This is a genomic window from Kribbella sp. CA-293567 (assembly GCF_027627575.1).
In the GTDB taxonomy this organism is placed as follows: domain Bacteria; phylum Actinomycetota; class Actinomycetes; order Propionibacteriales; family Kribbellaceae; genus Kribbella.
This window is the reverse complement of record NZ_CP114065.1, coordinates 5,077,808-5,527,656: the sequence shown is the minus strand read 5'-3', so window position 1 is coordinate 5,527,656 and position 449,849 is coordinate 5,077,808. Positions and strand designations below refer to the sequence as shown.

451 protein-coding genes, 5 tRNA genes, 1 pseudogene and 1 riboswitch (2 of these 458 running past the window's edge) are annotated in these 449,849 nt (G+C 68.6%); of the genes and pseudogenes, 257 read left to right on the top strand and 200 right to left on the bottom strand.

Features of this window, described 5'->3' with window-relative positions; genetic code table 11:
- Positions 1-1,035: the 3' portion of a hypothetical protein gene (locus OX958_RS25415; RefSeq protein WP_270131935.1), read on the top strand. It extends 6 nt beyond the left edge of the window; the window shows 1,035 of its 1,041 coding nt (coding positions 7-1,041); its start codon lies off the left edge, out of view; the stop codon is at positions 1,033-1,035.
- A 10-nt stretch (positions 1,036-1,045) separates the two neighbouring features.
- On the opposite strand, the gene OX958_RS25410 is transcribed toward OX958_RS25415, so the two are convergent.
- Complete coding sequence (locus OX958_RS25410) at positions 1,046-2,545, bottom strand: glycerophosphodiester phosphodiesterase (RefSeq protein ID WP_270131934.1); 1,500 nt, start codon at positions 2,543-2,545, stop codon at positions 1,046-1,048.
- A 210-nt stretch (positions 2,546-2,755) separates the two neighbouring features.
- Between OX958_RS25410 and malQ the strand changes: the two genes are divergently transcribed.
- The 5 genes from malQ (at position 2,756) to OX958_RS25385 (ending at position 7,059) form a co-directional block, all read left to right on the top strand.
- Positions 2,756-4,873 (top strand): 4-alpha-glucanotransferase, encoded by a 2,118-nt coding sequence (gene malQ / locus OX958_RS25405; RefSeq protein WP_270131933.1) that lies wholly within the window; start codon positions 2,756-2,758, stop codon positions 4,871-4,873.
- 145 nt (positions 4,874-5,018) lie between these two features.
- Positions 5,019-5,654, top strand: coding sequence for a lytic polysaccharide monooxygenase auxiliary activity family 9 protein (locus OX958_RS25400; protein WP_270131932.1), 636 nt, complete (start codon positions 5,019-5,021; stop codon positions 5,652-5,654).
- Between the two features lie 141 nt (positions 5,655-5,795).
- A complete protein-coding gene (locus OX958_RS25395) occupies positions 5,796-6,299 on the top strand; it encodes a hypothetical protein (protein ID WP_270131931.1) in 504 nt (167 codons plus the stop codon).
- 96 nt (positions 6,300-6,395) lie between these two features.
- A complete protein-coding gene (gene ctaJ, locus OX958_RS25390; RefSeq protein ID WP_270131930.1) occupies positions 6,396-6,674 on the top strand; it encodes an aa3-type cytochrome oxidase subunit CtaJ in 279 nt (92 codons plus the stop codon).
- A complete protein-coding gene (locus tag OX958_RS25385; RefSeq protein ID WP_270131929.1) occupies positions 6,661-7,059 on the top strand; it encodes a DUF5130 family protein in 399 nt (132 codons plus the stop codon). Before ctaJ ends, OX958_RS25385 begins: the two co-directional genes overlap by 14 nt.
- Before the next feature lie 55 nt (positions 7,060-7,114).
- On the opposite strand, the gene OX958_RS25380 is transcribed toward OX958_RS25385, so the two are convergent.
- From OX958_RS25380 to pepN, 3 genes are all read right to left on the bottom strand, one after another.
- The gene (locus OX958_RS25380) at positions 7,115-7,981 is read right to left on the bottom strand and encodes a hypothetical protein (RefSeq protein ID WP_270131928.1); all 867 of its coding nucleotides are present in this window, start codon (positions 7,979-7,981) and stop codon (positions 7,115-7,117) included.
- 380 nt (positions 7,982-8,361) lie between these two features.
- Positions 8,362-8,904: a hypothetical protein gene (locus OX958_RS25375; protein WP_270131927.1), complete on the bottom strand. Its 543-nt coding sequence runs from the start codon at positions 8,902-8,904 to the stop codon at positions 8,362-8,364.
- Positions 8,904-11,477 (bottom strand): aminopeptidase N, encoded by a 2,574-nt coding sequence (gene pepN / locus OX958_RS25370; RefSeq protein WP_270131926.1) that lies wholly within the window; start codon positions 11,475-11,477, stop codon positions 8,904-8,906. The genes OX958_RS25375 and pepN overlap by 1 nt, the downstream gene beginning before the upstream one ends.
- 168 nt (positions 11,478-11,645) lie before the next feature.
- Here pepN and OX958_RS25365 point away from each other — a divergent pair, with 168 nt between their 5' ends.
- The 9 genes from OX958_RS25365 (at position 11,646) to OX958_RS25325 (ending at position 19,389) form a co-directional block, all read left to right on the top strand.
- Positions 11,646-12,242: a mycothiol-dependent nitroreductase Rv2466c family protein gene (locus tag OX958_RS25365; RefSeq protein WP_270131925.1), complete on the top strand. Its 597-nt coding sequence runs from the start codon at positions 11,646-11,648 to the stop codon at positions 12,240-12,242.
- Positions 12,243-12,347: 105 nt separating this feature from the next.
- A complete protein-coding gene (locus tag OX958_RS25360) occupies positions 12,348-13,412 on the top strand; it encodes a hypothetical protein (RefSeq protein WP_270131924.1) in 1,065 nt (354 codons plus the stop codon).
- Between the two features lie 19 nt (positions 13,413-13,431).
- On the top strand, positions 13,432-13,905 hold the full coding sequence (locus OX958_RS25355) for a ribose-5-phosphate isomerase (protein WP_270131922.1): 474 nt from the start codon (positions 13,432-13,434) through the stop codon (positions 13,903-13,905).
- Positions 13,906-14,073: 168 nt separating this feature from the next.
- Positions 14,074-14,913, top strand: coding sequence for an Fpg/Nei family DNA glycosylase (locus OX958_RS25350; protein ID WP_270131921.1), 840 nt, complete (start codon positions 14,074-14,076; stop codon positions 14,911-14,913).
- Between the two features lie 109 nt (positions 14,914-15,022).
- Positions 15,023-16,225, top strand: coding sequence for a PP2C family protein-serine/threonine phosphatase (locus OX958_RS25345; RefSeq protein WP_270131920.1), 1,203 nt, complete (start codon positions 15,023-15,025; stop codon positions 16,223-16,225).
- 106 nt (positions 16,226-16,331) lie between these two features.
- Positions 16,332-17,327 carry a hypothetical protein gene (locus OX958_RS25340; RefSeq protein WP_270131919.1) on the top strand — a complete coding sequence of 332 codons (996 nt, stop codon included), beginning with the start codon at positions 16,332-16,334 and terminating at the stop codon, positions 17,325-17,327.
- 48 nt (positions 17,328-17,375) lie between these two features.
- Entirely contained in the window at positions 17,376-18,158 is a 783-nt protein-coding gene (locus tag OX958_RS25335; RefSeq protein ID WP_270131918.1) for a class F sortase, read from the top strand.
- Positions 18,159-18,528: 370 nt separating this feature from the next.
- Positions 18,529-18,903: a hypothetical protein gene (locus OX958_RS25330; RefSeq protein WP_270131917.1), complete on the top strand. Its 375-nt coding sequence runs from the start codon at positions 18,529-18,531 to the stop codon at positions 18,901-18,903.
- A 33-nt stretch (positions 18,904-18,936) separates the two neighbouring features.
- Entirely contained in the window at positions 18,937-19,389 is a 453-nt protein-coding gene (locus OX958_RS25325; protein ID WP_270131916.1) for a hypothetical protein, read from the top strand.
- 21 nt (positions 19,390-19,410) lie between these two features.
- Here OX958_RS25325 and OX958_RS25320 read toward each other — a convergent pair whose 3' ends face one another.
- The gene (locus OX958_RS25320) at positions 19,411-19,857 is read right to left on the bottom strand and encodes a MarR family winged helix-turn-helix transcriptional regulator (protein ID WP_270131915.1); all 447 of its coding nucleotides are present in this window, start codon (positions 19,855-19,857) and stop codon (positions 19,411-19,413) included.
- 79 nt (positions 19,858-19,936) lie between these two features.
- Between OX958_RS25320 and OX958_RS25315 the strand changes: the two genes are divergently transcribed.
- The 4 genes from OX958_RS25315 to OX958_RS25300 are packed head-to-tail and all read left to right on the top strand — an operon-like array spanning position 19,937 to position 21,380.
- Positions 19,937-20,113, top strand: a complete 177-nt coding sequence (locus tag OX958_RS25315) for a hypothetical protein (protein ID WP_270131914.1) — start codon at positions 19,937-19,939, stop codon at positions 20,111-20,113.
- Positions 20,114-20,164: 51 nt separating this feature from the next.
- Entirely contained in the window at positions 20,165-20,599 is a 435-nt protein-coding gene (locus OX958_RS25310; RefSeq protein ID WP_270131913.1) for an SRPBCC domain-containing protein, read from the top strand.
- On the top strand, positions 20,596-20,913 hold the full coding sequence (locus tag OX958_RS25305) for an ArsR/SmtB family transcription factor (RefSeq protein WP_270131912.1): 318 nt from the start codon (positions 20,596-20,598) through the stop codon (positions 20,911-20,913). Before OX958_RS25310 ends, OX958_RS25305 begins: the two co-directional genes overlap by 4 nt.
- A gap of 26 nt (positions 20,914-20,939) precedes the next feature.
- On the top strand, positions 20,940-21,380 hold the full coding sequence (locus OX958_RS25300) for a nitroreductase family deazaflavin-dependent oxidoreductase (protein ID WP_270131911.1): 441 nt from the start codon (positions 20,940-20,942) through the stop codon (positions 21,378-21,380).
- On the opposite strand, the gene OX958_RS25295 is transcribed toward OX958_RS25300, so the two are convergent.
- Positions 21,374-21,901 carry a DUF6609 family protein gene (locus tag OX958_RS25295; protein WP_270131910.1) on the bottom strand — a complete coding sequence of 176 codons (528 nt, stop codon included), beginning with the start codon at positions 21,899-21,901 and terminating at the stop codon, positions 21,374-21,376. The two genes, OX958_RS25300 and OX958_RS25295, sit on opposite strands and share 7 nt — an antisense overlap.
- 63 nt (positions 21,902-21,964) lie before the next feature.
- Here OX958_RS25295 and OX958_RS25290 point away from each other — a divergent pair, with 63 nt between their 5' ends.
- Positions 21,965-22,747 carry a CDP-alcohol phosphatidyltransferase family protein gene (locus OX958_RS25290; RefSeq protein ID WP_270131908.1) on the top strand — a complete coding sequence of 261 codons (783 nt, stop codon included), beginning with the start codon at positions 21,965-21,967 and terminating at the stop codon, positions 22,745-22,747.
- On the top strand, positions 22,748-23,659 hold the full coding sequence (locus OX958_RS25285; protein ID WP_270131907.1) for a hypothetical protein: 912 nt from the start codon (positions 22,748-22,750) through the stop codon (positions 23,657-23,659).
- On the opposite strand, the gene OX958_RS25280 is transcribed toward OX958_RS25285, so the two are convergent.
- Positions 23,604-24,782: an AAA family ATPase gene (locus tag OX958_RS25280; RefSeq protein ID WP_270131906.1), complete on the bottom strand. Its 1,179-nt coding sequence runs from the start codon at positions 24,780-24,782 to the stop codon at positions 23,604-23,606. The two genes, OX958_RS25285 and OX958_RS25280, sit on opposite strands and share 56 nt — an antisense overlap.
- A 196-nt stretch (positions 24,783-24,978) precedes the next feature.
- Between OX958_RS25280 and OX958_RS25275 the strand changes: the two genes are divergently transcribed.
- Together OX958_RS25275 and OX958_RS25270 are read left to right on the top strand one after the other, a co-directional pair.
- Positions 24,979-25,452, top strand: a complete 474-nt coding sequence (locus OX958_RS25275; RefSeq protein WP_270131905.1) for a hypothetical protein — start codon at positions 24,979-24,981, stop codon at positions 25,450-25,452.
- A complete protein-coding gene (locus OX958_RS25270) occupies positions 25,449-25,586 on the top strand; it encodes a hypothetical protein (RefSeq protein ID WP_270131904.1) in 138 nt (45 codons plus the stop codon). Before OX958_RS25275 ends, OX958_RS25270 begins: the two co-directional genes overlap by 4 nt.
- A 57-nt stretch (positions 25,587-25,643) precedes the next feature.
- Here the strand turns inward: OX958_RS25270 and OX958_RS25265 are convergent, their stop codons facing one another.
- From OX958_RS25265 to OX958_RS25245, 5 genes are all read right to left on the bottom strand, one after another.
- Positions 25,644-27,524 (bottom strand): ABC transporter ATP-binding protein, encoded by a 1,881-nt coding sequence (locus OX958_RS25265; protein ID WP_270131903.1) that lies wholly within the window; start codon positions 27,522-27,524, stop codon positions 25,644-25,646.
- Positions 27,521-29,185 (bottom strand): ABC transporter ATP-binding protein, encoded by a 1,665-nt coding sequence (locus OX958_RS25260; RefSeq protein WP_270131902.1) that lies wholly within the window; start codon positions 29,183-29,185, stop codon positions 27,521-27,523. The genes OX958_RS25265 and OX958_RS25260 overlap by 4 nt, the downstream gene beginning before the upstream one ends.
- A gap of 330 nt (positions 29,186-29,515) precedes the next feature.
- Positions 29,516-32,341 (bottom strand): hypothetical protein, encoded by a 2,826-nt coding sequence (locus OX958_RS25255; RefSeq protein ID WP_270131901.1) that lies wholly within the window; start codon positions 32,339-32,341, stop codon positions 29,516-29,518.
- A 92-nt stretch (positions 32,342-32,433) separates the two neighbouring features.
- Positions 32,434-35,223, bottom strand: coding sequence for a hypothetical protein (locus tag OX958_RS25250; RefSeq protein ID WP_270131900.1), 2,790 nt, complete (start codon positions 35,221-35,223; stop codon positions 32,434-32,436).
- Positions 35,224-35,671: 448 nt separating this feature from the next.
- Positions 35,672-35,742: transfer RNA gene (locus OX958_RS25245), tRNA-Gly, on the bottom strand.
- 144 nt (positions 35,743-35,886) lie between these two features.
- Between OX958_RS25245 and OX958_RS25240 the strand changes: the two genes are divergently transcribed.
- The 8 genes from OX958_RS25240 to OX958_RS25205 all read left to right on the top strand — a co-directional run bounded on the left by OX958_RS25240 (position 35,887) and on the right by OX958_RS25205 (position 45,365).
- A tRNA-Pro gene (locus tag OX958_RS25240) sits at positions 35,887-35,959 on the top strand.
- Between the two features lie 78 nt (positions 35,960-36,037).
- Complete coding sequence (gene tig, locus OX958_RS25235) at positions 36,038-37,426, top strand: trigger factor (RefSeq protein WP_270131899.1); 1,389 nt, start codon at positions 36,038-36,040, stop codon at positions 37,424-37,426.
- 323 nt (positions 37,427-37,749) lie between these two features.
- Positions 37,750-38,373 (top strand): ATP-dependent Clp protease proteolytic subunit, encoded by a 624-nt coding sequence (locus tag OX958_RS25230; protein ID WP_270131898.1) that lies wholly within the window; start codon positions 37,750-37,752, stop codon positions 38,371-38,373.
- A 28-nt stretch (positions 38,374-38,401) separates the two neighbouring features.
- Positions 38,402-39,013 carry an ATP-dependent Clp protease proteolytic subunit gene (locus OX958_RS25225; protein ID WP_270131897.1) on the top strand — a complete coding sequence of 204 codons (612 nt, stop codon included), beginning with the start codon at positions 38,402-38,404 and terminating at the stop codon, positions 39,011-39,013.
- A 381-nt stretch (positions 39,014-39,394) separates the two neighbouring features.
- Positions 39,395-40,690 (top strand): ATP-dependent Clp protease ATP-binding subunit ClpX, encoded by a 1,296-nt coding sequence (clpX, locus tag OX958_RS25220; protein ID WP_270131896.1) that lies wholly within the window; start codon positions 39,395-39,397, stop codon positions 40,688-40,690.
- A gap of 168 nt (positions 40,691-40,858) precedes the next feature.
- Positions 40,859-42,487 (top strand): alpha/beta hydrolase, encoded by a 1,629-nt coding sequence (locus OX958_RS25215; RefSeq protein ID WP_270131894.1) that lies wholly within the window; start codon positions 40,859-40,861, stop codon positions 42,485-42,487.
- 80 nt (positions 42,488-42,567) lie between these two features.
- The gene (locus tag OX958_RS25210; RefSeq protein WP_270131893.1) at positions 42,568-44,106 is read left to right on the top strand and encodes an alkaline phosphatase D family protein; all 1,539 of its coding nucleotides are present in this window, start codon (positions 42,568-42,570) and stop codon (positions 44,104-44,106) included.
- 11 nt (positions 44,107-44,117) lie between these two features.
- Complete coding sequence (locus OX958_RS25205) at positions 44,118-45,365, top strand: hypothetical protein (protein WP_270131892.1); 1,248 nt, start codon at positions 44,118-44,120, stop codon at positions 45,363-45,365.
- 66 nt (positions 45,366-45,431) lie between these two features.
- Here OX958_RS25205 and OX958_RS25200 read toward each other — a convergent pair whose 3' ends face one another.
- On the bottom strand, positions 45,432-46,793 hold the full coding sequence (locus tag OX958_RS25200) for a phosphodiester glycosidase family protein (protein WP_270131891.1): 1,362 nt from the start codon (positions 46,791-46,793) through the stop codon (positions 45,432-45,434).
- A 127-nt stretch (positions 46,794-46,920) separates the two neighbouring features.
- Here OX958_RS25200 and OX958_RS25195 point away from each other — a divergent pair, with 127 nt between their 5' ends.
- Positions 46,921-47,844 carry an AEC family transporter gene (locus OX958_RS25195; protein ID WP_270131890.1) on the top strand — a complete coding sequence of 308 codons (924 nt, stop codon included), beginning with the start codon at positions 46,921-46,923 and terminating at the stop codon, positions 47,842-47,844.
- On the opposite strand, the gene OX958_RS25190 is transcribed toward OX958_RS25195, so the two are convergent.
- A complete protein-coding gene (locus OX958_RS25190) occupies positions 47,845-48,639 on the bottom strand; it encodes a hypothetical protein (protein WP_270131889.1) in 795 nt (264 codons plus the stop codon).
- Positions 48,640-48,846: 207 nt separating this feature from the next.
- Positions 48,847-51,399: a valine--tRNA ligase gene (gene valS, locus OX958_RS25185; protein ID WP_270131888.1), complete on the bottom strand. Its 2,553-nt coding sequence runs from the start codon at positions 51,397-51,399 to the stop codon at positions 48,847-48,849.
- Between the two features lie 236 nt (positions 51,400-51,635).
- Here valS and OX958_RS25180 point away from each other — a divergent pair, with 236 nt between their 5' ends.
- The 9 genes from OX958_RS25180 (at position 51,636) to OX958_RS25140 (ending at position 60,475) form a co-directional block, all read left to right on the top strand.
- Positions 51,636-52,997, top strand: a complete 1,362-nt coding sequence (locus tag OX958_RS25180; protein ID WP_270131887.1) for a bifunctional folylpolyglutamate synthase/dihydrofolate synthase — start codon at positions 51,636-51,638, stop codon at positions 52,995-52,997.
- On the top strand, positions 52,994-53,326 hold the full coding sequence (locus tag OX958_RS25175) for a DUF4233 domain-containing protein (protein ID WP_270131886.1): 333 nt from the start codon (positions 52,994-52,996) through the stop codon (positions 53,324-53,326). Before OX958_RS25180 ends, OX958_RS25175 begins: the two co-directional genes overlap by 4 nt.
- Positions 53,327-53,381: 55 nt before the next feature.
- On the top strand, positions 53,382-53,792 hold the full coding sequence (gene ndk, locus OX958_RS25170; protein WP_270131885.1) for a nucleoside-diphosphate kinase: 411 nt from the start codon (positions 53,382-53,384) through the stop codon (positions 53,790-53,792).
- 160 nt (positions 53,793-53,952) lie between these two features.
- The gene (locus OX958_RS25165; protein WP_270131883.1) at positions 53,953-54,978 is read left to right on the top strand and encodes a rod shape-determining protein; all 1,026 of its coding nucleotides are present in this window, start codon (positions 53,953-53,955) and stop codon (positions 54,976-54,978) included.
- Between the two features lie 4 nt (positions 54,979-54,982).
- Positions 54,983-55,909, top strand: a complete 927-nt coding sequence (gene mreC / locus OX958_RS25160) for a rod shape-determining protein MreC (RefSeq protein ID WP_270131882.1) — start codon at positions 54,983-54,985, stop codon at positions 55,907-55,909.
- 1 nt (position 55,910) lies between these two features.
- Positions 55,911-56,444, top strand: coding sequence for a rod shape-determining protein MreD (gene mreD, locus OX958_RS25155; RefSeq protein WP_270131881.1), 534 nt, complete (start codon positions 55,911-55,913; stop codon positions 56,442-56,444).
- Complete coding sequence (gene mrdA / locus OX958_RS25150; protein ID WP_270131880.1) at positions 56,441-58,498, top strand: penicillin-binding protein 2; 2,058 nt, start codon at positions 56,441-56,443, stop codon at positions 58,496-58,498. Before mreD ends, mrdA begins: the two co-directional genes overlap by 4 nt.
- On the top strand, positions 58,495-59,661 hold the full coding sequence (gene rodA / locus OX958_RS25145; protein ID WP_270131878.1) for a rod shape-determining protein RodA: 1,167 nt from the start codon (positions 58,495-58,497) through the stop codon (positions 59,659-59,661). Before mrdA ends, rodA begins: the two co-directional genes overlap by 4 nt.
- A 61-nt stretch (positions 59,662-59,722) precedes the next feature.
- Positions 59,723-60,475, top strand: coding sequence for a hypothetical protein (locus tag OX958_RS25140; RefSeq protein ID WP_270131876.1), 753 nt, complete (start codon positions 59,723-59,725; stop codon positions 60,473-60,475).
- A 27-nt stretch (positions 60,476-60,502) separates the two neighbouring features.
- On the opposite strand, the gene OX958_RS25135 is transcribed toward OX958_RS25140, so the two are convergent.
- A complete protein-coding gene (locus tag OX958_RS25135) occupies positions 60,503-61,468 on the bottom strand; it encodes an asparaginase (protein WP_270131874.1) in 966 nt (321 codons plus the stop codon).
- 35 nt (positions 61,469-61,503) lie between these two features.
- On the opposite strand from OX958_RS25135, the gene pcaD reads away from it, so the two are divergent.
- Both pcaD and OX958_RS25125 read left to right on the top strand, forming a co-directional pair.
- Complete coding sequence (pcaD, locus tag OX958_RS25130) at positions 61,504-62,262, top strand: 3-oxoadipate enol-lactonase (RefSeq protein ID WP_270131872.1); 759 nt, start codon at positions 61,504-61,506, stop codon at positions 62,260-62,262.
- 111 nt (positions 62,263-62,373) lie between these two features.
- A complete protein-coding gene (locus tag OX958_RS25125; RefSeq protein ID WP_270131871.1) occupies positions 62,374-64,305 on the top strand; it encodes a TIGR03960 family B12-binding radical SAM protein in 1,932 nt (643 codons plus the stop codon).
- 4 nt (positions 64,306-64,309) lie between these two features.
- On the opposite strand, the gene OX958_RS25120 is transcribed toward OX958_RS25125, so the two are convergent.
- The 5 genes from OX958_RS25120 to OX958_RS25100 all read right to left on the bottom strand — a co-directional run bounded on the left by OX958_RS25120 (position 64,310) and on the right by OX958_RS25100 (position 69,460).
- Positions 64,310-64,756 (bottom strand): hypothetical protein, encoded by a 447-nt coding sequence (locus OX958_RS25120; RefSeq protein WP_270131870.1) that lies wholly within the window; start codon positions 64,754-64,756, stop codon positions 64,310-64,312.
- 169 nt (positions 64,757-64,925) lie between these two features.
- Complete coding sequence (locus OX958_RS25115) at positions 64,926-65,648, bottom strand: tyrosine-protein phosphatase (RefSeq protein ID WP_270131869.1); 723 nt, start codon at positions 65,646-65,648, stop codon at positions 64,926-64,928.
- A 5-nt stretch (positions 65,649-65,653) separates the two neighbouring features.
- On the bottom strand, positions 65,654-66,979 hold the full coding sequence (locus tag OX958_RS25110) for a M28 family metallopeptidase (protein WP_270131868.1): 1,326 nt from the start codon (positions 66,977-66,979) through the stop codon (positions 65,654-65,656).
- Between the two features lies 1 nt (position 66,980).
- On the bottom strand, positions 66,981-67,166 hold the full coding sequence (locus tag OX958_RS25105; RefSeq protein WP_270131867.1) for a hypothetical protein: 186 nt from the start codon (positions 67,164-67,166) through the stop codon (positions 66,981-66,983).
- 113 nt (positions 67,167-67,279) lie between these two features.
- Positions 67,280-69,460, bottom strand: a complete 2,181-nt coding sequence (locus OX958_RS25100) for a M43 family zinc metalloprotease (protein WP_270131865.1) — start codon at positions 69,458-69,460, stop codon at positions 67,280-67,282.
- A gap of 267 nt (positions 69,461-69,727) precedes the next feature.
- Here OX958_RS25100 and OX958_RS25095 point away from each other — a divergent pair, with 267 nt between their 5' ends.
- The gene (locus OX958_RS25095) at positions 69,728-70,273 is read left to right on the top strand and encodes a hypothetical protein (RefSeq protein WP_270131864.1); all 546 of its coding nucleotides are present in this window, start codon (positions 69,728-69,730) and stop codon (positions 70,271-70,273) included.
- Here the strand turns inward: OX958_RS25095 and OX958_RS25090 are convergent.
- Genes OX958_RS25090 through OX958_RS25080 form a run of 3 tightly spaced genes read right to left on the bottom strand, consistent with a single transcriptional unit; the run spans position 70,270 to position 73,016 of the window.
- Positions 70,270-71,253 (bottom strand): GNAT family N-acetyltransferase, encoded by a 984-nt coding sequence (locus tag OX958_RS25090; RefSeq protein ID WP_270131863.1) that lies wholly within the window; start codon positions 71,251-71,253, stop codon positions 70,270-70,272. The two genes, OX958_RS25095 and OX958_RS25090, sit on opposite strands and share 4 nt — an antisense overlap.
- A 41-nt stretch (positions 71,254-71,294) precedes the next feature.
- Entirely contained in the window at positions 71,295-72,173 is an 879-nt protein-coding gene (locus OX958_RS25085; RefSeq protein WP_270131862.1) for a prephenate dehydratase, read from the bottom strand.
- A gap of 39 nt (positions 72,174-72,212) precedes the next feature.
- The gene (locus OX958_RS25080) at positions 72,213-73,016 is read right to left on the bottom strand and encodes a lysophospholipid acyltransferase family protein (protein ID WP_270131861.1); all 804 of its coding nucleotides are present in this window, start codon (positions 73,014-73,016) and stop codon (positions 72,213-72,215) included.
- 181 nt (positions 73,017-73,197) lie between these two features.
- Between OX958_RS25080 and OX958_RS25075 the strand changes: the two genes are divergently transcribed.
- The 9 genes from OX958_RS25075 (at position 73,198) to OX958_RS25035 (ending at position 86,706) form a co-directional block, all read left to right on the top strand.
- Entirely contained in the window at positions 73,198-75,513 is a 2,316-nt protein-coding gene (locus OX958_RS25075; RefSeq protein ID WP_270131859.1) for a M64 family metallopeptidase, read from the top strand.
- Positions 75,514-75,598: 85 nt separating this feature from the next.
- Positions 75,599-76,426: a TIGR03936 family radical SAM-associated protein gene (locus OX958_RS25070; protein ID WP_270131857.1), complete on the top strand. Its 828-nt coding sequence runs from the start codon at positions 75,599-75,601 to the stop codon at positions 76,424-76,426.
- A gap of 146 nt (positions 76,427-76,572) precedes the next feature.
- On the top strand, positions 76,573-80,208 hold the full coding sequence (locus OX958_RS25065) for an Rne/Rng family ribonuclease (RefSeq protein ID WP_270131856.1): 3,636 nt from the start codon (positions 76,573-76,575) through the stop codon (positions 80,206-80,208).
- Positions 80,209-80,358: 150 nt separating this feature from the next.
- Entirely contained in the window at positions 80,359-80,676 is a 318-nt protein-coding gene (rplU, locus tag OX958_RS25060; protein ID WP_270139142.1) for a 50S ribosomal protein L21, read from the top strand.
- Positions 80,677-80,688: 12 nt separating this feature from the next.
- A complete protein-coding gene (gene rpmA / locus OX958_RS25055; protein WP_132196666.1) occupies positions 80,689-80,949 on the top strand; it encodes a 50S ribosomal protein L27 in 261 nt (86 codons plus the stop codon).
- A gap of 114 nt (positions 80,950-81,063) precedes the next feature.
- A complete protein-coding gene (gene obgE, locus OX958_RS25050; protein ID WP_270131854.1) occupies positions 81,064-82,707 on the top strand; it encodes a GTPase ObgE in 1,644 nt (547 codons plus the stop codon).
- A 63-nt stretch (positions 82,708-82,770) separates the two neighbouring features.
- The gene (gene proB, locus OX958_RS25045; RefSeq protein ID WP_270131853.1) at positions 82,771-83,892 is read left to right on the top strand and encodes a glutamate 5-kinase; all 1,122 of its coding nucleotides are present in this window, start codon (positions 82,771-82,773) and stop codon (positions 83,890-83,892) included.
- 66 nt (positions 83,893-83,958) lie between these two features.
- Entirely contained in the window at positions 83,959-85,392 is a 1,434-nt protein-coding gene (locus tag OX958_RS25040) for a serine hydrolase domain-containing protein (RefSeq protein ID WP_270131852.1), read from the top strand.
- A gap of 69 nt (positions 85,393-85,461) precedes the next feature.
- Complete coding sequence (locus OX958_RS25035; RefSeq protein ID WP_270131851.1) at positions 85,462-86,706, top strand: glutamate-5-semialdehyde dehydrogenase; 1,245 nt, start codon at positions 85,462-85,464, stop codon at positions 86,704-86,706.
- Here the strand turns inward: OX958_RS25035 and OX958_RS25030 are convergent.
- Both OX958_RS25030 and OX958_RS25025 read right to left on the bottom strand, forming a co-directional pair.
- Positions 86,696-87,376 carry a 4'-phosphopantetheinyl transferase family protein gene (locus OX958_RS25030; protein ID WP_270131850.1) on the bottom strand — a complete coding sequence of 227 codons (681 nt, stop codon included), beginning with the start codon at positions 87,374-87,376 and terminating at the stop codon, positions 86,696-86,698. The genes OX958_RS25035 and OX958_RS25030 overlap by 11 nt on opposite strands.
- 5 nt (positions 87,377-87,381) lie before the next feature.
- A complete protein-coding gene (locus OX958_RS25025; protein ID WP_270131849.1) occupies positions 87,382-88,287 on the bottom strand; it encodes a winged helix-turn-helix transcriptional regulator in 906 nt (301 codons plus the stop codon).
- Between the two features lie 94 nt (positions 88,288-88,381).
- Here OX958_RS25025 and OX958_RS25020 point away from each other — a divergent pair, with 94 nt between their 5' ends.
- Positions 88,382-89,563: an MFS transporter gene (locus tag OX958_RS25020; protein ID WP_270131848.1), complete on the top strand. Its 1,182-nt coding sequence runs from the start codon at positions 88,382-88,384 to the stop codon at positions 89,561-89,563.
- A gap of 9 nt (positions 89,564-89,572) precedes the next feature.
- Here OX958_RS25020 and OX958_RS25015 read toward each other — a convergent pair whose 3' ends face one another.
- Entirely contained in the window at positions 89,573-90,022 is a 450-nt protein-coding gene (locus OX958_RS25015) for an Lrp/AsnC family transcriptional regulator (RefSeq protein WP_270131847.1), read from the bottom strand.
- A 141-nt stretch (positions 90,023-90,163) separates the two neighbouring features.
- Between OX958_RS25015 and OX958_RS25010 the strand changes: the two genes are divergently transcribed.
- The 6 genes from OX958_RS25010 to OX958_RS24985 all read left to right on the top strand — a co-directional run bounded on the left by OX958_RS25010 (position 90,164) and on the right by OX958_RS24985 (position 92,721).
- Positions 90,164-90,292 (top strand): hypothetical protein, encoded by a 129-nt coding sequence (locus tag OX958_RS25010; RefSeq protein ID WP_270131846.1) that lies wholly within the window; start codon positions 90,164-90,166, stop codon positions 90,290-90,292.
- Between the two features lie 80 nt (positions 90,293-90,372).
- The gene (locus OX958_RS25005; RefSeq protein WP_270131845.1) at positions 90,373-90,531 is read left to right on the top strand and encodes a hypothetical protein; all 159 of its coding nucleotides are present in this window, start codon (positions 90,373-90,375) and stop codon (positions 90,529-90,531) included.
- A gap of 63 nt (positions 90,532-90,594) precedes the next feature.
- The gene (gene nadD / locus OX958_RS25000) at positions 90,595-91,170 is read left to right on the top strand and encodes a nicotinate-nucleotide adenylyltransferase (RefSeq protein WP_164600993.1); all 576 of its coding nucleotides are present in this window, start codon (positions 90,595-90,597) and stop codon (positions 91,168-91,170) included.
- Positions 91,171-91,198: 28 nt separating this feature from the next.
- On the top strand, positions 91,199-91,648 hold the full coding sequence (gene rsfS / locus OX958_RS24995; protein WP_270131843.1) for a ribosome silencing factor: 450 nt from the start codon (positions 91,199-91,201) through the stop codon (positions 91,646-91,648).
- On the top strand, positions 91,645-92,289 hold the full coding sequence (locus OX958_RS24990) for a histidine phosphatase family protein (RefSeq protein WP_270131842.1): 645 nt from the start codon (positions 91,645-91,647) through the stop codon (positions 92,287-92,289). The genes rsfS and OX958_RS24990 overlap by 4 nt, the downstream gene beginning before the upstream one ends.
- Before the next feature lie 359 nt (positions 92,290-92,648).
- Positions 92,649-92,721 (top strand) — tRNA-Ala (locus OX958_RS24985).
- A gap of 72 nt (positions 92,722-92,793) precedes the next feature.
- On the opposite strand, the gene OX958_RS24980 is transcribed toward OX958_RS24985, so the two are convergent.
- Complete coding sequence (locus OX958_RS24980; RefSeq protein WP_270131841.1) at positions 92,794-93,186, bottom strand: tyrosine-type recombinase/integrase; 393 nt, start codon at positions 93,184-93,186, stop codon at positions 92,794-92,796.
- A gap of 34 nt (positions 93,187-93,220) precedes the next feature.
- On the opposite strand from OX958_RS24980, the gene OX958_RS24975 reads away from it, so the two are divergent.
- The 3 genes from OX958_RS24975 to OX958_RS24965 all read left to right on the top strand — a co-directional run bounded on the left by OX958_RS24975 (position 93,221) and on the right by OX958_RS24965 (position 95,517).
- On the top strand, positions 93,221-93,442 hold the full coding sequence (locus OX958_RS24975; RefSeq protein ID WP_270131840.1) for a hypothetical protein: 222 nt from the start codon (positions 93,221-93,223) through the stop codon (positions 93,440-93,442).
- A 745-nt stretch (positions 93,443-94,187) separates the two neighbouring features.
- Positions 94,188-94,817, top strand: a complete 630-nt coding sequence (locus OX958_RS24970) for a hypothetical protein (RefSeq protein WP_270131839.1) — start codon at positions 94,188-94,190, stop codon at positions 94,815-94,817.
- A gap of 85 nt (positions 94,818-94,902) precedes the next feature.
- Positions 94,903-95,517: a hypothetical protein gene (locus tag OX958_RS24965; RefSeq protein ID WP_270131838.1), complete on the top strand. Its 615-nt coding sequence runs from the start codon at positions 94,903-94,905 to the stop codon at positions 95,515-95,517.
- Between the two features lie 135 nt (positions 95,518-95,652).
- Here the strand turns inward: OX958_RS24965 and OX958_RS24960 are convergent, their stop codons facing one another.
- From OX958_RS24960 to OX958_RS24935, 6 genes are all read right to left on the bottom strand, one after another.
- Positions 95,653-95,895 (bottom strand): hypothetical protein, encoded by a 243-nt coding sequence (locus tag OX958_RS24960; protein WP_270131837.1) that lies wholly within the window; start codon positions 95,893-95,895, stop codon positions 95,653-95,655.
- Positions 95,896-96,204: 309 nt separating this feature from the next.
- Positions 96,205-96,642, bottom strand: a complete 438-nt coding sequence (locus tag OX958_RS24955) for an Imm1 family immunity protein (RefSeq protein ID WP_270131835.1) — start codon at positions 96,640-96,642, stop codon at positions 96,205-96,207.
- Positions 96,643-96,651: 9 nt separating this feature from the next.
- Complete coding sequence (locus tag OX958_RS24950; protein WP_270131834.1) at positions 96,652-97,497, bottom strand: DddA-like double-stranded DNA deaminase toxin; 846 nt, start codon at positions 97,495-97,497, stop codon at positions 96,652-96,654.
- Between the two features lie 8 nt (positions 97,498-97,505).
- The gene (locus OX958_RS24945) at positions 97,506-97,766 is read right to left on the bottom strand and encodes a hypothetical protein (protein WP_270131833.1); all 261 of its coding nucleotides are present in this window, start codon (positions 97,764-97,766) and stop codon (positions 97,506-97,508) included.
- Between the two features lie 367 nt (positions 97,767-98,133).
- Positions 98,134-98,319 (bottom strand): hypothetical protein, encoded by a 186-nt coding sequence (locus OX958_RS24940; protein WP_270131832.1) that lies wholly within the window; start codon positions 98,317-98,319, stop codon positions 98,134-98,136.
- Between the two features lie 50 nt (positions 98,320-98,369).
- A complete protein-coding gene (locus OX958_RS24935; RefSeq protein ID WP_270131831.1) occupies positions 98,370-98,558 on the bottom strand; it encodes a hypothetical protein in 189 nt (62 codons plus the stop codon).
- A gap of 429 nt (positions 98,559-98,987) precedes the next feature.
- Between OX958_RS24935 and OX958_RS24930 the strand changes: the two genes are divergently transcribed.
- Both OX958_RS24930 and OX958_RS24925 read left to right on the top strand, forming a co-directional pair.
- Positions 98,988-99,521, top strand: a complete 534-nt coding sequence (locus tag OX958_RS24930) for a hypothetical protein (RefSeq protein WP_270131830.1) — start codon at positions 98,988-98,990, stop codon at positions 99,519-99,521.
- Positions 99,518-100,390, top strand: a complete 873-nt coding sequence (locus OX958_RS24925; protein WP_270131828.1) for a hypothetical protein — start codon at positions 99,518-99,520, stop codon at positions 100,388-100,390. The genes OX958_RS24930 and OX958_RS24925 overlap by 4 nt, the downstream gene beginning before the upstream one ends.
- On the opposite strand, the gene OX958_RS24920 is transcribed toward OX958_RS24925, so the two are convergent.
- Complete coding sequence (locus OX958_RS24920) at positions 100,332-100,892, bottom strand: NUDIX hydrolase (RefSeq protein ID WP_270131826.1); 561 nt, start codon at positions 100,890-100,892, stop codon at positions 100,332-100,334. The genes OX958_RS24925 and OX958_RS24920 overlap by 59 nt on opposite strands.
- A 321-nt stretch (positions 100,893-101,213) precedes the next feature.
- Here OX958_RS24920 and OX958_RS24915 point away from each other — a divergent pair, with 321 nt between their 5' ends.
- Positions 101,214-102,146 (top strand): ATP-binding cassette domain-containing protein, encoded by a 933-nt coding sequence (locus tag OX958_RS24915; protein ID WP_270131825.1) that lies wholly within the window; start codon positions 101,214-101,216, stop codon positions 102,144-102,146.
- On the top strand, positions 102,143-102,892 hold the full coding sequence (locus OX958_RS24910; protein WP_270131824.1) for an ABC transporter permease: 750 nt from the start codon (positions 102,143-102,145) through the stop codon (positions 102,890-102,892). Before OX958_RS24915 ends, OX958_RS24910 begins: the two co-directional genes overlap by 4 nt.
- On the opposite strand, the gene OX958_RS24905 is transcribed toward OX958_RS24910, so the two are convergent.
- Both OX958_RS24905 and OX958_RS24900 read right to left on the bottom strand, forming a co-directional pair.
- Complete coding sequence (locus OX958_RS24905) at positions 102,876-106,007, bottom strand: BTAD domain-containing putative transcriptional regulator (RefSeq protein WP_270131823.1); 3,132 nt, start codon at positions 106,005-106,007, stop codon at positions 102,876-102,878. The genes OX958_RS24910 and OX958_RS24905 overlap by 17 nt on opposite strands.
- 132 nt (positions 106,008-106,139) lie before the next feature.
- The gene (locus tag OX958_RS24900) at positions 106,140-107,021 is read right to left on the bottom strand and encodes a sigma-70 family RNA polymerase sigma factor (protein WP_270131822.1); all 882 of its coding nucleotides are present in this window, start codon (positions 107,019-107,021) and stop codon (positions 106,140-106,142) included.
- Between the two features lie 81 nt (positions 107,022-107,102).
- Here OX958_RS24900 and OX958_RS24895 point away from each other — a divergent pair, with 81 nt between their 5' ends.
- From OX958_RS24895 to OX958_RS24870, 6 genes are all read left to right on the top strand, one after another.
- Positions 107,103-107,471 (top strand): DoxX family protein, encoded by a 369-nt coding sequence (locus tag OX958_RS24895; protein WP_270131820.1) that lies wholly within the window; start codon positions 107,103-107,105, stop codon positions 107,469-107,471.
- A gap of 76 nt (positions 107,472-107,547) precedes the next feature.
- The gene (locus OX958_RS24890; RefSeq protein ID WP_270131819.1) at positions 107,548-107,997 is read left to right on the top strand and encodes an SRPBCC domain-containing protein; all 450 of its coding nucleotides are present in this window, start codon (positions 107,548-107,550) and stop codon (positions 107,995-107,997) included.
- The gene (locus OX958_RS24885; RefSeq protein ID WP_270131818.1) at positions 107,994-108,335 is read left to right on the top strand and encodes an ArsR/SmtB family transcription factor; all 342 of its coding nucleotides are present in this window, start codon (positions 107,994-107,996) and stop codon (positions 108,333-108,335) included. Before OX958_RS24890 ends, OX958_RS24885 begins: the two co-directional genes overlap by 4 nt.
- Before the next feature lie 27 nt (positions 108,336-108,362).
- Positions 108,363-108,806 carry an SRPBCC family protein gene (locus OX958_RS24880; protein WP_270131817.1) on the top strand — a complete coding sequence of 148 codons (444 nt, stop codon included), beginning with the start codon at positions 108,363-108,365 and terminating at the stop codon, positions 108,804-108,806.
- A 59-nt stretch (positions 108,807-108,865) separates the two neighbouring features.
- Entirely contained in the window at positions 108,866-109,216 is a 351-nt protein-coding gene (locus tag OX958_RS24875) for a VOC family protein (RefSeq protein ID WP_270131815.1), read from the top strand.
- 56 nt (positions 109,217-109,272) lie between these two features.
- Positions 109,273-110,709: a GuaB1 family IMP dehydrogenase-related protein gene (locus OX958_RS24870; protein ID WP_270131814.1), complete on the top strand. Its 1,437-nt coding sequence runs from the start codon at positions 109,273-109,275 to the stop codon at positions 110,707-110,709.
- Position 110,710: 1 nt separating this feature from the next.
- On the opposite strand, the gene OX958_RS24865 is transcribed toward OX958_RS24870, so the two are convergent.
- From OX958_RS24865 to OX958_RS24855, 3 genes are all read right to left on the bottom strand, one after another.
- On the bottom strand, positions 110,711-111,343 hold the full coding sequence (locus tag OX958_RS24865; RefSeq protein ID WP_270131813.1) for a formylglycine-generating enzyme family protein: 633 nt from the start codon (positions 111,341-111,343) through the stop codon (positions 110,711-110,713).
- Positions 111,344-111,406: 63 nt separating this feature from the next.
- Complete coding sequence (locus OX958_RS24860) at positions 111,407-113,476, bottom strand: PQQ-dependent sugar dehydrogenase (protein WP_270131812.1); 2,070 nt, start codon at positions 113,474-113,476, stop codon at positions 111,407-111,409.
- Between the two features lie 147 nt (positions 113,477-113,623).
- Positions 113,624-114,646 (bottom strand): NADPH:quinone reductase, encoded by a 1,023-nt coding sequence (locus OX958_RS24855; protein ID WP_270131810.1) that lies wholly within the window; start codon positions 114,644-114,646, stop codon positions 113,624-113,626.
- A gap of 54 nt (positions 114,647-114,700) precedes the next feature.
- Here OX958_RS24855 and OX958_RS24850 point away from each other — a divergent pair, with 54 nt between their 5' ends.
- From OX958_RS24850 to OX958_RS24815, 8 genes are all read left to right on the top strand, one after another.
- Positions 114,701-115,114: an NUDIX domain-containing protein gene (locus OX958_RS24850; RefSeq protein WP_270131809.1), complete on the top strand. Its 414-nt coding sequence runs from the start codon at positions 114,701-114,703 to the stop codon at positions 115,112-115,114.
- Between the two features lie 275 nt (positions 115,115-115,389).
- Positions 115,390-115,992 carry a GNAT family N-acetyltransferase gene (locus OX958_RS24845; protein ID WP_270131808.1) on the top strand — a complete coding sequence of 201 codons (603 nt, stop codon included), beginning with the start codon at positions 115,390-115,392 and terminating at the stop codon, positions 115,990-115,992.
- A gap of 43 nt (positions 115,993-116,035) precedes the next feature.
- Positions 116,036-117,043, top strand: a complete 1,008-nt coding sequence (locus OX958_RS24840; protein ID WP_270131807.1) for a Gfo/Idh/MocA family protein — start codon at positions 116,036-116,038, stop codon at positions 117,041-117,043.
- A gap of 393 nt (positions 117,044-117,436) precedes the next feature.
- A complete protein-coding gene (locus tag OX958_RS24835) occupies positions 117,437-118,438 on the top strand; it encodes an ABC transporter permease (protein WP_270131805.1) in 1,002 nt (333 codons plus the stop codon).
- Positions 118,439-118,463: 25 nt separating this feature from the next.
- Positions 118,464-119,408 (top strand): carbohydrate ABC transporter permease, encoded by a 945-nt coding sequence (locus OX958_RS24830; protein WP_270131804.1) that lies wholly within the window; start codon positions 118,464-118,466, stop codon positions 119,406-119,408.
- A 28-nt stretch (positions 119,409-119,436) separates the two neighbouring features.
- Positions 119,437-121,104, top strand: coding sequence for an ABC transporter substrate-binding protein (locus tag OX958_RS24825; protein ID WP_270131802.1), 1,668 nt, complete (start codon positions 119,437-119,439; stop codon positions 121,102-121,104).
- A gap of 92 nt (positions 121,105-121,196) precedes the next feature.
- Positions 121,197-123,488, top strand: a complete 2,292-nt coding sequence (locus OX958_RS24820; protein WP_270131800.1) for a glycoside hydrolase family 95 protein — start codon at positions 121,197-121,199, stop codon at positions 123,486-123,488.
- Positions 123,489-123,571: 83 nt separating this feature from the next.
- Entirely contained in the window at positions 123,572-124,606 is a 1,035-nt protein-coding gene (locus OX958_RS24815) for an ABC transporter substrate-binding protein (protein ID WP_270131798.1), read from the top strand.
- A gap of 37 nt (positions 124,607-124,643) precedes the next feature.
- Here the strand turns inward: OX958_RS24815 and OX958_RS24810 are convergent, their stop codons facing one another.
- On the bottom strand, positions 124,644-125,258 hold the full coding sequence (locus OX958_RS24810) for a hypothetical protein (protein ID WP_270131797.1): 615 nt from the start codon (positions 125,256-125,258) through the stop codon (positions 124,644-124,646).
- Positions 125,259-125,384: 126 nt separating this feature from the next.
- On the opposite strand from OX958_RS24810, the gene OX958_RS24805 reads away from it, so the two are divergent.
- The 10 genes from OX958_RS24805 to OX958_RS24760 all read left to right on the top strand — a co-directional run bounded on the left by OX958_RS24805 (position 125,385) and on the right by OX958_RS24760 (position 136,773).
- Positions 125,385-125,564 (top strand): YegP family protein, encoded by a 180-nt coding sequence (locus OX958_RS24805; protein WP_270131795.1) that lies wholly within the window; start codon positions 125,385-125,387, stop codon positions 125,562-125,564.
- A gap of 168 nt (positions 125,565-125,732) precedes the next feature.
- The gene (locus OX958_RS24800; protein ID WP_270131793.1) at positions 125,733-126,767 is read left to right on the top strand and encodes an endonuclease/exonuclease/phosphatase family protein; all 1,035 of its coding nucleotides are present in this window, start codon (positions 125,733-125,735) and stop codon (positions 126,765-126,767) included.
- Positions 126,768-126,997: 230 nt separating this feature from the next.
- Positions 126,998-128,677, top strand: coding sequence for a sodium:solute symporter family protein (locus OX958_RS24795; protein ID WP_270131791.1), 1,680 nt, complete (start codon positions 126,998-127,000; stop codon positions 128,675-128,677).
- A 20-nt stretch (positions 128,678-128,697) separates the two neighbouring features.
- A complete protein-coding gene (locus tag OX958_RS24790; RefSeq protein ID WP_270131790.1) occupies positions 128,698-128,937 on the top strand; it encodes a hypothetical protein in 240 nt (79 codons plus the stop codon).
- Positions 128,938-129,036: 99 nt separating this feature from the next.
- Complete coding sequence (locus tag OX958_RS24785; protein ID WP_270131789.1) at positions 129,037-129,804, top strand: phytanoyl-CoA dioxygenase family protein; 768 nt, start codon at positions 129,037-129,039, stop codon at positions 129,802-129,804.
- Positions 129,801-130,706: a helix-turn-helix domain-containing protein gene (locus tag OX958_RS24780; protein ID WP_270131787.1), complete on the top strand. Its 906-nt coding sequence runs from the start codon at positions 129,801-129,803 to the stop codon at positions 130,704-130,706. The genes OX958_RS24785 and OX958_RS24780 overlap by 4 nt, the downstream gene beginning before the upstream one ends.
- Positions 130,707-130,927: 221 nt before the next feature.
- On the top strand, positions 130,928-133,351 hold the full coding sequence (gene leuS, locus OX958_RS24775) for a leucine--tRNA ligase (protein WP_270139139.1): 2,424 nt from the start codon (positions 130,928-130,930) through the stop codon (positions 133,349-133,351).
- A gap of 12 nt (positions 133,352-133,363) precedes the next feature.
- A complete protein-coding gene (locus OX958_RS24770) occupies positions 133,364-133,783 on the top strand; it encodes a YjbQ family protein (RefSeq protein ID WP_270131785.1) in 420 nt (139 codons plus the stop codon).
- Positions 133,784-133,879: 96 nt separating this feature from the next.
- On the top strand, positions 133,880-134,086 hold the full coding sequence (locus OX958_RS24765; protein ID WP_270131784.1) for a hypothetical protein: 207 nt from the start codon (positions 133,880-133,882) through the stop codon (positions 134,084-134,086).
- Positions 134,087-134,262: 176 nt separating this feature from the next.
- Entirely contained in the window at positions 134,263-136,773 is a 2,511-nt protein-coding gene (locus OX958_RS24760; protein ID WP_270131782.1) for an ATP-binding protein, read from the top strand.
- Positions 136,774-137,551: 778 nt separating this feature from the next.
- On the opposite strand, the gene OX958_RS24755 is transcribed toward OX958_RS24760, so the two are convergent.
- Positions 137,552-138,061, bottom strand: coding sequence for a pyridoxamine 5'-phosphate oxidase family protein (locus tag OX958_RS24755; protein ID WP_270131781.1), 510 nt, complete (start codon positions 138,059-138,061; stop codon positions 137,552-137,554).
- A 52-nt stretch (positions 138,062-138,113) separates the two neighbouring features.
- Between OX958_RS24755 and OX958_RS24750 the strand changes: the two genes are divergently transcribed.
- From OX958_RS24750 to holA, 5 genes are all read left to right on the top strand, one after another.
- Positions 138,114-138,956: a DegV family protein gene (locus OX958_RS24750; protein WP_270131779.1), complete on the top strand. Its 843-nt coding sequence runs from the start codon at positions 138,114-138,116 to the stop codon at positions 138,954-138,956.
- Positions 138,957-139,041: 85 nt separating this feature from the next.
- Complete coding sequence (locus OX958_RS24745) at positions 139,042-140,865, top strand: hypothetical protein (protein WP_270131777.1); 1,824 nt, start codon at positions 139,042-139,044, stop codon at positions 140,863-140,865.
- 65 nt (positions 140,866-140,930) lie between these two features.
- Positions 140,931-141,851 (top strand): helix-hairpin-helix domain-containing protein, encoded by a 921-nt coding sequence (locus OX958_RS24740; RefSeq protein WP_270131775.1) that lies wholly within the window; start codon positions 140,931-140,933, stop codon positions 141,849-141,851.
- Between the two features lie 319 nt (positions 141,852-142,170).
- Positions 142,171-144,354, top strand: coding sequence for a ComEC/Rec2 family competence protein (locus tag OX958_RS24735; protein WP_270131773.1), 2,184 nt, complete (start codon positions 142,171-142,173; stop codon positions 144,352-144,354).
- Positions 144,355-144,857: 503 nt separating this feature from the next.
- Entirely contained in the window at positions 144,858-145,841 is a 984-nt protein-coding gene (gene holA, locus OX958_RS24730; RefSeq protein WP_270131772.1) for a DNA polymerase III subunit delta, read from the top strand.
- A gap of 39 nt (positions 145,842-145,880) precedes the next feature.
- Here the strand turns inward: holA and OX958_RS24725 are convergent, their stop codons facing one another.
- The gene (locus OX958_RS24725; protein WP_270131770.1) at positions 145,881-146,603 is read right to left on the bottom strand and encodes a MerR family transcriptional regulator; all 723 of its coding nucleotides are present in this window, start codon (positions 146,601-146,603) and stop codon (positions 145,881-145,883) included.
- A gap of 39 nt (positions 146,604-146,642) precedes the next feature.
- Here OX958_RS24725 and OX958_RS24720 point away from each other — a divergent pair, with 39 nt between their 5' ends.
- A complete protein-coding gene (locus OX958_RS24720; RefSeq protein ID WP_270131768.1) occupies positions 146,643-147,146 on the top strand; it encodes a DUF6194 family protein in 504 nt (167 codons plus the stop codon).
- A gap of 122 nt (positions 147,147-147,268) precedes the next feature.
- Here OX958_RS24720 and rpsT read toward each other — a convergent pair whose 3' ends face one another.
- Entirely contained in the window at positions 147,269-147,529 is a 261-nt protein-coding gene (rpsT, locus tag OX958_RS24715; RefSeq protein ID WP_270131767.1) for a 30S ribosomal protein S20, read from the bottom strand.
- Between the two features lie 132 nt (positions 147,530-147,661).
- Positions 147,662-148,114, bottom strand: a complete 453-nt coding sequence (locus OX958_RS24710) for an SRPBCC family protein (RefSeq protein ID WP_270131765.1) — start codon at positions 148,112-148,114, stop codon at positions 147,662-147,664.
- Between the two features lie 172 nt (positions 148,115-148,286).
- On the opposite strand from OX958_RS24710, the gene OX958_RS24705 reads away from it, so the two are divergent.
- Positions 148,287-151,304: a S8 family peptidase gene (locus OX958_RS24705; RefSeq protein WP_270131763.1), complete on the top strand. Its 3,018-nt coding sequence runs from the start codon at positions 148,287-148,289 to the stop codon at positions 151,302-151,304.
- Between the two features lie 3 nt (positions 151,305-151,307).
- Here OX958_RS24705 and OX958_RS24700 read toward each other — a convergent pair whose 3' ends face one another.
- Positions 151,308-152,216, bottom strand: a complete 909-nt coding sequence (locus OX958_RS24700; RefSeq protein WP_270131762.1) for a phosphotransferase family protein — start codon at positions 152,214-152,216, stop codon at positions 151,308-151,310.
- A gap of 180 nt (positions 152,217-152,396) precedes the next feature.
- Between OX958_RS24700 and lepA the strand changes: the two genes are divergently transcribed.
- From lepA to OX958_RS24685, 3 genes are read left to right on the top strand one after another with little or no spacing between them, the layout of a single operon-like run.
- On the top strand, positions 152,397-154,286 hold the full coding sequence (gene lepA / locus OX958_RS24695; protein ID WP_270131760.1) for a translation elongation factor 4: 1,890 nt from the start codon (positions 152,397-152,399) through the stop codon (positions 154,284-154,286).
- The gene (locus OX958_RS24690) at positions 154,286-155,197 is read left to right on the top strand and encodes an aminoglycoside phosphotransferase family protein (protein WP_270131758.1); all 912 of its coding nucleotides are present in this window, start codon (positions 154,286-154,288) and stop codon (positions 155,195-155,197) included. Before lepA ends, OX958_RS24690 begins: the two co-directional genes overlap by 1 nt.
- Before the next feature lie 41 nt (positions 155,198-155,238).
- A complete protein-coding gene (locus OX958_RS24685) occupies positions 155,239-155,865 on the top strand; it encodes an MOSC domain-containing protein (RefSeq protein WP_270131756.1) in 627 nt (208 codons plus the stop codon).
- 32 nt (positions 155,866-155,897) lie between these two features.
- Here the strand turns inward: OX958_RS24685 and OX958_RS24680 are convergent, their stop codons facing one another.
- The 3 genes from OX958_RS24680 to kduI are packed head-to-tail and all read right to left on the bottom strand — an operon-like array spanning position 155,898 to position 158,310.
- The gene (locus OX958_RS24680; protein WP_270131754.1) at positions 155,898-156,662 is read right to left on the bottom strand and encodes an IclR family transcriptional regulator; all 765 of its coding nucleotides are present in this window, start codon (positions 156,660-156,662) and stop codon (positions 155,898-155,900) included.
- Positions 156,663-156,673: 11 nt separating this feature from the next.
- Entirely contained in the window at positions 156,674-157,474 is an 801-nt protein-coding gene (locus tag OX958_RS24675; protein WP_270131752.1) for an SDR family oxidoreductase, read from the bottom strand.
- A complete protein-coding gene (kduI, locus tag OX958_RS24670; RefSeq protein WP_270131751.1) occupies positions 157,471-158,310 on the bottom strand; it encodes a 5-dehydro-4-deoxy-D-glucuronate isomerase in 840 nt (279 codons plus the stop codon). Before kduI ends, OX958_RS24675 begins: the two co-directional genes overlap by 4 nt.
- 185 nt (positions 158,311-158,495) lie before the next feature.
- On the opposite strand from kduI, the gene OX958_RS24665 reads away from it, so the two are divergent.
- The 4 genes from OX958_RS24665 (at position 158,496) to OX958_RS24650 (ending at position 163,430) form a co-directional block, all read left to right on the top strand.
- Positions 158,496-160,010 carry a sodium:solute symporter family protein gene (locus OX958_RS24665; RefSeq protein WP_270131750.1) on the top strand — a complete coding sequence of 505 codons (1,515 nt, stop codon included), beginning with the start codon at positions 158,496-158,498 and terminating at the stop codon, positions 160,008-160,010.
- A 57-nt stretch (positions 160,011-160,067) separates the two neighbouring features.
- A complete protein-coding gene (locus tag OX958_RS24660; protein ID WP_145808799.1) occupies positions 160,068-160,253 on the top strand; it encodes a tautomerase family protein in 186 nt (61 codons plus the stop codon).
- 80 nt (positions 160,254-160,333) lie between these two features.
- Positions 160,334-161,359 (top strand): aspartate-semialdehyde dehydrogenase, encoded by a 1,026-nt coding sequence (locus OX958_RS24655; RefSeq protein WP_270131747.1) that lies wholly within the window; start codon positions 160,334-160,336, stop codon positions 161,357-161,359.
- Positions 161,360-161,594: 235 nt separating this feature from the next.
- Positions 161,595-163,430, top strand: coding sequence for an AMP-dependent synthetase/ligase (locus tag OX958_RS24650; protein WP_270131745.1), 1,836 nt, complete (start codon positions 161,595-161,597; stop codon positions 163,428-163,430).
- A gap of 108 nt (positions 163,431-163,538) precedes the next feature.
- Here OX958_RS24650 and OX958_RS24645 read toward each other — a convergent pair whose 3' ends face one another.
- Complete coding sequence (locus OX958_RS24645; protein ID WP_270131743.1) at positions 163,539-164,576, bottom strand: NAD(P)-dependent alcohol dehydrogenase; 1,038 nt, start codon at positions 164,574-164,576, stop codon at positions 163,539-163,541.
- A gap of 95 nt (positions 164,577-164,671) precedes the next feature.
- On the opposite strand from OX958_RS24645, the gene OX958_RS24640 reads away from it, so the two are divergent.
- Positions 164,672-165,259 (top strand): TetR family transcriptional regulator, encoded by a 588-nt coding sequence (locus OX958_RS24640; RefSeq protein ID WP_270131741.1) that lies wholly within the window; start codon positions 164,672-164,674, stop codon positions 165,257-165,259.
- A gap of 80 nt (positions 165,260-165,339) precedes the next feature.
- Positions 165,340-165,546, top strand: coding sequence for a hypothetical protein (locus OX958_RS24635; protein ID WP_270131740.1), 207 nt, complete (start codon positions 165,340-165,342; stop codon positions 165,544-165,546).
- Positions 165,547-165,613: 67 nt separating this feature from the next.
- On the opposite strand, the gene OX958_RS24630 is transcribed toward OX958_RS24635, so the two are convergent.
- A complete protein-coding gene (locus tag OX958_RS24630) occupies positions 165,614-166,291 on the bottom strand; it encodes a hypothetical protein (RefSeq protein WP_270131738.1) in 678 nt (225 codons plus the stop codon).
- A gap of 121 nt (positions 166,292-166,412) precedes the next feature.
- On the opposite strand from OX958_RS24630, the gene OX958_RS24625 reads away from it, so the two are divergent.
- From OX958_RS24625 to OX958_RS24615, 3 genes are read left to right on the top strand one after another with little or no spacing between them, the layout of a single operon-like run.
- The gene (locus OX958_RS24625; protein WP_270131736.1) at positions 166,413-167,600 is read left to right on the top strand and encodes a CE1758 family FMN-dependent luciferase-like monooxygenase; all 1,188 of its coding nucleotides are present in this window, start codon (positions 166,413-166,415) and stop codon (positions 167,598-167,600) included.
- Positions 167,600-168,067, top strand: a complete 468-nt coding sequence (locus OX958_RS24620; protein ID WP_270131734.1) for a MarR family winged helix-turn-helix transcriptional regulator — start codon at positions 167,600-167,602, stop codon at positions 168,065-168,067. The genes OX958_RS24625 and OX958_RS24620 overlap by 1 nt, the downstream gene beginning before the upstream one ends.
- Positions 168,064-168,759 (top strand): CE1759 family FMN reductase, encoded by a 696-nt coding sequence (locus OX958_RS24615; RefSeq protein ID WP_270131732.1) that lies wholly within the window; start codon positions 168,064-168,066, stop codon positions 168,757-168,759. The genes OX958_RS24620 and OX958_RS24615 overlap by 4 nt, the downstream gene beginning before the upstream one ends.
- Before the next feature lie 538 nt (positions 168,760-169,297).
- Here OX958_RS24615 and OX958_RS24610 read toward each other — a convergent pair.
- The 4 genes from OX958_RS24610 to OX958_RS24595 all read right to left on the bottom strand — a co-directional run bounded on the left by OX958_RS24610 (position 169,298) and on the right by OX958_RS24595 (position 173,388).
- Positions 169,298-171,385 carry a peptidoglycan DD-metalloendopeptidase family protein gene (locus tag OX958_RS24610; RefSeq protein WP_270131731.1) on the bottom strand — a complete coding sequence of 696 codons (2,088 nt, stop codon included), beginning with the start codon at positions 171,383-171,385 and terminating at the stop codon, positions 169,298-169,300.
- Positions 171,386-171,588: 203 nt separating this feature from the next.
- The gene (locus OX958_RS24605) at positions 171,589-171,780 is read right to left on the bottom strand and encodes a hypothetical protein (RefSeq protein ID WP_270131730.1); all 192 of its coding nucleotides are present in this window, start codon (positions 171,778-171,780) and stop codon (positions 171,589-171,591) included.
- Positions 171,781-171,874: 94 nt separating this feature from the next.
- Positions 171,875-172,387, bottom strand: coding sequence for a pyridoxamine 5'-phosphate oxidase family protein (locus tag OX958_RS24600; protein ID WP_270131729.1), 513 nt, complete (start codon positions 172,385-172,387; stop codon positions 171,875-171,877).
- An 86-nt stretch (positions 172,388-172,473) separates the two neighbouring features.
- Entirely contained in the window at positions 172,474-173,388 is a 915-nt protein-coding gene (locus OX958_RS24595; RefSeq protein ID WP_270131727.1) for a MurR/RpiR family transcriptional regulator, read from the bottom strand.
- Positions 173,389-173,610: 222 nt separating this feature from the next.
- On the opposite strand from OX958_RS24595, the gene OX958_RS24590 reads away from it, so the two are divergent.
- The 3 genes from OX958_RS24590 (at position 173,611) to OX958_RS24580 (ending at position 177,763) form a co-directional block, all read left to right on the top strand.
- Positions 173,611-174,828, top strand: a complete 1,218-nt coding sequence (locus tag OX958_RS24590) for a family 16 glycosylhydrolase (protein WP_270131726.1) — start codon at positions 173,611-173,613, stop codon at positions 174,826-174,828.
- A gap of 101 nt (positions 174,829-174,929) precedes the next feature.
- Positions 174,930-175,877, top strand: a complete 948-nt coding sequence (locus OX958_RS24585; RefSeq protein WP_270131724.1) for a hypothetical protein — start codon at positions 174,930-174,932, stop codon at positions 175,875-175,877.
- Positions 175,874-177,763 carry a Dyp-type peroxidase gene (locus tag OX958_RS24580; RefSeq protein WP_270131723.1) on the top strand — a complete coding sequence of 630 codons (1,890 nt, stop codon included), beginning with the start codon at positions 175,874-175,876 and terminating at the stop codon, positions 177,761-177,763. The genes OX958_RS24585 and OX958_RS24580 overlap by 4 nt, the downstream gene beginning before the upstream one ends.
- A 5-nt stretch (positions 177,764-177,768) precedes the next feature.
- On the opposite strand, the gene OX958_RS24575 is transcribed toward OX958_RS24580, so the two are convergent.
- Positions 177,769-178,176, bottom strand: a complete 408-nt coding sequence (locus tag OX958_RS24575; protein WP_270131722.1) for an STAS domain-containing protein — start codon at positions 178,174-178,176, stop codon at positions 177,769-177,771.
- Between the two features lie 237 nt (positions 178,177-178,413).
- Between OX958_RS24575 and OX958_RS24570 the strand changes: the two genes are divergently transcribed.
- The 4 genes from OX958_RS24570 to OX958_RS24555 all read left to right on the top strand — a co-directional run bounded on the left by OX958_RS24570 (position 178,414) and on the right by OX958_RS24555 (position 182,422).
- Entirely contained in the window at positions 178,414-179,946 is a 1,533-nt protein-coding gene (locus OX958_RS24570) for a SulP family inorganic anion transporter (protein WP_270131720.1), read from the top strand.
- A 65-nt stretch (positions 179,947-180,011) separates the two neighbouring features.
- On the top strand, positions 180,012-180,182 hold the full coding sequence (locus tag OX958_RS24565) for a hypothetical protein (protein ID WP_270131719.1): 171 nt from the start codon (positions 180,012-180,014) through the stop codon (positions 180,180-180,182).
- 252 nt (positions 180,183-180,434) lie between these two features.
- Positions 180,435-181,430 carry a Gfo/Idh/MocA family protein gene (locus OX958_RS24560; RefSeq protein ID WP_270131718.1) on the top strand — a complete coding sequence of 332 codons (996 nt, stop codon included), beginning with the start codon at positions 180,435-180,437 and terminating at the stop codon, positions 181,428-181,430.
- Positions 181,430-182,422: a Gfo/Idh/MocA family protein gene (locus OX958_RS24555; protein WP_270131717.1), complete on the top strand. Its 993-nt coding sequence runs from the start codon at positions 181,430-181,432 to the stop codon at positions 182,420-182,422. The genes OX958_RS24560 and OX958_RS24555 overlap by 1 nt, the downstream gene beginning before the upstream one ends.
- On the opposite strand, the gene OX958_RS24550 is transcribed toward OX958_RS24555, so the two are convergent.
- From OX958_RS24550 to OX958_RS24540, 3 genes are read right to left on the bottom strand one after another with little or no spacing between them, the layout of a single operon-like run.
- Positions 182,415-182,813 carry an MAPEG family protein gene (locus OX958_RS24550; protein WP_270131716.1) on the bottom strand — a complete coding sequence of 133 codons (399 nt, stop codon included), beginning with the start codon at positions 182,811-182,813 and terminating at the stop codon, positions 182,415-182,417. The genes OX958_RS24555 and OX958_RS24550 overlap by 8 nt on opposite strands.
- Entirely contained in the window at positions 182,810-183,778 is a 969-nt protein-coding gene (locus OX958_RS24545) for a hypothetical protein (protein ID WP_270131715.1), read from the bottom strand. Before OX958_RS24545 ends, OX958_RS24550 begins: the two co-directional genes overlap by 4 nt.
- A complete protein-coding gene (locus tag OX958_RS24540; protein WP_270131714.1) occupies positions 183,775-184,728 on the bottom strand; it encodes a glutamate-cysteine ligase family protein in 954 nt (317 codons plus the stop codon). Before OX958_RS24540 ends, OX958_RS24545 begins: the two co-directional genes overlap by 4 nt.
- Before the next feature lie 56 nt (positions 184,729-184,784).
- Here OX958_RS24540 and OX958_RS24535 point away from each other — a divergent pair, with 56 nt between their 5' ends.
- Positions 184,785-185,264 (top strand): MarR family winged helix-turn-helix transcriptional regulator, encoded by a 480-nt coding sequence (locus OX958_RS24535; RefSeq protein WP_270131712.1) that lies wholly within the window; start codon positions 184,785-184,787, stop codon positions 185,262-185,264.
- 22 nt (positions 185,265-185,286) lie between these two features.
- Here OX958_RS24535 and OX958_RS24530 read toward each other — a convergent pair whose 3' ends face one another.
- A complete protein-coding gene (locus OX958_RS24530) occupies positions 185,287-186,114 on the bottom strand; it encodes a PHP domain-containing protein (RefSeq protein ID WP_270131711.1) in 828 nt (275 codons plus the stop codon).
- 37 nt (positions 186,115-186,151) lie between these two features.
- Here OX958_RS24530 and OX958_RS24525 point away from each other — a divergent pair, with 37 nt between their 5' ends.
- The 4 genes from OX958_RS24525 to OX958_RS24510 all read left to right on the top strand — a co-directional run bounded on the left by OX958_RS24525 (position 186,152) and on the right by OX958_RS24510 (position 191,391).
- Entirely contained in the window at positions 186,152-187,072 is a 921-nt protein-coding gene (locus OX958_RS24525; RefSeq protein ID WP_270131710.1) for an aminoglycoside phosphotransferase family protein, read from the top strand.
- Between the two features lie 415 nt (positions 187,073-187,487).
- Positions 187,488-188,699, top strand: coding sequence for a radical SAM family heme chaperone HemW (gene hemW / locus OX958_RS24520; protein ID WP_270131709.1), 1,212 nt, complete (start codon positions 187,488-187,490; stop codon positions 188,697-188,699).
- A gap of 216 nt (positions 188,700-188,915) precedes the next feature.
- On the top strand, positions 188,916-190,241 hold the full coding sequence (locus tag OX958_RS24515; protein ID WP_270131708.1) for an ABC transporter substrate-binding protein: 1,326 nt from the start codon (positions 188,916-188,918) through the stop codon (positions 190,239-190,241).
- A 136-nt stretch (positions 190,242-190,377) separates the two neighbouring features.
- A complete protein-coding gene (locus OX958_RS24510; RefSeq protein WP_270131707.1) occupies positions 190,378-191,391 on the top strand; it encodes a LacI family DNA-binding transcriptional regulator in 1,014 nt (337 codons plus the stop codon).
- A gap of 5 nt (positions 191,392-191,396) precedes the next feature.
- Here the strand turns inward: OX958_RS24510 and OX958_RS24505 are convergent, their stop codons facing one another.
- Both OX958_RS24505 and OX958_RS24500 read right to left on the bottom strand, forming a co-directional pair.
- Entirely contained in the window at positions 191,397-192,230 is an 834-nt protein-coding gene (locus OX958_RS24505) for a hypothetical protein (protein WP_270131706.1), read from the bottom strand.
- Positions 192,223-192,843: a hypothetical protein gene (locus OX958_RS24500; RefSeq protein ID WP_270131705.1), complete on the bottom strand. Its 621-nt coding sequence runs from the start codon at positions 192,841-192,843 to the stop codon at positions 192,223-192,225. Before OX958_RS24500 ends, OX958_RS24505 begins: the two co-directional genes overlap by 8 nt.
- 119 nt (positions 192,844-192,962) lie before the next feature.
- Here OX958_RS24500 and OX958_RS24495 point away from each other — a divergent pair, with 119 nt between their 5' ends.
- Positions 192,963-195,560 (top strand): DUF3376 domain-containing protein, encoded by a 2,598-nt coding sequence (locus tag OX958_RS24495; protein WP_270131704.1) that lies wholly within the window; start codon positions 192,963-192,965, stop codon positions 195,558-195,560.
- Here OX958_RS24495 and OX958_RS24490 read toward each other — a convergent pair.
- From OX958_RS24490 to OX958_RS24455, 8 genes are all read right to left on the bottom strand, one after another.
- Complete coding sequence (locus OX958_RS24490; RefSeq protein WP_270131703.1) at positions 195,535-196,359, bottom strand: DUF3097 domain-containing protein; 825 nt, start codon at positions 196,357-196,359, stop codon at positions 195,535-195,537. The genes OX958_RS24495 and OX958_RS24490 overlap by 26 nt on opposite strands.
- 18 nt (positions 196,360-196,377) lie before the next feature.
- Positions 196,378-196,773: a type II toxin-antitoxin system VapC family toxin gene (locus tag OX958_RS24485; RefSeq protein ID WP_270131702.1), complete on the bottom strand. Its 396-nt coding sequence runs from the start codon at positions 196,771-196,773 to the stop codon at positions 196,378-196,380.
- Positions 196,770-197,024 carry a type II toxin-antitoxin system Phd/YefM family antitoxin gene (locus tag OX958_RS24480; protein ID WP_270131701.1) on the bottom strand — a complete coding sequence of 85 codons (255 nt, stop codon included), beginning with the start codon at positions 197,022-197,024 and terminating at the stop codon, positions 196,770-196,772. Before OX958_RS24480 ends, OX958_RS24485 begins: the two co-directional genes overlap by 4 nt.
- Positions 197,025-197,059: 35 nt before the next feature.
- On the bottom strand, positions 197,060-198,718 hold the full coding sequence (locus OX958_RS24475; RefSeq protein WP_270131700.1) for a fatty acyl-AMP ligase: 1,659 nt from the start codon (positions 198,716-198,718) through the stop codon (positions 197,060-197,062).
- On the bottom strand, positions 198,715-200,469 hold the full coding sequence (locus tag OX958_RS24470; RefSeq protein ID WP_270131698.1) for an acyltransferase domain-containing protein: 1,755 nt from the start codon (positions 200,467-200,469) through the stop codon (positions 198,715-198,717). Before OX958_RS24470 ends, OX958_RS24475 begins: the two co-directional genes overlap by 4 nt.
- A gap of 40 nt (positions 200,470-200,509) precedes the next feature.
- Positions 200,510-202,060, bottom strand: coding sequence for an NCS1 family nucleobase:cation symporter-1 (locus tag OX958_RS24465; RefSeq protein ID WP_270131697.1), 1,551 nt, complete (start codon positions 202,058-202,060; stop codon positions 200,510-200,512).
- 118 nt (positions 202,061-202,178) lie between these two features.
- Positions 202,179-202,967 carry an MBL fold metallo-hydrolase gene (locus tag OX958_RS24460; RefSeq protein WP_270131696.1) on the bottom strand — a complete coding sequence of 263 codons (789 nt, stop codon included), beginning with the start codon at positions 202,965-202,967 and terminating at the stop codon, positions 202,179-202,181.
- Positions 202,968-203,001: 34 nt separating this feature from the next.
- Entirely contained in the window at positions 203,002-203,382 is a 381-nt protein-coding gene (locus tag OX958_RS24455; protein ID WP_270131695.1) for an EF-Tu/IF-2/RF-3 family GTPase, read from the bottom strand.
- A 145-nt stretch (positions 203,383-203,527) separates the two neighbouring features.
- Between OX958_RS24455 and OX958_RS24450 the strand changes: the two genes are divergently transcribed.
- The 5 genes from OX958_RS24450 (at position 203,528) to OX958_RS24430 (ending at position 208,341) form a co-directional block, all read left to right on the top strand.
- The gene (locus tag OX958_RS24450) at positions 203,528-204,169 is read left to right on the top strand and encodes a ThuA domain-containing protein (protein WP_270131693.1); all 642 of its coding nucleotides are present in this window, start codon (positions 203,528-203,530) and stop codon (positions 204,167-204,169) included.
- Positions 204,154-205,257 carry a Gfo/Idh/MocA family protein gene (locus tag OX958_RS24445; protein ID WP_270131691.1) on the top strand — a complete coding sequence of 368 codons (1,104 nt, stop codon included), beginning with the start codon at positions 204,154-204,156 and terminating at the stop codon, positions 205,255-205,257. The genes OX958_RS24450 and OX958_RS24445 overlap by 16 nt, the downstream gene beginning before the upstream one ends.
- A 121-nt stretch (positions 205,258-205,378) precedes the next feature.
- A complete protein-coding gene (gene hrcA, locus OX958_RS24440; RefSeq protein WP_270131690.1) occupies positions 205,379-206,398 on the top strand; it encodes a heat-inducible transcriptional repressor HrcA in 1,020 nt (339 codons plus the stop codon).
- Positions 206,399-206,459: 61 nt separating this feature from the next.
- The gene (gene dnaJ / locus OX958_RS24435) at positions 206,460-207,602 is read left to right on the top strand and encodes a molecular chaperone DnaJ (protein WP_270131688.1); all 1,143 of its coding nucleotides are present in this window, start codon (positions 206,460-206,462) and stop codon (positions 207,600-207,602) included.
- A 22-nt stretch (positions 207,603-207,624) separates the two neighbouring features.
- Entirely contained in the window at positions 207,625-208,341 is a 717-nt protein-coding gene (locus OX958_RS24430; RefSeq protein ID WP_270131686.1) for a 16S rRNA (uracil(1498)-N(3))-methyltransferase, read from the top strand.
- A 10-nt stretch (positions 208,342-208,351) separates the two neighbouring features.
- On the opposite strand, the gene OX958_RS24425 is transcribed toward OX958_RS24430, so the two are convergent.
- Both OX958_RS24425 and OX958_RS24420 read right to left on the bottom strand, forming a co-directional pair.
- The gene (locus tag OX958_RS24425) at positions 208,352-209,491 is read right to left on the bottom strand and encodes a Gmad2 immunoglobulin-like domain-containing protein (protein ID WP_270131684.1); all 1,140 of its coding nucleotides are present in this window, start codon (positions 209,489-209,491) and stop codon (positions 208,352-208,354) included.
- Positions 209,488-209,997 (bottom strand): SigE family RNA polymerase sigma factor, encoded by a 510-nt coding sequence (locus tag OX958_RS24420; protein ID WP_270131682.1) that lies wholly within the window; start codon positions 209,995-209,997, stop codon positions 209,488-209,490. The genes OX958_RS24425 and OX958_RS24420 overlap by 4 nt, the downstream gene beginning before the upstream one ends.
- 123 nt (positions 209,998-210,120) lie before the next feature.
- On the opposite strand from OX958_RS24420, the gene OX958_RS24415 reads away from it, so the two are divergent.
- The 7 genes from OX958_RS24415 (at position 210,121) to OX958_RS24385 (ending at position 216,047) form a co-directional block, all read left to right on the top strand.
- Positions 210,121-211,143, top strand: coding sequence for a hypothetical protein (locus OX958_RS24415; RefSeq protein WP_270131681.1), 1,023 nt, complete (start codon positions 210,121-210,123; stop codon positions 211,141-211,143).
- A gap of 196 nt (positions 211,144-211,339) precedes the next feature.
- Entirely contained in the window at positions 211,340-212,266 is a 927-nt protein-coding gene (locus OX958_RS24410) for a PhoH family protein (protein WP_270139138.1), read from the top strand.
- A complete protein-coding gene (gene ybeY / locus OX958_RS24405; RefSeq protein WP_270131680.1) occupies positions 212,263-212,742 on the top strand; it encodes an rRNA maturation RNase YbeY in 480 nt (159 codons plus the stop codon). Before OX958_RS24410 ends, ybeY begins: the two co-directional genes overlap by 4 nt.
- A 7-nt stretch (positions 212,743-212,749) precedes the next feature.
- Entirely contained in the window at positions 212,750-214,060 is a 1,311-nt protein-coding gene (locus OX958_RS24400) for a hemolysin family protein (RefSeq protein ID WP_270131678.1), read from the top strand.
- Positions 214,061-214,089: 29 nt separating this feature from the next.
- Positions 214,090-214,431: a cytidine deaminase gene (locus tag OX958_RS24395; RefSeq protein WP_270131677.1), complete on the top strand. Its 342-nt coding sequence runs from the start codon at positions 214,090-214,092 to the stop codon at positions 214,429-214,431.
- The gene (gene era / locus OX958_RS24390; protein ID WP_270131676.1) at positions 214,415-215,356 is read left to right on the top strand and encodes a GTPase Era; all 942 of its coding nucleotides are present in this window, start codon (positions 214,415-214,417) and stop codon (positions 215,354-215,356) included. Before OX958_RS24395 ends, era begins: the two co-directional genes overlap by 17 nt.
- Before the next feature lies 1 nt (position 215,357).
- The gene (locus OX958_RS24385) at positions 215,358-216,047 is read left to right on the top strand and encodes a GNAT family N-acetyltransferase (RefSeq protein WP_270131674.1); all 690 of its coding nucleotides are present in this window, start codon (positions 215,358-215,360) and stop codon (positions 216,045-216,047) included.
- On the opposite strand, the gene OX958_RS24380 is transcribed toward OX958_RS24385, so the two are convergent.
- Positions 216,025-216,708: a nitroreductase family protein gene (locus OX958_RS24380; RefSeq protein WP_270131673.1), complete on the bottom strand. Its 684-nt coding sequence runs from the start codon at positions 216,706-216,708 to the stop codon at positions 216,025-216,027. The two genes, OX958_RS24385 and OX958_RS24380, sit on opposite strands and share 23 nt — an antisense overlap.
- A gap of 71 nt (positions 216,709-216,779) precedes the next feature.
- On the opposite strand from OX958_RS24380, the gene OX958_RS24375 reads away from it, so the two are divergent.
- Complete coding sequence (locus OX958_RS24375) at positions 216,780-217,715, top strand: LysR family transcriptional regulator (protein WP_270131672.1); 936 nt, start codon at positions 216,780-216,782, stop codon at positions 217,713-217,715.
- Here the strand turns inward: OX958_RS24375 and OX958_RS24370 are convergent.
- Both OX958_RS24370 and OX958_RS24365 read right to left on the bottom strand, forming a co-directional pair.
- The gene (locus tag OX958_RS24370) at positions 217,675-218,664 is read right to left on the bottom strand and encodes a GNAT family N-acetyltransferase (RefSeq protein WP_270131671.1); all 990 of its coding nucleotides are present in this window, start codon (positions 218,662-218,664) and stop codon (positions 217,675-217,677) included. The genes OX958_RS24375 and OX958_RS24370 overlap by 41 nt on opposite strands.
- 66 nt (positions 218,665-218,730) lie before the next feature.
- On the bottom strand, positions 218,731-219,141 hold the full coding sequence (locus OX958_RS24365; protein WP_270131670.1) for a PPOX class F420-dependent oxidoreductase: 411 nt from the start codon (positions 219,139-219,141) through the stop codon (positions 218,731-218,733).
- Positions 219,142-219,416: 275 nt separating this feature from the next.
- Here OX958_RS24365 and leuA point away from each other — a divergent pair, with 275 nt between their 5' ends.
- Together leuA and OX958_RS24355 are read left to right on the top strand one after the other, a co-directional pair.
- Positions 219,417-221,135, top strand: coding sequence for a 2-isopropylmalate synthase (leuA, locus tag OX958_RS24360; RefSeq protein WP_270131669.1), 1,719 nt, complete (start codon positions 219,417-219,419; stop codon positions 221,133-221,135).
- Positions 221,136-221,178: 43 nt separating this feature from the next.
- Complete coding sequence (locus tag OX958_RS24355; RefSeq protein ID WP_270131668.1) at positions 221,179-222,645, top strand: GNAT family N-acetyltransferase; 1,467 nt, start codon at positions 221,179-221,181, stop codon at positions 222,643-222,645.
- 15 nt (positions 222,646-222,660) lie between these two features.
- Here the strand turns inward: OX958_RS24355 and OX958_RS24350 are convergent, their stop codons facing one another.
- From OX958_RS24350 to OX958_RS24335, 4 genes are read right to left on the bottom strand one after another with little or no spacing between them, the layout of a single operon-like run.
- A complete protein-coding gene (locus tag OX958_RS24350) occupies positions 222,661-223,584 on the bottom strand; it encodes a hypothetical protein (protein WP_270131667.1) in 924 nt (307 codons plus the stop codon).
- 56 nt (positions 223,585-223,640) lie between these two features.
- Positions 223,641-224,318 carry an ABC transporter ATP-binding protein gene (locus OX958_RS24345; RefSeq protein WP_270131666.1) on the bottom strand — a complete coding sequence of 226 codons (678 nt, stop codon included), beginning with the start codon at positions 224,316-224,318 and terminating at the stop codon, positions 223,641-223,643.
- Positions 224,315-225,154 carry an ABC transporter ATP-binding protein gene (locus tag OX958_RS24340; RefSeq protein WP_270131665.1) on the bottom strand — a complete coding sequence of 280 codons (840 nt, stop codon included), beginning with the start codon at positions 225,152-225,154 and terminating at the stop codon, positions 224,315-224,317. The genes OX958_RS24345 and OX958_RS24340 overlap by 4 nt, the downstream gene beginning before the upstream one ends.
- On the bottom strand, positions 225,154-228,261 hold the full coding sequence (locus tag OX958_RS24335; RefSeq protein WP_270131663.1) for an FtsX-like permease family protein: 3,108 nt from the start codon (positions 228,259-228,261) through the stop codon (positions 225,154-225,156). Before OX958_RS24335 ends, OX958_RS24340 begins: the two co-directional genes overlap by 1 nt.
- 216 nt (positions 228,262-228,477) lie before the next feature.
- Here OX958_RS24335 and OX958_RS24330 point away from each other — a divergent pair, with 216 nt between their 5' ends.
- From OX958_RS24330 to OX958_RS24305, 6 genes are all read left to right on the top strand, one after another.
- Positions 228,478-229,467, top strand: a complete 990-nt coding sequence (locus OX958_RS24330; protein ID WP_270131661.1) for an aldo/keto reductase — start codon at positions 228,478-228,480, stop codon at positions 229,465-229,467.
- Positions 229,464-230,291, top strand: a complete 828-nt coding sequence (locus tag OX958_RS24325) for an SDR family oxidoreductase (protein WP_270131659.1) — start codon at positions 229,464-229,466, stop codon at positions 230,289-230,291. Before OX958_RS24330 ends, OX958_RS24325 begins: the two co-directional genes overlap by 4 nt.
- Positions 230,292-230,327: 36 nt before the next feature.
- Entirely contained in the window at positions 230,328-231,092 is a 765-nt protein-coding gene (gene recO / locus OX958_RS24320; protein ID WP_270131658.1) for a DNA repair protein RecO, read from the top strand.
- A 53-nt stretch (positions 231,093-231,145) separates the two neighbouring features.
- Entirely contained in the window at positions 231,146-231,976 is an 831-nt protein-coding gene (locus OX958_RS24315) for an isoprenyl transferase (RefSeq protein ID WP_270131657.1), read from the top strand.
- 123 nt (positions 231,977-232,099) lie between these two features.
- Positions 232,100-232,279 carry a hypothetical protein gene (locus tag OX958_RS24310; protein ID WP_270131656.1) on the top strand — a complete coding sequence of 60 codons (180 nt, stop codon included), beginning with the start codon at positions 232,100-232,102 and terminating at the stop codon, positions 232,277-232,279.
- Complete coding sequence (locus OX958_RS24305) at positions 232,276-233,052, top strand: hypothetical protein (protein ID WP_270131654.1); 777 nt, start codon at positions 232,276-232,278, stop codon at positions 233,050-233,052. Before OX958_RS24310 ends, OX958_RS24305 begins: the two co-directional genes overlap by 4 nt.
- 12 nt (positions 233,053-233,064) lie before the next feature.
- On the opposite strand, the gene OX958_RS24300 is transcribed toward OX958_RS24305, so the two are convergent.
- The 4 genes from OX958_RS24300 to OX958_RS24285 form a co-directional block, all read right to left on the bottom strand.
- The gene (locus OX958_RS24300; RefSeq protein ID WP_270131653.1) at positions 233,065-233,706 is read right to left on the bottom strand and encodes a response regulator; all 642 of its coding nucleotides are present in this window, start codon (positions 233,704-233,706) and stop codon (positions 233,065-233,067) included.
- Positions 233,707-233,708: 2 nt separating this feature from the next.
- Positions 233,709-234,926: a sensor histidine kinase gene (locus OX958_RS24295; protein WP_270131652.1), complete on the bottom strand. Its 1,218-nt coding sequence runs from the start codon at positions 234,924-234,926 to the stop codon at positions 233,709-233,711.
- A 77-nt stretch (positions 234,927-235,003) separates the two neighbouring features.
- Entirely contained in the window at positions 235,004-235,837 is an 834-nt protein-coding gene (locus tag OX958_RS24290; RefSeq protein WP_270131651.1) for an ABC transporter permease, read from the bottom strand.
- Entirely contained in the window at positions 235,837-236,760 is a 924-nt protein-coding gene (locus OX958_RS24285) for an ABC transporter ATP-binding protein (protein WP_270131650.1), read from the bottom strand. The genes OX958_RS24290 and OX958_RS24285 overlap by 1 nt, the downstream gene beginning before the upstream one ends.
- 117 nt (positions 236,761-236,877) lie before the next feature.
- On the opposite strand from OX958_RS24285, the gene OX958_RS24280 reads away from it, so the two are divergent.
- Complete coding sequence (locus OX958_RS24280; RefSeq protein ID WP_270131648.1) at positions 236,878-237,972, top strand: S-(hydroxymethyl)mycothiol dehydrogenase; 1,095 nt, start codon at positions 236,878-236,880, stop codon at positions 237,970-237,972.
- A complete protein-coding gene (locus OX958_RS24275) occupies positions 237,972-238,577 on the top strand; it encodes an MBL fold metallo-hydrolase (protein ID WP_270131647.1) in 606 nt (201 codons plus the stop codon). Before OX958_RS24280 ends, OX958_RS24275 begins: the two co-directional genes overlap by 1 nt.
- A 113-nt stretch (positions 238,578-238,690) precedes the next feature.
- Here OX958_RS24275 and OX958_RS24270 read toward each other — a convergent pair whose 3' ends face one another.
- From OX958_RS24270 to OX958_RS24255, 4 genes are all read right to left on the bottom strand, one after another.
- The gene (locus OX958_RS24270) at positions 238,691-239,086 is read right to left on the bottom strand and encodes a Fur family transcriptional regulator (protein WP_270131646.1); all 396 of its coding nucleotides are present in this window, start codon (positions 239,084-239,086) and stop codon (positions 238,691-238,693) included.
- 69 nt (positions 239,087-239,155) lie between these two features.
- Entirely contained in the window at positions 239,156-240,160 is a 1,005-nt protein-coding gene (locus OX958_RS24265; protein WP_270131645.1) for a metal ABC transporter permease, read from the bottom strand.
- Positions 240,157-240,915, bottom strand: coding sequence for a metal ABC transporter ATP-binding protein (locus OX958_RS24260; protein WP_270131644.1), 759 nt, complete (start codon positions 240,913-240,915; stop codon positions 240,157-240,159). The genes OX958_RS24265 and OX958_RS24260 overlap by 4 nt, the downstream gene beginning before the upstream one ends.
- Positions 240,912-241,901: a metal ABC transporter substrate-binding protein gene (locus OX958_RS24255; protein WP_270131643.1), complete on the bottom strand. Its 990-nt coding sequence runs from the start codon at positions 241,899-241,901 to the stop codon at positions 240,912-240,914. Before OX958_RS24255 ends, OX958_RS24260 begins: the two co-directional genes overlap by 4 nt.
- A gap of 52 nt (positions 241,902-241,953) precedes the next feature.
- Here OX958_RS24255 and OX958_RS24250 point away from each other — a divergent pair, with 52 nt between their 5' ends.
- From OX958_RS24250 to OX958_RS24215, 8 genes are all read left to right on the top strand, one after another.
- Positions 241,954-243,267: a YibE/F family protein gene (locus OX958_RS24250; protein ID WP_270131641.1), complete on the top strand. Its 1,314-nt coding sequence runs from the start codon at positions 241,954-241,956 to the stop codon at positions 243,265-243,267.
- Positions 243,268-243,405: 138 nt separating this feature from the next.
- Positions 243,406-244,545, top strand: a complete 1,140-nt coding sequence (locus tag OX958_RS24245) for an inositol-3-phosphate synthase (protein ID WP_270131640.1) — start codon at positions 243,406-243,408, stop codon at positions 244,543-244,545.
- The gene (locus tag OX958_RS24240) at positions 244,539-245,423 is read left to right on the top strand and encodes an SCO3242 family prenyltransferase (protein WP_270131638.1); all 885 of its coding nucleotides are present in this window, start codon (positions 244,539-244,541) and stop codon (positions 245,421-245,423) included. The genes OX958_RS24245 and OX958_RS24240 overlap by 7 nt, the downstream gene beginning before the upstream one ends.
- Positions 245,420-246,244 (top strand): sugar phosphate isomerase/epimerase family protein, encoded by an 825-nt coding sequence (locus OX958_RS24235; RefSeq protein WP_270131636.1) that lies wholly within the window; start codon positions 245,420-245,422, stop codon positions 246,242-246,244. The genes OX958_RS24240 and OX958_RS24235 overlap by 4 nt, the downstream gene beginning before the upstream one ends.
- A complete protein-coding gene (locus OX958_RS24230) occupies positions 246,241-246,810 on the top strand; it encodes an EboA domain-containing protein (RefSeq protein WP_270131635.1) in 570 nt (189 codons plus the stop codon). Before OX958_RS24235 ends, OX958_RS24230 begins: the two co-directional genes overlap by 4 nt.
- Before the next feature lie 9 nt (positions 246,811-246,819).
- On the top strand, positions 246,820-247,671 hold the full coding sequence (locus tag OX958_RS24225) for a TatD family hydrolase (RefSeq protein WP_270131634.1): 852 nt from the start codon (positions 246,820-246,822) through the stop codon (positions 247,669-247,671).
- Positions 247,668-248,816, top strand: a complete 1,149-nt coding sequence (eboE, locus tag OX958_RS24220; RefSeq protein ID WP_270131632.1) for a metabolite traffic protein EboE — start codon at positions 247,668-247,670, stop codon at positions 248,814-248,816. Before OX958_RS24225 ends, eboE begins: the two co-directional genes overlap by 4 nt.
- The gene (locus tag OX958_RS24215) at positions 248,813-250,177 is read left to right on the top strand and encodes an alkaline phosphatase family protein (RefSeq protein ID WP_270131631.1); all 1,365 of its coding nucleotides are present in this window, start codon (positions 248,813-248,815) and stop codon (positions 250,175-250,177) included. Before eboE ends, OX958_RS24215 begins: the two co-directional genes overlap by 4 nt.
- Positions 250,178-250,337: 160 nt before the next feature.
- Here the strand turns inward: OX958_RS24215 and OX958_RS24210 are convergent, their stop codons facing one another.
- Positions 250,338-251,333, bottom strand: coding sequence for a LacI family DNA-binding transcriptional regulator (locus OX958_RS24210; RefSeq protein WP_270131629.1), 996 nt, complete (start codon positions 251,331-251,333; stop codon positions 250,338-250,340).
- Between the two features lie 208 nt (positions 251,334-251,541).
- Between OX958_RS24210 and OX958_RS24205 the strand changes: the two genes are divergently transcribed.
- The 4 genes from OX958_RS24205 (at position 251,542) to manD (ending at position 256,565) form a co-directional block, all read left to right on the top strand.
- Positions 251,542-253,302: a discoidin domain-containing protein gene (locus OX958_RS24205; protein ID WP_270131627.1), complete on the top strand. Its 1,761-nt coding sequence runs from the start codon at positions 251,542-251,544 to the stop codon at positions 253,300-253,302.
- Entirely contained in the window at positions 253,299-254,564 is a 1,266-nt protein-coding gene (locus tag OX958_RS24200) for a DUF1996 domain-containing protein (protein WP_270131625.1), read from the top strand. Before OX958_RS24205 ends, OX958_RS24200 begins: the two co-directional genes overlap by 4 nt.
- Positions 254,565-254,722: 158 nt before the next feature.
- Positions 254,723-255,334, top strand: a complete 612-nt coding sequence (locus tag OX958_RS24195) for a DUF305 domain-containing protein (protein ID WP_270131623.1) — start codon at positions 254,723-254,725, stop codon at positions 255,332-255,334.
- Positions 255,335-255,359: 25 nt separating this feature from the next.
- Positions 255,360-256,565 (top strand): D-mannonate dehydratase ManD, encoded by a 1,206-nt coding sequence (manD, locus tag OX958_RS24190; RefSeq protein WP_270131621.1) that lies wholly within the window; start codon positions 255,360-255,362, stop codon positions 256,563-256,565.
- Between the two features lie 32 nt (positions 256,566-256,597).
- Here manD and OX958_RS24185 read toward each other — a convergent pair whose 3' ends face one another.
- On the bottom strand, positions 256,598-256,909 hold the full coding sequence (locus OX958_RS24185) for a DUF6703 family protein (RefSeq protein WP_270131620.1): 312 nt from the start codon (positions 256,907-256,909) through the stop codon (positions 256,598-256,600).
- 73 nt (positions 256,910-256,982) lie between these two features.
- Here OX958_RS24185 and OX958_RS24180 point away from each other — a divergent pair, with 73 nt between their 5' ends.
- Genes OX958_RS24180 through dusB form a run of 4 tightly spaced genes read left to right on the top strand, consistent with a single transcriptional unit; the run spans position 256,983 to position 260,563 of the window.
- Entirely contained in the window at positions 256,983-257,279 is a 297-nt protein-coding gene (locus OX958_RS24180) for an antibiotic biosynthesis monooxygenase family protein (RefSeq protein WP_270131618.1), read from the top strand.
- A gap of 46 nt (positions 257,280-257,325) precedes the next feature.
- Positions 257,326-258,711 carry a glycine--tRNA ligase gene (locus tag OX958_RS24175; protein ID WP_270131616.1) on the top strand — a complete coding sequence of 462 codons (1,386 nt, stop codon included), beginning with the start codon at positions 257,326-257,328 and terminating at the stop codon, positions 258,709-258,711.
- 2 nt (positions 258,712-258,713) lie between these two features.
- Entirely contained in the window at positions 258,714-259,439 is a 726-nt protein-coding gene (locus OX958_RS24170) for a hypothetical protein (protein ID WP_270131614.1), read from the top strand.
- Between the two features lie 2 nt (positions 259,440-259,441).
- Positions 259,442-260,563: a tRNA dihydrouridine synthase DusB gene (gene dusB / locus OX958_RS24165; RefSeq protein ID WP_270131612.1), complete on the top strand. Its 1,122-nt coding sequence runs from the start codon at positions 259,442-259,444 to the stop codon at positions 260,561-260,563.
- A 333-nt stretch (positions 260,564-260,896) separates the two neighbouring features.
- Here dusB and OX958_RS24160 read toward each other — a convergent pair whose 3' ends face one another.
- Complete coding sequence (locus tag OX958_RS24160) at positions 260,897-261,703, bottom strand: nucleotidyl transferase AbiEii/AbiGii toxin family protein (protein WP_270131610.1); 807 nt, start codon at positions 261,701-261,703, stop codon at positions 260,897-260,899.
- A 90-nt stretch (positions 261,704-261,793) separates the two neighbouring features.
- On the bottom strand, positions 261,794-262,393 hold the full coding sequence (locus OX958_RS24155) for a type IV toxin-antitoxin system AbiEi family antitoxin domain-containing protein (protein WP_270131608.1): 600 nt from the start codon (positions 262,391-262,393) through the stop codon (positions 261,794-261,796).
- Positions 262,394-262,587: 194 nt separating this feature from the next.
- Here OX958_RS24155 and OX958_RS24150 point away from each other — a divergent pair, with 194 nt between their 5' ends.
- A complete protein-coding gene (locus OX958_RS24150) occupies positions 262,588-263,571 on the top strand; it encodes a helix-turn-helix transcriptional regulator (RefSeq protein WP_270131606.1) in 984 nt (327 codons plus the stop codon).
- Positions 263,572-263,653: 82 nt separating this feature from the next.
- Here OX958_RS24150 and OX958_RS24145 read toward each other — a convergent pair whose 3' ends face one another.
- Positions 263,654-265,858 (bottom strand): M4 family metallopeptidase, encoded by a 2,205-nt coding sequence (locus tag OX958_RS24145; RefSeq protein WP_270131605.1) that lies wholly within the window; start codon positions 265,856-265,858, stop codon positions 263,654-263,656.
- A gap of 326 nt (positions 265,859-266,184) precedes the next feature.
- On the opposite strand from OX958_RS24145, the gene ligD reads away from it, so the two are divergent.
- On the top strand, positions 266,185-267,156 hold the full coding sequence (gene ligD, locus OX958_RS24140; protein ID WP_270131604.1) for a non-homologous end-joining DNA ligase: 972 nt from the start codon (positions 266,185-266,187) through the stop codon (positions 267,154-267,156).
- On the opposite strand, the gene OX958_RS24135 is transcribed toward ligD, so the two are convergent.
- Genes OX958_RS24135 through OX958_RS24125 form a run of 3 tightly spaced genes read right to left on the bottom strand, consistent with a single transcriptional unit; the run spans position 267,153 to position 271,691 of the window.
- Complete coding sequence (locus tag OX958_RS24135) at positions 267,153-267,674, bottom strand: hypothetical protein (RefSeq protein WP_270131603.1); 522 nt, start codon at positions 267,672-267,674, stop codon at positions 267,153-267,155. The two genes, ligD and OX958_RS24135, sit on opposite strands and share 4 nt — an antisense overlap.
- 54 nt (positions 267,675-267,728) lie before the next feature.
- Positions 267,729-271,061, bottom strand: a complete 3,333-nt coding sequence (locus OX958_RS24130) for a hypothetical protein (protein WP_270131602.1) — start codon at positions 271,059-271,061, stop codon at positions 267,729-267,731.
- A 54-nt stretch (positions 271,062-271,115) separates the two neighbouring features.
- Positions 271,116-271,691, bottom strand: a complete 576-nt coding sequence (locus OX958_RS24125) for a TetR/AcrR family transcriptional regulator (RefSeq protein WP_270131601.1) — start codon at positions 271,689-271,691, stop codon at positions 271,116-271,118.
- Positions 271,692-271,805: 114 nt separating this feature from the next.
- On the opposite strand from OX958_RS24125, the gene OX958_RS24120 reads away from it, so the two are divergent.
- Positions 271,806-272,744, top strand: coding sequence for an alpha/beta hydrolase (locus tag OX958_RS24120; RefSeq protein WP_270131600.1), 939 nt, complete (start codon positions 271,806-271,808; stop codon positions 272,742-272,744).
- Positions 272,745-272,753: 9 nt separating this feature from the next.
- Here OX958_RS24120 and mug read toward each other — a convergent pair whose 3' ends face one another.
- Positions 272,754-273,269, bottom strand: coding sequence for a G/U mismatch-specific DNA glycosylase (mug, locus tag OX958_RS24115; RefSeq protein WP_270131599.1), 516 nt, complete (start codon positions 273,267-273,269; stop codon positions 272,754-272,756).
- A gap of 228 nt (positions 273,270-273,497) precedes the next feature.
- Here mug and OX958_RS24110 point away from each other — a divergent pair, with 228 nt between their 5' ends.
- From OX958_RS24110 to OX958_RS24070, 9 genes are all read left to right on the top strand, one after another.
- Entirely contained in the window at positions 273,498-274,223 is a 726-nt protein-coding gene (locus OX958_RS24110) for a Clp protease N-terminal domain-containing protein (protein WP_270131597.1), read from the top strand.
- Positions 274,224-274,232: 9 nt separating this feature from the next.
- A complete protein-coding gene (locus OX958_RS24105; RefSeq protein ID WP_270131595.1) occupies positions 274,233-274,661 on the top strand; it encodes a serine hydrolase domain-containing protein in 429 nt (142 codons plus the stop codon).
- Positions 274,658-275,344: a serine hydrolase gene (locus OX958_RS24100; RefSeq protein WP_270131593.1), complete on the top strand. Its 687-nt coding sequence runs from the start codon at positions 274,658-274,660 to the stop codon at positions 275,342-275,344. Before OX958_RS24105 ends, OX958_RS24100 begins: the two co-directional genes overlap by 4 nt.
- Position 275,345: 1 nt before the next feature.
- The gene (locus OX958_RS24095; RefSeq protein ID WP_270131592.1) at positions 275,346-276,743 is read left to right on the top strand and encodes an ATP-binding protein; all 1,398 of its coding nucleotides are present in this window, start codon (positions 275,346-275,348) and stop codon (positions 276,741-276,743) included.
- Position 276,744: 1 nt separating this feature from the next.
- Entirely contained in the window at positions 276,745-278,709 is a 1,965-nt protein-coding gene (locus OX958_RS24090; RefSeq protein ID WP_270131590.1) for a vWA domain-containing protein, read from the top strand.
- Between the two features lie 316 nt (positions 278,710-279,025).
- Positions 279,026-281,668, top strand: coding sequence for a pyruvate, phosphate dikinase (ppdK, locus tag OX958_RS24085; protein ID WP_270139136.1), 2,643 nt, complete (start codon positions 279,026-279,028; stop codon positions 281,666-281,668).
- Between the two features lie 73 nt (positions 281,669-281,741).
- Complete coding sequence (locus OX958_RS24080) at positions 281,742-282,674, top strand: hypothetical protein (RefSeq protein WP_270131589.1); 933 nt, start codon at positions 281,742-281,744, stop codon at positions 282,672-282,674.
- Positions 282,671-283,462 carry a class I SAM-dependent methyltransferase gene (locus OX958_RS24075; protein ID WP_270131587.1) on the top strand — a complete coding sequence of 264 codons (792 nt, stop codon included), beginning with the start codon at positions 282,671-282,673 and terminating at the stop codon, positions 283,460-283,462. The genes OX958_RS24080 and OX958_RS24075 overlap by 4 nt, the downstream gene beginning before the upstream one ends.
- 151 nt (positions 283,463-283,613) lie before the next feature.
- Positions 283,614-283,886 (top strand): YciI family protein, encoded by a 273-nt coding sequence (locus OX958_RS24070; RefSeq protein WP_270131585.1) that lies wholly within the window; start codon positions 283,614-283,616, stop codon positions 283,884-283,886.
- Positions 283,887-283,934: 48 nt separating this feature from the next.
- Here OX958_RS24070 and OX958_RS24065 read toward each other — a convergent pair whose 3' ends face one another.
- Positions 283,935-285,167, bottom strand: a complete 1,233-nt coding sequence (locus OX958_RS24065; RefSeq protein ID WP_270131584.1) for a hypothetical protein — start codon at positions 285,165-285,167, stop codon at positions 283,935-283,937.
- Between the two features lie 149 nt (positions 285,168-285,316).
- Between OX958_RS24065 and OX958_RS24060 the strand changes: the two genes are divergently transcribed.
- On the top strand, positions 285,317-286,843 hold the full coding sequence (locus OX958_RS24060) for a helix-turn-helix domain-containing protein (protein ID WP_270131582.1): 1,527 nt from the start codon (positions 285,317-285,319) through the stop codon (positions 286,841-286,843).
- Here OX958_RS24060 and OX958_RS24055 read toward each other — a convergent pair.
- A complete protein-coding gene (locus OX958_RS24055; RefSeq protein WP_270131581.1) occupies positions 286,808-287,653 on the bottom strand; it encodes an alpha/beta hydrolase in 846 nt (281 codons plus the stop codon). The two genes, OX958_RS24060 and OX958_RS24055, sit on opposite strands and share 36 nt — an antisense overlap.
- A 104-nt stretch (positions 287,654-287,757) precedes the next feature.
- Between OX958_RS24055 and OX958_RS24050 the strand changes: the two genes are divergently transcribed.
- Positions 287,758-288,411 carry a TetR/AcrR family transcriptional regulator gene (locus OX958_RS24050; RefSeq protein WP_270131580.1) on the top strand — a complete coding sequence of 218 codons (654 nt, stop codon included), beginning with the start codon at positions 287,758-287,760 and terminating at the stop codon, positions 288,409-288,411.
- 10 nt (positions 288,412-288,421) lie between these two features.
- Positions 288,422-289,033: a RibD family protein gene (locus OX958_RS24045; RefSeq protein ID WP_270131579.1), complete on the top strand. Its 612-nt coding sequence runs from the start codon at positions 288,422-288,424 to the stop codon at positions 289,031-289,033.
- A gap of 6 nt (positions 289,034-289,039) precedes the next feature.
- Here the strand turns inward: OX958_RS24045 and OX958_RS24040 are convergent, their stop codons facing one another.
- Entirely contained in the window at positions 289,040-291,472 is a 2,433-nt protein-coding gene (locus tag OX958_RS24040; protein ID WP_270131578.1) for a hypothetical protein, read from the bottom strand.
- Positions 291,473-291,621: 149 nt separating this feature from the next.
- Between OX958_RS24040 and OX958_RS24035 the strand changes: the two genes are divergently transcribed.
- The 7 genes from OX958_RS24035 (at position 291,622) to OX958_RS24005 (ending at position 298,741) form a co-directional block, all read left to right on the top strand.
- Entirely contained in the window at positions 291,622-292,848 is a 1,227-nt protein-coding gene (locus OX958_RS24035; RefSeq protein WP_270131577.1) for a deoxyguanosinetriphosphate triphosphohydrolase, read from the top strand.
- Between the two features lie 9 nt (positions 292,849-292,857).
- A complete protein-coding gene (locus OX958_RS24030) occupies positions 292,858-294,099 on the top strand; it encodes an NAD(P)/FAD-dependent oxidoreductase (protein ID WP_270131576.1) in 1,242 nt (413 codons plus the stop codon).
- 382 nt (positions 294,100-294,481) lie between these two features.
- A complete protein-coding gene (gene dnaG, locus OX958_RS24025; RefSeq protein WP_270131575.1) occupies positions 294,482-296,386 on the top strand; it encodes a DNA primase in 1,905 nt (634 codons plus the stop codon).
- Positions 296,387-296,470: 84 nt separating this feature from the next.
- Positions 296,471-297,505 (top strand): sigma-70 family RNA polymerase sigma factor, encoded by a 1,035-nt coding sequence (locus OX958_RS24020; protein WP_270131574.1) that lies wholly within the window; start codon positions 296,471-296,473, stop codon positions 297,503-297,505.
- A gap of 29 nt (positions 297,506-297,534) precedes the next feature.
- The gene (locus OX958_RS24015; RefSeq protein WP_270131573.1) at positions 297,535-298,077 is read left to right on the top strand and encodes a hypothetical protein; all 543 of its coding nucleotides are present in this window, start codon (positions 297,535-297,537) and stop codon (positions 298,075-298,077) included.
- Between the two features lie 93 nt (positions 298,078-298,170).
- Positions 298,171-298,243, top strand: a tRNA-Asn gene (locus tag OX958_RS24010).
- Between the two features lie 129 nt (positions 298,244-298,372).
- Complete coding sequence (locus OX958_RS24005; protein WP_270131572.1) at positions 298,373-298,741, top strand: hypothetical protein; 369 nt, start codon at positions 298,373-298,375, stop codon at positions 298,739-298,741.
- Here OX958_RS24005 and OX958_RS24000 read toward each other — a convergent pair.
- Genes OX958_RS24000 through OX958_RS23990 form a run of 3 tightly spaced genes read right to left on the bottom strand, consistent with a single transcriptional unit; the run spans position 298,738 to position 300,426 of the window.
- Positions 298,738-299,601, bottom strand: coding sequence for a helix-turn-helix domain-containing protein (locus tag OX958_RS24000; protein WP_270131570.1), 864 nt, complete (start codon positions 299,599-299,601; stop codon positions 298,738-298,740). The genes OX958_RS24005 and OX958_RS24000 overlap by 4 nt on opposite strands.
- 10 nt (positions 299,602-299,611) lie before the next feature.
- On the bottom strand, positions 299,612-300,181 hold the full coding sequence (locus OX958_RS23995) for a DUF6879 family protein (RefSeq protein WP_270131568.1): 570 nt from the start codon (positions 300,179-300,181) through the stop codon (positions 299,612-299,614).
- Complete coding sequence (locus OX958_RS23990; protein WP_270131567.1) at positions 300,178-300,426, bottom strand: hypothetical protein; 249 nt, start codon at positions 300,424-300,426, stop codon at positions 300,178-300,180. Before OX958_RS23990 ends, OX958_RS23995 begins: the two co-directional genes overlap by 4 nt.
- Before the next feature lie 145 nt (positions 300,427-300,571).
- Between OX958_RS23990 and OX958_RS23985 the strand changes: the two genes are divergently transcribed.
- Positions 300,572-300,841 carry a hypothetical protein gene (locus OX958_RS23985; protein ID WP_270131565.1) on the top strand — a complete coding sequence of 90 codons (270 nt, stop codon included), beginning with the start codon at positions 300,572-300,574 and terminating at the stop codon, positions 300,839-300,841.
- Entirely contained in the window at positions 300,838-301,074 is a 237-nt protein-coding gene (locus tag OX958_RS23980; RefSeq protein ID WP_270131563.1) for a hypothetical protein, read from the top strand. The genes OX958_RS23985 and OX958_RS23980 overlap by 4 nt, the downstream gene beginning before the upstream one ends.
- A 155-nt stretch (positions 301,075-301,229) precedes the next feature.
- On the opposite strand, the gene OX958_RS23975 is transcribed toward OX958_RS23980, so the two are convergent.
- From OX958_RS23975 to OX958_RS23675, 61 genes are all read right to left on the bottom strand, one after another.
- Positions 301,230-301,484 (bottom strand): hypothetical protein, encoded by a 255-nt coding sequence (locus OX958_RS23975; RefSeq protein ID WP_270131562.1) that lies wholly within the window; start codon positions 301,482-301,484, stop codon positions 301,230-301,232.
- The gene (locus OX958_RS23970; protein WP_270131560.1) at positions 301,481-301,795 is read right to left on the bottom strand and encodes a hypothetical protein; all 315 of its coding nucleotides are present in this window, start codon (positions 301,793-301,795) and stop codon (positions 301,481-301,483) included. Before OX958_RS23970 ends, OX958_RS23975 begins: the two co-directional genes overlap by 4 nt.
- Positions 301,796-301,815: 20 nt before the next feature.
- On the bottom strand, positions 301,816-302,310 hold the full coding sequence (locus OX958_RS23965; RefSeq protein WP_270131559.1) for a glycoside hydrolase family 19 protein: 495 nt from the start codon (positions 302,308-302,310) through the stop codon (positions 301,816-301,818).
- A 20-nt stretch (positions 302,311-302,330) separates the two neighbouring features.
- Complete coding sequence (locus OX958_RS23960; RefSeq protein WP_270131557.1) at positions 302,331-302,975, bottom strand: hypothetical protein; 645 nt, start codon at positions 302,973-302,975, stop codon at positions 302,331-302,333.
- 18 nt (positions 302,976-302,993) lie between these two features.
- The gene (locus OX958_RS23955) at positions 302,994-303,269 is read right to left on the bottom strand and encodes a hypothetical protein (RefSeq protein WP_270131556.1); all 276 of its coding nucleotides are present in this window, start codon (positions 303,267-303,269) and stop codon (positions 302,994-302,996) included.
- Positions 303,262-303,687: a hypothetical protein gene (locus OX958_RS23950; RefSeq protein WP_270131554.1), complete on the bottom strand. Its 426-nt coding sequence runs from the start codon at positions 303,685-303,687 to the stop codon at positions 303,262-303,264. The genes OX958_RS23955 and OX958_RS23950 overlap by 8 nt, the downstream gene beginning before the upstream one ends.
- Positions 303,688-303,695: 8 nt before the next feature.
- The gene (locus OX958_RS23945) at positions 303,696-303,842 is read right to left on the bottom strand and encodes a hypothetical protein (protein ID WP_270131553.1); all 147 of its coding nucleotides are present in this window, start codon (positions 303,840-303,842) and stop codon (positions 303,696-303,698) included.
- The gene (locus OX958_RS23940; protein WP_270131552.1) at positions 303,839-304,594 is read right to left on the bottom strand and encodes a hypothetical protein; all 756 of its coding nucleotides are present in this window, start codon (positions 304,592-304,594) and stop codon (positions 303,839-303,841) included. The genes OX958_RS23945 and OX958_RS23940 overlap by 4 nt, the downstream gene beginning before the upstream one ends.
- Complete coding sequence (locus tag OX958_RS23935) at positions 304,594-305,784, bottom strand: hypothetical protein (RefSeq protein WP_270131551.1); 1,191 nt, start codon at positions 305,782-305,784, stop codon at positions 304,594-304,596. Before OX958_RS23935 ends, OX958_RS23940 begins: the two co-directional genes overlap by 1 nt.
- Positions 305,781-306,902 (bottom strand): glycine-rich domain-containing protein, encoded by a 1,122-nt coding sequence (locus OX958_RS23930; RefSeq protein WP_270131550.1) that lies wholly within the window; start codon positions 306,900-306,902, stop codon positions 305,781-305,783. Before OX958_RS23930 ends, OX958_RS23935 begins: the two co-directional genes overlap by 4 nt.
- 10 nt (positions 306,903-306,912) lie before the next feature.
- Positions 306,913-307,755, bottom strand: coding sequence for a hypothetical protein (locus tag OX958_RS23925; protein ID WP_270131549.1), 843 nt, complete (start codon positions 307,753-307,755; stop codon positions 306,913-306,915).
- Positions 307,756-307,757: 2 nt separating this feature from the next.
- Positions 307,758-311,474: a phage tail tape measure protein gene (locus OX958_RS23920; RefSeq protein ID WP_270131548.1), complete on the bottom strand. Its 3,717-nt coding sequence runs from the start codon at positions 311,472-311,474 to the stop codon at positions 307,758-307,760.
- A gap of 16 nt (positions 311,475-311,490) precedes the next feature.
- Positions 311,491-311,766 carry a hypothetical protein gene (locus tag OX958_RS23915; RefSeq protein WP_270131547.1) on the bottom strand — a complete coding sequence of 92 codons (276 nt, stop codon included), beginning with the start codon at positions 311,764-311,766 and terminating at the stop codon, positions 311,491-311,493.
- Between the two features lie 83 nt (positions 311,767-311,849).
- Positions 311,850-312,401 (bottom strand): hypothetical protein, encoded by a 552-nt coding sequence (locus OX958_RS23910; RefSeq protein WP_270131546.1) that lies wholly within the window; start codon positions 312,399-312,401, stop codon positions 311,850-311,852.
- A 101-nt stretch (positions 312,402-312,502) separates the two neighbouring features.
- Positions 312,503-313,000, bottom strand: a complete 498-nt coding sequence (locus OX958_RS23905) for a phage tail tube protein (protein WP_270131545.1) — start codon at positions 312,998-313,000, stop codon at positions 312,503-312,505.
- A complete protein-coding gene (locus OX958_RS23900) occupies positions 313,000-313,461 on the bottom strand; it encodes a hypothetical protein (protein ID WP_270131543.1) in 462 nt (153 codons plus the stop codon). The genes OX958_RS23905 and OX958_RS23900 overlap by 1 nt, the downstream gene beginning before the upstream one ends.
- Positions 313,461-313,793, bottom strand: coding sequence for a hypothetical protein (locus OX958_RS23895; protein WP_270131541.1), 333 nt, complete (start codon positions 313,791-313,793; stop codon positions 313,461-313,463). Before OX958_RS23895 ends, OX958_RS23900 begins: the two co-directional genes overlap by 1 nt.
- Before the next feature lie 75 nt (positions 313,794-313,868).
- Complete coding sequence (locus OX958_RS23890) at positions 313,869-314,276, bottom strand: hypothetical protein (RefSeq protein ID WP_270131539.1); 408 nt, start codon at positions 314,274-314,276, stop codon at positions 313,869-313,871.
- Positions 314,273-314,653 carry a hypothetical protein gene (locus OX958_RS23885; RefSeq protein WP_270131537.1) on the bottom strand — a complete coding sequence of 127 codons (381 nt, stop codon included), beginning with the start codon at positions 314,651-314,653 and terminating at the stop codon, positions 314,273-314,275. The genes OX958_RS23890 and OX958_RS23885 overlap by 4 nt, the downstream gene beginning before the upstream one ends.
- The gene (locus tag OX958_RS23880) at positions 314,653-315,048 is read right to left on the bottom strand and encodes a DUF6093 family protein (protein WP_270131536.1); all 396 of its coding nucleotides are present in this window, start codon (positions 315,046-315,048) and stop codon (positions 314,653-314,655) included. Before OX958_RS23880 ends, OX958_RS23885 begins: the two co-directional genes overlap by 1 nt.
- The gene (locus tag OX958_RS23875; protein WP_270131534.1) at positions 315,045-315,629 is read right to left on the bottom strand and encodes a hypothetical protein; all 585 of its coding nucleotides are present in this window, start codon (positions 315,627-315,629) and stop codon (positions 315,045-315,047) included. The genes OX958_RS23880 and OX958_RS23875 overlap by 4 nt, the downstream gene beginning before the upstream one ends.
- Before the next feature lie 16 nt (positions 315,630-315,645).
- Positions 315,646-316,281, bottom strand: a complete 636-nt coding sequence (locus OX958_RS23870; RefSeq protein ID WP_270131532.1) for a hypothetical protein — start codon at positions 316,279-316,281, stop codon at positions 315,646-315,648.
- Between the two features lie 2 nt (positions 316,282-316,283).
- Positions 316,284-317,303, bottom strand: coding sequence for a major capsid protein (locus tag OX958_RS23865; RefSeq protein ID WP_270131530.1), 1,020 nt, complete (start codon positions 317,301-317,303; stop codon positions 316,284-316,286).
- Positions 317,304-317,332: 29 nt separating this feature from the next.
- Entirely contained in the window at positions 317,333-318,097 is a 765-nt protein-coding gene (locus OX958_RS23860) for a hypothetical protein (RefSeq protein ID WP_270131528.1), read from the bottom strand.
- 46 nt (positions 318,098-318,143) lie between these two features.
- Positions 318,144-318,941 carry a hypothetical protein gene (locus tag OX958_RS23855; protein ID WP_270131526.1) on the bottom strand — a complete coding sequence of 266 codons (798 nt, stop codon included), beginning with the start codon at positions 318,939-318,941 and terminating at the stop codon, positions 318,144-318,146.
- Positions 318,922-320,397 carry a phage portal protein gene (locus tag OX958_RS23850; protein ID WP_270131524.1) on the bottom strand — a complete coding sequence of 492 codons (1,476 nt, stop codon included), beginning with the start codon at positions 320,395-320,397 and terminating at the stop codon, positions 318,922-318,924. Before OX958_RS23850 ends, OX958_RS23855 begins: the two co-directional genes overlap by 20 nt.
- Before the next feature lie 12 nt (positions 320,398-320,409).
- Positions 320,410-322,047, bottom strand: a complete 1,638-nt coding sequence (locus OX958_RS23845) for a hypothetical protein (protein ID WP_270131522.1) — start codon at positions 322,045-322,047, stop codon at positions 320,410-320,412.
- Entirely contained in the window at positions 322,028-322,540 is a 513-nt protein-coding gene (locus tag OX958_RS23840; protein ID WP_270131520.1) for a hypothetical protein, read from the bottom strand. Before OX958_RS23840 ends, OX958_RS23845 begins: the two co-directional genes overlap by 20 nt.
- Before the next feature lie 4 nt (positions 322,541-322,544).
- On the bottom strand, positions 322,545-322,883 hold the full coding sequence (locus OX958_RS23835; protein ID WP_270131518.1) for a hypothetical protein: 339 nt from the start codon (positions 322,881-322,883) through the stop codon (positions 322,545-322,547).
- Positions 322,884-323,027: 144 nt separating this feature from the next.
- On the bottom strand, positions 323,028-323,399 hold the full coding sequence (locus tag OX958_RS23830; protein WP_270131517.1) for a hypothetical protein: 372 nt from the start codon (positions 323,397-323,399) through the stop codon (positions 323,028-323,030).
- Complete coding sequence (locus OX958_RS23825; RefSeq protein ID WP_270131515.1) at positions 323,399-323,656, bottom strand: hypothetical protein; 258 nt, start codon at positions 323,654-323,656, stop codon at positions 323,399-323,401. Before OX958_RS23825 ends, OX958_RS23830 begins: the two co-directional genes overlap by 1 nt.
- Positions 323,653-324,834, bottom strand: a complete 1,182-nt coding sequence (locus OX958_RS23820; protein ID WP_270131513.1) for a polysaccharide deacetylase family protein — start codon at positions 324,832-324,834, stop codon at positions 323,653-323,655. Before OX958_RS23820 ends, OX958_RS23825 begins: the two co-directional genes overlap by 4 nt.
- Before the next feature lie 224 nt (positions 324,835-325,058).
- Positions 325,059-325,505, bottom strand: a complete 447-nt coding sequence (locus OX958_RS23815) for a hypothetical protein (protein ID WP_270131512.1) — start codon at positions 325,503-325,505, stop codon at positions 325,059-325,061.
- 155 nt (positions 325,506-325,660) lie between these two features.
- Positions 325,661-325,942 (bottom strand): hypothetical protein, encoded by a 282-nt coding sequence (locus tag OX958_RS23810; protein ID WP_270131510.1) that lies wholly within the window; start codon positions 325,940-325,942, stop codon positions 325,661-325,663.
- The gene (locus tag OX958_RS23805) at positions 325,939-326,214 is read right to left on the bottom strand and encodes a hypothetical protein (RefSeq protein ID WP_270131509.1); all 276 of its coding nucleotides are present in this window, start codon (positions 326,212-326,214) and stop codon (positions 325,939-325,941) included. The genes OX958_RS23810 and OX958_RS23805 overlap by 4 nt, the downstream gene beginning before the upstream one ends.
- Positions 326,211-326,369, bottom strand: coding sequence for a hypothetical protein (locus OX958_RS23800; RefSeq protein ID WP_270131508.1), 159 nt, complete (start codon positions 326,367-326,369; stop codon positions 326,211-326,213). The genes OX958_RS23805 and OX958_RS23800 overlap by 4 nt, the downstream gene beginning before the upstream one ends.
- Positions 326,366-326,764, bottom strand: coding sequence for a hypothetical protein (locus OX958_RS23795; protein ID WP_270131507.1), 399 nt, complete (start codon positions 326,762-326,764; stop codon positions 326,366-326,368). Before OX958_RS23795 ends, OX958_RS23800 begins: the two co-directional genes overlap by 4 nt.
- On the bottom strand, positions 326,761-327,372 hold the full coding sequence (locus OX958_RS23790) for a hypothetical protein (protein ID WP_270131506.1): 612 nt from the start codon (positions 327,370-327,372) through the stop codon (positions 326,761-326,763). Before OX958_RS23790 ends, OX958_RS23795 begins: the two co-directional genes overlap by 4 nt.
- Positions 327,369-328,346: a hypothetical protein gene (locus tag OX958_RS23785; protein ID WP_270131505.1), complete on the bottom strand. Its 978-nt coding sequence runs from the start codon at positions 328,344-328,346 to the stop codon at positions 327,369-327,371. The genes OX958_RS23790 and OX958_RS23785 overlap by 4 nt, the downstream gene beginning before the upstream one ends.
- Positions 328,343-328,660 (bottom strand): hypothetical protein, encoded by a 318-nt coding sequence (locus tag OX958_RS23780; protein WP_270131504.1) that lies wholly within the window; start codon positions 328,658-328,660, stop codon positions 328,343-328,345. The genes OX958_RS23785 and OX958_RS23780 overlap by 4 nt, the downstream gene beginning before the upstream one ends.
- The gene (locus OX958_RS23775; RefSeq protein ID WP_270131503.1) at positions 328,657-329,418 is read right to left on the bottom strand and encodes a hypothetical protein; all 762 of its coding nucleotides are present in this window, start codon (positions 329,416-329,418) and stop codon (positions 328,657-328,659) included. The genes OX958_RS23780 and OX958_RS23775 overlap by 4 nt, the downstream gene beginning before the upstream one ends.
- A gap of 115 nt (positions 329,419-329,533) precedes the next feature.
- Positions 329,534-329,761, bottom strand: a complete 228-nt coding sequence (locus tag OX958_RS23770) for a hypothetical protein (protein ID WP_270131502.1) — start codon at positions 329,759-329,761, stop codon at positions 329,534-329,536.
- Entirely contained in the window at positions 329,746-330,063 is a 318-nt protein-coding gene (locus OX958_RS23765; RefSeq protein WP_270131501.1) for a hypothetical protein, read from the bottom strand. The genes OX958_RS23770 and OX958_RS23765 overlap by 16 nt, the downstream gene beginning before the upstream one ends.
- 18 nt (positions 330,064-330,081) lie before the next feature.
- Positions 330,082-330,444 carry a hypothetical protein gene (locus OX958_RS23760; RefSeq protein ID WP_270131499.1) on the bottom strand — a complete coding sequence of 121 codons (363 nt, stop codon included), beginning with the start codon at positions 330,442-330,444 and terminating at the stop codon, positions 330,082-330,084.
- Positions 330,444-330,746 (bottom strand): hypothetical protein, encoded by a 303-nt coding sequence (locus tag OX958_RS23755; protein ID WP_270131497.1) that lies wholly within the window; start codon positions 330,744-330,746, stop codon positions 330,444-330,446. The genes OX958_RS23760 and OX958_RS23755 overlap by 1 nt, the downstream gene beginning before the upstream one ends.
- Complete coding sequence (locus OX958_RS23750) at positions 330,746-331,174, bottom strand: hypothetical protein (protein WP_270131495.1); 429 nt, start codon at positions 331,172-331,174, stop codon at positions 330,746-330,748. Before OX958_RS23750 ends, OX958_RS23755 begins: the two co-directional genes overlap by 1 nt.
- Positions 331,171-331,491 (bottom strand): hypothetical protein, encoded by a 321-nt coding sequence (locus OX958_RS23745; protein WP_270131493.1) that lies wholly within the window; start codon positions 331,489-331,491, stop codon positions 331,171-331,173. Before OX958_RS23745 ends, OX958_RS23750 begins: the two co-directional genes overlap by 4 nt.
- On the bottom strand, positions 331,488-332,135 hold the full coding sequence (locus OX958_RS23740; RefSeq protein ID WP_270131492.1) for a hypothetical protein: 648 nt from the start codon (positions 332,133-332,135) through the stop codon (positions 331,488-331,490). The genes OX958_RS23745 and OX958_RS23740 overlap by 4 nt, the downstream gene beginning before the upstream one ends.
- Positions 332,132-332,545: a hypothetical protein gene (locus OX958_RS23735; RefSeq protein ID WP_270131490.1), complete on the bottom strand. Its 414-nt coding sequence runs from the start codon at positions 332,543-332,545 to the stop codon at positions 332,132-332,134. The genes OX958_RS23740 and OX958_RS23735 overlap by 4 nt, the downstream gene beginning before the upstream one ends.
- Positions 332,542-332,748 carry a hypothetical protein gene (locus tag OX958_RS23730; protein WP_270131488.1) on the bottom strand — a complete coding sequence of 69 codons (207 nt, stop codon included), beginning with the start codon at positions 332,746-332,748 and terminating at the stop codon, positions 332,542-332,544. Before OX958_RS23730 ends, OX958_RS23735 begins: the two co-directional genes overlap by 4 nt.
- Positions 332,748-333,395: a hypothetical protein gene (locus OX958_RS23725; protein ID WP_270131486.1), complete on the bottom strand. Its 648-nt coding sequence runs from the start codon at positions 333,393-333,395 to the stop codon at positions 332,748-332,750. The genes OX958_RS23730 and OX958_RS23725 overlap by 1 nt, the downstream gene beginning before the upstream one ends.
- Positions 333,392-333,535 (bottom strand): hypothetical protein, encoded by a 144-nt coding sequence (locus tag OX958_RS23720; protein ID WP_270131484.1) that lies wholly within the window; start codon positions 333,533-333,535, stop codon positions 333,392-333,394. Before OX958_RS23720 ends, OX958_RS23725 begins: the two co-directional genes overlap by 4 nt.
- A 29-nt stretch (positions 333,536-333,564) precedes the next feature.
- The gene (locus OX958_RS23715; protein WP_270131483.1) at positions 333,565-334,341 is read right to left on the bottom strand and encodes a ParB/RepB/Spo0J family partition protein; all 777 of its coding nucleotides are present in this window, start codon (positions 334,339-334,341) and stop codon (positions 333,565-333,567) included.
- Positions 334,338-334,739 (bottom strand): hypothetical protein, encoded by a 402-nt coding sequence (locus OX958_RS23710; protein ID WP_270131481.1) that lies wholly within the window; start codon positions 334,737-334,739, stop codon positions 334,338-334,340. Before OX958_RS23710 ends, OX958_RS23715 begins: the two co-directional genes overlap by 4 nt.
- Before the next feature lie 23 nt (positions 334,740-334,762).
- Positions 334,763-334,912 carry a hypothetical protein gene (locus OX958_RS23705; RefSeq protein WP_270131479.1) on the bottom strand — a complete coding sequence of 50 codons (150 nt, stop codon included), beginning with the start codon at positions 334,910-334,912 and terminating at the stop codon, positions 334,763-334,765.
- Positions 334,912-335,190, bottom strand: coding sequence for a hypothetical protein (locus OX958_RS23700; RefSeq protein ID WP_270131478.1), 279 nt, complete (start codon positions 335,188-335,190; stop codon positions 334,912-334,914). The genes OX958_RS23705 and OX958_RS23700 overlap by 1 nt, the downstream gene beginning before the upstream one ends.
- A complete protein-coding gene (locus OX958_RS23695) occupies positions 335,183-335,785 on the bottom strand; it encodes a hypothetical protein (protein ID WP_270131476.1) in 603 nt (200 codons plus the stop codon). The genes OX958_RS23700 and OX958_RS23695 overlap by 8 nt, the downstream gene beginning before the upstream one ends.
- On the bottom strand, positions 335,785-336,066 hold the full coding sequence (locus OX958_RS23690) for a hypothetical protein (protein WP_270131474.1): 282 nt from the start codon (positions 336,064-336,066) through the stop codon (positions 335,785-335,787). Before OX958_RS23690 ends, OX958_RS23695 begins: the two co-directional genes overlap by 1 nt.
- Positions 336,063-336,398: a hypothetical protein gene (locus OX958_RS23685; protein WP_270131472.1), complete on the bottom strand. Its 336-nt coding sequence runs from the start codon at positions 336,396-336,398 to the stop codon at positions 336,063-336,065. The genes OX958_RS23690 and OX958_RS23685 overlap by 4 nt, the downstream gene beginning before the upstream one ends.
- Positions 336,395-336,925: a hypothetical protein gene (locus OX958_RS23680; RefSeq protein WP_270131470.1), complete on the bottom strand. Its 531-nt coding sequence runs from the start codon at positions 336,923-336,925 to the stop codon at positions 336,395-336,397. The genes OX958_RS23685 and OX958_RS23680 overlap by 4 nt, the downstream gene beginning before the upstream one ends.
- Before the next feature lie 78 nt (positions 336,926-337,003).
- The gene (locus OX958_RS23675; protein WP_270131469.1) at positions 337,004-337,255 is read right to left on the bottom strand and encodes a helix-turn-helix domain-containing protein; all 252 of its coding nucleotides are present in this window, start codon (positions 337,253-337,255) and stop codon (positions 337,004-337,006) included.
- Between the two features lie 185 nt (positions 337,256-337,440).
- Here OX958_RS23675 and OX958_RS23670 point away from each other — a divergent pair, with 185 nt between their 5' ends.
- The 3 genes from OX958_RS23670 (at position 337,441) to OX958_RS23660 (ending at position 338,781) form a co-directional block, all read left to right on the top strand.
- Positions 337,441-337,833 carry a hypothetical protein gene (locus OX958_RS23670; protein ID WP_270131468.1) on the top strand — a complete coding sequence of 131 codons (393 nt, stop codon included), beginning with the start codon at positions 337,441-337,443 and terminating at the stop codon, positions 337,831-337,833.
- 166 nt (positions 337,834-337,999) lie between these two features.
- Positions 338,000-338,353 carry a hypothetical protein gene (locus tag OX958_RS23665; RefSeq protein ID WP_270131467.1) on the top strand — a complete coding sequence of 118 codons (354 nt, stop codon included), beginning with the start codon at positions 338,000-338,002 and terminating at the stop codon, positions 338,351-338,353.
- 74 nt (positions 338,354-338,427) lie between these two features.
- The gene (locus OX958_RS23660) at positions 338,428-338,781 is read left to right on the top strand and encodes a helix-turn-helix domain-containing protein (protein WP_270131465.1); all 354 of its coding nucleotides are present in this window, start codon (positions 338,428-338,430) and stop codon (positions 338,779-338,781) included.
- Positions 338,782-338,841: 60 nt separating this feature from the next.
- Here OX958_RS23660 and OX958_RS23655 read toward each other — a convergent pair whose 3' ends face one another.
- The 4 genes from OX958_RS23655 to OX958_RS23640 form a co-directional block, all read right to left on the bottom strand.
- A complete protein-coding gene (locus tag OX958_RS23655; RefSeq protein ID WP_270131463.1) occupies positions 338,842-339,084 on the bottom strand; it encodes a hypothetical protein in 243 nt (80 codons plus the stop codon).
- Between the two features lie 27 nt (positions 339,085-339,111).
- On the bottom strand, positions 339,112-339,261 hold the full coding sequence (locus OX958_RS23650) for a helix-turn-helix domain-containing protein (RefSeq protein ID WP_270131461.1): 150 nt from the start codon (positions 339,259-339,261) through the stop codon (positions 339,112-339,114).
- A 1-nt stretch (position 339,262) separates the two neighbouring features.
- Complete coding sequence (locus OX958_RS23645; RefSeq protein WP_270131459.1) at positions 339,263-340,450, bottom strand: tyrosine-type recombinase/integrase; 1,188 nt, start codon at positions 340,448-340,450, stop codon at positions 339,263-339,265.
- A 291-nt stretch (positions 340,451-340,741) separates the two neighbouring features.
- Positions 340,742-340,888 (bottom strand): hypothetical protein, encoded by a 147-nt coding sequence (locus OX958_RS23640; protein WP_164603490.1) that lies wholly within the window; start codon positions 340,886-340,888, stop codon positions 340,742-340,744.
- Positions 340,889-341,020: 132 nt separating this feature from the next.
- Here OX958_RS23640 and OX958_RS23635 point away from each other — a divergent pair.
- Positions 341,021-341,097 (top strand) — tRNA-Ile (locus tag OX958_RS23635).
- A gap of 505 nt (positions 341,098-341,602) precedes the next feature.
- Here the strand turns inward: OX958_RS23635 and OX958_RS23630 are convergent.
- Both OX958_RS23630 and OX958_RS23625 read right to left on the bottom strand, forming a co-directional pair.
- Positions 341,603-341,844 (bottom strand): annotated as a pseudogene (locus OX958_RS23630) (IS481-like element ISAar28 family transposase); the annotation flags it as partial.
- 39 nt (positions 341,845-341,883) lie between these two features.
- Positions 341,884-342,354, bottom strand: a complete 471-nt coding sequence (locus OX958_RS23625; RefSeq protein ID WP_270131457.1) for a nitroreductase family deazaflavin-dependent oxidoreductase — start codon at positions 342,352-342,354, stop codon at positions 341,884-341,886.
- A gap of 333 nt (positions 342,355-342,687) precedes the next feature.
- Between OX958_RS23625 and OX958_RS35395 the strand changes: the two genes are divergently transcribed.
- Both OX958_RS35395 and OX958_RS23620 read left to right on the top strand, forming a co-directional pair.
- Positions 342,688-342,987, top strand: a complete 300-nt coding sequence (locus OX958_RS35395) for an aromatic-ring hydroxylase C-terminal domain-containing protein (protein WP_442913221.1) — start codon at positions 342,688-342,690, stop codon at positions 342,985-342,987.
- Positions 342,988-343,072: 85 nt separating this feature from the next.
- Positions 343,073-345,235, top strand: coding sequence for an MMPL family transporter (locus OX958_RS23620; RefSeq protein WP_270131456.1), 2,163 nt, complete (start codon positions 343,073-343,075; stop codon positions 345,233-345,235).
- 98 nt (positions 345,236-345,333) lie between these two features.
- Here the strand turns inward: OX958_RS23620 and OX958_RS23615 are convergent, their stop codons facing one another.
- The 5 genes from OX958_RS23615 to OX958_RS23595 form a co-directional block, all read right to left on the bottom strand.
- Complete coding sequence (locus tag OX958_RS23615) at positions 345,334-346,785, bottom strand: HAMP domain-containing sensor histidine kinase (RefSeq protein WP_270131454.1); 1,452 nt, start codon at positions 346,783-346,785, stop codon at positions 345,334-345,336.
- The gene (locus tag OX958_RS23610; protein WP_442913295.1) at positions 346,782-347,465 is read right to left on the bottom strand and encodes a response regulator transcription factor; all 684 of its coding nucleotides are present in this window, start codon (positions 347,463-347,465) and stop codon (positions 346,782-346,784) included. Before OX958_RS23610 ends, OX958_RS23615 begins: the two co-directional genes overlap by 4 nt.
- 235 nt (positions 347,466-347,700) lie before the next feature.
- Positions 347,701-348,096 carry a VOC family protein gene (locus OX958_RS23605; RefSeq protein WP_270131452.1) on the bottom strand — a complete coding sequence of 132 codons (396 nt, stop codon included), beginning with the start codon at positions 348,094-348,096 and terminating at the stop codon, positions 347,701-347,703.
- A 66-nt stretch (positions 348,097-348,162) separates the two neighbouring features.
- Positions 348,163-349,236, bottom strand: a complete 1,074-nt coding sequence (locus OX958_RS23600; RefSeq protein WP_270131450.1) for a CU044_5270 family protein — start codon at positions 349,234-349,236, stop codon at positions 348,163-348,165.
- The gene (locus tag OX958_RS23595) at positions 349,233-349,928 is read right to left on the bottom strand and encodes an RNA polymerase sigma factor (protein WP_270131448.1); all 696 of its coding nucleotides are present in this window, start codon (positions 349,926-349,928) and stop codon (positions 349,233-349,235) included. Before OX958_RS23595 ends, OX958_RS23600 begins: the two co-directional genes overlap by 4 nt.
- Positions 349,929-350,114: 186 nt before the next feature.
- Here OX958_RS23595 and OX958_RS23590 point away from each other — a divergent pair, with 186 nt between their 5' ends.
- Complete coding sequence (locus OX958_RS23590; RefSeq protein ID WP_270131446.1) at positions 350,115-351,227, top strand: M23 family metallopeptidase; 1,113 nt, start codon at positions 350,115-350,117, stop codon at positions 351,225-351,227.
- A gap of 47 nt (positions 351,228-351,274) precedes the next feature.
- Here OX958_RS23590 and OX958_RS23585 read toward each other — a convergent pair whose 3' ends face one another.
- Together OX958_RS23585 and OX958_RS23580 are read right to left on the bottom strand one after the other, a co-directional pair.
- Positions 351,275-351,592 (bottom strand): hypothetical protein, encoded by a 318-nt coding sequence (locus OX958_RS23585; RefSeq protein WP_270131444.1) that lies wholly within the window; start codon positions 351,590-351,592, stop codon positions 351,275-351,277.
- A gap of 84 nt (positions 351,593-351,676) precedes the next feature.
- Entirely contained in the window at positions 351,677-353,056 is a 1,380-nt protein-coding gene (locus OX958_RS23580) for an aldehyde dehydrogenase family protein (protein WP_270131443.1), read from the bottom strand.
- Positions 353,057-353,271: 215 nt separating this feature from the next.
- Between OX958_RS23580 and OX958_RS23575 the strand changes: the two genes are divergently transcribed.
- From OX958_RS23575 to OX958_RS23550, 6 genes are all read left to right on the top strand, one after another.
- Positions 353,272-353,634 carry a cupin domain-containing protein gene (locus OX958_RS23575; RefSeq protein WP_270131441.1) on the top strand — a complete coding sequence of 121 codons (363 nt, stop codon included), beginning with the start codon at positions 353,272-353,274 and terminating at the stop codon, positions 353,632-353,634.
- Between the two features lie 58 nt (positions 353,635-353,692).
- Positions 353,693-354,871: a sensor histidine kinase gene (locus tag OX958_RS23570; RefSeq protein WP_270131439.1), complete on the top strand. Its 1,179-nt coding sequence runs from the start codon at positions 353,693-353,695 to the stop codon at positions 354,869-354,871.
- Positions 354,868-355,554 carry a response regulator gene (locus tag OX958_RS23565; protein WP_270131437.1) on the top strand — a complete coding sequence of 229 codons (687 nt, stop codon included), beginning with the start codon at positions 354,868-354,870 and terminating at the stop codon, positions 355,552-355,554. The genes OX958_RS23570 and OX958_RS23565 overlap by 4 nt, the downstream gene beginning before the upstream one ends.
- Positions 355,555-355,708: 154 nt before the next feature.
- Positions 355,709-357,910 (top strand): MMPL family transporter, encoded by a 2,202-nt coding sequence (locus OX958_RS23560; protein ID WP_270131435.1) that lies wholly within the window; start codon positions 355,709-355,711, stop codon positions 357,908-357,910.
- Positions 357,911-357,998: 88 nt separating this feature from the next.
- Entirely contained in the window at positions 357,999-359,315 is a 1,317-nt protein-coding gene (locus tag OX958_RS23555; RefSeq protein WP_270131434.1) for an RICIN domain-containing protein, read from the top strand.
- 47 nt (positions 359,316-359,362) lie between these two features.
- A complete protein-coding gene (locus OX958_RS23550) occupies positions 359,363-359,716 on the top strand; it encodes a VOC family protein (RefSeq protein ID WP_270131432.1) in 354 nt (117 codons plus the stop codon).
- 11 nt (positions 359,717-359,727) lie between these two features.
- Here the strand turns inward: OX958_RS23550 and OX958_RS23545 are convergent, their stop codons facing one another.
- The gene (locus tag OX958_RS23545; RefSeq protein WP_270131430.1) at positions 359,728-360,852 is read right to left on the bottom strand and encodes a winged helix DNA-binding domain-containing protein; all 1,125 of its coding nucleotides are present in this window, start codon (positions 360,850-360,852) and stop codon (positions 359,728-359,730) included.
- An 8-nt stretch (positions 360,853-360,860) separates the two neighbouring features.
- Positions 360,861-362,123 carry an alpha/beta fold hydrolase gene (locus OX958_RS23540; RefSeq protein ID WP_270131428.1) on the bottom strand — a complete coding sequence of 421 codons (1,263 nt, stop codon included), beginning with the start codon at positions 362,121-362,123 and terminating at the stop codon, positions 360,861-360,863.
- A gap of 179 nt (positions 362,124-362,302) precedes the next feature.
- Between OX958_RS23540 and OX958_RS23535 the strand changes: the two genes are divergently transcribed.
- From OX958_RS23535 to OX958_RS23445, 19 genes are all read left to right on the top strand, one after another.
- Entirely contained in the window at positions 362,303-363,193 is an 891-nt protein-coding gene (locus OX958_RS23535; RefSeq protein WP_270131427.1) for a tyrosine-type recombinase/integrase, read from the top strand.
- 242 nt (positions 363,194-363,435) lie between these two features.
- Positions 363,436-363,726, top strand: coding sequence for a hypothetical protein (locus OX958_RS23530; RefSeq protein WP_270131426.1), 291 nt, complete (start codon positions 363,436-363,438; stop codon positions 363,724-363,726).
- The gene (locus tag OX958_RS23525) at positions 363,726-364,238 is read left to right on the top strand and encodes a hypothetical protein (RefSeq protein ID WP_270131425.1); all 513 of its coding nucleotides are present in this window, start codon (positions 363,726-363,728) and stop codon (positions 364,236-364,238) included. Before OX958_RS23530 ends, OX958_RS23525 begins: the two co-directional genes overlap by 1 nt.
- A gap of 1 nt (position 364,239) precedes the next feature.
- Complete coding sequence (locus OX958_RS23520; protein ID WP_270131423.1) at positions 364,240-364,581, top strand: hypothetical protein; 342 nt, start codon at positions 364,240-364,242, stop codon at positions 364,579-364,581.
- Positions 364,582-364,804: 223 nt separating this feature from the next.
- The gene (locus OX958_RS23515; RefSeq protein ID WP_270131421.1) at positions 364,805-364,990 is read left to right on the top strand and encodes a hypothetical protein; all 186 of its coding nucleotides are present in this window, start codon (positions 364,805-364,807) and stop codon (positions 364,988-364,990) included.
- Between the two features lie 455 nt (positions 364,991-365,445).
- Positions 365,446-366,810 (top strand): HNH endonuclease, encoded by a 1,365-nt coding sequence (locus tag OX958_RS23510; RefSeq protein ID WP_270131419.1) that lies wholly within the window; start codon positions 365,446-365,448, stop codon positions 366,808-366,810.
- Between the two features lie 57 nt (positions 366,811-366,867).
- Positions 366,868-369,819: a phage portal protein gene (locus OX958_RS23505; RefSeq protein WP_270131418.1), complete on the top strand. Its 2,952-nt coding sequence runs from the start codon at positions 366,868-366,870 to the stop codon at positions 369,817-369,819.
- 40 nt (positions 369,820-369,859) lie between these two features.
- Entirely contained in the window at positions 369,860-370,063 is a 204-nt protein-coding gene (locus tag OX958_RS23500) for a hypothetical protein (protein ID WP_270131416.1), read from the top strand.
- 13 nt (positions 370,064-370,076) lie between these two features.
- Complete coding sequence (locus OX958_RS23495) at positions 370,077-370,400, top strand: hypothetical protein (RefSeq protein WP_270131414.1); 324 nt, start codon at positions 370,077-370,079, stop codon at positions 370,398-370,400.
- A complete protein-coding gene (locus tag OX958_RS23490; RefSeq protein ID WP_270131412.1) occupies positions 370,400-370,750 on the top strand; it encodes a hypothetical protein in 351 nt (116 codons plus the stop codon). Before OX958_RS23495 ends, OX958_RS23490 begins: the two co-directional genes overlap by 1 nt.
- A 4-nt stretch (positions 370,751-370,754) precedes the next feature.
- Positions 370,755-371,174: a hypothetical protein gene (locus OX958_RS23485; RefSeq protein ID WP_270131410.1), complete on the top strand. Its 420-nt coding sequence runs from the start codon at positions 370,755-370,757 to the stop codon at positions 371,172-371,174.
- A 3-nt stretch (positions 371,175-371,177) separates the two neighbouring features.
- On the top strand, positions 371,178-371,555 hold the full coding sequence (locus tag OX958_RS23480) for a hypothetical protein (RefSeq protein WP_270131409.1): 378 nt from the start codon (positions 371,178-371,180) through the stop codon (positions 371,553-371,555).
- Positions 371,555-371,893, top strand: coding sequence for a hypothetical protein (locus OX958_RS23475; RefSeq protein ID WP_270131408.1), 339 nt, complete (start codon positions 371,555-371,557; stop codon positions 371,891-371,893). The genes OX958_RS23480 and OX958_RS23475 overlap by 1 nt, the downstream gene beginning before the upstream one ends.
- A 102-nt stretch (positions 371,894-371,995) precedes the next feature.
- Positions 371,996-373,243: a hypothetical protein gene (locus OX958_RS23470; RefSeq protein WP_270131407.1), complete on the top strand. Its 1,248-nt coding sequence runs from the start codon at positions 371,996-371,998 to the stop codon at positions 373,241-373,243.
- The gene (locus OX958_RS23465; RefSeq protein ID WP_270131406.1) at positions 373,240-374,052 is read left to right on the top strand and encodes a hypothetical protein; all 813 of its coding nucleotides are present in this window, start codon (positions 373,240-373,242) and stop codon (positions 374,050-374,052) included. Before OX958_RS23470 ends, OX958_RS23465 begins: the two co-directional genes overlap by 4 nt.
- A complete protein-coding gene (locus OX958_RS23460) occupies positions 374,049-375,191 on the top strand; it encodes a DUF5047 domain-containing protein (RefSeq protein ID WP_270131405.1) in 1,143 nt (380 codons plus the stop codon). The genes OX958_RS23465 and OX958_RS23460 overlap by 4 nt, the downstream gene beginning before the upstream one ends.
- On the top strand, positions 375,188-375,856 hold the full coding sequence (locus OX958_RS23455) for a hypothetical protein (RefSeq protein WP_270131404.1): 669 nt from the start codon (positions 375,188-375,190) through the stop codon (positions 375,854-375,856). The genes OX958_RS23460 and OX958_RS23455 overlap by 4 nt, the downstream gene beginning before the upstream one ends.
- A 14-nt stretch (positions 375,857-375,870) precedes the next feature.
- Positions 375,871-376,623, top strand: coding sequence for a hypothetical protein (locus tag OX958_RS23450; RefSeq protein ID WP_270131402.1), 753 nt, complete (start codon positions 375,871-375,873; stop codon positions 376,621-376,623).
- Positions 376,623-377,075 (top strand): hypothetical protein, encoded by a 453-nt coding sequence (locus OX958_RS23445; protein ID WP_270131400.1) that lies wholly within the window; start codon positions 376,623-376,625, stop codon positions 377,073-377,075. The genes OX958_RS23450 and OX958_RS23445 overlap by 1 nt, the downstream gene beginning before the upstream one ends.
- Before the next feature lie 235 nt (positions 377,076-377,310).
- Here the strand turns inward: OX958_RS23445 and OX958_RS23440 are convergent, their stop codons facing one another.
- Positions 377,311-377,538 (bottom strand): hypothetical protein, encoded by a 228-nt coding sequence (locus OX958_RS23440; RefSeq protein ID WP_270131398.1) that lies wholly within the window; start codon positions 377,536-377,538, stop codon positions 377,311-377,313.
- A 145-nt stretch (positions 377,539-377,683) separates the two neighbouring features.
- Here OX958_RS23440 and OX958_RS23435 point away from each other — a divergent pair, with 145 nt between their 5' ends.
- The 3 genes from OX958_RS23435 to OX958_RS23425 are packed head-to-tail and all read left to right on the top strand — an operon-like array spanning position 377,684 to position 380,012.
- Complete coding sequence (locus tag OX958_RS23435; protein WP_270131396.1) at positions 377,684-377,941, top strand: helix-turn-helix domain-containing protein; 258 nt, start codon at positions 377,684-377,686, stop codon at positions 377,939-377,941.
- A 58-nt stretch (positions 377,942-377,999) separates the two neighbouring features.
- A complete protein-coding gene (locus OX958_RS23430; RefSeq protein WP_270131394.1) occupies positions 378,000-378,878 on the top strand; it encodes an exodeoxyribonuclease III in 879 nt (292 codons plus the stop codon).
- The gene (locus OX958_RS23425) at positions 378,879-380,012 is read left to right on the top strand and encodes a hypothetical protein (RefSeq protein WP_270131393.1); all 1,134 of its coding nucleotides are present in this window, start codon (positions 378,879-378,881) and stop codon (positions 380,010-380,012) included.
- On the opposite strand, the gene OX958_RS23420 is transcribed toward OX958_RS23425, so the two are convergent.
- Entirely contained in the window at positions 380,005-380,505 is a 501-nt protein-coding gene (locus OX958_RS23420; RefSeq protein WP_270131391.1) for a mycothiol transferase, read from the bottom strand. The two genes, OX958_RS23425 and OX958_RS23420, sit on opposite strands and share 8 nt — an antisense overlap.
- 65 nt (positions 380,506-380,570) lie before the next feature.
- Between OX958_RS23420 and OX958_RS23415 the strand changes: the two genes are divergently transcribed.
- Positions 380,571-381,602: an aldo/keto reductase gene (locus OX958_RS23415; RefSeq protein WP_270131389.1), complete on the top strand. Its 1,032-nt coding sequence runs from the start codon at positions 380,571-380,573 to the stop codon at positions 381,600-381,602.
- 47 nt (positions 381,603-381,649) lie between these two features.
- On the opposite strand, the gene OX958_RS23410 is transcribed toward OX958_RS23415, so the two are convergent.
- A complete protein-coding gene (locus tag OX958_RS23410) occupies positions 381,650-382,354 on the bottom strand; it encodes a M50 family metallopeptidase (RefSeq protein ID WP_270131387.1) in 705 nt (234 codons plus the stop codon).
- 190 nt (positions 382,355-382,544) lie between these two features.
- Between OX958_RS23410 and OX958_RS23405 the strand changes: the two genes are divergently transcribed.
- Positions 382,545-384,446, top strand: a complete 1,902-nt coding sequence (locus OX958_RS23405; protein ID WP_270131386.1) for a S41 family peptidase — start codon at positions 382,545-382,547, stop codon at positions 384,444-384,446.
- Positions 384,447-384,502: 56 nt separating this feature from the next.
- On the opposite strand, the gene OX958_RS23400 is transcribed toward OX958_RS23405, so the two are convergent.
- Positions 384,503-386,737 carry a bifunctional SulP family inorganic anion transporter/carbonic anhydrase gene (locus OX958_RS23400; RefSeq protein WP_270131385.1) on the bottom strand — a complete coding sequence of 745 codons (2,235 nt, stop codon included), beginning with the start codon at positions 386,735-386,737 and terminating at the stop codon, positions 384,503-384,505.
- Positions 386,738-386,913: 176 nt separating this feature from the next.
- Here OX958_RS23400 and OX958_RS23395 point away from each other — a divergent pair, with 176 nt between their 5' ends.
- The 3 genes from OX958_RS23395 to OX958_RS23385 all read left to right on the top strand — a co-directional run bounded on the left by OX958_RS23395 (position 386,914) and on the right by OX958_RS23385 (position 389,115).
- Complete coding sequence (locus tag OX958_RS23395) at positions 386,914-387,687, top strand: SDR family oxidoreductase (RefSeq protein WP_270131383.1); 774 nt, start codon at positions 386,914-386,916, stop codon at positions 387,685-387,687.
- 79 nt (positions 387,688-387,766) lie between these two features.
- Positions 387,767-388,417 carry a winged helix-turn-helix domain-containing protein gene (locus OX958_RS23390; protein ID WP_270131381.1) on the top strand — a complete coding sequence of 217 codons (651 nt, stop codon included), beginning with the start codon at positions 387,767-387,769 and terminating at the stop codon, positions 388,415-388,417.
- Complete coding sequence (locus tag OX958_RS23385; protein WP_270131379.1) at positions 388,414-389,115, top strand: SRPBCC family protein; 702 nt, start codon at positions 388,414-388,416, stop codon at positions 389,113-389,115. The genes OX958_RS23390 and OX958_RS23385 overlap by 4 nt, the downstream gene beginning before the upstream one ends.
- Here the strand turns inward: OX958_RS23385 and OX958_RS23380 are convergent.
- On the bottom strand, positions 389,109-390,623 hold the full coding sequence (locus tag OX958_RS23380; RefSeq protein ID WP_270131377.1) for an MFS transporter: 1,515 nt from the start codon (positions 390,621-390,623) through the stop codon (positions 389,109-389,111). The genes OX958_RS23385 and OX958_RS23380 overlap by 7 nt on opposite strands.
- Positions 390,624-390,755: 132 nt before the next feature.
- Between OX958_RS23380 and OX958_RS23375 the strand changes: the two genes are divergently transcribed.
- Positions 390,756-391,631 carry a LysR substrate-binding domain-containing protein gene (locus OX958_RS23375; RefSeq protein WP_270131375.1) on the top strand — a complete coding sequence of 292 codons (876 nt, stop codon included), beginning with the start codon at positions 390,756-390,758 and terminating at the stop codon, positions 391,629-391,631.
- Between the two features lie 50 nt (positions 391,632-391,681).
- Here the strand turns inward: OX958_RS23375 and OX958_RS23370 are convergent, their stop codons facing one another.
- Positions 391,682-392,464: a UbiA family prenyltransferase gene (locus OX958_RS23370; protein ID WP_270139134.1), complete on the bottom strand. Its 783-nt coding sequence runs from the start codon at positions 392,462-392,464 to the stop codon at positions 391,682-391,684.
- A 63-nt stretch (positions 392,465-392,527) separates the two neighbouring features.
- Here OX958_RS23370 and OX958_RS23365 point away from each other — a divergent pair, with 63 nt between their 5' ends.
- From OX958_RS23365 to OX958_RS23355, 3 genes are read left to right on the top strand one after another with little or no spacing between them, the layout of a single operon-like run.
- Positions 392,528-393,574, top strand: a complete 1,047-nt coding sequence (locus OX958_RS23365; protein WP_270131373.1) for a type III polyketide synthase — start codon at positions 392,528-392,530, stop codon at positions 393,572-393,574.
- Complete coding sequence (locus OX958_RS23360) at positions 393,574-394,101, top strand: isoprenylcysteine carboxyl methyltransferase family protein (protein ID WP_270131371.1); 528 nt, start codon at positions 393,574-393,576, stop codon at positions 394,099-394,101. Before OX958_RS23365 ends, OX958_RS23360 begins: the two co-directional genes overlap by 1 nt.
- A complete protein-coding gene (locus OX958_RS23355) occupies positions 394,098-395,162 on the top strand; it encodes an NAD(P)/FAD-dependent oxidoreductase (protein WP_270131369.1) in 1,065 nt (354 codons plus the stop codon). The genes OX958_RS23360 and OX958_RS23355 overlap by 4 nt, the downstream gene beginning before the upstream one ends.
- A gap of 249 nt (positions 395,163-395,411) precedes the next feature.
- Here OX958_RS23355 and OX958_RS23350 read toward each other — a convergent pair whose 3' ends face one another.
- Positions 395,412-396,965 (bottom strand): PucR family transcriptional regulator, encoded by a 1,554-nt coding sequence (locus OX958_RS23350; RefSeq protein ID WP_270131367.1) that lies wholly within the window; start codon positions 396,963-396,965, stop codon positions 395,412-395,414.
- 91 nt (positions 396,966-397,056) lie between these two features.
- Here OX958_RS23350 and OX958_RS23345 point away from each other — a divergent pair, with 91 nt between their 5' ends.
- Positions 397,057-398,325: an NAD(P)/FAD-dependent oxidoreductase gene (locus OX958_RS23345; protein WP_270131365.1), complete on the top strand. Its 1,269-nt coding sequence runs from the start codon at positions 397,057-397,059 to the stop codon at positions 398,323-398,325.
- A gap of 1,023 nt (positions 398,326-399,348) precedes the next feature.
- On the opposite strand, the gene OX958_RS23340 is transcribed toward OX958_RS23345, so the two are convergent.
- The 4 genes from OX958_RS23340 to OX958_RS23325 form a co-directional block, all read right to left on the bottom strand.
- On the bottom strand, positions 399,349-400,281 hold the full coding sequence (locus OX958_RS23340) for an XRE family transcriptional regulator (RefSeq protein WP_270131364.1): 933 nt from the start codon (positions 400,279-400,281) through the stop codon (positions 399,349-399,351).
- A gap of 99 nt (positions 400,282-400,380) precedes the next feature.
- Positions 400,381-402,333 carry a S8 family peptidase gene (locus OX958_RS23335; protein WP_270131362.1) on the bottom strand — a complete coding sequence of 651 codons (1,953 nt, stop codon included), beginning with the start codon at positions 402,331-402,333 and terminating at the stop codon, positions 400,381-400,383.
- Between the two features lie 209 nt (positions 402,334-402,542).
- Positions 402,543-402,932 (bottom strand): thioredoxin, encoded by a 390-nt coding sequence (gene trxA, locus OX958_RS23330; protein WP_270131360.1) that lies wholly within the window; start codon positions 402,930-402,932, stop codon positions 402,543-402,545.
- Between the two features lie 89 nt (positions 402,933-403,021).
- A complete protein-coding gene (locus OX958_RS23325; RefSeq protein WP_270131358.1) occupies positions 403,022-403,897 on the bottom strand; it encodes an aldo/keto reductase in 876 nt (291 codons plus the stop codon).
- Positions 403,898-404,451: 554 nt separating this feature from the next.
- On the opposite strand from OX958_RS23325, the gene OX958_RS23320 reads away from it, so the two are divergent.
- The 8 genes from OX958_RS23320 to OX958_RS23285 all read left to right on the top strand — a co-directional run bounded on the left by OX958_RS23320 (position 404,452) and on the right by OX958_RS23285 (position 414,582).
- The gene (locus OX958_RS23320) at positions 404,452-405,630 is read left to right on the top strand and encodes a conjugal transfer protein (RefSeq protein WP_270131356.1); all 1,179 of its coding nucleotides are present in this window, start codon (positions 404,452-404,454) and stop codon (positions 405,628-405,630) included.
- 49 nt (positions 405,631-405,679) lie between these two features.
- The gene (locus OX958_RS23315; protein ID WP_270131354.1) at positions 405,680-405,967 is read left to right on the top strand and encodes a hypothetical protein; all 288 of its coding nucleotides are present in this window, start codon (positions 405,680-405,682) and stop codon (positions 405,965-405,967) included.
- Positions 405,967-406,548 carry a hypothetical protein gene (locus OX958_RS23310; RefSeq protein ID WP_270131352.1) on the top strand — a complete coding sequence of 194 codons (582 nt, stop codon included), beginning with the start codon at positions 405,967-405,969 and terminating at the stop codon, positions 406,546-406,548. Before OX958_RS23315 ends, OX958_RS23310 begins: the two co-directional genes overlap by 1 nt.
- A complete protein-coding gene (locus tag OX958_RS23305) occupies positions 406,545-409,436 on the top strand; it encodes an ATP-binding protein (protein ID WP_270131350.1) in 2,892 nt (963 codons plus the stop codon). Before OX958_RS23310 ends, OX958_RS23305 begins: the two co-directional genes overlap by 4 nt.
- Positions 409,433-411,442, top strand: coding sequence for a type IV secretion system protein (locus tag OX958_RS23300; protein WP_270131348.1), 2,010 nt, complete (start codon positions 409,433-409,435; stop codon positions 411,440-411,442). The genes OX958_RS23305 and OX958_RS23300 overlap by 4 nt, the downstream gene beginning before the upstream one ends.
- A 7-nt stretch (positions 411,443-411,449) precedes the next feature.
- Positions 411,450-412,349, top strand: a complete 900-nt coding sequence (locus OX958_RS23295) for a hypothetical protein (RefSeq protein ID WP_270131347.1) — start codon at positions 411,450-411,452, stop codon at positions 412,347-412,349.
- 19 nt (positions 412,350-412,368) lie between these two features.
- Positions 412,369-413,514, top strand: coding sequence for a hypothetical protein (locus tag OX958_RS23290; RefSeq protein WP_270131345.1), 1,146 nt, complete (start codon positions 412,369-412,371; stop codon positions 413,512-413,514).
- Between the two features lie 204 nt (positions 413,515-413,718).
- Positions 413,719-414,582 carry a hypothetical protein gene (locus OX958_RS23285; protein ID WP_270131343.1) on the top strand — a complete coding sequence of 288 codons (864 nt, stop codon included), beginning with the start codon at positions 413,719-413,721 and terminating at the stop codon, positions 414,580-414,582.
- A gap of 17 nt (positions 414,583-414,599) precedes the next feature.
- On the opposite strand, the gene OX958_RS23280 is transcribed toward OX958_RS23285, so the two are convergent.
- Positions 414,600-415,703 carry a winged helix DNA-binding domain-containing protein gene (locus tag OX958_RS23280; protein ID WP_270131342.1) on the bottom strand — a complete coding sequence of 368 codons (1,104 nt, stop codon included), beginning with the start codon at positions 415,701-415,703 and terminating at the stop codon, positions 414,600-414,602.
- A 212-nt stretch (positions 415,704-415,915) separates the two neighbouring features.
- Here OX958_RS23280 and OX958_RS23275 point away from each other — a divergent pair, with 212 nt between their 5' ends.
- The 7 genes from OX958_RS23275 (at position 415,916) to OX958_RS23245 (ending at position 425,954) form a co-directional block, all read left to right on the top strand.
- Positions 415,916-417,397 (top strand): M36 family metallopeptidase, encoded by a 1,482-nt coding sequence (locus OX958_RS23275; protein WP_270131341.1) that lies wholly within the window; start codon positions 415,916-415,918, stop codon positions 417,395-417,397.
- A 48-nt stretch (positions 417,398-417,445) separates the two neighbouring features.
- Entirely contained in the window at positions 417,446-418,363 is a 918-nt protein-coding gene (locus OX958_RS23270) for an oxidoreductase (RefSeq protein WP_270131340.1), read from the top strand.
- Positions 418,364-418,471: 108 nt separating this feature from the next.
- Complete coding sequence (locus OX958_RS23265; protein WP_270131339.1) at positions 418,472-419,584, top strand: lactonase family protein; 1,113 nt, start codon at positions 418,472-418,474, stop codon at positions 419,582-419,584.
- Positions 419,585-419,740: 156 nt separating this feature from the next.
- The gene (locus tag OX958_RS23260; protein WP_270131338.1) at positions 419,741-422,236 is read left to right on the top strand and encodes a LamG-like jellyroll fold domain-containing protein; all 2,496 of its coding nucleotides are present in this window, start codon (positions 419,741-419,743) and stop codon (positions 422,234-422,236) included.
- 80 nt (positions 422,237-422,316) lie between these two features.
- Positions 422,317-423,207 (top strand): aldo/keto reductase, encoded by an 891-nt coding sequence (locus OX958_RS23255; RefSeq protein WP_270131337.1) that lies wholly within the window; start codon positions 422,317-422,319, stop codon positions 423,205-423,207.
- Between the two features lie 99 nt (positions 423,208-423,306).
- Positions 423,307-425,586, top strand: coding sequence for a right-handed parallel beta-helix repeat-containing protein (locus OX958_RS23250; protein ID WP_270131336.1), 2,280 nt, complete (start codon positions 423,307-423,309; stop codon positions 425,584-425,586).
- A 10-nt stretch (positions 425,587-425,596) separates the two neighbouring features.
- Positions 425,597-425,668, top strand: a riboswitch (guanidine-III (ykkC-III) riboswitch).
- Between the two features lie 19 nt (positions 425,669-425,687).
- Positions 425,688-425,954 carry a CBU_0592 family membrane protein gene (locus tag OX958_RS23245; RefSeq protein ID WP_270131335.1) on the top strand — a complete coding sequence of 89 codons (267 nt, stop codon included), beginning with the start codon at positions 425,688-425,690 and terminating at the stop codon, positions 425,952-425,954.
- Between the two features lie 9 nt (positions 425,955-425,963).
- Here the strand turns inward: OX958_RS23245 and OX958_RS23240 are convergent, their stop codons facing one another.
- Positions 425,964-426,821 carry a hypothetical protein gene (locus OX958_RS23240; RefSeq protein ID WP_270131333.1) on the bottom strand — a complete coding sequence of 286 codons (858 nt, stop codon included), beginning with the start codon at positions 426,819-426,821 and terminating at the stop codon, positions 425,964-425,966.
- Positions 426,822-427,093: 272 nt separating this feature from the next.
- Here OX958_RS23240 and OX958_RS23235 point away from each other — a divergent pair, with 272 nt between their 5' ends.
- The 3 genes from OX958_RS23235 to OX958_RS23225 are packed head-to-tail and all read left to right on the top strand — an operon-like array spanning position 427,094 to position 430,081.
- A complete protein-coding gene (locus OX958_RS23235) occupies positions 427,094-428,128 on the top strand; it encodes an AAA family ATPase (protein ID WP_270131332.1) in 1,035 nt (344 codons plus the stop codon).
- A gap of 10 nt (positions 428,129-428,138) precedes the next feature.
- On the top strand, positions 428,139-429,128 hold the full coding sequence (locus OX958_RS23230) for a DUF58 domain-containing protein (protein WP_270131330.1): 990 nt from the start codon (positions 428,139-428,141) through the stop codon (positions 429,126-429,128).
- On the top strand, positions 429,128-430,081 hold the full coding sequence (locus tag OX958_RS23225; RefSeq protein ID WP_270131329.1) for a VWA domain-containing protein: 954 nt from the start codon (positions 429,128-429,130) through the stop codon (positions 430,079-430,081). The genes OX958_RS23230 and OX958_RS23225 overlap by 1 nt, the downstream gene beginning before the upstream one ends.
- Positions 430,082-430,227: 146 nt before the next feature.
- Here the strand turns inward: OX958_RS23225 and OX958_RS23220 are convergent, their stop codons facing one another.
- Entirely contained in the window at positions 430,228-433,356 is a 3,129-nt protein-coding gene (locus OX958_RS23220) for a glycoside hydrolase family 9 protein (RefSeq protein WP_270131327.1), read from the bottom strand.
- Positions 433,357-433,666: 310 nt separating this feature from the next.
- On the opposite strand from OX958_RS23220, the gene OX958_RS23215 reads away from it, so the two are divergent.
- The 5 genes from OX958_RS23215 (at position 433,667) to OX958_RS23195 (ending at position 438,547) form a co-directional block, all read left to right on the top strand.
- Positions 433,667-434,941: an ABC transporter substrate-binding protein gene (locus OX958_RS23215; RefSeq protein ID WP_270131326.1), complete on the top strand. Its 1,275-nt coding sequence runs from the start codon at positions 433,667-433,669 to the stop codon at positions 434,939-434,941.
- A complete protein-coding gene (locus tag OX958_RS23210; RefSeq protein ID WP_270131324.1) occupies positions 434,938-435,969 on the top strand; it encodes a carbohydrate ABC transporter permease in 1,032 nt (343 codons plus the stop codon). The genes OX958_RS23215 and OX958_RS23210 overlap by 4 nt, the downstream gene beginning before the upstream one ends.
- Positions 435,966-436,796 carry a carbohydrate ABC transporter permease gene (locus tag OX958_RS23205; protein WP_270131323.1) on the top strand — a complete coding sequence of 277 codons (831 nt, stop codon included), beginning with the start codon at positions 435,966-435,968 and terminating at the stop codon, positions 436,794-436,796. Before OX958_RS23210 ends, OX958_RS23205 begins: the two co-directional genes overlap by 4 nt.
- 16 nt (positions 436,797-436,812) lie before the next feature.
- Positions 436,813-437,874, top strand: a complete 1,062-nt coding sequence (locus OX958_RS23200; RefSeq protein ID WP_270131322.1) for a LacI family DNA-binding transcriptional regulator — start codon at positions 436,813-436,815, stop codon at positions 437,872-437,874.
- A 175-nt stretch (positions 437,875-438,049) separates the two neighbouring features.
- A complete protein-coding gene (locus OX958_RS23195; RefSeq protein WP_132193951.1) occupies positions 438,050-438,547 on the top strand; it encodes a DUF3145 domain-containing protein in 498 nt (165 codons plus the stop codon).
- Positions 438,548-438,765: 218 nt separating this feature from the next.
- Here the strand turns inward: OX958_RS23195 and OX958_RS23190 are convergent, their stop codons facing one another.
- The 8 genes from OX958_RS23190 to OX958_RS23155 form a co-directional block, all read right to left on the bottom strand.
- Complete coding sequence (locus OX958_RS23190; protein WP_270131321.1) at positions 438,766-439,641, bottom strand: hypothetical protein; 876 nt, start codon at positions 439,639-439,641, stop codon at positions 438,766-438,768.
- Between the two features lie 101 nt (positions 439,642-439,742).
- The gene (locus OX958_RS23185; protein WP_270131320.1) at positions 439,743-441,167 is read right to left on the bottom strand and encodes an acyl-CoA carboxylase subunit beta; all 1,425 of its coding nucleotides are present in this window, start codon (positions 441,165-441,167) and stop codon (positions 439,743-439,745) included.
- Positions 441,168-441,254: 87 nt separating this feature from the next.
- Entirely contained in the window at positions 441,255-442,490 is a 1,236-nt protein-coding gene (locus tag OX958_RS23180; protein WP_270131319.1) for a beta-ketoacyl-[acyl-carrier-protein] synthase family protein, read from the bottom strand.
- Between the two features lie 153 nt (positions 442,491-442,643).
- Positions 442,644-442,892 (bottom strand): acyl carrier protein, encoded by a 249-nt coding sequence (locus OX958_RS23175; protein ID WP_270131318.1) that lies wholly within the window; start codon positions 442,890-442,892, stop codon positions 442,644-442,646.
- Between the two features lie 79 nt (positions 442,893-442,971).
- Complete coding sequence (locus OX958_RS23170) at positions 442,972-443,970, bottom strand: beta-ketoacyl-ACP synthase III (RefSeq protein ID WP_270131316.1); 999 nt, start codon at positions 443,968-443,970, stop codon at positions 442,972-442,974.
- 1 nt (position 443,971) lies between these two features.
- A complete protein-coding gene (locus tag OX958_RS23165) occupies positions 443,972-445,162 on the bottom strand; it encodes an acyltransferase domain-containing protein (protein ID WP_270131315.1) in 1,191 nt (396 codons plus the stop codon).
- 79 nt (positions 445,163-445,241) lie between these two features.
- Complete coding sequence (locus OX958_RS23160) at positions 445,242-446,456, bottom strand: PucR family transcriptional regulator (RefSeq protein WP_270131313.1); 1,215 nt, start codon at positions 446,454-446,456, stop codon at positions 445,242-445,244.
- Between the two features lie 42 nt (positions 446,457-446,498).
- Complete coding sequence (locus OX958_RS23155) at positions 446,499-447,635, bottom strand: GDSL-type esterase/lipase family protein (RefSeq protein ID WP_270131311.1); 1,137 nt, start codon at positions 447,633-447,635, stop codon at positions 446,499-446,501.
- 47 nt (positions 447,636-447,682) lie between these two features.
- On the opposite strand from OX958_RS23155, the gene OX958_RS23150 reads away from it, so the two are divergent.
- The 3 genes in view from OX958_RS23150 to OX958_RS23140 are tightly spaced (at most 58 nt apart) and all read left to right on the top strand, a layout consistent with a single transcriptional unit that may run on beyond the window.
- Positions 447,683-448,249: a TetR/AcrR family transcriptional regulator gene (locus OX958_RS23150; RefSeq protein WP_270131310.1), complete on the top strand. Its 567-nt coding sequence runs from the start codon at positions 447,683-447,685 to the stop codon at positions 448,247-448,249.
- 40 nt (positions 448,250-448,289) lie between these two features.
- Positions 448,290-449,339, top strand: coding sequence for a PHP domain-containing protein (locus OX958_RS23145; protein ID WP_270131308.1), 1,050 nt, complete (start codon positions 448,290-448,292; stop codon positions 449,337-449,339).
- A 58-nt stretch (positions 449,340-449,397) separates the two neighbouring features.
- Positions 449,398-449,849: the 5' portion of a pirin family protein gene (locus OX958_RS23140; protein ID WP_270131306.1), read on the top strand. 433 nt of this gene lie beyond the right edge of the window; the window shows 452 of its 885 coding nt (coding positions 1-452); its start codon is at positions 449,398-449,400; its stop codon lies off the right edge, out of view.

The window sequence follows — 449,849 nt, the reverse complement described above, 5'->3', positions numbered from 1 at the left end:
AGCCGGCTGGACGACGAGCTGAGCAGGCTGGTGTCCGCGGGGGTGCTGCGCCCGTACCAGGCCGAGGCCCTCCGCACAGCCGCCGAAGCGGATGCCGAACCGCTCCGTGCCGATGACGCCGCGATCCCGCCGGGCACCGCCCGCGATGCGACCACGTCCGGCGCGGACAGCGCGGCACCCAGAACTTTCCGGACGCCGCCCGCCGCCACCCACTCGTCCGCGCTGACCGAAGTCCTCGGCTACATCGGCGGCGCGCTCCTGCTCGGCGCGGTTGCGCTGCTGACCGTGGCCAACTGGGGAGGGATGGGCCACGCCGAGCGGATCACCATCGGCACCACCGCGGCGGTGGCCCTGCTGGGAACGGCTGTCCTGCTGGCGCTGGTCGGGCGGCGAGAGCAGTTGAGTTCGGCGCTCGCGTCACTCGGCTGCTGCGTCGCGGGGTTCGCCACCTACGTCGCGGTCGAGGGGGAGACCGGCCGGATCGCCGGGGTCGCGGTGGCGCTCACCCTCGCGGTGGCCGGGATCTGGTGGCTGGCCGGATCTTCGTTGCTAGTGGCAACTTTTGCGATCCTGGCCGTCGGTGTGCTGGTGATCACCGCCGACGTCCTCACTCCGGACAACGCCGAGTCGGCCAACTCCGCCGGGATCGCCGGCACCGGCTTCATCCTGGTCGCGTTCGTGATGGCGATGATCGGCCTGGTCCGCGACCAGGTGACCGCCTGGTCGCTCGCCGGTGCCGCCATGTTCAGTTCCTCGGTCTGCTGGCTCATCCAGGAGCGGGGCGAGGTGATGGCCTTGGCAGTCGGTACTGCGGGCCCGGCCGCGCTCCTGGTCGCCTACGGGCGCCGCGACGTGTCCGCGTACGCCGTGGTCGGCTGTTCGATCCTGCTGGTCATCTGGCCGATCTCTCTCTACCAACTGACCGACAACGTCGCGGGAGTCGCAGTCGGTCTCGTAGTGGCCAGTACCGCGCTGCTGATCGCCGTGCTCGTGCTGACTCGCCGCCAGCGCGGCCTGGTGGAGCCACGGCCGTAGCTGCCCGCTGTCAGGGCGTGCGGGTGACTTTGAGTCCCCGGAGGGCGAGGCTGCCGTCAGTGGATCCTCGGCCGATGTGCAGATAGCCGCCGCGGAAGGACTTCTCCACGACAGTCACCTTCGCCGGTTGGTCCAGCCGCCTCCAGGTGAGTGTGGTGGGCGTGACGTCCAGGCGGAACTTCATCCACTCGCCCCGGAACACCGCCGCGGTCTTCTTGACCCCCAGTTTGATGCCCGGCCGGTTGCCGACGCGGTGGGTGTAGAGCCCCAGTTCGCCGTTCGCCTGCAGGATCGCGTGGTAGCCGTTGGAGGCGCCGAGGCGGTGCTCGTAGTACTCGTCGTCGGCGTGGGCGAAGGCCAGCGTCAGGTTCGCGAGCGGATCAGCAGGCAGTACGGAGTACGACGCCTGGAACTCCACCGTGTAGGCGGGTGACGTGATCGGGCCCAGGTGGCCGAGAGTGAGGAAGTGTTGCGTGCCCACCGCGCCGAGGCCGATGGTGCCGCCGCGTCCCCAGGCGATGGCGAACCTGTCGTCGTACGGGTCCCGCGTGAGCTCACCGGGCACCAGCGCGCCGGAAGCCCATTGGTCGGTGGTCGCCTGCGCCGTCTTGCCGAGCAGGTAGCCGATGTTCGACGTGACCGCGCCCTGCATCCCCAGCGCGCGGTAGTGTTTGACGTCCGAGCGGCGGTGCAGCGGGTAGGGCCAGACCGGGATGCCGGTCGCCACGACGGCGTCGACGAGCGGCGCCGCCAGATAGCCACCGGGCCCCGAGTTCGGTACGACGATCGCGTCCGTGCGCGGCGACAGTTGGCCGGCAACCGCCTGGATCGTCTCCGGTGTCATCTCCTGCGGCGAGGTGAAGTAGGCGAACACCCCGAGACCCAGCGACTTCGCCTCGGCGATCCGCCGGCTCTTGAAGTACGTCTTCACCAGTACCGACTGCTCCAGCCGGTACTTCGAGACCATCGCCATCATCGGCGCGTGGGCGCGATCGTCCTTGGCCTCGACCGCCAGGATCACCCGGCCGCCGAACTTGCGCAGGACGTCCTCGAACAACGGCACCCTGACCTTGGCCTGCGTCCAGCGCGGACCCAGCCGCGGCACCTCGAGCCAGCCCGCCGCGAGGGCGGTGTAGGTCGTGGTGCGCAGGTTCCCCTTGAGGTTGGTGGTCCGGTCCAGGGTCAGGTCGTGCAGGCAGACCAGGACGTTGTCCGCGGTGATGCCGACGCTGATCTCCATCGCGGGAGCACCCCAGGCGACGGCAGCGTCGTACGACTCCATGCTGTGCTCGGGGAACACGTCACCGGCGCCCCGGTGGGCGACCAGATACTTGTCGCCACGATCCGCGACCCAGTCGGTGAGGCTGTAGTCACCCAGCAGAGGTTCGGACTTGACCGGCTCCTGGCGGCAACCAGTGGCCAGCGAGCCGACAGTCAGCGCGCCCAGCAACCCAAGGGTCGTACGGCGGCTGATGCCACTGCTTCGGTCGTGCGGCCGCAACTCGTCCATCCGGGCCCCCTCTTGCGAGCGCAAGTCCCCCCTGCGCCGAACCTTCTCCCGAAGAGTAAGCGCACCGGCCCGTCCTACGGCAGGGGCCGATGCAGGGTCGTGACGCAACGCGAACGGGCAGTGCCGGATCGCCTGCGTGCCGTGACGTTCGAGGGGCCTACGGCGCGCGGCGTTGGGACCCAGCGGCCGACATACGGCAGACTCGCACGCGTGACTGCTCCCACTCCAGCCCTTGTCGAGCTAGCCGTCGCGCATGGAGTGGCGACCGAGTACTGGGACTGGCGAGGCAAACACGTACAGGTCTCGTCCGAGGTCGTCTCTGCTGTGCTCGCCGCGCTCGGTGTCGACGCGTCCACCCCTGAGCGCGCCGCCGATGCGCTGGCCGATCACCAGCAGGCTCGCTGGCGTCGCACTCTGCCTGCCACGGTGGTGATGCGGGCCGGGTGGACGCCCTGGTTCGCGGTGCACCTGCCGCACGGCTCCACCGCCGAGGTGTGGGTGGATCTGGAGGACGGCGGCCAGCGTCGTGACATCCCGCAGCAGGAGCACTGGGTCGAGCCGGAGTGGGTCGACGGCGTACGGGTCGGCGAAGCGACGTACCAACTGCCCGGTGACCTTCCGCTCGGCTATCACCGGCTGTGCGCGCGGATCGGCAGCAATCCGGAGATCTCGGTCGGCTCGCTGACCGTCACGCCACAACGGCTGGAGCCGCAGAAGCTGGAGCGGACCTGGGGCTGGGTGCTTCAGCTGTACTCCGTGCGCTCCCGCAGGTCGTGGGGGATCGGCGACCTGCACGACCTGGCCGACCTGGCCGCGTGGTCGGCCAACGACCTGGGTGCCGGCTTCGTGCTGATCAACCCGCTGCACGCCGCCGAGACCGCCGGCCGGATGGAGCCCTCGCCGTACCTGCCGGCCTCCCGGCGGTTCGCGAACCCGCTCTACCTGCGGATCGAGGACATCGACGAGTACGGCGACCTGGCGCCCGCCGAGCGGGACCGCGTCCGGACGCTGGGCCTGCAGGCGCGGGCACTGAGCGAGGACGCGGACGCGCTGGACCGCGACACTGTCTGGGCGGCCAAACGCGAGGCCCTGCAGCTGCTCTTCGGGGTCCGGCCGTCGATAGGCCGCATCGCGGAGTACGGCTCGTACTGCGACCGGGAGGGCCAGGGGCTGATCGACTTCGCCACCTGGGCCGCGATCGCCGACGTGCACGGACCCGAATGGAGCAAGTGGCCGGCCGAGCTGCAGGACCCGGCGGCACCCGCAGTTGTTGCCTTCCGCAACGAAAATCCGGATGCGGTGGAGTTCCACTGCTGGCTGCAGTGGCAGCTCGACGACCAGCTCTGCCGGACCCAGGCGCGGGCGAAGTCGGCCGGTATGTCGCTGGGCGTCCTGCACGACCTGGCAGTCGGCGTACACCCTGATGGTGCCGATGCGTGGGCGCTCAAGCACGTACTCGCCGCCGGCATCCACGTGGGCGCGCCGCCGGACGCGTTCAACCAGCAGGGACAGGACTGGTCGCAACCGCCCTGGCGGCCGGACGCACTGGCCGCCAGTGGGTACGCGCCGTGGCGCGACCTCGTCCGGTCGGTGATCCGGCACAGCGGCGGACTGCGGATCGACCACATCCTGGGGCTGTTCCGGCTCTGGTGGGTGACGTCGCCCGACCGGCCGACCGAAGGCACCTACGTGCGCTACGACCACGAAGCGCTGATCGGCATCCTCGTCCTGGAGGCCTCCCGCGCCGACGTGGTCGTGGTGGGGGAGGACCTCGGCACGGTCGAGTCCTGGGTGCGTGACTACCTCACCGAACGCGGAGTCCTCGGTACGTCGGTGCTGTGGTTCGAGCGCGATGCCGACGGAGACCCGCTGCCGCCCGAGCGCTGGCGTGAGCTCTGCCTGGCCACCGTGACCACCCACGACCTGCCGCCGACCGCCGGCTACCTGGCGGGCGACCACGTCGAGCTACGGGACCGGCTCGGCCTGCTGACCCGGCCGGTCGCCGAGGAGCTCGCCGTGGACGAGGCGGACCGGGACTCCTGGCTCAACGCGCTGCGCGAGCGGCACCTGCTCGGCAACGCGGACGGCGACGTCGAGCGCATCGTCGAGGCGCTGCACCGGTACGTCGCGCACACGCCGGCCAAGCTGGTCGGCGTCGCCCTGACCGACGCGGTCGGCGAGCGGCGTACGCAGAACCAGCCGGGCACCACCGACGAGTACCCGAACTGGCGGATCCCGCTCGGCGGGCCGGGCGGCGTACCGGTGCTGGTGGAGGATCTGCCGAACAATCAGCGGCTCCGGCGCCTGATCGGCGTCCTGCACAGCTGACAGCGGCGGGAATACTAGCGGAATGTAAACAACTACTCACCAGCCGTTGACAATAGATTCGAACGGTTGTTATCTATTGTCAACGAAGGCGCCTTCCTTCATTCCCCTCCGCCCCCACAACCGGGAATCATGAAGGAGTGTCCGCATGCTGCGAACACGCAAACTCACCCTGGCCGGAGTCGCTGTCGGAGCGCTCGCTCTGACAGCGGCCACGTCGATCCCGCTGGCCTACGGCCACGGCTACACCACCGCACCGATCAGTCGCGCCAAACACTGTGCGAACAAGACGGTGTCGAACTGCGGTCAGATCCAATGGGAACCGCAGAGCACCGAAGGCCCGAAGGGATTCCCCGGCGCTGGTCCGGCCGACGGCAAACTCTGCTCGGCCGGCCTCGGGCAGTTCAACGAACTGAACGACCAGCGCGGTGGCGCCTGGCCGGCCACCCAGGTCAGCTCGGGCGCGAGCTTCAGCTTCAAGTGGCGCCTGACCGCGATGCACGCCACCACGGACTTCAAGTACTACGTCACCAAACAAGGCTGGAACCAGGGTGCGCCACTGAGTCGCTCGGCGCTCGACCTGAACCCGTTCCTGACCTTCCCGATGAACGGGGCACGGCCCGCCGCCGACGTCACGCACCAAGGCCGGCTGCCGAACCGGACCGGTCGGCACATGATTCTCGCGGTCTGGACGATCGCCGACACGGCGATGGCGTTCTACCAGTGCTCCGACGTCAACTTCGGCAGTTCGCTGTCCAAGACCGGTACCGACTTCGAGTTCTGATTCGAGCCGCCCCCGGCGTGGAGCCGAGCCGACTGCCCTCGGTTCGGCTTCACGCCGTGCGGCGCCCGGTGTTTCGTGAATAACTTTCCAGGGGAATTCTCTTCTTGAAACCTTCCGCCCCGAGTTTCAGGAGAGTGCCCCATGAACTCCTTCGTCCGCCGCGTCACCGTGCCGTTGACCGCCCTGCTGGTCGGCTTCCTGCCCGGCGTGCTGGTGATCGAGCAGGCCTCGGCCGTCACCAAGATGACCCATGCCCAGGCGACCGCCATCTTCAGCGCCGCCGGCATCACCTGGTCGTCCAGTGGCGGCTGCTCCGACTGGAACAACCCCACCTGCACCTCGTTCACCAACGTCAACGACAGCAGCGTGTACGGCGTCCGCACGCTGAAGCAGTCCAGTGGGTGTGCCATCCGGATCACGGGTGGCACCGAGACCGGGCATGCCGGCGGCACCTACAGCCACCGCAACGGCTACAAGCTGGACGTCGCGGTGGCGACCTGCGTCAACAGCTACGTCCGGAACAACTTCACCCGGATCGCCGACCGCGGCGACGGTGCCCAGCAGTGGCGGTCGGGCGCGGGCAACATCTACGCGAACGAGGGCAACCACTGGGACATCACGTTCTACAACTGCGGCGGCTGCTGACCCGTCGTCCCTGACCCGCCGTACCCGAGTTGTCCGTGCCCGTCCCGGTCGAGGCCCCGGGGCGGGCGCGGTCGTTCCGGGGACTAGTCTTGAGCCGTGATCACTCTGCTCTCCGGCCACACCTTGCTGGTGTTCGTCGGTATCCCGGCACTGGTCGTGGCGGTGCTGGCCCTGCTGGTCTTCGCCTCCTCGATCGCGCAGGGTCCCCGCTACCGTCCGGGCCTGTCCTGGTGGGCGCCGCCGGTCTGGATCAACGGTCCGACCCCGGCCAAGCCGAACCCGGCCAGCCTGCCGGAGCTCCCGGCCGGCAACACTCCCGCGGCCGCCGGCACCGGCGTCGCCCGTACGACCGGAGGCGCAAGTGCCAGCTGGTGACGCATTCACCCCGGAACAGCTCTACGACGTCGAGCGCGCCGTCCGGCACGCCGAGGAGGCGTCGGGCCTGCACTTCTCCGTGTACGTCGGTGGCGCCGACTCCGAGACCCGCCCGTTCGCTCTGGAACTGCTGAACGAGCTCGACGACCCGGACAACAGCGTCCTGGTGTACGTCGACCCGGCCGCACGCCGGCTGGAGATCGTGACGGGCTCCAACGCCCGGCGTCAGCTCACGGACACCGCGGCCGGCCTGGCCGCGCTGACCATGCAGACGTCCTTCGCCACCGGCGACCTGACCGGCGGCCTCGTAACCGGCGTTCAGCAGCTGGGCACGCACGCGCACCAGGCGCCGCTGCTGCACGCGGACGAACCGCACAAGCGATAGCCGGCCCGGCAGCCTGTAGGGGAAGGCGGCTGCCGCACTCCGGCTGGTGACCCGATCAGCCGGCGGCGGCCGGCTGGTGGATCGGGCAAGCGAGACTCGCGTACGCCGCCTGCGTCTTGGGTGCCTGGCAGAGGTCCAGTGCGGCCTCCGCGGTGGCGAACGGGCCGAGGTAGACCACCCACGCGTCGGACTCGGGGCTGGCCGAGCTGTCCGCGATCCCCGGGTACTGGCCGCTGAGCAGCATCGCCCTGGCCGGGACGCCGGCCGCGATCATCTTCCCGGCGAGCTGCTTGGCGAGCTTGTCGGCTTCCATCCCGGCGTCGGTCGGGTACTTGTCGATCACGGCGATCCACTGACCACGCTGGAACACGGGGGAGGCCTTGCCCGTGTTCGGTGCCGCACTGGTCGGCGGGTTCGCTGCAGCCCGCTGGGTCGTGTTGGTGACGGCAGGCGGCTTGCGATTGGCCCGGACCGTGCTGGCCGCCGCGGGTGCGGGATTCGCGCCCGCGCTCTTGGTGACCGGCACGGCGGAGGTCGGCGCGGCCACCACGGGCGGCGGGTTGCCACCTGCCTGAGGCGGAGCGGAGTCTCCGTTGGTGAGGACGAACGCGAGAGTCGCGACCACCGCGGCACCCGCGACGATCGCGGCTCCGACCGCGGTGTGGGACTTGCTGGTCTTCTTCCGGGCGGATCGCCCGGTTCGGGACGCCGCGCGCCGGCCGGCGGCCAGGCGCTCGGCCCGCTCGGCCTCGCTCTCGAGCTGGGCCCCGGAGACGTCCTTGGTCGGCACTGCGCGGCCGGCGCGGGCGGCCACCCGGCTGTCGCCGCCGTGGTTCAGTGCCCGCGCGTTCGCACGGGTCGCGGACCGGCCGGCCGAGCGCCGCGCCCGAGTCGGTCCTGTCCGGTCATCCACGTGTGTCACGACAAAGGTCCTCCCCGGTTCCTTTGAATGCTTTTTCCCGGTCAGCTTAAACCGGGGGACGGCAAAAGTGAGCCCCTCTCAGGTGGTGAGAATCTCGTTCTGGACACCAGGAACGCGGATCGCGATCAGGTAACTGCGCTGCGCACGCAAACGATCGTTTCACTGTCGCTGACAGTGCGGAGGGTGCCACTGTGCGGCTGTGAGCAGGATGGTTGCTGATTACCCGCTGTTAGTTGTCCGAGCGGTAGTGCTTTACCAATCGGAATGGGGTAATTCACGACAAGCACCGGATTGATGGCGGAAAGCTCCGGCCGTCGACAATGTCGAGCAGCATTGCCGGCGCCGGTAGTGCTCCATTCCAACCGCGTGATCCGCGGTGGCTAGATCCCCGAAGGTATCGAGCCCGGCTTGGGAGCGGGGCGGGTGTCCAGGCAGTCGTCGAGCCAGGTCTCGACGTCGACCCCGGCGTTCAGGATGTGGCTCACGTACGACGCCCGCTCGTGGCTGAGGACCTCCAGCTCCCAGACGCAGGGGGCCATCCCGGACGGTGCCGGGCGCAGGTCGTCCACCTCGATCCCGCTGAAGATGCTCAGCCGGGACTGGAAGTCCTTCGCCCAGCTCTGCACGACCAGGTAGATCCCGTCGTCAGCCAGGTGCAGGATCACCACGCCGAGCCCGACGGCGCCCATCGCGTCGTCGAACTCCAGCTGGCGGGCGGCGGCGGTCCGGGCCGCCGCCACCATCTGGTCGTCCCAGGACCGCCCCCGCGCGGTGATCACGTACGGCTTCACCAATCGTCCGGTGAACCGCCAGGGCATCAACGGCGTGACCGGTCGCGGCCGGTAGGCCCCGGCCAGGCCCGTGAGGGCCACGGCCGAGGCGCCGGCCAGCGAGGAGCCGCCTGGCGCAACCGGCTCCGGCATCAGCCGATGGCGTCGCGACGCTGGGCCTCCAGCGCGCGGACCAGGTCGGCACGAGCTTCTCCGACGTACCGCAGGGTCGGAGCGTCGATCGAGTCGGCCTCGGCGTCCAGCCAGCCGCTGAGCGCCTCCAGCGTGGACTGCTCCGGCAGGCCGCGCGGGGACAGGTAGACCAGCACGTTCTCGCCCATGGACGAGCCGAGCCGGGTGTAGACGTCCTTGGCGGCGGTCAGGTACTTGCCGATGTACGGCCGGAGCAGTTCCTCCTGGCCGGGCTGCTGGAAGCCCAGGATGGTCCGGAACTGCGTCTCGTTCGGGGTGTCCCCGGCCTCGACCGCGATCTGCCACGCGTCGGCCTTGGCCTCGGCGGTCGGCCGCGCGGCGCGGGCCTGGGCGGCCCGCTCCTGACCGGTCATGGTGGTGTCGCGGGTCAGTTCGTCGTCGATGTCACCGGCCTCGACCTTGCCGAGGCGGGCCAGCGCGACGATCAGGGTCCAGCGCAGGTCGGTGTCCACCACCAGGCCGGCCGGCAGGTCGGTGCCCGCCAGCCACTGGGCCAGCCGGTCCGCGCCCTCGGCGGAGAAGACCCCGCCGATGTAGGCCCGGGCGAAGGCGAGCTGGTGATCGCTGCCGGCCTCCGCGTCCGCGAGCAGCCCGGACAGCGCCTGCTCGTACTGCGCCCGCAGCGCGTCGCGGTTCTCCGGTGCGGCGTAGCTGTTGATCACCGTGGTGGCCTGCCCGAGCAGCGACCGTACGCCGGTCAGGTCCGTCTCGGCGCGAATGCCCTTGAGCACGATCCCGACGTACTGGCTGGCCGGCATCTCGGCGTCGCGGGTCATGTCCCAGGCGGCACCCCAGGCCAGCGCGCGCGCCAGCGAGTCCTTGAGCTGGTCGATCGACTCGACCAGCGTCAGCCGGGACCGCTCGTCCAGCCGGATCTTGGCGTAGGTCAGGTCGTCGTCGTTCAGCAGCACCAGGTCCGGCTGGGTCGCGCCGACCAGCTCGGCCAGTTCGGTCCGCGGGCCGTCGATGTCGACCTCGAACCGCTCGGTCCGGACCAGGCCCTCGCCGGTCAGCCGGTAGAGGCCGACGGCGAGCCGGTGCGGCCGCAGCGTCGGGTGGTCGGCCGCCGCGGTCTGCTCGATCGCGAAGCTCTGGAACGCGCCGTCGGCGTCGACGGTGAAGTCGGCCCGCAGCGTGTTCACGCCCGCGGTGCGCAGCCAGCGCTCGGTCCAGTCGTCCAGGTCGCGCCCGGAGGCCTTCTCCAGCGGCTTGAGCAGGTCGGCCAGCTCGGTGTTGCCGAACGCGTGGTCGGCGAAGTACTCCTTCAGCGCGCTGATGAAGGTGTCCTCACCGACGAACGCGACCAGCTGGCGCAGCGTGGAGGCGCCCTTGGCGTAGGTGATGCCGTCGAAGTTCACCTCGACCGCGTGGAAGTCGACCATGTCGGCGGCGATCGGGTGCGTCGAGGGCAGCTGGTCCTGCCGGTAGGCCCAGTTCTTGCGGGCGTTGCAGAAGGTGGTCCAGGCGCCGGCGTACTTCGTCGTCGCGGTGGCCTGGGCCCAGTGGCTGGCCCACTCGGCGAACGACTCGTTCAGCCACAGGTCGTCCCACCAGGTCATCGTCACCAGGTCGCCGAACCACATGTGCGCGAGCTCGTGCAGCACGGTGTTCGCGCGGCTCTCCAGCTCCGCGTGGGTGGTGCGGCTGCGGTAGATGTACTCGTCGCGGATGGTCACGCAGCCCGCGTTCTCCATCGCGCCCATGTTGTACTCCGGCACGAAGGCCTGGTCGTACTTGTGGAACGGGTACGGCGTACCGAAGGCGCGCTCGAACAGCTCGAAGCCCTGCTTGGTCACCTCGAACAGGTCCTCGGCGTCGAGGGCGTCGGCCAGCGACGGGCGGCACAGCAGCGACATCGGGTAGGTACCGTTCGGGCCCACGTACTCGTCGGTGACGACGTGGTACGGGCCGGCCACCACGGCGGTGATGTAGGTCGAGATCGGCTCGGTCGGCGCGAAGCTCCAGGTCGCCAGCTCCTCCCCGTTCTCACCCTTGTACGGCTTGGGCTCCGGGGTCGGGGCGTTGGAGATGACGACCCAGCGGGCCGGCGCGGAAACGGTGAAGGTGAACGGCGCCTTCAGGTCGGGCTGCTCGAAGGTGGTGAAGACGCGGCGCGCGTCCGGCACCTCGAACTGGGTGTAGAGGTAGGTCTCCTTGTCGGCCGGGTCGACCGAGCGGTGCAGCCCTTCGCCGGTGCGCGAGTAGATGCAGTCCGCGACCACCACCAGCTCGTTGCGCTCGGCCAGGCCGTCCAGCCGTAGCCGAGCGCCGTCGTACACGCTGTCCGGATCGAGTGAGCTGCCGTTCAGCGTCACCTCGCGGATGGTGGCCGCGATCAGGTCGGCGAAGGTGCTCGCCCCCGGCTCGGCGGTGAAGCTGAGAGTGGTCGTCGACGCGAAGGTCGCGGCGCCGCTCGCGGCGGTGGTCAGGTCGAGCTCGATCGCGTAGCTGACGTCACTGACCAGGCCGGCGCGGATGCGCGCTTCGTCGCGCGTCAGGTTGGTTCCAGGCATGTCGGCATCCTATGCACCTGGGTGCTGGGAAGACCGAGGGTTTCCCCGCGACTTGCGCAACCGCCGTGAAAGCGTTGCCAGAGCTTGATCCGGCTCTGGCCGAGCGTGACGACCCGGTCTCGCGGTGTGACCGAGCGGAAATTGGTTGCAGTTTGTACGATCGAAAACATGACCCCCACCGCTGATTTCTGGTTCGACCCGGCCTGCCCCTGGGCCTGGATGACGTCTCGCTGGATGCTCGAGGTCGAGCAGGTCCGCGACGTGCGGACCGCCTGGCACGTGATGAGCCTGGCGATCCTGAACGAGGAGCGCGACGAGCACGACGCCAACTGGCTGCGCAAGCTCGGCCTGGTCCGGGTGCTGATCGCCGCCGAGCAGGCCCACGGCAACGACGCGCTGCTCCCGCTCTACACCGCACTGGGCAACCGCATCCACGTCGAAGGCCGCGGTATCAACGGCGACGGCGTGCTCGAGGAGTCGCTGGCCGAGGCCGGTCTGCCCGCCTCGCTGCTGGAGGCGGCGACCACCGACCAGTACGACGAAGCGCTGCGCAAGTCCCACCGGGAAGGCATGGAGCTGGTCGGGATGGAGGTCGGTACGCCGATCATCTCCGTCGAGGACACCGCCTTCTTCGGTCCGGTCGTCACTCCGGCCCCCAAGGGCGAGGCGGCCGGCAAGCTCTGGGACGGCGTCCGGCTGGTCGCGGCCACCGACGGCTTCTTCGAGCTGAAGCGGACCCGGGACCGCGAGCCGGTCTTCGAGTGACCCCGGGAGGCACAGTTCGAGCTGCCTGAGAAGGCTTGAAGGTTTGCGCGGACCACGCGAAGGTTACTCACCAACTTGATCGTTCTATGGTGAGTAGGTTGCGTGATGAAGCTTCTGCGGAGTGGCCTGTCGTCGACCGCTTCGGCCACCAGGGCCGAGGCAGTCGTCGTGCCGCCTGGTGTGACCGCCGGGATCGCGGTGTTCGACCGGCAGACCGGGCAGTTCACCGAGCTGGTCAACCCCGACCTCCGGTTCCGGTCGGCGTCGGTAGTCAAGCTCCTGCTGGCGCTCGACTTCCTCTGGAACCGCGGCCCGGCGTACGACGTTCCGGCGGCCGACCGCGCGAGGCTCGAGGTCATGCTGCGGAGCAGCGACGACGACGCGGCGAGCTACTACTGGGACTCGCTCGGCGGCTCGGCGATCATCGACCGGATGGTGGCGCGGCTCGGCCTGACCCACACGGCCGGGCCGCCGGCCACCCATCCGGGGTTCTGGGGCTATGCCGCCTTCACGGCCGCCGACACCGTGCGGATCTACCGCTACCTGCTCGACCAGGCGCCGGTGCCCGTGCGCAGCTTCGTGATGGGCAACCTGCACCAGGCGACCCGGTACGGCACCGACGGCTTCGACCAGTACTTCGGCATCGCGTCGGTGTACGACCCGGACTTCGCCATCAAGCAGGGGTGGTCGGGCTTCGCCGGCTCCAGCGGTTTCGGGCAGGACAAGAACAAGCCCAAGGCGTCTGCGGTGGACCTCGTCAGTGAGGCGCTGCACACCACGGGAGCCGTCGGTCAGGGGGACCGGACCATCGTGGCCGTCTACACGCTGCACCCCAACGGGACGGCGTACGGCAAGGCCTACAGCGACGTGACCCGGCTGAGTCGCACGCTGAACCTGCCGGGCGGGGTGCGGACGCCAGGAAGCTGGTTGACGACAACGGGGTCCGGCGTACGGGTGCGGAGCGCTCCCAGCACCTCCGGCAGCGTCCTGGGCGCTCTGCCGGCCGGGGTCGACGTACTGGTGAGCTGCCAGAAGAAGGGGCAGCTGATCGACGCACCACCGAACAGCAGCGAGTGGTGGGCCTACCTGCCGAAGTACCAGGGCTATGTGACCAACGTGTACGTCGGCACAGGCGCCCCCAAGCTGCCCGGCGTACCGGACTGTCCGTAAGACCTGTAAGACTCTGGTCATGCGAGTGCACATCGGCTCTGACCATGCCGGCTTCGACCTGAAGAACCATCTGGTCCAGCACCTCTTGGGTGCCGGACACGACGTCGTCGACCACGGCCCGGCCGTCTTCGACGCGGTCGACGACTACCCGCCGTTCTGCCTTCGGGCGGCCGAGGGCGTCGTCGGCGACCCGGGCAGTCTCGGCATCGTGATCGGTGGGTCGGGCAACGGTGAGCAGATCGCCGCGAACAAGGTGAAGGGGGTCCGGGCCGCGCTGGCCTGGAGCACCGAGACCGCCGAGCTCGGCCGGCTGCACAACGACGCGAACGTCGTCAGCGTCGGCGCGCGGATGCACACCGAGGCCGAGGCGACCGCGTTCGTCGAGACCTTCCTGAGCACCGCCTACTCCGGCGAGGAGCGGCACACCCGCCGGATCCAGATGCTGGCGAGCTACGAGACGACCGGCGAACTGCCGCCACTGCCTTCTTCCTGATCCTGCTCGTCCTGCTGAACCTGCCGCTTGCGCGCCGGCCGGTCGGGAGTGCGGGGCCTGGAGACATCCCGGGCCCGCATCGACCGGCCGGTGCCGACCACGCCCGGAGTGGGCGGACCGCTCCGGGCCTTACCTGCTGAACCCGCTGTCAGACCCATAAGAGGAATCATGCCCGAAGGCCACACCCTGCACCGGCTGGCGAACGATGTCCGGGACGACTTCGGCGGCCGCGTCGTCCGGACCTCCAGCCCGCAGGGCCGGTTCGTCGAGGGCGCCGCGTTGCTCGACGGACACGTCCTGCGCGGGACCGAGGCCCACGGCAAGCACTTCCTCGCCGACTTCGAGGGCGCCGGCTGGCTGCACATCCACCTCGGCCTGATCGGCAAGGTGGACTTCGGCCGGATCGAGGCCGGTGAGTCCGCGCCCGAGCCGGTGGGACAGGTGCGGCTCAGGCTCCAGAACGCCACCGCGTACGCCGATCTGCGCGGCGCGACCGTCTGCGAGGTGCTGACCGACGGAGAGCGCGAGGCGCTGATCAAGCGCCTCGGACCGGATCCGCTGCGCGACGACGCCGACCCCGAGCCGGCCTGGAAACGGATCCACCGCAGCAAGCTGCCGATCGGGCAGTTGCTGATGGACCAGGAAGTCCTGAGCGGCGTCGGCAACGTCTATCGGGCCGAGGTGCTGTTCCGCGCCAAGCTGCACCCGAAGACGCCCGGCCACCTGGTCAAGAAGAAGGAGTGGCAGGGGATGTGGACCGACCTGCTGACGCTGATGAGGGACGGCGTCGAGACCGGCCGGATCGACACCGTCGCCGCCGACCACACCCCTGAGGCGATGGGCCGCGACGCGCGCCAGGACGACCACGGCGGAGAGGTCTACGTCTATCGCCGGCAGGGCCTGCACTGTCATGTCTGCGACTCGGTGATCCGGACCGAACTGCTGGCCGGGCGCAACCTCTTCTGGTGTCCGAAGTGCCAACGCACCGGGCTGACCCGGCGAGGCTGACCCGCGGCCGGCCGAGCATGCGGGCGAGGGTCTCGATTGAGAGACGGCTGCAATCAGGTTGTGACAATGTGATGCGCGGACCGGTTGGTGCCGTTATCTTCTTCTCACCATGAGTAGCCTCGGGGGCGGCAACGCTGCTGTGCGACGTGTCGGCCGCCGGGCCGAGGCGTTGATCCGGCACGCGCGCCGATCACACCAGCTGGCCTTCGTGGGTCTGCTGGCGTTAACGGTCACGGTCAGTTCCGCCGCGTTGGCGATGCCGACCTTCATACCCACCAGCGTGCTGGTCATACCTCTGTTGCTCGGCGGATTGCTGCTGAGGTTCCGCTCGCTGGTCGTGCTGACCGTCTTCGCACTGATCATCGGCTCCTACGTGATGTCCGAACGCGCCTCCGGACTGCCCAAGACCGGGTTCGTGATCGTGCTCGGGCTGATCGCCTGGATCATCCTGACCGGCGCGAAGGTGCGCAGCCGGCTCGGCGTCCAGGGCACTCGCGGCGAGCAGATGCTGATGGAGTTGCGGGACACGCTCACCGCCCAGGGCGAGCTGCCGGTGCTGCCGGCCGGCTGGCGGGCCGAGCACGCGATCAGATCTGCCGGCGGCGCGTCGTTCTCCGGTGACTTCGTGGTGTCGACGACGCGTTCCGACGAAGTGCTCGAGATCGCGCTCGTCGACGTGTCGGGCAAGGGCATCGATGCCGGGACCCGCGCGCTGCTGCTGTCCGGCGCGTTCGGCGGGCTGCTGGGCGTGGTGCCGGTCGAGGACTTCCTGCCGGCGGCCAACCACTACCTGCGCCGGCAGGACTGGAGCGACGACTTCGCCACGGTGGTGCACGTGGCGGTCGATCTGCGATCGGGTGAGTTCGAAGTACGGACGGCGGGGCATCCACCGGCGATCCACTTCGACTCGTGGTCGGGGCGATGGCAGACCCGGGACGCCGACGGGCCGCTGCTCGGGCTGGTCGAGGTGCCCGAGTTCACGGTGAACCGCGGTCAGCTGAAGATGGGCGACGCGCTGTTCCTCTACAGCGACGGCATGGTGGAGACTCCGCGCCGGGACATCGAGCGCGGTACCGACCGGCTCGTCGGCCATGCCGAGCGCCTGGTCGCGTCCGGCTTCAAGGGCGCCGCCCTCGAGTTGGTCGACGAGATCGGCGGACCGGGCGACGACTCGGCGATCGTGGTCATCCACCGCAAGACGAACCCGTCCGAGCTGGCCGGCACCGAATGCGCAGCTCCCCGGACCGGACGGCAGAACCCACTGCGCCGCCGCTCCGCCGTACTGCGGCAACTGAAGGCGTACACAGCGTAGCCGATCCGCCGCCTCGACGGCCGGATCGTTACCCAAAGTAGTTGACTCAGGCAACGAAGCGCGCATACTGCAGGGAGGAACTCCTTCTCCTGAACCGAGGCGTCGCATGATCGCTCAGTCGGGTAGTCGCAGTCGTACGGCCGGTGTGATCACCGCGGCCGGAGCCTTGTCGCTGGTGCTCGGGGGCGCCACGCTCGTCGCCGGACTTCCGGCCACGGCGGGGACGGTTGCCGTCGGCACCCTGGCGGCCGATCCGCCCGGGAACAACGGCACGATCAAGATCGAGGGGGTCGGCATCGGCAGCGGGCCGCCCGACAACAACCCGCACCAGGGCTGCACGTTCGTGGTCGAGTTCTACAACTACGACCAGAACCCGGCCTACTTCGCCAAGGTCACCTTCGAGGATCAGGCGCCGACCGGCAACGGTGGGCTGCAGGTGGTCTCGGGCGATCTGACGCCGTTCATCGGCGGGGACCCGGCCGGTGGCGGGAACGACCTCGACGCCAAGGTCACCTACACGCTGAAGTTCACCGGCACGCCGCATCCGCAGCAGGGCTACCACGTGAAGATCACCGTGCAGGCCGACGGCTCGATCGGCGCGGACAAGAAGCACAAGGTGTTCTGGGTCGAGGGCTGTACGACGACCACACCGCCGACCACGCCTTCCACGACGCCCCCTACAACTCCGCCGACGACGCCTCCCACCACTCCGCCGACCACGCCTCCCACGACACCTTCCACGACACCGCCGACCACACCTCCCACAACTCCGCCTCCCACCACCCCTGCGCCGACGCTTCCGACCACGCCGTCCCTCACGACGCCGCCGACCGGTACGACGGCCACGCCGGCGACCTCGGTGCCGGCCACGACGGCGCCGGAGACCAGCGCCCCGGCCGGTACGACGTCGGCGCCCCCTCCGCAGGGCGCGACCGGAATCCCGACCGAGGTCGACGCGGGCCTGGCCGGTTCGACCACCTCGACCGGTGACGCATCGGGCCTGACGAACCGACTGGCCGGAATCCTCCTGGCCGGTGGGGGACTGCTGCTGGCAACCGGTGCTGCGCTGGTGCTCAGGCGTCGCGGACGGCACAGCCTCTGACATGACCACCGCCTTCGGAATGACGACTGTGATCGGCCAGGTGTCGCGATGACTGCTGGACGGCGACGCGGGCGGCCGTCGCCGATCCGGCGGAGCGGGTGGGTGGTACTGATCGGGCTCTGCCTGGCGGTCACCGGCGTGAGCCTGCAACTGACCGGCAGTCCTGGTGCGGAAGGCGCCTCGGGACTGCCGGTCGCGGGATCGCCGGAGCTGGTGGGATCGCCGGACGAGGTGGGATCGCCGGACCGGGCCGGATCAGTGGACCAGCCTTTGGCCGAGGAGATCCAGCCTCCGGCCGCGGCGCCCAATAGCAGGGTGAGGGCTGCGGCGAAACCATCGGCCAGCTCATCCGCCCGGCCGGCCGCTGTCGAGAAGAGGCCGAGCCCGGCCGCGCGACCCGGCGTACCTTCGCGGATCGCGATCGCCCGGCTGGGGGTGATCGCGCCGGTCGTACCCATCAAGGCACTGGGAGGCTCGCTGACTCCGCCGTCGAATCCACGGCAGGTCGGCTGGTGGTCCGGCGGAGCGCTTCCGGGGGCGCTGCGGGGATCGGCGGTGATCACCGGGCACACCGTCCACAACGGCGGTGGCGCCTTCGACGACCTCGAGCAGGTGCGGTCCGGCGACGTGGTGGGAGTGAGCACCTCGCGGGGACTGGTGAGATACCGGGTCACCGGCGTTACGACGTACCGGAAGCAGGCGCTTGCCCGCAGTGCCATCGAACTGTTCGGCCAGAGCCGTCCGGGCCGGCTGGTGCTGGTCACCTGTGAGGACTGGACGGGCAAGGTCTATCTGAGCAACGTCGTCGTGCTCGCCGAGCGGATCGCCTGACACCCGCGGGCAAGCAAATGCTTCGCCATGGACCCTGGGGGCGCGCATACTGCGAGAGAGACACCCTTTCGCTACCAGGGACTCTTCGCTCGAACGGGGCAGTGCCGTGATCGCTAACTCGGCCAGGACGTTGCCGCTGCTGCTGATCGCCGTTCCTGCCCTCTTCACGATCGGCGCGGCGCGGGCGACTGCGACCGAGACGCCCCCGACCGAGCCGTTACCGGTGACCGCGTCGCCGTCGCCTTCGCCGACAGACACGCCGTCCAGCACGCCGCCGACAGCGACTCCGTCCACTACTCCGCCGGTGACGCCACCGAGCACGCCGCCTGTTACCGAGACGCCGCCGGCGAAGCCAACAGTGCGACCGCCCATGACGCTGTCACCTCAGCCGTCCGTCTCGTTGGTCCCCAGGCGTCCGTCGGCCAGTGCTGTGGCTTGGCCGTCCAGTACTCCGTCGTTGACGCCTTCGGTCAGGGCCTCGGCCCGTGCACCGGCTCAGCGTGAGCAGCCGGCTGAGGCGCCGGCCAGCGTCGTCGTACAGGACAGTAGTTCTCCGCCGAGCCCTCCGAAGCTTCCTGCGCCGACGGCGGGCGGCGTACAGGTCGAGGGGGTCGCGCTGGCCCGCAGTACTGCGTCCGGGAAGTCGCTGGGTGTGCTCGGCGGGATCTTCCTGGCATCCGGTGGCGTGCTGCTGGCGGCCGTGGCGTTCCTCAACCTGAAGCGGCGAGGCAAGCACTCTGTCTGAATCGGTCGGTGCGATGGCGTAGCGTGCTCGGTCGTGACGATCGATGGGGTGGACAGCGGCGCCGACCGAAGCGCGCCGGACGTGTCTTTCGACGAGTTGCTGGCGATGACACCGGAGTCGATGCGCGACGTCTTCCCGCACACCCACTGGCAACTCGGCAAGCTCTGGGCGCTGGACCTGCGGGTCGAGCCGGTCGAGGTCGCCGACCTGCTGTGGATGTTCGACCTCCCGCTGTGGCAACTCAACGGCGAACGCTTCAAGGTCACCCCCAACCAGGTCGCCGCCACCCCGATGAACTACCGCCCGCACTACGAACGCGTGATGGACGCCGACCTCGACTTCCCCATCCACCTGGTCGCCTACCGAGGTCGCCTCGTCGTCCTCGACGGTGTTCACCGCCTGCTCAAGGCCCACTTCCTCCGCCGCCGCTGGATCGAAGGCAAGATCGCCACCGCAGCCCAACTCCAGGAATGCACGCCTAGTTGATCGGACGCCGCCGCCCGCGCATCAGGTGGTGGCGGCGGTGATCACCCGGGTGAGGGACTGGTGCAGGGCTTGGAGTTCTTCGAGGGGCATGCCGAGGCGGGTGATGATCGCCGGGGGGATCTTCAGGGCTTCGGCGCGGAGGGACTGGCCGGATTCGGTGAGGCGGACGGCCAGGGAGCGTTCGTCGCGGGGGTCTCGGGCCCGGGTGACGTAGCCGCTGGCCTCGAGGCGTTTGAGCAGCGGGGAGAGGGTACCGGGGTCGAGTTGGAGCAGGTTGCTGAGTTGCTTCACCGAGAGCGGTGACTCCTCCCACAGGGCCAGCATCACCAGGTACTGCGGGTGCGTCAGGCCCATCGGATCCAGCAGTGGGCGGTACAGCGCGATCACGCTGCGGGACGCGACTGCCAAGCCGAAGCAGACCTGGCGGTCCAGCGCCAGCAGATCCACCTCTTCGGATGTTCCGGGCATATCTCTCCTTCGGTCGACGTTGACCAGAGTATCAATTGGTGTACAAACTATTGCCACACCAAATAACTGGAGAGACCCGATGAGCAAGAAGACCGACGGACTGAGCCTGCTGTACCGGATCCGCTGGCGGATGACCTGGTTGTTGCTGCACGTCGCCGGCCCCGCGACCCTCCCGGACCACCTCGATCCACGCCGCCGGATGGAGCGTGAGCGTGCTGCTCGAGTGGCCCGTTTCCAGGCGGGCCGCCGTTCCTGATGTGCAAGTGATAGGTTGCACATGAAGCAGGAGCCGTCCTATGCTCCGGTCATGGAGAGCGTCGAACGAGAGATCTACGTCGAAGCCCGGCCGGAGCAGGTCTGGATCGCGCTGACCCGGGCCGAGCACTTCGCCACCTGGTACGCGTTCGGTGGTGCCGAGCTGGACCTGCGTCCCGGCGGCCGGCTGGTGATGCGCTGGGCCGAGCACGGTGAGTTCCGCGGTTTCGTCGAGAAGGTCGAGCCCGGCCGGCGCTTCGCCTACTGCTACGCCGTCGACCCGGACGTCGATCCCGCTCCCGGCAACTCGAACCTGGTCGAGTTCACCCTCACTCCCGAGGGCGAAGGCACCCGCCTGCACGTGGTGGAGAGTGGCTTCGACCGCCTCGACGCGCCGGCCGACGTACGGGCGAGGCACGCCGACGAGGCGGCGCAAGGTTGGGACGTCGGTCTGACCGCGTTGGCTCAAGTGGTTCGCCGAGTGTGAGTACTGCGCAAGTGCTGACCGCCTTGGCCGATCCGACCCGACGGCGGCTGGTCGAACTGCTGGCCGATCACGGTGCCCGCTCGGCGACCGCTCTGGCCGGTGAACTTCCGATCACCCGGCAGGCCGTCGTCCAGCATCTCGCGATCCTCAAGGACGCCGGCGTCGTCGGCAGCAGCAAAGCCGGCCGCGAAGTGCGGTTCGCCCTCCGCCCGCAAGCTCTCACCGACACGGCCGAATGGATGCGCCAGGTCGCGGGCCAGTGGGATCAGCGCCTGCTTGTGATCAAGGCGATCGCGGAGGGCGCGACCGGCTGAACTCCGGCGTCGGGCAGACTGGTGACATGTCAGCCTCCGAGGAGTACGCCCCCAGCCCGACCGGATGGGTCCGGGACGCCGTTGCCAAGATCGTGGCCGCCGGTGACACCAAAGCCGGCCAGTTCAACAGCAAGCAGCCGGTGGTGTTGCTGACCATGCGGGGCGCCAAGACCGGCCAGCTCCGCAAGGTGCCGTTGATGCGCGTCGAGCGCGACGGCCGGTACCTCGCGGTCGCCTCGCTGGGCGGCGCGCCGAAGCACCCGGTCTGGTACTACAACCTGCTGGCCGATCCCAAGGTCACCCTGCAGGACGGCACCGAGACACACGAGTACGTCGCCCGCGAGCTCGACGGCGACGAGCGGGCCGAGTGGTGGGAGCTGGCCGGAAAGGTCTTCCCGAACTACCTCGAGTACCAGCAGAAGACCGAGCGGCTGATCCCGGTCTTCCTGCTGGAGCCGGTTCAGTAGCTCAGCGAGACCATCGCGGCGCCGGCGGCGACCTTCAGGACGCCGTCGGCCACCCACAGCACGCGGTACGGGAGCCCCGGGACCAGCAACCCGAGACCGGCGTTGACGATGCAGAGCAGGCCGAGCAGCCCGCAGATCGGGCCGTGCGAGAACGCCAGCACCAGGAAGTGCACGCCCACCACCAGCAGAATCCACAACCAGAACCGGCGTGAGTCCCGGTCCGGTACCTTGGCCACCACCAGATTGACCAGCCCCACCTCGGCCACCACTCCGATGCCGAAGGCGACGTACTGGTAGATCGCGGGATAGCCGAGGCCCTCGAAGATCGTCTTGGTGATACCGCCGACCATCATCACCAGTACGGCCAGCGCGGCCCCGGAGATCAGGCCGGGCAGCATCCACCGGCGACCGGCTGCTCCACCCACGACCAGGCCGAGCCCGACCAGCACGAGCAGCGCTCCGCCGCCCCGCATCAACGGGAAGGTTCGGGCCATGCCATCGAAGTCAGTCAGGACGTCCACCGCCGAATGCTATGCGGTATCGGGTGAGCATCGTCCCTGTGAGACGCTGGCGCAGGTAACCCGGTGCGTTGGCGCCGGCCCGAGTTCTGGGAGTTTCTGCTGACCACACAAGACGCGGTGCGGGAACCGTTCGTCGGGTCGACGCGGTTGCGTCTGGCCGGACTCGCCCTGCATGCCTATACCGCGAGCGGAACGGTGCTCGCGCTCCTGATCGTGATCGCGGCGATCGACGGCGACGCCGTCCGGGCGCTCTGGCTCGGCCTGGCCGCGCTCTGGATCGACGGTACCGACGGGATGATCGCGCGCCGGCTCCGGGTGAAGGAGACCATCCCGTGGTTCGACGGCGCGATGCTCGACAACATCGTCGACTACCTGACCTACGCGTTCGCGCCGATCGTGTTGCTGTGGACCGGTGGCTACCTGCCGAACGGCTTCATCGGAGCCGCCCTGGCCGCGTTGCCGCTGCTCGCCTCCAGCTACCAGTTCTGCCGCACCGACGCCAAGACCGACGACCACTTCTTCCTCGGCTTCCCGAGCTACTGGAACGTGGTCGCCTTCTACGTGGTGATCCTCGGCCTCGGCCCGACCGCGACCGGCGTGATCCTGCTGACCTGCTCGATCCTGGTCTTCGTCCCGGTCAAGTACGTCTACCCGTCGCGGACCAGGATGTTCCGGACGATGAACCTGGTCACCACGCTGATCTGGCTGGCCGCGTACGCCGTCCTGCTGACCCAGATGCCTAACCCGAGCCCGATCGTGGTCGGGATCTCGCTGGCCTATCTGGTGTACTACGCCGGGCTGAGTCTTTATCTGACCTTCTGGGCGCCCCGGCGGAAGGCCGCCTGAGTGCTCCTCGGACTCGGTGCGGCCCTCGGCGCCGCGGTGGTTTTCGGGATCGCGGCGATCCTGCAGGCGGTCGGCTCCCGCAAGGTGCCGACCGGCTCGGAGCTCGATCCCCGGCAGTTCGGCGGCTTCGTCGTCGCCCTGCTCAAGCAGCCGGCGTTCCTCGGCGCGCTGGTGCTTCAGCTGGCCGGCTTCGGTCTGCACTTCGTCGCCCTGCGGCTGCTTCCGCTGTATCTCGCGCAGGCGGGTATCGCGGTCAGCCTCGTGGTCACTGCCCTGCTGGCGACCCGCTGGATGTCGGACCGGCTGTCCGTGATCGAGTGGGCGGCGGTCGTCGCGGTGTGCGCCGGCCTCGGCCTGCTCGCGGTCTCGGCCGGTGATGCCGGCGAGAGTGCCCGCCACGACGGTCTGATGATCGGCGTGATCGTCGGCCTGATCGCGATCGCCGTCCTCGCTGGTCTCGCCAGCCGGTCCCAGCACACGAGCGCGACGACGGTGCTCGGCGTACTGGCCGGTCTCGGGTACGCCGGAGTCGCGGTCTCGGTGCGGCTGCTGGACGACAGTTCGATCGGTGCGCTGCTCCAGAGCCCGACGACGTACACGCTGCCAGTGTCGGCCGCCCTCGCGTTCCTGCTCTACTCGCTTGCCCTGCAACGCGGTTCGGTGACGCTGGCGACCACGCCGATGATCGCGTTGCAGACCATCGCGCCGTCCGCGATCGGCGTACTGGTGCTCGGCGACGCCGTCCGCGAGGGCTGGTACGCCGGTGCGCTCGGCGGCTTCGCGGTGACCGCGGTCGGCGCGCTGATCCTGGTCCGCTTCGAAAGCGTCAAGGACGAAGCCGGGGTCACGCAGGACGCTAGCGAGCCGGCCACTTCCACGGCGGCTCGTCCAGAGGGCCCTGGCCCGCGATAGTCGTCCTGCCCAACTCCTTGACCAGCTCGATCGTTCGCAGGTCGAGCTCGGTCTCGTCGGAGCCGGCTTGCAGCGCGGCCAGGAACGGGCGCGAGTGGGTCACGACGATGACCTGGGTGTTCTGCGCGGCGGTGACGACGAGGTCCGCCAGGGCGGGCAGGAGATCGGGATGCAGGCTTGTCTCGGGCTCGTTGAGGACCAGCAGCGCGGGTGGCCGCGGGGTCAGCAGGGCAGCGACCCAGAGCAGATAGCGCAACGTCCCGTCGGACAGTTCCGCCCCTGACAGTGGCCGCAGCAGCCCGTGTTGCTGAAACGCGAGCTCGAACCGGCCACCGTTGTTCTGGATGCTCAGCTGGCTGCCTGGGAAGGCTTGCTCGATCGCCCGGCCGACGGCTCCTGGCGCACCGATCTCCTTCACGGTCTGCAGCGCGGCCGCGACGTCGGCGCCCTCCGGACCGAGCACGGTGGTGCGGGTGCCGATCTGCACCTGCCGGGCCGGCGCCTCCGAGTCGGTGCGCAGGTGGTCGTAGAAGCGCCACGACCGCATCCGCTCTCGCAGCATCAGTAGTTCCGGCGCGCGATCCGGATCGGCGTACTCACTGAGCATGCTGTCGAAGGACTGCAGTGGATGACCGCTGTCGCGCCACTTGCCGTCGTCGTCCCGGATCCGCACCCCGCCGCTGCCGCGATCCGCCAGCAGGGTGGCCGGCCGCAGGAACGGTCCGGCCCACAACACCTCGCGTTTGATCTCCGGATCGAGCGAGAAGGCCGAAGAGCTCGGTTGGGGCAGCCCGAGATCCATGGCGTAGCCGTAGTCCTCCGACGCGAATCCCATCCGCAGACTGACCGGCTTCGTGCGCCGCGTTCCCTGGATCAGTTGCTCGCCCCGCCGGATCGCTCCGGTCACGTTCTCCGGCCCCGCCCACAACGTCGACTGCAGGCCACCCTCACGAGCCAGCGCCGCCACAGCTCCGTTGCGCGAGGCATCGGCCAGCAGCCGCAGCGCCCGGTACAGGCTCGACTTTCCGGTCCCGTTGGACCCGGTGACGACGTTGAGCCGCCCCAACGGCACGACCAGCCGCAAGAGGGACCGGTAGTTCTCAATCGCCAGTGAGGTCAACATGCTCGCCACCGTAGCGACCCCCTCCGACAGCGCAGAGCTGGTGAGGGACCGCCTGCAGGAACGGAGAGTCCTGGGCGCGATGGGCCGGCACCTGCTCGAAACTGCCCTGAAGCGCTGAGCAGTCCGTGTTCTGCGAGAAGCCGCTGGCCGTGTCGGACGCCGACGCGTCGGCCATGCTCGGAGCTGCCCGGGAAACGTGGCGGCCGTCAACTTCTCGCTGTCCGACCGGCAGTCGACCCGGTACGTCGAGCGGGCGATCGCCGATGGTCGGGTCGGCGAGGTGCTCGGGGTCGAGATCCGGCTGGCGTTCCCGAGCTGGCCGCGCGCGTTCCAGGCGGAGGCGGCCTGGGTGGCGGGGCGGGCGCAGGGTGGGTTCGTCCGGGAGGTGTTCTCGCACTTCGCTTATCTCACTGATCGGCTGGTCGGACCGCTCGAGCCGGAGGTGGCCACGCTCGAGCATCGCGGCGCGGCGAGTGACCCGGCGAGTGAGACAGCGGCGTACGGGGTGATGAGGGCGGGTGGGGTGCCGGTGCAGTTGACCGGAACCGTCGGAGCGGCTGAGGTCGAGACTACGAGTGGGTACTGCGGGGCAGCAGGCAGTCGTTCCGGCTGTCGGCCTGGCGCGACCTCTTCGTTGCTAAGGGCAATGATTGGGAGCCGGTCGAGTTGACCGGTGAGCTCGGCTCGGAGGCGACTCGGCTGACGCTGTTCGCGCAGGCGGTGCGGGGTGAGCACTCACCGGACCTGGCTGACTTGGCCGCCGCCGAGCGGGTGCGCCGGGTCGTCGAGGCGTTCCACCGCTGAAGGTATGACGACTGCCCCACACCTGAGCGGGTGTGGGGCAGTCGCAGTACGGGCGGATCAGGCCAGGGAGTCTTCCCAGGCTCGGTGCAGATCGGCGTAGTTGCCACCGGTCGTGACGAGGGCGGACGGAGCGCCGTCCTCGATGATGCGGCCGTGCTCCAGCACGATCACCCGGTCGGCGGTCTCCACCGTGGAGAGGCGGTGGGCGATGACGATCGCGGTCCGGTCGTCCAGGATGGTGCGCAGCGCGCGCTGGATCAGCCGCTCGCTGGGGATGTCGAGGCTCGACGTCGCCTCGTCCAGGATCAGTACCGCGGGGTCCGCCAGGAACGCCCGAGCGAACGCGACCAGTTGCCGCTGCCCCGCGGACAACCTGCTGCCGCGCTTCTCGACGGCCGTCTCGTAGCCGTCCGGCAGCGCCATGATGAAGTCGTGCGCGCCGATCACCTTGGCCGCGTCGACGATCTCGGCCATCGTCGCGTCCGGTTTGCCGAACCGGATGTTGTCGGCGACCGAGCCGGTGAACAGGAAGTTCTCCTGCGTCACCATCACCACCCGTTCGCGCAGATCGTCCTCGGTCAGGTCCCGCAGGTCGATCCCGTCCAGCAGCACCTGCCCGCCGGTCGGGTCGTAGAACCGCGCCACCAGCTTGGCGATCGTGGTCTTGCCCGCGCCCGTCGTACCGACCAGGGCCAGAGTCTGCCCGGCCGGTACGTCGAGCTGCAGCCCAGGCAGCACCGGTACGCCGTCGACGTACCGGAACTGCACGTTGCGCAGCTCGAGGTGCCCGCGCGCCTTGGCCGCCGGCTTGGCGGGCTCGAGCGGCTCGGGCACGTCCGCCTTCTCGTTCAGTACGCCGGACAGCTTCTCCAGCGCCGCGCTCGCGGACAGGAAGGTGTTGTAGAACTGCGAGATGTCCTGCAGCGGCTCGAAGAACTGCCGCAGGTAGAGCAGGAACGCGGTCAGTACGCCGACCGTGACGTGACCGTGGTAGGCCTGCCAGCCGCCGTAGGCCAGGATCGCCACGATGGTGATGTTCCCGACGCCCTTGATCGACGGCATGAAGATCGCGTTGATCCGGAACGACTCGAGGTTGGCCTCGCGGTACTTGTCGTTGACGCCCCAGAAGATCTCCTGGTTGCGCGGCTCCCGCCGGAACGCCTGCACCGCGCGGATGCCGGTCATCGACTCGACGAAGTGCACGATCACCAGCACGACGGCCTCGCGGGTCCGCCGGTAGACGATCGCCGACCGGCGCCGGAACCACGCGGTCAGCAGGAACAGTGCCGGGAACGACAGCAATGCCAGCAAGCCGAGTCTGACGTCGAGTGTCAGCAGCAGGATCGCCGTACCGACCAGGGTCAGGATCGCCGTCACCAGCCCGTCGAAGCCGGTCTCCAGCATCTCGTCGATGACGTCCACGTCGGAGGTCAGCCGCGAGATCACCCGGCCGGAGGTGTACTTGTCGTGGAACGACGGGCTGAGCCGCTGGAAGTGGTCGAAGACGCGCCGGCGCAGCCCGAGCAGGATGGTCTGGCCGAGCCGGCCCGACCGCATCAGGAAGACCTGCCGCATCGCGGCCTGCAGCACGGCCATCGCGAACACGATCAGCACGATCTCGACCAGCGTCGAGGTGCCCTTGCCCGCCAGGATCGGCGGGATGCCCTTGTCGATCCCGAGGTGCACCAGGTAGGGCACCGCGAGCCGGGCCGCGTTCTCGATCACGACGATGCCGACCAGCAGCCAGATCATCTTCTTGTACGGCCGCAGCAGCTCGCCGAGCAGCCTGCGGGAGTCCTCCTTGAGCCGCACGGTCGTTGCCTTCGACAACTCCCGGTCCGGGTCCTCGGCGTAGCCGCGCCAGGTCTCCTCGGCGATCTGCTGGTCGCCCTGCTGGTCGTCCGGCTGCGGCTGAGGTGTCTGCTGAGTCGTCGTCATGCGTGCACCTCCTCCTCTTCGGCCGCGAGCAACATCCGGTACGCCGGTACTGTCGCCAGCAACTCGGCATGCGTCCCGACGTGGGTGATCGTGCCGCCCTCGAGCAGCGCGACCTGGTCGGCGAGCATCACCGTCGAAGCCCGGTGGGCCACCACGATCCCGGTCGTGGCGGCGAGCACGTTGCGCAGCGCCTCCTCGACCAGGGCCTCGGTGTGCACGTCGAGCGCGGACAGGGTGTCGTCGAGCACCAGCACCGCGGGCCTGGCCAGTACCGCGCGCGCCAGGGCGAGTCGTTGCCGTTGGCCACCGGACAGCGACATGCCCTGCTCACCGACCCGGGTCTCCAGCCCCCAGGGCAGGTCGTTCGCGAAGGTCGCCTGTGCGATCTCCAGCGCCTGCTGGACCTCGGCGTCGGTCGCGTCCGGCCGGCCGAGGGTGATGTTCTCCCGGGCGCTCATCGAGAACAGGGTCGGGTCGTCGAACGCGGACGCGACCGCGCTGCGCAGCGACTTCAGGGTGAGGTCGCGGACGTCGTGCCCGTCGATCGTGATCCGGCCACCGGTGACGTCGTACAGCCGGGGGACCAGGGCGGTCAGGGTGGTCTTGCCCGAACCGGTGGCGCCGACCAGGGCGAGCGTCGTACCGGGGGTGAGGTCGAGGTTGATGTCGTGCAGGATGTCGGCCGAATCAGGGCCGTAGCGGAAGCTGACGTTCTCGAAGACCAGGTGACCCCGGGAATCGGTCAGCACGTCCGGGCCGTCGGTGATGGTGGACTCGGTGTCCAGGATCTCGCTGATCCGGTCCGCCGACGTCATCGCCTCCTGCGCCATCGCGAGGATGGTGCCGAGCGACTGGACCGGCCAGATCAGCGACAGCATCAGGGTGATGAACGCGACCAGGGTGCCCAGCGTGATCGACTCCCGGCCGACGGCGAGCGCGCCGAGCAGCAGCACGATCACCAGCGTCAGGTTCGGGATCACCTCCAGGAACGTCCAGAACCGGGAGGCGAGTCGCACCTTGTCGACCGAGGTCTCGTAGAGCTTCACCGCGCCGTCGTCGAACTGCTGCTTGACGTGCTCGCGGCGGCCGAACGCCTTGATCACCCGGAAGCCGACCGCCGACTCCTCGATCCGGGTGGCCAGGTCGCCCTGCTGGTCCTGCACCCGGCGGGAGATCGCCAGGTACTTCTTCTCGAACTTGAGCGACACGAGGATGATCGGCGCCGCCGCGACCACCACGATCACGCCGAGCGGCCAGTACAGCTGCAGCAGCAGGAGGGTGACGACCACCAGTTGCAGGATGTTGATCACCAGGAACAGCAGGCCGAAGCCCATGAACCGGCGGATGGTGGACAGGTCGGCGGTCACCCGGGACAGCAGCTGACCGCTCTGCCAGCGGCTGTGGAACTCCATCGGGAGCGACTGCAGCCGGATGTAGAGGTCGTTGCGGAGAGCGGCCTCGAGGTCGCTGACCGCGCGGGACTGGGCCCACCGGCGGACCCAGACCAGCAGAACCTCACTGATGCTCAGGCCGAGGGCCAGCAGGCCGAGGGGGAGGAGAAGGTCGATCTCGCGGCGGGTGACCGGACCGTCGATGATGGCTCTGGTGACCAGCGGGACGCTGAGGCTGACGCCTACGCCCAGGACCGCCGTGCTGAACATCAGCAGCAGGCGCCACTTGTGCGGGCGGAGGTAGGGGCGAAGTCGCCAGAGATTCTGGCTTCGCCGGGGGACCTTGCGAGTCGGAGGGGCTGCGATAGAGGGCGCTTGGGCAGGTGGCTCTGAGGGCATCTGGAGGGGCGCACTTCCCAACATGCTCGGCACGGGAGTTGGTCGCGACCGGAAAACGGCGCACTTTCCACTATCGCTCAGTTGGTAAGCGCTTGTCCTGTCGTTTCCATTCCCTGGAGCTGAATTACCACTTGTTGCAATGAGCAAGCCCCGCCACCGAGCGGTGACGGGGCTCACGGTGATTACGAGTCGTGATGAGTGTCAGTTCCGCAACAGGGCGACGCCGTCGATGGTGGCTTGAGCGGCACCGACGGAGACGATTTTCAGGTCCCCGCTCCGGAACGGGGTGACCGGCAGCAGCGTGACCGTCACCTTGCTGCTGGGCGCGACCAGCGAGACCCGGCCTACCTTCACCCCTGCGTGGTAGACGTCGACGCTGCCCTGTCCGGGCCCGTTCACTGTCACCAGCGCGACCCGTACGCCGGCCTCGCCCGTCTTGGCGAGTGCTGCGCCGGTTGCCTTCAGTTGCGAGATGGTGCCCTTGTAGGTGATCGAACTGGTAGTCCGGGTGACAGTGCCCGTCGCTGTCAGCGCCCGGTCATCCTGAGGAGCGGCGGCGCAGACAGGTGCCGACCAGCCGGAGAGGTTCCCGGCGGCATCCCTGGCCCGGACCATGAAGCATCGGTCGACTCCAGCCACCGGTGCCCAGGTGACCGACGTAGCGGTCGTGGCCTGCCAGGCAGCCGGGTACTGCCACTTGCCGTTGGCCTGACCGGCCAATGCGTCGCGGTAGACCACGTCGTACGACGCGACCTTGCCGCTGTTGTCAGCGAAGGCGTACTTGAAGCTGCCGACCACTGCCGTGATGACCCGCTCTCCAGCGCTGCTGCTGGTCAAGGCGGGTGCCGTCCCGTCGACCTCGGTGCAGTAGGACTGGCTCCACTCGCCCAGGTTGCCGGCCCGGTCCCGCGCCCTGCCCTGGAAGCAGGTGTCGGTGCCCGGCGTGGCGTGATGCTGTACCGCGTTGGTCTGCTTGTTCAGCTTCTGCCAGAACGGAGGCTCGATCCAGGCGCCGTACGGGGCGGTGGGTGAGGTGCGGTCCTGGTAGCGGATGTCGTAGTCCACCAGCCCACTGGCTGGGTCCTCCGGCGTTCCCGGGTCCTTGAAGGTGAAGCTGAAGGAGACGGCCTGGGACGCCTGGTACCGCGGGCCGGCGTCGCCGCTGGCAAGTACCGGCGCGACGTGGTCGGTGTCGACCGTCGGCTGCGGTGCGAGCCAGTCCAGCGTGACGATCCGGGGCTGCAAGTCGCGGTCCTTGTAGATCAACCGGCCGACGTTCGCGTCGTCCGGTGCGAAGCTGATCCGGGTCGAGGAGTGGCCGGCGATCGGGCCGTAGCGGCGTTCAGGAAGGTTCAGCGCGTTGAGGTCCGTGACCCGCAGGTCGAGCTGGGCCGCGCCGCTGCCACGCGTGTGCTGGACCAGGAAATTGAAGCCGAGCTTCCAGCCCGCGGTCAGGGTGATCGTCCGCGGCGGTACCTGCTGGCCGGCGTCGACGATCCGGTCGGCGCCCTCGCAGTCGACCACCACCCAGCGCCCGGCCGCCTGGATGCTCGACGGACGCCCGCAACCGGGTCCGGCGTCGATCCGGGCTTCGAACCCGCTGGAGGTCGCGATCAGGTCGTCGCGCTCGTCCGGCCCCGTCCAGACCGTCTCGCCGTTCAGCCCGACGGGTCCGGGGAAAGTGCCGATCGGCTTCCGGGCAGTTACGTCGATGACCTCGATCCGGTTGGTGCTGTCCCGCAGCAGCCGGCCCACCAGTTTGCCGCCTCGGCCCAGCTGCGCCACGCGGGTGGACAGTGGGAAGGTGCCCCGGACGTCGGTGACCATGGCCGTCATCCCGGCGCCGTCCAACTCGCGATAGGTCAGCAGCGCGTCGCCGGCGAACTCCGGTGCGCGGTCGGCGCGATCCGTCTTCACTGCTGCAGTGGTCCAGGTCGCGCCCAGGTCCGTCGTCTGGTTGATGGCCGCCAGTGGGCTGTTCACGAGACCGTCCTGCGGCGGCTGCGAAGTACTGGTGACGACCTTGCCGCCGGACAACATCACATCGTCGGACTGGCCGCGGAACGGCGGGGTCTGGGCAATCGGCTGCAGAACCCCGTCAACGCCGATCGAGGCGACCTGCGACTGGGCGGTGACGAGCAGCCGTCCGTTGCCCTGGTCGGCCGCGTCGTGCAGCCCGGTGACAAGGTTCCTGGTTACGGTGCCGTCCTGCAGCTCGACCTTGACCAGTTCCTTGCTGTCCGGCATCTGCACGGCGACGTCGTCGCCCAGCGGGAGCAGCGGCTGCTTGAACGGTACGACGGTGGTGCCTTCGGCCGTACCGGTCCGGTCCTTCCAAGCGAGAGTGGTCGTGGTGGCGGTGTCCGACGTCTGCCAGATGATCCGGCCCGGAGTCAGCTGCGCCCACTCGGTCCAGGTGGCCGGCGTCGCCACCCGCGTCGTGGTACCGGTGGCGATGTCGAGCACGAACAGACCCGTCTCCGTGCCGAGCAGGAAGGACTCTTCGGTGCGGTCCAGCACCTTCGACTTGGAGGTGACTCCGGTGACCGGCGTCTCGACGCCTGCGAAGGTTCGAAGGACCAGTTTGTGTTCGTCGTTCAGCAGCATGCCGCCGGGATAGACGTCGTGGACCAGGAAGCCGAGCGGTGGGTAGATCGTCTGGACGGTGTCCGTCCCCACCCTGCGGATGAGGACCGCGCCGGGGAATTCCTGCAGCGCGTACTCACCGACGATCTCGGGGTCCTTGACCTCAGGATCGTTGCGTTGGTACTCGCCCTTGGCAGTGCCGTCGACGGCGCTCCTGACGCTCCAGGGCGCCGGCGCGAAATCCGCCGGCCTGCCGTAGTCGGTCAGGTAGTACTTGCTCGTCGCCGACAGGATCTGGACGGGCGGATCGGGCTCGAGGCGGGGGCCGAGCAGAGTGCCCTCGCCGAGATGGATCGGCGGATCCGCGGCCAGGGCCGGGCTCGAACCGAGGGGCAGAAGCGCCAGCAGGCAGGCGGCAGCTGTCGCAGTACGAAACTTCAAGAGGTTCCCTCCCACAGGACCGGCGAAGCCGGATCAGCGGGCGAAGCCTAGGTGGCGGAAGGGGCCAAGCCGGCCGCCTTCCGCCGTTGGCGTCAGTACCGCAGGAACGCCACGCCGTCGATCCGGGACTGGGCGGTGGAGGTCGAGACGAGCTTGATGACGCCGGTGCGGAACGCGGTGACCGGGAGGTAGGTGACCGTACGAGCCGTGGTGGTCGCGGCCAGGGAGACCGTGCCGACCTTGATGTTGGCGTGGTAGACGTCGACCTTGCCCTGGCCGGGGCCGTTGATGGTGACGAGCGCGATCCGGACGCCGGCCTCCGCGGCCGTCTTGGTCAGGAAGGCGCCGTTGGCCCTGAGGTCCGAGGTGGTGCCCTGGTACGCGGTCGCGTCGGCCACCCGGACCACAGTGCCGGACGACAGCAGCGCGCGATCGTCCTGCGGCGTCACCGAGCACAGCGGCGGCGACCAAGCCGACAGGTTCCCCACGACGTCACGGGCCCGGACCATGTAGCACTGGTCGAAGCCCGCCCGGGGTACCCAGTTGATCGAGGTGATGTCCGTGTTCTGCCAGGCCGCCGGGTAGGTCCAGACGCCGAAGGCAGCGCCTGCAGCGGCCTCCTTGTAGACGATGTCGTAGCTCCCGACCGAGGTCTCGTCGGTGTACGACCAGCGGACGTTCCCTGCCGCGCCCAGCTGGACCCGGTCGATCTTGAGAGTGAAGGCGACCGGCGCGATGCCGTCGACCTCACTGCAGTACGAGTTGCTCCAGCCGCTCAGGTTGCCGGCGTAGTCGCGGGCTCGGACCTGCCAGCAGGTGTCGGTGCCCGCGACGGCGCTGTAGCTCGCCGCTGTGGTTTTGAGGCCCTGCCAGCTCGGCACCTGGTTCCAGGCGCCGTACGGCGAGGTGCGGTTGGGGCGCTGCTGGATGCGGAGGTCGTAGGACAGCACGCCGGTCGCCGGGGAGTTCGGGTCCTGTGGGTCGGTGAACGCCCAGTCGAACGAGAGACTGGTGTTGTCGCGCAGCCGGTCGCCGGCGGTCGCGCTGGTCAGTACCGGCGCGACGGTGTCCGGCCGCTGCTGTGGGTCCGCCTTCACCCAGGTGAGGTCGATGATCCGCGGCCGGGCGTCCGGATCGGCGTAGATCACCTTGAAGCCGCCACCCCCGTCAGTGCGGAAGCTGGCCGGCTGCAGGAGCCTGCCGTTGATCGGCCCGTACCGGCGCTGGCCGAGGTCCTGGTCGTTCAGGTCGGTGACCAGAAGCTCCTTGGTGGAAAGCCCGTTGGCGTCCTGACCGACAGCGCTCTGTACTACGAACCCGTTGCCCAGCTGGGCATCGGCGCCGACCGTCAGGTTGCGCGGCGCCTCCGGACCCTTGGTGTCGACGACCTGGTTGCCACCGTTGCAGCCGCTGAGCAGTGCCCAACGTCCGTTGACCCGGTCCGGCCCGACAGTGCAGCCACTGGCGACGGCAACGGTTTTCGTTGCCTGAGTGGCCAGATCCTTGCCGGTCAGTACTCCGGTCTCGGTGACCTTCCACAGTGAGCTGTCGGCCAAAGCGAAGGGCACTGGGAAGTCGTCGATCTTGGTCTTCGTCGCCACGTCGTACACCGCGGCGGTAGCGGCGTTCGCCACCCGGTGCGAGACCAGCTTGCCGCCCTTGCCCAGTACAACGTCGTCAGTCGCCGGGAAAGTCAGGTCGCCTCCGGAGCCGCGCACTCGGGCCACACCGGCCTGGTAGGTCACCAGGGTGGTCCCCTCGAGCTGCAAAGGCTTCGTGGCGTTGCTGGTGGTCAGGGAAGTCCAGGTCGTGCCGTTGGTGGTCGTCTCGTAGACGCCGTGCTCCGGCTGGTAGTCAGCCGTCACCACACGCGCTCCGGACATCCCCACCGTGCTGACCTGGGCGGCGAAGGACGGCGTGGCCTTCACAGTCGTCAGTACGCCGTCGGCGCCGACGCTGGCCACCTTGCTCTGCGCACTGACCAGCAGCCGGCCGTTGCCGAGGTCTGCCGCGTCGTGGACGCCAGTGACGAAGGCGGCAGTGACGGCACCACCGTTGGCCGCGATCTTGGTCAGTTGCTTGGTCTCCGGCACCAGCACGGCCAGGTCATCGCCCACTGTCAGCAGCGGCAGGCCGAAGGGCACCTGCACGGAGCCGGTGGTCGCGCCCTGCTTCCAGCCGACCGTCTTGGAGTTGGCGGTCGCTGCGGTTTGCCAGAGGACCCTGTTGGGAGTCAGTGCGGCCCAAGCAGGGTTGGCAGGCAGCGTCGCTGCAGCAGTCGCGGCACCGGTGGCGGTGTCGACGACGCTGAGCTGACCACCCACGCTGATCAGGATCGAAGTCGCGGTCGTGTCCAGGATGACCGGATCGCCGAAAGCCGCGCCGGTCACCGGCTTCTCGATGTTGTCCACGGTGCGCAGGGCGAACGAACTGTCCGCCGCACGCGACAACAGAATCCCACCGGGGTAGGCGCCCTGATAGGCCGCGCCCGCCGGTACGTCGACCTGGCTGACCGTGTCGGTGGCGATGTCGCGGAAGCCGACCTGCGAGGCCGCGGTGGTCACGACGTACTTGCCGACCAAGGCCGGGACCTTGTCCGGCTCGTCGCGAAGTCGCGGAGAGGTCCTGACCACGGCACCGTTGGCGCTGCTGAGGATCTCCCACGCCTCCGGCGAGTGGTCGTCAGGCTGCCCGTACGACGTCACGTAGTACGAACTGGTCGCCTGCCTGATCTGCACCGCGGGATCGGCCACCGCTCTGGCGCCGACCGCCTGCCCCTCACCGAGGTGTTGCGGCGGATCAGCGGCCATCACCTTCACCGCGGCCAGTGGCAGCAGAACGACCGCACAACCGGCAGCGATCAACTTCGAGCGCAACATCATGGAATCCAGACCCCCTCGGCGGCGAACCACCGTGTTTTCCCCAAGACCCCGGCACCATAACCGGTAACCAGGAGTAACGGAAGTGCCTGTCAGGAAATCGGATGAACACGGGGAGTGACGACAATCGCCCACGCCGGCTCCTTCGTCGCCTGCTCCCCGCCCTGCAGCTACCTCGCTCCTGCGTCGCTCGTCCCGCTGCCATGACAGCACTGACGCGAGGCTCAGTTCAGCCTCAGCCCGGCGATGCTCAACCTCAGTCGAGCGAGGCTCGGCCAAGGTGAGGTTCGATCCAACTGCGCCGACGGCTCGCGCTCACCGGCTTGATCCTGAGTACTGACGTTCGCGGTAGGACGAACCGTTCACCGCCAATCCGACCGGCTGATCAACCAACCGTTCCGGCTGCAGGAACGACGAAAGGCCCCCGGGGACCGGGGGCCTTTCGGTGCTGAGCGGGTGACGAGAATCGAACTCGCGTAGTCAGTTTGGAAGACTGGGGCTCTACCATTGAGCTACACCCGCAGCGCCCGTCGTGGGCACATGGACATGATTCCACATTCCCGGGTCGCGGCTCAAACCGGTCCCCGGCAGGGCGGTGATCGAGAGGTCGCAGGGGGGTGGTGGCGCGAGCACTGGTTCGCGTCCACTAGACTCGTGCGGTCACTGCGGGGCGTAGCGTAGTGGCTAGCGCGCCTGCTTTGGGAGCAGGAGACCGCAGGTTCGAGTCCTGTCGCCCCGACAAACCCCATGCAGCACCGTGCAGCGCGGCCTGTCCGGCCGCGGCTGTGAACGTCATCGATCAAGGAGAACCGCCACCGTGAAGAGCACCGTCGAGTCCTTGAGCCCGACCAAGGTCAAGCTCATCGTCGAGGTGCCGTTCGAGGAGCTCAAGCCGAGCCTCGACGCGGCGTACAAGAGCATTGGCAGCCAGATCGTCGTACCGGGCTTCCGCAAGGGCAAGATCCCGCCGCAGGTCATCGACCAGCGCGTCGGCCGTGGCCCGGTGCTCGAAGAGGCGATCAACGACGCGCTGCCGAAGCTGTACTCGCAGGCCGTCCAGGACAACCAGGTCAAGGCGATCGGCCGGCCCGAGGTGGACGTCACCGAGTTCAACGACAAGGAGAGCCTGCAGTTCTCCGCCGAGGTCGAGGTGCGCCCCGAGATCACCCTGCCGGACCTGGAGGGGATCGAGGCCGGTGTCGAGGACATCGCGATCAGCGACGACGAGGTGACCGAGCAGATCGAGGCGCTGCGGCAGCGGTTCGGTTCGCTCAACCCGGTCGAGCGCGCGGTCGGTGACAAGGACTTCATCACGATCGACCTGTCGGCCACCAAGGACGGCGAGAAGATCGAGGAGGCGCAGGCCACCGGCCTGTCCTACCAGGTCGGCAGCGGTCAGCTGCTGGACGGTCTGGACGACGCGGTGCTCGGCCTGAACGCCGGCGAGTCGAAGACCTTCGTGACCCAGCTGGTCGGCGGTGAGCTCAAGGGCGAGGACGTCGACGTCGAGGTCACCGTGACCGCGGTCAAGGAGCAGGAGCTGCCGGAGTTCGACGACGACTTCGCCCAGACCGCGTCGGAGTTCGACACCGCCGAGGAGCTGACCAGCGACGTCCGTGGGCGGCTGGAGCGCGGCAAGCGCCTCGAGCAGGCCGGCGACGCCCGCGACGCCGTCCTGGAGAAGATCCTCACCATGGTCGAGGTGCCGGTCCCCGAGGGCCTGCTGACCGACGAGCTGGCGGCCCGCCGGGAGAACCTCGAGCAGCAGCTCGGGTACTCCGGGATGACCTTCGCGCAGTTCCTCGAGGGCGAGGAGCAGACCGAGGAAGAGTTCGACGAGGACCTGAAGAAGCGTTCCGAGGACGCCATCAAGGCCCAGTTCGTGCTCGACCTGGTCGCCGAGCAGCAGGAGCTCAGCGTCAACGACCAGGAGCTGACCGAGCACATCGTCCGGCACGCGCAGCGGTCCAACGTAAGCCCGGACCAGTTCGCCCAGCACGCCGTCGAGAACAACCTGGTCCCGAGCCTGGTCTCCGAGGTCGTCCGCGGCAAGGCGCTGGCGCACCTGGTCGAGAACGCCAAGGTCACCGACGCCTCCGGCAACACCGTCGAGCTGAAGACCCTGCAGCCCGACGGCACCTACGCCGACCCGGCCGCTGAGGCCGACGCCGAGGCCCCGGCCGAGGAAGAGCCCGCCAAGGCCTGACGCACCCCTCGACGGCCCCGGATCCCCAGCGGATCCGGGGCCGTCGGCGTTTCTCCCCCCACAACAAGCGACCTCCAACACCACCCAGCGACCCCGAACACCACCCAGCGACCCCCAACACCACCCGGTGGGCTTGAACAGGAACTGGCGACCTTGAACAGGAAATAACCTGTTCACGGTCACCGGGTGGTGTTCACGGCCGCTGGTCGTGGGCGGAATCCGGGGCTGTTCCGGGGTTAGCTGAGAGCAGACGGCGTGCGCCGTGAGCGAACAGGTGCCTACCAGCCTTAGGTCTGTCGTCGCGGACCAGTAATGTCGGCTTCGTGAACGAGACATTTGCAGCCAGCCCCACCGCCGCGGGCGGCACCGGATCCGGCGGACTCGACGACCACATCTACCAGCGCCTGCTGACCAACCGGATCATCTTTCTGGGGTCGGAGGTTCGCGACGACAATGCGAACGCGATCTGCGCACAGATGCTGCTCCTCAACGCCGAGGACCCCAACAAGGACATCTGGCTGTACATCAACTCACCGGGTGGGTCGGTGGACTCCGGCATGGCGATCTACGACACCATGCAGTGGATCTCCAACGACGTCGCCACGGTCGGGATGGGCCTGGCCGCCTCGATGGGCCAGTTCCTGCTCTGCGCCGGCGCGAAGAACAAGCGCTTCGCCCTGCCGCACGCGCGGATCATGATGCACCAGCCCTCCGGCGGCATGGGTGGTACCGCCTCCGACATCAAGATCCAGGCCCAGCAGTCGCTGCACATCAAGGCCCAGCTGTTCAAGCTGATCGCCGAGCACACCGGCCAGCCGCTCGAGCAGGTCGAGACCGACGCCGACCGGGACCGCTGGTTCACCGCGGACCAGGCGAAGGACTACGGCTTCATCGACCACGTCGTGGCCAGCGCGGCTCAGCTGAGCAGCGGCAGCCCGAACTCCTGACCTCCCACTTCGTTCGTAAGGACATCGCATGAACTACTTCATCCCGCAGTGGGAGGAGCGCACGTCGTACGGCATGCGCCGGATCGACCCCTACACCAAGCTGTTCGAGGACCGCATCATCTTCCTCGGCACCCCGATCACCGACGAGATCGCCAACGCCGTGATGGCGCAGCTGCTCTGCCTGCAGGCGATGGACTCCGACCGGGACATCAGCATCTACATCAACTCGCCCGGTGGTTCGTTCACGGCGCTGACCGCGATCTACGACACCATCCGCTACATCAAGCCGGACGTGCAGACGGTCTGCCTCGGCCAAGCCGCCTCGGCCGCCGCGGTACTGCTCGCCGCCGGTACGCCGGGCAAGCGCCTCGCCCTGCCGAACAGCCGGATCATCATCCACCAGCCGGCCACCGAGGGCACCTTCGGTCAGTCCAGCGACATCGAGATCCAGGCGAACGAGATCCTGCGGCTGCGCGCGCTGCTGGAGACGATGCTCGCCGAGGCCAGCGGCAAGCCGGTCGAAGAGGTTTCGCGCGACATCGAGCGGGACAAGTTCCTGACCGCCGAGCAGGCCATCGAGTACGGCCTGATCGACGACATCCTGCAGACCCTCAAGACCCCGGTCCCGGCCGGCGTCTGAGAACGACCGTCCGCTTCGACGGTACTGTCCCCAGCGGCTCAGGGCGTGTCTCCTTGTCTCGTGCGTGCTGCGCGGCACTCGGCACGGCAGCTCGGCGCACTGGAGCAAAGGCCACGATGGAAGAGCATCGAGGCCTCCACTCCAGCACACCGAGCTACCGCACCGAGCACCTGCTCGCGACTGCACGAGACAAGGAGACACCCCCTCGCACTGTCAAGCCACAGTGCGTTCGCCACCGGCGTAGTCACAACGCGTCGGTGAGCACGGTGTTTCGGCCCCTGGCGCGGTACCGTCGAAGCGAGTTCCGGGTGGGGATCAGCCCCGAGACGGTTGAGGTTCGACTCCGCCCGGTTCGACTGCTCAGAGAAGGGATCTGTCCCGGTGGCACGCATAGGTGACGGCGGTGATCTGCTCAAATGCTCGTTCTGCGGGAAGAGCCAGAAGCAGGTCAAGAAGCTCATCGCCGGTCCCGGCGTCTACATCTGCGACGAGTGCATCGATCTCTGTAACGAGATCATCGAGGAGGAGCTGAACGAGGGCTCCGAGGTCGGTCTGACGGAGCTGCCGAAGCCCCGCGAGATCTACGACTTCCTCAATGCCTACGTCGTCGGACAGGACGTGGCGAAGAAGGCGCTGGCAGTGGCGGTCTACAACCACTACAAGCGCGTCCGTGACGGTCAGGGCTCCTCGAGCGCCGGCCGGCACGCCAAGGACGAAGCGGTCGAGCTGGCCAAGTCGAACATCCTGCTGATCGGCCCGACGGGCTGCGGCAAGACGTACCTGGCGCAGACCCTGGCCCGGATGCTGAACGTTCCGTTCGCGATCGCCGACGCCACCGCGCTGACCGAGGCGGGCTACGTCGGCGAGGACGTCGAGAACATCCTGCTGAAGCTGATCCAGGCGGCCGACTACGACGTCAAGAAGGCCGAGACCGGGATCATCTACATCGACGAGGTCGACAAGATCGCCCGCAAGAGCGAGAACCCGTCGATCACCCGCGATGTGTCCGGCGAGGGCGTGCAGCAGGCGCTGCTGAAGATCCTCGAGGGGACGACGGCCAGCGTTCCGCCGCAGGGCGGCCGCAAGCACCCGCACCAGGAGTTCATCCAGATCGACACCACCAACGTGCTGTTCATCGTCGGTGGCGCGTTCGCCGGCCTGGACCACATGGTGGAGCAGCGGGTCGGCAAGAAGACCCTCGGCTTCAACGCCTCGCGCGAGCCGGAGAAGCCGAAGGAACTCAGCGGCTACTCCGACGTGATGCCGGAGGATCTGCTCAAGTTCGGTCTGATCCCCGAGTTCATCGGCCGGTTGCCCGTCATCACGACGGTCTCCCCGCTGGACCGGGACGCGTTGATCAAGATCCTGTCGGAGCCGAAGAACGCGCTGGTCAAGCAGTACCGGCGGCTGTTCGAGATCGACAACGTCGAGCTCGAGTTCACCGACGACGCGGTCGACGCGATCGCCGACCAGGCGCTGCTGCGCGGGACCGGCGCACGTGGTCTGCGCGCGATCATGGAGGAGGTGCTCCTCAACGTGATGTACGAGGTGCCCAGCCGTGAGGACGTGGCCAAGGTCGTCGTCACCGGCGAGGTCGTGCTGGAGAACGTCAACCCGACGCTGATTCCGCGCGACCAGATCGAGCGCAAGCGCGAGCGCCGCGAGAAGACCGCCTGACCAGGCAATCCCCAGCACGGGTGAGTTCTGCTCACCAGCTTCACTCCTGAGAGGGGCCGGCATCCGCTGACAGGCGGATGACCGGCCTCGTTCTCGTGGTGGACTCGCACTGACAGCTCCCCGTCATAGCGTCGACTTCGTCCGAACCGTCGACTCTCTGGGGAAACTATGAGTTCACGTACCGCCCTACGGTTCTCGGCCTTGCTGGCAGCCACCGCTCTGGTAGCGCCGACCACAGTTGCCGCCGCCACGCCGCGACCAACGGTACCCAAGATCAACTGGACCGGCTGCGGGTCCGATCCAGCGCTGAAAGCCTTCCAGTGCGCCACTGTGGAGGTTCCGACCGACTACGACCGGCCGCGCGGCGCTACCACGACGATCGCGTTGACCCGACTGCCGGCGAGCGACCCCGCCAAGCGGATCGGCACCTTGTTCACCAACCCGGGTGGACCCGGTGGCCCGGGCGTGCCTTTCGTCCAGCAGGCCGCACAGTTCGCCTACACGCCGCAGGTGCGGGCGCAGTTCGACATCCTGGGCTTCGACCCGCGCGGCGTCGGCAAGTCGGATCCGGTCACCTGCTACCCGACGGCAGCCGAGGAAGCGGCCGCGCTCGGCGAGGTGACCTCGTTCCCGATCACGCCGGCCGAGGACAAGGCCTATCTGAAGGCGAATCTCAAGCTGGCCGCCAGTTGCCTGACCACGTCGCCCGATCGGCTGGCGCACTTCTCGACCGCGAACGTCGCGCGTGACATGGATCTGCTCCGGCAGGCGGTCGGTGACAGGAAGCTCTCCTACGTCGGCTACTCCTACGGCACCGACCTCGGAGCGACGTACGCGAAGTTCTTCCCGGACAACGTCCGCGCGCTCGTCCTCGACGGAACGCTGCTGCCCTCGTGGTACTCGGGCTCGGACGGCGACCGGCGGCCGGTCGGCGTACGGCTGCGGCAGAGCGAGGGGGCGACGGAGACGTTCGCGCAGTTCAAGGCGGAGTGCAAGAAGGCCGGGCCGAGCCAGTGTCCGGTCGCCGAGCTCGGCGACCCCTCGACGGTGGTGGAGGGTGTGTTGACGCGGCTCAAGGCGGGACCTGTGATGGTGACACTGCCCGACGGTACCCAGCAGCAGTTGCGGTATCAGGACGCCGTGGCGTTGACGTTCCAGTACCTGTACGAGCCGGCGATGTGGCCCGATCTCGCAGCCTTCTACGCCGAAGTGGCCGCCATCCCGAAGGCAGCGGCCAAGGCAGGTGCCACGGCCGGGCTGAAGGCGCCGCGAGCGCTGCTGGAGTGGAACAACCGCAAGGAGGAGTACCCGTCGCTGGGCGGGTCCCTGCAGTTCTGTGTTGACGCGAAGAAGACCGGTCGCCCGCTTGCCTACCCGGCCTGGGCGGACCAGACGAACCAGCGCGCCCCCCACTTCGGCCGGATGCGCTCGTGGGTCGGACTGACCTGTGAGTTCCTGCCGATCCGGGACAACGACGCCTTCCTCGGACCGTGGGAGAACAAGGTGAAGGCGCCGGTGCTGGTGATCGGCACCCGCTACGACCCGGCCACGCCGTACCAGGCGACCCGCCCGTACTCCGACCTGTACCCGGACGCGCGGATGCTCACGGTCGAGGGCTGGGGGCACACCACGCTGGGCAAGAGCGCCTGCGCCGACGCCCGGATCACGGAGTACCTGACACAACTCAAGGCGCCCGCCGACGGCAGCACCTGCCAGCAGGACCGTAAGCCGTTCGATCCGGTGCCGACCGCCGAGCAGCGCACCCAGAAGTTCATCCAGGGGGCCGTTGTCCGGTAGGACAAGGTGTAGGAAAGTTACGGGACTGTGGGGATCATGGGCACGAACCGCCCCAATGCGCACCTCGAAAGGTGAGGCCCATGACCCCCATCAGTCGTCGAACCCTTGTCCTCGGCGGCCTCGCGGCCGCCGGCGCCACCGCACTGCCTGCCCGTTCCAGCATCATCTCGGCCACCGCGGCCACCCCGTATCCGTTCCAGCTGGGCATCGCCTCCGGTGAGCCCGACGCGAGCAGTGTCGTCCTGTGGACCCGGCTGGCTCCGTCTCCGCTCAACGCGGACGGCCAAGGCGGTATGGCGAACGCCAACGTCGCCGTGGACTGGCAGGTGTCGACCAGCGAGTCGTTCAGCACACTTGTCGCCTCGGGTACCGTCACTGCGACGTACGGCGCGGCGCACTCGGTGCATGTCGTCCCGGCTGGTCTCAACCCCGACTCGGACTACTTCTACCGTTTCCGTGCTCAGGGACACGTGTCGCCCGTAGGACGCACTCGTACTGCGCCTGCAGCGGGCACCAACGGCCGTGACCTCACCATGGCGTTCACCTCGTGCGCGCACTACGAGGAGGGCTACTACACGGCGTACCGGCGGATGGCTGAGGACAACCCAGGTCTCATCCTCTTCCTGGGTGACTACATCTACGAGTACCCCGGTACTGCGGGCCGCACGCGACTCCACCTGGGCGGCACCGAGATCACCACCCTGGCCGACTACCGGCGCCGCTATGCGCAGTACAAGTCGGACCCGGACCTGCAGGCGGCGCACGCGGTCGCGCCGTGGATCGTCGTACCGGACGACCATGAGGTGGAGAACAACCACGCCGGCAACATCCGTGCCGACAGCACGCCGTCGCTGACTGCGGCGCAATGGACCGCCCGGCGCAGCGCCGCCTACAAGGCCTACTACGAGAACATGCCGCTGCGGCCGGCCCAGGCCAGCAACGGCGCCTCCATCCCGCTCTACCGGCGCCTGCAGTGGGGCAAGCTGGCGACCTTCCACATGCTAGACACCAGGCAGTACCGCAACGACCAGGCCTGTGGTGACGGCTGGAAGGTCTGCTCCGACGCCGACCTGGCCACGCGAAGCCTGCCGGGCAACGCCCAGGAGACCTGGCTGCTGAACGGTCTGGCCCAGAAGGCCGCCACCTGGGACATCATCGGACAGCAGGTGTTCTTCGCACGGCGCTTCAACGCCTCCGGCGCGAGCATGGACTCGTGGGACGGCTACCGCGCCTCCCGGGCCCGCATCCAGCAGGGCTGGGTCAGTCGCGGCGTCCGCAACCCGGTGGTGCTCACCGGTGACGTTCACCGCGCTTGGGGCAACAACCTGATGGCCGACTACAACAACGCGAACTCGGCCGTGATCGGCAGCGAGCTCGTCACCAGCTCGGCGACCTCGGGTGGTGACGGCGACGCGGCGACCGCGATCCCCGACGTCGGGACCAATCCGTGGCTGAAGTTCTACAGCAACCGCCGCGGCTACATCCGGACGACGCTGTCGCCGACCCAGCTGCGGGCCGACTTCCGCACCGTGGCGAAGGTTTCGGAACACGACGGCGCGGTCGGTACCGCGAAGTCGTTCGTGATCGAAGAGGGCCGGCCCGGCCTTCAGGCCGTCTGAGGAGATCAGCGATGAAGAAGAAGCTTGTCGCCACCGCTGTCGCCGTACCCTCGCTGCTGGTCGGCTTCGTGACTCCCGCAGCTCATGCCGCGATCGCGACACCGATCTGGTCGACCGCGAACAGCGTGGCGTCCGGAGACCAGGACGCTGCCGCCATCGCGACCAACCGCAACGGGTACGTCGCCGTGGTGTGGGAGGACGACCGGGACTCGACCGATGCTGCCGACAACACCCACAGCGAGATCTTCCTGCGGTTGTACCGCAACGGGACGGCACTCTACGAGAAGAAGCTGTCGGCCGCGGGCGGCAGCGGAGTCACCACCTGGCGCCACCTGCACCCGGATGTCGGCCTGGACGACAAGGGCAACGCCGTCGTGGTGTGGGCCGACGACCCGGACGGCAACGGGTACTACAACGTCCCGTACCGCGTCGTGAACACAGCGGGAACCGTCACGGCCACGGGGAGCGCCAACAGCAATTCCGACGGCCAGCAAAGGAATCCACGGGTCGCTGTCGATCCGGACGGTGCTCCCTCGAGTGCCGCCGTCGCCTTCACGGTGGTGTGGGAGGACCTGCAGACACCTGCCGGCGCACTGCCGACGGTCAAGGCGGCGGGGTTCACCGGTCCGACAACGCGGGCATGGGAAGTCACCGCCTCCACCACCACGGGTCAGCACCACAATCCGGACGTCGCGGTCTCGGCGTCAGGAGATGCCGTGGTGGTGTGGGACGACGGATCAGCCGATCCGTCGTACAACATCGGGCTGGTGGGGCTGGCCCGGACGAACGGAGCGGTCACGCTGTCCCGGCGTACGGCGAACGCCACCACCGCCGGGGCACAGACCCGCGCGTCGGTCGCCGCCAACTTCAACGGCGACTTCGCGGTCGCGTGGGAGTCGGGTGCCGGTGCGTGGACGCGGAGCTTCAACGGTGCCGGCGCCCCACGGTTCGCCGACCTGCAAGTCGTTGCTAATGGCAAGGTTCCGTCGGTGGGTATCGACGATCAGGCCACCAGCGTCGTCGGCTGGACGACCAGTGACCTCGACGTCTGGGTCCGCGGCTTCAACCCGGCCGGTACGACGGACGCTCCACGGCTTTCGGCTCAGCAGTTGAGCCAGGTGACGGCCGGGCGGCAGGAGCAGTTGGTGGTCGCGGTGTCTCCGTGGTCGGAGGTCGCGGTGGCCTACACCGACGACAACGACGGGAACACCTTCGACCAGGTGATCCTCGGACAGGGAATCTCCAACAGCAACTTCTGAGGTCCCGCAGAGCAGGAAAGCCCAGGCGGACAGCGTCGTCCGCCTGGGCTTTCCGTTGGTCCGGTGCTACTTCTCGACGTAGACCAGCGCGTCGCCGACCGCCCGCTCGGCGCCGTTCGTGCCGCTCGGGCGGCTGACCAGGGCGCCGTTCACGGCCATCGCGGTCGAGCCGCCGCCGTCCAGGTTGATCGCGTCGTGCAGGCCGAGCGACTTGGCGACCGCGGCGGTCTCGTCCATCGTCGTACCGACGCTGGTGGTCTGCCGGCCGTCGATGGTGGCCAGCGTGAGCTTGCCGTCGGTGGCGGTGCCGACGATCGTGCGCGGGTTGCGGTCGAAGAAGCTGCCGGTACCGGCCGGGACGACGATCTTGCCGTTGGCGGTGAGACGGTAGCGGCCGGTCACGGCGTACAGGTCCTTCTTCAGCTTGAGGTTGGTGCCGTACTCGTTGGCGACGGCGAGGTCGGTCTTCAAGCAGGTGTGGGAAACCATGCCGAGGAGCGCGTTCGAGTCGCTGCCTGTCGCCTGCAGCGAGGTCTGGCTCTTGGTGAGGCTGGTACCGCGGGTGGCGGCGACCCGCTCGACGCAACCGTCGCGGTCGAGGACGACCTCGATGCCGGCGCCGGCCGGGGTGGTGGCGGCGAACTCGGGGGTGAACAGCGTGACGTCACCGGGCTCGGCACACGCCGTCTGAGCCGGGAGGGTGGCGCAGGCGGCCGGGATCACCGGCGGGTGGTTGACGAACTCGAGCGGCAGCGTGGTGCCGGTCTTCGGGTTCTTGACGCTGCCGGACCAGGTCAGGTGACCCATCACCGCTTTGTTGCTCTTGGCATCGATGATGAAGTTGGCCTCGGCCGGATCGGTGAGCGGCTCACTGAGCAGCTTGCCGTCGAAGATGCCGAGGCCGACCGGATCGCCGGGGTAGAGGGCGCTGGCGGTGAAGGTGAAGAAGGACGCGTTGACGCCGGCCAGGGCGCCCACCGTACGGACCAGGTCGGTGGTCTTCTCGACCTTGGCGAGGTCCGCGCCGTAGGTGGCCTTCAGTTCGCCGCGCGCCTTGCGTGGGTCGATGGTGAGGACGTTGACCACCCAGGGGCCCCGGGGCGTGGTGTTGATCTGGTCCGCGGGGGCGGGTTCGGTGCCGCGGACGATGCGGGTCAGGGTGACGCCCTCGGCCAGGGCGGTGGACGTGCGGGTCTCGGTGAGGTCCGCGTCGCCGAGGGGGAGGATGTTGGCGGCGTACTGGACGGCGACGGGCTGCCCGGCACCTTGGTCGCTGCTCTGGGTGGGGCTTTGAGCAGCGGCGCTGCTGGTGGAGGCGACGGTGAGGGTCGCGAGCGCTGCCAAGGTGGTGGCGGCAGCGACGGCGGTGCGGGTGCGCTTGCCGCCGGTGGTGCGCGGGCTGCGGCTCGGACGGGGGAAAGTGTTCATGGCGGCCATCCTTCGGTCTGTTGGTGGAATCTTTCCATCCCGAGGGCTTGCGGGTCAGTAACTTGCAGATGAACCGTTTCAGCTACGATCGCTTGAGTGTCCAGCCCTCTGACTGTCTGAGCCCCGGATGAGCGCCGTCGTTGCTGCCTTCGTCGCACTCGTGGCGGTCGCCGTGCTCGGATATCTGGTCGGTCTGGCCGGGGTGCTGCGGCCCGAGGACGAGTTGGTGCTGTCGAGGTTCGCGTTCTTCGTCGCGACGCCGGCCCTGCTGTTCACCACGGTGGCCCGCGCCGACCTGCACGCGATCTTCTCGCCGGTCCTGCTGACCAACCTGGCCGGAGTGTTCGTGGTCCAGGTGCTGTATCTGCTGGTCGCGGTGCTGCTGTGGCGACGGAGCCGGTCGGAGGCGACGGTCGGCGTACTGGCCGCGTCGTACGTGAACGCGGGCAACCTCGGCGTACCGGTCGCGGCGTACGTGCTCGGCGATGGTGCGTTGGTCGCGCCGATCGTGCTGTTCCAGCTGCTGGTGATGGCGCCGGTGGCGTTCGCGATTCTGGACGGGGACCGGCAGGGAAGTGGGCGGCGAGCCTCGTGGACGACCCTGGCCACCCGGCCGTTGCGGAACCCGCTGTCCGTCGCGTCGCTGCTCGGCTTGTTCGTCGCGGCGATCGGGATCGAGTTGCCGTCGTTGATGATGCGGCCGGTGGATCTGGTGGCTGCGGCGGCGGTGCCGATCGCGCTGGTGGCGTACGGGTTGAGCCTGAGCGGCGCGAAGGACTCGATCAACCTCGACCGGGACGTCGCCCTGGCCGTGGTGCTCAAGACGCTCGTCCAACCGCTGGTCGCGTTCAGCGTCGGCCGCTGGCTGCTCGGTCTGGAAGGCCCTGCGTTGCTCGCGCCGGTGCTGCTCGCCGCATTGCCGACTGCTCAGAACGTCTATGTGTACGCCGTGCAGTACCGCGCCGCGCGAAGACTGGCGCGCAGCGCGGTACTGCTCAGCACGTTGCTGTCGATCCCGGTGATGATCGCTCTGGCGGGCCTGCTCGGGTGACTACTTCATCGCCGCGAACGCCTCGTCGGCCAGTGGCCCGACGTCGTTCACGCTGACGCCTTCGTTGGCTGCCTGGGCGATGATCGTGAGCGTGTTCGACCCGCGGTAGCACTGCGTCGGCAGGGTCTTGCTCGACTCGACACAGGTCGAGTCACCGACCTGCTTGACCATCTCCGGCGACGCCCCCGAATCCTTGATCGTCTTGTCGATGTCGACCTTCCCCCGCAACGCGATCACCACGAAGAGCCGCTGACCGTCGAGATTCCCGTACGCCTCGACCGTCGCCTGCTTGCCGTCGTTGATCCGGCTCAACGCCTCCCGCGTCTGGTCCAGCTTCAGCTGCTCCCGGATCTGCGCGTCGGTGACCCGATCCAGCCCGCCCAACTTCACCGGCGGCTCGATCCCCCGAGCGGTGTTCAGCCGGCTCATCGGCCCCAGCCCCGCGAAGTACCCGACCGCCGCCACCACCAGCAACGCCAGCACGATCCCACCCACGGTCACCCACGGATTCCGCCGCCACCGAACCTTCTTCAACCCCCGCACCGGCGCCTTCCACCACGGACCCTTACCGGCGGATTCACCGGCGCCGTCCTTCGGTGGCTTGCCGTCCCCACCGTCCGCAAGCTTGGTGGTCGGCGTACCGCTGGCCGCACCCGCGGACGACACACCGCCCGTACCGGCCTTCGCCTGAGCCTCGGTCTCAGCAGGCTGCGAAGCAGGAACTTGCGGCGTCTGCGGCGGAAGCGGCGTCTGCTGGGGCTTGTCGTCCGGGCCGGGGGTGGTGGGGGTGCTCATCAAGTGCTCCTCGGGGCGCGCGGACGGATCGCCGGGGGATTGGCTGGGTCGCCCCGATCGTTTCATATCAGGACAAGGCGACCCCGCAGGGTAGTCGGCCCGTTGCGTCTGCACTTTCTCCTCGACGCCGTGCCAACCCCCACCAACCAGCAACGCCCGCCTCCGAGAGAGACGAGCGCTGCCAACACAACCTCGACCAGCTGCGACCTACAGCGCGGCGATCACCGAGACGGACTCCGACTCGTCCGGGCTCCAGACGATCTCGCCGGTGATCCGCCCGGCCGCCCGCAGGTCGACCTCGGCGCGCTCGGCCAGGGTCAGCCGGGCTGCCGGGCCGCTGACCTCGACCTTCGAGACCTCGGTCTTCATCGAGACCTGCGCCGTCGACTTGGCGCCGCGAATCCCCGCCAGCACCTCGGCGACGGCGTCCAGGACGGCCGGGTCCTGCTCAGCGGCGGCGATGTCGACGTCGGCGACCGGCCAGGAGGTCTGGTGGATCGAGCCTTCCTGCCACCACGACCAGACCTCTTCGGTCGCGAACGGCAGGTACGGCGCGAGCAGGCGCAGCTGGACCGACAGCGCGACTGCCAGCGCGGCCTTCGCCGAGGTGGCACCGGCCTCGCCGTGACCGCCGTACGCGCGCTCCTTGACCAGCTCGACGTAGTCGTCGCAGAAGCTCCAGAAGAACCGCTCCGCGATCTCCAGCGCGCCGGTGTAGTCGTACCGCTCGAAGGCCTCGGTCGCCTCCGTGGTCGCGGTCCGCAGCTGGGCCAGCATCGCCAGGTCGACCGGCTCGGTGACGGCGGCGGCGTCGACCGACGTGGCACCGAAGCCGAGGACGAACTTCGAGGCGTTCAGGACCTTGATCGCGAGCCGGCGGCCGACCTTCATCTGCGACTCGTCGAACGGCGAGTCCATCCCCGGCCGGGCCATCGCCGCGCGCCAGCGGACCGCGTCGGAGCCGAACTTCTCCAGGATCTCCGACGGGACGACCGCGTTGCCCTTGGACTTCGACATCTTCTTGCGGTCGGGGTCGACGACGAACCCGGAGATCATCGAGCGCGCCCAGGGCAGGGTGCCGTTCTCGAAGTGTGCCCGGACGACGCGGGAGAACAGCCAGGTGCGGATGATCTCGTGCGCGTGCGTGTTCAGGTCCATCGGGAAGGTGCGCTCGAACAGGTCGTTGTCCCGCTCCCAGCCGCAGACGATGTGCGGGGTGAGCGACGAGGTGGCCCAGGTGTCCATCACGTCGGGATCGGCGACGAAGCCGCCCGGCTTGCCGCGCTGGGACTCGTCGTACCCACCCGGGACCTGTGAGGTCGGGTCGATCGGCAGGTCGGCCTCGCTCGGCATCAGCGGGTGCGCGTAGTCCGGCTCGCCGTCGTGGCCGAGCGGGTACCAGACCGGGAACGGGACGCCGAAGAAGCGCTGACGGGAGATCAGCCAGTCGCCGTTCAGCCCGTTGACCCAGTTCAGGTAGCGGTGCTTCATGTGCTCGGGGACCCAGCCGAGCTCGTCGCCGCGCTCGATGAACTCGGCCTTCAGGTCGGCGTCGCGGCCACCGTTCTTGATGTACCACTGCCGGGTGGAGACGATCTCGAGCGGCTTGTCGCCCTTCTCGAAGAAGTTCGCCATCCGCTTGGTCGGCTTCGGCTCGCCGTCCAGGTCGCCGCTCTCGCGCAGCTTGGCAACGGTCAGCTCACGCGCGCTGAAGGTGGTCTTGCCGGCCAGTTCGCCGTAGAGCGACGCCGCGGCCTCGGAACCCTCGAGCCACTCCGGGGTGTCGCGCAGCAGCCGCCCGTCCCGCCCGATGACCGTGCGGACCGGCAGTTGCAGTTCCCGCCACCAGATCACGTCGGTGAGGTCACCGAAGGTGCAGCACATCGCGATGCCGGCGCCCTTGTCGGGCTCGGCGGCCTCGTGCGCGAGCACCGGGATCTCGACGCCGAACAGCGGCGAACGGACCGTCGTACCGAAGAGGTCCTGGTACCGCTCGTCGGTCGGGTGGGCGATCAGCGCGACGCAGGCCGGCAGCAGCTCGGGCCGGGTGGTCTCGATGTAGATCGGGCCGTTGTCGCTGTGGAACGCGACCCGGTGGAAGGCGCCGGCGTACTCGCGGGCCTCGAGCTCGGCCTGGGCGACGGCGGTCTGGAAGGTGACGTCCCACATCGTCGGGGCCTCGGACAGGTACGCCTCGCCGCGGGCGAAGTTGCGCAGGAAGGCCCGCTGCGACGCGCGCCGGGAGTCCTCGGAGATGGTGGTGTAGAGGTAGTTCCAGTCGACGCTGAGGCCGACCTGACGCCACATCGCCTCGAACGCCTGCTCGTCGACGTGCGTCAGCTCACCGCACAGGTCGACGAAGTTCTGCCGCGAGATCGGGATCTGCTTCTTCGCGTCCGGCTTCTCCGGCGGGGTGAAGTCCGGGTCGTAGGGCAGGGTCGGGTCGCAGCGGACGCCGTAGTAGTTCTGCACCCGGCGCTCGGTCGGCAGGCCGTTGTCGTCCCAGCCGATCGGGTAGAAGACCTTCTTGCCGCGCATCCGCTGGAAGCGCGCGACCAGGTCGGTGTGGGTGTAGCTGAAGATGTGCCCGACGTGCAGCGACCCGGAGACGGTCGGCGGCGGGGTGTCGATCGAGTAGACGTCGGCACGCTCCGCCGTACGGTCGAAGGCGTAGGTCTGCTGCTCCTTCCATACGGCAGCCCACTTCTCCTCGAGGCCGTCGAGGGTGGGCTTGTCTGGAACGCGGGACGTCTCGGTCATACGGCAATCCTAGTGCTTGTCAAGGGGTGCTCACGACGGGTTATCCACAGCCCTCCTGAGGGCCCCGGGTTGAGCGTCCTTCGGCGCTGGCGGCGCCCAGGCACGCACCTCGCGGCACTTGAGAAGCATCCACGATGCTCCACATCGAGGACGCTCCTCAAGCACCGCGATGCACGCACCTGAACACCGCCAGCACTCGAAGGACTCTCGACCCGGGGCCCTACACTGGCGACCTGATGAGTGACCTCTCGTATGCCGAGGTATCGGCGAAGCTCCAGGCCCGCTGGCCGGAGAACAAGATCGACCCCACGCTGGACCGGGTGCGGCGGCTCGTGGAGCTGCTCGGCGACCCGCAGAAGAGCTATCCGGTCGTGCACCTGACCGGTACCAACGGCAAGACCTCGACCGCACGGATGGTCGACGCGCTGCTGCAGGAGGCCGGGTTGCGGACCGGGCGCTTCACCAGCCCCCACCTGGAGACGGTCCGCGAGCGGATCACCCTGAACGGCGAGCCGATCGACGAGCAGCGCTTCGTCGAGGTCTACGCAGAGATCGAGCCGTACGTCGACGTGGTCGACTCCGAGAACGAGCACCCGCTGTCGTTCTTCGAGGTGATGACCGGGATGGCGTTCGCGGCCTTCGCCGACGCCCCGGTCGACGTCGCGGTGATCGAGGTCGGTCTCGGCGGCACCTGGGACTCCACCAACGTCGCCGACGGCACCGTCTCGGTGATCACCCCGGTGGCGGTCGACCACGCGCACATCCTCGGCGCGGATCCGGTCACCATCGCTCGCGACAAGTCCGGGATCATCAAGCCCGGCGGCACCACCGTGATCGCGCAGCAGAGCCTGGACGTCGCCGAGGTCCTGGTCCGCCGGGCCGCCGAGGTCGGCGCCCAGGTCGCCCGCGAGGGACTCGAGTACGGCGTGGTCAGCCGCTCGGTCGCCGTCGGCGGTCAGCTGATCTCGTTCAAGGGTCTCGGCGGCGAGTACGACGACATCTTCCTGCCGCTGCACGGTGAGTACCAGGCCCACAACGCCGCCACCGCGCTGGCCGCGGTCGAGGCGCTGCTCGGCGCGACCAGCCAGAACGAGGGCGACCGGATGACCCGCGAACTGGTCGAGGCGGGCTTCGCCGAGGTCACCAGCCCGGGCCGGATGGAGGTCGTCCGGACCAGCCCGACGGTGATCGTCGACGCCGCGCACAACCCGCACGGTGCCGAGGCGACCGCCGCGACCGTGTCCGAGGCGTTCGCGTTCCAGCCGCTGATCGGCGTCCTGGGCTGCATGAAGGACAAGGACGTGTACGCGATCCTGGAGGCCTACGAGCCGATCATGGAGACCGTCGTCTGCACCCGGAACTCGTTCGAGCGGTCGATGCCGGCCGAGGAACTGGGCGAGATCGCGGCCGAGATCTTCGGCGAGGACCGGGTGCTGGTCCGGCCGAAGCTGCTCGACGCGATCGACGACGCGATCCGGCTGGCCGAGGAGAACGCGCTCGCGATGGGCACCGGCGGCGTCCTGGTCACCGGCTCGGTGATCACCGCGGGCGAGGCCCGCACGCTGCTGGTCCGCAAGACGGCCGGGGAGAAGCGGTGAGGTCGCTGGCGAGCATCGTGCTCGCCTTCGAGTTCCTGGTGCTGGCCCTCGTCACGCCGGTGATGATCTCGGTGGCCGACGTCGAGCCCAGTACGGCGCTCCCGCTGTGCCTGGGGCTGGCGGTGCTCGCACTGGTCGCGGCCGGGCTGCTGCGCAACCGGGTCGGCTACATCCTCGGCTCGGTCCTCCAGGTCGCCGCGGTCGGCCTCGGCTTCGTCGTACCGGTGATGTTCGTCCTCGGTGCGGCCTTCGCCGCCTTCTGGGTGGCGTCGATCGTGCTCGGCCGCCGGATCGACGAGGCCAAGGCCGCCCAGGCCCAGGCCGGCTGACCGGCACCACTAGGCTCGGCCGCAGCATCCGCCAGACTCATCGGAGAGAACAGACATGTCGCAGCGCACCCTCGTCCTGCTCAAGCCCGACACCGTACGCCGTGGCCTGGTCGGGGAGGTCCTCGGACGGTTCGAGGCGAAGGGCCTCGCCGTCGTCGCGATGGACCTGCGCACGATCGACGGCGACCTCGCCGACCAGCACTACGCCGAGCACGTCGAGCGGGACTTCTACCCGCCGCTGCGCACCTTCGTCACCAGCGGCCCGCTGGTCGCGCTGGTGCTCGAGGGTGACGAGGCGGTCGAGGTCGTCCGTGGCCTGAACGGTGCCACCGACGGCCGCAAGGCCGCGCCGGGCACGATCCGCGGCGACCTGTCGCTGTCGAACCGGGAGAACCTGGTGCACGGCTCCGACTCGCCGGAGTCGGCCGAGCGCGAGATCAAGATCTGGTTCCCCGACCTGCCGTAGCCGTCATCGTCCGTACCGGCAGGCAGGGCGGCGCGAACAACCGGTGAGTGGACCGATACGATGCGTCGTGGGCGGACGGGTCGTGTCGGTCCCCGGTTGGCGCAGGGTCCGCGCCTAGCCTGAGAACTCCGGGACCCGAGCAGGTGGAGGGCGCGCCGAGATGGCGAACAGCATGCTCGGCCGTGACATGGCGGTCGACCTCGGTACAGCCAACACACTCGTCTACGTCCGCGGTCGCGGCGTCGTCCTGAACGAGCCGTCCGTGGTGGCGATCCGTACCGACGAACCGCGCGAGGCGGTCGCCTTCGGCGCCGAGGCGAAGAAGATGATCGGCCGTACGCCGGGCAACATCACCGCCATCCGGCCGCTCAAGGACGGCGTGATCGCCGACTTCGACGCCGCCGAGCAGATGCTGCGGTACTTCATCCAGCGCGTGCACCGCCGCCGGTACTTCGCCAAGCCGCGGATCGTGGTCTGCGTCCCGTCGGGCATCACCGCGGTGGAGCAGCGCGCCGTCCGCGACGCCGGCTACATGGCCGGCGCCCGCAAGGTCTACATCATCGAGGAGCCGATGGCCGCCGCGCTCGGCTCGAACCTCGAGGTCCGGGACGCGACCGGCAACATGGTGGTCGACATCGGCGGTGGCACCACCGAGGTCGCGGTGATCTCGTTCGGCGGCATCGTCACCAGCCAGTCGATCCGGGTGGCCGGCGACGCGATCGACAAGGCCGTCGTGAACTACTGCAAGAAGGAGTACTCGCTGATGCTCGGCGAGGCCACCTCCGAGCAGATCAAGATGACCATCGGCTCGGCCTTCCCGAGCGCGGACGGCCCGGACTCCGAGATCCGCGGCCGCGACATGGTCTCCGGCCTGCCGCGCACGGTGAAGGTGTCCTCGGCCAGCATCCGGCAGGCGATCGAGGAGCCGATCACCGCGATCGTCGACGCGGTCAAGGCCACCCTGGACAAGACCCCGCCCGAGCTGGCCGGCGACATCGTCGACCGCGGCATCGTGCTGACCGGCGGCGGCGCGCTGCTGAAGGGGATGGACGAGCGGCTGCGGCACGAGACCGGCATCCCGATCCATGTCGCCGACAACCCGCTGGACGCCGTCGTGCTGGGCGCCGGCAAGTGTGTCGACAACATCGAGACGCTGAACCGCATCCTCGTCACCGACCGCCGCTGACCCGATGCTGAAAGATCTCGGTACGCCGGCCAGAGGGCTGGTGCGTTCGGCCGGCCTGCCGCGGGAGATCCGCCGCCGCCGGACCGTCCTGGTGCTGGTCGTGCTGGCCTCCTTCACCCTGATCGTGCTCGACGCGCGCCGCTCGGCGGGCTCACCCGTCGAGCCGCTGCGGCACGCGGCGGCGGCGGTCTTCGGTCCGCTGGAGTCGACGGCGACCAGCGCCCGGCAGCCTGTGGACAACCTGCGGGACCGGTTCGCCGAAGTGGATAGGTTGAAAGCAGAGAACGAAAAACTCACCGCGGACAACGAGAAACTCGTCAGCGACCTGCGCACCACCGACTACGCCCGCAACCGCGCGAGCGAGCTGGACCGGCTGCTGCGGATCGCGCCGAAGTTCACCGTGACGCCGGCCCGGGTGATCGGGCTCGGCAGCGCGCAGAGCTTCAACCACACAGTGACCATCGACGCCGGTTCGGCGGACGGAGTGCGACCCGACATGACAGTACTGAACGGCGACGGGCTGGTGGGCCGCGTCGTGCGGACCACCGAGGCCACCGCCACGGTGCTGCTGATCGGCGACCGCAACTCCACCGTCGGCGGCCGGCTCAACTCGACGATGGCGCTCGGCTTCCTCTCCGGCCGTGGCGAGGTCGGCACGTCGGCGGCGCTGGACTACAAGCTGGTCGACCTGAAGGCGCTGCCGAAGGCCGGCGACCGGATCGTCACCTGGGGCTCGAGCGGCAACGCGCCGTACGTGCCCGGAGTGCCGATCGGCGAGATCACCTCGGTGGCGGTGGTGAAGGGGGCGCTCGGGTCGACCGCGCTGGTCAAGCCGTTCGTCGACCCGACCCGGCTCGATCTGGTCGGTGTCGTCACCGGTCCGCCCGCGCGGGCGCCGCGGACCGCGGTCTCGCCGGCGAAGGGGCGCTGAGATGCCCGCGCTCCGGATCGTCCTGGCCGCGTTCTTCCTGATCCTGGCGGTCACCGTGCAGACCTCGCTGCTGCCGCACATCGCGGTCGCCGGGGTCGGTTGTGACCTGGTGATGATCGTCATCGTCGCGCTCGCGCTGTCCCGGGGCGCCGAGTGGGGAGCCATCGCCGGCTTTCTCGGTGGCCTGATGCTCGACGTCGTCCCACCGGCCGACCACACGGCCGGGCGCTGGGCGCTCGCGCTGGCCCTGTCCGGCTATGTCGCGGGCCTGATCCGCCGCGAGACGTCGGCCGCACCGGTCGGTCCGCTCGGAGTCGCGCTCACCGTCGTGCTCGGCGCGGCGTTGTCGCTCACGGTCTACTCCGCGACCGGCTCACTGCTGCACGACCCCGCGGTCGACTGGAGCGAGTTCGGCGTCCGCCTGGGCATCGCCGCGGGGTACGACGTGGTCGGGGCGATCGTGGTCATCCCACTGGTGATGTGGGTGATGGGCCGCGTGGTCCCGGCGCGCGAGCGGCAGCGGGTGCTGCGATGAGCTTCGACAGCTTCAACCCGGCACCGCTGAAGCCACGACTGCGCCTGTTCGTGATCCAGGTGCTGGTCTTCTCGCTGATGTTCACCTTGCTGGCCAGACTCTGGTACATGCAGGTCATGTCGTCCGACGACTACTCGCAGGCCGCCACGCAGAACCACACCCGCGAGGTGCTGGTTCCCGCGCCCCGCGGCACCATCGTCGACGCGGCCGGCCGCACTCTGGTGGGCAATCGGGTGTCGCTGGTGATCACCGTCGACCGGTCCGTGCTCGCGAAGCTCCCCGACACCGAGCAGCAGGCCGTGCTGGCCAGGCTGGCGAAGGTGCTCGGCCAGAGGCCGAAGGACCTGACCGCCCGCACGATGCTCTGCGGCGAGCCGGGGGCCTCCAAACCGCCGGCCTGCTGGAACGGTACGCCGTACCAGCCGATCCCGGTGGCGAAGGATGTCACCGAGCAGGTCGCGATCGAGGTGATGGAACGGCGGGAGGACTTCCCGGGGGTGGCCGCCGAGTCCGCGACGCTGCGCGCGTATCCCGCGCCGTTCAAGGTGAACGCGGCTCACATGCTCGGGTACCTGTCGCCGATCACGACCAGCGAACTGGACGATCTCGACAAGGCCGGGCAGGACTCCGTGCCGCACCGCTCGGACCTGGTCGGCCGGGCCGGGGTCGAGCGCACCTACGACCAGCTCCTGCGGGGGACGCCGGGCGTCAAGAACGTCATCGTCGACGCCGTCGGGTACACGACCGGCGTCCAGAAGCAGACCGCGCCGGTGCCTGGCTCGACGCTGATGACGAGTATCGACTCGCGGATCCAGGCCACGGTGGAGGCCCAGTTGCGCGGCGCGATCATGACCGCGCGCAAGCAGTACGACAAGATCACCAAGAAGAAGTACGTCGCCGACTCCGGCGCGGCCGTCGTGATGGACACCAGGACCGGCCAGATCGTCGCGATGGCGAGTTACCCGGACTACGACCCGGGCGTCTGGGTCGGCGGCATCTCCCAACGCGAGCTGGACGCGCTCTACTCCACCAAGGCCGGTACTCCGCTGGTGTCGCGGGCCGTGCAGGGGCAGCTCGCCCCCGCTTCGACCTTCAAGGTGATCACCACCGCGGCCGCGCTGGCCAACGGGTACGGACCGAAGACCCGGCTGGACTGCTCCTCGTTCTTCGAGGTCGGCGACCGCCGGTTCAAGAACTACGAGTCCGCCTCCTACGGCATGATCGGCTTCGACCAGGCCCTCGCGCTGTCCTGTGACACCTTCTTCTACCGGATCGCCTACGCCCTGTGGCTGAAGGCGGGGGGCAACTCCGGTGACCTCGACGCGGTCGACCCGCTGGTCCAGATGGCGCAGCAGTTCGGTCTCGGCAAGCCGACCGGGATCGACCTGCCCGGCGAGGTGTCCGGCCGGATCGCCGACCGGAAGTGGAAGAAGGAGTACTACGACGCGCAGAAGGACTACTACTGCAAGCTGGCCGACAACCCGCCGGCCGGCACCTCGGCGTTCCTGAAGCAGTTCTCCCGCGAGTTCTGCGTCGACGGCTACCGCTACCGGGCCGGCGACGCGGTCAACTTCTCCATCGGCCAGGGCGACACCACGGTCACTCCGTTGCAGATGGCAACGGTCTACGCGGCGCTGTCGAACGGCGGCAAACTGTGGGAGCCGCGCGTCGCGAAGGCCGTGATCAGCCCCACCGGCAAGGTCCGGCCGGTTCCGCCGAAGCTCGCCTCCCGGTTGCCGGTGCCGGCGTCGACACTGCGCTACATCGACAACTCGCTCAAGGACACCGTCCGGACCGGGACGGCGGCGTGGAAGTTCACCGGCTTCCCGCTCGACCAGGTGCCGATCCGCGCCAAGACCGGCACGGCCGAGGTCTACGGCAAGCAGACCACCTCGTGGATGGCGTCCTACACGGACCGCTACGCCGTGGTGATGATGATCAGCCAGGCCGGAACGGGCTCGGGTGCGGGCGGTACCGCGGTCCGCCGCATCTACGAGACGCTCTACAACATCAAGCCGCCGGTCGCGCCGCCCGCCAAGAAGGCGGAGCGATGAGCCTGCTCACGCCGACCCGGCAGTACCGGCAACGGGCCGATCGGCGCTCCACGCTCTGGCAGGTCGACTGGGTGCTGGTGATCGGCGTACTGGCGTTGTCGTCCGTCGGCTCGCTGCTGATCTGGTCGGCGACCCACGGCCGCACGGCGCTCACCGACGGCAACCAATACGCGTTCCTCATCCGGCACGCGCTCAACTTCGCCATCGGCCTGGTGCTGGCGGTGCTGGCGGCAGTGACCGACCACCGCCGGGTGCGGATGTTCGCCCCGGTGCTGTACGCCGGTTCCCTGGTCGGCCTGGTCCTCGTCCTGGTTCCCGGCGTGGGAGCGGTGGTGAACGGCTCACGCTCCTGGATCCAGCTGCCGTGGATGTCGATCCAGCCCAGTGAGTTCGCCAAACTCGCGGTGATCGTCGGGATGGCGCTGCTGATCGCGGAGAAGGGCGAGACCAACCACCGCGAGGCGCGCACGATCGACATCGCCCAGGCGATCGCGGTCGCCGCGATCCCGGTGCTGCTGGTGATGCTGCAACCCGACCTCGGCACCGTGATGGTGCTCGGGTCGATCGTGTTCGGCATCGTCGCGGTCTCCGGAGTGCCGAAGCGCTGGATGCTCGGCATCGTCACGGCGGCGACGGTGATCGCGGTGCTCGCGGTGCAGCTGAGCGTGCTGAAGAAGTACCAGCTGGCGCGGTTCACCGCCTTCGCCGATCCGTCCCAGGACCCGCAGGGCATCGGCTACAACGTGAACCAGGCCCGGATCGCGATCGGCAACGGCGGGATCTTCGGGCAGGGACTCTTCAACGGTCCGCAGACGCAGAACGCGTTCGTGCCCGAGCAGCACACCGACTTCGTCTTCACCGTCGCGGGGGAGGAGCTCGGCCTGATCGGCGCCGGCGCGATCATCTGCCTGTTCGTGCTGATCCTGTGGCGCGGACTGCGGATCGCGGTCAACGCGCGGGACGCGTTCGGCCGGCTGATCGCGACCGGGGTGGTCTGCTGGTTCGCGTTCCAGGCGTTCGAGAACATCGGCATGACGCTGGGCATCATGCCGGTCACCGGTCTGCCCCTGCCGTTCGTCTCCTACGGCGGATCGTCGATGTTCGCCGGCCTGTTGGCCGTCGGCCTGCTCCAGAACATCCATCTGCGATCCCACCAGGTCTAGGGCGGGTCCGAGTCGAGGTACGCTTCAGCTTCCCTGCGCCCTCGAAGGTTCTGGATGGGTCATGAAGCTCGCGTCGTCGTTTCCGCTCGTCGTTGCCGCTGCTGTCCTGCTGACGCTCACCGCCTGCGGCGAGGACCAGCCCGATGCCGCGGCCCCGTCCTCGACACCCTCGGTGAGCGCGACTCCCACGGAGAGTACGCCGACCGACCAGCCGACCGAGACAGGTCCGGTCAAACGCACCGAAGCCGAACTGGCCAAGGCGTTGCTAGAGCTCAAGGACCTGCCCAGTGGCTTCTCCGAGGAGAAGGAAGACGACGAACCGGCCGGGCAGAGCAGCACCTTCTCGGCACCGACCAGCAAGTGCAAGGCGCTGGTGAAGTACCTGAACTCGGACGGTGAGGCACCTGAGTCGAAAGCGAGCGCGCAACGCTCGTTCACCGGCGGCCAGGAAGGCCCGTACATCGACTTCTCGCTGGACTCGCTCCGCACCTCAGCGGCCGTCCGCGAGCTGCAAACGTCGTACCGGCAAGCCGTCACCGACTGCAAGAAGGTCACCATGCGGACGGCGGGCGCGAACTCCACTCAGATGGAGGTCAGCGAGCTCACCGCGCCGACGTTCGGTGAGTCGCCGTTCGCCTTCCGGCTGACCGGCGTCAGCGGCCCGAAACAAGGCCTCGAGTACGTCGCCGCCATCACCGGAATCGGCGATGTCCTCCTGTCCGTCGGCATCCTGGCAGGCCAGCAAGGTGAGCTCGACGGCGCCACCGAGGCCGCGGTCGAGAAGGCTCGCACCATCCTCGCCAAGACCGGCTGACCGCTCCGGCGGCAACGCGACCGCCGGCTAGACCAGCGAGCGAATCTCACCAACGGGCCGCCCGCCGCCGAGAACGGGCAGGTCGATCAGCTCAGTCGCGGGGGAGACCTCCAGCCCACACTTCTCCAGCAAGCGCAGAGCGAGCGCCGTGGTGGCTCGCGGGTTTCCGTCGATGACCTTGATCGCCACCGCGTGACCATCGGGCATCGCCATCGCGATGACCCCCTCCGCGCCGCCTTTGGCCAGTACGCCGGGAAGCAGACGCATCACCTCGCTGTTCTGATGACCCTTGCCGCCCACGAGTTCCGGGTGCTGCCGCATCGCATCGGCCACCCGGCGCTCCGCAGTACCGGCCGGTGCGGTGACGAGGCGACCGAAGGCGCGAGCCAGGCCGGCCAGCGACATCCCGAGCAGGGGAGCGCCGCAGCCGTCGACGGTGACAATGCCGGTCGAGGATCCGGTCAGCCGCTCGATCTCGGCCGCGATCGCCAGCTGCACGGGCGATCCGGGGTCGAGATAGCCGGCCGGATCGTCACCTCGAGCAACAGTCGCCCTCAGCATCGCCGCATGCTTGCCCGAGCAGTTCATCCGCACCTTCTCCGGATCGATGCCCTCGGCAATCAATCGGAACCGGGTGGGTTCGTCCTCCGGCCGGTCCGGTGGGCACTGCAGGGCGCCGTGATCCAGCCCGGCCGCGGCGAGCAGGCGATCCACCAGCGCGACATGCCGATCCTCTCCGGTATGACTCCCGGCCGCGATCGCCGCTTCCTCGCCATCGAGCTCCGCACCCGCCGCGATGCACCCGACCGCCTGCAGCGGCTTGGCCGTCGACCGAGGCAGCACGACGGCCTCCACCTCACCCGCCGCGAACACCTGCCGGCCTTCCGGGTCGATCGCGACCGCCAGGCCGAAGTGCCGGCTCTCGACGAATCCGCTTCGCACCACTTCAGCGAGTTCGACGACACTTCCGTGGCCGGGGACACCGTTGATCATGCGGGGACGCTAGCAGCGTTCGTAAGGTGGGAGGCATGCGACTCAACTACCAGGCAACCGGTCCCGAAGACGCGCCCGTCGTCCTGCTCGGCTCCTCCCTCGGTACGACGCACGCGATGTGGGCGCCGCAGCTCGACGCACTGTCCCAGCGCTTCCGGGTGATCGCGTTCGACCACCGTGGCCACGGAGAGTCCGACGCACCCGACGGCCCGTACACGATCGAGGACCTCGGCGGCGACGTCATCGACCTGCTCAACGAGCTGCTGATCGAGCGAGCGTCGTACGTCGGCATCTCGCTCGGCGGCGCGGTCGGCCTCTGGCTCGCCGAGAACGCCCCCGACCGCTTCCACCGCTTCGTCCTCCTCTGCCCACCGGCGTACCCGGCGGCCGGCGCCCAGATGTGGACCGACCGCGCCGCCCAGGTCCGGGCCGAGGGCACCAAGCCCATCGTGGAGCCGACGCTCTCCCGCTGGTTCCTCCCCGAGTACGCCGCCGCGCACCCCGCCGAGGTCGACACCATCCGCCGGCAACTCCTCGCCACCTCCCCGGAGGGCTACGCCGCCTGCTGCGAAGCCCTGGGTTCCATGGACCTCCGCCCCGCCCTCGCCGACGTCACCGCCCCCGTCCTCCTCGTCACCACCGCCTCCGACACCTCGATCCCACCCGAGACCGTGATCCCCCTGGCGGCCCAGATCCCCGGCGCCCACCTCGAACTCCTCGAAAACGCCGCCCACCTGGTCACCTACTCCCACCCCACCGAGATCAACCACCTCCTCCTCACCCACCTCACCTGACCACCGGCTGGACGGAGGGAGCGGAGTGGCCTCAGGGCCGCCGATGCGGGACCTGGCGGCGACCGGCGTTAGGCTGGTGAGTGGCTCTGACCTCGGACTGGAAGACCTCTGATGACTGTTGAATCGTTGTTCCCGCGGCTGGAAGCGCTGCTGCCGACTGTGCAGAAGCCGATCCAGTATGTGGGCGGTGAGCTCAACTCGGTCAGCAAGGACTGGGACTCGGTGAGCGTTCGCTGGGCGCTGATGTACCCCGACGCCTACGAGGTCGGCCTGCCCAACCAGGGCGTGCAGATCCTGTACGAGGTGCTGAACGAGCGTGAGCACACCCTGGCGGAGCGCACCTACTCGGTCTGGCCCGACATGGAGCAGGTGATGCGGGACCACAAGATCCCGCAGTTCACCCTGGACAGCCACCGCCCGGTCAAGGCCTTCGACGTCTTCGGGCTGTCGTTCTCCACCGAGCTCGGCTACACCAACATGCTGACCGCGCTCGACCTGGCCGGTATCCCGCTGCACGCGGTCGACCGTACCGACGAGGACCCGCTCGTGCTGGCCGGCGGGCACGCCGCGTTCAACCCCGAGCCGGTCGCGGACTTCATCGACGCGGCGGTGCTCGGCGACGGTGAGGAGATCGTGCTGGCGATCTCCGAGGTGATCAGGGAGTGGAAGGAAGAGGGCAGCCCGGGCGGCCGCGACGAGGTGCTGCACCGGCTGGCGGCGACCGGTGGGGTCTACATCCCGAAGTTCTTCACCGTGGACTACCTCGAGGACGGCCGGATCAAGCGGATCGCCCCGAACCGGCCCGGGGTGCCGTGGCGGACCGCCAAGCACACCGTGATGGACCTGGACGCCTGGCCGTACCCGAAGAAGCCGCTGGTCCCGCTGGCCGAGACCGTGCACGAGCGGTTCTCGGTGGAGATCTTCCGCGGCTGCACCCGTGGTTGCCGGTTCTGCCAGGCCGGGATGATCACCCGCCCGGTCCGCGAGCGCAGCATCACCACCATCGGCGACATGGTCGAGAACGGGCTGAACAAGACCGGGTTCGAGGAGGTCGGCCTGCTCAGCCTGTCGTCGGCCGACCACAGCGAGATCGCCGAGGTCGCGAAGGGCCTGGGCGACCGGTACGAGGGCAGCAACGTCTCGCTGTCGTTGCCCTCGACCAGGGTCGACGCCTTCAACATCACGCTGGCCAACGAGTTCTCCCGCAACGGTCGGCGCAGTGGTCTGACGTTCGCCCCCGAGGGCGGCTCGGACCGGATGCGCAAGGTGATCAACAAGATGGTCAGCGAGGACGACCTGATCCGTACCGTCGGCGCGGCGTACAGCCACGGCTGGCGGCAGGTGAAGCTGTACTTCATGTGCGGGCTGCCGACCGAGACCGACGAGGACGTGCTGGCGATCGCCGACCTCGCCAAGCGGGTGATCGCGAAGGGCCGCGAAGTGTCCGGCCGCAACGACATCCGCTGCACCGTCTCGATCGGTGGGTTCGTGCCGAAGCCGCACACGCCGTTCCAGTGGGCCTCGCAGCTCGGCGTCGAGGAGACCGACGCCCGGCTGGCCAAGCTGAACCAGGCGATCCGCGCGGACAAGAAGTACGCCAAGGCGATCGGCTTCCGGTACCACGACGGCAAGCCGGGCATCATCGAAGGCCTGCTGTCGCGCGGCGACCGCCGGGTCGGCCGGATCATCGAGCAGGTCTGGCGTGACGGTGGCCGGTTCGACGGCTGGAGCGAGCACTTCTCCTACGACCGGTGGATCGCCGCCGCCGAGCAGGCGCTGGCCGACGAGCCGGTCGACCTCGCCTGGTACACGACGCGCGAGCGCGAGTACGCCGAGGTGCTGCCCTGGGATCACCTGGACTCCGGGCTGGACCGCGACTGGCTGTGGGAGGACTGGCAGGACTCGCTCGAGGAGGACGGCGGCCTCGAGGTCGAGGACTGCCGCTGGACGCCGTGCTTCGACTGCGGCGTCTGCCCGCAGATGAACACCGAGATCCAGATCGGCCCCACCGGCAAGAAGCTGTTGCCGCTTTCGGTGGTCTAGCCGGTCAAAGCGGGTTGGTGCCGTCGAGGTTGAAGGCACCACCCCGGCGGAAGCCGCGCTTGGCGACGAAATGGCCGTTCTCCGCGGCCATCCGGAACCACGGCTCGCAGGCCTCGATGCCGTCGCGTTCCTCGACCAGCCGGCCCATCTCCCACATCGACTCGACGTCTCCGGCATCGATTGCAGCCAGCAGCAGTCGTTCGGCCCGGTCCGGGTCGCCGTTGATCTTGGCCAGCATCGCCAGCGCCCGCATCGCCCGCGGATCACCCGCGTCGGCGGCGGCCTGGGCCTCCTCGATCGATCCGAACTTGCGCCGGCGCCGCAGCCATCCGATCGCGGTACCGAGCATCGCGACGGCCCAGATCACCAGGCCGACGTTCAGCATCGTCCGGTTGTCCGTCAGCAGCCCGGCAATGCTGAAACCCGCTGCTGCCAGCAACAGAATGAACATCCCAGGGTCCTCTCCCCAGCCCGCGCCGCCCCCCGGCGGTCCCGCTTCGGTTCAAGGTAACCGACGCGCGGGGCGTTGGCGCGCGCCACCGCGCGCCGCCGTCACCCCTCGCATCGGTCAAACGCAGGGTTCAAACGCGTGTCGGTCACAGTGCCGACAGGACCGGGATTCAGGCCTCGATCGAGTGCCCCACCAAGCGGATGGCCAGCTGGTCGACCTCCTCGGCGGTCAGTCCACAGGTCGCCAGGTAAGCCCGTACTCCGCCGTACCGCGTATCGACATGCTGCAACGAATCCAGGATCGTCTCGGGCAGCGTTCGCCACAGCATCTCGGCAGCTGCCCGTTCCCCGGCAGGCAGTTCCGCCAGCCGCGAGAGCATCCCCAGCCGTTGCTCGCTGATCGCATAGTCCGCGGCGATCCGCTGCCTCGGTACGCCGACCAGGTCGAGCAGCAGCGCGACCAGCAACCCGGTCCGATCCTTACCCGACTTGCAATGCACGACCACGGGCGCCGCGGCGGGAGCTGTAGCGATCGCTCGCAACGCCTGCACGATCTGGCCCTGGTTGCGGTCGAGACTGCCGCGATAGATGTCGGCCATCAGCGGTTCGTCGGCGGGAACACGGTCCAGTTCGCGCTCCGGGTCGATCCACGGAATCCGCCGGTACGCCGCGTCGCCGTCGAGGGGATGCCGCTGCTCGATCTCCCAGTCGGAGCGTAGATCCAGCACCAGCCCGGCCCCGGCTGCCCGCAAGGCGGTCAGCCCGGCGGCGTCGAGCTGATCGGGGGAGTCCGTCCGGATCACCGCGCCGGCCCGCGTGACTCCGCCGTACCGGGTGGGAAATCCGTCGATCTCGCGGGTGTTGAGGCAGCCACTCCAGTCCAGGTCCGTCACCCCGGTCAGCCTATGACACCTCCCAGGCTCTCGAAGTCGTGCCAGCGTCCGCCGTCCCAGCGCAGGTGGTGCAGCGCCGAGTCGGTGCCGACCACGAAGACGTCGAGGCGGCCGGGCCCCCAGGAGACCACCGAACCGGCAGGGCGGGGCCGGGGGACTGCCGGTGCGCTGACGAGTCCTAGCCAGCCTGCCAGGGCAGCGGCGTTCATCCGCAGGATCTCCGCCGCGAACGGCCAGTCGAGGAACTCGAGTTTGTCGTCGGCGGAATGGATGTGCCCGTTGGCGCTGTCGGCCCCCTCGATCGTGAGCACCGCAGGAAGGCCCGCGTTGATGAACGGCACATGGTCGCTGGCGAAGGGATTCAGCGACGTCTCGACCTTCAGCCCCGTGTACGTCGCGGCCGCCGCGGCCAGGTCGCCGATCTGTCCGGACGACACCGACGCGCCTTCCAGCAGGACCGTCGGGACCGCCGAGTTCTTCGACGCGATCATGTCCATGTTCAGCACCGCGCGGATCCGCGACCGCTCGGCCGCCGGCAGCGCGGCGACGTACTGCTTGCTCCCGAACAGCCCCTGCTCCTCACCACCGAAGAGAATCAGCCGTACGTCGTGCTCCCAGGTCCGGCTCGCGATCAGCCGCCCGAGCTCCAGTACGCCGGCCGAACCGCTCCCGTTGTCGTCGGCGCCGGGGGCACTCGCCCCCGCACCACCGGCGAGGTTGACCGAGTCAAGGTGTGCCGTGATCAGCACCAGCCCCCGAGGATCAGCACCGGCGCCGAGGCGATCACCGATCAGGTTCTCCGACTGCCCGGCGCCGACGCTGATCGGCCGCCGCGTCGTTTGGTAGCCGAGGGCAACCATCCGGTCGGCCGCGAAGTCCACCGCCGAGGTGAACGACCGGCTGAGCGAGTGCCTGGTCGGCAGGCTCGCCAGCCAGGTCAGCTCCGCCTGGTACGACGCCGGCGCCAGGTCGCCGAGCAGCGCGGTGATCGCCGGATCAGCTTGCCGGGCCGCAAGCGCAGGGGCGTCGACGACCGTCGTACCGGGCTTCAGCGTCTCCACTCGCCAGCAGTGGTTGGACCGTCGCCGAGGCTTGTCATCCGCCGAGATCACCAGATGCCGGCCGTGGTCGAGCAGCGGCGTGACGTCTGGGTAGGCGTTCTGGAAGCTGCGCCCGACCTGTGTCACCAGCACCAGCCCAGGTGCCGTCCGCGACGCCCGGCCGAGCTTCTGGTCGGCGGGCGCCCACATGATCGTCCGGTCACCGAACCGCGCCGACTTGGCACCGTCGGCGGCATCCGCGGTCGGCACCACCAAGTACCGAACAGTCATCTCATTCCTTCCAGAGGATCTCCAGCCGGTCGTCCGTCACAGCGACGATCGACCCGGTGGAGCCGGTACTGCGAGTGATGTGACCGGCCGCCGACCAGCGGCCGGTGCTGCCCTGGTCGCCTGCCTGCGGAGCGTCGCCGCGACCGATCAGCCAGTCGACGAAATCTCCGTCGGCGCGGAACTCCACCCCCCGCCGGCCACGGGCCGGCGGGAAGGCGAAGTCGTCGCGGCGGTAGACGGTCAGCCCGTCGTGGTCCTCCTCGAAGGAGTGCGTCCACCGTCCGGTCAGCCGGCTGGTGTTCAGTTCAGCACCGCCTGCCGGGTGGTCGTCATCGGCATCTGATCCGGCACCTGCTCCGGCACCGTGGACGGCAACTGGTCCGGGACCGGCTGATCCAGCTTGAAGTCGCTGATCACCCCACCGAGTGCTTCGTAGCCGGTGATGGACGGTCCCCAAGCCGTTCCGTCCCACCACTTGTGGTACATCCCACCGTCGGTGCCGGCCACGAAGACGTCCAGCCGGTCGGCGCCCCACGCGGTCACCCGGGGCTCGCCGATACAGATGCCGCCCAGCGACTCGAAGCCGGACCAGGACGTGCCGTCCCACCACTGGTGGTAGAGGGCCGAGTCCGTGCCGACCACGAAGACGTCGAGCCGGTCGGCGTCCCACGAGACGACGGTCGGCGCACTGACGCAGATACCACCTAGGTTCTCCCAGTCGGCCGACCACGCGGTCCCGTCGTACCACTTGTGGTAGAGCGCGGAGTCGGTCCCGATCACGAACAGGTCGAGCCGGTCCGGGCCCCAGGCAACCGCGGTCGGGGGACCGGCGCAGATGCCGCCGAGGTACTCGAACCCGTTCCAGGCCGTCCCGTCCCACCACTTGTGGTAGACCGCGTTGTCCGTGCCGAGCACGAAGACGTCCAGCCGATCCGGGCCCCAGGCAACTACTTCCGGCGGGCTCATGCAGATCCCGCCGAGGTGCTCGAACCCGTTCCAGGCGGTGCCGTCCCACCACTTGTGGTAGAGCGCGCGGTCGGTGCCGAGCACGAAGACGTCCAGCCGGCCGGGCCCCCAGCTGGCCACCCGCGGTGGGCTCATGCAGATCCCGCCGAGCGCCTCGTAGCCGGTGTCCGACGGTCCCCAGGCGGTTCCGTCCCACCATTTGTGGTAGAGCCCGCGGTCGGTGCCGAGGACGAAGGCGTCCAGCCGGTCCGGCCCCCAGGACGCGACTTCAGGAGCACTCATACAGACACCACCCAGGTATTCGTAGCCGCCGACGGACGGTCCCCAAGCCGCTCCGTCCCACCATTTGTGGTACGTCGCCCGGTCGGTACCGAGCACGAACGCGTCGATCCGGTGGGCGTCCCACGACACGACCGGACCGGCCGGCGTGGGCTGCGTCGTACCGGATCCCGAGGCCTGGTCGAGCTCGGTGCGCACCGTGTCCAGGCACGCCTCCATCCGGCTCACCTGGTCGTGGGTGAACATCACCATGCCGCGGTCGTCGGTGTAGTCCATGTAGTTCACGAACAGGTCGCCGTGCGGCCCGTTGCTGCAGGACAGCTTCGGGAACGCCGGTACGCCGAAGTTCGGGCCGCCCTGGTTGGGAGTGTCGGCGACCTCGTCGCTGCCGCTGCAGCCCGAGCCGTCGTCACCCCAGATGTGGAACAGGTTCAGGTAGTGCCCGATCTCGTGCGTGGTGGTCCGGCCGAGATCGAACGGCGCCGCCGCGGTCCCGTTGGTGCCGAACCCGCTGTGCAGGACGACCACGCCGTCGGTCTCGGCCGGTCCGCCGGGGAACTGGGCGTAGCCGAGCAGGCCGCCACCGAGCTGACCAACCCAGATGTTCAGGTACCGCTCGGCCGGCCAGGGATCGATGCCACCGGTCGCCGATGCCTTGATCGCGTCGTCGGTGCCGAACGAGGTCCGGCTGGTCTGCGTCCGGGTGACGCCGGTGGTCGGGTTGCCGGCGGGATCGGTCGAGGCCAGCCGGAACTCGATCCGCGAGTCGGCGACCAGACCGGTGAACGGCGCGGGCACGATCCCGAGGTCGGTGTTGGTGGCCCGGAAGTCCCGGTTCAGCACGTCCAGCTGGCTGTCGATCTGGGCCTGCGAGATGTTCTGCGCGGCCGTGTTCCAGACGACGTGCACGACCACCTGAATCTGCGCGATCCCGTTGAACCGCTGGTCGTTCGCGACGTACTGCGTGGTGGCGTTCTCCAACGCGGACCGGGCCGCGACGTACTCCGCCGACGTGGACAGCAACCGCCGGTGGACGTCCATCACGCCGCACTGGCGCCGGCTCGGCTGCTGCGTCTCACCGCCACCGGTCATCCCGGCCGCGCCGCCACCACTGGCAGGCATGCCGGCCGCTCCGTTCGCCGACGGCCCCGCGCCGGCCGGCATCGCTCCGCCGGGCATCTGGTCGCCGGCGCCCCGTTCGTTCCTGTCTGCTCTCCCGTTGGCCTTCCTCGGCATTTCTCCCCCTCGAACATGCGGGGGCGACGAAGAAGGTCGAAACCTCTACGTAGTACAGGCTCCGGGCCGAGACGCCACCAGATCCCCCAGACCCCATGCCGCGGCCGAAGACGGCACCCACCGTCTTCCCCCACCGAACAGGCAGCCCCCAAGACGCTGTTCCCCTTCAGAGTCCTCCCGCCACCGCCGGTGCACAACCCCATGGGCCCAGGTAGTCACTTTCTTCGTTTCCTTTGTGCAGGTTGGAGAATGGCGTCAGGAGGTTCGATGAGAAGAGAGCTGTCCGTACCGTTCGAGGTTCGCGGTCACCGCGGACTGGTGAACATCCGCGTGCTGGCCAACGACGACCCGTGGGCCTCGGGGCACCAACTGGTCGCCGCCGACCTGGACGCGGAGGCGTACCGCAACTTCCCGATCTGTACGGCGACGCTGCGGTACCACGGGCAGGGCCTGAACGCCGTGATGGGCTGGGTCCAGCTGGTCACCCGGTCCTTCGACGGCGACGTCTCGGTGGACGTGCTGCCGTTCGCCGCCGAAGCGAGTCCGCTGTACGCCTACGGTTTCCTGCCGGCCTTCTTCGATGCGCCGGCCAACCCGGACCATCCCGACGGGGTGTGGCGGGCGGACACGTTCCTGGTGGTCGTGCCCGACGTGATCCGCAGCCGCGTCCTGGAACCGATCGCCGCCTTCACCTGGGGCTACCGCCTGCACGGGGGCTACGCCGATCCGCTCGATCCGGCCCGACGGCCGGCCGACTGGACCGACCACCGGGCCGTCCTGTCGGCGAGCTACCCCGACTGGATCTTCCGCTAGAGCTCCAGCTCCCAGCCGGTCCGCTGCGCCACGGCCCGGAAGCCGAGCCGCTCGTTGACGGCGATCATCGGGGCGTTCGTCGGCGCGTTCCAGGTGTGCAGGACGGCCGGGCGATCGAGGACGGCCTGCAAGGAGCGGAAGTTGGGCACCTTCACCGCGAGCCCCAGCCGCCGGCCGCGGTCCTCGCGCCGGACGAAGGTGTCCCACTGGTAGAGCCGCTCGGGATTCTTCCGCGCTCCGCCCATCTGCGTGTACGCCGCCAGCCGGCCGTTCCGGTCCACCGCGACCGTGGTGTGGCAGAAGCGTCCCTGCTTGAGCCGGCGGGCCTCGGCCTCACGAACCCGCTCGGGGGTCCAGCGCGTCGGCTCGTGGTCGAGCTCACCGGTCGGTACGTCGACGGTCATCGCGCTCAACGCGTCGGCGAACTGCTCGATCCACTCCTCGGGGCTGTGGTCGCCCCACTGCACGATCTCGTACCCGTCGACCGGCCGGTCCAGCTCGGTCAGCCGCTCCGCCGCCAGCGGCAACTCGATCACCTGGTGCAGCTCGACGTGCTTGCGGACGAAGCCCCGTGCGGTGGCGAACGCAGTACCGGCGCTCTCACCGGTGACGGCATCGGCGTGCATCGTGCTGGACAGCAGCCGCCGGCCGTCGGCCTTGGCCCGCTCGATGACCGCGTCGAGCAATCGCCCGCCCACCCCGGTACGCCGGTGCGGTGCGGCCACCGCGATCTCCACCTCGACCAGGTGCGTGTTCTCCTGCAGCCACCAGTCGAGCCACGCGATCCCCAGCCAGGTGTCGCCGTCGACCAGACCGAGTCCGTTGGCCCGCAGGTCGGAGTGCTCGTCGGCCATCAGGACGCGAGCCTCCTCCAGCCCGAGGCCGCTCGGGAACTCGTCCTCCCGGCGTACCTCGTCCCGGAGCTTGAAGAACCGCTCGAAGACCGCTGGGTCCCGCCCGTCCACCTCAACCAGTTCCATCCCGCAAACCCTAGGGCAGGCGGTGGGGGAGCATGCCTGGTTCAGCGGTGCGGGCGCAGCAGACGGTTGGCAGCCGGCTCCGCGATCTGCTCGCGGAACGGATGCGCCGGGTAGACGCCGAGCAGCCGGACCTCGACGGAGAAGAAGGCGAGCTCCTCCAGCGCGAGGGCGACGTTCGGGTCCTCGGGATGTCCCTCGACATCGGCGTAGAACTGGGTCGCGAAGAACGAGCCACCCAGTTGGTAGCTCTCCAGCTTGGTCATGTTGACGCCGTTGGTGGCGAAGCCGCCCATCGCCTTGTAGAGCGCGGCGGGCACGTTGCGGACGCGGTACACGAAGCTGGTGATGGTCGGTCCGGAGCCCACCGCGGGCATCTGCGGCTCGCGCGACAGCACCAGGAAGCGGGTCGTGTTGTGGTGCTCGTCCTCGACGTCCTCGGCCAGGATGTCCAGTCCGTAGAGCCCGGCCGCGGCGACCGGCGAGAGCGCGGCGACGGTCGGGTCCTTCAGCTCGGAGACCTCGCGGGCCGACCCGGCCGTGTCGTCGGCGACGACGGTGGCCCAGCCGTGCTCGCGGATGATCTTGCGGCACTGGCCGAGCGCGTGCACGTGGCTCCGGACGGTCTTGATCGACTCGATCGAGGCGCCCGGCACGGCCATCAGCTGGAAGTGGATCGGCAGGAAGAACTCGCCGATGATGTGCAGCCCCGAGTCCGGCAGCAGGTGGTGGATGTCCGCCACCCGGCCGGCGATCGAGTTGTCCACCGGAATCATCGCTAGGCCGGCCCGGCCGGTGCTGACCGCCTCCAGCGCGTCCTCGAACGTCGTACAGGGCAACTGCCGGCGGTCCGGGAACATGTCGGTGCACGCCATCGCCGAATTGGCTCCTGGCTCACCCTGGTACGCGATCGGTCCGTCCACGGTTTCCCAGCCTAGTGCCACCCTGTCTCACCCCTTGACTCAGGTGTCCGACTTGCGGACCTTCTTCGGGGCACCGGTGGTGGCCCGGCCCTCCAGTTGCTTGGCCTTGGTGGCGTACATGTCGACGTACTCCTGGCCGGACAGCTCCATGATCTTGTACATGATCTCGTCGGTGACGGCCCGCAGGATCAGCCGGTCGCCCTCCATCCCCTCGTACCGCGAGAAGCTCAGCGGCTCGCCGAACTTGATCGTGGGGGAGGCGACCGAGGCGACCACCTTGCCGGGCGGCGCGACCACGTCGGTGCCGATCACGCCGACCGGGATCACCGGGACACGGGCCTCCAGCGCGAGCCGGGCGACGCCGGTGCGGCCCTTGTAGAGCTTGCCGTCGTGCGAGCGGGTGCCCTCGGGGTAGATCCCGAACAGGTCGCCGCGCTCCAGCACCTTCAGCCCGGCCTTGATCGCGCCCTCGGACGCCGATCCGCCGGACCGGTCGATCGGGACCTGGCCGGTGCCCTTGAAGAAGCCGCGCTGGAACCGGCCCTTGATCCCGGCGCCGGTGAAGTAGTCCGACTTGGCCACGAAGGTTACCCGCCGGCGCAGCACCAGCGGCATGAAGATCCAGTCGGCGTAGGACAGGTGGTTGCTCGCGATGATCGCCGGTCCGAAGTCCGGGATGTTCTCGGCGCCCTCCACCTTCGGCCGGAAGATGCGTTTGACCGGCGGGCCGACCACGACGTTCTTCAGCACCCAGTAGATGCCCTTGCCGTCGCCGTCGCCGGCATCCTCGACCGGACGCTCAGGCTCCGGTTCGAACCGCGGCGACTGTGCCGGTTCCGTCATCGATGTCCTTTCCTCACGTTTCCCCGAGCCCTCATGATGCCGTACGCCGTCCCCGGCCGCCGCCGCCAGCGGGCAAGTCCGCCACGCGGTACCCCCTGGCAACCCCACCGCTGTCTTCGTAGGCTGCTGACCGCGGGCTCGACCGAGCCGCACCGGGGCGCCCACAGGGGAGGACCACACCGTGAGGACCACTTCCGAACCCGGCCGCCTGGCAGCCCTGGCCGGCCTGACCGCCGCGGTCCTGACCGCCTCGGCCACCATCACTGCCTCGGCCACCGTCCCCGCCACCGCGGTGGGGCCTGCCGCGATCGCGGCAGCGCCGGCCACCGTCGTCCCCCTCCAGGTCACCGGGCCGGCCAGTTCCCGCTTCAACCTGGTCGTGATGGGCGACGGCTACACCAGCGCCGAGCTGCCGAAGTTCCGCGAGCAGTTGGACAAGCACCTGAACGTCCTCTGGAGCATCGAGCCGTTCAAGTCCTACCGCAACTACATCAACGTGTACGCCGTCGAGATCCCCTCACCGGAGTCCGGAGTGGACTGCGACCCCGGCCTCACCTCGCCGAAGGTCGACACCCCGCTCCAGATGGGCTTCTGGGGCGGCTGCAACCCGGGCTCGGTCCAGCGCCTCCTCACGGTCAGCGCGACCGCGGCCGCGGAGTACGCCGCTCTGGTCCCGGGCACCACCCCCGCCAACCGGCAGATTCTTGCTATCGGCAACAGCGACACGTACGGCGGCGCGGGTGGCAGCTACGCGACCGCGTCCGGCGGCAACGCGCTGTCGGCGCTGATCACCCCGCACGAGCTGGGGCACTCGCTGGGCGGCCTCCAGGACGAGTACGACTACTACGCCCGCGGCGACCGCGGCGCGCCGTACGACGGTCCGGAACCCGGCTCGATCCACCACACCCTGCTCACCGAACAGCAGATGCTGGCCGAGCAGAAGAAGTGGTTCCGCTGGCTGGGTGAACCGTCGGACTCCGGCGGACCGATCGCCCGCTACGAGGCCGGCATGTACGCCGGCTCCGGCGTCTGGCGCCCGAGCAGGCACTCGATGATGAAGGTCCTCGGCTACTACTTCGACCAGGTCTCCCGCGAACGCATGACCCAGCGGATCTCCGCCCGGACCACCCTCTTCCAAGCCAGCACCCCACCAGGCCCGGTCGCCCCCACCCAGGTCGTCTGGCTCCAGACCCTGCACCCCGCCAGTCACGAACTCGACGTCACCTGGACCCTCGACGGCACCGCGCTCTCCACCAACAACCAGCGTCACGTGGACCTGGCCGCCCTCGATCTCACCGGCACCCACACCCTCACGGCCAAGGTCGTGGACCCCACGCCCTTCGTCCGAGACCCCGCCATCAGAGCTTCATCCGCCCTGACCGCCACCCGCACCTGGACGATCACTCCCACTGCCGTCCCGCAGCCGGCGACCTCGGCGTACACGTTCACCACCTCGACGCCGACCGACCACCCGGTGAACGCGACTGAGGTCGTCTACGTGGAGACCACCCAGTCCGACACCGAGCAACCGCCGGTCAGTTGGCAGCTGGACGGCCGGCCGATCGCGAACCCGGGCAACGACCGCGACCTGGCTCTGGCCCCGCTCGCGCTCACCGGCACCCACACCCTGACCGCCCGCGTCGGCGCCGACCAGCTCAGCTGGCAGGTCGACGCCACCGGCCCCACCGTCGGCGCCACCCTCTCCAAGCCGCTGCTCAAGATCACCAAACCCACCGGCCCGGAGTACATCTTCAACGACGCGTTCACGATGGCTCTGAAAGCCACCGACGACAGCCCGGGGTATGTCGTGCCGGAGTTCCGGGTCAACGGCGACGGTTGGTACAACTACTACGGCTGGCCCACCGACGCGACTGCTCCGTTCAAGTTCACCGCGGAGGGCACCGAGATCGACCAACTGGTCTACGGCAAGCTCGGAGTCCCGCGAGTGGTCCCGTGGGACGACGTACCGTCCGGCTACGGCCGGCACCAGGTCGAGTACCGCGCGATCGATGCCCCTGGCAACATCGCCACCCCGGACCGCTTCGCCGTAACGCTTCTCCGCCCGCCCCCCACCTGCACCACCACCGTCACCGGCCAACGCAACGGCCCGCTCACCGTGACCACCGGCGTCACCTGCCTGACCAACGCCACCGTCAACGGTCCAGTGACCGTGCGCGATGGTGCCTCCCTGGTGGCCACCGACTCCAAGATCTCCGGGCCGGTCACCGCCACCAAGGCAGCGGACCTCCACCTGCTCCGTACGACGGTCAACGGCCCCGTCACGCTCACCGCCACCAGCCGCAGCGCAGTACTGGTCGGCACCACGGTCAGCGGCCCGGTCACCGTGAGGGCAGCAGCCACGGCCGAGCCCGTAGTACTGGCCGGCAACACCGTCAACGGACCTCTCACCTGCTCCGCCAACAGCGCCACTCCCACCAACCTCCAAGCCCCCAACCAGGTCACTGGCCCCCGAGCCGGCCAGTGCGCCAACCTCTGACCGATCGGACTCTCGCTGCGTCCGCATCCACCGTCCCCGGGCGGTAGATGCGGGTCGTAGGCGGTGAAGCTGCCAGAATGGTCGCGTGGCACCAGTACAGGCTCCGCCGTCCCAGCAGCTCCCTGCGGTCCAGAAGCTGCGAATCCGCTTCGCCAAGCGCGGGCGGCTCCGGTTCACCTCGCACCGCGACTTCCAGCGCGCGTTCGAGCGGGCCGTCCGGCGGGCGAACCTCCCGGTCGCGTTCTCGCACGGCTTCAGCCCGCACCCCAAGATCTCGTACGCCGGTGCGGCACCGACCGGCGCCGCCTCCGAGGCGGAGTACCTGGAGATCTCGCTCACACAGGAGCGGGACGCCGAGCAGGTCCGGGCCGACCTCGACGAGGCGCTGCCGCCCGGGCTGGACGTGCTCGAGGTGGTCGTCGCCGGTCCGGGGTCGCTCGCCGACCAACTGGAGGCCAGCGAGTGGCTGATCGCGTTGCCGGGGGTCGATCCCGCGGACGCCGGGCAGGCGGTCGCCGCGTTCCTCGCCCGGGAGGAAATTCTGGTCGAACGCATGACCAAACGGGGGCTTCGGTCGTTTGACTGCCGGGAAGCCGTCCTCCGACTCACCGTCGGTAGTGACTCGGCGACGGTTGAGACGTGTGCGATACTGCAAGTGGTGTTACGGCTCGGAACCCCGGCCGTGAGACCCGACGACGTTCTCGCCGGCGTGCTAGAGGTAGCGACGCTTCCGGTGACGGGCCCGGCTCTTCTGACCAGGCTCGCCCAGGGCCCGCTTATCGCGGCCACCGGCACTGTGGACGATCCGCTCGCTCGTGACCGCGACGCCACCCAGGCGACCGCGACCGGCCAGGCGGTCGACCGGCAGACGCAGGTAGCGGAGGACGACGCCGCCGCTCCAGTGGTGCCCTGACGGCGCGACCAGGAGCGGATCCAGAAGGCTTCCGCCGCGCCGGATTTGCACCCCGGGAGTGGCGAACCGTGACCGCTTTCTGGCGGCACCGGACCCGTGACAGGGGTCGCCGGGTGCGCCGGAGGGCCTGAGGAGACCCGCACCGCATGCTCGACAACGAGCCGACCACCACCGAAGCAGCCGACTCGGCCGCCACCGCTCCCGCAGCCAAGCGTGCTGCCAGACAACCGGCCGCCAAGAAGGCGACCACGCGCAAGCGCACGACCAAGAAGGCCGCCGCGGCCGAGCCGGCCGAGGCCGTCGCCACTGAGGCTGACGCGGTCAGCACCCAGTCCGACGCCGAGGCTGCCGACCCGGCGCCCGCACCGGCCAAGAAGACCGCGGCCAAGCGCACGGTCAAGAAGGCGGCCGCCAAACGTCCCGCCAAGAAGGCCGCCGCCTCCCGCGCAGGCAGCACCCAGGACAGCCTCCTGGACGACGCTGCCGACGCCGCGCCCGCCGAGTCGGCGCTCGCCGACACGGCAGCAGGCGCGCTGGTCGAGGGCGCCACCGTCGACGAGCCCCAGGCGGCTCCGGCGCGCGCCGCGAAGAAGACCACCACCCGTAAGCGCACCACCAAGAAGGCCGCCGCTGCCCCGCAGCCCGACCTGCTCTCCCCGGAGACCCCGCTCACCGACGGCCCTGTCGCCGCGGCGGAGCTGCCCGAGGAGCAACTGACCGAGGAAGAGCTCGCCGCCGCCGAGGCAGCGGCCGCCGAGCTGGCCGCGGCCGAAGCCGCGCTCACCGAGGCTCCGGCTCGCCGTTCGCGCCGCCGCGCGCCCGCCGCTGCCGCCGTACTGTTCCAGGCGCCCACCGAGGTGCCTGCGCAGGCCGGGGCGACCAGCCCGGTCGAGGCGACGCCGGAAGCTGCTCCGGAGGCCGCACCGGCCGCCCGTCGTAGCCGTCGCCGCTCCACCGCCGCCGAGCGTGCGGCCGAGGCAGCGGAGACCGAGGTAGCCGAGGTCGAGGCGCAGGAGACCACCGAGGTCGCCGACGAGCAGGCAAGCACGGGCACCACCCGTCGCCGCCGCAGCCGGCGTACCAAGGACGCCGAGGAGGTCGCCGCCGACCGCGCCGAGCCGGTGCTCGAGGCAGCCCGCGCCACGGCCGCCGAGGTCGAGGGCGACGACGAGTCCGACGACACCGAAGACACCGAGGCCGAGGCCGACGAGGACGGCGAGGGCACCCGCCGTCGCCGCCGTCGCCGCGGTGGCCGTCGCCGCCGCAAGGCCGGGGATGCCGACTCCGAGGACAGCGCCGACGAAGGCGACGAGTCCGACGACGAGCAGTCCGACGACGCCGAGGACGACAACGACCAGTCCGCCGAGTCCGACGACGAGGCCGACGGCTCCGGCACGTCCTCGCGCCGTCGCCGTCGCCGTCGCCGCCGCAAGGGCGAGGAGACCGCCACCGCGGCCGACGACCCGGACGAGATCGTCGTCCGGGTTCGTGAGCCGCGCAGCAAGACCGTGAACAACGAGATCACCGCGGTCGAGGGCTCGACCCGGCTGGAGGCGAAGAAGCAGCGCCGCCGCGAGGGCCGCGCCGCCGGCCGCCGCCGCGCGCCGATCGTGAGCGAGGCCGAGTTCCTGGCCCGGCGCGAGTCGGTCGAGCGGACGATGGTGATCCGGGCCCGTGAGGACCTGACCCAGATCGCCGTCTCCGAGGACAACGTGCTGGTCGAGCACTACGTCGCCCAGGCGGAGCAGAGCTCGCTGATCGGCAACGTCTACCTCGGCCGCGTCCAGAACGTGCTGCCCAGCATGGAGGCCGCGTTCATCGACATCGGCAAGGGCCGCAACGCGGTCCTGTACGCCGGTGAGGTGGACTGGGCGACCCTGGGTGGCGCCAACGGCCCGCGCAAGATCGAGTCGGTGCTGAAGTCGGGTCAGGCGGTCCTGGTCCAGGTGACCAAGGACCCGATCGGCCACAAGGGCGCCCGGCTGACCAACCAGATCAGCCTGCCCGGCCGGTACGTCGTGTACGTCCCGCGCGGCGGCAATGGTGGGATCAGCCGCAAGCTGCCCGACACCGAGCGGAACCGCCTGAAGGGCATCCTGAAGGACATCGTCCCCGACGAGGCCGGCGTGATCGTGCGCACCGCGGCCGAGGGCGCGACCGAGGAGGAGCTGACCTCGGACGTCAGCCGGCTGCAGTCGTACTGGACCGAGATCGACCACAAGTCGAAGTCCGGCCAGGCGCCCGCGCTGCTGCACGGCGAGCCCGATCTGCTGATCCGGGTCGTCCGCGACCTGTTCACCGAGGACTTCTCCAAGCTCGTCATCTCCGGCGACGACGCCTACGACCAGGTCAAGGAGTACGTCTCGTACGTCGCCCCGCACCTGGCCGACCGGGTCGAGCAGTGGGACGACAACCGGTCCGGTGACGTGTTCTCGAACTACCGGATCGACGAGCAGATCAAGAAGGCGCTGGACCGCAAGGTCTGGCTGCCATCGGGCGGTTCGCTGGTGATCGACCGGACCGAGGCGATGACGGTCGTCGACGTCAACACCGGCAAGTTCACCGGCTCCGGGGGCAACCTCGAGGAGACGGTCACCAAGAACAACCTGGAAGCGGCCGAGGAGATCGTCCGCCAGCTCCGGCTGCGCGACATCGGCGGCATCATCGTGATCGACTTCATCGACATGGTGCTGGAGCTCAACCGCGACCTGGTCCTGCGCCGGCTGGTGGAGTGCCTGGGCCGCGACCGGACCAAGCACCAGGTCGCCGAGGTGACCTCGCTCGGACTGGTCCAGATGACCCGTAAGCGGATCGGTACCGGTCTGCTGGAGGCGTTCAGCGAGAACTGCGACCACTGTGGTGGGCGCGGGCTGATCCTGCACGACGAGCCGAAGGAGTCCCGCCGCCGGCAGGACGACGGCCGCGGTCGTGGCCAGCAGCCGCAGCAGCACTCGCACGACCACAAGCCCGAGGGCGACACCGCCAAGAAGACGTCCCGCAGCCGCAACCGTGGCAAGGGCCGCCGTGACGGCGACGAGCAGGCAGAGCCGGCCACCAACGGTGACGCCGCCCAGCGGCTGGCCCAGATCGCTGCTGCTTCCGCGGCTGCTGCGCACGCGGATGCTCCGGCTACTTCGTACGCCGACGCAACTGCGGAGGTGTCGCAGGCCACGCACGCAGAGGCTGATGCCGCGAACGGCGCCGGCCGCAGCGGCGACGCCGCCCACGCCGAAGCTGCCCACACCGGCGATGCCGCCCACGCCGGAGCTGCCCACACCGGCGACTCCGCCCACACCGGTGGTTCCAGCGCCGGCGGCACGGCCCACGCGGGCGGTTCCAGCACTGGCTCCGCCCACTCGGGCGGTTCCAGCACTGGCTCCGCCCACTCGGGCGGTTCCAGCACTGGCGATTCCAGCACCGGCGACGTGGCGCACTCCGAGGCAGCTCAGGGTGACGGCACCGAAGGCGACGGCGACAAGTCGGAAGGCAGCAGCCGTCGGCGTTCGCGCGGGCGTCGGTCCAACCGGGGCCAGGCCGAGCAGTCTGACGCCGAGCAGGCCCACAGTGAGCCGCAGAGCGACAACGAGCAGGCTCAGGGTGAGTCGGGTGCCGACGACGGTGAGCAGGCCCAGCAGAGCGGTTCTGGGCGCAATGGCAGTCCCCGCAGGCGGCGCAGCAGCCGTGGCCGGGGCAAGAACGCCGACAGCAACGACGGTGATTCAGGAACCAACGGATCCGATGCCGGGGCGACCGCCGCGGCGCTGGCTTCCACCCCAGTTTGACCCACTCGTGACGCGCGCCGTATTCTTGCTTTTCGGCGCGCGTCACGCGTGCCTCCTTTTTTGTGGCACGAGCGTGGGCCGCAGGAAAGTGGTGGCCTGTGCAGGCCCCACCTTGTTAAGACTTCCGAACAATAGAGAGTGAGATCCACGGTGTACGCGATCGTGCGCAGTGGCGGCACCCAGCAGAAGGTCGCCGTCGGCGATGTCATCGAGATCGACAGCCTGACTGATCAGGTCGGCGACACGGTGTCGCTGTCCGCAGTCCTCGTCGTCGATGGCGACACCGTGACGGCCGATGCCGCCGCACTGGCCAAGGTGGCCGTGTCAGCTGAGGTTCTCGGCCGCACCAAGGGCCCGAAGATCCACATCCTGAAGTACAAGAACAAGACCGGTTACCGCAAGCGCCAGGGGCACCGCCAGCACTACACCCAGGTCAAGGTCACCGCGATCGACGCCAAGAAGAAGTGAGCTGATACAGACATGGCACACAAAAAGGGAGCAGCGTCGACCCGAAACGGTCGTGACTCCAACGCGCAGCGGCTCGGCGTGAAGCGCTTCGGTGGCCAGCTGGTCAACGCCGGCGAGATCATCGTTCGCCAGCGTGGCACCCACTTCCACCCGGGCAGCCTGGTCGGCCGTGGTGGCGACGACACGCTCTTCGCGCTCGCCGAGGGCAAGGTCGAGTTCGGCGTCCGTCGTGGCCGTCGCGTCGTCAACATCGTCCCGGCCCCGGCGGAGTAACACCGCCACCCGGTTCGAGTCACAAAGCCTTATCGAAGGGCGGGTCCGCGGAATAGCGCGGCCCGCCCTTCGGCTATGTACAGAGTCAGTTCTCCCAGCAGGAAGTAGAAACCGATGGCGATCCCCAGCTTTGTCGACCGGGTCACGGTGCACGTCGCCGGCGGCAACGGCGGAAACGGCTGCGCCTCGGTGCACAGCGAGAAGTTCAAGCCGCTCGGTGGCCCTGACGGTGGCAACGGCGGTGACGGCGGCAGCATCATCCTGCGCGTCGACCTCGACCAGACCACGTTGGTCGACTACCACCGCTCCTCGCACCGGTCCGCCACCAGCGGTATGCAGGGCAAGGGCGACCACCAGGCCGGCAGCAGGGGTGGCGACATCATCCTGCCGGTCCCGGACGGCACGGTCGTCAGTACTCCGGAGGGCGAGGTGCTGGCCGACCTGGTCGGCGCCGGCTCCGAGTACGTCGCAGCCGCCGGCGGCAAGGGCGGCCTCGGCAACGCGGCCCTGGCCAGCTCCAGCCGGAAAGCGCCCGGCTTCGCCCTGCTCGGCGAGGACGGCGAAGAGCGCACGATCGTGCTCGAGCTCAAGGTCGTCGCCGACATCGGCCTGGTCGGCTTCCCCAGCGCGGGCAAGTCCTCGCTGATCGCGTCGATCAGCCGGGCCCGGCCCAAGATCGCCGACTACCCCTTCACCACCCTGATCCCGAACCTGGGCGTCGTCGTGGCCGGTGACAACATCTTCACCGTCGCCGACGTACCGGGCCTGATCGAGGGTGCCAGCGAAGGCCGCGGCCTCGGCCACGACTTCCTGCGGCACGTCGAGCGCTGTGCCGCCCTGGTGCACGTGATCGACTGCGCGACCTACGAGCCCGGCCGGGACCCGCTCAGCGACCTCGACACGATCGAGGCGGAGCTGAAGGCCCACGGTGGCCTGGAGGACCGGCCGCGGCTGATCGCGCTGAACAAGGTCGACGTACCGGACGCCAAGGAGATCGCCGCGATGGTCACGGCCGACCTCGAGGCACGCGGCCTGAAGGTGTTCTCGATCTCGACCGCGAGCCACGAGGGCCTGGACGGGCTGAAGTTCGCGATGGCCGAGATCGTCGCCAAGCGCCGGGCCGAGGAGGAGAAGCCGGAGACCACCCGGATCATCCTGCGGCCGCGCGCGACCGGTGGCCAGGAGTTCAAGCTCAAGAAGCTCCCGGACGGCGGCTGGCTGGTGCAGGGCGACAAGCCCGAGCGCTGGGTCCGGCAGACCGACTTCACCAACGCCGAGGCGACCGGTTACCTGGCCGACCGGCTGAACCGGCTCGGCGTCGAGCGCCAGTTGCTCGAGCTGGGCGCGGTGGCCGGTGACTCGGTGACCATCGGTGACGGCCCGAACGCGGTCGTCTTCGACTTCGCCCCCGAGGTCCAGGCCGGCGCGGAGCTGCTGTCGCGCCGTGGCGAGGACCAGCGGCTGGACGAGGATCGTCCGACGGCCCAGCGCCGCAAGGACAAGGACGAGCAGTACCACGCACTGCGGCTGGGCGAGATCGAGCGCCCGGCCGACCTCTCGGAGTACGGCAAGGGCTGGGTCGAGGACGAGGTGGACCTGACCCCGGCGGAGGCGAAGGCGGCTCAGAAGGCCGCCGAGAGGCTGGCGCGCAAACAGGCACGCGAGCAGGCCGCCGCGGACGAGCTCGAAGCCGAGCGGATCTACCGGGCCGGGATCGACATCGACATCGATGCCGAGAGCAACAACCAGGACGCATGACCCGGGGCCGTCGACGACGCCGGCCCCGCTGATGCGGTAGCTCCCAAGAGTCAGGATTCACTGATGGGGGACAACAAGCGGCGTCCCGAGGTCGTCAAGGCCGGGCGGATCGTGGTGAAGGTCGGTTCGTCCTCGCTCACCCAGCGCGGCCGGATCGATCTCGAACGCCTGCGCCTGCTGGTCGACGCGATCGCGGCGCGACGTGGCGAGGGAACCGAGGTGGTGCTGGTCTCTTCCGGCGCGATCGCGGCCGGCCTGACGCCGATGGGACTGCGGTCGCGGCCGCGCGACCTCGCCACCCAGCAAGCGGCCGCGTCGGTCGGGCAGGGCCTGCTGATGGCCCGGTACAGCGACGCCTTCGCCGCGCACGGCCTGCGGGTCGGCCAGGTGCTGCTGACCGTCGACGACGTCACCAGGCGCAGCCACTACCGCAACGCCTACCGGACCTTCGCCAGACTGCTGGAGTTGGGTGTCGTCCCGATCGTCAACGAGAACGACACCGTCGCGACGACCGAGATCCGCTTCGGCGACAACGACCGGCTGGCCGCGCTGACCAGCCACCTCGTGCACACCGACCTGCTCGTGCTGCTCTCCGACGTGGACGGCCTGTACGACGGTGACCCCCGCAAACCCGGTACGACGATGCTCACCGACGTCCGTGGCCCCGCCGATCTCCTGCCGCTCCAGATCGGCAGGACGGGCAGCTCCGGCGTCGGCACGGGCGGTATGCAGACCAAGGTCGAAGCCGCCGCGATCGCTACCGAGGCAGGGATTCCGGTCGTTCTCACCTCCGCGGCGCGAGTCGGCGAAGCGCTGCGTGGCGATCCGGTCGGCACTTTGTTCCACCCGACCGGCCGGCGTCGCAAGACCCGCCTGCTCTGGCTTGCCCACGCGACCTCCGGCCAAGGCCGCCTGGTGCTCGACGAAGGTGCCGTCCGCGCGATCACCGAGCGGCGCTCGTCCTTGCTCCCGGCCGGGATCAGCGCCGTTGAAGGCAACTTCTCCGCGGGCGACCCGGTCGACCTCATCTCGTCCGCCGGCGTGGTGATCGCCCGTGGTCTGGTGAACTACGACGCGGCCGAGTTGCCCGAACTGCTGGGCCGCTCGACCCGGGACCTGGCCCGCGAGCTGGGTCCGACGTACGAGCGTGAGGTCGTGCACCGCGACGACCTGGTGCTGCTCTAGGACGGCGTACCGGCAACGGAGTTCGGCGAGCCCTAAATCGGTTGTGGGGCTTGTTACGGTCCTTGCATGTCTTCTCAGCGGATGCTTCTGCCGCGTTCGACGCCGTCCGCCGCGGGAGTCTCGTCCCGGGGGGTCATCGCGCTGCTGGACCGGCTCGCGGCGGATTCCGTCGAGTGTCACTCCCTCATGGTGGTGCGTCGCGGCCAAGTCGTCGCCGAGGGCTGGTGGACGCCGTACTCCGCCGAGCGCCCGCATCTCCTTTACTCGTTGACCAAATCGTTCACCTCGATCGCCGTGGGACTCGTGATCGCCGACGGGTTGCTCTCGCTGGACGACCTGGTGGTCGAGCTGTTGCCCGACCACGTACCGGACGACATCGCCGAGCAGGGACGCCGCCTCACCGTGCATCACCTGCTCTCCATGACGGCCGGGCACAGCACGGACAGCCTCGAAGAGGCGTGGCAGCTCGAGCCGGACGATCTGGTGAAGGGCTTCCTGCGCGTACCGTTCACCGAGCCCGAGGGAACCAGGCACACCTACGACAACGCGACCACCTTCGTGCTGGCCCGGATCATCGAACGCCTGACAGGGCAAGGGCTTCCGGAGTTTCTCGATCAGCGCCTGTTCCGGCCGATGGGGATCGAGGGCGCCGAGTGGGACCGGGTGGCGAGCGGTGCCGCGTTCGGGTTCCACGGCCTGCATCTGACCACCGAGGCCATCGCGGCTTTCGGTGAGCTGTTGCTGCGCGGAGGCGTCCGGGACGGCAGGCAGTTGGTCCCGCGCGACTGGGTGGAGCTGGCGACCAGGCAGCACATCGAGACTCTGCCGCCCGAGGACGACCTGGCCAACCCGGACTTTCTCTGCGGGTACGGCTACCAGTTCTGGGGGTCGCGGCACGGCTACTTCGGGAACGGTGCCTTCGGCCAGCAATGTGTCGTGGTTCCGTCGCACGATCTCGTCATCGTCGTGACCGCCAATGTCGTTGAGGGTCACCCGCTGCCGGGCGCCTTCTGGGACTGCCTCCTGCCAGGTCTGGAGGACGGCGCGGGCAGTGCCCAGGACGACGAACTGCTCGCCGCTCGACTGCGGCGACTGTCCTTGACCCCGGTGCAGGGCTCCGCCGCGCCGGAGCGTTCGGCCCAGGCGACAGTCGATGCCTCGGCCGAGAACTCGGCTCTCCCAGAGGGAACCTCTGTGGCCGTCGAGCCGACGAACGACGGGTGGCAGCTGCAACTGGGGGAGACCCTCAAGATCGCTGTCAGCCACGAGGGCTGGCTGGAAAGCTCGCCCCTCGGCCGGCCAGTGGTCGCAAGCGGCGCCTGGCAGGGCGACCTGTTCGTCGCCGAGCTGTACGTGATCACCACCCCGCACCGGGTTCGTCTCACCGTCGATTCCGGCGCGGGAACGGCAATCGCGACGTGGACGACCGTTCCGCTGACCGGCCCCAGCCTGGAGTTGCATCTGCGATCGCCGCTGATGACCCGTCCCGACGTCTCGTAGACGCGCTGGTCGGCGAGCCCGGCTGAGACGACCGCGCAGCGCGACGGGGGATCGCCCTACGATGGGACGGTGAGCGAGATCATCGGACTGTGCCGCAATGCCCGCGAGGCTTCGTACGCGCTCGCGGCGGCATCACGAGCGACCAAAGACGCCGCGCTGCACGCCATGGCGGCGGCGCTGCGAGCCGGTACCGAGACGATCGTCGCGGCCAACGCGAAGGACGTCACCGCCGCGCGCGAGGCCGGTACGCCGGAGTCGACCGTCGATCGGCTCGCGCTCGACCCGTCCCGGGTGGATGCGATGGCAGCCGGGCTGGAGCAGCTTGCCGGACTGGTCGACCCCGTGGGCGAGGTCGTCCGCGGTTACACCCTGCCGAACGGGCTGGAGCTCCGCCAGGTGCGCGTCCCCTTCGGCGTCGTCGGGATCATCTACGAGGCGCGTCCGAACGTCACCGCCGACGCGGCCGGCATCTGCCTCAAGTCGGGTAACGCGGTGCTGCTCCGCGGCTCGTCGTCCGCCGCGGAGTCCAACGCGGCGATCATCGCCGTACTGCGGTCCGCGGTGACCGAGGCCGGTCTGCCGGCCGACGTGATCCAAGGCGTGCCCGGCGACCGGGCGGCGGTCAAGGAACTCATGCAGGCGCGCGGGCTGGTCGACGTACTGATCCCGCGTGGTGGTGCCGGCCTGATCCAGACCGTCGTCACCGAGTCCACCGTGCCGGTGATCGAGACCGGCGTCGGCAACTGCCATGTGTACGTCGACGCCGAGGCGGACCTCGACCTCGCGCTGGCGATCCTGCTCAACTCGAAGACCCAACGGCCGAGCGTCTGCAACGCAGCCGAGTCGCTGCTGGTGCACGCGGAGGTCGCGGAGGAGTTCCTGGCGAAGGCGCTGCCTGCGCTGGCGGAGGCCGGAGTGACCGTCCACGGCGATCCGGCAGTTGTTGCTGCCGGCAAGGACATCGTCGCGGCGACGGACGAGGACTACGGCACGGAGTACAGCTCACTCGACCTGTCGGCCGCCGTGGTGCCTTCGCTGGAGGCGGCGGTCGAACACATCCGCAAGTACAGCTCGGCGCACACCGACGCGATCGTCACCCGTTCGCAGGCGGCGTCGCGGCGCTTCGTGCAGGCGGTCGACTCGGCGGCGGTGGTGGTCAACGCGAGCACCCGCTTCACCGACGGCGGCGAGTACGGGTTCGGTGCCGAGATCGGTATCTCCACCCAGAAGCTGCATGCTCGCGGTCCCATGGGCCTGCCGGAGATGACCTCGACGAAGTACGTCGTGATCGGTGAGGGCCAGCTCAGGACCTGAGCAGCGGGGCGGCGTCGAAGGAGCGGACCTCGGGGGTGTGCTCGGACAGGATCGCCAGCGTGGCGGCGTACTCGACGCCCGCCGGCAGGTCGACGAGCCGCACCGGACCGTCGTACTCGGCCCACTCGCGCAGTGCGGGCGGCTGGTTCGGCGCGCTGACGATCACCTTGCGCAGGTCCGCCCGGATGCCGTCACCGGTCGCCTTCACGACGGCTTCCTTGCGAGTCCAGTACTGCGTGAACGCGCGCGCTCGCGCCGCCGGTTCGAAGCCGGCCAGCTCGGCGGCCTCCAGGGTGGACAGGCTCACCGAGGCGAGCGAATCAGCGTCGATCGAGGGGTTGATCAGCTCGACGTCGACGCCCACCGCCGCGGTCGGATGGAAGGCCACGACGACGCGGTCGCCGGAGTGCGACACCGAGAGCTGCATGCCGTCGACGCTGATCTTGCCGTGCTGGCGACCGCAGTCCGGGCAGGTGCGATCGAGCTGGATGTCCCTCGGTGGCAGCTCTAGCTTGATCGACAGCACCCGCCGGACGATGGTGGCGCCGACGAGGAAACGACTCTTGTCCTCGTCCCGCGCGTAGGCGGTCAGGCGGGCCCGCTCGGACGCATCCAGTTCACCGACCAGGCCAGGCCGCGCGTCTGCGGTACGGCCCCACCAGATGTCCACCGGCGTCACGACTGGCCGGCCGTGTCGTAGGCCCAGCTGATCGCTGCCGGGATGTCGGTGATCGGGTAGAGAGCGGCGGTGATCTCACGCGTCGGCGCGACCACCAGCATCAGCCGCTTGAGCCGTGCGTAGCCGCCGGCGCGGAAGGTCGGCAGCCGGAGCGCGGCGGCGAGAGTCAGATCGGTATCGGACAACAACACGTGCGGGATCTTCTCCAGTTCAGCAAAAGCCTGTTGCTCGTCCGGGCGCTGGGTGCTCACGCCATGGACGGTGATTCCGGCCGCGGCGAACTCCGCGGCGCGTTCGGCGAACAACTTGTTCTCCAGGGTGCAGCCGGTGGTGCCTTCGATCTCGTCCCATCCGGCCGGCAGCTTGCTCGGGCGCCCGGTGGCCGGATAGCCGAAGACCACGGTCGCCCGGGCAGCGACGTCCACCACGTCCCGCAGTACGACGTCGTGCGCCGCCGTGGAACGTTCACCATCGGCGCCGACCGGAAGCAGCAGGCCGTCCGGAACCCTCCGGCCCACCAGTTCGTGGACGCGATGACTCGGTGCGTCTTCTGTCGCATTGGTCCCGGTCAGTTCGCCGTCGCCGAGGAGCCAGCGGTCGCCCCAGTCCTGCAAGGCGACGAGCACGGGCAGCAGCGCACGGCCGCGAGGCGTCAGCCGGTAGGCATGCCGGACCGGCCGGTCCTGATACGCGACGCGCTCCACGACTCCGCTGTCGAGGAGGCTGTTCAGCCGCTCGGTCAGCACCTTCCGCGAGATCCGCAGCGATTCCGCCAGCAGTTCGAACCGGTCCAGCCCGCGCGCCAGGTCGCGGACGATCAGCAACTCCCATCCGTCACCGACCACCCCGAGCGACTGGGCGATCGCGCAGTCGGGCTCGGGGGAGTAGCTGCTACGGCGCACGCCGACCTCCTCCGCTTGCTCCCACGCTATCCGGGTCTGTAAGTTCCTCTTGGGAACTGACTCTACCTGGGGGCGGCGGATGTACTGGCAACGCGTGCGGGACCTTCCTGCCTGGATCAAAGCCGTGATGCTCGGCCAGTTGGTCAGCTCCGCAGGTTCGCTCGCGTGGATCTACCTCACGCTCTACCTGGTCGAGGACCGCGGGATGTCCCCGCAGCACGCGGGCTTCGCCGCAGCGGCGTACGGCGTGGGCTTGTTGCTCGGCAACCTCTCCGGCGGCTGGATCGGCGACCGCTTCGGCCTGCGCGGTGCGGCGGTCGCCAGTCAGCTCAGCTGGGCCGCCGCTTCTCTGGCCATGCCTGTCGTCCCTGTCGCTGTGCTGCCTGTCCTGGCTGCTGTGGCGGGGCTGTGCGGGGGAGCCTGCCGACCCAACCTGAGCGCCCTGGTCGCCACGGCGCTCCCTGCTGACCGGCGACGAGAGGGGATCGCGCTCTCGCGCTCGGCCAGCAATGCCGGCTTCATCATCGGCCCACCGCTCGGCGGCCTGCTGGCGGCGTACGACTTCTCGCTGGTCTTCATCATCGATGCGGTCAGCAGCGTGGTGCTGGCGCTGATCATCTGGCGTTGGGTGCCCGCCGCGACGCGAGTGGTCGCAGCGCAGGCTACTGGAGTGTGGCGCGCGCTGCGGCGGGATCGGTCGATCGTTGTCCTGCTGCTGGCGATCGTGGTGGTCGACACCGTCTATCGGCAGCTTTACGCCACGCTGCCGCTGTTGCTGCGGGATGCGGGCTCACCAGCGGTCGCGTACGGCGTACTGATTGGGGCTAGCTCGGTGGCCATCGTCCTGCTGGAGGCTCCACTGGCCATTCGACTGCGCAACCACAACTCGTTCCGCGTGATCGCTACCGGCTTCGTCCTGGTCGGCGTCGGCCTAGCTGTCATTGGCGTCTGGCCGGCTCTAGCGGGCGCCGCCGTCGCCGCGGTGTTCATCACTGGCGGCGAGATGCTCTACAAGCCCACCGCCACGGCTCATGTGGCCGACTCGGCTCCGGAGGGCATGACCGGCCGCTACTCCAGCCTGTACGCCGCCGCCTCAATCTCAGGCATGTTCCTGGCTCCCGCACTGGGTGGCACCACTTACCAGCACTACCCGCGTCTTCTCTACCCGGCGGCGGCCGTGCTGGCCCTGGTCGCCGCCGCTGCTCTCTACCTGACGTACGCCTCCAGTCACCGTCAAGCGGCAGAGCAACAGCCGACGGCACGTGGCGCGGCGTAGTACCGGCTGCTACTCCGGCAGTGGAGCCGGACGCGCCTCCCAGCGAGTCGACAGGACCACTGTCGTCCGTGTCCGCACCACACCGTTGACCCGCCGCAGAGTGCCCACCACTGCCTCCAGTTGGGTGACGTCCGAGACGCGCACCTTCACCACCAGTTCTTGATCACCAGCCACGAACCAGCAGTCCTCCACGGCCGGGATCTCGCGCACGCCGGCGACGATCTCGTCCGTCTCCACGTCGTCGCGCTGGAACAGCCCGACCAGCGCGCTGGTCCCCAGTCCCACCTGCTCCGGTGCGACCACCGCGCGGTACCCGAGCAGTACCCCGCGCTCCTCCAGCCGCCGCACCCGCTCCTGCACGCTCGGCCCGGACAAACCGACCACGCGGCCCAGCTCAGCCCAGCTGGAGCGCCCGTTCGCTCGCAGCGCCTCGACGAGCTGTCGATCGATCGCGTCCATGCCATCCTCCGTTTACCGCAGATTCGTAGGGAGATCTTCTGATCTGCCTTCAATTCGTTTGAGTTCTCGTAACATTTAGCGTACAATTTCAACTATCGAAGCCACCCGCTCCGAGCTCCACGACAACCCTGTGAAGGAAACATGATCACCCCCGAAGTTGCCCGTGCCCACATCGACGAGATGCGCCGTGTCGCCGCGATCCACCAGCGCGACCACAGCGGTCCCTCCACCTGGCGCCGGCTGCTGACGCGTTACATCCGCCACAGCTGACCTACCTCTCGCGCGACCGGTTGCGGCTACCAGCCCACCGGTCGCGCTCTTGTTGGTGGGCAAGAGATAGGCTTCGCCTCATGCTTGCCTACCTCCTGCCGCAGTTCGCGGCCGCCGAAGAAGCCGCCAGCGAGGCTTCGCACATCTCGCCCTGGTGGTACGGCGGGTTCACCCTGGTCGTCCTGGTCGCACTGGTGCTGGTCACCGTCATCCTGGGCAAGGGCCGGCCGCACAGCTGAGCGGCGGAACGAACTGACGTGGATACCCCGGAGCGGATGCGACCAGGCCGCCGCCTAGGCGTGATGGGTGGCACGTTCGACCCGATCCACCACGGCCACCTGGTCGCGGCGAGCGAGGTGCAGTCGTACTTCGACCTCGACGAGGTGATCTTCGTTCCGACCGGCCAGCCCTGGCAGAAGCTGGACCGCGCGGTCTCACCCCCCGAGGACCGCTACCTGATGACGGTCATCGCGACCGCCTCCAACCCACGGTTCTCGGTCAGCCGGGTCGACATCGACCGGCCCGGACCGACGTACACGATCGACACGTTGCGCGACCTGGCCAGGCTCTACCCGGACGCGGAACTGTTCTTCATCACCGGTGCCGACGCGCTGGCCCAGATCCTGACCTGGCGCGACGTCGACGAGATGTTCAAGCTGGCCCAGTTCGTCGGCTGTACCCGGCCGGGGTACAGCTCGCAGGAACTGCCGCTCGACCGGCTCCCGATGGAGCGGATCACGCTGCTCGAGGTACCGGCGCTGGCGATTTCCTCCACCGAGTGCCGCCAGCGCGTCGCGAAGGGCAACCCGACCTGGTACCTGGTGCCCGACGGGATCGTCCAGTACATCGCCAAGCGTGACCTCTACACCAACCACTAGTCACCTGCACCACTAGCAAAGGACCGCAATGCCTGCCACCGAACGCGCCATCGAGCTGCTCACCGCGGCTGCCGAGGCGGCCCACGACAAGAAGGCCGAGAACGTTCTCGCGTTCGACGTCTCCGAGCAGCTCGCCATCACCGACGCCTTCCTGGTCGCGTCCGCCTCCAACGACCGCCAGGTCCGCGCGATCGTGGACGCCATCGAGGACAAGCTCCGGGTCGACTTCGACGCCAAGCCGGTGCGCCGCGAGGGCGCCCGCGAAGGCCGCTGGGTGCTGCTGGACTACCTCGAGGTCGTGGTCCACGTGCAGCACGACGAGGAGCGCAACTTCTACTCCCTCGAGCGGCTCTGGCGCGACTGCCCGATCATCCCGCTCCCGGGCGCCGACGGCACCGTCGCGACGCCGGTGGTGGCCGACCGCTCCGCCGACGAGGACACCACGCCCGCCGCCGGATCCTCCACCACGGCCGAATGACCGCGGGTCGGCTGATCGTCTGGCGCCACGGCCGGACCGAGTGGAACCTGCAGGACAAGATCCAGGGCCAGGCCGACATCCCCCTCGACGAGGTGGGTGTCGCCCAGGCGCGCGCCGCCGCCGCGCGCCTGGCCTCCCTGGCCCCCACCCGGCTCTTCTCCAGCGACCTCCAGCGCGCCGCCGCGACCGCCGCTGAACTCGCCGCTCTCACAGGCCTGAAGGTCGAGTACGATGAAGCCCTCCGCGAGATCAATGTGGACGACTGGGCCGGCATGACGATGGACGAACTCGCCGCCATCCACCCCGAAGCCGCCCTCCGCATCCGCTCCGGTGAACCCCAACGCCGCGGCACCGCCGGCGAAACCGTCGAAGAGGTCGCCGAACGCTTCGCCCCCGCCCTATTGCGAGCCATCGAGTCCGGCACACCCGAAGACACCATCGTCGTAGCCACCCACGGCCTCGCAGCCCGAGTAGGCATCTGCCTCTTCCTGGGCATCCCCAAAGCCCACTGGCCGGCCTTCGGAGGCCTCTCCAACTGCAACTGGGTCTCCCTCCTCCCCGGCCGCCACGGCTGGCGCATAGAAGAGTGGAACGCCGGGTCGCTGCCCGAGCCCGTCATGAGCGACGATCCCCAGCGTTAAGAACACCCGCGCACCCGCCGCCGGCTCGCTCCTACGTCGCTCACGGCTCTGGGTGCTCCCACCCACCCTTCTTTGACTACCGCTCCTACGTCGCGCGGGCGTCCGGGTGCGCCTCGTCTGCTACCGCTGGGTCCTCAGCGCCTCCATGGCGCCTACAGGCCTGGCTGGCCGGCCAGGCATCCCTGCGTCCCCCGCAGCCTCACGCGCCGAGTACCTCGCCGACCTATCACCGTGTGCCTTCTTCATCCGCCACAACCCACCCACCTCCGCCGTGCTCTTCCTCACCCTCCCGCCCACCCCACCCGATTTTTCTTTCCACCCCTCCATCCGCTAATATTTCGGAGTCCGCAAGACACCGCGGGGCTTTGGCGCAGTTGGTAGCGCGCTTCCATGGCATGGAAGAGGTCAGGGGTTCGAATCCCCTAAGCTCCACCGCAGGTCAGAGGCCCTTTCCCTACTGGGAAAGGGCCTCTGATTTTTTGACCTGGGAGGCTAATCGGGAGGCTACGGCTTCTCGTTGCCCTTGCGACCGCGCTGACCGGGGAAAATCTCGTCCATCTTCATGGCGCCCTCTGTGAGCACCGGTCGCAGCTCGTGGCGGTAGACCTTCTCTGTCACGTTGGTGCTGGCGTGCCCGACCAACCGCGAGATGTCTTCGATCGGAACGCCGCTGCTCGATAGCAACGAGACGAAGCTGTGTCGCAGTTCGCGAGGCGTCCACATCGCCGGATCGAGTCCGGCCGCCTGGACGACCTTCCGAAAGGCGCGTCGCACGTTGGCGGCATCCAGCTCCGTACCGATCTCGGAAGTGAAAACCAGGTCGAGGTTCTGCCAGCGGCGACCTGTTGCCTCCCGCCGGACCTGCTGACGCTCCCGGTGCTCGCTCAGCGCTTCCACGCAGCGCACAGCAAGCTCAAGAGTTCGCCTGGACTTGCGCGTCTTGGTGTCGTTGCCCTCCCGCACCGATCGCCAGACCCGGATCGACGGCGGCACAGGAGGCTCGACCGTCGAGATCCAGGTTCGTCCAGGTCAAGGCGCGAAGCTCTTCGGTGCGAGCGTCAGTCAACAGAGAGACGACGACGAAGGCATGCATTGCCGACGATTCGGCAGCTTTCAGAAGGGCTTCAGCCTGATGCACAGCGAGGGACGTTGACGGCCGACCGCCTGTGCCGTTGGGGATCTCGCAGAGCATCACTACGTTGCGGTGCACCTTCTCCCCGCGCCTGGGCTCGCATGATCGACCGGCGCAGGATCGAGTGAAGTCGGCGAAGCGTGTCGGTACTAAGACCTTTGGCCTTTTCTGCAAGCCACTCATCGGCCGTGAGGGCTTGAAGCTTCTGGGCTCCGAGAAAAGGTATGACATGCGTGCTCGCCAGGCTGCGCAGGTTCTTGACGGTCGTTGATGCACGCTTGTGCAATCCGAAGTCGAACCACTCGTTCACAGCCTGCCCGACCGTGTAGTCCTTGGCTGCAAGAGCCGCACGATCCTAGGCAAGCTGGAGCTTCTCCTTCAGCTTCGTCTTTGCCTCAGTCCGGGTCTTGGCGCTAGCTGTGAGTCGCGGTCTTCGCGTTTTGCCCGCCGGAGCGGGACCGAGGTACACGACTGCGATGAAGCGCTGCTTGCTGGCACCCCAGTGAACGCCGCCATCGCCCTGGCTGCGCCGCTTCGGCATTGCAGGCCCCTTCGCTTCCAGCTTGAGCAGGTTGACGTAGTCGGTGATGGTTCGGCTGGGACTCTGCGGCTTATGCCGTCGGCATCAGACCGGCTAGATTCGGCAAATGGTTGCTTGGGGTGCAGTTGGGGCGTTCAGCATTTCGGTGGCATTCCGATGCCCGGTCGCCGTACATGGGTTCCAGGTCCGAAAACGAAATCTCGACACACGAGAGGGCGGCCGGCTATGACGGACAGGGAGTCGCTTCCGGCGAAGGTGGCAGGAGAGATCTCCTCTACCTTCGTGCCCGGTACCGGGCCACTGGTCGAACGGATCTTTGTAGCGGTTCGATCCGAGTGGGGGCGGAACAGGTCTCTGGCGCTGAAGGTGGCGATCAAGGTGTCGGGCCTGAGTCGCGAAGACCTCGCGGAGCGTATCGAGAACGAGCCAGAGGTCGTGCCCTTACTCACGCGCCTTCTATGGGAGGCGGCAATGACCGGTCAGAGCCACCTGCTTGAGGCGATGGGGGCTGCCTTCGGAGCGGCAGTTGGCGACCTGGATCGTGTCAATGAGTATGAGTTGATCCTCGGTGGTCTCCGAAATCTTCATGGAGACGACGTCCGTGTTTTGCGAAAGATCCGCGATCGGTACGTGTTTGATCAGCGCAGCGAGGAAGAGGAGCCATCCGGCGTCCAGACGGTAAGGCAGATCGGCCGGCGTCTTGGACGTACTGATGAGGCCGTGGCTTTTGGGTTGGTTCGCCTTGTGAGCCAAGGCTTCGCGACCTCGTTGGGCGTGCTGGGTGGCGTCCGGTATGAGAGCACCGAACTAGGCCGTTTGTTGTACGACGCGCTCGAGCGAATGGATGAGAGCTAAGACTCTTCTGGAACGCTCGAAGCCTGGCGGTCGAGTTGACGCTACGAGCCTGGCCCACGCTGATATATGCCTTAAGGTTCACAAGATGATCGTGCTGATGACGAGCTCTGACCTTGCTAGTTGGCTGGAAGCCCTGGGAACCGTTGCCACCGCCACAATCGCGCTCTACCTGCTTGGCCGCGAGCAAGTGGACCGCCGCAATCAGGCTCGAGACCGGCGAGCAGAGCAGGCGGCTCAGGTACGTTTGACGGCGCCAGTAAAAGGCGGCGGCTCTGGTGTCAAACACTCATATTTCGACAAAGCAGCTACCACTACCGTTTACAATTCCAGCGGCGACGTGGTTTCAGAAGTGATTGTCGAAGTCAGGATTTCCACGTTGGACGGCGCTTCGGAGCAGGGGTTACCTCGTACCGTCACGAAGGTTCTCAAACGGCTAGAACCTGGCCAAAAAGCCAACATCTCCGCCAGCACCAGAGTCAACTGGCCAGTAGGAAGCGATCCGATCGAGGTCGAGTTCGAGTCTCACGTCACCTTCTATGATGTCGCCGGGCGACGCTGGGAACGAGACTCAGACCATCGCCTGCGCGAGATTAAGCCTCCCGGCCTGCTCGCTCGTCTAAGAACTCGACGTCGGCGCGAGCGACTTGATTCAAGAAAGCGGACTGCAATGCCGCTCGAATCCTTTCCCGATGAGCAGTAGTTCCGTCCCACGTGACCTCAACGAGCGTCCCACCGTGGCGCCGATCTAGCGAGCATCGAAGACCTGCCGCAGTGAGCCCTTCCACCAGCAATCCGTCATCGGCTTCACTTGGAATCAGGCATCCCAGCCAGTCCGTCATTCAGGCTTCTCGCCTTCGAAAGAGACAGTGTCCGACTCAAACTGAGCCCTGAGACCAGCCGAAATAGCATCACGTAGTTGCTCGCGACCTGCAGCGGTGCCGTCATAATAGATCTTGAGGGGATTCGGTCCCCAGACCTTCACAACGTCGACTCGCGCGAAGCCTGAGGCCTTGATATGCGCCAGCAGCATGGCCTCATCGACCTGAGCCGCCGGCACGTACACAACTTTTTCCGCCATGGTCTCCCCCGAAGATGCTTGGTCTCGAAGTCAAGCGCACGTGGGCCACTTACGCTAGGTCAAGGACCAGGTTGATCTCGGTCCAACCGTGGCCCGTTCAGGGATCTTGAGTCGGCGAAGGCGTCTGACAAACTGACCGTCCTAGGGTTTGCCAGACTGCTAGGGCACCCTGCGACTGCGACCTCTGGGTTATGGGTAGCTCGAGCAGCGTCTCAGCGGTAGTGCCGAGCCTCAGAAGCCCAATGCCCCAATCTTGGTCAGCGTCTAGTTTGTCTCAGGTATCTCTCGCACCACGGTTCGTATCGACGTTTACGTTATATCTTCGTTCAAATCCTGCCACTTGATGCTCGTCGGGCGATCGGCGCCGCTCGCAAGAAACTCTTTTACAGCCGTGCGGATGTCATCGAGGGCCAACAGTGAACCGCGTGGGAACTCGCGATCGCTTCCCATGTAGTAGTACAGAACCGTGTCGGCTTCGGAGCTTATTCCCTTGCTGAGGTAGACGCCATCGCGGCCCATATACCGCAACGCACCGCGTGTCTTGTCTTCGTAGTCAACCGCAACAAGCAGCTCGTGGTCGGGTACGCCGGCCGAGTTCAACCGTCCATCGACATACACAGCCGCTACAGAGTTTTCCCATGACTCGGTGACTAGTGCGTCGATCAGTTGATCAACGTCGTCGTCTGTCGCCGCGATCACTGGATCGTCCCCATGTCCGTGCTTGAAATATGCCTTTGCCGTGGTCATCGTCGTCACTCACTCCGGATTCAGACTCTTCGGATACATGCGTTTGAAGTTGTTGGGGCCGTGGATGATCAGTGTTGCATCGTCGGGGAGAAATCTATCAAGAAGTTCATCGCAACCGAGTTGTCCCTCGCAAGGTCTGTTGTTGATGATGATTTCGGCGTGCCGGATACCTTCTCGACGCATACGCATGGCGAACTTCAGTTCGACATCGGCGGCAGTTGTCATCCCATGAGGCCTACGGACCAGTCCGAGCTTCTCGGCATGACGCTGCGCCGCATGGAAGTCGTCCTCGTGCTGACCGCTGACAAGGTCATGGTCGGTACCTTCGCTATCACGCCATACGCCCCTGGTTTTATCGCCCGGCTTTCGCACCGGCAATCGCTCGAAGACCTGACCGACGTCATCATCGCTCAACTTCGGCGTTTGCGGTTCGTCTTTCGGACTTGTCTCATCGCCGGCCCGCGCGATCTCACCCGACTTCTTCGCTTCTGGCTCTGACGATCGCTCATCCGGCCTGCGTTCCGCCGGCGGTGGACTCCCGCCTAGTGCATCCGGTCTACGGGCAGTGTCGCTGCCGGTTGGCCCAACGGTGCGAATGCCGTCCACCATCTGCTGCGCCCAGCCGTGAGCCTTCGGCGGAGCCATCGACAGGTAGTGGGCAGCTTCTTCGCATCGCCTAGCTGCTTCATCCAGTTGCATAGCGGCGTTCGTCGCGCGCCCACCCGACAACTGAACGACCAGAGCGGCATGTTCCCGACAGATCCAGGCTCGCTGCTGAAGTGCGTAGATGAGGCGCGGGACCTCGTTGAGACAATCGACCAGCCCTTGCGCCACCAGTTGCAGATCGGAGGGCATGGCTGCCGCTAGATCTGGTTCGCGTAATTCGCGCAGCCGGCCGCGGCGATCTGTAGCGCTTCCACCGCCTGGTCGACGGCTTTACCCGCGGCATCCAGCACTTCCGCGATGTCGCGATCGGCGCGGGTGGAGGTTCCAGCGATCAAACTTTCGACCTGTGCAGTGTGCTGCGCGAACCGCAGCTTGAACCCCGCCAGGCCTCCGGACGCTTGTTTCGCCTCGCTCGCGACCTGGTGCAATTGCTCCTTGAGTCGTTGGACATCGGACATAGCTGCCTCACTTCGGTGGCGGGGTCTGTGGACAAGTCCACCGCCGTCCTTCGTCGGCCGCTGATAGATAACGAAGGACGGCGGTGGCCATCAGGCCTTCGCTGTCTCTCATCGGGGCTGCAATCCCGGTCGTAGAGATCAGTGCGGCCACTCCCGAATGGGTCCGGCATCGGGAGGTTGGGAGCGGCTGGCGCGGGCAGCCTCGCTCGCATGTTCCGCCCAGCCGGTTTTGGGGCCCCTGTCTGAGCCGGGAGGAGCCAGGGGACTCGGGGAAGGCTCAGACAGGGACGATTAGTGACGGAACCGGCAGGGTGTGCGGCGATCCACCGCATTGAGGGCTGAGGACGACTCCGCCGGTTCCGCCAGATCACGGGGTGGTGTTCGCGATGACGACCGTCGTCACCTCGTAGCGATTGACTACCGCGATCTGGGCTTCAAAGGCGGCCGGCGTCGTGTCGGTTCCTTCGGTGTAGATAGTTCCCATCGCGAAGCCCTCGACCTGGGCGAACTCTTCGAGCTGCGCGTTGATATCCGCCAGTTCGCCGTCGGTCATCAGTAGGTGCTCCCAGAGCCGATGCCGCCACGGCCGTCCACGCTGGCCTTTCACGAGACGTCTGCATCGGACACCGCCGGCTCGATGGTGACGCACAGACTGGCGAAGCGCCGCGTCATCGCGGCCTGATGCCGCATGGCGGTCTCCGGCTCAGCCGTGTACTCCGCGATGACGTGTCCACCGAACCAGACACGGACGCGGCGGTGGGTTGGGAGTGGCATCTCCCTGTGGATCGTCATTCGCCGCGTACCTCCCGCACAATGTCGCGGAAGATGCCGACATAGCAGATAGCTGCGATGATCCACATGCCCCACATCAGGTGATGCATAGCCCACGTCCCCGCTCGATTGGGTCGGTTGTCGGAGGACAACCATCCAATGGCGCTGCGTGGTGGAAAACGACGGCGATACATATGCGCTCGGGAATATGTGTTTCATGCATACCGACAGGTCGTCACAGGTAGTGTTGGCGCTGTGACGTGCTCCCGGCGGCGGCCATGTCCTTCATGCGGTGCGTATCTGGCAGCGGATAACAACGGTGACCAGTGTGGACCGTGCGAACGGCGTGCCCCCGAGCTCACCCGCGCGGCGCCGTGCCTCTCAGACGACTTCTGGAAGGCCGATGTACTCGCCGAAGCTGCGAGTGAACGACACTTCGGCAAGCTGCTGGTGGCCTACCGCAAGCTGCTGCGGCCCGAACCGACGCAGGCGCTCGTCGGCCAGTGGCTCGGACTGACCCAGGGGCAGGTTAGCCGGATAGAGCGCAGCGCGACACCGGTGCGGGACATCGACAAGCTCGATCGCTGGGCTCAGGCCCTGCATATCCCCGAGCAACTGCTGTGGTTCAGTATTACGGCTCGGCCCGCCACCCTCGGGGAGCAAGGCGATCTGACAGCGCCACCTGCGTCAGCCGACTACGACGGCCAGCACAGCGTCGATGCATACCCGCGCTCCGACGTCCGCTCTATCGTGCAGACTCGACCACTCGCCGAAGCAGACGGAGTGCATCGGAGACAGTTCATCAAGTCGGCCGGCGCCGGCCTCACGGCGGTAGGGGCCAGCCTGTTGGTAGGCACCGCGGCCAGCCTGAACCAGCGCAGGAGCCGTGAAAGACCTGCTGCCAGCACCGAGATCCGCGAGATGACGCAGGTCTTCCGTCGCCTCGACAACCGGTACGGCGGGGTCACAGCCGTTCGGTGGTGACCTCATATCTGAACGCGACGGTCATACCGCTGGTGCAGGAGAGTACCTCGGGCAGAGGCCGATCTGACCTGTTCGCGGCCGCTGCCGAACTCCACCACTTGGCCGGATGGATGGCGTATGACACCGGCCAACATGCATCCGGCCACACTCATCTGCGTCAGGCGCTGCGTCTGTGTCATGAAGCCGACGATGAGCGGCTCGCCAGCGAGATGTTGGCTGGCATGAGTCATCAGTCGGCATTCCATGGGGCACCGGACAGCGCCGTCGATCTCGCGCTCGCAGCGCAGCACAGTGCCAAACGGTCTGGCTCGAAGATCTTGCAAGCTGAGGCAGCGGTCATGGAAGCCCATGGCCTGGCGCTGCAGGGGGATAAGGCAGGTTGCCTGGCTGCGCTGAGCCGCGCGGAGGACGCGTTCAACAAGTCCGACACTGAGGAGCGACCACACTGGCTGACGTATTTCGACCACGCGTACTTGGCAGCCAAGTTCGCGCACGCGTTTCGCGACCTAGGCCTTCCTGTCGATGCCGAACCGTTCGCCCGGCGATCCCTCGAGATGACGGACGGGTACGAACGCGGCCGTCTGTTCAACTCGGCCTTGCTCGCAAGCATCCTGGCGGACCAGCGTCGGCTCGAGGAGTCCTGCGCCCTCGGCATGGAGGCAACGACACTCGCCGCGTCCGTGCGATCGACACGTGGCACCAGTTATCTGCAGGACCTCGGCACGCACCTGGCGCCATACAAGAACGTCGAACCGGTCAACTCCCTGTTCGAGAGCATGATCGAGATCGGGGTCTCCCCATTGGGCCCGGTCAGCCGGCCTGGAACGCGAGCACGTGCAGCAGACCGACGAGGGACGCCGCACCGATGATCTGGCCGGTGTTGATACGTTCGCGGATCGAGTCGAGCGGCACCCACTCGATCCGTTCCGCTTCGTTGATGTCCTCCGGCTCACCGATGTAGTCGGCACCGTACGACACGAACAACAGATTCTCGGCATCAGTCGTTCCCACCGAGGGCTGCAGAGATACCAGTGGCTTGACACTCCTCGGGCGCCACCCAGTCTCCTCCTCGACCTCCCGCGCCGCGGTCATCGCTGGATCCTCGTCAGGATCGACATAGCCACCCGGCAACTCCCAGACCCAGCGGTTGATGATGAAGCGGTGTCGCCACATCATCAACACGTTCTCTTGCTGGTCATCGAGCACCACCATCATGGCGGCCTTCGGCATCCGCAGAACGTACTGCTCGAACCGGACACCATCGGGTAGCTCGACGGAAGCGATGCTCAACCGCAGCCGACGGGTGTCATCGACGAGTCGCTCACCGTGAATCTTCCATAGGGTGGATTCCGTACCGCCTTCAGCAGTCACGCTACGACACTACCCAATCGGCGTCATCGGGACTCAACCACGGCACTGCTGGGCGCACTGCTCGCGTCAGGCGCGGCCTGGTAGCGCATGAGCGGGCCAGCGGTGGATGCCAGCGCTGGTTGTGCATCCTCGCGGGTTCCAACGACAGTTGCCAGAGTCGTCGCCGTCATCATGATGTGCGCCCGACGCCAGGTCTCCGAGAGACAGGCCTTTTGCTTGCTGCGTACGCACTGCGGTGCCCGACGCGGTGATGACGGCGGCCTCCACACCGTGTCAGGGCGGTGTCAGGAGGGTGTCAGGGGCGGCCGACATGGTTGGCCCATGAGAGAAACAGCGATCGCGGTCTCGGGGCTGCGGAAGGCGTTTGGGGACAAGGTCGTGCTGGACGGCATTGATCTGGAGGTTCCGGCGGGGACGATCTTTTCCCTGCTGGGGCCCAACGGAGCGGGGAAGACGACGACGGTCAACGTGTTGACCACGTTGATGGAAGCCGATGGTGGGACGGCGTCGGTTGGCGGGCATGACGTTGCCGGAGCGACCAAGGAGGTCCGGAAGGTCATCGGGGTGACCGGGCAGTTCGCCGCTGTGGACGAGTTGCTGACGGGGTACGAGAACCTCGAGTTGATGGCTGATCTCCGGCGGGTCAAGAACGGCAAGCAGGTCGTCGAGGGCCTGTTGGAGCGGTTCGAGCTGGTGGAGTCGGCGCAGAAGCCGGTGGCGACGTACTCCGGGGGCATGAAGCGCAAGCTCGATCTGGCGATGACGCTGGTCGGCGAGCCGCGGATCATCTTCCTGGACGAGCCGACGACCGGGCTCGACCCGCGGAGCCGGCGGACGATGTGGGCGATCATCCGCGAGCTGGTGGCCGACGGGGTGACGATCTTCCTGACCACGCAGTACCTCGAAGAGGCTGACCAACTGGCCGACCTGGTGGCCGTGCTCGACCAGGGCAAGTTGGTTGCCCAGGGCACTCCGGCTGAGTTGAAGCGGCTGATTCCTGGCACGCACGTGCGGCTGAAGTTCACCGATATGCAACAGCTAGAAGCGGCGGCCCAACTCTTCCAGGACGCCACGAGGGACGACGACAACCTCGTCCTGCAGGTGCCCAGTGACGCCGGAACGCAGTCGCTGCGGGCGCTGCTGGACCGGCTCGACGAGTACGCACTGAGCGCGGAGGAGTTCTCCGTGCACACCCCTGATCTCGATGATGTCTTCCTCGCCCTCACGGGCCACCCGACGGAGGTCGCGAAATGAGCACCCAGTCCCACTCGGTCGTGATGTTGCGCCGCAACTTCAAGCACATCGCCCGGAACCCGACCTCGGTGTTCAACGCGGTGCTGATGCCGATCGTGATGATGCTGATGTTCGTGTACGTGTTCGGTGACGCCTTCAACGTCGGCGTGGACTACGTCGACTACGTGACACCCGGGCTGATGTTGCTGGCGGTCTGCTACGGCTTGGGCGGTGTTGCCGTCGCGGTGAACTCCGACATGACCAAGGGCATCATCAACCGGTTCAAGGCGATGGACATCTCCAGTGGCGCGGTGCTCAACGGCCACGTCGTAGCGAGTGTGCTGACCAACCTGGTCGCGATCGCGGCGCTCATCGGGCTGGCGTTCGCGCTGGGGTTCAGTCCTTCGGCGGGATTCGTCGACTGGCTGGGCGTGCTGGCTCTCGTCGTCCTGCTCGGATTCGCGACCGCCTGGCTCACCGTCGCGCTGGGATTGTCGGCGAAGTCGCCCGAGACAGCGGGGATGGCCGCCGTACCGCTGATCATGCTGCCGTTCTTCAGCAGCGCGATCGTGCCGGCGGACAAGATGGGGCCGGGCGTGAAGCAGTTCGCGCAGTACCAGCCCTTCACGCCGATCATCGAGACACTGCGCGGATTCCTCAATGGCACGCCGCAGACCGGAGACATGGTCGCAGCCCTCGCCTGGTGCCTCGGCATCACGCTGGCCGGCTACCTGTGGGCGTCGTCCACGTTCAAGAAGCGAGCGTGACGTCGGCCAGCTGACTCCAGTCCGTCTCCGCGCCTTCCCGAGCCGCCTTTGCGAAGTTCGCTTCGCCGAGGCGGCTCAGCGCTGTCTGCTCGATCCGGGCCTCGTCCGGCAGGGACCGATCAGCCAGCCCCCGTACGCCGACAGCCGCCGTGACGAGTCGCGCCGCCTGCTCGTACTCTCCGCTGCGCAAGGCAAAATCCGCGATCCCGACCAGTACGCCGGCCAGCACCGACGCGTGCCCGGCCTCCGTCGCTGCCCGGTACGCCGACGCGTGGTGCTCGCGAGCCTCGCCGAGATCGTCAGCGAGATAGCCCAGCAACGTCTGGGTCCCTGCGCGCACACTCGACTGATTCGCCTCCTCGCCCAGAATCGCCGCCGCGAGTCCGAGCTGGCGATGCGCCTCCGCAGTCTCGCCGCCCCAGCGAGCCAGCCCTGCCTTCGCGAGAGCCAGCAGGCCCAACGCCCCCGGCCAGGTGACGCGCTCGGCGTACCGGTGCGCCTCGGCAATCGCCGCGTCGCTGGCCTCCTTGTCCCCGAGCAACCAGTACAGCTGAGCCTGCCGAGAGCGCATCGGAATGACATCTTCGACGGAACCGACCTCGACGACGACCGCAATGGCCTCTTCGTAGTACTCGCAGGCAGCCGTGAAATCACCCCGTACGGCGATCCGCTCCGCCAGCTCCTGCAGCGCGAAAGAGATGCCGAACCGCTCGCCGACGGTCCGGAACTCGGCCAGCGCCAGCTCCAGAAACGCGTCGGCCTCCCGCCCCGGATGGCCGAGCACGATCCGCATCTTGCCGAGTTGCAGCCGGCCCAGCGCGCGGACCCACGGGTCCACGCTGTCGACCAACGGCTCCCAGGCGGACAGGAAGTCGCCGGGGGAGCGCAACATGCGTTCCAGCGGGTCGATCAGCTGCAGATAGGCGGGCGGGTTCTCGAGACGATGGCTGATCCGGTAGGTCTCGTGGATCCATTCCTTGGCGCGATGTTCGTCGCCGGGCCCGGAGCTCAGGAACATGACCACCAGCGCGTAGACCATCGCCCGGACCTCATCGGTGACTTCACCGGGTGTCTCGGTGGCCGCCATCACCAGCTCGTTGCCCTCGGCCTTGTGCCCACTGAGCCACCAGTACCAGCCGGCGACCGCGGCCAGCCGCATCGCGCCCTGCGCCTCGCCCGCCGCGATCGCACCACGCATCGCCGCGCTGAGGTTGTCGTGCTCGGCCCGGAGCGCCGCGACCCACTTGAGCTGCTCGGCGCGGCGGAGATGTGGTTCCGCGGTCTCGGCAAGCGCGGTGAAGTAGGCGAGATGCGCGTGCCGGGCCAGCTCCGCCTCGCCGGCCTGCGCCAGCCGCTGAGCGGCGTACTCCTTGATGGTGCTGAGCATCCGGTACCGCGGCGCCTGGTTGCTCTGGGCAACCACTAGCGACTTCTCGGTCAGTGCGGTCAGCAGTTCCAGTACGTCGGCCGAGTCGACCGGACCGCCGGCGCAGACGTGCTCAGCCGCCTCAAGGCTCGCGCCGCCGGCGAACACCGAGAGCCGGCTCAGCACCATCCGTTCGGCGTCGCTGAGCAGCTCCCAGCTCCAGTCGATCACCGCGCGCAGCGTGCGCTGCCGGGGGAGCGCGGTCCGGCTGCCACCGGTCAGCAGGCGGAACACGTCGTCCAGCCGGTCGGCGAGCTGTTCGAGCGACATGGTCCGCAACCTGGCCGCGGCCAGTTCGATCGCCAGCGGCATCCCGTCCAGCGCGCGGCAGACGCGGGCCATCGTCGACAACGTGTCGGCACCCACCTCCAGATCCAGCTGTACTGCGGCCGCCCGATCGCGCAGCAACCGGATCGCGGGCGAAGCCTCGAGCTCGCTCAGGTCGGCGTCGCCCGCGGGCAGGCTCAACGGGACGACCCGCCACAGCGCTTCGCCGGTGATGCCGAGCGGTTCGCGGCTCGTCGCCAGGATTCGCAGCCGGCGACATTCGCCCAGCACCCGATGGGCGAACTCGGCCGCCGATCCGATCACGTGCTCACAGTTGTCGAGAATCAGCAGCGCATCCTGCTCGCGCAGCGCGGCAATCAGCCGGGCGGTCGGCTCCAGGTCGGCGGCCTCGGCCAGCAGCGCATCCCGCAGGCCGAGTGCGCCGAGCGTTGCCTGCGCGACGTCACTGTCCACGCCGATCGGCGCAAGCTCGACCAGCCATGCGCCGTCCGGAAAGCCGTCGACCAGCGTGCGCGCGGTCTCGGTGGCCAGCCGGGTCTTCCCCGCACCGCCCGGCCCGATCAGCGTGGTGAGCCGATGCGCCGAGACGAGATCGCGAACCGTGACGATCTCCTCGTCCTTGCCGACGTAGCTGGTCAGTTCGGCGCGCAAGTTGTTCTTGCGAGGCTGGTCCGGTCGATGGAGTTCGCCTCTGAGGAGGGCGACGTGAAGTGCGGACAGTTCCGGCGAAGGATCGACGCCCAGCGCGTCGGCGAGGGCCTCGCGCGTGCGCTCGTAGACGAGCAGAGCCTCGCTGTCACGACCGGTCGCGGCAAGCGCGCGCATGAGCGCGGCGACCAGTCGCTCGCGGACGGGATGCTCGGCCACCAGATCGGTGAGTTCCGTGACCACCTCCGCGCCGAGGGTGGCCTCCGCGTCGTACCGATCCTCCAGGGCAGTCAGATGAAGTCGATCGAGCCGGGTCACCGCCGCGTCGTACGCCGGGCTCTCGGTCAGGCCGACGTCCTGCATCGCTGCGCCACGCCACAACGCCAGCGCGTCGCGTAGCAACTGCACCCGTTGCGGATCCTCACCGTTGCGAGCCCGCCCAACGAGACGCTCGAACCGTACGGCGTCAACAGCGTCGGGCTCCACCCGCAGCCGGTAGCCGTCGGGCAGCCCTTCCACCGTCCCGGCCGGCAGCACTTTGCGAAGCCGAGAAACCAAGCGCTGCAAGGCATTTGCCGCCTCAGCGGGCGGGTTCTCGCCCCAGATCCAGTCGACCAGCCTCGACTTCGGGACCACCTGACCAGGCTCCAACGCGAGCGCCACCAGCAGCCCCCGCAACCGGGCCCCGGGCACGTCAGCGACGACCCCGTCGCCGGTCCTGACCTCGAACGACCCCAGCATCCCGATCTGCACCCAGCAGATCTTGCCAGCAGACCGGTCCCAGCCCGTACTGCGGACCGGCTCCGTCCGGTACTCCGGAGCTTGCGTACCAGCAGGTCGAGCTCAGCAACTTGTCATTGCTCCTTGGTCGAAGAGCTTGCCGGATCAAGCAGGCGGATCCGGCAGATCCAGTTTCGCCAGCCGGGCCGGGTCGGTGAGCGACACCATTTCGGTGATGCGGCCGTTGACCACCGTGCAGGCCATGACGGTGCGGACTCTGCCCTTTTCGTCCCAGGCGATGACTCCGGGGGCGCCGTTGACGCGGACGTTTCGGGCGGTGAGTCGGGTGTTGTGGCCGTGTTGGGCCTTGGTGGCGATCGCGGTGGCGCCGAGGCGGACGACGACTCCGCGGGCGGTGTGGACGCGCCAGGTGACGTCGGGGTCGAGGACGCGGAGGAGGCCTTCGAAGTCGCCGGTGCGGGCGGCCGCGAGGAAGGCGTCGACCACAGCGCGCTGGTCGGCGCGGTCTTCGGCGGGTTGGGGAGTGCCCTGGAGTTTGCGGCGGGCGCGGCTGGCGAGCATCTTGGTGGCGTCGACGGACTTGCCGAGGATCTGCGCGATCTCCTCGTACGGCACCGCGAACAGGTCATGCAGCACGAACGCGAGTCGCGCCGACGGGCTGAGGGTTTCGAGAACCATCAGCAGCGCGAGGCCGACCGAGTCGGCGAGTACCGCGTCGTCCTCGGGGGCGCCGCCGTCTTCCAGGGTGACCACCAGTTCGGGGAGCTGGTCGTCGTACGGCGTCTCGGGCTTGGCCTTGCGCCGGCGCAGTACGTCGATGCACTCGCGTCCGACCACGGTGGTCAGCCAGCCGGCCAGGTTGGTGATCGAGGCCGTGTCCTGCCGCGCCAGCCGAAGCCACGCCTCCTGTACGGCGTCCTCCGCGTCCGCCCGCGACCCGAGCATCCGGTAGGCCATGCCCACCAGGCGCCCGCGGTGCGCCTCGAACGCTTCCGCCACCGTGTCCTGCGGACCAAGTCCGGTCACCTTGTTACCTCCCGCCGGCGAATCCCGTCATCACCCATGACGGGCCCGGACGGGCGGAGGTAACACCAGCAGGAGGAAACCATGGATCTCGCGCTCTGGATCGTGACCGGGCTGCTCGCGACGGCCTTCCTGGTGGCGGGCGCGAACAAGCTGTTCATCCCGCGGGACAGGCTGGCGAAGGCACCGGGTGGCGGCTGGGTGCTGGAGTTCAGCCCCGCCTTCCTCAAAACCCTGGGAGCGGTCGAGATCCTCGGCGCCATCGGCCTGATCCTACCGGCGGTCCTCGACCTCGTGCCGGTCCTGGTTCCGCTGGCCGCGGCCGGCCTGGGCACGATCATGATCGGCGCCGCGATCGTCACCGGCCGCCGCCGCGAGTACGCCCACGCGGCGATCAATCTGACCTACCTGGCCCTGACCGTCTTCGTGGCTGCCGGCCGGTTCGCCGAATAGGCAACCGATGGTTGCACGATGAGTCGCCATCGACTACCGTCACATGCAACAAAAGGTTGCGCGTGAAGGAGTGGGTATGGAGTTCGGGAGTATCGAGCGGGAGATCTATGTCGACGCGTCGCCCGAGGTGGCGTTCGAGGTGGTCAGCAGTCCCGAGCACATCTCGGAGTGGTGGAGCGACGAGGCGGATCTCAAGGTGGTGCCCGGCGCGGTCGGCGAGCTGGTCTGGGGAGATCGGGCCAACGTCGTACCGATCGTCGTGGTGGACGTCGAGCCGCCGCGGTTGTTCTCGTTCCGGTGGGTGCATGCCGACGGGAAGGTGGAGAGCACCGATTCGCTGCTGGTGACCTTCGAGCTGACGCCGTCGGGTGCCGGGACCAAGGTGCGGATGACCGAGACGGGGTTCCGCGAGATGGGCTGGGAGATCGCCAAGCTCAAGGAGCAGTACCGCGATCACGTCACCGGGTGGGACCACTACCTTCCCCTCCTCGGCGAGTACGCCGTGCGGGTGGTGGCCAAGCGATGACCACGGCGGTCGACGACGACCTGTGGTCCGCGGTCGGCGATCCGACGCGTCGGCGGATGCTCGACCTGTTGCTGGCGGACGGCGTCGGTACCGCGACCAGCCTCAGCGAGCAGCTGCCGGTGACCCGCCAGGCGATCGCGAAGCATCTCGGCGTACTGGACCGGGTCGGCCTCGTGCGCGGTACGCCGGCTGGGCGGGAGCGGAGGTTCCAGGTGGACGAGGCGCAACTGGCGCGTGCGGTCGCTCAGCTCGCCGCCGTCGGCGCGGAGTGGGATGCGCGGATGCGGCGGATCAAGCGGATCGCCGAAGCGGTCCAGCGCAAGCAGAACGAACAGTGAAACTCCAGCAGGGAAGGAGAAACTGAGATGGTCGACATTCTGCACAGGGTCGGAGTCAAGGCGACGGTCGCCGAGGTCTACACCGCGATCACCACGGTCGAAGGGCTGGCCGCCTGGTGGACCACCCAGACCGTTGGCGAAGGCAACGAAATTGGCGGGGTCCTGAAGTTCAGGTTCATCCCCGGTGGCTTCGACATGTCGGTGGTCGAGCTGGTACCGGGCAAACGGGTGCTGTGGGAGGTGATCGACGGACCGGAGGAGTGGATCGGCACCCACATCGTCTGGGACCTCACCCAGGTCGACGAGTGGGCGATCGTCAACTTCCGGCACGAGGGCTGGAAGGAGGAGGTCGAGTTCATGTCCCACTGCAGCACCAAGTGGGCGATCTACCTGATGAGCCTGAAGACCCTGGTCGAGACCGGCCTGGGCGCACCGGCCCCCGACGACGTCATGATCAGCAACTGGCACTGAGCCCGCGGGCAGTTCACCCCGGCGCGCTGCTGAACTCGAGCCGCGCTGTAATGAGCGGTATGGACATCGACTTGTTCGCCGGGGTGGCTGTCAAAGATTTCAAGGCAGCTTCGGCCTGGTACGAGAGGTTCTTCGGGACGGAGCCGGCCTTCCTGCCCAACGACATCGAGGCTGTCTGGGAGCTGGCCGAGCATCGGTACGTCTTCATCGAGCAGGCGCCGGAGCGGGCCGGTGGCGCGCTGCTCACCGTGTTCGTGAGTGAGCTCGACACGGTGGTCGACGGCGTCACCGAGCGCGGGATCGAGCCGCTGAAGCGCGAGACCTACGAGAACGGCGTACGCAAGGTCACGTATCGCGATCCCGACGGCAACGAGATCGGTTACGGCGGCGCCCCGCTCGAAGCCGGCTGACCAGGCGGTGGCGTAGGGTCCGAAGCATCTGACGCCTGGGTAGTGAGGTGAGTGCTTTGCGGTTCGTTCGGGGGCAGCAGCCGGAGCAGGATCTGACCTTCAACGACGTGTTCCTGGTGCCGAACAGGTCCGCCGTGCAGTCGCGGCTGGACGTGGACCTGGCCACCGGGGACGGGAGCGGGGCGTCGATCCCGATCGTCGCGGCGAACATGACCGCCGTCTCCGGGCGGCGGATGGCCGAGACGATCGCGCGCTGCGGCGGGCTGGCGGTGATCCCGCAGGACATTCCGGTCGAGGTGGTGACCGAGGTCGTCTCGTGGATCAAGCAGCGGCACACGATCTACGACACCCCGCTGGTGATGGCGCCGAACGGCACCGTCGGCGAGGCACTCAATCTGCTGCCGAAGCGCGGTCACGGCGCGGTGATCGTGGTCGAGAACGGGCGCGCGGTGGGCGTGGTGACCGACGCGGACTGCGAGGGCGTCGACCGCTACACCCAGCTCGAGAGCATCATGTCCCGCGAGCCGCTGACCCTGCCGGCCGGCATCGCGGCGGAGGAGGCCTTCAACCAGCTGTACGACGGCCACCATCGGCTGGCGCCGGTGATCGACGCGGACGGCAGCATCGTCGGCATCCTGACCCGCCAGCGCGCGCTCCGAGCCACCCTCTACGACCCTGCCGTCGACGCCGAAGGGAGGCTGCGGGTCGCCGCGGCCATCGGCATCAACGGCGACGCCGAGCAGAAGGCGAAGGCGTTGCTCGACGCGGGGATCGACCTGCTGGTGATCGACACCGCACACGGTCACCAGGAGCGCATGCTCGACGTACTGCGCACCGTCCGGGCCCTGCAGCCCGGCGTACCGGTCGTCGCGGGCAACGTCGTCACCGCCGAAGGTGTCGAGGATCTGGTCGAAGCAGGCGCCGACATCATCAAGGTCGGCGTCGGACCGGGCGCGATGTGCACGACCCGGATGCAGACCGCGGTCGGCCGGCCGCAGTTCTCCGCGGTGCTGGAATGCGCGACCAGAGCTCGCGAGCTGGGCAAGCACGTCTGGGCCGACGGGGGAGTGCGGCATCCCCGTGACGTCGCGCTCGCTCTCGCCGCGGGTGCCTCCAGCGTGATGATCGGCTCATGGTTCGCCGGCACCTACGAGTCACCCGGTGACCCGCACCGCGACAGCGACGGCCGCATCTACAAGGAAAGCTTCGGAATGGCGTCGGCTCGCGCGGTGCGGCTCCGTACCGCGGACGACACCCCGTTCCAGCGGGCGCGCAAGGGCTTCTTCGGCGAGGGCATCTCGACCGCCCGGATGTACCTCGACCCGGATCGTCCCAGCGTCGAGGACCTCCTCGACTCCATCGTCTCCGGCGTCCGTAGCTCCTGCACCTACGTCGGCGCCACCGACCTGGAGGAGTTCCACGACCGCGCGGTCGTCGGTATCCAGAGCGCCGCCGGCTACTCCGAAGGCAAACCCCTCAACACCAGCTGGTGACTCAGCGGATGGTCTGGGCGAGACGGAAGCCCAGATCGTCGATGCGGAAGGTCGGGTGGCTCTTGCGACGGGTGGAGGCCCGGCAGGCGTTCGGCGGATCGTAGGCGCCGCCACCGCGGAACACGCGGTACGGCCCGTACGCCGTCGAGTGGAGATCCCAGGTCCATTCCCAGACGTTGCCGAGCAGGTCATGAAACCCCCAGCGGTTGGGAGTCTTGCCGCCGACCTCGTGCACCCGTCCGCCGGAGTTACCGCGGTACCAGGCGATCTTGTCCAGTTCGCCGTACCGCGCGTCGCGACTGCCCGCGCGGCAGGCGTACTCCCACTCGGCCTCCGACGGCAGCCGATAGCCCGTCGCTGTCCAGTCGCAGCTGACGCTCGACCCGTCGCGATCGCCGTCCACCAGCCCGTACGCCGGTCCAAGGCCCTCCGCCGCCGACAACTCGTTGCAGAACCGCACCGCCTCCAGCCAGGACACGTCCGCAGCCGGCAGCCCACCCAGTTCTGAGCTGCCGGAGTACTGCGCCCGCGTCACCACGAGCGCAGCCAGCCGGAACGGCCGCACCTCCGCGACCCACGAGTGTCCTGATCCCTCGTCGCGCATCGCGACCTTGCCACCCGGAAGCTCGATCATCAGACCGCGGACGCTATCAGCGCGATCAACGACCTACCGGCACAGCACCGTCGCGACTCCCGCCTAGGGGGTGGGGAACTTGAGGCGGACTATGACGTTGTCTATCCCGTTCGGGGTACCGCCGTTCATGTCATCGTTGGTGGAGGAGAGCCAAAGGGCTCCGTCGGGGGTCTTGGTGACGCTGCGGAGGCGGCCCCAGCGGCCGGAGAAGACGGCCTGCGGAGTGCCGACGCCGTTGCCGGCGGCGTTGATCTGAGTGACCCAGAGCTGGCGGCCGGTGACACCGGCGACGTAGATCCAGTCGTTGACGATCTCGACGCCGCTCGGGCCGGCCTGCGAGGTGGACCAGGTGCGCTTCGGCGCGATGAAGCCGCCGCAGTTGCCGATGGTGCCCTCACAAGCGGGCCAGCCGTAGTTGCCGCCCTTCTGCACCAGGTTGAGTTCGTCCTGGCTGTTCTCGCCGAACTCGGCGGCCCACAGCTGGCCGCGGGAGTCCCACGCCAGGCCCTGCGGGTTGCGGAAGCCGAGACCGAAGACGTACCGCGCGTTGCCGCCCTCGCTGAAGAACGGGTTGTCGCTCGGCGGCGTACCGTCGGCGTTGATCCGCAGGATCTTGCCGTTCAGCGAGCCGCGGTTCTGCGAGTTGCCGCTGTTCTTGGCGTCACCGACGGCCGCGTAGAGCTTGCCGTCCGGACCGAAGCGCAGCCGGCCGCCGTTGTGGTAGCGGTTCTTCGCCAGTCCGGTCAGCACCGGCGACGAGGTGGTGGCCAGCACGCCGTTCTCGTACTTCATCCGCACGATCCGGTTGTCGTTCGCGGCCGTGTGGTAGAAGTACACCCACCGGTCGGTGCTGAAGTTCGGCGACAACGCGATCCCCAGCAGACCCCCTTCGCCGGTCGTCGTGACAGCGCCGGGAACCTTGCCCAGCGTGGTCTTCTGCCCGGTCGCCGTCACCAGCAGTACTTCGAACCGGTCCCGCTCGGTGACCAGCGCCGACCCCGAGTTGTCCGGCAGGAACGCGACGCTCCAGCCCAGGTCGACCTTCGCGATGTCCCGCTCGTACCCCGGGATGCCACCGCTGCCCGCGTTCGCCGTCCGTGCGGACACAGTGTTGCTCGCGGCCGACGTGTTGCCGTCCGGATCACGCGACTTCACCGTGAACGAGTACTGCGTGTTCGGGGTCAGGTTGGTGATCGTCGCGGTCAGTGAGTTCGTGGTCGAGACCTTGGTGGCGCCCTGGTAGACGTCGTACCCGGCGATGCTGCCGCTGTTGTCCGTCGACGCGTCCCACGCCAGGGACACGCTGTTCGACGAGATCGCGGTCGAGCGCAGGGTGCCCGGCGCCGACGGTGGCTGGGTGTCGTTGCTCGGCGGTGTCGTGAACGCGACCACGTTGCTCTGCTGCGAAGCGTTGCCTGCGGCATCGAACGCGCCGATCGACACGTCGTACGCCGTGTTGGCGGTCAACGTGTCGACAGTGGCCGTCAAGGTGTTCGCGTCCACCACCTTGAGCACGTTGCCGCCCCGGTTGATCTCGTACCGGACCACGCCGACGGCGTCGGCGGCCGCCGTCCAGGTGAAGGTCGCGGCGTTCGACTTGATGTTGCTGACGGCAAGGTTCGCGGGCGCCGACGGCGGGGTGGTGTCGTCACTGGTCGGGTTGACGGTCAGCTTGTCGGCGTTCGGGCCGCCGTCGGCGGTGGTGGCGCGGGCGCGGATCTTGTTCGTTCCCGCGGCCAGGGTCAACCGGACCGTCTTGGTCGCCCAGGTGGTCCAGGCGCCGGTGCCCGGGAAAGTGATGCCGACCGCGCCGGCCACGCCGTTGACCGTGAAGTCGAGCGGCCGCTGGGCCGCGGTGCCGTTGGCGTAGCGAAGGGTCACGTCGGCCGGACCGGCGGGTGCCGTCACCGTCCACTCGACGTAGCTGCCGACGAGATTGTCGTAGTTGACGAAGCCGGTGCCGGTGTAGCCGGCATGGTTCGACTCGACCACGCCCTGGGAGATCGTCGCGACCTCGGCCTGGTAGTCGGTCGGTGCCGCGGTCGCGGCGGGTGTCAGTGGGACGAGGGCGAGCGTGACGGCTACGGCCGAGAGGCCGCTGAGCAGCGCACGCCGAACGGATCGACGGGTCATCGAGGTCTCCTGAGTTCCGGGCGGGAGGAGCACTGTGATAGTTAAGAAAGCTTCCTGTTCTAACTACCCGTTTGCATCAGACCACCCTGCGTCAAGCAGTGTCAAGACCTCGGAATGCGCTTGCCCAGCGGAGAGTCTCGGGATCGCTCAGAGCTCGGCGACCTGGATCAGCACCTTCCCGGTGGTGCCGGCCTCGACGGCCTGGTGAGCGTCGACGGTCTGGTCGAGGGAGAAGCGGACCAGCGGCAGCCCGGCCTCTTCGCCGACCGGCAGGGCGCCGGCCGCGATCGCCGCGTTGATGTCGTCCGCCGCGGCGGTCAGGATCTCCCAGCCCACGGTGTAGAGCAGCACGAACTGGTACCGGGTGTTCAGTCCCATGTTGGAGCGGACGTCGATGGCGAAAGGCTGGTCGCCGTCGTTCGCGTAGATCGCGATCGTGCCACGCGGCCGCAGTACGGCGAGATCCAGCGCGTTGTTGGCCCCCGCGGCGACCTCGACGACCAGGTCGACCCCGTCGGGTGCGAAGCCGCGGATCTGCTCGGCGGCGTCCTCGTCGCGGTAGTTCACGACGTGATGCGCACCGGCGGCTTCGGCGTACGCCGTCTTGGTGGGGCTGGTCGTCGCGATCACGGTCGCACCGGCCCAGCGCGCGAGCTGCACCGCCGCATGTCCGACGGCACCCGCGCCACCGGCGACCAGGACCACCTTGTTCTCAAGGGCTCCAGGCGAAAGTCGGGTCGGCCCGCCTTCGGCGACGGTCAGAGCACGATGAGCGGTGATCGCCGGAATTCCGATGCTGGCACCGAGCTCGAAAGAGGCGTCGTCCGCCAGCGGAAACACCCGCTGAGCCGGCACGATCGTGTACTCCTGAGCAGTCCCGCTCAACGGCCGCTGGTACGCCGCGAGCGTCACCCAGACCCGGTCGCCCACCGAGATGCCGTCGACCTCGGGGCCGACGGCGTCGACAACACCCGAGCCGTCCTGGTTCGGGACGGACTCGACCGGCTCGCCGCCGTACAGGCCGGTTCTCGCCTTCCAGTCGGTCGGATTGACGCCGGAGACCGCGATCCTGATCCGTACTTCGCCCGCTCCGGGCTCGGGGACGTCGCGATCGGTGACGCGGAGGACGGAGTCGGCAGAGCCGAGCTGATCGAACACGATTGCCTTCATGTCACCTACAGCCCGCGAGCGGACCGGCTTATTCCGATCTGGTCTGATGGACCCATGACCCTGCGGAGAAGCGTCGAATGCTGGCTGACCCACGCGGACGGCGAGATCCTCCTGCTGCACGTTCCGCCGTCGGCCTCTCTGCCACAGGGGTTTTGGCAACCTCTCACGGGTGGAGTCGAGGCGGCGGAGAAGCCGCTGCAGGCGGCGGTCCGGGACGTGCGGGAGAAGACCGGCCAGCAGGTCGACCCGGCCGCTTTCCGGTTCATGGACGATGGCGTCCGGGTCCAGGTCTCCGCGGACTTCGAGGTGGTCAAGTCGCTTTACGTGGTCGAGCTGCCGTCGCGAGAGATCGCGACAGCCCCTGCCGCGCACGACGACCATCGGTGGATGGCTACCGGCGAGGTCGGTGCGCTCCTGCACTGGCAGAGCAACCGGGAGACCTGGCAGCGGATCAGCGCGCTGCTCTGACCGGCACGGAGCACAGCCTCAGCGCGGCGGCCGTCGGGCCGGGATTTTTCGGCCGTGAAATTACCCGCTTGGACCCCTTACTTGGGGGTAGGATCGAAGACAGCCCGGCCCGGCCGTTCCCCCGTGATGGTCGGGTCGGGTCTTGTCCGCTTCAGACCGCCTTGCGGTACCGCGGCTGACGCTTCTCGAGACCGCGTGAAGTTCAGGCGGAGGAGTATCGCGGCGCGGCAACGGAGTCCACTACGACCTGGAAGCTGTGGGCATAGGGTCGGTTCATGCCTGTTCTCGTCGTACCGGCCTTTCCTGCAGGGATCTTCCGCGACCTCGAGCAGCCTCAGCTGACGGTCGACGGGCAGCTGGTACTGCGCCCGTGGTGTGCCGCTGACGCGTCGATGGTGCGGACCGCCTTTGGTTGCCCGGAGATCCAGCGCTGGCATGTTCGTCGGCTGGACAGTACTGATGAAGCCGTCGAGTGGACCGCGCAGTGGGAAGGGCGCTGGACTGCCGACGAGGCGGTCAGTTGGGCGATCGTGGACGACCGGGACGAGCCGTTGGGGCAGGTCGGTCTGCGGAGCATCTCGCTCGCGGAGGCCTCGGCCGGCGTCTCGTACTGGGTGACGCCGTCGGCCCGCGGACGGAATCTCGCCGCCCGTGCGGTGGACGCGATGCGGAAGTGGGCCTTCGGCGAGATCGGGTTCCACCGTCTCGACATCCAGCACTCGACGCTCAACGAGGCTTCCTGCAGAGTCGCCGACAAGACCGGCTTCGTCGTCGAAGGCACGCTGCGCCAGGCGATTCAGCACGCCGACGGCTTCCACGACTGGCACCTGCACGGCCGTCTGCAGACCGACGGCGACGTGGGCCCGGAGCTTCGCTAGGCTCGGCTTAACCGTTTCATCATCCACTCAGAACGGACTCTCCGTGGATCGTCTGCGTCTCCTCCAGGTCGGTGCCGGTGCGATGGGCCGGGCGTGGCTGGACACCATCGCCCGCAATTCCGACGTCGAACTGGTCGGGCTGGTCGATCTGGATCTCGACCTCGCCCACCGGGTGAACGAGGAGCAACAGGGCGCGCCGGTGCCGGTGGCCGCCTCGTTGTCTGAGCTGACCGAGCTGACCGGTGCCGAGGCGGTCGTGAACGTAACCGTGCCAGCCGCGCACAACCCGGTCAACGAGGAGGCGCTGCGGGCCGGCCTGCCGGTGCTTTGCGAGAAGCCGATTGCGCCGACGGTGGCCGAAGCGCAGTACATCGCCAGAGTGGCAGAGGAGACCGGGCAACTGCTGATGATCAGCCAGTCCCGGCGCTACCTCAACCAGTTCACGGCGTTGTGCGAGACGGCAGCGGCACTGGGGCCGATCTCGGTGGTGTCCTGCGAGTTCGCGAAGGCGCCACACTTCGGCGGTTTCCGTGAGGAGATGGCTTTCCCGCTGCTGCTCGACATGGCGATCCACCAGTTCGACTCGGCTCGCGCGCTGCTCGGCGAGGATCCGGTCGCCGTGTACTGCGAGTCGTACAACCCCGGCTGGAGCTGGTTCGCCGGTGACGCCGCGGCCAGCGCGATCTTCGAGTTCCCCGGGGGCGCCCGATTCGTCTTCAACGGCAGCTGGGTCAGTCCCGGTCTGGAGACGCCGTGGCACAGTCGCTGGCGGGTCGGCGCCGAACGAGGGACGGTGCTGTGGGACGGCGAGAACGCCCCGGAGACCGGCGATCCCCGGCGGTCCGTCGAGGTCGGCGACGCGCCTCAGGAGATTGCCGGCTCGCTGGCGGAATTCGTCCGCTGTGTGCGAACTGGCGCAGCCTCCAGTACGCCGGCGAGCAGCAACGTGCACAGCCTGGCGATGGTCGAGGCCGCCGTACGTTCCGGAACCGCGAAGCGGCGCGTCGAACTCGCCGAGATCCTCGGCTACGGTTCGAGCTTCAAGTCTTGACATGAGCGGCGAAGCGCAGTTGACTGCCATATAGTTCACGTAGGAAATAAATTCGCGCACCAGTCCGGAGTCTCGGCTCAGAGAGTCTCCGCCTGGCGCTGACGGCCGCCCCAGGTCCCGTGGTGATCCACGGGACCTCCTGGCGTTGATTGCTATTGGCAACCGATCTGGCGCCCTGCCGGAGTGGACCGAAACTCCTTGTGTGCAAGGCCGGAAGCACCCCGGCCGCGACATGGTCAAGGTCCGATATCGAGAGCCGCGGTGGCTCTTCCGCTCCCCGGGGTTCTGTGCCATCCTCCCGGTTGAGAGCCAAAATCCTATCGGATATCGGTTCGCTGTCAGGAAGTGACGGCTTGTCACAGCACGTGCGAAGTTGGCCCGAAGGGACTGGGTGTGAGCGGAACGATCGAGGTGAAACCGGCGCCACCGGCACCGGTGCGGAAGCAGGCGGTGACGCCCGCCCGCAGGATCAAGCGGCCGAGCCGCTGGACGGAGGCCAGACGCAGCTTCCGCCGGCACTGGCAGCTCTACCTGCTGATCGTCGTCCCGGTCGCGTACTTCGTGATCTTCAAGTACATCCCGATCTCCAACGCGGTGATCGCGTTCAAGGACTACAGCCCGATCAAGGGGCCGTGGGGCAGTGAGTGGGTCGGCTTCCAGAACTTCGAGCTGTTCTTCGCCAACCCGGTGTTCTGGACCCTGGTGAAGAACACCTTCCTGCTGGCCGCCTACACCGTGCTGGCCAGCTTCCCGATCCCGATCATCCTGGCGATCGCGCTGAACGAGATCCGCACCGGGTTCTTCAAGAAGACCGTCCAGCTGGTCACCTACGCGCCGTACTTCATCTCCACCGTGGTGGTGGTCTCGATGACGATCCTGGTGCTGTCGCCGCAGATCGGCTTCGTCGACGACGTGATCGGGCTGTTCGGCATCCCGGAGGCCGACTTCCTCGGTGATCCGAACTACTTCCGCCACATCTACGTCTGGTCCGACGTCTGGCAGACCACCGGGTACTCCGCGGTGATCTACCTGGCCGCGCTGGCCGGGATCGACCCGGCGCTGCACGAGTCGGCCAAGATCGACGGCGCCAGCCGGATCAAGCGGATACTGCACGTCGACCTGCCCGGCATCATGCCGACCGCGGTGATCATCCTGGTGCTCGGCGTCGGCAACATCATGTCGATCGGGTTCGAGAAGGCCTTCCTGTTCCAGAACCCGCTGAACCTGGCCCAGTCCGAGATCATCGCGACCTACGTCTACAAGACCGGCCTGCTCAACGCCGACTTCAGCATGGCCACCGCCGTCGGTCTGTTCAACTCCGTGATCAACCTCTTCCTGCTGCTCTTCGTGAACTTCGCCGCCAAGCGGATCACCGGGAACGGACTGTGGTCATGATCGCGGCCGAGAGGGAGAACCGAGGATGAGCGCCACCCTGCAGCCGTTCCGTAGCAGGCTGAAGAAGCCGGTCCCGGTGGAGAAGTCCACCATCGTCGAGACCACCACCGACCGGATCTTCCTGATCGGCGTCAAGGTGATGCTGACCGTCGCCCTGGTCGCCGTCCTGATCCCGTTGGTCTACGTGGTCGCCAACTCGTTCAGCAGCGCGAGCGCGGTCAGCTCCGGCCGGGTGTTCCTGTGGCCGATCGAGCCGAGCCTGCGCGGCTACCAGGAAGCACTGAGCGATCCGCAGATCCTCAAGGGCTACTACAACTCACTGATCTACGCCGTCGGTGGCACGTTGATCAGCGTCACGCTGACGATCGCGATCGCCTATCCGTTGTCGCGCAAGACCTTCTTCGGCCGCAACGTGATCATGAGCGGCCTGCTGTTCACCATGCTGTTCTCCGGCGGCCTGATCCCGACCTACCTGGTGGTGCAGGACCTGCACATGCTCAACACCCGCTGGGCGATGGTGATCCCCAGCGCGATCGGGGTCTGGCAGGTCATCATCGCCCGGACCTTCTTCCGCAGCACGATCCCCGACGACCTGTACGAGGCCGCCGTCCTGGACGGCGCGAGCGATCTGCGCTTCCTCTGGTCGGTGGTCCTGCCGCTGTCCAAGCCGGTGATCGCGGTGATCGCCCTGATGTACGCGATCTTCCAGTGGAACACCTACTTCGACGCCCTGATCTACCTCAAGGACCCGGGCCTCTACCCGCTGCAGATCGTGCTGCGCAACATCCTGATCCTCAACTCCACCACGGGTTCCGCGGCCGACGTCGCCGCGACGCTCGAACGCCAGCAACTCGCCAACGTGCTGAAGTACGCGCTGATCGTCATCTCGAGCCTGCCCGTACTGCTCATCTACCCGTTCATCGCCCGCCACTTCACCAAGGGCGTGATGGTCGGCGCCGTCAAGGGCTAGTCAGTAAGTTCCAGAAGGGAAACAAGAAATGCGCTCAACCAAGAGCAGGGTGGTGGCCGCCCTGGTGGCAGCCACCGCGCTGGCCGTCGCGGGCTGCAGCTCCGACAAGTCCGACGACAGTGCGAAGAACGAGGTGAGTGCCGACGGCAAGGTCGTCATCGACACCTTCGCTCCGCAGGGACCCGACGACAACCTCGACACCAACCTGGTGACGAAGGCGATCGGCGACAAGTTCAAGATCCAGTTCCGCTGGCAGACCACCACTCTGGACGCCGGGGCGGCCAAGGAGAAGCGCCAGATCGCGATCGCGAGCGGCGACTACCCCGACCTGTTCATGCTGATCCCGTGGGTCGACGGAATCACCCAGGCCGAGGTGCAGAAGCTCGGTACCCAGGGCGTCGCGCTGCCGATCGAGCAGTTGATCAAGGACAACGCGCCGAACATCCAGAAGCAGCTGGACTCGAACAAGACGCTGAAGGAGATGTCGACCGCCCCCGACGGCCACATCTACGCACTTCCGCAGTGGTCCGACTGCTACCACTGCACCTACCCGGACAAGCTGTGGATGAACTCCGCCTGGCTGAAGAAGCTCGGGCTGCAGCAGCCGAAGACCACCGAGGAATTGCGGACCGTACTGCGCGCCTTCAAGACCCAGGACCCGAACGGCAACGGCAAGGCCGACGAGATCCCGATGGTCACCGACGTGCAGGACAGCACCCTGATGGGCTACCTGATGAACGCGTTCGCCTACAACCCGGTCGGTGGCAACAGCAACCGCTCGCTGCTGGCACTGGACGGCGACAAGGTCGTCACGCCGGTCAACTCCGACGCCTGGAAGGAGGGCCTGAAGTACATCAACTCCCTCTTCAAGGAGGGCTTGATCGACAAGGCCTCCTTCACCCAGAACGCCGAGGCGCTGAAGGCCACCGCCAACAACCCGAAGGCCGTCGTGGTCGGCTCCTCGCCGGTGCTGTGGCCGGGCATCTTCGTCCAGCTCGGCTCCAAGGACGGTCGCGACAAGCAGTACGACTCCGTCCCGCCGCTGACCGGTCCCGACGGCAAGAGCTACACCGGCTACAACTTCCCGAGCTCGACCGGCTACACCTTCATGCTGACCAACAAGGCCAGCAAGGAGGCGCAGGTCGCCGCCATCAAGATGCTCGACTACATCTACAGCGACGAGGGCCGCAAGGTCAGCGTGATGGGTCCGGAGGGAGTCGGCTGGTCCAAGCCGCGTCCGGGCGACATCGCGCTCGACGACAAGACCAAGGTCGGCTACTACCGGTTCGGCGAGACCGAGAAGAAGAAGAACATCTCCTGGGACTCGATGGCGCAGTACAACATCACTCTCGACTACCGCAACCAGCAGGCGGTTCCGGCCGACATCTACTCGGACGCCGGCCTCGAGCGGCGGTTGTTTCAGGCAACCAAGGCCTACGAGCCGCACGCCGACAAGTCGGTGTGGTTCCCCTTGGCCTCGGTCTGGGCGGACCCGGCCCTGGCCGGTGAGCTGGCGACGCTGCAGACCAACCTCAACAGCTACGTCACGCAGGCCCAGTTGGCCTTCATCACCGGTACGAAGAACCTCGACACCGGCTGGGACGCCTACGTCAAGGGTCTTGACTCGACCGGCATGCCCCGGTACCTGGAGATCCAGCAGCAGGCCTACGACAAGTACAAGTCCGGCAACAAGTAACCCTTTCGGCCCACCCTGTGAATCCGGCCGCGCCGGGGGCTACCGTCCTAGCCCCCGGCGCGGCTCACCCGCGTCTGAAGGATGCTGTCTGTATGTCGCATGAACTGTGGTTTCGTACGCCGGCCCCGGACTGGTTCGAGGCGTTGCCGATCGGCAACGGGCACCTCGGCGCGAAGGTCTTCGGCCGGGTCGAGGACGAGCGGATCGCGCTGAACCTGGACGACGTCTGGTCCGGCGCGGGTCCCCGTGAACTCGAGGTGACCGACGGCCCGGAGGTATTGGCCGACATCCGCCGGCTGTTGCTGGAGGAAGGTGACCAGTACGCCGCGTCGGAACGCTCACGCGCGTTGCAGGGCCCGCTGGTCGAGTCGTACCAGCCGTTGGGGGATCTGCTCATCACGTCGCCGGGCGACGCAGCCGCAACGGAGTACCGGCGGTCGCTGGATCTTCGGACCGGTGTCGTAGCCGTCGACTACGCCCGCGACGGCGTGCGCTTCCATCGCGAGAGCTATGTGTCGACTCCGGACCAGGTGATGGTGTGGATCATCGGAGCCAGTCAGCCCGGCTCTGTCGACCTCGACTTGACGCTGACCAGCCAGCACCCGTTCATCGGCATCGCTGACGGAGACGGCGCGACGTTGGTGGGCCGGGCGCCGTCGGACCTCACCATCGAGTATCGGAGAAGTCCTGACCCGATTCGCTACGAGGAAGGGCTCGGAATCGGCTTCGGCGTCGCGCTGCGAGCGTTCGCCTCGGGCGGCACGGTGACCGCGAGCGAGGCCGGCCTCAGTGTTCGAGGCGCCGACAGCCTCACCGTTTTGTTGTCAGCAGCAAGCACCTTCCGGGGTTGGTCAGTTGCTCCTGGCGACAATCCCGAAGAGGCGTTGCACAGGGCAACCGCTGCACTGGAGGCCGTCGACCTCGACAACCTCAAGCAGCGTCATCTGGACGACCACATCAGGCTCTACGACCGCGCCGAGCTGACCCTCGGTGACCCGGTCGACCTACCGACCGACGAACGCCTCCGCGCCGTCGCTGCCGGAGGCACGGATCCCGGCCTGAGCGCGCTCATCTTCGGCTTCGGCCGCTACCTGTTGATGGCATCCTCCCGCCCGGGAACGCAGGCAGCGAACCTCCAGGGCATCTGGAACGAGGACCGCCGCCCCATGTGGGCGAGCGACTGGACCAACAACATCAACACCCAGATGAACTACTGGCCGGCCGACGTGACCGGTCTGCGGGAGTGCTTCGACCCGCTCACCCAGCTGGTCACCAACCTCGCCAGCTCCGGCGCCGAGACAGCCCGCATCCTGTACGACGCGCCCGGCTGGGTCTCGCACCACAACTCCGACCTCTGGATGGCGAGCTGGCCGGTCGGTGCCGGTGGCGACGATCCGGTCTGGTCGATGGCACCCACCTGTGGCGTCTGGCTCTCGGCGCAACTGATGGAACATCACCGCTTCCACCCGGACCAGGACTTCCTGCGCGAAAAGCTCTACCCCGTACTGCGAGGCGCCGCCGAGTTCGTCCTGTCGATGCTGGTCGAGGACCGGGAGGGCAGGCTGCAGTTCATCCCGTCGACCGCGCCCGAACACCACTTCGTGCTGCCGTCCGGCCAGAAGGCGTCGGTCGACCTGACCACGACGTACGACCTCTGGGTGATCCAGGAGTTGTTCGCCAATGTGCTGGAAGCCGAGGCCGAGCTCGGACTGTCCAGCGAGCTGGCTGCCCGCGCCGAGACCGCCGTACTGCGGCTGCCGCCGGTCGCGATCGCGGAGGACGGCCGGATGATGGAGTGGCAGACCGACTGGCCACCCTCGGAGTTCGACCACCGGCATCAGTCGCACCTCTACGGCCTCTATCCGGGTGCGCAGATCGACCCGGCCGTTACGCCGCAGTGGGCTTCGGCAGTGCGAGCGTCTCTCGACGTACGGACCTCCGGTCGCCCGCCCGGTGGCTGGACCAGCGCGTGGCTGATCGCGTTGTGGGGAAGGCTTCTCGACTCCGAGAAGGCCGCCGCCGTGCTGCGCGACTACACGAGCCGGCTCGTCTCCGACAACCTGCTGCACCGCGATGGCGACATCTTCCAGATCGACGCCAACTTCGGCCTCACCGCCGCGATGGCCGAACTGCTGATCCAGAGTCATACCGACGTGATCCACCTGCTGCCGGCCCTCCCGGCGGAGTGGTCGGACGGTTCGTACCGCGGCCTGCGGGCGCGCGGGGGACTGGCGTTCGACGTCAGCTGGGCGGCGGGTGAGGTGACTTCGGCCGCCGTCGTCGCAGATGTCGCAGGCACCTTCACCGTCCGTATCGCAGGTGGCACCCCGTTCGAAATCACCATGTCGGCAGGCGAGAGGGTCCAGCTCCCCGAGCGCCGGTAGCGAATAGTTCAAAGACGACCAATGTCGTACGATCGATTCCGATCCGGTTAGGTCTACCTAACTAGTGCGGGAGTTTCGACGAGATGGGACAGCTTGTGACGAGATCGGCTCGGCGGATGGTCGCCGGTGCGGTGCTGATGACCGTGCTGCTGGCAGGGTGCGGCAGCAACGACGACAAGTCGGCCGACACCGGCGTCGGCGACACCGAGGTGGCGACCGGGGGCCGGCTGTTCTCGACGGCGGACGAGGCGACCGCGAAGCTCGGGTCCGACGCGGAGGCGGGCGTGTTCCCGCGGACGGTGAAGCACGCGCTGGGCGAGACCAAGCTGGAGAAGAAGCCCGAGCGGATCGTGGTGCTGGACAGCGGTGAGCTGGACGGCGTCCTGGCGCTCGGGATCACTCCGGTCGGGATGGGCACCAACGCGGGACAGAGCGGCGTCCCGAGCTACCTGGCGGACAAGGCGGAGGGCATCAAGACGGTCGGCGGTGTCAGTGAGCTGAACATCGAGGCGATCGCGGCGCTGAAGCCCGACCTGATCCTCGGCAGCAAGCTGCGCGCCAACGATCTCTACGCCAAACTGTCCGCGATCGCGCCGACCGTCTTCAGCATCCGGCCGGGCTTTCCGTGGAAAGAGGACTTCCTGCTGGTCGCCGACGCCCTCGGCGAGGAGAAGGAGGCCACCGAACTGCTGAACGACTACCAGAAGCGCGCCGACGAGGTGAAGAGCAAGGTCTCCGGATCGCCGACGATCTCGCTGGTCCGGTTCCGGCCGGGCGACATCCGGCTCTACGGCAACCTGTCGTTCATCGGCGTGCTGCTGAAGGACGTCGGCCTCCCGCGGCCGAAGGTGCAGGACGTCAAGGACCTCGCGCTGGAGATCTCCCAGGAGAACATCGGCCAGGCCGACGGCGACTGGATCTTCTACTCCAGCTACGGAAAGCCGGACCAGACCGCGGAGAACGCGGTCGTGAACGGCAAGGTCTGGCAGGCCCTGCCCGCCGTCAAGGCCGGCAAGGTCGCCCGCGTCGACGACGAGGTCTGGTTCCTCGGACTCGGGCCGATCGGTGCGATGGCCACCCTGAACGACCTGGAGAAGCTGCTCGGCGGCAAGAGCTGATCAAGCTGCTCGCCTGACCACCACCCGGCCGCGGCCCTCAGTCGAGGACGCGGCCGCGGTCGGTGACGGGCACCTGGGGCGCGCGCCGCCGGACCGCCTCGACGAGCGACTCGAACTCCAGTGGTCTGCCCAGTACCTCGGAGCTTCCCGGCCAGTCCCGGGACGGGCCCCAGGCCCTGGAGTTGGCCGCCAGTTCGGTCTCTGGGTGGGTCAGCACGATCAACTGCTGCTCCCAGCTCTCTTCGCCCTCGGCATCGACCTCGCGACGCTCCACCCGGCAGAGGCCGTGGACCTGCTCCCAGGGCAGCGACTGCGGCTGGTCGCCGCCCAGATAGACCCGATCGTCGTCGACGCAGAGCAGGACGTCGTCGGAATCGGACTCCCGGCGCGACTCCGTGGTGGTGATCGCTCCTACCGCGATCAGGATCGGCAGCCCGATCGCGAAGATCAGTGGCGTTCCGCCCCAGGACAGCCAGACCGACTCCAGCGGTCCGCGCATCGGAACGTCCCGGACCTGGGCCACCACGACGCAGGCCAGGGTGAGCAGCAGTTCGAGCGCGACCAGCAGCCCACCGAGGTACAGGATCGAGGTCGTCGTCCCCAGTCCGGTCCGGCGGACGACGAACGGCTCGGTGGTTGTCTGCTCACGCATATCCCGCATTGTCGGCGCCGTTGCCGCTCGGCGCCAGAACTCGCGGCGATTCGCGGTAACGCCGGTGCCCTCTGGGGAGATAGTGCAGAGGTAGAGCGGGGGGCAGCACACCAGAGAGGGTGGACCGTGGCGGCCAAGTTCGAGGTCTACAAGGATGGGCGGGGTGAGTACCGGTTCCGGCTGAAGGCGCCGAACGGGCAGATCATCGCGAGCTCCGAGGGGTACAAGAGCAAGGACTCGGCGCTGAACGGCGTCGCGTCGGTGAAGAAGAACGCCGCCGACGCGATCGTCGACGACCAGAGCTGAACCCGGCGGACGCGGTACCGGCCGCGGATCTGTTGCTTGAGGCAACGGATCCGCAGCCGTCCGTTCGGACCATCGCGAGTGGTCCCAACGGATGAAATGGGTCCGCCGTCAGGATGATCGGGGTCTCCCGGTCTTCGGTACGGCCCCACCGTGGGCAAGAATCAGTCCATGTCCGACCGCCAGACCCTTCCCAGTCGAAGCGAGCCCGCCCGCCGCCAGCCGGGGGCCGGCCGCCGCAAGCCGAACAACGGGCGTGCCGCCGCGCGACGGGACCGCAAGGGCGGCAAGTGGCGTCGCGGCTGGATCATCGCGGTACTGGCGCTGCTGACGGCGGTGCCGCTGCTGTTCCACCGCCACGTGCCGAACTCGGTCGGCAACCTCGGCAGCCTGCTCGACACCTTCCTGCCCTGGGTGGGCGTCGCGATCCCGGTCCTGACCGCCGCCGCGATCGTCCGGCGGTCGGCGACCGCCGGAGTGGCGCTGCTGATCCCGACGATCATCTGGAGCCTGATGTACGGGCACCTGCTGATCCCGGGCAAGGGTGGCGGCGCCTACGACCTGCGGGTGCTGTCACACAACGTCGACGCGGCCAACAAGGACCCGAAGCAGACCGCGCAGGATCTGCTCGGCGCCGACGCGGATATCGTCGCGCTGGAGGAGATCACCTCGGCGGACCTGAAGATCTACAAGGCCGAGTTCGCCAAGACCTATCCGTACGTCGTCGCCCGCGGCACGGTCGCGCTGTGGTCGAAGTACCCGGTGGAGGAGAGCGAGTCGGTCGACGTCGGGTTCGCCTGGACCCGCGCGCTGCGCGCCGAGGTCGCCACCCCCGAGGGCAAGGTCGCCGTGTACGTCGCGCACCTCGCGTCGGTCCGGGTCGGCACCAGCGGCTTCACCTCGAACCAGCGCAACGAGACGATCAAGCAACTCAGCGAGCAGATCGCCAAGGAGAAGCTGGCCGGGGTGATCGTGATGGGCGACTTCAACGGGACGGCCAACGACCGCAGCCTGGCGCCGCTGACCTTCGGGCTCCGCTCGGCCCAGGGCGCCGCGGGATACGGCTTCGGCTTCACCTGGCCGGCCACCTTCCCGATGGCCCGGATCGACCACATCATGGTCCGCGGTGTCACTCCGACCAAGGCCTGGGTGATGCAGTCGACCGGCAGCGATCACCTGCCGGTGGTCGCCGAGCTGCGGATCTGAGACCCGCCGCCCGAACTTCCGCGAGGCGCTGAGCACCGGAGGACGGTGCTCGCTGAAGCCGGCCCGAAAGTAGGACGGGCCGGTGACGTTTCGGACCCTCCGTGGGTGGACATCTGAGTGGAGGTTCCCCGCACCGGCGCGGCCTGGTGCGGTGGGCAGAGGCGAGGAGAGTAACGTTCCTCACCGGTACCATCACTTAGCGTCATGACGACGATGCGGAGGACCGGCTTGTGATTGCGCAGGATTCGATTCTGCGGCTCGATGCCACAGCGATCGACTACATCATCATCGCGTTGTACTTCTCCTTCGTCCTCGGCATCGGCTACCTCGCCAAACGCGCGGTCTCCAACAGCCTGGACTTCTTCCTCTCCGGCCGGTCACTGCCGGCCTGGGTCACCGGTCTGGCCTTCATCTCCGCCAACCTCGGCGCGATCGAGATCATGGGCATGTCGGCCAACGGGGCGCAGTACGGGATGCCGACCGTGCACTACTTCTGGATCGGCGCGATCCCGGCGATGCTCTTCCTCGGCGTCGTGATGATGCCGTTCTACTACGGCTCCAAGGTGCGCAGCGTGCCGGAGTTCATGCTGCGCCGGTTCGGCAAACCCGCGCACCTGGTGAACGCGATCAGCTTCGCCGTCGCCCAGGTGCTGATCGCCGGGGTGAACCTGTTCCTGCTGGCCACCATCGTGAACGTGCTGCTCGGCTGGCCGATCTGGCTGTCGACCGTGCTGGCCGCGGTGATCGTGCTCAGCTACATCACCCTCGGCGGGCTGTCGGCCGCGATCTACAACGAGGTGCTGCAGTTCTTCGTGATCGTGGCGGCACTGCTGCCGCTGACCATCGTCGGCCTGCACAAGGTCGGTGGCTGGGAAGGGCTGGTCGACAAGGTCACCGCGTCGAAGGGCGGCGCCGAGCAGTTGAGCGCGTGGCCCGGCAACGAGCTGAGCGGTTTCGACAGCAGCTTCCTGTCGGTGATCGGCCTGGTGTTCGGTCTCGGCTTCGTGCTCTCCTTCGGCTACTGGACGACGAACTTCGTCGAGGTCCAGCGGGCGATGGCCAGCAAGAACATGTCGGCGGCCCGGCGGACCCCGATCATCGGCTCGTTCCCGAAGATGTTCATCCCGTTCATCGTCATCATCCCCGGCATGATCGCCGCGGTCGCGGTGCCGGAACTGCAGCAGTTGAAGGAGACCGGCAACGGGTCGGTGACCTACAACGACGCGTTGCTGCTGCTGATGCGCGACCTGCTGCCGAACGGCATGCTCGGGCTGGCGATCACCGGTCTGCTCGCCTCCTTCATGGCCGGTATGGCGGCGAACCTGAGCTCGTTCAACACGGTCACCACCTACGACCTGATCGAGCGGTACATCGTCAAGGACCGCGACGACGCGTTCTACCTGCGGACCGGCCGCTGGGTCACCGTCGGCGGTACCGTCGTCGCGATCGGTACGGCGGCCATCGCGTCCGGCTACAGCAACCTGATGGACTACCTGCAGCAATTGTTCTCGTTCTTCAACGCGCCGCTGTTCGCCACCTTCATCCTCGGTATGTTCTGGAAGCGGATGACGGCGACGGCAGGCTGGGTCGGCCTGGTCAGCGGTACGTCGACCGCGATCCTGGTCTTCGTCCTGGCCGAGACGGGGGTGATCGACCTGCCCGGTCAGGGCGCCAGCTTCGTCGGCGCCGGCGCGGCCTTCGTGGTCGACATCCTGGTCAGCGTCGTGGTGAGCATGATGACCAGGCCGAAGCCGGACGAGGAGCTCAAGGGCCTCGTCTACTCGCTGACGCCGAAGGAGGACCGGACCGAGGCCGCCCAGGAGGGCGACCACGGCTGGTACCGCAAGCCGACCGTGCTGGCCGGGATCGCGCTGGCCATGGTCGTCGTTCTCAACATCGTCTTCGCCTGACCCGGAAGGAGTGACTCGAAATGGCAGAGAAGAAGAAGGCCGGCGCGTTCGACATCCGGGTGGTGATCGCGCTGCTGATCGGGATCTACGGGGTGCTGCTGACCATCCTCGGCCTGATCGCGGACCCGGCCGAGGTGGCCAAGTCCGACGGTCTCAACATCAACCTGTGGGGCGGCGTCGGGATGCTCGTCTTCGCGGCGCTGTTCGTGCTGTGGGCCCGGCTGCGCCCGATCGTGGTGGCGGCCGAGCCCGGCGAGTGAGCCGCGTGTCCGTTTGAGAAACATCGGCGTCCGGGCAGATCCTGCTGCTCGGGCGCCGAGCTTTCTACGCTCGGAGGTACCCGATCAGAGGAGTCCGAGATGACGATCACGCAGAACCGGCCCGAGCTGCCGGCGCTCGCGGCGCAGTACGCCGAGCAGGGTTTCGTACTGGTGAAAGGCCTGCTCAGCAAGGCAGAAGCAGCGGCGTACCGGGAAACGAGTCATGCTCTGCTGGCCCGGCTGAACCGTGACGACGACCCCACCTGGCAGTCCGCGATGGGGATGTCGGACGCCAGGACCCGGCTGCAGCACCTGCACGACGCGCAGTTCTACGACGCGGCCTTTTCCAGGCTGCTGGTGGACCCGCGGTTCACCGACGTGGCCGCCGCGGTGATGGGGACGGAGAACGTCCAACTGCACCACACGAAGCTGTTCGTGAAACCGCCGGAGAACGGTTCGCCGTTCCCGCTGCACCAGGATCATCCGTTCTTCCCGCACAAGTACCACCGGGTCGGCGCCGCGATCTTCCACTTCGACGACGCACCGGAGGAGAAGGGCTGCGTGCGGGTCATCCCGGGCAGCCACCTCGCCGGGCCCCGCGAGCACGACCCGGAGGGCTCGTTCCACCTGCCCGACGTACCGTTCGAGGACGCGGTGCCGCAGCCGGCCGAGGCGGGCGACGTGCTGTTCTTCACCTACCTCACCGTCCACGGCTCCGGCGTCAACGTGAGCAGCGAGCCCCGGACCACCTGGCTCGTCCAGTACCGCGACCCGTCCGACCCGCCGACCGTCCGCACCCACGAGCACTCCCTCGGCCAGGGCATGATCCTGCGCGGCGTCGACCCCACCGGCAGGAGCAGTATTTGAGCGTCCCGGCGCCGGCGAGCCTGGCGGGCGCCGAGCGGTTCGTCGATCTCGCGGGGATGGTCGAGTCCTGCGAGGTCGGCGGGTTCCGGGCCGACTTCGTGAGCTGGGGCCACTACCGGCCGGAGTACTGGCGGAACTACTGGCACAGCCACTCCTTCCACGAGGTCTGCCTGGCGTACTCGGGGGAGGGGCGGTTCAACTGCGGGCCGGCCGAGTACGAGGTGCGGGCGGGGGATGTGTTCCTGGCCCGGCCGGGAGACGTGCACGAGATCGAGTCGAGCCGTACTGCGCCGCTGGGCATCGCCTTCTGGGGATTCACGTTCCGGCCGGTCGCCGGGGTGTCCGGTACTGGCTGGTGGTCAGGGCTGACGCGCTCTGACGGACCAGTGGTCTCGCGGGAGCTGGGTGGGCTGGCTGCTGTGGTCGGTGCTCTGGCTGGAGAGGCAGCGGAGCCGCGTTCGGGGTACGGCGAAGTGGTGGCGGCTCTCGGGGCCGCTCTGGTGTTGGAGACAGCCCGAGCCTTCGCGCTCCCCTCAGACCTGTCAGTAGAGCCGATAGCGCGCGACCGAGGGCCGGTAGCTGTGGAGGCGATGCAGCGGCACCTGCTGGACAACCTGGCTCGACCGGTGACAGTGCGGGAGGTTGCGGCCGCAGTACATCTGTCAGAGCGCCATGCTGAGCGGCTGTTCCGGCAGGTGGTCGGCTCGTCGATGATGGCGACACTGCGCCGACTGCGGCTGGAGCTGGCGGCACAGTTGCTGCTGGAGCCGTCTCGCAGCATCACCCAGATTGCTCACGCATGCGGCTACTCGGACGTGCGCCCGTTCTCGACCGCGTTCAAGCGACACTACGGCCGCACGCCGGGCGAGTTTCGGCGTACCGGGGGAACGTCGTTCGGTTGATGCGGTAATCTGGCGGTATGCGAGTGACCCTGCTCCTTAGATAGCCGTACTGGCGCCTTCTGAGCGCTGACCAGTACGGCGTCCCCTCCTGTGCGAGGGGCTTTTTTGTTTCTGGCAGGGTTTCCACGACATCTCTAGAACGCAGGAGTACGACGGTGAGCGACCAGGTGGAGCACGAGGCGGACGACGCGATCGACCGCGGCGGCTACGACTTCAACGCCATGCAGGCCAAGTGGCGGCCGGTCTGGGAGAAGCTCGACCCGTTCAAGGCGAAGGACGACGGCTCGGCCGAGCGCCGCTACGCGCTGACGATGTTCTCCTACCCGTCCGGCGACCTGCACATGGGGCACGGCGAGGTGTTCGCGCTGCACGACGTACTGTCGCGCTTCTGGTTCCAGCAGGGCTACGACGTGCTGAACCCGATCGGCTGGGACTCCTTCGGGCTGCCCGCCGAGAACGCGGCGATCAAGCGCAACGAGCACCCGGCGACCTACACCTACGCCAACATCGAGACCCAGGCCGAGTCCATCCGGCGGTACGCGCTGAGCTTCGACTGGTCGCGCCGGCTGCACACCTCCGACCCGGACTACTACCGGTGGACCCAGTGGCTGTTCCTGCGGTTCTACGAGCGCGGGCTGGCCTACCGCAAGGCGTCGTACGTGAACTGGTGCCCGAACGACCAGACCGTGCTGGCCAACGAGCAGGTGGTCCAAGGCCGCTGTGAGCGCTGCGGCTTCGAGGTGACCAAGCGCGAGCTGACCCAGTGGTACTTCAAGACCACCGAGTACGCGCAGCGCCTGCTGGACGACATGGACCAGCTGCAGTGGCCCGAAGAGATCCTGCTGCAGCAGCGGAACTGGATCGGCCGCTCCGAGGGTGCCTTCACCGGCTTCGTGGTCGAAGGTCGCGAGGAGCCGATCAAGGTCTTCACCACCCGGCCGGACACGCTGTTCGGCGCCACCTTCCTGGTGGTCGCTCCCGACTCCAAGCTGGCCGCGGACCTGGTCACGCCGGACCAGCAGGAGGCTTTCGACGAGTACCTGAAGGCCGTCAAGGCGTCGACCGAGATCGAGCGGCTGAGCACCGACCGGGAGAAGACCGGTGTCTTCCTGGGTGCCTACGCGACCAACCCGGTGACCGGCGAGCGGATCCAGGTCTGGGCCGCCGACTACGTGCTGTCCGACTACGGCACCGGCGCGATCATGGCCGTGCCCGGTCAGGACTCGCGGGACTGGGAGTTCGCCGAGAAGTTCGGCCTGCCGATCGTGCGCACCGTCCAGCCTGAGGAGGGCTTCGACGGCAAGGCGTTCACCGGCGACGGTCCGGCCATCAACAGCTCCAACGACGAGGTCAGCCTGGACGGGCTGGGCGTCGCCGAGGCCAAGTCGACGATGATCGACTGGCTGGAGGGCAAGGGGCTGGGCGAGCGCACGATCAACTTCCGGCTGCGCGACTGGCTGCTGAGCCGGCAGCGCTACTGGGGTGCGCCGATCCCGATGATCCACTGCCCGGCGTGCGGCGAAGTACCGGTTCCGGACGACCAGTTGCCGGTCGAGCTGCCGGACCTGCGGGGCGAGGAGCTGGCTCCCAAGGGCGTCTCTCCGCTGGCCTCGGCGCGCGACTGGGTCGAGGTGGCCTGCCCGAAGTGTGGTGGCGCCGCTGAGCGGGACACCGACACGATGGACACCTTCGTCGACTCCTCCTGGTACTTCCTGCGCTACATCTCGCCGGACTACACCGAGGGACCGTTCGATCCCGAGGCCGCGCGCCGCTGGATGCCGACGTACCAGTACGTCGGTGGCAAGGAGCACGCCGTCCTGCACCTGCTGTACGCGCGGTTCTTCGTGAAGGCGCTGCACGACATGGGCCTGCTGGAGGCGACGGAGCCCTTCACCCGGCTGCTGAATCAGGGCCAGGTGGTCAACGAGGGCAAGGCGATGAGCAAGTCGCTGGGCAACGGCGTCAACCTGGGCGACCAGCTGGATGCCTTCGGTGTCGACGCGGTCCGGCTGACGATGGTCTTCGCCGGTCCGCCGGACGACGACATCGACTGGGCCGACATGTCGCCGGGTGGTTCGCTGAAGTTCCTGCAGCGCGCCTGGCGGCTGAGCGGGTCGGTAGAGTCCCCGGTCGGGGCCGACTTCTCCACCGGTGACCTGGCGCTGCGCAAGCTGACCCACAAGACCGTGGCCGACGCGACCGAGCTGATCGAGTCCTACCGGTTCAACGTGATGATCGCCCGCACGATGGAGCTGGTGAACGCCACTCGCAAGGCGATCGACTCGGGGCCGGGAGCGGCCGACCCGGCGGTCCGCGAGGCCGCCGAGACGGTGGCGATCCTGCTGAGCCTGGTCGCGCCGTACACGGCCGAGGACATGTGGGAGAACCTGGGCCACGAGCCCACGGTCGCCAAGGCCGGCTGGCCGAAGGTCGATCCGGCGCTGCTGGTCGAGGACTCGGTGATCGCCATCGTCCAGATCGCCGGCAAGGTGAAGGACCGGCTGGAGGTGTCACCCGACATCTCCGACGCCGACCTGGAACAGCTGGCGCTGGCCTCCGAGGCCGTGCAGAAGGCGCTGGACGGCCGGGGTACCCGCAAGGTCATCGTCCGCGCGCCGAAACTGGTCAACATCGTTCCCGCCTGACACGCTGCAGGCATGCGTTCAGAGCTGATCGACGTCGGAACCGGCGGCCGCGAGGTCGTCTTCGATCTGACGAGCAAGTGCGAGCAGTTCGTCACCGCCCAGGCCCACCAGGCCCAGGGTGACGGACTGCTGCACGTGTTCGTCCCGCACGCGACCGCCGGCATCGCGATCCTGGAGACCGGCGCGGGCAGCGACACCGACCTGCTCGCCGTCCTCGAGGAGTTGCTGCCGCGGGACTTCCGCTGGCAGCACCGGCACGGTACGCCGGGCCACGGGCGCGATCACGTGCTGCCCGCGCTGATCCCGCCGTACGCTTCCATCCCGGTGATCGGCGGCCGGCTCGCTCTCGGCACCTGGCAGTCGATCTGCCTGGTGGACACCAATGTGGACAACCCGCAACGGCAGGTCCGGCTTTCCTGGTTGACGGGCTGACTGCTTATTCCATTGTTTATGATTTTGTCGGCGACTTATCGCGATGTTGCCGAACGCGTTACGTTCGCGAAACACGTCTCGGCTTGAATATTCGGCATGGCGGCCCTGGAGAACCTCCGCGCGCACTGGCTCGCGGTCGGTACCGAGCTCCTGGTCCACGCGACCAGAGGTATTTGTGACGGCAGTCTGCTGAATGCCGATTCGGGCCGGGCCGACACCAGCGCGCGGCTCGAGGAATGGTCCGGCGTGCTTTCGCTTTATGCGGTGGCGGATGAAACAAGTTCAGTTCGCGTCAGTGCCTGAGCGCCCGTAATCAATCGCTTGTCCCGGCAGTGTCCCGGAGTGTGGTCACTGGGTGCATACGGGGCCGACACCCCTGTCACGCTATGTTGTGGGGGGACTGTGAGGCTCTGAAGGGGTGACGGGCTTTGTCGGACGCGGATGGCCGGGCTGAGGGAAGGCGTGGTTTTGCCGATCTCTTGCTTGACCTGAGGGTCCAGGCGGGACTGTCGCAGGAGGAACTGGCCGATCGGGCCGGGCTCAGCGTGAGGACCATCCGTGAGCTCGAAGCGGGCCGGGTGGCCCGTCCGCGCAAGGACTCCGTCCGGCTGCTGGCCGTGGGCCTGAAGCTGCGTGACGGCGACGCTGGACGCTTCCTGGCCGCCGCCGGTCACGCGACCGTCCGGCCCGTGATCGCGATGGCCGACCCGGCGCCCACCGGGCTGAGGTGGCGAGGGACCAGGCCGATCCCGGACGGCCTCGTCGGTCGCGATGTGGAGCTGGCGGAAATCGAGAAGCTGCTGCGGCAGAACCGGCTCGTCACGCTGGTGGGCCCGGGCGGTGTCGGCAAGACCGAACTCGCGCTGGCCGCTGCCGATCGAGTCTCGTCGGTGGACACCGCGGTGGTGGTCGTCGACCTCACGACGGTGCAGCGCGACGCCGCAGTACCGTCGGCGATTCTTGATGCTTTCGGCACGGCTCCCGGCACATCGGATCTCGATGACGTGCTGTCCGGACGGAAGCCCGGCGATTTGGTGATCGTGGAGGACAACGCCGAGCACGTGCTCGACGGGGTGGCGACGGTGGCCAACCGGATGGTCCGCAGCTTCCCTGGCATCGGCGTACTGGTGACGTCGCGGATCCCGCTCGGCCTGCCGGACGAGGTCGTGCGGCGGGTGCAGGTGCTCGGCGTACCGGGCAATGACAAGGATCTGGAGGAGATCGCCGCTTCTCCCGCGGTGGAGATGTTCTGCCGGCGGGCGGCTCGGGTGCGGCCTGATTTCGCGTTGACCGCTGACAACGCGGCGACGGTGGCTCGGCTCTGCCAGCGGCTGGACGGCTTGCCGTTGGCGTTGGAGCTCGCGGCCGCTCGAGCCGGCTCGCTGTCGGTGGAGACGATCCTGGCGGCTTTGGATGACCGGTTCCGGCTGCTTTCGGGACCGCGGCGGTTCGGGGCTCCGCATCAGCGGACGCTGGCCGACACCATCGCGTGGAGTGTCGACGCGTTGTCAGATCCTGCGCGGCAGCTGCTGTACCGGGCCTCGATGCTCGGGTCGCCGTTCACGCTGGATGCTGTGGTGGGCGTATGCACGGGGGAGCCGATCGACCCGCTGGATGTACCGATGCTGTTGGCCGAGCTGGTCGACAAGTCGCTACTGCAGCCGGTGATGGAGTTCGAGGCGCTGTACGGCGCGCGGTACAAGATGCTGGAGACGATCCGGGAGCACGCCTACGCGGGGTTGTCCTCGCAGGGCGATGATCTGGTCGAGTTCAAGGACCGCACTGTCGCCTGGTGCGCGAAGTATGTCGAGGGGCTGGACGGCGCGTGGTCGAGCCCTGATCGAGAGCGGCGTTACCGGGCTGCCAACGCGAACTCGGCGTCGTTCGAGGTTGCGCTCGAGCGGGCGTCGGCGCTGGGAGACTGGGACACGGCTGCCGCGATCGTGCTCGGCTTCCGGATCGCGTGGCAGTACCAGGCGAGCATCGCCGAGAGTGGGATCCAGTGGGCGAGCTTGTGTGCTGACAACGTTCAGGACAAGGAGGTCAGCGGCAGGTTGCTGGCCATCGCCGGGCGGCTCTCCAACCTGACAGGTGACGTGCGGGCGGCTCGCCGGTACTACGGGGAGGCGCGGACGCTCATCTCGCCTTCGTCCGAGATGGGGCTGATGGCTCGGGGCGGCTGGGTGTCGTCGGGGTCGCTGCTGCTCGACACACAGAGCTTGGCGGAGATTCCGGCGCTGGTGACCGATGCGCGGTCGCATGGTGATGTGCAGCGGTCTGCGACGGTGCAGGCGATCTGTGGGCTGGCCCTGGCTCGGTGGGGGCGGCTGCCGGAGGCCAAGGAGCTGTTGCTGGCGTGGGAGGCGGCGCTGGCCACTCCTGGGGTGCACCCGGACGATACGGCGTACATGGCGCTCAGCAGGGTCGAGCTGGAGCTGGGAAACCTGTCGGAGGCCCGGCGATGGGCTGAGCTCGCGCGGGGGAGCCAGGCGTCGGACGATCCTGAGCGGACCAAGGTGGCCGGGTGCTTCGCGATGGTCGAGTTTGCGGCTGGGCAGGTCGAGTTGGCGCAGACGCTGATCGATGAGGCTGATGCCGATATCCGTGGGCATCGCGGGTATTTCGATTATCTGGTGATGCTTTACCGCAGCCGGCTGGCCCGGCGTACGGGGGATCTGGAGCAGGCGCGCTCGGCCATCCGGGACGCGGTGAGCCGGTTGCTGGTCGAGGGACGGGTTGTCTACCTGCTGGACGTCATGCCTGAGGCCGTGGCTGTCCTGCACGCTCTCGGTGAGCATGAGCAGGCCGACCATCTCTGCGGCCAACTGCTGTCGTGGCAGGACACCATGGATCCGCCGATGCTCCCTACTGCGTGGGCGGTGCTTCAGGAGTCGTGCAGCAGCGCCAAGCCGGCTGCTGGCTGGCCGCATCCCAACCCGGCAGAAGCTGCTACGCAGCTGGCCGATGAGTTGATGACTGCGCTGTCTTAGTACCCGGTATCGCGTGCTCGGCGTGCTGTAGCGGTCGGACGAGGTGTGCCACCTCACCGAGAGTTTGCCCTCAACCCTCGACCTCCTCTCAGCCAGCTCTGAGCTCTCAGTCACCCAACCGCGGCGCATCACCGCGCCCAGACGCCGAACCGACCCACCCATGACGCCGACCAGCAGAAGCTGCCGGAGAACTGCCGGTACTTCTGCCTCGTCCCACCCCACCCTCCGGACCAAGAATTACAGCCGTAGGGACAACTTCCACGAACCAGAGATCCGAGACCGGACTCGAACCGAACGGGCAGAGAAGGAGGCGGTGACCATGACGAACCGAGCATGGCCCACCACACTGCCGGGGAGCATCTCGATTCCGGAGCAGGCGACGCGGAGGGCATCCGAGGCTCGGACGGTGGGGGCGCCGTACGACCGTCGAGATCTCCGGAGTGCTGGCTCGTACGAAGTTGCCTTACCTCACACCGGGGGCCGTGCGCCGTCAGGGCACGTGACCCGGGGCGGGGTCCCAGCAGCGACCAGGCACACGACACAGGGGACGAGTGCCGGTCCGGTCGATACGGGAAAGCCGGCAGGTTTGGTCACCCGCCGGTGGATCGACCGCTGGGGCTCCCCGGGGGGAACTGCGGTGAGACGAACAGGGGACGACTCACCGCGCAGCCGGTACCAAGCCAGATGAGCTGACACCGAGGGGGAGTCAGCTCTATCGGCGAGGTGGAGGGCCACACAGGGGATGGCCGCTCCACCTCGCCGCGGCGCTTGCGGCTGCCTAGCTGCCGAGCACTGCGGCTTTGTCGAAGGCGTAGCCGACCATCCAGTGCGGTTGCAGCCGGCAGTAGACGATGTCGTCACCCCAGGTCGACGGGGAGCTGCCGTAGTGGGCCACCAGATGCGCCTCGATCTCGGCGAAGTCAGGATGGTCAGCGGAGAGGAACTCCACCTTCCCGTGGCTGAAGATCCCGAGCCGCTCGCCATCGACGTACGAGATGCTTGCTGCCGGTCTGGCTTTGAGTTGCCGAGCCTTGGCCGCTTGCCCCGACGTACTGAAGACCCACCGGCCGTGCAGGAAGTGCCCGTCGACAGCACTGATCCGCGGCTCGCCGCCGGCCGTGACGGTCGCCAGATTGAGCGTGCACATCCCCGTTAGGACCTGCACGAGCTCTGCCGCCGTAAGCCGGCGCTCGTCGGTGATGATGGTCTGCAGATGCTCCGTGGAGCGCTCGTACGCCGCCTCGAGCAGCCGCTGTAGTTCCTCGACTTCCTCCCTCGTCTCTCTCATTCGCCGAGTCTGACACCAGGCGCCGACGAAAACTGTCCGGTAACCTCGCTGCATGTCAGCCCGCGTGCACGTCGTCACCGACTCCACCGCGGGTCTGTCGGCGCACGAGGTGCTCCGGCTCCCGCTGACCGTCGTACCGCTGCAGGTGGTGATCGGCGGGACGGCGTACGACGACGGCGTGACCAGTTCGGATGCGGTCGCCGAGGCGCTCAAGACCTTTACCCCGGTGTCGACCAGCCGACCGGCCCCGCAGTCGTTCGCCGACACGTACGCCCAGTGCGCCGCAGCCGGGGCCGAGTCGATCGTGTCGATCCACCTGTCCGGGGACATGTCGGGGACGTTCGAGGCGGCCATGATCGGCGCCAAGGAGTCACCGGTGCCGGTGCGCGTCGTCGATTCGCGCTCGCTGGGGATGGGGCTGGGCTTCCCCGTCCTCGCCGCCGCGGCCACTGCCTCACAGGGAGCCGGCCAGGCGGACGTGGAGAAGGCGGCTCGCGCGCGGATGGCGGCGGTCTCGTCGTACTTCTACGTGGACACCCTCGAATACCTGCGACGCGGCGGCCGGATCGGCGCAGCCCAGGCGCTCCTCGGTACTGCGCTCGCCGTCAAGCCGCTGCTCACCATCAGCGGCGGCCGGATCGTTCCGCTGGAGAAAGTCCGTACGTCGAGTCGTGCGATCGCGCGGCTGGCGGACATCGCTGTTCAGCGCGCGGGGGACGGGCCGGTCCAGGTCGCGGTGCATCACTTGGCCAATCTGGACAAGGCGCACACACTGGCCGACGGGCTGGCCGAGCGTCTCCCGCTGGCGGAGGAGATCGAGCTTCGTGAGGTCGGCGCTGTCATCGGCGCGCACGTCGGGCCAGGGATGCTCGCTGTAGTCATCGCTCCGCTTTGACGCTGCATATCCGGTTCCTCGCCCCGTTGCGACTGTTATTTTCGCCTTGTGGATAAAGGATTTTGGCTGTTCGTCGATTTGGCATGTGCTGATTACGCAGCGTATTATCGAACGCATGTTCCCTCTCGAGTTGGACAACTACGACGCCCGGCAGACGCTCGCCGCGGCGGCAGAGGTGCATGCGTTCCAGGCTCAGGCCGAGGTCGCTGAGCTACGGCTCGCTCTGCACTTCGGGGACCTTCATCCAGATCCTGCGATCGTCAGAGGAGAGCTCACCAATCCTGGCGGTGAGCGCGGCATCGTCTACGGCGGCGCGGGCTGCCCTGCGGTCGCAGAGTTCGCCGTGGCGGAGTTCGGGGTTGTCACCGGCCGATCGATGGGCGCTGCGGCCAGCTTTCTGGGGCAGTGTCTAGCGCTGCGGCACCGACTTCCGCTGACCTATGCGCAGGTGTTGTCGGGCCACGCCACCGCTTGGAAGGCCCGCATGGTCGCCAAGGCGTGCCTAGAGCTGTCTCAGGATGCCGCCGCGATCGTCGACAAGAGAGTCGCCAGCATCGTCGACTCGGTGACGCCATTGCGCCTTGCGAACATCGTCCGAGCAGCGATGTGGCAGGCCGACCCCGAGGCGGCGCAGGCCGCGGCTGAGGCGAGAGCCAAGAAGCGCGGAGTATGGGCCGGCCGAACAGACGACCACGGCACCACGATGCTGTTCGTTCGTGGCGCTACAGGTGATGTCCTCCGCATTATGGCCACCATTGGTCAGATTGCCGATGCCCTGGCCGCTCTAGGCGACACCGACTCCCTGGACCAGCGCCGTGCAAAGGCGATCGGCGTGATTGCCGATCCTGCGCTCGCGGACAAGCTTCTCCAGGTCGCGAACCATCTGACCAACTCGCCTGACGCAGCTCACCAGCCCGACGCCGCGGACGCTCCGGGCACTCCGGACTCGTCTGCTTCCGGTGATACCGCAGGACAGCCAGGGTCAGCCTCCAAGCTGACTTCACCCAGCGCAGCTGCGCCCGGAGGAGCCGACTCGCCCAACGCCTCGCCTGCTGCGGCGACGCTGTCTGAACTGCCTTCTCCGTCGCAGCCGTGTCCGTCTCAGCCGTCTCCGACTCGAGCGCCTTCGCACACCTGGTGCTCGGACGACCGTGCCTGGGATCGGTCCGCCGCTGACTCGGCCGCGATCGCCGACCACGAACTCGACGAGCCCGACTTCGACGACTCACCCCACCCCAGCGACCCAGCCGCGGATGACTGCTTCGCCGATCCAGGACCGTCGCCCGACTTCTGGCAGCCGCCCGGCCAGTCAGATGAAGCACACGACGACACGGACCACGGGATGGACGCCGCTGCGCGCCGAGAACTGAGCCGAAAGCTCAACGCCATTCAGCAGCTCGCCTACACCGGACGGAAGCGCAGACGAACAGTCCTCTACGCCCACATCACCGACGAGGTCCTCCTCGCCGGACACGGCGTCGCGCGCGTCGAAGGCTACGGCCCGGTCTACGCGAAGAGGCTTGCTGAACTGCTCGGCCACGACCAGGTTGTCATCCAGCCGGTGATCGACCTCAACAACGCCGTCAGTGTCGATGCCTACGAGATCCCGCGCCGCATCCGCGAACAGGTCAAACTCACCTACCCGGTCGAGCAGTTCCCGTACGGCACCGCCGCAACGACCGACGGCATCGACCTCGATCACATCGAACCCTTCGATCCGAACGGCCCACCGAAACAGACCAGCACGACAAACCTCGCACCCCTGCGGCGCTTCAGCCACCGGGTGAAGACCCACGGTGCTTGGAAGGTTCAGCGCGTCGACGACCAGGTTCAGGAGTGGACGACCCGCCATGGATTCAGGTTCCGGGTCGACCAGACCGGCACCCACCGCCTCGACGACGGCTCGTGAGCCACTTGTCCCCAAGCTGACAATTCGACCCACCAGACAAGGGAAACACTCGTACGTTCCCTGGCGTGAAGCTCTCCCGCCGACCCCCACCCCCGGACCCGGAAGCCCGCCGCCAAGCACTGTCGCGGCTGCAAGCCGCGAGCCGTCGTCCAGCCCCGCAAGCAGGCCGCTCAGAAGACTTCGACGAGTTCAAAGCAGAAGACCCCGAAGTGATCAGAGGCGGCTGGACACCGCCGATTGACCTGCCAGACCGTTTGAAGGGACCGCTATGGACCTTGTCGCCACGCCACGTGGTCGTGCTCGCCATCATCCTGGTCGTCGGCCTGACCTGGGCGGCCTACTCCCTCCTGCGCACCAACCCCGAGCCGATCCCCACCACGCCCGGGAGCCTGACCACCGGTTCCCCGGTGGCCACGCCGACTCAGGTTCCTGCAACACCCGGCGCAGCAACACCCGGCGCAGCAACGCCAGGTACTGCGATTTCAGGTACCGCTCTGCCCACCCAGGGCAGCAGCAGCGGAGCACCCGGGTCGCCAACAACAGTCGTGGTGCATGTCGCCGGCAAGGTCCGTCGTCCTGGCCTGGTCCGAACGCCGACCGGCTCACGCGTCGCCGACGTACTGGAAGCGGCGGGCGGAGCACTTCCTGGAGTGGATCTCACGTCGGTCAACCTCGCCCGCCAAGTCACCGACGGCGAGCAGATCGTCGTCGGCATGCCAGCGCTTGCGCCAGTTGGTACGCCGACCGCTGGCAAATCAACCGGACCGGTAGGCACACCGGGCGCACCCTCCGCGACGCCGGTCGATCTCAACACCGCGACTCTGGCCCAGCTCGACGGGCTGCCAGGCGTTGGCCCGGTTCTCGCCCAGCGAATCCTCGACTGGCGTAACGAGCACGGGCGGTTCACCAGCACCGACGAACTCCAGGAGGTTCCCGGGGTAGGTCCCAAGAAGTTCGAATCGCTGAAGCCCCATGTTCGGGTCTGAAGCCGGGCGGGAAGGCGAAGGGAAAGGCGAAGGCGATCGCACAACCGACCTGCGTCTGCTCGCCCCGGCGGCCGCAGGATGGCTGACCGCCGTTCTGTTGCTGGGCACGAGCGTGGCAATAGCGGTGTGGGCGGCAGTCATCACAGCCGCCCTGACAGCGACAGCGTTGGGACTGCTGATGCTGCGGGGACATCGGCCAGAGCGGCCTGACCGGACTGACCGGCCTGACCGGCGAGAATCGACAGCGTTGGCAGGACAGCACGAGCGACGAGGTCGGACAGTCCGACTGCGCCCTCTACCAGCGGCAATAACAGCGCCGGTGACGATCACCTGGGTCGGCATCGCCGTAGTCGTAGTCGGCATGGCCCTGGCAGTAGCGCTGCAAATCGAGCGGCTACAAGCAGGCCCGGTGATGCAGTTGGCCGAGTCAGGCGCAGCGGTGAAGGTCCGGCTGAAGGTGATGGGAGACCCGGCAGTACGAAGTACGACAGGGAGTCGGCGCCCTCCGTATGTCATGGTGCGCGCAACGGTGGAGGAGGTGGTCGGCAGAGGAGCAGCAACCCGAGTACGTACGCCAGTGCTCGTCATCGGCTCGATGCAATGGAAGGACGTGCGGTTTGGCCAGCACGTCGAGGCGACCGGGCGGCTGCAGCCGGTCGACAAAGGCGGCGACGTCGCTGCGATGTTGTCATCGCGAGTTGCTCCGCGTGTGCTCGATGAGCCCGCGTGGTGGTTGCGGGCGGCCGAGCAAGTCCGTGCTGGGCTAAGGCAGTCGGTCGCTGACGAACCAGAGGACGTACGCGGCTTGGTGCCGGCGCTGGTCATGGGTGACGAGTCCGGGCTGCCGACCGAATTGGTCGAGGATTTCATGACAACCGGCCTCACCCATTTGTCTGCAGTATCGGGCACCAACCTCACGCTGTTGCTGGCCTTCGTGCTCCCCATGGCCCGACTTATCGGGGTGCGCGCTCGCGGGTTGACCGTGGTCGGACTCGCCATGGTTGTGGTGTTCGTGGTGCTGGCGCGACCGCAGCCGAGCGTTCTCCGAGCGGCTGTAATGGGACTGGTCGCGTTAGCCGCGATGACCAGCGTCGCAGGGGCTCGCCGAGCGGTGCGAAGCCTTTCAATCGCCGTCATCGCGTTGCTGCTGCTCGACACGTCGCTTGCAAGGTCCGCCGGATTCGCGTTGTCCGTATTGGCGACAGCAGGCATCGTCCTGCTCGGCCCAGGCTGGCGCGATGCACTCGCCCGCTGGATGCCGATGCGCTTGGCCGAGGCGGTTGCTTGTCCGCTCGCCGCTCAACTCGCTTGTACGCCAGTGGTCGCGTGGCTTTCCGGACAGGTGTCGATGGTGGCTGTCGCGGCAAACCTGCTGGCAGGTCCAGCTGTGGGACCAGCGACGATTCTCGGCTTCGGTGCGGCAGGAATCGCCTTGCTGAGTGCGGATCTGGCACGACTCGTCGGCTGGTCCGCCGGATGGCCCGCGCGATGGATCATCCTCATCGCGGAGAGAGGCGCCGACCTGCCCGGCGCTTCCAGCGACTGGCCGGCGACCGTGTTCGGCATCGTCGTGCTGACCGTGCTCTGCCTCGTGCTGGTGATTGGCTTGCATCGAATCCTTGCCCGCCCAATCGCGATGCTGCTAGCCGTAGTCCTCTTGGCAGTCGTCATACTGCGCCCGGTCCGCTCGCCGGGCTGGCCGCCCGCCGACTGGCTGATGGTTGCTTGCGATGTTGGCCAGGGCGACGGTCTTGTACTGCACGTCGGCCCCGGTACTGCGGTTGTGGTCGACGCCGGACCGGACCCAGCCGCCATCGACCGGTGCCTGCGAGAACTCGACGTGAAGTACGTGCCAGTGGTGGTGCTCAGCCACTTCCACGCCGACCATGCCGGCGGACTTGCAGGGGTGTTGCGCGGAAGGACCGTTGGCGAGATCGAGGTGTCGCCGTACTCGTCGCCACCCGGAGAGCACAGGCGAGTGCTGGCATTGGCCGCTCAACACAAAATTCCCATCCGCACAGTCACCTATCGCGAGAGGCGCACGGTCGGTCCGGTCGCGTGGACGTCGCTGTGGCCCGCGCGGGTCCCGGGGCTTTCCGGCAGTACGGCGGTGAGCACCAGGGACGAAGGATCGCCTGAGAACAACGCCAGCATCGCCATGATGACCGAGGTTTCAGGCCTCCGCCTGCTGCTCACCGGAGACCTGGAACCGGAGTCGCAGCGAGCCATCCTCGCCACCGGTGCCGATCTCCGAGCCGATGTACTGAAGGTGCCGCACCACGGCTCCAGCCAGCAAGATCCGGCTTTCATCGCCGCTACGCAGGCGCGGTTGGCGGTCATCTCGGCTGGTCTCAACAACGACTACGGACATCCGGCTCCGCGCACACTCGAGCTGCTCAGCCGCAAAGGAATGAAGATCGCCCGGACCGACACCTCCGGTTCAATCGCCCTGCAGAACCCGGACAAGCAGCTATCGATCACCACCAGCGGCCGCCGGCCATGACAGCAATCTCCACCGAGTCGTTGAGGCTTGTGGGTTCGCCGCAGCTATCTGCGCCGCCTGGGTACCTCGGGCGTTTGACTTCACCTCGCCGAGCGCTCGCCTCGCTGCACTTGTCCGGCGATCTGCCCCGCGCTCACCAGGCGTACAGTCTTAAAGCTGTCGGGCGCCTGCAGGATGTTCACCCCGCGTCTACGGCAGCAGCCACAAGCTCGCCACAGTAAGTCGGCGGCTTGTGCGACCAGGTACTTACACGCGACAACGTCGGACACCAGCGATGCGTCCGTCTCGCGTTCGCCTCGCGTACTGACTGGGATGGTGGTCGGCGAGGCTACGCATGTCCGGCTTCAGTACCTCGGCATCCTGTTCTGCACGATGTCGTGTGCGCCGCGGCTGTTGTCCAAGCTCTCGGGGCACCCCGATGACGTGCGCTTAAGCGACCATCGCCCGGATTGCGGGGAGCGTTGCTGGAATTGTCGGTGCGGCATGGCATGCTGGCCGACGTTATGGCTGCTCGAAAGAACTCCGCGCCCAAGCTTGGCGACGTGCTGCTCATCACCGGTCCGGAGGCGTTCCTCGCCGACCGGGCGGTCCGGTCGGCCATTGCGGCTGTTTCCAAGGGCGGTGTTCAGATCGAGGTGACCGAGCTCGGTGGCGCCGACCTCGATGTCGGTGTCTTCGCCGAACTCACCGGGCCGTCGCTGTTCGCGGCCGAGCGGGTGATGGTGCTCCGCACTCTGGAGAACCTCCCGGCGGAGATGGTTCCGCATCTGCTCGAGTACGCCGGTGCCACGTCGGAGGATGTGCTGGTGGTTCTGGTTCACTCCGGTGGGCAGAAGGGCAAGGGGGTTCTCGACAAGTTGCGGAAGGCCTCGGTCAATGAGGTGGTCGCGACCGCGCCGAAGACCTGGGAGTTGCCGCAGTTCGTGCTCGGCGAGATCAGGTTGCTCGGTGGGAGCATCGACGAGCGCGGCGCCAACGCGCTGGTGGATGCGGTCGGGCATGATCTGCGGGCGCTGGCCGGGGCGTGTTCACAGCTGGTCTCTGACTCGGACGGTCAACCGGTCAGCCCGGAACTGATCAGCCAGTACTTCGGTGGTCGGGCCGAGGTGACGAGTTTCGCGGTAGCTGACGCGGCGATCGCCGGGCGTACCGAGCCCGCGCTCGAACAGCTGCGTTGGGCGCTCGACTGTGGCGTCGCCGCGGTCCTGATGACGAGCGCGATGGCAGGCGGCCTGCGTGGCTTGGCGAAGTACACGAGCGCGCCGAGCGGACTCCGTGAGGCCGATCTGGCACGCGAGGTTGGCGTGCCGCCGTGGAAGCTCAAAACCCTGAAGCAACAAGCGCGCGGCTGGACCGCGGGCGGTTTGGCCACGGCGATCAAGGCTGTCGCTCAGGCGGACGCAGACGTCAAGGGAGCCTCCGGCGACGCCGGCTACGCCTTGGAGCGCATGGTGATCACAGTCAGCCGAGCCCACGGCCGCCGCTAGCCAGCTATTCAATCGACACCTGCAGCGCCTTCACACCGCCTAGGCCGACTCGATAATCCCAGCCAGCAGCGTTCCTACCCGCAGCAGCGCGAGCGAGCGCAGGCCAATGGCATCCAGCCGCGCCTCAAGCGCGGCGATCGTATCGCTCACCTCATCAAGATCCCGGATCGCAGCGATGGCGACCTGTACGTCGGGAATCCGATACCCACCAGCTCGAAGAGCGGCCGTAATGCGGGCCTCCCGGATGGCTGCAACCGGATAGCGGCGCGCGGACCCCGCCAGCGTGGCAACACGCTCGGGGGCCACCAGACCCTCCTGCTCCCAATAGCGAAGGGTCGACGGCCTGACGCCGAGAGCCTGCGAAAGCTCTGTGATCGTCATGGAATCAGCGTCAACGGGAGCCGCCTCAGTCGTCGCCTCACCACGGATGGACTCCAAAGCATGCCGAGCCGCAAGTGCCTGATTCCGCTCATCGTTGAGCCTGGCGTGAAACCCGCAGATCAGCGCCGCCGCCTCATTGACCGGCAGACAGCGAATGTCCTGCATCGCTCGACGCGCATCCACCGCTCCGACGGCATGAGCGAGATCGCGGTACGCGCAGAGAGCGGCAACGTGCGCGGAGGAGAATCGCCGGTACCCGTTCTCTGACCTGATCGCAGCCGGGATCACGCCCAAGGCCTCCAGATCGCGGACCTGCTGCACCGAGTAGCCCGACGCAGCCGCGACGGCCGCAGTGTTCAGGGGTGGTGCCACTCGGACCATCCGAACCCTCCATAAGGACTTCAAGTCCACGCTTGAACCATGAGTATGGACCAGCTACTTCAGACGATCCGCGCGTTCGATGGTGTGCTCGAGCTTGCTCCCGGCGAAGGCAGTGCCTTTCCGGAGCTTGTCTGGGGCGATCACTTCTTCTACTACGCGCCCGACGGCGAGGTGCCGGAGCGCGAGCAGCCCTACGCCACCATCGTGACGAAGAACTATCCCGACGACGCCAGCTGCGATCTCGACAGCCCTGATCGCTGGCGGCTCAACATTCACGTCGGCGCAGAGGCGTTCATAGAGCTCACGGGGGAGAAGCCGCGAGCCGATGAAGCGCCGCGGGACTACACCGCCACCGGCGTGGTGCTGCCTCACCCGGTGTACCGCGCTCAAGGATGGGTGGCGATCATCAACCCGGACGGGAGTCCGCAGGGGTTGGCGGCCGGCCTCGTACGCCGAGCGCACGAGGCTGCCAAGCGCCGCGCAGAGCGGCGGACTGTCACCGGAGTCGCCACAGACGCCCAAGGTGCCGGAGAGCCCAACTAGCTCACCACGCCAAATCCCGGCGGGCGGGAAGAGCCGAACTAGTTCACCACGCCCAGACCTGCGGACGCGCAAAAACGATCGGCCTCGGTCCGGTGTCGGAGAGGCCGATCGTCAGGCGTGATTCAGAGAGAAGCGGCCTTCTTGAAGATGGACGACTTCCGGTTCGCAGCCTGGTTGGCGTGAATGACGCCCTTGCTGGCTGCCTTGTCGAGCAGGCGGGCGGCAACGCGGGCCTGCTCCTGCGCCTTCTCGGAGTCGCCGTTGTCAGCAGCCTCGCGGAAGCGGCGGACAGCCGTCTTCAGGGTCGACTTCACCGACTTGTTGCGAAGCCGCGCCGCCTCGTTCTGGCGGTTGCGCTTGATCTGGGACTTGATGTTCGCCACGGATGCAGAGCCTCGATCAGTGTTTGGGATCAGTACAGGAAAGAGTGGTGCGTGCACGGGTGAGTACCAACGCACACGCGCGAAGAGACAGATTAGCAACAAGCCGCCGCCAGCACCAAACCGAGCCAACGCTCAGGAGGCCGGCTCCAAGCTGCTCTTCAGGTTACCGAGGGTCTGGCGGATCCCGCGCCGGTTGCGCTCGGCGCGGTCCCCGAAGAACCAGGCGAAGACCGTTCGCAGCGCGCCGGGGCGGCGATCGGTCCACGACTCGGTGACCAGGCAGCCGCCTGGCGCCGGGGTGAAGTCATAGCTCCACAGCGCGATCGGCACCGGCCCGAAGCGGATCCGGAAGGAGAACCGCTCGCCAGGCACGGCCTCCACCACCTCGCCCTGCGTGAACCAGCGCATCAGCCCGACCCGGTTGTATCCGATGAACCGCGCACCTACGACCGGCGGACCGGCCGTGGCCCAGCTCACCCGGGTGCATTCCGGGCTCCACTCGCCCATCCGCGCCAGGTCGCTGACCTGGGCGTAGACCTCGGCGGGCGGTGCGGCGACGGTGATGGACTCGCTGAAGTCCGGCATGTCGGTTCCTCCTGCGACGGCGGCCATTTCCGGGTGACATGGCCTGGGCAGAGCGTGACATCCCCTGAAGCTGGAGGCATACTCAGCCCCTCAGTGACGCTGGTCACCGCACGGGGGTGCTGTCTGCGGCTGTCACTAGTGAATCAGTGCCGCCCTTGCCTGGAGGACCGCCGTGCCTGCTCCCGCCCGCCGCCGTACCCGCCTGCTCGTCGTGGCATCCGCCTCGACCGCCGTCCTGCTGGTCGCCGCCGGCGCCCACGCGACGGGAGCCACTGCAGCTACAGCTGAAGCGCCAGCAGCCGCACCCATCAGTACGCCGGTCAAGGAGTCCTCGACCGGCGCCTACATAGTGCAGCTCGACGACTCTCCTGTAGCGGAGTACTCCGGCGACATTGCCGGCCTGCCCGCGACCAGAGCGCTCCCCGGCGGCAAGCTGCTCACCGGCCTGGGCCAAGTCACCTCGTACGTGCAGCACCTGGCCCGCGAGCGCAGCGACGTCCTCCGCGCAGTGCCGGCCGCCAAGAAGCTCTACGACTACAACTACACGTACGCCGGCTTCTCCGCCCGCATGTCGTACGACGAAGCCACCAAACTGGCCAAGTCCGCCGGAGTGAAGAGCGTCGAGCCGAGCGAGCTGCTGCACCAGGACACTGTCGACACCCCTCGATACCTCGGCCTGTCCGGCAAGGGCGGCGCCTGGCAGCAGGCAGGTGGCATCGACAAGGCCGGCGACGGCGTGATCATCGGCGTGATCGACTCCGGCTTCGTCCCCGAGCGCGCCAGCTTCGCGCCGCTGAAGACGACCAAGAAGTCGGACGCACTGGTCGCGAAGAAGTGGAAGGGCACCTGCCAGGTCGGCGTCGAGGAGCCGGTGACCTGCAACAACAAGGTCCTCGGCGCCCGGTACTTCGATGCCGGCATCGGCGACGATGCGATCCCCGAGGAGTTCCGCTCCCCGCGTGACTACGTCGGTCACGGCACCCACACGGCCGCGACAGCGGCGGGCAACTACGGCGTCGACATGAACGTGCTCGGCCGCGACTACGGCAAGGGCTCCGGAATCGCGCCGCACGCCCGTCTGGCTATCTACAAGGTCCTCTGGGCCCAGGACGCGTCCGGCGGCGGCTCAGGCTCCGAGGCGGACATCGTGGCAGCCATCGACCAGGCCGTCGCGGACGGCGTCGACGTGATCAACTACTCGATCTCCGGCTCCGGTTCGACCTACGTGAACGCGACCGGCCTGGCCTTCCTGCGCGCGGCCAAGGCCGGCGTCTTCGTCTCGACCAGCGCCGGCAACACCGGCCCGGGCGTGGGCACGGTCGGCAAGAACTACCCGTGGGTGACAACCGTTGCCAACGGCACCCACGACCGCGACGTCCAGACCTCCGTGACCCTGGGCAACGGCAAGTCGTACACAGGCGCAGGCATCGGAGCCGGTACGCCGAGCAGCCCGGTGGTCCTCGCCAAAGACGCAGGCCTGCCCGCCGCCAACCCGGCCAACCTCGTGCTCTGCATGCCAGGCACGCTCGACCCGGCCAAGGCCGCCGGCAAGATCGTCGTCTGTGACCGTGGCGTCAGCGCTCGGGTGGACAAGAGCCTGCAGGTGAAGAACGCGGGCGGCATCGGCATGATCCTGGTCAACCCGGCGGCGAGCACGCTGGACTCCGATCTGCACTCGGTGCCGACCGTGCATCTGGACCACGTCGCCGGTCCGGAGCTCAAGGCCTACGTGTCCGGCACCACCAACCCGACGGCGCAGATCGGTGCCGCGCAGACAGTACGCGTCAACGCGCCGAAGGTCGCCAGTTCGTCGAGCCGCGGGCCGTCGCCGGCCGGTGGGGGCGACCTGCTCAAGCCCGACATCATGGCGCCGGGCACCAACGTGCTGGCCGCGACCAGCCCGTTGGCGGCGGCAGGCGGACAGTACGCCTTCCTCAGCGGTACGTCGATGGCGGCGCCGCACATCGCCGGCGCGGCCGCGGTGCTGAAGAGCAAGTACCCGACGTGGTCGCCGATGGCGATCAAGTCGGCACTGCTGACCACCGGCAACTCGCTCGACACCAATGGCGACCCGATCAAGAACGACTCCGGCTCGGCCGGCAACCCGTTCGGGTACGGCGCCGGCATGATGCAGCCGAAGAAGGCGATGGACCCGGGACTGGTCTACGACTCGTCGTACGACGACTGGGCCCGGTTCGTCTGTGGATCGGGTCAGGTCGGCGCGACGCACGAACTGTGCGCCAAGGGCAAGATCGACCCGAGTGACCTGAACTACGCGAGCATCGCGATCGGTGACCTGGCCGGCAAGCAGACGGTGAAGCGGACCGTGCGCAACGTGGGCAGGCTGCCCGAGGCGTACTTCCCGAAGATCGAGGGGCTCGCCGGCATCAAGGTGACGGTGTCGCCCAAGGTTCTCGTCCTACTCCCCGGCGGTACTGCAACCTACAAGGTCACCTTCGAGCACACTGGTGCCCCGCTGGAGCAGTACTCGTTCGGCAAGCTCAACTGGCGCTCCAACCGGCACGTGGTGAGCAGCACGTTGGCGATCCGGCCGCTGACGGTCAAGGCGCCGGTAGAGGTCACCGGTACTGGCACTAGCGGCTCTACTCAGGTGCCGATCACCTCCGGGTACACAGGCACGCTCGCAACCTCCGTCAGCGGCCTGACACCGGCCACTGTCGCCGAGGCGACCTTGAAGAACCCCGGTGGCGTCTCCTTCCCGACGACGAACCCGCAGGCCAACGAGCACGTTGCGAAGTACACAGTGGTCGTCCCTGCCGGCGTCAAGCACGTCAGGTTCTCCACCTTCGACACTGACTACCCGGCGGGCACAGACCTTGATGTCTTCGTCTACAAGTCCGGTACTACGGCCGTACTCGGCAGCAGCACCGGTGGCTCGGCCGAAGAAGAGGTCAACCTCGCTGCACCGGCAGGCGGCTCGTACGACGTCTACGTCGATCTGTTCGCCGGCGCTGCCGAGCAGGTCACCAAGCTCAACCACTGGCAGGTCAACGAGCCAGCGGGCAACCTCACAGCCACTCCGGCTTCGCAGCCTGTCACCACGGCGACTCAGACTTCCGTAACCGCCACCTGGTCCAACCTGGCCGCAGGCACGCGCTACCTGGGTCGCCTCGCCTACACGGACGGCGCCGACGGGTTCGGCTCCACCCTGATCCGTATCAACAGCTGAGGATCAACAGCCGAGCCGCTCCCGCAGCCAGTCGAAATGCAGCAGCGCTGACTCACGCTGCCAAGCACGAACGGTGGGCAGCCCCACAGGCGGCGCCTGGTGGCTGCCCCACCACTGCCCTCCGGCGATGGCGGCGATCAACCCCGTGATCCCCGCGTCGTCCGGCAGCGCAGGCAGCTCGATCGACCCGCGCATGTCAGCGTGCAGGATCACTGTGTCCGTCCAGGACGCACCGGTCGCCGCGTGCGCCCAGTCGACGAAGACCACCCGCCGCTCGGTCAGCAGGATGTTGTCCGCCCGCAGGTCCCAGTGCACCAGCGTGTCGCCCTCTGCCAAGGCAGCGCGCCCGGCCCTGGCCAGCTCAGCGAACTCCTGCTCGCGCCCAGCCGCCCACTCCGGTACGCCGAGCCCGTCGGCGATCACGCGATCCCACCGGCTCAGATAAGCCTCACTCCGTACTGCGGCCACCGGCGCCTCCGGCCAGGGCGACGGCTGCAGCGCGGCGGTCAGCTCCGTCAGCGCATCGAGCACCCGTGAAGCGTCCTGCGGATGCCAGGGATGCGGCGGAAGATAGCCGTCGATGTCCTCCATCAGCAACCCCACCCAGTCGCCGTCGTCATAGACGTCGTACAGAAACGGGACAGATGGCAACGACCGCGCGGCAAGCCCCTGCATGGCGGCGATCTCGTTGCGGAACAGGGCCGGTGTATCGGGATTCAGCGACGAACCGACAGCTTTGACGAACGCACGGCGACCGGTGGTCGTCACGAGCCGGGCTGCGACACCGGGGGAGAAGCCGCCCTGCTGGGTCACCGCCGAGACCACGGACGAGCCCAACGCACGGTCCACCCAGGAGTGGACCGGCGCAGGGAGCTCTCCGTAGGCCAGACGAACGCCGGCTGCGTGTGCCATAGCTACTGAGAGTAGGTGGCATTGCTGGGTGCCGCGCTGTATTTACAATCGTCGAATCGCCGCAATACCACCCAGAGGAGTCACCCGCGGACGCTGCGCGATGACACGGCGGTCGAAACCCGGTGGCCCGGCATGGGATGATTGATCAGTTGCCCGTACCGAGACGAACTGGAATCCTCCGTGCCCGTTGGCCCCCCGTCCGTTCCGCAGCCCGGTAAGACCGACCCCACGCTGATCCGGAACTTCTGCATCATCGCCCACATCGACCACGGCAAGTCGACGCTGGCCGATCGGATGCTGCAGATCACCGGTGTCGTCGACGGCCGGGCCATGCGGGCGCAGTACCTGGACCGGATGGACATCGAGCGTGAGCGCGGCATCACGATCAAGTCCCAAGCGGTCCGGCTGCCGTTCGCGCCGCAGCCGGAGAGCCCGGGCGGGCTGCTCGCCCCGGCCGGTACGACGTACATCCTGAACATGATCGACACCCCCGGCCACGTCGACTTCACCTACGAGGTGTCGCGGTCGCTGGAGGCGTGCGAGGGCGCGGTGCTGCTGGTCGACGCGGCGCAGGGGATCGAGGCGCAGACGCTGGCCAACCTGTACCTCGCGCTGAACGCGGACCTGCACATCATCCCGGTGCTGAACAAGATCGACCTGCCGGGCGCCCAGCCGGAGAAGTACGCCGCCGAGCTGGCGCACATCATCGGCTGCAAGGAGTCCGACGTACTGCGGGTCTCGGCGAAGACCGGCGAGGGCGTCGAGGCGCTGCTGAGCGAGATCGTCGCCCAGGTGGAGCCGCCCAAGGGCGTGAAGGACGCGCCGCCGCGGGCACTGATCTTCGACTCGGTCTACGACACCTACCGCGGCGTGGTCACCTATGTCCGGGTGGTCGACGGCGAGCTGAACCACCGCGACAAGATCAAGATGATGTCCAGCGGCGCCGTGCACGAGATGCTCGAGGTCGGAGTGATCTCGCCGGAGCCGATGAAGTCGCCGAGTATCGGTGTCGGCGAGGTCGGCTACCTGATCACCGGCGTGAAGGACGTTCGTCAGTCCCGGGTCGGTGACACGGTCACGTCGTCCATCCGCGGCGCCACCGAGGCGCTGGGTGGCTACAAGCACCCGCAGCCGATGGTCTACTCCGGCCTGTTCCCGATCGACGGCGACGACTACCCGACCCTGCGGGACGCGCTGGAGCGGCTGCAGCTGAACGACGCGGCCCTGCAGTACGAGCCGGAGAGTTCGGGCGCGCTGGGCTTCGGCTTCCGCTGCGGCTTCCTCGGGCTGCTGCACATGGAGATCGTCCGCGAGCGGCTCGAGCGCGAGTTCGACCTGGACCTGATCTCCACCGCGCCGAACGTGGTCTACCGGGTCGAGATGGAGGACGGCAAGGAGCACGTCGTCACCAACCCGAGCGAGTTCCCCAGCGGCGGCAAGATCGCCGACATCTTCGAGCCGGTCGTCCGGGCGACGATCCTCAGCCCGAAGGACTTCATCGGCGTCATCATGGAGCTGTGCCAGACCAAGCGGGGCAACCTGCTCGGGATGGAGTACCTGTCCGAGGACCGGGTCGAGCTGCGCTACACGCTGCCGCTGGCCGAGATCGTCTTCGACTTCTTCGACCAGCTGAAGTCGAAGACCAAGGGCTACGCCTCGCTGGACTACGAACCGACCGGCGAGCAGTCCGCGGCGCTGGTCAAGGTCGACATCCTGCTGCAGGGCGAGACCGTCGACGCGTTCTCCGCGGTCGTGCACAAGGACAACGCCTACTCCTACGGCGTGGCGCTGGCCGGCAAGCTCAAGGAACTGATCCCGCGGCAGCAGTTCGAGGTGCCGATCCAGGCCGCGATCGGGTCCCGGATCATCGCCCGGGAGTCGATCCGGGCGATCCGCAAGGACGTGCTGGCCAAGTGCTACGGCGGTGACATCACCCGGAAGCGCAAGCTGCTGGAGAAGCAGAAAGAGGGCAAGAAGCGGATGAAGATGGTGGGCCGCGTCGAGGTCCCCCAGGAAGCCTTCATCGCCGCGCTGAAGACCAGCGAGTCACCGGGCGACAAGAAGAAGTAGTGCCGGTCCAGATCCCCGCGGAGTTCCTCAAGGTCGGGTCGCGGGGCCCGGACTGGGCCGCGTGGCTGGACGGGTTGCCGCGGATGATCCGCGACCTGCTGGCCGAGTGGGAGCTGCGCGAGGACGGCGTACCGGCGTACGGGAACTGTGCGCTGGTGGTGCCGGTGCTGGCCAAGAACGGTACGCCCGGTGTGCTGAAGGTGCAGTTCCCGCACTGGGAGGCCGAGACCGAGCATCTCGCCCTGCGGGCGTGGGACGGGAACGGCGCGGTCAAGCTGCTCCGGGCCGATCCGCGGCGCTTCGCCATGCTGCTGGAGCGGTTGCAGCCGCGCGACCTGACCGCGGTGGGCGATGTCGAGGCCTGCGAGATCGTTGCCTCCAGCTACAAAAGGCTGCACGTCGCGGCGGGTCCGCAGTACCGGACGTTGTCGGGTGAGCTGAAGCGCTGGATCGAGGGCTTCCGGCAACTACCCGCCTCCGCGCCGGTGCCACATCGGTACGTCGAACAGGCGATCTCGCTCGCCGTCGATTTCGTCGCCGACCCGTCCTGCGACGGCAAGCTGATCCACACCGACCTGCACTACTTCAACATGCTGGCCGGCGACCGTGAACCGTGGCTGGTGATCGACCCCAAGCCGCTGTCGGGCGACCCGCACTACGAGGTCGCGCCACTGCTCTGGAACCGCTGGGACGACGTGACCGCCTCCCGCGACATCCGGTTCCACGTCCGCCGCCGGTTCTACGCTGCCGTCGACACCGCCGAGCTGGAGGAGGACCGCGCCCGCGACTGGGTGATCGTCCGGCTCATGCTCAACGTGCTGCACACCTTGCAGCACACCGGCGCCGACGACACCCTTCCGCAGGACTGGCTGACCCGCAACATAGCTGTCGTCAAAGCCATCCAGGACTAATCAGTAGCCGTGGGACCGGTTCGCGGGGGAGCACGGTCGTCATGCGGGTGCTCACGGTGAACGTGGTGGAAGAGCTGATTCCGGGTCCCAAGGACACCGGGTTCACGGCGATCGACAAGCGGCCGCAGAGCCGGCGGGTGCCGGTGGGGGAGCTCGGGCTGGAGGGCGACCGGGTCTGCGACACCAAGAACCACGGCGGGCCGGATCTCGCGGTCTACGCGTACGCCGAGGAGGACGCGCGGTGGTGGAGCGAGCAGCTCGGCCGGGAGATCCCGACGGGGCTGTTCGGGGAGAACCTGCGGACCGAGGGGCTCGACATCACCAACGCGCTGATCGGCGAGGTCTGGCGGATCGGGCCGGAGGTCGAGCTGATGGTCCGGGCGCCGCGGATCCCGTGCATCACCTTCCAGCACCGGATGGAGATCAAGGGCTGGGTCAAGCAGTTCCACCAGGCCGGCTGCCCGGGCACCTATCTCAAGGTGCTGAAGACCGGGACGATCGGCGCCGGTGACAGCATCGAGGTAGTGCACCGGCCCGACCACGAGGTGACCGTCGCGGTGATGTTCGCCGGCCAGGACTCCGCCAAGATGCAGCGCATGCTCGAGTCCGGGGTCGAGCTGATGGACGAACTCCGCGACACCGCTCACCGGGTCGCCGCCCGGGGGTGACCCGCGGCCGGACGACTTCCGGGTGTCGACAGTCAGTGCGTGGGCTCCAGGTAGCCGAGGGCGGCGGAGATCTTGCGGGCCGCCTCGATCGCGGCGGGTGCCATCAGGGCGACCTGGGCGATCGACTGCTCGAGCGACAGGGTCGAGATGCTGACCGCCGCGATCGCCGTACCGGTGTGGTCGTGGATGACGGCGGCGACACAGCGGATGCCGGGCTCGTTCTCCTCGTCGTCCAGCGCGTAGCCGCGAGAGCGGACCTGGGCCAGGTCGGCCTTCAGCGATGCGGCAGTCGTGTGGGTCAGGGGAGTGCGGGCCGGCAGACCGGTGCGGATGACGAGCGCGTCGAGTGCTTCGTCGTCCTTCTCAGCGAGCAGGGCCTTGCCGATCCCGGTGCAGTGCAGCCAGAACGCCTTGCCGACGCGGGATGGCATCCGGTACGGCTTGGGGCCGTCCAGGCGGGCGACGTAGATCGCTTCGTCGCCGTTGAGCAGGCCGACGTGAACCGTGCACCGGGTCTGCGCGACGAGGTCGGCCAGCACCGGCCGGGCGACCGTGGCCAGGTCGACGTTGGTCAGGGCGTGCCCGGCCAGCCGTAGTGCCTTCGGGCCGGGGTGGTACGAACCGTCCTCGGACTGGGCGACGAAGTCGTGCTCGACCAGCGAGGCCATGATCCGGTGGACGGTCGACTTGGCCAGGCCGGTGGCCGTCACCACGTCGGTGAAGCGGGAGTGCTCGAGGACGGCGTCGAGCACCATCAGCGTCTTGTCGATGGCCGAGGGCGAACTCATGTCGCTCATCCTGTCACCTCTTATCTGGCCAGCCAGCCACCGTCGACGGCAAGAACGTGTCCGTTGACGTAGTCGGAGGCCGTGGAGGCCAGGAAAACCGCTGCCCCGACCAGGTCGTCGGGCTGTCCCCAGCGGCCGGCCGGGATGCGGTCGCGGATGGCCGCTTCACGGCCTGTGTCGGCCCGCAGGTCGGTGGTGTTGTCGGTACTGATGTACCCCGGGGCGATCGCGTTGACCTGGACACCGGCCGGTCCCCATTCGTTGGCCAGTGCCTTGGTCAGCCCGGCGACCGCGTGCTTGCTCGCCGTGTACGCCGGGACGGTGATTCCGCCCTGGAAGCTCAGCAGGGAGGCGATCGTGATGATCTTGCCGCCACCTTGCCCGACCATCGCGGCACCGATCGGCCGGGTGACCGCCCAGGTCGAGTTCAGGTTGACGTCGATCACGTGCTGCCAGTCGGCCGCCGCGGTGGCGGCCGCCGGAGCGCGCCGGATGGTGCCCGCGTTGTTGACCAGGATGTCGATCTGCCGGCCTGCCTTTGCCGCATCGGCCACTGCTGCGGTCGCTGCCGCCTCCACCGCGGCGGGGTCGGCGAAGTCGGCCGTCACGATGGTCGCTTCACCGCCGCCACTGAGCTTGATCGCTTCCAGCGTGTCTTCGAGCGCGGCGTCGCGTGCCATCAGGATGAGATCGGCGCCCGCTGCGGCCAGCCCGGCCGCGATGGCGGCTCCGATTCCCCGGCGGGCGCCAGTCACCAGAGCTGTTCGTCCCTTCAGGCTGAAGAGATTCAGCGGCGCCGGGTCGGGCGAACCAGCCGTCACCGCAGATCCTTCACGTCGACGCCGTCCATGTCGGTGAAGGCCTGGTTCTCCCCGGCCATCGCCCAGACGAAGCTGTACGACGAGGTGCCCGCGCCGGAGTGGATCGACCAGCTCGGCGAGATGACCGCCTGGCGATCGGCGATCAGCAGGTGCCGGGTCTCCTCGGGTTCGCCCAGCAGGTGGACGATTCGCTCCGACTCCGGCAGGCCGAAGTACAGGTAGCACTCGGTCCGGCGGTCGTGGGTGTGGGCCGGCATCGTGTTCCAGGTGCTGCCGGCGTGCAGGGTGGTGACGCCGAGCACGATCTGGCAGCTCTTCACGCCGTCGGCGTGGATGTACTGGTCGATGGTGCGGCGGTTCGCGGTCTGCTGGTCGCCCAGTTCGAGCCGGTTGCCCTCGCCGGGCTGCACCAGGGTGGTCGGGAAGTCGGTGTGGGCGGCGGCGGAGAACAGGTAGAACGCCGCGTCGGTGCCCTCGAAGACGACCTCGCGGGCGCCGCGGCCGGCGTACAGGCAGGCGCCGGTGGTGAGCTCGAACTTGGTGCCGTCGACCGTCACGGTGCCGGGGCCGCCGATGTTGACGATGCCGGCCTCGCGACGCTCGAGGAAGAACTCGCTGCGCAGCTCCGGCCAGGTGCCCAGGGTGAGCGGGCCGCTGACCGGGCGGGCGCCGGCCAGCACGATCCGGTCGTGATGGGTGAGCACCGCGGTGATCGTGTCGGCGGTGAACAGGTCATCGACCAGGTACGCCCGGCGCAGCGCGGCGGTGTCGAACCCGGGCACCTGGTCGGGGTGGGTGGCGTGCCGGACCTGGAGGGCTTTCTGCGACGAATTCACAGAACAAGGTTCTATGTAGCGGAACAGTCTGTCAACCGAAGTCCGTGTCGTGGGCTGAAGGGCGTCGATCCGTTGCCGTCTTTGTTCCGCCTCTTGACACTGAGTTCTGGGAGATGGAACCTTCCTTCACATCCCCGCCCTTGGCGGCCAAGCATGCTGGAGGCCAAAATGTTGGAGAACCGTCGATGACCGCGCTCGACTGGACGGTGCTGGCCGGCTATTTCGTGCTGATGGTGCTGATCGGCCTGTGGTCGCGCACCAAGATCAAGACGGTGGTGGACTACTTCACCACCGGCGGCCGGATCCCCTGGTGGTTGTCCGGCATCTCCCATCACATGTCCGGCTACAGCGCGGTCATGTTCGTCGCCTTCGCGGCGGTCGCCTACAACTACGGCATCACGGTGTACGTCTGGTGGGCGCTGTCGATCGGCGTCGGCGTCGGTATCGGGGCGTTCGTCTTCGCCGCTCGCTGGAACCGGCTGCGGGCCAAACACGGTGTCGTCTCGCCCCTGGAATACCTGGCCAGGCGGTACAACCTGCCGACCCAGCAGGTGCTCGCGTACTCCGGGGCCGCGCTCAAGGTGGTCGACATCGCGGCGAAGTGGGTCGCGATCGCCGTCCTGCTGAACGGCTTCACCGGCGTACCGATGCGCTGGGGCATCCTGCTCACCGGCGTGGTGACGATGCTCTACGCGACGCTGGGCGGGCTGTGGGCCGACGTGCTCACCGACTTCGGCCAGTTCATCATCCAGGCCGCGGCCGGGATCGCGATGTTCGTCGGCGTACTGACCCACCTGGACGGCATCCCGACGCTGTGGAAGATGTGGGACCAGTTACCCGAGGGGCACGGTGACGCGCTGAACGGGCCGTACACGCCGATCTTCCTGATCGCCTTCCTGTTCATCAAGACGTTCGAGTACAACGGCGGCATGTGGAACCTCGCGCAGCGCTACATGGCCGCGCCGTCCGGTTCCGAGGCGAAGCGGTCCGCGCTGCTCTCGTCGTTCCTGTGGCTGGTCTGGCCGCTGATCCTGTTCATTCCGATGTGTGCCGCGCCGCTGCTGGTACCGGACCTCGCCAAGCCCGAGCAGTCGTACGTCCAGCTCGCGCAACTGCTGCTGCCGAGCGGCCTGATCGGGCTGGTACTGGCCGGCTTCTTCTCGCACACGATGGCGATGGTCGCCTCCGACGCGAATGTCATCTCCTCGGTGATCACCCGCGACATCGGCCCGGTGCTGGTGCCCAAGCTGCGCCGGCTGTCCGACGTGGCGACGCTGAAGTTCGCCCGGATCACCACCTTCACCTTCGTCACGATCAGCATGCTGATCGCGATCATCACCGGTGGCCAGGGCGTCGTACTGAAGATCGTCGTGGACCTGGTGGCCGCGACCATGGGACCGATCTCGATCCCGCTGATGCTCGGTCTGCTGCCGTGGTTCCGGCGCTCGGGGTCCCGGGCGGCGATCGCCTCCTGGGCGGCCGGCCTGATCGTCTGGGCGGTGGTCAAGTGGGGCATCGGTTCCACCGACACCACCATGGTGGTCGCGTTGCCGCTGGCAACTTCCCTGGTCGTGTACGTCGGTCTCGGGTTGCTGATGCCGGAACGCCGGGAGTCGGTGGACGAACTGCTCGAGTCGCTGAACACCGATCCGGACGAGAGTGACGAGGTGCTCGCCAGGCGAGCGACCGCGATCGGCTGACCCGAAATCTGGAACAATGTTTCACGACGCAGAACAAACCCACTCCTGAGGAGCCTCATGCCGAACATCACCGTCGAACTGCTCTCCGGTCGCACCCTCGACCAGCGCCGCGAGTTCGTCGCCGCCGTCACCGACTCCGCGATCGCGATCCTCGGCGCCAAGCGCGAGGCGGTCCGGATCGTCTTCACCGAGATCGAGAAGTCGGACGTCGCCAACGGCGGGGTCCTGGTCTCCGACAGCTGAGCTGGGTCCGTCCCGGCCGGCCGTGCACCGAATGGTGGACGGCCGGCCGGTCGGCGGAGCCCTTCTACTAGGCTGTTTTCATGCGAGTAGGAGTGTTCGGAGCAACCGGTCAGGTCGGCGGCGTGATGCGGCAACTGCTGGTGGAGCGAAAGTTCCCGGTCGACGAGATCCGGTACTTCGCCTCCGCCCGGTCGGCCGGGAGCCCGTTGATGTACGGCGACGAGAAGGTCACCGTCGAGGACTCGGCCACGGCCGACTTCTCCGGTCTCGACCTGGCGCTGTTCTCCAACGGGAAGACGGCCTCCAAGGAGCTCGCGCCGAAGGTCGCCGCGACCGGCGCGATCGTGGTCGACAACTCCTCCGGCTGGCGAATGGACCCGGAGGTCCCGCTGGTTGTTGCCGAAGTCAACCCCGGCGACCTCGACCACCTGCCGAAGGGGATCGTCGCGAATCCCAACTGCACCACGATGGCGGCCATGCCGGTGCTGGCGCCGCTGCACCGCGAGGCGCGGCTCACGCGCCTGATCGTCTCGACCTACCAGGCCGTCTCCGGCTCGGGTGGCGTCGGCGTACGGGAGTTGGAAGAGCAGACCCAGGCACTGGTTTCAGGTGCCGGCCGGCTGGCTCAGGGGACCGAAGGAATCACGCTCCCGCAGCCGCAGGTCTACGCCGGCCCGATCGCCTTCAACGTGCTGCCGCTGGCCGGGGCGATAGTTGCCGATGGCACCGGTGAGACCGACGAGGAGCAGAAGCTCCGCAACGAGAGCCGCAAGATCCTGCATCTCCCGGAGCTCCTGGTGGCCGGCACGTGTGTGCGGGTGCCGGTCTTCACGGGTCACTCGCTCAGCATCCACGCCGAGTTCGCCGACCCGATCACCCCCGAGCGCGCGACCGAACTGCTGGCCGCCGCTCCCGGTGTCGAGTTGGCCGAACTGCCCACCCCGCTGCACGCCGCAGGCAACGACCCGTCGTACGTCGGGCGCATCCGTCAGGACCAGTCGGTCCCCGGTAACCGCGGCCTGGTCCTGTTCGTCTCCAACGACAACCTGCGCAAGGGCGCGGCCCTCAACGCGGTTCAGATCGCGGAGCTTCTTCAGCAGCGGTAGAAGGCGTAGGTGCCGGTGGCGGGCTACCAGGGGCTTGTCGAGCTTTGTCACCATCGGGGTGCGGAGCAGTGGGCGGCACGCCTCCGAAGAGGACTGACAGTGAGGTCAGCGCCACCTAGCGTGGGCGCATGTTGCGGAAACGTGATCGAGATGGTGCCGCTGGGCACGCGAGGACCATGGTCAGCGCTGGCTCAGCCCATTACTGTTCGGTTACTTGACCTTGTGGAGGCCAATCATGAAGCCCGTTGCCGACGGTCCCCAGCTCGCGCTGCTGAGCAATCGCAAGGAACACCTCGCGCAGATGTTCCTCGACCGCGTCGCCGCGACGCCTGATCAGGAGGCGTTCCGAGCCCCCTCCGCCGACGGTTGGCAGACCGTCACCTGGCGGCAGACCGAGGACGTCGTACGGCGTCGCGCCGCGGGGCTGGTCGCGCTCGGCGTCGAGCCGGAGCAGCGGGTCGGTATCGCCGCGAACACCCGGCTGGAGTGGGTGCAGTGCTACCTCGCGTCGGTGCTCGCCGCCGCCGCGACCACGACGATCTACCCGACCACGATGGCGAGCGACGTCGCGTACATCGTCGCCGACGCCGAGGTGCAGGTCGTCTTCGCCGAGGACGCCAGCCAGGTAGACAAGCTGCGCGAGCACAAGTCCGAGACGCCGTCGGTGCGCAAGGTGGTGCTGATCGACGGCTCGCCGGACGAGCGGGACGGCGACTGGGTGATCACGCTGGCCGCGCTCGACGAGCTCGGCGCGAAGCAGCTCGAGGCGCAGGCCGACACGGTCGACGCGCGGGTGGCGCAGGTGCTGCCCGAACACCTCTGCACCCTCGTCTACACCTCCGGCACCACCGGCCGGCCGAAGGGCGTGCGACTGCCGCACTCGGTCTGGACGTACGAGGGCGCTGCCGTCGAGGGCATCCGGGTGCTCAGCCCGGACGACCTGCAACTGCTGTGGCTGCCGCTGTCCCACGTGTTCGGGCAGGTGCTGCTGGCGGTGCAGTTCCAGATCGGCTTCGCGACCGCGATCGACGGACGGGTCGACAAGATCGTCGAGAACGCCGCCGTCGTCCAGCCGACCTTCATGGCGGCCGCGCCGCGCGTCTTCGAGAAGGCGCACGGCCGGATCGTGACGATGATGGAGGCCGAGGGCGGGATCAAGGCCAAGCTGTTCCACTGGGCCTTCGGGGTCGGCGCGCAGGTGTCGGCGCTGCGGCAGCAGGGCAAGGAGCCGGGCGGCGTCCTCGCGGCGCAGTACTCGCTGGCGGACAAGCTCGTGCTGTCGAAGATCCGCGCCCGGTTCGGTGGCCGGATCCGCTTCTTCGTCTCGGGGTCGGCGGCCCTGGACAAGAAGCTGGCCGAGTGGTTCCACGCGGCCGGACTGCTGATTCTCGAGGGCTACGGCCTGTCGGAGACGGCGGCCGGGTCATCGCTGAACCGGCCGGACCAGTACCGGCTCGGCAGCGTCGGGCCGATCTTCCCGGCGGCCGAGTTCAAGATCGCCGAGGACGGCGAGATCCTGATCAAGGGCCCCGGCGTGATGAGCGGGTACCACAACCTGCCCGAGCAGACCGCCGAGGTGATCGACGCCGACGGCTGGTTCCACACCGGTGACATCGGGCACTTCGAGGACGAGTTCCTCTTCATCACCGACCGCAAGAAGGATCTCTTCAAGACCTCCGGCGGCAAGTACGTCGCGCCGCAGGTGATCGAGGGACGCTTCAAGATGATCTGCCCGTACGCGAGCCAGTTCCTCGTGCACGGCCACCAGCGCAACTTCGTCAGCGCGCTGGTGACGCTGGACCCGGAGGCCATCCAGGTCTGGGCGGACGCGAACGGCCTGGCCGGCAAGTCGTACGCCGAGATCGTCACCTCGGACACCGCCCGCAAGCTGGTCCAGGGCTACGTGGACGAACTCAACGCCGGGCTGAACCGGTGGGAGACGGTCAAGAAGTTCACCATCCTCGACCGCGACCTGACGGTTGAGGGCGGCGAGATGACGCCCAGCCTGAAGCTGAAGCGGAAGTACGTCGAGACGACGTACGGCGACCTGCTGGACAAGATGTACGACTGAGTTCGCGCGGGCTCCTGCGTCGCCTGCTTGGCGTGCGTGGGAGCCCGTTGTCGCGGGGTGCTGTGGTTAACACCCGCGCCCGCGCCTTCGTCGCGCCCCGCGCTCACCTCAACCCAGATCCGCCAGATCAAGGACGAACCGGTACCGCACGTCGTTGCGTCGCAGCCGTTCGAGTGCCTCGTTGATCTCGCCGGACGGGAGCACCTCGACGTCGGCTGTGACTCCGTGGGTTGCGCAGAACTCGAGCAGCTCGGCAGTCGCGGGGCGCCCGCCGCTGCCGGAGGAGCTGAGTTTCTTGCGGCCGACCAGCAGATCCATCACCTCGACTGTGATGGTTCCGAGGTCGCCGACCTGGGTGAGGGTGCCGTCCATTGCGACCAGGCGGAGGTAGGGGCTGAGGTCGTGTGGGGCGGCGATCGTGTCGATCACGACGTCGAAGGTGTCGCGGGCCTCGGCCAACTGCTCGGCATCGGTGGAGAGCAGCAGTTGTGAGGCGCCCAGGCGGCGGGCGTCTTCTGCTTTGTCGGCGGTGCGGCTGATGACCGACGTGGTGGCGCCGAGGGCTACGGACAGCTTCACCGCGAGGTGGCCCAATCCGCCCAGTCCGGCGACGGCGACTCGGCTGCCGGGGCCGACGCCGAGGGCCCGCAGTGGCTCCCAGACGGTGATTCCGGCACACAGCAGCGGTGCCGCGCCGGCCGGGCCGAGGCCCGCAGGGAGGTGGTAGGCGAAGCGATCGCGTACGACGTACTCGCGCGCATAGCCGCCGAGGGTGGTCGAGCCGTCATGGCGGTCGGTGCCGCCGTAGGTCAGGGTGGGGAACTCGTGGCAGAAGTTCTCCTGGCCCGCGCGGCACATCGGGCAGACTCCGCACGAGTCGACGATGTTGCCTACAGCAACCGCATCGCCGGGAGAGAAGTCGTTGACCTCCGCACCCACCTCGGTCACCACGCCGGTGAACTCGTGGCCGGGCACCAGGCGCGCCGCGCCGTCGTGATGCCCGAGCGAGTGCAGGTCGGTATGGCAGACGCCGCAGAAGTCGATTCGGACTGCGAGGTCGTCCGGCCGGAGTTCGCGGCGCTCGAACGACGTCTTCCGGACCCGCCCGGTAGTTCCGTCGGCTTTCCAGCCCAAGGTCGATCGCATCGGACACTCCTTCGAAACAGACTGTTTGGTCTATTTGACCGTACGTCGCTCCTCCTGGATACGCAAACCAACTGGTCTGTCTGTAAACTGGCGTGATGGCTGAGCAACCGACCAGCGCACGCGGCGTCGCGACGTACCAGCGGATCTTGGAGGTGGCGACGGCAGAGTTCGCGCTGCACGGCATCGCCGGGGCGCGAGTCGACCGGATCGTGGCTGCGGCCCGGACGAACAAGGCGCAGCTCTATACGTACTTCGGCAACAAGGACCAGTTGTTCGACACGATCTTCCTCGAATCGCTGGAGCGCATCACCAACGTCGTACCGATCGATGCCGGTGACCTCGCGGACTGGGCCACCCGGCTGTACGACGAGTATCTGCGCCGCCCCGACCTGATCCGGCTGGCCACCTGGATGCGCCTCGAGCGACGCCCGGTGGGCCATCTGGTCGATGTGCACACGCAGTACGACGACCACAAGTTGCGGGTCATCGCCGAGGCCCAGGCAGCCGGCCGGGTGGTGGCCGGCGATCCGTTCGACGTCATGACGATGGTGATCGCGATCTCGATGGCCTGGTCACCGGTCAGCAACGTCTACGCGGCGACCGCCGACGAGTCGCCCGCGACGCACCAGCAGCGCCGCGATCTCATCCGGCTCTGCGTCGAGCGCGCGATCTCCGTCCCCTGACCGGCGGCCCTTCGATTTAAGGCTGTCTGAAGGTCCCCGCGGATCCTGGTGTCGTCCGGGATCACGAGGAGGGGATGGTCATGAACAGTGTGGAGACCGAGGGGACAGCGGTGCGGCAGGTGCGGCCGAAGCTGCGCTTTCCGATGATGGCGAACGAGCAGGGCGGGATCGGGGGTGTGCACCTCGGCGACGTCTGCCACAACCACGTACTGACCGAGGTGTACGCCGACTTCGACGGTGAGGGGCACCTGGTCGAGCTGCACACGCACGACATCGGCAGCTGCTGAGCACAGCAGTCGGACGGCGATCGGGTACCTCGGCAACCATCGTGCGAGGTACCCGATCGGCGTGGGCTCAGCTGGGGAAACGAGGCTCGTAGTTGCGGGTGACGTCGCGGATCTTGCGGTAGCCGAACGTGCCGAGGACCACCGCGGTCGCGATGGCGGCCAGGACGCCGATGACGGTTCGCAGTACGACGCCGCCGCCCGCGGCGTCGCAGATCATCGCGCCCAGCGCGCCGACGACGACGGCGTTGATGATGCCGACGACGACCGGGGAGCCTGACAGCCAGTGGGTCAGGCCGACCTTGTTGCGGAAGCTGTACGTGGTGAGGATGCCCCGCGGGTCGTCGTGGTGGCTGGTGACGAAGTACGGCTCCAGTTCCGGGGCCAGTTCGAGGTAGGCGTGCCGCAGCCGGTTCATGCCGATGATCAGCCAGGAGTCCTCGATGTCCGCCTCGATCAGGCGGAAGTAGGTTCCGATACCGATCAGCAGCGTCACCGGGAGCACCACGAGTGCGAAGGTCAGGAAGTCCTGGCCGAAGCCGTTCGCGTTGGCCACCAGGGACAGCGCCACGACGGTGGCCGACAGGACGGTCAGGTAGGTGTTGGTCCGGCTGAAGATCTCGGTCCACGTCATGCCGCGGGTGGCGAGCAGGCTCCAGTGCTCGGTGGCGAGGAAGTGGGCGTGGGGTTTGTCGATCTCGAGGCCCGCCAAGGTTGACGGGGGCTCGACCGGCGGTTGGTGGCTCATGCGCTCGCTCCCAGAAGTCGTTGGGCTCACCGTACTTGGCGCCGGGAATACCTGCGCGGTCATGTTGTTCAACTACATGCGCAGTCATGCAGTTCGCGGACGCGCCTGTCAGGAGGACGAGATGCAGTTCGGAGTGTTCACGGTCGGCGACATCGCGCCGGACCCGACGACCGGGTACACCTACAGCGAGGCTGAGCGGATCGACAACATGATCCGGGTGGCGCAGCGGGCCGACGAGGTCGGGCTGGACGTGTTCGCGCTGGGGGAGCACCACAACCCGCCGTTCGTACCGTCGTCGCCGACGACGTTGCTGGCGTTCATCGCCGCGCAGACCCGGCGGATCACGCTGAGCACCTCGGTGACGCTGATGACCACGAACGACCCGGTCAAGCTCGCCGAGGACTACGCGATGCTCCAGCACGTCGCCAAGGGCCGGCTGGACCTGATGGTCGGGCGTGGCAACACGGTGCCGGTCTATCCGTGGTTCGGCAAGGACATCCGGCAGGGCGTGGCCCTGGCGCTGGAGAACTACAACCTGCTGCACCGGTTGTGGCGTGAGGACGTGGTCGACTGGGAGGGCAAGTTCCGGACGGCGCTGCAGGGGTTCACCTCGACGCCGCGCCCGCTGGACGACGTACCGCCGTTCGTCTGGCACGGTTCGATCCGGACACCGGAGATCGCCGAGCAGGCGGCCTTCTACGGCAACGGCTTCTTCGCCAACCACATCCTGGCGCCGAACTTCCACTTCAAGCCGCTGGTGGACTTCTACCGGCAGCGGTTCGAGCACTACGGGCACGGCACCGCCGCGCAGGCGATCGTCGGGCTCGGCGGGATGTCGTTCATCGCCAAGCGTTCGCAGGACGCGGTGAACACCTTCCGGCCGTACTTCGAGAGCTACCCGATCTTCCGTGGTTCGCGGCTCGAGGACCACATGGCCGGCACCCCGCTGACCGTCGGCAGCCCGCAGCAGGTCATCGACAAGGTGCTGACCTTCCAGGAGGGCTTCGGCGACTACCAGCGGCAGCTCTTCGCGGTCGACGGTCTCGCGCTGCCGATCGAGCTGGCGCTCGAGCAGGTCGAGCTGCTCGGCACGGAGGTCGTCCCCGTGCTGCGGAAGGAGCTGGAGTCACGCAGGGCGCCCGGCGTACCGGATGCACCTACGCACGGCTCGCTGGTACTGGCGAAGTACGGCGACGCCGAACCGCGTCAGCCCCGGCCGAACCCGAACCGTGGCGACAACCTGTCCGGCACCTCGCCGTACCAGGACAGCGATCCTGAGGTCGAGGCGAACTTCCCGGAGGCGTTCTGATGGACAGCTCGGCCCGGCTCGCCAACGTGGCCTGGGAGGCGATGTTTCGCGCCCAGGCCACGCTGGCCCGTGACTTCGAGCGTGAGGGTGACTGGGGCGACCTGCTGCCGCGCGAGTACGGCGTGCTGTACGCCCTCTCGGTAGCGCCGGACGGCCTGCGGATCATCGACCTGTGTGAGGACGCTTTGCTAACCCAGGCAGGGGTGTCGCGACTTGTCAGCCGGCTCGAGCGGCGTGGCCTGATCGAACGCAGCGATGATCCTGACGACGGCCGCGCGTTTCGCCTCCGTCTCACCGCGGAAGGGCTGGAAACCCAGCGCCGGGTTGGCCGAGCGCACGCGCGCCAGGTCGCGACGGCAATGAACCGCGCGCTGACCCCCGACCAACTTCGCACACTGCGCGACCTCAGCCTTGCTCTGACGGCAGGAGCAGAGGCAGTCGCGCGACCCGAAAGGAAGACGACATGAACGACACGGCCCGCAGTACTGCGGAGCTGCCGCGCACCATCGCCGTGATCAGCGCGGGGGTCAGCGACCCGTCCTCGACCCGGCTGCTCGCGGACCGGGCGGCGCAGAAGACCCTCGACGCGTTCCGCGCGGCCGGTGTGAGTGCCACGGTCAGCGTCATCGAGCTCGCGCCGATCGCGGTGGAAATCGCGCAGTCGCTCGTCTCCGGAGTACCGAACGCAAAGGTCCAGGCGGCGATCGAGAAGCTCGCCGCGGCCGACGCGATCATTGCCAGTACGCCGGTCTACAAGGCCGCGACCAGCGGACTGTTCAAGTCGTTCGTCGACCTGATCGACAACGACCTGCTGGTCGCCAAGCCGGTCGTCCTCGCCGCGACCGGCGGCACCGCCCGGCACGCGATGGTGGTGGACGACCAACTTCGGCCGCTGTTCGCCTTCCTCCGCGCGATCCCGGTCCCGACCTCTTTGTACGCCGCACCTGAGGACTGGGGTTCGCCTGAACTCGGCCGGCGGATCAGCCGGGCAGCTGGGGAGCTGTCGATGCTTGTGTTGAGTGGTGTGTCAAAGCAGATTGCCGATGACAACTGGTCTGGTTATCAGCACCAGTTTGGTGGGAACGCGACCCGGGCCGAGCGGTCGGTCGCTGATGTTGATTTCGATACTGATCTGATGCGGCTTGCCGCTGGTGGGTGAGGTGTTGCCGGATGGTGATCGTCTCCCGCGCCTGCTCGTCGTCCGCTCCTGCGTCGCATCCTCGTTCGCTGGCTCCCACCCATCCTGGGCGCAGGCTCCTTCGTCGCCTGCTTGATGAAGGCGTGGCGCTGAGGCCCAGCGTTGCGTGGCGGCCATGGTGGCGTCGGCCCAGTGCTGATTGGCAGGCGAGGTTGGTGTCGGCCCAGTGCTGATTGGCAGGCGAGGTGGTGGTGTCGGTCCAGTGCTGGGTGGGAGACGAAGTACTGCTGTCGGCCCCGCGCCACGTGGCAGGCAACGTAGTGGTTGGGGATGCGCGCTGAGTGCAGGTTGTGATGGGTCGGCCCAGTGTGGCGGCAGACCCGGCCCTGTATCGCTTGGCAGGCAGCGTGGTGGTTGGCGATGTGCGCTGCCTGCGGGCCGTGGTGTGTCGGATCGCCAACGACGGCTACCAATCCGCTCTGTCCCGGCACTCAACCCACGCCCAAGGCCACCCTCTCAGTGGTGGCTGAGAAGGTGGCCTGGGTAGACGAGATGCTGATCAGCAGTTCGTGGCTGTGTAAGTCTGGCCGCGGAAGAAGGCGTTGCCGGGGATGCCGCAGATGACCGGGTTGCGGTTGAGGCCGGACATGAAGCCGCCGGAGGTGATCGGGTTGGCCGCGTCGTACGGGACCGAGACCTCGAAGTGCAGGTGGTTGCCGTCGGCCTGGCCGACTTCGTCTTCGAGGCCCAGGACGGTGCCGGCGGTGACGGTGTCGCCGACCTTGTGGCCGCGGCTGGTGACCGAGCCGGTGCGGACGTGGCTGTACTTGCTCCACTCGCCGTCCGGGTGCTCGATCCAGACGTAGTTGTTGTCGGACGTCGGCTCGGCGTTGGTGTCGACGATGTACCTGATCACGCCACCCCGGGCGGCCGCGAGTTCGTAGTCCGGACCGGCCTGGACCCCGGACATGTCGATCCGTCCGAGCGGGTTGTGGGCGAGCAGGTCGTTGGTCACCTTGACCGTGGTGCCGGTCTTGTAGCCGATCCGGTACTCACCGGTCGACATCGACGGTCCACCGAACCGGTCGTTGGCCTGGGCGACGCCGTGGATGCCGTTGCTGTCCTGGGTCCAGACCTGGTCGGTGGCCGTGGAGAGAAACCCCGTCGTTCCGTACAGCACGTTGACCGCGCCACCGCTCGACTTGGTGTCGACCGCTTCGCCGGGGGCACCGGCCGCGAGGTCGGAGCGGCCGTTGCCGTCGAAGTCGCCGGCTGCCAGCGCGTAGCCGAGATAGTCGCCGGCTTCGGTCGCGCCTTCCATCTTGTTCACGCCTTGGCTGAGTTGCTGGTTGACGGTCGGCAGCAGACCGTTCGGGGCGCCGTACAGGATGGTCAACCGGCCCGCGGCGACGTTGCCGTCGACGATGGTGCCCGGGGCACCGATGGCCAGGTCGTCCCCGCCTGGGCCGTTGAAGTTGCCCGCCGCCAGCGCAGTACCGAACTGGTCACCGGAGGAAGGCGTCCCGCCGTTCAGGAGCCCGGCCCGGGTGAAGATCTGGCTCCAGTTCGCCTGCAGGCCGTCGGCCGTGCCGTAGGTGACGTTGACGGCGCCGGCATCGCGGGTTTCGCCGTCGTTCTCACCCGGTACGCCGACCGCGAGGTCGTCGCGGCCGTCGTCGTTGAAGTCGCCCGCCGTCACCGCGGAGCCGAACAGGTCGTTCGCCTCCCAGTTGCCGGGGACGCCGGCGGTCGACTGGTTCAGGATCTGGTTGCCGGCCGCAACCAGTCCCGTGGTCGAGCCGTAGATGACGTTGACGTTGCCGGCAGCGGCCTGGTCGGCGATCGCTTCGCCGGGAGAACCGACCACCAGGTCGTCGCGGCCGTCGCCGTCGAAGTCTCCGGTGGCGAGCGAGCTGCCGAAGTTGTCGCCGCCCTCGACCTCGCCGGCGATCCCGGGCGAGCCCTGGTGCCAGACCTGGCTGCCGGTGGTCGACAGACCGGTGCGCCCGCCGCGCAGGACGATCACGTTGCCGGCCTGGTTGAAGCCGTCGACGTTCTCCTTGGGAGCGCCGATCGCGAGGTCGTCGCGGCCGTCGTTGTCGAAGTCGCCCGCGGCGACGGCGGTGCCGAATTCGTCGGTCCGCTCGGCGCTGTCGGGCATCCCGGGCGAGGACTGGGTGAAGACCTGGTTGCCGGTGGTGGCCAGCCCGATGGCCGAGCCGTAGAAGATGTTGACCGCGCCGGCGTCGTAGACGTCGGCGCCGGTCGCGCTCTCCACACCCTCGTGCGGTACGCCGACCGCGAGGTCGCCGAACCCGTCGTTGTCGAAGTCGCCGCAGGCGCTGGCGTGACCGAAGGCGTCGCCGCGCTCCGCGACCCCGGCGATGCCGGGATTGTCCTGATTGACCAGCACGTTCTTGGCCGCGGCGACGCCGGCGGCCGAGCCGTAGAGCACGTTCACCGAGCCCGCGCTGTCGAGGTTGCCGACGCTCTCGCCGGGTGCGCCGATCGCGAGGTCGGAGCGGGAGTCGCCGTTGAAGTCGCAGGCCGGGCCGGCGATCGCGTTCGCCGAGGCGAGCTGTGGCTGGCCGAGCACGGCGGCCGCGAGAAGCGCCGCGGCGGCGAGGCCGGTGGTCTGTCGTCTCATCTGTCTGACTCCGATCGAAGAAGGAGCGGGTCCTTCGGAAGTAGCGGAAGCTCTCACCGAGGACTCTGCTGGAGTCGCGCTCCGAGGGCATGAGGGTCGACCCCTCAACTGCGCCTCTGGGGGTGCCCTGGGGGGCACAAGAAAACGCGGGCGGCCGATGTGAACATCGGCCTGGCCCGCGTTACGTCGTACCGGTGCCCGGACTAGACGCCGTGCTCGTTCTCCTGCCGGCGCTGGCGGTTGGAGAAGTCCTTCACGGTCCTTCCCTTCGGGTCGACCACCCGGTCGCCGGTCAGCCCACCACCGGAGCCGGCCGCCTTCTTGGCCTTCCGGCCCGACTGCCAGCCGCCCTGCTCCGGGTCCTGCCCCTTCGTCTTGCCCCTACCGAACGCCATCACGTGATCCCTTCAGCAGTAAGTGACGCCGGATGCTATTGCCGCACCGGCGAGCCGAACAAGGGCTCGCGGCCCGCGTCAGGATCCGTCTTCGTTATGGCTGCTCCTTGGTCGGCAGGTCCACTTCCTCGTTCTCGCCGGGGAACTTGTCGGGGTCGCCGGTGACTGCCGCCCGGACAGCGCCGAGCAGCTTCACGACCTTGCTGCTGGGGCTCGACCAGTACTCCGCGCTGTCGGCGTGCACCTTCAGCAGGATCAGGCCCGGGGTCTCCACCCCGTCGGGGAACCAGGCCTTCAGCGGGGCGGACCAGAGCTGCTCCGCCTTGTGCTTGTCCTCGACCACCTCGGCGGTGCCGGAGATCGAGGTCCACTCGCTGTCCTTGGTGTTGGCGAAGCTCACGTTCACCTGTGGGTTCGCCATCACCTGCTTGACCTTGGCGGAGTCGGCGTAGGCGAAGAACCACAGGTCGCCGTCGAACTCCGTCTCCTGAACCGCCATCGGCCGGGCCAGATGCCGGCCGTCCACGGTCATCGTGGTCAGCATGCACAGTTGCGCGCGGTCGACCAGCTCGGCCACTCGCGCCACTGCGTCTTTGTCGTCAGCCATGGATCTGCACGCCTTCCGTTCTCGGGATTGTGCTCGTGACCGACCGGTACCCAAAGGACCGTGCAACTAGCCGAAGTTGTGCGCCGTCAGGACGGCCGCGGACCCCGGCGGGAACGGCGGGCGATCCGGTGGCCGTCGACGGCGGCTGCGGTTCGGTCCAGTACTTCGACGATCGCGGGGTGGGTGAGCTGGGCGATCCGCGCGTAGACGATGTCGACCAGGAGGAACTGCGCATGCCGATCCGCGGTGGCCTGGGCCTGCTGGTTGCCGCTGGGCGGCGCGGTGGTGAGAAGCAGGCCGGCGCTTCGGGCGAGCGGTGATTCGCGGTCCTGGGTGATTACCACAGTCGTCGTACCGCGGGCTGCCGCCGCATCGATCACCTCGACCGTCTCGGCGACGTGGCCCGAGAACGAGATGCCGACGAAGACGTCACGCTGGTCGGCCTGGGCTGCCGCGATCAGTGCGCTGTGGACGTCGGGCCAGGTCCAGCACGCGACGCCGATCCGGCGTACTCGCAGGCCGAACTCCTCCGCGGTCACGGCGCTGGTCCCGACGCCGAAGAAGTGGCAGTGGCGCGCGCCGACGATCGCCTCGGCGACCTGGTCCACCATGACCGGGTCGAGTCGTTCGGCCGTGGCGACCAAAGCCTGGGTGTTGGCCGACACCAGCACCTCGACGACCCGGTCGAGCGAGTCGTCGGGGTGGAGTTGCCGGCCGATGTCGGTGCTCCACCGGCCGGCCCCGGAGCGGCCGGCTTCCTCGGCGAGCGCGACCCGCAGGTCGGCGTACCGGTGGAGGCCGCAGGCTCGGCTGAACCGCGTGACGGTGCCGGGGGAGGTGCCGGTCCGCTCGGCCAGTTCGACGATGGTCAGGCGGGAGGCGGCGGCCGGCTCGGCCAGGACGAAGTCGGCGATCGTCCGCAACGCGCCCTGCAGTTCGTCGCCGGACTCGCGCAGCCGGCGCAGGACGTCGGACGACGGCGGGGGACCGGAGCTGGCCATCGTCGACTCCTCGTCTGCCGGGTGCGCCGCACGATCATCTCACCTGCCGCGCTGAAAATAATTCTCACCATCTGGGCAGATCGTCAGAAGATTTGAAAAAGACACTCATGAAGTCTTGTCAATCCGCGCCCGGGCCGAGCATCGTGGAGCAACGGCGCCGTCCTTTCGATCGCCGCCGCCTTCACCGGCGGCGGCCCGCCCCCAGAAGGAGCCGATCTCGCTATGCGCATGCCCCGAAAAGCCTTGACCCGCAAGGCTGCCGCCATCCTCACCACCGTGATGGCGGCCGCAGCTCTGACGACCTGGACCGCCACTTCGTCGACCACGATCTCGTCCGCGGCAGGGTCGGCGGCCGACGCCGACTGCGGCATCCTGTTCGACGACTTCCACTACGACTCGATCAGTGACAGCGACTTCCAGGCGCATGGCTGGAACGCACGCTCCGAAACCGGCGGGCCCGGTGTGCCCGGCGCCGCCTGGCTGGCCGGCAATATCTCGTTCGTCAGCTCCGGTGGAGACCAGGTGGCGCAGTTGCGTGCCTCGACCGACGGCTCCGCCGCTGGTACGACGCACTCGGAGTTGCGGCAGACCCAGCAGCGTTTCCGGGAAGGCACCTACGCCACCCGGGTGCACTTCACCGATGCGCCGATCAGCGGACCGGACGGCGACCACATCAACGAGACCGCCTTCACGATCACGCCCCTGCGCTACGACTACGACCCGCTGTACAGCGAACTGGACTTCGCGGAGTACCTGCCGAACGGCGGCTGGGGCGAGACGACCTCGGTCAACTACCACACGAGCTGGTACACCTACCGCGCCGAACCCTGGGACGGGCTCCGGGCGTCGACCGCCACTCGTCGTTCGCTGGCCGGCTGGCACGACATCGTCACCCAGGTCGCCGACGGGCACGTCAGGTACTACGTCGACGGCGTCCTGATCGCCGACCACACGGTGGACGACCAGGGCAATCCTGTCTATCCGCGCCAGGACATGTCGCTGAACTACAACCTCTGGTTCATCGACCTGACCGCGCACACGACCGGCACCAGCGTCTACCAGCAGCAGGTCGACTGGACGTACTACGCCAAGAACGAGGTGGTCTCGCCGTCCGACGCGATCTCGCGGGTGAACGCGCTGCGCGGCGCGAGTACGTCGTTCCGCGACACGCTCGTTGCCGGTGGCAACTGCAATCCGACGACCCCGCCCACCACCCCGCCCACCACCCCGCCGACCACGCCCCCCACCACTCCGCCGACGACCCCGCCCACCAGCCCGCCCGCCAACTGCTCCTCGGCGCCGGCCTGGAACTGGTCGACGGTCTACCTCGAAGGCCGGCGCAGCAAGCACAACAACCGGCTCTGGCAGGCGAACTGGTGGACCCAGGGCTCCGAGCCCGGGCTCACCGCGCAGTGGAAGGACCTCGGCGTCTGCAGTTGAGCGACTGAGTCGCCGGTGGGCGACCGGTTGCCACAAGTTGCAACCGGCCGCCCACCGGCGCTCCTACCGAGAGTGACCGAGGTGGCATAGGGTTCTGGCCCATGAGCTTGGTGGGGAAGTTCGGCACGCCGGGATCGATCCAGGATGTACCGGCCGGCTCGCCGCTGTTCGATCGCTGGCACGACGTGATCGATCGGCTGATCGCGCCGTCGAAGAAGCTCAGTGGATCGGGCGCCTACGTGGATCCGGGTCAGCGTGAGTTCGAGATCGACGCGACCCGGGCCTACACCTGGACCGGCTTCTCGAGGCCGCTGCTGATGAAGCACCGCGACGACCGTACCGCCGCGTTCGCCGCGGGTGAGCAGCGATCGACCCAGATCGAGTACCTCGAGTGGCGGGTGGACCGCGATCCCGACGGCGTCATCGTGCGCGTCACCTTCACCACCGAGACCCCGGAGTACTGGAAGCTGCTCGCCGCGGTCGCGCCGGACCTGGTGCTGGAGCTGTACCGCGAACTGGTCGACCCCGCGGTGACAGCCGCGGACCTTTTCGATGCCAAGGGCAACTACAAACCGCTGAACCGGTGGAACACCACCGACGGCATCGTGCACTACGTGATGCCGATCAACTCGATGAAGGACCTGCTCGGGGTGTCGCAGGAGGTCGAGAAGACCGGTAAGGCGCTCGACGGGTACGACGCCCTGCCGTACGGCCGCGAGACCGGTGCCGACGCCCGGATCAACCTCGATCTCTGGTCGATCACCCGGAAGGGGTACGCCGTCGCCACCGCGGATCCGCCCGGCCCGTTGATGATCGACTGGGACGATTCGGGGTGGACCGATCCCGGCGGTGACCCGGTGGGCGACCACTGGACTGTTGTCCGTGGCGAGCGAGGGGCGGCGTTGCGGGTGGTCTACGAGGTACCGGTGGAAGCTGGATATCGGGTCGGTGAGATCCGCATCGGTGGGCGACCGGTCGACTTCGGCGGACAGCTCGCCGAGCACGTGATCATGTCGGCCCATGGAATCATCGATCGGAGCGGTAGATGAGGCCCGAAGCGGCGAATGCGCTGGCCGCGCTGGCGGAGACCCGGACGGCGCTGTTGTCGGGCATCGAGCTGCCACCGGCCAGTGGCGGCCCGGCGCCCGGCGGGACCGCGGCGCGTCTCGGCCGCGTAGCCGCTGATGCTGCTGCCAGCGAGGCGATCGTCGCCGAGGAGGCCACCGCAGCGAGCGAGCTGTCGGCCGGTGACGCCATGACGACCGGTGCCGACCATCGCGACCTCCCGAAGGAGCAGTCGGCGGGCGGGCGGACTGCTCGGGTGCTGGCCGACGAGCCTGTCTACGACGCCGAGGCCGCCGCCGACATCCAGGGCAACATCGTTCCGGGCTTCAACAAGGACCACCAGGAGTTCCTGTTCCTGCGGTTCGGGGAGCTCGACGACGCCCGCGAGTGGGTCGGCTGGCTGGCGCCCCGGATCACCGCCATGGACGAGGTCCTGGACTTCCGGCGCGAGTTCCGGGCGTTGCGCCTCCGGCTCGGCGTCCGCGAGCCCGGCCTGACCGCCACCTGGACCGCGGTCGCGTTCTCCTTCCCGGCCGTCGCGGCGCTGGCCGGCGACTCCGCCGTACAGGCGTTCGGCGAGCAGAGTTTCCGCCAAGGGCTGGCCGAGCGATCGACGTACCTGGGCGATCCGACCGACCCGGCTCAGCGGGGGCACCGCGCCAACTGGGTCGTGGGTGGTCCCGGCAACGAGGCCGACGCCCTGGTGATCGTTGCTGCTGACAACCCGAAGAGCCTGGCGACCGCGGTGGAGGAGATCCTCGACGAGGCCGATGCCCAGGGCATCACGCTGCTGCATGGTCAGCGCGGTGACACGCTGCCGGGAAACCTGCAGGGACACGAGCATTTCGGGTTCAAGGACGGCATCTCGCAGCCCGGCGTCCGAGGGCGTCGGGCGACCTCGCCGGACGACCACCTCACGCCGCGCTTCCTCGACGCCGACGACCCGCACGCCGAACTCTTCGCGAAGCCCGGCCAGCCGCTGGTGTGGCCCGGACAGTTCCTGCTCGGCGAACCCCGGCAGCATCATCAGGACCCGACGATCCCGGCGCCGCCTTCCAGCGCGTTCCCCGACTGGGCGCGGCGTGGCTCGTACCTGGTCTGCCGGCGCCTCGACCAGGATGTCGCCGGCTTCTGGGACCTGGCCGCGAGCGCCGCCGCGGCGATGGGAACGACGCCGGTCAGGCTCGCCTCGATGCTCGTCGGCCGCTGGCCGAGCGGCGCTCCGCTGCTGCGATCGCCGGAGGCCGACGACGCCGCGCTGGCCGGTGACGAGTTCGCGAACAACCACTTCCTCTTCGACGACGACACCCGCCCGGCCGTCCTGGTCGACCTGCCTGGCTATCCCGGTGACACCCACCGGCCCGCCACCGAGGATCTGCTCGGCCAGGTGTGCCCGTTCGCCGGCCATATCCGCAAGGTCAACCCGCGCGACAGTGGCACCGACTTCGGCGCGCCCGCCGACACCTTCCTGCGGCTGATGCTCCGCCGCGGCATCCCGTACGGCGAACCGCTCGCCGGCGTCACCGATCCTTCCCCCGAGTTGCAGACCGCCGAGCGCGGGCTGCTGTTCGCGGCGTACATGGCGTCGATCGAGGACCAGTTCGAGTTCGTCACCCGCCGCTGGGCGAACTCACCCGTCCAGCCGAACGTCGGTGGCGTCGACCCGATCATCGGTCAGCGCGACCAGCGCGGCGACCGCCGCCGTACGCTCGACCTGCCGGCCGCCGACGGCTCGACCACCACCCTCGAGCTCCCTGAGGACCTGGTCACCCCCACCGGCGGCGGCTACTTCTTCGCCCCACCCATCTCGGCCCTGCAAGGCGTCCTCACCCTCGGGCAGCCGGACGATCAGACCATGGTTGATGGCTGAGTGGGTCAGCGGTCTTCCGGGGTGAAGCCCGGGACGACGGTCTCGACCGGGGCTCCTTCGACCTCGAGGGGGGACGCGAGGCTGGCCACCGCCTCCTCCATCGTGTCGTGCAGCGCGAAGACCTTGTGCAGCTTGGTGATCTTGAAGATCTTCTGCAACCGCGGGCCGGCGGCCACCAGCAGCAGCGCACCGCCTTCGGCCGCGGCCTCCCGGTGGGCGCCGACCAGCACCCCGAGCCCGGTGGAGTCGAGGAACTCGACCCGGCTCAGGTCGACCAGCACCGGACGCGGCCCGAGCACGGCCTTGAGGCCCGCGGTCATCGCCGGCGTGCTCTCCAGATCGAGGTCGCCGGCGACCTCGAGGGTCACGTAGCTGCCGGAATCGCCGGTACGAATGCTCAGAACGTCGCTCACGACGGTGTTCCCCCAAGGCCCGGGCCTGGATGCGGCTGCTGGCAGAACCGCTCGGCCGAGCCTACAGACAGCACCGGATCGCGGGCGGCTCGGCAACCGCGACCGGCGGTAACCTCATCGAGCGCCGATCGCGATCTCCGGCGCGGAGGGGCGGCCGGGGTCCGGCGCTGCCCGGGTAGGGTGGCGGCGCCTCACGGAGCCGGAGGGTCGGCTCCGCACCTTCTGTCTGGAGATCACATGAGTTCGCTGACGCCCGGGTCAGCCATGCCCGGAGCCGAGCCGGCACCTACTGAGCAGGACCTCACCTCGGTCCGGGCCGCGCTGCGCTCACCGCGCCGGCTGCGGACCGAGGTACTGGCCGGTCTGGTGGTGGCGCTGGCGCTGATCCCGGAGGCGATCAGCTTCTCGATCATCGCCGGGGTCGATCCCCGGGTCGGGCTCTTCGCCTCGTTCACGATGGCGGTGTCGATCTCGTTCCTGGGCGGCCGCCCCGCGATGATCTCCGCCGCGACCGGCGCGGTGGCGCTGGTGATCGCGCCGGTGATGCGTGACCACGGCTTCGATCACCTGATCGCCACCGTGCTGCTGGCCGGGGTGCTGCAGATCCTGCTCGGCGTGCTCGGGGTCGCCCGGCTGATGCGGTTCATCCCGCGCTCGGTGATGGTCGGGTTCGTCAACTCGCTGGCGATCCTGATCTTCCTGGCCCAGCTGCCGCACCTGATCGGCGTACCGTGGCTGGTCTATCCGCTGGTGCTGGCCGGCATCGCGGTGATGGTGTTCCTGCCGAAGCTGACCAAGGCGGTCCCCGCGCCGCTGGTCGCCATCCTCGGCGTGACGCTGATCGTGGTGGTCGCGTCGGTGACCGTGCCGACCGTGAGCGACGAGGGCAAACTGCCCGAGAGCCTGCCGTCACTGTTCTGGCCCGACGTCCCCTGGAACCTGGACACGCTGCGCATCATCGCGCCGTACGCCGTCGCGATGGCGCTGGTCGGGCTGCTGGAGTCCCTGATGACCGCCAAGCTGGTCGACGACGTCACCGACACCCGCTCGGGCAAGACCCGCGAGGCCTGGGGACAGGGCGTCTCGAACGTGATCACCGGGTTCTTCGGCGGGATGGGCGGCTGCGCCATGATCGGCCAGACGATGATCAACGTGAAGGCCTCCGGCGCCCGGACCCGGATCTCGACCTTCCTGGCCGGAGTGTTCCTGCTGATCCTGGTGGTCGGTCTCGGTGACCTGGTCGGCGACATCCCGATGGCCGCGCTGGTCGCGGTGATGGTGATGGTCTCGGTCGGCACCTTCGACTGGCACAGCATCCGCCCGCGGACCCTGCGCCGGATGCCGCGCAGCGAGACCCTCGTGATGCTGGCGACGGTGGTGGTCGTCGTCATCACCCACAACCTGGCCATCGGTGTCATCGTCGGCGTCCTGGTCGCGATGGTGCTGTTCGCCCGCCGGGTGGCTCACTTCACCAGCGTCACCACGGTCGCCCGGCCCGACGACGACACCTTGGTGTACGCCGTCAGCGGCGAACTGTTCTTTGCCTCCAGCAACGACCTGGTGTACCAGTTCGACTACCGCGGCGACCCGGCGCACGTGGTGATCGACCTGACCGACTCGCACATCTGGGACGCCTCCACCGTCGCCACCCTGGACGCGATCACCACCAAGTACGCGCGCTACGGCAAGACCGTCGAGATCGTCGGCCTCAACGCTTCGAGCGCCGAGCGCCACGAGCGCCTGGCCGGCAATCTGGGCGCCGACCACTGACCCTGACGGCCGGTAGTGTTCCGTGCCGGGCGCGTCGCGCTCCGTGATCTAGCCGGGGGGCAAGGATGGGGAAGCGGAGTCTCGTCGTAGCGGGAAGTGTCGGGGCGTTGGCGATGGTGCTGGCGACCGGGTGGTACTTCGGGGCGCGGCACGGTGACGGGCCGCTGGGGGAGAGTGGGCTCGGCAACCAGCTCTGTGTGCCGGTCGGACAGGCGAAGGACGTGACCATCGGCTGAGTCGGAGCGGACCTCGCTGGTCGTTCATCTCCGGCGTGGAGATGTCCTCGGCGAGGTTCAGCTGACCGGGGTCCGGGTGGAGTACAAGGCAAGTGGTCGCCGCTACAGCTACGAAGTGGGGCCGGAGACCACCCTTCGTCCTGGCAGGTGTTTCTGAGCCGCCCGAATCGGACACTCCACCGGGCTGACGAGCTGCTTACATCGTTGTAGCGTGGGGCAGGATCGGGAAATCGATTTCGCTAGGAGGAGCCGGTGCCGACACCGCTCAAGCTCGCTGTCCTGGGTTTCTGGCACGTTCACGCGAAGGACTACGCCCGGCAGGCGCAGGAGCATCCCGGGACGGAACTCGTCGCCGTCTGGGATGACGATCCGGCCCTCGGGCGGCCCGGCGCCGACCACTTCGGCGTCGAGTTCACCGACGATCTCGACGCCTTGCTGGCGCGCGAGGATCTCGACGGGGTCACCATCACGACCGGGACCGACGTGCACCGCGACATCATGGTGAAGGCGGCCCGGGCGGGGAAGCACATCTTCACCGAGAAGCTGCTCGCGCCGACGGTCGCCGAGGCCGAGGAGATCATCGCCGCCGCGGATGCCGACGACGTCAAGCTGGTGGTGTCGTTGCCCCGGCTCGCACACGGCTACACGCAAGCGATCCGCGAGGTGATCGCCGGCGGAGAGCTCGGCGAGCTCACCTATGGCAGGGTCCGGTTGTCCCACGACGGTGCCGTTTCGCGCGACGGCAACGAGGGCTGGCTGCCGCAGCGGTTCTTCGACCCGAAGGCCGCGATCGGGGGAGCGCTGACCGACCTCGGCTGCCACCCGGTCTACCTGCTGCAACTGTTCCTCGGCGCCGCGCCCGAGACCGTCAGTGCGACGTACCGGTCGGTGGCCGGGCGTGGTCTCGAGGACAACGCGGTGGTGACCGTCGGCTATCCCGACCAGCGGATCGGCGTGATCGAGGCCGGATTCGCCAGCCCGAATCCGTTCACCATCGAGATCTTCGGGACGAACGGCAGCCTCAGCTACACCGACGAAGGCAACGTGCTGCGGGTGTCCGGGAAGCAGTTGCCGGTGCCGGAGCACGGCAAGGATCCGTTCGCCCAGTGGGTGGACCACATCGCTGACGGGACTCGGGCGGACGACAACCTTGCACGGGCGGTCGAGCTGACCCGGATGGTCGTCGCCGCGAACGAGGCAGCGGCCAAGGGTCAGGTCGTCGCGTACGACGGACGGGAGCTCGGCTGATGGCACCGCTCAAGGTCGGACTCATCGGAGGCGGCGGGATCGCGTCGGCCCACATCCGCGGCTATCGCGAGCATGCGGACAAGATCGGCGTCACCGCGGTGGCCGATGCCCGGCAGGAAACGGCCGCCGCTCGCGGTGAAGAACTGGGCGCGACGGCGTACACGGACTATGCCGAGATGCTTGCGAGTGAGGAGCTGGACGCGGTCGACATCTGTCTGCCGCACCACCTGCACCGGGACGCGATCGTGGCAGCAGCCCAAGCAGGTAAGCACATCCTGTGCGAGAAGCCGCTCTGCCTGACGGCGGAGGAAGCGGCCGACGTGCGTGCGGCGGTCCGCGCCGGCGGCGTGACCCTGATGTGCGCGCACAACCAGCTGTTCATGCCGGCCGTGGCGAAGGCCAAGGAACTGCTGGACGCCGGCACGATCGGCACCGTCTACGAGGTGCGGACCACCGACAGCTTCTACAACGACTTCGATCCGGCGACCATGGGCTGGCGTGCGAGCAGCAGGACGAGCGGCGGTGGGGAGCTGATCGACACCGGCTACCACCCGACGTACCTGATGCTGCACCTGGCGGGTGGGCTGCCGGTCGAGGCGACGGCGATGCTGTCCACGCACCGGCTGAAATTCATGGAGGGTGAGGATTCCGCGCAGGTGCTGATCCGGTTCGACAACGGGGTGGTCGGTCAGCTGGTGACCAGCTGGGCCTACCAGCCGGCCCCGAACACCGAGCGGTTCTCCGTGGTCGGGGAGCTGGGATCGCTGCGCAGCGACGGCAACTCGCTCACCTCGCGGCTTCGGTCCGGTGCGAGCGAGACCTTCGACCTGGAGCCGAACGACACCTTCGTCGCCGAGATCGGTCACTTCGCCGACTCCCTGCTCGGCGGCACCCGGCCGTTGCACACCGAGGAGGAGGGCCTCGCCGTACTGGGTATTCTGCTGGCCGCCTACGAAGGTGCGCGGTCGAAGACGATCGCGCCGATCAGATGAACACGACCGCGGAGACGCCGAGAGTGATGCCGACGAGATAGGTGCCGAGAGCACCCAGATCGCGGAGTGGGCCGTGCTCGGCGAGCGTCTCGGCGGTGAGCATTCCGACGGCGTGCAAGGCCCGCACCGCGAACGCCGCGATCGCCAGCGCGTCGACCCACCAACTGCCGGACAGCGTCGAGCAGACCAGCAGCAGGACGATCATGGTCGGGATGTACTCCGCGGCGTTGCCGTGCGCGCGGATCGCGATCAGCAGCCGGTCGGCGGGATCGGTCGGGGCCTGGTTCCCGCCGTTGCTGCCGCGGATCGCGCGGTGCCGGGTGACGTTGGCGCCGAGCAGGAACAGCAGCACGCCCATCAGGGCGATGCAGACGATCGTGACGGTACTCATGTGCGGACTCCTTCGTGCTGACGGTTGATGGTGAGGTGCTGGACGATGGTGTGGCTGAGCTCGGTGCCGAGCAGGGCATCGGTCTTGTGCATGCCGCCGGGACACGTCACGTTGACCTCGATCAGCCGGCCGCCGATCACGTCGAGGCCCGCGATCGCGAGGCCGTGCCGGAGCAAGTGCGGGCGAAGCGCGGCAACGATCGCGCGGTCGTCGTCATCGATGGCGGCGGGTGCGATCGGCGGGCCGATCCGGAAGTCGTCGGCGCAGGGGCGACGCAGTACGGCGCCGATGATCTCGCCGTCGAGCAGGAACAGTCGTTTGTTGCCGTGCTCGACGGCAGGCAGGTACTGCTGGGCGATCACCTGCCGGCGTCCGCCGCGGGTGGCCGACTCCAGCAGCGAGACGGCCGCGTGGTCGTTGGCGACGAGCCAGACGTCGAGGCCGGCGAATCCGTCGACAGGCTTGACGATCGCGGTACCGACGGCGGAGACGAACTCACGCAGGCCGTCGAGGTGGGCGCCGATATGGGTGGGTGGGCACAGGTCGGGGATGCGCAGCGCGACGAGCTTCTCGTGCAGCGCCCGGATGCCCTCGGGATCGTTGATCACGGCAGTGCCCGCGACGTCGAGCAGGTAGGTCGTGTGCAGGTAGCGTTCGTCGACCGGTGGGTCGATCCGCAGGTGTATCAGGTCGAAACGCGCTGTCTCGACGACGGCCGTTTCGATCAGCTCGAACCACGTCCGGTCGACGATCCAGCGATGGTCGCCGCCGGCTGGGTGGCGTGGCCGCAGTTCGATCCGGTGGGCATGCGCGAAGAGCTTGCCGTAGGCAATGAAAAGGCCGGCGGGTTCGCAGTGCCAGATGCCGAGGCCGAGATCCTGGGTCGCCGCCATCAGACCGATCGTCGCGTCGATGTCGGGTTGCAGACCGGTCAGCGGATCAGTGACGAACAGGACGCCGGTCATGCGGCAGGCTCCAGATCGGGCAGCAGTTGGCGGGCGCGCTCGGTGAGCTCCGGGTCGCCCATGGCAGCGGCGTACCAGTGGTCGGCGAGGTGGGGGAGTTCCGCCTCCAGGTGCCGGAGGGTGCGGCGGCGGAGTTCGTCGTCGTACAGGAGATTGGCGAAGGTGGTCACCACTGGGCCGACGTTCGCGGGTTCCTGGGCGTCGAGGAAGCGGACTTCGAGATAGTTGCCGCGCGGGCGGACCGGCGGAAAGAGGGTGGTCAGGTGATCGGCCGGGCCGCCGGTGACGAAGACGTCGGCCCCGGCGGCGAACTCGGCGTACGCCGTGACCGGGTCGCCGTACAGCAGGCGGTCGTCGAAGCCGGTGCGCGCGGGATCGGCGCGCAGCCAGGTGGCGAGCCGGCTGCCGAGTCCGGAGCTTCTCGCGAACAACGCGGCCAGGAACGGGCCTGCGAGGTTCAGGACGCGCCATTGCTCGGCGCCGGCCGCGCCCGGCCACCAGTCCAGGCACACCTGGGTGGAGGCGGTACGGCGCATCATGCGACGCCCGGCTGGCCCGATGGCGTCGAAGTGGCGATGCATGGCGACGTACCGCGGAGACGTCAACTGCAGCGGAACCTCGTGCTCGGGACGTGAGTCGCACGGGACGGCCGCGAGCTGGATTCCGGCTGCGGAGAGGTGCTGCTGGAGGTCGCTGGTGAAGGCCTGGAGGGCGCCGGCCGGATCGGCGGCACAGGGGAGGCTGAGTTCGAGTTGGCCGCCGGGTTCGAAGCCGACGTACGGCGCCGCGTGGGCGAAGCGGACTGCCCGGCGTACGCGCTCGATCGGTACGGCGGCGCCGGTCGCGAGGTCGGCGACCAGGAACTCCTGCTCGATCGCGATCCGGGTGGTCCGCCGGCGAGCGCCGGCCAACAGGCCCGCTGCGAGCGGACGTAGCTCCTTGGTGTCCATTGGTCCCCCTGATACCGTAAGGATTCCTGTCGAAATATTGGAAGGAATCCTTACGGATGTCAAGGGGTCAGCTGTCGTCACCTGACCGCAAGCCGTTGATCGCCGTGGTCGATCGGGCGAACCGGGCGCTGCAGGCGGACATGGTCAGGAGCGCGCATCGCCATGGCTTTCCGGAGATCAAGCCGGCGCACAACGCGGTGTTCGCGACCCTGGGCACCGCGGGCGGGCGGGCGATCGACATGGCCGAGCGAGCAGGGATCACGCGGCAGTCGATGGGAGAAGTGATCCGCGAGATGGTCGGCCTCGGGATCCTCGAGATGCGCCCCGACCCGGCCGATCGGCGGGCCAAGCTCGTCACGTACACGGAGTACGGGCTCCAGGTGGCCGGGAGCGGAAAGAGCCGGCTGGCCGAGCTGGAGCAGCGCTTCGACGAGGAGTTCGGCGCGGCGGAGTACGAGCTGGCGCGCGACGTCCTGCAACGACTTGCGGGGCTGCTCGATCGCCTCGCTGCGGAAGAGGCCGCAGTCGACGGCTGACTTGACCGGGCGCGCGCGGCTCTCAGTTGGAGAAGCGCCAGGGGTCGCCCGGTTTGCGGTCGGGCCGGAAGCCGACGGACGAGGCCGAGGCGGCCGCGTCGGCGAGTCCGGTGGCGAGGGCCGCCGGCAGGTGAGCGTCGCTGCCGAAGGTGATGCGACGGCCGCCCTCCTCGGGCCACCAACCGAGGATCGTCGGGTGCAGCGGGAGCCGGGTGTTGATCTCGAGGGCGCGTTCGCCGTCGGCCAGCGATCGGAGGGCCTGCCGGAGTTCGTCCTCGAAGTCCTTCGGGTCGAACGGCCGGGCGTCGGCAGGCCAGGAGCGGATCGGGTAGTCGATGTGGGCGAAGACCTCGAACAGCTCGGAGCCGTCGACCATCACCGGGATCTCCCGCAGGAAGCCACGGAAGACCTCGTCGGCGGGGTAGCGCGGATAGAGCTCCCACGGTTCGGCGTACTCGGTGCCGTCGAGGAGGCAGTGCAACGAGCCGACCAGCCGGTCGAAGGTGCCTTGGGCAAGTAGTTTGGTCAGCTCCGGGCCGTGCAGCTGGGGTTGTCCGATCTCCAGGCCGGTCAGGATTCTGAGCTCCGGGTACTTCGCGCGGCACCTGTCCACCGACTCCAGATAGCCGCGGGCGTCGAGTTCGGGGGCATGGAGCGTGCCGTCGGTGACCAGATCGGCGAACCGGGTGGCCAGGAAGCCGGCCCGGAACGGCGTGAAGTCGACGTGCTCGGTGAAGGCGACCGACGGTACGCCGAGCTCCACCGCGCGGGCGCAGGTCAGGTCCATCGCACCGTCGCCGGCGTCCCAGGAGAACTCGCTGTGCACATGCCCATCGCCTGGTAGCTGCATGGCTCGTATTCTGCCCGGAAGGATAGGTTTCCCAGGCATGGCTGAGATCGCTGTGGACGAAGCGCTGGTGCGGGGGTTGCTGGCTGAGCAGCATCCGGACCTTGCAGAGCTGAGACTCCGCGAGGTGGTTGGTGGATGGGACAACCAGATGTGGCGGCTCGGCGACGAGTACGCCGTACGGATTCCCCGGACCCCGCGTGCACCGTCCTTGCTGCGGACGGAGTTGCAGTGGTTGCCTTCGATCGCCGAGCGGCTGCCACTGCCGATCCCGGTGCCGCTGCGTTCCGGTGCGCCTTCCGACTTGTTCCCGAAGCCGTGGCACGTCGTCGGTTGGGTCAGCGGTGAACCAGCCGATCGCAGTCCGATCACCCACGCGGAGTCGGCCGAGGTGCTCGCGGGTTTCCTGAAGGCGCTGCACACCGAGGCGCCTGTCGACGCGCCAATCAGTCCCGACCGCAGCGCGCCGCTGAGTAAACTGACCGCTGGCTTCGACCATGGCCTCGCATACGCCGAACTCGACGACACGGATCTCACGGATGAGGCGCTACGCGACGCCGTACGCCGAATCTGGAACGCCGGCGTCGCGGCCCCGGTCTGGCCCGGCGCGCCGAGCTGGCTGCACGCCGACCTCCACCCCGCCAACGTGCTTGTCACCAATGGCGCCTTGTCCGGCGTGATCGACTTCGGCGACCTGTGCGCCGGCGACCCGGCCACCGACCTCGCCGCCGCCTGGCTACTGCTCCCCGCGGGATCGGCGCCCCGATTCCTTGAGGCGTACGGCGGAGTGGACGATGCCACGATCGGACGCGCGCTTGCCTGGGCGGCGTACCGGGCGCTTGGGTTGATCAGCATCGGCCGAGCCGGCGACGAAGGCCTACGCGGCGGGAAGCCAACCTGGCGCCCAGCCGGCCGTGCGGCGCTGGCGCGAGTGCTTGATCACGCGGGGGTTGTCGGTTAGCTGCTCACTGGGTGTCGCAACCTCGCGAAGCTGCTCTGGTCCTGACCGCGTCGGCGCCTGAAAGCGCGGTGGGGTGAGTGATGCGGGCCGCCGAGGGTGCGCTGCGGGGAGAGGTGATCGGCAGGCTGGCGCGGCGGCAGCAGCGTGGGGTCGGAGCCGATGCGGGTGGTGGGTGCGAAGGGGAGGCGGCTGCGGGGGTGGCGCGCGTTGGGGCGAGATGGATTGTCAGCCTGGGGCGGCGGCAGCGCGGGTCGGAGCCGACGCGTGTGATGGGTGCGGAGGGGAGACGGCTCCGGCGGTGGTGCGCTTCCGGCTGAGATGGATCGGCATGCTTAGGGGCGGCAGCGGGGGCCGGGGCAACCTGAGGGACGGGTGGGCGGGCGCGGGGGCAATTCCCGGCCCGTACGATGGTGAGGTGCCATCGACACTGCCCGAGGGGGAGGTTGCGCCCCCGGACGGGGCGTTGCCGGAACCGGCCGTTCACGAAGCGACGAGCCGGCCGTTCGGGTTCTATCTGCATGTGCCGTTTTGCGCCGCTCGCTGCGGCTACTGCGACTTCAACACCTATACCGCCAAGGAACTCGGCGGCGGCGGTTCGCAGGCCTCGTACGCCGACAGCGCGGTGGCCGAGGTCCGGCTGGCTCGCCGGGTGCTGGGCGACCTGGACCGGCCTGTGGACACGATCTTCTTCGGTGGCGGTACGCCGACCCTGCTGCCGGCCGAGGATCTCGGCCGGATGCTGGCCGCGGTCCGCGACGAGTTCGGGCTGGCTCCTGACGCCGAGGTGACCACGGAGGCGAATCCAGAGTCCGTCGATCCGGCGTACCTGGCCGCGATCCGTGCAGCGGGCTTCAACCGCGTCTCGTTCGGGATGCAGAGCGCCACTCCGCACGTGTTGCAGATCCTCGATCGCAAGCACACGCCGGGCCGCGCGCTCGAAGCGGTGAAGGAGGCGACCGCCGCCGGTTTCGAGCACGTCAACCTCGACCTGATCTACGGCACCCCGGGCGAGTCGCTGGAGGACTGGCGGATCTCGCTGGAGTCGGCGCTGTCGGCTGAGCCCGACCACGTCAGTGCCTACGCGCTGATCGTCGAGGACGGCACCCAGTTGGCCCGACGGGTGCGTCGCGGTGAGTTGCCAATGCCGGACGACGATGACCTCGCCGACAAGTACGTGCTGGCCGACGACCTGCTCACCAGCGCGGGCCTCGGCTGGTACGAGGTCTCCAACTGGGCCCGTACGCCGGAAGCGCGCTGCCGCCACAACGAGCTCTACTGGCGCGGCGACACCTGGTGGGGGATCGGCCCCGGCGCGCACAGCCACGTGGGCGGCGTCCGCTGGTGGAACGTGAAGCACCCCACCGCGTACGCCGAGAGGCTCGCCGCGGGCGACAGTCCGGCGTACGCGCGGGAGATCCTGGACGCCGAGACGCGCCGGGTCGAGCGGGTGCTGCTGGAGATCCGGCTGGCCGCCGGACTGCCCCTCGACGTCCTGGACGACGCCGGGCGAGCAGCGGCGAAGGATGCGGTCGGCAACAACCTGCTGATCGAGACGCAGGGGCGTCTGGTGCTCACAGCGCGTGGCCGGTTGCTGGCCGACGCCGTTGTCCGTGACTTGCTGCCCTGATCGTCCACGGACGGCGAAAAGCCAAGAAAAACAGCGATCCGTCACCGGAGTGGTTCACTGCGTGACGTTACCTGCTGGTATGTACTGACCAAGTCGGCGTCGTGTCTCACAGTAACGATGTGGTCCTTGACACATCTGGCCGGAACGCTCGAAACTCGATTCCACTTCACAATCGAGAGCGCTCTCAACCCGTCCTCTGTATCAGGGAGCATTCCCATGCGGCCCAGTGCCCGCCAACGCAGTGCCGTCCTCGCCCTCGCCTGCAGCCTCACCTTGCTGGCGACCGCCTGCGGAGGCAGTGACCAGCAGTCCTCCTCGGGGTCCGGCTCGGACTCCGACGGCCCGAAGATCGAGCTGACCATCGCGACGTTCAACGAGTTCGGGTACGACGACCTGTACAAGGAGTACGAGGCCGAACACCCCAACGTCAAGATCACGCCGCGCAAGGCCAAGACGGTCGACGAGCACATCAAGAACCTCGACACCAACCTGGCCGCCGGTTCCGGGCTGGCCGACATCGAGGCGATGGAGGTCAGCTGGATCTACAACTACCTGGCCAAGGCCGACCAGTTCGCCGACCTGCGCGACTTCGGCGCCGACGACCTGACCGGCCGCTGGCTGGACTGGAAGGTGGCCGGCGCGACCACCTCCGAGGGCAAGATCATCGGGTACGGCACCGACATCGGCCCCGAGGCGATCTGCTACCGCAAGGACCTGTTCGCCAAGGCGGGGCTGCCGACCGACCGGGCCAAGGTCGCCCAACTGTTCCCGGACTGGTCGTCGTACTTCGCCACCGGCCGCAGGTTCAAGGCGAAGGTGCCGAACTCGGCCTGGTACGACTCGTCGGTGCTGACCTGGGAAGCGATGCGCAACCAGCTGATCGAGGCCTACTACTCCAACAACGACCGGTACCTCGGGGACGAGAACGAGCTGCTGAAGCAGACCTGGGACCAGATCGTCGCCGGTCAGCGGGACGGCCTGTCGGCGAAGCTGCCGGCCTGGAGTGCCCCGTGGACGAAGGCGTTCAAGACCGACGCGTTCGCGACCATCGCCTGCCCGGGCTGGCTGCTCGGCGTGATCCAGGACAACGCGGGCAGTTTCGGCAAGGGCAAGTGGGACGTGGCCAACGTGTTCCCCGGTGGCGGTGGCAACTGGGGTGGTTCGTACCTGACCATTCCGATGCAGTCCGGCCAGCAGGCCGAGGCGGCCAAGCTGGCCGCCTGGCTGACCGCGCCGGAGCAGCAGATCAAGGTGTTCAAGAAGGTCGGTTCGTTCCCCTCCACCGTCGACGCGTACGACTCGCCGCAGGTGAAGAGCCAGGTGAACCAGTACTTCAACAACGCGCCGGTCGGCAAGATCTTCATCGAGCGGGCCAAGAACGTGATCCTCAAGCAGCACAAGGGTCCCCGTGACGGCGAGATCAACCACGTCTTCACCCAGGCACTCGGCCGGGTCGACTCGGGCAAGCAGCACCCCGACGACGCCTGGCGCCAGGCGCTGCGCGACGCCGACAAGGCGGCCAACCTCCGCAAGGGCGGCTGAAAAGCCTCTCTCCCAAGGGCCTCTCTCCCTGGGCCCGCAGGACCGGCCCTGCTTCGTACGGCGGTGTTTCCGGCGGCCCGGCCCCGATTGGTACTACGGTGGCAAGGTCAGAATCAGCCGGGGAGGTCCGTAGTCGATGCAGGGTCAGGACAGTGGGTCTCCGACGCTGGAGCAGGTTGCTGCGCTGGCAGGAGTTTCCCGCGCGACCGTGTCGCGGGTGGTGAACGGATCGCCGAAGGTGCTGCCGGAGACGGTGGCAGCCGTCGAGCGCGCGATCGGCGTACTCGGCTACGTGCCGAACCGGGCGGCCCGCGCGCTGGTGACGCGCCGGACGGACTCGGTCGCGCTGGTCGTTCCCGAGCCGGACAGCCGGGTCTTCTCCGACCCGTTCTTCGCCGGCATCCTGCGCGGGATCAGCATGACGCTCGCGCCGACCTCGTCGCAGCTGGTGCTGCTGATCGAGCCCGCGGCCGGTGACGACCAGCGCCTGCTGCGTTACCTGCGGGGCGGCCACGTGGACGGCGCGATCATCGTCAGCCACCACGGCCGCGACAACGTCCTGCAGGAACTGGCCCATCTGCCGCTGCCGATCGTCTTCAGCGCGCGTCCGCTCGGCGTCGAGGTACCGGTCGCCAGTGTCGACGTCGACAACGTCGCGGGCGCCCGGACAGCGGTCGAGTACCTGCTGTCCATCGGGCGCCGCAAGGTCGGCACCATCGCCGGACCGGTCGACATGACCGCGGGCATCGACCGGCTCACCGGCTACCAGGAGGCCGTCAGGACGGCCGGCATCACCGAGGCGATCGCGTACGGCGACTTCACCGCTGACGGTGGTGAGCAGGCCACGGTGCGGTTGCTGGACGAGCATCCGGACCTCGACGGGATCTTCGTCGCCAACGACCTGATGGCGACCGCGACGTTGCGGGTGCTGTCGCAACGCGGCAAGCGGGTCCCGGCGGACGTCGCGGTGGTCGGCTTCGACGACTCGGTGGTGGCGACCACGACCACTCCCAAACTGACGACCGTGCGGCAGCCGGTGGAGAAGCTCGGCACCCGGCTGGCCGAGATCCTGCTCGCCAAGCTGGCCGGCGCAGATCTGACCAGTCCGGAGATTTTCGAGACCGAGCTGATCGTCCGCGGCTCGGCCTAGCCGAGCTACGGCGGGTCGTTCTGGAACTGGAACTGCACCCGGATCGAGCCGTCCAGCGGCAGGACCAGAGTGGTGTTCGACGCGTTCCACTCCTGCGGGACGAGGAACAACCGGTTCTGCCCGACGACGAGCAGCCGCAGGCCGCGGTACCGGTAGTTGAAGGTCTGGCCGGTGCCCGTCCGCAGCGCGGTCTCCTCGATCCCGGGTGACCGCAGTTGCAGCCTTTCCTTGGTGTCGAGGATGACCACGGGGAACTGCCGCAGGTTCTCCGCGTCGGACTTGGCCAGCCCACGACCGGAGTACTGCGCGGTGGTGGCCGTCGCCCAGAACGCGCAGGTCGTCGTCACGGCCGCGAGCAGACCGAGCAACACGTACTGCGGTGTCAGGCCGGCCGCTTTGCGATCGAAGTACGACAGGTAGGCGAGCGCCGCCGCGGCCAGGCCGATCACCAGCGGAGTGATCAGCGCGTAGTGCGGAACGTGCCGCAGCAGGGGAAAGCCGACCAGCCCGAGTACGCCGAGGAGCAGCAGCGCCGCGGCGACGACCTTGGAGCGCCGGATCGTCGTCGCGCTCGGCTGGATCGCGTTGTGCAGCAGGAGTCCGGCGACCGCGAGCAGCGTGAGGCCGAGCAGCGGGACGAGCAGCGGCTGCGGGCTGCGCATCACGTAGTCCTGCGTGTCCAGGCCGATCGTGTCGACGTCGACCCCGAAGTACTCGTACTGCGCCCGAGCGGAGACGTAGCCGAAGTAGAACAGCAGCCCACTGATCAAAGTCACCGGCGCGACGATCCGCGCGGCGAAGCTGATCCAGCGCTCGGCCGGGGTCTGCTCCTCAGCCACTCGGCGGGCCCGAGGTGAACGAGATCTGGCTCCCCGGTACGTCGCCCGCCAGGGACTTGCACTCCGCTTCGGTCGCGCACTGGGCGGAGACGGACAGGATCAGCTGCACGGCATCGCCCCCGGTCAACTGCTTCACGCCGACGTAGCAGGGCTTGAACCCGCTCGGCTGCCACTCGACGTCGGCCGTGCAGGGAGGCGACTTCTCACCGCAGGCGGCCTGGTCCAAGGTGAAGATGCCGGCGGGTTCGAGCTGGGGCGAGCCGACCTTGATCGTCGTACCGTCCGGGATCGGGCTCTTGCCGAGCCAGTTCACCTCGGCGCACTGGTAGCCGTCCTGGGTGGTCTCGACGTTGCCGCCGATGGGCGCGGAGGCGATCTCGATCGACGGCTTCTGCTGGCTGGGCTGTGTCGTCTCCGGGTCGGTGGGCTCGATCGACGGCTCGCCGGCCGTCTCCGTCGACTCCGTCGACCCAGTCGGCTCCGCCGGGTCGGTGATGACCGGCTCGCTCCCGGCCGGATCACTGCCGGCGGAATCGTTGCCCGCGCAGCCGAACGCCAGCAGTGACAGCAGCACTGACGATGCGATCCCGACCACCGGACGCCATCGAGCCATGACGACCACCCCCACAGTCAGGATGGCCGCTCGGGCAATCCGCGACAACAGTTCGGGCGTCTCGCTCTGGGAAAGTTCCGCACCGCCTGGTATTGCTACCAGCAGACAAGGGGGGATCCATGTCCGATCATGAGATCCGGATCGCGTTGGTGCTCAACGGCGGGGTGAGTCTGGCGGTCTGGATGGGTGGGGTGACGCACGAACTGGACCTGATCCGGCGGGCGTCCGGTGCGGCCTCGGCGCCGAAAGCACAGGCCTACGACGAGGAACTCGCGACCCGGTGGCGCGAGCTGTGCCGCCGGGGCGGTGAACGGAGACGGCTGGTGATCGACGTGATCGCCGGGACCAGCGCGGGCGGGCTGAACGGGTCGTTGCTCGCGACAGCGGTCGCGCACGGCTCGACGCTCGACCCCGATCCGGACAGTGCCGGTGACGGCGGTCCGTGGCTGCGGCAGCGTTGGGTCGGGCTCGGCTCGCTCGAGGTCGGGAAGCTGGTGCCGGGGGTCGGCGTCGCGTCGACGTCCGTGCTGGACGGCAAGTACTTCCTCAAGGAGCTGAGGAGCCTGCTCGACGGGGTGGCCAAGGCCGGCAAGACCTCGGCCGCCGAGCCGGTCACGCTGTTCGTCACGGCGTCCGGGCTGGGGGTGCAGCAGTTCGAGGCGAAGGACGCGGCCGGGCAGCGGTTCGCCGTACCGGATCATCGGTATCTGTTCTGCTTCACCAGCGAGAAGAAGGCCGTGTACGACGGGAAGCAGCGGGAGTTCTCGGTGACCGCGAACAACGGGTTGCGCGACACCGGGCTGTTGGCCCGGGCGGCGCGCGCGTCGGCGTCGTTCCCGGCCGCTTTCGGCCCGGTGCTGGAGACGCCGAACATGGCGGCCTCACCGCCGCGGGTCCAGCCCACGCAGGCGGAATCGGGGACGTGGCTGGTGGATGGCGGCGTGCTCGACAACGCGCCGTTCGGGCCGGTGCTCGACGTCGTCGCCCGCCGCCCGGTCACCGGACGCGCGAGCCGCTACGTCCTGTACGTCGTACCGTCGGCGGGCATCGGCACGGCGGCCGAGACCCGCTTGGCCGACGCGACCGAACCGAACTGGCGGGTGGCGGCGATGTCGGCCGTGCAGTTCCCGCGGGAGGTGGATTTCCGCTCCGACGTGGAGCAGCTCGAACGGCTGCTGCTGGAGGCGGACGCGTCCTGGTCGGACTCGCAGCGGCTCTTCGATCGTTGCATCGGGCAACAAGCTGAGCGGGACCGGTTGCAGCAGGCGGCCGCGTTGCTGCAACCGGCGTACGCGCGAGGGCGGGCGGCGGGAGGTGTCTGGGAGGCTGTCACCGTTGCGACGCACGACCAGTCGACGGTGCTGGACGCGGCATCGGCGTTGTCCGAGGCGGAGATCGACGAGATCCTCGGCACGAAACATCCTTGGGTGCCGGAGCCGGACGGGTCGATCGCGCCGCTGACTCGAGATCAGGCCGGGAATCCCTGCTGGGCTTGGGGAACGGGCGCCGCGGAGCGCGTCGTACGGCTGGTACTGCGGTCGCTTCGAACCCGTATCAGCAGCGCGCCCCGGGACCAGCGGGCTGAGCTCGAACGGCGGTTGAAGGCGACGAGTGACACCCTGCTGAAGGTCCAGGCGGTGCGGGACGCGCTGGCCGAGCAGTTGGCCGCGGCGGATCTGGATCTCCAGCCCGCGGGTGGAGCGGAGGCCGTCGCGGTCGCGGTCAACGACATCTTCGAGGCGTTGCAGGTGCAGCGGGCGCTGGGCGACGAGTTCGCCGCGCTGATCGAGGTGGTCGGCGCCGAGGTGGTGGAGACGGCGCTGGAGGTGGAGATCGTCTCGCGCTGCACGTCGGCGCGGACGCCGCAGCAACGCAGTGCACCGTTCCAGTTCCTGCGGCTCGGCCCGGACATCCCGCTCCGGCTGCTCGACGAACTGCCGGAAGGGTCGATCGCCAACGACCTGAAGGACCGGATCCTGTACGGCTCCCAGGTCGGTCACTTCGGTGCGTTCGGGGCGGCGGACTGGCGGCGCTGGGACTGGCTGATGGGCCGGCTGCACTGCGTCGCGCACCTCGGCGCGATGCTCGGTGCCGACCGGGACTGGATCCGCGAGACTCAGCGGCTCGTCCTGGAGGCGGAGGAGTGGAAGCTGGAGAAGGTCGCCGAGCGGGTGCAGCGACTGGCGGAGGACTTTCCCGTCGATGCTGGGCCGGCCGCGCTCACGACCATGCGGGACGAGCTCAACACGAGTCCCGAAGGGATGGCGACGACCAAAGGGCTGGCTGACCGGATGGTCGAGGTGTCGGGCGGGCTGAACCCGGTGGTCGGCGACTGGGTCAAGGCGATGGCAGGGCGGAAGAACAAGCCGGAGACCTGGTTGCTGCAGGTCGCCCGGTGGTTCACCGAACCGGCCCGGCACAGCCTCTGGCACCGGCTGGTGAAGAACGTCGAGCTGACACCGGCTCGACGGCCGCTGATCTTCCAGCGCTGGTTGCCACCGGCGCTGCTCGGTGGCGCGCTGCTGTTGCTGGTACTGGCCGGGGTGGTGGAGTCGGCCGGCGTACGGATCATCGCGGCCCTGCTGGCCGGCGTACTGCTGACCGCCGGGGTGGTGGCGTTCGCCGGATCGCTGTTGATCCGGCGGGTGCGACGGCGGATTCGCGGCTGGATCGAGGAACGGGTGCCGCCGATCAGTCCTGCGTCACGAAATCGATGAGTTCCTCGACCCGGCCGAGCAGTTCCGGCTCCAGATCGGCGTAGCTGCGCACCTTGGACTGGATGTGCTTCCACGCGGCGGCGACGTCGGCCTGGTCGGTGGCCGGCCAGCCGAAGGTCTGCAGCACGCCCTTCTTCCAGTCCTGCCCGCGCGGGATCTTCGGCCAGGCCGCGATCCCCAGCGACGACGGCTTGACCGCCTCCCAGATGTCGATGAACGGGTGACCGACGACGAGCACGTCGCGGTTGCTGATCTCGGCCGCGATCCTGGACTCCTTGGAGCCCTCGACCAGGTGGTCGACCAGCACGCCGAGCCGGCGGCCGGGCCCGGGCCGGAACCGGCTGACGATGGCCGGCAGGTCGTCGATGCCCTCCATGTACTCGACGACGACACTCTCGATCCGCAGGTCGTCGCCCCAGACCCGCTCCACCAGTTCGGCGTCGTGGCGGCCCTCGACGTAGATCCGGCTGGCCCGCGCGACCTTGGCCCGCACGTTGGAGACCGCCACCGACCCCGACGCGGTGTGCGTCTTCCTGGCCGGCCCGGCCTTCTTCGGCGCCACCAGGTTGACCGGCTTGCCGTCCACCCAGAACCCCGGCCCGAGCGGATACGTCTTGATCTTCCCGCGCCGGTCCTCGAGATCGACCACCCCGTGCTCCCACCGGACCACGGCGCCGACGTACCCCGAACTGGGTTCCTCGACCACCAGCCCCTTCTCGATCACCAGATCGACGGTCCGCCCGTTCTTGGGCTTACGCCAGTCCCCGGACAACACGTCGTTCCCATACCGATCAGCCACGGTCCAAACCTAACCTGTTCAGGCTTTCAGTACCGGTACGTCGTACTGGTGAATCGTTGCGTTCCTGGTCACCAGCGTGAGTCTCTCGGTGAGGGCCTGAGCGATCAGCATCCGGTCGAAAGGATCGCGATGCAGGAGTGGGAGCCGGCCGGCCAGGTCTGCGTGAGCCGACCGGATCGGCAGCTCACCGACTCCGGTGCGTTCGACCAGCTCCAGGAAGTTCGGCGGCAGGTCGAGCTTGCCGGCCGCTGCCTTGATCGAGATCTCCCAGATCGTCGCGGCGCTGACATAGACCTGGAGCTCGGTGTCGATCCGGTCCTTGAGCTCATCGGCCAACTCGGGGCCGTCCAGCATCCACCAGAGCAGGACATGGGTGTCCAGCAGCAGCCTGCGCGGGAGGCCCGACCGGGTCACGACGACAGACCGAAGTCGCCGGCGATCTCCTCGTTGGTCTCGACCGAATCCCAGTCGGCGGCCAGCACGGCCCGGTTGGCCAGAATCCCGCGGCCTTGGCGGCAGACGACCTGCGGCAGCGGGACAACCTTCGCCACCGGGCGTCCGGCGCGGCTGATGATGACCTCTTCGCCGTGCTCGACCCGGTCGATGATGCGCGACAGCTGGGTCTTCGCCTCATGCATGTTGTACTGCGCCGTGGGCTCTGTCATGGCCTCTCCCGCTCGGCTAGTCCGGTTAGCTAAGCCTAGCCCGGTTGGCTGGGCCGGACAATCGGCGACGGTCGAGCTCCAGCGGTTTCGAGGTACCAGGTGCGGGTGGGGTGGCGGGCGGGTTTGCCGCTGGAGGTTCGGTGGATGGTGCCTGGGCGGGTGAGGAGGACGTGGTGGACGCGGAGGGCGTGGTGGCGGTTCACGGCGGCGCGGATGGAGCCGGTGGGGTCGTCGGAAGTGGTGTGCTCGACGATGACGATCAGGTGTTCGGTGTCGTGGGAGGGGACGGAGAAGGCGGCTACTCTGCCTGGCCGGAGAGCTGGGTGGGTGCGGTGGATGGTGGCTTCGATGTCCTGGGGGTGGTGGTTGCGGCCGTCGATGATGATCAGGTCCTTGAGGCGGCCGGTGACGTAGAGCTCGCCGTCGAACAGGGCGCCGAGGTCGCCGGTGCGGAGCCAGGGGCCGGTGCCGTCGGTGAGGGTTGCGCCGAAGACCACGGTGGTGCGGGCGGGGTCGGACCAGTAGCCGCGGGCGACGTTCGGGCCGGCCAAGTGGATCTCGCCGACGTGGCCTGAGGGGAGAGGGTTGCCGGCCGGGTCCGCGATGACGACCTGCTGACCGCGCGGTGGGCCGCAGGACACCAACTCGGTGGCAGCGGCACCGGGCGGCCGCAGTACGCCGGTGGTGACGGCGTCGCGGTCGAACGAGGTGATGGTCGGTTCGGTGTCCACGAGCGCGCTGGCGACGAACACGACCGCCTCCGCCAGCCCGTACGCCGGGACGTGGCTGGCCGGGTCGAGACCGCAGTCGCGGAAGGCATCGGTGAAGGCCGCGATGGTGGCCGGCCGAATCGGTTCGGCGCCGTTGAGGAAGGCCTTGAAGCGGCTCAGGTCGAGATCCTCCTTGGCGGAGATCCGCTGGACGCAGTAGTCGTAGGCGAAGTTCGGGGCCGCGGTGTAGACGTCGAGCGGTCCGTCGGCCAGCTGGAACCAGCGCGCCGGGCGCATCAGGAACGCGACCGGATCGGTGAAGACCGAGCGGTCGCCGTGCAGCAGCGGTACGCCGAGCGTCAGGATCAGGCCCATGTCGTGGAACAGCGGCAGCCAGCTGACCGTCATCGAGCGGCCCGGCCGGAACTCGAAGGCCTCGATCAGCTGCCGCACGTTCGCGATCAGGTTGCGATGGGAGACCATCACGCCGCTCGGTTCGCCGGTCGAGCCGGAGGTGTACTGCAGGTAGGCGAGGTCGTCCGGGTCGATCGGCTCGGGTTGCCAGCCGGCCGGCCGGACCTGATCGAGAGCGATCGTCGGACCGGCAGCGACAGCGGCATCGGCTGCGTCATCGGCTGGCGAGCTGGTGAGGACGCAGGCCGGTGAGCTGTCGGCCAGCGCGCCGTCCAGCCTGGCGCGGTGTCCGGGCAGGTCGGGCGCGAACAACGGGACCGCGATCGTCCGGGCGTAGCAGGAGCCGAGGACCGCGATGAGGTAGTCGAGTCCTTGCGGCGTGAGGATGGCGACGCGGTCGCCTGGTTCGGCGTGCTCGCGGATCGCGGCCGCGGTGGAGCGGGCGCGAGTGTCGACCTCACTCCAGGTCAGCGTGGTGCGAGTGCCTGCCTGGTGATCGACGTAGGTGTAGGCAGGATGATCAGGCTTCTCCCGCGCCCAGCGAACGACCAGGTCGACGATCGTGGTCACGGCGTGGGCCAGGCCGGAACCGGTACGTCGGTGACGCGACCCGGCGGCACGACGATCGGGTGACCGAGCACCTCGAGCCGCGCGAGCTGGGTATGGAACGCGAGCGCGTCGGCGGTCAGCGGGAAGAAGAGTTGGTGACCGTCGAGGGTGGCGCGGCTGAGCGTCGTACCGAGGGTGTCCGGCTGCTTGGAGTTGGCGGCCCAGTAGTCGGCGCTGAACGGGACCGTCTCGGTCGAGGCTGCTGAGTAGAAAGGCAGGCGGGCGGCTGCGGGGGAGAGATCCGCCAAGGCTGTGTTGAGCTGGTCCGGCGTACGGGCCAAGGCGGCGATCACTTGCGCACCTTCGGTGGCAGTCAGCGCTCCCGCCACGACCGCGGCCGCGACCTCACCTGCGCCGTCGGCCGCGATCGCTGCCGGTACGACGCCGTACTGCTGCCATGACAAGGCAAGCGCGAGCTGTACGGCGTACGTGATCGGCAACTCGTCACCGATCGGCACAGTTCCGTTCAGCACCGCATCGCGAAGTGAAACGCCCGCGGCCCAGGCCATCAACGGATCGAGCTCCGCGATCATGCCCGCGAGGCCCGGCACGCTCTCCGCCAGTTCCCGCAGTCCTCCAGCAGCGAGGAGCTCTGTCGGGAGCACCTCTTCGGGCCGGCCCGAGAAGACCCACACCGGTTGCGGCGGCTCCGCAGTTGCCTGGGCGCTCAGGACATCCGGACTATCGTTGCCCTGGGCAAGCGATGTCAGGGCGGCGGTGAGGTCGGCTCGTTCCCGGCCGACGACGGCCGCCCGGACCGGACCGCGACCGGTCCGTCGGGCCAGGGTGTGCGCGACATCCGCGTTGCCCGCGGCGGAGGTGGCGCGGAGGTGTGCGGCCAGCTGCTCGGCGTACTGCTGGATGCGCTCGATCGACACGTCCGCCAGCAGGAGCCTGGTCGGCCCGCTCGAGGGCGTGCGTGCGGCAGGGCGCGCCCGGCGTACGACGGCCTGCGGGGTTGCCAGCGACCGGCCGACGGGGAACGGGACCAGGTCGCGAGTCATCCCGCGATCGGCCGTCAGCACCGCCTCGAAGAAGTCGTCCGTCTCCGGTTCAGCTGGTGAGTTCTCGGAATCGATGCACAAGGCAAGTACCTGGTCGAAGTCCCGAGTGGCGTCGGCCAGACGCTTGAGAACGGCGATGCGGCAACCGTGGTCGGCCAAGACGGGCAGGACGGCAAGAGCGAGGTCGGAGCTGCCGGACCGGAGGCTCGCTATCGCTTGCGCTACCGGAGCGCCGGTGGAATCGACCGGACCGGCCAGCGCGAGCTGCGGGGCCAGAGCGGCGGCGCCGAACACGCCGGTCGAGGTGCCTGCCAGGGCGCGAGGTGAGATTCCGGCGTACTCGAGAGCCTCCCACGCGACCTCCAGCAACAACTGGTCGCCGCCGGTCGGGCGGAGGCCGAGGCCGATGACGGCGATCTCGTCCCCGGTGAGTGGTTCCGTGGGGGTGATCGGGACGCCGTCGGGCCAGGTGTCGCTGAGCAGACCGCGGATCATCTGGTTGACGGTCGGATACCGCCAGATGCTGCTCGGCTCCAGGCGCCGCCCGAGCAGCTCCTCGAGCTCCCCGGTGGCCGCGATCGCGTCCTTCGAGGTCAGCCCGTACTGCTCCAGCAACCGGTCCGGGTCGATGTCGGCCTCGGTGAGTTCGCAGGAGCGTGCGATCCGATCCACCAGGAAGCGTCTGAGGTCCTGCTCAGCGATAGCCATCGCGACCGAAGATAAGCCATCGACCACGCAGGCAGGGTGATCAGTAGGTCTCGGCGGCGTGGGTCGGCGAACTGCTGCGGATCGGGGAGATGACGGTGAGGGCTAGATAGACCACGAAGCCGGCGACCAGCCCGACCACCCAGGAGTAGTCGTAGAGCGGCTGCAGGAACGGGATCAGGCCGTCGGCGGGGAACGGCCCGGCGCCGGGGTTGGAGTAGGCGCCACCGACGGCCAGGACCGACCCGGCCAGCGTGGCGGCGACCGCTCGCCAGTTCCAGCCGGCGGCGTACCAGTAGCGGCCGTGCGGCAGATAGAGGTCGGCGAGGAACAGATGGGTGCGGTCGACGAACCAGTAGCCGGCGATCAGTACGCCGGCCACCGACGCGAGCAGGCCGCCGTAGAACGACAGCCAGACGAAGATGTAGATCGAAGGATCGGAGATCAGCCGCCAGGGCTGGATCACGATCCCGATCACGCCGGTCAGCAGCCCCGCGGTGCGGAAGTCGAGCCAGCGGGGCAGCGCGTTGGCGAAGTCGTACGACGGACTGACCACGTTCGCCGCGACGTTGCACGACATCGTCGCCAGGATCGCCATCACCAGGCCGATCGTCACCACCACCGGGTTCTCGAACCGCCGGGTCAGCTCGACCGGGTCCCAGATCGCCGAACCGTAGACGATCACCGTCCCGGAGGTGGTGATGATCGAGACCAGCGCGATGAACGACATCGTGGTCGGCAGCCCGATGATCTGCCCGAGCACCTGCTGGCGCTGGCCCTTGCCGAACCGGGTGAAGTCGGGCATGTTCAGCGACAGCGTCGCCCAGAACGCGATCATCCCCATCAGCGACGGCGCGAAGATCTTCCAGAAGTCGGCGTCCCAGCCCAGCTTGGACGGCTGCGACAGGATCGGGCCGAAGCCGCCGGCCTTCACCAGGATCGCGATCATCAACGCCAGGAAGGCGAGCGTGACCAGCGGTGCCGCCCAGTTCTCGAACCGGCGCAGGCCCTCGATCCCACGCCAGATCAGCACCATCTGCAGGGCCCAGAAGAACGCGAAGCTCAGCCACATCGTCCACGGGTGACCGCCGATCGACGCCGCCCCGGTCCAGCCGGAACCGGCCAGCTCACCGGCGATCACGTAGATCGCCTGGCCGCCGATCCAGGTCTGGATGCCGAACCAGCCGCAGGCGATGAACGCCCGCAGCAGCGCCGGGAAGTTCGCCCCGCGGACGCCGTAGAAGGCCCGCGCGAAGACCGGGAACGGGATGCCGTACTTCGTGCCCGCGTGGCTGTTCAGCAGCAGCGGCACCAGCACGATCAGGTTGCCCAGGGTGATGGTGAGGAACGCCTGCAACCAGTTCATGCCCAGCGAGACCAGACCGGCCGCCAGCAGGTAGCTGGGGATGTTGTGCGCCATCCCCATCCACAGCGCCGCGTAGTTGTACGTCGACCAGCGCCGCTCGGGCAGCCGGGTCGGCGCCAGTTCGGCGTTCCCGTACCGGCTTTCGGCGATCGAAGCCGGATCGGACAGCTCGACCCGGCCGTCCGGATGGGTGATCTGGTCAGGAGAAGCCGGTGCCGCATGCGCCATCGTCGCCACCTCGTCCGCAGTCGTGTGTCGCACCAACGTGCGGGATCACGGACGTCCTGTCAACGCGTAACCGCGGAGCGTGACCGTCGTCGCCGACGGTGGTCGCGGAGCGAGGGTCCTACTCGTCCTTGGCCAGTCCGAGCAGCGGCAGGGTCGGGCGCGGCGGCGCGCCCAGGGCGGCGTACCCGCGGCGTACGGCCTGCTCGAGGTGGGGATGCGGCCACGGCCAGTCGTCGGTGTGCGCGAGCGCTGCCTCGAGTGAGGTGCCGTTGTGGTGCAGCCCCGAGATGGTGTTCGCGACCGTGCCGATGTCGCTGTTCTGGTCGCGGACGAACTCCGCGTCGACCACCGCACCGTGCCCGGGCACGACCCTGGCCGTCGCGGACAGCAGCCCGATCAGCCGGTCGACCGTGTCGGCCCACTGCAGTGGATGGCAGTCCTCGCCGTACGACGGCGGCGCCGACTCCTCGATCAGGTCACCGGCGAAGAACACGTCCACGTCCGGTACGACGATCACCAGGTCGCCGTCGGTGTGCCCGTTGCCCAGGTGCAGCAGCTCGACCCGGCGGTCGCCCAGCTCGATCACCTTGGCGACCGCGAAACCGATGTCGATGGCAACGGTCCCGGCGACCGCGGCGACGGTGTTCTCCTGCGCGTAGCTGGTCGCGCCCTCGAAGGCGGGGTTGCCGAAGACGTGGTCGAAGTGGGCGTGGGTGTTGACCACCCAGCGCACCGGCAGTTCGGTGACCTCGCGGATGTCGGCGAGCAACTGCGTCGCCTGCTCCACGTCGGCCCGGGTGTCGACCACCAGGGCGCCCTCGCTGCCGACGACGAGCCCGACGTTCACGTCGTACTCCGGATACCGGCGGACCCACGTGCGGTCGCCGAGTTCTTCCCACGCACTCATACCGCGACCCTAACCGGCCGCCCGGCGCCGGTGATCAGTGGGAGATGACGTCACCGGCGAGCACCTGGCTCTTGTCGATGCCTTCGAGCAACAGGCCGACGTTCTCCCCGGCGCTCGCGGCGGTGAGCGTCTTGCGGAACGCCTCGATCGCGGTGACGCGGGTGGTCGCCACCGGCTGCCCGGCACGCATGATCAGCACCTGATCACCGGTCCGCACCGTGCCCGAGGTGATCCGTCCGGTGACGATCGTGCCGCGGCCGGTGATGGCGAAGACGTCCTCGACCGGCAACGTGAACTGCCCGGCCGGTACGGCGTCCTGCACCCGCCCGTCCTGCACCGATCCGTCTGGCACCGGGCCGTCCTGCGGCCGGACGTCCTGCACCCGTGGCTCCTGCTTCCAGAACTTCCATCCCATGGAGCCGACCCTAGTGCCGGCCGGCCGCCGTGCCCATCCAGCCGCCGGGACGGGGGTTGAAGGCCCGTGGTGGGCCGCCTAAGGTCGCAGAGCTGAACCGATTCATCCGATCTCTGCACCCGATGGAACACGAAGGGCGGACGGCGTGACGACACGACGGGCACTGGTGGTGCGAGGCGGCTGGGAAGGCCATGTCCCGGTCGAGGCGACCGAGCTGTTCATTCCCTTCCTGCGGCAGAACGGCTTCGAGGTGACCGTCTCGGACAGCCCGGAGAGCTATCTCGACCTGGACGGCACCGACCTGGTGCTGCAGTGCGTCACGATGAGCGAGATCACCGCCGAGCAGGTCAAGGGCCTGGAGGCCGCTGTCCGGGCCGGGACCGGCCTGGCCGGCTGGCACGGCGGCATCATCGACTCGTTCCGCAGCAACACCGACTACAGCTTCATGACCGGCGGCCAGTTCGTCTCGCACCCGGGCGGCGCCGTCGACCACCGGATCGACATCGTCTCCGGCCACCCGATCGTCGAGGGCCTGACGGCGTTCGACCTGCGCACCGAGCAGTACTACGTGCACGCCGATCCGACCAACAACGTCCTGGCCACCACCACCTTCGACGCGCATCCGGACTTCCCCTGGATCGTGGGCGCGACGATGCCGGCGGTCTGGACCCGCGGCTGGGGCGAAGGTCGAGTCTTCGTCTGTACGCCGGGCCACACCGTCGCCGACCTGGAGACGCCGCAGATCCGCACGATCGTCGAGCGGGGGCTGCTGTGGGCGAGCAAGTGACGAACATCGGCATCGTCGGCACCGGCGTCATCAGCGGCACCTACCTGGAGCACCTGGCCAGGCTGCCCGGCGTACAGGTGGTCGCGGTCGCCGATCTCGATCTCTCGCGGGCGCAGGCGATCGCCGATCAGAATCCGGGCGTCCGGGCGCTGACGTCGGACGACCTGTTCGCCGATCCCGAGGTCGACATCGTCCTCAACCTGACCATCCCGGCCGCGCACGGACCTGTCCACCAGGCGGCGCTGCAGGCCGGCAAGCACGTGTACGGCGAGAAGCCGCTCGCCGTCGACCGTGCGGAGGCCGAGCCGCTCCTGAAGCTCGCCGCCGCCAACAACCTCCGCATCGGCTGCGCCCCCGACACTGTGCTCGGCACTGGGACCCAGACGGCACGGGCGGCGCTCGACCGCGGCGACATCGGCGTACCGACTGCTGCGACGGCTTCGTTCGTCACGCCGGGCCACGAGCTGTGGCACCCGGCTCCTGAGTTCTACTACCAACCCGGTGGCGGTCCGTTGCTCGACATGGGCCCGTACTACGTGACAAGCCTCGTCACGCTGCTCGGCCCGGTACGCCGAGTCACTGGCCGCGCGGGCCGCTCCCAGGAGCAGCGCAAGGTCCACACGGGACCACGAGCGGGGGAGGCGTTCCCGGTCGAGGTGCCGACGCATGTGACCGGCGTACTTGAGCATGAGTCCGGTGCACTGACCACAGTGCTGATGAGCTTCGACGTCTGGGCGGCACGGCTGCCGCGAATCGAGATCTACGGCACCGAGGGCAGCCTGTCCGTCCCCGATCCGAACAACTTCGCGGGCACGGTGGAGATCGCCACCGCAACCGACCGTGACTGGAGAGAGCTTCCGGTAGCCGGTGGGTACGCCGACGCCGGGCGGGGGGTCGGGGTGGCCGACATGGCTCGCGCACTGCGCAACGGCGAGCCGCATCGCGCTGACGGAGCGCTGGCCTACCACGTGCTCGACGTACTGGAGTCAGTGCTCGAGTCTGCGGCCCAGGACCGGTCACTGGACGTGGCGAGTACGGTCTCGCGGCCGGCCGCCGTACCGTTGGGAGCGTCGCCGGAACTGGCCTGAGACCAGTCCCACGCCGCTACGCGTCGGTATCTGCTGTGGCGGCTCGGTAGACTGGCACTCCAAAGTCCGGAGTGCCAAGAGGGCTGCCGGTGGCCGACACCTCAGAGAGGGTGGTTTGCGCGTGCTGGACGAACGCAAGCTGGACGTGCTCCGGGCCATCGTCGAGGACTACGTCGCCACGCATGAGCCGGTCGGGTCGAAGACCCTGGTCGACCGGCACAACCTCGGCGTCTCCCCGGCGACGGTCCGCAACGACATGGCAGCGCTGGAGGAGGAGGGGTACATCACCCAGCCGCACACCAGCGCCGGCCGGATCCCCACCGACGCGGGCTACCGGTTGTTCGTGGACAAGCTGAGCACGGTCAAGTCGCTGTCGCAGGCCGAGAAGAAGGCGATCTCGTCCTTCCTGGTCGGCGCGGTCGACCTCGACGACGTGGTCCGCCGGACCGTCCGGTTGCTGGCGCAGATCACCCGGCAGGTCGCGATCGTGCAGTATCCGACCCTCAGCCGGTCGAGCGTGCGGCACATCGAGGTGGTCACGATGACCCCGCGCCGGCTGCTGCTGGTGCTGATCACCAGCACCGGCCGGGTCGAGCAGCGGATCGTCGAGGCGCAGGAGGACGTCGACGAACAACTGATCGCCGACCTCAGGTCCCGGCTGAACTCGGCCCTCACCGGCCAGCGGCTGACCGACGCGGCCACCTCGCTCGCGAGCGTGAGCGACACCTTCGCGCCGGCCGACCGGCCGCTGGTGGCCGCCATCGTGACCAGCCTGCTGGAGGCCTTCACGGTCGAGGGCGAGCAGCGGATCGCGGTCGGCGGCGCGGCCAACCTGACCCGGTACGGCGACGACTTCGAGCGCAACGTCAAGCCCGTACTGGAGGCGCTCGAGGAACACGTGATCCTGCTCAAGCTGCTCGGCGAGGCGACCAGCCCGCAGACGCTGACGGTGCGGATCGGCCACGAGAACCCGTACGAAGGACTTGTCACCACCTCGGTCGTCGCCACCGGCTACGGCTCCAAGTCGGAGGCGCTGGCCACTCTCGGCATCGTCGGCCCGACCCACATGGACTACCCGAGCACGATGGGCGCCGTGCGCGCCGTCGCGCGCTACGTCAGCCAGATCCTGGCCGACTCGTGAAGCTCCATCGAAGAACGCACCACAGAACGCACCGAACACTGCCTACCAAGTGGTCTGGAGTATGAGCACCGATTACTACGCCGTCCTGGGCGTGAGCCGTGACGCTTCACAGGACGAGATCAAGAAGGCCTACCGCAAGCTGGCCCGCCAGTACCACCCGGACGTGAACGACTCCGAGGACGCGCACCACAAGTTCCAGGAGATCGGCCGCGCCTTCCAGGTGCTGAGCGACCCGCAGAAGAAGCAGGTCCACGATCTCGGTGGTGACCCGTTCGCGAGCGGACCGGGTGGAGGCGCGGGCGCCGGCTTCGGCCAGCAGTTCACCTTCACCGACATCATGGACGCCTTCTTCGGCCAGACCGGCGGGGCGACCCGCGGGCCACGGCCACGGACCCGGCGCGGCCAGGACGCGCTGATCCCGCTGCGGATCGACCTGGCCGAGGCCGCCTTCGGGACGACCCGCGAGCTGAAGGTCGACACCGCCGTGGTCTGCCCGACCTGCACCGGCTCGGGCGCGCAGGCCGGCTCCGAGCCGGTCACCTGCGAGATCTGCCACGGCCGGGGCGAGGTCACGCACACCCAGCGCTCGTTCCTCGGTGAGGTCCGGACGATGCGGCCGTGCCCGAACTGCCGCGGCTTCGGGACCACCATCCCGAGCCCGTGCGGCGAGTGCGCCGGCGACGGGCGGGTCCGGTCCCGCCGTACCGTCACCGTCAAGATCCCCGGCGGCGTCGACAGCGGCACCCGCGTGCAGCTGTCCGGCCAGGGCGAGGTCGGCCCCGGCGGCGGCCCGGCCGGCGACCTGTACGTCGAGATCGAGGTCGAGCCGCACGAGATCTTCACCCGCAGCGGCGACGACCTGCACTGCACGGTCACGCTGCCGATGACGGCCGCGGCGCTCGGGACGACGATCGACCTGCCGACGCTCGAGGGCGAGACCACGCCGCTGGAGATCCGGGCCGGCACCCAGTCGGGGACGGCGATGACGCTGACCGCGCGCGGCGTACCGCGGTTGCGGCACGCGGGTCGCGGCGACCTGATCGTCCAGGTCATCGTCGAGACGCCGACCAAGCTCGACGACGCGCAGAAGGCACTGCTGCGGCAGATCGCCGAGGCGCGCGGCGAGGAGCGGCCGCAGGGGCACGTCCAGGCGGCCCACAAGGGCGTCTTCGGGCGCCTGCGTGACGCCTTCGGTGCGCATTGAAAACGACTTAGGCTGCCGGGCGATGGGTCTCGCGGTCTTCTACCTGCCTGAGCTGGACGGGTCCGACCTGGTGCTGGACGGCGCCGAGGGGCGGCACGCTGCCGTCGTACGCCGGATCGGTCCCGGCGAGCGGATCCGGCTGACCGACGGTCGGGGCTCGTTCGCGGAGGGCGCTGTCACGGCGTCCTCCAAGACCGGCCTGACCGTCGCCGTGGACCATCGCGGCCGGGTCGAGCCGGCCGCCGTCCGGCTGGTCGTCGTGCAGGCGCTGCCGAAGGGCGAACGCGCCGAGCTCGCGGTCGAGATGCTCACCGAGGTCGGCGCCGACCTGATCGTGCCGTGGAACGCCGACCGCAGTCAGTTCCGCGCCAACCCCGAACGGGTCGCCAAGACCCGGACCAGGTGGCAGTCCTGGGCCTTCGAGTCCAGCAAGCAGTCCCGCCGCTCCTGGTTCTGCGAGGTGGCGCCGATCGCGTCCACCCCCGAGATCGCGAAGCTCCTCACCGACGCCGCCCTGGCCGTAGTACTCCACGAGGAAGCCAGCACCCCACTGGCCTCCCTCGACCTCCCCGTCACCGGCGACGTCGTGATCGTGGTCGGCCCCGAAGGTGGCATCACCCCCGCCGAACTGGACACCTTCTCCGCCACCCCGGTCCGCCTCGGCGAAACCGTCCTCCGCACCTCGACCGCAGGCGTGGCCGCCGCCGCGGCCCTGCTGTCCCGCTCCCGCTGGAGCTGAACTCCGGCGACTACTTGACGATGACCGTCTTGGAATCGACCGACATGACCCGGCCGTCCTCCGCGGAGGGCAGGTAGACCTCGATCAGCCACTGGCCGGAGTCGAGCTTGGGCCGGAAGGTGTAAGGGGAGAGCTTCTGACCCTCCTTGGTGGTGGTGAAGTTCTTGACCACCACCTTGGTCCTCACGTTGGTGGCCTTCCAGTCCACGTGAGCCTCGAACGCGGACGCCTGACCGCTGACGGAGAAGCCCGGAGCGACCGTCTGGTTGTTCTCCGGCGACTCGATCCAGACGAAGGCCTGGACGTCGGCAGCCTTGGCGCGGCTCAGCGGTTCGGTGGTGTCGATGACGCCGAAGAGGCCGGCCGTGGCGCGGCCTCGCTCGGTGATCTGGACCGGAGCCGTCCGCTGCAGCGCGCCCTGCACCGTGTAGATCAGTTGCTGGGCTGCCATCTCGGCGTTGTCCGGCGTGAGTTTCGACTCCGGCAGCCGCTCGAAGTCGACCACGATCAGACGGTCGGTGTAGCGCACCGAGGTCAGCTTCGCGCCTGACCAAGGGGATTCGTAGTCGGGGTCGCCGGAGACCTTCGGCGTCGTCATCAGCTGGACCGCCTCGGTGGCGGGCCGGCCCTTGACCTGGTTGAAGGTGCGGTACAGGCGGTAGCTCGGGCCCGTGGTGGCTCCGGTCCCTCGTCCGAGCCAGTACACCGGAACCGCCTTCGGATCCTGCAGTCGCGGCTCGTCGATGGCGCGTGTCTTCTCGGTCGGCAGGGTCGTGGTCGGGACCTCTGTGGCGGCCGGCGTCGGGGTCGGCTGCGGGCTGGCCGGCTGGGTCGGCAGGCTGCTGGACGGCTCGGTCGAGGTGCTGCTGGTGGTGGTGCTCGGGCCGCCTGCGGCGGTGGGCTGGTCCGCGTTCTTCTGGCTGTCGTCGAGTACGGCGAAGGCGCCGATCGCGGCCGCCGTACCGACCACGGCCGCGCCGACGGTGATCGCCCACGGGCGCCGGCTGACCGGCTTGCGCTGGTGGCTGACCCGGGCCTGGATCTCGTGCAGGCCGTCGGCGGGCTCGATCCGGCCGGCCTCCTCGGACAGCGCCCGTCGCATCAGTTCGTCGAACGGGTCGTCCCCGCGGTCGTGCGTGTGGTCGTTCATGCGCTCTGCTCCAGGACCTGGCGCAGCGACTTGGTCGCTCGCGCGGCGTGGCTCTTCACGGATCCCCGGCTGATCCCCATCGTGTCGGCGATCTCCGCCTCGGACAGGTCACCGTAGTACCGCAGCACCATGACGGTGCGTTGTTTCTCCGGCAGGGTGCGCATCGCGTCGATCACCCGGTCGGTCTCGGCGGTGCGCAGGACGGCCTGCTCGGCGCTCGGCTCGTCCGGCAGGGACTTCGGCAGGTGTTTGTCGACCACCACCAGATGCCGTTGCCGGGACCGGCAGCGGTTGACCACCGCGGTCCGCAGGTACGCCAGGGCCTTGTGCGGGTCGCGCAGCCGGTGCCAGCGTCCGTGCATCGCCACGAAGGCGTCCTGCACGATCTCCTCGGCGGAACCGTTGTCGCGCAACAGCAGGGCGCCGAGCCGGACCAACGACGTGTAGTGCGCCGTGTAGACAGCCGTCAGCGCCTCGTCTGCATCCCACGAGGACTCATGTGCCACGCACTCTTGATACATCACGGCTGGTTGTGCCACACAACAGAGACGCGAAGGCCGCGTCCCAGGTTGACAACAGGTCGGCCCTCTTCGATGAGAGTCTGTCGTTCCAGCCCGCAGGAGGACGAAGTGAAACAGCACGGTGACGCGGAGTGGTCGGGCCACCGCGAGCTCAGCTACGCCGCGACGGACCGCCTGTACGACGAACTGGCCGGCCCCGACGGCAGGATCCGCGGCCTGACCCGCCGGGAGTACGCCGAGGCGCTCGACAAGTCGCAGGCCAAGGCGGACGCGCTGCTCGGCGCCGGCCTGGTCCGGAACGCCGGCGGCAGCGGCCGGACCTTCGTGTACGTCGGACTCGGCAAGACCGCGCAGTCGGCGTACTTCAATCCGGACGCGCAGGCCGAGCACTTCATGGCCAGCCCGTACGCCGACGGCCGGACCAATCTCGAGGCGAACGTGCGCTTCGTCCACGACCAGTTGCGGCTCGCGCGGTCGGAGCAGCGCAGCCCGGCCCAGCGGCTCACGCATCTCGGAGCGGCCGCGCACGCGCTGCAGGACAGCTACAGCGGAGCCCATGCCTGGCGCGACAAGAGTGTCTACGAAGGCAGAGCCGACGCGGCGGTCGAGTCGCTGCACGTCTTCACGCCGGCCCATGTGGTCGGGATCGACGACGGGCGGAACACCCACGCCGACGAGTTCGACCAGCCGCCCACCCGGTCCGGGACGACGCAGGCCGCGATCGAGGCGACCTCGGTGATGCTGATCGCGCACGAGAAGGCCCTGCGGTCGCCGGCGGAGGCCGAGGCGCTGGTGGCCAAGGCGCTCGAGCCGATGCTGCGGCCGTCGCCGAACGGCGTCACGGTGAACCTGAAGCCGGACGCGGCGTGGCAGGCCGAGCGGGATCTGCGGGTCTCACTGGAGCAGGCCTCGGCCGGCCCGGTCCCGTCCACCGAGCTGGACAAGCTGAAAGCGCTGATGGGCCCGCACCGCACCGGCCCAAGCGCCGGGTCACCGGGTGTGGTGGCCGCCGCCGGGCAGGCCGAGGCGGGAGGAGAGGCCGCTCCAGCGGTCGGCCACCCCGGTGACGGGGCTCGCGACAGCACCGGCGTACGGGGTAAACAGCCTGGTCAGGGGCTCGCCCGGGGGTGATCGGGGTTTTATCGGGTGAGCCTGCCTGGTGAGGCGGCTAGCATGGTGGGGTCACACCATCTGCATCAGGAGGAAGAGCCTGTCCAGGCCACGCAGTATCGAGCCGTCGCACCCGGATGCGGCGCGCGCTGACAGCAGCGCAGCAGGTGCCGGCCAGAAGGCGTCCCACAAGATCGTGGTGCCGAACAGCATCGACATGGTCGCGCTGCTCGGAGCCCGGGACGAGTTCCTCCGCATCATCGAGAAGGAGTTCGCCGCCGACATCCTGGTCCGCGGCAACGAGATCACCCTGACCGGGGAGCCGGCCGAGCTGGCGCTGGCCGAGCGGCTGGTGGACGAGCTGATCGCCGTCGTCCGGACCGGTCACGGGCTGACCGCGGACTCCGTCGAGCGCAGCATCGCGATGATCAAGGCCGAGACGGGCGAGAGCCCGGCCGACGTGCTGACCCAGAACATCCTCTCCAGCCGCGGCCGGACGATCCGGCCGAAGACGCTGAACCAGAAGCGGTACGTCGACGCGATCGACAAGAACACGATCGTCTTCGGCATCGGTCCGGCCGGTACCGGCAAGACCTACCTGGCGGTCGCCAAGGCGGTCCAGGCGCTGCAGGCCAAGGAGGTCAACCGGATCATCCTGACCCGGCCGGCCGTCGAGGCCGGCGAGCGGCTCGGCTTCCTGCCCGGCACCCTGTCGGAGAAGATCGACCCCTACCTGCGCCCGCTGTACGACGCGCTGCACGACATGCTCGACCCGGACTCGATCCCGCGGCTGATGACGGCCGGCACGATCGAGATCGCGCCGCTGGCCTACATGCGCGGCCGGACCCTGAACGACGCCTACATCATCCTGGACGAGGCGCAGAACACCTCGCCGGAGCAGATGAAGATGTTCCTCACCCGGCTCGGCTTCGGCTCCAAGATGGTGATCACCGGCGACGTCACCCAGGTCGACCTGCCGACCGGCACCAACTCGGGCCTGCGGGTCGTCCAGGACATCCTGGAGGGCGTCCAGGACCTCACGTTCTGCCGGCTGACGGCGCACGACGTCGTCCGGCACAAACTGGTCGGCCGGATCGTGTCGGCCTACGAGAACTACGAAGGCAGCGCTGAACCTCAAAGATGAACGTCGAAGTGAACAACGAGTCCGGGGTCGAGATCGACGCGCACGGACTGATGCGGCTGGGCCGGTTCGTGATGTCGTCCCTGCGGCTGCACCCGGAGTGCGAGCTGTCGATCAAGCTGGTCGACGAGGACACGATGGCCAAGTACCACGTCGAGTTCCTGGACCTGCCGGGTCCGACCGACGTGATGTCGTGGCCGATGGACGAGCTGCGGCCGGGCGGTGACGGTGGCGACGACGCCGACCTGCCGCTCGGGCACCTCGGCGACATCGCGCTGTGCCCGACCGTCGCGGCCGCTCAGGGCGCGAAGGCCGGCCACGGCACCTGGGCCGAGCTGGAGCTGCTGACGGTGCACGGCATCCTGCACCTGCTCGGCTACGACCACGCCGAACCGGCCGAGAAGGCGGAGATGTGGGACGTCCAGGGCCGGTTGCTCGAAGCGTGGCGCGCCCCCGGAAACCGGCTCGGACAGGAGTGAAGTTCCAGTGAGTTCCCACGACGGCATCCTGCTGGTTGTGGCTGCGGTGCTGGTACTGCTCGCCGGGCTGTTCGCCGGCGCCGAGGCCGCGTTCTCGTCGTACTCGAAGGTGCGGGCCAACGAGCAGGTCGAGCAGGGCAACCTGCGCGCGGTGAAGCTGCGCGACCTGCTCTCGGACGCACCCCGCTACCTCAACTCCCTGCTGCTGATCCGGCTGAGCTGCGAGATCACCGCGATCGTGCTGGTCACCCAGGCTCTGTCGAACGTGTTCACGGTGACCTGGACGCACGTACTGATCACGGCCGTCCTGATGGTGCTGATCTCCTACGTGGTGATCGGCGTCGCGCCCCGCACGCTCGGCCGTCAGCACTCCGACCGGTTCGCGATCGTGTCGGCCGGCCCGATCATGGCGATGACCCGGGTGCTCGGTCCGCTGCCGAAGCTGCTGATCCTGGTCGGCAACGCGCTCACTCCCGGCAAGGGGTTCGCCGAGGGACCGTTCGCGACCGAGGCCGAGCTGCGCGCGCTGGTCGACCTGGCCGAGAAGTCGTCGGTGATCGAGAAGACCGAGCGGCAGATGATCCACTCGGTCTTCGAGCTCGGCGACACCATCGTCCGCGAGGTGATGGTGCCGCGGACCGACATGGTCTACATCGAGCGGCACAAGAAGCTGCGCCAGCTCACCTCGCTGGCGCTGCGCAGTGGCTACTCCCGGATCCCGGTGATCGGGGAGTCGCTGGACGACATCCAGGGGGTGGTGTACCTCAAGGACGTGATGCGGCGCGTCTACGACAACGCCTCCGCGGAGTCGACCGAGCGGGTCGAGTCGGTGATGCGCCCGTGCATGTACATCCCCGACTCCAAGCCGGTCGACCAGCTGCTGCGCGAGATGCAGGCGGCCCGGATGCACGTCGCGATCGTGGTCGACGAGTACGGCGGTACCGCCGGACTGGTCACCATCGAGGACATCCTGGAGGAGATCGTCGGCGAGATCACCGACGAGTACGACGAGGCGCCCGAGGCGGTGCAGGCGTTGTCCGACGGCGCCTACCGGGTCTCCAGCCGGTACCCGATCGACGAGCTCGGCGACCTGTTCGGCATCCCGCTGGACGACGACGACGTGGACACGGTCGGTGGCCTGATGGCCAAACTGCTCGGCAAGGTGCCGATTCCCGGCGCCGAGGTCGAGATCGAGGGGCTCGGACTGTCCCTCACCGCGGAGCGGCCGTCCGGCCGCCGCAACCAGGTCGGTACTGTGCTGGTCCGGCGCGGTGTCGCCGCCGACCAGCCGCAGGACAGCAGTCACCAGACCGCCTGAGCACCCTTCGACCACACCTGGAGCCATCTTTGCCTGCCGACCTCACGGCCGAGGACGCCAAACTGGTGACCCTGGCGCGCGCCGCCCGGGCCCGCACCCGGTCCGCCGAAGGCGCCGCCGTACGGGACACCGACGGGCGCACGTACGCCGCCTGCACCGTCCAGCTGGACACCATCGGTCTGAGCGCGTTGCAGCTCGCGGTCGCGATGGCCGTATCGTCGGGCGTCAAGGGCATCGAGGCGGCCGCGGTGGTCACCGACGCGGACGCGGACCGCGTCGACGTCGAGGTGGTCCGCTACTTCGGCGGTGCCGCTCTTCCGGTAGTCGTTGCCAATGGCAACGGAGAGGTTCGTGATGTCGTCCACACCTGAGAACGCGTTGCCGGAGTTCAAGTCCGGTTTCGCCTGTTTCGTCGGCCGTCCGAACGCGGGCAAGTCGACGCTCACGAACGCCCTGGTCGGGCAGAAGATCGTGATCACGTCGTCCAAGCCGCAGACCACCCGGCACGCCGTCCGGGGCATCGTGCACCGCCCGGACGCGCAGCTGATCCTGGTCGACACCCCCGGGCTGCACAAGCCGCGCACGCTGCTGGGTGAGCGGCTCAACGACATCGTCAAGACCACCTGGGCCGAGGTCGACGTGATCGGCATCTGCCTGCCGGCCAGCGACAAGATCGGGCCGGGTGACCGGTTCCTGGTCGCCGAGGCGGCGAAGGTGGCCAGGACGCCGAAGGTCGCACTGGCGACCAAGGCCGACCTGGTCTCGCCCGAGCGGATGATCGAGCACCTGTCGGAGATCCAGACCCTGGGCGAGGCGGTCGGGATCGAGTGGGCCTCGGTCGTCCCGGTGTCGGCCACCTCGGGGTACCAGATCGACGTCGTCGCGGACGAGCTGGTGAAGTTCCTGCCGGCCGGCCAGCCGCTCTACCCCGACGGCGACGTGACGGACGAGCCGGAGGAGATCCTGGTCGGCGAGCTGATCCGGGAGGCCGCGCTCGAAGGCGTCCGGGACGAGCTGCCGCACTCGATCGCGGTCACCATCGACGAGATGGGCCTGCGCGAGGGGCGGCCGGACGACAAGCCGCTGCTGGACATCTACGCGAACCTCTATCTCGAGCGGGACAGCCAGAAGGGCATCATCATCGGGCACAAGGGCGCCCGGCTGAAGGAGGTCGGCGCCAACGCGCGCCGCCAGATCGAGGCCCTGCTAGGCACGCCGGTGTACCTGGATCTGCACGTCAAGATCGCGAAGAACTGGCAGACCGACGCGAAGCACCTGCGCAAACTCGGTTTCTGACGTGAGCACGACCTCGGCGATGCTGACGAACCCGGCGTACTACGCGCTGACCGGTCCGCACGCTCGGCTCGCCGAGGTCCAGGGCCGGGTACGCCGCTACCAGACCCAGGTCGCGCCCTTCCTGGGACTGCCCGAGGAGCCGACCGAGCAGGACTGGGCGGACGCCGTCGAGCTGGTCGGCGTCGGCAACTCGGTCGCCTTCAAGCGTCCCGACCTGCCGCTTCCGGACAGCGTCAAGCTGGTCCAGAAGTTCGGTCTGGTGCAGTTCTCCGCGCCGGAAGCGTTCGGGGCCGAGGATCCGGAGGCGGTGGAGCTGGGCCCCGGGGACGTCCCCGAGATGGTCGCGCTGGTCGCGCTGACCGACCCGGGCCCGTTCCGGGTCCGGACGATCGAGTGCGGCCGGTACGTCGGTCTGCGGCGCGGCGGCGAACTCGTCGCGATGGCAGGCGAGCGCTACCACCTGCCCGGCTTCGTCGAGATCAGCGGCGTCTGCACGCACCCGGCGTACCGTGGCCAGGGGCTGGCCGGCCGGCTCGTCCGAGATGTTGCCTTCGGCATCGAGAAGGCCGGAGCGCACCCGTTCCTGCACACCGGCGCCACCAACGCGAGCGCTATCCGGCTCTACGAGGGCCTGGGCTTCAGCGTCAGCAACCGGATGTCTGTCACCATCATCGAGCCCGCCGCACGATGAGCGCTTCCCCGAGTGGCTTGCGGGTCAGCTCGGGCACCTCGCAGTCGGCGGCCGGGTAGCCGACCGGGAACAGGATGTACGGCCGTTCGTGCCGCGGCCGGTCGAGAACCTTGGTCAGGAAGGCCATCGGGTTCGGGGTGTGGGTCAGCGTCGCAAGGCCCATCCGGTGCAGCGCGGCGATGAAGAAGCCGCAGGCGATGCCGACACTCTCGGAGACGTAGTAGTTCTTGCGCGAGCTGCCGTCGGGCCGCGGAGTGTGCTTCTGCGCGAACGCCACCACCAGCCAGGGCGCGACCTCGAGGAACTCCTTGTGCTGGTCGGTCTCCAGCCGCGCGAGCGCCGAGTGCCACTCGGGCAGTTCGCGGTCCAGGTAGAACTTCCGCTCTTCCTCCTCGGCGGCCAGCCGCACACTGCGTTTGATCTCCGGGTCGTCGGTCGCCACGAACGTCCAGGGCTGGTGATGCGCTCCGCTCGGCGCCGTGTTGGCCGCGCCGACCGCGAGCTCGATCGCTTCCAGCGGTACCGGATCGGCTGAGAACCACCGCACTGATCGCCGCGCCTCCAGCTCTTGCTGGAACGCGGCGCCGCGGCGCAGGCCTTCCTCGACCGGTACGCGGCGAGGAACGTAGGGGACGAAGGGATGCTGATGGCTGCGGCTCACCTGTCGAAGGTAGTCAGCGCCGGCATCATGAGTCCAGCTTGAGAAACTGCGGTGAACCATATGATCAGCTCATGTCCCTGCCCAATGTCTCACCGCGGCAACTGGAGTATCTGGTCGCGATCGCCGAGACCGGCGGGATCACGGCCGCGGCTGCTCGTTGCCATGTCTCGCAGTCGGCGGTGTCGCTGGCCGTGGGGGAGCTGGAGCGGGCGCTCGACGTCACCCTCGTATTGCGTGGCTCGCGGCGGGGCACCTGCTTGACGGCCGCCGGCCGGCAGGTGGTCGCCGACGGGCGGAAGGTGCTGGCCGCGTTGTCGGAATTGGGCGCCGGTGCTCGCGGCCTGGGGCAGGAGATCGAGGGGCGGCTGACGATCGGGTGTTACGCGCCCATCGCGCCGTTCCATCTGCCGTTGGCGATCGCCGGCTTCGGTGCGGCGGAGCCGGGCGTCGAGATCAGCTTCGTGGAGGGCACCCTCCCGGACCTCCAGGCCGCGTTGCTCGACGGGAGCTGCGAGCTGGCTTTCCTTTACCAGCAGGACCTGCTGCCGGGTATCGACAGCGTGGTGTTGCACGACCGTGCGCCGTCGCTGGTGCTTCCGGGAGGGCATCGGCTCGCGCGACGGCGGTCGATCCGGCTGGCGGAGCTGGCCGAGGAGCCGTTCGTGCTGCTGGACGTGCCGCCGAGCGAGCGTTACTTCCGGGCGGTCTTCGAGGCCGCCGGACTGGAGATGCGGCCGGCGTACCGGGCCGGAAGCTTCGAGCTCGCCCGCGCACTGGTTGCCCGAGGCATCGGATACTCGCTGACCGTGCAGACGCCGGCCGTCGAGGTCGGCTACGAAGGGCTGCCGGTACTGACCCGGGCGCTGGCCGACGTCGTACCGACGACGCCCGTGGTGCTCGGGTGGGCCGGGGGAGGACGCCTCACCCGGCGGGGTGAGGCGTTCCTCGCTTACTGCCGGCAGGCGTTCAGAGCGTCTTCTGGTAGTCGATCGTCCGCGCGACGATGAAGTAGCCGAGCTGCTCGTTGATCCCGATCATGTGGTTGTTGGACTCCGCGTTCCAGGTGTCCAGCTGGGTGACGGCCGGTTCGGCTTCGCGCAGCCAGAGCAGCATGGCGGTCTTGACCAGCGCACCGAGCCGGTGGCCGCGGTGGTCGCGGGAGACGGCGGTGTCGTGCTGCTCCGCGATGTGCGGACGCTCCCGCTCCACGGTGACCACCGAGTGGCCGGCCGGCTCACCGGTCGTGCGGTGCCGCGCGATCACCCGGTACACGGTCTGTTCGTGCCCACGCCGGGAGGCCTCGTAGGCGCGCAGCCGCTCGGGGGTGAAGATCTCATCCTCGATGGCGAGGTCGTCCTTGGGTGCGTCGTTGATCGAGGCGGTGACCGCGACCATGCCGTCCAGCAGGTCGTCGGGCAGTTCGCCGACGATCCGCACCACCTCGTAGTCGGCCGAGGCGAGCACCGCTTCGTCGTACAGCTTCTGCACGGTGGTCCAGTCCAGGTTGGTGAGGTCCTGGCGCCGGTTCACCTCGACGGCCTTCTGCTCGAACCCGTGCCGTTTGACGAAGGCGTCCGCCTTCGGCAGGTCCCAGGCGCCGATGCCGAACGAAGTACGACCGAGCTCGCCGGCCAGTTGCTCGGCGTACCGGACCAGCTCGCTGCCGATTCCGCGGCCACGATGCTCGGGATGGACCTCGACCTCGATCCAGGCCAGGTTGAGGTTGTCCCGGGTCGGCGCGAAGAACTCGAGCAGCCCGACCGCGGTGCAGTTCTCGTCGCGGGCCAGGAAGCTGCGCCCGGGATCGCCGTCCCAGCCGTAGCGCAGGTGCGCCGCGTAGCCGAACGGAGTCGACAGCAGCGCTGCCGGGCAGTCGACGGCGTGCGTCGCGTTCAGCAACGCCACCGCGTCGGCGCAACCGGCCGCGTCATCGGGAGAAAGCCTGGTGATGTCCACCTGCCCAGAGTGCAGCCTGTACGGCGGCCACCGCGACCCATTTATCCGCGGTAGGGATTTTCCGGGCTAGCCGGGGGTCGGCATGCCGTAGGTGTGATCGATGGTCATGGTGAAGAGCAGACGCTGGTCGGCCACCATCGCGCGGCGGTAGTCGTCCCAGTCGGGGTGCTCGCCGGAGGCCTCGCGGTAGTAGGCGACGAGCTGGTCGACGGTCTCGTCGTGTACGTCGGCGGCGACCGCGGACAGTTCGGCGTTGCCCTCCACCACCAGGTACGAGCGGCCGTTGGGGCCGTTGACGTAGAGACTCGCGCGGGGATCGCGGCGCAGGTTCCTGGTCTTGGCCCGGTCGGCGGTCAGCGAGATGCGGATCCGCCCGCCGTCGTGCAGGTAGGTGACGTTGGACAACTGCGGGCGGCCGTCGCGCTTGAGGGTGACGAGGACGCCGAGGCCGGTGGTTCCGAGAAGCTCAGAGGTCATGCCCGCAGCCTAGGGATCCCGCCGAACCGCCGTCAGCGGGCCGGCCTGGACGGTCACTCTCCGTCTCGGTGTGCGAGACCGCCGGTTCGACCGATGGATGAGGTTGCGGATAGACTCGCCCGCATCATGCGGCACCAGCTTCTTCTCCTTCGCTGCCGCGGCGGGGCCTGACGTAGGCCGGTTTCCTCGCCGCGGAGATCCGCCATTTCCAGATGGCGCTGCGCCGGTCGCACCTTGACCCGCATTTCACACTTCCCGCGAGGAGATCGCGCATCATGGCACCCAAGAACCAGCCCAAGCCCGTCCAGCAGTCGTCCGGTCTGCCGATCGGGCGCTACAGCGCGTTCCCGCCGATCGAGCTGCCCGACCGGACCTGGCCGGCCAAGTCGGTCGAGGCGACGCCGCGCTGGCTGTCCACCGACCTGCGCGACGGCAACCAGGCCCTGGTCGAGCCGATGTCACCGGCCCGCAAGCGACGGATGTTCGACCTGCTGGTGAAGATGGGCTACAAGGAGATCGAGGTCGGTTTCCCCAGCGCCAGCCAGTACGACTTCGACTTCGTCCGCAGCCTGATCGAGGGCGACGCGATCCCCTCCGACGTCACCATCTCGGTGCTGACCCAGGCCCGCGAGGAGCTGATCGAGCGGACCGTGCAGTCGCTGCAGGGCTCGCCGAAGGCCACCATCCACCTGTACAACGCGACCGCGCCGCTGTTCCGCCGGGTGGTCTTCAACGTCGACAAGGCCGAGTGCCGCAACATCGCGGTCCGGGGCACCGAGACCGTGATGAAGTACGCCGACGAGATGCTGGGCGACTGCGAGTTCGGCTACCAGTACAGCCCGGAGATCTTCACCGGGACCGAGCTGGAGTTCGCGCTGGACGTCTGCGAGGCGGTCAGCGACGCGTGGCAGCCGGCCGAGGGCCGCGAGATCATCCTGAACCTGCCGGCCACCGTCGAGATGTCCACCCCGAACGTCTACGCCGACCAGATCGAGTGGTTCGGCCGGCACCTGACCCGGCGCGAGTTCAGCACCATCAGCCTGCACCCGCACAACGACCGCGGGACGGCGGTGGCCGCGACCGAGCTGGCCCTGATGGCCGGTGGGGACCGGGTCGAGGGCTGCCTGTTCGGGCACGGCGAGCGGACCGGCAACGTCGACCTGGTGACGCTGGGGATGAACCTGTTCAGCCAGGGCATCGACCCGCAGATCGACTTCTCCGACATCGACGAGATCCGCCGGACGGTCGAGTACTGCACCCAGATGCGGGTCCCCGAGCGTCAGCCGTACGCCGGTGACCTGGTCTACACCGCGTTCTCCGGCTCGCACCAGGACGCGATCAAGAAGGGCCTGGAGGCGCTGGACAAGCAGGCCGCCGCCGAGGGTATCCCGGTCGGGCAGGTGCACTGGGAGGCGCCGTACCTGCCGATCGACCCGAAGGACGTCGGCCGGTCGTACGAGGCGGTCATCCGGGTCAACTCGCAGTCCGGCAAGGGCGGCGTGGCGTACATCATGAAGTCCGAGCACCGTCTCGACCTGCCGCGCCGGCTGCAGATCGAGTTCAGCCGGGTGATCCAGCAGCACACCGACGCCGAGGGCGGCGAGGTCGGCCCGAAGCAGATGTGGGACATCTTCGAGGCGGAGTACCTGGCGCCCGGCAAGCTGTCGCTGCTGACCGTCAACTCGACCTCGGGTGAGGGCCAGAACGACGCGCTGCGGGTCCAGGTGTACTCCGGCGGCGTACCGCACGAACTGGTTGGCGAGGGCAACGGTCCGGTCTCGGCCTTCGTGGACGCGCTGCAGCCGCTGAAGTACGACGTCCGGGTGCTGGACTACCACGAGCACGCGCTCTCGTCCGGTGGCGACGCCCTGGCCGCGGCGTACGTCGAGTGCGAGGTCGGCGACGAGGTCTACTGGGGCGTCGGCCGCGACGCCAACATCCTCACTGCCTCGCTGAAGGCGGTCGTCTCGGCGATCAACCGCGCCACCCGCTGACAAACCGATGGCGATGCACCCCCGGAGCTGATTGGCTCTGGGGGTGATCACCCTGCGCGAGGTCTCCCCGTCCGACGAAAGCGCCTTCCGGGCCTGGTACGACGTACTGCTGGCCGGCGCGGTCGCCGATCGGCCGGCCGCGATCGTGGAGACCCACCAGGCGCTGGCCTCGTCGCTGGGGACGGACAACCCGATGAAGGCCCGGCTGGCGGTGGCGGCCTTCGAGGACGACCGGGTGGTCGGCGCGATGCTGTTCGAGTACTGGCTGCAGAGCAATCTCGACGCGGTGTCGGTCGAGATCGACGTGGCTCCGGCCGATCGGCGCCGGGGGATCGCGACCGCGCTGTGGGGCTGGGCGAGGTCCCGGGCGGCCGAGCTGGGGCGAACGATCTTCCAGTGCGAGCTGGCGGTGCCGGAGGGGTTCACCGTCGAGACTTGGCCGGGGAGTGTCTTCGCCGCGCAGCTCGGTTTCGTCGTCGAGAACATCGAGGACCACCTGGTGGTGGAGCTTCCGTGGACGGGTTCGGTCGAGGTCGAGCCGCTGGAGGGGTACGTGCTGACCTCGTGGGCCGGTCCGTGTCCCGAGGAGCACCTGCAGGCGCTCGCCGACCTGCGGACCGCGATGGACCGCGATGTCCCGACGGGCGGCATGACGAAGGACCTCGTGCCCTGGGACGTGGAGAAGATCCGCGCGCAGCAGGTCCGCACCGCCAGGAACTACCTCGCGCTGTTCACGATGGCCCGCACCCCCGACGGCGCCCCGGCCGGCTACACCACCATCTACCTCTCCAAGTCGAACCCGGACGCCGCCCAGCAGGACGACACCCTCGTCCTCCGCGCCCACCGCGGCCACAACCTCGGCACCCACCTCAAGCTGGCCAACCTCGACCAGCTCGCCGCCCACCGGACCACCCAGAAGCTCCTCCACACCTGGACCGCCGAAACCAACACGGCCATGCAGAAAGTCAACGCCCGCTTCGGCTTCGTAGCCCATGAGAAGAGTGTCGAGGCGGAGGTGCAACTCCCTGCGCCTTTGCTGCGGCCGGCGGCGCGAGCCGTAGTACTGGATGCTCGGGACCGGGTGCTGCTGATGCGGTTCGAGTTCGGCGACGGCAAGGTCGTGTGGGCCGCTCCGGGTGGTGGGGTGGAACCGGGAGAGACGTTGCTCGAGGCCCTGTCTCGTGAGCTCGGCGAGGAGATCGGCCTCGAAGTACCGGCCGATCCGCCCCATCTGTGGCACCAGGTGACCGTCGCACCCGGCCACGCCGCGGGCTACGACGGGGTCGTCAACGATTACTTCCTGATCAGGGTCGACTCTTTCACCCCAGCCGGAACGATGTCGGCGGCAGAGCTGCTAACGGAGAACGTCCATGGACACCGCTGGTGGACTCTCGACGAGCTTCGAGCGCACGAAGGCCCGGCGTACCTGTCACCGCGTTCGCTTGCCCGGTTGCTCGACCAGCTACTCCGCGAAGGTCCGCCTCACGCCCCGCTCTTTCAAGGAGTGTGAGGCGGTTGGGCGGGGTCAGTCGCCGTTGAGGGGTGGGTTGGCGAAGGCGACGCCGGTCCAGCGGAAGTTCATCCCGCTGTTCTGCAGGCCCGGCACCTTGCCGAGACCGTTGATCACCGTCGAGGTGCCGTTCGCGTCGCCGACGGCGTACAGGTAGCTGGCCTGGGTTTCCCAGTCGACGCCGAGCAGGAGCGTGCCGTACTGGCCACAGCGTTCGGCGATCAGGCGGTCGAAGGCCTGCCAGGTGGAGCCACGGACCTTGGTGACGATCGGTTTCAGTGGACTGCTGACCGGAATCCGGATCGTGTAAAGCGCGCCGCCGTGGGTGTTGGCGAGGAAGGTGTCGTAGCCGCGGGTCTGGCTGATCAGCGCCATCGTCTTCACGGACGCGAAGCCGGCGGACGAACTCTTGCCGACCCACTTGCCGCCGATCAGCTGCCAGCGGAACAGCAACCCGTCGGTGCGCAGTCCGTACTCGAAGGTGTGCGCCTGCGACCCCGGCCTCGCGCCCTCGTCGTAGCGGGACTCCTCGTAGTTCGAGAAAGCGTCCCAGCCACCGCCGATCTTGGTCAACGTCACGCCCGCGTCGGGAGTGTCGGATCGGTAGACCGCCGAGTACATGGACGCGCCGAGGGTGACCTTGCCGTAGTAGTCGAATCCCGCGATGTTCGGCTCGCGCACCCACGAGCTGGTCTGCCGGACCTGCATGTTCGGGAAGGCCTTCGCCACCAGCTCTTCCATCGGCTGCACGCTCGGTGGGTTGCCAGCGGTGATCTGCTGCCGCTGAAGCCCGTACTCCTGGTTCATGGCTCCGAGGTCGAGCTGGCAGGCGGCGGCCTGCTGCGTGCCGTTCGCGGTTGCTGCGGTCGCCGGGATCGTGATGAGACCCAGCACCAAAGATGCCAGCCCGAAGGCCGGTACCAGTCGTCTTGCGTTCATGCGCCCATCCCTCTCTGCTGTTGTCCTACAGCTAGATGCGGGCGGTACTCCGAAAGTTACAGCCGGCGCTCCCAGGTCAGGCGGCCCTCGTCCATCAGGGCGTGCCCGTCGGCGCCGGCCGCGACGCTCGGGTCGTGGGTGGCGATGATGACCGCCGCACCCCGGTCTGCTTCCGCGCGCAGCAGTTCGAGCACGCGTTCCCGGTTGGCGCTGTCGAGCTCGCTGGTCGACTCGTCGGCGAGGATCACCTTGCCGCGTTGGGCCAGCCCGCGCGCCACCGCCACCCGCTGCTGCTCGCCACCGGACAACTCCTCGACCAGATGGTCGCCGCTCTCCTCCAGTCCGACGGCGGTGAGCGCTGCCAGGATGGTGTCGTCGATCGACTCCAACGTCTCCGCTCGTTCGTCCTCGTCGCTGGGCAGCTTTCGCTCCGCGAGCAACGGCATCGCCAGGTTCTCCCGCGCCGTCAGCACCCGCGCCAGCCCGTTGCCCTGCGGGATCAGGACGACGCCGTGCGCCGCGGCCGCGGGCCGGTCCATGATCTCCAGCCCGTCGACCTCGACCGTGCCCGACTTCGCCATCACCGCTCCGGCGATTGCCCAGAGCAACGAACTCTTGCCGGCGCCGGAGGGACCGCTGACCGCCAGCACACAACCGGGCGGCACCCGCAGCGAGACGTCCGCGACCGCGACCAGGTCGTCGTACGCGACGGTGAGGTTGGTGACCGTGATCATGCCTCGTCCTCCTGCTCGATCGGCGTCAGCCGGACCTCGCCGTCCTCGGTGGTGGTGACCCGCACCAACGTCCCCGGTGGCAGCAGTTCCGCGATATGCGGAGGCAGCGGCAACGAGCCGTCGGTCGCGACCACCGCGAACTCCTCGCCCGCGCGGCCCTCCGACGCGATCCGGCCGTCCTTGATGGTGATCGTCCGCGGCAGTACGGCGGCCACCTCGGGGTCGTGGGTGATCAGCAGCACGGTCATCCCGGTCGCCTTGTTGACCGTCGAGATGGCCGCCAGTACTTCGTCCCGCGCCCGGTGGTCGAGCTGGCTGGTCGGTTCGTCGGCGAGCAGCAGTCCGGGGAAGGTAGCGATCCCGACGGCGACCGCGCAGAGCTGGATCTGGCCGGGTGTGAGCCGCTCCAGCGGAGTCCGATAGTGGTTGCTCAGGCCAACGAGCTCCAGCACCTCCCGCGGAGTGGGCAACGACCGGCCGCGGACGGCGGCGCGCTGTGCGTACCGAACGTTGTCCTCAGGCGTGAGGTACGGGATCAGGTTGCGGCCGGCGCCCTGCAGGACGATGCCGACGTCACCCGCGCGCATCCGGTCCAGCTCGGCCTCGGTCATCCCGGCGACGTGGTGATCGCCGATCTGCAGCCGCCCGGCGCTCGGGGTCAGCAGACCACCGCACAACTGCAGCAGGGTGGACTTGCCGGCGCCGGACGGACCGAGCAGGCCGACCAGCTCGCCCGCCCGGACGCTGATCCCGATGCCGGACAGGGCCGCGACGTCGTGCCCCTGGCTGCGATAGATGTGCACCAGGCCGGACGTCTTGATCGCGAGACCGGTCATCACAGTTCCTCCCGGATCCGGGCGTAGCCGGCCCGGCGGTTGACGCCGGTGCCGAGCAGCAGGGTGGTCGCGGCCATGATCGCCGTACTGGCCAGCGTGAGAGTCAGCGCGACGGGCCAGTTGACGGCCAGGTCGAGCGGGATCGGGGACGGTTGGGAGGTCGGCGCGAACAACGGGATCATCGGCAGCGCGACGTACGCGCCGAGCACGCCGCAGGCCGAACCGAGCAACGCCGCCAGCGCGACCGGACCCGTCTGCTCCCAGCGCGCGGCATGTCCCGTCGTCGAAGCCGGTACGCCGGTGATCCGCAGGCTCGCGTAGTCCTGGGCCCGGGAGCGCCACGAGGTGACGATCATCAGCAGCAGCACGATGATCGCCAGCGCCCACCCGGCCACCCCGATCACCGGCGTGAGCTGGAGCGCGAGGGCGCTGGCCGAGCGGCCGTAGGTGCCGACCCGTTCCGAGCGCCGGTCGACGACGGTGGCGCTGATGCCCGACTTCGCGAGCCCCGCGATGATCTCGCCGGAGTTCGCCAGGCCTTCCGCGTTCAGCCAGATCTCGAAGTCGGTACTCGTGTCGGCCACGCTGCCGCCCAGCCGGCGCACACTCTCCTGATCGACCACGGAGGTGTGCTCGGTATAGCGGGGGACCGAGCTGCGCAGCCGGTCGAGCTTCTCGATCCCGATCCCGATGCCGTCCAGGCCGGGGACGGTCTGCGCCTCACTGACCGTGTGGTCCGGTGTCACCAGGGCCGGCAGCTCAGCCGGGATCCGGCTGGTCTGGAGATTGAGTTCGGCGCCCATGGTGGTGACGTCCAGGACCAGACCGTTCGGCGGTCCGTCCGCCGCCACGATGCTGCCCTGCGCCGCGTCACCGCCCAGCCGCTGGGTGGTCTGCCAGTCAGCCGCCCTACCGAGCGGAACGGTCGGCTGGGTCTCGGTCGAGACGTTGTCGATGGTGACCTTGCCACGCAGTCCGGCCGTGTCGCCGAGTTCACGCACGACGCCCAGCCGGATCAGCTCGCAGGACTGCGCGCAGTCGATCTCGGTGCTGACCTCGACCGGTTTACCCGGGACCAGCTTCAGCGGAGCGAACTGGACGACGTACCGCGATCCGGTCCGCAGGCTGAAGACCGTCGCCTGCAGGACGACCGACCTGGCCGGCGGTGGGGGCTCGATCATCTCGCCGTCCAGCGTGGGCCGCGAGTACGGCGCCAGCTCGCCGGGCGTTGCCCTGATCGTCAGCCGCTTGCCTCGCAGCTGTACCGCGGGCGGCGAGGTCGGAGCGCCGAGCTTGCCGAACCCCTCGTCGTCGGTGAGCTGGTCGCCGTGGAAGGCGATCCGCCGGAAGCTGTCCGGCTCGATCATCAGGGCCCGCAGGCCGCCGGTGTTCGAGGGGTAGGACAGCACCACCGGGGTCAGCCAGTTGCGATCCTTGTCGATCCGGTCGACCGCCGAGGTGAAGTCCCTGAAGGTGTTGACCTCCATCGCCAGCACTCCCTCGGCGCCGATCTCGTAGCCGGCCCGGTAGTCCCGGTTGCGGTCGGCGACGGACGAGGCCTGACCGGCGAAGCTCACCAGGGCGGTCGCGACGGCGACCACGGCGACGATGCGAGTCACGGCGGGGCGGCGGGCAACCTGGAGCGCGCCCAGCGCAAGACCGAGCCGACCGCCGCGCAACGCACGGCGACTGATCAGGCCGGAGGCCGGCAGCAGCAGGTGCGCGAACGACAACCCGACCGCGAGTGCCAGCAGGCTCGGCGTCAGGACCGGCAGGGGGCCACGGCCGCCGCCGGTCAGGGCACCGATCAAGCCGGCCGAGGCAACGACGATGACGACGATGTCGATCAGGCCGACCGTCCGGCCGCGGCGGCGCGGGGCGATCCGCCGGAGCAGGGTGGAGATCGGCTGCCGGACGACGGTCCGTACCGACCAGGCCACCACGGCGAGTCCGACGGCGGCCGCCAGCGCGACCGCGGCCAGGACTGTCCAGGGCAGCTCCAATGGAGCTCCGCCGTTCAACCAGGTACTGCGGACGATCATCATCACGCCGAAGCCCACCAAGAGGCCTGCCAGGGTGCCGATCAGAACCGGAACGGCCAGCTCCCCGGCCAGCGCCCGGCCGGACCGTCGAGCGCCGGATCCCCGCAGACGGGAGACCGCGAGCTCCGGGCGGCGTTGGTCGACCACGGCAGCCAGCGCGAGAGCCAGTACGACGACGCCGAACAACGCGACCTGCACCATCACCAGCGGGATGATCGTCGCTGCCTGGCGGCGTTCTACCTCGATGCCGTCGATCAGGCCGACCAGACCGGAGGTGTTACTGGCGGTCAGACGGAGGTCGGCCGCTCGCGCGTCGGCGTCGTCGGTGACGTGGCGAAGGCGGTCCAGGTTGTCGACCCGGATCCTGCCGGCCAGCGGACGGGTGTCCAAGGTCGAGCGAGCACCCCAGCCCTTCGCCAGGGTGTCGCGGCCGGTGAGCAGATAGTCGGAAACGGCAGGGCGCGTCTCGCTGGCCTGCCTCGAATGGCCCGTGGGGCCACGGCCGTACCAGTAGTCGTCCGCGTCGTCGGCCTGGTAGATGCCGACGACGCGAAGGGTGCCGCCGCCGGCGTAGTTGCTGGAGTTCGCCTTCAGAGTGGCGCCGATGCCGGCGCCGAAGTTCTTCAGGTCCGCGGTCGAGAGGACGATCTCGTTCGCGGCACCGGGACAGCGGCCCGCGGTCATCACCAGCCGGTCGCAGTAGCCGTCGCGCCAGAGCAGCCTGCCCTGGATGTTCACCTTCTTGCCCTGTGGGCCCCAGTCGACCGGCACTGTCATGCCCAGCGAGGGTGGGCTGAACAGCGGTTGCAGGTCGGCCGGGACGAGCTGAGCCAGCTCCTCGGGCGGGGGTGCCGTGGCCGGCCCGCCGACGGCCGGCGGCGGTGTCCCCTCCAGTTGCCAGGCGGCCGAAAGCCACTGGTTGTCCAGGGTCTCGGTCGTCACCGTCTGCTCGACGGCGCGGGAGAACCACGGAGCGAACGCCGCGCAGGTACCGATCAGCACGCTCACCCCTGCCAGGACGAGCATCTGGGACCATCGGTACCGCAGAGCCTGCCGCAGAAACATCAGTGGCCACCCCTAGCCGCCGGGAAATCGCTTGGTTCTGGCCGAAGATACGGATCTCGGGGTCTTCACAGCCGGTCGGCGGCCAAATGACACAGAGTCGTCACCTCTGGCGCCGGCGCCGCTGCGGAACGGCAACGGCCGGCTACCGATGGTGTCCGGGTCTCGCCGGCCGTGCCCCTCCAGCACGACCGGCCGGTCCGGCGGTAGGTTCGGTGCATGCGTGAATCCCAGCTCGGAGAACTGACCGTTTCCAGCCTCGGCCTCGGCTGCATGGGGATGTCCCAGTCGTACGGCGTCCAGGGTGACGAGGCGGAGTCGATCGCCACCGTGCACGCCGCGATCGACGCGGGCTGCACCTTCATCGACACCGCCGACGTGTACGGCGACGGAGCGAACGAGGAACTGGTCGGGCGTGCCCTGGCCGGGCGCCGTGACGAGGTGGTGCTGGCCACCAAGTTCGGGTTCCAGCGGTCGGCCTCCGATCAGGCGACGCCTACTGTGGTGAACGGCAGACCGGAGTACGCGGCGGCTGCCATCGATGCTTCGCTGCGCCGGCTCGGCGTGGACTCGGTGGACCTGTGGTACCTGCACCGGCGCGATCCCGAGGTGCCGATCGAGGAGACCGTGGGGGCGATGGCCGCCGCGGTCCAGGCCGGCAAGGTCCGCTACCTCGGCCTGTCGGAGGTCTCGGGCGAGACCGTGCGGGCAGCGCATGCGGTGCACCCGATCAGCGCGGTGCAGAGCGAGTGGTCGCTGTGGACGCGGGACCCGGAGACCGGCGTACTGCCGACGCTGCGGGAGCTGGGGATCGGGTTCGTGCCGTTCAGCCCGCTGGGCCGCGGCTTCCTGACCGGGCAGATCACCTCGCCCGACGACTTCGAGCCCGACGACATGCGGCGCGGGCTGCCGCGGTTCAGTGGCGAGAACTTCCAGCGCAACCTCGACCTGGTCGCCAAGGTGCGGACCCTGGCCGCGGAGAAGGGAGTGCTGCCGAGTCAGCTCGCGCTGGCCTGGTTGCTTGCGCAAGGCAACGACGTCGTGCCGATCCCGGGCACCAAGCGGCGGAAGTACCTGGCCGAGAACCTCGGCGCCGTCGACGTTTCGCTGACCGCCGAGGAGCTGGCCGCGCTGGATGCGGCGTTCCCGCCGGACGCGGTGTCGGGGGACCGGTACGCCCCGAGCGGGATGAACCAGGTGGGCAAGTGATCGGCGTGACCGGGGCCACCGGTCAGCTCGGATCGCGGGTCGCTCGGCGCCTGGCTGTGGACGGCGTGCCGCAGCGGCTGATCGTCCGGGATCCGGCGCGGGCGCCCGAGCTGCCCGGTGCGGAGGTGGCGCAGGCGGCGTACGGGGAGGGACCGGCGCTGCTGAACGCGCTGGACGGGGTGACGACGCTTTTGTTGCTGAGTGCAACTGAATCGGCGGATCGGGTGTCCTTGCATACGGCAACTGTCGACGCGGCGGTGGCGGCCGGCGTACGGCGGATCGTGTACACGTCGTTCGTCGGTGCCTCGGCGGCCGCGACCTTCACCTTCGCGCGCGATCACTGGCACACCGAGGAGCATCTGCGCGGCACCGGGGTGGAGTTCACGTTCCTGCGGGACAACCTGTACCTCGACTTCGTGCCCGGGTTCGTCGGTGAGGACGGGGTGATCCGCGGGCCGGCCGGGGACGGGCGGGTGGCCGCGGTGGCCCGGGACGACGTGGCCGAGGTCGCCGCTGCCGTGCTGAGGTCGGCCGAGCACTCGGGCGCGACGTACGACCTGACCGGGCCGGAGGCGTTCACGCTGACCGAGGCGGCCGGGTTGATGAGCGAGGCGTGGGGGCGGCCGATCCGGTACGAGGCCGAGACGCTCGACGAGGCCTACCGGTCGCGCGAGGGGTTCGGGGCGGCGCCGTGGGAGGTCGCCGGCTGGGTGACGTCGTACGCGGCGATCGCCAGTGGTGAGCTGAGCGGGGTGAGCAGCGCGGTGCGGGACCTCACCGGGCGGGCGCCGATCGGCCTCGCGGAGCACCTGGCCAAGAGCTGACGGCGGTGTGTCGGCGGGACCTGAGACACTGTCCAGGTGCCGCTCTACCGTGACGAAGCGATCGTGCTCCGGGTCCAGAAGCTGGGCGAAGCCGATCGGATCGCCACGCTCCTGACCCGGGGGCACGGCAAGATCCGCGCGGTCGCGAAGGGTGTCCGGCGGACGTCGTCCCGGTTCGGCGCCCAGCTCGAACCGTTCAGCCACGTCGACCTGCAGCTCGCGACCGGCCGCAGCCTCGACGTGGTCACCCAGGCGGTCTCGATCGCGCCGTACGGGCTGGGCATCGTCAGCGACTACGCCCGCTACACCACCGGCACCGTGCTGCTCGAGACCGCCGATCGGCTGGTCGTCGAGGAGAAGGAACCCGCCACCCAGCAGCACTTGCTGCTGGCCGGCGCCCTCCGCGTGCTCTCGGTCGGCGAGCGCACTCCCGGCCTGATCCTGGACTCGTTCCTGCTCCGTTCGCTGGCGATCTCCGGTTATGCGCCGTCCTTCGACGACTGCGCGAAGTGCGGCGAGCAAGGCCCGCACCGCGCCTTCAACCCCGCCGCCGGCGGGATGGTCTGCGCCACCTGCCGCCCACCCGCCTCCGCGATGCCCGCGCCCGTCACGGTCAACCTGCTGGCAGCCCTGCTCACCGGCGACTGGCCCACCGCGGAACGCACCGACCCGCGAACCCGCCGCGAAGCCTCCACCCTCGTCTCCGCCTTCACCACCTACCACCTCGACCGCCTGCGTTCCCTCCGCCACCTGGACCTCTCGACGCAAGCCGCCCAGCTCGACCTGCCCGCGGAAGCCTGAGTCGCGCGCCGGGCGGTGGTCGCGCGGCGCGGCGGGTTTGGGAGGATCTGGGTATGTCGCCAATTGGTCGTCGCCGGGGTCGGGTGGAGCGGGGTACGCGGGGAGAGGTGGTTGCTCCGGAGCCGCACCCGTCGGGAGCCCGGCCGCCGGCGATTCCGCCGGAACTGGTGCCGAACCACGTGGCGATCGTGATGGACGGCAACGGGCGCTGGGCGAAGGCCCGCAACCAGCCGCGGACCGAGGGGCACAAGGCGGGCGAGTCGTCGCTGCTCGACGTGATCCGGGGCGGGATCGACATCGGGGTGAAGTACATCTCGGCGTACGCGTTCTCGACCGAGAACTGGGCCCGGTCTCCGGAGGAGGTCCGGTTCCTGATGGGGTTCAACCGCGACGTGATCCACCGCCGGCGTGACGAACTGGACGCGATGGGCGTGCGGGTGGTGTGGTCCGGGCGGCGGCCGCGGTTGTGGAAGAGCGTGATCGACGAGCTCGAGTACGCGCAGGAGCGGACCAAGGACAACGACACCATCACGCTCCAGTTCTGCGTGAACTACGGCGGCCAGGCGGAGATCGCGGACGCGATGAAGTCGATCGCGGCGGAGGTCGCGGCCGGCCGGCTCCGGCCCGACCGGATCACCGAGAAGACGATCGCGCGACACCTCTACCACCCCGACATCCCGCCGGTCGACCTGTTCGTCCGGTCGTCGGGGGAGCAGCGCACCTCCAACTTCCTGGTCTGGCAGCTCGCGTACGCCGAGATGGTCTTCCTCGACACCCTCTGGCCAGACTTCGACCGCCGGGACCTCTGGCGCGCGATCGAGCTCTACGCCGAGCGCGACCGCCGCTACGGCGGTGCCGTTCCCAACCAGGTCGAACCGGCCTGACAGCCGGTACGCCGTACCGGTGGGAGCCGACCGCCCACCCGGTACGTCGTACCACCCGTGAGCCTGGCGAGGTCTAGGCTCGCGAGTCGACCAGTGGTTCGTCGCCAGAAGGAGTTATCGACCGTGGATCAGCAGCAGTCGCCGGAGCAGCAGGTACCGGTGGTGGACGGACAGACCGCCTACCAGAACCTGCGGGAGGCCCGGGCCGAGATCGAGGACGTCAGCGCGCTCCTGCGCCAGGCGCTCGCCGACGACGACCAACTGGCCGCAGCGCCCGGCGATGAGCCGCGGGAGACCCGATGAGCGCCCAGCGGGCCGCTGAGCTGGCCGATCACGTCGCGCAGTCGATCCAGGAGGCGCGGGGTTCGTTGACCAGGGCGGCCAACGCTGCCGAGGATCTCGGTCAGGTGACGCGTCAGATCGAGGGCAGCGTCGAAGAGCTGAACTACAGCGGCAGCCTGGCGGGCCGGTCCGACGACCCGGCGCGGTTCCTGCGCGATGCCCAGGACCACGCGTCCGACGTGTACCGCCGGCTCGGGCAGGGCGAGGAGCTGATCGGCGACGTGCGCTCCCAGCTGGACCAGACCCGTGATCGGCTGACGGAGGGTCGCCGGTCGCTGGACGAGCTCACCCAGGTTCCGGAGCAGCGCAGTGAGGTGACGGCCGGCCTGAGGCAGCGGCTGGACACGCTCGACGCGGCAGTTCGGACCGCCGGGCGGCAGGTGGAGCAGGTGTCCCGGAAGTTCGCCGTTGCCCAGGGCAACGTCGAGCCGATGGTCGACCAGGCGCGGAACGGGAATCTGCAGGACCTGACCTCGTCGAGCGTCGCCAGCACCGGGCGGTCGGCGGAGCAGAACGTCCAGCAGGCGAAGTCGGAGCTGCGGAACCTGCGCGAAGGGTTCGACGAGGCGGGTCCGGTGGCGAACCAGGCGCAACGCGATGCCGTCGAGCTCGACCGGCTCGCCCGGGTCGGGTTCAACCCGCCGATCGGTCAGCGGACGTCGGCAGGCTCGGCCGAGACCGCGTACCGCGGCCACGCCGGCGGCCCCGACCGCCAGAACACCCCCGAGCGGTAGGACGGGCGCGGCTCAGCGGCGGGGCGAGGGAAGCAGCCCGCGTTCGATGGCGACGGTGACGGCGTGAGTGCGGTCGTCCACGTCCAGTTTGGTGAAGAGGCGCTGCAGGTGGGTCTTCACGGTGGCCTCGCCGATGAACAGTTCGCGGCCGATCTCCGCGTTGCTCAGGCCGCGAGCGACCGCCGCGAGCACCTCGAGCTCGCGCGGCGACGGCTGCACGGCGGCGGGCGCGGGCGGCGTACGGAGACGAGACATCAGGCGTGCGGCGACCGGTGGCGCCAGCACGGTCTCGCCGCGAGAGGCGGCGCGGATTCCGTCCAGCAGTTCGGCGTGCGGTGTGTCCTTGAGCAGGTAGCCCGCGGCCCCGGCCTCGACGGCGTGCAGGATGTCGGCGTCCGTGTCGTACGTCGTCAGCACCAGCACCTTCGTCTCCGGATATCCCGCGACGATCGCCCCGGTCGCCGAGACCCCGTCGCGACGCGGCATCCGCAGATCCATCAGGACGACGTCCGGCCGGGTCGACTCGACCAGTGCGAGCGCCTTCTCGCCGTCACCGGCCTCGCCGACCACCTCGATGTCGTCGGTCACCGCGAGCATCCCGATCAGCCCCGACCGGACCACCGGATGGTCGTCCACCACCAGTACGCGAACCATCGTCACCCTTCCTGCCCTGTCGCCGGAATCAGCACCTGCACCCGCGTACCCCGGCCCGGCGCGCTGTCCACCGACACCGTGCCGCCGGACTCCTCGACCCGCCCGCGCATCGCGGCCAGACCGTAGCCACCGGACGAGGTACCGGGTGAGAAGCCGGACCCGTCGTCGCTGATCTCGATCGCCACTCCGTCGGCCGACAGCCCCAGCCGGATCCGCACCCGAGTCGCTCCGGCGTGCTTGCGCACGTTGGCGAGCGACTCCTGCGCAGCCCGCAGCAACACCACCTGCTGCCCCTGTGGCAGCGCCGCTACCTCGTCGTCACCCATGTCCAGCGACACCTGGACGTCCACGCCGGTCTCCGCCGCGAACCGCTCACCCTGCCGCCGCAGTACCTCGGCCAGCGTCGCCCCGCTCAACGCCACCGGAGTGAACGCCGCCACCAACGCCCGCGCCTCGGCCAGATTCTCCCGCGCCGTGTCCTCGATCGCCGCCAGCCGCGTGGCGACCGGATCCACCGCACCGCGAGTCAGCTCGACGGCCGCCGTCTGCGAGAGCATCACGATGCTGGTCATGCCCTGGGCGAGCGTGTCGTGGATCTCGCGCGCCATCCGCTCCCGCTCGGCCATCACTCCGGCCGTGTGATGCGCCTCGGCCAGCTCGTCGCGGGCCGCCTCCAGTTGCTCGATCAGCTCGGCCCGCTGCTCGCTCTGGCTGATCACCCGATCGATCCAGATGCCGAGCAGCAGGCTGACGACCAGGCTGATCACCATCCACGGCAGGATGTTCCAGAAGGCGTCGACCGACCATCCCGCCGCCCACAGCTGAGCCGTGCCGACCGTGAACAGCAGCAGGACGCTGAGCGGTACGGCGTCCCACGTGCGGTCGCTCAGCAACCAGATCTGCGGCGAGACGATGAACAGGATGAAGACCGACTGCGGGTAGAGCCCGACGGCCGCGCTGACGCAGACGATCATCAGCCACCGGTAGAGCTGGGACTGCCATCGGCTGCGGGAGACCATCGCGGGCATCGCCAGCAGCCGGTAGGCCACGGCCAGCACCCCGAGCAGGCTCAGGTAGGCAATCTGCCGCCCGCCGGTCAGGTCCGGGGAGAGCAGCGCGGCGAGCACGATGACGGCGAGCATGCCGTAGAAGACGACGTGCCAGCCGACCAGGGTGCGCATCCAGACCGGCGCTTCGGCCCGGCCGTGGGAGAGCTCCATGCGCACCATCCTCCTCCAGAACCGCCGCCGGACACTCATCGCGCCCGCGGCGCCGCCGGAGTACCGCGGACCGGACATCAGCCGGCGTCTTGCCGGGTCCACCGGAACACCCGCTGGGCGACGATCAGCCCCACCACCAGCCACACCGTCAGCACGATCGCGCCGGTGCCGAGCTGCCAGGACCCGGCCGGCTCGTTCACCTCGAACCCGGCCGGCAGGAACACCGACCGCATGCCCTGGGCGAGCCACTTGAGCGGGAAGACCGAGGCGACCCCGCGCATCCACTCCGGCAGGCTGCTGTAGACGAAGTAGACGCCGGAGATGAACTGCAGCAGCAGGACCACCGGGGTGACGACCGCGGAGGCCGCCTTGCCCGACTTCGGGACGACGCTGAACGCGATCCCGAGCACCGATCCCGACGCCGTACCGAGGACGAAGATCCACCCGAAGTCGAGCCAGCGGGCCGGCTCGGTCGGCAGGTCGACACCGAGCAGCAGCCCGGAGATGCCCAGCAGCAGCACGATCTGCGCGATCGAGGTGACCAGGACCAGCCCGATCTTGCCGGCGAAGTAGGCCTGCGGCGGCATCGGCGTACCGCGGAGCCGCTTCAGCAGGCCCATGTCACGCTCCAGCGCGATGCTCATCGCCAGCGACTGGAAGCTGCTCAGGAAGATGCCGGAGGCGATCATCCCGGGCGTGAAGTAGGTGGCGGCGTTGACGCCGTTGCCGAAGTCGCCGTCGCCGAAGACGGCGGAGAAGATGCCGAGGAAGACGATCGGGAAGAAGAAGGTGAAGATCAGCGCCTCCTTCTCCCGGAAGAACTCGCGGACCTCGAGTCTGGTCCGGGCCAAACTCAGCGACAGCGTCGACGGCAGCGGCCTGGTGGTCGGGGTGGTGTCGGTGGTGACCATCAGAGGGCTCCGGCTCCGGCTTCGATCGCGTCGGCGGCGGCAAGGTCAGCGGCGGCACCAGCAACGGCGGTGGCACCAGCGCTGCTGATCAGCTCCAGATAGATGTCTTCCAGGCTCGGCCGCCGGACTTCGAGCTCCGGTACCTCGCCCCCGAAGCGGGCCAGCAGCGCCGCGACCTCGGCGGCCGGCCGGTCGGTGCGCAGCTCCTGCGGGCCGTCGGCGTCGGTCCAGGTGACCCGCGCGGTCCGGGCGCCGCGACCACCGAGGGTTTCCGGCGTACCGACCTCGATCATCCGGCCGTCGGCGATCACCCCGACCCGGTCGGCCAGTTGTTCGGCCTCGTCCAGGTAGTGGGTGGTCAGCAGGATCGTCGTACCGTCGGTGCGCAGTCCCTCGATCAGCGTCCAGAACTGCCGGCGCGCCTCGGGGTCGAACCCGGTGGTCGGCTCGTCCAGGAACAGCAGCTCCGGGTTGCCGACCACGCCGAGGGCGACGTCGAGGCGGCGGCGCTGGCCGCCGGACAGCTTGCGCGGTCTGGCCTTGCGCTTGTCCGTCAGCCCGACCGCGGCGATCACCTCGTCGGGATCCCGCGGGTTCGGGTAGTAGCCGGCGTAGTGACTGACCAGCTCGGCCACCGTCGACTCGGCCTCGTCCCGGGAGCTCTGCAGTACGATCCCGATCCGGCTGCGCCACAGCCGGTCGCCCCGGGCCGGGTCCGCCCCCAGCACCCTGACCTCGCCCTCGTCCGCACGGCGGTACCCCTCCAGCACCTCCGTGGTCGTGGTCTTGCCCGCGCCGTTCGGGCCCAGCAGGGCGAACACCTCACCGCGATGGATGTCGAGGTCGACGCCGGCCACGGCGACCTTGCCCGGGTAGCGCTTCACGAGTCCGCGGACCCGGATCGCGAGGTCTGTCTGTGTCATGTCCCGACTCTCGCTTTTCCGCGCGCCGCCGGGGAGCACCGGACGGCGGACCGGTTGTCCACCGACCGGGGGACACGGAGCTGTACTCCCTGTCGGTCCTTGGATAGCGTCGGGCGCATGAGTCAGACCGTGCGTGGAGTCGTCGCCCTCAGCAAGGGCGCACCAGTAACCATCGAAGAGATCACCATCCCCGACCCCGGCCCCGGCGAGGCGGTCGTGAAGGTGCAGGCCTGCGGCGTCTGCCATACCGACCTGCACTACCGCGAGGGCGGCATCAACGACGAGTTCCCGTTCCTGCTCGGCCACGAGGCGGCCGGCATCGTCGAGTCCGTCGGTGAGGGCGTCACCGAGGTCCAGCCCGGCGACTTCGTCGTCCTGAACTGGCGGGCGGTCTGCGGCAACTGCCGCGCCTGCCTGCGCGGTCGCCCGTGGTACTGCTTCAACACGCACAACGCCCAGCAGAAGATGACCCTTGCCGACGGCACCGAGCTGTCACCCGCGCTCGGCATCGGCGCGTTCGCCGAGAAGACCCTGGTCGCGGCCGGTCAGTGCACCAAGGTCGACCCGGACGCGAAGGCCGAGGTGGCCGGTCTGCTCGGCTGCGGCGTGATGGCCGGCCTCGGTGCCGCGGTGAACACCGGCAACGTCGGCCGTGGCGACACCGTCGCGGTGATCGGCTGCGGCGGAGTCGGTACGGCGTCCGTCGTCGGCGCACGGCTGGCCGGAGCCGCCCGGGTGATCGCGCTGGACATCGACCAGCGCAAGCTCGACGTGGCGCGGGAGCTCGGCGCGACGCACACGATCAACTCCAAGGACCTCGACCACGACGGGGTCGTCGCGGCGGTCCAGGAGCTGACCGGCGGCTTTGGCGCCGACGTGGTGATCGACGCGGTCGGCCGTCCGGAGACCTGGAAGCAGGCCTTCTACGCGCGGGACCTGGCCGGCACGGTGGTGCTGGTCGGCGTACCGACGCCGGAGATGACGCTGGAGATGCCGCTGATCGACTTCTTCGGCCGGGGTGGTTCGCTCAAGTCCAGCTGGTACGGCGACTGCCTGCCGAGCCGGGACTTCCCGCTGCTGATCGACCTGCACCTGCAGGGCCGGTTGCCGCTGGAGCGGTTCGTGTCGGAGACGATCGCGCTGGACGAGGTCGAGGCGGCCTTCGCCAAGATGCACCACGGCGACGTGCTGCGTTCGGTGGTGGTGTTCTGATGGCGGCCCGGATCGAGCGCGTGATCACGTCCGGCACCTTCAGCCTGGACGGCGGCGACTGGGACGTCGACAACAACGTCTGGCTGGTGGGTGACGACGAGGAGGTGCTCGTCGTCGACGCGGCCCACTCCGCCGACGCGATCGTCGAGGCGGTCGGCGGCCGTCGCGTGGTGGCGCTGGTCTGCACCCACGGTCACAACGACCACATCAACGCCGCCCGGGACTTCGCTGCGGCCACCAAGGCGCCGATCTGGCTCAACCCGGCCGACCGGATGCTGTGGGACACGCAGTACGACGTCGCTCCGGATCACGAGCTCGCCGACGGTTCGACCTTCGAGGTCGCCGGTACGACGCTGGTCGCGATCCACACTCCCGGCCACAGTCCCGGCAGCATGTGCCTCTACGCGGCGGACCTGGGCGCGGTCTTCACCGGCGACACGCTCTTCCACGGCGGCCCCGGCGCGACCGGTCGCTCGTACTCCGACAAGCCGACCATCCTGAACTCGATCGAGACCAGGCTGCTCAGCCTGCCGCCGGCGGTCGTGGTGCACACCGGCCACGGCGACACCACCACCATCGGCGCCGAGATCGGCAACATCACCTGACGGCCCGGACCGCCATCACACACCAACCTCATCTCGCGCTGTGACCGCCCGCTCGAGTGAGCTGTTCTGCGGGCCGGCAGCGGTGGTTGGTGTGTGGTGGCGGTCCGCCTGGGTCAGGCGGGCTTCTGGCAGTCGGCGCAGGTGCCGAAGATCTCCAGCGTGTGGCTGATGTCGGCGTAGCCGTGCTCGGCGGCGACCTTGTCCGCCCAGCGCTCGACGGCCGGGCCCTCCACCTCGACGGTCCGGCCGCAGTTGCGGCAGACCAGGTGATGGTGGTGACCCTTCGAGCACCGCCGGTACGCCGTTTCGCCGTCCGCGGTGCGCAGCACGTCGACTTCACGCGAGTCGGCGAGGGCCTGCAGGGTGCGGTAGACCGTGGTCAGACCGACGGCCTCACCCGCGCCCCGGAGCTCCTGGTGGATCTCCTGGGCCGTCCGGAAGTCGTCGAGGTTGTCGAGCGCGGACGCGACCGCCGCGCGCTGACGGGTCGAGCGTGTTCCGATGGCCACCGTTCCTCCTGTCATCCGGTCACCGTGATTTCCGCGGCAACCCGCCCAATTCTCTCAGAAGTCAACAACTTAGTGTTCATCCCAGTGGTCCCCGTGTGCGGCATGCAGATGACCGTCGTGAACATAGTCGACGTGGTCGCCGTGCTCGATCTTGGGATGACCGCACTTCGGGTCATGGGCGTGCTGGTGCGAAGTGCTGACCACGTGGGGTTCCGGGGCAGGCAGGCCGAACTCGGGCTCCTCGTCGGCCAGCGGCGCAAGGGCGCCTCGGCGGCGGCGGAGCAGGGTGCCGGCGATCGCGGCGACGATGAAGCCCGCCAGCGCCAGTACGACGATGGTCGCGCCCGGCGCGACATCCGCGTTGTAGGACGTGATGATGCCGGCCAGACAGGCAGTGACGCCGATCGCACAAGCAGTGACGAACGTACTGCGGAACGACCGCGTGAACTGCTGAGCAGTAGCCACTGGAACCACCATCAGCGCACTGACCAGCAGCAAGCCGACAGTGCGCATCGCGACCGTGACGGTCACGGCGGCCATCACCGCGATCAGCAGGTTCAGTAGCTGCACCCGCAGACCGGTGACGCGCGCGAACTCCTCGTCCTGACACACGGCGAACAGCTGCGGCCCAAGCCCGATCGCGACCACCAGGACGGTCACCGCCAGCCCGACCACGACGTACAGATCGGCAGGGGAGACAGTGGTCAGCGAACCGAACAGGTAGGTGTTCAGAGTCGCTGCGCCTTGCCCTGCCAGGCCGATGAGCAGTACGCCGCCCGCAATGCCGCCGTAGAACAGCAGGGCGAGTGCTACGTCTCCACTGGCCTTCCCGCGGGCCCTGACCAGCTCGATGGCGCAGGCGCCGACGATGGCGACCACGATCGCGGTCAGTACTGGCGCAGTACCGGTCAGGAGACCCAGTGCGACGCCGGTGATCGCGATGTGGCCGATGCCGTCACCCATCAGGGACAGGCGTCGCTGGACGAGGTACGTGCCGATCGCGGGAGCGGACAGGCCGGTGAGCAGCCCGGCGATCAACGCCCGCTGCATGAACTCCAGCTCGAACAACGTCATGACAGCCACCCCGGCTCGTCTTCGATGGACCCGTGCGGGTGGACGTGGGCGTGCGTCTGCGAGGCGTGCGGCGGGCCGTCGTACACGATCCGGCCGCGGCGCAGTACGACGGAGCGGTCGATCAGCGCGTCCATCGGGCCGAGGTCGTGGCTGACCATCACGACGGTCGTGCCGCGCGCGACCCGTTCCCTGATCGCGTCGGCGAAGATCGCCTGGCTGGCCAGGTCGACGCCGGCGGTCGGTTCGTCCAGGATCAGCAGTTCGGGGTCCGACACGAGCGCGCGGGCGATCAGTACGCGCTGCTGCTGACCACCGGACAGTTCGGCGACGGCGTCCTTGCGCCGGTCGGCCATGTCGACGATCTCCAGCGCCTCGTCGACGGCCGCCCGGTCAGCCGCCTTCAACGGCCGGAACAGCCGCCGCTTCGAGAGCAGTCCGGAGGTGACGACCTCAGCCACCGTCGCCGGTACGCCGCCCGCGGCGGTGATCCGCTGCGGTACGTATCCGATGCGGCTCCACTGCCGGAACCGCGGCACCGGCGTACCGAAGAGTTCGACCGTGCCCCGGGCCGCCGGCAGCAGGCCGACCGCGGTGCGGATCAGAGTGGACTTGCCCGAGCCGTTGGTGCCGAGCACCGCGACGACCTCGCCCTGCCGGATCGACAGGTCGACGCCTCGCAGCACGAGACGACCGCCCAGGTCCACCGAGAGATCGGTGACCTGGACGGCCGGCGGTTGGTGGTCTGGTGGTGTCACGCGCAGCTGTTCGCCTTCCGGAGCTCCTGCAGATTCTCGCGCATCAGCGAGAGGTAGGTCTCCTGGGAGTTCGCGTCCGACAGGCCCTCGATCGGGCTCAGGACCGCGGTCTTGACCTTGACGTCGCGGGCGATCGACTCGGCCACCTTCGGGCTGACGAGCTCCTCGTAGAAGATCGTGGTGACTTGCTGCTTGCGCACGATCTCCTGGACCTCCTTGATCCGCGACGGGGTCGGCTCGGCGTCCGGGGTCACTCCGGCGATGCCGACCATCGTCAGACCGTACCGCTTCGCGAGGTAGGCGAAGGCCTCATGACTCGTCACGAACGTCTTCAGTTTGCAGTTGGCGAGCCCGGTCCTGAACTCGGTGTCGAGCTTGCCGACGTCGCCGAGCAGGGTGGCGGCGCGCTGCTTGTAGCCGTCGGCGTGGTCCGGGTCGACCGACACCAGCTTGTCGGTGACGGCCTGGACGACCCCGGCGTACCGGACCGGGTCCAGCCAGAAGTGCGGGTCGAGCTCGCCGCTGGCGTGCGCGGCCGGTGCGACGTACGCCGCGGGGGTCACGGTGGCGGCCGGTTCGTCGTGCGCCTCGCCCTCCTCGTGCTCCTCGAAGTCGGCGCCGGTGTCCTCCAGCTTGGCGGCGGGCGCGACGTCGAAGCCGGCTTCCTTGGCGTTCTGGTCGACGGCCTCGTCGACGGCCGGCTGCAGACCCTTCTCGAAGACGACGAGTTTGGCGCCCGAGATGGTGCCGACCTGCTTCGGCGTCAGCTCCAGGTCGTGCGGCTCGACGCCGGGGGCGGTCAGGGTGGTGACGTTCACCGCGTCGCCCCCCACTGACCGGGCGATGAACTCGAGCGGGTAGAACGAAGCGACCACGTCGAGCTTGCCGTCGGATCCACCGGCGGCGTTGTTGTCACCGCAACCTGCCAGAGTGACCACTGTCAGGGCGGCGAGCCCGGCGACGACTGCACGCGTACTAGATCTCATGACAATCATTTTCATTTAACTGGGGATGGTTGTCAAAACAGGGAGTTGACGTATGGCCAAGCGGCCCGTAGGACGGCGGCGCGCCGACACCAGGTCGAACCGCGGGCGCCGGCTCGAAATTCCGCAGGGTCACGGGCACGGACATGGGCACGGCGACTCGGTGGTGGACACCTCGGTCGTGGACGCCGACGCGGTGGTCGCCCGCCGCGTCCGGATAGTGGTCGCCGCGGTGCTGATCCCGCTGATCACGGCCGCGCTGATCGCCATGGCGGTGATGTGGCCGGGTGGCGACATGAAGATCGCCGCCGCCGAGCAGACCGGCGCCAGCGGTACGGTCGTGTCGCTCGCGCCGTGTCCGGAGACTCCGGCCGACTGTGACGAGGCGACGGTCAAGCTGCGGAGCGCGCCCGGAGCGGACAAGGGCCTCGAGGTGCCGGTCGAGGTGCCCAAGGGAAAGAACGCGGCGGTGCCGATCGAGGCCGGTGACCGGCTGATCCTCGGCGTCCAGAAGGACGCGCCGATGGAGAGCCGGTACCAGTACGTCGATCACGACCGGTCGATCCCGCTGGCCGCGCTGGCCGTGGTCTTCGGGATCGCGGTCATCGCGCTGTCGCGATGGCGAGGGGTCGCCGCACTGGGAGCCCTGGCGGTGACGGCGCTGACGCTGACGCAGTTCATCCTGCCGGCCATCCTGAAGGGCTCGAACCCGCTGCTGGTGGCGGTGGTCGGCGGCTCGGTGATCATGGTCATAGCGCTCTATCTGACCCATGGGATCAACGCGCAGTCGTCGGTGGCGCTGGCCGGGACGATCGCCGCGCTGGGGCTGACGGCCCTGCTGGGATGGGGGTTCGTCAAGGTGAGCGCCTTCTCGGGGCTGGCCGGCGAAGGCGCCTCGGCGGTGAAGGCCTACGTGCCTGACCTCGACCTGACCGGATTGCTCGTGGCGGGCATCGTGATCGGGTCTCTAGGGGTGCTCGACGACGTGACGGTGACCCAGGCCAGCGCGGTCTGGGAGCTGTCGGCGGCCAATCCGGAGGCCGGTCGGGCAGAGCTGATCGGCGCCGGTCTGCGGATCGGGCGTGCGCACGTGGCCTCGGTGGTGAACACGCTGGTGCTCGCCTACGCGGGGGCGGCGCTGCCGATCCTGATGGTGTTCGCGATCGGCGGGGTCTCGACGGGCTACCTGCTCAGTACCGAGGTGGTGGCGGTGGAAGTCGTCCGAGGTCTGGTCGGAAGTCTCGGGATCATCGCGGCCGTCCCGCTGACCACCGCGCTGGCCGCAATGGCTGTCGCCGATCGGTCCCGCGACCTGGTCGCCGGACCGATCACCACCTCACCGACCGGAGAATCCACGGATTCCGCCTGATCGGCGAATTCGGCGGTTGACACAACAAAGTCGGTGGCGGCATCTTCCCAAGCGGTCGGCAGTCGATCTAGAGTTCCGATCTGTCACGGATCGTCCGTCCCAGATCACCTTCCGTGGCTGGACTCGTGAGGAGCCGCGATGTGTCGACGCGTTGGTGTCTGGCTGTTCGGAGCAAGAGGATCGGTCGCCACGACGACGATCGCCGGCGCGGCCGCTCTGAACCACGGCAGCCCGCCCGCCGGGGTGGTGACCGAGCTCCCCGCCTTCGCTGACGCCGGTCTGGTCCCGCTCGACCACCTGGTCTTCGGTGGCCACGACGTGGTCGAGACGCCGCTGACGAAGCGCGTCGAGCAGTTGATGGCCGGTGGAGTGCTCCCACCGGGCCTCGACCGCTTGATAGCAGCCGAACTGGCGGAAGCCGACCGGAACATCGTGCTGCTGCCAGGCCGCGGGCGGAGCGAGCCGGCTGCTCCGCAGCGGGCGCTGGTGCAGCGGATGGCCGAGGACATCCGAGCCTTCCGGTTGCGGAACGACCTGGATCACGTGGTGGCGATCAACGTGGCTTCCACCGAAGCGCCGTACGCGATGGATTTTGCCGGGGTGGCCGAGTTGCGGGCGGCGCTCGACGGCAGCGACGTGGTGCCGGCCAGTGTGCTCGGCGCGCTGGCCGCGTTCGAGGCGGGCGCGGCGTACGTGGACTTCACGCCGTCTCCCTCGATCCGGCCGGCGGTTGTGCGGGACTGGGCGGTGGAGAAAGGCCTGCCGTACGGCGGGCAGGACGCGAAAACGGGCGAGACGCTGGTGAAGAGCGTGCTCGCGCCGATGTTCGCGGCCCGCGCTCTGCCGGTGCACGCCTGGTCCGGGACGAACCTGCTCGGCGGCGGTGACGGCGCCACGCTGGCCGATCCGCGGGCGGCCGAATCGAAGAGCATCTCCAAGGAGCGTGGACTCACCGAGCTGATCGGCGACGTCGCGGGGGAGGTGCACATCGACTACGTGGACCCGATGGGCGACTGGAAGACGGCCTGGGATCACGTGCTGTTCTCGGGCTTCCTCGGCGTACGGATGACGCTGCAGTTCACCTGGCAGGGCTGCGACTCCGCGCTGGCCGCTCCGCTGGTGCTCGACCTGGCCCGGCTGTCGGCACTGGCCCTCGAACGCGAACACGTCGGCGCGATGCCGTTCCTCGGCTTCTACTTCAAGGACCCGATCGAGTCGGCGGAACACTCGCTGGTCCGCCAGTACGACGAACTGGTGCGGTGGGTCCGCGAATGCTGAAGCAACCGGTACGCCGTACTCGACTCGCCGACCTGGCCGAACTGGTCCGGGCTCCGGCCGCGCTCACCGTTCCAGGCGACGTCCTCGCCGGCGCAGTAGCCGCAGGCAATCTCCGGCCGGCCCGCCTGGCTGGTCTCGCTGCCTCCTCGATAGCCATCTACTGGGCCGGCATGGCGCTCAACGACTGGTCCGATCGAGACCTGGACGCAGTCGAGCGGCCCGAGCGCCCCATCCCCTCCGGCCGAGTCACCCCGCGTACTGCGCTCGCCCTCGCCTCGGGTCTCACTGCTACCGGCCTGGCCCTCTCAGCCCTCGCCGGAGGACGCTCCACCCTCCGCACCTCGGCGGTCCTGGCAGCCACTGCCTGGACCTACGACTTAGCCGCCAAGAACACCCCGGCCGGCCCGTTCGTCATGGCGACGGCCCGAGCCCTGGACGTGCTGGTCGGCGCCGGCTCCAGCCGACGCTCCGCCGTACGGCCGGCACTGGCCATAGGCACCCACATCCTCACCACCACTCTCATCTCCCGGGGCGAAGTACACGGCAGCACCCCTGCTGCTTCCCGAGCCGCACTAGCGGCCACTGCTGCGATCACCACGGCGACAGCCGGCCACCGCAGGTCGAGCCCAGCAACATCCACAGGCAACGCGGCGGCGTTGGCCGGTTTGTACGCGTGGTCCGTGGGACGGGCTCAGGTAGCTGCAGCTCAGGAGCCGAGCGCGCAGAACGTGCGAAAGGCAGTAGGAGCAGGGATTCACGGGTTGGTGCCGTTGCAGGCGGCCTGGTGTGCCAGAGGCGGCAAGCCGCTGCTGGGCGCCGGGCTGACGGTCGCGTTGCCGCTCGCCAAGGCGCTGGCACGAAGGATCTCGCCGACATGAGACTTGGTTACGGGACCAACGGATTCGCCAATCACCGGCTGCCGGAGGCGCTGGCGGTGATCGCCGACCTCGGGTACGACGGGGTCGCGTTGACGCTCGACCACAACCATCTGGATCCGTTCGGGCCGGAGCTGCGGCAGCGCACCGCCGAGGTCGGCAGAATGCTTGCCGAGCGCAACCTTTCGGTGGTGGTCGAGACCGGCGCCCGGTACGTGCTCGATCCGTATCGCAAGCACGAGCCGACCCTGCTGCACACCACCGGCGCGGAGTGGCGGATCGCCCTGCTGGAACGCGCCGTCGAGGTGGCCGCCGACCTGAATGCCGACGCGGTCTCCTTCTGGTCCGGCAATCTTCCGTCCGGCGTCTCACCCGAGCTCGGCTGGCAGCGTCTGGTGGCCGGCTGCGAGCAACTCGTCGCGTACGCCGCCGACCGCGGTGTGCGGCTCGGTCTCGAGCCGGAGCCCGGCATGCTCGTCGACGATCTGGCCGGCTACCTCAAGCTCCAGGCCGAGGTCGGCAGCGAGACGCTCGGCCTCACGCTCGACATCGGTCACCTGGTCTGCAACGAGCCCCAGTCCCCACCCGCCTGCATCGCCGCCGCGGCGCAGTACCTGGTCAACGTCCAGATCGACGACATGCGTCGTGGGGTGCACGAACATCTCGAGTTCGGCACCGGTGAGGTCGACTTCCCGCCGGTCTTCCAGGCTCTGCGCGAGATCGGCTACCAAGGTCTGGTGGCGGTGGAGCTCCCACGCCACTCGCATGCCGCCCCGACGGTCGCCAGAGAGTCGATCGAGTTCCTGCGCAAGGCGTCAGCATGATGCGGGCAGAGCTGTTGGAGGAGCTGCTGCCCGCGGCAGCGCGTGCTTGGCTTGCGGACGCACGCCGGGAGCCGCTGGCCTCAGCTTTCCCCGCAGCAGCTCGCAAGGTCGGTCGCGAGCGGCTGAGCCCGGCCTGGACCACCGACCAGGCGGCCCGAGCGCTGCTGCTCGTCGGCGCCTCGGCGACCGACATCCTCGAGGTCTACCGGTACGGCGATGCGGCCGAGAAGCTCGCCGTTCTGCACGCCCTCTCGGTCCCCGACCTCGCGGAAGCGTTGCAGGACCAAGCGGTCCCGATCATCGAGGACGCGATCCGCACCAACGACCGGCGGCTGATCGCGGCCGCCCTCGGGCCCTACGCCACCGAGCACCTCCCTCCACACGCCTTCCGCCAGGCAGTACTGAAGTGCGTGTTCGCCGACATCCCGCTGGCCGTGGTCGACGGCCTGCCGAAGCGGGTGGATCAGGAACTGATCCGGATGATGTCCGATTTCGCCACCGAACGGAGCGCAGCCGGCCGGGACCTCCCCGCCGACTTGGAGGCGTACCTCACCAGCCCGCCCTGAGAGGTCAACATGCGCATCTTCGATCCGCACATCCACATGACGTCGCGGACCACCGACGACTACGCCGCGATGGCGGCCCACGGAGTGCAGGCCCTGGTGGAGCCCGCGTTCTGGCTGGGGCAGCCGCGGACCAGCGTCGGCTCGTTCGTCGACTACTTCGACGCGTTGATCGGCTGGGAGCCGTTCCGCGCGGCGCAGTACGGGATCAAGCACCACTGCACGATCGCGCTCAACCCGAAGGAGGCCAACGACCCGCGCTGCCGTGAGGTGCTGGAAGTGCTGCCGCGCTACCTCGCCAAGGACGGGGTGGTCGCGGTCGGCGAGGTCGGCTACGACTCGATGACGCCGGAGGAGGACGAGGTCTTCGCCCACCAGCTCGACCTGGCCCGGCAGTTCGAGCTGCCCGTCCTGGTCCACACCCCGCATCGCGACAAGGGCGCCGGTACGACGCGCACGCTCGACGTGGTGAAGGAGTCCGGCGTCGCACCGCACCTGGTGGTGGTGGACCACCTCAACGAGGTGACGGTCAAGGAGGTCGCCGACTCCGGCTGCTGGATGGGCTTCTCGATCTACCCCGACACCAAGATGGACCCCGGCCGGATGGTGGCGATCCTGCAGCAGTTCGGCACCGACCGGGTGCTGGTCAACTCGGCCGCCGACTGGGGGAAGTCCGATCCGTTGCGGACCTACGCGACCGGTCGGGCGATGCTCGCCGCGGGGTTCACCGACGACGACGTCGACCAGGTCCTGTGGCGCAACCCGGTCGCCTTCTACGGCCAGTCGCAACGACTGGAGCTCGGCGAGAGCAGCCCGCCGGACACGTTCGCGGGCAACTCGATCCTGCGAGGGGCCAGACCATGAGGTTCCGCCATCCCGACGGCTCGGTCGTCCACCTCGCCTACTGCACCAACGTCCACCCGGCCGAGGATCTCGAAGGCGTCATCGCCCAGCTCGACGGCTGCTCCGCGCTCGTCCGCGAGGAACTCGGCGTCCCGGTCCTCGGCGTCGGCCTCTGGCTGGCCAACACCCTGGCCGACCGGCTGGCCAACTCGTCCGTCGCCCTCAACCGGCTGCGCCGCGCGCTCGACCGCAACGGCCTCGAAGTCGTCACCCTGAACGGCTTCCCGTACGCCGGTTTCCACGATCGCGTGGTCGGCAAAAAGGTCTACTCACCGGACTGGACCGAGCCGGCCAGGCTCCAGTACACCCTCGATCTGGTGGACGTGCTCGCCGAACTGATGCCCGCCGACGCGGCGTACGGATCGATCTCGACCTTGCCACTGGCCTGGCGTACGCCGTGGAACCGGACCCGTGACGCTCAGGCCCGGGAGGCCTTCAACCGTCTCGAACTGCGCCTCGCCAGATCCCAGGAGTCCACCGGCCGCCGCATCCGGGTCGCGATCGAACCAGAACCCGGCTGCATCCTCGAGATGATCCCGCAGGCCGCCGACTGGCTCACCCCGTACGCCGCGCAGTCGCTGGTCGGCCTGTGTCTCGACACCTGCCACCTCGCGGTCCAGTTCGAGGAGCCTGCCGAAGCGTTCGCCACCCTGCGGCGGGCCGGCGTGGAGGTGGTCAAGAGCCAGGTCTCGGCCGCCCTGCACGTTCCGCACCCCGACGATCCGGTCGCGCTCGAACTGCTGAACGAGTTCGCCGAGCCGAAGTTCCTGCACCAGACCCGCGAGTACGGCGGCCCCGGGATCGACGATCTCGACCTGATCGACCAGCTGTCCGGGCGGGCGTCCTGGCGAGTGCACTTCCACGTTCCCGTGCACGCCGCGCCGCGCCCGCCGCTGACCAGCACCACCGGGGTCCTCGAGGAGAGCCTGCAGCACCTCGTCGGCGGTGTCCGTCCGCTGACCCACCATCTGGAGTCCGAGACCTACACCTGGTCCGTGCTGCCGACCGCACCCAAGAACCAGCGTGAGCTGGCCGAAGGCATCGCCGGAGAGCTCGCCTGGCTGCGCGACCGCCTGGTCGGCCTCGGTCTGGAGGAGATCAAATGAGCAAGCAGGTCGTGGTCATCGACGTCGTCGGTCTCACCCCTCGGCTGCTGCGCAGGATGCCCAGGCTGCGGCAACTGCCGCTGAACCGCGAGCTGGGCACCGTGCTGCCGGCGGTCACTTGCTCGGCCCAGGCCACCTTCCTCACCGGCACGCTGCCGAAGGAGCACGGCATCGTCGGCAACGGCTGGTACTTCCGCGAGCTCGGCGAGGTCTTCCTCTGGCGTCAGCACAACCAGCTCGTCCAGGGGGAGAAGGTCTGGGACGTTGCCCGCCGCAACAACCCGCGGTACAAGGTCGCGAACGTCTGCTGGTGGTACGCGATGGGCGCGGAGACCGATCTGCTGGTCACGCCGCGACCGATCTACTACGCCGACGGCCGCAAGGCGCCGGACTGCTACACCCGGCCGGTCGAGCTGCACGACCGGCTGACCGGCAAGCTCGGCGACTTCCCGCTCTTCCACTACTGGGGGCCGACGGCATCGATCAGGTCGAGCGAGTGGATCGTTGCCGCGTCCCGGCAGATCCTTGCCGAGGACGACCCGGACCTGCTGCTCACCTATGTCCCGCACCTCGACTACGACCTGCAGCGGTACGGCGCCTCGTCGGTCGAGGCGACCCGGGCCGCGATCGCGCTGGACGCCGTACTGGCTCCGTTGCTGGACGATGCCGAGGCCAAGGGGGCGACGGTGATCGTGCTGTCGGAGTACGGGATCACCGACGTGTCGCGGCCGGTCGACCTCAACCGGTTGCTGCGCGCGGAAGGGCTGCTGGAGGTGCACACCCAGGACGGGATGGAGTACCTCGATCCGTGGACGTCGCGTGCCTTCGCGGTCGCGGATCATCAGCTGGCTCACGTGTACGTCAAGGATCCGGCCGAGGTGGACGCCGTCCGCAAGCTTCTCGACGGATTGCCAGGGGTGGCCGAGGTACTCGATGCCCAGGGCAAGCAAAAGTACGGGCTGGATCACGAGCGAGCCGGTGAGCTGGTCGCGGTGGCGGAGCCCGACTCGTGGTTCACCTACTACTACTGGCTCGACGACGAGCGTGCGCCGGACTTCGCCAGGGGAGTGGAGATCCACCGCAAACCCGGCTACGACCCGGCCGAGCTGTTCTTCGATCCGGCCGACCGGTGGGTGAAGCCGCGGGCGGCGTCGTACCTGCTGAAGAAGAAGCTCGGACTGCGCTACGCGATGTCGGTGGTTCCGCTCGACCCGTCGATCGTGCGCGGGTCCCACGGCCGCCTGCCCGCTTCGCCGGAGGATGGTCCGGTCTTCCTCAGCAGCGATCCACAGCTGGCTCCGGCGGGACGGATCGAGGCGACCGGCGTACGGGATCTGATTCTGAGAGCAGGAGAGGACTAGGGTGTGTCTCCTAATTCCCGCCTACTGCGCGGCACTCGGCACGGCACCTCGACGCACTGGAGCAAAGACCACGATGGAAAAGCATCGAGGCCTTCACTCCAGCACGCCGAGCTACCGCACCGAGCACCTGCTCGCTACGGCGGGAATTAGGAGACACACCCTAGGCGGACTCGCGGATGACGATCTCGGTCGGCAGGATGACCGAGTCGGCGTGGCCGTCGGCGAGCAGGTCGAGCAGCAGGCGGACCGTCCGGGCCGCCTGCTCACCCATCGGGCTGCGGACCGTGGTCAGCGGGGGAGCGGTGTAGAGCGCGGCCTCGATGTCGTCGAAGCCGACCACCGCCACATCGTCGGGCACCCGGCGGCCGGCTTCGCGCAGGGTGCGGAGCGCGCCGATCGCCATCAGGTCGTTGGCGGCGAAGACGGCGTCGAGCTGCGGATCGTCACGCAGCAGCTGGCGCATCGCCTCCGCGCCGGAGATCCGGGTGAAGTCGCCCAGGGCAACGATCGAGCGACGGTCGGTCTCCTGGAGGCACTGCCGGTAGCCGTTCAGCCGCTCCTGCGCCGCCCGCATGTCGAGTGGACCGGAGATGGTGGCGATCCGCTGCCGGCCCTGGCCGAGCAGGTGCTGCACGGCCTTGGTGGCGCCGCCGAGATTGTCGTTGTCGACGCACGGCATCAGGCCGGGCGTCGCGAGCCGGCCGTGGGAGACGATCGGTAGGCCGGTCCGCGCCAGCACGGCGGGCAACGGGTCGGAGCCGTCCATCGACACCAGCATCGCGCCGTCGACGTGACCGCCGGCGAGGTACTTCTCGACCCGCAGCCGGCTCTCGTCGGAGCCGGCCAGCACGAGCGAGACCTGTTTGCCGGCTGCCTCCAGCGCCCGTGAGGCCGCCCGGACGACCATCGCGAACATCGGGTCGTCGGAGACCAGCCCGGCCGGTGGGTCGGAGACGATGATGGCGACCGTGTTGGTCTTCTGGGTGACCAGGTTGCGGGCCGCGCCGTTCGGCACGTAGCCGAGCTCGGTCACCGCAGCCATCACGATCTGGCGGATCTCCGGCGCGACCGTGGGCTCGCCGTTGATCACCCGGGAGACGCTCGACTTCGAGACCCCGGCCCGGGCCGCGACGGCGTGCAGCGTCGGTCGTCGCACGTGCTTCCCCCTCAGACTCGGCCGGCCAGGGGAGCGTTCCCCACGACTGAGGATCCCGGCGGTTCCGGAACCTTGTCAAGGTCGGCCGATGTTTCGCGCAGGTTGCGGGCAAGTGACCACGAGGTCTTGACACCGTTCCCTGAGCACGGTTTTCTCAGGCTTAGGGAACGTTCCCCCGGTTCTTTCTCGTCCCGCCCCAGGAGTCGCCATGTCCGCCCTTTCCCCGCCCTCCTTTCGACTCGGCAGAACCCGTCCGGCCCAGCGCGCGAAGCTCGTCACCGGTCTCGCGGTGGCCGCGAGCCTGGTCCTGGCCCTGCTGGTCAGCCAGCCAGCCGACGCAGCCGACACCCTGCTCTCCCAAGGCAAGACCGCCACCGCCTCGTCCGCCGAGAACACCGTCTTCACGGCGGCCTCGGCGGTCGACGGCGACGCGGGCACCCGCTGGTCGAGCGCGCACGCCGACCCGCAGTGGATCCAGGTCGACCTCGGTCAGACCGCCACCGTCAACCAGGTCCAGCTCAACTGGGAGACGGCCGCCGCGAAGGCCTTCCAGATCCAGGTCTCCGCCGACGGCACCAACTGGAACTCGATCTACACGACCACCACCAGCACCGGTGGCAACCAGACCCTGACCGTCTCCGGCTCCGGCCGCTACGTCCGGATGCTCGGCACCCAGCGCACGACCCAGTGGGGCTACTCGCTGTGGGAGTTCAAGGTCTTCGGTACGCCGGGAGCAGGCCCCGGCCCCGGCAGCAAACTGCTCTCCTACGGCAAGACCGGCGCGGCCTCGTCGCAGCAGCACGACAACAACTGCTGGGAGTGCACGCCGGCCCGCGCGTTCGACCTCGACCCGGCCAGTCGCTGGGCGACCACGACCGACAGCGGCTGGGTCGACCCGGGCTGGATCTCCGTCGACCTCGGCGCGACCGCCCAGATCGACAAGGTGATCCTGCAGTGGGATCCCGCCTCGGCGAAGTCGTACCAGATCCAGGTTTCCGGCGACAACGTCAACTGGACCCCGATCTACACCAGCACCGCCGGTCCGGGGTTCAAGGAGACGCTGAACGTCACCGGCTCCGGCCGCTACGTCCGGATGTACGGGACCCAGCGCAACACGCCGTACGGGTACTCGCTGTGGGAGTTCCAGGTCTACGGCACCGGTGGCGCGCCGATCACGCCGCCTGCCCCGCCGGCCGACCCGGCGAACCCGCCGCAGCTGATCTGGTCCGACGAGTTCAACGGCGCGGCGGGCAGCAAGCCCGACGCGGCCAAGTGGACGATCGACCCCGGCACCGGTCCGAACAACGAACTCGAGTACTACACCAACAACGACAACGCCTCGATGGACGGCAACGGCAACCTGGTGATGGAGGCCCGCAAGCAGGCCACCCCCGGCTCGGCCTGTCCGACCGACCCGCTGACCGGCAGCGGCACCTGCCAGTACACGTCGCACCGGATGAACACCGGCGGCAAGTTCACCACCACCTACGGCAAGATCGAGGCCCGGGTGAAGATCCCGAAGGGCAACGGACTGTGGCCGGCCTTCTGGATGATGGGCGCGGACTTCCTGACCGGCCGCCCGTGGCCCTACAACGGTGAGATCGACATCCTCGAGGTGCTCGGCAAGGACGTGAAGACGGCGTACTCGACGGTGCACGCGCCGGCCTACAACGGCGGTGGCGGGATCGGCGGTTCGTACACGTTGCCGAACGGCGCCGACTACTCCGACGACTTCCACACCTGGGCGGCCGCCTGGGACAGCAAGGGCATCGTCTACACCCTCGACGGCCGGACGGTCTTCACCCTGGACAAGGCTCAGGTGGAGGCGACCCGCGGTCCGTGGATCTTCGACCACCCGTTCTACATCATCCTCAACCTCGCGGTCGGCGGTGACTGGCCCGGCCCGCCCGACGCCAGTACGCCGTTCCCGGCCAAGATGCTCGTCGACTACGTGCGGGTGTACCGATGATCGCGCGCAAGCGGTTCAGGATCGGCACCCTGACCGTCGCTCTGCTCGCCCTGCTCGGTGCTTACCTGGTGGTCGCCAGCCGGCCCGCGCAGGCTGCGGAAACCCTGCTGTCACAGGGAAAGCCGGTGCTCGCCTCTTCGGTGGAGAGCGCCGCCTTCCCGGCCGCGGCAGCGGTGGACGGCAACAACGGCACTCGCTGGGCCAGCGGGTTCGCCGACAACCAGTGGCTCCAGGTCGACCTGGGATCCGCGCAGGCCGTCAACCGCGTCGTACTGCGTTGGGAAGCGGCGTACGCACGGGGTTTCCAGATCCAGACCTCCGGCAACGGCAGTAGCTGGACCACGATCCAGACCACCACGAACGGCACCGGCGGCGAGCAGAGTCTCGTTGTCAACGGCAACGGCCGGTACGTCCGGGTGCTGGTCACCCAGCGTGCGACCCAGTGGGGCGCCTCGCTGTTCGAGTTCCAGGTGTACGGCGGTACGCCGGGTGGCGGTGGCCCGATCGTGCGGGTGGCCGAGTTCCTGGCGGACTGCCCGTTCACGCACCGGCTGCCGGACGACCCGATCGTGTTCCCGAACCTGCCGGGCGCCTCGCACCTGCACAGCTTCTTCGGTGCGACCGTGACGAACGCGCACACCACGGTGGACGATCTGGTCAACTCGCCGACCTCGTGCAACCCGGCCGAGGACAAGTCGTCGTACTGGGTGCCCACCCTGCTGGTGAACAACCAGCCGGTCGAACCGACCGGGACGACCTTCTACTACCTGGGTGAGGGCGTGCGCGACGACGTCATCGCCCGGACCCAGCCGCTGCCGTTCGGGCTGCGGATCGTGGCCGGCAACGCGAAGGCCACCGGGCCGGGCGACAACACGATCTCGCGGTGGTCCTGCCTGCACGCCGGTGACGCCGGCTCCGGGCACGACTTCGTCACCTGCCCGGCCGGCACGATGCTGGAGTCCTACCTGGACTTCCCGCAGTGCTGGAACGGGCGCGATCTGGACTCGCCGGACCACAAGAGCCACATGTCCTACCCGGTCAACGGCGGCTGCCCGGCCACCCACCCGGTGCCGGTGCCGAAGCTGCGGCAGGTCCTGCGGTACCCGGTGAACGGCTCGACGGCCGGCTTCCGGCTCTCCTCGGGCGGTGGCTTCACCATGCACGGCGACTTCTTCAACGCCTGGCCGGTGGCCGAGATGGAGCGCCGCGTCAACGACTGCATCCGCCCGATCATCAAGTGCGGGGCGAACGGTCACCCGTAACCCGCGGTACTCCGCCAGGTAGTTCCCTCCGATCGGCCGGGCGGGTCCACGTCCCAGGACCCGCCCGGCTGCCCTTCCTTTACGACAGATCTCTGCTTAACTGGTGTGACCGCTTTCGAGGAGCTCTCCACCGCCCCCGTTTTTCGAGGAGTTCGTTCATGAAGGCCCTGACTCGTGGTGCGCCGTCCCGCCTGCTGCCCTGCGTCCTGCTGCTGGCCGCCCTGACCGGATGCGGCTCGTCCGCCGCCGGCTCGGCGCCACCGCCGGCCGCTCCGACCTCGGCCCCGGTGCCGACCCCGGCGACCAGTACGTCCTGGGACATCGACCCGTCGTTCAACGCGACCGACCTGGCCTGGATCGAGCTCGCGATCCCGATGGACGAGCAACTCCTGCAGGTCCTGCGGATCGCCGAGAAGCAGGCCACCAGTCCCGCGACGAAGAAGTTCGCGTCGGAGCTGGCCGCCGGGCACCGGACCGAGCTGGCCCAGTTCGTCGAGCTGCGCACTCGCTCCCGGCTGCCGGTCCGCAACCCGCACAAGGGTCACGACATGCCCGGCATGATGACCGAGCCGGAGGTCGCCACCCTGGCGAAGACCACCGGGCCCGCCTTCGATCCGCTCTTCGAGAAGAACCTCAAGGAGCACCTCGACCAGTCGATCGTGCTGGCCAAGAGCATCACCACCGAAGGCAGCGACCCCGCGGCGAAGAAGCTGGCGGCCTCGATCATCACCACCCGCGCGGGCCAGCTGAAGCAGCTCTCGGGGCTCTGAGCAACCGGTCTTCTAGAGTGCCGCCATGAAGATCGTGGACGCGTCCGTCGTCGTCACCAGCCCGGGCCGCAACTTCGTCACGCTGAAACTCACCACCGACGACGGCGTGACCGGTCTCGGTGACGCCACCCTGAACGGGCGCGAGCTTGCAGTGGTGTCTTACCTGCGTGACCACGTCGCACCGCTGCTGATCGGCCTCGACCCGCACCGGATCGAGGACACCTGGCAGTCGCTCTACCGGGGCGCTTACTGGCGCCGCGGCCCGGTGACGATGGCGGCGATCGCCGCTGTGGACGTGGCGTTGTGGGACATCAAGGCCAAGGTGGCCGGCCTGCCGCTGTACCAGCTGCTCGGTGGGGCCAGCCGCGATCGGGTGCGCACCTACGGTCACGCCAGCGGGCGCGACGTACCGGAGCTGTTCGACTCGGTCCGGGCGCGGCTGGAGCAGGGGTACCAGTCGATCCGGATCCAGACCGGCATCCCCGGCCTGCAGCGGGTGTACGGAGTCGGCGGCGGGCCGGAGACCACGCCGGACGGCCGAGTGCGGCCGCTGGTCGAGGACTGGGACACCGGCGCCTATCTGCGCCACATGCCGACCGTCTTCGAGGCGGTTCGCAACGAGTTCGGTCCGGAGCTGCCGCTGCTGCACGACGCCCACCACCGGCTCACGCCGCAGCAGGCCGCGCGGCTGGGCAAAGACCTGGAGCCGTACGACCTGTTCTGGCTCGAGGACTGCACACCCGCCGAGAACCAGGAGGGCCTGCGCCTGGTCCGCAGCCACACCACCACGCCGCTGGCGATCGGTGAGGTCTTCAACACCGTCCACGACTTCCGGACGCTGGTCAACGAGCAGCTGATCGACTACGTCCGGGCGGCCGTCACGCACTTCGGTGGGGTCTCGCCGATCAGGAAGCTGTTCGACTTCGCCGCCCAGCAGCAGATCAAGAGCGCCATCCACGGACCCGAGGACATCTCGCCGGTCGGGATGGCCGCCGCGATCCACCTCGACCTGGCGATCCACAACTTCGGCATCCAGGAGTACGCCGGCTACACCGCCGCCACGGACGAGGTGTTCCGGCACGCGTTCACGTTCACCGACGGCCACCTGCATCCCGGCGAGGCGGTGGGGCTGGGCGTGGAGCTGGACGAGGAACTGGCCGCCGCGCACCCGTACGCCGCGGCCTACCTGCCGGTCAACCGCCTCGCGGACGGGACCGTCCACGACTGGTGACCGGACGGCCGGGTCAGGTGTGGCCGGTCAGGTCAGGGGTTGGCGATCCGGGAGACCGCGAACAGCAGGATCACCAGCACCGTGAAGATCCGCAGGAAGCGGGCCCCGTTGCCGACCACCGGCCAGGACAGGAACCCGAGCCAGCCGAGCAGGAGGGCCAGCAGCACCAGCGCCGGTACGCCGAAGCTGATCGGGGCGAAGACACCGACCAGCACGAGCACGAGCGTGATCCCCGGCAGCGTCAGCTTCGGCATCCCGTGCAACCTGGCGACGATCGGGTAGCTGGCCTTGGTGATCCGCGCCCGGAGCGGACTGACCGGCTGACTGCTGGGTGTGCTGCTCATTCCCCCATCATTCCAGGCCACCGGAGCAGGGCCAGCGGCCGGTGACCCCGGGCGACGCCGTACGCTGTCGCGAGTGTTCGTGGTGATCAGGTTCCGGGTCGAAGAGGCCGCTCAGCCGGAGTTCATCGGCCGGCTGGAGACCGCCGTCGAGGTGCTGTCGCGGCAGAAGGGTTTCGTCGCGGCCAGGACCGGGCGCAACGCCGACGACCCCGAGTTGCTGGCGCTGAGCATGGAGTGGCTGAACATCGGCAGCTACCGGCGCGCGCTGTCGCCGTACGAGGTCAAGCTGGCGGCCGTGCCGCTGCTGTCGCAGGCGATCGACGAACCGTCCGCCTACGACGATCTGAGTGAATTCTCACCGCACCGCTGACCGGATAACCTGGTCCCTTCCCGTACCACCACTCTGGAGTCGAAACGTGCCCGTGGATACCGTCGATGCCGTCGTCAGCCTCAGTAAGCGGAGAGGCTTCGTCTACCCGTGCGGCGAGATCTACGGTGGTACCAAGTCGGCCTGGGACTACGGACCGCTCGGCGTCGAGCTGAAGAACAACGTGCGCACCCAGTGGTGGCGCTCGATGGTGACCAGTCGCGACGACATCGTCGGGCTGGACTCCTCGGTCATCCTGCCGACCCGGGTCTGGGAGGCCTCCGGTCACCTGCAGGAGTTCGTCGACCCGCTGACCGAGTGCCAGTCCTGCCACAAGCGCTACCGCGACGACCACCTGCGGGAGGATTTCGCCCGGCGGAAGAACAAGGACGCCGACGAGGTCAAGCTGGACGAGCTGTCCTGCCCGAACTGCGGGAACAAGGGCACCTTCACCGAGTCGCGGATGTTCAACGGCCTGCTGAAGACCTACCTCGGCCCGGTCGAGTCCGAGGAAGGCCTGCACTACCTGCGGCCGGAGACCGCCCAGGGCATCTTCGTCAACTTCGCCAACGTGATGGGCACGGCGCGGAAGAAGCCGCCGTTCGGGATCGCCCAGGTCGGCAAGAGCTTCCGCAACGAGATCACCCCCGGCAACTTCATCTTCCGGACCCGTGAGTTCGAGCAGATGGAGATGGAGTTCTTCGTCCCGCCGGGCGCGGACGAGGAGTGGCACGAGTACTGGCTGAAGACCCGCTGGGACTGGTACCTCGGGCTCGGGCTGAACCCGGACAACATGCGGTTCTACGAGCACCCGAAGGAGAAGCTCAGCCACTACTCCAAGCGGACCGTCGACATCGAATACAAGTTCCACTTCGGCGGCAAGGAGTTCGACGAGCTGGAGGGGATCGCGAACCGGACCGACTTCGACCTGTCCACGCACTCCAAGCACTCCGGCGTCGACCTGTCCTACTTCGACCAGGAGAAGGGCGAGCGCTGGACGCCGTACGTGATCGAGCCGGCCGCCGGCCTGACCCGCAACGTGCTGGCCTTCCTGCTGGACGCCTACACCGAGGACGAGGCACCGAACGCCAAGGGCGGCGTCGACAAGCGGACCGTACTGCGCTTCGACCCGCGGCTGGCGCCGGTCAAGGCGGCCGTGCTGCCGCTGTCCCGCAACGCGGACCTGTCCCCGAAGGCCAAGGCCCTGGCCGGCGAGCTGCGGCAGAACTGGAACGTGGACTTCGACGACGCCGGGGCGATCGGCCGGCGCTACCGCCGCCAGGACGAGATCGGTACGCCGTACTGCATCACGGTCGACTTCGACACCCTCGACGACCAGGCGGTGACGATCCGCGAGCGGGACTCGATGAAGCAGGAGCGGGTCGCGCTGACCGAGGTGACCGGCTACCTCGCGCAGCGTCTGGTGGGTTGCTGACGATGCCCGGACCGACGCTGCGTGGATTGCTGACGCCCAGCCGGACGAAGTTCGGCGTGGCCGTCTTCGGGCTGAGCGCCCTGCTGGTGTTCCTGGTCGCGGGTTGCTCGGACTCCGCGCCGGACGCGAGCAACCCGCCCGCGTCCAGTCCGACCACCGGCTCGACCGGCTCGACGCCTTCCGCGCCCGGCTCCACCGCGCCGATCCCGACCGCTTCGACGCCGTCGCTCACCCCGCTGCCGACCCCGTCGAAGCCGTGGCCGACCCCGTCGGTCAAGGGCGAGCCGGCCTCGGATGCGCCGCTGGCCCAGCGGATCCGGTTCGCGATCTCGAAGCAGACGCAGGTCACCGCGGGCCGCGCTGCCACCACAACGGTGAACTGTCCGGGCATCGACAAGGCGGAGACAGCGGGCAAGCACACGCTGGACTGCACGGTCACCTACGCGGGCAAGTCGTACCAGGGGACCTTGACGGTCGACGCGAAGCAGTACAGCGCGTCGTACAAGTTCACCTCCGACGAGGTGGCGATCGTTCGGCCGAAGGTGGTCGACGCGGTCCTGCGGACGGTGCCCGATGCCGCGAAGGTCACCTGCACGATGGACGACGTCGCGATCGTCAAGCCCGCCGGCGAGGCGCTGTCCTGCGACGTGACGACCACGGCGAACGCGGTGCAGCCCTACCGGGCGCGGATCTCCGGCAACGGTCAAGTCCTGGTGGCGAAGGCCTGACCATGCTGAAGCTCGGGAACCTGACGATCGACACCCCGGTGGTGCTCGCGCCGATGGCGGGGATCACCAACGCGGCGTACCGGCGGCTGTGTGCCGAGCAGGGCGCCGGGCTCTACGTCTGCGAGATGATCACCTCGCGCGGGATCGTCGAGGGCGATCAGAAGAGTCTCGACATGCTGACCTTCGATGAGCGCGAGACCGTGCGGTCGGTGCAGTTGTACGGCGTCGATCCGGTCTATGTCGGGCGCGCGGTCGAGCTGCTGTGCTCGGAGTACGGGGTGGCGCACGTCGACCTGAACTTCGGCTGCCCGGTGCCGAAGGTGACCCGCAAGGGTGGCGGCGCAGCCCTTCCCTGGAAGCGGAATCTGCTCGGCGCGATCCTGCAGGCGGCGGTGAAGGCGGCTACGCCGTACGGGATTCCGGTGACGATGAAGACCCGGATCGGGATCGACAGCGGGCATCAGACCTATCTCGACGCGGGCCGGATCGCCGAGGAGTCGGGCGCGGCGGCGATTGGGCTGCACGGGCGTACTGCGGCGCAGGCTTATTCGGGTCAGGCGGACTGGACGAAGATCGCCGAGCTGGTCGAGCACGTCAACATCCCGGTGCTGGGCAATGGCGATATCTGGGAGGCGTCTGACGCGCTCCGAATGGTTGCTGAGACCGGCTGTGCCGGGGTGATTGTCGGTCGTGGCTGCCTGGGCCGGCCTTGGCTGTTCCGGGATCTCGCGGTTGCTTTCGCCGGCGGCGAGGCTCTGAACCTGCCGACCCTGGGCGAGGTGGCGACCGTGATGCGCCGCCACGGCGAACTGCTGGCCGGCCTGATGGGCGAAGACCGCGGCCTCCGCGACTTCCGCAAACACGTCCCGTGGTACCTGAAAGGCTTCCCCGCCGGCGGCGAACTCCGCGCCTCGCTCGGCATGGTCGACTCCCTCGCCCGCCTGGACGAACTGCTCTCCCAGCTCGACCCGTCGGCGCCGTTCCCGGTCCAGGAACTCGGCTCCCCGCGAGGCCGCCAAGGCAGTCCCCGCGACCACGTCATCCTCCCGCACGGTTGGCTCGACGACACGGACGGACTGGGGACTGACATGGCCGACGCGGAAATCGGTATCTCCGGCGGCTGAGGTGTTCGCCCCACCCGAACTCGCGAGTCAGCTTGAGCGTTGTGCCCACCCGAACCCGCGCGGGGGTGCGGTTCGGCGGGAAGCTGACGCGGGCCTGGGTGGTGTGGCTGAGGCGATGCGGCGGATGGGTGCTCGACGGTTGGCCGCACCCCAACTCGCGAGTCGTGCGCGCATCGTCCACAGGTGCCGACGGACGTAGCGTCCCTGTACGCCACGGAGGTCATTCAGCCTTGTCCAGAAGACTTGGCCAGCAGCATCTGGCCGATGGGTCAGTTACCTTGTCCGTCTCGAACTCGAGTGTGCATGGAATCGAGCGCCTCCGAGTACTGCTCGTCAGGTCCATCGAGCATTTTCAGGATCCCACTCTTTGCCCCCGGCCTCGCCGCTGACGAGCGGATCCGCGAAGGCTGTGATCACCGCGACCGCGGCTGCGAAGTTGGTTGGGTAGCCGCTGGCGGCTGGGCCCTGACGTCGAAGCCATGCGGTGTAGGAGGACTGTCGCTGGTGTGGAAGATCGGTGATGCTCGAGCTGAGTGGTCGCAAGGTGATGCGGCGGTGTGTTGCTGTGGCTTCGAGCGCCGTGAACACTTCGTCGGCGCGGAGGGTGTTGGCGCGTAGCAGGCGGTAGAGGTCGCCGTAGTCGCGGTCGCGAGTGTTGAGGTCGCCTAGTTCGATGGCGGTGGACAGCTTCTCGGCGATGACGGTCGCAAGTGGATAGCCGAGGATGCTGAAGGTCCCATCCGCGAGTAGCTGCTGGTATGCGATGAGCTGGGGCTCAGGCGTGATGGGATCACCCATGCTGACGTCGAGTTGAAGCTTGAGTTGTGCACGGGCGATCGAGGCGGGCATGACGAGCCGTAGTCCGTGGTAGCGGCCGTCGTCTCGAATCGGCGCGGTTCTCAGGCTTGCGCCGTCGAACGTGACGCCGTCGTCGAATTCGGTCGCGGCGATCGCCCTGACGCGGCGGATGATCTCGGTGTCCTCGCCGCTGAAAGCCTGCCCGAGAATGTCGATGTCTCGCGTCGTTCGGCGAGCGCCGAACTGCGCCAGGAGTAGCCCGCCCTTGAGGACGAAGTGTTCGCGGCCTGCTGGAGATGTTGCGAGTCGATAGAGGAATCGTTCGAGGACGTATTCGACCATGACTTCGTCAGTGGCGCGTTTGCCGGCGTGCTGAGTTCCGCAAGTCGTTGTAGATGCGACCGGCAGTGGTGTCGCGGGTTGGATTGATCATCAGGCGAGCACCGCTTCGACAGCCGGCCGGATGACGGACAGAGCGTGCAGTTCGCGCGCGATCTGTTGAAGGTTCCCGACCCCGTCGGGCCGACTTCTTCGCAGATAACGGCCGAGCGCTGACAAGGCGAGTGTCTGGCCGATGCGATTGCGATGGCGCATGGCATCGACCACGCTGCGGGCTGCGTCATAGACCGGCACGAGCTCTCCTGGCGCCGCCTCGTACTGCTCGATGTTGAGGTCGAAGGTTCTGGCCGCGTACTGCTCGACGACGACGGGTGGGTAGGAGATCGCTGGACGGCGGCTGCCACGTGGTACGGCGACGTGTACGGCGGCTGGTATGTCGTCGATCAGATCGTGAAGCGCTAATGCGGACTCGCCGCAGACGACCGCGTGGGATGCTCGCTTGTGCACGGCCAGCAAATCAAGGTGCGCAGTCTCAGGGGCGTCGGACCGCCGGTAGACACCGCGCGACAGTTCGATCACGACCCCTTCGCCGACCAAAGCCGCCAGATCCCGTGACGGCAAGCCGTCCTGGCGCGCCCGAGCCGTGGTGAACGTAGGCGGCAGGTTCGCCAGTCGTTGGTGCGAGCGAGTCATGTACCAAATCATACCCCGTGATGATGCTTAGGGGTGCGATTCAATACGGGACTTGGCCGCCTAAGAGGCGTAGATGCACGTCTGCTGGGCCTGCGGTTACCGTATGTGTGGGCTCGGTGACTGCCAGGCGAGCATTGGGCGATCACGGGTTCTGATGCTCGCGCGGAGGGCGTGGGAGATGGTAAGACGGCGGGATGGAATTGCCCTCAGCACCTGTTCTCTCGGCTGTCGCGGAGCCGCTTTACCGGGCGGCCGTGGTGGGTGGCAGGGCGAGTCTGGAGGTGTTGGCTGAGCGGGCTGGGGTTGACCGGGTCGTGGCTGCGGATGAGGTGCAGGTGCTCGTCGCGATCGGGTTGCTTGAGGTGGGTGACGGGGGGATCGAGGCGGTTGCGCCGCGGATTCCGTTGGAGCAGGTGGCGGCTGAGCATGCGCGGGCTGCTGATGCCACTCGGCAGATCGCGTCGGTATTCGCCGATATCTGGAGCGAGGCCGGGGATCGGTCGAGCTTTGTGGAGGTCATCACCGACGAGGCTCGGTGTGGGGCCGTCGAGATCAAGCTGATGGATGACACGGCCTCGACCGTCGACGGTTTGTGTATCGGGCCCGTCTCGCCGCGGAAGGTGCAGGCCGGGATGGATATCCCGCGGCCCGGTGTGGCGGTCGGGTTCTTTGCGGCGATGGAGCGCGGTGTGCGAGCGCGCGGGCTCTACGGCGTCTCGGTTCTCGAGGACTTCGAGGGGCTGGCCGCGGTTCATCAGTGCATCGCGGTCGGGGAGCAGGCGCGGGTCTTCGCGCAGGTGCCGCTCAATCTGATGCTGTACGACGGCAAGCGTGCGCTGCTGTCGGTTCCGGGGCAGAAAGGGGCGAGGCGGTCGCTCATCATCGTTCACGAGTCCGGTCTGCTCGACTCGCTGGCCGGTCTCTTCGAGGTCTTCTGGCAGATGGGTGTGCCGCTGTCGGCGGAGTCTCAGGTGGTCGACGCGTTGGATGGGCCGGGGTCGGGCGAACAGCAGTTGCTGTCCTACCTGGCAGCCGGTCTCACCGATGAGGCGATCGCCCGCGATCTGGGCGTGAGCGCTCGTACGGTCGGCCGGCGGATCGCTCGTCTCGAAGAGGTGCTCGGCGCTCACAGCCGGTTCCAGCTGGCCATTCAGGCGAGCCGCCGGGGCTGGATCTGAGTCGGCACAGCAGCACCTCCTCGAGCCCGAAGCGCTCGAGGAGGTGCCACTGCTCAGGCGCGCCGCGCCCGAACTCGTGCGATCACTCCGAAACGGAAGCCTTGAACGCGCCCGATCCGGAGTCGGCCTTCACCAGCAGGCGGTAGGTGCCCGCCGTGTTGGTGTAGCTGAACGACTCGTCCGGGTTCGGGCTGGTGCCTTGGGCAACCGTCACCCAGGACAGTCCGGACCGCTTCTGCAGGTAGACGTCGAAGTCGCTGCCGGTCGGCCCGTCGAGGCAGACCTTGAGCCGGCCCGCGTCGCTGTCGCTGAAGGCGGGGAACGTCTTGCTGGTGCCTGCGATGAGGCTGCCGTTGTAGGTCAGCGCGCCGGTGCAGGTCGTGCCACTGGCGCCGGACACGACCCACGAGAACGACACGCCGGCCGTCTTGCCCGCGGCGTCAGTGACCGTCGCCGTCACGGTGGAGGTGGCCGCGGCGGTCGGGGTACCGGAGATCAGACCCGTCGAGGCGTTGACCGTGAGGCCCGCGGGGAGACCCGTTGCCGACCACGAGTACGGCGTGGTGCCGCCGGCTGCTGCGAGCTGCAGCGTGTCAGCGGTCCCTGCCGTGCTCGTCTGGGCGCCGGGGTTGGTGACGGTCGGTGAGCTGGGGTTCGGGTTGCCCGTGCCACACGTCTCGGTCGTCGCCGCGACGGCGATGGCCGTGAACGCCTTCTCGACCGCGAGGCACTCTGCCGAGCCCTGGCCGTACAGGTCCTTGGCGGACTTGATCGCGCCGGTCCGGGCGTTGGAGTACTTGCTCGACGAGGTGAGGTACGTCGCCAGCGTGCGGTACCAGATCTTCTCGGCCTTCGCGCGGCCGATGCCGGTCACGGCCGCCGCGCCGGAACAGGTGGGGGAGTTGTAGCTGATCCCGTTGATCGTCTTGGCGCCCGAGCCCTCGGAGAGCATGAAGTACCAGTGGTTCAGCGGACCCGAGGAGTAGTGCGGGTCGAGGGAGCCGAGCGTCGAGGACCAGCAGTCCTTCGACACTCCGTCCTTGCTCGGCTTGTCCATGTAGCGCAGCGGCGTGCCGTTGCCGTGGATGTTGATCTCTTCGCCGATGAAGTAGTCCGGTACGTCGTTGGGATTGTTCACGTAGAACTCGACCGCGGCACCGAAGATGTCGGAGGTCGCCTCGTTGAGGCCGCCGGCTTCACCGCTGTACACGAGTCCCGCGGTGTTCTCGGTGACGCCGTGGCTCATCTCGTGTGCGGCGACGTCCAGTTCGGTGAGCGGGGCAGCGTTGTTCGCGCCGTCGCCGTACGACATCTGCGTGCCGTCCCAGAACGCGTTGACCATCGCGTTGGCGAAGTGAACCCGCGAGCGGGCGCCGCGTCCGTCGTTCCAGATGCCGTTGCGGCCGAGCTGGGTCTTGTAGTAGTCGAACGTCTTCTGCGCGCCGTAGAGCGCATCGACGGCGGCCGAGGCGCGGTCGGACTGCGCTCCGGTGCCCCACTTGTCGTCGGCGTCGGTGAAGATGTCACCGACCGGGCCTTCACCCGTGTTGGGGTTGCCCTGGTTGTGGACGTCGGTGGCGGTATGGCCCACCGCGTCCCTCATCTCGAAGCCGCCGCCCGACTTGGGGGTGGTGTTGATCGTGACGTTGCCGACGAAGATGCCGTCGCCGGTCCCGGTCTTGATCTCGTCGTCGGTCAGGAGCACGGCGCCCGTGCCGGCGTCGACGTACGTGTGCAGCCGGGTCGGAACCTGGTTGGCGCGAACACCGGTCGTCAGTACGTCGTACGCCAGCTTGGGACCCTGGTCGGTGACGAGGACGACCAGCTCGCTCCCGGCCGACGTCTCGCCCTTGGTCGCCTGTGCCGTGGCCAGACCCTTGGCCTGTGCTGCCGCCTTGGAGACCTTCGCGGTCCGCGACGCGGGGGTGATGTTCTTGTAGCCGCGGTTGTAGGTGACCTGCTCGACCGCGCCCTTCGCGTCCTTGTGGGCGACCAGGTCTCCACCGATCACCCGCAGCCCGTCGAGCGTGCGGTGGTAGCGCACGTGCGTGCCGCCGTCCTCGTCCTCGATGACCGCCTTGACGGTCAGCTTCTCGCCCGATGCCAGCCCCAGCGCGGAGGCGCTTGCCGGGGCCTGCGTCTGCTCGTCGGCAGCCAAGGAGCTCGACTCATGGGCGACGGCGCCAGGAGGTGTCTGGTCCGCGTTGGCGGCGAAGAAAGGCGTCATCACCAGCCCGGCGGCGAGGAGACCGCCGATGGCGGTCACCCTGGTTTTGGTTCGATTCACAACTGCTCCTTGGGGGCGGGTCGACGATCGGCCGACCTGGGGTGCGCCGGCCGCGTCCGGAGGTATCGGCGCGTTGGCGTTTGGGTGGTCCGAGTTTGATCAAACCCACCTACCAGCGGAAGGCGTTCTGGCTGGCGGAGATCGGCACCGCCGATTTAGGACACTCCTGCAGGCCGGAACGGCATCGTTGCCGAAAGCACCAAGACGGCGGTCGGTGACCGGGTCGGCGGTCCGCGGGGTGACCGTTGGATCGAGGTCGATGGTTCTCAGCGTCGAACGACGTCCGTCGGCAGGCGGTTGCCTCCGTCAGCGCTTAGGCTCCTGGTATGGCGAGCAAGCCGGACGAGGTGCGTGACGGAGTACCGCTGACCAATCTCGATCAGCCGTTGTTCGACGGTGCCGAGGCGACCAAGCGCGAGCTGGTCGACTATCTGGACGCGGTGCGTGAGGTGCTGCTGCCGGGGTTGGCCGAGCGGCCGTTGTCGGTGGTGCGGATCCGGCCGGGGCAGCCGTCGTTCATGCAGAAGAACGTGCCGAAGTACACGCCGGAGTGGGTGCGGACCGCGCCGGTGTGGGCGGAGGCGTCCAAGCGCGAGATCTCGTACGCCGTCTGCGACGACCGGCGGACGCTGCTGTGGTTCGCGAACCAGCGGGCGGTCGAGTACCACCCGACGTTGACGAGGCTCGACCGGCCGGATCGGGTGACTCACCTGGTGCTGGATCTGGATCCGCCCGAGGGCGACAACACGTTTTCACTGGCGGTGCAGGCGGCGTTGCTGGTCCGGCAGGCGTTGGTTGAGCTCGGACTGGATGGCGCGGTGAAGACGAGCGGCGCCAAGGGTGTGCACGTCTACGTGCCGATCGACGACAGCGCTTCGATCGATGACGCTGCCGCGGCGACTCGGGCCATCGCGGCGCGGTCTGCGCGGATCGATCCGGTGCTGGCGACCACGGCGTACATCAAGGAGGAGCGGCACGGCAAGGTCTTCGTCGACTCCACCCGGGCGGGCGGCGCGACCGTGGTCGCGGCGTACAGTCCGCGGATTCGGCCGGGCGCCACGGTGTCCTTCCCGGTCGGCTGGGACGACATCGAGCAGATCGCGCCGCGGGACTTCACGATCCGTACTGCGCCCGGGCTGCTGGCGACGCCTTGGGCTGAGCAACTTCCCGCGCCGCAGACGTTGCCGGCCGACCTGATCGCGGAAGGGCATGAGATCCCGATCGCGCGGGTGGTGGCAATGCATGAAGGTAAGCGCCGCAAGGCCGCAGCTCGGAAGGCGGCCGAGGAAGAGAGCTAATCGGCAGCGCGGAGTGCCTCGACGCGGCGTCGCAACTGACGGGGGATGGCGACGGCGAAACCGATGCCCACCACAACAGCGACAGCCGCTACTGCGCCCAGCCCCGACTCGCCCTTGAGCACCACGAGGACGACGCCAGGCAGCGTGCAGGCCAAGGCGATCGTGAGCCCGAGACGGGTCTGACCGGCCGAGGCGAGGTTCCGCTCCGCGATCCGCAACGCCGCTGCCCGGACCTCAGGGTCGGCCGGCGCCTGGCCGCGCTGGGCGACCCGGTACGCGAGCGTGGCAGACTCCCGCGACATGCCGGCGATGTCAGGCGCGAACCGCCGCTGAGCGCGCCAGACCGCGAGCCCGACAGCGGTCGAGAGCAGTACCCCTCCCGCCAGCGCGAGGATCACCGCCCCAGCCCAGAGCTCCAGACCCGAGATGACCGTGAGAATCCCGAACATCACCTCGAAGCCGGCCCCGGCGATGACGGCCGGAATCCAGGGCGACGCATGGAGCGGGTGGATGCGCATGCCGAAGGATGACAGATCAGCGGCCAGCGCGCACCGGCGTTGCAGCTTCTGACATCACTGACCCTCCACGGCCGTCACCAGATCCAAAGCCGCGTGCCGTACGTCGGCCGACGGGTGGTTGCGCAGGGCTACCAGCAGAGCGCGCCAGGTAGGTGACCACCCGGTGCGACCGGTAGCGGCTGCTGTCAGCGTGAGGGCGAGCAGAGCGTCTACAGGACGGCCGGTGGTGGTCAGGTGGGTCGCGGAGGACAGGAGGTCCGTGTCGGTCCACTGGGCTTGGGCGTTGGTCAGTCGCGTGCTGAGTTGGGTGACTGCGGACGCGATCGCCAGCGGGCGGTCGGCGAGCAGGTCGGCTACTGCGGTCAGTTCGGCAAGAGGTGTCTTCCACTGGAAGGCGTAGATCAGCAGGCCGACGCGGAGCGGCAAGTACTCCGGTGCGGTCAGTTCGTCGGCTATCAAGGACAGCGATCGTCGGGTTTCGAAGCTGCGGGCGCTGAGGGCAGCTGTCAGGCGGTTGACCACCGTGGTCAGCCGCTGACGAGCCGGGTGGTCGCGATCGGGTTCCGCGTTGGGGGTGTTCGGGTCGCTCTCCAGCCTGACGAGCAGCCGCACGACGGAGACCAGCTCGTCCTGCGCCCGACCGCCGGCCGCGATCGCTACCAGGGCCGTTGTTGCGTCGCTCCAGGTCTGGTTTCGGATCGAGAGGTCAGTGACGAAGCCCGCGCAGACCGGCGCGACCGCCGAGTTGTAGCGAGCCCAGCCAGACAGCGACACCAGAGCAAGCCGCACGACCTCCGGCTCTGGCCTGTTGGTCACCGCTATCAGCAGGTCGGCGTACCTGGACCTGTACTGCGCTGCCATCGTCGCAGGCGACCGCTGCACCAGAACCGTCGCAGTAGCAGGCGAATCGTGCACAGCCTCTTGCAGCAACGCCCAACTGGCAGGCTCGTGCAGGAGGTGCTGTGAGGCGGCACTGGCGATTGCTGCTCGCACATCCCGGTGCGCCGAGGCCCAAGCCTCACCCAGTACGTCGCCAGCCCCCGGAGCATGCAGTACGCCGAGGAGTCGCGCGGCCTCCTTGCGCGAGGTCACCTTCATCCGTTCGCCTACCAAGACAGGCCGGAACGTGTCGGCCAACAGACTCGGCCTGACGAACCGTGCCGCCCGGCTGGCCGCATACATGGCGACCCGGGCTCGGTCATCGCCCGCATGGCTCAGCAACACCGGCAAGGCAAGCTCCGGCTGGTCGGTCCAGGCCAGCGACGCCAGGGCGGCCTCCTGCAAGACAACCAGGTCGCTGCTGAGGAAGGGCTCGACCGCAGCTCGCCCCACACCCGGGATCCGGCCGAGCGTCGAGACGGCCTTGGAGCGAGCCCACTCAGGCATTCGGCTGTCGTTGGCCACACCAGCCACCAGTACGGCGTACCGGCTGTGCTGGCGGGGGAGCCAACGGTGGAGTGCTGTGCTGGACACCTGCCAGGCAGGGTGATTGCGGTTGAACCGGCGTATCCGGTCGGGCTTGGCGAGAACGCGGTCCAGCAAGTCGGTGCGTACCTCGGTGACGGCTTGCCAGATGGAGTCCCAGCGCGCCATGCCGACCTCGCGCTTGATGATCAGGCCGGTCCGCTCCGCGCGCGTTGCCGGTGGTTCGAGCCAGAGTCGCGCCGCCCGGTCGACCGTGTACTCCTGGTTCGACCACACGGCCTGCTCGAGCACGCCGTGTAGCAACACGTTGGTCCAGCCACGCCGGCCGAACGCCTGAGCGATCGCGAGGGCAAGGCCGAACTCCCGGCGCTTGGCCGCAGCCTCGACGTACGGGTGCAGTGCTTCGTACACCGCCGTCTCGCGGCCCCGCGGCAGTCCGTCGATCAGCCCGTAGAGGCGGACGGCGCCGGTGTTCTCGGTGAGTCTGGCATGGGCCTGAAGCCCCCAGTCGAGCAGCGCGATCTGGTTGCCAAGAGCCCCTTGCCGGACGGCGGTCTCGGCCAGCTGGTTGAGGGCGGACCGAGAACCCCAGGAAGCGTCGCGGGCCTCGAGCGCATCCGTCAGCAGAGTCTGCAGCGGTACGACGTGGTCGTCGGTCAGGAGTGACGGCGGCAGGTAGGCGGTCGTGCTCAACACCGCTTGCCGCACGGGATCCTGGTCGTTGCGGACCCTGGTCGCCCAGGTCAGCGCCTGCCCGATCGAAGCCGGCTGACGCGAGTAGCCGGCGCTTGCGATGACCGCGCGGTACACGGCGGCGGGGTCGTCCGCTTCGGCTCGGCCGATCTCTGGTTCGAGTAGTGCGAAGGCTTCGGCGTACGGGAGGTGGGCGGTGATTCGCCAACGGGTGTGAGCATCTTCGCTGACCTTCGGGAGCGCCAGCATCCGCCGGGCCTGCTCGTGACGGTCGGTGCGGGGAAGGGCCGCGAGCAGCTCGTCGGACAGGATCGTCTGGCCGAGTTCCACCGTCGACGTGATCGCCGCGAAGATCGCGGAGCGCCGCGACGGCGGAAGCTCGTCAAGCACGCCTTCGACGTGCGGCCAGAGGGTGCGTCCGAGCGCGATCAGGTCCTCGTCGGCGAAGGGGTAGAGCCGCCGCTTGACCGCGGGAGTGAGCGCCTGACGGATCGTCGCCGCTCGGTCGGGCGCCAGCAGAATCGCGAGCAGGCCGGCCGGATCCCGGTCGGCGACCTGGCCGAGCACCTTGATTGCTGCCCAGGGCAACTCGTGCTGGGGGAGAGCGGCACGGAACAACTCCAGGACGCGTTCGGGGTAGGTGTCGATCAGATCCATCGCGCCGTAGCCGACGCTGTTCCACCACTGCTTTTGCTCGGCCTCGTCGGGCAGCGTCCGCGAGGCATAGCCGAGTACAGGCTCCGGGTGACGGGCGGCCAGACGGCCCCAATCGCCGTGAGACAACGCATGAGCGAGCTTCGGTAGCAACCTCTCGACCGTGGCTTGATCCGCGCTGCTCAGTAGGCCCGCGGCGGCGCGATCGCCCCAGAGCTGTCGCTGGTCGTCGATCAACCGGGCGGCCAGCGCCCGCCGGCGAGTGCGGCGGATGACGCTCAGCAGGCGGGTGCGCAGAGCGGCCGGCGCATCGGCGTACAGGGCTTCGAGTGCCTCATCAGGAACCGGTACGCCGCGCCCCGCGGCGGCCAGCGCCCGCAGTTGCAGCGCTGGGTCGCCGTCCGCGAGGAGTTTCGTGACGTGCCCGGCCTCGCCGCCGATCTGGGCGAGTTGAAGGCCGACGGTGCGCTCGTACGTCGCGCCCTGGTCCAGCTCGGCGATCAACGCGGTCAGCTCGGTCGTACCGCGCAGCCGAAGCGCGTGATCGGCGATCAGCCGGACGCGTTCGCCGTACGGGAGGTCATCGAGGGCGCTCAGCAACTTGGACGCTCGCATCCGCCCATCCTGCCCAACCGGAGAGTCAGGCGGGCGGCAGCGCGGCCGACGGAATCACGCCGGTGGCAACGTCGCGTCCATCAGGAGCTGCGCCGCCTCGCGGGCCCGGGTCGCCGGAGCGGCCGACTCCGAGAACACCGAGGTGGTGATGGCGCCTTCGCTGAGCAGGATCAGGTAGTCGGCGAGCCGCTGGGGATCCGGTGCGCCGGCCGCGGCCGACAGGTCCCGCAGGGCGACGCGGAAGCCGGCCTTGTGTTTGCGCGCCAGCTCGGCGACCTGCGGTGAGACGGTGCCCAGCTCGCCGAAGGAGTTGATGAAGGCGCAACCGCGGAAGCTCTTCTCCTGGAACCAGGTGTCCAGGAAGTCGAAGACGGCCAGGATGCGCTCGCGCGGCTCGGTCGCCGCCTCGACGTGGTCGGCGAGCATCTCCTTCCAGAGCCGGTCCCGCTTGTCGAGGTAGGCCTCGATCAAATGGTCCTTGGACGGGAACAGCTGATAGAGCCGTTTCAGCGAGACGCCGGACGCCGTCCGGATCGCGTCCATCCCGACGGCCTGCACGCCGCGCTCGTAGAAGAGGGCGTCCGCCGCGTCCAGCACCTGCTGCTGCGCGGTCGCTGTGTCGATGGTCATATCGCCTTTCTGACAGTCCGGGCTTGCGCTGAGAACCAACGTTCTCCTACAGTACTGGACATCGGCAGAGAACGCTCGTTCTCAGCCAGTGGAACTCAGTAGAGGAGAACTTCGATGACCGTTCTGGAGCCCGCCGCCCAAGCTTTCGCCGACGCCACCAGCCAGCCGCCGTTCCTGTTCCAGCTGCCCCCGGCCGAGGGTCGCAAGGCGGTCGACGAGGTACAGACCACCGACTACCCGAAGCTCGCGGTCGACGAGGAGTGGCTGACCGTCCCGAACGGTGAGGGCTCCGTCAAGGTCCGGGTGATCCGCCCGGCCGGCGTCACCGGGCCGCTGCCGGTCATCCTCTACATCCACGGCGCGGGCTGGGTCTTCGGCAACGCGCACACCCATGACCGGCTGGCACGTGAGCTGGCGGTCGGCGCCGGAGCGGCGCTGGTCTTCCCGGAGTACGACCTGTCGCCGGAGGCGCGGTACCCGATCGCTCTGGAGCAGAACTACGCCGCCGCGCGCTGGATCGTTGCTTCCGGCAAGGACCACGACCTGGACGCGAGCCGGCTGGCGGTCGTGGGCGACTCCGTCGGTGGCAACATGGCGGCCGCGGTGACGCTGCTGGCCAAGGAGCGGGGCGACGTCACCTTCAACCAGCAGGTGCTGTTCTACCCGGTCACCGACGCGTCGTTCGACACGGCGTCGTACCACGAGTACGCCACCGGCTACTTCCTCGCCCGGGAAGGAATGCAGTGGTTCTGGGACCAGTACACGACCGACGAGGCGCAGCGTAACGAGATCACCGCGTCGCCGCTGCGGGCGAGTATCGAGCAGTTGCGCGGCCTGCCGACCGCGCTGGTGATCAACGGTGAGGCCGACGTACTGCGCGACGAGGGCGAGGCCTACGCGGCCAAGCTGCGGGAGGCCGGCGTGGATGTCACGGCGGTCAGGTTCGGTGGCGTCATCCACGACTTCGTGATGGTCGACGCGCTCCGCACCACCAACGCCGCCGAGGCTGCCATCAACCTCGCGGTCACCACCCTCCGCAAGGCCCTCGCCTGAACGAGCCTGCTAGCCGCCGGCGCCCGAGCTGACCTTCTGCAGCTCGGCGTAGGCGGCGGCGAGCGTCGGCAGCGTGTAGTGCGCGTTGAGGCCGCTCGGGTTGGGCAGGATCCAGACGCGCGTTTCGCCGATCAGTCTGGTCTGTTCGCCCATCGCGGCCTTGCGTTCGCCGAACGCATCCCGGTACGCCGTAACGCCCACCACCGCGAGCCACTGCGGCTGGTACTCGAGTACCTTCTCGACCAGCGTCTCCCCGCCGGCCACCAACTCGGCTCTGGTCAGCTCACCGGCCTTCGCCGAAGGCCGAGCCGCCATGTTGGTGATGCCCAGCCCGAGCCCGAGCAGCTTCTCTTGCTCATCCGGCCGGAATTGCCGAGGCGTGAATCCCGCCAGGTGCAGCGCCGGCCAGAACCTGTTCCCGGGCCGGGCGAAGTGATGCCCGGTCGCCGCCGAGACGAGTCCCGGGTTGATCCCACAGAACAGCACCCGCAGGCCGGGCCCGATGACATCCGCGATCCCTTGCACTCCAGAACCCTAGCTCGCGCGAGCCTCTCCCACCGTCGCCGACTTCGAGCACTCCGCGGCACGCCGCACGCCGTACGGCGTCCGCTCGGTGCCCGAAGTGCGTCGCGGTCGAACTGGTGCATCCGGAACCGGCCGGACCGGTTGGGCGCTCACCGACTTCGTCCGGCATCAGTGCTGATCGTCAACCCAAGGTTGACTTAACGTCTTCGTCAACCTAGCGTTGACGATATGACTCCCGGTCCCGATCTGCAGCAACTCATCGACACGATCCGCGATGACGCCGCCTCCGACGACGTCCTGACCCAGCTCGGCGCGGCCGCGACCACCATCAACGAACTGACCAGCACCAGCGATGCTGCCCTCGGGTACTTCGTCGACCGCGCTCGCGGCGCCGGCAAGTCCTGGGTGGAGATCAGCGCCGTGCTCGGCGTGAGCAAACAAGCCGCGCACAAGCGTTTCGCCGACTCCTGGACGGCCACCGCCGTGCTCGATCGGTACACCCCGCGCACCAAAGCCGTGCTGGGCGCCGCGAAGGAGGTCGCTCGCGGCCTGAACCACCCGTTCCTCGGCACCGAGCACCTGCTGCTCGGTCTCTTCAGTCAACCCGAGTCGATCGCCACGCGCGTTCTCGTGGCTCACGGCATCACCGAAGAGGCGGTCGCCGCGGCCGTCGCTCCGCTGAGTCCTGCCAAGGGTCCTTCCAAAGATGTCGAGGCTGCGCTGTCGGCCGGGAATCCGCCGTACACCCGCAAGGCGGCGCACGTCCTGCAGGGCGCGGTCGCCGAAGCGCTGGTGCTCGGTCACAACTACGTCGGCACCGAGCACCTGCTGCTCGCCTTCTACCGCGACTCGGGCAGTGTCGCGACCGAGGTCCTGACGGGTCTCGGCCTCGACGAACCGGCTGCCGCTGCGGCGATCCGGGCGGCGCTCGACGAGTTGACCCAAGCGAAGTAGGTCGACCGCATGCCCGACTGGACCGCCCGCCTGGAAGCGCTGGCGACCGCCACCGAGGTGCCTGGCGCTGTGCTCGGCATCTGGGCCGACGGCCGGCAGACGATCGCGCCGTACGGCGTACTGAATCGCGCGACGGGCGCCGAGGTGACGGCCGACTCGGTCTTCCAGATCGGCTCGATCACCAAGACCTGGACCGCGACGCTGATCGCGCAACTCGTTGCTGAAGGCAAGTGCCGGCTGGACGGCCCGGTCGTCGAGTTGTTGCCCGAGGCGCCGATCGATCCGCGGATCACGGTTCGGCACCTGCTCACGCACCAGAGCGGCATCGACGGCGATCTGTTCACCGACACGGGTCGCGGTGACGACTGCGTGGAGCGGTACGTCGCTCTGCTGGACGGCGTGGACCAACTGTTCGAGCTCGGTACGGCGTACCGGTGAAGACTTGGAACCTGCCCCGCAGCATCGGCCCGGCCGGCCTGATCACCCAGAGCGCGGGCGATCTGCTGCGCTTCGCCCGGCTGCACCTCGACCGGTACGCCGAGATGCGCGCGCCGCAGGTCGCCTTCCCCGCAGGCGTCGGTGGGATGGAGGCGATCGGCCAGGCGTGGCGGCTCTACAACTGGTCGGGGCGCGAACTCTTCGGCCACGACGGCCAGACGATCGCTCAGCTGGCGTTTCTCCGGATCGACCCGGAGGCCCGGCTGGCCGTCTGCCTGCTGACCAACTCGGTCAACGCGCCGGCGCTCTTCGACCAGCTCGTCTCCGAGGTCTTCACCCACCACGTCGGCGTCGCGGTGCCGCCTCCACCGGAGCCTCTCGACGACGTCTTCGCAGGTCGCGAGCACCTCGGAAGGTATGAGCGGGCAAGTATCCGGATCGAGGTCGAGGAGCGGGGCGACCGCCTGCTGATGACTCACCGGGCGACCGGTGACCGACTGGCCTTCGCGGAGCAGCCGGTCGTGGAGTACGACCTGCGCCCGGCCGCGCCCGGTGACGGCAACCAGTTCGTCGCGCGCAGCGATCCTGGACAACCGTGGGTGCCGGTGACCTTCTTCGGCACCGGACTGTTCATGTCCGGACGGATGACTCCCCGGGTTGGTGTGGGCGAGCTAACGTCGTGACGTGACCAGTGCACCTGTTGAGCTTCCCCGGAAGGCCGGCGAGCTGCGCGCCGCCGGCTACGTCCCCCGCACGATCAAGGCCGAGATCCGCGAGAACCTGCTCGAACGACTGCGCGCCGGCCGTGACCCCTGGCCCGGGATCGTCGGCTTCTCCCGGACCGTGATCCCCCAGCTCGAACGCGCCCTGCTCGCGGGGCACGACGTAGTACTCCTCGGTGAGCGAGGACAAGGCAAGACCCGGCTGCTGCGTTCCCTGCGGGAGCTGCTCGACGAGTGGACCCCGGTGATCGAGGGCGCCGAACTGCCCGAGCACCCGCTCGACCCGATCACGCCGGCCTCACAACGCCGCGCGGCCGAGCTCGGCGACGACCTGCCGGTCGCCTGGCTGCACCGCGATCTCCGGTACGCCGAGAAGCTGGCCACCCCCGACACCTCGGTGGGTGACCTGATCGGTGACGTCGACCCGGTCAAGGTGGCCGAGGGCCGCAGTCTCGGTGATCCCGAGACGATCCACTTCGGGCTGGTCCCGCGCGCGCATCGCGGCATCGTCGCGATCAACGAGCTGCCCGACCTGGCCGAGCGGATCCAGGTCGCGCTGCTGAACGTGATGGAGGAGCGCGACATCCAGGTCCGCGGCTACACCCTGCGGCTGCCGCTGGACGTGCTGCTGGTGGCCACGGCGAACCCCGAGGACTACACCAACCGGGGCCGGATCATCACCCCGCTGAAGGACCGCTTCGGCGCCGAGGTCCGGACCCACTACCCGCTGGACATCGACGCCGAGGTGGACGTCGTCCAGCAGGAGAGCGAGCTCGTCGCAGAGGTGGGCGAGCCGCTGCTGGAGGTGCTCGCGCGGTTCGTCCGGCACCTGCGGGAGTCGACCGCGATCGACCAGCGCTCGGGTGTCTCCGCGCGCTTCGCGATCGCTGCCGCCGAAACAGTGGCGGCGGCAGCGCTGCGCCGCTCGGCCATCACCGGTGAGGAGCCGGCCGTCGCCAGGCCGGTCGACCTCGAAGCTGTGCCCGCCGTACTGCGGGGCAAGCTGGAGTTCGAGCCAGGTGAAGAGGGCCGCGAGACCGAGCTGCTCGAGTACCTCCTGCGCCGCTCGGTGGCCGACACCGCCCGCGAACGTTTCGCCGGTCTCGACCTCACCCCGCTCGTGGATGCCGTTGCCCAAGGCCACTTGGTGACCACGGGCGAGCGGATCCCCGGTCGCGACGTACTGTCGGCGCTGCCCGAGTTGCCCGTGCTGCACGATGTGGCGGCCCGGGCGGGCGCCGGCCCGGGCGACTCACCCGGCCGGATCGCGGCTGCGGTGGAGCTCGCCCTGGAAGCCCTCTACCTGTCCAAGCGGCTGGCCAAGGACGCGGACGACGACACGACCGTCTACGGCGGCTGACATGTCCCAGCTACCCGAAGGCTGGTCGTACGGGCCATGGCACGAGGGTCCTGATCCGCTCGCGCCGCCGGTGGATCTGCGGGACGCCCTGGACGAGCTGGGCCGGGACGTGATGGGCGGTTCGTCACCGCGCTCCGCGCTGGAGGAGCTGCTCCGGCGCGGAACCCGCAACACTCAGGGCCTCGACGACCTCACCCGCAGACTGTGGGAGCGGCGGCGCGAGATCGAGCGCCGCCACAACCTCGACGGCACCTTGCGTGACGTGCAGCGGCTGCTGGACGAAGCGCTGGAGGCCGAGCGGCGCGATCTGTTCCCGAACCCGTCCGACGAGGCTCGCTTCCGCGAACTGCAACTCGACGCACTCCCGTCCGGTACGGCGGCCGCGGTGCGCGAGCTGGCCGACTACGACTGGCAGTCGGGCGAGGCTCGGCAGAAGTACCAGGAGATTCGCGAACTGCTCGGCCGGGAGCTGCTGGGATCGCGGTTCGAGGGCATGAAGGAGGCCCTGGAGAACACGACGCCGGAGGACGTCGAGCGGATCAACGAGATGCTGTCCGACCTCAACGCGCTGCTCGCCGCGCACGCGCAGGGACAGCCGCGGATCGACGAGCTCTTCGGCGAGTTCATGGCCAAGCACGGCGAGTTCTTCCCGGAGAACCCGCGAACGGTCGACGAGCTGATCGACGTACTGGCGGCTCGCGCGGCGGCGGCACAGCGGATGCTTAACTCGATGACGCCGGAGCAGCGGGCGGAGCTGGCCCAGCTCTCGCAGCAGGCGTTCGGGAACCCGCAACTGTCGCAGCAGCTGACGAATCTCGATGCGCAGTTGCAGGCACTCCGTCCCGGCGAGGACTGGTCGGGATCCGAGCGGATGAGCGGAGACGACCCGCTCGGGCTGGCCGAAGGCGCTCGGGCGATGTCCGATCTGGCCGAGCTGGACGCGCTGGCCGAGCAGTTGGCGCAGTCGTATCCCGGGGCACGGTTGGAGGACATCGATCTCGACGCGTTGACCCGGCAGCTCGGGGACGAGGCGACCGTCGACGCTCGCCGGCTGTCGGAGCTCGAGCGGGAGCTGCGCAACCAGGGCCTGCTGGAGCGGGCGCCGGACGGGACGCTGCAGCTCTCCCCGAAGGCATTGCGGCAACTCGGCCAGACCGCGCTGTCCGACGTACTGCGAACTGCCCGTGGTCAGTCCGGCGAACGTGATGCCGCCTCCGCGGGAGCCGCGGGCGAGCTGAGCGGCTCGACGCGCCAGTGGCAGTTCGGCGACACCCAGTCCTGGGACGTGCCGCGGACGGTGCGCAACGCCGTACTGCGGACTGCTGGTGCCGGGCGTTCCGGTTCGGTGCGGCTGGACGTGACCGATGTCGAGATCGCCGAGACCGAGCATCGAGCCCGGGCGGCCGTCGCGTTGCTGGTCGACACCTCGTGGTCGATGGTGCAGGAGGGCCGCTGGCTGCCGATGAAGCGGACGGCGCTCGCGCTGCACCAGCTGATCTCGACGCGGTACCGCAACGACGCGCTCCAGCTGATCACCTTCGGCCGGTACGCCGGTGTGGTGGAGCTGCCGCAGCTCATCGGCATGGAGGGCACCTGGGAACAGGGCACCAACGCGCACCACGCGCTGCTGCTCGCCGGGCGGCACCTTCGGCGTCACCCCGACGCCCAGCCGGTGGTGCTGATGGTCACCGACGGAGAGCCGACAGCACACCTGGAGCCGGACGGTACGGCGGAGTTCGACTACCCGCCGCGGCCGGCCACCCTGCGCAAGACGATCTTCGAGGTCGACCGCTTGGCCAAGCTCGGCGCGACCCTGTCGATCTTCCGGCTCGGCGACGACCCGCGACTGAACTCGTTCGTCGACCTGCTGGCCCGCCGCAGCGGCGGGCGGGTGCTGGCCCCTGACGCGGACGGCCTCGGCGCGGCAGTCGTCGGCGACTACCTGAGGACCCGACGCCGGCTCTGAGCCGACCCGAAAGCAGGCGGTGCCCAGGTCGAAGGTGGGTATGCGCCTGCTTTTGTGTTTCCACGGGAAAACCCGCGTTTGTCCTGCGTTGTCAACGTGGTAAGGGGTTTCCGGCCATCGTATGTGGGCAGCATCACCCCTCTCATCGTGAGACCAGTGTTCAACTGGCATGGTTTTTGCGCTTACTCTGACAAGACGCCCTCGCCACCGGAGTCGTCGGGCCAGCGGCCACCATGCCGCGCCAGTCGCGCCGCCCACACCTCAGGGAGTCACCGTGCCGAAACTCGTCTACGACTTCGCCGAAGGCAACAAGTCCATGAAGGAACTGCTCGGTGGCAAGGGAGCCAACCTCGCCGAGATGACGAACCTCGGACTGCCGGTGCCGCCCGGGTTCACCATCTCCGCCGACGCCTGCAAGGTGTTCCTGGCCACGGGTTCGGTGCCGCCGGAGCTCGCCGACGAGATCGACCACCACGTCGCCGCGCTGGAGCAGAAGATGGGCAAGAAGCTCGGCCAGGCCGACGACCCGCTGCTGGTCTCGGTCCGCTCCGGGGCCGCGGTGTCGATGCCGGGCATGATGGAGACCGTCCTCAATGTCGGCCTCAACGACGACTCGGTGAACGGTCTGGCGCACCACTCCGGCAACCCGCGGTTCGCCTGGGACGCCTACCGGCGGCTGATCCAGATGTTCGGCAAGACCGTGCTGGGGATGGAAGGCGACGTCTTCGAGGACGCGATCGAGGCCGCCAAACAGGCCAAGGGCAGCAAGAACGACCTCGACCTGGACGCCGACGACCTGAAGGCGCTGGTCGGCACCTTCAAGGCGGCCGTCCAGCAGCACACCGGCCGGGAGTTCCCGCAGGACCCGCGCGAGCAGATGGATCTGGCGACCGAGGCCGTCTTCGGCTCCTGGAACTCCGAGCGCGCCATTCTCTACCGCCGGCAGGAGCGGATCGCCAAGGACCTCGGGACGGCGGTGAACATCTGCTCGATGGTCTTCGGCAACCTCGGGATGGACTCCGGTACCGGCGTCGCCTTCACCCGCGACCCGTCCAGCGGTCAGTCCGGTGTCTACGGCGACTACCTGCAGAACGCGCAGGGCGAGGACGTCGTCGCGGGGATCCGCAACACGGTGCCGCTGGCCGACCTCGAGCAGCTCGACAAGAAGTCGTACGACGAACTGATGGCGATCATGGCCACGCTGGAAGGCCACTACCGCGACCTGTGCGATATCGAGTTCACCGTCGAGCGCGGCAAGCTGTGGATGCTGCAGACCCGTGTCGGCAAGCGGACCGCGGGAGCGGCGTTCCGGATCGCGACCAGCCTGGTCGACGAGGGCGTGATCGACACCGACGAGGCGCTGCGCCGGGTCAAGGGCGCCCAGCTGGCTCAGCTGATGTTCCCGCGCTTCGACAGCGACGCGGCGAAAGAGCTGGTCAGCAAGGCGATCGGAGCCTCGCCGGGCGCTGCCTCGGGGAAGGTCGTCTTCACCTCGGCCGCCGCCGTCGAGGCCGCCGACGCCGGCGAGAAGGTGATCCTGGTCCGCCGCGAGACGAACCCGGACGACCTGCACGGGATGATCGCGGCCCAAGGCGTGCTGACCAGTCGCGGTGGCAAGACTTCGCACGCCGCGGTGGTTGCCCGGGGGATGGGAAAGACCTGCGTGTGTGGCGCCGAGGACCTCGAGGTCGACGTGGCCGGCCGCAGGATCAAGGTGGCCGGCGGGACGACCATCGGCGAGGGGGACGTGATCTCGATCGACGGCACCACCGGTGAGGTCTTCCTCGGTGAGGTTCCGGTCGTGCCGTCGCCGGTGGTCCAGTACTTCGAAGGGTCGCTGGCCGCCGAAGACGGCGACGAGCTGGTCGCCTCGGTGCACCGGTTGATGACGCACGCCGATGAGATCCGGCGACTCGGCGTACGGACGAACGCCGACACCGCGGAGGACGCCGAGCGGGCCCGCCGGTTCGGCGCCGAGGGGATCGGCCTGTGCCGGACCGAGCACATGTTCCTGGGTGAGCGCCGCGAGTCCGTCGAGCGGCTGATCCTGGCCGACGACGACGCCGAGCGTGAGGCGGCGCTGACCGAGCTGGAGCCGCTGCAACGCGGCGACTTCCTCGAGCTGCTGACGGCGATGGACGGGCTGCCGGTGACGATCCGCCTGATCGACCCGCCGCTGCACGAGTTCTTGCCGTCGATGGAGGATCTGGCGGTCAAGGTGGCCATCGCCGAGGAGCGCGGTGAGGACCCGGGACGGGACACGAAGCTGCTCGCCGCGGTTCAGCGCCTGCACGAGCAGAACCCGATGCTCGGCCTGCGGGGAGTGCGGCTCGGCCTGGTCGTTCCGGGCCTGTTCGCCATGCAGGTGCGGGCGATCGCCTCGGCCGCGGCCGAACTACGGGCCCAGGGCAAGGATCCCCGCCCGGAGATCATGATCCCGCTGGTCGGCGCCGTGCAGGAGCTGCAGCTGGCCCGCGACGAGGTGGACGCCGTACTGGCCGAGGTCGACCGGGCCGCCGCCGACGGGGTCGACGGGGTGGAGTGGAAGACGCCGATCGGCACCATGATCGAGCTGCCGCGGGCCGCCGTGATCGCGGACCAGATCGCCGAGGCGGCCGACTTCTTCTCCTTCGGCACCAACGACCTGACCCAGACGACCTGGGGCTTCAGCCGCGACGACGTCGAGAGCTCGTTCTTCACCCGCTACCTGGAGAAGGGCATCTTCGCGGTCTCGCCGTTCGAGTCGATCGACCGCGACGGCGTCGGCTCGCTGGTCCGGACCGGCGCCGAGAAGGGCCGCGCCGCCAAGCCCGACCTCAAGCTCGGTGTCTGCGGCGAACACGGCGGTGACCCGGACAGCATCCACTTCTTCCACGAGGTCGGGCTGGACTACGTCTCCTGCTCGCCGTACCGCATCCCGGTCGCACGACTGGAAGCAGGCCGCGCCGCGCTGGCCTGACCTGCGTCCACCGCGCCACGATCTGCCCGAAGATGACTGCAGGCAGTAGTCATCTTCGAACGGGGCGATCGTGGTGCGGTGGAAACGTGTCCTGACGCGGGTCGGCGGCGGCAAGGAAGCAGGCTGGTTCCTGCTCCTGGTTGCCGTCCTGGTGTTGCTGGTGGCCGGCGGTGTGCGGTTCTATCGCGACTACGCGGCGTTGTCCGCTTCGGGTGCGCCGCTCGATGACCGAGGCAGCGCCTACCTGTACTTCGACCGGCCCGGCGTGACGGCTTCGCTGGAGGTAACGGTCCGGGACGCGACGCTGGACTTCGACGTACAGGTGGACAGGGCGTACGCCGGTGCAGAGGTCGGCTATTTCCTGGTGCTCACCGGCAACGCCGTCTATGCGTCAGGTGGCGAGGTCGTGGACGGCTGCCCGGGCGATGCGGTCCGCAGTACGGGGGAGATGCGGTGCCAGGTCGGGAAACTCGACCCGGCGATGACGAACGCGGCACCCGAACTGCCGACAGAGGCGAGTGTGGTGAGCGGCCGAATCGTTCGCGGCGACGACGGACTGCGGGCCTCGATCGGCGTCGACACCGGTCGGGGCTTCTCCAACGCCGACGGGAAGCGCGTCTACTTCGGCCTGCCTGCGATCGGTACCAGCTACCTGCCGGCGGGGGAGCGGGCCGGGGTGACCTTTCCGCTCGCCGGGGCGAAGGTCGCCGTACCGGAGCGGCTCACGCTCAGCATCGACTACGGCGAGCTGCCGGTGACGAATCGCGCCGAGAACGTCAGCCCGGAACCGCTCGTAGCGGGCACGCTGTTCTGGTACGAGGAAGACGTCTCCGCGATCAAGGGAAGAGGTTCGCTGGTCGACTCGATCACCGAGGACGACGAGCAGCGCACGCTCTTCCTGGCCGGACTGTACGTCGGCCTCGCGACCGCCTTCCTCCCGTTGCTGCTTCCGGCGCTCTGGCGATCGGGACGGCGGATCAGGCGGAGCGCTAGCCTTCAGCCATGAGCCGCGAGACGTTGCGCCAGACGTTCGGAGAGGACGCGGAGCTCTACGACCGGGTCCGGCCGACCTACCCGCCCCGCCTGTACGACGACCTGGCGGCGCTCCTCGGCAATCCGCGGCGCCCCCGGGTCCTGGAGATCGGCTGCGGAACGGGCCAGGCGACCAAGCCGATGCTGAAGCGCGGCTGGTCGGTCAAGGCGGTCGAACTCAGTCCGGAGCTGAGCCGGGTGGCGCGCGGCAACCTGCCCGAGCTGGAAGTGATCACGGCGCCGTTCGAGAGCTGGCCGCTGCCGGCCGAGAAGTTCGACCTGGTGTTGTCCGCGACCGCGTTCCACTGGATCGATCCGGCCGTCCGCGTGCCGAAGGCGGCAGATGCGCTCCGCCCGGGTGGAGTGCTCGCGATCATCTCCACCCACCACGTCGCCGGTGGCAGCGAGCAGCTCTGGATCGATCTCCAGGAGTGCTACCGGCGCTTCACCGACGACGCCGACGAAGACGGTCCGCAACCGGCCGACACGGTGCCGAAGGACTCGGGTGAGCTGGACGCCAGTGGCCGGTTCGGGCCCGCTGTCTTCCACCGGTACGAGTGGGAACGGACCTATTCGACCGCCGAGTACCTCGATCTGCTCAGTTCCTACTCGGGACACCGGGCCTTGACTTCGGCCAGGCGTGACGGACTGTACGAGTGTGTGAGCGCTCTCATCAACGCGGCGGGCGGGTCGGTCACGAAGCGTCACCTGACCCAGCTGCTGGTCGCAAATCGGCTTAACCAACCTCTTGCATCCAGCTGATCCGGTGGTCAAACTAACCGAGCGGGAAGGGCGATCACCGTCGACTTTAGGGTCCGACCTGAACCAGCCGCTGTGGCGGCTCGTGACTCCCTTCCCGCACCAACGTGGCAGCAGCGACCGGGCCATGGCCTCCCTGAGTAGGGTTGAGGCCATGGCCCTTTTCGCGCTTCAGCTCAAGTTCACCGACCAGGACCGCCGGATGGAGGTTCGCCCGGCGCACCGCGACTACCTCGCCGAGCTCTACGACGCCGGCAAGCTTCACGCCGCCGGACCGTTCGGCGACCAGAGCGGTGCCCTGCTGATCTACGACGTCGCCGACGAGGCGGAACTGCGCGAGATTCTCGCCGACGACCCGTACACCGCGGCCGACGTCTACGAGATCGTCACGCTGCAGGAGTGGCTGAAGCTGTTCCCGTCGGCCTGAGCCGGCGGTCCGTGGTACGGGCGTGAGCCGGCGGACCCGTCGTACGGGTCAGACCGTCGGTTCCAGCTCGAGGAAGTCGACGTAGGCCCACAGCCAGACGAGCGGCGCGAGCACCATCTCCGGCTCGCCCGTCTCGTCGTCGGCGACGAACAGCATCGACGCCTCGCCGTTGGAGATATCCTCGATCACGGCCGGGCAGACCTCCACCGCGGCGTCGAACGGCAGCACCTCCGGCCCGTTCTCCCACAGCGGCGCGGGCAGCGGCAGGACCGGCGCCTCCTCGGTGCCGTCCATCTCGACCGAGACCTTCTGCAGCATCTCGTACAGGTCGTAGGAGATCAGCCCGGCCAGCGGGCTGCCGTCGATCCCGACCAGGTACGGGTCGTCGGCGCCGGAACGGAAGGCGTCGCGGACCTCGGGAAAGGCCGCCGGCAGATCGGTCACCTCGATGTACGGCGCCTCCGCGGCCTCCTCTTCCTCGTCCTCCTCGTCGGCGAGCTCACCGCTGCGCATCTGGTCGAACGAGTGCAGCAGGTCGTTCAGTTCGTCGAAGGCACCGCCGCCGGGAGCCGCTTGCGCGCGCCGTTCCAGGTCCCGCAGATGCTCGATCAGGTCGTCCTCGAAGTGCAGGTCGTACTTCGGCAGCCCGGGCCGGCGGCCGGCGTTGATCCGCGCGACCAGCTGGGTGGAGATCGGCCCGAGCCGCTCGGCCAGCACCTCCAGCGGCGTGGTCGGCTTCTCTTCTTCCTCGTCGTGCGCGCAGGAGTCGTCGTCGGTCTTGCCGTCGTTCTCCATCGCCAGCAGCACCGAGAACGCCGGGAACGCGATCAGCGCCGCCGTCGCCAGCATCCCGTCGCCGATCAGCATCAGCGGATTACCGCCGGCCTCGGTCCGGCGCAGGTGGTCGGGCAGCAGCACCGCGGCCTGCTCGACGTTCACCTGGCTGGCCAGCGAGGACAGGCCGTGGTCGGTGTCCACCCCGAGCTGCTCGACCAGGGTCTCGGAGCTCATGTCGAAGGTGGAGCGCAGGTAGTAGCGCAACCAGCCGGCGTCGACGGGATTGCCCAGCAGTTCGGCGATCCGGGCGCGGAAGTCGGCCAGATCGGCGATCGACAGCACGACCAGTACCGGCTGGTCGCCGTCACCGATCACCAGGGGCCGGGTGTCACCGTTCTGGAAGCCGTCGATCACTTGGTGCAGGCCTTCGGCCGCTGCCTCCAGCGGCCAGGACTCCGCCTCGAACTCGGTCACACCCGCAGTGGTGTGAACGTCGTCGGGCATCGATGGTTCCTCTCCGGGCGGTCGGAATGGCTAAGACTATGACGCTGGGGATGCACCGAGGGTTGGCGGCCGGTGCGTCGTGACGTTGGCTACGCTGTGAGCGGTGGGTCGGTCAATCGGTATCTCACATGTGAGATAAGGTCCGGCGCATGACTGACGACTACCTGAGCCGGATCGGCAACCTCATCCGGGACGCCCGCAAGCACCGCGGCTGGACGCAGACCCAGCTCGCCGACGTGCTGGGCACCAGTCAGAGCGCGGTGAACCGGATCGAAAAGGGTCATCAGAACCTCACTCTCGAGATGCTCGCCCGGATCGGCGAGGCACTCGACTCCGAAATTGTCTCTCTTGGTGGCGGTCCGGTCCACCTCCGTGTCGTAGGTGGACGCCAACTGTCCGGATCCATCGACGTGAAGTCGTCCAAGAACGCCGGGGTCGCGCTGTTGTGCGCCTCGCTGCTGAACAAGGGCCGGACGACGCTGCGCAAGGTCGCGCGGATCGAGGAGGTCAACCGGCTGCTCGAGGTACTGAACTCGATCGGCGTGAAGACCACCTGGCTGAACGACGCCGGTGACCTGGAGATCGTGCCGCCGGAGCACCTCGACCTGGCCGCGATGGACGCCGAGGCGGCCCGGCGGACCCGCAGCATCATCATGTTCCTCGGCCCGCTGCTGCACCGCGAGGACACCTTCGCCCTGCCGTACGCCGGTGGCTGCGACCTCGGCACCCGGACGGTCGAGCCGCACATGTCGGCGCTGCGCCCGTTCGGTCTGGAGATCAAGGCGACCGCCGGGGAGTACCACGCGCTGGTCAACCGGGCGATCACGCCGGGCAAGCCGATCGTGCTGACCGAGCGCGGCGACACGGTGACCGAGAACGCGATCATGGCCGCCGCCCGGCACGACGGCGTCACGGTGATCCGCAACGCCTCGTCCAACTACATGGTGCAGGACCTCTGCTTCTACCTCGAACTGCTCGGCGTCCGGATCGACGGGGTCGGCTCGACCACGCTGACCGTGCACGGTCAGGCCGAGATCGACGTGGACGTCGACTACGCGCCGTCCGAGGACCCGATCGAGGCGATGAGCCTGCTCACCGCGGCGATCGTGACCAGCTCGGAGATCACCATCCGGCGGGCGCCGATCGAGTTCCTGGAGATCGAGCTGGCGCTGCTGGAGGAGATGGGGCTCGACTACAGCCGCACCGACGAGTACCTGGCCGAGAACGGCCGCACCCGGCTGGTCGACCTGACCACCCGGCCGTCGACGCTGCACGCGCCGATCGACAAGATCCACCCGATGCCGTTCCCGGGCCTGAACATCGACAACCTGCCGTTCTTCGCGGTCATCGCCGCGACGGCGACCGGGCAGACGCTGATCCACGACTGGGTCTACGAGAACCGCGCGATCTACCTGACCGACCTGAACAAGCTCGGCGGCCGGGTCAAGCTGCTCGACCCGCACCGGGTGATGGTCGAGGGCCCGACGCACTTCTCCGGCGCCGAGATCATGTGCCCGCCGGCCCTGCGTCCGGCGGTCGTCACGCTGATCGCGATGATGGCGGCCAAGGGCACCTCGGTACTGCGGTCGGTCTACGTCATCAACCGCGGCTACGAGGAACTGGCCGCCCGCCTGAACTCGCTAGGCGCCCAGATCGAGACGTTCCGCGACATCTGATTCCCGCCTGCCCGCCTGGTCCTGCAAGAAGGCCACGGCCTCGGTGATCACCTCCGGATCGACCAGGATCCGGCGATGGCCGAGGCCGTTGGTCTGCAGGAAGTGCGCCCGCGGCCCGTACGCCGCCAGCAGCAGCGGCGCCTGGCCGGGATCCACCACGTCGTCCTCGTCGTTGTGGATCACCAGCAGGTCGACCTCGCCGGCGGTGGCCGAGAATCTGGTCCAGATCTGATCGTCGCCGCCGAAGTAGCCGCGTTCGATGGATCGTCGCAGGCCCTGGTTCACCTTCGGGCCGAGCCCGAGCGCGCGGCAGAAGGCGTCGACCAGGTAGTCGAACCGCGCGAACCCGCTGATCGCGACCACCCGCCCGGCGGCAACGCCCTCGCGGACGGCGTACAGGGCGAACGGGACGCCCAGCGAGTGCGCGATCACGCCTTCGAACGGCCCGTGGCGATTCTCTAGGCCTTGGATGATGTGCTGGTGGCCGACGATCGTCGCGACCCGGCCGGGGGAGTCGCCGTGTCCAGGCGCGTCGTACGAGATCGGGCTGTAGCCGAGGTCGAGCAGCCGGGTGACGAAGCCGTGGAAGCGCGAGGCGCGCGACCGCCAGCCGTGCACCAGCAGGATCGGCCGTTCGCCATCGCCCCACGCGTAGGTGACGACCCCGTCGATCACCTCGACGCGGGCGGCCTGATGGATCTCGCGCTCGCTCTCACGCACCTGGCCGCGCTTGAACGGTCGCTGCCACAACTCGAACGCGATCCGCCCGGCGATCCCGGCTGGCAGCAGGTTCAGCAACCTGAGATTCATCGTGGTGGTCCTCCGGGCCGAGAAACTATACGAACGGTCGTATTATTAGATTGTCCAGGTCACGGAGTCAAGCGAACTAAGATCTGCCGGACAGGAGGTGGCGGGTGGAGACACGAGTCGATGGGCGCCTGGTGCGTGGCGACCAGACGCGGCGGTCGGTACTGCGCGCCGCGGTCGACATCGCCTCTGTGGACGGGCTGGAAGGGTTGTCGATCGGCCGGCTGGCCAAGGAACTGGAGCTCAGCAAGGCCGGTGTGTTCGCGCACTTCGGGTCGAAGGAAGAACTGCAGCTGGCGACTGTTCGAGCGGCCCGGCGGATCTACGCGGAGGCAGTGGTCGAGCCTGCGTTCGCTGTGGAGCCCGGACTGGGACGGCTGTGGTTGCTGAGCGAGCGCTGGCTGGACTATTCGGAGCGGCGCGTCTTCCCCGGTGGCTGCTTCTTCGCGAAGGCCTCCCATGAGTACGGCGCCCGCCGCGGCCCGGTCCACGAATACCTGGCCGAGGTCAATCGTGAGTGGATCCAGTTGCTCGAGCAGACAGTCGGTGAAGCGATCGCGGCTGGTGAGCTCACGACGGATCCCGTCCAACTCGCGTTCGAGCTGAACGCCTACTACGACTCCGCGAACCTGGCCTCCCTGCTCCGCGACGGCGATGCCGCGATCTACACCCAGGCACGGAAGTCGATCCGCGCCCGCCTCCAAGCAGCAGCGACCTCAGGAACCGCGCTGCCGTGGGAATCTGTCGGTGGGGCCGTCTAGCTTCTGAGCTATGCGGCCTCATGTACTGGCTCATCTCGCGATCTCGATCGACGGTGCGACCACCGGCTTCGAGGCGGACCAAGCGCGTTTCTACGCGATGGCGACCTTGTGGCAGGAGGATGTGACGCTGGTCGGCGCCGACACCCTCCTCGCCCAGGAGAGTGCTGTCCGGGTCGCGCCGAGGCCGGGCCCACGGGCTGCCGGACCGCTGCTGGCGGTCGTCGACAGCCGCCATCGCGTCCACAACCTCGACGCGCTCCGCGACCTCGGCTACTGGTCGGACGTCCTCGCGCTGTACTCCGAGCTGACGCCGGCCCGAGCCCCTGACAGCACCATCCAGGAGTGCGTCACCGGCTACGACCACGTCGACCTGGCGGAAGTCCTGGACCTGCTCGGCCGCCGCGGCGCCAAGCTGGTCCGCGTCGACAGCGGCGGCGCTCTCGTCGGTGCTCTGCTGGAGCAGGGTCTGGTCGACGAACTGAGCCTCCTGATCCACCCCGTCGTGGTCGGCGACGCGCCCCGCTGGCACGACACCTTCACCGGCCACCTCGACCTCGCCCTGGCCAACGTCGAGACCTTCAAACCCGGCATCACCTGGCTCCGCTACTGCGTCGCAGGCTGAGCCAGGTCAGCCTGCGATCGCGCTGAGACCGGCGAAGAGTTGCTTCGCCAGCTCTTCGGGCGCTCCCGTGCGGATCTGGTCGGCCAGCCCGATCAGCGCGAGCACCAGCGGACCCAGGTAGGCGAGGCGCTGCCGGAAGGTCTGGATCCGGTACAGGTCGGTCAGCCGCCGCCACGAGCCGCCGGCCGCCTCGACGGTCATCAGGTCGTAGGCCGCGCCGAGCGCGATCAGGAAGACGATGATCTGGAGCGACAGGTAGAGCCACAGCCCGGACGTCGGCGTACCGCGCCAGCCGGCGGCCAGCTCCGCAAGGCCCGCGCCGGCCATCCAGGCGATGCCGAGTACTGCGCCTTTGCTAGCGCCGACTCGCGTGGGCAGCCGCTGGTACAGCGCGCCGAAGGCGAAGGCCAGGCCGATCCACCGGGCGAACTCGGAGAGGACGTCGACGGCGAGGTAGAAGAGTCCGTTGTAGGTCAGCCGTCGGGGCAGTGCTTGGAGGGCACCGAAGACGTAGTAGCCGACCAGCAACAGGGCCAGCGCAGTACCGATCCAGGCTGTTGTCCTCGCGTTCGCGAGCCAGCCGGCGCCGGAACCTCGCCTGAACAGATCTCTGCCCAGGTCACCTGGGTAGAACCTTCGGTGGGTCGAGGCGCTCGTCTCCAGGTCGGTGAGGCTTGCGGCGCCCGCGGTCAGCTTGGTGTCCAGCGCGAGTACTTCGCCCCGGGACTTCTCGGCCTTCAGAGCACGGTCCAATCGCTCGCGCGCGGTGAGCCCGTCCGGTACCAGCCCTGCCGGTTCGCGGCCTCGGACGACGAGCGCCAGCGTCAGCCAGGTCAGCAGCCAGACCGGCAGGCCGACGCCTGCCCACCTCAAGGTCGGCGGTGGCACGACCACGGCGACGACCAGGGTCAACGCGAGGACCTGGGCGGAGGTGATCTGCAGCTGTGCCGCCGGGATGGTGGCGAACTTCGCCAGACAGAGGCAGAGGACGAGCGTTGACGTCGCGGAGAGGACCACCCAGCCGAGGTTGCTGCTCGCGGACATCACGACGGAGTCGACCAGTTGGGTGAGGCTGCGGCCGTCCCTCTCGGCGTACCGGCCGAGCGCGTCACCGGCGGAGGCCGCGGCCGTCGCGACCAGGAGGAACAAGGCCGCTCTGGCGAGGCCTCCGCGAACCGACAGAGCGCGGTTCCTGAACCAGGGCGAGGTGTTCTCAAGGGCTGCGATCGACAGTGTCCGGGGGATCACCAACAGTCTGGAGCCCAGGCTGATGAGGCCGGCTGTCACGACGGTCAGCAGGCCGAGCGAGGAAGCGAGTTGGAGATCCCCGACCGCTCCGCCGACCGCAGCGAGCAGTCCCAGCACGGCTGCGCCGATCAGCAAGCCCCGCCGGTTGACCGCGCTCAGGATCGTGACGGCGGCCCAGGTGAAGGCACTCAGCAGGCCGTCACCTGGCTGGAAGGGAAGAACGTCGATGGTCAGGCCGGCCAGCAAAGCGGTGAAGGCGAGAGCCGGACCGATCCCGGCCGCGCGCTGCCCGAACCGTCCCAGGAAGAACGTCGCGAGCGCGAGGGCGAGCAGGGCGGGTGAGGTGTCCCGGAGCATCGGCCAGTTGACCCGGAAGCTCGCAGAACCGAGGGAGAAGTTGCCCGGTTCACCGACCGGGGAGGACTGAGCGGTCCAGCGGACGGTCCAGGCCAGCGGGATCTCGACCGACAGTGGTGTGGCCGGGTCGGTCAGTCGCCAGGTGTACGTCGTCGTACGGGCGGCGGGGTCTGACTTCAACGAGGTGGGTTGAGGCGCGCTGGTGACGGTGGAGTGCTCGGCGCGGACGTTGTCGGCGATCACCAGTTCGACGACGGCCGGGGCGGCCTTGGTGGGGTTCGGTTGGCAGACCAGGCGGACTCTCGGGGATCGGCAGAGGTCGATGTCCAAATGCAGGACCCGGCCCTGCCGGTAGGCGGCCACTGCGGAGGCGGTGAACTGGCTGAAGTAGTAGTCCGCGCTGGGTGCGCCGGGCAGTCCCTGCAGCGGGATCAGGGTCTGCGCGTAGTCGACCTGCAGTTTCGACGCGGCGGCGTCGAGCTCGTACCGCGAAACAGGGAGCTGCGGCGGGCCGAGTCGCTCGTATTCGGGGTTGCTCGGGAACTCCTGCGTCTGGCCGTTGGAGAAGACGCAGAGCGGCAGCCGATCCGGCGTCCACGACCTATCGGCCTGCGCGACCTCGGCCGCGGCCGACGCGCGCACCTGCGCCTGCTGTGCCGACCCCTCGCTCACCGAGAGTCGCGTGGTGAACTTGGTGACCGCGCCGGACCGAGGGCATGCGGAGGCGGCGTGCTCGGGACCGATCGTCCGGTCGCCCTGGTCGAACACGCCGACCAGAACGCCGGTCGCGAGCCCGGCCGCCAACGCGAGGATCGCGACGGTTCGCTTCTTCATACCCGCACGCGGACGCACGCCGGCCGACCGGCCATCTGGTTCCCCCTGGTGTTCCCGTTCCCCTTGCCTGCTGTATCGCCGGGAGTCCTTCGCTGTTACGCCGAAGTTCGCAGAAGAACTGTCGGTGCGGGTGGCTAGGGTGAGTGGTGATGAGAAAGCAGCACGAGTGGTACGACGAGCACGACGCGGAGCGGTGGGTCGCGGAGCCGGTCAAACGGCCGGGGCGGTCGGCGTTCGCTCGTGATCGCGCGCGTGTGCTGCACAGTGCCGCGTTGCGTCGGCTGGCGGCGAAGACGCAGGTCGCGACGGCGGGCAGCGACGACTTCGTGCGCAACCGGCTGACGCACAGCCTGGAGGTGGCGCAGATCGGCAGGGAGCTGGCCAGCACGCTCGGCTGTGATCCGGACATCGTCGACGCGGCCTGTCTCGCCCACGACCTGGGTCACCCGCCGTTCGGGCACAACGGTGAGCGGGCTCTGGACCAGTTGGCGGAGAAGATCGGCGGCTTCGAGGGAAACGCGCAGACCCTGCGGTTGCTGACCCGGCTGGAGTCGAAGACGTTCGACGCGGCCGGACGCAGCGTGGGGCTGAACCTCAGCCGCGCGACTCTCGACGCGGCCACGAAGTACCCGTGGCAGCGCAAGCCGGGGGAGCGGAAGTTCGGTGCGTACGACGACGACGCGGCGGTCTTCGACTGGCTGCGGCAGGGCGTCGAGGGCGGCCGGCGCTGTCTCGAGGCACAGGTGATGGACTTCGCCGACGACGTGGCCTACTCGGTGCACGACGTCGAGGACGGGATCGTCGCGCGGTACATCGATCTCGGCCGGATCGGTGCTGAGCGGGCGCCGTACTGGGAGACGGTCCGGCGAATCTACTTGCCTGAGGCAACCGATGCGGAGCTGGACGACGGCTGGGACCGGCTGACCGCGCTGCCGTACTGGCCGAGCGCGCCTTTCGACGACAGCCGGCGCGCGCTCGGCGGGCTGAAGGATCTCACCAGCCAGCTGATCGGGCGCTTCGTGACCGCGGCCGAGCAGGCCACCCACGCGCGCTTCGGCCGGTCGCGACTGATCCGCTACGAGGCCGACCTGGTCGCGCCGGACAGCGTCCGGGTCGAGATCGCGCTGCTCAAGAGCATCGGCATGTTCCACGTGCTGAACTCGCCCGAGCGGCAGGCCCGCCGGGCGGTCCAGCGCGAGCTGCTGACCGAGCTGGTCGAGGTGTTGTGGGCCTCGGCGCCGCGCGAGCTGGACGCGCCCTTCGCCGCCGACTTCCGCGACGCCGCGGACGACGGCGCCCGGCTGCGGGTCATCGTCGATCAGGTCGCGTCGCTGACCGACCCGTCGGCCCTGAGCTGGCACACGCGGCTGGTCTAACCTCGGGACATGACCGACTCGGAGCGCATTGTCATCATCGGGGCGAGCCTGGCCGGCGCCAAGGCCGCGGAGACGCTGAGGGACGAGGGCTGGACCGGAGAGGTCGTCCTGATCGGCGACGAGACCGAACTGCCCTACGAGCGACCGCCGCTGTCCAAGGACGTGCTGCTCGGCAAGAAGGAGCCGGAGGCCGCGCGGCTCCACGACCAGAACTGGTACGACGAGAAGAACATCGAGCTGCGCCTGGGCACGAAGGCGACGGCGATCGACACGGCGGCTCGGACGGTCAGTCTGGGCGAGAACGGCGAGATCGCGTACGGCAAGCTGCTGATCGCCACCGGCAGCCGGGTGCGCAAGCTCGACGTACCGGGGGCTGAGCTGGCCGGCGTCCACTATCTGCGGACTGCGGCCGAGTCTCAGGCGCTCACCGACGCGTACGCCGCAAAGCCGCGCGTGGTCGTCGTCGGCGCCGGCTGGATCGGGCTCGAATCCGCCGCGGCCGCGCGCGAGCGTGGTTGCGAGGTCACTGTCGTCGAGCCGCAGCCGACCGCACTCGCCTCGGTGATGGGCGAGCAGATCGGCAACCTGTACGCCGAGCTGCACCGTCAGCACGGTGTCGAGCTGAGGTTCGACACCAGCGTCGCGGGCTTCGAAGGCGACGGCCAGGTGACCGGCGTGAAGCTGTCGGGCGGCGACGTCCTGCCCGCCGATCTGGTGGTCGTCGGGGTCGGCGTCCAGCCCAACACCGAACTCGCCGAGGCCGCCGGCATCGAGGTGGCCGGCCGCGACGAGGGTTCAGGCATTCTCACCGGCTCGGACCTCCAGACCTCCGTGCCGGGTGTGTACGCCGCCGGTGACGTGGTCCGCTGGGACCACCCGCTGCTCGGCCGCTCGGTCCGTGTCGAGCACTGGCAGAACGCGATCGACAGCGGAGTCGTCGCCGCCAAGGCGCTGCTCGGCCAGGACGTCGTACAGGATGCGCTGCCGTATTTCTTCACCGACCAGTACGACCTCGGCATGGAGTACACCGGCGACGTCCCGCGCGGCACGTCGTACCAGGTGGTCCTCCGCGGCGACCCCACCACCGGCGCTTACCTGGCCTTCTGGCTGTCGCCCGACAACCACGCCCTGGCCGCCATGCAGGTCAACACCTGGGACACCATCGACCAGCTGAAGTCCCTGATCAGCTCCAAGAAGCCCCACGACCCAGCCCGCCTCGCAGACACGTCGATCGAACTCTCCGACCTCTGACCTCGCCGGCGGGGACTTCTAGCCGGAGGTCCCCGCAGCGGAGGACGACACCCGCAGACCCGGCTCCGGCGCTCCGGGATGCCTCAGCCGATCGGTGATCAGAAAAGCCGGCAGCTCGAACGCCGCTGCCTGCTCAGCCTCGGTCAGCACAAAAGTTCCACCGACCTCGTCCGGCTGCCAGCCGTGCTCCAGCGCATAGCCGACGACTGCACGGACATCTCCGGAAGTTGGATAGGCATCGTCTGTCGCACACGCACCCCAGGGTCCCGGCGGGGTCGTCGAGAGCTGAATCGTGCGTCCGGCGGTGACCCGGGCGCCAGCGAATATTCGGCTGTGGCCGTCCGTTGTGTCACGGGCTTCGGTGGGACCGTAGACTCACCGCGTGGCCGGCAGGATCAAGGAAGAGGACATCGCGCTGGTGCGCGAGCGTGCTCGGATCGACGAGATCGTCGGCTCCTATGTGACGTTGAAGAACGCGGGCGGCGGATCGCTCAAGGGACTGTGCCCGTTCCACGACGAGAAGTCGCCGTCGTTCAACGTGACGCCGGCCCGCGGCTTCTTCTACTGCTTCGGCTGCCAAGAGGGCGGCGACGTGATCGACTTCATCCAGAAGATCGATCAGATCAGCTTCCACGAGGCGGTCGAGACGCTCGCCGCCAAGGTCGGCATCCAGCTCCGGTACGACGACACCGGCGCGCCGATCCAGCGTTCGCAGAGCAACCAGCGGCCGCGGCTGGTCGAGGCGCACAAGGTTGCCGCCGAGTTCTACTCCGAGCAGCTGTTCGGCGCCGCGGACGCGATGCTCGGCCGGCAGTTCCTCGACAAGCGCGGCTTCGACCGCGACGCCGCCGTACTGTTCGGCGTCGGTTTCGCGCCCCGCGGCGGTGAGTCGCTGGTCGCGCACCTGCGCGGCCGCGGGTTCACCAACACCGAACTGCTCGCCTCCGGACTCTGCTCGGACGGCCAGCGCGGGCTCTACGACCGCTTCCGCGGCCGGCTGATGTGGCCGATCCGCGACGCCGGCGGTGACGTGATCGGGTTCGGTGCCCGGCGGCTGTTCGACGACGACAAGATCGAGGCGAAGTACCTCAACACCGGCGAGACCGCGATCTACAAGAAGTCCAAGGTCCTGTACGGCGTCGACCTGGCGCGACGGGAGATCGCGAAGGGCAAGCAGGCGGTCGTCGTCGAGGGGTACACCGACGTGATGGCCTGCCACCTGGCCGGCGTACAGACTGCGGTGGCTACCTGCGGCACGTCGTTCGGTGAGGACCACTCGCGCGTACTGCGTCAGTTGCTGCTCGACCACGACCAGTTCCGCGGCGAGGTGATCTTCACCTTCGACGGTGACAGCGCCGGCCAGCGTGCCGCGCTGAAGGCTTTCGAAGGCGACCAGGCCTTCGCGTCGCAGACCTACGTGGCGGTCGAGCCTGACGGACTCGACCCCTGCGATCTGCGGTTGCAGAAGGGCGACGCAGCGGTGCGCGAGCTGATCGGCCGGCGGGTTCCGCTGTACCGGTTCGTGTTGTCCAATGTGCTCTCGAAGTACGACCTGGACCGCGCGGACACCCGGATCGACGCCCTGCGCGACGCGGCGAAACTCGTGATCAGCATCCGCGACCGGTCCAAGGTCGACGCCTTCACACGCGAACTGGCCGGGCATCTGGGGATGGAGGTGGACCAGGTGCGGACCGAAGTACACCGGGCTGCCTCTCGTCCTGCCCCCGCTCCCGCCGCGCCCGACCGCGGTCCCGTGCAGGCGACGAGCGAGGCTCCGGCCGCGCCGCCTCGCGTCGACCTGCCGTCACCGCGCGACCAGCGCTTCACGATCGAGTGGGACGTACTGAAGATCGCGATGCAGCACCCGCACCTGATGGGTACGGCGTTCGACGAGCTGGACGACCAGGACTTCACCCACCCCTGGCTCGCCGCCGTACGGACCGCGATGGCGAAGACCGGCGGCCCCGCGCAGGCTCCGCCGGGGGAGGCGTGGGTGGTCGCGGTCCGCGAGGCGATGGGCATCGACCCGGCCGCCGCCGTCGTCAGCGCGCTCGCCGTCGACCCGGTGCGCCTCGACCGCGATCCCGACGAGATCTACGCCCGGGCACATTTGGCCCGGCTCCAGGAGCTCACCTGCCTACGCCGGATCGCCGACCTCAAGTCGAAGCTCCAGCGCACCAACCCGATCGACAAGGCCGACGACTACAACCGGATGTTCGGCGAACTGATCGCGCTGGAGCGCTACCGCGCCGAACTCCGCGAACAAGCGATCAGCGGTGCCATCTAGGGCCTGTTTTCCACAGCCCCAGAACTACCCGCCGGTCACCCATCGTCATCACGGCACTCTCTTGAGTAACAGAGGGAGACTGCCATGCCAAACCTGGACTGCGACCCGGCCGACCTGCACGCCCTGATCACCTACCTCCGCGACATCGGCCGCCACGAGCTGCTCAGCACCGAAGAAGTCACCACCCATGCCTTCTGGATAGAAGCCGGCCTGCTGGCCGCCGACCGCCTGACCACCCTCACCGCCTCAAACCCACAGCCGATCTCGCCCGCGCGCCCCGCGCCGACTGCTCAGCCACCCTCGCCTGCCGCCGAAGACATCCGTCACCCTTCCGCCTCGTCTTCCACACAACACGCCACCCCATCCGCAAAGGCGCCGAGCGAAACCAAGACCACTGATCACCTCATCACCGACCTGCAGGAGATCGTCGTACTGGGCGAACAAGCCCGCCAGAAGATGATCGAGGGCAACCTCCGCCTGGTCGTCTCCCTGGCCAAGCGCTACACCGGCAAAGGCATCTCCCTCCTCGACCTCATCCAGGAAGGCAACCTGGGCCTGATGAGAGCGGTCGAGCGCTTCGACCACCGACTCGGCAACCGCTTCTCCACCTACGCCATCTGGTGGATCCGCCAGTCGATCGGCCGCGCCATCTCCGACCGCTCCAGACTCGTCCGCATGCCCGCCCAGGCCTACACCGACGCGGGCCGGGTGGCAGCCGTCCAACGCGAGCTCACGCAACGCCTGGGCCGCGAGCCATCCACCGCCGAAGTAGCAGCCGGAGCCTCGCTCACCGTCGCTCGCGTCGAGCGCGCCCACGCCTGGAAGATCCGCCCCGAGACCCTCGATCTGGACGACACCGACCAGTACGTCGACGACGACTCCATCGTGCTCCGAGCCGCGCTCCGGCGTGATCTGCACTACCAACTCGAGTTCCTCGACGACGACCAACGCGCAGTACTCAGCCTGCGCTTCGGCCTGATCGGCCCAGCCGCGGCGTCGGTCGACGAAACAGCCGCCCTGCTCGACCTCGATCCCGACCAGGTTCGCACGCTCGAATCCCAAGCCCTGATCGATCTCCGGCGCCGCTGCGCGATCGGATTGCGGGACTACGCGGCCTGACGGTTGGACCGCCCTGAGACCATGGACCTGTGCTGAGACTTCGTCGTACGTCGTGGCCGCGCGAGCTGAGCGAGGCGGTCGCTATTGCCTCCAGGCATTCCCCGGGCGGCAAAGAGGACATCCTGGCCGCAGTACAGCTGCTCGACGGCAGCTGGGTGGCCGGCGGCCGCGCAGCGCTGTACCTGCCGACGGAGACCGACGGCACGGTCCGCCGCGTCGGCTGGGAGAAGATCGAGCGGGCCGGCTGGGACTCGGAGGAGTCCGTCCTGCGCGTCTACGAGACCACCGCCTTCGGCACTCCACTGCGTAGTACCGAACTCAAGGTCGAAGATCCCGGCCGCTTCGGCCAGCTACTGCGTGAGCGCATCGACGCGAGCGTCCTGATCCAGCGCCACGTCGTACTGTCCGGCAAGAAGGGCGTCCGCGTCGTCGGCCGCCGCAACCCCTCCGAGCCCGACGCCCAGGTGCACTGGAACTTCGTTCTGGACAAGGGATTGGAGCCCTCCCAGCCCGGCGTCGTCGACGGCGCCGAAGCCGCCCTGGCAGCAGTCCGCGACGAGTTCGGAATCTGACCCGGCAGCGACCCGGAATCCCATTTTTGCAGTTGGTCCCCGGCCTGCTAACCTACTCAAGTCCTCGGGGTTGAGGACGAAGAAGCACCTCGATCCCGCGTAGCTCAATTGGCAGAGCAGCCGGCTGTTAACCGGCAGGTTACTGGTTCGAGTCCAGTCGCGGGAGCAGAAGAAAGACCAGGTCAGAGGCCGGTTCCGATAGGGACCGGCCTTCGTCGTGCCAGCCCCGTGCCAGATCCTCTGGCGACGCGCCGAGGCCTTCCCCGCGAAGCTCCCTGCCCCCCACACTCGGGGCATGAACTTGAAGATGGGGGCCGGCCGCAGGGCGGGTGTGATCGTGGGCGTGACGCTGTTGGCAGCAACGGTCGGCGGGGTGGTGTTGATGAAGTCGGACGAACAGAAACCAGTCAGCGCGGAAGTCCGTGACCGGATGTTCGAGTTGGGCGAAGCATGCATAACAGCCGCCCAGCAGAAGCTTTCGCCGCTAGTGACACACGACAGCGGCAAGCAGAGCTTCGAGCAGATTGACGGCACCGATTGGCGGGTGCTGGGTGAGGTGAACCACGAGACCAAGTGGGGCGACAACTGGTACGACGTGACCTGCGTCGTCGCGTGGACCTCGCCGACTGTCAAGGTGAAGTCGGTCGAGACAGCCGCTCGCTAGGAGCTCGTCTCGTGGTGGCGGTCGAGCCTGCGGGTTAGGAGTGCCCTGGCCTCGGGGCCGTAGACGGCGGCGTTCGCGAGGTGGCCGAAGATCCGCTCGTAGGCTCCGATCTCGTCCGCCTGGGTGATGTTCAGGCCGGCGGTGAAGAGCTCGACCAGCACCAACTTGCTGTCGTACAGGTAGAAGCCGTGCTGCGGCCCGACGCTGAAAGTCGCATCGAACGGGATGATCCCGACGCGGATCGCCGGCAGAGTCGTCATCGAGATCAGGTGGCCGATCTGTCCGGTCATCACGTCGGGCGGGCACACCTGGTACCGGATGACGGCCTCGGTCATCACGAAGTGGAACTTCTTCTCACCACGGTGCAGGATCCTCTGCCGGTCCATCCGAGCAGCGATCGCCTCATCGAGCTCGGCCTCGCTCTTGGGCACACCGCGCTCGGATTCATCCGGATCACCTTCCGCGAACCGGTACCGGGCGTACTCGGCTGTCTGCAGCAGGCCAGGTACGAAGCAAGGCTCGAAGTTCCGAGTCAGCGACGTCGACGCCTCGATCTCAGCGATCGAACGCTGCCGGGAGGGGAGGCCCGTGCGGAACATGCGTCGATGCTCGACGTACTGCTGCTCGAGGGATCGCAGCGTGCCGACGAGCTCCGCAACGATCGCCTCGCGACCGCAGATCAGGGCCCATGTGGCGAGGTCTGCGTCGGTTGGTGTCTGCTGCCCCGACTCGATCTTCGAGATCTTGGATGGCACCCAGGAGGCCGCAGCCGCTAGGTCACGCCCGGTGAGGTGGGCGTCCAGTCTCAGCTCCCGGAGACGGTTGCCGAGCGCCTCACGCGCTCGCTGGAAACTGGACACCCACACTCGCTTATCTGTTGATGTTGCTCTTGCTGAGGAACTCGTCGTCGTACCTTGACAGGTACTCGGCCCGCGGGGCCGCGAACCGCCGAGCGACATCTCGGAAGTAGGCGTGCTCAAGGATCACCGCGGGATCGTGGATGATGTCCGCTCCGAGCAACACGTCCTGGTCATCGTGCCGGAGTATGCACATCTTGTGTGAATCAAGCAGCCAGTAGTCGTACGTCGGCAGGCCCAGCTCGTTCGCGCGACCGCGCGACAGGTAGCGGATGTCCTCACCGGCTGCGGTGTTGAGGCGTGCCGAGTGGAGGCCGTACCGCACGTAGTCCGACCACGGTTCGCTCACCACCCGAACGCGCTCAATGCGCCGGCCTTCGAGGGTGCGGCGGAGGACCAGGCCCATCCAGTCTTCCATCCACGACTCGTCATCTGGCTCGCCAGCGACGAACTTCTGAACGTGCTCCGCCTCGCTCGGGTCGGCGTAGTTGTCTCTCACCTCGAGCCGGTACGCGGTGTGCTGGTAGCCACGAGCGAACTCGACGAACTCCGCGCCGACGTTGACGAAGGTCGGATCGGTCACGCCGTGGGGCCGGTCTGGCCGGCGTGGTGGGCAAGGATTAGCTCGACGAGTCCCGGCGTGATGATGACCGCGTCCTCGCCCTCGGGGAAATTCACCAGCTGACCACGTGCCAGGTCGCTGGTCAGCTTGTAGCCCTGGACGATGTATCTGCCGTCGTCCGTCGCGTAGTACGACGGGCAACCTTCCTTGTTCGTGTTGGGGTCGGTGGCGATGTGGTTGAGCTGCTCGGGTTGCGGGTGCTGCATGGTGATTCTCCTCGGGGTAGGTGGGGTAATCAGCTTGCCGGTGCTCACACAGAGTGCGAACTCGACGCCGAAATAGTCAAGGGCCTAGGAGAAATCTCTAGAAACTTCGTTCACCTTGGAGCGACGGCTCCCTAACGTAGTGCTCATGATCAGGGCCGCAGATGACCGCACGCAGGAAGTGGCCGATGATCCAGATCTGACCGCCGTGCTCGACGCGTGGCCCCGACTCGCTCCCGATGCTCGACGGATGTTGAGCACGCTGGCGACATCTGGCCGCTTGGATGCGCCGACCGACGCTGCCCGTGAAGAGACCGTGCCGCCGCCGACGGCTCATAACGAGGTGCAGCTCGGGCCCGGCGACTGGCCGATCCTGAGTTCGGCGTGGGAGCGCCACGACGATCCGGAGTTGTCGTGAGCTCGGCTCGGCGCCGGCCTGGCGTGGCCGCGCGACCCGGGCCGCTGGAGTGGACCGACCTGAAGCGGGACGACAGGATCCAGCACTTCGAGTACGGCAAGGGAACGGTGCTGGTGCCGGGTCCTGCGATCATGCACGTCTGCTGGGATAAGGGCTCGCGAGTCGACACTCACACGCCTGCCATCGCACGGTTCTTCACTCTGCTCGGGCCGGACGACGAGCCGGTGACGTAGCTCTCGCGTCTTTGGTTCCCTGATGCCTGACCGTCGGTGGCGGTTGAAGCCCAGTGGGACGAAGGCCTCCGGGCCGGTAGCTCGCGCCGGAGACGCGAGAAGGCGCCCCGCTCCCTGGATAGGGAGCGGGGCGCCGTACGTCGTACTGAGCTGGACTAGCTGTCTGCCTTCGGCGCGGCCGCGAGGAACGGCAGGACCTTCTGCAGCAGGTCGTTCACCTGGCGCAGCGCCATCACCCGGGTGATGGCGCCGGCGATCGCGAGGCCGGTCGCTGCCCAGCCGCCCGCTGCAGCGGGGTCCTGCTGGGTGGCAGCCTGGTAGACCAGCGGTGCCATGGCGGCCGCGCCGACCACGCCGGCGAACACCGTGCGAGTGACCGCCCGCCACGGGTACTTCGACTGGGTGATCACGAGTTGGTCCTCTGCGGCCACTGGTAGTGGCGCTCGCCGTCGCCCTCGGTGGCGCTGGTCACCCAGAGGGTGTCGTTGCCGTCGAGGAAGATCTGGCCGTTGACGGCCGCCCCGGGCTCGTCACCCCAGACGCGGGTGATCAGCAGCGGGAAGGTCTGGCCGGCCTCGGCCTCGTTGCCGGCGTGAGTGACGTAGCCGGTGTGGCGCTTGGAGGCGCTGTGGGCGTCGGCGTCACGCCGGCGGTTGTTGATCTGCTTGGCCTCGTCCGCGGTGATCGTGTAGTGGACGATCCGGCCGATGGTGGGGGTCATTCCTTGCTCCATTCTCGAGTTCACCGCGCGCAGCTGATGCCGTCCGGCACGGTGCCGGTCAGGTGGCGCAGTGCGATCTTGAACGACTCGCAGCGGCGAGCGTCTTCGGTTCCGTCGCCGATCGGGTAGCCGATCGCGGCGTTGACCTTGCCCATCTGCAGGGCGTCGGCCATGGGGTTGCAGCGCCGAGCCACGGTCCAGTACCAGCGGGCGATCCGGGCCGACCACTCAAGCGACTGCGCGAGGTCGGGCTTGGCGACCAGGTCGACGCCGAGGCGATCGCCGGCGGCCTCGTAGTTCTTCACCCCGGTCAGCTGGATGTAGCCGCGCCCGGCGAAGGCCGCGGTCGAGCCGCGCTGCTTCGCGTTGTACTCGAAGGCGGACTCGTGCGCGAGGGTCGCCAGGAACGCGGCCACACGGCGCGGACTGTTGATCTCGGCAACGGTCATCTGCTCGAGCAAGCCGGGCAGGCCGGCCTCGACGATTGCTGTGTCGCCGACGCGGCCGGGGAACATGGCCCGGAGGTCGGCGACAGTCAGGCTTTTGGGGTGGCGGCCGCCGTGATCTTCGCGGCGACGGCGGTCGCGATCCGGTCGATGTTCGCCGTCGTCAGGATCTCGGCCTCGGCCGCCTGGCCGGCGCGCAGCGCGTCGGGGCCGTCGGTCTGCCGCTCGAACGTCTTCAGGTCCTGGGTGTAGGCCTGGAGCCGCGGCTCCAGCTTCCTGTAGACGCGGGTGGCGATCGCCTCGATGTCGGCTTCCTTCACTTCGTCCTCCTCGGCTGGTGCCGCCTTCTTGAACCAGGCGGCGGTGTTGGTCTCAGCAGCACGGGTGTGCTTGATGCTGATGTGGATGTGCTTCTCGTGCGGGTCGCCGTCGTACGGCTCCCAGTCCCACGGCTGCCCGTCGTCGGTGGCCGACGCGATCTTGCGGTCGTGGATGATGTACGCCGTCCGCGGATCCCGGAGAGCGGCCGCGATGACCGCGGCCTTGTCGATGCCCTTGATGTAGACGTCGATCGCCCGCACGACGCCGCCGGCATCCCAGTCGGGGTTGTGGTCGGACTTGCGCGCCTGGTGCGACGGATCACCGATCCATCCGTCGTTGGCCCGGTTCGGCCACCGGCGGTCCATCTCCTCGCCGAAGGCCTCGAGCGACGCGGCCTTGTAGTAATCAACCATGGTTGCCTACTCCGATCGTCAGGGTGAGGTGAGTTGAGGTGGCCACGGCGGTACCTCGAGGTCGGCGGCCTCGATCGTCCGGCGCAGCTGGAAGATGTAGTCGTCGGTGATGAGCCGGTGTCGGCGCGCGGACTCGGCCTGGGTCTTCAGGTCGGTGATCTCGGTTTTGAGTTCCGTGATCTGCTGCTGCGTGACCTCGGCCTTCGGCCTGGACTTGTTGAGCTTGGCAACGACCACGACGCCGACCAGGCTGAGGACTCCTAGGACGATTGAGACAACCGCGCCCTCACTCATGAGCCACCGCAGGTTGCTCGGACACGGCTGACCGTGTGAGCAGCCCGATGACGGCGAGCCAGGGGAACAGGTAGGTGCTGGCGTTCAGCCACTCGCGTGACGTTTCGTCGTTGAAGCAGGCGATCACCCAGGCCGCGAGATAGGCGCCGCCCCAGATGACCCACATCGTGCTCAGTACGACGATGGCGATCGTGTCTGCCCGGCGGCAGACCGACGCGGTGAGCAGCAGCACCGCGGCGAGAAACCAGCCGACGACGTACGCCGACAGCGGGACGTACGCCGAGATCAGATCGAGCGCGCCTGGCAGTTTGGCCGGCTGATTGCTGGGGACGTAGGCGAGTGCCCGGGTCGCAGCGAAGCCTGCCAGCGGCAGCAACACCCACCCTCGCGCGCCTCGGAGAGGATTCCAGCGGGTCATGTCGGCTCCTATTCGGAGGGGGTGGGTGGGCGGGGCCGGTACTTGCCTTCGGCATCGACGGGCTGATCCGGAGCGGGCACCCACTCGCCTTGCCAGAGCTGCTCGGGGATCGAGTCGGCGCCGAACGTCAGGCCTTCTGCTTGCATCTCGGTCATGTCTGGATCCCGTAGGCGAAGAAGGGGCGGACGATGATGTTGCCGGCGCCCGCGGTACGGCGGGCCTGGATCGCGATGTACTCGAGCGCCATGTGGGTGGCGGCAGGGAGTGGGAAGACGTAGGCGGGTGCGATCGAGCCGCCAGCGGGGATGACGGTTGGGCCGGCCAGCACGGTGGCGCCGGCTACGATCCGGACCTCGCCGGCGGTGGTGCCGTCGGATGCGAACGCCGAGATGCCGACGGTCATCTTGGGGTGCTGGCGCGGCCCGGCGAGGGTGTGGGTTTCGGTGAAGGTGGCGGCGGTGACGTTCTGGTTGTCGGCGCCGCTGGTGACCGCGTACGGCACGTACGGGCGGGCGAGGCCGATGCCGCCGTCGGTGTCGTCGGCGACCACGACGTTGCCGCCGCGGTCGTACCAGTTGAGGGCCTGGCGGTAGTTGGCCGGTGTCCCGTCGCCGGGGAAGGCGTCGAACAGTGCGAGGGCGATCGACTCGTCGTTGCGGCGCATGATCATGCCGCGCTGCGGACGCCCGTCGTCGAGGTTGGGGGAGATGTTGCCGAGGTAGAACAGGGTGGTGCCGTTGTAGTCGCGAGACTTGATCGCGCCGCCGTCGACGACCAGGTCGCCGTCTTCGATGATCGCCGATTCCAAGGTGACGGCGCCGCGGAGCTCTTCGATCTGGCGTTGCATCTCGGCGAGGCGCTGGTTGATCCATTCCGGTCCGTCGGACAGGGGCGTTGGGGTGGCCATCAGGTGGGGTTGTCCTCTCCGGGCTGCCACAGCACGGGCAGGAAGTTGTTCGCGTCGATGTCGAGGGTCCAGCCGAACGCGCGGGCGACGATGTCGAGGCCGGCGGGGTGGCCGTACGACGGTGGGCCGGGCCGGTCGACCATGGCGGCGGCGACGGTGAACCGGACGTCGGAGCCGATCGGGAAGTCGCGCTCGACCTGCGGGCATCGGGTCGCGTCGGCGGTGAGGGTGTAGATGGTTTGGCCGTCGACCATGCGGGCGACGTCGGCCGCGGCCGCGCCGGGCAGCTCGGTTGCGCGGGCGGAGGCCTTCGTGGTGGTCGCTTCCCAGCGGCCGGCGATCGCGATGTCGGACTCGTTGCGGGCGGTGGCCGACGGGGTCGAGCTGCCCTGCCCGTTGGCCACTGCGGTGACGGCGTTCGCGCCGACGCCTTCGGTGTGGTCTTCGCCGGCGTTGTAGGCGTGAACCATGCCGGGCCACCGGAACACGGCGTTCGGGTCGGTCGACGCGGTGCCCAGCCGGGGCCGGCCGACGAGGGTGAGGCCGACGGCGTCGCCGTTCCACCAGCCGTTGATGGTCCACTCCGGGCCGTTCGCGTAGCCGGACAGCTCCTGCAGGCAGGACAGCACGGTGCGCCGCTCTGGGGCCTTGTAGCGGATGCTGCGGGTGGTGGTGAGGCCGACCAGGTCCAGGCCGATGTTCCAGCCCTCGACGTTCGCGTCGGCGATCAGATCGGTGATGATCTGCGCGTCGGTGTGGCCGGCCTCGCCGGTGTAGATGTGGTTGCCGGCGTAGCGCCGGTTGAGCACGCCTTCGATCGTGGTCGCGCCGAGTTGCGCAGTGGAGGTGTTGCCGCGGGTCGGGCGGGACGTGACGACCCCGACCCAGGGCAGGTCGCTGGTCTCCTCGCCCGGGTAGGTCCGCTCGAGCGCGATCAGCGTGCGCCGAGGGATGGTCGATCCCCAGAAGTCGACGCCGGCGCCGAGCTCGGCCAGGTCGCAGGTCAGGTCGAGGGTGGTCGGTGCGCCGATCAGCTTGGACGGCGTACCGCGCAACGGCAGGATCTCCAGGCGGCGACCGGTCTTGAAGTCACAGGCATGCCACCGATACGCCGGCTGCGCGACCGGCGGCGGCTGCATCTGGGCGCCGCCGGCAGACAGTAGGCCGAACGACTCGACAGCGATGGTCACCGGAAGTGCGCCTCGAAGATGACGACGCCGTCCGCAGCGGGCCCGCCGGACTGGTTCGCCGTCGTCACGAACGCACCACTGCCACCGCCGCCGTACTGCTTTCCGGAGTTGCCCGCGCCGATCGCGGTCCTGGCCTGCGCCGAGCCGCCCAGGTACGAGGCGCCGCCCCAGCCGTGGAGAGCCGAGACACCGCTGAGTACCCGGCCTTGGCCGCCGTCGGATCCGGAGACGTTCAGGTCGCCGCCGGTCGCGGTGCCACCCGCGCCGCCGCTCGCTGCTGTATTGCCGGCGCCGACGGTGCCCTGCGAACCACCGATACCGCCGTTGGCGGTCAGGCCACCGACCGAGCTCGCGCCGCCGTCTGCTCCCTTCGACGACGAAGGTGTGCCGCCGATACCTCCCGCCCCCACGGTGACCGCCACGGAAGCACCAAGGGCACCAGCCGGATAGATCTTCTCGGTGTAGCCGCCGCCACCACCGCCGCCGCCTTCACCATGCGCAGTACCGGCCACACCCAGGCATCCACCGCCACCGCCGCCGCCGGCCTGGACCCGGACCTTGAACCACTTGCAGCCAGCCGGTTCGTTCCAGGTGCCGTCGGCGTTGAAGCGGTCAATCTTGGGCGGTGGGTTGTAGTAGGTCCGCTTGTCGGTGACTGTCGCGCCGAGGGTGTTGTTGATCGGCACGTTGATCTCGGCCATCAACACCGCGGTGGTCGGGACGGTCGCGGCCGCGCCGCCCGGCGCGCCGGGTGCGTAGACAACGATGCTGCGCCGCTGGTTTGACGCGTCGACCTCGTGATCTTGGACTTCGACCCAAACCCGGTCGACCCGGGCCAGTGTCGCGTGTGCGGCCTGCAGCGTCTTTGTTGCCTGAGGCTCGTACCCGACGTAGGCGCCGGTCGTGGTGGTGAGACCTTGGATGACGAAGTTGAGCGCCTGGTGCGTGATCGTCGTACCGGCCAGGCTGACCAGCCCGGTGCCGTACTTCACGCCAGAGAACACGCGGCCGCCCCCGGGCCCCTCGAAGAACGCGGCCTCGATCTGGCGCAGCTCGCCCGCGGTCAGCTCCGGGCCCGCTGCGCCGGCCTCGTAGGTGATCCAGAACGGTTCGCCCATCAGGTGCTCCTCATCTGTAGCCGTCGAGCCAGTCGACGGTTGCCAGCGCGGCGGTCGTGCCGGACGCGGCTCGGAAAGCGATGGTGTTGGTGGTCTTCGGCGCGATCGCCCAGAACTCGCCGCCGACCAGGCCGCCGCGCGACGCGGTCCCCATCAGCAGCGCGGACTGGTACTTGGTGCTGATCTCCACGAACTCACCAACGCCGAGATCGCCCTTGTAGGTAAGGGATCGGCTGGTGGTGACGTTGGTCAGTGACGGGTGGCTGCAAGGGCCGTCGAACCGGATCGTGGGGAAGACGGCCTTGTTGCCGGCGTTGACCTCGGCGCCGTCTCCGGTCTGCGACGTACCGGTGACGCGGATCGGTACGCGGATCGGTACGCGCAGCCCGCCGGTGCTGGACGGCAGGCGCAGCTCGAGGTGGCGGGGGATGACGCCGTACCTGGTCGAGTCGGGGCAGTAGAGCTCGGCGCTGTAGGACCACAGCACGTCGGTGTCGTCGTTCCATTCCACTGCGCTGTTCTGCCGGGCGAGCGTCTGCAGCGCCTTGGTCTCGGTGATCCGGAGCGGGAACAGATCGAGGTCGACGCGAGCGTTGAAGTCGTCGACGGCTGCCTCCCGTAGTTCCCGGGTCGGCGCCTGGACTTGGCCGGTGATCGTGACGAGCCGCGGCCCGGTCCACTGGGTAGGGCTGGTGCCGCCGTCGGTCCCGGACCGCTGGATCCCGCCACCGGTCGGGGCCGGGACTCCCCAGCCAGTGATCTTGCTGCAGGTGACTGTCACGCCGTCCGCGTCCGGGCCGTTGTTGATCTGCAGCCCGTTGAGGTCGACCTGGGCTTCGTCGGGCATCGGCATGGTCAGGCCTTCCCTGCGAATCGGGCAGCGGCCAGCGTGCGGTGACCGATGACGTCGGCGGTGCGGTAGTCGGTCCCGGTGAAGGTCTGCTGCAAGATGACCTGCTTCTCCACGACCGGCTGGCCGCCGGCTCCGTGGCCACTGAAGCGGTTGCCGGCGAAGTACCGATCGGGGTCGACGACGTGGTTGGGCTCGACGCGGCCGGGCCGGCCGCCCATCCGCAGGATCTCCGGGCCGCGCTCGCCGACCCAGTAGTCCTTGTAGGCCTGGACCGATCCGCCGTCGGCACGGCCGGTGAGGATGTTCTTGCCGCCGTACTGGGCGGTGGCTGATCCGGCGCCGATCAGATTGGCCTGGGCCTCGAGTGCCTTCTGTGCGGCGTTGAGCGAGGCGACCAGGCCGAGGCCTCCGGACAGGATGGCTTGGGCGATCTCGCTGCCGGCGTCGGCGCCGCTGGACACGATCTGCCCGATGAGGGTCTCGGAAAGGCCGGCCTTTCGCAGCCGTTCGATCTGGCCACGGAACGCGGCGAGTTCCTTGCCCTGGGCCTGCAGGTCGCCGAGCAGCCCCTTGCCGGTGCCGGACATCCCGAACAGGTCGGCCAGGCCGGACCCGGACTTGAGGCCGGTGGAGATCTGGTCGGCCAGTGCGACCGCGTCTTTCTGCGCGGCGACGATCGCCTCGATCGACCGCTGGTGCGCCTCGTTGGCTCTGGTGGCGGCGTCGAGCTTCGCCTTGTAGACGGCGTCGGCCTTCTCGCTGGCCTTTGTCGCGGCGACGGCGGCTGCCTTCGCCTTGTTGGTGGCGGCGATGCGGCGCTCGAGTTCGCGGTTGGCGTCCGCGATCGTCTTGGTCGACGCCTTCTCGGAGCGCAGCCGGGCGATCCGGGCGCGCTGCTGCTTCTCGGCCGCCAGGCCGCGGGCGACCTCGGCCTTCGCGTTCGCCTCGACGGTGTTGGCGCGGGCCGCGGTCCGCTGTGCCGAGGCGGCGGCCGAGCGGGTGTTGGTCTGGTTCTTCAGCGTCGCGCTGAAGTTCACGCCTTCGAGTGGGTTGAACTGCTTGGCCAGCTGGCCGAGCAGATAGTTGACGTCGACCAGGCGGTTGCCGCCGACCAGGCCGCCGGTGGCGTACCCGTCGAGACCGGCGTTGATCGCCTCGAGCTGCGCGCGGTGCTTCTTGGTCTGGCGCGCGTTGATGACGAACTCGCCCGACGCGGCCGCGATCACCATGTTGTCGACCCCGGAGGGCTCGCCCGGCAGGATCCCGCCACTGGCCCGGGCGATCTCCACACCCTTGGTCTTCGCCGGGACGAAGTTCTCGATCATGTTCTTGTAGGTGGTGACGGTGATGTCGACGTTCTTGCCGCGCAGGCTGTCGATCGCGGCCTGGGCCTGCTTCTTCGCGGCGAGCAGCTGCGCGATCTCGGCGGTCAGCTTCGCCCGGCGTTCCTTGGTGAGGTTCTTGTCGTTCAGCTGTGCCCGGGCGCGGGCGAGCTTCGCGTCGATGTCCTTGGTGTCAGCCCGTACTGCGGTGGTGCTGCTCTTCGGGATCGAGAACACGGCTTCGACGTAGGCCTCGGCCGCGGCCTTCGACCCGTAGAACCTGGTCGCCACCTGCAGCAGCTGCTCACGTTGCGAGGTGAATGCCGCCTGGATCTGCGGCTGCGCCTTGCCCTGCTCGCGCATCGACTCGACCACCGCGAGACCGGCGTCGGCGACGCCGTCGAGCGCCTCCTGGTTCTTGCGGCCCTTCTCGGTGGTGATGTCCAGCGACCGGCCGTTCTCCTTCAGCGACTCGCGCGCGTCGGCGAGCGCTGCCTGGAAGTCGCGCAGCAGACCGCGGCTGTCGAGCATCGCGTTGTTGGCCTTGGTGATGCTCTCGGCCTCTTTGTCGAAGGCCTTGGCCGCGGCCTTCACATCCTCGGCAGCCTTCTTGTTGGCTGCGGCGACGCCGTCGATCGACTCCTTGTTGACCTTCGCGCCCTCAGCGGTGAGCTTGTGCTCCTGCTGCGCCTTGGTCAGGGCGCCATTGGTGCCGACGAGCTCTTCCTTCAGCTGCTTCGCCGCGAGACCGGTGGCACTCAGGGTCTTGTTGTTGCCGGTGTAGGAGTTGCCGACCTGGGTGTTGGCCCTGATCACAGCGTCGAGGCTGCCGACAACATCCTTCATCGCCTGGTCGTTGCCGAGCGCAGCATCGGTGATCTTCGACAGGTCAAGACCGAGGTCTTTGGCCTTCTTCGCTAGACCACTCTGGGCGAGCTCGGCCGCGACGTAGGACCTCGTGCTCTTGGTGATGGCGCCGGTCTGCTCGTCGAGCGTCCCGGACAGGTCCTTGACCTTGGCCGCGGCGTCGGCGTTCCGCTTCGCGAACACGCTGTACAGGGCGACGGCGCCGGTCAGTACTACGCCGACGGCGCCCATCGACAGTGTCAGCGTCTTGCCGGTCCGGCCGAGCGCCGACCAGGACTCGCGGGCCTCTCCGGCGGCCGAGGCTGCCTTCAGCAGGCCGGCTGCCGAGAGGCCACCGACCGCGAGCACGGCGGTCAGGCCGGCCGCGACTGCCTGCACCTCGTCGGGCAGGCCGGCGAAGCCAGTCACCGCGGCGTCGGCGCCTTGCGCCAGGCCGCGCAGTACGTCGTTGGCGCCGGATCCGGACTTGATCAGCGCGGTGTCGAGTGCGCCGCCGAGCCGCTCGATATCGCCGGACAGGTTGTCGGTCTTGGTCGCGGCGGTCTCGGAGGCGAAGCCGGCGTCGTCGACCTTGCCGGTCCAGTCCGCGATGCCCTTGGCGCCGTTGGTGTACAGCACGTTGGCCGCGCGGATGGCGTCGCTGCCGAAGATGGTGGCGAGCGCCTGGTCGCGCTGCTGCTGGGTCAGCCCGGACAGCTTGGTCTTGAGCTGCTCGGCCAGCGGGCCGATGCCGACGAAGGCGCCCTGCGCGTCGTACGCGGAGATGCCGAGCTCGTCCATGAGCCGGCGCGATTCCTTGCTGGGGTTGGCCAGCTGCAGCAGCATCGTCTTGAAGCTGGTGCCGGCGTCGGACCCGATCAGGCCTTGCGCGGCGAACGCGGCCAGGGTGCCGGTCGTCTCCTCGATCGACAGGTTGAACTGCGACGCGACCAGGCCGGACTGGTTGAGCGCCTGGGCCATGTCGGACACTTCGCCCTGGGCTTTGCCGGCGGCCGCGGCGAGTAGGTCGGCGATGTGCGGGACGTCCTTGCCCTTGAGCTTGAACTGGGTCATCGCCGTCGCGGCGATCTCGCCGGCGTCGGCGACCGCGAGCTCACCTGCAGCGGCCAGGTCGAGCGCGCCGTTGAGTCCGCCGTTCAGGATGTCGGTGGTCGAGACGCCGGCCTTGGCCAGGTTCTCGATCCCCTGCGCAGCCTCCGTAGCGGAGAACTTCGTCTTGGCGCCGGCGTCGAGCGCGGCATCGCGCAGCTTGGCCATGCCGATGGTGTTCTCGCGGGTCGAGGCCTTGACCGACGACATGGCCTTGTCGAACGCGGCGAACCGCTGGACCGCGATCACCCCGACCGCGGTGGCGGCAGTGCCGACGCCGGCGAAACCGCGGGCCATGTCGTCGAGTGACCCGCGGTTCTTGTGCGCCTCGTCGGTGATGTCACCGATCGCCTTCTTGCCCTGGGCAACAGCCGTGCGCAGCTGCGCGCTCCACTGGCCGAGTTTCAGCTGCAGGCCCACGGAAACAGTGCGATCGGTCACCCGGCAGCACCCCCTGTCACGGTCGTCGGTGGACCTCCCACAGGAGGGCCTCGGGATGTGCTGCAGCGGCCTTGCCGGGCTCGGACGCCGCGTAGTACGGCGCCTGCTTCTGCGCCAGCGACGTCGCCCGGTGACACCGGGTCGGGAGCGGAACTTCCCAGCGGCCTTCACTGGCCGGGTCGGAGCACTCCTCGCGCTGCCCACCACAGACGGGGCAGCGGTTGTTCTCGAACTCCGTGAGGGCTAGCGCCCAGTCACGGTCGTCGTCGTCCCACTCCGGTTCGCGGGTCACGACGGTCTTGCCGGTGTAGTTGCCTTCGGCGTCGAAGTGCTCGTGCGTCTCGGCCGGCTCCCACCCGAAGAACCGCCGGTGGCTTACTCCCCAGGATCGGGCTGTTGCGAGGTCTCTTCGGAGCTCTGGCGAGCTCGCGATTCGTTTCCGGAGAAAGGGACGCGCCCGTCACCAACGTTCACCAAGTGGGCCGCGGCCGCGAGCTCGTCCCACTGGCCCTGGGTGACGCCCTCGAGGAACTGGTCCAGCGTCTCGGCGTCGAGCTCCGGTTCGATGATCGAGGCCGGGATGGCGTCGTTGTAGATCGAGTCCGCGAAGTCCTGGGTCGGGTCCTCCGGCGGGTGCTGCGCGACGAGCGCTTTCCAGTCCTTCTTCTCCAGGCCGCGCATCCGGACGACGATCGTGTGCTCGTCGGCCTCGGCGCGGACCTTGGCCATCTGCTCGGCGATCTCGCGGGCCTTGGTGTTCCCGACCAGCATCTGGGTCGGGTTCTCCTGCTTGATCCGGACCAGCTGGCGGTCCAGGTCGAGCATCGCCGCGACCAGGTCGCCGCGCATGCAGATCGGGGTGGTCCACTCCGGGCGCGTGCGCTTCTGGATCAGGGCGCGCACCTTCTTGATGTCCTGCTTGTTCACGTTCGGCTCCTTCGGCTTCTCGGCTTCGGGGGTGGTGGGGGTACAGCAGCGCGCCCGGTCCGAAGCCGAGGGGACCGGGCGCGCTGATCAGGGAGGACGGGTCAGACGACGGCGCGGCGCAGCCGTACGCGGGAGGTGATGAACTGCTTCTGCGCGACCTTCAGCACCGAGTTGGCCTCCGGAGGGAGGTCGCTGTACTGGCCGCACTTGGTCGGCCAGATGTCGACCTTGTCGCCGGCGATGATCGGCAGGTCCCAGGCCTTGCCGCGGCGGGTGACCCAGTTCCCGACCGAGCCGGGGATCAGGGTGTTGAACGCGTCGTTCGGCAGCGCGGTGTTCGAGTTGTCGATGTAGGTCGACGTCAACGTGCGGGCGACCCGGCCGGGCTGCTCGAACGTCTCGATCTCGCACAGCCGCGAGTCCGCGATCACCTGCTCGTCCAGACCCGGGGTCCAGCCGTCGGCGGTCAGGTAGCACGAGAAGTCCTTCACCGTGCCGGCCGTCAGCTCGACCAGCGTCGGGGCCTCGGGGTTCAGGATCGACGGGACCCACAGGGCCTTGACGTTGCCGTCTGCCGGGGTGCTGGGGATGTCGGCCATCAGTTGCTCCTTCGCTTCTTGGCCGAGTTCCCGGCCGTGGTCTTGTCGTCGGCCGAGTCATCGCCCGGCGGCTGTTCGACCGGGGGCGCATCGCCCTCGGCCTGGTCGTGGTCGACGGGCGCCGGCGGGCTGTCGTCCGTCACGGCGTCCGCGTCGACGTCGTCGCCCGGCGGCGACGTGGCCGGGTCGCCAGCGCCACCCTCGGCCGGCGGGTTGCCCTCCGGTGGCTGCTCGCCGCTGCCGGCGGCGTCGGCCTGGCCGCTGTCGGCGGTCGGGCCGACGGGCTTGCCGGCCTTGTCGACCCGGAACTTCGGCGCGCGAGCTCGCGCGGTCGAGCTCGAGTTCTCCGGGTAGTCCTTGAGGATCTCGACCGCAGTACCGCGCAGCCGAGGGTCTTCCTCGTGCAGGTCGAACTCGTGACCGGTGTCGACGTCCTTGACGCGGATCCAGGTCGGGGCCATCAGACCGAGATCCCGTAGAACTTGACCGACGCGAACGGCACCGCGGTCAGGTCGATGAGGCCGGTGTTCGGATCGGCGAGCTCCTTCGGGAACGGGCCGATCACTGCCCGGCCGCCGGCTGGGATCGACACCGACGGAATGTCGGGATACGCCTGGCCCCACTTGGTGTTGCCGGGAACGACCACCGTCACGATCACCGCGCCGGCGTTGCCGTTCTCGACGAAAGCCGCCGCGCGCTCGTTCCACGCGATCTTGTCGGGACCGGCGGTCGCGTCGGTCGACGGCACGAGTACGCCGCCGATGACCGCCTGCTTGATGGGAACTGTCGCCATGAGGGTGCTCCTTGCATGCGAAAGCCCCGCGCGATGGCGGGGCAGAGGGTGGGGTGTACGACGCTGGGATGGCGGTCAGGCAGGCGGCTGCGCGGGGGTGCTGTACCAGCGCCAGACGTCGGTGCCGGAGAACCGTGCTGGGGAGTTGTCGTCATCGCGGGTCACGGGGCGGGCGATGAGTCGCTTGATCCGGCTGCAGGATCGGCCGGGTACGGTCGGTCGCTGATTTTTGAGTGCGGCCTCGACCAGTTCGGCGATGCGCAGGACCTGGGCGACGTCGTCGCCGCTGTAGTTCGCGGTGACGGTCCAGACCCGCATCGGGTTGGCGTCGGCCAGGTCGACCGGTTCGCGGTTGCCGGTGTCGGGGTAGAGCGTCACGTAGCCGCCGCCGGCCAAGGCCGGCGATTCTCCGACGTACCAGATGATCGCCGGGGTGTGGGCGGCGATCAGCGCGGTGAAGGCGTCGAGATGCGCGCTGATCACAGGACGTCTCCGAGGATGTCTTCGACGGCCTTGATGTACGCCGGGGTCTCCTGGTCGAGTGGGCCGTTGATGTCCAGCACCGGCCCGGACTTGCTGCCACCGAAGTACAAGATGTTGCCGAGAGCACCTTGTTTGCGGGACTTGTCGGGGCCGATCTCGGCGCCGATCTGGCCGATGCCGAACTTGACCTCGTCGGTGATGGACCGGGGGAAGTGGGGCGCGTGCCCAATCCCGGTGGCGTCCTTGACCATCGCCTCCCGGATCTTGCCGGCAGCGGCTTTGGTGGCGGCAGTCAGCTTCGGTACTGCACGGCCGGGCGCCTTGTCGAGATCGGCCAGGACGTCGTCGAACTCGGAGAAGTCGAACTCGACACCCATCAGCTCTGCACCTCCTCCACGATCAGCCGGCGCGCGGTCAGGTCGGTCTTGTGAACCAGCGCCGCGACCCGGAACCGGCGGCCGACGAGCTCGGGATCCGACGCGGCCGCGGTGATGGTCACGACGTCGTCGATGACCGCAGCCGGCGCGCTCATCGACAGGTGGAGCTCGTACCGCAGCACGGTGAACGCCCGGTCTCCGGCGACCGGATCCGACCCGGTCGCAGACACCCGCAGCTGGACCTTGCAAGCCCCGGCGTACTTGAGAGGCCCGGCGACCGGCGTGTACTGCCCGGTTGCCTCGTCGAGCGGCCCTTTGACGTCGGGCTGGTTCAGCCGGCAGCTGTCGCGCATCCGCCGTCTCGCGGCCCGCCGGCCCCGCGTGAGAACGCTCACCGGTGGGTGACCATCCCGGCGCCGCCGCCGAACGACCGGCGCAGCCAGCGCCTGGTCCCCGCCGGCAGTTCCATCACCGACGCGACCCGTTCGGCGCCGGCGGCGAAGGTCACCGAGTAGTCGTCGATCTTCTCGGCGATCACCCGCGGATCCGACGACTCGTATCCGCCTTCGGCCGCGGCGTTGACACCGGCGCCGACCAGGGCACAGACCAGGTCGACGACGAACGGCGGCACCTCGGGCAGACCGTGGATGTAGGTGACCTCGACCGTCGCCATCGCCAGCTGGCCGCCGAATCCGCCGGCCCGCCACAGCCGGTGCCCGTCGAGCCGGTAGTCGGTGACGGCCTGGCCGTCGACCTTGACCGAGGTGACCGACACGATCGGCAGCCCCGGCAGCTCGAGGTACTCCTCGTCCCAGCGGCCGGTGAGCTCGAGCGTGGTGGTCTTCTGCAGGATCGGCGAACCGGCTGCAGCGCGAACCACCGACGACGCGACCTTGAGCATCGTCGGCGCCGGCGCTGCGGTCGGCATGTTGCGGGCGGAGAGGTCCGCCGGAGACGCCAGGTCAGGTAGAGCCACGACGGACCTCCCTTCGTCAGGCGGTCGGCTGCGTGGGCTGGTCGCCCGCGGAGTCGCCGCTGTCGGAGCCGTCGCCGGGATCGCCGACGTCGGCTCGCTTGTCGAGTTCCGCCTGGATCGCGGCGAGAACGTCGGCCTTCTTCGTCGCGCCGCCCAGCTCGATCGGCGGCTCCTGCTCGCCCGCGAACACGACCAGCTGGTCGACGCGCCGCTTGTGGAGCGGCTTGTCGAGCTCGGCCGGATTCGGGACACCCGGATCTCCGGCGAGCAGCTGCTCGTCGCCCTGGTCGGCCGGCGGCTGGCTGCCGTCGTCCAGGTCGCCGTCGTCCGGGTCCGGGAGGGTCTGGCTGCCCGGCTCCTTGTCGAGTGGGTTCACCAGGTTCGGGTCCTCGTCGGGAGTCACCGGGCTGCCGTCCGGGGTCTGACCGGCGGCGCCTTGAGTTGCCGGATCCGGGGCGCCCGGGTTCTGGCCGGCCGGGTCCTGGTCGGCCAGGTCGACGACCTCGTCGGGGATCTCCTCGACGAAGTAGCCGGCCTCGCGGAAGTACCACAGAACGGTCGGGTCGGTGACTTCGGCAGCGCCGTCGACGAACACCTGGTTCGAGACGACGCCGTTGAAGTCCTTGACGGGAGCAACCACCAGATAGGTCATGGTCACTGCACCTTCACGTTGCGCAGGACGGCGGCCGCGGTGGTGCGCTTGAGCACCATGGTGGCCGGCCCCATCTCGACCTCGCCCTTCTTCACCGCGCCGGCGGTGGTGAAGTCCGGCAGCCAGACCGAGGCCAGGTCGCCGACGGTCGAGACGCCGTGGAAGCCGTCGAGACCGAAGTGGACGGCGTACAGGTCGGTCAGGCCGGTGATGTTGCCGCCGGCACCGCCGCCGTCGGCGTCGCGGGTGGCGATCGGCACGACCGGCGTCGACGTCGACCCGGACACGTTGTCGCCGAGGTCGACCAGGACGGCGTTGCCGTACCGCTCGACCAGGCGGCCCAGGGCGTCCTCCTCGCGGCTGTAGTAGCCGGCGCGGCGGGCCAGGGACCGCACACGGGTGATCGACTTGCGGTTGCCCATGATCGCGTCGGCGCCGCCCTCGACCAGCGACAGGAACTCGTCGAGGCGGTCGAGCGCGCCGTGGGCCTCGTCCTGGGTGTCGACGGTGCCCGACGTCCAGTCCAGGTAGCCGGTGGCGACGCCGTTGGTCAGCGGCAGGTACTCGGTGGTGGATCCGGCGAGCGCCTTGTTGAGGCCGTCGAAGCCCTCGCTGTCGACGGCGACGTCGCCGTTGATGACCTCGTTGCCGAACTTGGCGCGGGTGGCCTTGATCAGCTGCTCCAGCTGGAAGCTGGTTTCGTTGGTCGCCGAGGCGCCGAGGCGGGCGATGACCCGGTCGACCTCGAACGAACCGCCGAGCGGCTTGAGGTCGGAGGTGTAGCGCTGCCGGGTGGCCTTGCCCGGCACGTACTCCTCGTTGACGGACCGGAACGACGCGGCGGCCGCGGTGATGAGCCGCGTGTAGCCGTACGTCAGGGTCGCGCCGCCGGTGCCGGGGTTGACGCAGTCGTCGAAGGTGATCTGGTCCAGCAGCCACGAGTAGCGGCGGAACTGGTCGATGACTGCGTAGTCGATGTCGCTCTGTACGTTCACCTGCGCTTCGGCAAGGGTGACGGGCATGGTGTTCTCCTACTGGGTGTGGTGGCAGGTCACTTCGACGGGCTGTAGTGCCGGCCGAGCGCTTCGCCGAGGGATTTGGGACGTTCGTTCTTCGGGGGCCTTGCGCCACCATCACCGCCGCCCTTGAACTTCTTGCCTTGCGCAAGAAGGTGGGGCTTCTTCTTTCCGAGGTCTTTCAGTGCTTCGGCGATCGCCTCGGTGTCGATCTTGTCGCCGTCGAGGAAGTCCTCGAGGTCGTTGTTGCGCAGCAGGATCGAGACGGCGTCCTCGGGGTCGGCGAACGCTCGGGCCTTGGCCTCGATCTTGTCTTCGACCCGCCCGCGCAGCACCTCGGCAGCGGCCTCGGCCTTCGCGTCGGCGCGGATCTTCTCGACGTCCGGCGCGTCGCCGTCGGCGTCGTCGTCCTTCTTCTTGCCGCCGGTCTTGGGCTTGCCGGCCTGCAGTTCCTTGACCTGCGCGGGCGTGAGACCGAGCGCCTTCCAGTCGCGCAGTTCGCGGCGGGCGGCGCGCTCCTTGGCCTTCATGGCGTCGAGCGCCTTTTGGCCGGCCTTTCCCAGCGGCTTGTCGTCGTCGTCCGGATCGTCCTTGTCCGGGTCGTCGGCGTCGTCGTCCGGGTCGTCGTCCTTGTCGGGGTCGTCGTCGGGGTCGTCGTCGTTCGACGGGTCGTCCGGCGAGGCGCCGATCACGGGCCACACCGGGCGGCCGTCACCGCGGATCATGACCGCCTGCAGGGCTTCGCCGGTGCGGGGGTGGACGAGGGTCTCGTGGTAGGGCAGTTCCTGCAGGTAACTCATGGTGCTCCTCGTTGCGAGGTCGGCCCGCACCTTGCGTGCGGGAAGGTCAGATGATGTAGCGGAACCGCTGCAGCAGCTCGACCGCCTTCTGCCGGTCTTTGCCGGCGCTGCGGTAGATCTGCTCAGGGGTCGGTCGCGGCCCACCGCGAAAGATGCCGCGGCGAGTGGTCGATTCGCGGGTGAACCGGTGGCCGGCCTCGTCCATGTAGATCGAGCGCCGCGCGTTGACGACTTGACCGATGTCGGCGCCCTCGGTGAGCGCCTTCGTCTCGGCTCGGGTCAGGCCGCGGATCTGCCCGTTCTTGAACGCCAGCTGCGGATCGGTGCGCAGATCGTCGGCCAGGTTCTCCCTCGAGGGGATGTGCCGGCAGTCGCACTTCGGGTGCCGCTTGAACCCGGCGTTCCACCCGAACCACTTCCCAGCCAGTACTGCGCAGCGCGGGCACGATGGCGGGTTGAGCATCCGCACGTACCCGCCCGCGTTCGGGCGGACGGTCAGCGCGACGCCGGCGGCGACCCGGCCGGCGTCGCGCAGCTGAGTGGCGACGATCATCTCGAAGTTGCCCGGGCCCGCGAGCTCGAGCAGCGATTCCAGCGGCCGGCCGTCCGACGCGACCCCGGAGAACGACTCCGGCCGGACCTCGGCCAGCGGTGCAGGGTTGATGCCCTGCTCGGCGAGCATCAGCCCGACCGACTCGGCTGCGTCCGCGGCCGCGGCCTCCTGGAACGTGATCACCGCCGTCATCAGCCGGCGCAGGTTGCCCCGGGAGCGCCGGGCCGCGACTAGGCCGCGGGCCGTGATCCGCTGCTGGCGCCGGTAGTGCTCAAGCGCGGACTGAAGCATCCGGGCTCGGCTCCGGTTCGCGGTCCACATCGTCGCCGGCCGGGTCCTTCAACAGCCCGTTGAGCGTCTCGTCGTTGAGCTCGGCGCGGCGCATCTCCATGATGCGAGCCACCTCGGTCGGCGAGTTGCCGTCCTGCTCGGCCAGCCACTCGAACGGGTAGCCGATGGTCTTCTTCTTCAGCAGCGCATCGGCGCGCTGCGCGTCCGAGCGGGATTCGACGTCCCTCCACAGGACCTCGCCGGCAGCAACCGCACGGGCCCGCTTCTCGTCGCCCTGGACCAGCGCGACGAGCCGGAACACCTCGCGGATGGCGCGGCCGAAGTGCTCGGTCTTCTCCTCGGTGCGCTTCACCAGGCCGGTCTCGGCCGCCTTCAAGGCGTCGGCCGACAGGTTCGACATCTTCCCGATGAGGTAGTGCTGCGGCGTACGGGTCTGCGCTGCGATGTGACCGACCTGGACCTCGATGACCTTGGTGTATTGCTCGAGGTTGGTGGCCGACCACTCGCTGATCTTGGCCTCTGGGTCTTCCAGCCACACCACGCGCTCGACCGAGAACTTCGCCAGATCGAGCGGCTTGGTCGTGCCGGTCTCCTGGCCGTCCTTGTCGAGGACCGGGACCTCAGGGCGCTCCTGGCCCATGATCACCCGCTGAGGGAACGAGGTGAAGTCGCCGGCGTTCAGCAGGTACGACCAGAACAGGTTGGTCGCGTTCTGCATCGCGACGGTGCCGGCGATGTCGGACAGCGGTTCGCCGATCAGCCGCGGCCGGTTCGGCAGCTCGACCAGCGGTACCTCACCGAGCGGGTTCGGCAGCGGCCACGGTTCGCCTTCGGGGAGGTTCTTGCGCTTCTCCCAACCGCCGAGCGATCCGACGATGTACAGGCCGGACTGAGTGCGGCCCTTCTCGATCTGGGTACGCGATCGCTGCCATTTCCACACCTCGTCGCGCAGGTACAGCGTCGCGTACTCGAGCTTCTCGTCAGCCCACAGCTTCAGGCCGGCCCGGCGCCGGCGGGTCTCGGGGTGGTATCCGACGATCGCCTGCGAGGGGTGCTCCCAGGTGATCGTCGCGTCGTCGGTGTCGGGGTCACCCCAGACGAGCGCGTAGGCCCGCTTGGCGATGATCGCGTCGATGAACGCCAGGTCGGACAGGGCATCGGCGTCGTTCTCCAGCCACGTCGCCCACAGCTTGTCGCCGGCCTTCTTCCCGCCGCCCTTCGGCCGGATCCCGATGAGTTCGAGGCGCTCGGTCGGAGCGTCGGCCACGACCCCGCACCAGTTGTCGGAGAAGTCCTTGTAGCGGTTCGCGAAGAACCCGCGGAACTGGTCCGAGGCGTACGCGAGGTTGTGCTCGCCGCGGTAGTACGCGTCGAACAGCCGGATATCTGGCTGGCGCTTCTGCAACTCGTCGGCCAGCTCGCCGAGCAGCCGCAACGCTTCCTGTACCGATGCCATCGAACCCCCTCCCTATCCGGCGTAGGCGCCGTACTTCTTGCGCCACAGCTTCGCCGCGGTGACGTCGCAGGCGGCCTCGTGCGTGATCACCGAGGAGACGCCGAGGTCGATCTTCTGGCCCTGGCTGGCCTTCACCAGCACGTACCGCCCGCTCGGCCGCGGTGACTTGCGGGCGTTGCCCATGTGCGTCGACGTGATCTTGCAACCGTCGTGGGTGAAGCCGGAGCTGACCTTGTTGACATCGGTCAGCATCCGCTCGCAGGCGGCATGCATCTGGACCGGACGGAACGTCGACCAGCGCAAGACGCGCTTGTCGCCGTGCTCTTCGGCCCACTCGTCGATCTCGGTCGACCAGTACGGCGGGTCGCAGTACATCCGGACGACGTCGAACATCGTGAACAGCTCGTCGACCGCCGCGCCGACCTCGAGGCGCGGGACCTGGCCGCCGTACTGCGCCGGATCCCAGATTGTCGGACCGCCGGCGGTTTCGGGGGTGAACTGGTAGCCGTCGCGGGTCTCGGCCCGGATCCCGGTCCAGTCGTCGACGTCGGACCCGTCGAAGCCGAGCACGACCTGCAGCTTGGTCCGCTTGTCGAGGCGCCGCGGTTTGGCCCGTGCGTCCCACTTGGCCTTGTCCATCCAGGTGCCGAAGCCGGCGGTGATCTTGTTGCCGAAGAACCGCTCGGCCTGGCCGGGGTCCTTCTCCATCAGCTCTTCGCACTCACCGGTGATCATCGGAAGGCTGGCGTGTGGTGACCCGGCGTAGTTGTACTTCAGGATCTTGCGTCGATCGGCCTTCTTCTTGAAGTCCAGATCGGCCGGCGGCGGCTCGTAGAACTTGAAGACATCCTTCGCGTTGCCCTCGTACGTGCGCTGTCCTGTCGAGTCTTGCGACGGATCCCACGGGTTGGTGGTCTCCATCGACCGGCCACCCATGCCGGCAGCGCCTCGCCGGATCGTCTCGGCGACCTCCCTCATCCCGTTCTGCTCGGTGTATGTGCCCGACTCGTCCTGCGGGTTGAAGACCACCGGGTTACCCAGCCGCGACAGTGCCGAGGCGGTGACGACCTCGATGATCCCTTCGTTCGGGAGCCGGATGAACCCCTCCCGGACCAGCATCTGGCCCGATAGCCGTGACCCGTTCGCCATCGCCTTCAGCGGCCGGTATACGTTGTCGACCTGCTTCTCCGACGTCGCGAGCAGCTGGATCAGCGGAGTTGCCCACGGCATCCCCATCGCCTCGCCGGGCCGGTACTTGTACCGCCAGCCACACCCGCAGCCGTGATCGCCGCAGTCGTAGACCTCGGCGCCAGTGGCCCAGCCGGCGAACAGCACCGGCCCGACCGCTTCGGCGCTGATGATGGTCGCCGACCACGGGCCCTTGCCGGTCTTCTGCGGCCCGACGATCTGCGACCGCCGGTAGTGGAACGCGGCACCCCGGGTCGGGTAGCCGTTGGCGTCGTAGGCCTTCGCGTTCGGCTTGACCCGGTAGTGGTTGAACGTGCACCACAGCTGCCAGTTGTACATCCGGAAGGGCTGCCCCTTGCGGAACATGTCCGGGATGATGCAGTGGCGCTGGATCCACGCCGGGACGATGTAGAGGGTCGGCCACTCGACGACGTACTTGCTGTCAGCCGCCGGCGTCGCCATCGTTCACGCCCTTGGGAAACCGGTCGCGAACGTCTCCCATCCCGTCCTCGTCGTCGACCAGGTCCTCGGCGTCCTTCTCGTGCCGCTTCGCAGCGAGTTGGTCCTCGGCGATCTTCCAGCCGTTCTCCTTCAGCCCGGCCGGCGACAGCCCGATCTGGTCGGACAGCCGGATCATGGCGTTGACATCGGCGGCCGCGCCGCCGAGCTCGACCTTGAGCGCCAGCCGGACGTAGTGGGCGACGGTCATCCACCGCCAGGGCTGCAGCGCCCAGGCGCAGGCCTGCGGCGATCGCCAGAGCTCGGCCCAGATCGCGAGCTCGCGCTCGGCGAGCTCCGAGGTCCGCTCGGCGATCGGGCCGAGCGGGAACGCCGGTGCCTCGCCGCCGTACCCCTCCGCCGGCAGCGCGGTGAACACCACACCTCGTGCCTCCGACCGCGCCGAGTTCTCGTCCGCCGGTGGACCGGACCGGTTGCGGGCCCCACCCCTGGCCACGGTGCTAGGCCTTCGACAGGTGAGCGTCGATGATCGACTGGATCCGGGCACCGTCGCTGCCGGTCGGGTAGCGAGCCCAGGCCAGGATCGCCGTGCTGAGATCGGTTCCGGAAAGGCCGGCCTTCTCGCACAGCTGCCACAGCGTGCCGTTGACCCCAACCGTTGCGGCGTTCAGGTCCAGCAGCAGGCTCTCGGTGTGGAGGTCGAGCGAGACCGTCGCGACGTTGTCCTCGACCTTGATCGTGACCGAGTCGTGGACCTTGTCGGCCCAGTCAACTCCGTCGATCAGCAGCCGGCTCCCGCCGTCGTCGCCGGTCGGGTGGTGCAGTTCTACCTTCGCCATTTCGGTCTCCTCAGCCGCGTTGCGCGGCATCAGCCGTGGTGACGTTGCGTCACCAACGAGAACGTTTGAACCCTCCGCACCTGGCAGACGCCTCTCCGGCGGTTCTGCTTTCGGCCCGGATGGGGGTCACCCCCCACCCCTTCGTCACTGGGTGTGACCGGCGTGCCAGCCGCCTGGCTGGTGGGTCGCGGTCTCGGTGTCGTGGCAGGTCTTGCACAGACCCCGGCCGTGCGCCGGGTCGTCTGGGTCGTGGCCTGCAGCAACGAGCTCGCGCCTGCTGAGGGGGTAGTGGTCAGCGACCGTCGAAGGTGCGTTGAGGCACAGCACGCAGATCGGGTGCTTGTCGAGCACGCCCTTGCGGAACACCTTGCGGTGCCGTACGCCGTACCCTCGCTCGGTCGACGTGCCACGACGTAGGTCTGCTTCCTGTGCGCAGTCCTCACAGCGTGACGTGCCAGGTGGTACGAGGGTGGGGCAGCCAGGCTTCGAGCACAGCTTCCATGCCCTGCTCGCCATCAGCTGTCGCTGTCGGGTACGACGCGCTGTTCGGTCATGAACGCTGCGTACTCAAGGCGTACGTGCTCGAGCAGGCCCAGCGTCTCCCACGTGCGCTGGTCGGGTGCGGTGTGCAGCGACAGGCTCTTGTGGCCCTGGTCGTCGATGGTGACTGCGACTGTGACTGAGCTGACCAGTAGCCGGCCCTGTTGGCTGAAAGCGGATGCCAGGGCTGCGTGCACCTGGTGCTCGCCTTCGCGTCGCTCGTCGTCGCTCACGAGTACGGTCCGCCTGCGATGGTCTCGCCTGCCCAGCAGTGGTCGGCGTAGAAGTGGCCGGCGACCTGGTTGGCCCACAGATCGAACCTGCACACCGCTGCGCCCTCGGTACCTGCAGCGCGCAGGTCGACGACCAGCGTCGACGTCGCCCAGGTGGTGCTGATGATGGCCGGCCCGGTCACCGACTGGCCGGCGATCGCCGTACCGGTCGCGTCGTACAGGTTGCGTCGGATGGCGAACTTCCCTGCGCCGGTCAGGTCTGCCACTCGTGCCCGTACGCCGAGGGTGTAGACCTTGCCGCACTCGACGGGGAAGACCTGCATCACTGACTCGCTCGCGGCGGCCGCGGAGGCTGCCGGTACGAACATGTGCAGCGACGCGGCGCCGGGCAGACCAACGTCGGGCGTCTCGACCAGACGCTCGATGATGGTGGCCGAGGTGGGGAACTTGGTCCAGCCGGGGATGTTGCCGGCGGCGTCGACCGGGGTCTCGAAACCGGGGTTCGCGAGCATCGACCCGGCACCGGATCCGGGGAAGGCCTCGGCCATCGTGACGGCCGGGATGCCGAGCTTCTCGACCAGGGCCATGGCCTCGTTGATCTGGTCCAGGGTCGGGTTGCCGGCGGTGTCCGGATCGTGTGCGTAGACGGTGAGCGTGACCGGTTGCGTTGCGGTCATCCGGATCAGCGCGAGCAGCTGCGCGTGGGTCGTGTCAGACCAGGGGAACCGGCCGATGAGGAAGGGGCGCGATCCGGCCTGGTAGGTCCACGGTGGCCTGTTGTAGCCCTGCGCGAGGCCGATACCGGCGATGCGGTCGTACCGGCCGTAGGCCTCGGCGTCGGTGGGCAGGGTGCGGCCGCCGAAAGGGTAGGCGTACGACGTGACGTTGCCGGCGCCCACTATTGCCTCGAGGTAGGTCTTGGAGGCGTCCCACTGCGGCTGGCGGTTGACCGCGGTGAGACCGGTCATGTCGAGGTGGTCGACGTTGTGGGAGGCGATCTCGTGGCCGTCGCTGGCCATGACGCCGATGAGGTGCTTGCTGACCCGGCCGGGGGTGTCGACCAGGCCGGTGGTGATGAACATGGTGTGGCGTTGCCGGCGGGCGTTGGCCATCTGGGCGATGCGGAAGGCCGAGGCGTAGCCGTCGTCCCACGTGAAGCAAATCTGGCCACGGGCCATGCTCGTCACCTCCTGGTCGAGCGAGCGGAGCGGGAGGTGGTCACCGCTGGAAAGGCGACAGCCCCAGTGCTCGAGGCGCTGGGGCTGTCTGGTGTTGCTATGGGGCCGAGGGCCCAATTTGGTAGCTGCTGGCGATAGAGACACTTCACCTATCGGCACTGACTATGGGCTTCGAGCAACGACATGTCAAACAGGCGTTGGTGGCGGCGCGTCGGGGGTCATGGTCAGCGGCCGTAGTCGAAGGCCAGGCGGACGGCTCTGGCGATGCCGCCGGTCGCGGGGCCGGCGCCGGCGGTGTGGATCGCGCAGTACGCGCGGGCGGTGGCCTCGACGCTGGCGGCGTTGGTCTCGTGGCCGGTGCAGAGCTCGATGACCTGCTGCAGCGCGTAGAGCGTCACATGCTCGGCCGGTACGCCGTGCTTGGCCAGTTCGACGGCGATGATGTAGGCGTTGCCTCGCAGCATCTTGGCAAGGTGAGTCTTGCTGTCGTATCGCCGGTTGATCCAGTGAGCGATGACAGCGTGATCAGCCGTCGCCAAGATGGCCTCCAGCTGCGCCTCGGCCGCCTCGCGGGCGATCAGTTCCTGGTTCGCTCTCGCGATCATCGAGTTGCCGGATGTGGCGAGGCCGGCGAAGAGGTTGCTCAGGCTGCTAGAAAAGCGTTTCGGCATCTGGTGTCTCCAGTTGTGCTGTGGTGGCTTGGATGCAGCCTTGGACCATGTCCGGCTGTGGATGGTCGGGTACGACCCAGTACGACGTACGGGTCGGTCCGCAGGACCAGATGACGCCGGCGACCACGCCGGCCGCTGTGCGGACGCGGACGCGCTCATTCGGCTCGTACGGTTCGGCCATTGATGGTCCGGGGGAGGCCTCGGAGCGGATCGGGGAGCGGCTCGCTGCGGTCGGCTTCGGCTTGCTGCTCGAGCTCGGCCAGGCGGGTGGCGATGTCGTGGACGAGTTCGGCGATCGCGACGCGCAGTTCGTCCTTCGGTACGTCGGGCGTGAGCGTCAGCAGTTCTAGCCGCTGTGCCGGGGTGGTCGTGACCTTGACGGCCACGACCTCGCCGTCGGTCGTGCCGTCGAAGCCGAGCAGGATCCGGTCGGTCACCGCGCCGGCTCCTCGACCGGGTAGCACTCGCTCGCCGTGCGGAGGCCTTGGCGGACGGCGTGTGGCATGTACCCGGCGTGCCAGTAGCCGCAGTCGTCGTGGAAGTAGGCGCGGGCTCCCTTCTTGCCTTCGGCCTTCAGGACCCGGACGAGCGCCTTGGCGCCGGCGCGGGTCCAGAAGGCCTTGCGGCCGGTGTCGCAGACGCCGGTGACGTAGGCGAGCGAGGGATCGCTGCGGATGTACTGCCGGCGCCGCGTGTTCTTGCGACTCACCAGCTTGCTGCCATCTCGTACGGCGTTGGCTGGCCGGCCGCGACCAGCTGGGCGCAGCCTTGGCAGTGGCCGTCGTCGAATACGTCGTCGGGGTCGATGCCGTCGGGGAGGTCGCAGGCGGCCAGGCCGCAGCCGTCGCACTCGTGCCGGTTCACCTCCGGCCTGCCATGCGGACCACGGTCTGCTGCAAGGCGCGGACGGTCCAGGTGTTGATCGAGTCGTCCGAGGTCTTATCGGTGACGTGGCTCGGGTGGTTGAGCGCGTCGTCGATCGCGTCAGCCGTGTCAGCTGATGCCAGCACGGACTCGCAGGCCTGCCAGCCCTGGGCGTAGACGAACCGGACCAGGTCGCCGATCTCGAGCGGGCCGCGTGGTTCGAGGCCGAGGCGGCGCAGGACGTCCATGGCTTCGGTGAGCGCGTCAGCGCGGCCGAGGTCGCGGTCGTTGATGCTCGGCAGGAAGGTCGCCGGCTTGTCCGCGGCGTCGGCGAAGGCCTGCAGCGTCGTCCGCTCGACTCGGCCGAGGCGTAGGAGTCCTGCGAGCGTCCTCATGCGTGCGTGCCGATGATCGCGTCGTAGGTGCGCTTCGCCCACTGCGCGTCGCCCATCGCGGTGTGGCGCTCGGTGTCGCTCGCGGGTTCTACGCCGATGGCCACGGTCAGCTCGTCGGAGTTCCACGGCGGCGCGGGCGAGGTGCTGGCAGGCTGACGGGCGGCGAGGTAGCCGGCGGCGAGTGCCTCGACGTCGACCAGGTGGTAGTGCCACGACGGCGTCAGCTGGTGGTCGCGCAGAAGCGGGGCGAGGGTCTCGGCGTCGAAGTTCGGGACAGCACCGACCAGGTGAGTGCCGTGCGTGTAGAGGGCGACTTCCTCCGCAGCGGCGCGAAGGCTGAGGTGGCTGCCCATGTCGCGGCCAGCTGGCCTGTTGATCGTGCCGCCGGCGCTGGCCATCCAGCGGCCGAGTGGGTGGCGTTCGTAGAACCGGCCGACAGCGAGGCCGAAGGGGTCAGCGTCGGTCAGATCGACGTCGACGTAGAACGTCCTTTCCCGATCGGGCTGGCCGGGGTTGCGGCGGATCATCGCGATCTCCCAGACCTTGCGGCCGGGGTGTACGCCGGTGGTCTCGGTGTCGATGAAACACAGCGGGGCAACGGTTTTCATGATGCTTCCTCGTCTTCGTGGTTCTCGGTTCGGATGTGTTCGGCCAGGAGGCCGAGGGTGGTTTCGTCCCAGGTCTCGCGGCAGTCGTCATCGACGCAGGTGGCGATCTGGTCGACCAGGCGGATCCGGAGGGTTCCGCGGTTGCCGCACAGCGGGCAGGTGTTGTCGGGCTGCCAGGCCGGCAGGTCCCAGCCGGTGACGATGCGGGACCAGGTCCACCAGCGGCCGAGGTCGGCCTCGACGCGGTGGGCGTCGCAGCAGATCACTCGGCTGGTGCCGGTGGCGCGCATCGACTTGCGGCGGTGGCACCGCTCGATCGACGGGAGCAGGCTGCCCAGGCGGCGTACGCAGCCGAGAAGGCCGAGCATGTCGTCGTTGCCGAGGGCACGCAGCCAACGGGCGGCGTCGAGCTCAATGCGGGCTGCGGTGTCGATCGCCTCGATCCGGGCCGCAGCTTGCGATGCCGGCGGCCGCGGACTGCCGGCGCCGACCGAGCTCTTCGGCGTGATGGCCTGGTGCAGCTGGACGAGCAGCGCGGGGCTGGTCGACACGTGGTAGCGGGGTTGGGTTTTGCGGCCGGCCTTCTGCTTGCGGCCCTTCTTCCGGCGGGCGGGTTGGGGTACGGCGGGCGGTTCGCCGGTACGGGTGTAGCGCTCGCTGTGGCTGATCGGGTCGCACAGCTCGCGGACCATGTCGAGTACGTCGGGGCGCTTCGTGCGGCCGCCGACCGTGTGGAACAGGGCGTGGACGACGTCGGTCTCGGTGAGGTCCTGGCCGTGCTCCGGAGTGACCTTGACGGCGCCGGCGGGCGTTGCCCGGATCCAGACCTCGGGGATCGGCCGGTACTGCGTGAGGTCGGCCCTGCAGCAGCGCTCGGCGCAGGTCCCGCGGGGGAGCTGGGTGATCGCGCAGCGGCAGCAGGGCTCGTCGCAGGTGTCGATGGCGAGGCCTGAGTGTTCGCAGCGGGCCGTCACGGGCGGGTCTCCTGGTCGGTCTTGATTCGGCGGGACTTCTTGCGGGTGGGCGGGTCGTGCGGGCAGGACGGGCAGCAGCGGCCGCGCATCGGCCGGCCTGACTCGCAGCGGCTGCGTGACGCTCCGCAGGTCGGGCAGGCCGCGACCCACGGTTTGCAGACCGGGCAGGGCTTCGGGTGGCCCTCGTCGTCGGCGGAGAGCCATCCGTTGACGCAGGCAGGGTCGTGCTCCGGAGCCGGCATCGACGCCGAGCTCGGTGCGGGTTCGCCGTACCGGTCGCGGCGGCCGGCCTGGTCGACCTGGTCGCCGGTCACGATGCCGCCGCCTGGTCCTGGTGCTGCCAGCACCGACCGTCCGGGGTGACCTTGAGCAGGCGACGGCAGTCGCCGCAGGGCTCGTGCCGGTCGCAGCGAACGCAGTAGCCGTCGACGGTCCAGCTGGTGTGACGGCAGTCGGGGGCGCGCGCGTCCTGTGGTTCTGTACCGGACCCAAGAACAGCTTTTATAGTTAGGGTTTCTTTAGAGTTATTGGGTACGCCTCGCGTACCTCTGGGCGTCGTCTCGCGTACCCCTGAATCCGTGTCGCGTACCTCTGGGGCTGTCCAGTTGTCCGTAAGGCGTACCTCTGGAGTGGGGTTATCCACAGGGCAGGCGTCTGCCTCGCGTACCTCTGGGCTTTCTGAGCCGTCCGCGAGGCGTACCTCTACAGGATCTGAGGGGTACGCCTCGCGGACGGCTGGGTCTTCGGGTTCGTCGGCGCGGTCGTACGTGGCGCGCAGGTTGGTGTTCTGGATGACGAGCCGGTACCGGGGTGATTTGTGCTGCCGGGCCTTGGTGAGCTGGATGAGCCAGCCGGCCGCTTCCAGGCCGCGCAGGGCCCGGTTGATGGCGTCTTTCGAGCGCAGGCCGGTACGCAGCGACAGCTCGGCCCAGGTCACCCAGGCGTCGTCCTTATCGGGTTTGGTTTCGTCGCCGGCGTACTCGGCGTAGGTCAGGGCAACGAGCTTCTCGTTGGGGCGCAGCGAGTCGCTTCCCCACACAGCTTCGGCGTACTTGTCTCGGAACCATGGCACTGAGCCACCTCGCTTCGGTCGTTGACCGGTTGACTTGGCCAGGCCCCGCGCCTGACCGTCGACCGGACGTCTTGTCTCGTCGTCTAGGGGGAAGTTGGGTACTGCGGGTGGGCTGCTAGGGGGTGTCGTCGTCGGGCTTGCTGGCGGGCGCCAGGGCCACCACGGCGGCGAGCCACGTGTTGAGCTGTTCCACCTCGAACGGTTCGACCTCGCGCTTGGAGTCGTAACCGCGGCTGTCGCCGGTGGCGATGGTGAGCTTGCGCGCTCCTACGTCGAACGTGAACCAGACCTTGTCGGCGGAGTCTTCGTCGCCGAGGCCGAACTGCATCAGCTCAGTGGCCACGAGCCGCTGCCTTCCTGCTGGTTCGGGCCGGCGGGTACCAACCAGCCGAACGACAGCGCGAGCTGGGTGGGCCGGTCCTGTACGTGCTGCCATGCGGGCCAGGGCACCGGCCCGGCGATGCCCCGGTCGAGTGCCCGCGAGTACGGGCAGTCGCGCAGGTCCGGGGTCGTGTCCTTGCACTGCTGTGAGTGCAGGATGTACACGGTCTGCTCGGCCGAGACGGCGCGGCCGTAGTGGTCGATCGCGTGACGCTCGATGCCAACGAGGTTGGCTATCACGGTGTCGGGAACGATGTCGCTCAACGCTGTTCTCCCTTCCTGCTAGTTGGGCCCGGACCGGCGGCGGCGTGCGGTCCGGAGGTTGATGACGTTGGCCGGTGGCGGCCCGGTCGGCGGTGGGGTACGGCGTACTGCGGCGTCGCGCTGGCGTTGCTTCTTCGCGGCGATGTGGACGGCGTACTTCGGGCAGGTCGCGAAGTGGGCCTTGCCGCGCTTCTCGTACGACTCGGGTTCCTCGCCGGCCTTCAGCGCGCGGGCGTTGATGCGGCCGGTGTGGTCCTTGTAGACGGCGAGGTTGCCGTCGTCGGTCGGGGCCGGGTCGAGTGGCATCGCCTTGCCGGTCTTGGTGCTGCGGGCCCAGAGGATCTCGGCGTCGCACAGGGTGCACAGCCCGTTGGCGGCCATCAGCTCTTCTCCGTCGGGTCCACGCACAGCCAGCGTCGGTCGGCATCGTGACGGCGCTGCCGCAGCTGCGCACCGACGTCGTCCTGGATGACGTGATCGACGTGACCGGGGAGCGGATCTTCACTGACCGGCGGCGGGCTGCAGTCTTCGACGGCGCCGGCCCATTGGTCGAGGAGCTCGGCGACGTCGCCTTCGAGTTCGTCGAGGCGCTGGTTGTTGACGTGGTGCGATCGACACAGGCCGGCGATGCACAGGCCGAGGATGACGACCAGGCCGAAGAGGACCTGCGCGAGGTTCGGCATCAGCGTGCTCCTCGATGAGTGCCCGGCGAGGTCGCGGCTTCGTGGCGCCGGGGTAGCGGGTTGATCAGGCCGACCATCTGCAGGCCGTCGCAGATGCCGTGCGCGTTCCTCACGCCTTCGAGCGGGCGCACTGTGAAGCCTGCTTCCTCGAGCAGGCTGAGATAGTCCACCTTGAAAACCCGGTCGGACGGGGTCGGCAGAACCGTTGCCTGCAGCCACATCGCGAATCCGTCGGCGGCCTGCTGGATAGTCGGGAACAGGTGGTTGCCGTACCCGACCGGGAGACCGCCGATCCGCGAGGCCTGCATCAGCACGACCGGGTCGAGCAGGTACTCCTCACCGTCGATCTCCACTGAGGACAGACCGCCGTTGGCCAGGAGGATGCGCCAACCCAGTGCCTGCGCGTCGACCATCAGTGAGCCGGTCACTGGGCACCGCCGCTCGCTGCTTGGCCGGCCTCGGTGAGCGTGATCGTGCATCCCACCGCGGCGTCGCCTTCGCGCCGGTTGAACCAGTCCGGCATCTTCACGTCCGCGCTGTACTGGATCAGGCCTGCGGCGTGGAGCTTCCGCAGTGTGCTCGCCGCGACGTGCCGCTGGCGGGTGTACTCGCCCTTGAACGACGACACGAACAGGGCGTACCGGTTCCGTTCCGCCCACACGAGCCAGCACGGCCCACCGGGCGGGGTCTCGCGGAGCCGCAGCTCCTTCAGCAGGCTGAGCAGTGTCGGCGTCAGGGCGGTCACTGTGCACCTGCCAGCACGGCGCGGATTGACTTCAGTACAACGTCAGCACCGAACCTGATGTCGTCGTTGCGGGCGACCATGGGGTCGTAGTGGTCGCAGACCGTCTCGACTGCGGTGATCACGGCCAGGAGGTCGTCGACGTCCTGGCGGGAGTGGGCGATGAACTCGGCGTCGGGGTGCCGTACGCCGATGATGTCGGCCCGGTAGACGCGCCGGTCGTCGCGGGTCGTCGCGGCCGGGCAGACCTCGAAGATCGCGAGATTGCGGGCATCCATCGCGAGCAAGTTCTCGGTGTCGGAGAACGCCAGGCGCGCTTCGCGGTGGGGGTTGCCCCACTGGTCCTCTACCCACTCGTGCTGGACCTTCTCGGTGATCTCTTCTTCGGTGTAGCTGCGCCAGCCGCCGACGCCGTCCTTGTGGTTGTCGTCCCAGACGTCGGTCTCGCGGAGGTATTCGGCGTACGCGCGGGCGCCCCGGTCGTCGGCGGTGCGCTCGCGGGGGTAGTGGCGCAGTACCTCGACGCGGCCGTGGCCAGGCATCCAGCGGCTCAGCGCCGGGTCGTCGTGGTCGACGTTGCCGCGCCACATCCACGGCCCGGGTGAAGCTGCCGCGGCTCTTGCCTGGATTTCCTGCAGAGTGGTCACCGGGGAACCTCCGTCGTGGTGTGCGGCCCCGCCCCCAGGTCGGGGCCGTACGTCGGTGTCAGGTACGGCAGAGCCGCGGTGAGGTAGATCTCGGCGTCGACCAGGTAGGTGGACTGCAGTTCCTCCCACTGGCCGTCATGGGCACCCCACGGCGGTGCGCCGCCCGGTGTCGATCCGGCCGCCCGGTCGCGCTCGTACGCCGTTCGTGCGTGAGCCTCGATCGCCCACTCGTTGATCTGAGGCATCACCAGCTGGCACGACACCGCGATGATCGGGAGCGGCTCGTCCGGGTGTTGGGCGAGCAGGTCGAGCAAGGTTGCCTTGGGCAAGGCCTGCACGCGGTAGCCGTTGGCGTACGTCATCACCGGGAGGCCGGCCAGCTGCTTGGTCAGTGCTTCTCGCAGGGTCATGTGGTGGGCCACTTCTTTTCCCAGCAGGGGATGCAGATGATCTGCAAGCTGCGCTTGCTTCGGCGGTAGAGCTCGCCGGGGTTGATCGTTGTGCCGCATCCGATCTCGCAGCCGTAGGACTTGCTGGCCTTGTGCTCGGTGTACCGGGGTGGGGTCGCGTTCTTCGGGTCGGATTTCCCGAAATGCATGTCGTAGCCGGCCATCACGCACCGTCCAGGAACTTCTTGGCCGAGGTCAGCCGCAGGAACTGGGCCGCGTTGCCGCCAGCGACGTCGGGGTGGAGGCGAGCCGCGGCCTTGCGGTACATGCGTGCTCTGATGTGGAGGCTTTCGACGACGTTGACGGCGTGGTGCCGGAGCTGGTCGTCGGTCGAGTCGGGCAGCGCAGCGTTGACGATGAAGATTGCAGCGCTGTCGGTCGACCAGGCCGGCCGCGCGGCGTCGAGCTGCTTCCACCCGGTGTACTGCTCGCCGTTCTTGGTGACGCCGTACCGGTCGACCTTCCGCAATGCCTCCAAGGCGAGGGCAATCGCGCGCAGGTTGTCGGCCCACTGAGTGAACCGGTCGCACGGGTACGACAGGGCCCCGTACGGCGAATCCAGCGACAGGATCACACCTGGGTGGGTGGCGCGAGCGTTGGCCTTGGGTGCGCCGTCGAGCCGGAAGTCCGACTCGCGCATCGCCAGCTGCAGTACGACGTTCTCTGCGTCGAGGTGATGTAGCTCCCGGTCGAGCAGGTCGATCGTGGATGACCAGCCCGCCTTGAACGTGGACGACTTCCGCTCGCGGGTGAGCTCACCAGGCCAGGTCTGGATCGGCCGGCCGGTGACGTGGACGGATCGGAGCTTCACAGGTACCGCCGGATGGTCTCGACCAGGAACCAGATGGTGAGGGCGACGACCGCGACGGCCTGCACGGCGATGCTTGCGCAGGGCAGGCAGGAGAACGGCGAGCCGTCGTCGCCCATCGGGTCGAATGGATCTGCAGTCACGCGGTGGGTCTCCATGGGTGTGGTGGTGGTCATGACGGTGTTGCCGCCTTGCTGTTCTCGTCGGCGCGGATGGCTGTTTCCCAGCACTGGCCGCAGCCGGATGCGCCGACCTTCGGGCGCAGCTGGCCGGTCGACGCGTCGACGTGTTCGCAGCTGGCGCGGACTACGTCGGCGAGCGGGTGCTTGCGGGTGAAGTGGGCGGGCCCGACGTTGACGGTCGGGCGTCGCTGCGGCACGACGCCGATCGCGTCGCCGATCGGCGTACCTGTGCGGACCGCTCGGCGTACCTGCCGTACGGCGGCCTTGGCCTGGCCGACGCCGACGTCGCCGGCGCGGACCCGTTCGCGGGTTTCGGTGTCGAGGTCGAGCAGCGCCAGGGACTCGGAGACCCAGCTGGGCGAGAGTCCGCAGCGGGTCGCGATCTGCTCGATGGTGAGGCCGGCCTTCTGCAGTACGCCGAACTGCTCGGCGCGGTGCATCGGGTCCAGCTCGGCGCGCTGGCAGTTGGCGACCAGCATCACGATGATCTGCTCGTCCTTGTCGGCGTCGAGACCATGGCGGACCGAGCACAGGACCTGCTGCTTGCCGACCAGCCGGGCCGCGGCCGCGCGGTGCTGGCCGTCGAGGATGATCCACCGGTTGTAGTCGGTGAGGTGCTCGGTCACGATCAGCGGCGTGAGGATGCCGTGCTGGCGGATCGAGTCGGCCATCTCGCGGACCTTGTCCCGGTCCAGTGGCCGGTTGTCGGCGTGCGCGGTCAGCCGCTCGAGCGGCAGGTGCCGCAGGCTCGTTTTGGTGGGAGTCACTGGTCAGGCGTCCTTTCGGCCGGCCAGTAGGGGATCGGCCGTTCGTCAAGCCACTCGATCTCGGTGGCGCCCTTGTGACCGTGGACGGCGAGCACCGAGTCGATGTCGGGCCAGACCGCGGTCGACGGGTAGTCGCCGTACCAGCGCACCGCGACCGACCCGTCGGTGAACTGGGTGCCTTCGGCAACGGGGCCGGTGCCGGAGACGCCGGACACGTCGTGGTGCCGGATCAGGCGGAAATGGCGAGGGAGCGACGACGGGGCGGCAGGGGACACCGCCGTCGGCTGGGGTGCATCCAGCTGGGGCGCAGGCGCCCCGTCGTCGGTCTTGAGCGGGTTCTTCCACCCGCAGCACTTGTCGCAGCGGATCACGGCGCGGCCGCTGCGGGGCGCGCGCATGCAGCCTCGGCAGTACCAGGGCGTCACCGTGCACCGTCCAGCTGGTGGCCGATGGTGCGGCAGGGCGCGCCCTGGTCGACGGACCGGCTCAGCGCCGCGAGGCGCCGGTCGGCGTCGACGACCAGGTCGTCCTTGGTCGGGAGCTCGGGGAACCACTCGAGCTGGGCCGACATCACGAGACGCTCACATGGTTCGTATCGCCGCCGGCACCGAGCAGCTGCGCGGCGTGCCAGGCCTGCAGCCTGCGCAGTACGACGTACAGCGGCTGCTTGAGTTCCGGCCGCGCCGCCATCCCCTCGGCGATCGCGCTGGACAGCTGGCGCGCATCGACGGGGTACGTCCGGGAGGTATCGAGGAACGGCGCGTCCGGTTCGGGGATGTGGGTGCCGGCGAGCTGGTCCAGGGCAGCGACTGTGCGTTCGGACAGTCCGTTGAGCGTGACCCTAGGCATCGTTGCCTCCGGCCATGAACCGGTCGATGCGGGCCTGCTCGGCCTGCTCGGCGACGTCATCGGATGCGCGGTTGAACACGCCGGCGAGGACGAGGGGCGGCTGGCGCAGGTCGACGCGGGTTGCCCACGGCTGCGGTTCCGGAGAGACGCAGTCGATCTCGGGCTGCTCCGGCACGACGGCGACCGCGGTGTCGGACTCGGCTCCGCGCCGTACGGCGTCCTCGATCTCCTGCTGTGCGCTGACCTCGGCCCGGTGGTCGGCGTGGTCCTGGATCGACCAGCGGTCGACGATCGCGGCGTGCGCCTGCTCGAGCTCGGCCGCGAACCGGACCGCGTACTCAGCGGTCAGCCGGGCTTCGACCTCGGCCTCGATCTCGGTGATGCGGCGTACGAACGCGGCGTCCACGGCTTGGGCCAGGACGACGGAGACGTGCTGGCCGAGCAGTTCGGTGACGCGGACGGCCAGGTTCGGCCGGCCGAGGATCTCAGCGAGCCGGCGCACGGCGCTGCCCTTCGGGAGACGGTCCATCGCGGGCATCGGGATGCTGTCGGTTCCGTGCTGTACGGCGGTCAGTTCAACGGCTTCGGTGGTCATCAGTTCGGCCTTTCGTCGAGGACGTGCGTGGCGACGGCCGGGACCAGGACGTCGAGAGGGGTGTTCTTCGGCAGGGACCGGATGCCGCCGCCGGGGTATCCCGCGAGCCATCGCCACTGCTCGCCCGAAGTCGAGCTGGGGGGCCAGACCGTGGCTGCGATGTCGCCGGCGTCGACGTAGCGAACCTCGACCGCGCCGTGGTGCTCGACCAGGCGGGCGGTGAACTTGCCGTGCCGGTTGAACGCGTCACGGGCCTGCTTGGCCAGATCTAGGCCGCTCATCGCTCGACCACGACCCAGTCGTCGCCGAAGAAGTTGTCGGTCCACTTTTCAGCGACGACGACGCCGTCGTCGGTGTCCTTGAGCTCGGTCGGGCCGTGGGCGATGAGCATGGGATCCATCGGTCGGCCCGCGCAGGTCTTCAATGTGATTCGCTCGACGCACATACGCCGGGTGGTAGTCGGCCAGTACACGTGGCCGATCCGGAGCTCGTTGCCGGCGATCGCCACCAGCGAGGGGTCCGCCTCGAGAGCGGGTGCCGCCAGCGTGAGCTCGTCGGCCAGGTCGTGCAGGCGATCGGCGATGGTGCCGCGGCTTTCGTCGACGGCGGTCATCGGACCTCGGTCCATTCGCCGCAGCCGTCGGACTGGAACGCGACGTCGTTGGGGCCGAGCTCGACGATCTGCTTGCCGGTGCGGCCGAAGCCCATCTCGGTGACCGAGTTGAAGTCGCCGGACAGGTTGGTCAGCCTGGCCCAGTAGCAGGTCTCGACGATGACCGATTCGTACGTCGTGCGCTTGATGTCCTTGCCGATGATCCAGGTGCCGTCGCCGGTGACGATCCCGTGTACTGGCGGCGACTTCTCGGTCGGCTTGGTGCGGATCGGCTGGGGGACGGGCGGGCCGGGCTGCGCGGACGGGACGGGCGCCTTATCAGCGGTGGCGCCGGCCCGGGCGGCGATGTTGTCCGACAGGACGATGAACACCAGGACGCCGGCGATCACGATGGCGATCGCCAACGCGACCGCGACGTACGGCGTGAGCTTGTCGCGCTCGGTCTGGCGGGCCTCGGCCGCCTCGGTCAGCGGGTACCGCGGCTGTCGCGGCCGCGGTGCGTACTGCGGGAAGTCCTGCTGCTGCATGAGATGCTCTTTTCTGTCGATGGGCCCCGGTTGTCTGCTTCGCGGTAGAGCCGGGGTTCATTGCTGGACGGCGGAGGCTCAGGCGGAGCGCGTCTCGCCTGTCGTGGTCCGAGAAGCGATGTACTCGGCCAGAGCGATCTCGCTCACCCGCAGGCGCGGATAGTTCGGCGACCCGATGTCGGTGCCGGCGAGCTCACCAGCGGCCACCATCCGGCGGATGGTGTCGTCGCTGACGCCGATTCGTGCGCCGGCGGCCTTCGGGGTGAGGAGCTGCGGGGCGACGGCGTCGGAACCCAGCGGCCGAGCGGCCTCTTTCTGGAGCTTGCTCACAGGGGTACTCCCTTGCGGGTATGACGGTTGGTCGACCGCCTCATGCTGCGTCTTGCTGCGTCATGAGGCTTCACCGTATGACCGCGATGCGGACAGAGTCAACTACCTCAGTGAACTCTTTCTGCGTCGAGCTACTGCTTTCTGCGTTTCTATGCGTCATCCTGTGTCAGGCAGCATGCCGCACCATGACGCGGCACGACGCAGGAGAAAGCAGATCCCTCATGCTTAGATTCATGATTGATACGGCTGGCAGGAAGCGGATTGCCGACCTGGTGCGCGCTCAGATGGGATGGCTCGGGCTGTCCGGGCCCAAGATCGAGGCCGGCGGGCGCGTGAGCCGGGCGACCGTCGATCGGGTCAAGCGCGCCGACGAGAAGATCTCCGACAACACCCTGCGCGGCCTCGGTGATGCGCTGTCTCTGCCGCGCGACTTCTTGCTGTACGTAGGCGCCGGAGACATTGAACGGGTCGAGGCGGCGAGTGGAGATCCCGACCTGATCCGGTGGACCGTCGAGCGCATCCGCGCGGACGAGCAGCAGCCTGCGCCGAAGCGGACACGTAAGGCCGCCGGCTCGTGACGGAGCGTAGATAGTGGTACGGAAAGTGACCAAACCGAGATCGGGTGTCCGTAACTTAGGTCACACCGTGAAGGATTTAAGGGGAGTACCGACCGCGCTGCTTTGACGGGCTCACACGGCCGGCACTCCACCAAATCCAACGGGACACCATCGGGAGGGTTACGTCGTGCGACGTGCGGAGCAAGGTGTGTTTGTGGGCGGCGGTTTGCTGCTGGTAGCAGTGGGCGGTTTCTGCGCGATGTGGGAACAGGCTGGGGGATCTCAGCCGCTAGCAGGGCTCGGGCGTACGGGCATCATCGTCGGGACGATCCTGCTGTGCTACTGGGGGCTCATCCGGCGTCTGGAAAGGCGGCAGGTCGCAGAGGATCAGGCCTACCGGTTCGGGTATGACATGGGAGAGGCCGACGGGTTCCGTGCAGGCCGTCGCATCGAGCGGCCTGTGGTGGTCAGCCTCACTGACCACAAAGCGGGCAAGACCGCGGTCTTAACTCGTGCGCCGGGGGCGGCAGATCGCGGCTGAAAAAGTTGCCACAAGTTGCAATGACTTGTGTGTGTTGACCTCTTGACGGCGGCCCGGCCAACAGACTCGCCCGCATGAGCGTGGGGGATTGGGCGAGGCTGGGGGCCAGGGTCGCCGCCGAGCGGGCCCGGCAGGGACACAGCGCAGCATCGTTCGGCGCGGCCGCCGGTCTGTCGTCAACCACCGTCGACAGCATTGAGCACCACCGCAAGGAGTCCTACGATCCCGGCACGCTCGCCCAGCTCGAGCAAGCTCTCGGCTGGCAGCCCGGGTCAGTGAAGCGGGTCCTGGCCGGCCTTGAACCGAAGCCGGTCGAAGATCCGGACCTGGCCGCGGTGATCGACGCTTGGCCCAGGCTGTCGCCCGGCGCCCGGCGGATGCTGAGAGTCCTGGCGACTGAAGGCGCCGAGGCTTCCTGGTTCGAGTAGTGCGGAATGTGCGAGTGGCCTGGTACGCGGGTACCAGGCCACTCGACTAACGCTCGGCGGTTACGGCGTCGGAGTGAGTGTGGCGTTGGTCGGATAGGTCTTGCCGCCGCCCTCGAACGTCCAGTCCGGCGAGGCGTTCATGACGTCGACCGCGGACTGGATCGCCTCGTCGAAGTCGACAGGGTCGCCGAGGATGGCCGCGGGATCTTCGCGGGTGATGCGGATCTGGATGCCGTTGGTGTGGGTGAAGACAGCGCCGTACGTGGCCTGGGCTAGGAGCGAGGTCGGGGTGCCGAAGGGCATGTCGATTCTCCGTTCGTGGTGGGCGGATTACGTCCGTACTGCGGTGGTCGGTATCGGCCGGCCGAGTGCCTCGGCTGCTTCGCGGTCGATCCGGATAAGGCGCTTGCCGTACCGGAAGGCTGGCAGGTGCCCGGTCCTGATCCAGCCGCGCACGGTCTTCTTGCTGACGGCGTACATGTCAGCGACGTCCGCGATTGATAGGTATGGCTTGTCCATCACCGGCCGCCTCCTTCCAGTCCTCGCCGGCCGCGAACTCGCTCAGCCGTTTGGCGATCAGTTTGGCCCGCGCCTCGGACGCGTGCTGGTACAGCATCGCCGCTTCGGTTGTGCTCTGGCCGAGGAATGCCATCAACTCCTTGGTCGTCGCGCCCGCCTGGGCCGCCAGGGTCGCCCCGGTGTGCCGCAGTCCGTGGGGCGTGAGGTCGGGCCGGCCGGCCGCATGCTTCGCCTTGTTGAAGTGCCACAGCAGACTTGAGTGGGCGAGCTGCTCGCCGGTCTTCTGTCCCCAGAACAGCAGTCCGTTGGCGCCGAGCTGGGTGAAGCGACGGTTGTGGTCGATAACCATCGGTGCGAGGTGCGGCGGGATCTCGAGGTCGCGGGTGCCGGCGTCTGACTTCGGGTCGCCGACGATGATCTCGCCGTCGACGCGCACGACACCGCGCTCGACGATCAGCTTCAGCCGGCGGGGGTTCGTGTCCTTGCGGCGTAGCTCGGTCACCTCGCCGAACCGAAGGGCGCACCAGGCGCTCAATTGGATGACCAGCTGGAGTCGCTCAGGCATCGCGTCGGTGATGACCTGCAGCTCTTGGATGGTCGCCGGGTCGATGCGGCGCACGCGCTTGGTCTTCGCGGCTCCGGGGAGTCGGCAGGGGTTCGCGTCGAGCAGCTTGTCGTCCTCGACCGCTGTCTTCATTGCCGACAGCAACAGGCTGTAGGCGTGAGCTCGAGCTGTCTTCTGGCCCTCCGGCATCTTGGAGTACCAAGTCCTGACCGCGGCCGGGTTCATCGCCGGCACCTCGACCTTGCCAAATACAGGGTCGATGTAGGTCTCAAGCAGCCACTTGTAGTGGGCCTTGGTGCGCGGCGCCAGCGGTCTCGCTCGCTTGGTGATCCGGCTTTCGATCCACGAATGGATGTACGGGGTGACCAGAGGCACGTCGGTGATCGTCGGCTCGGTGGTTGGCTTCCACACCCCGCGCACGATGTCGGTGCGGACGCCGGCGAGGTACTCCTCGGCGTCGCCCTTGCCGTCGAAGGTGAACGCGGCCTTGTGGTCCATCCCGTCGGGCCCGACGTACCGGGCTTGGTGGCGGCCGGAGGGAAGCTTCCGGATGCTCCCGAACGAGGAGCGGGGCGTGTCTGGCATGCCTGCTATCGTGCCACCCGCGTGCCAGATTGTGCCAGTTTTAGAGTGTCACAGAGTCTCTAACTGCGTCATTATGCGTCCTACTGAGGCTGCGTCATGCTGCGTCTCCTGCGAAGCGATCCCAGGTCAGAGGCCATTTTCCGGCGAAAAATCAGTACTGGTTCGAGTCCAGTCGCGGGAGCAACAAATCAGGCCGGTTCCTCACCAGGAACCGGCCTTCCTCGTCTCCGGACCACCACCAGCCCGGCGCGCGCCCCACTCCACGCGCGCCTTCGGCCCCTCCTCGAACCCTCAGCGCCGCTTGTTCTCCTTGCGCTTCTCGATCGCCCGCTGAATCCGGTGCTGCGGCTGCCCGGTCAACTTCGCGATCAACGGCACCCGGAACTTGTACGCCGCAACGGCACCCACTACGAGCACCAGAAAAATGAACCAGCCCATCGAACTTCCCTTCATCGGACCTGGCTCCCCATCATCCCCCACCCGGACCGCAAAACCCCTCAGTCATCCCCCTGACCCACCCCTGGAATCCGATATCATCACCGAGCGCACCGGCCACCACCCGGACGCACGGGGGCGGTAGCTCAGCCGGTTAGAGCAAGGGACTCATAATCCCTGGGTCGTGGGTTCGAGTCCCACCCGCCCCACCAGCACGACGTACTGCGCCCGCGCAGCCTCTGGCTACTCGCTCCTGCATCGCGCGGGTGCCAACGCGCGGCTCGGCCTCTACTGGAGCCGCAAGGCACCAGCCCACCCGAGTTGCAGATCAAGGCTGACCACGAGGCACGGCCGCGTCCACCCATCAGGTCGATGCCGAGCGGAGTCTCAAAGTGCAGGCAAGGATGGCGCAACGTGCTCCGGCAACCGAGCCGATCAGCCGTGCCTGCAGCGGAGTCGAGGGTGGTCACGGCTTCCTCTAGGGCCAAGGCCGACCTCGGAACCAGGCGCAGCGAGTTGGGTAATTTCCGCGGAGTATCTCGAATTGAATCCGGATCGGGCGATCGCTGGGATTAGCGAGCCGTCATTGGACGAGGATTAGGGCGATCGGCGATCGGAGGCATCAAGACGCGTCAGCAAGAGTGCTTCCTCCGGGGGATAGGAAGCGCCCTTGTGTTGAGCGAGCGAAGGGTGCAACAGGCTCGAAGTTGCCTGCTCAAGATCGATGTGGAAGCGTTCGTTCTTGCCCTGGGTGGTTGGTTTGTAGGGTTTGCCGGTGATCGGCTGCACGTCGAGTGCCATCAGGTGGACGACGAGTTGGCCGAGATTCCGCGGCGGGACGGGTTGAGCGCGGATCCGTTGTCAGTCGGACAGCAGGCGAGGTGGAAGGCGACGGCGTAGCGGGAGTGGTCGTCGATGAGCTGGAAGATCACGCATCTGCGTCCGCGGGCGAATACGTACCAGGCGGTTTCCCGATCGGTTCAACCATCACTGCGGTTCTAGGCGCCCGGTTTCAGGAAGAACACCGGGATCGTGCGGTCCGTTCGGGCGGCGTACCGGGCGTAGTTCGGCCAGGTACTGAGCATGTGCTCCCAAACGGCCTCCCGCTCCTCGCCGGTGATCTCCCGCGCGGTTGCCTCGTGCTGCTCGGCGCCGACCGCCACGGTCACTCGGTCGGCAGCACGCACGTTCACCACCCAGACGGGTGTCTTCGGGCCGCCGAAGTTGGAGCCGGCGATGAGGTGCCCGTTGCGGTAGGGCACGCAGAGCAGCGGGGTGGAGCGTGGCACGCCGGACTTGCGGCCAACGACAGTGAGCATCAGGTTCGGCAGCCCGGCGACCCGCAGGATCGACCAGTGCCCGCGGCTGATCCGCTGAATCAGTTTGTCCAGCCAGGTGATCTGTGGCAGGAGCTTCGGAATCCAGGTCAGCGAGCCGATCTTGATCGCCAGCGGTGTCAGCGTGCCCATGGAGACGAGGCTAGCTCGCAACAACTCCCGGTACTCCAACAACCAGCGATACCAGTTCGCGGGGCGCCTGGTTCTGTCGACCGGTCGGGAGGTGACTGCTGCTCACTCGGTCTGGACTCACCAATGCTCAACGAGCGCAGACTCAGTTCGCCAGACCTGCGGCCGGCCTCCAGCGCATTGCGTAGTCCACGCCGTCGAGGTGATAGCGGGGCACTTCGGGCTCTATCCAGACGGTGTCGGCCGTTAGCAGCAACACATCGGCCGGGGGCTGCCTCAGGGTTCGAGCAACCGCTCCAGTTCGTCGTACCGGCGGTCGCCCCCGCCGGAGGCGGGATGTTCCTCAATGGTGGCGTCGGGCCGATCGTTCCATTGGATGAAGATCGCCATTGCTCCTGCTCCAGCGCGAGAGCCGCAGCGGAGATCGACCCCACCCAACTGCATTCGACAAAGGTAGTCGTTCAGGTTTGGACCGACGACGCTCGTACGGACCGGGTGGACGTTGACGCGTTACTCATCCGGCCTGACGGCCGCGTCGCCTGGGCCTTGCCCATCGGGCGAGACCTCGACGTCATCTCCCAGGTAGTTGCGCTGGGCACCTGGTTCGGTCACCTGCCTGAGCGCCGTATTACCTGAGCGCCGTTCTAACGGTCGTCTAAGACTCGCTCCGTAGGAAGGAGGCCTCAGCTAAGCGATGTAACTCGTCTGTAGGAGGCTAGTGATGGCAGTCAACGCAGCACCGTCCGGGGAAGCGCCGCCGGGTCGGTTGGCAGGTCGGTTGGCCGGCCGGTGGGTGCCGTGGTTGGTGATCGGCTTGTGGATGGCGCTGGCGGTGTTCATGGTGCCGCTGAGCGGAAAGTTGAGCTCGGTCACCACCGACAGTGCCGCGGACACGCTGCCGGCCAGTGCCGAGTCCACCAAGGTGGCGGTGCTGGAGGACAGTCTTCCCGGCGGGGACGACAACACGTTCGTCTTCGTGTACCACCGCGCCGGCGGCCTGACCGACGCCGACCGCGCGACGGTCGAGCGGCACTACAACACCCTTGCCAAGCGGTACCCGCCGAAGGTGGCGGACCCGGCCGGCGGCGAGGACGAGGGTCCACCGACGAGTCCCTCCACCGATGGCAAGGCGATGATGTTCACCCTCGACGTGAGCACGTCGTACGGCGGACCGGAGACCATCGTCGGCCCGTTGCGTGACGCCGCGAAGGACCGCCCTGCCGGCCTGGAGCTCGACGTGACCGGTCCGGCCGCGATCGAAGGCGACCTGGACGCCGTCTTCGACGGCATCGACCTGCAGGTCTTGCTCACGACCATCGTCGTCGTCACGCTTCTGCTCATCCTCACCTACCGCAGCCCGGTGTTGTGGTTGATCCCGCTGGTGGCCGTGGGTGCGGCCGCACTGACCTCGATGGCGACCGTCTACCTGCTCGTCAAGGGCTTCGGCATCGTGATCAACGACCAGAACTCGGCGCTGCTGACGATCCTGGTCTTCGGCGTCGGCACGGACTACGCGCTCTTGGTCATCGCCCGGTACCGGGAGGCACTTCACCACCACGAGAACGTCCGGGTCGCGATGCTCCACGCGCTTCGCGGCGCGGCGCCGGCCATCGTCGCGTCCGCGGCCACCGTGGTCGCCGGCCTGCTCTGCCTGCTCGTCGCGGACCTGAACAGCACCAGCGGACTTGGCCCGATCGGTGCGGCCGGCGTCGTGTGTGCGCTGGTGGCCATGCTGACGCTGTTCCCGGCGGTGCTCGTGGTGCTCGGCAGGCGGATCTTCTGGCCGAAGATCCCGCGGTTCAGCACGGCCGTGGAAGACAAGCCGGGGCTGTGGGGACGGCTCGGCACCGCCATCAACCGCCGCCGGTGGATGGCGGCGCTCGGCTCGCTCGGAGTCCTCGGCGTGCTCGCCATCGGGCTGGCGGGCAACACCGGCCCCCTGCGGGAGCAGGACCAGTTCCTGAACGCTCCGGAGTCGGTCACCGGCTTCACCGTTCTTCGCCAGCACTTCCCGGAGCTCGGCGGTCAGCCGATGACGATCTTCACGCGGCCCGCGCAGCAGGAGCAGGTGCTTGACGTCGTCAAGGGCACTTCCGGTGTGGCACAGGCCATGCCGGGTGAGACCAGCGGTGACTGGGCCGAAATCTCCGTGTTCCCGACGGACGCGCCGGACACCGTCGCGGAGTACGACACGATCAAGCGGGTGCGCACCGCCGTACACGCGGTGAGCGGGGCAGAGGCGATCGTCGGCGGGCCGAGTGCGGAGCACCTTGATACCGAGGTGACCACCAGCCGCGACGAGAAGCTGGTCATCCCGCTGGTGTTGATCGTCGTCCTGATCATCCTTGGGCTGCTGCTGCGGGCGATCGTGGCTCCGCTGATCCTGATGGCGACCGTGATCGTCTCCTTCGCAGCGGCCTTCGGTGGCAGCGTGTTCGTCTTCGACACGATCCTCGGGTTCAAGGGAATCGACTACTCGGTGCCGCTGCTGGCGTTCCTGTTCCTGGTGGCGCTCGGTGTCGACTACAACATCTTCCTGGTCAGCAGGGCCCGAGAGGAGGCCGTGCGTCTCGGTACCAGAGAGGGCATGCTCAAAGCCCTTTCCGCCACCGGTGGCGTCATCACCTCGGCAGGAGTGGTGCTGGCGGCAACGTTTGCGGTCCTCGCCACACTTCCGCTGGTGATGCTGGTCGAGGTCGGGTTCCTGGTCGCCTTCGGCGTGCTGCTCGATGCGCTGCTGGTGCGATCGGTTCTGGTACCGGCCCTCACCCTGCTGATCGATCGGCGGGTCTGGTGGCCGAGTCGGCTGTCCCATGCGACGGCGGAGCCGCCAAACGGGCAACAGTCGCTCGCCGACCACGGGGAGCCCGCGCTGGAACGGTGAGCGCGGCGGCACGGACGAGATCCGGGACGGGCCCTAGGCCCGTCCCGGCTTTCGTGGGCCGGACGATCGCCGCCCCTCTGTCCTGCACCGCCGGAGGGTCAGCGCGCGGAAGTGTCGTCCCCGGCGGTGAGTCGCGCGGTCGGGGCAGGCGGGGTTGCGACCGGAAGGTCGAGCCGGAGCAGCGCGCCGCCGCGTGCGGAGCGGGCGACGGTGGCTCGGCCGCCGTGGGCGTCGACGACCCGCTGCACGATCGACAGCCCCAGGCCCGAGCCCGGCAACGCCCGGGCGCTGTCGGCACGGTAGAACCGGTCGAACACCCGCGGTACGTCGGCGGCGTCGATGCCCGGCCCGGCGTCGTCGACCTCGAGCACCGCCGACGGGCCCTCGCCACGGAGCCGGACCTGTACCGGCTGGTCCGCGGGGGACCACTTGCCGGCGTTGTCGATGAGGTTGAGCACCGCCCGCTGGAGCGCAGCGGGACGCCCGCTCACCCACACGGAGGTCACGTCGAGCGCTATCTCGATGTCGGGCACGCGCGAACGCGCCCGGGTCGCGGCGGCCACCACCACGTCGGCGAGGTCGAGCTGTTCGGCGCTCTCGTCGCTGACATCACCGCGCGCCAGGTCGGTCAGCTCGGCGGCAAGGGTGCTCAACTCGGCCACCTGGGCACCGAGATCGTTGAGCAGCCGGGTCCGGCTCTTCGCCGGCAGCGCGCTGTCCAGGGTGCCGCGACGATCGAGCCGAATCAGCAGTTCGACGTTGAGACGCAGGCTGGTGAGCGGGGTCTTGAGTTCGTGGGCGGCATCCTCGGCGAGCAGCCGCTGGGCCCGGCGGGAGTCCCGGAGCGCGGCGAGCATGTCGTTGATCGACCGGATCAGCCGCCGGATCTCCCCACCGCCCTCATCGGGGATGTCGGCGTCGAGATCCCGGGTGTGCGCGACCCGTACCGCGGCGGCGGTCAGCCGGTCGAGCGGCGCCAGACCGGTCCGCGCCACGGTCCGCCCGACCAGTGCGCCGCCAACCACGCAGAGCAGCCCCATCAGCAGCATGCCCAACCCGAGCCGGGTGATCGGGCTCTCGTCGGCGATGCGCGCCACCTGCACCGCGCCGCCGCCCGCCCGCAGGGTGTAGACGAAGTAGTCGTCGTCGCCGCCGTCGTTCGACTCCATCAGGTCGCCCGACACGCCCTGCGCCACGCGCCCGGCTCGCTTGCTGACCGGGGGCAGCGCGGGCTGGCCGGCCGGCGTACGGGTAGAGCCGTCGGGCAGGATGACCCGCACCAGCCGACCGGATCCGGGGTACGGCGGTAGCTGGACCTGCGCCAGACCGGCGCGCTCTGCGTTCGTCGCCAGGACGCGAGAGTCGGTGCGTAGCTGGTTCTCGGCGGTGTCCCGCAGTTCGGAGTCCAGTAGTTCGATGCCCACCAGGAAGGCCCCGAACACGCTGACCGCGATGGCCGTCGCCGCGATCACCGTCAGCCTGGTCCGCAGGGACCGCCGGCGCCACCATCGGGTCAGCCGGCGCGGTTCCCGGGCGGCGGGCCAGCTCACGGAGGAGTCTCCCGCAACGTGTACCCCAGGCCGCGCAGCGTGTAGATCAATCGCGGCTCACCCTCGGCCTCCATCTTGCGGCGCAGGTAGCTCACGTACACCTGAAGGTTGTTGGCGGTGGCGCTCATGTCGAAGCCCCAGATCGCCTCGAACAGTACGTCGCGGGTCAACACCCGGGTCGCGTTGCCCATGAGGACCTGCAGGAGGGAGAACTCGGTTCGGGTCAGACGCAGCGGCCGCCCGCCCCGCCACGCCTCGAACCTGTCGGGATCGAGCCGGACATCGGCGAACGACAGGATCTGCGACTCTTCGTCGGTCGGCATGCGCCGCCGCAGCAGAGCCCGCACCCGGGCCAGCAACTCCTCGGTGGCGAACGGCTTGGGCAGGTAGTCGTCGGCGCCCGCGTCCAGCCCCGCGACCCGGTCCGAGACCTGGTCACGGGCGGTCAGCATCAGCACCGGCAGATCCCGGCCCGCGGCCCGCAACCGCCGGCAGGTCTCCAACCCGCCGAGGCGAGGCATCATCACGTCGAGGATCAGCAGATCCAGCGTGTCACCGCCAGGCCCATCGACCCCGTCGAGCACGGCGAAACCGTTGGCGACGGTACTGGTGTCGTATCCCTCGACCTGAAGCACCCGCTCCAGCGACTCACGAATGGCCGGCTCGTCATCCGCGATCATGATCCGCACGCCGGCCCGCCTCCTTCAGTCGATGCTTCGGCCGCTCACTGTCCCCGGTCAACCTGAGACTAGGCTTAGAGCGCCGCCGCGCATGGGGGACCGGAGGACCAGCATCGCACCCGGCAGCCGGACAGTAGATCTTCCGCGCCGCCCCGCCAGACAACCTCGCGAGGTCAGTCCCACCGGGTACGGTCTCGACCTCGCCGCCAAGCCGGCCCTGGACTGAGCACAATCCTCAATGGTGGCTGGCGATTGGGGACAAGCAGAATTCGTTGCCTTCGGGGTCGGTCAGGACGATGTTGTCTGTGTGTCGGGCCTGGATTGTCGCGCCGAGAGCAGTTAAGCGTCGGAGTTCCGGTTCCAGGTCCGCGGTGAGCAGGTCGAGGTGTACTCGGTTCTTGCCACTGGTGGGTTCTGGCACGTACTGGAACCACAGGCGGGGTCCGCTGTGTGCTGGTTCGACGAGGACTGTCGGGTCGTCCTCGGTGCTGGTGATTCCCACCGAGCGCAGGCGGGCGAGTTCTGCGTCGTCGTACGGCGCGACGGCGTAACCGTCCAAAACGTCGGCCCAGAAGCGAGCGATGGATGCGGGGTGGTGGCAGTCGAAGACGATGTCGTGGAGTCGCGCCATTCGGCCATGATCTACAAACCTCACGGACAGTGTCACGTGGATTCACGCTGACCCCGATCTGCGCAGCTACCTCTGCGGCGCCGGCGTCGAGGTGACGCGGGTGGTGTAGGAGAAGGCCATGTAGACGGTCTCGGGGCCGTTGCCGGTTCGCGGGTCGATGAGGCGGGAGCCGATGCCTTGGCCGGTGGTGGGGTCGATCAGGATGTCGAAGCGCTGGCCCTCGGAGGTGTAGCCGATGGCTTGGGCGCGTCGGCCGTCCAGGGTTTCCACGTTCTCGATTAACTGGATGCCCGGGATCTTCCGCGCTGCCTGGTACAGGGCCGCTCGGAGGTCGGGCGGGACGATCCCTGATTGCAGGACACTGCCGATACGGCTGAAGGCCCGCTGGTCCAGCGGGATGTGGTCCGCTCGAACCCGGTCGGACCAGTTTTCCTTGCGTACAGCCGGCGGGGTGTAGGTACGCAGTACTGCGAGCAGCTTGTCGGGGTCACGCGGCTGCCGGGCGAGGAAGGCTGGGGTCGGCCGGCTCCAGTCACCTGTGCACGGTTCGTCGAGGACCTCGCGCGGGATTCGCAGATCGAGGCGGAAGCCCTTGCAGTTGACGCGGACGAGGTGGGTCTTCGGCTTGGTCAGCAGGTACGGCGCGTACTTGCGCGCCGCGGCCTTCGACTCGGCGTTCGCGTAGTCCACCTTGAGGAAGTCATGGTTCCGTTGCAGGTACCCGCGGCTCGGGTCGGCGGGAATCCAGGACTCGACCATCAGCTGGCTCGTCGCCCGATACTGCTTCTTGGGACCGTACGTGTGGGCGAAGCTTCGCCGCATCGTCACCAGGTAGAACTCTCCCGGCCCGACCGACGCGTTGGGGGCGGCCTGTGACTTGGCGGCGGCGTCGGCCAGGACAGTACCGGCGTCGGCCACCGCACCCGGTACGGCGCTGCCGTCGTGGCTGACCACGTCTCGGACCAGGAAGGCGCCGGCCAGGGTCAGCGCGAGGCCGCCTGCGATGAGCAGGCGCGCTCGCGGTGCGCGGCGGCGTACCGGGCCGGCGGTGAGCAGGCGCTGACGGGCGCGAGCCAGGACGAGTGGGTCGGCGTCCGGTTCGTCGGCGCGGACGCGCTTGAGCAGGTCGATCTCGGTCATGACTGGTTCCCCTCGAAGTCGGAGCCGAGCGCGGAGCGGAGTGCTCGACGGGCTCGGTACAGGCGGGAGCTGACGGTCCCGATCGGTAGTTTCAGGGCCTCGGCGATCTCGGTGTAGCTGAGGTCTTCCCAGGCGTAGAGCAGCAGGACGTCCCGCTCGCCCTGGTTGAGGCCGGCCAGGACGCCGGTGAGGAGCCGGTTGGCCGTGGCGGCGTCGACGCGCGCGGCGACCTCAGTGGCGAGCGGGTCGTCGTACTGGTCGGTACCGGCTGGTTCGGAGCGGGCGTAGGCGCGGTACTGGCGGACCTCGTCGCGGCGCTTGCGGTGGATCAGGTTGGTCGCGATCCCGTAGAGCAGGGGGAGCGCGCCGGTTGGGGAGTCGGCGTACCGGTGCCGGCGTTCGAAGGCGATCAGGAAGGTCTGGCCGACCAGGTCGTCCGCCTCGGTTCTGCTGAGCCGGCGGGCGACGTACCGGTGGATGCGGGTCGCGTACCGGTCGAACAGCCGGGCGAAGTCCTCGGGGGTCTCGCCAAGCTGAAGCGGCGGCTCGGGATCGGCCGCTGCCTCGGTACGCCGGAGCGTGCTCGAGCCGGGCGGCTGAGCGAGCTGATGTTGGTCCCGGTCGGGCGGCGATTCGGCAGGGACGACCTCGAGCGGTTCGTCATCGGCGGTGCCGAGGCGGAGTCGGTGCATGCCCGCTTCTGCCCGCAGGCTCGATTCCTGTTCCCGCCCCATCCCCGAAGCTTCCCATTGGCCCGACCCCAGTTGTCTGTGAAGAAATTACCGATACGGAGAGTTTCGCGGTGGTAACTGTCGGGCAGAACCGTAGGTGTGCTCGTCGCCGTGCGAGCGTCCCGCCTCACGAGATTGGCTCCGCCCATGCGCAAATCTCTGCTCCAGCTCCGTCTGCCCAGTCCTGTCCGCCCTGGCTTGTTGCTGAAAGCCGGCTTGGGCTTGGCGCTCGCGACCAGCCTGACCACCGCTGCCGAAGCCGCGCCGGCACCTCCAGGCGCTCCAACTGCCGGAACCTCAGCGGTCGCCGCCGAAGCGACCGGCGTACTGCCCGTCACTCTGCGATCGGCCCAGCGGACGCTGTCCGACCAGTCGACCCGCGCTCTGGCTCAGGCGGTGGCTGCTGACGCCCTCGCCCAGAGCGCTGAGACTCGCGGCGCGACCGCCGCGCAGGCTGTTGCCCGGCTGGCTGACGCCAAGCGGGAGGTGGTGGTCGACGTCAGGTCGGCAATCGCCGGCTGGGCTCGAGGAGTCGCCTACATCGAGGCGGCCACCGTTGAGCACGCCGCTCCCCAGGGATGGTTGTTCGTCGCTCGGCACGTGAACGGGCGCTGGGTGACCGGCCTCGAAGGCGACCAGGAGTTCGCCGGTTTCGTGGCGACCTCTCCGCTCGTACCGGCCGCCGAACGCGGCAACCTGAAGGCGTTCGCGGAGAAGAAGGCGACGGCCACGAACGGCACCCTCGCCGCGACCGGCCTACTGCTGCCCTGGATGCCGGACTACTACATGACGATGTCCGGCGGCCCGCACGCCTGGGACGGCGGCTCCGGTCCCTGGAGCAGCATGGACTTCTCCGGCGGCAACGCGAGCGGCATCGTCCGCTCCTCGGGCTCCGGTACCGCGACCTCGATGTGCGGCGCGGGTGGTGGCTGGACCCGGGTGATTCACCCGAACGGGTTCTCGACGGACTACTACCACATGCACGGCGCGACGTACTACAACGGAACCGCGGTCGGCCGCAGCGCCTACCTCGGCACCATCGGCGTCGATCTCTGCGCCGGAGGAGCGGCCAGCGGCGCCCATGTTCACTGGGGTCTGCGGACCTATGACGCCAACATGAACGGCCAGTACACCAACCTGCACGGCCGGGGGATCGGTGGCTGGACCTTCTACCACGGCGGCGCGCAGTACGGCGGCTATGCGACCCGGCTGGGCGTCACGGCGTACCCCGGGCAGGCGATCTACAACCGCTTCAGCTGAACCGGTGGCCGCCTCGCCTGGCGTCTGCAGGCGAGGCGGCCGGGCGGTCAGTTCTTGCCGAGGATCGAGATCGTGCCGGTGCCGCCCTGGGAGGCCGTGCAGCTCGCCCAGGTGGTCTGACCGAGGCGCACGATCGGTGAGTAGACGTTGGTGCCGTTCGCGCAGCGGAACTTCACCTGGAAGCGCGGGTACCCGTTGGCCTCCACGCACCGGCCGAACGCGGTCAGGCCCGCGCCGGTCGAGCGCCAGATCTCGCAGTCGATCGCGGCAACGGCGGCCGGGGCGGCCTGGGCGGTCGTGACGGGCACGGCTACGGCGCCAGCCGTAGCCAGCAGGGACAGGGCACCAAGTGCGATCAGGCGCATGAATCCTCCAGCTCGATGGGCGAAATGCTGGCCAATGTACCCGCCGGCGGCAGAAGCAAGCGCCGGCGAGTGGCCCGGCCGGCTTCAGACGGTGCCGGGGGCAACTGGCGGCGCCTCCCAGTGCACCACCTTGACCTGTGTCAGCTCGTCCAGCAGTTCGGGGCCGTAGCCGAACCCTGATCCGCTCGCCCGGCGCGGCTGGGCGGCTCCGCCTGGCGCGCCACCGAAGACGGCGTTGATCTTGACCGTGCCGACAGGGAGCTCGCGCCAGGCACGCTGCGCGTTGGTCATCGAGCCGGTGAGTACGGAGGCTGCGAGCCCGTACTCGCCGGTGGCCGCGAGCCGCAGCGCTTCGTCGAAACTGTCGACGACCGCTACCGGCGCCACCGGGCCGAACGTCTCCGCTTGCATCACCTCGAGCTCAGGACCACAGTCCGCGAGCACTGTGGCCGGGTAGTGCGCACCAGGGCCGGACGGGAGGTCGCCGCCGGTCAGGGCGGTCGCACCGGAGCTCACCGCGGCCGCGACCTGGCGGTGAACGAGTTCGCGATGCCTGCGGTCCACCAGCGGCGCCAACTGTCGCGAACTGGCCTCAGCCGCCAAAGCATCCAGGAAGCGGTCTGCCAGCGCACGGTGCACGTAGATCCGCTCGACGGCGACGCAGAGCTGGCCCGAGTTCGCGAAGGCGCCGAGTGCCGCCTGGCCGGCTGCCCAGACCGGATCCACGTCCTCGTCCACGATCAACGGGTCGTTTCCGCCGTTCTCCAGCAAGACCTTTGCACCCGTTGCCGCCGCAGCTCTGGCGATCGATCGTCCGGTGGCCGTGCTGCCGACGTGAGCGATCACGTTCGCCTCCGGTCGGCCCGCCAGCTCCGCGCCGACGTCGCCATCACCGAGCAACGTAGTCAGTACGCCGTCCGGCAAGGCCGCCGCCATCAGCTCACCCAGCCGGCGACCTGTGTGGGGACACCGCTCGCTCGGCTTGTGGATCACGACGTTGCCGGTGACCAGGGCTGCTCCGAGCAGACCGCAGGCGACGGCGACCGGGTCGTTCCAGGGAGTCAACGCGACGACGACACCTCTGGGCTCGGGGACCATCAGGTCCGTCGCGTTGGAGTTGCCGAGTAGCGTCCTACCGCGGTGCACCGGCCCGAGTTCGGCGTACTGCTCGAGAGTGCCGACACCAGCCAGTACTCCGCCGCGCGCCTCGTCGAAGGGCTTGCCGGTCTCGGCGCGGTTGAGTTCGGCCAACTCGTCCGCATGTTCCCGGAGCAACCCCGCGGCCGCCCGGACGGCAGCGCCACGGTCGGCCGCCGGCGTACGGGCCCAGTCGGTACTGCGCTGCTGGGCCCGCTCCACTGCACGGTCGATCTCGGTCGGTGTCGCGATCGACACCGCGCCGACCAGGTCGCCGTTCGCCGGGTCGTAGATCTCGATCGTCCGGCCGGTCAGTTCGTCGAGCACGGTCACACCTCCGGTACGCGCGGGGAATCAGCGTCCCCGGTTCCCGTTCGGTCCCGGACCAATCCGGTCGAGGTTCGGCTCGACGGCCCTTGTCTCTCACCCGGGAGAGAATGCTGTTGGCAACCAATTGATTCTTGGCTCGAGGGGTACTGGTGAGCGTCGGCGTGTTCGACACTGGTGAGGTTGACGAATCGCCGAGTCGTTGAGGGGTGTCCATGGGTGAGATCGCGAACTCCGAAGCTGTGGTGATCGGGCGGGCCGATGGCCGGGAGGACGGCGAGGACTGGACCGACGACTACACCGAGTTGCCTGGTGGGGTGGGAATCTCGCTGATTCTGGAGTCGACCAGCAAGGAAGGCGTCGGTCCGCGGTTGCATCTGCATCACTACCCGGAGACCTTCGTGATCCGGCGGGGATCGGCGCTCTTCACGGTGGGGGACAGTCAGTTCGTCGGTAGGGCAGGGCAGATCATCGTGGTGCCGGCTGAGACACCCCACAAGTTCTCCACCGGGCCCGATGGGTACGAGGCGATTCATATTCATGAGAGCTCGAGCTTCGAGACCATTTGGCTGGAGTAGCCGTCGGGGCAGTGGCGGTCAGTCGGCCGGCAGGCTGCGGCTGGCCTATCGTCTGAGGATGGAATGGGCGCGGTCGTCGGTACGCCGGATGGATCCCTGGGTGGTTTCAGGCGTGCTGACGGCCGCGGTGACGTTGATGGTGGGTGGGGTGTCCGCTGTCGTCGGCGAAGATGCCGGTGCGGCCGGCTTGTGGATCGCCCTTGGTCTAGGAGTGGTCGGTCTCGCGCTGTCCACGCGGGCGTCGATCGTGACTGCGGTGGTGGCCGCGCTGCTGGCTGCTCAGACCGTGCGTGATCCGGCTCCGTGGGGGTCGTGGGCGGTCGCTGGCGCGTTGTTGTTCCTGTTCGCATTGCGCCGTCCACGCTTCGACGCGGTCGCCGCCGGGATCGCGTTCGCGGGGGCCGTGATGGCCGCGACGTTCCTCACCGGCCTGGACGGCGGCAACGGCGGCACGTTCGGGTTGATAGCCCTCGCTGTCGCGATGGTCGGGGTGGGGCAGTGGGTGCAGGCTCAGCGGCGGTACGTGATCGCGGAAATCGGGCGGCGTCGGCAGGAGACTGAGCGGCGGCGGGAAGAAGTGGCTCGGCACGTGGCCGAGGAACGACTGCGGATCGCCCGCGAGCTGCACGACAGCGTCGCCCATCACCTCGCGGTGGTCAGCGTCCACACCAACGTCGCGAGAGCGAACCTGCTGCGTTCGCCGCAGGTGGCCGAGCGGGCGCTCGACGACGTTCAGGTCGCGACTCAGTCGGTACTGGAGGAGTTGCAAATCGTTCTCAACGTCCTTCGGGCCTCCGAATCCGAGCTCGTCCCGTCCACTCCGGTCGGTGCCGATCTGGTCGAGGACCTGTTGCTGAGTTTCGAGGGCATCGGGCTGCGAGTCGAGACCAACGGGCTGGAGCAGCTGTCGACGCTGGCGCCAGTCGCGCGCACCGCCGCCCAGCGTCTGCTTCAAGAAGCTCTCACCAATGCGCAGCGGTACGGCGACGGTAGCGCCGAGGTCATCGCCAGTGCTCCCGTCAACGGCTACGTCACCCTGTCGATCCGCAACACCCGGGCGGCGCAGGGGACGGCGACGGCTGGTGGTAGCGGACTCGGACTAGGACTGGTGGGCATGGAGGAACGGGTCCATCTGCTGGGCGGTACATTTCGGGCGGGTCCGGAGGCGGACGGCTTCCTGGTGACCGCCCAACTCCCGGCCACCGCCCCGCGACCCACGAAGGAGCCGCTCGGATGAGCGTCGTACGCGTACTCATCGTCGACGATCAGGCGATGATCCGCTCCGGGATCCGCGCGCTGCTCGAGACGGGCGACGGAGTCGAGGTTGTCGGCGAAGCGGCCGACGGCCAGCGGGGGGTCAGTATGGCGCGAGCGCTGCTGCCCGATGTCATCTTGCTGGATCTGCGGATGCCGGTACTCGACGGTGTGGCCGCGATCGTTCAGTTGCGTGCCGACCCGGCTACTGCCGGGATCGGCATTCTGGTGTTGACCACCTTCGACACCGACCAGAACGTGCTCGCCGCGCTGAAGGCCGGGGCCAACGGGTTCCTCGGGAAGTCCGCGGATCACGAGGAACTGTTGCAGGCGGTCACTCGGGTCGCGGCGGGAGACGCGTCGCTGTCCGCCGTTGCGACCAACACCGTCGTCGGGCATCTGGCTCGTACTGCGCTCAAACCGCAGGTGCACGAGCAGGCGTCACCGGAGGATCTTCGCAAGGTCGCATCGCTGACGTCGCGCGAGCGCGAGGTGGTGACTCTGGTTGCCCGCGGACTGAGCAACGACGCCATCGCCGAGCATCTGTTCATCTCGCCGATGACGGCGAAGACCCATGTCAACCGGTCGATGAGCAAGCTGCAGGTCTCGGACCGGTCCCAACTCGTCGTCGCGGCGCTGCGGGCCGGCCTGCTCGACCAGCACTGACCGAGCACCGCAGCACTGCTCAGCGGCCCAGAAATACCGCGCTCGCGGTACGCCGCTACCGCCGCTGGACGACGCCCGGCGAGCACCGCGAGGCCGAAGGTAAGGCATCGAGCCGCATCAGCGGCCTTCGTACGGCCTTCGTCCAGGAGTTCCCATGTCTCGATTCTTGTCCAGGGTCGGTGCCTTCAGCGCCGGTCACCGTCTCGTGGTCGCCGGTGCCTGGATCGTGGTGACCGCGGTCTTCGCGGTGCTGACGATCACCGGCGCGAAGTTCTCCGATGCGCCGTTCAGCATCGGCGGCGCCGAGTCCACCACGGCGCTGGCCACCATGGAAAAGGAGTTCCCGGCCGCAGCGGGTCCGGCGTCCGGCGAGCTGATGCTGGTCGTCGAGGCGCCGGACGGTACGTCGCTGGCCGACCCCGGAGTGAAGAAGCTGGTCACCGACCTGGTGTCGCGCGCCGGCGACGTACCGGGGGTGCTGTCCGCCTCGGACCCGTACGACGAGCGCCGTCCGTTCGTGTCGGAGGACGGCTCGGTGGCCGTCGCCACCCTCGCCGTCGAGCTGGAGGCCGAGCAGGCGACGGTCGAGAAGGACCTTCGCAAGGCCGCGGCGAACCTGGCCGGAGCGGGATACACGATCGAACTGGGTGGCTCACTCGAGGACGGTGCGCCCGAGATCGCCAGCATCACCGAAGCGGTCGGGGTCGTGGTCGCGTTCGTCGTCCTGCTGCTGACCTTCGGCTCGCTGGCCGCGGCCGGCGCGAACCTGCTGACCGCCCTGTCCGGGGTCGTGGTCGGCATGATCGGCGTCCTCGCCTGGTCGTCGGTCGGTGACGGCATCCAGTCCACGACCCTGATCCTCGGGCTGATGCTGGGACTCGCGGTCGGCATCGACTACGCGCTCCTGATCCTGTCGCGGTTCCGCGACGAGCTCCGTCGGGGAGCCGGTATCGACGCTGCCGTGGCCAGAGCCTCCGGTACTGCGGGCACCTCCGTGCTGGTGGCGGGAACCACCGTGGTGATTGCCTTGGCGGGACTGGCGATCGTGAAGATCTCGTTCATCACCGAGATGGGCCTGGGTGCGGCCTTCGCTGTGATCGTGGCCGTGGTCGCTTCTCTCACCGTCGTGCCGGCCGTGCTGAAAACCCTTGGCTACAAGGCGTTGCCGCGCAGAGAACGCCCGGTCGCCGGCGAGGAGAAGGTGGTAGTAGACGAGAGGACCAGCAAAACGGAGCCCCGTTTCGGCATCCTGCGTCGCTGGGCCTTGCTGGTGGTCGATCGGCCTGTCCTCAGCATGCTGATCGCCACGGTCGCCATCGGCGCGCTCGCAGTACCGGCGCTCTCGCTGGAGACCGAGCTCGATCCTCCGGGGGGCGCCGACCCGGCCAGCTCCCAGCGCGCGGCGTACCAGATCGTGAGCGACGCTTTCGGTGCCGGCGAACAGAATCCGCTGATCGTCCTGTTCGAAGGCTCGGAGGCGGCCGCAACCGCGACAGCGACCGCCGAGGAGGTCGCGGCGCTCCCGGGAGTCGTCGACGTCAGTCCGGCTCAGCCGGCCGAAAGCGGAGCAGTCGCCTTCCTGGCGGTCACTCCCGAGTACGGTCCCGCCGACGCGCGGACCGGCGAGCTGGTGAACTCGTTGCGCACGGCAATGGCCGACACGCAGGGAGCGAAGGTCTCGGTCACCGGTCAGACAGCCGTCGACGTGGATGTCGACTCGCGGCTTTCGTCGGGTCTCGTCACCTACCTGATCTGCGTGGCGGGATTCTCGCTGCTCCTGCTGATGCTCGTCTTCCGGTCGATCGCGGTACCGGTGCTGGCGACGGCCGGGTTCCTGCTGTCCCTTGCCGCAGGCATCGGAGTGACGGTCGCGGTCTTCCAGTGGGGTTGGGCCGGTGGCCTCGTCGGTCTGGACGAAGCAAGGCCGCTGGCAAGTCTGATGCCGCTCATCGTGGTCGGTGTGCTGTTCGGACTGGCGATGGACTACCAGGTGTTCCTGGTCTCCCGGATCCACGAGGCGCATCGGCAGGGCCTGCACACCCGGGCCGCCGTACTGCGGGGCTTCGGTCAAGCGTCGCCGATCGTGGTCGCGGCAGCCGCCATCATGGCGTCGGTGTTCGCAGGCTTCGCCTTCAGTGGTGGTGACGCCATGGTCGCGTCGGTCGGGCTGGCCCTGACCGTAGGCGTCCTGGTGGACGCACTCCTGGTCCGCATGGTGCTGGTACCGGCCGCTCTGCAACTCCTGGGCGAAGTCAGTTGGTGGCTGCCGCGCTGGCTGGACCGGCTCCTTCCGACCGTGGACACCGAGGGCGCGACCTTGCAAGACCCCGATCTCAGCGACGCGCGGATCTTTTGACGGGGTGCGCACAGTTGGGCACGCTGTGTGCGGGACGCCCGGGATCCGCACCGCCCAGCCGGATCGGGGTGTGACGTCGGAGGTGCCTGTGACGGTTCTTCGTTCGGTCCGAGTTTTCACTGCCGCGGTACTCGCAGGAGTCTGCGCGATCGGCACGGTGCAGGCGCAGGCCGGCTCCGCGGCGGAGCCGGCCGGCGGCGCGGTGGTCATCGTGAGCGTGCCCAACGGGCGCGTGGTCGACCTGGACGGTGGTGGCGCGACCGATGGGCGGGAGATCCAGGAATGGCCCGGGAACGGATCGGTCGCTCAGCAGTGGCAGGTGGTGCGTGAAGGTGAGCACCACAAGGTCAAGCTGGTCGGCAATCAGGCCTGGTGCGTAGGGCGGGACCAGGCGCGAGTGGTGCTCAGAAGTTGCTCGAACATCCTGGCCGAGTGGGACTTCGAGGATCTCGGTGGCCGGTTCAGGATCAGGGAACCCGGAGGTGGGTACCTCCAGGTCGTGGCCACGAGCCCGTCGAACGGGCGAGGACTGGTCATCGGCCAAGGCTCCGGAGTCGCGGCCGAGTGGCTGGTCCACACCGCCGAGGTACCGCGCCGGCCGATGCCTGCGGATCCCCGGCTCGACCAGGTCACGTTCCTGACGTCGCACAACGCGATGGCCAACACCGACGAGGGATTCTGGGGACGCTTCCCGAATCAGTCCTACCGGCTGAAGGATCAGCTCACCCAGGGCGTTCGCGGGCTGCAGCTCGACGCCCATGTCTATCAGGGTGACGTCCGGATGTGTCACGGGAGTTGCTGGGGCAACGAGCGGACCCTGACGGCCGGTCTGCAGGACGTGGTCGACTTCCTGAACGCCGATCGCGGCGCGGTGGTCACCCTGTTCATCGAGGACTACACCAGTATCGAGGAGCTGCGAGCAGCCGTTGCCCGGGTCAACGGGTTCGCCGACCGCGTCTTCAACCCGGCACAGGCCGGCGTACGGCAGAACGGGTGGCCGAGGATCTCCGAGCTGGTGGCTCAGAACAGAAGACTGCTGGTCTTCTCGCAGCGCTCCGGCCGCGACGCGTACGGCGTGATGTTCGACCGCGACTGGACCGCGGAGAACTACTGGTCCCTCGGCTCCGGCGGCGGCGACATCCAGTGCTACAGCCGCTGGGACGAGGTGCCGCTGGCCAAGGAGGAGCCCGGCTTCCGTCGGCTGCACTCGATGAACCACTACCGCGACATCCCCTCCGAGGGGGCCGCCGGTGCCGACAACGGCAGCAAGCTCGCCGACCGCGTCCGCCGGGTCTGCGGTCCTGTCGCGGGTCGCAAGCCGAACTACGTCGCCCTCGACTTCTACCAGAAGCCCGAAGGAGGCGCGGTCCGCAACCTGATAGCCGATCTCAATGCCTATTGGTGATCCATCGCGGACGCCATACGTCCGGATAGCTGGGTACCGTGCCGAACATGGCTATCGCACGGTTTCCGAGCTTCGTTCTCGACTGCCCCGACCCTGCCGCCCTGGCAAAGTTCTACGGCGTCCTGCTGGGGTGGGAGGTGAAGGCCTCCGCCGAGTGGGGAGAGGTGCGCGGCGACGGGCAGTGCATCTGCTTCCAGCCGGTGGAGAATTACCGACCACCCGTCTGGCCGGGCCAGGACGTGCCGCAACAGGTCCACCTCGATGTGATGGTCGAAGACCTCGACGCGGGTGAAGCGGCCGTCCTGGACCTCGGCGCGACCAAACACGACCACCAACCCGGGGACAAGTTCCGCGTCTTCCTCGACCCCGCGGGCCACCCCTTCTGCCTCTGCGTCGACTAAGGCGTATCGCCCTAGCCCGCCAGCACGCGGGTTTCGGCGGCCGGGAGGGTGGACCACCAGCGGCCGTAGCGGGTGTAGACGCCGGGGTCGCGGTCGGCGAGGAAGGCGAGCAGACTCGCGGCTTCGGTTTCGAGGGCCTTCCAGACTGTGCGAGGCAAGGGGCGGAAGGCCGTGGCTTCGATGCCCTCGGCAACAGGACGCCAGACGCCGGCGACGTGGCCGTCGATCAGCAGGGTCGGCAGCACGTCGCCGTTGGTGCGGGTGACGACGGTCTTGTACTCCGCGGGGACGATGCGGGTCCGGTCGTCGTAGGCGAGCAGCGTGCTGTCCCACATCGGCATCAACCGTGGGGGAGCAGGGGTGTCTGCCGACGGCAGTGGCGCGTCCGGTACGTCGTACAGGTCCTTGCCGTCGGGTCCCTCGAAGATCAGCAGCCTCGATCGCAACGCCTCGACAGCGGCGCGCGTGCGGGTCCGTTGAACTGAGGTGAACTGGGCGATGTCGGCGATCGACGCGGGACCGAAACCGGTCAGGTAGCGCCAGACCAGAGTCTCCAGCGCGGCATCGGACTGCTCGACCGAGTACGGCGCCGCGTCCGTGGCGACGTACGCCGGGCGCTGACCGAACGACCACGGTCCACCGGTCGGGACGTGCAGCATCGGGACGAAGCAGCGCAGGCACCACCACACGTCCTTGCCGACGACTCCGGGATGCGAACTGAGCCAGTCCTCGATCTCCGTGTTGCCGCGGGGTTCCGCCAGGAAGTCCTGCAGCCGCGGGACCAGCTTGTGCACTTCCTCGGGCGGCAGCCCGCCAGAGCGCGCCTGAGTCAGCCGCGACCGCATCGTCGGCTGCATCGCGAGGTGCCACGGCGCGTGGTCGTCGACATGCACCGCGTGCAGCGTCAGCCGTAGCAGCGTCCCCTTCACCACCTGCCCGGCCGCGAACGCCGCATCCAGCTCACCTGGATCGAAGGACACCAGCCGGTTCCACAGCGCAAGGTACGGCGAGGCCGGGTGCTGCGCCTGGATCGCGACGATCCGGAGGGTGCCCTCGACGGCGTCCAGCGCCTCCCGCTCCAGCAGAAACTGCCGGGCCAGCGTGGCCCGGTTGAGCTCGCCCGCGCTGATTTTCATCCTGCCCCTCAAACCTGCGGAAGGTCTGCCGCGAGGGTGAGCAACCGATCCAGTACGACGCCGCCCGACACCCGGACACCATCGTGTTCCCACTCGTTGGTGACCCAGGTCTTGAGATTGCCGACCCGAGCCGCCGTCTCCAGCGACAACCCGGCATCGACGTACATGTCGTCATGCCAGACAGCAGCCGCCACCGGTACGCGGTTGGCCTCCAGCCGCGCTACGTCGTACAGGGGAGTCCAGTCGGTCGCCGAAGCCAGCAGTTCGGCCGCCTCCTTGAACGGCTGGAGCAGCGCCATCTCGTCGAGCATCCAGGGGTAGATCATCTCGCCGGTCAGCAGCACCGGCGACGCCTCCCGGTCGAAGGACGACGGCCGCAGCCGGGAGGCGGCCCAGCGTGTCGGTCGCGTGTCCTGCGCGTAGATCGACTCGTGCAGCACGACGAAGATCGGGCTCAGGCCCATCGAGGTCTGGTTCATCACGCCATAGAGGAACTTGGCCGCCAGTACGTCGCCGTCCCACGCCTCGTCGAGCAGCCAGTGCAGGGTCTCGGCATAGTCGCCCATCCCGAGGCCGAAGCCGAGTGTCTGGAAGCGCCGGACAGTCAGTCGGTCACCATCCGGCAGCCGTACGTCGTGGGCGCGCAGGTGGTCGACGATCCGGTCCACCCGGTCGACGTCCTCGGGATAGCGCTGGTAGAACGCCTCCACCTTGCCGCGCACCCGTGGATAGGTGCGGCTGTAGACCTCGTCGGCCGTCGTGTCGAGGCCGGGCAGGCCGCCGGTGATCAGGCAGGTGCGCAAACCCTCCGGCGCCAGCGACAGGTAGGTCAGCGTGATGAAACCGCCGTAGCTCGTGCCGAGGGTCGTCCACGGCTTCCCCGGACTGAGCTGCGCCCGGATGAGTTCCAGGTCTCGCACGATGGAGTCGGCGCGGAAGTGTCGCAGGTACGCCGCGAGCTCGGCGGGCGCGAGCTTGGACGCAGTACGGGCCGTCACCGGAGTACTGCGCCCTGTGCCGCGCTGGTCGAGCAGCAGCACCCGGTAGTCCTGAGTGGCGCGGCCGATCCAGCCACTGGCCGCCATGGGCCGAGGCGCGCCGGAACCCGGGCCGCCTTGCAGGTACACCAGCCACGGCAGATCAGCGTCGACCTTGGCCGAGGCAACGGCCTCACGAGCCAGAACCTCGATGGTCGGCCCGCCCGGCTGCGAGTGATCGAGCGGCACGGTGAACACGTGATCGGTGACGACAAGTCCTGGGAGTCTTGGCACCTGCACATTCTCCACCCGTCGAGGGCTACCGTAGACGGGTGCGAGTAGCGACTTGCTATCTGCACCCGTAAGATGGGTCATCCGGCCACGTTTCCGCAGGTAGTGAGCACATATTTGCTCTCGCCCTCTCGCTGAATATCTGGCATGGCGTTCCGAGTGCAGATATTGAGGTGGCGACCGTGGGTGCATCCGAGTTGGTCGATTCGTGGGAGCTGTCACTACGTGCCGAGCGCAAGAGCCCGGCGACCGTGTCGAACTACCTGACCGGCGTACGGCTGTACTTCGAGTGGTGCAAGGCCAACGACCAGGCCGACGAGATCAGCCGCCGAGCTGCTCAGCTCTGGATCATCGACCTACTCGAAGACGGGGCCGAGGCGTCGACCGCCCGAGCCCGGTTGCTCGCAGTGCGGCTCTACTCGACGTGGCTCGCCGAGGAGGAACCCGCGGCGCACCCGGTCGACGTACTGCTCGGCCTGCGGTCCCCGAAGATCGACGTCAAGGTCGTCGAGCCCCTCACCGTCGACGAGCTACAGGGCATGCTGAAGACCTGCGACCGGCGCACCTTCACCGGCGTACGGGATGACGCGCTGATCAGGTTCATGACCGAGACGGGGGCTCGTGCCGGCGAGGTCGTCGCCCTGGGCGTCGAGGACATCAACGTCAAGGCCGGTACCGCAGTCGTCCGCCGAGGCAAGGGCGGCAAGGGTCGCATTGTTGCCTTCGGTCCGAAGACCGCTCAGGCACTGGACCGGTACCTCCGACTGCGCAGGCAGCACAAGCACGCCGGGAGCGCCCGTCTGTGGCTCGGGCAGCAAGGTCCGGGCTTCGGGTACCGGGCCCTTCACAAGACGCTAGGGGCCCGCGCTGAGGCCGCGGGAGTGGTGAAGTTCCACCCTCACCAACTGCGGAACACCTGGGCGATGCGGTGGCTGGAGGCGGGCGGCAGCGAGGGCGGGGCGATGGCTGTCGGTGGCTGGTCGAGTCGTTCGATGCTCGACCGCTACACCCGCGCGACTGCGTCGGTCCGGGCGGCTGCTGAGGCGCAGAAGCTCGACCTCGGCGACATCTAAGAACGCGCGTTGCCCTGGGCAACGGATGCCCGAATCCCTTGCAGGGAAGGAGACCGTACCCATTTGGGTACGGGTCCAACATGCGGATCAAGGTTGCTGAAGTGCCGGGAGGCCGTGCAGCATGGCGCTACAACAACCGAATAGCGAAGGCCCGGGGCGGGTCGTCGAGTAGGTGTTACAGCACCTGCAAGGCGAGCTGTTCCGCTCCGGGCCTGAGCTGACCTGCGAGAGGTCTATCAATCATGAACGACGCTACCCGAACGGGTACGGACGGTGCAAGTGATCTGCCCGTCGACACCATCCTTCGCCTTGCTGCACAGGCGAACGCTCACAAGTCCTGGGCTGCGACCCCGGACCGCCTGGCCCGGACGGCACCGGGCCGCCGTGCCGCTGACGCCCGGTTCCTGGCACAGGCTGACGGCGACCCGGTACGTGCCGAATCCCTACGCAAGGCGTTCTATGCCGACCTGACCGCGAAGTCGATCCGAGCTCGCCGCGCCAAGGCCGGTCAGCGCGCCGGGGCGGACGCGTGATGACGGCGATCTGGTTCGACCCCGTCGTCGAGCAGCTCGACGAAAAGGCCCGTCGCCGCTTCTGGTCGAAGGTGAGTCCTCCCGACGCGAACGGCTGCCGGTTCTGGACCGGCAGTCTCAGCACAGGTGGGTACGGACAGTTCTGGCTGGGCCCGCGGTGGCCGGTCGGTCAGTTCTACCCGGCTCACCGGATGATGCTGCTCATCGCGACCGAGGGCGCACCGGCCCCGGACATGCTCGCCTGCCATCGCTGCCCGGCACGCCGGCGCGACTGCGTGTGGCACGTCAGGTGGGGGACGGTGCGCGAGAACCGGCGCGACCGACTGCGCGACGGAACCTACGGATGGAAGCTCACCCCTGAGCAGGTCTGCGAGATCGTCGCGCACCTGTGCGAACGCAAGCTGTCGCGCAAGGAGATCGCGGCCCGGTACGGCGTGCACCGAAGCCGCATCGGCCACATCGCTCAGGGTCGGGCCTGGGGCATCTTGTTCGAGGATCGTCCGGACGCCTGACATGGGCGCTCAATTGGTCGGCCTCGTCGTCGTGAAGTGGGCGCACCTGCCGGCCAAGCCATACAAGATCCTCACCCGGATGGCCCTAACCGCTCGCGACGAGGAGGGCGGCCCCGACAAGCCCGCTGCGACCTTCTGGGCCGGGTGGGAGGTCCTGGCCCTCGCGATCGGCCGCGAGCTGCCAGACCCCCACGACGAGGGCGGCGAGGCAGCCAAAAGGCGGAAGACCATCCGAGATGAGGTCGTCCGGGTGACCACGTCCCTGCAAGACGCGGGCGCGATCAAAAGCGTTGTGGATAACCCCGGATCGGGTTGGCGGCAGGTGTGGAAGGTGACGCCGTGACTGCGTACGAATCGTGCAGCCAGCCGCGTACGAATCGTACGCACGACGCGCACGATTCGTACGCAGGACGCGTACGAATCGTCAGGCCCTAGGAACCAATGAGGATTTATAGGAACCAGAGATAGGACAACCACTGATCGCGGCGGCCAACCACAGGGGTGCGATTCACCCCTGTGGATAACGAAACCGAGTCAATCAATCTGCATCGCAATGGAGGCATCTCGTGACCAGGACCAAGCTCAACCGCCGAACTGCGTTCCGCATCGTCTACAAGACCGGGTACGCCGCCGGCCTCGCCCATCAGCACGCCCGCACCATCGGGCCCGTCGGCCGCGGCATGCTCGCCCACGGGATCTGGGTCCTGTTCGCGCTGCTCGTCGTGCGCCTGGTCGCCGGAACCAGCGGATGAGCAACAGTTGGGGCGGACGCAAGGTAGGCAAAGCACGGGCCCACGTCGTGCAGCAGCTACCCGCGCCCTGCGGCCGGTGCGGCAAGCCCGTCACCCGCGAAGACCGGTGGGTCGTCGGCCACACCAAGTCAAGAGCACTACACCCCGAGCTGACCTGGGACCCCAACAACTGGCGACCCGAGCACCGAGCATGCAGCGACAAAACCGGACAAGCCGCAGTCATCGAGAAAGCACGAGCAGAAGGCGCAGCAGCCGCGACAGGGGCCAATTTTCCCGGTGGGGCCACCTCCAGGCAGCCTCCGCCTCTTCCTTTCTCTCTCCCCGCGCCTGCGCCGGCCCAGAACCGCTCGCCTGAACCCCGTCACGGCCTGCTGTGGGACCCGGAGGCCCTGGGGGTGCATGAGTGGCTTCGGCCGTTCCTGGAGGTTCCTGAGGACGCGGCCCCGCCTTTGGCGATGACGCCTCCGCTGCCGGATGCGGTCGGGTCGTACGGTGCCGAGGCGATCGAGTGGATAGAGGCAGCCGAGAAGAAGCGGCTGCGATGGTGGCAGCGGCTCGCGATCACCCGCCAGCTCGAGCATCGGGAGGACGGTTCGCTGTGTTGGCGGACGATCGTCGAGTCTTGCCCGCGTCGCGCCGGCAAGTCGGTGCGAATCAGGGGCCTCGCACTGTGGCGGATGGCTCACGCGGACCTGATCGGCGAGGTGCAGACGGTCGTCCACTGCGGGAACGACCTACCGATCTGTAGGGAGATCCAGCGGGGCGCGTGGCGGTGGGCCGAGGCGCAAGGGTGGGTGGTGACGAGAAGCAACGGCAAGGAGGCGCTGGAGGACCCCGACGGCAGCCGGTGGCTGGTCCGGTCGCAGGACGGCGTCTACGGGTGGGATGCCGGCCTCGCGGTCGTCGACGAGGCGTGGGACGTGAAGCCCGACACGGTCAGCGAGGGTCTGGAGCCCGCGATGCTGGAGCGTCTCTGGGCACAGTTGCACCTGACCTCGACTGCTCACCGCCGGGCAACCTCGCTGATGCGGTCGAGGATCGCTGACGCCCTGGCGGTCGACGACGGGGAAACCCTGCTGCTGCTGTGGGGTGCTCGGGCCGACGACGACCCCGGTGACCCCGCAGTGTGGCGAGCCGCGTCGCCGCACTGGTCGCAGGACCGCGCCCGGATGATCGCCGCGAAGTACGCCAAGGCGCTGGTGGGCGAAGCCGATCCGGAGGCCGACGACCTCGACCCGATGGCCGGGTTCACAGCGCAGTATCTGAACATGTGGCGGCTCACCCCCGCGGCGAGGGAACGCGGCCACGCGTTCATGACTGACCACGCCTGGGGCGACCTGGTCGACGAGGTGCCGGCCGGGCCGCCGTACGCCGCGGCTATCGAGTCGTGGTTCGCCGAGGGCGTGTCGGTCGCACTGGCATGGCGGGTCGGTACGCGGGCCGTGGTAGCAGTCGGCAACTATCCGGATCTCGCAGCCGCGGCGTCGGCCGTGAAGGTGTCGCAGTTCCGGCGGATAGTCACTGTCGGGGCTTCGCTGGTCGAGGACCCTGCCTTGCGGGGTCTGCGGTGCCGCGCCGGTCAGGGGCGGGCAGGTGTCTCGGTGCAGGAGCTACAGCGGCTGATCGGGGAGGACGCGGTCCGGCATGACGGCGGCGAACACCTCTCAGGTCAGGTGCTGGCGGCCCGGACGTTACCGGGGGCCGACGGACCGCGCATGACGTCGGCCGGGCGTGCTGACGCGATCAAGGCCGCGCAGTGGGCGGTCTCCGACTGCCGGAAGAAGTCGGTCGGTCGACCACGGATCGTCGTAGCCGTCTAGGTCCATACCCGATTGGGTATAGTGGCGTCAAGAGTAAACCGTGTTTAACTTTCCCGCATGGGTCTGTGGGGGCGGTTGACTGGGCGCGATGCGGTGGTCGCTCACGCGCTAGCCACCGGCACCGAGCGACGCTTCGCCGTCGACGCCGAGTCGATCCCGGCTCAGGTGTTCGGTCTGGAGTCGTACGCCGACCCGATCGCCCCGGCCCCTCGCATCTCCCGACGTGAGGCAATCCAGGTACCGGCGGTCAAACGCAGCCGCGACCTGATCGCCGGCAGCATCGGTCAACTTCCGCTCAACGTCTACGACTCCGAGCGCGTGCAGTTGGTGAACGACCTGCTCCCACAGCCGGAACGCAACCGGGGCCGGACCGTCACACTCACCGCGACCGTCGAAGACCTGCTCTTTGAACGCATCGCTTGGTGGCGCGTAGTCGAGCGGACCTGGGAGGGATACCCGCGGTTCGTCCGCCGGGTCGATCCGTGCCGGGTCGACGTCGACGAGGACAAGGGCGAGGTGCGGATCGACGGGGAGACCGTCCCCGATCGGGACCTGATCAGGTTCGACTCTCCCAATGATGCACTCCTGATCGCCGGTGCCCGTGCGATCAGGACCTGCTTGAGGCTCGATGCCGCCGCTGCGCGCTCCGCCGAAAGCCCCATGCCGCAAGGGGTTTTCACGCCGGCCGAAGGGGCCGACCCGGTCGCGGTCCCGACCGAGGACGACCCTGACCCGGACGACGACGCGGCAATCCGCGAAATGCTGAACGCGTGGAAAACGGCCCGGCAGGCGGGCGCAGACGCGTACCTCCCGGCGAGCCTGAAGTACAACCCGCTGTCGTGGAACCCGAAGGATCTCCAACTCGCCGAGGCCCGTCAGCATGCCGTCCTCGAGATCGCCCGAGTCGCCGGCGTCGACCCGGAAGAGCTCGGCGTCAGCACGACATCGCGCACCTACGCGAACCAGTTCGACCGGCGGAAAGCTTTCATCGACTTCACGCTCGGCAGTTACCTGCGGGCGATCGAAGACCGCCTCTCGATGGGCGACGTCACCAAGCGAGGCAACTACGTCCGGTTCAACCTGGACGCGTTCCTCCGCTCCGACACCCTCAGCCGCTGGCAGTCCTACAAGGTCGGCCTGGAGGTCGGGGCAATCACCAGGCCCGAGATTCGCGATCTGGAAGACAAGCCCGCACTGACGGAGGACCAAATGTCTAGCGCTGGTAGCGTTACCCGAGACGGCACCGCCAACCAGGATTCGTACAACCAGACATCGTTCGCGGTGCCGTCCTCTATGCCCGCGAGCAAGTTCGACGCTGCGTCTACGCTCGAACTGACGGCACCCGCCGCGGTCGCCTCGTTCAAGGTCGACCAGGCGAAGCGCACCATCACGGGTCTCGCGGTGCCGTTCGGTGTCGTCGGCTCGACCGGTGGAACGAACTGGACCTTCAGTCGGGAGTCGATCGTCCCGCCTGAGGACGTGTCCCGGGTCAAGCTGCTGATGGACCACTCGTTCGGTGAGGCAGTCGGGTACTGCGTATCCCTCGACGTCGCCGACAACGGCATCACAACCACGTTCAAGGTCGCCGCCACCCCGGAGGGCGACCGGGCACTGCAACTGGCTCAGGACCGCGTCTACGACGGCCTGTCGGTCGGGCTCGGGTACGGCGGCGAGCTGATCTTGCTCGACGACGAGACCGCCACCTACAAGGGCGCACCGCTGCTCGAAGTCTCCCTCACTCCACTCCCGGCGTTCTCCGACGCCCGGGTTACTGCCGTGGCTGCATCCGCAGCCCCGAAGGAAGGAACGACCGTGACCGAAACCAAGGTCAACACCCCGGCCGAAGGTTCGGCCACCAACTCGGCCGAGCAGCCGCTCACGTTCTCGAAGGAGCAGCACGACGCGCTCCTGAAGTTGCTCGGCGGCGACAAGCCCGAGACCAAGCCGGCCGAAGGCCCGCAGGTCATCAGCGCGAGCGAAGCCGCCGCCTCCTTCTCGGTGAAGGAAGAGGCCCCGTACCGGTTCGACGGACGGAAGGGCAAGCACGACTTCAGTACCGACCTGTTCGCGGGTGCCCGCGGTGACAGCGAGGCCCTCCAGCGCGCCACCACCTTCACCCGGGACGCGTTCCTCCAGGCCGCCACGTTCGACGTGGACAGCGGCAACGTGGCCTCGCTCAACCCGGCCCGGCAGCGCCCCGAGATGTACGTCGACCAGAAGGCGTACGTCACGCCCTTCTACGACGCGCTCTACAAGGGCACGCTGGCCGACCAGACCCCGTTCACCTTCCCGAAGTTCACGAGCGCCTCCGGCCTGGTCGCTGACCACGTCGAAGGCGTCGAGCCCACGCCGGGCACCTTCGTGGCCGGCAGCCAGACCGTTACGCCGACCGCACTGTCGGGCAAGGTCGAGATCACCCGCGAGGTGTTCGATGCGGGCGGCAACCCGCAGGTGTCGACGCTGATCTGGAACAAGATGGTCCGGGCCTGGTACGAGGGGCTGGAGGCAAAGGCCGTCGCGCTGCTCGACGCCGCTTCCCCGACCGGGATCACGCTCACCACCAACGCCGTCAACGCCGCGCTGGTCAACGAGCTGGAGGCAGCGATTGCCGCGCTCCAGTTCATCCGCGGCGGCAATACCTTCAACTTCGCCGGCACGCACGTGGACCTGTACCTGCGGCTCGCGGCTGCGGTCGACACGGCGGGCCGCAAGCTGCTGCCGATCCTGGGCGCGACCAACGCCAACGGGCAGGCTCGGCCGCGGTTCTCGTCCCTGGACGTGGCCGGTGTCGAGTTCGCCCCGGCGTGGTCGCTCGGTGCCGCCGGTGCCGTCGCGGAGTCCAGCTACCTGGTCGACACCAACGACGTCCACGTCTGGAACACCGCCCCCCAGCGGCTGGAGTTCCAGTACCGCGTCGCCTACGTCGACCTGGCGATCTGGGGTTACTGCGCCGCGGCGATCAGCGACCTGACCGGCGTCCGCGAGGTCATCTACGACCCGACCACCTAAGCCGCCGGGCAGACGATCCCAACGACGAAGGAGCAGGACCGTGACCGACCAGAAGCCCACCGCGGCGAAGCCGGAGACCAAGCCTCAGCCGAAGCTTGCCGACCTGACCGACCAGGAGCTCGAAGACCGCTACGTGCGCGTCTCCTTCCGCCCTGCCGGTAAGGACGGACCCGGCGAGGTGTCGCCCGAGATGAAGCGGCTCAAGGCGGAGATCACCCGCCGTCGCACCGCTCAGAAGGACTGAGGGGAGGGCAGCCATGAGCAAGCCGGACCTGGACGCAGTCAAGACCTACCTGGGCGCTGACACGCAGTACGAAGACGCCGACATCACGGCTGCCCTCACTTCCGAGGCGGCTGCGCAGGCGTCGCGATGCCGCGTGCCCGGTGACGCCGCCACGTGGCCGGCCGACCTGGCAGAGGCCCTGTGCCGCCGCGTGGCTCGCAACCTGGCGATGCGCGGCCTGCCGCTCGGCCTGGTGGTCAACGCCGTCGATGACGGCGAGTCGGCAACCACGCGTGTAGGTGCCGACATCGAGGTCCGGCGGCTCGAAGCGCCGTGGCGACGACTGGCGATCGGCTGATGAGCGAGGCAGTCCGCAACGAACTGGCCGACGCCGCGAACACGGTCGAGGGCGTCAAGGTTGCGCCGTACTACGTCCAGGCGACAAAGCCGGGGCACGGCAGCGTCCAGCTCGCCCGCATCGAGTATCCGAACATCTTCGGCGGCGAGGCGTACTGGGAGGTTCTGGTTCTGCTGCCGTCCGACGTCGTGCAGGCACAGAAGCGCGCCGAGCTGTTGATTCCACTGCTGGTCGCAGCGCTCGCGGACCACATGACCGTAACCGGCGCGACGTTCGGCCGGACCCAACTCGAAGCAGCGGGAGCCGGACAGCCTTGCGTGCTGATCGCCGGCCACAGAGAGCAGGAGTAGCGACATGGCAAAACTTGGTACCCGGCTGCTGAAGCTGGAGGTCGACAGCACCGAGCGATCGGCCGAGGTTTCCAACGCCCGCATCACCACGGGGGATGCGGACTCGGATTTCCTCTCGTTCGCTGACGCCGCCAACGGTGGCGCACGTCAGTACAACCTGGCGTTCACCGCGGCACAGGATCTCGTCGCCGACACGCTGTGGGACCTGATCTGGACCGGCGCGGGCTCGGAGGTCTCGGGCACGTTCATCCCGTACGGCAACGCTGTGGCGTCCGCGACGCAGCCTCATTACGAGTTCACTGCGATCGTGTCCGAGCCGGACGGTGACCTGCTCGGCGGTGAGGCCAACACCTCGACCACCGCCCGCATGACGATCGACTGTGTCTGGCCGCTCACCGGCAAGCCGACCAAGGTCATTTCGTAGGCCATGGCCAGCGGTGTCCGCGTCGAGGGGCTGAACAAGGTCATCAGGTCACTGGTGGCCCTGGGCGTGGACGTCGAAGACCTGAAGGACGGCTTCGCCGAGATCGCCGCGAAGGGCGCAGAGATCGCCGCAGGGCTGGCCCCGCGCCGTAAAGGGGCATTGGCCGGGACCATCCGCGGTAACCGCGCCAAGAACAAGGCGGTCGTCACTGCCGGCCGGGCAAAGGTCAAGTACGCCGGAGCCATCAACTACGGGTGGCCAAGACGCAATATCCGGGCCGACCGATTCATGCAGCGAGCGGACGAACAGCTACAGCCGCAGGCTGTGGAGATGCTCGAAACCGCGCTCACCATGGCGATCAATCGAGAAGGGTTGGACTGATGAGCACCACCACCGAGCTGACGTTCGATGAGGTCCTGGACTCCCTGACGGGGTACGACGAACTCGCCATCAAGTCCACGACCGACGTGCCGCTGTCGAAGATGCTCGCGGCGGACAGTGTTCACGCGCTGCGCGCGGTCATCGGCATCCACACGTTGCGCGAGACCGGCAAGAGCGGCAGCAAGGCGTACCAGGCTGCCTACAAGGCGGCGATGGAGATGCCCCTGAGCCAGGTGCGGCAGTACTTCGCCGAGCCGCCGGGCGACCCGATCCCCGACGAGCCCGACAGCACAGCGGGAAAAGACGACTCGCCCAGCGACAGGACGACGACGACCTAGCCGCATTCTGTCTGGCGACCGGCGTATCCCCGAGCGAGTACCACGGCCTCACCCGGGGCCAACGGCAAGCATTCATTCGAGTAGCGACCAGGAGGCAATGAGATGAGCTCAGCGGTACGCATCGCGTTCCTCACCGACCCTGGTCCTGCCCGGAAGGGTATGCAGGACATCGCAGCGGCGGCCGAGGGCGCGAGCGCGAAGGCCGAGAATGCGCTCAAGGGAGTCGGCCGGGCCGCGGACTCCATCGACACGAGCAAGGCGAAGAAGTCGATCGACGACATCGCCGAGAGCACTGACGACGCTGCAACCAGGACGGGCACCTTCGCTTCAGCGCTGGGCGCGTTCGCCGGCGGCCTGGAGGCGGTGGGCCTGGAGAAGTACGCCGGCGCGCTGACTGCCGGTTCTGTGGCTGTGGACGTGTTCTCGAACGCCTCCGACGTCGCCACGCTGGCCCTGGAGTCCAAGTACGTGAAGTTGGTCCGGGACAAGATCGCGACCGCTGCCAGCGCCACAGCGTCCCTCGCAGCCTCTGCCGCAACCAAGACCGCGGCGGCCGGTCAGTGGCTGCTGAACGCCGCCATGACGGCCAACCCGATCGGCCTGGTAGTCGTCGCGATTGCGTTACTGGTGGCCGGTCTGGTCATCGCCTACAAGAAGTCCGAGACCTTCCGGAACATCGTCAACGGTGCCTTTGGTGCGGTGAAGACCGGCGTCATGGGCATCGTGAACTTCTTCCGGGGTCTGGGCGGATTCGTCGCCAAAGCGGTCGGTGCTGTGGGCGGCGTTCTGACCGGCAAGGGACGGGATTTCGTGCTGGGCCTCATCAACGGCTACAGCTCGCTGCTCGGCTCGGTCGCGGGCTTCTTCAAGAGCCTGCCTGGCAAGGCGGTCGGCTGGCTCGGCAACGTCGGATCGACCCTCTACAACGCCGGTTCATCGATCATTCAGGGCTTGATCAACGGCATCGAAAACAAGCTGTCGGCGCTGCGCAGCAAGCTCTCGGCGGTCACCAATCTGATCCCGGATTGGAAAGGGCCGATGGACAAAGACAAGCGGCTACTCACTCCGGCCGGTGAGGCGATCATGGACAGCCTGATGCGGGGCATGGACAGCAAACTGCCCGGCCTACGGCAGTTCCTCGCCGGCGTCTCGGGCTCGATCGAAGGCGGCCTGTCGGCCAGCCCGTCGGTTGCGCTCGCGGGCTTCGGCGGGGCCTCCAGCTCATCAGACGCCGGCGACACGTTGGTCTACGTGACGATCGACGGCCAGCAGCTCCAGGGCCGCATCGACAAGACGGTTCGCGGCAACAACCGGTCCCTTCGCCGATCCGTCAAGGCGGGTGCTCGATGAGCTTGACTGCCACCTACGACGCCGCTCTGTCCCGTGTCCGGCTGTCCGGCACCCTGCTGGGCGCTACGGCCACGTACGCACGGTTCGAGCGCTCGGCAGACGCCGGGATCACCTGGGTCACCGTCCGCGGCGGCAGCACGGTGACGGTCGCCTCGCAGAACGCCCGCGTCGACGACTACGAGTGGACGCCGGGCGTCCTGACCACCTACCGGGTGACGTCGTACGACGTCACCGACGTGCAGCAAGCCCAGTTCACGACGACGATCACTCAAGACCTGCCCGGGGTCTGGTTGAAGGTGCCGGCCGCGCCCTACCTGAACCGCGCCGTCACGGTCTCGACCCGTACCGAGATCGGCCGCCGGTCCCGTGGTGGCGTCTTCGACGTGGTGGGCCGGACCTTCCCCGTCTTGGTGGGTGACGTGCGCAGCGGCCGGGAATTTGGCCTACGTATCCGCACCGAAAGCCCGAGCGACGAGCGCGACCTCGACTACCTGTTCGCATCAGGTGAGGTGCTGTACCTCCAGGCACCTGCGGCTATGGATCAGTTCCCGATCGGGTACTACGCAGCAGGCGACGTGAAGTGGACCTTGCCGACCGAACGAGAGCGGCGCACCTTCCCCCAGCGCCGGTACTGGGACGTTCCCCTTACCGAGGTCGCAGCACCGGGCCCGGCCGTCGTCGGCTCGACCTACACCTGCGCGTCAGTGCTCGCCGACTACGCGACCGTCACCGCGCTGCTGGCCGCGAACGCGACGATTGCCGATCTACTCGAGCGGGTCGCCTCACCGTCGGACGTGATCGTCGGATGAGGGCCGTCAGCAGCCAGTTCCTGGAGACCCTACGGGGCAGTCACCTGTCGGTCTTCAGGGCGCGTGTCTGCACCACTTACCAGACCGGCACCAACCCGAGCGGTATCGAGATCCCGGTACAGGGCGGCGACGTGAAGGCATCCGCCACCGCGGATATCCGCGCGACCCTGGAACTCATCACGTCCGAGAGCTGGCCCCGGTTGGCTGCCGACCTGCTCACGCCGTACGGTAACGAGATCTACGTCGAGCGGGGTCTTGCCTACGGCAACGGTCAGCGCGAATGGGTCGGCCTCGGCTACTTCCGGATCGAGACGCCCGAGCAGGACGAGGTACCTGACGGCGTCGTCGCCATCCAGGGATCTGACCGGATGGCCGGCATCCGCGACGCGCAGTTCCTCGCGCCTCGCCAGTTCGCCGCCTCGCTCACCCGCGGCCAGCTCGTCAGCACGCTGATCACCGAGGTTTACCCGTCGGCAGTGATCGCCTGGGACAGCACCACGGTGCGGGATGGCCTGGTCGGCCGCTCCGTCATCGCTGAAGACGACCGGGCGGGCACGCTGCAAGACTTCCTCACCTCGCTGGGCAAGGTCGGGTACTTCGACCACACCGGCACATTCCAGGTCAAGACGCCGCCGTCGACCGCAGGGGCAGCGACCTGGACGATCGACGCCGGCCATGACGGCGTCCTGGTCGAGATGTCCCGCGGCCTGACCCGTCAGGGCGTCTACAACGCCGTTGTGGCCACCGGGGAAGCCGGAGATACCACCGCGCCCGCGAGGGCCGTGGCGTACAACCTCGACCCCGACAGCCCGACCTACTACCTGGGCCGCTTCGGGCCGGTGCCCCGGTTCTACAGCTCACCGTTCCTGACCACCAACGCGCAGGCGCTCAGCGCGGCAACGTCGCTCCTTCGGCAACAGTTGGGCCTGCCGTACCAGGTCGAGTTAGCGAGCATCGCTAACCCGGCTCTGGAGCCGTTCGACGTGATCGCCGTGCGGTACCCGAAGGCTGCCCGGTCGCGGTCACTGCGTACCGAAACGCACGTGATCGACCAGGTGACGATCCCTCTGGACTCGACGGTCCCAGTGACCTTGCAGACACGCGAGCAGCAGACCGAACTGATCGGAGACTCGGCGTGATCTCCGACAACCTCGCCCCGCTGTTCGACACCGGGCAGCCCGGCGTCCGGTTCCGCCAAGGCACAGTGACGGCCTGGAACCCATCGACCGGCGCGAACACGATCGACGTCGCTGGCGGCACCCTGACCGACGTGCCGATCCTGAACACCGGTGAGGCCATCGCCCTGAAGGCCGGGCACGTCGTCGGGCTGCTCGGCCAGGGCAGTACGTGGTTCATCGTCGGCCGGATTACGCCCGCGGGTGACGCGAACTTTGCCGCGGCGTCGGTCGCCTTCGGATCGGCGGGCGCGCAGCTGTTCAACTATGCGACCTCGACGAGCATGGTCACCAAGGTCAGCAGCAACGAACTCGTAGTGCCCGACTGGGCAGACGAGGCCATCGTGATCGTGACCGGCAACGCGTCCGTCTCCAACACCACGGGTGCCAACTCGTTCGCGATGATGGAAGTCGGCTGCTCGGGCGGGGCCGGGGGCTCATCGCCCACCCACGTCGTACCCGGTGCCACGGCGGGTGTGGCCGCCAGTTCGCGGAACCACTTCACCGGCCTCTCGGGTGGCAACACCCTGCAAATCACCGGGGCTATCCAGACCGGCGCTGCGTTCGCTGCGACGGCCTCGAACTGCATGTTCATCCACGCCATCGCTGTCTACAAGTCCAACGTCTAAAGGAGGGCCGACCCATGGCCGACGTCACACCGAACAAGGCACTGCCCTTCCTGGAACTGGGCGACGCACCCGATATCGCTGGTGGGCTGGAGGATCTGGCCACCGCGGTGGATACCCACCTGACCCGGATGGACACCGCCATCAAGGTCACGGTGACCAGCACGTCCGGCAACTTCGCGAAGTCGACCAGCCCCGCACCGCGCACGATCGTGGTCGAGCTGGTTGGTCCCGGCGGCCCAAGCGGCGGTCTTGCCGGTGCCGGCTCGGGACAGGGCGAGAGCGGGGCCGGTGGCGGCGGCGGATACGTCAAGAAGACCTACGCCGCATCTGCGCTGTCCGCGTCGGAATCGTTCGTGATCGGCACCCGCGGTACGGCCGGAGCCTCCGGAGCCAACAACGGCGGCAACGGCACCGACTCCACGTTCAAGGGCCTGACCGCGGGCTTTGGCGGGCCGGGCAGCGGCAGTACCGCCAGCGCTACGGCTGCGGCTGCGGCGGGCGGCACGGGCGGTACGGCCACCGGCGGAGACGAGAACATTCCCGGATCGCAAGGCGGCAAGGGCCGCGTCATCAGTGGCGCGGCAGTGCTTCAGTCGCACGGCGGCAAGTCGTTCAAGAGCGGCGAGGTGCAGCCGCCGACTGCTGCGGGCCCGGGTACGGCCGGTTCGGCGTACGGTGGCGGCGCGGCCGGCGCGTTCACCACCACCGCCAACCAGGCCGGCGCACAAGGCGCGGCCGGTGTGCTCATCGTGACGGAGATCTTCTGATGCTGGCGCTGCTCGACGACTACGCCGGGTGGATCGTCGGCGTGCTCGGTGGCCTGACTGCTCTCGGCGTTGTCGCCCGGTGGGTACGGAAGCGGGTTCAGACCTTCGCGCAGAAATGGGACCGCGCCCGAGAGACCCTGGTCGGCCGCGAAGAGATCCGGCACCCCGACACCGCCGTCGTGCTGGTCCAGGCGACTCCCGGCCTCGGTCAGAGACTCGCGCACATCGAGCAGAACCTCACCGCGCTCAGCGACACCCGGACCGAGATGCAGACGCTGACGCAGCGGGTCGGTGACCTGACCGGCCGCTTCGACCAGCACGTGACTGAGTCTCAGGAACTAGACCTCGCTCGCGCTCGCGAGCAGTCGAAGATGTGGGACACAATCAAGACGATCGCCGAAGCGCCATCGGCTCATTGGGATGGTGTCGAGCGCCGAGGTACAGAGCTGTAGCTCGACCAGGTCGGAGTCGCCGAGGTCAGACAGCAGCCCCGCACAGCCTTCTCTGGTGCGGGGCTGCTTGGTTAGCCGCGACGCGAACGCTGCCCCTGGGGGTCGGCTCCACCCGGCGGGTCGTACTCGCCGTTGCGTATCGCGTTGACGTCGTGCATAAGGATGCTCACGTCGTCGTGAAGGCTCTTCAACTCCTTCAGAATCTCCCCGAGCACTTTCTCTTCGTTCGTTGCCATCATTCCTCCCCTGATTGGTTCGGATGATACGGCTCGGACCCGTCTGGAGGAGCCCAACGCAGGTGGTAGATGAACGCCGGGTCGTGGAACAGCCAGCCGGCCCGTGACCACTCGATGTAGAACCGCGGGCCGACAGCCTGGACCCGGCCGACGCCGTACCCGCCGAACCAGACCCGATCGCCGGGCTGGAGGGTCTCCGGATGGGGCTTGTCGCTCTGCTGACTCACCGAGAGACCTCCGCGTCTGATTTCCGAGCGCCATGCTCGGATACCTAGCGTAGCTCTGTCGTTAACGTCAAAGGGAAGATTGCAGCTCCGTCGCGCCCGATGTCGCGCCATGACGCCCGGTCGCTGAGCGGGCAGGCTGTGGCTCGTGAAGCCGGAGGAGATCGACGCACTGATCGCGGAGAACGTCCGTGCCGCTCGTGCGCGCCGGCGGCTTCGGCAAGAGGACCTGGCCGACGAACTGGGCTGGTCACGGCCGGTCGTCGGCACCCTGGAGAGTGGGACTCGGCGGGTCACGCTGGCCGACGCAGTCGCGCTCTGCGCAGCGCTGAACATCAACCTGCGAGAGTTGCTCCAAGGTGCGCCGGCGGACGTGTTCGAGGCGCTTGGGATCGCCTCTAACTGAGTGCAGGATATTGCCCCGCATGGCGTTGCTGTCCGCTAGGCCCGGTAAGCGTCATAGCATGGCGTTCGTGACCCGGATAGCGACTTGGAATGTGAACTCGGTCAAGCAGCGGATGCCCAGGTTGCTGGGCTGGCTGGACGAGCGGCAGCCTGACGTCGTTTGTCTGCAGGAGACGAAACTGGCGGACGACGCCTTCACCAAGCTGTTGGGCGACGAGCTGTCCGGGCGTGGGTACGAGAGTGCGGTCCACGGGCAGGCGCAGTGGAACGGTGTCGCGCTGCTGTCCAAGGTCGGGCTGGAGGACGTCGTCACCGGCGTCGCCGGGGCGCCCGGCTTCCCCGATCCGGAGGCCCGGGCGATCGCGGCCACCTGCGGCGGGGTCAGGATCCACTCGCTCTACGTGCCGAACGGGCGCGAGCCGGACTCGGACCACTACCGGTACAAGCTCGCCTGGCTCGCCGCGCTGAGGGACGTCGTGGCCGCCGGGCCGGCCGATCAGATCGTCTGCGGCGACGTGAACATCGCGCCGACCGACGCGGACGTGTTCGACCCCGCGGCCTTCGCCGGGTCGACGCACGTGACGGTGCCGGAGCGGCAGGCGCTCGCCGAGCTGATGGCGACCGGGCTGCACGACGTCGTCCGGGACCGCTGGCCGACCGAGCGCGTCTTCAGCTACTGGGACTACCGGGCCGGCATGTTCCACCAGGACCTCGGGATGCGGATCGACCTGTTGCCCGCGTCCGGCCCGGTGGCCGAGCGGGTGCGGGCGGCCTGGATCGACCGCAAGGCCCGCAAGGGCACCGGCCCGAGCGATCACGCGCCGGTGATCGTCGATCTCGACACCGCACCGGACGGCGACATCGGACCCGTCGTACCGCCGCCCTCGGCGCCACGTGGCGCGAAGAAGAAGACCACCAAGCTCCCGCAGAACCGCTGAATGAGCGGCCTCCGCCTGGCCGCGTTAGTCGGTGCGCTGGCACTGGTGGTCGCCGGTTGCGCCGAGGACAAAGCTGGGCAGCCCGCTGCGAAGGTGGTCTGGACGAAGGTCGAGCTCGACGCCGAACCCGTCGTACTGAACGGTCACGCCGACCAACTCCTGATCGGCTTGCGGGACCGCGGCAAGAAGGTGGTGCCCAGGCTGCTCGTTCAGCAGCCCGACGGCAGCCGCCGGGAGATCAAGGTCGAGCCGAAGAGCCCGTACGCCTTCGAGGCGACCTGGCAGTCGATCGCGTACGACGGGCGACGGCTGCTGGCCCTTGGCGGCGCGTCGGGCGGGGCGCACTCCAACACTCGCTGGACGGTCTGGACCGGCGACGGCAGGACGCTGACGGAGCACCCGCAGGAGTTCAACACGTTCGGTGGTCAGGCAGCAGGAGCCCTGTACGCCGCGATCGTCACGCCCACAGGTCAGGCACTGGCCGGCTCGTGGGGAAGTGTGCAGACGGGCCTCGACGGCGCGATCTGGTTGCCGCGCGGGACCACGACCTGGGAACGGCAGCCGTCGGCGAAGACACCACTGGAAAGCACGCCGTCGCTGCTGCTCAGCCCGAGCTTCGGTACGGCCGCAGGCAACGGAATTCTGCTGGTCGGCTCGCAAGTCCGGCTCGCGCCGAATGTCGTGCAGCAGGAGACGGCCGTATGGCGCTCGACCGACGTCCACCAAGACTGGAGCCGGATCGCGCTTCCGGACCTGGGCGATCGAAGTCAGGCCAACACCGCATCATGTCGGACAGCAACGAGTTGCACGATCTCCGGTTTCGTCGGGAACAAGCTGGCGATCTGGCAGCTCGACGGTGACCAGGGCCGACGGCTGGCGAACCTCCCGGCAATCGCCGTGGGCGACAAGGACAAACTGCCGCCACCGGTCGTCACCGACGATCGCCTCTACCAGATTGTTGCGGAGGGCAACAAGGTGAAGGTGGTCAGCGGACGTGACAGCAACTGGACCGTGCAGGAGTCGACCGGGCCGGAAGGCGCGGTGAAGGACGCCGTACTGGTCGGCAGGACGCTCTACCTGGTGGCTGGTCCCGCCGATCAGCCGGCGTCGTTGTGGCAGACGACGATCAGCTGAGCAGGCCGCTGGCGTAGGCCGCCTGGCCCGCGTGCTGGAGGTCGTCGGACAGCACGCTGACCAGCCGGGCCCCGAGGGTCACCGGCGGGTTCCAGCGGGTGTCGACGATCCGGTCCAGGTCGTCGTCGGTGAGGGTCTTCAGGTACTCGAGGCTGCGCGCGTGCACGGCGTCGTAGTACCCGAGAAGTTGTTCGCTGGAGAGCTTGACCGCCGCGACGTCTTCGGCGGTGTGCCCGTAGCCGGTGTCGGCGGCGTCGAACGGGAGTCCCAGCCGCTCGTGCCAGCCTTCCGCGGTGTAGAGCTGTTCGTAGCCGCCGGCGTCGGCGAAATGGTCGTCCTGGATGCGCGTCAGGTGCCAGACCAGCCAGGCGATCGAGTTGCCGGACTGCTCCGGACGAGTGGCGAGCGCTTGGTCGTCGAGCTGTTCGACGGTCTCGTGCAGGACCTCCTGGATCCGGCCGAAGGCGTCGAGCAACAGTTCACTGGTGTTCATCGAGTTCCCTTCGTCACCGGAAGTCTAGTGTGGTCAGGACAACCGGTCTCGAGCGAGGAGCAGTCGTGGAATACCGCACTCTGGGCAGCAGCGGCACGGTCGTGTCGACGTACGCGCTGGGCACGATGACGTTCGGCAACGAGACCGACGAGACCGGGTCGCACGAGCAGCTCGACCGGTACTTCGAGGCCGGCGGCAACTTCGTCGACACCGCCGACGTCTACACCTCCGGCGCCTCGGAGAACATCATCGGCGGCTGGCTGGCCAAGTCGGGCCGCCGCGACGACGTCGTACTGGCGACCAAGGGCCGGTTCCCGATGGGGGACCAGCCCAACGACGTCGGTACGTCGCGGCGGCACCTGCGGCAGGCGCTCGACGCGTCGCTGATCCGCCTTCGTACGGATCACGTCGACCTCTACCAGCTGCACTCCTGGGATCCGATCACCCCGCTGCAGGAGAGCCTGAGCTTCCTCGAGGACGCAGTACGGGCCGGCAAGATCCTGTACGGCGGTCTGTCCAACTTCACCGGCTGGCAACTGCAGAAGGCCTGCGACCTGATCGACCGCCGCGGCTGGTCGCCACTGGTCACGCTGCAGCCGCAGTACAACCTGCTGGTGCGTGAGATCGAGTGGGAGATCATCCCGGCCGCGCAGGACAACGGCCTCGGCCTGCTCCCGTGGTCGCCGCTCGGTGGCGGCTGGCTGACCGGCAAGTACTCGTTCGACGAGGAACCGACCGGCGACACCCGGCTGGGCGAGGACCCGAACCGCGGAGTCGAGTCCTGGCACCGCCGCAGCCAGAATCAGCGGGTCCGCGCGGTGGTCGACGCGGTCCGCGCCAGCGCCGAGGCACGCGGCGTCTCGATGGCGCAGGTCGCGCTCGCCTGGCTGGTCGACCGCCCGGCGATCAGCTCGGTGATCCTCGGCGCGCGCACCATCACCCAACTCGACGACAACCTCGCCGCCGCCGGCCTCCACCTCACCCCGGAGGAGACCGCGCAGCTGGATCAGGTGAGCGACCCGGGCGCAGCCGACTACCCGTACGGCGGTCCTGGCGTCGACCAGCGCGATCGGCCTGTTGCAGGAGGCCGCGCCTGAGCAGGCCAGGCGCGCGAGGCGGCCCGGGCAGCGCTCGATCCGAGGCGCTACTCGGGCAGCAGGCCTGACCAGAGGACGCCGAGCGCCAGGCAGGCCAGGGTCAGCAGGCCGAAGAATCCGACCCAGAGAATCGCCGGTACGCCGGTGAGGCGGCGAAGCTGGTCCGCATCGGAGCTTCGGCCGCCGCCGTGGCGACGGGAATGCTGCAGCTCCAGTACCGCGCGCGGTGCGGCGAGCAGCAGGAACCAGGTGAGCAGGTGCGCGAAGCCCGACTGCACCTGCTCCGAGCCCCACCAGGAGACGCCGAAGACGATCGCGCCGAACGCGAGCACCGACCAGAGACCGAAGAGGTTGCGGATCTGCAGGAGCAGCAGAAGCAGTGCGAGCAGCAGTCCCCACAGGAGCGCGACGGCGTAGCCGCGGCTGAGTGCGAAAGCCGCGGCGATGCCGAACAGCGCCGGGCCCGGATAGCCGACCAGGAGGACGGCGATCATGCCCGCGCCGTCCGGCTTGCCGCGCGACACCGTCACGCCGGAAGTGTCGGAGTGCAGGCGGATACCGGCCAGCTGCCGGCCGACGAGGAGCGCGATCAGACCGTGTGCGCCCTCGTGGGCGATCGTGACCACCTGCCGGGTCTGCCGCCAGACCGGCCGCCAGGCGATCAGCAACAGCGCGAAGATGCCCGTCCCGACGACGACGCCGACCGAGGCATCCGGCTGCACTGTCGTGATGTTGTCCCAGACCTCGCCCATCAGCACATCCTTGCAGGCAGCCGGTGAGGCTCCGGAATTGCCCGGGTGGGACAGCGAGGCGTTGACATCGTCCAAGGGCCGCAGGACGGTGGAGGGATCGCGGCCCAGGGGAGGGGCCGCCTCGCTTGGGGGAACCATGTCTCAGCCTCGTAAGACCGCCAGCAGGCCCGTTCGCAAGGCCCGTAAGCCGGTGCAAATCGTGGAGTCGGGCGCCGTCCCGCTGCCACAGTTCCTCGCGTCGGCCGGGACGCTGACGCTGGGCCAGCGCAAACTGCTCATCGACCAGGCATTGCTGCTGCTGGAGCAGAACTACGTGCATTTGCAGCTCAAAGTCGCCATGCACGCTGTCAATCCCTTGCAGCGTTTGCGGGTGATGCGCGCAAGGATCGAACGGCAGACCGCCGAGTCGATGGAAGCGGAATGGATTTTCCACCGGCAGATGTCGAGCATCTTCCATTCCGTCCGCGACCTGCACACCAACTACCTGCTGCCGGTGCCGTTCGCCGGCCAGCTCGCCTTCCTGCCGTTCCTGATCGAGAAGTGTTTCGACCAGACCGGTGAGCACTACCTGATCACCCGGACCGTCACCGGCTACGCCGCTCCCCAGTTCGGGCCCGGCGCCGAGGTGACGCACTGGAACGGTACGCCGATCGCTCGCGCGGTCGCCCTCAACGGAGCCCAGTTCGCCGGCAGCAACGACGCCGCCAACCTGGCGCGTGGGCTGGAGTCCCTTACGCTGCGCCCGCTGGTGATCCAGTCGCCACCGGACGAGGAGTGGGTCACCTTGAGCTACCTCGGTCTCGACGGTTCCGCCCAGGAGTTGCGGGAGCAGTGGAAGGTGACCACCAACCTGCCGCCGATGACCGATCTCGACGCCCTGTCGCCGGCCTCCGCCCTGATGGGCCTCGACCTGGACTCCGACGAGAAGGCCCGCGCCAAGAAGGCGCTGTACGTCGGGCACGTGGTGGAACTCGAAGGTGGCCGGAGTTCCGCTCAGCTCAGCAGTCCGGTCGCGGCGGGCGGCACCGACCTGCCGACCACGATGCCCGGCGTCTTCCGCGCCCGTGAGGCCGTCACCGCGCACGGCACCTTCGGGCACCTGCGGATCTTCACGTTCAGCGTCACCGACCCAGTCGCCTTCCGGGACGAGTTCGTCCGGCTCGCCGCCGCGCTGCCGCAGAACGGGCTGATCATCGACGTCCGCGACAACGGCGGCGGGCACATCTACGCCAGCGAGTTCACGCTGCAGACCCTGACGCCGCGGCACATCTCGCCCGAGCCGGTCCAGTTCGTCAGTACGCCGCTCAACCTGCGGATCTGCCGCCGGCACAAGGACAACCCGTCCGGGATCGACCTGGGCCCGTGGTTCGACTCGCTCGACCTGGCCACCGAGACCGGCGCGGCGTACTCCGCGGCGAAGCCGATCACTCCCGAGGACGGGGCCAACGCGATCGGCCAGACGTACTTCGGGCCGGTCGTGCTGATCACCGACGCCCGGGTCTACTCGGCGACCGACATCTTCGCCGCCGGCTTCGCGGACCACCGGATCGGCCGGATCATCGGCGTCGACGACAACACCGGCGCGGGCGGCGCGAACGTCTGGACCCATGGGCTGCTGGCAACGTTGCTGAACGAGCCGCCGCCGGCGGACCCGACCTCGCCGTACGAGGCGTTGCCTAACGGCGCGAACATGAGGGTCTCGATCCGGCGGACGCTCCGCGTCGGCGAGCTCTCCGGTACGCCGGTCGAGGACCTCGGCGTCCGCCCGGACTCCACCCACCAGATGACCCGGAGAGACCTGCTGGAAGGCAATGCCGATCTCCTCGACGCCGCCGGTGCCGAACTCGCAGCGATGCCCAACCGGCGATTGGACGTCGCGACGTCGCTGGCCGGCAGCACGCTCACGGTCGACCTGACCACCGAGGGACTCGATCGCGTCGACCTGTATCTCGACGACCGGCCGATCAGTTCGGAGGACCTGGCCGGCGCTCCGCTCAGCATCAACATCCTCGAGGTGACCGCAGGTCAACTGCTGCGAACCGACGGCTTCGCTGCCGGTGAGTTGGCGGCCTCACGACGGATCGTGGTCTGACCGCAGGTGTCCGAGCCCACCAGTGGTGGGCTCGGACACCTGGCGAACGTGACCGATCAGTGGTCGGACGGAGGAGGCGCGGTGGCCGCCAGCTCCTCGTCGGCACGGATCAGATAGGGCTCACGACCCAGTACCAGCCTGGCGGCGGCGGCGCCGATGTCGAAGTACAGACCGACGAGTTCCAGCCGGCCGGCTTCTTCGGCTTCGCGGACGCAGGCGAAGCTGCGCAGATTCTCCAGCTGGACCGCCACGTTCGTGACGGACAGCTTGTCGGCCGGTGAAAGCTTGATGCCCGTCACCGGGTCGACGATGTCGGGCATCGCGGCCGACCTGCGGACCGACACCTCGAGATGCTTCAGCCAGCTCTTGAGGCCGGACCCGTTCTGGAGCGACTGGTCCAGGTCGGCTTCGTCCAGCGCCGCCCCGGCCGCGCCACAGTGTGAGTGACCGCAGACCACGATCGACGCGACGCCCAGGACCTCGACCGCGTACTCGACGGCGGCGTCGACGGAGTTGCTGTTAGACCCGTACGGCGGAACGAGGTTGCCCACGTTGCGGACACAGAACTGGTCGCCCGGGCCGGTGGTGGTGATCATGTTCGGCACGATCCGCGAGTCGGCGCAGGTGATGAACAGTTGCGTCGGCTGCTGCCCGTCGGCCGCGAGCCGCGCCATCATCGGCCGGATCGGATCGGCCGACGCCTCGAACTCGCGGATGCCGTCCAGCATCGCGGCGCGCTGGTCGACCTCCGGCACCACCTGGCCTTGCTGCCAGGGGATGATCCGGCGTTCGGTGTCGTCCCGCAGCGCGGCCCGGAAGGCCGACCGGTTCAGCACCACCGAACCACCGCGGGCGAGGTGCCCACGCCGCCAGTCCTCGATCGCCTCGTACGCCGCGTGGTCCAGGTGGTTGACCCGGAGGTCGACCCGCACCGGTGCCCCGGCCGGGATCGTGCGCAGCGAGCGGACCAGCGACGCCACTCCGAGGAAGACCAGCGTGCCGCGGATCCGGACGATCCACTCACCGTTCTCCTCGGTCACCGTGACTGTTGCCTTGGCCAACCGGTAGAGCACCCGGGCGAGCGCGAGGACCAGCCCGGCGAGCACCCCTTCGGCCAGTCCGAGCACGGCGACGCCGGCCGCGGTGACGACGTACACGATGAGTTCGTCGTGGCGTTTCAGGGTGCGGATATGCGCCAGCTGGACCAGCCGCAGGCCGGTGACCAGCAGGACGCCGGCCAGCGCCGCCATCGGGATCAGCTCGAGCATCGCGCCCGCGGCGAGCACGAAGACCGCGATCCAGACCCCGTGCAGGATCGCCGAGGCGCGGCTTCTGGCACCCGCCGCGACGTTGGTCGAACTCCGCACGATCACACCGGTGACAGGCATCCCGCCCAGGGCGCCGGAGATCGCGTTGGCGGCGCCCTGGCCGATCAGCTCACGGTCGAGGTTGCTCCGTTTGCCGCGATGAAGCTTGTCCACGGCAACGGCCGAGAGCAGCGACTCGACACTGGCGACGAGCGCGACGGTGAGGACGGCCGTCGCGACTGCGAGCGCGCCGCCACCGGGCAGGGTCGGTGGGATCAGCTCTTTCAGGGGCTCGTCCGGCAGGCTGACCCGGGTGACGTCGACCATGAACGCGGCGGCCAGCGCGGTGACGGCGACCACGGCCACCAGCGGCGCGGGAACGATCCTGACCCGCGGCAACCGCGGCCAGACGAGCAGGATCACCACGGTGAGGATGCCGACCAGCACGGACCACGGGTGGTGGGCCATCAGTTGCTCTGGAAGCCCTGCCAGGTTGGCGATCAGGGAACTCTGGGCCTGCCCGCCGAGCACCACGTGCAGCTGCTGGACGGCGATGGTGACGCCGATCCCGGCCAGCATGCCGTGCACCACGGCGGGGGAGAGGGAGAGGGCGAGCCTGCCGATGCGGGTGACGCCCAGCAGGATCTGCAGAAGGCCGGCGGCGCAGGTGATTCCCGCGGTCGCGGCCCAGCCGAACTGCGTGGCCAGACCGGCCACGACGACCGTGAGGCCGGCGGCCGGGCCGCTGACCTGCAAGGGGGAGCCGCCGAGTGCGCCGGCGACGATGCCGCCGACGACGGCGGCGACGAGTCCCGCGATCAGCGGGGCTCCGGATGCGGCTGCGATCCCCAGTGACAAAGGGATCGCGATCAGGAAGACGACCAGCGAGGCCGGTACGTCATGGCGAACGACTGTCCTCCACGAGTTGCCTGGCTGGGCAGGCTCCGGCGTGGGAGGTGAATGGTTGGGAGAGATGCTCGGCACGGGTCCTCCGGCGTTGGGTGCTGACAGCAACAGAACGTCGAAACAAAGAGTGTCGATCTGGTTACTGATAGTACCGGCCGGATCAAGGCCGGACGACCAGTGATTCCGATTCGTTGTCCTCAGCACCGAATAGGGTGGACCCGGCGCCGAAAAGCAACGATCCGGAGGATGAGCGAGTGGACCTGCAACTGGCCGGCAAGACCGCAGTGGTGACCGGGGCGAGCAAGGGGATCGGGCTGGCCTGTGTCGAGGCGCTCGCCCGCGAGGGCGTGGCGGTGACCGGCATCAGCCGGGACCCGGACAACCTTGCGGCCGCCCGTGAGGAGCTGGCTGCCAAGGGATTCACCTTCGTGACCGAGGCGGTCGATCTGACCGATCCGGAGGCGTCGGCCGCCGTGTTCGGGCGGATCGGGGTGCCGGACATCCTGATCAACTGCGCCGGGGCGGCCCGGCAGCTCCCGCCGGCCGAGCTGACCAGCAAGGCGCTGCACGCGGCGATGGAGGCGAAGTACTTCACCTACATGCACGCGACCGAGGCCGTCGTCCGGGAGATGGCCGAGCGCGGCAGTGGCTCGATCGTGAACGTGGTCGGGCAGGGCGGCAAGGTGGCGAACCCGTTGCACATCGGCGGTGGAGCGGCCAACGCGGCGCTGATGCTGGCGTCGGTCGGCTACGCCAAGGCCTACGCCGATCGCGGCGTCCGGGTGAACGTGATCAACCCGGGCCTGACCCGCACCGGACGGGTCGACGACCGGCTCGAGGCCGCCGTCCGCGCCACCGGCCGGCCGAAGGAGGAACTGGCCGCGGAGCTCGTCGCCGGTATTCCGATCGGCCGCGCGGGTGAGCCGTCCGAGGTCGCCGACGTCGCGGTCTTCCTCGCCTCACCCCGGGCCGCCTACGTCACCGGCGCCGTCATCACGATGGACGGTGGCGCCACGTCGTCGATCTGAGGGTGAGCCGTCTGCCGATCGACTGCCGATCACAACGGCTTTCTTGACAACATTAGTTGTCGGTGACAGGCTCGAACGCATGGAAGACGTGGTGGTGATCGACGACCCGGCCGCCGCCGGGGTCTCGCTGGACCCGGTCAGGGCGCGTCTGCTGGCCGAGCTCGCGGTGCCGGGTTCGGCCACCACGCTGGCGACCACCCTGCGTCTGCCGCGACAGAAGCTGAACTACCACCTGCGCGCGCTGGAGAAGCACGGCCTGGTCGTGCTCGTCGAGGAGCGCAAGAAGGGCAACTGCACCGAGCGGGTGCTGCAGGCGAGCGCTTCGGCGTACGTGATCTCGCCGCAGGTGCTGGGCGGGGTGCAGCCTGACCCGCTGGTGTCCCCCGACGGGTTGTCGGCGCGATGGTTGCTGGCGCTCGCGGCGCGGACGTTGCGGGAGGTCGGTCAACTGCTGGCCGGGGCGCGCAAGGCGCGGCGCAAGCTCGCCACCTTCGCGATGGACGGTGAGGTGCGTTTCGCCTCGGCGTCCGACCGGGCGGCCTTCGCCGACGAGTTGGCCCAGGCGATGCGGGTACTGGTCGCGAAGTACCACGACGAATCCGCGCCGGGTGGCCGCAGCCACCGGCTGCTGGTGGCCGTCCATCCGAAACCTACCGAACCGAAGATCGCCGACCCGAGAACTGGCGAGCCGGAATCCGTGCAACAGCAGACGAGTGGAGAACGACGATGACCGTGGAGCGCCGGATCGAGGTCGAGGTCCCGCTGGACGCGACCCCCGAACAGGTCTGGGACGCGATCGCGACGGAGGCCGGGCTGACCGCGTGGCTGTTCCCGATGGACCCGTCGCCGAGCGCCGCCGGGCCGGGCCCGGACAGCGGCGTACTGCGCTGGGAGCCCGGCCACGGTTTCGCCGTCCGGACCGAGACGGGCGCGTTCGAGTACCTGATCGAGGCGCGGGACGGCGGATCGTCGGTCCTGCGGTTCGTCCAGAGCGGATTCGAGGGGGACGACTGGGAGGCGGAGTACGAGGCGACCGCGCGCGGCTGGGACCTCTACTTCCACACCCTGCAGCTCTACCTGTCGGGCTTCCCGGGGGAGGCCGCCACCTATGTCGTTGCCGAGGGCCCCGCCTGGTCGGGGACGCCGGAAGCGTGGAGCAAGCTGCGCGCGGCGATCGGCGGCGAGGTCGGTGACAAGGTCGAGCTGGACGTGCACGGGCTGGGGACGGTCGTCGGCGAGGTCGACTACGCCGGCCCGAGTCACCTCGGCATCAGTACCGATCACGCCCTGCTGCGCTTCCACGACCGCAGCCTGCTCGGCATGCCCGTTGCCCTCGGCCACCATTACTACGGGCCCGGCCAGGACGCCGAGCGCCTGGAAGAGGCGTGGCAGTCCTGGCTGGCCGAGTTCTATCTCACCGCTCAGTGATGCAACCGCTCCTTCCTGGTACGCCCGGGACGCGGGTGCAGACCGTCGCGGCGATGGTGCCGGCGGGAGAGCGTCAACGGCCCCTCGAGTCGCGGAGCCGCAGGCCGCTCCACCCGTACTGCGGTCTGCGCTAGCCCGAGTCGCGGCGGCTGCATCCAGGGTGAGCGGGTCCGTGGCCTGACCACGACCACGCGGAGCCGGCCGGTCCGGGCGAGTTTGATCCCGATCGCGACCGTGGCGACAGCGGGGATCATCCCGGCCAGCAGCAGGGCGGTCCGCGCACCCCAGTGCTGGGCGATCCAGCCCACGGTCGGGCCGCCGATCGCGCCGCCACCGATGAAGACCAGGTTGTAGATGCCGGCGACCCGGCCGCGGAGCCCGTCGGGGGTGGTCAGCTGGACCATCGACTGGGCCGCGGTGAGAAACATCAGCGTGGCCATCCCGAGGGCCGCCAGCAACGGCAGGAAGGTCCACATCGACGGCTGGAGCGCGGCGACCATCTCGGTCACCGCGAGGATCGAGGCGATCCCGACCAGGTTGCGCAGCCTGGTCGGCCGGACCCTGCGGGCCGAGAGCAGCGCTCCGGCGAGCGCGCCGACCGCGACGACGGAGTTCAGTACGCCGTACCCGGTGGCGCCGATGTGGAAGACCCGGTCGGCGAAGGCGGTCAGCGTCACCGGCAGGCTGATCGTGAACATGCCGTAGATGCCGACCAGGGCGATCGCCCAGCGAACGGCCGGCTCGTGGAAGGCGTACCGCACACCGTCCCGCAGACCGTCGCGGATCCGCATCCCCGCGCTGGCCCGGCGAGCAGCCTGCAGGCCGGGCATCTCGTGCTCGCGCATCATCAGCAGGGCCGAGATCGAGCCGAGGAAGGTGACCGCGTTGAGCGCGAACGCCCAGCCGGTACCGATCGTGCCGAGCAGCAGACCGCCGAGAGCCGGCCCGATCAGGCTGCCGAGCTGGAAGGTGGAGGAGACCATGCTGATCGCGTTCCGCAGCCGCTCCTTGCCGACCAGTTCGGTGACGAACGACTGGCGGGTGGGGTTGTCCACGGCGGTCGCGAGGCCGAGGAAGAGCGCCAGCGCGTAGACCTGCCAGACCTGGACCGAACCGGTGAGCGCCAGCACGGCCAGCACGGCGGCCGCGAGTCCCATCGTGGCCTGCGTGCAGAGCAGGATCCGGCGCTTGGGGAAACGGTCGGCGATCACCCCGCCGTACAGGCCGAGCAGGAGGGTGGGCAGGAACTGCAGGGCGGTGGTGATGCCGACCGCGGTGGCACTGCCGGTCAGGGTCAGAACCAGCCAGTCCTGGGCGATGCGCTGCACCCAGCCGCCGGTCGAGCTGACGAAGAGGCCGCTGACCAGGAGCCGGAAGTTGCGGACCTGGAGGGCGCTGAAGGTGTCGCGGAAGCCCGGCCGCCTACCGGAGGCGGGACTGTGAGCGGTGCTGCGGTGGGTGTGGAAATCGGGGACGGGGTGGACAGAACCGGTGGCCCGGGTGGTCAAGAGTCATCCCTAGGGAAGTGGACTTGGCAGGGGAGGTCGTCACCATCCTCACGGCTCGAGACCGGATTCCGACAGCGAATCACTCCTATTAGTCTTATTGCGTCCTGCAATGACCTCGGCGGTTGAGGAGTGATGGTGACCTACGATCCGGACCAGCTGCGGACGTTCCTGGCGGTGGCGCAGTCGCTCAGTTTCACCCAGGCGGCGGAGCGGCTGGGCATCCGGCAACCGACGGTCAGCCAGCACGTCCGCAAGCTCGAGACGGCGGTCGGCCGGCCGCTGTTCGTGCGGGACACGCGGACCGTGACGCTGACCGCCGACGGTGACGCGATGGCGGGTTTCGCCCGGACGATCCTGGCCGCCCACGAGGAGGCCGCGGGCTACTTCACCGGCTCGGAACTGCGCGGCCGGCTGCGCTTCGGAGTCACCGACGATCTCGCGCTGACGCCGTTGCCGCGGATCCTGCGCGACTTCCGCCAGCTCTATCCGCGGATCGACCTCGAGCTGACTGTTGCCCAGAGCCCTAATCTGCTGCGGCGGGTCGAGTCCGGCCATCTGGATCTCGCCTACGTCAAGCACAGCCTCGGTGGTGGCTACGAACCCAACGGCCGCGTCGTACGCCGCGACCCGCTGGTCTGGGCCGGTATCTCCGGCACCCGCATCGCCCCCGACGGCCCGGTCCCGCTGGTCGCCTACCAAGCGCCGAGTATCAGCCGCTCGCTGGGCGTCCAGACGTTGGAGCAAGCCGGCCGATCCTGCCGGATCACCTGCATCGTCCGGGGCGTCAACGGAGTACTCGCCGCGGTCCGGGCCGGCCTGGGCATCGCCATCTTCGCGCGCTCGTTGATGCCGGCCGACCTGGTGGAACCGCCGCCCAGCGCCGGCCTCCCGGAACTCCCGGCCATCGACCTGGTGCTGATCACCAACCCCCGGGCCGCCAAGGAGCCCGCCGAAGCTCTGACCGCTGCCATCCTCGGCAGCAACGCGCCGCTCAAACCGGCCGACTAGTTGCCGCCACCGAGCACCTGCTTGCTGCTGCGCGAATCGGGAGGGGCGCCCTAGCGGCTCAGCGCGTCGCCTCGGAGCACGAGGGCGAGGACGCTGACCGCCGCGACCGCGATGGTCACCAGGAACGGCGCGTTCTTCCACAGCACGATCACCAGCAGCAGCACGGCGACCACCGCGAGCGTGAGCCAGCCGACCACGCCCACCGCGCCGGCGGGTGCGACGACCAGGAGCACGGTCGCGGCGGCGAGCGGCAGCGGAGCGGCGTACCGGGCCAGGTGTCCCAGTCGCTGCGGCCAGCCTCTGACGCCCGTCGCCAGGTCGTCGGCCAGATCCGGTACGACGTTCGCCAGGTGCGCGCCGACTCCGAGCAGCGCGGTGGCGGCCGACGCCCACCACGGCGCCCAGGTGCCGAACGTGCCCTGCGTGACGAAGGTCGGCAGCAGGCCGAAGGCCACGGCGTACGGGAGCCAGGAGATCCGGGTCGACTTGAGGCCCAGGTTGTAGGCCCAGGCCGACGCGACGAAACCCAAATGGGCGAGGCCGGCGAGCACGCCACTGGCCAGCGAGAGCGGGATGCAGACCGCCGCGGTCAGGGCGGCGCCGGCCCAGACGGTGCGGCGACTCACCAGTCCGGCCACGATTGGTTTGTCGTTTCGGTGGACACTGGTGTCGCGAGATGCGTCAATCGCGTCATTGCTCCAGCCGATCGAGAGGTGGCCGGTGAGGACTGCTGCGGCGACTAAGAGGCATCCGGCGGCGTTCCGCCCGGCGGACCAGGCAACGACGGTGACCAAGGTGGTGACGGCAACGGTCGGACCCGGATGGCACGCCATCGCGAGACCTCTGACAGGGCGCAGGACGACGTTCAACCGGCTCACCGACCCAACGATGCCACGATGACGCGGATCGCCGCGGTGCAGGCCGCGTTGCCGCCGCACCGCTACGCCCAGGAAGAAATCACCGCGGCCTTTGCCGACATCTGCCTGCCCGACGGCAAGGGGATCGGTCTGCTCCGCCGCCTGCACGAGAACGCCGGGGTCTCCTACCGGCATCTGGCGCTGCCGCTGGAGCGGTACGGCGTACTGAAGGACTTCGGCGAGGCGAACGACGCCTGGATCTCGACGGCCGTCGACCTCGGCGCCGAAGCCGTCTCGGGCGCGCTGGCCGCGGCCGGGCTGAGCGTGGACGACGTCGACATCCTGATGTTCACCACGGTGACCGGTATCGCCGCGCCGTCGATCGACGCGCGAGTGGCCGTCCGGCTCGGACTGCGGGAGGACGTCAAACGGCTGCCGTTGTTCGGCCTCGGCTGTGTCGGGGGCGCGGCCGGCATCGCGCGGTTGCACGACTACCTCAAAGCCTGGCCGACTCATGTCGCGGTGCTGCTGTCGGTCGAGCTGTGCTCCCTGACGCTGCAGCGCGACGACTCGTCCCTGCCGAACCTGGTCGGCGGGGCGCTGTTCGGCGACGGAGCGGCGGCGGTGGTGCTGACCGGTTCGGATCACCCGGCGGCCGCCGGCCCGTCCGTGGTGGCGACCCGCTCGCGGCTCTACCCCGACTCCGAGCGGGTGATGGGCTGGGACGTGGGATCGGGCGGTTTCGGGATCGTGCTCGGTGCCGAGGTACCGGAGGTGGTCCGGAAGTACCTCGGCGGTGACGTGACCACGTTCCTCGCCGAGCACGACCTGACCGTCGCGGAGATCGGCACGTGGGTCAGTCACCCGGGTGGGCCGAAGGTACTGGAGGCCGTCGCGGCGACCCTGGAACTGCGGCCGGGTGCGCTCGACCTGACCTGGAAATCGCTCGACGCCGTGGGCAACCTGTCGTCCTCCTCGGTGCTGCACGTGCTCGGTGACACCCTGAGCCTGGATCCTTCGGGGATGGGCGTGTTGCTCGCGATGGGCCCAGGTTTCTGTTCCGAGCTCGTACTTCTGGAGTGGTGATGGACTCGTCGTTGTGGTGGTACGTCGTGCTGGTGCTGGCCGTCGGGCTCGAACGGGTGGCCGAACTGGTCGTCTCGCTGCGCAACGCGAAGTGGAGCTTCCAGCGCGGCGGAGTGGAGTCGGGCCAGGGGCACTATCCGTTCATGGTGCTGCTGCACACCGGGTTCCTGGCCGCCTGTCTGGTCGAGGCGATCGTGGCGGACCGGCCGTTCGTCCCGGCGCTCGGCTGGTCGATGCTGGCCGTCGTGCTGCTGGCGCAGGGGCTGCGGTGGTGGTGCATCGGGGTGCTCGGACCGCAGTGGAACACCCGCGTGATCGTCGTACCAGGACTGAAACTGGTTGCCGCGGGCCCATACAAGTGGTTGCGTCATCCGAACTACGTCGCGGTGGTGGCCGAGGGGATCGCGTTGCCGCTGGTGCACACGGCGTGGGTGACGGCGGCGGGGTTCCTGCTGCTGAACATCCCGTTGCTCGCCGTCCGCATCCGCACGGAGGAAGCGGCGCTGGACTCCGCACTGACCAAGTGATCGATCTCCTCGTCGCGGGCGCCGGTCCGGCCGGGGCAGCCACGGCGATCCGCGCCGCGATGGCGGGGCTGTCGGTGGTCGTGGTCGAGCCGCGGCCGGCGCCGATCGACAAGGCTTGCGGCGAGGGCATCGCGCACAGCGCCGTCGAGTACCTGTCGCGCCTCGGCGTCGCGCCGGCCGGCCGGCCGTTCTTCGGCATCCGGTACCTCGACGCCAACCATGTGGTCGATGCGCGCTTCCGCTCGGGGCCGGGCCTCGGAGTACGCCGTACGACGCTGCAGCGCGCGTTGCTGGATCGCCTTGCCGAACTGGACGTCCCGGTCGTCCGCGGTCGCGTCGAGGCCATCACCCAAACCGCGCACTCCGTCACCGCCGCGGGCTTCACCGCCCGCTACCTGGCGGCCTCTGACGGACTCCACTCTCCGATCCGCCGTCAGTTGGGCCTAGGGGAGTCGACCGGCCGCCGCCGACGCGCCGGCGACCTTGGCTTCTTCTCGTCCCACGATGCGGGGCAGCCGCGTCGCGGGCTTCGGCGGCACTACGTCGTCCGTCCTTGGAGTGAGCTCGTCGAGGTCTACTGGTCTTCTCTGGGTGAGGCCTACGTGACGCCGGTCGCCGACGACCTGGTCGGCGTCGCCGTCCTCACCTCGGCCCGAGGCTCGTTCGACTCTCATCTCGAAGCGTTTCCCGCGCTCAGACGCCGCCTCGCCGGTGCACCGGAAGCATCCGCGGTGCTGGGTGCCGGTCCGCTTCGTCAACGAGTGCGCGGACGGGTGGCCGGGCGCGTGCTGCTGGTCGGTGACGCCGCCGGCTACGTCGACGCGCTGACCGGTGAAGGAATCGCCGTCGCGCTCCGCACCTCGGCGGAACTGGTCCGCTGCGTCCAGGCCGACCGGCCCGCCGAGTACGACGCGGCTTGGCGACGGGTCTCGTGGGAGTGCCGCTTCCTCACCGGTTCGTTGCTCTGGGCCCGCAACAGTTCGTTGCTCGCTCCCCGCATCGTGCCGGCGGCCGCGCGGCTGCCGGGAGTTTTCGGTGCCGTCGTCAACCAACTTGCCTGAGCGCGGAACGCGCGCTGGCCCGGCGATCGCTCAGACGACCGCCGGGCCGACCCGCGACCGAGCATCCTGGTGAAATGCTCGCTCGGGTTGCTCCAGCCTCCTGGTGAAAGGCTGGAACGAGCTGCCCCAGCCTCCTGGTGAAAGGCTGGGACAAGTTCTCGGTGTTTCTGAGGTAAACAGTGCCAGCCGGATGTTGCCCGTCCGTTGCCGGAATATGAAGCCTTGTTACCTGGGCCTGTGGCTTACGTCTCAGTGTTCGGTCCGCACGGCGGCGATCTGCAGCTGCAGGGCCAGCCGTTCGCGCGGACTCGTCAGGTCGAGTCGTGCGATCTCCCCGATGCGTTTCATCCGGTGCCGCAAGGTGTTGGTGTGCAGATGCAGCTGCCTGGCCGCCTGCTGCGGTTGGCCCGGATAGTTGAGCCAGGCCTGCAGGGTGTCGACGAAGGCGGTGTCGTGCTCGATGTCGTGGCGGAGCAGAGTCGCCAGCGGCCCGTCGAGCTTGGTGGTGTCGAGGGACGTGACCGCCCGGTGAACCGTCAGGATGTGCCACGCCTGCTCGACCCGGAGTGCTGGGCCGGGCGCGAGCTCACGGCGTACCAGGCCTAGTAGCTCGACCGCCTCCGCTCGGGAGCTCGGGAGGTCCGCCGCGCCACGGGCACGCCCGCCGGCTGCGGCCGTCGTACCCGGGGAGTCCTTGGCCAGGTCCATGACGAGCTTGCGGAGCCAGCGCCACGAGCCGGGGCCGTCGCCGTCCGAGACGACTGCCAGGACATTGCCGTCGAGGTCAGCCAGTTGCGGCTCGCTCCAGCCGTGGCGGCGACCAGTGGACTCCCACAGATCCAGCTCCTGCGGTACGTCGTACTCGCCTGGTGAGCCGAGGGCGACTACCCGCCAGGGCGGCGGTGGCAGCCGCACGTCGAGTGGAGTGTCGGGAGAGAACTGCCGCAGTACGGTCCGCAGGCGGTCGATGGCGCTACGCCTGGCCACGTCCGCCTGAGCCCTGAGCCGCAGTAGGTGCAGCGCAAGCACCGACGCAGCCTGACTGAGCTCAGCAGTGACCTCTGCGCTCACCGGCCCGTCCACCACGGCCCAGATCGAGCCCAGCCACTCACCGCCGGCCCGAACCGGTACTACGAGTCGCGGGCGGATGCCGTTGGGACCGTCAGGCACCAGGAACGGCTCGCTCGACCTGGCAAGACGCCGGAAAATCCCTCGAGCCCTGAAGTGCGCGATGACCTCAGCGGGCACCCTCCGGCCGACAATCGTCGACACTCGGGTCGGGTCGGTGTCACTGACGTCATGGAGGCTCGAATAGGCCAGCACCCGAGACTGGTTGTCCTCGATCGTCACTGGAGCATCGACGATGGCCGCGGCGGCGTCGGCCAGTGCGAAGAGCTCTTGGTGTACTCCGGCGTCACCCGCCGTGGGGGAGTCGGGAGCCGCGGCCCTGTCGATCACGCCTCGCAGTAGCCAGACCACGTGGGCCCAGGTGACAGTCGGCTGCAGTGCGACCAGGGTGAGCAGCCACTTCTCAGCCTGAGCCACCACGGCCGGGTGATAGGCGAGGGTGGTCCGCAAAATGATGGCCGAGGCATTGCCGGCGGCACAGCGCTCCAGCAGTTCCACGGCCTCCTCCGGGCTGCCCAGGCCGAAGCCGAGCACCAGGTCGCCCGGCTGACCGGTCGCGGATTCCTGCGGATCGGCGAGGAAGACATCGCGCACCTCGCCGTCGCCGTGCCCGGCCACGACGATCTCGAACAGGGCCGGTCCGACGGCAAGGACCAGGTCAGGGACGGTGATCATGAAGGTTATTGTGCTCTTGCCACTGTCATCAGTGCCAGCTGTGGTGCGACCGCACCATGACAGCGGTTCGGAGCGGCCGCACCATCGATACATGGTCGCTTCCGTGCAAGGCAATCACCTCGTCCCGGACCGGGTCGCCGTAGTCGGCGCCGGCATGGTCGGTCTCTCCACCGCCTGGTTCCTCCAGGAGGCGGGGATCGAGGTCACCGTGCTGGATCGTGAAGGCGTCGCCGCCGGTGCTTCCTGGGGCAACGCGGGCTGGCTGACCCCCGGCCTGGCGACCCCGCTGCCGGAGCCCGCCGTGCTCAAGTACGGCATCGGCGCGGTGCTGAGCCCGTCCTCGCCGGTCTACGTGCCGCCGACGGCGAGCCCGCGACTCATCTCGTTCCTGACCCGGTTCGCTCGCAACAGCACCGCCGGTCGCTGGAAGACGGCGATGGAGGCGCTGGTGCCGATCAACCGGCAGGCGCTGAACGGGTTCGACGCGCTCGCCAAGGCGGGGGTCGAGGCCGAGACCTACGAGGCCAAGTCGTTCCTGGCGGCGTACCGGACCGAGGCGGAGCGCACGGTGCTGCTCGAGGAGATCGAGCACATCCACGCGGCCGGCCAGGGGATCGAGTTCGAGGCGATCACCGGCGACGACGCCCGCGAGATCGAGCCGTCGCTGTCCGACGAGATCGGCGCGGCCATCCGGCTGCACGGTCAGCGCTTCATCAACCCGGGCGAGTACGTGAACATGCTGGCCGACTCGGTCCGCGCTCGCGGCGGAGAGATCGTCACCGGCGTGGCGGTGAAGGACATCGTGGACGAGATCCGCGGCGTCCGGATCGTCACCGCCGACGGCGAGAGCACGCCGTACGACGCGGTCGTGATGGCCACCGGCGCCTGGCTGGGCGATCTCGCCCGGCAGTTCGGCGTGAGGACCGTCGTCCAGGCGGGCCGCGGCTACAGCTTCAGCGTCCCGATCGCGCACGTCCCGGCCGGCCCGGTCTACTTCCCGGCCCAGCGAATCGCCTGTACGCCGCTGGGCGACCGGCTGCGGGTCGCCGGGATGATGGAGTTCCGCAAGCCCGACGCGAAGCTCGACCCGCGCCGCATCGAGGCGATCGTGGAGGCGGCCCGGCCGCTGCTGCGGGACGCCGACCTGGACGCTCGTACCTTCGAGTGGGTCGGCCCCCGCCCGTGCACCCCGGACGGCCTGCCGCTGATCGGCGCCACCGCGTCGCCCCGCGTCTTCGCTGCCGGCGGTCACGGCATGTGGGGCATCACGCTCGGCCCGATCACCGGCCAGTTGCTCGCCGAGACCATCACCACCGGCCGTACGCCGGAAGAACTGCTGCCCTTCAACCCACTCCGCTGACCTCAGCCGCTGGCCGACAACTGAATCGCGGAACCACCTGAGCCCCCTCCGAAGGCGGGCTCCACCCAACAGACCATCTCGAGCTCCCGTCCCGGCTGAGCCGTACCCCAGCCGTCTCACCGCGACGGGACCAGGCGGCCTCCTTCGGGAGACCACCAGCCGGCCCTGCATCTCCAGGGCTCCGGCAGCACCACCCGGGCCGCTGTGACTCCACAGCTGCCCGGCGGCACCACCCCGGTACTCCGTGACCCTGCGGAGCCGGCGCACACCCCAGGTCCGCTCACCACGGCACCTGGCAGCACCACCCGGGCTTCAGCCAAGACGGCCCGGCGCACCAGGCAGGCTCCATCACCAGGGCCTGTTCGCAGTACCGGCCCCACCTCACCGGGAGCCGCAGCAAGACCGGTCCCAGCCACAGCGGGACCGCAGTAGCACCGGCGACGTCCCGGCCCCTGTCGGGAAGCCACCGGTACGGCGGACCTCCGCAAACCAGCGGAACCGCCGGCACCACCGGCAGACCTCCGCAAACCAGCGGACCTGCCCGCACCACCCGGCGCCCGCAGTACGCCTGCTCCTCGGACGCCGGTCGGCAACACCGCGACTCCCACCCTGCTGGGAGACCGCGGCGCAGTATCCGGGTCCCCGCGAAGCCTCACTCACGGGAACCCGGCAGCGGTCCTCACCCGAGCGCCTGGCGGGACCGTGCGTGCTAGACCCGGCTCCCGCGATGCCGCGCGGGAGCCGGCCGCACCACCCGGCAGTCCTCTTTGCGGAAGGGCGGCCGGCGCACCACCCAGCGGTCCTCTTATGCGGAAGGACGGTTGGCGCACCACCCAGCGGTCCTCTTATGCGGAAGGACAGCTGGCACCACCAGCAGTCCTCGGGCGGGAGGGCTGCGGCACCACCAGCGGTCCTCGGGCGGAGGACCGCGGCACCACCTGCCTCGGCCATCGAAGCCCGAGCCAGAAGAGGGCGTGGCTCCCGATCGGGAGCCACGCCCTACTCAATTCCGCCGACCGGCGGCTACTCCCACTCCCAGCGCAACCCGACCAGCCCCGGCGCGACGTCCGAGTCAGCGCGATGCACGCCGTTCGTCGATCCCACCAGCACCTCGCGGACTCCCTGGTCGGGCGCGTTCTCCCGCCGTCGGCTGTACCGGAAACAGCGGGCCGGCAACGCGTCCGGGTCGAACTGCACCTGGAGCAGATAGTCGCCGGTCTCCGCCGGAAACGCCCGGTGGTAGTGGTCCGCGCGGACTCCGGGCCCGAACCGCGTCTCGTACTCGACGGCCGCCGTCTCGCCGGTGTCCAGCACCCGGTCGAAGATCAGCTCGGCCACCAGGAACTTCTCGTCGGGATCGGACCGGGTCCGCCCGATCCGGCAGTTCCGTACCGGATGCACGGTCGGCAGCCCACCCTCGCCCTCGTCGTTGTGGTAGACGAACACGCTGCGGGAGACCTTGTCGGCGGTGGCGCGAACGACGGCGCGGGTGACCAGGGAGACCGCGCCCCGGTCCGGGCCGATCGTGAACAGGTCGTGCAGGCTCACCCGGTACAGGATGTTGTGGACAGGGGTGGCGACGGCCTCCAGCAGCCCGTCGAGGCTGCCGGTGTCCGACCAGACGTCGGCCATCTGCATCGTGCCCGGTGGGTGGTCCAGCCAGCGCCCGCGCGGGCGGCGGGGGCCGAGCTGGGCGGTGAGCGCGTCCGCGGGAAGGCCCAGGATGCCCTCGAGCGCCTCGACGGCCAGCAGCGAGGCGGGGCGCTCAGGCCGGCTGCGGCCTCGTCGCCAGTACGCCAGAGTGGTCTGGCTGACCATGATGTTCTGCTCGGCCAGCTGGGTCTGGATCTGCTCCAGCCGCAGGCCGCTGGCCTCGATCGCCAGGTGCAGGGCGGCGGAGAACGGGCCGGTTCGAAGCACATGGGCCAGTTCCCGGCCGATGATCTGCTCTCCCATGCGCAGAGTATCCGCCTCCGATCGCCGGTTGCCGAGCCCTGACGCGCCGGGACGGCCCGGCCGGGGCGCTGACTGCGCGCCCCGGCCGGACCGAACGGATCAGGAAGCGGACAGGGCCACGTCGTCGACGACGAAGCTGGTCTGCAGCGACTGGTCCTCGACGCCGTTGAACTTCAGCGTCACCGTCTGGCCGGCGAACTGCTTCACGTCCAGAACCTTCTCGACGTAGCCGGCGGCCTTGTTCAGGTTCGAGTACGTCGCGACCGCGGTGCTGCCGAGCGAGACGGTCAGCTTGTCGTACACGACGTTCTCGGTCTCGGCCGTGTCGATGTGCAGCCAGAACCGCAGCGTCACCGTCGCACAGCCGGAGGGGATGGTCACCGACTGGGACGCGTAGTCGGTGTGGCTGACGCCCTGACCGCCGAGCCACGCGTACCGGGTGCCGCCGTGAGCGGCCTGCTGCGACCAGCTGCCGATGACGTTGGCGTTGGCGGTCCACGGCGTGCTGCCGCTCTCGAAGCCGGGGTTGCTGACGACCTGCGCCGCGGTGCAGCCGCCGGAACCGCCGACGGTCCAGGTGAAGGTCGTCTGGCCGGTCTTGTTGGCTGAGTCGGTAACGGTCACCGTCACGTTGGACGTGCCCTGCGTGGTCGGCGAGCCCGTGATCTTGCCCGTGCCCGAACCGATGGACAGCCCAGCCGGCAGACCCGAGGCGCTCCAGGTGTACGGCGTGGTGCCGCCGGACGCCTGCAACTGGAGGTTCGCCGTGCCGCCGACGGCGGTGGACTGGTTGCCCGGGCTGGTCACCGACGGGCCGGCCGGAGTACCGCCGCCGATGAAGCCGGTGTAGAGCAGCACGTTCGGCGAACCGGAGTTGATCCCGGTCAGCTTGCCCGTGGTGCCGTTGTTGACGAGCGCGTCCCGGACCTGCTGCGGCGTGGCGTTCGGGTTGGCGCCCAGGTAGAGGGCCGCCGCGCCGGCGGTGTGCGGCGACGCCATCGAAGTACCGGTCATCGTCGCCGTGCCCGTGTTGCTGCTGTAGGAGGCCGAGATGATGTTGGTCCCGGGAGCCCAGATGTCCAGGCACGAGCCGTAGTTGGACGGGCCGGTACCGGTGTAGCGGGCATCCGAGATCGTGCTGTTGCCGACCGTGATGGCAGCCGCCACCTTCTGCGGGCTGAAGAAGCACGAGTCGTCGTTGTTGTTGCCCGCGGCCTGCACGAACTGAACGCCCGAGGCGATGATCCCCTTGACCGCGTTGTCCAGCGCGTCGCTGCTGCACCGGGAGCCGCAGCCGACGCTGTAGTTGACCACGGCCGGCTTCACCGCGTTGGACTTGATCCAGTTCATGCCGGCCAGGATCTGGTCGTTCTGGCCCGAGCCCTGACAGTTCAGGATGCGGACGGCCGCGACGTTGGCCTTCTTCGCGACACCGTAGGTGGTGCCCACGGCGGTTCCGGCGACGTGCGTGCCGTGGCCGTGACAGTCGGCCGGGTTGCTGTCGTTGTCGATGTAGTCGATGCCCTGCTTCACCCGGCCGGTGAACTCCTGGTGGTTCGGGTTGAGGCCGCTGTCCAGGACGTAGACCGTGACGCCCTGCCCGGGGTTGGCCGGGTACGTGAACGACTTGCTCAGCGGCAGGTCGCGCTGGTCGATCCGGTCGTTGCCCCAGTTCGGCGGGTTGTTCTGGGTGTCGACGACCGTCATGGTCTGGACCTGCTCGACGTACGCGACGGACGGGTCCGCCGCCAGCCGGCGCGCCTGGGAGTCGGTCATCCGGGCGGAGTAGCCGCCGAGCACCTGGTCGTAGACGTAGCCGACCGAGCCGCCGAACTTGCCGGCCAGACCGTCCGCGCGGGTCCGGAGGGCCGCGGCGCGCACCTTGCCGGCGGGGGCGTCCTTCAAGGCGACGATGTACTTGCCCGACACCGCGGTCGGGGTGCCCGCGTTGCGGACGACTCCCTCGGCGGCCTGCGCGGCGGGCGCTGCCACGGTGACGAGACCGATCGCGACGGCCGCGGCGGTCAACGCACGCGCTGTTCTGTTCCTCATGCCTGGTTCTCCTCTGACGGGGCGGGTCATGCCAGGCTTGGAGGCTATGGAGCGGGGATCACCGGGGGATAGCTTCGCCAACACCTCCCGGACACCTGCTGTTCCAATACTGTTTTTTGATCTTCGCGAGCGTCGCCGGTCGGCTCAGGGCGCATGAAGAAGCGGCCCGGACCCCGGCTTCGGGTCTGGACCGCTTCTCGGTGATCGGATCAGTGCGTGTGCGGCTCGGTGCCGTGCTCGGCCTCGTGGGCGGCGATCTGGGCCCGAACCTCTTCCATGTCGACCGCGCGGAGCTGCTTGATCAGGTCCTCCAGCGCGTTGGCCGGCAGCGCGCCCGGCTGCGAGTACAGCACGACGCCGTCCCGCACGGCCATCAGCGTCGGGATCGAGCTGATCTGGAACGCCTGGGCCAGCTCGACCTGCGCCTCCGTGTCGACCTTGCCGAAGGTGATGTCCTCATGCGCCTCGGAGGACTTCTCGAACACCGGCCCGAACATCTTGCACGGACCACACCACTCCGCCCAGAAGTCCACCAGGACGAGTCCGTCGGAACCGACGACCTTGTCGAAGTTCTCCTGGGACAGCTCGACCGTTGCCACTACGACCTCCGAAGATAGACGAATACGTCCGGTACAACAGCGCGGGAGCCATCAGTGTTCCCGGTCCCCGGATCCGCAATCGCGGCGGTTCAGATCGGGATGTCGACGAACGGCGACTGGTAGTCCCGCACCTCGTCCAGGATCGCAGCCGCGTCCTCCGGGCTGAGACCGGCCCGGTCCTTCTCGGCCTGAACCATCTGCCGGAGCAGCCGCGTCTCGCCCGCGGTCGCCAGTCCGGTGATCTCCGGGTGCCCGTTCAGCAGCCAGGCTGTGGCGGCCGTCACATACCGTTGCTCGTCGAACGGCCGGTACCACGTGTCGTAGGTCTTCTCCTCGCCGTCCTGCCAGTTCCGCCGCGAGATCATCTTGATCGTCATCAGCGCCGCGTCGGAGGCCTGCACGGCCTCCACCAGCGCAGCGTAGTCGTCGGCGTACCGCGGATCGGTGGAGAGTTTGTAGTTGAGCGGCGTCAGCACGCTGTCGAAATCGAACCGGCGCAGCCCCTCTCGATGCACCGACGGTGCCTCGGCGGTGTGCCCGGTGATGCCGATCGCCGACACCATCCCCTCCTCCTTGGCCCGGATCGCGGCTTCGAGTGAGCCGCCCTTGCCGGTGACCAGGTCGAGGTTCTCCAGATCGCAGACGGCATGCATCTGGATCAGGTCGAGGTGATCGGTCCGCAGCCGCTCCAGCGAGCGGTTGATCTCCGCCCACGCTTCGTCGTACGTGCGCCGTCCGGTCTTGGTGGCCAGGAAGATCCGGTCCCGGATCTCCGGCATCCGCGGCCCGAGCCGCAGCTCGGCGTCGCCGTAGTCGGCCGCCACGTCGAAGTGGTTGACACCGGCGTCCAAGGCCTCCTGGATCGAGGCGTCGGCCCGGTCCTGGTCGACACCTCCGAGAGCTGCCGCGCCGTAGATCAGTACCGAACTGTGGTGCTCGAGCCGCCCGAGCCGACGAGTCTCCATGCTTGTCCTCTCAAACTCCGCAGGTACCGGGAAGCCTAGTACTTTGACCCCGCGCCACGGCAAGGTTTTCCACAGGCCGTCCCGGCCGATCGGTTACTATCTGTGATCAGTTGAACCGTTCTGCCTACCATGTTCACCGGACGGATATTCGAACGTCGGTTCCATGTGGCAGGGTGTGCGCTGCCTGATCGATGGGGTCGGGCATGGGAGAGGAGTCATGGCGAGGGTACCGATGCTGTCACGCTGCACGTGTCGAGGTGCAGCGGGCGCGGAAGCGGGTAACAGTATGGCTGCGGGGAGCGATGGAATCTCGGGACCGATGTCCGAGGTCTCCCGGTGGACAGTTGCTTGCCGTATTCTCCCGGCTACTGTCCGCGTAACTGCTGTCTGAGGGGCGGGTAGCGATGAGTTGGTGGCGAACGTTGCTGAATCTGCCGCCAAAAGGTGAGCACTGGGCGGACCAGCGGCGCACGAAGCAGAGCCGTAGGAAGTCGGGCAAAGAACGCCCGCAGAGCAACAACGCGCCGGAGTGGTGGTCCCACCCGGATGGGCCGGTGTCGCCCACGCCTCGTCAGGCGCAGGGCGTGGCAGCGCAGTACAGCCAGCCCCAGCCGCCGAACACCGGCGGCGTGATGGCACCTCCGCGACGCCCGCAGCAGCCTGGGGCCCAGCCGCCCCCGGCGCAGGGACCTCCCGGCCAGATGCCGCCCGGTCAACCTCCGGCAGCCGGCCCGCCGGGTCAGCCGCCGGCCGGGATGCGGTCGCCGGAGCGACTCCGGCAGCGTTCTCCGCACGGCGCTCACGCGGCGCCCGGTCCGGTGCGCGAGCCGATCCTCCAGCCCACCCAGACGCCTTGGTCGACCGAGCCCGAGACCTCCTTCTCGATCTGGGGCAAGCGGTTCCTGCGCGGCCTCGCGGTCGCCGTCCTGCTGCTCGCCGCGATCAGCGGCGTACGGTCCTGGATCCGGCCGAACACGTCTCCCACCACCTCGGGTGGCGTCACCCAGACCAGCTTCCCGTCGGACGAGGCCCGCGCGGTCGCCACGCGGTACGCGGTGTCCTACCTGAACTGGGACGAGAGCAAGCCCGACGCGCGCCCGGCCCAGATCGGCCTCGACCTGGCCGATGGCCTGGACGCCCGGGTCGGCTGGAACGGACGCGGCAAGCAGACCGCGGACAAGGCCTATCCCGGTGAGGTCAAGGTCGACCCCAGCGGTGTGGTCGCCGTCGTCGACGTCCGGGTCCAGATCCGGTCGTTCACCAAGTCGGGCCGCAGCTTCCAGCCCGGTCCGTACACCTGGCAACGCGTGGCCGTACCGGTGGCGCGGACGTCGTCGCGGGTCGTCGCCAGCGGCCCGCCCACCTTCGTCGCCGACGAGCGGGCCGCGCTGCCGGAGAACATGCCGGAGGCCGGCGTGCCGGACGACGAGCTGACCGCAGTGACCATGAAGGACGCCGAGGCCTTCTTCAGTGCCTATGCCGAGTCCGACGCCAAGGTGGAGGCGGTGGCCGTGGCGGGAGCCGCGATCCGCAGTCTCAACGGGGTGGTCAAACTCGGTGATCTGAAGTCCTGGCAGGTCTACACCGGGAACGACAACGAGCGCCGGGCCACCGCCGCGGTGACCTGGGACGGGGCCGGGGACACCACCCTCGACCAGACCTATTCGCTCACTCTTCGGCGTACTGTCGCCGCGGACGGAGCACAGCGATGGCAAGTGGCGGCCGTCGGATGACCACTGCAGACTGCCGTCGAACGATCAGCGCACCAAGGGAGATGCCGCAATGATGACGCACCAACTCGTCGCGACCATGGCGGAGCTGACCGCGCCGCTGGCCGACAGCAACGTCCCCACGGGGGCGGACTTCAAGGACTGGGTCCTGGTCATCGCGGGCAACATCTTCATCGCGATCCTGGTCCTGCGCGCGATCGGGCACTACTTCAAGCGCGAGTGGGGCGAGCTGTTCGGCCACATCGCGGCCGGTGTCCTGGTCGGTGGCCTGATCTACGCCAACAACCAGACCATCAACGTGCTCAAGGGCTTCTGGGGATTGCTGGCCGGAGGTAACTGATGCGTGTCGGCCGTACCCTGACCCACCACTTCGAGATCGAGACCCGGCAGTACGACCTGCTCGGCATCGACCTCGGTGAAGGCGCCCGCCGGCGGATGATCATCTTCGGCGCGGTCATCATCCTGGCGTGGATCGCGTTGCTGGTCCCGTTCATCGGGGTGCCGCAGAAGGCCACCGTGAGTCTCTACATCGTTCCGCCGTTCGTGATCACCGCGTTCGGCTGGCGGGCGGGCAAGCACCACGAACGCCGCCGCCGGGTGACCGAGTGGGCGCTCGCCGTCCGCTACGCGCTGCGGGCCCATCGCCCGATCATCGGACTCGGCGCCCGGGCCGCCGACAAGACGGAGTACCTGCCCTGGCGTGAGCGGGTCGCGACCCAGAAGATGGCCAACCTGGCGAAGGCCAGGGTGACCCCGGAATGGGACCGCGACGACGTGGTCGAGCTCGACCCGCAGGTCCGCGCCGGCGCGGACATCACCGTGAACCAACGGGCTCGTCTCCTCGGAGCGGACCACGTGCAGAAGGTCAGCCGCAGGACATCGTCGGGACTCAGCCGACTGGACAACAAGGGGCACGGATGAAGATCGCCGACAAGCTGCTGAACCTGGTCGGGGTCGGCCGCGAGCGCGGCCTGCCGCCACCCCGTCTGGTCGCCATCGCCGACGGCCTGCTGGTGACCGAGCGCAGCGCCGAGGCGTGGTTCCTGATCTCGGTCGCGAACACCGACCTGGCCACCGAGGGCGAGCAGGACGCCGCCCTCGACGCGGCCGTCAGTGCTGCCGCGACCATCCTCGGTGACCGGCTCAGCCACCTGAAGGTGGTCTGGGGCCGCTCGACCGGTCAGGACTACATCGACAGCATCGCCGGTCACTACCGGATCGGCGACCACGAGGGCTGGGCACAGACCCGCGCCGACCGCATCGACGAGATGCGGATGCCGGAACGCTACGTCGCTCTCGGCGTCCACCTCAGCGACCGGGACCCGCGGGCGACCGCGCAGGTCCGCGGCTCGATCAGCGACGCTCTCGGTACGACGTCCTGGCGGGTCAGCGCGCGTGAGCTCGCGCACCTGGACGAGCGCGTCCACAAGCTCGCCCGGCAGCTGGGTTCGACCGTCTGGCGCGCGCACACCGCGCCCGCCGAGGTGATCTCCTGGCTGATCAGCCGCGAGATGCACCGCGGCGCCGTCGCGGCTCCCCGCCGCGGCCTGATCACCGGCGCCTCGCTGGCCCGCCTCACGGCCGGCCGAGTCGTCCCGTACACCGATCACCTGCGCATCTACGACACCCGCGGCCAGATCGCGGCGTACACGAGTGTGCTGGCGATGACGGACTTCCCCGAGGAGCTCGAGACCCCGGGCGCGGGGGAGTGGCTGCGAACGCTGTCGGAGATCAAGGCGATCGACGACGACGGCGACGAGATCGACGTCACCGTCGAGGCGTCGGTCCGGTTCCGGGTGCTGACCAAGAAGACCGCGCGTCACCTGGTCGACGAGACCCGCAAGAGCGCCAAGGAGCAGCGTCGCTCCGCCGCCAAGGGCACCGCCGAGGAGACCGCCGACGAGATCGTCGAGACCGAGCGGATCATGCGCGAGGTCAAGCGTGACATCAACCGCTCCGGCCTGACCCTGGTCGAGGACCACCCCCGCCTGCTGGTCAGCGCGGACACCCGCGAGGACCTCGACGCGTACGTCGACGCCGTCATCGCGCACTACGCCGACCGCGGCATCACCGTCGCCGCGGGTGCCGACGAGCAGCGCGACCTCTGGCTGGAATCGCTGCCAGGAGACCAGCTCCGGGTGCCCGATCTGGGGCACGTCCGGGAGTCGACCGCGTTCTTCGGTTCCTGGTTCTGGGGCGGTGCCTCGATCGGTGACGCCACCGGTCCGTCCATCGGCTACCTGACCGGTTCGACCCCCGGTCTGGTGCGCTTCGACGCCGCTGCCGGTTCGGCTCTGGGCGACGCGACGACGACGCTGTTCCTCGGCCGCTCGGGTCGAGGCAAGACGACCGCCGCCATGCTCGGCGGGCTCGACTCCGCCTTCGCCGGCGCCTGGGTTCCGCTGCTCGACCTCAAGGGTGACGCGGCGGGAGTTTCGGCGGTAGCCGCGGAGTACGGCGTACCGACTGCTGTCATCGAGATCACGGCCCAGTTCTCCGGTGCCGCCGACCTTCTGCGCGTGCTTCCCGTGGACGACGCGCTGCTGCAGGCGCCGTCGCAGCTGATGCTGCTGCTGCCGCCACACCTGCGTGGTGCGGCGGAAGCGCCTGTGATGGCAGCGACCCGGGCGGAGATCCAGTCGCCCGACCCGTCTTCGTGGGGAGTCATCCAGCGCTTGTGCGCGGCGGAATCGGAGACGACCCGCACGGTCGGCTTCGCCCTGCGCGACCTGGTCGAGACCGGTCTCGGCTCGGTCGTCGCCGGCCCGCCGTCGGGTCTGTCGTCACTGACGACCAACCCCGGCCTGTGGGTCGTCCAGATGCCCGGCCTGACCCTGCCCTCACCGGAGTCGGCGCCCGAGTCCTGGTCCCCGATCGAACGGGTCGGCATGGCCTGCCTCCGCGGCTGCCTCGCCTGGATGGTCCGTACGACGGGCCGCCGTGAGTTCCGCGGCCGCTCGAAGGTCGTCATCGTCCCCGAGGTCCACCTGCTCACCAAGACCCCCGACGGCGCCTCGTTCCTCGACTACATCGCCCGCGTCGGCCGCGCGCTCGGCGCCTCCCTGGTCCTGGACACCCAGGACCCGGCGTCGATCCTGAAGCTCCCCGGCCTGGTCGAGCAGATCACCACCCTGTTCGCGTTCAGCCTCCGCTCCCGCGAACAGGTCGACTCCCTGCTCGAACTCCTCGGCCGGCCACAGACAGCGCCGTACCAGACGCTCGTCCGCGGCATCAACACCGCCGCCAACGGCAAGAGCATCCGCCACGGCCACTGCATCATGCGCGACCGCTGGGACGAGGTGGCGACCGTCCAGATCGACATCCCCAGCCAGCGGGTCGCCGAACTGCTCCGCACCACCCCCGAGTCCGAACACGACCTGGAACCGACGCAACCCATCCTCACCCCCCAAGAGGACCTGGACCCCTTCGCCGAAGACGACGAAGACCGCGCCAACGCCCTGCTACCAGCCGCCGCCGCAGTAGCCCAGGCCGAAGCCCACACCCAGGAGCCCGTCCCGAACGAGCCCCTCCCGTCGGTCCCAGTAGTAGAAACCTCCTCCCACCACATCCCCAGCGCGCCCGTCGCCTCCACCCCCGCCCCGGTCGTGCCCACCCCACCCCCGGCCCCCACCAACGGCGCCCTTCCACCCTCCTCCGAGGACCACCACCACCCACCCCGCTACGAAGAACCCATCGGCCCCAACGAGGTCTACGACCAAGAAGCCGACTACAACGAAGCCATGTACCCGGCCGACGCCCCCAACGCCCCCAGAACCAACGGCTCAGGCAAAAAGGAACACGTCGGATGAGAGCCCGGCGCAGACTCCAGACAGCCCTCACGACTCTGGCCGTCACCACCATCATCTTCTGCCAGACCGCGCTGGCCGCTGACCCCGACACAGGCCCCACCAATCCCACCGGCTTCGGAGATCTTCTGCCGACCCCGGACCTGACCGGGGGCGACACTCGGACCCTCTTCGAGCAGTACAGCCCAACGGCGTACGGCCTCGACTTCGAGACCAGCTTCAGAGATCCGATCCAAGCTGTCTTCAACGGGTATGCGCACATGGTGATGATGTACATCGTGGCGATCACTCGGGCCGCGATCTCGGTTGGATGGTGGCTCTTCTCGTTCACCGACATCAAGCCGTTGACGGACACGGCGGCCGCCGCGATCGGTACGGTCAACACCGAATTCGTCGGCTGGTTGTTGCCGTCGGCGTTGGCTTTCGGCGCGATCGCCGCCTATGCGCAGCGTCGTGCGAGCGGCAGCGCGATGGGACAGTTGGTCTGGGTGTTCGCGGCGGGCTTGTTGGCAACCAGTTTCGCTGTCGCGCCGTCGACCTGGCTCACCGGAGTCGACGGGGCGCGTCAGATCGGTTCTGATGCTGTGGTCGGTACTTCGACCCAGGTCCTCGGTGACACTGTGAAGGTTCCGATGACCATGCCGGAGCCGAGCTTCTCGGGTACTGAGCGCGACACACTTCTTCGGAAGTCCGGTGATGCGACTTGGCGAGCATTTGCGGCGACTCCGTGGTGCGTGGCCGAGTTCGGTTCGCTAGCTGCATGTGAGCGCTACGGCAAGGGCCTGCTGGACAAGGGAACAGACGGCGAGGCTCGCAAGGAGTACATCGACAACCAGGTCAGCAAGGGGGAGGGCGGCGGAGATTCCTCCACGGTCAAGTGGGCGAAGGGAGAAAACCCCTTCGGCCGCATCGGTGTACTCACCCTCGGCGCCATCGCTGCGACTCTGTTCGCGTTTCTGACCATCTCGCTGGCTTTCACCGCCTTGATGGCTTTTGTCGGTTGCATGCTCTTGCTGGTGGTCGGTGTGCTCTTCGCTTGTTTGTGGGCCATTCCGGGGCGCACCAGACAGTGGGGGATGAACTGGTTCGAAGCGCTGCTCGGACTCGTCTTGCAATCAATCCTGGCGTTGCTGGTGTTCTCGACGACCCTCGCCTTGGTAACGGCGGTCTTCGGTCTTACCGACACCCTTGGATGGCTGCCGGTGAGCGGCCTGGCTATCGCTGTTCTGATCGCCGGCTTCCGGCTCCGCCGGCTCTTCGAGAGCATGAGCTCGATGATGCGGCCAGGTGCAGGAAGCCTTCTGATGGGCGGACTGGCGCGTCGCGGAGCGACGGGTGCCGTGCGCCGCCTCATGGGAGCTGTGGGAAGCCGTGCGGCCAGCCCGACTGTTGGTGAGCGCGTGACCGGCAAGGGAGGCGCTCGCGAAGCGAGTGTCGAGAAGGCGACTTCTGTTCGGATCTTCCGGCAAGCCCCGGCGCTTGCTGGTGCTCGAGCTCGAACTGCTGTCAGTGCGCAGCAACGGCCAGCACATGAGGTTTCGGCCGGCCACGATCGGCGTGCGATCGAGGCATCCGGCAGTCCCAAGGCTGCTGGGTCCGTCGGTCGCGCCGACGCTCAGTCGGCCAAGGCCAAGGAACGAGCTCAGTACGTGCAGGCAGCAGCCGCAGGTGCCAGCTCAGGTGGTGAGAGTCGCGGAGCAAGTCGACGCAAGACGATCTCCGTCGGCTACAACCCGGGCGGCGGAGTGACCTCGTCCGCTGCGGCTCCTTCGGCGTCTACTGCCGGCTCAGCTGAGGCCAAGCGTCCCCGGCATGCCAGAGATACTCCTCAGCCGCAGGCCGGCGGTCGATTCGAACCGCGCGTGCACACCCATTCGGCCAGCTTGCGCGAGGGTCCGCCGAAGGCTCGGGAGCGTAGACGTCCCGCTGCCGGCGGCACTCGCCGATTTCGCGAGTATTCCAAGGTGACCAAGGACGGCGTGACCGTCATGGTGCCGACCCGCAGGTGAGCAGGAGATGAGCCGGCGGGAGGGTGGAAAGAAGCACAGCAAACGGCGCCCTGAGTTGGACGACGATGCTGACAGCGGGTTCGATCGTACGCGCCCGGATGCGCCGGACGGCTGGCGCGACGTGGTACGGCCGGACTACTCGTATCCCGACGAGATCGACGACCTTCGTCGTCGGGACCGGCGGCAGGCGAAACGGTCCTGGCGACGCGATGACTACGCCGAGCGAATGGCATGGCTGCGTCAGCAACGACAGAGTGAGCCGACCAGCCCGGTAACGGTCGTGGTCGCTGTTCTCATCCTGGCAATCGTTGTGCTGGGCTTCGGAGGCGGACTTCCGCGGTTGCTCGGTCGGGACGAACCGGCGGACAAGAATGTCGGTCTGTTGACTCCGTCGCTGCCACCGGAGCAGCCCGGTGCGTCCGAGCCCGTGCCGACGGCTGAACCCTCCAGTGTTGTTTCGCCTACCTCATCGATCTCGACTCCGCCAGTACTGACGGAGCGCCCAACGGCGCTTGCGACGACTGCCGTCGTTGATGTGGTGACCAAGTGGGCGCGGATGTTCTACACCCGGGATCCCAGCGCGGAAACCTACAGCGAACTGGTGGCGAAGACAGGCCCGTTCATCACCGATCAGGTAGGCGACAGTCTCGTCGCCAATGAAGATTCGACGTATGAAGCGCTCAAGACCGACAGCGGTAAGTCGATCGTCGCTTCAGTGACCGTCACAACGCCGAAGCCGGATTCTGCGCCTGTCGACACGCCGACCCGGATAAGTCGCCTGGTAACCGTCACAATCGATATCACGGGCAAACGACCGGATCGGATAGTTCTGCCGTTGGTGGTGACGCTGGTGCCAGAAGATGCCGCTTGGGTCGTCAGCGATCTGAATGGCGGGTCGGGCCCGTGACGGAGTGGGTGAGTCTCTCATGCTGACGGAGCGCGAGGCCGGCGGCGTGCTGGGCGCGATGGTAGGCAAATCGATGGTGATGAAGGCCCTCGGTCTGATGGCCGTCGTCGGATTGCTCGGACTGGCGCTCATCGTGCCTTTCGGCGCAGGTGGAGACAGATTCGTGGCGGGTTGCCCCGCGGGAGACGGCGGCCGGGCGGTAGGGCCACGCGCGAACGAGTCGATCCGCGCGCAGCAACAGGCCTTCGCCAAGATCATCGACGGGGTCGCCGTCGCTCGTGGTCTGCCCGGACGAGCCACTCTGGTCGCACTGATGACTGCCTTACAAGAATCACAACTGCAGAACATCAACTACGGCGACCGGGATTCGGTTGGGCTATTCCAGCAGCGGCCAGCTGCAGGCTGGGGCTCGGTTCAGGAAATTCTCGACCCGACATATGCGGCAGAGGCCTTCTTCGGCGGTCCCAAGCCGCCGAGTCCCCCGGGCCTCGTGGAAATCGACGGCTGGCCGGCGATGTCGTACACCGAGGCTGCTCAGGCTGTCCAGGTTTCGGCTTTTCCCAACGCATACGCCCGGCATGAGGCGACCGCTCGGTCGATCGCCGCAGCCGCGGGAATCGATCTCGATCGAGTGGGGGACCCGTACGCGGGCCGCTCCGGGCCGAAGCCGACGATCGGCGGAGCCGGCACCGTCAATCTTGACGAGTGTGACGAGCAACAAGGCCTCATCGCAGGGGAACCGGTCAATGGCGTCTGGCCGCCTGAGGAACAAACGGTGACCGATCCCACCGGGACCGGCGGGATGGTGACGCCCCGGCTCGCTCTGTGGGTCGGTCAGGCGCGCGCCGCGCTCGCGAATCCGCCGATGAGTTGCTGGGATCGCCACGCGTGGAATCCGACCAGTGATCATCCCAAGGGTAAAGCCTGCGATCTGATGGTCGGCGGTGACGCCCGTCAGTCGTCGCCGCTACGAGCCGAGGGCGACAAGATTGCGAACTGGACCATCCAGACGGCCGGTACGACCGGCGTCAGGTACCTGATCTGGTATGGCAAGATCTGGAGTGCTCGTACCGGGCGATGGAAGCCCTACAACGGTGGCGGTGTCTACAGTCCCACCGATGCGACCGGTGGACACTACGACCACGTCCATGTGTCGGTGTACTAATGGCGAAGGCGATGCATGAGCAATCCTGAGGGACCATTCGACGACTCCCGCCCTGGTCGGTCAGTGCCAGGTCCCAACAGTCCGTCTCACGGCGTGCCGCCGAATGGACCTGGCAGGCCTCAGTTGCCGCCACGCCCACCACATGAAGCTGTGCATGTTCCTGGGCGACCGAACGCCGCCAATCCACCGGGCGGCATTGGGCTGGTGATCGCGGAAGTCCTCAACGGTCTGCTCTGGGCCGGTGTCAGCTTCATCATCATCTACTGGCTCTGTCAGGGGTTCGACCTGGAGGGGCGCACGTGGGTGCTGATCGCCATCTGGCTGTGTTCGGGTCTGATTGTCCTGTGGCCGGGGTCGGACGGTCTGGTGGCTCGCTATCTTCTGGGCCTCAGGCGGCCAACTATGGTCGAGGCGCAGCGCCTGGCACCTAGCTGGCTGGCAGTGGCGAACCGTGCTGGCATCGATCCGAACCGATACACCCTCTGGATCGAAGGCTCCGAGAGTCCTACCGGTGCATCAGCCGGCGGGTGCACCGTGACGGTGACGGGATGGGCGATCTACACCTTGCCGCCAAGTCACCTCGAGGCTGCGATGGCACATGATCTGGCGACTCATCTTCACGGTCGTGGTTGGGTGAGCAGAATTGCTCTGTGGTACTCCGTACCGACTCGAATCGTTGCCCTGGCCGTCCGTCAACTGCTCAAGTTGAGCCGCACTGTTCCCGCGGTGGGGTGTTCGATCGTCGGCTTCCTGATGATTTCCTATTTCGGATTCATCTTCGCTTCGCTGATCTTCTACGACAGCCTGCTCGTCCCCCTGCTGTTTCTGACTCCGCTCTTCGCGCCGCTTCTGTTCATCGGGGAGGCGAAGTTGCTCGAGCGGATGGCGGATCGCGCCGTCGCGGATCTGGGCTACGGCCGCAAACTGCTCGAGGTCTTCTACGGCTGGCAGGCCCAACACCAGGAAACCTCGCGCCGGTTGGGGTTGACGCAGCCTGACTGGTTGGCTGGGCAACCGTCGATAGCGGAGCGAATCCGAAGCCTTGAGGTTTATCTTCAGGCTCGGTAGTCCCTTGCGGGCAGCGGCTAGCCGAGGAACCTGATCTCGGTAGTGGCGGCGGTAGGGCGGGTGAAAGCCAGGAGGTTCTGGGCTTCGGCTTCTATGGCGTCCCGAGCAGCTTTGGAGACGGCCGTGAGGGGTTCGATCTCCAATGTGGTCCGAGACTTCGGGTGGTTGGTGAGTTTCCACAGGGCGGCGGGGTGGCCGTTGTGGAGGACTGAGCCTCGGGTGAGGACTTCTTGGAGGGTTAGGCGGGTTCGGTCGGCGTCGGGGAGCCAGCGGGTTCGGTCGGCGTGGGAGAGGAGGAGGTTGTCGTACTCCGGGAGGAAGCGGGTGGGGACTTCGGTGTCCTCATGGGGGAGGGGGGTGTCGGGGAGGTCGTAGAGGGTGCGGCCTGTGTCGGCGTGGGTGTAGGTGACGAGGTCGAGGCGGGCGAAGACTTCGGCTAGGCGGGTGAGGCCGGACCAGGCTTGGGCGTCGGCTACCGAGGCGGGGCCGTAGGCGGCCAGGTAGCGGAGGACCAGGCGGTCGATGTCGGGGGTGGGGTCGATGGGGGCGTCCAGCCAGAGGTCGGCGGTGGTCATGGTGGGGTTGCCGCCCTTGCCCCAGATGCCTCGGGGCGGGATCTGGATGGTGGGGAGCAGGCAGCGTACGGCGTGCGCCAGGGACGGGGCGTCGTGGTCGGGGAAGAGGGTGGCCAGGTGTTCGCGGAGTTGTACCGCGGTGGCCGGCGCCTCGGTCATCCGGGCTGTGCCGGCGGCGAGGACGGCGTCCAGGTCGACGCCCTCGAGGCGGTGGCGGCCGTAGGTCTGGTTGGCGTAGACCTCGCGTTCCAGGCGGGGCTGGACCAGTCCGCGGATCGCCAGGAAGTCGCGGCTGGAGACCAGGTGGATGGTGGCTCGCATCATCGAACCGCGGACCGCTCGGCGCGACTCCAGCAGGCCGGCCAGTTCCGCGGGGTCGAAGCCGGTGAGGCGGGTCCACAGGCCGACGTACGGCGCGAGCGGGCTCTGGGCCTGCATGCCGACCAGGTGCTCGATCGCCTCCAGCGCGGTGGCGGAGCGGCGTTCGATCAGCCACTGGCGGGCGAGGGTCGCGCGGTTCAGGGCTTGGAGACTCAACTTCGTCATGGCTGGTCCTCTCTCGGGTCGATGCCAACGGTAGGACGAGAAGAGGACAGGTTCGGTCCGCTACTCAGGTCACTGAGACGCTAGATGATTTCCCTTGCCGACGCGGAACGGCTGAGAGTTTTGCTTCCCAGGAAGGTGCCGGGCGAACTAGGGTCGCGACGGACCGTGGTCGTTCCAGCACGGCCGTTCGCCCACCTTGGGAGGGAATCACCATGAGGGAGCAATCGCGTCGCCGCAAGGCGATCGCAGCCGTCACCGCCACTGGCGCGGTGCTGGCACTCGGGCTGTCGTTCACCAGCGCCGCGGGGGCAGCGCCGGCGGGCAACTCGGCCGCCAACGCGGTGCCGGGCAACCTGAAGCTGATCAAGACCAAGACGTCGCTGCTCGGCAAGCACCACTGGTACCAGCAGACCTTCAAGGGGCTGCCGGTCGTCGGTGGGTACTACGCGCAGCACGTCGACAAGTCGGGCAAGGTGCAGGTCGCCGACGGCCGCGACGCCGTACCGGCCGACCTCGACGTGAGCGCCAAGGTGCCGTCGGCAACGGCCACCAAGAGCGCGAACACGGTGGTCACCGCGCGCGCCGCGCGGAACCGGAGCGCGGGTGGCAAGAACGTCACCCCGACGCCGGCCGCGGCCCAGGGAGCGGCCCGGTTGGCCGTCCTCGGCGGCCCGAACGCCAAGCTGGTGTGGAACGTGACCTCCCGGTCGTCCGAGGGCGCCAGCCGGTCGCTCGTCGACGCGAAGACCGGCACGGTGGTCGAGTCCAAGGTGATCAGCGACAACGCCGAGGGTCGCGGGTCGGTGTTCGACCCCAGCCCGAGCGTGACGCTGAAGAACGAGGACCTGCTCGACAACAACGACAAGAACTCCAACCAGCTGTTCCTGGCGCAGAAGAACGTCATCCTGCGCAACCTGGACGGCTCGGGCTACCTGAACGGCCCCTACGTCAACATCAAGGAGGCCAAGGGCGGCGTCGCGTACAACAAGAACAACAACTTCGTCTTCCAGCGCGCGAACGACAAGTTCGAGCAGGTGATGGCGTACTACCAGGTCAACCAGACCCAGGAGTACATCCACTCGCTCGGCTTCACCGAGGTGAACAACGAGTCGCAGGACTTCTCGATCAACACCTTCGACGGTGACAACTCGTTCTACGACCCGTCGATCGACATGATCACGATGGGCGAGGGTGGGGTCGACGACGCCGAGGACGCCGAGGTGATCTGGCACGAGTACGGTCACGCGATCCAGGACGACATCGTGCCCGGGTACGGCGAATCGGCCGAGGCCGGCGCGATGGGCGAGGGCTTCGGCGACTACTGGGCCGTGACGATGTCGATCCCGGTCAGCAAGAACTACGACCTGCCGTGCGTGATGGACTGGGACGCCACGTCGTACACCGACGGCCCGAAGCACTGCCTGCGGCGCACCGACACCGGCAAGACCACCGACGACATGGTCGGCCAGGTGCACGCCGACGGTGAGATCTGGTCCAACGCGCTGTGGGACATCCACAACGCGCTCGGCCGGAACAAGGCCAACAAGGTGATCCTGCAGGGCACCTTCTTCTACGCGCCGGACACCTCGTTCGCCGACGCCGCGCGGGTGACCGTGCAGTCGGCTCGTCTGCTCTACGGCAAGGCGGCCGCCGAGCAGGTCACCAACGCCTTCAAGGCCCGCAAGATCCTCTGACGGCAAGCAACACGATCCAGCTCATGCACCCACGGCTACTGTGGGTGCATGAGCTGGAGCACTTCGGACATCCCTGACCTGACCGGCCGTCGAGCCCTCGTCACCGGCGCGACCAGCGGCCTCGGCTACGAGACCGCCCTCGAACTCCTCCGGCACGGGGCCGAGGTGACGATCGCCGCGCGCAATCCGGAGAAGTCCGAGCAGGCCGCCGCGAAGCTCACGGCCGCTTCCGGGGGAACAGCCCAGATCCTCGCGCTCGACCTGGCCGACCTCCAAGGCGTCGCGACTGCCGCCGAGCGGTTTGCCAAGGAGCACGACAGTCTCGACCTTCTGGTCAACAACGCCGGCGTGATGGCACCGCCGTACCGGCAGACCGTGGACGGTTTCGAGCTGCAGGTCGGTACGAACCACCTCGGCCACTTCGCTCTCACCGCGCACCTGCTGCCACTGTTGCTGAAGGCATCGAACCCGCGCGTCGTCACGGTCAGCTCGTTCATGCACAAGACCGTGGGCAGCATCGGTCAGGGCGACCTCCGCGCGGAGCACGGCTACTCGAAGTGGGACGCGTACGGGAAGTCCAAGCTCGCCAACCTGCTCTTCATGCTCGAGCTGGATCGCCGCGCCCGCGCAGCCGGGTCGCCGCTCGTCAGCGTCGCCGCCCATCCCGGGTTCGCGCGGACGCACCTGCAGAGCTCAGGCCCCCAGCTCGGTGGCGTCAGCCTCGAGTCCCGCATCCTCGGTTTCGGCACCAGGCTCGTCGCCCAGTCCGCCGCGGCAGGTGCCTGGCCCAGCCTGTACGCCGGTACGGCGCCCGCCGTGCCCTCCGGCTCGTACTACGGTCCCGCGCTGTTCGAGGTTCGCGGCAAACCCAAGCTGGTCCAGCCGACCAAGGCCGCCCAGGACCCCGAGCTCGCCAAGCACCTTTGGGGCTGGTCCGTCGAAGCCACTGGAGTCGACCTGTTCTAAGTATCAAGGTTGCGTAATCTGCAACCTCGGTTGTGCCTCTTGCCACATCCACCGAGCTGGGCCACTCTTTGTGGTCGGACGATCACCTAAACGCTCGGAGGATGTGTCATGGGTACGAGCCGCCGCCAGTTCCTCGGACTCACCGCTGCTGCCGTCGGCAGCGCAGCAGTCGGAATCACCAGCCAAGCCTCGGCGAACGCCAGTTGCCGAGCGACCGGGACGTTGTACCTCGGCACCTACACCTCCCAGGCGGGCGGTGGCACCGGTATCGGGCTGGCGTCGTACGACACCGTGACCGGCCGGCTCACCTCGACCGGCGTCCTCGCCGGCGTCCAGGATCCCTCGTTCCTGATCCTTTCGCCCTCCGGCCGCAACCTGTACGCCGTGAACGAGCAGGCGACCGGCGGCGTGACGGCGGTCGCGGTCGACTCGCCAGGCAGACTGCGCGTGCTCAACCGTCAGCCCAACGGCGGCAGCGCGCCCTGCCATCTCGCTCTGGTTGCCAACGGCAAGTATTTGCTGAGCGCCAACTACAGCTCCGGTGACCTCGCCGTCCATCCGGTGAAGGCCGATGGAAGCCTTGCCGCGCGGACGGACCTGGTCAAGCACGCGGGCTCGGCGCCGCACGCGCATCAGGTCGTCCAGGACCCGACCGGCAACTATGTGCTGGCCGTTGATCTCGGCACCGACTCGATCTACACCTACACGATCAACCTCGGCAAGCTGTCCCTGAAGAGCCAGGCAACGGTGAAGGCCGGGGCGGGACCGCGCCATCTCGCGTTCCACCCCAACGGCCGCTACGCCTACGTCGCCAACGAGCTCGACAGCACCATCGTCGTCTGCCGGTACGACGGCGCGACCGGCAAGGTCACACCGGGTGCCGCGCAGACCACCGTCCCGGCCGGCTCGCCGACGAACTACCCCGGCGAGGTGATCGTCTCGCCGGACGGCCGCTTCGTCTACCTGAGCAATCGCGGGCACAACAGCGTCGCCGTGTTCGCGGTCGAGTCCGGGGGAGCGACCCTGCGCCGAATCGGTACGCCGGACTGCGGCGGCAACTGGCCACGCCACGTGACCCTGGACCCGACCGGCAAGCTGATGTTCGTTTCCAATCAGCGTTCGAACAATATCGCTACTCTGCAGGTCGACCCCCACACCGGTCTGCTGAGCGCGAAGGCGAGCTTCACCGCCCCGATTCCCGTCTGCGTGCTGCCGGGCTGACCCCGCCGCCCGGCATCGTCAATGTTGGATTCTGGCTGAACTCTTGCCTTTTTGTTCCACCCAGCCTTGAATGGCGAGCGTGTCCGGCTGGTCACGCTTGGTCATGAGAGCGTTTCCAACGGACTGACCTTTCTCCGCCCACGAAAGGGAAGCCCCATGGAGTTCAGACGCCGCGCGGTGGCGGCCGCGGTCGCAGGCCTGCTGGCCGCGTCCGCGCTCGCCACCGGCAACCAACAGGCACTCGCCCAGCAGCCGCAACAGTCCGCAGCCGCCGAGGTCGCGGTGCCGCCACTCAGTACGCCGTGGACCGACGACGTGTCGCCGGCCAACGCCCTGCCGGAGTACCCGCGACCGCAGCTGACCAGGTCGAAGTGGCAGAACCTCAACGGTCTTTGGGAGTTCGCCCCGGCCGCCGTCGGCGAAGCGCCACCGTTCGGCAAGACGCTGGCCGAGCAGGTGCTCGTGCCCTACCCGATCGAGTCCGCGCTGTCCGGACTCCAGCGGCACGAGGACCGAATGTGGTACCGCCGGACCTTCACCGTGCCGAGCAGCTGGAAGGGACAGCGGCTGATCCTGCACTTCGGGGCGGTCGACTACGACGCGAAGGTCTGGGTGAACGGCCGCCAGGTCGCCACCCACCGCGGCGGCTACGACGGCTTCGACGTGGACGTCACGAACGTGCTGAGAAGGTCCGGCCCGCAGGAGCTGATCGTCTGGGCCGAGGACCTCACCGACGAGACCTTCCAGCCGATCGGCAAGCAGCGCGAGGTCGGCGACCGCGGCATCTTCTACCAGGGCAGCTCCGGCATCTGGCGGACCGTCTGGATGGAGCCCGTCGCCCGCTCCGCGATCGACCGCCTGCAGCTCACCCCCGACGTGCCCGGCAGTTCGTTCAAGCTCACCGCCGACACCAGTGGGCCGGCCGGGCTCGACGTGGAGGCGACGGCGTACGACGGCAGCAAGATCGTCGGCAAGGTCAAGGGCAAGGCCGACACCGAGCTGACCCTGCCGATCAAGAGCCCGAAGCTCTGGTCGCCCGACAGCCCCTTCCTCTACACCCTCAAGGTCAAGCTGGTGGACCGCGGCAAGACCCAGGACGAGGTCGGCTCGTACGCCGGGCTGCGGTCGGTCGGCAAGCTGAAAGGTGCCGACGGCAAGCTCCGGCTCGCGCTCAACGGCAAGATCCTGTTCAACCTGTCCACCCTCGACCAGGGGTTCTGGCCGGACGGGCTGAACACCGCGCCGACCGACGAGGCGCTCCGCTTCGATCTCGAACAGCACAAGGTGCTCGGCTTCAACACCGTGCGCAAGCACATCAAGGTCGAACCGGACCGCTGGTACCACCACGCGGACAAGCTCGGCCTGATGGTCTGGCAGGACATGCCGTCGGCCAAGACCGACCCGATCCCGGGGCCGTGGCGCGAACAGTTCAAGGCCGAGCTGCACGAGATGATCGAGGAGCACAAGAGCTTCACCTCGATCACCACCTGGGTCCCGTTCAACGAGGGCTGGGGCGAGTGGGACCTGGCCGAGACCGGCCGGATCGCGGACAGCGTGAAGGCGCAGGACCCGTCCCGCCTGGTCAACGCGCACAGCGGCGTGAACTGCTGCGACTCGCTGGGTGACTCCGGCCGGGGCGACATGATCGACCATCACGCGTACCTCGGCCCGGCGACGCCGGCGCCGACCGCCGACCGGGTCGCGGTCGACGGCGAGCACGGTGGATTCGGTCTGAAGACCCCTGACCACATGTGGTTCGGCGACGGGTTCGCCTACGAGATGACGCCGGACCAGGCCACGCTCACCCGCCGGTACGTCGAGAACCAGCGCGACGTCCTGCGGTCGGCGAACTCCTGTGGCATCAGCGGTTCGGTCTACACCCAGATCACCGATGTCGAGGGTGAGCTGAACGGCTTCTTCACCTACGACCGGCAGCTCCCGAAGATGGACTTCGCGCAGGTCCGCGAGATCAACCGGGCGATCATCCAGGGCGCCGACGGCACCGGTACCAGCGGTCCCACCCCACCGCCCGGTACGCCGGGGGCCGACGGCATCCACTTCTACCCGCTCGACGGTACGACGGAGGACGCGGTCGGCACTCAGGACGCCACCCTGCAAGGCGGAGCTGCCTTCGGTCCGGGCAAGAACGGGCAGGGCGTCGTACTGGACGGCTCTGATCAGTTCGTCGACGCCGGTGCGCGTCTGCTCGACACCTCCGGCAACTACACCGCGACGGCCTGGGTGAAACTCAACAAGGCCGATGGCGCCTTCCAGACGGTGGTCAGCCAGGACGGCGATCGCGACAGTGCCTTCTTCCTGCAGTACTCCGGCGCCGACCAGCGGTTCGCGATGAGCTTCCCCGGCCAGCGGGCGCTGGCGCCCACCAAGCCCACACCGGGCCAGTGGTACCACCTGAGCGGCGTCCGCGATGCCGCCAAGGGCGAGCTCAGGCTGTACGTCGACGGCGAACTGGTGGCCACCAAGAGCGCCTGCAGCCTCGACGCCACCTCGACCGGGAACAGCGTGATCGGCCGCGGCAAGTTCGGTGGCAACCCGGTCGACTACCTGGACGGCACGGTCGACCAGGTGCACTTCTTCGACCGCGCGCTCGGCGACGAGGAGGTGCGCGCGCTCCACACCTCAGGGCGCTGAGCAGCGGGTTTCGAGATGCGAGGACGTCGCGGAGCACCCATCCTGGACAGGACACCTGCCAAGCAGGGAGGGCCAGTCCGATGACCGCTCCGAGCCACGTTCTCAGTCCGTTGACCGCGACGAGGTTTCGCCTGCCCCGGTTCGGGCTCGGCGGTTCGCCCATCGGCGAGCTGCCGGTCCCGGCCGGGGACGCGGCCGCGACGGTCACCATCGACGCGGCGTACCAGGCGGGGATCCGGTACTTCGACACCGCGCCCCGCTACGGCGCCGGACTGTCCGAGAAGCGCTTCGGTACTGCGCTCGCACGGCGGCCGCGGGAGGAGTTTCTGCTCTCCACCAAGGTCGGCCGGGCCGTCGACGGCAGCCCGGACTTCTCCGCCGACGGCATCCGCCGATCGCTCGCCGAGAGCAGTGAGCGGCTCGGCCTCCGCGTCGACCTGGTGATGCTGCACGATCCCGCCGAGCACTGGCAGCAGGCGATCGAGGAAGCGTTCCCGGTTCTCGACGAATTGCGCGCGGCGCGGGAGGTCAGTGCCATCGGCGTGGCCTCCGGCGACTGGCGGCTGCTCGACCGTTTCGTGCGGGACACGAACCTCGACGCTGTACTGATCGCCGGCCAGTACTCGCTGCTCGACCGGTCGGCGGCGCCGTTGCTCGATCGCTGCCAGGCCGGGGGGGTGCTGGCGATCGCCTCCGGAGTACTGAGCCGGCAGGTGCTGCAGATCAATCGTGCCAAACAAACGACTGACCCAGGCATCATCCTCGCCCGGCGGATCTCGGCCGTCTGCGAGCGGTACGGCGTATCGCTGCCGCAGGCCGCTCTGGCCTTCCCTGGCAGGCATTCCGCGATCGCCTCGGTCCTGATCGGCGCCGCCAGCCAGGCCGAGATCCGGGCCGACGCGGCGCTGGTGCGGCAGCCGGTCCCCGCCGAACTGTGGCGCGACCCGGAGTTGTCGCGGCTGCTGGGGTAGGCCGCTGCTACAGGAAGGTGCAGCCGTGCTTCACGGCCCCTTGCCAGTGACCCCGCGCTGGGCGATTCTGGTGCTCCAATTCCTGTGGGGGGATGTCACATGTCCAGAATCATTGGGTCCTGCCTGCGCGCCGCCGCGCTGGCCGGGCTGCTCGGCTCCGGCCTGGTCGCGGTCGTCGCGCCGGCTGCCTCGGCCGCCACCATCTCGGTCACCACGACCGCCGACGTCGTCAGCGGGGGCGACGGTCTGACCTCGCTGCGGGAGGCGTTCAGCACAGCCGGCACCAACGGCGTCGACGACGTGATCACGCTCGGTGCCGGACTGACCTACCCGTTGACGAACTGCGCCGGTCCGCTGACGCATGCCGACGGCCACGAACTCGTTGTCCAGGGCAACAACTCGACGATCGACCAGAGCTGTGACGCCAAGGGCATCATCGACAGCACCAACCACGCGGGCCGGCTCGAGCTGCAGGACCTCGTCATCGACGGCGGTCCGAACACCACCGCGACCGGGCTAGAGGGCGCCGCCGTTCGCTCCGACAGCGAGTTGCTGCTGGCCGGTGTGGAGATCCGCAACGTGCTCTCGCCGAACGGTTCGGTGGTCTGGTCCAGCTTCGACCACGGCACCACGCCGTACCGGCTGACGCTGAACAACAGCAACCTGCACAACAACACCGGCAGCATCGTCAGCTGTGACAACTGTTCGATGGCGATGGACGGCACGACCATCTCGGACAACGTCGGCTCCGGAATCTCGCTGGTCGACGGCTATCCGCTGCTGATCGACAACTCGACGATCTCCGGCAACACCCGCGCGGGGATCAGCAACACCGGCCAGGGCTTCCCGACCAACCGGATGCAGATCGACAACTCGAGCATCTCGAACAACGGCCGGGTCGGCATCCGCTGCGTCAACTGCGGCCGGCTGCAGACCTACTCCACCTACGTCAACAACAACGGGCTGACCGCGGCCGACGCGCTCGGCGGCATCTCCTTCTCGATGTCACAGCGCAACGGCACCCCGGCGTCGTCGATCAGCATGATCCTGTCGGGGATCTCGGGCAACAAGTCCACGGTGTCCGGTGGCGGTCTGTCCGTCACGCCGCTGCTGGTCGAGGACGGTGGCAACGCCGCTTCGACGTACCTCGACCGGACGCCGGTCGACAACAACGTCTCTGCCGCCGACGGTGGTGGCGTGTCGATCGGGGTCGGCAACTTCAGCGCCTACAAGGGCAGCCTGATCGGCAACACCGCCACGCTGCGGGGCGGCGGCCTGTCCTTCGTCACCCCCGATCCGCCGACGGCGGTCTCGGTGGACTCGACCGAGATCCAGAACAACACCGCCGGCACCGACGGCGGCGGCATCTTCGCTTCCAGCCAGGGCGCGGTCAGTGGCTTCCAGCCGATCATCTCGGGCAACACCGCGACCGGCAACGGCGGCGGCGTCAAGGTCGGCTTCGCCTACCAGGCCGACTTCGACGGCGCCAAGGTCTACGGCAACAAGGCAGCCAACGGCGCGGGACTGGACCTGGCGGCCGAGTCGGTCACCTTCGACAAGTCCACGATCAACTCCAACACCGTCGTACCGGCCACGGGTACGGGCGGTGGCGCCAGGATCTCGGCGTTCGGGGCCAGCTTCCTGAACTCCACGATCAACGGCAACACCGCGACGGTCGGCGGTGGCCTCAACTTCACCACCGCCACCCAGGTCAAGCTGACCCACGTGACGATGGCCGACGACAAGGCGACCACCGGCGCGCACATCGCCGCGGTCCCGTCCGCGACGGTCGCGATCAACCGGAGTGCGCTGGTCCTGCCGATCACCGGTACCGCGTGTGCCGGCGTCGGTGGCGCCTTCAACGGAACCTCCGGTGGCTTCTCCGTACTGCGGGACTCCACCTGCGGCACGATCGCGTCCGACCTGGTCACCGCCGCCGACCCGCAGCTGGCCCCGCTCACCAACGGCTACCCGTCCGGACGGTTGCCCGCGGCGACGAGCCCGCTCGGTGGCCGAGTGCCGGTGGCAAGCTGCACGACGGTGGACGACCAGCGGCTGCAGGAGCGCCCGCTCGGCGCGAACTGTGACGCGGGATCGGTCGAGTTCGTGGAGACCGCTGCTCCGGCCGGCCCGGACAAGGCACTCAAGGACCTGATCGCCGAGGTGAAGGCGCTGAACCTGAACCAGGCGCTGGAGGCCCGGCTGGTGCTCAAGCTCGCGCTGGCCCGGTCCGCGATCAGCACCAACCACAAGCCGCTCGCGAAGACCCTGCTGACCAGCTTCATCGTCGAGGTGAAGGCGCAGTCCGGCAAGAAGATCCCGGTCGCCGCGGCGAACCAGCTGGTGACCAAGGCCACCGCGATCAGGAACTCGTTGTAGGTATCCTCGAAGGAGGCCCGCCGTTGGGGTGGGCCTCCGGACGAGACAGCGCCGTACCCGGTCCACGACAAGACGACGCTGGCCCGAGGAGGGCCGAGCGCATGCATGTCGTCGATGTGATCGAGATCGTTGGTGCTCTCACCGTGCTGGCCGGCTTCGCGGGTGCGCAGGCAGGCTGGCTGGAGCAGAAGACGCTGACCTACCAGCTGCTGAACCTGCTCGGCTCCGGCGTGCTGGCGGTGATCGCGGCCGTGGAGAGTTCGTGGGGCTTCCTGCTGCTCGAAGGCAGCTGGGCGGTCGTCAGCCTGATCGGACTGCTGAGCCTGCTCCGCGGCAGGCCCAGCAGGACCAGCGGCACGACCAGCTAGGACGCGAGGTCAGAACCGGTCGCCGGGGTCAGGTGTGCCCGGCGATCCGGTGCCCGGCGACTGCGGCCGGCCCGGCGAGGTCAGCGTCGGGGACGGCGAGGTCCCCGGGGTCGGCGACCCGGTACCGGGTGGCGGAGTCGTGGGCGTGATGGTCACCGTGACGGTGTTGCTCGGGGTCGGGATCACCGGTTCGGGCTCGACCTCGGGGGAGTTGCGGAACAGCAGCCAGGCGATCAGGATCGCGAGCACCATGATGATCAGCATGGTCAGCAGCGACAGGATCATCGCCAGCCAGGACGCCGGCCGCAGCGCGGTCGGCCAGGGCAGCGGCCAGATCCGGAACAGCCCCGGCCGGCGGCGGTGCTCCCAGTAGTGCCGGAAGTCCGGTCCGCGGACCTTGCCGATCGGCGGGATCTTGTCCATCAGGACCGCCGACAGCACGTCCTCGCCCCGGCGTTCGGCGATCAGTTGCTCGTCGGCGGCGGCGCTCGACCCGTCGTCCGGCCGGACCGGCCCGAGCGCGACCCACAGCGCCAGGTCGTCGTCGTCCGCGTCGTTGTGGGCCAGCACCACCTCGGGCGGCAGTTCGTCGACCGCGAGGACGAACCGGTCCCGGGCCGCCGGGTCGTCGGAGGAGCCCTCGGCCATCATCGCGACCACCGCGTCGCGGCCGGTCTCGTCGCTGGCGGAGTACAGATAACCCGCCGCGTTGGCCCCGAGCCGGGCCCGCAACCAGAAGTCGCCGACCCGCGGCGGGTCCTCCGGCAGCAGCGGCAACGCGTCCGGCAGCGACCGCGCGGGCGCCTCGGCTCGAGCCTCGGGCTCGGCCGGCGCCGCGGTGTCGGTCTGGGAGTCGGTCGCGGTCATCGCCACCAATCCCACCACATCCCTGGTAGCGCTGTCGCCCGAGCCCGGCCGGTACGGCGTACGAAGGTGTCCCCGATCGCCGTCCGGGGGCCTCCGATCGGCCGGCGAGGACCCGGCCGGAGGGCCGCCGGAGTGTTCGGATTTGGCCCGGTGGGGAGGATAGGAGGGGAGCCGGGCGGGGCATGGTCACGTCGCGCCCCATGCATCTGATGGAATGGCGCACTAGTTCCCGAGCGCAGACAAGGTCCTCCGCGGACCCCGGAAGGACAGGCATGACCGAAACCACTGTGCCGGCAGGGTCAGTGGCCCAGCAGTCTCACCTGGTCAGCGAGGCGATCACCGAGGTCAAGCGGGTGATCGTCGGCCAGGAGCACATGGTCGAGACGCTGATGGTGTCGCTGCTCGCCAAGGGTCACTGCCTGCTCGAGGGCGTGCCCGGGGTCGCGAAGACGCTGGCCGTCCGGACCTTCGCGTCGGTGGTCGGTGGCTCGTTCGCCCGGATCCAGTTCACCCCCGACCTGGTGCCCTCCGACATCGTCGGCACCCGGATCTACCGGCAGACCCGCGAGGCGTTCGACATCGAGCTCGGCCCGACCTTCGTGAACTTCGTGCTGGCCGACGAGGTGAACCGGGCCCCGGCCAAGGTGCAGTCGGCGATGCTGGAGCTGATGGCCGAGCGGCAGGTGTCGATCGGCGGCCAGACCTTCCCGATGCCCAAGCCGTTCATCGTGATCGCGACCCAGAACCCGATCGAGTCCGAGGGCGTCTACCCGTTGCCCGAGGCCCAGCGCGACCGGTTCCTGGTCAAGATCGACGTCCCGCATCCGCGCGGCCACGAGGAGTTCGAGATCCTCCGCCGGATGAGCGTCGACCCGCCGTCGGCGCGCCAGGTGCTGAAGCCCGAGACGATCATGGAGCTGCAGCGCTCGGCCGAGCAGGTCTTCGTGCACAACCTGGTCGCGGAGTACGCGGTCCGCCTGGTGATGGCGACCCGGACGCCGTCCGACTTCCACCTGCCCGACCTGGAGCCGATCATCGAGCTCGGTGTCAGCCCCCGGGCGACCCTCGGCCTGGTCTCGGCCGGCCGGGCGCTCGCGCTGATCCACGGCCGCGACTACCTGCTGCCCAGCGACGTCCAGACGGTCGCTCTCGACGTGATGGGGCACCGGCTCGGCCTGACCTTCGACGCGGTCGCCGACAACATCGACCCGCGCGCCGTGGTCGAGCGGATCCTGGCCACCGTCCCGCCGCCGCAGCCGGTCTGGCGCGACGGCAGCGACGGCTCCGGCCGGCCCGAGTTCGTCTAGGCCCGAACAGATGCCCAACCGACCGGACCCGCGGGTTGCGATGACGATCTCGCAGCTCGCTCCCGAGCGCGCCCTGCGCCGGCTCGAACTGACGGTCGTGCGCCGGCTGGAGGGCTACCTGCACGGTGAGCACCTCGGCCTGCTGCCCGGCCCGGGCACCGAGCTGGCCGAGGCGCGTGAGTACCAGGTCGGCGACGACGTCCGGCGGATGGACTGGGCCGTCACCGCCCGGACCACGGTGCCGCACGTTCGCGACCTGATCGCCGATCGCGAACTGGAGACCTGGGCGCTGGTCGACCTGTCCGCGTCGATGGACTTCGGTACCACCCAGCTGGAGAAGCGCGAGCTGGCGGTGGCGGCCGTCGCGACCGTCGGCTTCCTGACCCACCGGCTCGGCGACCGCTTCGGTGGGCTGATGCTGCGCGACTCGATGCTGCGCCGCTGGCCCGCCCGCTCCGGCCGGCTGGCGCTCTACGGTCTGCTCCGGGCGCTGCTGGCCGAGACCGCCCAAGGCGAGCACCAGGCCCGCAGCGACCTGGCCGGCGCGCTGGACTCGATGGCCCGGACGCAGCGCAAACGCGGCCTCCGAGTGATCGTGTCGGACTTCCTCACTCCGGAGGACGGCGAGGTCGACAGCCGGATGGAGCCGTCCTGGGAGCGCGCGATGCGCAAGCTGACCGCCCAGCACCAGGTGCTCGCGGTCGAGATCGTCGACCCGCGCGAGCTGGAGCTGCCCAACATCGGTGTCGTCCTGATCGGCGACCCCGAGACCGGAGCGATCCGGGAGATCGACACCCGCAAGCAGCGGGTGCGCGAGGAGTACGCCGCGGCCGCCCTGGCGCAGCGCGAACGAACCAGAACCGCCCTGCGTAGGGTGGGAGCCGGACATCTGGTCCTGCGGACCGACCGTGACTGGGTCGCCGACACCGTGCGGTTCGTCCTCGCCTACAAGCGAATGGCGCCCCGCCTGCACCAACCGCCGAAGGGAGTGGCTCGCTGATGGAGTTCCTGTCTCCGGCCAGACTGTGGTTCCTGCTCATCATCCCGGTCGTCGTCATCGCGTACGTCCTGCTGCAGCGCCGGCGAGCGCAGTACGCGCTGCGCTTCACCAACATCGCGCTGCTCGACCGGGTCGCACCGCGCCGGCCGCAGTGGCGCCGGCACCTGGCCGTCGTACTGGCGCTGTTCGCCACGGCGTCGTGCGTGGTCGCGTTCGCGCAGCCCAAGGACGAGGTCAAGGTGCCGCGGGAGCGGGCCACCATCGTGGTCGCGATCGACGTCTCGCTGTCGATGATGGCCACCGACGTCGACCCGAACCGGCTGGAGGCGGCGAAGCGGTCGGCGAAGAACTTCGTCAACCAGCTGCCGTCGAAGTTCAACGTGTCGCTGGTGAACTTCGCCGGGACCGCGTCGATCATCGTGCCGCCGACCACCGACCGGGCCACCGTGCAGCGGTCGATCGACGGACTGGAGCTGGCCGAGTCGACCGCCACCGGCGAGGGCATCTTCACCTCGCTGCAGTCGCTCACCCAGGTGCCGCCGGACCCCGAGCACCCGAACGACCCGGCCCCGGCCCGGATCGTGCTGCTGTCCGACGGCAAGCGCACGGTCGGGCGAACGGCGCAGGAGGGCGCGCAGGCGGCGAAGGCGAAGAACACGCCCGTCTACACGATCACCTTCGGCACCGACTCGGGCTTCATCGAGATGGACGGCATCCGCCAGCGCGTTCCCCCGGACCGCGCCGAGCTGCGCAGCGTCGCCGAGATCACCGGTGGCGAGGCCTACACGGCCGAGTCCGCGGGTGAGCTGGAAGACGTCTACAAGGACATCGGTTCCTCGGTCGGCTACGACCAGGTCGACAAAGAGGTGACGTCCCGCTTCGCCGGCATCGCGATGCTGCTCACGCTCGCCTCGGCCGGCGCCTGCATCGCCCTGGCCTCCCGCTTCCCGTAGCCCCCCGCGACTGTCCAAGACCTACCCCCGCGACTGTCCAAGACCTACCCCGTGACTGTCCAAGACTTACCCCCGCGACCGGCGGGCTACCCCAGGTTCGTACAGGGGGTAACTCGCCGGTCACGGGGGTGAGTTGCGTTGTGGGGTCAGGTGCCGGAGATCAGGCGGGTGGCGAGGTCGGGGGAGAAGGTGCCTGCGGGGACGGTCGGGGCAGTGCCGCATGCGCCGTCGGAGTTGCCGGGGACCTTGATCCAGAGCAGCAGCTCGGCGCCGCCGCCGATCTGGGGTGAGCTGCCGAGCTTGCGGCCGGCCGGGTTGCACCACACGCCGCTCGACCCGTTGCCGTTGCGGCTGGTGTCGATGACGAACGGTTTCGCCGTACCGAGGCCGGTGCGCACGTTGTTCGCATAGGTGATCGACGCGCTGGTGGTGTAGTAGTTCGAGACGTTCACCGCGAAACCGCGGGCGTCGGCGATCCCCGCACCCTGCAGCCGTTGCGCCATCGTTGCGGCCGGCACCCATCCGGCGTTGCCGGCGTCCAGGTAGGCCCAGGTGTTCGGCGCGCGGTCCTTGAACTGCTGGGTGGCGAAGGCGAGCATGCCGTTGCGTTCGCTGATCTGCGCCGCGGTCATGCACTCGAAGTCACCCAGCGCGTCCGGTTCGAGCACGACCACGGCAGGCCGGGTGCCGATCGAGTCCGCGAAGGCCGAGATCCACGTCCGGTACGCCGCCGGCGACCCGGCACCGCCGCCCGAATGACCGCCACACGCGTCCCGGCCGGGCAGGTTGTAGGCGACCAGGATCGGCAGCTTGTCCGCGCTGTCGGCGGCCCCGACATAGGCGCCGACCATCGCGCCGATCGTCGTACCGGAGGGTGGGTTGCCGAACCACTTGGCCGTCGGCTTGCTGGCGATGTTGCTGTTGATGGTCGCGGCTCTGGAGTCGCTGCCGTTGTTGTTGACCCACGTCTTGGGGGTCGAGGTGGGATTGACGTAGAGGCCGCTGGTCAGGTCGACCGGACTGGCCAGCACCTTCGCAGGCGCCGCGCCGGCACCAGCAGCAGCGGCGGCGTGCGGCCAGGACCGCCGGGTCGAGGTGTCCGCGAAGGCGGTGATCCAGGCGAGGGCGGAGTTCCAGTTCACCGCGACCTCGTTGGTGGAGTACGAACCGGTGTGGTCGAGATAGCAGGTGGCCGGCGCGCATCCCTGAAGACCACGCAGTGCGACGGGGTCCTGCAGCCCCGAGTTCGGTCCACCGGCAAGCGATCCGGGAGCAGGTGCGGGCAGTGCGGGGTCCAGTGCCTTCGCCCAGAAGCGGTGGTGCTGGTTGTGGCTGGCGCGTTCGCCGTAGCCGGTGACATAAGACTGGTTGAGCGCGTTTCGCCCGAGCAGGTAGTCGAGTGATTCCAGCGCCGCCTCCCGGTACTTGCCGAGGTGGGTCAGGTCGTAAGCAGTTGCCATGATCATCGAGTTGTTGGCGACCGCGCTGTTCGATCCCCAGACGTACTTGCCATCGCTCGGCAGGTAGGGATTGGCATAACCCTGCGAGCGGAGATCGGCGACGTACTCGTCGGCCACCTTGCTGATCCGCAGCGTGAGCTTCAACCGCTCGAGCAGGGACAACCGCGACGTCGCCCTGGCCAGAGCGAGGTCGGCCAGGCCGCCCGTCTCCTGCCAGGAGAAGCCGTCCGCGGCCTTGAGTTGCGTCGTGATGGCTCGCTTGAACGACTGCTTGCCGGTGGTGGCGAAAAGCTCGGCTGCGGCCCAGGAGAACTCGTCGGTCACCTTGACGTCGTCGTACGCGCCACCGCCTTCTCCGCCGTCGGGTGCATAGATCGCGGGGTTCTGTAGTGCTGCCTTCCAGGCCTTGTCCGCCGCCGCCAGACATTGTGCGGCGAAGGCCTTGTCCCAGCGCGCATAGACCCGGGCGCAGCGGGCGCCGACCGCGGCGACGTTGAGGGTCGCGGCCGTCGACGGGGGATAGAGGTAGCGCTGCTGCGGATCCGCGGCCGGCTTGAGCGGCAGGCCGGTCCACTTCACGTCATGGATCTTGTGGTGCACCATCCCGGAGGGTCCCTGCATCCTCAGCAGGAAGTCGACCTGCCACTTCGCCTCGTCGAGAAGGTCCGGGATCTTGTTGCCTGCTTCGGGAATCCGCAGCGGCTGATCGCCGGACTGCTCGTACTGGTCGAGCAACTGCCACGCGGCCAGCGCGCCGTTGACGACGTACTTGCCGTGGTCGCCGGCGTCGTACCAGCCACCTTGTACGTCGAGGCTGTACGTGCACGTCCCCGGGAAGCAGGGGACCGAGACGTCACCCTTGTTCGGCGCGATGCCGACGTGACCGGCAAGCCGTGCTCGCTCGGCGCCGACGTACTGGGCCTCGATGGGGATACCGCTGCGGTTGTTGTAGAAGTAGGCGAGCGCGTCCTGGCGTAGTGAGCTGTAGAGGTCGTCGCTGATCGTGAACGGCTCGCTGAGCTGGTCGCCGACCGCGAGACGGTAGCCCTCGCCCGCACCGCGGTACCGGTCGAAGTCGATCAGCTGGACGTTCGTGCCGGACATCGCGTCGGCGCCGTGCGGCTTGGTCTTGCCGTGGGCAACGACACCGCTCGCGGCGTCGAGCAGTCGCCAGGACTGCGGCCGGGTCAGGTCGGTGACGTAGGTGGCCCGCTTCGGGCCGTTCTCGAGGTAGCCGAGCTGGTTCACGCGGACCGGGGACCCGAGGTCCCGGACCCCACCAGGTGGCACGACACCTCCGACGAGCGAGATGTTGTCCAGGCAGAGCGTGTACGGCTCAGCGCTGCCACCTGCCTGGAAGCTGACCTGAAGATGCTCCGCCGTGGCCGGCGAGTTGGCCGTGAAGGTGAACGTCTGCGGAGTGGTGGTGACGTTGACCGTCTTGTTCATCACCGTAGCCACCGGCTTCGAGGCGGTCTGGGCGACGGCCCGGAAGGTGGCCGCCCGGGTGGCCGAGGCGTCGAAACGCAGCGTGTAGGGCTGCCCGGCCTCCACCGGCATGTCGTCCTGGCCGATCATCGAGTCCCACACGTTCACCGTGCCGCCCGGAATCTGCGCGCACAGCCGCCCGTCGGCGACGGTCGGCGGAGTGTTCCCGCTGGTCCACCACGGAGTCTTGACTCCGCTGTCGAAGTCCCCGTTGAGCAGCCGCTCGTACGCCGGAGCGTCGGCCGCGGCGGCTGGTACGGCACTGGTCAGGGGAACGAGAAGGAAGACGCTCAGGCTGAGCGCCGAAAGCCTTCGGAATCTGGTCATTGCGGCTGCCTCCGGAGGGAAGTGCGCTGGGAGCGCTTTCACTTTCGGCCAACGAGTCAGCGGCGTCCCTGTGCATGCTGCCGACGGCCTCGCGGCGTGTCAAGACTGAAACACTCGGGAAATCTGCTCTTCACACCAGGCCCCGCGTGCCCTATGGTCGACCGGAAGCGCTCCCAGTTTTGAAACCCGAGCACCGCCCCTCAGTTCGATCGGGTTGACCGGCGCTGACTCAGCGGCGTCACCGTGGCCTCGGCGTCCGTAGTACTGGGAGCGCTTCCAATTTTGCTGGCCGGATCGGAAGGGTTTCATCATGCGAATCAGGAAAGCGCTTGCCGTCACCATGGGTGTGGCTCTGCTGGCGACAGGCTGCGGGGGCGGCGGTGAGGAGTCGGCGGACGGCAAGGTCACGCTGACGATCAAGACCTTCGGGCAGTTCGGGTACGACGAGCTGATCAAGGACTACGAGGCCTCGCATCCGGACATCCGGGTCAAGCAGGAGAACATCGCCAAACTCGCCGACTACACGCCCAAGCTGCAGCAGTGGCTGACCGCCGGCAGCGGCGCCGGTGACGTGGTCGCGCTGGAGGAGGGCATCCTGATCAAGCTGATGGGCAAGCCCGACCAGTTCGTCAACCTGCTCGACCAGGGCGCCGGCGAGCTGAAGGGCAACTTCCTGGACTGGAAGTGGCAGCAGGCTCTGACGTCGGACGGCAAGAAGCTGGTCGGCCTCGGTACCGACATCGGTGCCCAGGGCATGTGTTACCGCACCGACCTGTTCGCCAAGGCGGGTCTGCCGACCGATCGGGCCGCGGTCGGGGCGCTCTGGCCGACCTGGGACGGATACCTTGCCACCGGCAAGAAGTTCGTTGCCGCCGGCACTGGTTCGAGCTTCTTCGACACCGCGGGTGGGGTGTACCAGAACATCCTGATGCAGCAGGGCGACCAGACCTACTTCGACCGCTCGAACGAACTGATCGTGGACAGCAATCCCGGCGTCCGGGCCGCGTGGGACCGGTCGGTCGAGATGGTCGGAGCCGGGCTGTCCGGCAAGCTGCAGATGTGGAGCCCGGCCTGGAACGCGGGCTTCAAGAAGGGCACCTTCGCCACCATCCCGTGCCCGGCCTGGATGCTCGGCATCATCAAGGACCAGGCCGGTCCGGAGAACGCGGGCAAGTGGGACGTCGCCCGGGTGCCCGGTGAGGGCGCGGTGCGGGGCGGATCGTTCCTCGCCGTACCGGCGCAGAGCAAGCACCCGAAGGAGGCCGCCGAGCTCGCCAAGTTCCTGACCGGCCCGGCCGGTCAGACCGCGGCGTTCAAGGCCAAGAACAACTTCCCGTCGTCACCGCAGGCCATCGACGACCCGGCCGTGTCGGGGGCCGTCAACGCCTATTTCAACAACGCGCCGGTCGGCAAGATCTTCGGAGAGTCGGCCAAGCAACTGAAGCCGGTCTACCTCGGTCCTGACAACCAGGTGGTCGGGGACGGCATCGGCGACGCCCTCACCGCCGTCGAGCAGGGCAAGCTCCAGCCCGACCAGGCCTGGTCCAAGGCGCTCGCCGACGCCAAGCGGGCAGTCGACAAGTGAGCAGCCGCACGTCTGTCGCAAGCACGCCTCCACCCGCCGTTGACGCGGCGGGTGGAGGCAGAAGGAAGGCGGCGAGGGCGGCCGGGAGTGGCGGGGGTGGCCGGCGCGGTCGAGCGACGGTCACGCCGGGCGCTTCCTGGCGCAACCGCCTCGACCTGCACGGCTCGCCGTACTTCTTCATCACGCCGTTCTTCGTGCTGTTCGCGTTGTTCGGCCTGTTCCCGCTGGTCTACACGGCGTGGGTCTCGCTGCGGGCCTGGGATCTCACGGGGGATGCCGGGTTCGTCGGGCTGAGGAACTACTCGCGGCTGGCCGGCGATCCGGACTTCTGGAACGCGATGGTGAACACGCTCGGACTGTTCGTGCTGTCGACCGTGCCGCAGTTGTGTTTCGCGCTGATCATCGCGGGCCTGCTGAACCGGCCGGTCCGCGCGCTGATGCTGTTCCGGCTGGGCGTGCTGGCGCCGATCGTCACCTCGGTGGCGGCGGTCGCGATCGTCTTCGGTCAGCTCTACGGCCGCGACACCGGGATGATCAACGGGCTGCTCGGCCTGATCGACGTCGGCCCGATCGACTGGCAGGCGGGCAAGGCGTCGTCCTGGATCGCCGTGTCCAGCATGGTGAACTGGCGCTGGACGGGGTACAACGCGTTGATCTACCTGGCCGCGATCCAGGCGATCCCGCGCGACCTGTACGAGGCGGCGGAGCTGGACGGGGCCGGCCCGGTCCGCCAGTTCCGTTCGATCACCGTGCCGCTGATCCGGCCGGCCCTGATCTTCACCGTGGTGATGTCGGTGATCGGCGGCATGCAGCTGTTCACCGAGCCGCTGCTGTTCGGCCAGGGCGACATCTCCGGCGGCAGTCTGCGGCAGTTCCAGACCATCGCGATGTACATGTTCGAGCAGAGTTTCCAGAACTTCGACTACGGCTACGGTTCGGCGATCGCGTGGGCGATCTTCCTGCTCACCGTCCTGGTCGGCGTCGCGAACGCGCTGATCGCCCGGCGCTGGAAGGGTGGCACCCAATGAGACGGCGTACGCACGGGAACACTCTCGTCTACCTCACCCTGCTGGTCAGCCTGGTGCTGTCGGTCTTCCCGCTCTACTGGCTCTTCGTGGTGGCCACCCGCTCCAACGACGTGGTCGGCCAGATGCCGCCGCCGCTGGTCCCGGGCGGCAACCTCGGCGACAACGTCGCGCGGTTGTTCGGCGCCGCGGAGGCGCACTTCGCCCGCGGTCTGGTGAACTCGATGATCGCGTCGGTCGCGGTCACCGTCTCGGTCGTCTTCTTCTCCTCGCTGGCCGGGTTCGCCTTCGCCAAGCTGCGGTTCCGGGGGCGCAACGCGCTGCTGATCGCGGTCCTGGCGACGATGATGGTGCCGGTCCAGATGGGCATCGTGCCGCTCTACATGGTGATGGTGAAGCTCGGCTGGCAGAACCAGTTGCAGGCGGTGATCGTGCCGTTCCTGGTCTCCGCCTTCGGGGTCTTCCTGATGCGCCAGTACGCCGAACGCGCGATTCCCGACGAGCTGATCGAGGCCGCGCGCCTGGACGGCTGCACCACCTTCGGGTTGTTCGTCCGGGTGGTCGCGCCCGCCTTGCGTCCGGGCGCCGCCGTACTGGGGTTGTTCACGTTCATGAGCACCTGGAACGAGTTCCTCTGGCCGCTCGCGATCCTGGAGGCGGACAACCCGACCGTCCAGTTCTCGCTCAGCCAGCTCGCGACGCAGTACTACACCGACTACACCCTGATGTTCTCCGGCACGCTGATCGCGACGGTGCCGTTGCTGCTCGTCTTCATCCTGTTCGGCCGCCAGATCATCGGCGGCATCATGGACGGCGCGGTGCGCTCGTGACCCGGGCGGTGCGCGGATGACCGGGATAGGGTTTCGGCCAGGCGAGGCGAAGGAGAACCAGCAGGTGGCGACGCAGACACCGAAGCGGCAGCCGACCCTCGACGAGGTCGCCGAGCGGGCGGGAGTTTCGCGATCGGCCGCGTCGCGGGCGATCAACAACGCACCGCACGTCAGCCGGGCCAAACGCGAGGCCGTCCAGCGCGCGATCGCCGACCTCGGCTACGTGCCGAACGCGACGGCCCGGGCACTGGCGACCCAGCAGGCCGGCGCGGTCGTGCTGGCGATCTCGGGGGAGGACCCGGCGATGTTCGCGGACCCGTTCTTCGCCGAGGTGGTGATCGGGATCAACTCCGTGCTGGAGGAGACCGAGCTGGAGCTGATGCTGTCGCTGGCGACCTCGTCGCGTGGTCAGGCGCGACTGGAACAACTGCTGCGGACCCGGCAGGCGGACGGCGTGATGCTGATGTCCCTGCACGGCGACGACCCGCTGGCGGAGCTGGCCGCCAACGCGTCGGTACCGGTCGTCTTCGGCGGTCGCCCGCTGAGCTTCGAACCCCGGTACTACGTGGACTCGGACAACCGCGGGGGAGCGCGACTCGCGACCGAACACCTGGTCGCGGCCGGGCGCCGCAAGATCGCCACCATCACCGGACGCCTGGACGAGGGCGCCGGAACGGCAAGGCTGCAAGGCTTTCAGGACGCGCTGGCCGTGGCGGGCCTCGACAACAGCCTGGTCGACCACGGCGACTTCAGCGAGGAGGGTGGCAGTCTCGCGATGGCCCGGTTGCTGGAGCGTGTCCCCGACCTCGACGGTGTCTTCGTCGCCTCCGACCAGATGGCCATCGGTGCCCTGAGGGTGCTTGCCCGCGCCGGCCGGTCGGTACCGGCCGATGTCGCGATCGTCGGCTTCAACGACATCACCGGCGCCCGTCACACCGACCCGCCGCTGACGACGATCAATCAACCGATTCACGCTCTGGGCCGGGAGATGGCCCGGATGCTGTTGTCGCTGCTGGCCGGTGACCAGCCCAGCCCGTTGATCCTGCCCACCCGGCTGGTGGTTCGTTCCTCTGTGTGAGCAGGGGGATTTGCGGACCGGCCGGTTCAGGATTGCGACACGACGGTGATGTGTTTGACACGGCGAGGTTGCTGGTGTCCGAGGGGTCGGTGGTGCAGTATGGGTCTCGCCGTCGGGGATCGACGGAAGGTTCGAGAACGCTGGGGAAGGCGCAGCTCGAGCACAGGAGGTCCCGGTGGCGACGACTCGTGGCGTTCTTTACGTCCACACCGTGCCGTCAGCGTTGTGCCCTCATGTCGAGTGGGCAGCGGGCGGCATCTTAGGCGTGCCCGTAAAACTCGACTGGACGCCGCAGCCCGCGGCACAGGGCACATATCGGGCGGAGCTGTCGTGGCAGGCCGAGGCCGGTACCGCGGCCAAGCTCGCGTCGGCGCTGCGCGGCTGGCAGAAGTTGCGCTTCGAGGTGACCGAGGAACCGAGCAACGGGGTCGAGGGCGAGCGTTACTCCTTCACCCCGACCCTCGGCGTCTTCCACGCGACCACCGGCGTCCACGGCGACATCATGGTGCCCGAGGAACGGCTGAAGGCAGCGATGCTGAAGGCCGCCAGTGGCGAGGCCGACCTGACCGAGGAGGTCGAGCGTTTGCTCGGCCGGCCCTGGGACGACGAACTCGAACCCTTCCGGTACGCCGGTGACGGCGCGCCGGTCCGCTGGCTGCACCAGGTGGTCTGAGCAGATCCTGAGAACTTCAGAAGAAAGCCAAGAAACAGAAGACTTCCTGGCGTTTTTCGATGATGCTGTGACTCAGACGTCCCACCGAGGTGGGAGAAGTCGTGGCCGCTGGGGCCACCGGGTGTCGGGACACCCCCGGTTGTCGACAACAGCGGCCGCACCACGTGAAAGGGCGCGGACCTCACGGTCCGCGCCCTTTTCCCTTGCCCTCCGTCGAACTACTGGCCGTAGCCCTTGGCGGTCCAGCTCAGCGCGCCGAGCGAACCACCCTTGATGTCCGTGCCGATCCGGTCGGCCTGGTTGGCGTCGAAGAAGACCGACGCGGCACCGGCCGGGGTGATACCGAGCAGCGACCGCCCGTTGAGGTGCGCCCCGCAGTAGCCACTGGTGAGGCTGCTGAACCCGGCCCAGCCGGTCTGCAGCACGGTCGAGCCGATCGTGGTCGGAGTCGCGTGGTTGACCCGCCACTCCTTCAGTTCACCGTTGGTCTTCGTGCCGATCAGTACGTCGACCTTGGCGCTGCCGGTGCCCTCGGTGCGTTCGTAGGTCAGCGTCTTGACCGAGTCCCAGCCGGTGGTCTTCAGGGTCTTCGGCGCGGACACCACGTACTTACCGGACGTGTAGCTGACGGTGTAGCGATAGAGAGAGGTGCCGGCGACGCGGTACAGGTAGGTGCCGTTGGCGAGGATCCGTGTGCCGGCGAAGCCCGAGGCCATCCGGGTGGCGGTGTTCTGGGTCATCTTCCAGACGCCGTTGGTGCGCTGGCCACGACGCTCCAGGTCGTACAGGTAGCCGTCGGTCGGGTGGGTCGCCAGTTCGCTGCTCATGAACATGTCCGTGTCGCCGGCCGCACCGAGCTGCTGCCAGGCGGTCGGCACCCAGGCCAGCTTGTCGCCCGGGTACGCCGTGACGCTCGTCTTCCGGGCGTTGTAGCCGTAGGACAGCCGCTGGCCGTCGGAGCGGTAGGCGGTGGTGTAGGCCGAGCAGTCCACCGGGACGTCGCTGAGCGCCGCGTTTGCGGGCAGTGCGGTCAGGGTGGTGCCGACGACGGCGAGAGCGAGTACTCCGGTCGCGGCGGCAAGAGTTTTGCGCATGGGCGGTGGTTCCTCCGTGAGTTCAGATGAAAGCTCGCCAGTATCGACGCAGGCGACCGCGCGTGCGGTTCCCTCCAGCGGCGTTTCGGTCGCTCGGCCGACTACAGCGGGATGTTGCCATGGCGGCCGCGGACGCGGCCACCCGCCTCGGCGGTGGCGATCGCGGCGGCCAGCGCCGAACGCGTTCCGGCCGGCTCGACGATCTCGTCGACGACGCCGATCTCGCGGGCACGTTCGATGCCGCCGGCAATCTTCTCGTGCTCGGCGGCGAGCTCGGCCTCCACCTGCGGCCGCAGGTCCGGCTCCACCTCGGCCAGCCGCCGGCGGTGCAGGACGCGGATCGCGGCGACGGCACCCATCACGGCCACCTCGGCGCGCGGCCAGGCGAACACCCGGGTCGCGCCGAGCGACCGCGCGTTCATCGCGATGTAGGCGCCGCCGTAGGTCTTGCGGGTCACCAGCGTCACCCGCGGTACGACGGACTCCGCGAAGGCGTGCAGCAGCTTGGCGCCACGCCGTACGACGCCGTCCCACTCCTGCCCGACCCCCGGCAGGTACCCCGGTACGTCGACCAGCACCACCATCGGTACGCCGAACGCGTCGCACATCCGGACGAAGCGCGCTGCCTTCTCCGCCGACAGCGCGTCAAGGCAGCCGCCGAGCCGCAGCGGGTTGTTCGCGATCACGCCCACGGTCCGGCCACCGAGCCGGCCGAGCGTGGTGACGATGTTCGGTGCCCAGCGCTGGTGCAGCTCGACACCCGACTCCTCGTCGAGCACACCGCCGACCAGCGGGTGGACGTCGTATGCGCGCTTGGCCGACTCCGGCAGCAGCCCGGACAGATCGGTGTCGGAGACGTCACCGGACACCGAGCCCTGGTTCGCGAAGAGATCGGCGAGCCGGCGGGCCTTCTCGATCGCCGCCTCCTCGGAGTCGGTGGTGATGTGCACGACGCCGGACCGCCGGCCGTGCGGCTCGGGACCGCCGAGCCGCAGCATGTCGACGTCTTCCCCGGTGACCGAGCGGACCACGTCCGGACCGGTGACGAAGATCCGTCCCTCCGGGCCGAGCACGACGATGTCGGTCAACGCCGGCCCGTACGCCGCTCCGCCCGCCGCCGGGCCGAGCACCACCGAGATCTGCGGGATCTTGCCGGACGCCTGGGTCATCTCGTAGAAGATCTTGCCGACCGCGTGCAGGCTGAGCACGCCCTCGGCCAGCCGCGCGCCGCCTGAGTGCCACAAACCGACGATCGGCAACTCCTCCTCGCGCGCCACCTGGTACGCCCGGACCACGACCTCGCAGCCCTGGTCGCCCATCGCGCCACCCATCACGGTCGCGTCGGAGCAGAAGGCGATCACCTTCGCCCCCGCGATCGTGCCGCGGGCGGCGAGCATCCCGGACAGGTCGTCGGGCGTGATCAGCTCGAGCGTGCCGGGGTCGAACAGGGCGGTGAGCCGGGAGACCGGGTTGCGGGGGTCCTCGTCGCGCGGCAGCTTGGCCGGTTTCACGGGGGCGGTGGTCATGGGCGTCTCCCGGTCAGAGGGGGTGCGGCGGAAAGGTGGGCCGGCGGTGCTCCCCGGCCCACCTCGAGATCAGAACGACTGACAGCGTCAGAACGACTGGAAGGCGAGTGCGACGTTGTGCCCGCCGAAGCCGAAGGAGTTGTTCAGCGCCGCGATGTCCCCGTCGGCCAGCTTGCGCGGCTCGGTCGCGATGTCGAGCTGGACGCCGTCGTCGACCTTGTCCAGGTTGATGGTCGGCGGCACGATCCGGTGGTGCAGGGCGAGCACGGTGGCGATCGACTCGACCGCTCCGGCCGCACCCAGCAGGTGACCGACCATCGACTTCGGCGCGGTCGCCACGGCGTTGTCGGCCGCCTTGCCGAGTGCCTTGCGGATGGCCACCGCCTCGGCGACGTCGCCGGCCGGGGTGGAGGTGGCGTGCGCGTTGATGTGCACGATGTCACCGGCGACCAGATCGCCCTCGCGCAGCGCCTGCAGCATCGCCCGCTCGGCACCCGAACCGGTCGGGTCCGGCTGGACGATGTCGTGGCCGTCGGCGGTGATACCGGCCCCGGCGAACTCGGCGTAGATCTTCGCGCCGCGGGCGACCGCGTGCTCGTAGGACTCCAGCACCAGCACGCCGGCACCTTCGCCGAGCAGGAAGCCGTCACGGTCGGCGTCCCACGGACGGGAGGCGCGCTCGGGGTCGTCGTTGCGCTTGCTGAGCGCCATCATCTGGCCGAAGGCGGCCAGCGGCAGCGCGGTGATCGAGCCCTCGGCGCCACCGGCGACGACGATGTCGGCGCGGCCGAGCCGGATCTGGTCGGCGGCCAGCGAGATCGCCTCGTTGCTCGACGCGCAGGCCGAGACCGGGGTCTGGACACCGGCCAGGGCACCCAGCTCGAGGCCGACGTTGGCGGCGGCCGAGTTCGGCATCAGCATCGGGATCGCCAGCGGGGAGACCCGGCGCGCGCCCTTCTGCAACAGGTCGTAGTTGGCCAGCGTGGTGAGCAGGCCTCCGATCCCGGTGGCGATCGCCACGCCGAGCCGCGTCTTGTCCAGCTCGACGTCGGCCAGACCGGAGTCGGCCCAGGCCTCCCGGGCGGCGACGACGGCGAACTGCGCGTTGCGGTCCAGCCGGCGGGCCTTGACCCGCTCGATGACCTCGGTCGGTTCGACGGCGGCGGGAGCGGCGATCTTGACCGGCAGCTCCTCGACCCAGTCCGCGGTGAGCAGCTTCGCGCCGGACTTGCCGGCCAGCAGCGCCTCCCAGGTGCTGGCGACGTCGCCCCCGACCGGGGTCGTCGCTCCGAGCCCGGTGATCACGACTCGGGTCTTCGACATGGTTACCTCATCCTTCGGCGTAGCGAGTGGTTGAAGCCAGGGGAGGCCGGTACGTCGTACCGGCGGTGCGGCCGGCAGCGGCGGCTCACCGGACCTCGCGATCCGGTGAGCCCGCCACTGCTGCCAGCACGATCGAATCCCAGCGGGAGTCGGTCAGCCGTTCTGCGCGCGCTCGATGAACGCGACGGCGTCACCGACGGTCTTCAGGTTCTTGACCTCGTCGTCGGGGATCTTGACGCTGAACTTCTCCTCGGCGGCCACCACGACCTCGACCATGGAGAGCGAGTCGACGTCGAGGTCGTCGGTGAAGGACTTGTCCAGCTGGACGTCCTCGACCGGGATGCCGGCGATCTCGTTGACGATCTCGGCGAGGTCGGAGCGGATCTCTTCGGTGCTGGCCATCAGTGTGTTTCCCTTTCGAAATGTGTGCATAACTAGCCGAACCGGCCACTTGAGCCGTTCCGGACAACCGGGGGTTCCGTTACGGAAGGCGGATCACCTGGGCGGCGAAGGTCAGGCCCGCGCCGAAGCCGATGATCAGAGCGAGATCCCCGCTGGTCGCCTCACCACTCTCGCGCAGAGTGGCGATCGCGAGCGGGATCGACGCGGCCGAGGTGTTGCCCTGCCGCTCGATGTCGCGGGCCACCTTGACGCTGTCGGGCAGTTTCAGGGTCCGGCGCATCGCGTCGGTGATCCGCATGTTCGCCTGGTGCGGGATGAACAGGTCGAGGTCCTCGGACTTCACCCCGGCCACGTCCAGCGCCTGCTGGGCGGTCTTGGCCATCTCGAAGGACGCCCAGCGGAAGACCGGGTTGCCGTCCATGGTGAGGTTCGGCCACTGGTAGCTGCCGTGCGCCTCCTTCCAGGACTCCTTCTGGCTGATCACCAGGTGCTGGGTGCCGTCGGAGCCCCAGACGACCGGGCCGATCCCCGCTTGCTCGGAGGGCCCGACCACGGCCGCGCCGGCGCCGTCGGCGAAGATGAACGCGGTGCCGCGGTCGGTCCGGTCGGTGATGTCGCTGAGCCGCTCGACCCCGACCACCAGCACGTACTTCGCGCTGCCGCCGCGGACCATGTCATTGGCCAGCGCGATGCCGTAGCAGAAGCCGGCGCAGGCGGCGGAGACGTCGAAGGCGGCAGCGGTGGGGGCGCCGACCGCGACGGCGACCTGGGTCGCGATCGCGGGGGTCTGGTAGAGGTGCGTGACGGTCGCGACGATGACGCAGCCGATCTGGGCCGGGTCGATGCCGGCGTCGGCCAGCGCCTCCTTGGCCGAGTGCGTCGACATCATCAGCACGGTCTCGTCGTCCTCGGCCCAGCGCCGTTCCTTGATCCCCGAGCGGGTCTGGATCCACTCGTCACTGGAGTCGATCTGCTCCAGGATCTCGGAGTTCGGCACCACCCGGCGGGGGCGGTACGAGCCGAGGCCCAGGACCGCGGAGTGCGCCGCAGGGATCGATTCTGTGATCTGTCCGGGCATGTCAGCTCACTCCACTAGGGTGCAGCCGGAGCAGCGGCTGCCCTGGGGCGACCGGGTCGCCCTCTTCCACCAGCCACTCGACCACGCTGCCGCCGTGCGGCGCGCGGACCTCGACCTCGTCGCGCAGGCTCTTCACGATCGCGACCACCTCGCCGGTCTCGACCGTGTCACCCGGCTCGCGGGCGATCTGGCCCTCGCGGGTGAACGTGCCCTTCATCGGTGCCACCAGCAGCCGCCAGGTCGGCGAGGCGTTGATGTCCGACGGGCTGCCGTGCTTGTCCACGAACGCGCGGGCGTCGTCGAGCTGGTCCGGCGTCTTGAGCGCGAACACCTCGACACCCTTCAGCGCGCGCCGGGCGATCCCGGTCAGGGTGCCGGCCGGGGTCATCTCCAGGATGCCGGTGACCTGCAGGTCGGCCATCGTCTGCATGCACAGGTCCCAGCGGACCGGTGAGTTGACCTGCTGGACCAGCCGGCGCAGGACGTCGCGGCCGTCGTGCACGATCTGACCGTCACGGTTCGAGATCAGCCGGGTGCGGGGATCGTGCGTGGTGATCGAGCGGGCGTAGCCGCCGAGCGTCTGGACGGCCGGCTCCATGTGCCTGGTGTGGAAAGCGCCGGCCACCGACAGCGGGATCAGCCGGGTCTTGGCCGGCGGGTCGGCCTGCAAAGCGGCAAGCTCCTCGACGGTGCCGGCGGCGACGATCTGGCCGGGGCCGTTGTCGTTGGCGGCGGTCAGTCCGTACTGCTCCAGCTTGGCCAGGATCTCTTCGCGGTCTCCCCCGAGCACCGCGGTCATCGAGGTCGGAGTCAGCGCGGACGCGGCGGCCATCGCCTTGCCCCGCTCACGCACCAGCACCATCGCCTGCTCGCCGGTGATCACGCCGGCGCCGACGGCGGCCGCGATCTCGCCGACGCTGTGGCCGGCCAGCGCGCCGATCTTCTCGAAGGCGTCACCGGGGTGCGGGAACAGCGCCAGCGCGGACAGCATGCTGGCCGCGACCAGCAGCGGCTGCGCGATCGCGGTGTCGCGGATGGTCTCCGCGTCGGCCTTGGTGCCGTAGTGGGCGAGGTCGAGGCCGGCGACCGCGGACAGCCAGTTCAGCCGGTTCTCGAAGACTGGGTCCGCCAGCCACGGCTCGAGGAATCCTGGGGTCTGAGCGCCCTGTCCGGGCGCGGCGATGACGAGCACGATGACAACTCTCCCTGAGTACCGCGGTCCGTGGTGCGCCAAGCAGCACGAATTCTACCCGCAGGACTTTGGAGGGTTCCTACAAAAGCGACGATCCCGGCCCCGGATTGAGCAGGCGCCCGAGGGCCAGTGCGACACCGAGCGTGAAAGCGTCGCGGGGATTCGACGGCGAGTAGCCCGTGAGATCGCCCACACGCTTCAACCTGTACCGGACGGTATTGGCGTGGATGAACATCGCCCGGGCCGTCGCCTCGATCGAGCCACCCGAGTCCAGGTAGGCCGTGACGGTGTCGAGCAGCACTCCGTCGCCCATCGTGAGCGGACCGTAGACGTCGGTGGCCAGTTGACGACGGGCATGGCCGTCGCCGGACAGCGATCGCTCGGGCAGAAGTTCATCCGCTTGAACCGGTCGCGGGGCCCCTGGCCAGGCCGGGGCGGCGCGCAGTCCGGCGACCGCCGCGCGGGCACTGGTGACGGCCGACATCAGGTCCTTCACCACCGGCCCGACGACGATCGGACCGGGCCCGAACCAGCCGCTCAGCTTTTGTACGATCTCGACAGGTTTGCTCGTACCACCGAGTACCACCACCAGCCGGTCGCCCTGCATCGCGCACAGGGCGTCGGCACCGGCCTCACGAGCCGCGTGCCGGACGGCGTCGGCCACGTTGGCGCTGCCGGACTCCGTCTCGAGGGCCCGCCCGACCACCACGGCGACCTCCGAAGAGGTGCCGCCCGTCGTGCTGGTGCCGGTCCAGCCGAGGGCGGAGGCGCGGGACCGGACGGACTCGTCGGCCTCACCGCGGATCACCGAGTCGACCACGAGCGCTTCCAGCCGGGCGTCCCAGGCGCCGCGCATCTCGGCGGCCTGGGCGTAGATGGTGGCGGCGGCGAACGCGACCTCCCGCGCATAGCGCTGCATCGACTCCCGCACCGCCGGTACGTCGTCGGCCGGCAACAGGTCGCCGATGGTGTGCTCGATCATCTCGATCGTGGTCCGGAGCAGGTCCACGGTCTGGTGCAGCGAGATCACCCGGGTGAACTCGCGCGGCGCCGAGCCGAACATCCGGGTCGGCATCGACGCGTGCACCTCGGGATCGCGGAACCAGTCGACGAACGCCGTGATCCCGGACTGGGCGACCAGGCCGATCCAGGAGCGGTCCTGCGCGGACAGCTGGCCGAACCAGGGCAGCTTCTCGTCCATCGCGGCGGTCGCGGCCGTCGCGAGCGCGCCGGTCGCGGCCTGCAGACGCTCCGCCCTTGCCTCGTGCGCCTTGAGTTCCCGCTTGGTCACCACGTTCCGACCTTACAGAGGGTGGCGACGCCGACGGCCGGTTGCTTACTGCAGGAGGAACGGAAGCTTCGCGAACCGCTCGGCCATCCGGCGGTGAGTGGCGTTGTCAGGATGCAGCTGATCGGGGAGCGGGAGTTCGGCGAAGTCCGCCTCGCCGTACAGGTCGCGGCCGTCGAGGTAGCTGAGGTTCGGGTCGGTTTTCGCCCTGGCCTCGGTGATGGCTGCCAGCTCCTGCCGGATCCAGTTGAGAGTGAGCTTGCCCGGCTGGCCGGGATCGCCGGTGGCACGGAACTGCACCTTGCCGTCACTGAAGTCCGGTACGCCGGGACCGGGGGTGTCCTCGTGGATCGGGCAGTGGATGGACGAGATGACCAGCAGCGGCGTGGTCGGGTGACCGTCGCGGATGGTGTCCAGGAAACCGTGCACGGCCGGACCGAACGCGCGTTGGTGCAACAGGTCGAGGTTGACCAGGTTGATGCCGAGTTTGACGCTGATCAGGTCGGCGGGCAGGTCGCGCATCGTGCGGGCCGTGAACGGATCCAGCAGCGCGCCCCCGCCGAAGCCGAGGTTGGTCAGCTCGACGCCGGCCTGGGCCGCGGCCAGTGCCACCCAGGTCTGGGTGGGGCTGTCGGCGTTGGAGCCGTGGCTGATCGAGCTGCCGTGGTGCAGCCAGAGCTTGCGCTGCCGTCCGGTGACCTGCTCGACCGGCGCGTCGGTGCGCAGGGCAACCAGCTCGGTGCGCTCGCGATGCGGGAGCCAGATCTCCACGTCCTTGGCGCCCGGCCGGAGGCCGGTGAAGCCGACGGTGGCCGGCCGGCCCGGGACGAAGTCGGTCGAACCGTTCATCAGGTCGATGGTCAGGACGTTGCCGCCGGACGCGGTGGCTTGTGCCGTGAGCCGGCCGTCGACGAGCAGGTCGTACACGCCGTCGGCGCCCGCCGGCGCACCGGCGTACAGGACCTTGGTGGGGAGTACGTCGAGCTCGATCGCGGTGGCGGCCGTGCGGAAGGCGATCCGTACGCCGGACGGTTGCGCCTCGGCCATCGCGAGCTGGCCGTCGCTGGTCTGGGCGCGGGCCCAGGCAGGCAGACGATGCGGCAGTACGCCGTTCGAAGTGGTCTCCAGTTCGACCGCTCCTCGGACGAGTCGCTGGTCGATCGGGGTGGTTGTCCATGAAGTCATAGGTAGTATCCTAGAGGTACTAGGCAAACAAGTTTCCGAGGAGCCCGATGCCACGCGTGGGAATCACCGCCGACCGACTGACCCGGGCGGCGGCCGAGCTGGCCGACGAGATCGGCTTCGGCAACGTCACGGTCTCCGCCCTGGCCCGCCAGTTCGGGGTGAAGGACGCGAGCCTCTACTCGCACATCAAGAACGCTCGCGACCTGCGGGCCAGAGTCGCCGCTTTCGCCCTGACCGAGCTGGCCGACCTGGTGGCCGCCGCCATGGCCGGCCGGGCGGGCAAGGACGCGCTCCTCGCCTTCGCCAACTCCTACCGCGACTACGCCAAACAGCACCCCGGCCGGTACGCCGCCATGCAGCAGGACCTGGACGCCGACGGCCCGGCCGCCGCTCCCGCTCGCCGTCACGCCGACCTGACCCGCTCGATCCTGCACGCCTACGAGTTGTCGCCGAACGCCCAGATCGACGCTATCCGCCTGCTCGGCGCCACCATGCACGGCTACATCACTCTCGAACTGACCGGCTCCTTCCGCCACACCCCTCGTTCCGCCGACGTCTCCTGGTCCGCGGCCCTCGCCGCGCTCCACACGACCCTCGCCAACTGGCCGGAGTGAGCAGAGCCGGGTTGTCGGTGGGACGCGGCATGATGGGGGGATGAGTGATCGGGCGGGTGTCGAGGCCGCGGTGGAGGCCTTGCGGAAGATCGGGTACTTCCTCGAGCGGGAGCGCCAGCCGACCCATCGGGTGAAGGCGTACCGGCGTGCGGCGGACACGATCGAGGCATTGCCGGCAGCCGAGGTGCGGGCCCGCCGCCGGGCCGGGACGCTGACCGAACTGGCGGGCATCGGGCCGAAGACCGAGGCCGTCATCGTCGAGGCGATGGACGGCGAGACCCCGTCGTACCTGGTGAAGCTGGAGGCGGCGGTCGAGGAGCTGACCGAGGCCGGTGCGGGAACGGCGCTGCGGGCCGAGCTGAAGGCCGATCTGCACCTGCACTCGGACTGGTCGGACGGCGGCAGCCCGATCGAGGAGATGGCGCGGACGGCGGCCGCGCTGGGACATCAGTACATTGCGCTCACCGACCACTCGCCGCGGCTGACGGTCGCCAACGGGCTGTCCCGCGAGCGGCGGCTGCAGCAACTGGACGTCGTCGCGGAGTTGAACAAGAAGCTCGCCGACGAACTCCACGGGTTCACGATCCTGAACGGGATCGAGGTCGACATCCTGGACGACGGCTCGCTCGACTGCGACGTGGAGATCCTCGCCCGCCTCGACGTGGTGGTGGCCAGCGTGCACTCCAAGCTCCGGATGGAGTCCGAGGCGATGACCGAGCGGATGGTGCGCGCGATCGCCAACCCGCACGTCGACGTACTCGGGCACTGCACCGGGCGCCTGATCACCGGCGGCCGCGGCACCCGGCCGGAGTCGCAGTTCGACGCCGAGGTCGTGTTCGAGGCCTGCCGGCAGTTCGGGACCGCGGTCGAGATCAACTCCCGCCCCGAACGCCTCGACCCACCTCGCCGGCTGCTCTCCCTGGCGGCGGAGACCGGCTGCGTCTTCTCCATCGACACCGACGCCCACGCGCCCGGCCAGCTCGACTGGCAGATCTACGGCTGCGAACGAGCCGAGGAGTGCGAGGTCCCCGCGGACCGGGTGATCAACACCTGGTCGTCCGAAGCCCTCCGCGAGTGGACCGCCTCCTGATCCCCTCGGAACGGCCGCCGGCTGCCGGCCGGCGAAGGGCCGAGGCGATACTCGGAGGATGAGCAATCTGGAGCGGGACCCGGCCGAAGACGTCTGCGGTGGCGAAGGTGCCGAGACTCCGGTGCTGGAACTGCTGGAGGCTCGTGAGGTCGTGCTCGGGCGGACGACCAAGGTCCGGCGGTTGCTGCCGAGCAAGAACCGGCGGATGGTCGGCGCCTGGTGTTTCGTCGACCACTACGGGCCGGACGACCTGAGCGCCTGCGTCGACTCGTACGACGGACCGGGGGAGCGCGGCATGCTGGTGCCGCCGCATCCGCACATCGGCCTGCAGACGGTGAGCTGGTTGTTCGAGGGCGAGATCGAGCATCGCGACAGTGCCGGGTCGCACGCGATGGTTCGGCCGGGTGAGCTCAACATCATGACCGCCGGCAACGGCATCGCGCACTCCGAGGTCTCGCTGCCCGACGGTCCGCCGACGCTGCACGGCGCCCAGCTCTGGGTCGCGCTGCC

Bases quoted from the DNA above. Each gene is read 5' to 3' on its own strand.
- OX958_RS24285 (WP_270131650.1), bottom strand. From the start codon at position 236,760: ATGACACAGACAGACCTCGCGATCCGGGTCCGCGGACTCGTGAAGCGC.
- OX958_RS24725 (WP_270131770.1), bottom strand. From the start codon at position 146,603: ATGGTCCGAGTGGCACCACCCCTGAACACTGCGGCCGTCGCGGCTGCG.
- OX958_RS25120 (WP_270131870.1), bottom strand. From the start codon at position 64,756: ATGTTCATTCTGTTGCTGGCAGCAGCGGGTTTCAGCATTGCCGGGCTG.
- OX958_RS24070 (WP_270131585.1), top strand. From the start codon at position 283,614: ATGGCCCTTTTCGCGCTTCAGCTCAAGTTCACCGACCAGGACCGCCGG.
- OX958_RS23480 (WP_270131409.1), top strand. From the start codon at position 371,178: ATGGCCAGCGGTGTCCGCGTCGAGGGGCTGAACAAGGTCATCAGGTCA.
- OX958_RS24105 (WP_270131595.1), top strand. From the start codon at position 274,233: ATGCCCGACTGGACCGCCCGCCTGGAAGCGCTGGCGACCGCCACCGAG.
- OX958_RS23520 (WP_270131423.1), top strand. From the start codon at position 364,240: ATGGGCGCTCAATTGGTCGGCCTCGTCGTCGTGAAGTGGGCGCACCTG.
- eboE (WP_270131632.1), top strand. From the start codon at position 247,668: ATGAGGTTCCGCCATCCCGACGGCTCGGTCGTCCACCTCGCCTACTGC.
- OX958_RS23710 (WP_270131481.1), bottom strand. From the start codon at position 334,739: ATGCGCGCGCCCCGCAGCGGCCGCGCCGTGATCCGCTGCGACAAGTGC.
- OX958_RS24340 (WP_270131665.1), bottom strand. From the start codon at position 225,154: ATGACCGGTCTCGCGATCAAGACGTCCGGCCTGGTGCACATCTATCGC.
- OX958_RS25335 (WP_270131918.1), top strand. From the start codon at position 17,376: ATGACTGCTGGACGGCGACGCGGGCGGCCGTCGCCGATCCGGCGGAGC.
- OX958_RS24265 (WP_270131645.1), bottom strand. From the start codon at position 240,160: ATGACGTTGTTCGAGCTGGAGTTCATGCAGCGGGCGTTGATCGCCGGG.
- OX958_RS25080 (WP_270131861.1), bottom strand. From the start codon at position 73,016: ATGACGGAACCGGCACAGTCGCCGCGGTTCGAACCGGAGCCTGAGCGT.
- rsfS (WP_270131843.1), top strand. From the start codon at position 91,199: ATGCCTGCCACCGAACGCGCCATCGAGCTGCTCACCGCGGCTGCCGAG.
- OX958_RS23295 (WP_270131347.1), top strand. From the start codon at position 411,450: ATGAGCCGGCGGGAGGGTGGAAAGAAGCACAGCAAACGGCGCCCTGAG.
- OX958_RS24480 (WP_270131701.1), bottom strand. From the start codon at position 197,024: ATGACAGAGCCCACGGCGCAGTACAACATGCATGAGGCGAAGACCCAG.
- OX958_RS23685 (WP_270131472.1), bottom strand. From the start codon at position 336,398: ATGACCGCCGTCGACGAAAGCCGCGGCACCATCGCCGATCGCCTGCAC.
- OX958_RS23205 (WP_270131323.1), top strand. From the start codon at position 435,966: ATGAGACGGCGTACGCACGGGAACACTCTCGTCTACCTCACCCTGCTG.
- OX958_RS25365 (WP_270131925.1), top strand. From the start codon at position 11,646: ATGACCCCCACCGCTGATTTCTGGTTCGACCCGGCCTGCCCCTGGGCC.
- OX958_RS25195 (WP_270131890.1), top strand. From the start codon at position 46,921: ATGAGCGCCGTCGTTGCTGCCTTCGTCGCACTCGTGGCGGTCGCCGTG.
- OX958_RS23490 (WP_270131412.1), top strand. From the start codon at position 370,400: ATGAGCGAGGCAGTCCGCAACGAACTGGCCGACGCCGCGAACACGGTC.
- OX958_RS24860 (WP_270131812.1), bottom strand. From the start codon at position 113,476: ATGACCCGTCGATCCGTTCGGCGTGCGCTGCTCAGCGGCCTCTCGGCC.
- OX958_RS24250 (WP_270131641.1), top strand. From the start codon at position 241,954: ATGGCCAAGCGGCCCGTAGGACGGCGGCGCGCCGACACCAGGTCGAAC.
- OX958_RS23600 (WP_270131450.1), bottom strand. From the start codon at position 349,236: ATGACCGAGATCGACCTGCTCAAGCGCGTCCGCGCCGACGAACCGGAC.
- OX958_RS25360 (WP_270131924.1), top strand. From the start codon at position 12,348: ATGAAGCTTCTGCGGAGTGGCCTGTCGTCGACCGCTTCGGCCACCAGG.
- OX958_RS24910 (WP_270131824.1), top strand. From the start codon at position 102,143: ATGAGCACCCAGTCCCACTCGGTCGTGATGTTGCGCCGCAACTTCAAG.
- OX958_RS24640 (WP_270131741.1), top strand. From the start codon at position 164,672: ATGGCTGAGCAACCGACCAGCGCACGCGGCGTCGCGACGTACCAGCGG.
- OX958_RS24280 (WP_270131648.1), top strand. From the start codon at position 236,878: ATGAGTCAGACCGTGCGTGGAGTCGTCGCCCTCAGCAAGGGCGCACCA.
- OX958_RS24650 (WP_270131745.1), top strand. From the start codon at position 161,595: ATGAAGCCCGTTGCCGACGGTCCCCAGCTCGCGCTGCTGAGCAATCGC.
- OX958_RS24525 (WP_270131710.1), top strand. From the start codon at position 186,152: ATGGCTGAGATCGCTGTGGACGAAGCGCTGGTGCGGGGGTTGCTGGCT.
- nadD (WP_164600993.1), top strand. From the start codon at position 90,595: ATGGGTGGCACGTTCGACCCGATCCACCACGGCCACCTGGTCGCGGCG.
- OX958_RS25010 (WP_270131846.1), top strand. From the start codon at position 90,164: ATGATCACCCCCGAAGTTGCCCGTGCCCACATCGACGAGATGCGCCGT.
- OX958_RS24170 (WP_270131614.1), top strand. From the start codon at position 258,714: ATGCCCGGACCGACGCTGCGTGGATTGCTGACGCCCAGCCGGACGAAG.
- OX958_RS23365 (WP_270131373.1), top strand. From the start codon at position 392,528: ATGACGCGGATCGCCGCGGTGCAGGCCGCGTTGCCGCCGCACCGCTAC.
- OX958_RS24430 (WP_270131686.1), top strand. From the start codon at position 207,625: ATGGGTCTCGCGGTCTTCTACCTGCCTGAGCTGGACGGGTCCGACCTG.
- OX958_RS23790 (WP_270131506.1), bottom strand. From the start codon at position 327,372: ATGAAAACCGTTGCCCCGCTGTGTTTCATCGACACCGAGACCACCGGC.
- OX958_RS24295 (WP_270131652.1), bottom strand. From the start codon at position 234,926: ATGGAGCTCTCCCACGGCCGGGCCGAAGCGCCGGTCTGGATGCGCACC.
- OX958_RS25090 (WP_270131863.1), bottom strand. From the start codon at position 71,253: ATGGAACTGGTTGAGGTGGACGGGCGGGACCCAGCGGTCTTCGAGCGG.
- OX958_RS23410 (WP_270131387.1), bottom strand. From the start codon at position 382,354: ATGGGCGAGGTCTGGGACAACATCACGACAGTGCAGCCGGATGCCTCG.
- OX958_RS23505 (WP_270131418.1), top strand. From the start codon at position 366,868: ATGGGTCTGTGGGGGCGGTTGACTGGGCGCGATGCGGTGGTCGCTCAC.
- OX958_RS23560 (WP_270131435.1), top strand. From the start codon at position 355,709: ATGTCTCGATTCTTGTCCAGGGTCGGTGCCTTCAGCGCCGGTCACCGT.
- OX958_RS24620 (WP_270131734.1), top strand. From the start codon at position 167,600: ATGGACAGCTCGGCCCGGCTCGCCAACGTGGCCTGGGAGGCGATGTTT.
- OX958_RS25250 (WP_270131900.1), bottom strand. From the start codon at position 35,223: ATGATGTTGCGCTCGAAGTTGATCGCTGCCGGTTGTGCGGTCGTTCTG.
- OX958_RS23855 (WP_270131526.1), bottom strand. From the start codon at position 318,941: ATGCTTCAGTCCGCGCTTGAGCACTACCGGCGCCAGCAGCGGATCACG.
- OX958_RS24535 (WP_270131712.1), top strand. From the start codon at position 184,785: ATGTCAAGGGGTCAGCTGTCGTCACCTGACCGCAAGCCGTTGATCGCC.
- OX958_RS24465 (WP_270131697.1), bottom strand. From the start codon at position 202,060: ATGGCGCATGCGGCACCGGCTTCTCCTGACCAGATCACCCATCCGGAC.
- OX958_RS24230 (WP_270131635.1), top strand. From the start codon at position 246,241: ATGATGCGGGCAGAGCTGTTGGAGGAGCTGCTGCCCGCGGCAGCGCGT.
- OX958_RS24625 (WP_270131736.1), top strand. From the start codon at position 166,413: ATGCAGTTCGGAGTGTTCACGGTCGGCGACATCGCGCCGGACCCGACG.
- OX958_RS23925 (WP_270131549.1), bottom strand. From the start codon at position 307,755: ATGCCGATGCCCGACGAAGCCCAGGTCGACCTCAACGGGCTGCAGATC.
- OX958_RS24200 (WP_270131625.1), top strand. From the start codon at position 253,299: ATGATCGCGCGCAAGCGGTTCAGGATCGGCACCCTGACCGTCGCTCTG.
- OX958_RS24665 (WP_270131750.1), top strand. From the start codon at position 158,496: ATGACCGCGCTCGACTGGACGGTGCTGGCCGGCTATTTCGTGCTGATG.
- OX958_RS24515 (WP_270131708.1), top strand. From the start codon at position 188,916: ATGCGGCCCAGTGCCCGCCAACGCAGTGCCGTCCTCGCCCTCGCCTGC.
- mreD (WP_270131881.1), top strand. From the start codon at position 55,911: ATGCCCGCGCTCCGGATCGTCCTGGCCGCGTTCTTCCTGATCCTGGCG.
- OX958_RS23730 (WP_270131488.1), bottom strand. From the start codon at position 332,748: ATGGCCGGCTACGACATGCATTTCGGGAAATCCGACCCGAAGAACGCG.
- OX958_RS23485 (WP_270131410.1), top strand. From the start codon at position 370,755: ATGGCAAAACTTGGTACCCGGCTGCTGAAGCTGGAGGTCGACAGCACC.
- OX958_RS23550 (WP_270131432.1), top strand. From the start codon at position 359,363: ATGGCTATCGCACGGTTTCCGAGCTTCGTTCTCGACTGCCCCGACCCT.
- OX958_RS25180 (WP_270131887.1), top strand. From the start codon at position 51,636: ATGAGTGACCTCTCGTATGCCGAGGTATCGGCGAAGCTCCAGGCCCGC.
- OX958_RS25280 (WP_270131906.1), bottom strand. From the start codon at position 24,782: ATGTTGACCTCACTGGCGATTGAGAACTACCGGTCCCTCTTGCGGCTG.
- OX958_RS23845 (WP_270131522.1), bottom strand. From the start codon at position 322,047: ATGGCGACGCCGGCGGCTGACAGCAAGTACGTCGTCGAGTGGCCGACC.
- OX958_RS23310 (WP_270131352.1), top strand. From the start codon at position 405,967: ATGCGTGTCGGCCGTACCCTGACCCACCACTTCGAGATCGAGACCCGG.
- OX958_RS24065 (WP_270131584.1), bottom strand. From the start codon at position 285,167: ATGCCCGACGACGTTCACACCACTGCGGGTGTGACCGAGTTCGAGGCG.
- OX958_RS23830 (WP_270131517.1), bottom strand. From the start codon at position 323,399: ATGGCGAGCAGGGCATGGAAGCTGTGCTCGAAGCCTGGCTGCCCCACC.
- OX958_RS24315 (WP_270131657.1), top strand. From the start codon at position 231,146: ATGTCGCCAATTGGTCGTCGCCGGGGTCGGGTGGAGCGGGGTACGCGG.
- OX958_RS23470 (WP_270131407.1), top strand. From the start codon at position 371,996: ATGAGCTCAGCGGTACGCATCGCGTTCCTCACCGACCCTGGTCCTGCC.
- OX958_RS24810 (WP_270131797.1), bottom strand. From the start codon at position 125,258: ATGCGTGAGCAGACAACCACCGAGCCGTTCGTCGTCCGCCGGACCGGA.
- OX958_RS24020 (WP_270131574.1), top strand. From the start codon at position 296,471: ATGCCAAACCTGGACTGCGACCCGGCCGACCTGCACGCCCTGATCACC.
- manD (WP_270131621.1), top strand. From the start codon at position 255,360: ATGAAGATCGTGGACGCGTCCGTCGTCGTCACCAGCCCGGGCCGCAAC.
- OX958_RS23620 (WP_270131456.1), top strand. From the start codon at position 343,073: ATGGCAGTCAACGCAGCACCGTCCGGGGAAGCGCCGCCGGGTCGGTTG.
- OX958_RS24875 (WP_270131815.1), top strand. From the start codon at position 108,866: ATGGACATCGACTTGTTCGCCGGGGTGGCTGTCAAAGATTTCAAGGCA.
- OX958_RS24130 (WP_270131602.1), bottom strand. From the start codon at position 271,061: ATGCGAGCGTCCAAGTTGCTGAGCGCCCTCGATGACCTCCCGTACGGC.
- OX958_RS23795 (WP_270131507.1), bottom strand. From the start codon at position 326,764: ATGAGGACGCTCGCAGGACTCCTACGCCTCGGCCGAGTCGAGCGGACG.
- OX958_RS24185 (WP_270131620.1), bottom strand. From the start codon at position 256,909: ATGAGCAGCACACCCAGCAGTCAGCCGGTCAGTCCGCTCCGGGCGCGG.
- OX958_RS25345 (WP_270131920.1), top strand. From the start codon at position 15,023: ATGAGTAGCCTCGGGGGCGGCAACGCTGCTGTGCGACGTGTCGGCCGC.
- OX958_RS25330 (WP_270131917.1), top strand. From the start codon at position 18,529: ATGACGCTGTCACCTCAGCCGTCCGTCTCGTTGGTCCCCAGGCGTCCG.
- OX958_RS24545 (WP_270131715.1), bottom strand. From the start codon at position 183,778: ATGACCGGCGTCCTGTTCGTCACTGATCCGCTGACCGGTCTGCAACCC.
- OX958_RS23325 (WP_270131358.1), bottom strand. From the start codon at position 403,897: ATGGAGACTCGTCGGCTCGGGCGGCTCGAGCACCACAGTTCGGTACTG.
- OX958_RS25140 (WP_270131876.1), top strand. From the start codon at position 59,723: ATGAAGCTCGCGTCGTCGTTTCCGCTCGTCGTTGCCGCTGCTGTCCTG.
- OX958_RS24830 (WP_270131804.1), top strand. From the start codon at position 118,464: ATGAGCGCCACCCTGCAGCCGTTCCGTAGCAGGCTGAAGAAGCCGGTC.
- OX958_RS23460 (WP_270131405.1), top strand. From the start codon at position 374,049: ATGAGGGCCGTCAGCAGCCAGTTCCTGGAGACCCTACGGGGCAGTCAC.
- OX958_RS23240 (WP_270131333.1), bottom strand. From the start codon at position 426,821: ATGACCGCGACCGACTCCCAGACCGACACCGCGGCGCCGGCCGAGCCC.
- OX958_RS24275 (WP_270131647.1), top strand. From the start codon at position 237,972: ATGGCGGCCCGGATCGAGCGCGTGATCACGTCCGGCACCTTCAGCCTG.
- OX958_RS23275 (WP_270131341.1), top strand. From the start codon at position 415,916: ATGAGGGAGCAATCGCGTCGCCGCAAGGCGATCGCAGCCGTCACCGCC.
- OX958_RS24635 (WP_270131740.1), top strand. From the start codon at position 165,340: ATGAACAGTGTGGAGACCGAGGGGACAGCGGTGCGGCAGGTGCGGCCG.
- OX958_RS23965 (WP_270131559.1), bottom strand. From the start codon at position 302,310: ATGTTCCCCGGCCGCGTCGGCGACACAGCAATCGTCGAGGCCGGCCTG.
- OX958_RS25260 (WP_270131902.1), bottom strand. From the start codon at position 29,185: ATGTTCAGCACGGCGGTCCTGGGCGTAGGCGTCAGCCTCAGCGTCCCG.
- OX958_RS23605 (WP_270131452.1), bottom strand. From the start codon at position 348,096: ATGGCGCGACTCCACGACATCGTCTTCGACTGCCACCACCCCGCATCC.
- OX958_RS24955 (WP_270131835.1), bottom strand. From the start codon at position 96,642: ATGACCACGGCAAAGGCATATTTCAAGCACGGACATGGGGACGATCCA.
- OX958_RS24365 (WP_270131670.1), bottom strand. From the start codon at position 219,141: ATGACCTCTGAGCTTCTCGGAACCACCGGCCTCGGCGTCCTCGTCACC.
- OX958_RS24335 (WP_270131663.1), bottom strand. From the start codon at position 228,261: ATGTTTCTGCGGCAGGCTCTGCGGTACCGATGGTCCCAGATGCTCGTC.
- OX958_RS25095 (WP_270131864.1), top strand. From the start codon at position 69,728: ATGAGAAGAGAGCTGTCCGTACCGTTCGAGGTTCGCGGTCACCGCGGA.
- OX958_RS23940 (WP_270131552.1), bottom strand. From the start codon at position 304,594: ATGGCCACCCCAACGCCCCTGTCCGACGGACCGGAATGGATCAACCAG.
- OX958_RS25135 (WP_270131874.1), bottom strand. From the start codon at position 61,468: ATGATCAACGGTGTCCCCGGCCACGGAAGTGTCGTCGAACTCGCTGAA.
- OX958_RS23525 (WP_270131425.1), top strand. From the start codon at position 363,726: ATGACGGCGATCTGGTTCGACCCCGTCGTCGAGCAGCTCGACGAAAAG.
- OX958_RS24825 (WP_270131802.1), top strand. From the start codon at position 119,437: ATGCGCTCAACCAAGAGCAGGGTGGTGGCCGCCCTGGTGGCAGCCACC.
- OX958_RS23955 (WP_270131556.1), bottom strand. From the start codon at position 303,269: ATGAGTGAGGGCGCGGTTGTCTCAATCGTCCTAGGAGTCCTCAGCCTG.
- OX958_RS25300 (WP_270131911.1), top strand. From the start codon at position 20,940: ATGTCAGCCTCCGAGGAGTACGCCCCCAGCCCGACCGGATGGGTCCGG.
- OX958_RS24135 (WP_270131603.1), bottom strand. From the start codon at position 267,674: ATGCGCATCCACCCGCTCCATGCGTCGCCCTGGATTCCGGCCGTCATC.
- OX958_RS24965 (WP_270131838.1), top strand. From the start codon at position 94,903: ATGATCGTGCTGATGACGAGCTCTGACCTTGCTAGTTGGCTGGAAGCC.
- OX958_RS24240 (WP_270131638.1), top strand. From the start codon at position 244,539: ATGCTGAAGCAACCGGTACGCCGTACTCGACTCGCCGACCTGGCCGAA.
- OX958_RS23170 (WP_270131316.1), bottom strand. From the start codon at position 443,970: ATGCCCGGACAGATCACAGAATCGATCCCTGCGGCGCACTCCGCGGTC.
- OX958_RS24570 (WP_270131720.1), top strand. From the start codon at position 178,414: ATGAGTTCGCTGACGCCCGGGTCAGCCATGCCCGGAGCCGAGCCGGCA.
- OX958_RS25340 (WP_270131919.1), top strand. From the start codon at position 16,332: ATGATCGCTCAGTCGGGTAGTCGCAGTCGTACGGCCGGTGTGATCACC.
- OX958_RS25065 (WP_270131856.1), top strand. From the start codon at position 76,573: ATGCTCGACAACGAGCCGACCACCACCGAAGCAGCCGACTCGGCCGCC.
- OX958_RS23145 (WP_270131308.1), top strand. From the start codon at position 448,290: ATGAGTGATCGGGCGGGTGTCGAGGCCGCGGTGGAGGCCTTGCGGAAG.
- OX958_RS24045 (WP_270131579.1), top strand. From the start codon at position 288,422: ATGCGGCCTCATGTACTGGCTCATCTCGCGATCTCGATCGACGGTGCG.
- OX958_RS23865 (WP_270131530.1), bottom strand. From the start codon at position 317,303: ATGCCCGTCACCCTTGCCGAAGCGCAGGTGAACGTACAGAGCGACATC.
- OX958_RS25125 (WP_270131871.1), top strand. From the start codon at position 62,374: ATGACTGTTGAATCGTTGTTCCCGCGGCTGGAAGCGCTGCTGCCGACT.
- OX958_RS24600 (WP_270131729.1), bottom strand. From the start codon at position 172,387: ATGGCTGACGACAAAGACGCAGTGGCGCGAGTGGCCGAGCTGGTCGAC.
- OX958_RS23660 (WP_270131465.1), top strand. From the start codon at position 338,428: ATGAGCGTGGGGGATTGGGCGAGGCTGGGGGCCAGGGTCGCCGCCGAG.
- OX958_RS23290 (WP_270131345.1), top strand. From the start codon at position 412,369: ATGCTGACGGAGCGCGAGGCCGGCGGCGTGCTGGGCGCGATGGTAGGC.
- OX958_RS23595 (WP_270131448.1), bottom strand. From the start codon at position 349,928: ATGCACCGACTCCGCCTCGGCACCGCCGATGACGAACCGCTCGAGGTC.
- OX958_RS23250 (WP_270131336.1), top strand. From the start codon at position 423,307: ATGTCCAGAATCATTGGGTCCTGCCTGCGCGCCGCCGCGCTGGCCGGG.
- OX958_RS24215 (WP_270131631.1), top strand. From the start codon at position 248,813: ATGAGCAAGCAGGTCGTGGTCATCGACGTCGTCGGTCTCACCCCTCGG.
- OX958_RS24035 (WP_270131577.1), top strand. From the start codon at position 291,622: ATGAGAAAGCAGCACGAGTGGTACGACGAGCACGACGCGGAGCGGTGG.
- OX958_RS24660 (WP_145808799.1), top strand. From the start codon at position 160,068: ATGCCGAACATCACCGTCGAACTGCTCTCCGGTCGCACCCTCGACCAG.
- OX958_RS24700 (WP_270131762.1), bottom strand. From the start codon at position 152,216: ATGGCACACGCAGCCGGCGTTCGTCTGGCCTACGGAGAGCTCCCTGCG.
- OX958_RS23670 (WP_270131468.1), top strand. From the start codon at position 337,441: ATGACGCGGCACGACGCAGGAGAAAGCAGATCCCTCATGCTTAGATTC.
- OX958_RS24300 (WP_270131653.1), bottom strand. From the start codon at position 233,706: ATGGTTCGCGTACTGGTGGTGGACGACCATCCGGTGGTCCGGTCGGGG.
- OX958_RS24160 (WP_270131610.1), bottom strand. From the start codon at position 261,703: ATGGTCGAATACGTCCTCGAACGATTCCTCTATCGACTCGCAACATCT.
- OX958_RS24410 (WP_270139138.1), top strand. From the start codon at position 211,340: ATGGTCGCGCTGCTCGGAGCCCGGGACGAGTTCCTCCGCATCATCGAG.
- OX958_RS23900 (WP_270131543.1), bottom strand. From the start codon at position 313,461: ATGGCCCCGACCTGGATCCGCGTCAAGGACGTCGACACCGGTCACGAG.
- mrdA (WP_270131880.1), top strand. From the start codon at position 56,441: ATGAGCTTCGACAGCTTCAACCCGGCACCGCTGAAGCCACGACTGCGC.
- OX958_RS23625 (WP_270131457.1), bottom strand. From the start codon at position 342,354: ATGGGCACGCTGACACCGCTGGCGATCAAGATCGGCTCGCTGACCTGG.
- era (WP_270131676.1), top strand. From the start codon at position 214,415: ATGTCGTCCACACCTGAGAACGCGTTGCCGGAGTTCAAGTCCGGTTTC.
- rodA (WP_270131878.1), top strand. From the start codon at position 58,495: ATGAGCCTGCTCACGCCGACCCGGCAGTACCGGCAACGGGCCGATCGG.
- OX958_RS24005 (WP_270131572.1), top strand. From the start codon at position 298,373: ATGAACTTGAAGATGGGGGCCGGCCGCAGGGCGGGTGTGATCGTGGGC.
- ybeY (WP_270131680.1), top strand. From the start codon at position 212,263: ATGAACGTCGAAGTGAACAACGAGTCCGGGGTCGAGATCGACGCGCAC.
- OX958_RS25310 (WP_270131913.1), top strand. From the start codon at position 20,165: ATGGAGAGCGTCGAACGAGAGATCTACGTCGAAGCCCGGCCGGAGCAG.
- OX958_RS24940 (WP_270131832.1), bottom strand. From the start codon at position 98,319: ATGACCGACGGCGAACTGGCGGATATCAACGCGCAGCTCGAAGAGTTC.
- OX958_RS25410 (WP_270131934.1), bottom strand. From the start codon at position 2,545: ATGGACGAGTTGCGGCCGCACGACCGAAGCAGTGGCATCAGCCGCCGT.
- OX958_RS23820 (WP_270131513.1), bottom strand. From the start codon at position 324,834: ATGGCCCGTGGCCAGATTTGCTTCACGTGGGACGACGGCTACGCCTCG.
- OX958_RS25205 (WP_270131892.1), top strand. From the start codon at position 44,118: ATGAAGAAGAAGCTTGTCGCCACCGCTGTCGCCGTACCCTCGCTGCTG.
- OX958_RS25375 (WP_270131927.1), bottom strand. From the start codon at position 8,904: ATGCCGGAGCCGGTTGCGCCAGGCGGCTCCTCGCTGGCCGGCGCCTCG.
- OX958_RS25265 (WP_270131903.1), bottom strand. From the start codon at position 27,524: ATGACGACGACTCAGCAGACACCTCAGCCGCAGCCGGACGACCAGCAG.
- OX958_RS24565 (WP_270131719.1), top strand. From the start codon at position 180,012: ATGGGGAAGCGGAGTCTCGTCGTAGCGGGAAGTGTCGGGGCGTTGGCG.
- pepN (WP_270131926.1), bottom strand. From the start codon at position 11,477: ATGCCTGGAACCAACCTGACGCGCGACGAAGCGCGCATCCGCGCCGGC.
- OX958_RS24855 (WP_270131810.1), bottom strand. From the start codon at position 114,646: ATGAAGGCAATCGTGTTCGATCAGCTCGGCTCTGCCGACTCCGTCCTC.
- OX958_RS23905 (WP_270131545.1), bottom strand. From the start codon at position 313,000: ATGGCCGACATCCCCAGCACCCCGGCAGACGGCAACGTCAAGGCCCTG.
- OX958_RS24530 (WP_270131711.1), bottom strand. From the start codon at position 186,114: ATGCAGCTACCAGGCGATGGGCATGTGCACAGCGAGTTCTCCTGGGAC.
- OX958_RS24245 (WP_270131640.1), top strand. From the start codon at position 243,406: ATGTGTCGACGCGTTGGTGTCTGGCTGTTCGGAGCAAGAGGATCGGTC.
- OX958_RS24470 (WP_270131698.1), bottom strand. From the start codon at position 200,469: ATGGCTATCGCTGAGCAGGACCTCAGACGCTTCCTGGTGGATCGGATC.
- valS (WP_270131888.1), bottom strand. From the start codon at position 51,399: ATGACCGAGACGTCCCGCGTTCCAGACAAGCCCACCCTCGACGGCCTC.
- OX958_RS23245 (WP_270131335.1), top strand. From the start codon at position 425,688: ATGCATGTCGTCGATGTGATCGAGATCGTTGGTGCTCTCACCGTGCTG.
- OX958_RS23850 (WP_270131524.1), bottom strand. From the start codon at position 320,397: ATGGCATCGGTACAGGAAGCGTTGCGGCTGCTCGGCGAGCTGGCCGAC.
- OX958_RS23385 (WP_270131379.1), top strand. From the start codon at position 388,414: ATGACCGTGGAGCGCCGGATCGAGGTCGAGGTCCCGCTGGACGCGACC.
- OX958_RS23970 (WP_270131560.1), bottom strand. From the start codon at position 301,795: ATGACCCCCACCATCGGCCGGATCGTCCACTACACGATCACCGCGGAC.
- OX958_RS24290 (WP_270131651.1), bottom strand. From the start codon at position 235,837: ATGGTCACCACCGACACCACCCCGACCACCAGGCCGCTGCCGTCGACG.
- OX958_RS24305 (WP_270131654.1), top strand. From the start codon at position 232,276: ATGAGCGCCCAGCGGGCCGCTGAGCTGGCCGATCACGTCGCGCAGTCG.
- OX958_RS25190 (WP_270131889.1), bottom strand. From the start codon at position 48,639: ATGAGCACCCCCACCACCCCCGGCCCGGACGACAAGCCCCAGCAGACG.
- OX958_RS24785 (WP_270131789.1), top strand. From the start codon at position 129,037: ATGACGATCACGCAGAACCGGCCCGAGCTGCCGGCGCTCGCGGCGCAG.
- OX958_RS23990 (WP_270131567.1), bottom strand. From the start codon at position 300,426: ATGCAGCACCCGCAACCCGAGCAGCTCAACCACATCGCCACCGACCCC.
- OX958_RS23445 (WP_270131400.1), top strand. From the start codon at position 376,623: ATGCTGGCGCTGCTCGACGACTACGCCGGGTGGATCGTCGGCGTGCTC.
- OX958_RS23930 (WP_270131550.1), bottom strand. From the start codon at position 306,902: ATGGGCGAACCGTTCTGGATCACCTACGAGGCCGGCGCAGCGGGCCCG.
- OX958_RS23475 (WP_270131408.1), top strand. From the start codon at position 371,555: ATGAGCACCACCACCGAGCTGACGTTCGATGAGGTCCTGGACTCCCTG.
- OX958_RS23760 (WP_270131499.1), bottom strand. From the start codon at position 330,444: ATGGCCGCCAACGGGCTGTGCACCCTGTGCGACGCCGAGATCCTCTGG.
- OX958_RS23960 (WP_270131557.1), bottom strand. From the start codon at position 302,975: ATGGTTGATTACTACAAGGCCGCGTCGCTCGAGGCCTTCGGCGAGGAG.
- OX958_RS24585 (WP_270131724.1), top strand. From the start codon at position 174,930: ATGAGCTTGGTGGGGAAGTTCGGCACGCCGGGATCGATCCAGGATGTA.
- proB (WP_270131853.1), top strand. From the start codon at position 82,771: ATGGGGGACAACAAGCGGCGTCCCGAGGTCGTCAAGGCCGGGCGGATC.
- OX958_RS23450 (WP_270131402.1), top strand. From the start codon at position 375,871: ATGGCCGACGTCACACCGAACAAGGCACTGCCCTTCCTGGAACTGGGC.
- OX958_RS23265 (WP_270131339.1), top strand. From the start codon at position 418,472: ATGGGTACGAGCCGCCGCCAGTTCCTCGGACTCACCGCTGCTGCCGTC.
- OX958_RS25015 (WP_270131847.1), bottom strand. From the start codon at position 90,022: ATGGACGCGATCGATCGACAGCTCGTCGAGGCGCTGCGAGCGAACGGG.
- OX958_RS23640 (WP_164603490.1), bottom strand. From the start codon at position 340,888: ATGGGCTGGTTCATTTTTCTGGTGCTCGTAGTGGGTGCCGTTGCGGCG.
- OX958_RS23645 (WP_270131459.1), bottom strand. From the start codon at position 340,450: ATGCCAGACACGCCCCGCTCCTCGTTCGGGAGCATCCGGAAGCTTCCC.
- leuS (WP_270139139.1), top strand. From the start codon at position 130,928: ATGCAGGCCAAGTGGCGGCCGGTCTGGGAGAAGCTCGACCCGTTCAAG.
- OX958_RS24350 (WP_270131667.1), bottom strand. From the start codon at position 223,584: ATGAACGCAAGACGACTGGTACCGGCCTTCGGGCTGGCATCTTTGGTG.
- OX958_RS23300 (WP_270131348.1), top strand. From the start codon at position 409,433: ATGAGAGCCCGGCGCAGACTCCAGACAGCCCTCACGACTCTGGCCGTC.
- OX958_RS24510 (WP_270131707.1), top strand. From the start codon at position 190,378: ATGCAGGGTCAGGACAGTGGGTCTCCGACGCTGGAGCAGGTTGCTGCG.
- OX958_RS25100 (WP_270131865.1), bottom strand. From the start codon at position 69,460: ATGCCGAGGAAGGCCAACGGGAGAGCAGACAGGAACGAACGGGGCGCC.
- OX958_RS23575 (WP_270131441.1), top strand. From the start codon at position 353,272: ATGGGTGAGATCGCGAACTCCGAAGCTGTGGTGATCGGGCGGGCCGAT.
- OX958_RS24630 (WP_270131738.1), bottom strand. From the start codon at position 166,291: ATGAGCCACCAACCGCCGGTCGAGCCCCCGTCAACCTTGGCGGGCCTC.
- OX958_RS24960 (WP_270131837.1), bottom strand. From the start codon at position 95,895: ATGGCGGAAAAAGTTGTGTACGTGCCGGCGGCTCAGGTCGATGAGGCC.
- OX958_RS23340 (WP_270131364.1), bottom strand. From the start codon at position 400,281: ATGGGAGAGCAGATCATCGGCCGGGAACTGGCCCATGTGCTTCGAACC.
- OX958_RS23985 (WP_270131565.1), top strand. From the start codon at position 300,572: ATGATCAGGGCCGCAGATGACCGCACGCAGGAAGTGGCCGATGATCCA.
- OX958_RS24060 (WP_270131582.1), top strand. From the start codon at position 285,317: ATGACTGACGACTACCTGAGCCGGATCGGCAACCTCATCCGGGACGCC.
- OX958_RS24765 (WP_270131784.1), top strand. From the start codon at position 133,880: ATGGCGGCCCTGGAGAACCTCCGCGCGCACTGGCTCGCGGTCGGTACC.
- OX958_RS23950 (WP_270131554.1), bottom strand. From the start codon at position 303,687: ATGACCCGCTGGAATCCTCTCCGAGGCGCGCGAGGGTGGGTGTTGCTG.
- OX958_RS23700 (WP_270131478.1), bottom strand. From the start codon at position 335,190: ATGCCTAGGGTCACGCTCAACGGACTGTCCGAACGCACAGTCGCTGCC.
- OX958_RS24345 (WP_270131666.1), bottom strand. From the start codon at position 224,318: ATGATCACGGTCACCAACCTCACCGTCGCGTACGACGACCTGGTCGCG.
- OX958_RS24895 (WP_270131820.1), top strand. From the start codon at position 107,103: ATGGATCTCGCGCTCTGGATCGTGACCGGGCTGCTCGCGACGGCCTTC.
- OX958_RS25040 (WP_270131852.1), top strand. From the start codon at position 83,959: ATGTCTTCTCAGCGGATGCTTCTGCCGCGTTCGACGCCGTCCGCCGCG.
- OX958_RS23345 (WP_270131365.1), top strand. From the start codon at position 397,057: ATGGTCGCTTCCGTGCAAGGCAATCACCTCGTCCCGGACCGGGTCGCC.
- OX958_RS24890 (WP_270131819.1), top strand. From the start codon at position 107,548: ATGGAGTTCGGGAGTATCGAGCGGGAGATCTATGTCGACGCGTCGCCC.
- OX958_RS24755 (WP_270131781.1), bottom strand. From the start codon at position 138,061: ATGAGAGAGACGAGGGAGGAAGTCGAGGAACTACAGCGGCTGCTCGAG.
- OX958_RS23180 (WP_270131319.1), bottom strand. From the start codon at position 442,490: ATGTCGAAGACCCGAGTCGTGATCACCGGGCTCGGAGCGACGACCCCG.
- OX958_RS24460 (WP_270131696.1), bottom strand. From the start codon at position 202,967: ATGAGTGCGTGGGAAGAACTCGGCGACCGCACGTGGGTCCGCCGGTAT.
- OX958_RS25355 (WP_270131922.1), top strand. From the start codon at position 13,432: ATGCGAGTGCACATCGGCTCTGACCATGCCGGCTTCGACCTGAAGAAC.
- OX958_RS23695 (WP_270131476.1), bottom strand. From the start codon at position 335,785: ATGACCACCGAAGCCGTTGAACTGACCGCCGTACAGCACGGAACCGAC.
- OX958_RS23155 (WP_270131311.1), bottom strand. From the start codon at position 447,635: ATGACTTCATGGACAACCACCCCGATCGACCAGCGACTCGTCCGAGGA.
- OX958_RS23230 (WP_270131330.1), top strand. From the start codon at position 428,139: ATGCCCAACCGACCGGACCCGCGGGTTGCGATGACGATCTCGCAGCTC.
- OX958_RS24865 (WP_270131813.1), bottom strand. From the start codon at position 111,343: ATGATCGAGCTTCCGGGTGGCAAGGTCGCGATGCGCGACGAGGGATCA.
- OX958_RS24155 (WP_270131608.1), bottom strand. From the start codon at position 262,393: ATGACTCGCTCGCACCAACGACTGGCGAACCTGCCGCCTACGTTCACC.
- OX958_RS24110 (WP_270131597.1), top strand. From the start codon at position 273,498: ATGACTCCCGGTCCCGATCTGCAGCAACTCATCGACACGATCCGCGAT.
- dusB (WP_270131612.1), top strand. From the start codon at position 259,442: ATGCTGAAGCTCGGGAACCTGACGATCGACACCCCGGTGGTGCTCGCG.
- OX958_RS24555 (WP_270131717.1), top strand. From the start codon at position 181,430: ATGGCACCGCTCAAGGTCGGACTCATCGGAGGCGGCGGGATCGCGTCG.
- OX958_RS24880 (WP_270131817.1), top strand. From the start codon at position 108,363: ATGGTCGACATTCTGCACAGGGTCGGAGTCAAGGCGACGGTCGCCGAG.
- OX958_RS23705 (WP_270131479.1), bottom strand. From the start codon at position 334,912: ATGTCGGCCCAGCTCGAGTGGTTCCCCGAGCTCCCGACCAAGGACGAC.
- OX958_RS24150 (WP_270131606.1), top strand. From the start codon at position 262,588: ATGGAATTGCCCTCAGCACCTGTTCTCTCGGCTGTCGCGGAGCCGCTT.
- OX958_RS23315 (WP_270131354.1), top strand. From the start codon at position 405,680: ATGATGACGCACCAACTCGTCGCGACCATGGCGGAGCTGACCGCGCCG.
- OX958_RS23870 (WP_270131532.1), bottom strand. From the start codon at position 316,281: ATGACCTATCTGGTGGTTGCTCCCGTCAAGGACTTCAACGGCGTCGTC.
- OX958_RS23945 (WP_270131553.1), bottom strand. From the start codon at position 303,842: ATGACCGAGATGCAAGCAGAAGGCCTGACGTTCGGCGCCGACTCGATC.
- OX958_RS24885 (WP_270131818.1), top strand. From the start codon at position 107,994: ATGACCACGGCGGTCGACGACGACCTGTGGTCCGCGGTCGGCGATCCG.
- OX958_RS24655 (WP_270131747.1), top strand. From the start codon at position 160,334: ATGCGAGTAGGAGTGTTCGGAGCAACCGGTCAGGTCGGCGGCGTGATG.
- OX958_RS24195 (WP_270131623.1), top strand. From the start codon at position 254,723: ATGAAGGCCCTGACTCGTGGTGCGCCGTCCCGCCTGCTGCCCTGCGTC.
- OX958_RS23530 (WP_270131426.1), top strand. From the start codon at position 363,436: ATGAACGACGCTACCCGAACGGGTACGGACGGTGCAAGTGATCTGCCC.
- OX958_RS24935 (WP_270131831.1), bottom strand. From the start codon at position 98,558: ATGACGATCCACAGGGAGATGCCACTCCCAACCCACCGCCGCGTCCGT.
- OX958_RS24720 (WP_270131768.1), top strand. From the start codon at position 146,643: ATGAGTATGGACCAGCTACTTCAGACGATCCGCGCGTTCGATGGTGTG.
- OX958_RS23280 (WP_270131342.1), bottom strand. From the start codon at position 415,703: ATGACGAAGTTGAGTCTCCAAGCCCTGAACCGCGCGACCCTCGCCCGC.
- OX958_RS23200 (WP_270131322.1), top strand. From the start codon at position 436,813: ATGACCGGGATAGGGTTTCGGCCAGGCGAGGCGAAGGAGAACCAGCAG.
- OX958_RS24540 (WP_270131714.1), bottom strand. From the start codon at position 184,728: ATGGACACCAAGGAGCTACGTCCGCTCGCAGCGGGCCTGTTGGCCGGC.
- OX958_RS24615 (WP_270131732.1), top strand. From the start codon at position 168,064: ATGAACGACACGGCCCGCAGTACTGCGGAGCTGCCGCGCACCATCGCC.
- OX958_RS24055 (WP_270131581.1), bottom strand. From the start codon at position 287,653: ATGAATCTCAGGTTGCTGAACCTGCTGCCAGCCGGGATCGCCGGGCGG.
- ndk (WP_270131885.1), top strand. From the start codon at position 53,382: ATGTCGCAGCGCACCCTCGTCCTGCTCAAGCCCGACACCGTACGCCGT.
- OX958_RS24820 (WP_270131800.1), top strand. From the start codon at position 121,197: ATGTCGCATGAACTGTGGTTTCGTACGCCGGCCCCGGACTGGTTCGAG.
- OX958_RS24815 (WP_270131798.1), top strand. From the start codon at position 123,572: ATGGGACAGCTTGTGACGAGATCGGCTCGGCGGATGGTCGCCGGTGCG.
- OX958_RS24580 (WP_270131723.1), top strand. From the start codon at position 175,874: ATGAGGCCCGAAGCGGCGAATGCGCTGGCCGCGCTGGCGGAGACCCGG.
- OX958_RS23255 (WP_270131337.1), top strand. From the start codon at position 422,317: ATGACCGCTCCGAGCCACGTTCTCAGTCCGTTGACCGCGACGAGGTTT.
- OX958_RS23590 (WP_270131446.1), top strand. From the start codon at position 350,115: ATGCGCAAATCTCTGCTCCAGCTCCGTCTGCCCAGTCCTGTCCGCCCT.
- OX958_RS23650 (WP_270131461.1), bottom strand. From the start codon at position 339,261: ATGTACGCCGTCAGCAAGAAGACCGTGCGCGGCTGGATCAGGACCGGG.
- OX958_RS24235 (WP_270131636.1), top strand. From the start codon at position 245,420: ATGAGACTTGGTTACGGGACCAACGGATTCGCCAATCACCGGCTGCCG.
- pcaD (WP_270131872.1), top strand. From the start codon at position 61,504: ATGCGACTCAACTACCAGGCAACCGGTCCCGAAGACGCGCCCGTCGTC.
- OX958_RS23585 (WP_270131444.1), bottom strand. From the start codon at position 351,592: ATGCGCCTGATCGCACTTGGTGCCCTGTCCCTGCTGGCTACGGCTGGC.
- OX958_RS35395 (WP_442913221.1), top strand. From the start codon at position 342,688: ATGTTCCTCAATGGTGGCGTCGGGCCGATCGTTCCATTGGATGAAGAT.
- OX958_RS25215 (WP_270131894.1), top strand. From the start codon at position 40,859: ATGAGTTCACGTACCGCCCTACGGTTCTCGGCCTTGCTGGCAGCCACC.
- OX958_RS24950 (WP_270131834.1), bottom strand. From the start codon at position 97,497: ATGCCCTCCGATCTGCAACTGGTGGCGCAAGGGCTGGTCGATTGTCTC.
- obgE (WP_270131854.1), top strand. From the start codon at position 81,064: ATGGCGATCCCCAGCTTTGTCGACCGGGTCACGGTGCACGTCGCCGGC.
- OX958_RS23150 (WP_270131310.1), top strand. From the start codon at position 447,683: ATGCCACGCGTGGGAATCACCGCCGACCGACTGACCCGGGCGGCGGCC.
- OX958_RS25315 (WP_270131914.1), top strand. From the start codon at position 19,937: ATGAGCAAGAAGACCGACGGACTGAGCCTGCTGTACCGGATCCGCTGG.
- OX958_RS25110 (WP_270131868.1), bottom strand. From the start codon at position 66,979: ATGACTGTTCGGTACTTGGTGGTGCCGACCGCGGATGCCGCCGACGGT.
- rpmA (WP_132196666.1), top strand. From the start codon at position 80,689: ATGGCACACAAAAAGGGAGCAGCGTCGACCCGAAACGGTCGTGACTCC.
- OX958_RS23895 (WP_270131541.1), bottom strand. From the start codon at position 313,793: ATGGCGACAGTTCCCATCAAGCAGGCGGTCATCGGCGGCGTACTCGTG.
- OX958_RS24790 (WP_270131790.1), top strand. From the start codon at position 128,698: ATGGCAGAGAAGAAGAAGGCCGGCGCGTTCGACATCCGGGTGGTGATC.
- OX958_RS24425 (WP_270131684.1), bottom strand. From the start codon at position 209,491: ATGAACGACCACACGCACGACCGCGGGGACGACCCGTTCGACGAACTG.
- OX958_RS23390 (WP_270131381.1), top strand. From the start codon at position 387,767: ATGGAAGACGTGGTGGTGATCGACGACCCGGCCGCCGCCGGGGTCTCG.
- OX958_RS24915 (WP_270131825.1), top strand. From the start codon at position 101,214: ATGAGAGAAACAGCGATCGCGGTCTCGGGGCTGCGGAAGGCGTTTGGG.
- OX958_RS23215 (WP_270131326.1), top strand. From the start codon at position 433,667: ATGCGAATCAGGAAAGCGCTTGCCGTCACCATGGGTGTGGCTCTGCTG.
- OX958_RS25400 (WP_270131932.1), top strand. From the start codon at position 5,019: ATGCTGCGAACACGCAAACTCACCCTGGCCGGAGTCGCTGTCGGAGCG.
- OX958_RS23420 (WP_270131391.1), bottom strand. From the start codon at position 380,505: ATGAACACCAGTGAACTGTTGCTCGACGCCTTCGGCCGGATCCAGGAG.
- OX958_RS23465 (WP_270131406.1), top strand. From the start codon at position 373,240: ATGAGCTTGACTGCCACCTACGACGCCGCTCTGTCCCGTGTCCGGCTG.
- OX958_RS23655 (WP_270131463.1), bottom strand. From the start codon at position 339,084: ATGCCCTTCGGCACCCCGACCTCGCTCCTAGCCCAGGCCACGTACGGC.
- OX958_RS23570 (WP_270131439.1), top strand. From the start codon at position 353,693: ATGGAATGGGCGCGGTCGTCGGTACGCCGGATGGATCCCTGGGTGGTT.
- OX958_RS23680 (WP_270131470.1), bottom strand. From the start codon at position 336,925: ATGCAGCAGCAGGACTTCCCGCAGTACGCACCGCGGCCGCGACAGCCG.
- OX958_RS23495 (WP_270131414.1), top strand. From the start codon at position 370,077: ATGAGCAAGCCGGACCTGGACGCAGTCAAGACCTACCTGGGCGCTGAC.
- OX958_RS24710 (WP_270131765.1), bottom strand. From the start codon at position 148,114: ATGCCGGACTTCAGCGAGTCCATCACCGTCGCCGCACCGCCCGCCGAG.
- OX958_RS23425 (WP_270131393.1), top strand. From the start codon at position 378,879: ATGAGCGGCCTCCGCCTGGCCGCGTTAGTCGGTGCGCTGGCACTGGTG.
- OX958_RS24330 (WP_270131661.1), top strand. From the start codon at position 228,478: ATGCGTGAATCCCAGCTCGGAGAACTGACCGTTTCCAGCCTCGGCCTC.
- mreC (WP_270131882.1), top strand. From the start codon at position 54,983: ATGCTGAAAGATCTCGGTACGCCGGCCAGAGGGCTGGTGCGTTCGGCC.
- OX958_RS24970 (WP_270131839.1), top strand. From the start codon at position 94,188: ATGACGGACAGGGAGTCGCTTCCGGCGAAGGTGGCAGGAGAGATCTCC.
- OX958_RS24455 (WP_270131695.1), bottom strand. From the start codon at position 203,382: ATGGGATGGAAGTTCTGGAAGCAGGAGCCACGGGTGCAGGACGTCCGG.
- OX958_RS23270 (WP_270131340.1), top strand. From the start codon at position 417,446: ATGAGCTGGAGCACTTCGGACATCCCTGACCTGACCGGCCGTCGAGCC.
- OX958_RS23220 (WP_270131327.1), bottom strand. From the start codon at position 433,356: ATGACCAGATTCCGAAGGCTTTCGGCGCTCAGCCTGAGCGTCTTCCTT.
- OX958_RS23360 (WP_270131371.1), top strand. From the start codon at position 393,574: ATGGACTCGTCGTTGTGGTGGTACGTCGTGCTGGTGCTGGCCGTCGGG.
- OX958_RS24845 (WP_270131808.1), top strand. From the start codon at position 115,390: ATGCCTGTTCTCGTCGTACCGGCCTTTCCTGCAGGGATCTTCCGCGAC.
- OX958_RS24770 (WP_270131785.1), top strand. From the start codon at position 133,364: ATGCGTTCAGAGCTGATCGACGTCGGAACCGGCGGCCGCGAGGTCGTC.
- OX958_RS24550 (WP_270131716.1), bottom strand. From the start codon at position 182,813: ATGAGTACCGTCACGATCGTCTGCATCGCCCTGATGGGCGTGCTGCTG.
- leuA (WP_270131669.1), top strand. From the start codon at position 219,417: ATGGCACCCAAGAACCAGCCCAAGCCCGTCCAGCAGTCGTCCGGTCTG.
- OX958_RS23370 (WP_270139134.1), bottom strand. From the start codon at position 392,464: ATGGCGTGCCATCCGGGTCCGACCGTTGCCGTCACCACCTTGGTCACC.
- OX958_RS23260 (WP_270131338.1), top strand. From the start codon at position 419,741: ATGGAGTTCAGACGCCGCGCGGTGGCGGCCGCGGTCGCAGGCCTGCTG.
- OX958_RS24120 (WP_270131600.1), top strand. From the start codon at position 271,806: ATGACCGTTCTGGAGCCCGCCGCCCAAGCTTTCGCCGACGCCACCAGC.
- OX958_RS23885 (WP_270131537.1), bottom strand. From the start codon at position 314,653: ATGGGTGTCGAGTTCGACTTCTCCGAGTTCGACGACGTCCTGGCCGAT.
- OX958_RS24375 (WP_270131672.1), top strand. From the start codon at position 216,780: ATGTCCCTGCCCAATGTCTCACCGCGGCAACTGGAGTATCTGGTCGCG.
- OX958_RS24590 (WP_270131726.1), top strand. From the start codon at position 173,611: ATGCGCATGCCCCGAAAAGCCTTGACCCGCAAGGCTGCCGCCATCCTC.
- OX958_RS24990 (WP_270131842.1), top strand. From the start codon at position 91,645: ATGACCGCGGGTCGGCTGATCGTCTGGCGCCACGGCCGGACCGAGTGG.
- OX958_RS25350 (WP_270131921.1), top strand. From the start codon at position 14,074: ATGCCCGAAGGCCACACCCTGCACCGGCTGGCGAACGATGTCCGGGAC.
- OX958_RS23350 (WP_270131367.1), bottom strand. From the start codon at position 396,965: ATGATCACCGTCCCTGACCTGGTCCTTGCCGTCGGACCGGCCCTGTTC.
- OX958_RS23175 (WP_270131318.1), bottom strand. From the start codon at position 442,892: ATGGCCAGCACCGAAGAGATCCGCTCCGACCTCGCCGAGATCGTCAAC.
- OX958_RS24595 (WP_270131727.1), bottom strand. From the start codon at position 173,388: ATGGCCAGCTCCGGTCCCCCGCCGTCGTCCGACGTCCTGCGCCGGCTG.
- OX958_RS25210 (WP_270131893.1), top strand. From the start codon at position 42,568: ATGACCCCCATCAGTCGTCGAACCCTTGTCCTCGGCGGCCTCGCGGCC.
- OX958_RS23755 (WP_270131497.1), bottom strand. From the start codon at position 330,746: ATGCCGAACCTCGCGCAGGTCCTCTTCGGCCTGGTCGTCATCCTCGGC.
- OX958_RS23430 (WP_270131394.1), top strand. From the start codon at position 378,000: ATGGCGTTCGTGACCCGGATAGCGACTTGGAATGTGAACTCGGTCAAG.
- OX958_RS24750 (WP_270131779.1), top strand. From the start codon at position 138,114: ATGTCAGCCCGCGTGCACGTCGTCACCGACTCCACCGCGGGTCTGTCG.
- OX958_RS24030 (WP_270131576.1), top strand. From the start codon at position 292,858: ATGACCGACTCGGAGCGCATTGTCATCATCGGGGCGAGCCTGGCCGGC.
- OX958_RS23185 (WP_270131320.1), bottom strand. From the start codon at position 441,167: ATGACCACCGCCCCCGTGAAACCGGCCAAGCTGCCGCGCGACGAGGAC.
- OX958_RS23610 (WP_442913295.1), bottom strand. From the start codon at position 347,465: ATGATCGCGGATGACGAGCCGGCCATTCGTGAGTCGCTGGAGCGGGTG.
- OX958_RS25395 (WP_270131931.1), top strand. From the start codon at position 5,796: ATGAACTCCTTCGTCCGCCGCGTCACCGTGCCGTTGACCGCCCTGCTG.
- OX958_RS23565 (WP_270131437.1), top strand. From the start codon at position 354,868: ATGAGCGTCGTACGCGTACTCATCGTCGACGATCAGGCGATGATCCGC.
- OX958_RS25200 (WP_270131891.1), bottom strand. From the start codon at position 46,793: ATGAACACTTTCCCCCGTCCGAGCCGCAGCCCGCGCACCACCGGCGGC.
- OX958_RS24125 (WP_270131601.1), bottom strand. From the start codon at position 271,691: ATGACCATCGACACAGCGACCGCGCAGCAGCAGGTGCTGGACGCGGCG.
- holA (WP_270131772.1), top strand. From the start codon at position 144,858: ATGGCTGCTCGAAAGAACTCCGCGCCCAAGCTTGGCGACGTGCTGCTC.
- OX958_RS24610 (WP_270131731.1), bottom strand. From the start codon at position 171,385: ATGAGACGACAGACCACCGGCCTCGCCGCCGCGGCGCTTCTCGCGGCC.
- OX958_RS23235 (WP_270131332.1), top strand. From the start codon at position 427,094: ATGACCGAAACCACTGTGCCGGCAGGGTCAGTGGCCCAGCAGTCTCAC.
- OX958_RS23835 (WP_270131518.1), bottom strand. From the start codon at position 322,883: ATGGCGAAGGTAGAACTGCACCACCCGACCGGCGACGACGGCGGGAGC.
- OX958_RS23335 (WP_270131362.1), bottom strand. From the start codon at position 402,333: ATGAGGAACAGAACAGCGCGTGCGTTGACCGCCGCGGCCGTCGCGATC.
- OX958_RS23190 (WP_270131321.1), bottom strand. From the start codon at position 439,641: ATGCGCAAAACTCTTGCCGCCGCGACCGGAGTACTCGCTCTCGCCGTC.
- dnaJ (WP_270131688.1), top strand. From the start codon at position 206,460: ATGAGCACCGATTACTACGCCGTCCTGGGCGTGAGCCGTGACGCTTCA.
- OX958_RS25005 (WP_270131845.1), top strand. From the start codon at position 90,373: ATGCTTGCCTACCTCCTGCCGCAGTTCGCGGCCGCCGAAGAAGCCGCC.
- OX958_RS24800 (WP_270131793.1), top strand. From the start codon at position 125,733: ATGTCCGACCGCCAGACCCTTCCCAGTCGAAGCGAGCCCGCCCGCCGC.
- OX958_RS23375 (WP_270131375.1), top strand. From the start codon at position 390,756: ATGGTGACCTACGATCCGGACCAGCTGCGGACGTTCCTGGCGGTGGCG.
- OX958_RS24645 (WP_270131743.1), bottom strand. From the start codon at position 164,576: ATGCGATCGACCTTGGGCTGGAAAGCCGACGGAACTACCGGGCGGGTC.
- OX958_RS23225 (WP_270131329.1), top strand. From the start codon at position 429,128: ATGGAGTTCCTGTCTCCGGCCAGACTGTGGTTCCTGCTCATCATCCCG.
- OX958_RS25225 (WP_270131897.1), top strand. From the start codon at position 38,402: ATGAACTACTTCATCCCGCAGTGGGAGGAGCGCACGTCGTACGGCATG.
- OX958_RS24225 (WP_270131634.1), top strand. From the start codon at position 246,820: ATGCGCATCTTCGATCCGCACATCCACATGACGTCGCGGACCACCGAC.
- OX958_RS24945 (WP_270131833.1), bottom strand. From the start codon at position 97,766: ATGTCCGATGTCCAACGACTCAAGGAGCAATTGCACCAGGTCGCGAGC.
- OX958_RS23510 (WP_270131419.1), top strand. From the start codon at position 365,446: ATGACGCCTCCGCTGCCGGATGCGGTCGGGTCGTACGGTGCCGAGGCG.
- OX958_RS23690 (WP_270131474.1), bottom strand. From the start codon at position 336,066: ATGAGCGGCCTAGATCTGGCCAAGCAGGCCCGTGACGCGTTCAACCGG.
- OX958_RS23860 (WP_270131528.1), bottom strand. From the start codon at position 318,097: ATGAGTTACCTGCAGGAACTGCCCTACCACGAGACCCTCGTCCACCCC.
- OX958_RS24500 (WP_270131705.1), bottom strand. From the start codon at position 192,843: ATGGCTCGATGGCGTCCGGTGGTCGGGATCGCATCGTCAGTGCTGCTG.
- OX958_RS23545 (WP_270131430.1), bottom strand. From the start codon at position 360,852: ATGAAAATCAGCGCGGGCGAGCTCAACCGGGCCACGCTGGCCCGGCAG.
- OX958_RS23305 (WP_270131350.1), top strand. From the start codon at position 406,545: ATGAAGATCGCCGACAAGCTGCTGAACCTGGTCGGGGTCGGCCGCGAG.
- OX958_RS25165 (WP_270131883.1), top strand. From the start codon at position 53,953: ATGGCGAACAGCATGCTCGGCCGTGACATGGCGGTCGACCTCGGTACA.
- OX958_RS24850 (WP_270131809.1), top strand. From the start codon at position 114,701: ATGACCCTGCGGAGAAGCGTCGAATGCTGGCTGACCCACGCGGACGGC.
- OX958_RS24680 (WP_270131754.1), bottom strand. From the start codon at position 156,662: ATGAGCGACATGAGTTCGCCCTCGGCCATCGACAAGACGCTGATGGTG.
- OX958_RS24075 (WP_270131587.1), top strand. From the start codon at position 282,671: ATGAGCCGCGAGACGTTGCGCCAGACGTTCGGAGAGGACGCGGAGCTC.
- OX958_RS24255 (WP_270131643.1), bottom strand. From the start codon at position 241,901: ATGAGATCTAGTACGCGTGCAGTCGTCGCCGGGCTCGCCGCCCTGACA.
- OX958_RS24605 (WP_270131730.1), bottom strand. From the start codon at position 171,780: ATGGCGTTCGGTAGGGGCAAGACGAAGGGGCAGGACCCGGAGCAGGGC.
- OX958_RS24090 (WP_270131590.1), top strand. From the start codon at position 276,745: ATGTCCCAGCTACCCGAAGGCTGGTCGTACGGGCCATGGCACGAGGGT.
- OX958_RS24205 (WP_270131627.1), top strand. From the start codon at position 251,542: ATGTCCGCCCTTTCCCCGCCCTCCTTTCGACTCGGCAGAACCCGTCCG.
- OX958_RS24040 (WP_270131578.1), bottom strand. From the start codon at position 291,472: ATGAAGAAGCGAACCGTCGCGATCCTCGCGTTGGCGGCCGGGCTCGCG.
- OX958_RS25320 (WP_270131915.1), bottom strand. From the start codon at position 19,857: ATGCCCGGAACATCCGAAGAGGTGGATCTGCTGGCGCTGGACCGCCAG.
- OX958_RS24685 (WP_270131756.1), top strand. From the start codon at position 155,239: ATGCGGGTGCTCACGGTGAACGTGGTGGAAGAGCTGATTCCGGGTCCC.
- ligD (WP_270131604.1), top strand. From the start codon at position 266,185: ATGGCGAGCAAGCCGGACGAGGTGCGTGACGGAGTACCGCTGACCAAT.
- ppdK (WP_270139136.1), top strand. From the start codon at position 279,026: ATGAAGGAACTGCTCGGTGGCAAGGGAGCCAACCTCGCCGAGATGACG.
- OX958_RS24495 (WP_270131704.1), top strand. From the start codon at position 192,963: ATGTCCGATCATGAGATCCGGATCGCGTTGGTGCTCAACGGCGGGGTG.
- OX958_RS23735 (WP_270131490.1), bottom strand. From the start codon at position 332,545: ATGACCCTGCGAGAAGCACTGACCAAGCAGCTGGCCGGCCTCCCGGTG.
- OX958_RS23815 (WP_270131512.1), bottom strand. From the start codon at position 325,505: ATGCCGAAACGCTTTTCTAGCAGCCTGAGCAACCTCTTCGCCGGCCTC.